This is a genomic window from Chlamydia sp. 04-14, from assembly GCF_036632095.1.
GTDB lineage: Bacteria > Chlamydiota > Chlamydiia > Chlamydiales > Chlamydiaceae > Chlamydia.
Map to the genome: position 1 here is coordinate 57,672 of NZ_JAPYKW010000001.1, position 461,373 is coordinate 519,044.

Sequence of the window (461,373 nt, forward strand, 5' to 3'; positions counted from 1 at the left end):
GCTAGCGATCCTTCTAATCCTTTGGATAATCTAGTCAAGCTGACGGAAACAGATCTACTTAAATAAAGCAAATAAAGCCCCTGCCGCCGCGCTGCGTAGCGAAGGGGTTTCATGATAACAGCATTCTAGAAGAAAATCCACAGCTTCTGTGTTCTCAGAAAACGCTATACCTTCTAAAATAGCGAGTTTATCTTGCCATCGACTTTTAGGATAAAGACCCTTGGCTTTATATAACGACTCGTTATTTTTTTTCTGACATAATGCAGCTAATGTGGACTCTAATTTAGAAGAAAAACTCTTATCTGCTGTCCATACTTGTGCAGATTGTTCATCTCCTTCTTCCCAAAATACTCCTGAAAAAAAACTCCATCCTTGCTGCTGACGGTTGGAAAGAAAATCTTCTGTAACTTTCTTTACATTACTATATTTTGCCACCGCCAATAAACGTATCAGCTTTCTACTAATTTCCCTCTTTACCATATCAAAATATAGAGGGAGAGCAGCGCTTTTAGGATTCCATTGTGAATCCCAAAGAAATTGTTCTATAGCCCAGCACATTTCAGGATCACAGATAAAATCAGCAATGACATCTCCTGCCTTTTCTATATTTGTACGGCTAACAAGAAGTAAAATCGCAAGATTTGCTGCTGCTTTTCTAGAGGTGACAATATGCAGGTAGTTATTAGCAAGATCTTTTCCGCGTATCCCTAAGGAACACACCGCAGCAGAAGCTGCTTCACAAATAGAAACAAAAGGAGATTGCAAACCTTTAACTAAAAGTTCCTCTCCTAAAGGATCTCCCTGAAGGTACAATATTGCTGCTGCTTGCAAACGAACTTTAGGAAATGGCGAAGTTTGCGCAATATGGCGCACTTGGTCAGCAATTTTCCTTGATTCGCAGCTTACCCTACGCCCACAAGCTAAAGCCGCACGCAGTGCTGTTTCCTGTATTTCAGGATACTGAATAGATAACAAATCTAAGAGGACATCTTCATCTTTTCCATCTCCTTCGTGACGCAAAAGCTCACAGGCAAATAGTGCTTGGTCCATATCTTCTTTTACTTTAGATCCTGTGAGCAGTTGCGGGGTAAGCATCAAAGATGCTTTCCACGCTTCCCGACGCTCCTCACCATCAATAAGCTTATTATTTGCTCGTTCTTGAAGATAGGGCAACAACTCCTCAATGTCTAACATTGCAGCAATCTGATATGCCGTTATCCGCACCTGCATGGATTCATCATGACGAGCAATCTTATAAACAGCATCTTTTAAACTCTGTGTTCCATATTGCAAGACGACCTGCAAAGCTAATGTGCGCACCACAACACTATCATCAGAAAGACTAGATAATACCAAGGGAACTAAACGAAAGTCTCTAGCGAGCCCTATAGCAAGAATACTGACAGCACGAACTGTCATCGAAGGATGTGAGATGCCATCACAGAGAATCTGTTGAGCGAAATCTTCTAACGTATCGCGATCTTTAGCAAGCTGTGGATAGTGTTGACAACACTTATTAAATTCTTGGCTCCAAGTTGCATAATCCTTCCCTTGTGCGAAGGCTTTCAAAGCAAGACGTATTTCGGGAAGCGTGCACTCGCAAGAAGACAAAAGAATCTTAGCTTCCTTGATAGCTTCAGGAAAATCATGAATGAGCAAATGTTGGCGTAAAGACTGCGATCCTTCTGCCACATGTGTAAATAAACAGAGGAAAATTAAGCAATAGCCCCTAAAGAGCTTCCACCTAAAAGATGAATATGTAAATGGAATACGCTCTGCCCCCCTTCGATACCATTATTGATCACGACACGATATCCATCAGCAATACCAAAAGCTTCTGCTAATTGCTGAATAATCTTCCCCGCCTCAGCAAGCAAGGGAAGATCCTCCTCTTGCATATCTTGCACTCTTTCGATGTGCTTCTTAGGAATGATTAATAAGTGAACAGCAGCCTGGGGAAAACGATCTTTAATAGCTATAAAATTCTCATTTTCAAAAACTTTTTCGCACTCTATTGAGCCTTCGATAATTTTTTCAAAAATGGTCATACTAATCCTCGATTTTCTAGTACCAATTGCAGGGCGCGTTGACAATGTTCCTTGTTATCCCAAACAGATAAAAATAGACCCTTATGACAAAAAATTGCTCCAGGAATACCACTTACCTTTTCAAGATCCCTACCAAGAAGCCCTGCCCAGCTTTCTGGGAATGGTACACGAACTTCCATCCGTCTATCTAAGGTTGGAGGGATTCCCCTAAGAATCCATTGATCGCAGGCTGGGAAACACACAAATGCTGCGGGATGTTGTTCTCCGCCTAAAAAAAAGAAATTCTCCTGCCACGCTAAAGGACGATCAAAAAATAAACAGAATTCATCTTTTTCCATAGCAGATCTGACAACATCTCTACACATGCGATCGTAACGGAATTTATTTCTCAAGCGCTTCAGTAAATCTATAGCAAATTTTAATGCGAAGAAGAAATCTGCATCTGAAGAATTCCTGCCTTCTTCAGGATTATATATTTTAATAATATCGGAAAAAGAACAGAAGCCTTCTTTTGAAAAGAATCTTCCGTTATCTTGTTCATCAACACCATGAATCAAGGTTTGATTTAGAAAATGATATTCTTCTAAATCGATAAGCCTTTGCTCTTTAAGATAATCTAATATCATGCCTGCGCTACTCCAAGATCCTTCATAGGATACTTGGTGATGATCAAATCTTTTCTGATCTACAGAATAAATTCCGCCAACATCACACACATATTCACATTCTGCGAGTTTCTCAGGATTTCGCGTACGGATGATCTTCCCTTCATCAACAAGATCAAACAAAATAAGCAATGCACACGCTGTGACCTCATCAGCATGAAAAGAACCGTCGTGTGTACCAACGCTTCTTGGAATTCGCATATTTTCCATCCTTTTTAAAAACCCTCCATTGTATCCAGAGAAAAATAATTCTCAATCGCAAAGACGTTTCTTTCCGTTTTCTTAAAAATCTTTTTCATCTAAAACAAAACCTTCGAGCTAGAAAAGCCGATTTTTTTGGAGGATACATGTATAATTTATTCCACAGGAACCATGATGCGACTTCTCCTGATGGGTATCTAACCTCTCCTTTGCGCATGCTTTCGCCGAATGTCTATGAAGGAGAAATAGAAATACTAAATATCCCCGAGTACTTCTTGGGTTTTCATTTACCTCAGCACTGCTTACATCTCAATCTAAAAAGCTCACTGGCACAGTTAGGCGTAGATGCCAAGATCAAAGAAGCTGAGCTCAGTAAAGAATGCTCCCGAGCCCGTCTATTACTACAAATTAGCAGTCACGATCCCGTAGCCTCCGTTATGCTTACCCTATTAGAACCTGGAGATTACATTGCGAAATTATTTTCTTCTGATGATCGTAGACTAGTGCGCTCTCCACAATACCTAGAGAGAATGCTGAAACATACGGATAAATCAGGCATGCCTTTATTATGTTTTGGCAAAAAATTAGAACACCTAATTTCTTTAGACGTTATCGATGATCGTCTTGTCGTCTCTCTTCCTACCCTTCCTGGAGTGATTCACTATGATCATAAAATTTACGGCCTACTACCTCTAATAGGAAAAGCATTAGGTCAACCCAATATGAGAATAAGAAATTTCCTTTCTCTGTACCAACATAAAGTGGATCGTGAAAAATTACCCCTGCGTGACCGTATACTACTTATAAAAACTGAACCGTTGCATATTCGCACGGTGTTTGCTCGCGTTGTAGACTCTCTTCTTCCTGAAGGAGTAAAACATACTGCAGCAAATATTTTAGAACCCACGACACAAGAGTCTGGAGATATTTACGAGTTTTATGGAACAAGTTCTGTCCCTGTAGAAACAATTCCTTTAGAATTTTTCACTATTGAGCCCTATAAAGAACACTCTTTTTTCTGTTATCGTGATCTACTAAAATCCTCTCTAGAATCTGAACCATGTATTTTTGACATTTTTGAAACTACACCAGGCACCCAAGAAAAAGCCGCAACCTTCATCTCTAAAGGTAGTGAAATTTCAGAACTATCACAAAATTCTTGGTTAGTCGGTTCTGCGAAATCCTTGTATGATAAAACAGAACCCTATCCTACAAATCTGCAAGAATACATAGAAGAACAACCCTGCTTTCCTTTCCTCCAAGCTATGGAAACAGGACACATCACAAGTCAAGGAGTACTTTTCTCCAGATACTTTCCTTCTGCCTGTCTCAAAGGTATGTTACTTTCTTACCATGTAAATTATTATCTAAAGCAAATCTATTTCCAAATACCCTCCTATACCTATGGAGAATATTTCTCTGAACATGACCGTTCATTACTTATGGACTTATACTTTGCAGGGATCTCTACATTCTGGGTAGATAAAGTCTCTAAACGCGTTTTACAATATGTAAAACGTGGTGGGAAAGATTCAGGAATGTTTGTTCCTACTCAACGTGTTCAAGAGTTTCGTTCTGCCTATTTTATTGGTATTCATGGCTCTTGTATCGTTTCAGAAGGTTATAAAGAAGATCTCCGTGCATTTTTAAAAGGAATACACGATCTTACCCAGGCTCTGCCTATTCCTGGATTCCCTCCAAAAACTCCCTTAGCAATTATGACGGGAGGCGGCCCAGGAGCTATGGCCATAGGGAATGAAGTCGCTACAGAACTAAATCTTCTCTCTTGTGGTAATACTGTAGATTTTGAGCAATCTCCAGGAGCACACCAAGCTGCAAATCCTTATACACAAGCAAAAATGACCTACCGGCTCTCTTCTTTAATCCAACGTCAAGAACACTTTCATGTAGACCTTGCTCTATTTGTTACCGGAGGCATGGGAACAGACTTTGAATTTTCTCTTGAACTCATCAGTATAAAAACAGGAAAGAAACCTCCTGTTCCTATATTCCTAATCGGGCCGGCATCCTATTGGAGAGAAAAGGTTACCCCTGCATATCAAAGCAACTGCAAAGCAGGAACAAATCGCGGTTCAGAATGGGTAAGTAATTGCATATTCTGTATTTCTACTCCTCAGGCGGGAATCGAGATTTTCAGAAGATATCTCAATAATACATTACCTATAGGACCGGAATACCCTCCCTATCCTGATGGATTCTTAGAGGTGTGATTTAGAAGCCGTAGGTTAAGCGAAAGCCGTAGTAATTACACGGCTCTCGCACAAATTGACCTTCTTTAGAAAATCCCTGGTGGTACTCAACAAACGCACGGATTTTCCTGCCTACATCACGAAATTTTGACCATTCCATACCTAAAATATAGGTTTGATCTATACCAAAACGCTGCTCTTCCCAAAAACGAAAGTGCATAGCAAAAATAGGTTGTGCGTGTAAATTTCCTTCTCGCAATCCAAAAGGACGTAATTCTGCTCCTGCCTCTATGTATAAAGGGCGCTCAGGAAATGTCAGATCTCGACTGATAATATAGCCTAGACCTCCATAAAGACGCAGCTGCGCATTATAGCGTAAAGAAGCAAAGAAATCGATTCCCTCATCACTAAGATTAAATCTTGGAAAATTCGGATGAGCCAAAAGAAACTCGTCCCCTAAATGTGAGGAAAGATGCCAAAGGCGCAAACGGAAACTCCATTTATCTACAGCAAATCCTAGTAGACCCGCGACGAAAAAGTCAGAGTTTACCATGCACGAATCAGGATGATCTAAATCAAAAACAGAAAAGACACCACCTTGAAGACCAATATCTAAATCCCCATGAAATCTAGAAATATCGAAAAGACGTAGGAGAATAAAATCCCCACCAAAAATAGCAGAACCCACGCGATTTCCGATGACCTTCTCGTTAAAACGAATTCCGGCGCTATTTGTTACCTGACGGGGATCAGCAATTAACGGAGCGAAAAGTATAGTATTTTGCGGCAACCACACGCCCTCTTTACCACAGACAATCTCCGTTCCTAAAGCTTTCTGCTTTGGCAATACAGGACAACCCTCTCTATAACGATTGTAACATTCTTGATATGAACTATCACAAATCTCGACAGCAGTGATGCAGGGTAAATCTTTAATGAAATCTACAATCGCATTGGAAAGGACTGTATCCACAGGAAGGGAAAATACATAAGCAACGTTATCTTCAACAACTACCTGAGTACAGCTATCTAAAAAATGCATATCTACGAGAGCTTGTACATACCCCGTAAGATAACAGCCATTTCCAGATTCTTGGATATTTTCTGGTAACTGATCTGAGCGAGTAACAGCTTTTCTAAAACTCTCACAATCAGGACAACGTGCAGCTTCTTGAGCTACAGTAGTTAAACAAGATGAAAAATAGCAAATAAATACTACGCTGCATAAACAGCAGCTATAACGTAACAGTCTTCCCATGGTATCCACAATCTATAGAAAGAGCTGATTTATTTAGCAACAATCGAACGTAGATTCAAAAAAATCTATCTTATCAAATCGATCTCAAAAATATCCTGAAAGGAATATGTAACTCATAACCAAAGACTCGGCAAGAACAAGAAAAAATAAGACAAAAGAAACAAAAGCTGCATATTTTGAGAGCTAAAACTTCTCTTATGAAGAAGATAAACACAAAAATAATTCTTTTAACAAAGAGGAATTAAATTAATTAAAGTTAAAAAACAGCACGACAAAAATATAAGAATATTTATAAGGAAAAGAACGAGTTTGGAATACTTAAATCACAGGAACAGCCCGCCTGTGACTCCTCTATCACTCCTAAGCTTGTGATTCTAAACGTAAATTTAGCATCACGAAAAAAAAGAAAACTTTCCCTTTCCCATCCAGTTACTCCAGTTAACTGGGTGGGATTTTTATATAAAAAAAGCCACATCCCAATATTTTTAAGATGCAGCTTTTCTACAAAACGAAAATCTAATCAAACGTCAGAGCGTCTATTGTTCAAGAGGCTTGCCTTCTTGATCTGCCCAGCGGATTCCACCCTTACCACCTGTTTTAGGCCCTCCAGATTGTTTAAGAATCCCCTTACTTTTCTGCTCTCGTATGCGCTCAGATTTTCTTGTTCCCTCGGCTTTAGGAGCATCTCCACCGGAAGCCTTAGCTTTGGGGAATATAAACTTTTCAGAACTCACTTTGGTTAAATCCGGGCTAAACTTATACCCCTCATTTTTACCATCTGTTTTTGCCTTTTGTTGTAAACGTGCGGATTTCCTTGTTCCCTCAGCTTTAGAAGGACTAGATTTTCCAATTGGTACTTTAGCTCTAGGGATTGCTACTGGTTTCTTATTCCCTTTTATAGCACCCAAATCTGGGCTAAAACTAGATGAACCTTCATCTATTTTAACTTCAGGTCTAGGAATTTTGAAAGGTTTGCCCAAAGGCTCAGGCGTATACATATCTTGCTTTCTCTTACCTCCAGGAACTAGTTTCCCAACCCTAGCTTTTGCTTCTTTAGCAAGATTTCTCATTTTTATTTGTTCTGGAGTTTTCTTCTCCTTTTTACCACCAAGCTTTTCTTGAATCTTGCTCTTTACTTGCCTTGCAGTGGCAGCTATTTTTCTTCCAGCTCCACTTACGGCACCCCCTACGGCAGATCCCGCTCTTTCCCCAGTTTCTTTAATTTTCTGACCCAATCCTAACACCTTAGCAGCAGCTTCATGAGCTTTCTTCCCACCCGTTCTGCCTATTCTAGATTCGAGATATCCCGAAGCACCTCGCACACCTTTTTGTCCACGAATCGCACCTCTTCTTGTGAATCTTGAACCTCCCCCTACGCCACGAAGAGGATCGTCTTTATTATCTTCGGGGCCACGAGATGGTCCTGCAGCAGAACTTCCGTAAGGGTTAATTGGATTCATAATTAAACCTAAAAAAATCTTTTTAATATTTAATTAAATTATAAAACTTATTTTGAAAATAAGAACCAATTAAAATGCTAAAAACAATGTATTTAATAATAAATTAAGGAATCTTAATGATTTTTCAGAGGGAACGACTTACATTTCTCTAGTGGATCTTAGATAACGAAGAACGTTTGTTTTAGAAAAAACAGAAAGGTATATGAAAAAAGCAGAGCCTTTTTTAAGATGTCTGACATATACCACAGATAACGAAAAAACGCGATGCGAAGAAATAGTAACTTTTCACAATTAGAAACCAACTATCTTTTCTCTGGTATTCGTCAAAAAATCCGTACTTTTCGTGAAGAATTTCCAGAAGCTTCTATTATCGATCTATCTATAGGGGATACCACTCAACCACTACATACGTCAGTCATTGATATCTTTACAAAATCTGTACAGAAATTAGGGAATCCGAAAACCTACCGCGGTTATGGTCCTGAGTTAGGCCTGCCAGCTTTAAGAGAGAAACTCTCTGAGGTTTTCTATAACGGGAAAATTTCTCCCGAAGAGATTTTTATCTCAGACGGAGCAAAAATGGATATTTTCCGTCTACTATCCCTATTCGGTCCTGAGAAAACTGTAGCCATCCAAGACCCTTCCTATCCTGCATATATAGATACAGCACTTCTTGCAGGAGCTAAAAAGATTGTTAAACTTCCCTGTACAAAAGCAACTAATTTCTTTCCTGTGATTCCTCAAGAAGAAGTCATAGATATTTTCTGTTTATGTTCTCCTAACAATCCTACAGGCACTGTATTAACTAAAGAGCAACTGAAAGAACTTATTGCCTATGCTAACTCTAATAGAAGTATAATTCTATTTGATGCTGCCTACAGCGCATTTATCTCTGATCCCTCCCTACCAAAAAGTATCTTTGAAATTCCTGAAGCACGCTCTTGTGCTATAGAAATTAATTCTTTCTCTAAGTCTTTAGGATTTTCAGGAGTACGTTTAGGATGGAATGTAGTCCCCAAAGATCTTCAATACAGCGATGGTCTTTCTGTAATTCGTGATTGGGAACGTTTCCTATATACAACATTCAATGGAGCTTCTTTACCTGTTCAAGAAGCCGCAGTTGCCGGAGTTTCTTTATTTCCAAATTTAGAAACTATCGCGCATTATCGCCATAATAGTTCACTTTTGCGCGAGGCTCTAAAAAAAGCTGAATTTTCTGTATACGGTGGCGAGCACGCTCCCTACCTTTGGGTTGAAGTCCCCGATATTATTCCTGACGAAGATTTTTTTGACTTTTTCTTACACCAGTATCATATTGCCATCACTCCTGGTAAAGGATTTGGCGCGTGCGGAAAAGGTTTTGTTCGCTTTTCTTCTTTAGGAAAAACAGAAGATATTGTTGCAGCTTGCCAACGGTTAACTCTAACATCTGTATATGATAGAATGGTGTTGTCACTATGATTCTTCGTAAAATTGCTCAATATACTTTCTTTCTTTCTATTGTCTGTTCTTTTATTTCTGTAGTTGTTTCTTCACCAAACCCAGAACAAGGATCTCCTAAAGTCGCTGTATTCTTATCTTTTTCCCATTCAATACTCGAAGATTGTAGTCAAAGCTGCATAGATGTTTTAAAAACATTAGAAAATTCTCCAGAAGTTCTTGTTGTGAACGCTGAAGATAGCGTTGTTAAAGCGAGGAAACTCGCTCGCACGTTACATAGTGATCAAGATGTTGTAGCTATTGTCACCCTAGGTTCTATAGCAACAAAAATTATGAGCCAAATCGAAACAAAAAAACCGATTATCTATGCTGCCGTTCCTGAAGGAGAAACATTGACTTTCCCTAAAAAGCAAACAAATATCTACGGTGTTAATGATACTCTAGATATCAATCAATGCTGTTTTGCTATACAAGCAGTAAGAACAAATGCCGAATCTTTAATCTATATAAAACCTGCTGAACCCTTTCCCTCAGCATTGCAAAAAGAAATTGAGAAGAAACTCCATGCATCAGGAATCGCTGTTACAGAAATTACTGTAACACCTGCAAATTTTAAAACACGTATCCAACAGGCTATCGACAAACATCCTTCTGCTATCTTTATTCCTTTTTCCTCTTTAGCACATAAACAAAGAACGACATTTATCGAAGATATCCTTAAAGAAAAAATCCCCGTAATTACCGATGATTTTTCTTTAGTAGCTGAAGGAGCATGCGTTGCTTGTGGTGTCGATTTTAAAAAATCTGGGAAACAAGCAGCCCAAATGGTGTATCATTTACTCAATAGACACCAAGATATCGAGGGATTACGTAAAATCATCGCTGAACCGCTACCACAAACAACAACATTCAACGAAGATGTTATCCGCCGTCTAGGTTTAAAAATCAACAGAGCCGAACGCAAGCAATTCCGTTCTATTATCTTTAAAGATAATAGAGATAAGAAAGCCGCTGTAAAAAGTGATAAGCCAGAGGCTGAAAAAACTTGTAGTCCAGCTTAAAATCTACATTCTCGCCAACTAGAGACTATAGACTCCGTAGCCTTGGGTAATAGAAGTCGCTTTTTCCTGGAGGTCTCCCCTGAAATCAACGTAACATCACGTTTAGGAAGAGATAAAGTTTTGGCTAACAAAGCAATCACTGCTTCGTTAGCCTTTCCTTTTTCTGGAGCTTCGGTGACACGTATTTTCAATACTTCACCTTCAAATCCGACGATTTTATTTTCTTTAGATTTTGGGGTAACTTTTACCTCCAAAATCCAATATTCCTCATTCAAGGATTACTCCTGGGATATTGTAAGATAACCATCAGTTTCACTTGCCCATGCCGCTAAAGAATGTAGACATACTCTAGGAGCCCAATCGTGCTTCAGAATTGCTTGCGCAAATCCAGGGCCAGAAATATCGTATTTTTCCTTATCAAAATGCTTAGTTACCCGAGAACGATCTAAATGGATAAAAGGTTGGCTACTTACAAATAAAATGCGCTCAGAACCATCTCCATGATACGCACGAAGAATTTTTAATGTATCATGACGCGTTCCATACTTTTGACCCTCTGCAGGTTCAGCAACTAGAAATTCTACATCAACACCGCCAGAAGTATCTCTCCACGCAGTAGGAACTACCATCTGCATCCAAACAAACCTAGCGATTTCGTCTTCCGAAGAAGGAAGTTTGTGCTCTCCAGGATTCCAATTTTCTTCTATAGGAAATGGATTATGACGGTTGTCATAAAATTGATCAGGGTTTTCAACCTTGGCATAACGCTCTCTTCTTCCTGATAGGAAAATAATCTTTTTAAAACGTACACCACGATTCCATTCACGAATGAGGAAATCTAAACGCTGACGAATGGTCGCAAGTGTACCACCAAAGACTACAGCGCTTCCATAAGTAGCTGCATAAGCAGGAACTACCTGCGTCATTCTCAATAAAGAAAGATCATTATAAAAAGCATGATCGTCCTTTATTGGCAAAGAATCAAAATCAGCAGCCATACGCTGCTCCCGAGTTAATAATAAAGGCTTTGTTACCTCTACTAATTCCTCAGGGGTCTCTACCTCAGGCAAATCACAAAGTTCTAGAAGATGACTTACAATAGGAAGATACTTTTTAGGAGAACAGGAAGTATTTCTATCTGCAAAGGGACAACAGCCCGTAATTAGCAGAAACATCATCCCCAAACACACTGGTAATGAGCGTTTTCTTTTGATATTCATAAATAAAGGTGTCCTAAACAATCCGTAGTAACAAGAGTGAACATACTAGAGCATTTTAAAAAAGACAACACTCAAACGGACAGTAAGAAGCTTTCTTTACTTATATAATCTTAAGAATCATCCTCAGAGGCTTTCTTGTCCTTCCCATCTTGATTATCAACATCTTGAGTTTCTATAGTGTTATCTTCAGGACGACGTATCGTATCCTCATCAGATAAATCTCCCCTTCCAGAAACCGAAGTTCTTACCGAAGCTGTATTTTGACGTTCCGAAGTAGTTCCTGATGTAGAGGCAAAAGGATTTTCAAATCTAGGATTTTTCTCATTCTTATCTGCAGAAGGAAACTGCAGTTTGCTACGAATCTTTTTCACTATCCAGAATAAGAAAAATAGCATTTTGTCATACAGAGTGTGAAACATCTGTACTAAGGTATTCCATAATGTCTTTAACTTATTGACAAAAGCTTGACAGCAAGAAACTGTTGCTGCTGCTTCCTCCGGTGATTCTGTAGCTGATCGGATGAACTCTTCCTCTGTAGGAATATGCATCTCTTCTAAAAGAAGACGCACATTTTGAATCTCTTGAGATATTTTAGGAATAGCACCTCTAGAGTCAATTTTCCAACCTTCCTCACCTAAACGCAATCCAATGTGATTTAGGTTTGAAATAATTTCCTCATAGCGTCTTCCAAAAGCAGTCTTTAAATCCTCCATAGACATGCTCATTATCTCATGATGCGTATCCCCCAAAGCAGACACCAGACGCACTGCTGTACTTTCCAATGCATTTATACGACCGTTTAACGAGGCCACTCCACGACGCAAATCAAGAAATTGTTCTTCGAGATCACTATCTTGGATAGATTTTCTAGATGATTGTCCTGCAGCACCAAGTTTCGTCTTCTGAAAATCCTCAATCCTTCTTTTCAAGTTATCAACTAAAGTCTTAGTTTCTTCGACGCCATCAAATAAAGCATCTGAAAACAGATCAACCTTACCGAAAAGTTCTTCTTCTTTTTTATGAAGATCACTCACAATTTCTTCGGTGATACCCGCCGCTTCCGCTGATAATGGGGATAAACTAGAGGGCATCCCAACAACGATCACCGAGTTGGCTATATCTTGAATATCAGCAATTGCAGCATCTATGTTCGCCACCTCCCCAGCAGATAAAACCTCAACACTCAATCCTGTTTCAGTAACACCACCAGCTGCGCCTTCCTGATCTTGAGAAGAGCTATCTGTATTATCCACATTATCCAAATGGGCGTTTGGATCCTCTGGAATAGGATTAGGATTTTGACCAGAACTTCCACTTACTGATGACATAAGATTACCGAATAAAAAAATAAAAAAATCTTCTTTTCAACTAATTATATTTATATCTAATTGGATATTTATTTTTTAAAAACAAAAGAGGAATGTAAATAATATTAACTAAAAACAATCATTTGTAGTTAATACTAGCAATTGATCAAGAAAAGCTGCTGTGTTAAGATTTATCGATTCGTAAAGACTTCTATATTTCGATACAGAAAAAGAATATCTATTTCAGTGTCTACTAGTTAAAAATCAAAGATCTGTGATTGCTACCTTATGAAAACTTCCCAGCTTTTTTACAAAACTTCTAAAAATGCAAATAAAGAAGCCGCTGTTTTATCTTATGAGCTTCTAGAAAAAGCTGGATATATTTTCAAAACGGCAAAAGGAATCTATACCTATACTCCATTATTTTGGCGTGTAGCTCTTAAGATGATGGATATTATTCGCGAAGAGTTAAATGCCATTGGAGGTCAAGAACTTGTGCTTCCCATTCTTCATCCTGCAGAACTCTGGCAAAAGACAGGGCGTTGGGAAGCGTTCCGCTCTGAAGGCCTGCTCTATACTCTAAAGGATAGAGAGGATAAAGAACTCTGCCTTGCTCCTACTCATGAAGAAGTCGTTTCCATGTTTGTCTCTCAATGGCTATCAGGAAGAAAACAATTGCCTATCCATCTGTATCAAATCGCAACAAAATTCCGAGACGAAATCCGACCAAGATTCGGATTGATGCGCGCTAGAGAATTCCTAATGGAGGACAGCTATACATTCTCAGATTCTCCGGAACAGATGAATGAGCAATACGCCAAGCTTAGACAAGCCTATCAAAATATATTCGATAGATTGGAAATCAAATATGTTATTGTAGAGGCGGATGGAGGAAAGATTGGCAAGGGGAAATCCGAGGAATTCCATGTTCTCTGTTCCCTAGGAGAAGATACTATTTGTGTGAGTGGTGCTTACGGTGCGAATATTGAAGCTGCGGTTTCACAACCTCAACAATATACGTATGATAAAGAACATCTCCCTATAGAAGAAGTAATCACGCCTGATGTACGAACAATAGAAAATCTCCAGGACTTCTTCTCCCTTCCCCCTCATAAAATCATTAAAACTCTAGTGGTTAAGCTCTCATATGGAGAAAAAGACAAGTTTGCTGCTATAGGCATCCGAGGAGATCGTCAGCTCAATCTGACTAAAATACGCTCTAAACTTAATGCTGATGAGTGCATCCTAGCTTCAGATGAGGAAATTCAAAAACATCTAGGCACAGAAAAAGGCTTTATCGGTCCTTTAAACTGTCCTATCGAATTTTATGCTGATGAAACCACACGCTGTATGACAAACTTTGTCTGTGCAGGGAACACTAAAGATAAACATTACAAAAACGTAAACTGGGATCGAGATATTCCCCGACCTGAATATGCGGATTTCCTTCTTGCTGAGGCGGGAGATCTTTGCCCAGCAAATGGCAATTCTCCCTATGAAATCTTTGAAGGTGTAGAAGTTGCGCATATTTTTAATCTAGGTACACGCTATACAGAATGTTTCGAAGTAGGCTTCCAAAATGAACAGGGTGAACAACAAACCTGTTGGATGGGAACCTATGGCATTGGCATTGGCAGAACCTTAGCTGCTTGTATAGAACAACTTGCCGATGATCGTGGCATCGTCTGGCCTAAAGCGATTGCTCCTTTTGATATCGCTATTCTTTACAATGGTGGTGACTCTGCATCTCAAGAAGCTGCTGAAAAAATCTATAAAGATCTCCAAAATTATGGTTATGCTCCTCTATTAGATGATCGCAATGAAAGACTTGGATTTAAATTAAAGGATAGCGATCTTATTGGAATTCCGTACAAGCTTATTCTAGGCAAAACTTTCCAAAGCTCTGGGATACTTGAAATAGAATCTCGATCCAAAGAAAAGTTTTCCGTAGAACCAAAAGATTTTTTCAACTGGTGTGAGAATTATTTTCCAAAACCCCGTGGTTTCTCCCCCATTTCCTAGAGATAGATTAGCATTCTTTGGAATCGAGTGCTAAATAACCTTGACCTCAGGAGACCGTTTTCCTATAATAGTCACCAGCGAATAGATTACTTATATTGGAAAACTGACATGTCCAGGTCGTGGATCTCAAAACGAGAGTCTAAGGTTCTTTACATACTCTTAACAACAACAGAACTGTATTTAAAAACAGGTCAGCCTGTTGGGTCAAAAACTCTGAAGGAATATGAATCTTCCAATCTAAGTACGGCAACTATTCGTAATTATTTTTCGGAGTTAGAGGCAGAAGGATTTCTAAAAAAGAATCACATCTCCGGGGGTAGGATCCCCACGGATCTAGCTTTTCGTTATTATGTGGACCACTGCGCAGACTTTTCTCAGGAAGAATTACCCGAATCTACAATAAATCTGTTAAATCAATTGCCCGAAGAAAGCCAAAATATCGTCAAAGATTTACAAAAGGCATCAGAACTCTTAGGAGAAGCGCTACAACTGCCTACATGTTTTTCCTCTCCGCGATTTGAAAATGACTCCGTAACTAATATCCAACTTTCTTTGGTGGATGAACAACGCGCTGTTGTCATTCTATCCACAGAATTCGGTCAGGTATTTACAGACACCCTATGGCTATCAGAAACATCAAATCCAGCTTCTTTAAAACGTATCGAAACCTTTCTTCAAAGTTATGTCCGTAAGCAATCCCCAACCGAGATTCTTTCACAAAAAGAAGAAGATCTAGGGATGACTCTATATAACGAAGTCGTAGTACGTTATCTCACCCGTTATTGTAATTTCAGTGAGGAAGATTTATATCAAACAGGATTATCAAAACTCTTAAGATATGAGTCTTTTAAAGATCCCGATATGCTAGCTCTAGGATTATCATTTTTTGAAAACCGACGCCATATGTGTAAACTTTTAGATATTGGTATGCACAGAGACCGACCCACAGCATTTATAGGTAATGAGCTTTCTGATATTTTTGGAACTCCAAACCCACAATGTGCTGTTATTACGACTCCTTACTATATGAATCGCACTCCATTAGGAGCCTTTGGTGTGCTAGGCCCTATCAATCTTCCCTATAAGGAGATTTATAGAACCCTTACACTATTTGCAGAGAAAATCAAAGCAAGCCTGACACAAAGTTTCTATAAGTTTAAATTATCTTTCAGAAGACCTTGTCCTTCCGATCCTAAACTCTCCAAAGAACCTACATTACTGGCAAGATACTCTTCTATAAAACTCTTACCCCCTAAGGAGACGTCATGACAGATTCCTCTAACGAACATGAAGCAGAAAATTCTTCAGTTCCTACTCCCGATAATGAGATTCAGGATCTCCAACAAGAAATAGCCACGTTAAAAGCGGAGCTAAAAGAAAAAAATGATAAATACTTAATGGTCCTTGCGGAATCAGAAAATGCCCGCAAGCGCATGCAAAAAGAACGCCAAGAAATGATGCAATATGCAGTGGAAAATGCTCTCATAGACTTTTTAGTCCCTATAGAAAGCATGGAAAAAGCTTTAGGATTCGCATCACAAATGTCAGATGAAGTGAAAAATTGGGCTTTAGGATTCAATATGATCCTACAACAGTTTAAACAAGTTTTTGAAGAGAAGGGTATCATTGAATACTCCTCAGTAGGACAAAAATTTAATCCATTTTTACATGAAGCAATGGAAACAGAAGAAACTACAAAAGTCCCCGAAGGTACTATCGTGGAAGAATTTTCTAAAGGCTATAAAATCGGAGATCGCCCCATACGTGTTGCGAAAGTCAAAGTAGCGAAGGCACCCGCACCTCAAGGAAAAGAAGAAGTAGAAAAATAAAATAAACCCCCTAGAGATTAGGTAAGAATCATGAGCGAACAAAAAAAATCTAGTAAAATTATAGGGATAGACTTAGGAACGACCAACTCCTGCGTATCTGTAATGGAAGGCGGACAAGCTAAAGTCATTACCTCTTCAGAAGGAACACGCACAACACCTTCTATCGTAGCATTCAAAGGGAACGAAACTTTAGTAGGAATTCCTGCAAAAAGACAGGCTGTCACAAATCCTGAAAAAACATTAGCCTCTACAAAACGTTTCATCGGAAGAAAACATTCTGAAGTAGAATCTGAAATTAAAACAGTACCATATAAGGTAGCTTCAGGATCTAATGGTGATGTCGTCTTCCTAGTAGATGGAAAACAATACACACCTGAAGAAATTGGCGCTCAAGTTCTTATAAAGATGAAAGAGACTGCTGAAGCATATCTTGGAGAACCCGTTACAGAAGCTGTGATTACTGTTCCAGCCTATTTCAACGATTCTCAAAGAGCTTCTACAAAAGATGCTGGACGTATCGCAGGCTTAGATGTCAAACGTATTATTCCTGAACCAACAGCTGCAGCTCTTGCTTATGGAATTGATAAAGCTGGTGATAAGAAAATCGCTGTCTTTGACCTTGGAGGAGGAACTTTCGATATCTCCATCTTAGAGATTGGCGATGGCGTATTTGAAGTGCTTTCCACAAATGGGGACACCCATTTAGGAGGTGATGACTTCGATGAAGTTATTATTAAATGGATGATCGAAGAATTCCAAAAACAAGAAGGTATTGATCTTAGTAAAGATAATATGGCTCTTCAAAGGCTAAAAGATGCTGCTGAAAAAGCAAAAATCGAACTTTCAGGAATGTCTTCCACAGAGATTAATCAGCCGTTTATCACTATGGACGCTAGTGGACCTAAACACTTAACTCTAACATTAACACGTGCTCATTTTGAAAAGTTAGCTTCTAGTTTAATTGAACGCACAAAAGCTCCATGTCAAAAAGCTTTAGCAGATGCGAAACTCTCTGCTAGTGATATTGATGATGTATTGCTCGTTGGGGGCATGTCAAGAATGCCTGCAGTTCAGGAAGTAGTAAAATCCATCTTCGGTAAAGAACCAAATAAAGGTGTAAACCCTGATGAAGTTGTTGCTATCGGAGCAGCTATTCAAGGGGGTGTTCTTGGTGGTGAAGTAAAAGATGTCCTACTTCTCGACGTGATTCCTCTTTCTTTAGGTATCGAAACTCTGGGAGGCGTGATGACTCCTCTCGTAGAGAGAAACACTACGATCCCTACACAAAAAAAACAAATTTTCTCAACAGCTGCAGATAACCAACCTGCAGTAACTATTGTTGTCTTACAAGGGGAACGCCCTATGGCAAAAGACAATAAAGAAATCGGAAGATTTGACCTTACAGATATTCCTCCAGCACCTCGAGGACACCCTCAAATCGAAGTTGCTTTCGATATCGATGCTAATGGAATTCTTCATGTATCTGCAAAAGATGCTGCTAGCGGTCGTGAGCAAAAAATCCGTATCGAAGCAAGTTCTGGATTAAAAGAAGATGAAATCCAAAGAATGATCAATGATGCTGAGAAAAATAAAGAAGAAGATAAAAAACGCCGCGAAGCTTCCGATGTAAGAAATGAAGCTGATAGTATGATCTTCAGAGCTGAAAAAGCCATCAGTGATTATAAAGAAAATATCCCTGAATCTTTAGTCAAAGAAATTGAAGAACGTATAGAAAAAGTACGTACAACTCTTAAAGAAGATGCTCCTGTTGAGAAAATCAAAGAAGCTTCCGAAGAACTCAGCCGTCATATGCAAAAGATTGGAGAAGCTATGCAATCACAATCTGCATCTGCTGCTGCGTCTTCAGCTGCTAACGCTCAAGGCGGTCCCAATATCAATACAGAAGATTTGAAAAAACATAGCTTCAGTACAAAACCACCTTCAGGAAACTCTGCTTCCTCAAGTTCAAATAATGATAACATTGAAGATGCGGATGTTGAAATCGTAGATAAACCTAACGATTAATATCCTAAAAATCTTATCGTTTATTCCCTATTTCTCTGCAGAGGGATAGGGAATTTTCTTTTTAACCCTATCCATAAAAATATCTTTGCATTAAAAACATCCAACAAAGGCTAGGTAAACCCATGAAAATTATAATTTCAGACATGGAGCAAAGTTGGTGAAAAAAATAAGAAAAAGAAGACCTAAAGGCTTTAGAAGAAGCTCTAAGCAAATCTTAATTTCCGGTGTCCTATTTGTTCATGCCAAGAAAGGTTTTGGATTTGTTACTCCTGACCATCCTGAAGAATACCCCTTTGATATTTTTATTCCTGCAAGAGACCTAAAAGGTGCTTTAGACGGAGATCATGTAGTTGTCTCTCTTTTCCTAAATTCTAAAGAAGGAGAAAAAAGAAAAGGAGTAATTCACCAAGTTGTATCTAGAGGAAAAACGGTTCTCGTAGGAACTATAACTTCGGTAATCGATGCAACAACCGCTCTCGTTTGTGTTAACGCGTTAGGGCCAGATATTCCTGTAAAAGCGAAACTTCTCCCCAAACGCTCCTATAAACTTGGAGATCGTTTATTACTAAGCACCCCCGCATGGAAGGAAAAACCCGAATCTAAAGAACCTCCTCCATTGGAAATGCTCGAATTTATTGGAAATATCTCCAATGCCAAATCGGATTTTCCCTGTATAAAAGCAGAATATGCTATTGAAGAAGATTTCCCAGAAGCTGTTATTGAAGAAACCAGCCATTTCTCACAAAAGCATATTAGTCAAGCCCTACGATCACGCAAAGACCTTCGCGATCTCCTGTGCTTTACTATAGATTCAATAACTGCAAAAGATTTCGACGATGCTGTATCGCTAACTTATGACAACAACGACAATTATATTCTTGGTGTTCATATTGCAGATGTCTCTCACTACGTGACACCACATTCTGCTTTAGATCAAGAAGCAAGTAAAAGATGCAACTCTATTTACTTTCCTGGGAAAGTGATCCCGATGTTGCCTTCAGCACTTTCTGATAACCTTTGCAGCTTAAAACCCAATGTGGATAGGCTTGCAGTGTCTGTATTTATGACTTTTACCAAGGAAGGACATTTATCTGATTACGAAGTATTTCGTAGCGTGATTCGGAGTAAATACCGTATGACCTACGATGAAGTAGATGAGATTGTAGAAAACAAACAACCCCATCCTATATCAAAAACTCTCCTCGCTATGGCAGAGTTAAGCGAGAAATTCGCGGATATTCGAGAAAAACGTGGTTGCATCCGACTCGTTCTACCTTCATTTACTATGTCGTTAGATAATCTTCAAGAACCTGTAGCTCTTATAGAAACACGACAAACTCTATCACATAAACTCATCGAAGAGTTTATGCTTAAAGCTAACGAAGTGATTGCTTATCATATTTCCCATCAAGGGGTCACTCTACCATTTAGAATTCATGAATCTCCAAATGATGAAAGTCTACTCTCATTCCAAGAGATGGCAAAAGCTATGGGTTTTGATATTATCATGACTCCAGCTCAAGAACCTGATTACCAATATTTACTACAAGAAAGCTCTGCAGGGCATCCTTTAGAATCGATTCTACATTCACAGTTTGTACGGAGTATGAAAACAGCCTCATATTCAACAGAAAATAAGGGGCATTACGGATTAAAACTCGATTTCTATACACATTTTACAAGTCCTATCCGTCGCTACATTGATCTTGTTGTTCATAGACTTCTATTTCATCCCATGTCGATAGAAGAAACTCGTTTAGAACACATCGTGAGAGCCTGCTCAACACAAGAACGCATAGCTGCGAAAGCCGAATTTGCTTTCGAAAATCTTAAGAAGACCCGTTTCTTAGATAAGTTCTTAAAAGAACAACCTGAAACAATTTATAAAGGCTTTATCATTACAACAAATCCCGAAGGAATTTCCTTCACGGTTCCAGAGTTTTGCCAAGAAGGTTGTATTCCAGCAGCGCAATTGCCCAAAGAATATTCCTTGAAAAAGAAAACTTCTCCCGATGATCTTCCAAGCAAAATGCGTCCTGGAGCAATAATAGAGGTAAAACTTGCTGAAGTGAACCTTCTGAATCAGGCAATTACCTGGTCTTTGGTAACCAAAACACCAAAAACTGCTAGTAAAAAACAATCTAACCCGGAAAAGAAACCTAGAACTAGAAGAAAAAGGAAAACAGAATAATGCTTCCTGAAAGTTTTTTTCTAAACGATGACGTTCTTCATTTAGCAAAAGAGTTATTAGGACATATTCTTATCACAAAACTCTCCGGAAAAACAACTTCAGGATTTATCGTAGAAACAGAAGCGTATCGTGGACCAGATGATAAAGCTTGCCATGCCTACAACTATAGAAAAACAAAAAGAAATAGTCCTATGTATAGCCGTGGAGGTATTGCTTATATCTATCGCTGCTACGGCATGCATTCTTTGTTCAATGTAGTAACCGGGGATAAAAATCTTCCTCACGCAGTATTGATTCGAGCTATTCTTCCTCACGAGGGAGAAGATATTATGATCGAAAGACGCGGCTGGCAAAATAAATCCAAACACTTGCTTACCAATGGACCAGGAAAAGTTTGTCAAGCACTCAATCTTACCCTTGAACATAATACCCTTTCTCTTACCTCACCAAATCTTCATATAAGCAAAGAAAAAATTTCAGGAATAATTACACAAACACCTCGCATAGGTATTGATTATGCCGAAGAGTACCGTGACCTTCCGTGGAGATTTTTATTAAATATAAAAAATTAAGAAAAATTTAGAGAAAAAAGCATTGAAAATTGCTAAAAAAAATTAAACATAAAGAATATAAGTATTCTAACCTCTGATATGGCAAGGAAAATCTAATAAAATATTATGGAGTCATATCGTAAACTCTGTTCTTATGTTAGTTCAATTAAAACTAGAAATCCTCTAACTCAAAAATAGTGATTTATGAAAAAACACTTTATTACAGGCCTGATTATCCTTCTCCCCCTAGCAATTACTCTTGCTATTGTCGGAATGATAATGAATTTTCTTACTCAGCCGTTTGTTGGCCTGGTTTCAGGATTTTTCGAACGTATCAGCTTTTATTCCAAACACAAAGCTCTACTGAAATTTGTCTTGCAGATCATCCTCTTGTTTGGATTATTCTTCGCTACAGTCCTTCTAGGATTTCTTGCACGTTTAATGATCTTCAAATCTCTGCTATCTATTTACGACAAAGTTCTTCACAGAATCCCTATTATAAAAACTGTTTATAAGGCTGCTCAACAAGTCATGACAACAATCTTCGGATCCCAATCCGGATCATTCAAACAAGTTGTTATGGTTCCTTTCCCCAATGCACAAACACGTTGTATCGGTCTCGTTGCAGGGGATGCACCAAATATCTGCTCTGATGATCCCGAAGATCCTATGATTACAGTATTTATTCCTACAACACCTAACCCCACTTCAGGTTTTCTCACTCTTTTTAAAAAATCTGATATTACTTTCTTGGATATGAAAATTGAGGATGCTTTCAAGTATATTATTTCTTGTGGCGTGCTCACTTCGGGATCAAATACCTCATGTTCCCCAATTACTGAAGCTTTAGGGCAAAATCCTCAGTGATAAATGGGTCATTCTATTGAAAAAAAACGTTCCTTTGATTATCCTTTTCCTTAATTATAAGTCTCCGATCTTTCTCTCGATCACTTTGGAGAATTAAAAAGTTAAATATCGAGTTATCTTATGACACGCATGAGTAAACAAGCTCGTCGAAGAGCAGTGAGTCCAAAAAAGCGTAAACCTATTTACGCAATTACTCATCCAAAACCCGCTCCAAGAATCGCTTACAAAGCACATAAAAATGCTGTAAGCAGTGAAAGTATTTTTATTCCGCAAATTAGTTAGTTACTAGAGTACCAGTTATGTCACGACATCGTAGTTACGGTAAATCCATTAAAGGGGAAACTAAAAGAAACGTACTTAAACGTTTTGAACGGATAGACGTTTTGCGTAAACTAGGCCGTTGGAATGATGCTACAGCAAAAAAAGCTACAGGCCTTCCTAAAACTCCTGTAATGAAATAAAAAATCTACGCTGATTTATCTTGAAAGAAGTTCCTATAGAAGTTTGTATTTCCAACAAGCAAAGCGATGTTTCCATTCGGATACAATCAGCGAAAAAGTTAGTCCTTTGTTGCTTACAACATTGGAAAATTCAGACGGATCAAGTATATATTTATTTCTTGGAAGATGAAGCCTTGGCACAACTTCATGATGAAATATTCTCTGATCCTTCACTAACGGACACTATCACTCTACCTATAGATTCTCCAGGAACTGCTTCTCAACCTCATATTCTTGGGGAAGCCTTCATTAGTCCGAAAGCTGCTATACGATTTTTGAAAGATCGCGCTGAAGATTCTGATCTTCTATATGAAGAGATTTCTCGTTATGTTGTTCATTCTCTCCTTCACATGCTTGGATATGATGACCTGACTCCTGAAGAAAGAAAAAAAATGAGAGGTAAAGAAAATCAAACGCTATGTATGTTAAGAGAAAAAGACGCGCTTTTATCAGATTAAAATGCTTGATTTCCTATTAGCAATTTCTATCCTCACTCTCCTGTTTGCGACGGCACTCACACAAAAATCTGTTAAAACACAAGATGAAAATGATAAACAACACCGACAACATTGTCAGTCAAATACCCCTATTCTTTTAGCCTCTGTATTACTCAGTTTATATGGAATTTTGGGAATCACTATTTACTCTAAATATACATTCTCAACCAAAAGCTTATCTCTTACCTTTTGGGTAATTTATATTCTTGCAGCCCCATTGGCTTACGGTTTCCTTCCTTATTGCATAAAACTCCATAGAGGAATTGGCTCCTCACTGTGTTTCATCTCTTCTCTATTTCAAGCATTTTTTCTCCCCTTCCAACGCTCCATCAATAACATTGATGACGATCCTAAAATTCATAGTTCAGAAATGGAGAATCAACTGTCTGAAGCTGTATCATCTTTTGATAAATTGATCGTTCGAGAAATTATGATTCCTAAAGTAGATATCTTTGCTATTCAAGAAGATACGCCTATCCGCAATGCATTTCCAGCTATCGTAGAAGAAGGCTATAGCCGGATTCCTCTATATAAGAAAAATATCGATAATATTACTGGCGTACTTCTGGTAAAAGATTTGTTGGCCATGTATCCTAAATCTATAGACTCCTCTCAACCTGTATCTTCAGTAGCTAAGCCTCCATTGTATGCTCCGGAAATTAAAAAAGCTTCTTCACTACTTCAGGAATTCCGTCAGAAACATCGTCACCTAGCAATCATAGTAAATGAATATGGTGTTACCGAAGGAATTGTCAGTATGGAAGATATCATTGAAGAAATCTTCGGTGAAATTGCTGACGAGTATGACGTTCAAGAAGATATTCCTTATAAAAAAGTTGGAAACTCTTGGATCGTAGATGGACGTATGAATATCTCTGATGCTGAGGAATATTTTAATCTAAAAATCCATCATGAGAACAGCTATGATACCTTAGGAGGACATGTATTTCATAAAGTGGGTGCTGTCCCACAAAAAGGTATGAAAATTCATCATGAAAACTTCGATATCGAAATTATCACTTGCTCAGAACGTAGTGTAGGCAAACTCAAAATCACCCCAAGAAAAAAGAAGATATCTCTTCCATAACTCCCTACAATATACAGAGAAATAAAAGAATAGAAAAATCTCTTTGCAAAAAACCTAAAGATTTACGAGAGTTAGGTCTTGAGAAATCACCATAGGTTTGGGAGCATCATTGATAATGAATAACATCCAAAAAGAAGAGCACGGAACCACTGCTGTCTTACATCTCCAAGGAAAACTTGACGGGATCTCTTCTCCGGAAGTACAAGAAAATATCTCACAATCCCTATCTTCAGGAATCAAAAATATCGTTCTTGATTGCACGAATTTAGACTATATGTCTAGTGCTGGCATTCGTGTTCTTTTACAAAGCTACCACCAAGTAGGAAAACATTCCGGAAAAATTGTTCTTACCTGTGTCCCTAAAACAATAGAGCAAACTCTATACGTTACCGGATTCCTCTCATATTTTAAAATGTTCAATAGCGTACAAGAAGCATTACAAGCATTAAGCAAAGACGAAGATTGAGAAAAACCTTTTTCTCGTATATGATAATGCCTTCAGTTGATTCCAACCCGCTATGTTACTATGCGCAGATCTGTTTGTTATGTTAATCCTTCCGTAGCTAGAGCTGGGCAAATATCCACGTGGAAATTTCTTTACTCTCTAGTTGACTATCTCCCTGAAGGAACAAAACTTAAATTTGACCTAGGGTGTCAAGGAAGACCAATAGATTGGGAAACTCCCTCTATTGATCTAAAACAATCTCGCAATACTATCTATTTAGAAACACCTAAAGGGGATATTCTTACTGCTGTAATGATCCCCATCCCCAATAGCCCTGTTCATCAATACGAATTTACCCTCCCCTATGAATTAGAAGCTGGTGAGACTCTTACCATTGTTCTCGGGCCTTCTCCAGAACATCCACAAACAGATGAAGCAGGAAACGGTGCTCAGCTATTTACTCAACGTAGAAAACCTTTCTATCTTTATGTAGATACCGAAGGCAAAGGAAACTATGATGAGCCCGATATCTTTACCATGGATATTCGAGGTAATGTTCTTAAACATATCCAGATTTTTACACCTTCCTATGTTGTAAAGAATAAACGTTTCGATATCACTGTGCGATTTGAAGACGAGTTCAATAACCTTACGAACTTCTCACCAGAAAATACACGTATTGAACTCTCCTATGAGCATCTAAGAGAAAACCTTAATTGGCAATTATTTATTCCTGAAACTGGATTCGTTATTCTACCTAATCTCTACTTCAACGAACCTGGAATCTATAGAATTCAATTAAAAAATCTTTTAACGAACGAAATCTTCATTTCCGCACCTATAAAATGTTTTCCAGATGCAGCTCCAAATCTTATGTGGGGCTTACTACACGGAGAATCAGAACGTGTAGATTCTGAAGAGAATATAGAGGCATGTTTACGACATTTTAGGGATGATTGTGCTTTAAACTTTTATGCCTCATCATCTTTCGATAATCAGGAAGGTTTAACGCCTGATCTTTGGAAAATGATCAACCAAACTATAGGAGATTTTAATGAAGAAGATCGTTTTATCTCCTTATCCGGTATACAATATTTTGGAGAACCTGGAGAAGAAGGTCTTCGCCAAATTCTCTATATAAAAGAAAATAAATCTTGTTCGAAACATAAAGACTGTAAGATTGCTTCTTTATCAAAACTCTATAAAAGCGCTTCAGCTCACGAGGTCATTTCGATACCGTGTTTCACAGCATCAAAACGTTATGGTTTTAACTTCAATAATTTCCATCCAGAATTTGAACGCGTTGCGGAAATTTATAATTCCTGGGGATGTTCAGAACGAACAGAAAAAGAAGGAAATATTTTCCCCATTAAAGGATCAGATTCTGAAGTTGAATCAGGGACATTAATAGAAGCATTAAAACGTAATCTACGTTTTGGTTTTGTTGCAGGTGGTCTCGATGATCGGGGTATCTATAGCAAATTTTTCGATGCTAACCAACAACAATACACTCCAGGGCTCACTGCCATTGTATGTAATAAATACAATCGAGAATCTCTTGTAGAAGCTTTATATCAGCGTCACTGCTATGCAACTACAGGACCAAGAATTATTGTTAGCTTTAACATTACCTCGGCTCCTATGGGTTCTGAGTTGTCAACAACTACAAAACCCGGCCTTGCTGTAAATCGTCATATCTCAGGATATGTTGCAGGAACAGCTCAACTAAAAACTGTTGAGATTATCCGTAACGGGAAAGTGATAAAAACGTTCTATCCTGATAGTAACAATCTAGATTACGAATATGATGATATGGAACCTCTATCTAAAGTAACTCTTAAAGATCCTAAAGGAAAAATTCCTTTTGTGTTCTACTATCTCCGAGTAACTCAAATAGATCAATCTATGGCATGGAGTTCTCCTATCTGGGTGGATCTTCATTAATACTACCGATTGAAGGCTGATCGCTTTATGATGACTTTTTTTCTTCTTATTTGCTGTGCCACAGCACTACTGGGAGTGGGTATTGTCATTTTACTTATAGGCTCTTATCTCTTAGGTAGACCTCTATCTAAAGGATGTGGAAAATCGGACTGTTGCCATAAAAAAGCATGCGATAAACAAACTCGATCTGATTCTACAACTAAGGCGCCACCTTATGACGACGACACCCATCCCCCGCATTCTGCCTAAGAACTCTTGGTTGAAGCATCTATTCGATAATTATATAGAAGGAACACGTCTTTCTACAGAAGATGCCTTACGCTTGCTTCTCCTCGAAGATGAAGATGACCAGCGTGCCTTATGGGCATTTGCAAATATGGTACGTCAAAAATATGTTGGAGATGTCGTTTACTACTCCTCAACGTTCTATTTATATCCTACAAATTTCTGTGAATTCAACTGTACTTTCTGCGCTTTTTATGCAAAACCAGGAGATCCTAAAGGCTGGTTTTATACACCAAATCAGCTAATAGCAAAAATCCGCGCCCTAGATGTTCCCATTACAGAAACACATATCGTTTCTGGATGCTTCCCAGATTGTAATTTAGACTATTATACTGAACTATTCAGCAAGATTAAGGAAAACTTCCCCCATATCCATATCAAAGCACTAACAGGTATCGAATATGCCTATCTCGCCAATCTACATAACATTCCCGTTGTAGAGGTTTTAAAAATCCTTAAGAATGCTGGATTGGATTCTATTCCTGGAGGGGGATTCGATATTCTTGTTGATGAAATACGGCAAATACTAGCTCCAGGACGTTTATCCTCTCAAGATTTCTTAGAAATTCATAAAGAGGCGCATAATCTCGGAATACCTAGTAACAGTACTATGTTATGTTACCATAGAGAACGTCCTGAAGATATTGTCACACACATGAATAAATTGCGAAGCCTTCAAGACGATACTTTAGGATTTAAGAACTTTGTATTGTTAAAGTTTGCAACAGAAAATAATCCTTTAGGGAAAAGATTACGAAAATTAGGCAGTTCCCATAATATCACGCCAGCATCTATCATTGCTGTAGCAAGATTATTTTTGGATAATTTTAGAAATATAAAAGCCTTGTGGAATTACTTGGGAATCGAGCAAGCTCTACATTTGCTATCCTGTGGAGCCAATGATTTCTCGTCCACACACATCGGAGAAAAGGTTTTTCAGATGGCCTCTTCGAATCAAAATATAAAAATGGATATTGAGGGAATGGCAAGCCTCATCAAAAAACAAGGACGCATACCATGTCTGACAAATTCGAGAGACGTATAACTTTAGGTTGTGTAAGCTATATCAACGCTTTTCCTTTTTCTTTAGAACTTGCCAAATGTGAGGATATCCTTCTTCATACAGCACCTCCAGCAGATCTACTTAGGAAACTCCTTGACGGTAGTTTACAATTTGCTCTTACCTCTGCAGTAGGATTGCTAACCCATCCCTTAGGAAAGCTTCCAGGATTTGGCATAGCTGCTTATAAGAAAATTCTTAGTGTAAATCTCTATGCTGCATCGACATTTTTCACCTCAGAAAAACTCCGTATTGCAGCAACAAAAGAAAGCCGCTCTTCTGTAATGTTACTGAATATTCTTTGTCGTCATTTGTGGAACACTCCTCTCCCAGAGATTATTCAGCTCTCTTCCGAGGAAGTGATCGAGAAAGCTGAAGAGTATGATGGCTTATTATTAATTGGCGATAAAGCTCTACACCATCCTTACATCCCAGGATTTGCAACTTATGATCTTGCTCAAGGATGGTATGAACTTACCCAGTTACCTTTTGTTTTTGCTGTCGTTCTTTCTAATAACCCTCAGGGAAGCGATATTATACAAGCAGCATTAGAAAGCTCATTGAGCTATTTTGAATCTCATCCAGAAACAGCTATAGCAAAAGCTATAGAACGCACCCAGTTACCAAAAGCTCTTATTAAAGAGTATTACTCTCTCTGTCGTTATCGTCTAAGAGAAGAAGACTATGAAGGCTTAGAAAGATTCCGAGAATATCATGCAACCATCTATCAACAAGCCTAATCTTCAGGAGATGTTTGACTCTTTGGCGCCTAAATATGATAGGATCAATTCTATCCTATCTTTAGGGATGCATCATTTATGGAATCGTAAGTTTTCAAAAATGTTAGGAAGGTCAGAACGTATTTTAGATCTTTGTTCAGGTACGGGGAAAGTTGCCTATAGATATATTCGTGATTATCCAGGATCAAAAGCAACACTAGTAGATTTCTCATCGAATATGCTCTCGAAAGCAAAACAACGCTACCCTAATGCTCCTTTTACCTTTATAGAAGGAGATATTATCCAATTGCCTATCGATCAAGAATCACAGACGTTAGCAGCAATGGCCTATGGATTACGAAACCTTCCTGATTCTAAAAATGCTCTTCATGAAATCTATCGTATTTTAAAACAAGACGGATCCCTAGGAATTTTAGAGCTCACCTCACCTTCTAATAAACATCCTATGTATCTAGCACATCAGTTATACTTAAAATTTTTAGTTCCCCGGATAGGAAGGTTATGTTCTAAAAATAAACAAGCCTATCAATACTTAGCTGAAAGCATTAAGAATCTTCCTAGTGATCATTACCTAGAACAAATCTTCAAAGATACGAAATTCCAAATAAGTAAAAAAAGAAAACTTGCCTTTGGAGCAGCTACTATTTGGATATTACAAAAGATCTAAAGCCTATGAAGATTTCTTACGACCGCGCTTAGCAGGAGCCTTACTCTTAGATGCAGGCTTTTCATCATCATCACTATCGTCATCGTCTCCAAAGAAATCTCCCGTAGATAGTGAATCATAACCTAATTTTGCGGACAGCTCTTTCAATGAAGCGAATCTTTCAGAAAGATTAGCAAGATTTAATTGATCTTCAACACGGCCTGATCCACGCAGATGTGCAAGGAACTCTTCTTCTGTATCAAATTTCTCAGAAAATGTGATTGAAGATGCTGAAGTAATTTCCGGAAGGAAAAGAAAACGTCGAGCAACCGCGGGTACCTTAGTGTAAATATCACTGGATATTGTAGTCTCAGATTCTACTTTTGCTGATTGCTTCGGAGGACGGCCTCGTTTAGGACGAGGATTTAGAGCTTCGTTAGAATAATAAACTTTAGCCTTATTCACGAGCAACTGACGTGCTTGTGATAACTCTTTTGATACTTTGGTATCGAAAAGATGGATTTTAAACTGCTCTAAAATATGCTTCGTAAAGTCTAAATCTTCTTCAAAGACGAAATGAAATTTATTATTACGCAACCACTCAATAATACGTATACGAGAACGTTCTACATAAAATTGTTGCCACTTCTCTAATTCAGATTCATGATCATAGATAAATTCTAAAAATTGCTCCCGAGCATTTTTAGACTGTAAAATTTCAAGAAACTTTTCTTTTGTATCAATATCATAAATTTTTTCATTGATAAACGTCTCCATGATCTTCTTAACTTCATAGAACGTCAATTTAGGAATTAAACAATAACGTTCCGCATTTACCTCTAATTCTTCATAGATCTTATCCAAGTCTTCTTGATCTTTATCTAAATCAATATAGAGGATAAACCCCTCAACACGATCTAAATAAAAATCTCTCTCGTCATCAGACTTAGAGAAGGCATCCATAAGACGTAGGGCACGTAATAAAAGAGGATTTTGTGGTACAGGATACGTAGTCATAAATCAAGATTATAAAAGAATTGGAGTTAGAGGGCAAGAGATCTATCCTTAAGAAATAAATTCACAATATAGAATTGCGGATAGATATTCGTTCCCCCAACTATTTTTGAATCCATTTCTACTTAGATTCAATATAAAAATTTGAAAACTCTAGCGAACAATTTCTCTATTTACGGGACCTTCAAGATACACTCGATCACCATCTAAAGAAACTTTGATCAAAATCTTACTCCATGTCCGGATACGGATTTGAGTATTTGATAAATTGCAGCGTTTAGCTGCAACAAGAGCTGCTGCTGTAGCTCCAGTACCACAGGCTAAAGATTCTCTTTCTAATCCACGTTCATAAGTACGTATCTGAAATTCTCTAGAACCTATAGCCTCAATGAAGTTTACGTTAGCTCCTTGAGGTGAGAAATCCTCATGGTAACGTAGAAAACTTCCCCAAAGATCTACAGGAATACAAGATACATCATCGACAAAAACGACAAGATGAGGTACTCCAGTATTGATACTGAAAATTTCTTTAGGAAGCTGTGAAATAGTATGTGAGAGATTGTGGCTGCGATATTTCCAATCTACAAGAGTCATATCTACAACAACACGATCCCAAGAGTAAAATTTTCCAAAATAGATTCCTGAATCAGTTTCTATAGAAATGTCTTCTTTTTTCAATACTAAAGAAAGATGAGCTACAGCACAACGAAGACCGTTCCCACACATCGCAGGTCGAGAACCATCATCATTAAAAATAATTAGCCTAGCATCAGCAATTGACGAAGGAAGGACAAGCAAAAATCCGTCTACTTGTTCCTCCTTACATAAAATAGAGATTGTTGTAATCTCAGGACAAGTTTCACTAAGAATAAAGCGATTTCCTGCCCCAGAGTATAAACAAGGTTTATAAATCGTTGAATGAGAAAAGGATGCCATCTAATAAACCAAAATCCTTGGCTTCATCTGCTGTCATCCACATGTCCCTATCAATGGCCTTTTCAATGATTTCCCTAGGTTGTCCTGTGGCCTCTAAGTATACATCAACAATTCGCTTTTTTGTTTTTAAAATTTCACGAGCATGAATGTCTAAATCTGTAGCTTGTCCTGTAATTGGGCCTCCTATAGATGGCTGGTGAATCATAATACGCGAATGAGGAGTTGCAAAACGACGACCAGGAGCAGCACATAAACTTAATACGGATCCCATAGAAGCAGCTAAGCCTGTAACTACAGTAGTCACTGGAGAGGCCATCATTTTTATCTGATCCCAGACTGCAAATCCTGCATCTACAGATCCCCCAGGACTATTAATTACGAATACTATAGGCTGACCAGGATTGGTAAGTTCTAAATACCAAAGCTTTTTAATAGCATCTGCTGCGCTCTTATCTGTTACAGGTTCTGAAAAGAATACCCGACGGGCATCTAATATTTTTTTATCTATAACATCTCGTAACTTATTAACTACTTCCCCATCAGGCATAGAACAACATATCTCCTAACTAAACTAAAGTTTCCAGATCGATTTCAGGATAAAGCGGGAACCGCGATAACAAGTCTGCGACTCGTGCTCTTGCTTCTTGAGCAATGTTTTCTGGAAGCTCTCCTTCACTTTTACTAAAACTATCATCAGCATTACGTCTCAAAGTAATATTTCGCAATACTTTCACAATAATATTCGCAACTTCTTCCATTTCATCTCTGCCCATACCGAGAGTCGTTAAAGCAGGGGTTCCTAAACGTATTCCCGAAGTATCCCATTTGCCTACAGCATCCGATGGTATAGTATTGCGATTCACTGCAATACCTACAGAACTTAAGATATCCTCGGCTACACGTCCAGAAATACCCAGGGAAGTCAAATCAATTATCACCATGTGGTTATCAGTACCACCTGTAAGTAGACGCAAGCCCTGTTTCTGAAAATATTCTGCTAAAGTTCTAGCATTATCCACAACCTGATGAGCATATTTCTTAAAATCCACAGTCAGAGCTTCTTTTAATGCTATAGCTTTCGCAGCAACAACATGAGGTAAAGGACCGCCCATCATTAAAGGACAAGCCCTATTGATTACCGCATCATATTCTTTAGAGGCTAAGACTAATCCCCCGCGTGGTCCTCGTAATGTTTTATGAGTCGTCGTGGTGACAATGTCAGCGAAAGGAATAGGATTTTCTTCTTCAACAAAAACCCCACCAGCAACGAGACCTGCAAAATGCGCCATATCCACCCATAAAACAGCTCCACAATCATCAGCGATTTGTTTTAAAGTAGAAAAATTTAACCTACGAGAATAGGAAGAATATCCAGCAATTAATACTGTGGGCTTATGCGTCCGCACTAAACGTGCAATTTCAGCATAATCAAAAAGTTCTGTCTTTTTATTAACTTCATAAGGCAAGCAACGCATTAATTTCGACATCACATTCAGACGTACGGTTCCATGTGTTAAATGTCCTCCTGAGTTCAATGAAGGACCCAGGCATACATGAGAACCTATCTCAGCTTTTAACTCAGCATATTCCTTATCTGTAAGATCATTGATCGTTTTGTATCCTAAACGCTTAACAGCAGGACCTTGGATTTTCTGAGTGATGATTGCCATTATCGCTAATAAATTCGCATCTGCTCCAGAATGCGGTTGTACAAAAGCACTTTCTGCACCAAAAAGTTCTTTAGCTGTTTCAACACATTCCCACTCAATGGCATCGACATTCTCACAACAAGAATAAAATCGTTTAAACGGGCTTCCCTCACAATATTTATCCGTAAGCAGATTCCCCATAGCAAGTTGAACTGAAATAGAAGCATAATTTTCAGAAGCAATCATCTTTAAACGAGAACGTTGACTCTTCAGTTCATCAATGATGCTCTTTCCAATCGAAGGAAAGGAATGCAAAAGATGGTCTAATGCAGCTAAATATGCGGTAGAAGCCAGATCTTGACCTTTCTTCCCCGAAGCATTTTCTAAAAATTTATGCAACAATGATGCCATTGCCGAACCTCTATTAATAACTATCTACAAACGAAAAACTATAATATAAAGCGAAGCTCTTCACACTTAACCCAAGAAAGCCTAAGAATCACTGCCATTTTTCCCTTGGAGAAAAAGCTAAGATCTAGAAAAAGACATCCTAGCTCCCACATCGAAAAATGTCAATCGGCTCATCATGCAGCCTATGCACCATTAACAACGAGTATCTTAATGGTGTATCATTATGTTTTCTACTATGACTATTATGAAGATCAGAACTGTTTTCTAGATGCGAAACAATCTTAAGCTATCTAAACTATGTTTAGATTCATTTCTAGAACAAGATAATTCCATGACCATATATCTAGGATTAAATCAACAAACAGCAAAAAAATATTGTGCTCGTTTTTCTCCAATCCTGAAGATCGTGCCATTCGCAAAAAGTCTACCTCAATTACGCTTTGCTTTTCGCTACCTGGGAAAAACCTCTCACATTTTACTTACCAGTCCCTCTTCAACATCTCTATTTATTTCTAGAATGAGCAGAAAAGTATCTAAAAGAACTTTAGAAAATAAGCATTACCTGTGTTTAGGGAAGATCTCAGCACATCGTCTTACAAGCCTTCTTCCAAAAGCACGGTATTCCCTAGCCACTATTGAAACAGGAGAGGGGGTCCTCCCTATGATCTCCTCATTACCCAAAGATGCGCGTATTCTTTATCCCCACTCTGCTCTATCTCGATCTGTTATCAAAGATTTCTTAGAAAAAGAAAATAGGTGTTTTTTTGCTTATCCTCACTATAGGATTCAAGAACTTCGATTAAAATCAAAAATATTTGATCAGTGTAATCGAGTAATTCTAACCAGTCCTTCGGGAGTTAGAGCTTATGCAAAACTCTTCCCTAATCTCCCAAATAAAACACACATTTGCCAAGGTCCTATCACATTAAAAGAATTTCAAAAAATTTATAATCATCCCGGAGAACTTCTTCATGAGGAGAGCTCTGTGGAAAGCTAATGACAAAAAACAGTTTCTACGAGTAAAATTATGCCGCTCCTAAGCTTTTACTTTACAGTATTCTGTATGTCAATTTCAGCAACATCAGCACAAAATCAAGAGCCTCTAAATTTATTCTCCAAGGGGAGTGAAGCCAGAGGTAAACTAATTCATTTTATCGTACACTGTATAATTCAAACACTAGTCTTAACAATACTCACAGCAGGCATCGTTGCCCTGGGTTGTTGTATGCACCCCATGTTTTTCATATTTCTTCTTGCGATCATCCCTGTCTATATATCTCTTAGGAACTTAGCTACTGATAAACTTCGAGACCTGTACATTACATTTAGAGTTTATCCCTCTGAGGATAAGATCTATGATATTGTCTTCTTTTAAAATCAAGAAATTATAAAGAACAAAATCACTAGTCAAGACTATTTAGTTTTTAATAAAATTAATTAATAAAAACTAAATATTATCATTTTTATGCCTAATATTAACCCGAGTGATTCCCATAACCGAATCGGAAATCACAGTACGCCGAATTTGACGCCCGCACTCTCTTCCAGAGAGATTGTTACTCAAAAACGCAACAAGATATTGAAAATTGCCTCTTTATCTATCCTCAGTACTTTAGCTGTTGGAACCGCAGTAGCTGGTATTACTCTGGCTGTTGTTTTAGGATCTCCAGCACTTGCTGCTTTAGCTATCGCTTCGGTTCTATTCGCTGGAGTAGCTATACTTGTCCACAAACAGCTAACACAGAAGGCTAATGGAGACTGGGAGCAAGCATTAGATCAAGACTTTAGAGCTCTCCCCTCCCAGACCGCAGATGCGAACTTTGTCACCACACCAGGAACCCGCCTATCCTTCTACCAAAATAAGAAAAATCCTGGGATTAAACTTGGAATCCAAGAAGATACCACTACAGGCTTCTCTATTAAATTTTCCGCTCTTCCTAGATCAAACACTGTGAGAATGGTGACAAGCCAAAGCGGAATAACATTCAATGCAGTAACTCCGGGTCCACAAACAGTTATTACAGCAAATTCAAATCAATCCCGAGCTTTGTTTAGAGAATTAACCTCACTTGAGCAATATTCAAATTGGGGCGCGGCTCAATATCAGGGACAAACCTCTATTAAAATACCATTTGCCCCAACAGAAGCACGCTCTACAGAATTAAATATAAAAGACAACTCGTCCATTCTACTTTCAGAAAAAGAAAGATATCCAGAATTCATAGGACACATTCGTGGTCCTAAACTTGAAGAATTCTCAGGAAGTGATCAAGAAGTAATGAATGGTTACTATAATCGTGCGCTTTTTGCCTACGAGAACTGTTTAAATGAGGCTATTAAAAAAGGCTGTTCCATAGTTTCTCTCCCTCTATTCTCCTCTGTTTATGAAGTGAATGGAAAAGACCTTTTGCCAAAGAGAAATCAAAACTATGAGTGGCTATTAGGTTGCAATGATCTATGTAAAAAAGCATTAGTTGAAGCTATTAATAATATAGCACTCGCCAATCCGAATTCTTTAAAATTACTTGTTCTTTTACAAGATCCGTTTGCATCCCTTCCCTAGAGAAACACTAAAAAAAGGAGAGTTTTCGATTAGAAATCTCTCCTCTACCATTCAAATAAAAAATTCCCAAAAAAGAACCTTTTATTTTTTTCCTCCCACCATTACCCTACTCTTAGATTCACAAGAATAATAATCTTGTAAATTACGTATTTAGGAAAGACAACTAGAGAGAAACTGGGAGCGTTTTGAAGTAACGGACTGCCTGATATGGCAAAGGGACAAGTTCAAATCATCTTTTAAACTCGCTCTTGGGTTGAAACTGGTAAAAATTAATTCATATACTAGTTAGGGTGATTAAACTTTTGCCTTTTCTTAAGTCATTGTCTCTTAGGAATTTCTTTTATTGAAAAAAACGTTCTTTACTTCTTGCTAAAAAAGCAGTAAACTTGCTTTCTTCTTCAGATGTATTCATTCCTAAATCTCATGATTTCGCATCCGTATTTAGGAACCACTAAGCCAAGCAAGGAATAGTTTTCATGCATGAAGCCCTCCAGAGCATTTTAGCCATTCAAGAGCTCGATATTAAAATGATTCGCTTGATGCGAGTCAAGAAAGAGCATCAGAAAGAGCTCGCTAAAGTCCAATCTCTTAAATCTGACATTCGTCGTAAAGTTCAGGAAAAAGAATTGGAGATGGAAAACTTAAAGAATCAGATTAAAGAAGGTGAGAATCGGATTCAAGAGATTTCTGATCAAATTAACAAATTAGAAAATCAACAAGCAGCTGTGAAGAAGATGGATGAGTTTAATGCGCTCACTCAAGAAATGACAGCAGCGAACAAAGAGCGTCGTGCACTAGAACATCAACTCAGTGATCTTATGGATAAGCAAGCAGGAAGTGAAGATCTGATTGTTTCCCTAAAAGAAAGTCTAACATCTACAGAAAATAGTAGCTTCGCTATTGAAAAAGAAATCTGTGAAAGCATTAAGAATATTAATCAAGAAGGTAGAGCCTTATTACAGCAACGTAGTGAATTAAAAGAGGCTACGGATCCTGAAATGTTTCTTATTTACGAACGTTTATTGAATAATAAAAAAGATCGCGTTGTTGTTCCCATAGAAAATCGTGTTTGTAGTGGATGTCACATAGTTTTAACTCCCCAGCATGAGAATTTGGTCCGCAAAAAAGATCGACTGATTTTCTGTGAACATTGTTCTAGAATTTTATATTGGCGAGAACCAGACACTCTCGCTGCTGATAGCTCTACAGCAAAACGTCGTCGAAGACGCGCCGCTGTATAACAAGTTCATCGGAAGAGAAAGGCAACCGCTTTTTATATCTCTAATAAGGTATATTGAGAGGAAAGTCTGGACTTCATAAGAAGAGATACTGGAGAAACTCCAGGGGCCGTAAGGCTACGGAAAGTGCAACAGAAAACATTCCGCTATAAAAGGGTCTTTTTATAGACAGGCTGAAAATTCCTACTTTAAGAGTAGGAGCTGTTAAGGTGACTTAATAGACATGCAAACCCTATCTGAAGCAAGAGAAAAAGTTTTTGTTTCTGCATAGTGAGGAAGTTTCTTCCTCATAGACTTTTTCGTAATCGCTTGAGGGGTATAGTAATATATCCCCTAGATGAATGGTTGCCCTCAAGATGGTCTTTTCCATCTTGTAGACAGAATCCGGCTTACTCTCTCTTCCGATATTTTTTTAATTCTTTAAATAAGTCCTGCTTTTGCCAGTGTATGCATCTGAAGCAATCCCACAACATAGCGTTGATCTTTAGCATCTACAACAGGTAAGATAGTTATAGGACTTCCAGTTTCCATCATTTGCAAACCAAGAAGAACATCAGCATCCTCATTGATTACTCTAGGATTTGGAGTCATGACATCTTTAAGCTGCTGTGATAAGATATCCCCTCCATGACGAGATAACGATCTACGTAAATCTCCATCCGTGAATATTCCTAGCATTTCGAATTTTTCATTCACTATGCAAACACAACCACAACCATAAGAAGAAAAAATATCTAAAGAATCTCCAATTGTATTTTCTGGAGAACAAAAAGGAACTTCTGTCTTTGGGAACATATAATCACGGATTTTCCCAACAACCTTCAAACCAATTTGCCCACCAGGATGATTCTTCCCATAATCTGCTAGAGATATTCCCCGACTACGCAGTAGTGTAATAGCAAGAAGATCTCCGAATAATAACTGGCATGTTGTTGATGTTGTAGGAACAAGATTAAAAGGATCTAATTCTTCTATCATGGGTAAGATAATCACATGATCACAAAGAATTGCTAAACTGGAATAAGCGGCAGAAGTAATACCCGCAATGAATACACCTCGTTCCTTGAAATAGGGGATCCATTCTAAAAGCTCCCGAGTTTCCCCACTTTTAGAAAAAAGACAAACAATATCTCCAGAGCGAATAATACCAAGATCCCCGTGAAGAAGATCTCCTGAAGAAAGAAAAAGAGCACGTTCTCCGAAGGACTGTAAAGTAGCAGCTATCTTCCTTGCGATACAACCGCTTTTCCCTACACCAGAAAAAAATATAGAACCTTGGTGATTCAATATTTTCTCAGCTAATAACCAAGTTCCCTCACATTGGAAAGTAGCAAAAAAGCGTTCTAAAGATTCCTTTTGCTTAGTGACAATATCTTGGCATAGATCAATAGCTGTTGTGGGAGAACCCATCCCTCTAATCCTTGGAAAAATCGTAGTATGTTAGCTCATCGTAACAGACTCTAACCGATTTTTCAATGAGGTTAAAAATTCACTACCGTAAATACCATCAAGCACCCTATGGTCAAACGTTAAGGTGACATATACCATTCTTCGGATAGCTAAAGAGTCGTCATCACGAACAACAACACGTTTTTGTATTGTTCCTATTCCTAAAATAGCCACTTCGGGATAACGAATTATAGGCATGCCGATTAAAGCTCCGGTCATACCAAAATTAGTAACTGTGACACTACCCTCTTGAGTTTCTGAAGGATCAAGCTTATTAGCACGAGATCTTGTCGATAAATCAGCAAGAGTTTTTGCAATACTTACTAAACCGCGGTCTTGACAATTACGAATAACCGGAACGACAACACCCTCTTTATTCAAATTAACAGCAACTCCCACATTTATTGATTTCTTCACAACAATCGTATCCCCATCTAAGGATCCGTTTAGTAACGGGAATTGCTCCAAAGCCTTTGCTAAACATTGAATGATGAAGCTCGTAATTGTTAATTTCACACCGTGTGTTGCAAAGAATCGATCTTTCTCTTCGGAAATTAAATTCATCAGATCTGTGACATCAATATCTACAATAAGAGAAGCATGAGGCACCTCATCTGAAGATTTAGATAATGAAGACGCTATAGCCCTACGCAATGGAGACATCGGAATGCGATTTTCATTGGCATCTGCTATTTTTGAACACGAAGGCTCACGCATTTCAGAAATGTAACTTTCTAAATCTTTACGGGTCACACGTCCTTCATTTCCTGTTCCGGAAATTTGCTGGAGCTGCTGGATGCTAATACCTTCACGATGCGCTAAACTAAGAACTGCTGGAGAGAACCACGCTGTAGTATTTCCCGAATCTTGAGAGCAAGAAATCTCAGAAGAGGGCTCCTGTAAAACTACCTCTTCTTGAATACCTGATTCCATATCAATTATAGCTAAAATTTCTCCAGAAGCAACTTCATCGCCTTCATTTACAAGACAACGAATTAACTTTCCTGCTTTAGGAGATGCTAATTCAGTGGCTATCTTATCTGTAGACACCTCAATTATAGGTTCGTCTTTTGCAACATATTCGCCTACTTGCTTAAGCCAACGAACTACAAACCCTCCGGAACCAGTCTCTCCTATTTTCGGAAATCGAAATTCAAACATGCGTAAACTCCCCTACACTGTCTCTCTACTTTCGTCTTCTAAAGCTACCTTGTCCTTTATTGGTGTTGATAGCTCTCCTTCTCCAGAAGCCACGTAAACAGCTACTACAGCATCCCCAAGGATATTCATAGGAGTTCCTATAATGTCTCGCAATCTATCAATTCCTGCCAAAACAGCGATTCCTTGAATAGGCAAGCCTACAGAGGCTAATACGGATCCTAAAGTAATCATTCCTCCTCCAGGAACACCTGCACTACCTACAGCAGAGAAAGTTGCTGCAATAACAATCAGTAGTAAACTACTGAAAGGTAAAGGACAGTTATAAGCCTGAGCAATAAACACTGCAGCCATACCTTGAAATATAGCAGTGCCGTTCATATTGACAGTAGCACCTAGAGGCAAAACAAAACCAGAAACTTCCGAGGAAACTCCAAGATTTTTAGATACGCAACGCATTGTTACAGGTAATGTTGCCGAACTACTCGAGGTGGATATCGCGCAGGATATCGCATCCATCATTGCAGAAAGAAATTTAGAGAAGGACATCTTACAGCCCATGCGGATAATACCGCCAAAAACAATCACAGCATGAAATAAGCACGCGAGGTAATAAGCAAGAATAAATTTCCCTAACTGCCAGAGAATAACTAAACCGTGGCTACCAGAAATCCACGCCATACTTGCTCCTACACCATAAGGTGCAAAAGCCATGATCATATTGATCATGCGCAACATGATCTCAGAAAAACCCTCTATAAACTTCGCAACGGGTCGTCCCTGTTCTCCAGAAAGACGCATAGCTATTCCTAAGAAAATAGCGAAGACTATGATTTGCAAGATATTTCCTTCAACGAAAGATCGAACTGGATTTGAAGGAAAAATTTGAGAAATCAAAGACAAGAAATAGGCACTATTTTTTTCAGGAGCAACTACAGTTGTTTCGATAACATTTTGGGATAAGTCACAACCCTCTCCAGGGCTAAAAAATTGGGCGAAGCATAAGCCTATAACAATGGCTATGCATGTAGTACCTAAATATAGACCCACACTCTTCATTCCTATTCGGCCTAATTTCTTCATATCACTGATAGAAGCAATACCTAGAACCATTGAACAAAATACCAAAGGGTAGACAACCATGCTTAATAGATTTAAAAAAATGTCTCCTATTGGTTTAAAAAAGATCGCCTTGTCTTCTAAAATTAAACCTAGGGTAACCCCGACAAATAATCCTATAAAGATTTTCATCCATAGCTTCATTAGTTACCTCTTACCATTATGTATTTGATCTATTCTATCCAATAAGGAAGCTGTAGAACCTTCGTGATCTGAAAAATTAAAATGCATTTGCACTTTACCAATCGGAAGAATCCCTTGCTCATGAATTAAATTTCCGAGCTTTACACTATCCTTTTCTGTGCACAATATTCCCCGCCCTTGACGCATAGCTATTTTTGAGCTGAAGTAGTGCAATTCTTTCTTCGTTATTCCCGCGTGGTCAGGTAATAAATATGTTCCTAATATTTTCACTCCGGCATGTTTCAACATATCAAGAAATCCCTGTGGAAATCCTAGACCGCAGAAAACGCCGGCAGCTAGTCCAGAAAGACCGCCCGAAGGAAGTTTCTCCCCACTTGGTTCCCAAAGCACCTGAGAAATTCGAGGTTCAACAAAAATTTTTGGCGACACACACCAGGTGTTTAAAAGTTTTTGATTCTCTGAACAACAAAAACCATTAACTATTATAAAATCGGCCTCCTTCAATCTATTAGGAGAATCTCGAAGGCGACCCCGGGGGAAAAATCTTTCTCCTCCTAGAGGGTCCTGACCGTTAACTACGACAATTTCCACGTCCTTGTGTAGTTTGTTATTCTGAAAACCATCGTCCAAAATCAAAATATCAAAATTCCTAGCGGCATTTTTAGCCGAAACTCTCCGATCCTTATGCACAAAAACAGAACCCTCTGGGAGTTTTCCTGCAATAAGCAAGGGTTCATCTCCTACATAAGCAGCATCATGCATCTTAGGATCGACTATAATGAGCTTTCTCTGACGACTACCTTTTCCTTTATATCCGCGAGAAAGAACGGCACAAGAATATCCTCGTGCTTTTAGATTTTCAGCCAACCACAATACTGCGGGAGTCTTACCCGAACCTCCGAGGACAATATTTCCCACACTGATTACAGTAGAAGACACACGGTAGGGTGCTGAACAAAATAGCTTTCGTCGAAAGCTTGCAGTATGGGCAAATATCCAAGACAGGATTCTCCCAAAACACCCCCAACCCAGAATTCTCCCAAAACTAATTGCTACGGTTAAGCGGCGATAAAAAATAAAAAAGGGCGAAGGAAAGCGTGTTTTCATCGAACTTCGTTATAACTCACTGATCAATCCATTCAGAAAATTATGATTGTTTAAAACCACAATCTTCGCCGCATCCTGGAAACGTTAAGCATCTCATAAAAAACATTAAAAATCAAGTTTACACAAGGAAATTAAAAAAAACTTATATAATAACTAATAGAATCTATTTTTTAACTAATTCATTTCCTAGTGATAAATAATGCGAATTATTTTTTGATCTCATAGAAAATGTCTTTTGGGAATTTTTCGCTAAACTAGGACAACCAGCGTTGTCGAATTACTTCATAAGCAACAGCAGATACGGCTGTGGACAAATTTAAAGAATCTACTTGTCCAAGCATAGGAAGAGATATTTTTGAAAAATTCCCTTTAAACCAAGAAGAAGTTAGACCATCTTTTTCTGAACCAAAAACTAGAGCTAATGGCTGATTATAATTTTCACAAAAGTACATTGAATTTGCCCCAGGAGAGGTCACAAAAACATACCATTTTTTCTCTTCGATGGTTTGTAATATCTCATCCAAGGTAGCGGACCAGATAGGAAGAGTAAATACTGTTCCTAGTGAAGAACGGATAACATTAGGGTTATAAAGATCAATTATGGGATCACATAAAATCACTCCGTCAGCACCTACTCCATCAGCTATCCTAAGTAGGGCACCAACATTACCAGGTTTTTCAATCTGTTCTACGATTAAATAAAAAGGTAGTGAATTTTTTTTCTGATTTAGAAATTCTTCTCGAGACCACCAACGTTTTTTCATCACAGCAATAAAATTATCGTGATGTTCTTTATAAGAAAGTTTTGAAAGAGTTTCCTCTAAACAATAAATCTTTTCCAAAGGTGTTTTTTGAATTTGATTTAAAAAAGACTGCTCTTTTTCCGAAATATTAGTTCCACAGAAAATCCGTTCGCATTCGTATCCTGAAGTCAGAGCCTTTTGAATTTCTCGAAATCCTTCCAAAAGAAACAGAGAACCCTTGCGAGAGCGTCGTTGTTTTAATGCTATCGCCTCTTTCACCTTAGGATTATTTTTCCCTATGAACTCCATTTAGCAAATACTCCAGAAGGTAAGGCTTGATCTCCATCACCACAAAAACTTTCTCCAGAAGACCAATACTGTTTATCTAAAGATAAAGCTCTCGTAGCTAAACTATATAAAAAAGCAGGTGTATGGCCCGGTGTATGTGAGGTAATCAAAATATAAGAAGAAGAATCGGAAAGTAATTTAGAACATAAAAGTAATAATGGAAAGAAATCCCTGTCTATTTTAAAGACCTCACCATCAGGTCCCCGGCCGTAAGTAGGAGGATCTAATAAAATTACCTCGTATTTCTTTCCTCTCCGTATTTCTTTCTGCAGAAAAGAAAATACATCTTCAATAATCCAAAAGATCTTCTTCTTAGGAAATGCGTTATTTTCAACATTCTTTTGTGCCCATTTTACCGCAGATTTCGACGCGTCAACGTGACATACTTTTGCTCCACATTTTGCAGCAAAGATTGACGTAGAACCTGTGTAAGCAAATAAATTTAACACACGGCATTCAGAATGTTTTTCTATGCTTTGTTTCAATCCGGGCCAAAAACCACTATGTTCAGGAAACATACCTATGTGACCGAAAGAAGTGAGTTTTAATGTACAATCAACGGTATTGAGAATGATCCGCCATTCTTGAGGAACAGAAGATCTGCAATGCCAATGCCCATCTTCACCCGATCTTTGATATTCAGCATGCGCCTTTTTCCATAGAAATGGCGAACTCTTAGGCCAGATTGCCGTGCAAGAGGGACGGATAAGAGTTATTGGTCCGAAGCTTTCTAACTTTTTCCCATCACCACTATCCAGTAATTTGTAATCCATACTATCTATTTTATTGCGGAGGATACAAACGCCTTAAGGTATCCACTTGTGTTTTTGTTGCCATATCAGGCTCAATATTTACTTTCGCCCCCACCCGCTTATATCCTAAAGTCGTTCGAGATAATGTTTCGGGGATTAATCCTATTGAAAATACATCTTCGTCTATAGTAACAACAGTCAAGCTAATTCCATCTACCGAAACAAACCCTTTTTCAAAAAGATATATAGATAAGGAACTTGGAACACGAAAATAATACCGATTTTTCTCTATACGCACAATCTCTCCGATACCACAAACATGCCCAGAGACCATATGCCCTCCGATTTCATCAGAAGCTTTTAAAGAGCGTTCAATATTGACACGATCGCCTACAACTCTCTCTCCTATTGTAGTACAAGCAAGAGTTTCAGGAATAATATCAAAAAACATTTTACCTTCTTCTTCAAGTTTAATTACAGTAAGACAAACGCCATCAATAGCAACACTACAACCAATTTCCAACTCGGAAATACATGTCGAAGATCCTCTCACACCTATGGTTAAACCTTCGTCTCTCGGCTGAATACTAAATATTTCACCAAGCTCTTGAACTATTCCAGAAAACATTCTTAATTCCTAAGCAACTAGTATTTACAATAAAACATCCTTACGATAAGATGTTGTCTTTTCGCAAAAAGAGCGAAAAGTTATCACGCTATCTGCATCTGTCGCAAGCCCTATTTTTATAGATTGGGAAAAAAAATTTGCAACTTATAGTCGCATAGATTTATCCTACATTAAAATTATTATTTTCTTAGACTACCTTAACCTTAGGAGGTAGCTCCCATGCAGTGTCCTTTTTGCAATCATGGGGAATTAAAAGTTATAGATTCGAGAAATGCGCCAGAAGCAAATGCAATTAAACGCCGACGAGAATGCTTAAATTGCGGTCAAAGGTTCACGACTTTTGAAACCGTCGAGCTAACTCTGCAGGTATTGAAACGCGATGGTCGTTACGAGAATTTCCAAGAATCTAAACTAATTAACGGATTAAATGCCGCTTCTAGTCACACACGTATAGGTCAAGATCAAGTGCATGCAATAGCCTCTAACGTGAAATCTGAACTGTTGGGAAAACAAAATAGGGAAATCTCTACCAAAGAAATTGGCGAACTAGTAATGAAATATCTAAAAAAGGCAGACATGATTGCCTACATTAGATTTGCCTGCGTCTATAGAAGATTTAAAGATGTTGGCGAATTAATGGAGGTTTTGCTATCTGCAACTCCGGATATGGAAAAATAGTTATTATTTTAAGGTTAAGGAGAGGAAACTATGCCGTTGTCTGAGGACGAAATAGCCAATTTTAAACAAAGACTTCTAGAGATGAAATATAAATTATCTCATACCCTAGAAGGGAACGCTCAAGAAGTCAAAAAACCTAACGAAGCTACTGGATATTCTCAACATCAAGCTGATCAGGGTACCGATACTTTTGATAGAACTATCAGTTTAGAGGTGACAACTAAAGAATACGAACTATTAAGACAAATTAATCGAGCTCTGGAAAAAATCGAGGAATCTTCTTATGGGATCTGTGATGTAAGCGGGGAAGAAATTCCTCTAGCTCGTTTAATGGCGATTCCCTATGCTACAATGACGGTCAAAGCTCAATCACAATTCGAGAAAGGCCTACTTTATGGAAACTAATCCCGATGTCTAGTCGCTCTCGATCTACCTTCCTTGCTATTTCATTTTTAATCCTTATTGATTGGGTCACTAAACTAGCTGTTTTGTTATACCGAGGAAATCTTCCTGATGCTAGCCCCATACTATACCAATGTAGTTGGGGTAAGCTATTTTTTTGCATTTGTCCTACCTTTAATGAAGGTGCGGCTTTCGGATTATTTTCAAAATATAAATATTTCTTATTTGTTATACGTATAGCAATTATTTTAGGCATTCTTGCCTTTCTTTTTTTAAGAAAGAAAAGAACCTCCCCCTCAATCCGCTTCTCTCTGATTCTCCTTTGTTCCGGAGCTATTGGTAACGTTGGAGATATCCTATTTTACAGACATGTAGTGGATTTTATTTCTATCGGTTACAAACGCTGGTCCTTTCCAACATTTAATTTTGCCGATATTTTTATCTCTTTAGGAACTTTAATCTTCGTATATAAGCTTTATTTTCCTACTAAACAAAAGATGAAATAGGGATAATAGTTTCCCCATCTTCTTGATGAATAACTGTTTAAATATTTTAATTATTAAAAAAAGTTTTTACCATGAACACAGTCTTGTCTTTACTAGCAGCCTTCGATGACTTCTTCTGGTCATACGTGGCTTTTCTCATGATTATTTTTCTGGGGCTAAGCTTTTCATGGAAATCTGGTTTTTCTCAATTCACCAAGTTTCCTCAATTCTGCAGGCTTTTCTACCAGTATTCGCAGGAGTCTTCCAATAAGAAGGGGAAGGAAAGCGAAAGAGGTGTTCACCCATTAAAGGTATTTTTTGCTTCAGCAAGCGGAAATATCGGTATCGGTAATGTTGTAGGAATTGTTACCGCTGCGTGCATTGGTGGTCCTGGAGCCCTATTTTGGGTTTGGATCGCAGGGATTTTTGGCTCTATAGTGAAATACTCCGAAGTGTACTTAGGGATTAAATTCCGTAAAGTAGATAACGATGGCGTTTATCAGGGTGGGCCGATGTACTTCCTAGATAAAGCCTATGGAACCAAACTCGTACCTATTATTGTAGCTGTATTGCTCTGTATCTACGGTGTAGAAATCTATCAGTTTTCTGTTATTGCCGACACGATTTCCCATTGCTGGAGTATTCCAAAATTGTTTACCATTTTTGGTTTGCTATTTTTAATTCTCTACGCAGTTCAAGGAGGATTACAACGTATTGGAAAGATCTGTGCTTTCGTGCTTCCATTTTTCCTTACCGTATACTGCGCACTATCTCTATATATACTTGTAAAAGAGTTTCACCAACTTCCCTCTCTATTTTCTGCTGTATTCTCATCAGCGTTTACAGGACACGGAGCTATTGGCGGATTTGCCGGCTGTACTTTAGCAACTACAATTCACCAAGGTATCTCTAGAGCGGCTTATTCCGGAGATATTGGTATTGGCTTTGACTCTATTATTCAAAGTGAAAGTTCTGCAAAACGTCCAGAAACACAAGCTCAGCTAAGTATCATAGGACTTGCGATAGATAATCTTATCTGTACTCTAAGCTTACTTATGGTGCTTGCATCAGGATCATGGTCTCTAGGCCTTGACAACGCTTCTCAAGCTGTTGAACATGCTCTAGCAACGTATTTCCCTCTTGTGAAGATCTTACTCCCCACATTCTTCTTTGTAACAGGTTATACAACAATTATTTCGTATTTCCTCGTAGGAAAAAAATGTGCAAAGTTTCTTTACGGAAACGCTGGATCAAAGATCTATACTCTATACGGAGCTGCTATATTACCAGCATTTTGCTTCTTATCGCAAAATACAGCTCTATTGATAATGTCTGTATCCGGAGCTCTTCTCCTATGCTTTAACCTGTTCGGGGTCTTCCTAATGAGAAAAGAGGTGGAATTCCCAACATCCGATAAAGCAATTGAGCTTCCCTCATCAGCAGAATAAGAAGTTCTTGGGGTTCATTTCCTTTTGAATCCCATCTTATTTATTATCAAGCACATATCCCCAACAAACGTTGGGGATTTTCTTTTCTATGCTTCTAACTTATTTATTAAAAAGTATTTTCTTTAATTTTTTTTAAAATAAACCGAAAATAAGAAGTGAAATTAATTAATAAAAATAAAAATTGTTTATTCACTTTATATGAATACTTACCTCACGGGAGCAATAATTGTCTGTTGTGTCTTGCTATCAACGTGCATGGTAACAATGTTCGTTTTGACTATTAGCTTGTTACACAGGCTCAATAAGATAGTTAAAAATGTCAGTAAAATTACGACAATTTTAAATTTTGAAGCTAAGATCCTAGCTCCTTTATTATTAGGGAAAAAGCTAATTTTTGGTTGGTTGCGCAAACGTAATAAGCGTTTACCTAAAGATATTGAAGATTTCCTCTGTGAGGAAAGCAAGAGCAGTTGGATCGGAAAAATCTGTCGAGGAGCGAAGTGGACTGCTGCAGCTCTACTCGTTTGGTGTGTATTTCGCAAAAAGGATTAATCTGTCGTAGGGGGAAAAAGAAGGTATGTTTAGAAATCACAAACCCAATAAAAAAACTTGCAAACGTTGGCGTTGGCTCAGAGGTGTACTATTCGGAGGATTTATAGCTACATTGCTTACTTGTTTGTTCACTCCAAAAAGTGGTGTGCAGTTGAGGAAAAAACTTTCTAGAGTAAAAACTTCAGGAACGAAAAAAGGCAAAACTTTATTTAAACATTCTAAACAACATACAAAAGCTTTTGCGCAACAAACAAAAACGCTAGCAAAAAATATATCTAAAGAAATCAAAGATTTCACAAAAGCAATAATCGATGAAACTAAAGATTAATTTCGTCTAATTATATTCCTTCTATGGCCTCTAAAGAGAAAGATATATATCGTCTTTAGAGGTATGCCTCAACATAGTTAAAGAAAAATAGAATAGACTTTAACTATTCCATTCTTATTAACATACGCTTAGATCAATTTTTTATTTCCATGTATTTATTTTATCCTTCTATGTAAGTTAGATCTCTTACTCTAGACCGTGAAACGACTAGGATTCTGAAACATGAAGCAGATGTTTTTTTGGAAATTCGTACTTCTTTCTTCACTAACACCATTAGCCTACACTTCTCATTTATCAGGAACGGAGATTGTTCTCCCTTTATCGGGAATGCATACAGGTGAAGATCTTGAATTATTCACCATGTTAACTACATCCCCTCAAGGAACAAATTACACCTTACGAGGTGAGTTTACTCTTAAGGATTTTCTTGGTTGCAGTATCCATAAATCGGGAGGAGCATTTCGCAATTTAGAAGGAAATCTTACATTTACAGGTAGCACTCCCCTAGCGATATTAAATTTTACTAATTTACAACTAGGTGGTCAGGGAGCAGGTGTATTTTCTAAATCTCTTCTTACCTTTGAGAATTTAAAAGCAGTCAATGTAGAAAACAACCAAAGTACTGGAGGAGTTCTTACCTCTAGACAGGATATGTTCTTCACTAGAAATACAAATCTGCTTTTTCAAAATAATGTAAGTCATGGCGCAGGTGGTGCGATTCTTCTTACAGGAGCACAACCAAATCGTATGATATTTAGTGAGCAGCGCGGCTTAATTTCTTTTATTAAGAACCATGCAGAAGTCGTAAAAAATATTACCAATTCAGGTAATGGTGGGGCTATCAGTAGCGAAGTTGCTGGATCTACTATCTTATTTGATGGGAATCAGGAAATTGTCTTCCAAGAAAATTATGCTAAATCTGGTGGCGGAATTTATAATGCCCAAGGAACTGTTGAATTCTCTAAGAATAAAAATACGATTACCTTCATAGAAAATAGAGCTTTAGAATCTGGGGGAGCTATTTATACGAATCTCTGTAGTATAAATAAGCAATCCGCTCCTGTATCTTTTTGCAAAAATAGTGCTCGCAACCTAGGTGGTGCCGTCTATTCTCAACAGATAATTATTAAAAACAATGATGAGTCTATTTTCTTTAGAGAAAACCATGCAGAAGGTGGTGGAGCTATAGCCTCAACAAGCTGCAATCTTACAGCTTCCCAACCAATTATCTTCTCTGAAAATTCATCTGGAAATTTGGGAGGAGGCGCAATTTATTTAAGTGGGCCGCAACCAAAACTACATTTGCATGCACAAAATGCAGATATTATATTTAGCGGAAACATCACAAAGATCTCTACCAAGCACTCTTCAATTACAAATAACAATGCAATTACAATCAAAGGTGCTCCTGAAGCTATTCGACTCATTGCCAATGAAAATCAATCAATTATTTTCTATGATCCAATTCTTGCAACATCACAAAGTATAAATCCTGTGGATATTAACTCTGTTGATAATATTTTCCATTGCGGATCTGTTATCTTTTCAGGAGAAAAACTTGCGATAGATCGCCAGGATAAAAGTAATAAAACTTCTATCTTTAACCAACCTGTATATCTAAATAACGGGACCCTTTCTATTACAAGCGGTGCCATTCTTGCCGTTCAAGAATTTAAGCAATTAGGTGGGATATTAAATCTTAGCCCAGGATCTATGTTAACAAGCTACAACAGCTTAGGAAAAGATCTACTCATTTCTAATATTAGCTTTGGTTTAGATGCTACTAATTCTCATCTTCCTGCTGAAATACGCGCATTAGGAAATTCAGGGATCCGACTTTCGGGATCTCCTCAAATTCATGATCCCGATAATATCTTCTATGATAATCATGATCTAGCATCTCAGCCATACCAGATGGAAATCATTTTCAAGTCTGATAAAAATATCAATACTGATGGATTTATTCCTGAAGAGATTGCTGTGCAACAAAATGCCTATGGCTACCAAGGTGTATGGAAATTTAATTGGTCTGGTGAAGATTCCAAACGACATAAAACATTAAAAGCTTTGTGGATACCCACGGGCACATTCATTTTGAATCCAGAGAAAGAGGGTTATCTAGTTCCATCTTCTACATGGGCAACATTTACAGGTATGCGATCTTCCAATGATGCTATCCTCGATAACTACTTAAATAACAATATGCTCATTCCTATTAAGCATATTTGTATTTTTGGTGGTATCGTCTCTAGTGTTATGGAACAAAACGCTGATAACTATAATAACTTTTCCACAACACAAGCCGGTCACAATCTAGGAATTAAACTTCCTTTTTCACCAAATACTGTTGTGTGCGCCACATTCACACAGCTTCACGGATCTAGCTCTCAGGATAACATTCCAGGGAAAAGCCACTCGCATATGCTATTGGGAACAATAGCAGCTTTTAAGAACTGGCGTGCTTTATCTTTTAGATCTTCTGTAAGCTATGCTGAAGAATCTCATGTTATGAAACATCAGTTCTCAAAAAAGGACATTACCCGAGGCTCTTGGAAGAACCAAGGATTCCGAAGTAGTGTGGGCTTATCTTATGCCTATCCAAAGGGGATTCGTTGTCTTAAAATTACTCCATTTGTAGATCTTGAGTATACCGTAATCAATCAAAATCCTTTCATAGAAACAGGATATGATCCTCGGTATTTCGCCTCTTCACATTTGAGTAATCTTGCTCTTCCCACAGGAGTTTCTTTAGAAATGCGCTTCTTCGGAGCGAAATATTCTCTTTTTACGCAATTTAGCATGGCCTATATTAAAGACTTGCTTAGAGAAAATCCTGTAACAACTGCTTCCTTGATCCTGAATCAACATTCCTGGAAAGTCGCAGGAGTCTTTATAGGACAAGAAGCTATGAACTTAAAGTTTCGCACTACTTTCAAATATAGATTAGCTACAGCTTATTTAGGAATTTCGACAATACAACGCGAAGGAAACAATCTCTCTGGAGATGCTTTTGGTGGTTTATCCCTAAGCTTCTAATTTTTCCTTGACCAGGAATTTTGTTAACGATTATGGATAACATTCGTCAAGATATTATAGATGTGCTCTTGTCTCCCTAAAGCTCACCTTTAATATCTTGATCTTTCTTACCCGCTTTTATTATCCCTTGCCTAATTTGCCTTTCTGATTTATCTAACACATATCTAGTCAGTGAATGTTTGCAGTAGGTTTTTGTTCTATGAAGTGGCTATCAGCTACAGCTGTTTTTGCTGCCGTGCTCCCCTCGATTACAGTATTTGGTGAACCCCTTTCGAAAGAATTAAACTCTAGTTATAGAGGATCAGGATCAAGCATTTCAGATTCTCATTCGAATAACTTTACGCAACAAACACAAGATGAGAGCGGAACAACTTATATAGTTTCTGGGAATGTCTCATTTACAACATTCACAAACATTCCCGAGCCTAAACCAACTCCAGCAGCTGAACCAGAACCAGCACCAACACCAAGTGATCAAGGCTCCTCAAGCAGTAGCTCAGGTAGTAGAACATCGCAGCCTTCAACAGGACAAGCTAGTACTATTGCTCGACATCAAGAAAAGCTTTATCAATCTATCCTGCAAAGTCTAAGCTCCTCATCATTTGCTCATTTTTCGAAATTGCAGCAGGGAAATTTTGATCTTAGTAATTTCACATCTGAGAAATCTCATGTACTAAGTTTTCCTCTAGCGGCAGCTTCCGTAGCAACCGTAGATAAATCTACTTCTACTCCCACTCCAAAAGGCGGTGGAGCTTTTTATAATGATAAAGGTGGTCCTCTATCATTTATTACCTACGCTGGAAATCCAGGATCTATCTCCTGCTCTCTAATCAAAATGACAGGAAAAGGAGGAGCTATATACTCCAAAGGTCCTATATCTTTTGATGGATTAGAAAATGTTACTTTCAAAGATAACGTATCCCAAGAAGCTGGTGGTGCTCTATTTACAGATTCTACACTGACCATTAGGAATATCCTTAATTCTATCGAATTTACAAATAACGCTGCGCGCGTTCCTGTTCCTCTCATTCCTCTTCAGCCACCTACAACACCCCCGGCAGTTCCTGGAGCTGGAGGTGCTATAGCTCCTAATGGCTTACGCGACACTCATCCTTTCCGCAAATATATAGCGCAAACAGGAAGTGCTGATGCAGGTTCTCAAACACCTGATCTCCCCACATATACAACAGAAACTGCAGGAAACGGTGGTGCCGTCTTTGCTAAAGGCGCAATTGTCATCTCTACTTACAAAGATATGACTTTCAGAGGAAACTCTGCAGAATTCCCTCCTATTATCGATTTAATCAAAGAACAAATCGAAGCCAGTAAAAAGGCAAAAGCTGTCGCTCCTAAAGTTTCTAATGTCTTATCTTCCGACGCCGCTGCTGCACCATCCCCCTCTCCAGAATCTGTTATCAAAGGATCCGGAGGAGCTATCTTTGGTTTGGATACTATTACTATTAGTGATGGCTCTGAAGATACCCTATTCATATTAAATACTGCTACAGGGGCTGGAGGTGCTATCTATGGAGATAAAACAATCTCGATTAGTAAGGTTGCTAATTTAAAATTCCAAAGCAACTCTGCAGATACCCGAGGGGGAGCGATTTATTCTAAAGAGAATCTGACAATACAAGATTCTTCCATCCTTACCCAGTTTAATGGAAACAACGGGAAAACTGGTGGTGGAGGTATTTATTGTCTAGGAGACGTAACCCTTACAAACCTTTCTCAAGCACGTTTCGGAGCTAACAGAGCTGGAAACTACGATCTTACTATCACCGTACCAAGCAAAGAAAAACCCGTTGCTTCTGCCGCCTCTTCTCAGCCAGCACAACAAGCTCCTGTACCTATTGTTCCTCCTTTAGGGAAGGGTGGGGGTATCTATGTTGAGAAAAATCTTAGTGTTTCTAAGATTGCTTCAACTTTAGAATTCTTAAATAACCAAGCTACAGATCACGGTGGGGGTGCTTATGTTAAAGGCACTCTAAAATGTGAAAATTCTCACAGAATACAATTCACCACAAATACGTCAAAAAAATCTGGTGGTGGTCTGTATTGTGAAAGCGATGTGACATTCACAAATCTTACAGGGAAAACTCTCTTTCAAGGTAACGTTGCTACAGAAGATGGTGGGGGTATCTGCTTAGCTCCAGAAAAATCTCTAACCTTATCAAATTTAGAAAGCTTCTGCCTAATAAACAACACCTCGAGCAAAAGTGGTGGTGGAGCGAATATCCCTAAAGAACTTATTTTTACATTCCCTAACCCTAATCCAGATCCTTCCCCAACAACACCACCTGCTGTGGTTCCTGTATTTGGAAGTGCTGTTATTACTGGGAACCAAGCTACAGAGCATGGTGGCGGTGTTTACACAACAAAAGCTTCCTTCACTAGTCTTGAATTGATCGATATTGGTCAAAATACTGCTAAAAATGGTGCTGGTCTTTGTACACAAACTATACCTGCAGCAGGTGCTGTTGTAGCTGTAGTTGGACAACCTCCTCAGGATGATTCAGACTTTAAAGTTGACTACGTTATTACGACAAATGTCACGAAAAACGTTGCCTCAGAAAGTGGTGGGGGTGTTTACGGTAAAAAAGGAAAGATCTCTCGTCTTGATCATTTAAATATCACAGGAAATTCCGCAGGAAAATGTGGTGGAGGGCTCTACTTTACAGAAGCATTGACTCTTGAAGGTATTGAGGTTTCAAAGATCTCAGAAAATACTGCAAAAGAAGCTGGTGGTGCGATCTATGCTAAAACACTTACCTGCACAAACCTTCCTGCAGGATTAACTGTAAGCAATAATAAAGCAGAAACTACCTCGACTACTACAACAGACCCAAACGCTGCTAGTGTCCCTACAGCAATTACTGGCGGTGCCCTTTATGCAGAAACACTTGTCTTAGAAAAATTGGTAGGAAATTGTACATTCTCCGGTAACCAAGTCATTGATAAAAATCCTAATCTTTCAACTAATAACTCTCCTGCTGATCCTGATATTCAAGGCGGAGCGATCTATGCTAAAACCACCTTCACTCTACAAAATAGCACTGGAAATCTTACTTTTTCAGGCAACTCTGCAACTACAAAACGATCTGCAACAACAGGACAGGTAGCCGGTGGAGCTATTTACGCTCCTACTGTTACAATTACAAATTGTTCTCAAGCTATTAACTTTGTTAATAACTCAGCATTATGCACGCCAACAACACCTCCTACAAATCCTGCCAATGGAGTCACACCAAAGGAAACCTTCGGTGGAGCTATTGCAGGGACAACTAGCGTTACATTTACAGGTAACCAAGCACTATTTTTCAAAGGCAACTCTGCAGACATTGGCTCAGCAATTGGATGTAAAAACGGTGCTTCTAACAATGGTACAGTAACATTTACCGATTCCGTCTACTGTTCCTTTGAAGAGAATATAGCTAAAAATCGTGGAGCTATCTACGCAGCTACCCTATCTATTCCGAAAGGATATATGAACTTTTCTAACAACAGTTCTGCAAATGATGGTAGTGCGATTTATTTCACAAAACAGGCAGATATTACGGCTGCTTCGTCTATTCTGTTCCTTAACAATAAGGTTACTTTAGCACAAACTCCAGCTGCCCAAGGCTCCCAAGGACAAGCTCAAGTCAAAAATTTAGGTGCTGCAATTTATGGAGCGCCAGCTAGCGATGATGCTATACTTAATCTTACAGCTTTAAGCGGTAGCATCACGTTTAAAAACAACCAGTGCTTACCTACAGGGACAGATACTGCTACCTCCTTCTGTAGTATAACAGGAAAAGTTAAACTCACTCTAAACGCTGCAGAAAATCAATTTATCAATTTCTATGATGCCGTAAACATCACCACGTCTAAAACTAGTGATTATAACACTCTAGATATCAATAAAACACCGACACAAGCAACGCCTCTAAACTACACAGGAACTGTACTATTCTCTGGAGAATTTCATGAGCATAAGTCCTTCATTCCTCAAAAGACTGTTTTACATAACGGAACGTTAGTTTTAGGTAAAAATGCAGAATTAAATGTTATCTCCTTTGATCAGAAACCTGGATCTTTACTCGTTATGGGACCAGGTGCGGTATTATCTACTCAGAAGCCAACAACAGGAGGAGCTGCGACCTCTGGAGGTATAGCAATTAATAATCTTACTATTGATTTTAGTGAGATTGTTTCGGAAAACGGAGTAGCCACCCCACCTGCTTTGAAATTAGGGGTTGATCCTGCGCGAGCAGCAGGGCCTAGAGGTCATAGAAGTGAGAAAAACTCAACTCCACAAGCTAATAAAGCTGCACCTGATGTAGCTCAGGAAAAAATCTACCTAACAGGTACACTAACCCTTATCGATCCTTCTGGGGCCTTTTACCAAAACCCCTACTTAGGCGAAGATCGTGAAATTGAGTTATTAAAACTCCCTACGGAATCTAACAAAGTAAATATTTCTGACCTAACTTTAGCAGGAGATACCAAACCTCAAAAAGGTTATATTGGCACCTGGACACTAGGTACAGCAGATCAAAATGGGAAACTACAAGCTAGCTGGAAATTTGAAGAATATCGTCGATGGATCTATATCCCTCGTGATAATTACTTCTACGTTAACTCTATTCTAGGTTCTCAAAACTCCTTGATTGCTGTAAAGCAAGGCATCGTCAACAATATGCTTAACAACGCACGTTTTGATGATGCTGCTTACAATAACCTTTGGTTATGCGGAATAGGATCATTCTTACAGAAAGAACAAGGAGAAGAAGCTAGATCCTTCTCTTATCATAGTCGTGGCTATTCACTTGCTATAGATGCTAAACCGCGTCCTGAATTTATTTTAGGAGCTTCGTTTAGCCAAGTCTTTGGACATGCCAAATCAGAAAAAACTGTTGAGAATTACAAGCATAAAGGCTCTGATCACTCCTTCCAAGGAACTTTATACGCCGGTAGAGCTTTCTATTTACCTCATAGACTAACGAAAGCCCCACGCCCTATACTTCTTCAGGGTGTGATGACTTATGGTTATATGAAGCACGATACAACCACCTACTACCCATCCATTCAAGAGCGCAATCTTGGCAATTGGGAAGATCTTGGCTGGCTGTTTGATGTTCGTATGATTATTGATTTAAAAGAGCCTTCAAACAACTCCACAACAAGATTCTCCTTCTACTCAGAAGCAGAATATACAGGAGTACGTCAAAAACAATTTACAGAACTTGACTACGACCCTAGGACATTCGACTCTTTTGCTTATAGAAATCTTGCAACTCCTTTAGGTTTTATTTTCGAAGGAGCTTTGATACAATACGACATTCTAATGTACAACAAGCTCTCTCTTGCTTATGTACCCGTTATCTATAGAAATAAACCGCAATGTACCTACAGAGTTGACTCCACAGGACAAACCGGTGAAGTTTCTGGTGTAATTCCTACAAGGAATGCAGGAAGAATAGAGTATAGCTCGCAAATATATCTAGGTCCATATTGGACACTCTATGGCACCTATACCGTAGATGCTGGGATGTCTTCATTGGTACAAATGGCCAACTGCGGCGCACGTATGATCTTTTAAAAGTAGAAGCTAAGAAATTCATATACTTGATAATTTGTTTTGTAATTGTAGAACCTACACGGGTTCTCAATTACAAAACCAAAGACGGAACAAAAACACGTTCCAAAGAATATAATCTAGATATCTCTATTGCTCATAATAACGACGCATTCTATCAAAGTCTGCAGCATACAACTCATCCAGAAGATAAGCCTTAAACAATCCTGGACCTTCACAGCGTTCACGAGCAAGCATTCCACAAAGAGTAAAATATTCTACGCCTAATCGTGTAGCTTCAAAAGAATCATCTATCACCGATCTAAATGCAGCAAGCACCCCAGTTAGAGAACAACCCATCCCCGTAACGCGAGACATTAATGGATCTCCGAGCTCTATAGTTGCACTACGATTCCCATCAGTGATAAAGTCTATAGCACCGGTAACAGCAATAGCACAACCACATAAACATTCGTTAGCTAAAGCGATTGCCATATCTTTAGCATCATGAGTAGTGTTAACAGAATCCACACCACGTGTTTTCGTAGGGACATCTCCAAAAGAGAGAATTTCACTAGCATTTCCCCGAACAATCGTAGCATGTGCAAGCAAATGATGAGAAACTTCTGTCCTAATTTTTGTAGCTCCTGAACCTGCAGGATCGAAAATCACAGGCTTATTTTGTCTTAAAGCAATATCTACCGCTCTGTAAGATCTCTGAATAAATAGATGATCAAGAGTTCCAATATTAAGATAAACAACCGAACTTAATCCTATTAATTCTTCTAACTCTAAATCGGATACACTCATAATAGGTGAAGCCCCGATAGCTAGAAAGCAATTTGCAAGAAAATCCATAGAAACGTAATTCGTAATATTCAAAACTACGGGTTTTTCCTTTTTTAAGCGTTGTAATGCTTCATTCATTCGTTCTAACATCTAAGTCCCCTATCAACAATTTCTCTTAGTGTTTTTGTTACTAAACTCGCATTTTGAGCAGAGTGAAATACTCCAATAGCAGCAATACCTGCAGCGCCAGCTTCCACTACTTCAGCGGCATTACTTTCATCGATGCCACCAATAGCAATTATAGGGTGTTCACATAGAGAAACAGCCTGTTCCAAACCAGAAAATCCCCAAAGATTAGTGGCGTCGGGTTTATTCTGAGTAGCAAACATCGCGCTTAATCCCAAATAATCAATCGGTAAAGTATTGGCATTGAGAAGCTGATCAAGAGTATTTACGTTCCACCCTATAATTTTATCAGGGCCTAGAAGCTCTCTGGCCTCTATAACATCTCCATCTGTCTGCCCTAGATGAACACCTGACGCATCCAAATCCAAACATACAGATACACTATCACTGATAATTAAAGGGATTTCCAAAGGATCTAGGATCGACTTTAATGCTTCTCCAAAACTTAAAATCTCCCTATGTGAAAGCTCTTTTTCACGAAGTTGAACAGCAGTCACCCCAGATTGTACGCACTCGGATACAAAATCAAGATATCCCTCTATTGGAGAGTTCTGTCTATTGGTGATTAGAATGAGTTTGAAAAAGTCTTCTTCCAAAGGTTTCCTCCCTACATATGCACACGTTTACGCAAGAGAGAAGAGGTTAAAATATCCCTAAAGAAAAACCCTTAAGAACAGAAATGAACGCAACTCCCTTCGCAAGTATTAACTCGAGCAGGTTCTAAGAACTTTTTTCATCTAAACAGCAAAGATTCACACGTTTAGAGGTTCTAGAGAATTAAAAAATCAAGACAGGTTAAAGCAAATATCCTTGATATACAAGAATAAAAAATACAAAAGGATATTTCTCAACTTTTATTTTCAATTAATAGATTGATGGGATGAGGAAGAATAGATTGCTAGAAATTGACGGAGAGAGAGGGATTCGAACCCTCGGTACGCGTTAACGCACACACGCTTTCCAAGCGTGCTCCTTAAGCCACTCGGACACCTCTCCACTAGCCAAATAAGGATATTCTTTCGAAAAACTTGAACTGAAGATATCCCAATACATCCATTTTTATCAAGATTCGTCTGAATACAAAGGATTTTTAAAAAATCTACAAAGCTATTTTGAATTCACTCTTTATTAAAATTGTGGGTCAATAGGATAATAGCTAAATTCATCAATCTATTTAGATCATGCGTAGAATATTCATCCTTATTTTGTTCCTTTTCTGGTGCTCACATACTTTTGGAGACTCTAAAACAGAACAAAAACATGTCCTTGTTAGTATAGTCCCTTATAAATTTCTAGTTGAGCAGATAGCAGAGGGGACTTGCGAGGTATGCTCTATAGTTACTAATAACTATGATCCTCATACCTATGAGTTGTCTCCCCGACACATGGAAAAATTTCTTCGTGCGCAACTTTGGTTCCGTATGGGAGAAAACTTTGAAAAGTCTTGTGAGAAAAATGTTTCTTGTCCCCAAGTAGACCTCAATAAAAATATTCAAGTAATTCCTGGATATACAGGATGCGCTCATCATTTTCATAGTTTTGATACTCATACCTGGTTAAGTCCCAAAAATTTGAAAATACAAGTAGCTACTATCGTAGAGGCCCTATGCTTGTATTTCCCAGAACACACTGCATTATATCAAAGTAATGGAGAAAAATTACTTAAGACTCTTGAAACCCTAGACGTAGAAATTCAAGAAATCACAGCCTCCGCTAAGCAGCGTCATATTTTAGTCGCGCATGGAGCTTTTGGCTATTTCTGTAGAGATTACAATTTTTCCCAACATGTTGTGGAAAAAAGTAATCATGCTGATCCCTCCCCAAAAGATGTTGTCCGTGCTGCTCAAAGTATTCGTGAACACGGGATTTCATCTATGATTTTACTCCGTCATGCAGGCAAACGCAGTAGTGCTATGCTCGCTGAACGCTTCCATATGGATACGGTAAACTTAGATCCCTATGAAGAAAACGTTATAAATAATCTGAAAACTATAGCAACAACTCTTGCTAATTTATGACAGTACAAATACTCGTTAAAGATCTTTCCTTCCGCTATGGACCAAAAAGCTCTTGGATCATCAATAATGTGTCTTTCATGATTCATGAAGGAGATTTTGTCGGTATTATAGGACCTAATGGTGGTGGGAAAACAACTTTAGCTATGCTCATGTTAGGTTTATTAAAACCTACTTTAGGAACTCTAGAAACATTTTCTACATGTAGAAAAGAATCGGAATTAACTATTGGATGGGTTCCACAACACTTCTCTTACGATTTTTCCTTCCCTATTTCTGTAAAAGAAGTTGTTCTATCAGGAAGGCTTTCTTTTCTCCGCTGGCATGGGAAATACTCTAAATATGATCATGAATCTGCTGAGCAAGCTTTAGAGACCGTAGATCTTTTGCATCATAAGGATACCTGCTTTTCCCATCTATCTGGAGGACAGATACAGAGAGTACTACTCGCTAGAGCCCTGGCATCTCATCCTAAACTACTCATCCTTGATGAACCCACAGCAAATATCGATCCTGAAAATCAACAACGCATCCTACAGATTCTCACAGAACTTAATGCCCAGTGTACGATTCTTATGATCACACATGATTTGCATCATACAACTAGTCACTTCAATAAAGTATTTTATATGAGCAGAACTCTAACAACATTGACCAATACACCAACAATATCTCAAGAGTTTTGCTGCGATTCTTTCGAAAAAAAGGCTGATCTATGATTTCTTTTTTTGATCATATCCTTCCCGCGCTACTCTTCCCGTCTCTACTTGCAGCCCTAGGAGCATCTATTGCTGGGGGAGTTGTGGGAACATACATCGTAGTGAAACGTATTGTTTCTATTAGTGGAAGTATCTCCCATTCTATTTTAGGAGGAATTGGTCTTACCTTATGGATTCAATATCGACTGAATCTTGAATTTTCTCCTATGTACGGGGCTATAGTTGGAGCAATAATCCTAGCAATCTGTATTGGAAAAATTCATCTCAAGTATCAAGAAAGAGAGGATGCCCTCATTGCTATGATTTGGTCCGTAGGCATGGCAATCGGAATTATCTTTATCTCCCAACTCCCTGCTTTTAATTCAGAGCTAGTGAATTTTCTTTTCGGAAATATTCTTTGGGTAACTACTCATGATCTCTATAGCTTAGGGATACTAGACGTTGTTGTTCTCACAACCGTAGCGCTCTGTCATACGAGATTCCTTGCACTATGTTTCGATGAAAAATACATGATGCTCAGTCGCTACTCTGTACAAACGTGGTATTTCCTTTTACTAATTTTAACGGCAATTACCATTGTTATGCTGATTTACATCATGGGTGTTATCTTAATGCTAAGCATGCTTGTTTTGCCTATATCGATCGCTTGTAGGTTTTCCTATAGAATGGTCAACATTATGATTGTTTCCGTTCTCTTAAACATTCTATGCTCATTTTCCGGAATTGTCCTTGCCTATGCCCTAGATTTTCCTGCAGGACCAACGATCGCTATTTTGATGGGTATTGCTTATACAGTAAGTCTATTTGTAAAAAGACTATTCAGTAGATCCACACCTTCCCCGGTAAGTCCAGATAACATCACAAATTTTTCAGAGGGAAAGAGTCTCTGAAAATTCTCTAGGCATTCCTGTCTTTCATCAGGAAGAAGATCATCGATTTTATTTAAAGCGATGATCCTGCCTTTATCAGCAAGATCTTCTTTATAATGTAAAAGTTCGTCCATGAGAATACGTAGATCTTCTTCGGGAGAGGATCTCTCGCATCCACAAATATCAATAACAAATAATAACAATCTAGTGCGTTCAATATGCCTTAGAAAATCTAATCCCAAACCACGATTTTGATGAGCACCTTCTATGATTCCGGGAATATCTGCGATAATCCATGGTTTCTGGTACAATCTCTCCTGACAGGGAACCAACCCTAATACAGGCTGAAGTGTAGTAAATGGATATGCCCCCACTTTAACTTCTGTTTTAGCAAGAGTATTAAATAACGTGGATTTACCAGCATTTGGGAAGCCTACAAGACCAATATCTGCTATGAGTTTTAACTCTAGCTCGACTTGCCGTACTTCTCCAGGTTTTCCTGGAGTAGCTTTTGTAGGAGCACGATTGGTAGATGTCTTAAAGAAAGTATTTCCTTTCCCACCTTTGCCTCCACGACAAATAACTAAACGTTCTCCGTCTTTGGCAAAATCATAAAGAATCTCTCGAGTCTCTACATCACGTAATAACGTTCCTTCAGGAACTACCAAAACCAAATCTTTTCCGTTTCTCCCAGAACGATTATTAGTTGCTCCAGATTGTCCATCTTCAGCCTTTAAAAAGCGTATATTCCTATAGGATTCAAAAGAGTATACATGTGTAGCTGATTCGATAACAATAGATCCACCAACACCGCCGTTACCACCATAAGGGCCACCTTTCGGTAGATACTTTTCCTTTCTCCAAGCTACGACACCGTTACCGCCTTTACCAGCACGTAACTCTATAGTAATTTGATCTAAAAACATTGTATACTTATCCCTAAATCGCAAACGCTGCTAAAACAGAAAAGCCCCGTTTTATGCGTGAGCAAAAAACAGAGCTTCCTAGATAATTGGTTTTTGAAGAGTCTTTTAAGACTTATTCTGGAAGAACAGAAATATATGTACGATCTGTCTTCTTAGTGACAACAATACCATCTATTAAAGCAAATAAAGTATCGTCACGACCTCTACCCACGTTTTGAGAAGGATGCCACTTAGTGCCTCTTTGTCTTACAAGAATACTTCCTGTGGAAACTCTTTGTCCTGCGCCCACTTTCATGCCGAGACGCTTTGACTCTGAATCGCGACCGTTACGGCTTGCTCCCTGACCTTTCTTATGTGCCATTTCAAAATCCTTTAGTTATCCACCAGTCGATTACATCACTAGATTACTAATTTTTACTCTAAGGTAATTCTGACGGTGACCAGTCTTACGATGATAATTTTTACGTCTTTTGTATTTATAGGCCGTTACTTTTTCTCCACGAACTCGAGAAAGCAACTGACCTTTTACTACAGCATTCTTTACCGTAGGAGTCCCTAAAGAAACTTTAGATCCATCAAAAGTAAACAACACTTGATCGAAAACAACTTCTTGTCCCTCGGAAACGCCGTCTAACAATTCGACGTCAATTACATCCCCTTCAGTAACCTGATATTGCTTGCTTCCGGTCTGAATTATCGCGTAAGACTTCATTAATTCTTTCCTTATGATTCTTTATTCTGTGCTTAGGACTCAATAGATTTGCCAAATACTTTAGCAAACCCTGAAATTATAAAAAAATACAAAGTCCTTGATTTTAGTTTTCCAAGAAAAACTAGACACGTTGAACGTTAACCGAGTATGGCCGGAGCCGGGGTCGAACCGACGACACAAGGATCTTCAATCCTCTGCTCTACCAACTGAGCTATCCAGCCATTTCAGTAGGTTATCATAGGGAAATATTCGCTTTAAAGCAATGATATTTCTAAGAACATAAACTCTAATCAAAGAGTTTACGAAAAAATCAGACCGGAAGATGCATGACTGCGATCTTGAGGATATTCAGGAAGAATTTGCTCTCTTCTATTTCTAGAAAAAATAATTTTAAAAAATAAACAAAGAATTTTTAGCACTAAGGTAACAATCCCTAGACCACAAAATTCCATTAATCCGGTGACTGTATAAACAAGTATTTTTCTTTTACTTTCGCCGCGTAGATTGACAGACCATACGCTGAATAACTTGATTAACCCAATGATTGAACCAATCACAGGAATCACTGCTAAAGCTGAATTTTTCAAAGCCGTAGGATTCGTTAAATCCCAATCATAAGAGATATCCCATATACCTTCATCATCTCTAGGAAATAACATATAACAACTTCTAGGAAATATTTGTCCTACTCTATCGTCAAAATCCTGATTTGTCTCGAATCTAATCTGCATAACTCTAATTAAAATCTGTGTTATAATAAAAAATTATAACATTATTAACCTTTCTATATTAAAAATAAATCACCTTATCTATTTTTATATAAATTAAAAATATATCTTTAAAAGATTAAAATAATATTTTTACAGACTGGTCAACTCTTACATAGAAGAATTTTTATGTATGTATAGGTGCGTGAATTCTGATTATTTTGTATATTTTCTCACGAGATTCTCAACCACGGTAAAATTGAGCCTACGGCGATTTTACATCCCAATTAAAGAGCGACGATCTCAAAATAAGGAATATTAAAACGGTACAATAAATATGAACGCAGAAAATGACTCTCCTTTGCCTAAACCGCAATGGATTTATCGTGTAGGAATCGGGCAAGATAGCCATCGTTTCCTTTCCGAAAGTTCTGCAAAACCCTGCACTTTAGCTGGGGTAATCTTTGAAAATAGTCCTGGTTTCCAAGCAAATTCTGATGGCGATATTGTCTTCCACGCTATTTGCAACGCCATCTCTTCTGTAACTCATAGAATCATATTAGGAGAAGTTGCCGATGAACTTTTCCATACTCGTGGTATTACCGACAGTAGTGTGTATTTATCCGAAGCTATAAAATCCTTAAAATCGAACCAAATGATTTCTCATGTAGCTATTACTATTGAAGGAAATCGTCCTAAATTTCTTCCAAAACTCTCTGCTATGAGACAAAGTATTGCCTCTGCTTTAAATATTCCTCTAGGATCCGTAGGCATTACTGCAACCTCTGGGGAAGGTTTGAGTGATTTTGGCTGTGGTGATGGTGTACAATGTTTTTGCGTACTCACAGTTATGGAGTATTGCAATTAATAGACATCGATAACATAACGACGCTCTTCCTTCAATTGGGAGAGCTTATCTTTCCCCAAAATATCTTCTAGAGTCTTTTTAACTTCACTTCCCAAAACCTTACTTCCACAAACAAAGAAATACGCCCCCCCTTCATATGCTTTTAAGACCGTATCCGCCTCTTTTCTGAGTAGATCTTGTACATAGATCTTCTGATCCCCATCGCGAGAAAAAGCTAAAAAAAGCTGCAACAACTGGTTTTCAATAGCTTGTTTCCAAAAATCTTGATAATAGAAATTCGCCTTCTCAAATCGTTCTCCAAAAAAGAGTAAGTTCGTTCCTGGATCTTTATTGTAAATACGCTGTTGTAAGAAACCTTTATATGGAGCTATTCCGGTTCCTGAGCCGATCATGACAATGGGTTTATTATGAATGTAATCCCCAATGGTAAAATGTTTGGTAGGCTGTACGTATGCATAACAGCTCTCATCTAGCTCTAATTCCTTACATAAAAAGAAAGAACACACTCCATGACGCTGCTCATACTCCCCAGGATAACTTACAAGCCTAACTAGCAGTTCTATTTTTTTTTCCTGAGGATGTGGAGCAGAGGCTATCGAATAAAAGCGAGGTAGTAGAGGTAAGACACTTTGTACAAATAGCTCTATAGGGATACTAGGTTTATATTTCTGTATAGCATCATAAAAATTTATAGAATCTTCTGTATCAGGGAAAAAGGACCTAAGCTTCGCAGGAAGTTTATCTACATTTGCGTAGCATCTTAAGAAGTCATAGAAGGTAACGTGAGAGGATTCTCGAGTCTGTACCAGTTGTTTTGGAGAATAACTTAAACATTCGAGAATCTTCTCAACAACACTTATAGGATTCTTTGGGAATACGCCCAAAGAATCCCCTACCTTATAAGGTAGATTAGAATCTGTTGTACTAAGAAATAATTGATAGACATGGCCTGCATCAAAAGAAGCAATGGTAGAATCGCAACAAGAAATGAGCTCTCGTGAGAGAAGAGAAACCCTCTGAGCCTTAAATTTCTCTACTAAATGCATGGCCGAGTCAATTTAACCTATGCAGCCTTGATCTTAATATCAACTCCTGCTGGAAGAGCTAACATTTTTAGGGCATCTATAGTTTTTCCTGTAGGATCTAAGATATCTATTAAACGCTTATGCGTACGAATTTCAAACTGCTCCCTAGACTTCTTGTGTACGTGAGGAGAACGCAACACAGTGTACACTTCCCTCTTCGTAGGCAAAGGAATAGGACCTGCTACACGAGCGCCTGTTCTTTTAGCAGTCTCAACAATATCTGCGGTTGATCGATCTAGCTGTCCCTGATCGAATCCTTTCAGACGAATACGAATTTTCTGTTTTTGCTGCTTCATATATTCCTTACTTCTTAACAATCTCTTCTTGAATTTTTTGAGGAACCTTAGCAAAGAAGGCTGGTTCCATTGTTGATGTTGCTCTTCCGGAAGTCAAGGATCTTAAAGATGTTGTGTATCCAAACATTTCACTTAAAGGAACCTCGGCATTTACTTGTGCCATACCTCGTGAAGATTCCTGGCCTAAGATTTTTCCACGACGACGATTCAAATCACCAATAACATCTCCTAAATGATCCTCAGGAGTCGTTACCGCAACTTTCATAATAGGTTCTAGAATCACCGGAGTGGCTTTTCTGCAAGCTTCTTTCACAGCCATTGAACCGCATATTTTAAATGCCATTTCACTGGAATCTACCTCGTGATATGATCCAAACACAATGTTGACCTTAACATCTACCAAACCATAACCAGCAAGAACACCTGTATTTAAGCCTTCTTCTACACCTTTCATAACTGCTGGGATATATTCTCTAGGAATAACACCGCCAACAATTTTGCTGACAACTTCATTGCCCTTCCCTGGTTCATTTGGCTCAATCTCGAGGCAAACGTGAGCATATTGTCCACGACCACCAGACTGTTTCACGTATTTTGTTTCGCTTTTGCCATTCTTGGTAATTGTTTCTTTATAAGAAACTTGAGGCTTGCCAACATTAGCTTCCACTTTAAATTCGCGAATCATACGATCGCGAAGAATATCTAAATGTAGCTCACCCATCCCAGAAATAATTGTTTGTCCTGTCTCCTCGTTTGAAGTAACGCGGAAAGTAGGATCTTCCTCGGAAAGAGCACTCAATGCTTGAGCTAATTTCTCTCTATCTCCCTTAGATTTTGGCTCAATAGCCATATCAATCACAGGTTCAGGAATTTCAATACGCTCAAGAACAATTTCCTGATTATCGTCGCAAAGCGTATCCCCTGTAACTGAATATTTTAAACCTACACAAGCACCGATATCCCCAACGGTAAATTCGTCTCTATCGGTTCTTTCATTAGCGTGCATCTCTAATAAACGAGAAATCCGCTCTTTTTTATCCTTAGTGGAGTTAAGAATAGCTGAACCCTTTTTAAGAGTTCCTGAATAGATACGGATAAAGGTGATACGACCAACATAGGGGTCTGTCATAATTTTGAACGCAAGAGCAGCTAGAGGGCCGTCTTTTCTAGGTTCTAAATGAACTTCTTCGTTGTTCTTTAGATTAATTCCATGGATTACACCACGATCTTTAGGTGAAGGCAACCATCTTACAATAACATTGAGAAGCTGCTGGACACCTTTATTCTTAAAGGCAGTTCCACACAATACGGGATTGATCTTATTTTCAATAACCCCTTTGCGCATCGCATCATGGATTTCTTCTTCGGTAATAGAATTTGGATCTTCGAGAACTTTCATCATGAAAGCTTCATTACTTTCATCTACTGTAGCAAGTTCTTCAAGAAGTGCATACCGAAGTTCTGCACATTTCTCTTTAAGTTCTTCAGGAATTTCTCGTTCTTCCCACTTAGCACCTAGAGTTTCATCTAGAAAATATAGAGCCTTTTGCGAAATCAGATCCACCATTCCAACAAATTGGCTTTCAGCGCCAATAGGACAGTGCACAGGAATGGCATTAGCACCAAGTTTTTCTTTCATAGATTCTACGGCCGCAAAGTAATCCGCACCCATGCGATCCATTTTATTTACGAAAGCAATCCGGGGAACACCGTACTTATTCGCTTGTCTCCACACAGTCTCTGATTGAGGCTCAACTCCAGACACTGCATCAAATACAGCTACGGCACCGTCTAAAACACGAAGAGATCTCTCAACTTCAATAGTGAAGTCCACGTGTCCAGGAGTGTCAATAATATTGATTTTACAATCTAGCCAGAAAACAGTTGTTGCAGCAGAGGTAATAGTAATACCTCTTTCTTGCTCCTGTTCCATCCAGTCCATGGTAGCTCCGCCTTCATGAACCTCACCAATTTTATGAGTTCTTCCAGCGTAATAAAGAATTCTTTCTGTAGTTGTCGTTTTTCCCGCATCGATATGTGCCATGATACCGATGTTTCTAATTTTGCTTAAATCGAATTCCTGATCACTCATGAACTTGTTATGCCTCTTCCAAACCGAGATTAAATATTATTTTACCACTTATAATGAGCAAATGCTTTATTAGCTTCAGCCATACGGTGGGTATCTTCACGTTTTTTAATAGTAGCTCCCTGTTTATTGAAACAATCAATGAGCTCAGTTGCTAATCCCATCTCCATAGATTTTCCAGGCTTTGCTCTAGCGTGTTTAATAATCCATTGCATAGCCAAACAGTCTCTTCGTCCCGAAGCAACTTCTACAGGAACTTGATATGTAGCTCCACCAACACGACGAGAGCGAACTTCAAGCAAAGGCTTTGCATTTTCCAAGGCTTCTTCAAAAGCCTCTAGCACATTCTCCGCTCCTATTTTCTTAGAAAATCTATCTAAAGCAGAATAAACTATCTTCCTAGCGATGCTTTTTTTCCCATGCATCATAACTTTATTAATGAACCTTTCTAGGGTTACGCTTCCATAGATGGGATCTGCTGGAATTACTTTCTTCTCAGCGGCATGTCGTCTTGACATATAAATTAACCTCTAACTTCTCATTCCTAAATAAAGAATAGTCCTACTTAGGACGCTTTGCTCCGTATCGAGAACGGCTTTGTTTTCTATTTTTGACAGCAGCACAGTCTAGAGCTCCACGAACAATATGATAACGAACACCGGGCAAATCTTTAACCCTGCCGCCTTGAACCAAAACAATGCTGTGCTCTTGTAAATTATGGCCTTCACCACCAATGTAAGCGATGACTTCTTGGCCGTTAGACAAGCGCACCCAGGCAACTTTACGCAAAGCTGAGTTCGGCTTTTTAGGAGTCTTTGTCTTCACTTGTAGGCATACACCACGTCTCTGTGGACATTTCTGCAAGGCTGGAGATTTCTTTCTAGACGCGCTAGATTGACGCTTTTTACGTATTAATTGATTAATGGTTGGCATGTATCCTTCTCAATTCAACCTAACTACTATAAGGGGGAAAATATAGAGTAAGGATCCCTTTGTTTGCAAGGGCTTATTTTTAGATGGGAATCAGCATATAATCATCTGATATTCAAAAAAATCATTCTAATATGAAAAACTTATTTTTCAGTTTTAGAATTGAAAAAAAACGAGTCTTCACCTTCATAGGAGAAGAAATTAGGCATTATCAATCAAAAGATCAGCAGAGTGAAAACAATAATCTACTACATTATTGTTAATATAACCAAAAAGAAATCCCAAAACTATTTGCTGGAGATCTTGTTTTGAACAATAAGCTGTTTCTTTTCCGTTTTGGATAAAATAAATATACGATTCATTTTCGGATACATTTTGTACGAATATCATAGGGATAACACGAGAAAGCAAACGTCTTGCTATAGTCGCATTCGAAATACCAGTTAAAGCTTCTATTGAACTCTCAGACAAAAAAAGAACGTTTACGTGGGGTAACAATGACCAAATCCGATCTCTAAACTCATAAGCAATGCGTGAGTTATTGAGATCAAGCATGATTTTCTGCGCCTGGCTTCCAGTCTTTTTTAAAAAACTCTCTATACAGCAGCCAGAAATGAACAATTCACTATCAATCAGAGCATAGCCCCCGTCTGGCGATAGACACAGTTCTGTTGAACATTCGGGAACGTTTTGAAGAAAATAACATAAAGTATCTTCTTGATTCGGACAACGCAAGACTAGACGAAATTGATCTAATTCATTAAATGCGGGGCCATATTCCGTCTGTTTTAGATAATTAAAGTAAGGATTTCCGTTACGCAAACTCGTGATACCCAGGTTTGCGAGCTGATCTTCTGTAAGACTTAGAGGCTCCTTCCTTGTCACTCGGATAGGATTTTCTGGAAAAACTCCTTTATACATAAAAAAAATTTTTTTCACATCAGAAGCACTTATAGTCTGTATCTCCCCGATTTTCAAATTGCAACTTTCAATAAATTCTCCGTGAACATCGAGGACGACATCAATAAAAGGGCTACCGAGTATGGCAAGAGATTTAGGTGCTATCCAAGGAAAATCTTCAGCGTATGCACAAGGAAGGGCTCCAGGAATTAAGAAAGAAGCTATCAATGCGAAAAAATAAAGATAATGCATAAAAGAATCTCAAAAACAATCTAAGTTGCAATATTAGATTTAAAACTTTTATTTTAAGTGTTTTCTTATGTCATTTTTTTTATAATATTTGTTCTTTAGTTCGAAGGGAACCCATGAACACGGAAATTCCAGTCAATTCTTTACGCACAGATTATCAACAACAAGTGTACGCTTCTTCGCGTAATGTTGTGATGATTGCAATGGCTGCTGTATTTTTAATTCTTGCTTTGATTTTTTCTGGTTTAAGTTTCCTTCCCCAAGCAACACTACCTTTTTCCGGAGCCTACTTTGTTATTGGTTCCTTCTTAGTTTTCATTGCAGCCGGAATACTATTGATCAACACCCTTTGTGATGTGTTTAACACATTACGTCCCTTCGCTCCGCCATCTTAGAAAGAATATTTTTTTTTACCAACCTGTTTATTCTAAATAGTTTTTTTTTGAGATTGAAAATCTTCGCTCAAGCCCGAGGATTTTTTGTCGATGTTACGAGTATCCGTGATCAACAAAGATATTTGTAATGATAAAAATACTACGTCTTTGCGCTCTTGTTCTAACATGCTTCCCTAGTCTCTCTTTTGCTTCTGAATTACTGCATGAAGAAGACATCCGGAAAACTGTTGATAAGCTAATTGAATATCATGTGGATGTGCAAGACATCTCTTCTGATATTCTCATACGCTCATTAATAGGATACTCCCAATCATTTGATCCTCACAAAGCTTATCTTACAGAACAAGAAGTAAGTAATTTTATCCAATCTACAGACATCAAAAAGCGCCTATTGAAAAATTATAAAACAAATAATTTTTCGGTGTATCAGAATTTAAATCGTGTAGTTAAAGATAGCATTATTCGAGCACGTCAGTGGCGAACTGAATGGCTATCTGATCCCGAGACCTTGGTTAAAGAAGCCTCCACACATGTACTTATTAGAAAACCTAAGCAATGGGCACAGTCTACCCAAGAGGTAAAAGAGAGGCAGCGTTCTTTACTCCTCTCCTATATTTCTGTATATCTATCGGATAGTTCCAGAGATAGATATCAAGGAAAGGAAGCCTCTTTAACCAGTCTCTGTGTACGTCAACTCGAAGCATATGAGAACCCTTATTTAGGCATCAATGATTATGGAAACCCCATGTCACCTCAAGAGGAGTCTCATCACTTCCATGTTCGTGTCGTCAAGGCTATGGCTCACAGTCTGGATGCCCATACAACATACTTTAGTAAAGATGAAGCCCTTGCTATGCGCATTCAATTGGAAAAAGGAATGTGTGGAATTGGTGTAATCCTAAAAGAAGATATCGATGGAGTTATTGTAAAAGAGATTATTCCTGGAGGACCCGCGGACAAATCTGGCGACTTGCATATTGATGATGTAATTTATCGTGTTGATGGTAGAAGTATAGAGAATCTTCCCTTTAGAGCTGTACTAGACTGTCTTAGAGGTTCTCGAGACTCTGAAGTCATCTTAGATGTGCATAGTCAAGAGCAAAACCGTACGGTGAAATTAAGACGTGAAAAGATCAGTTTAGATGATCGTCGTGTAGATGTTTCCTATGAGTCTTATGGTAACGGGGTTATTGGAAAGATCACTCTACATTCTTTTTATGAGGGTGAAAATCAAATCTCTAGTGAACAAGATCTAAAACGAGCGATTCAAGGTCTACAAGACAAGAATCTCCTAGGGCTAGTTTTAGACATCCGAGAGAATACAGGAGGTTTTCTCTCGCAAGCAATTAAAGTTTCAGGATTGTTTATGACTAACGGAGTTGTCGTTGTATCCCGATATGCAGATGGCAGTATCAAACGTTACCGTACGGTGTCTCCTAAGAAATTCTATGACGGTCCTTTAACCATTCTTGTTTCGAAAAGTTCCGCATCTGCTGCAGAAATTGTTGCTCAAACGTTACAAGATTATGGCGTAGCTATAATTGTTGGTGATGAACAGACTTATGGGAAAGGGACAATCCAACATCAAACAATTACTGCAGATTCTGATAAAGAGGGATTCTTCAAAGTTACTGTAGGGAAATACTACTCTCCTTCTGGAAAGTCTACACAACTTCAAGGTGTGCGCTCTGATATCCATATCGCTTCGCGCTATTTTGAAGAACCTTTAGGAGAACGTTATCTAGAACATCCCCTACCTGCGGATAGCTGTGACAATGTGATGAATGATAATTTAGGAGATCTGGACTCCCATATGCGTCCATGGTTTCAAAAGTACTATACTCCAAATTTACAGAAAGAAGAGACTGTGTGGAGAGAGATGCTTCCTCAGTTAACTGCAAACAGTAAACAACGACTAAGTGAAAATAAAAACTATAAGATCTTTTTAGACGAACTAAAAGATCCCTCAGATGCAGTTCGACCTTTTGGAAGCAATGATTTACAAATGGAAGAATCTGTGAATATTTTAAAAGATATGATTCTTTTAAGACACGGTAAGTCTGCCATTTCTTTAGGAGGCTAAATGCCTCCTAATGTCTCAAGATGTTACAAAGTTAATGACTATTCCGTTTTAACTAGATGTAGATGTACTCGTTGCATCAGTACTTTCCGTAGTGAAAATCGTATTTGATTGGTTAATTTTCCCATCATCTAGAATATCTTCAGTTGTTGCTAAAAGACGTTTGCATAAACGCCATTTTTCTGGAGTACAAGGCTGTTCCATAAACACTGAGGTTGTTAGAAGTTTAATCAAACCGATAACCGCAGGGATTAAGAATAAGAAGGCATTTTTGCCAAGCTGACCTTGCAGTACAAAAGTTAAAGCCAAACCAGCAACAAGTAGGATAACTCCTAGCACGATCATCGTAATTTGAAATGCTCTCGATTGTACAATTTTTGATGTTCTTACTGGATCAACTATATGTACTTTGCACCATCCCAATACGGAATTAATCAAAGTTACCTGGACTGTTTCGTCTTTCATTACATCCTCTAATCCTGGCTTGATTAGATCGACTAAGACATCGCTGCTATTTGATACACCTGTTGTCATGTTAAACTCCTTCTCTAAACACGTAAGACGAAAAAGTTTAACCAACTCCGGTATTAATTAAAATTTTTAATTGAATTTTTTTAGATTTTATAAAGACGGGCCTCCAAGAAATTCAAAAAATTCTTAATAGGCAGAAAACAAAAAAAACCGCCCCAGATAAAATCTAGGACGGCTTTTTCGTTTAAGAACTTTTAAAGGAATTTAAAAGGATTAATAAACGTGTGTGTTTTCCGTATCTGCTACAGGTACTGTTAAAGTATCTGAAGAAAGAATAGCTTCTCCGCGAGCATCTCCAGGAGCAACCCCTTTCAATGTTACAGAAAACTCTACAGATTCTTTAGAACCTAGTTTAGGTAACGCATCAAATACTACTGTATTACCTGTAATAGTTCCTTTTGTTGGACCTGAAGAAGAAACTGGTTGCAATTCCTTAGAAAACTTAAGGATTAATGAAACGTTAGTATCTTCTGCAGAACCGCGGTTGGTTACACAAATACGGTATACGGTATTTTCACCTACACAAATAGGGTCATTGGTATCGATGACGCACATATGAGTAGCTGCGAGACCTTTCCAATGAGTTGTAACTTCTGCGCAAGAAGTGCATGATCCACAATCAGAATTTGTTCTTACTGAAACTTGATTTGTGAATTTGCCTGGGCTTTGAGCTTTAGCAACAACTTTAAACTGGAGAGTTTCTCCTGGGCACATTTCTTTAATGCACCATACAGCTTTGTTACAGCAAATTTCAGCTCCAGCAGCTTCTAAAATCGTAGCTCCTGATGGTGCTGTATCTTCTATAACAACATCGTAAAGTTTAAGATCACCTGGGTTAGATACAACAATTGTGTATTCTACAGGCTTACATACGTAAGACCAGTCAGCTCCAGAGATATTTACTTGTACACAAGGCTCGTTGATAACAGTAGTTACGTTAGCGGAACATTTATGTCCCCCGCAATAAGATACAGTAGCAACGTTAGTAACTTTTCCTCTTTTTTGAGGACAAAATTCTACAGTGAATGATTTGAAATCACCAGGACGCATATCTCCTAAGTTAAAGGAAAGAACGCGCTGTCCTGAAGCGTGAGTATAACCATCGGGTACTGGGTTATCAACCACAACACCGCGAGCTATAGCAGAACCTGTGTTGCAAACTTCGATTTTGTAACAAACTGGGCAACGTAAGCAAGCGCAATCAGGGCCTTCTTGCTTAATGCAGATAGCAGGTTGTCCGCATTTGGTATAAGAGCGAAGCTCTGGGCAAGCACATACAGTAGCAGCTGTGAAGCAACAACCTTCTTTAAGAGGTTTTACCCAAACAGTAATTTTGCACTTCTCGCCTTGACCTAAGCGATCAATTGTCCAAATTAACTTGCTGTCAGAAGTAGGTGTTGTAGCAGGATCACTGCTTACGAATTCAACTTCACAAGGAAGTTGTTGAGTGATAACGACATTAACGCAATCTTTTTTACCTACAGCAAGAATTTCAATAGGATAAGGAGATCCTACTGTTGCATATTCAGGTACAGCTTGGCTAATTTCAACGTTACAATCATCGTTAACACGCACACAATACATTTTGCCGTAGCAAGACTCTTGTTTTGTATCTACTGATGATTGGCATGAGCCATCTTGACAAGGATAAAATTCTTTATCACAGCAAGGGCCATTATTTTTTTGTTCTTGTTTTTGATTTTTATTACGGCCAAATCTAATTTTCTTGGCTGTTGTCTGCAAGATATTGTCATCTGAGGTGTCAGCATTAGCAATAAATCTTGTAGCAAGAGACTCTGCAGCAGCGGCCTCTATCTTCCCGCTGGCAAATGAACTCGCCATACTAGTTAGCGCGAGGACCGTAACTACTCGTCTGATGAGTTTGGACATAGGGATCTCCTATCGCGTGTGTTATTTTTTCTTCTGCCATCGGGTAGAAAGTTACGAACTCTTACCCTCAACATTTAAGTTTATTTTCATAAAGGCAGTTAGCAGGGAAATAATTTACCTCCTAACTACCTAACCAATTTAAGTAAATAGTTAAGAACCGTTACTTATTGTTTGCATCTACCGTCTGGAGATGTACAACCTTTAGCTTGAGGCCCTTGAACTCCTGGACTACACTCAGAGCCACAAGGCTTGGAGCAAGAAGGTGTATAGGTACCGCAAGGACTGCATGCGTTGTCTTTCTTGTTGAAAGCGTTGCAAGGATTGCAGGACTTAGGTGCACAAGGATCTTCAAAACAGCAATCTACGATACGGCAGCAGCTACTTAAGCCAACAACACCACAACATACTGCAGCTAGTAAAACAGCTTTCTTCATAAGTTTATAACTCCTTTCTAATTAGAAAACTTAACGCGCTTGATTTCTTATTAAAAAACCCTTTCAATTTTTAATAATTAATAAAGCACTTTCCCATGAACAATATTACAATAGAAAATAAAAATTTTATCAATTCTTTTTTCTATTTATATTTTTCTTAAACTAATTATTTTTCTGATAGCAAAAACAAAACTAGAGTATTAACTAAAGAAGGTCCATTAGATAGGACTGTATTATAGAAGGAATTAGAAGAGTATTATTATGAATAACTTATGCTGACCACAGTGATAGATAAGATTTTTTTTATTCACCATAAATCTCTGGTTATTAAGAGGCTGTGTTTTTGTTATAAAATAATACTTTTAATTAATAGATAATAAAACAAATGTTGTTCTAACATTTAAACAAATAGGGAGTTGGGAAATGAGAAGATTTTCTTTTTTACATATGGTTTTCTTTGTATCTCTATTTGTTTCGAGCTGTTCCTATGCTCCTCCTCCCCGTAGCTACATTCTTGCACAAGGACGTATTCCTCTGACTAAGCAGGCAAACTCTTTAGAGTTCTCCCTAGCTAAGTCAGTATTTCAAGCATCTTATCCACAAAATATATAGTTTTATCTTGCAAACTCTAAATAGTAAGAGCCTTGCCACTCTGTAGAACTAAAATTCTAGGATCTTGCTTTCAAAATCTTCTTCTTTAAGAACCTTATCAATAGCTGTTTGAATCTTCTTAGGGACTCCCCCAAGAAGATTTTGTGCGTGAACCATGCGCATACGTGTACGAGGTTTCCCCAACAACTCCATAGAGTCAAACAAGGGTAATCCCTGTTTTTTCCCAGTAATAGCCACATAAAGAAGTGGTATAATTACTTTCTTATGGTTTAATTGAAAAGCCTCTGAAAGCCATTTAGAACCCAAATAAAACTGATCCTTAACCCATAAATCAGCTTTTTCTAAGTACTTTACATAGCTGTAAAAAACGATAGCAGCCTTCTCTTCAGAAATTGCTGCCGGTAAAAGCTCTTCCTTTGAATACTCAGGAAGAACTGAAAAGAAAAATTCTGTTAGTCCTACAAATTCTGCAAGTGTCGCAATCCGAGATTGACATAGGGGAAGAATTTTTAAGAAAAACCCATCATTGATTAACCAGTCTTTCAGTCTAGCTAATAGACTTTCTGGTGATCCCTCATGATTTAGGTAGTGCTTATTCATCCAATCTAGCTTGCGGGTATCAAAAACCGCTCCAGATTTTCCAATCCGCTTAGGATCAAAATTCTCAATAAGCTTCGCTAAAGAATACACCTCTTCATCTCCTTCCATGCTATAGCCCATGAGAGTAAGGAAATTCATAAAGGCTTCTTTGATATATCCGGCATCACGATAATAAAAGATCGAAGTAGGATTCTTTCTTTTAGATAGCTTTGTTCCATCCGGGTTGAGGAGTAATGGCATATGTAAGAATGTAGGTGGTTCCCAACCGAAGGCTTCATAAAGAAGCAGGTGTTTAGGAGTGGAACTCAGCCATTCTTCTCCACGAAGAACATGTGTAATACCCATAAGATGGTCGTCTACCACGTTAGCGAAGTGATATGTGGGGAAACCATCGGATTTCATAAGAACTTGATCGTCAACATCTGCCCAAGGGAAAACAACTCTGCCCTTGCAATAGTCTTCAAGAATACATTCACCGGTAAGAGGAACTTTTAATCGAATGGTATAAGGCTGACCCTCTCGTGTCCGAGCTTCTATTTCTTCTGGAGAAAGATAACGATAACGGCGATCATACCCTCCACGATATCCCAAAGTAGTGGCAACAGCTCGCATTTCCTCAAGCTCTTTGGGCGTAGCAAAGCATTTATAAGCGTAATCTGTTTTTAAAAGAAGCTCGGCATACTCTCGATAGATTTCTGTGCGCTCTGATTGTCTATAGGGTCCATAAGGACCGCCAACATCTGGTCCCTCATCCCATTGAATACCACACCACTCAAGAGCGGAGAAAATATTCCTCTCGTAATCGTCACGGCTACGTGTTTGATCCGTATCCTCGATTCTCAAGATCATCTTTCCGTTGAATCGTTTTGCAAAGATTTCGTTAAACAAAGCCATATAGGCTGTCCCTACATGGGGATCCCCCGTAGGCGACGGCGCAACTCTAACACGTACGTTTTCCCAAGCCATTCTTTTTTAATCCTAAGACGAAAGAGACTTGATACCTTGAACCTACTTATTTCTTCAAGAGAAATTCTCTCTGGGCGTCTCTATTAACCAAATTAGAAGCGAGCAAAAAAATAAACTCTGCATCCCTAAGTAAAGCTACAGAGTTTCTATGAAAATTTACACGCAGACTTAATCTATCTGCTATAAATAGAAAATAAAAAAAATACGAGGTATTAGAAGGGCGAAAGAGATAAAAGCAATAGCTAAGCTAAGGGGCAAAAGAAGATAAATACGAACTAGTCGTTCTCAAATAAGAGGGTTCCGGAAGAAACAATATCCTCTGGAGTAGCTGTAGCTTGTTCAACCGCAGCATCTTTTATTTTCTTCGCTGTTTGCTTATTCAAATAATCGCTCTTATATCTATCGATCTCTGATTGACTGATAACCCAAGCAGCACCTTTACGCTCTCCTCGCATAGTTCCTGTACGCGTAGCATAATAAACTTTCTGCACAGGAATTCCTAGCATATCAGCCACCTGATTTACAGAATAATATCCTCTATCGTTATCAAAGAGTAGTTCACCTTGATAAAGGGACTTTTTTCTCGAATAACGGTTACGCTTGTAGTCTTCCAAATCCTTAAGATCAATTTCCCATCGGGTTGTTTTAGAAGCCCTTAGTTTCTTTTGTTTGATTGCCACGTAAATTGCTTGACGTGTCACATTATGCAATTTTGCAGCCTGTGTAATAGAAACCATCTCGGTTCCTTCTTGTACCTCAAGTTGCTGTGCATCTTCTCTGTCATCTAAATCGAAACAGCTTTCATGTTGTATGCATTCCATACGTTAGCAAACCTCCCCCCTCAACATATTCTAGAATTAAAACAACCTTAATAGTTAGTAGTTCTTCCTTAATTTTTAGAAATTTTTAAATAAGTATTTTCCTAAGAAAAGCTTTATTAATCAAGCTTTTTTGTTAATACAAAGTTGATGTTTTTGGTTTAAATCTTAATAAAACCAAATAACTCCTTCAATTTATTAATATTTCTTAACATTAAAACATAGAGATCTTAGAGACATTGGTTTGCGCAACTACAAACCCTTTCTCCTAAAACACTTGTTAAAATGGAAAAATTTTAGGAAGAGCGGGACGAATCTTATTCCTCCTAAATTCAACAGTCTTTACATAGTTATTTGAAAATAACTATCTCAACCCTTCTGAAAATCAAATAGATAGGTCAGAAAAAACCAGATTTTATCGTAATAGCGTTCATTTTTTCTCCATTAGCTTGTCTGACTATTTTCAAGAGTCTATTCAACTATAGTAGTAAGTTATTCTGAATCGCATTTTGTATCTCAGTAGCTTTATGCGTACTAGTATCCTTAATTTGAAGACAAATTCAAGGCAGAGACAACAGTGCCATAGAGAATCTTTTACGTAAAAGATTCTCTATTGAGCCAAAATACGCTTTCGCATCATCGAAGTTATTCCCTAGAACCTAGTGTTTCAGTCAGATCTTCGGAATCAAAGTGATCTGTGATGTGTTCAACTATCTTCCTCACAGTTGTCTCCTGAAGAACACCCTGATGTACTAGAAGATATTCTCCCATAGAAATTTTCTTTCCAGGAAGATTAGAGGTATTGGAATCTAAAAACGGTGCTGCAAAACAATTATTTCTATTGAACAAACCGTCGCCTATTAACTGAGATTGACTATTTACCCCATGTATAAATAATTCGGGGCAAACAAGAGACTCACTATATTTTGCTGAATTGATCTCCCAACCCAATAATTCTATCACCCATTGACCTAATTTCCCTACCCATTGAGATGCTACTGCTGAAACAGACTTTGGCCCACGGTCTTTAACGACAAACCAACTAACCCCATCACTCCCATCAGTAATTTCCTTACTTAATCCCAGAGCTTGTACTAATGTTCCTAAAGAATAGCCGTAAGCAATGATTTGCTTTGCTTTCGGCCCCCCAGGATGATCACGAAGATAATGAACACATGCCTGATAAGCTTTTCCTAAAGATTCTCGCGAAATAGGACCTTTGCTATGCATCACTCCAGGATAGTTAAATACTAAAACATTAGCTTGTGATTGCTTTGCTACATTCAACATCCAATCATCACCCCGACGAAGAATAGCTCTGTTTTCAAAACATTCGCTATTTCCTAGGGAAATAAGCATCCATCTATCTTTCTTAGCGTTAGGAAATTCAATACGGAGGGTATCAATGAATAAATCATCATTTTGAATAGGAACACGTTCTACAGAACTCACATAGCCACTATCTACCCAATAACCTACACGAATGTGAAAGGCTTCTTGTAATAACCTTTTCACACAGCATAATTGTCCTGAAAATGCACCTCCGGCTGCGGGAAGCAACACATTCTGACAAATTTTCCCCAATATCCAAAATAATCCAACAGGAATAAGCAAAATAATGCGAAAAATTAACTTAACAACTTCACAGATAACATCGATTAAATTGTACAGTAAAGGACACTGCGCTCTCCTCTCATATGCTTTACGAGCAGCTTCTGAGGAAAACATAAAAATTTCAGGTTTTGGGTTCATCGTGAACAGGGGATTACCTATAACAGATGATTGGGTAACTGAGAACATATCTGCTGCAAATATGGGAGTTAAAAGTAAACATTTTAAAAAAAACATGGAATAAAACAAAGAAAATGTTTCTATTCTGCTATTTTAAATTAAACACTTCTTATTATCAGGAATAATTTTAAAATAAAAAATATAAAGAATTTCATCCTTTATCATACTTACAGCTCCATAAAAAAATCGTCAAAACCACCTTCAGGAATTACTATAAAATTGTTTCGAACCCTTGGCTACTTTATCTCTTTCTATGAGATGTTCCTAGAAAAACTGTTGTGCCGAAGCATTAAGTTGTTTTCATTAGCCAAAATATCCGGAGAAAATAAATTTGAGAGGACACCCATCCATCAATAAAATTGGGTGAACCATTTAAAACAAGCCTGTAGAAAAACTCAAGAAAAAAGTATTAGGAAATAGGAGAATCTAAAGAATGCTGTCTTTGCATCCAAAGAATTAAAACTCGATGTTGGTGTCTTTATAATTTAATGGAAGAATGCGGAAATCTCGAACTAGTAAATGAATAACTCCTCCGTTAGAAGATTGAGACAAACGTGGCGTATAAGCAAGTTCTAAAGGCTTATTCCAATTAGCTTTGAGAGCATCTATCCTATCCCCCAATCCGAAAGCAATACCTTCTAAATTCCTTTCTCCACGACTGAGATAAAGCTTGAGATGGTTCCCCGGCAATAACTTTGGATAACGCACCTGATGCACTACAGTATAAAATACTGGGACGGGGTTACCTTTCCCAAAAGGCTCAAAAAGATCTATAGAAGATAATAAATCATGGTCTATCTCGTCAAAATCAGCTCGAGCATCGAGAGGCAAAGTAAGAACCGCCTTATCCTTTTTTAACGATGAGTTCACAAGATGAATGAACTTCTTTCTAAAAACTTCTATTTGATCTTCATTAATGATGATCCCCGCAGCAAAATCATGCCCTCCATAAGATACAAACAAAGACGCACATTTCTGTAATATACCAAGAAGAGGAAAAGAACCTATAGTCCTCAATGATCCTTTCCCTATACCTCCTTGATTAGAAATAATAGCCACAGGTTTATTATAAGCTTTAGCTAGACGTGCAGAAATGATCGGAATAACCCTTGAGTGCCAATCTTGAGAGGATAATACAATAGCAGCCTGCTTAACTATCTCGGGTTTATTTTTTAAGATTTTTTGTACATCATGGAAAACATCAGCTTCTATCTTCTGCCGTTCTCTATTTATCTTATCAAGGTACTGGATTATCTCATCGGCGGCTTCTGGATCTTCGGTAAGTAAAAGTTCAACACCCTTGGAAGCATCAGAAAGCCTACCCAAGCTGTTCAATTTTGGAGCTATTTTCAAAACAATATCAGTTGAGGTAACTTCTGAAGGCTTTACTCCAGCAAGAAGACATAATTTATGAAGACCTAATCGCGAACTATTAGCTATCTCTTTAATGCCATGGCGTACCATAGTACGATTTTCTCCTAAAAGAGTCCCCACATCAGTCACTGTCCCTAAAGTCACTAAATCCAACAGATGTTTAATATCTATTTTTAATTTCGGGTTTTTTTTCTTTAATGCATTAAGGACACCGCGCGCGAGCTTAAACGCGACGCCTACACCTGTTAATTCTTTATTGGGATAGGCACGATCTCTTAATTTAGGGTTTAATGTTGCTATGCAATGAGGAATTTTACCCGTGGGCATATGATGATCTGTTATAATCACATCAATCCCCTGCTTATTGATATCGCTGACTTCTTTTCCCGCGGTGATCCCACAATCTACTGTAATCAGTAATGAGACATTCTCCTCTTTCATTCTAGCAATCAGTGAGGAGGGTTCTCCGTGGTGTTTTAGTAGAGCTCCCAAAAAGCAGTAGCTGACTTTCATATCTATAGATCTTAAAAACTCTACGAGAAGAGCAACCCCTGTCATTCCATCAACATCACTATCACCATAAATCATGACATGCTCATTGCGTTCTTTAGCAAGAAGCAAACGCTCTATAGCCTTGGACATATCAAGCAAGAGTTCTGGATCATGAAGATTATCTAGATGTACATAAAGAAAATCCCGGACTTCATTCACAGTTTGAAATCCTCGAGAAATAAAGATCTGTGCGGCTATCGGATGAAGATGCAATTCCTTTATAACTGTAGAAAGCAATGCAGGATCCTGCTTAGGGTATACCCAGTTAGGACTGGGTACAGAAGAATTATCTTTACTTGCCATAGATTTTCGCGCCGTAAACTCTTTAAAAATCTACTTTTCTAAAGAGAGTTTTCTCATCCTTCTGTACCAAAACAGGCAATAACTTTTAGCTATGCCTGCTTCTTTCCTCTTTACGAACCATGAATAGAAGAAGAGGTGGTGCTATGTATAGAGATGATAGTGTACCCAAGAGAATACCTATTGTCATGATGAAAGCAAAGTTAAAGATTGACCCGCCACCAACAAACAGTAAAATTAATAATACTGATAGTGTTGTCGCTGTGGTCATTACTGTTCTTCCTAAAGTTTTTTGCAGTGCGTCGTTAATTAGAATCGGCATTGGAGTAAATAATTTTTCCTGACGATCTTCACGAATACGATCGAATATGATTAGAGTATTATTTAATGAATACCCTAAAACTGTCATCAAAGCGCCAACTGCTTGTAAATCAATCTGTATCTTTTGTAAAAAGAAATGTGTAGCTACTAATACCGCACAAGTAGCAACAAGATCATGAACCAGTGCACAGATAGCACTGAATGCGTAACGCCATTCGAAACGCAAGCTTACGTAAAGTAAGATGATGCATAAGGCCCCAATCAATGCTATAAAAGCTTGCCGACGCATCTTGCTAGAGAATTGACCACTAACTTTAAGCCAGAAATTCTGTGTATCTCTAAAATTATCAGAAGATACATCTATTCCCGTATCAGAGAGTATGCTCATGACTATCGATAAATTAGGATCAAGAGTTTCGGATACTTGTTTCTCAGGAGTTTGTACTCGAGTTAACGCATTCTGACTGAAGTATATTTTGATCTTCTCGGAAGAATCAAAAGTCTTAATTTTAAAATCCCTAGGAGACAAGCCTACTTGCTTGAATTTATCCCCTAATTTATTGCGAAATTGAGCAAGATCTACAGTATCCTGGTCCGACATATTCAAGGTGAAAGCATAGCCACCCTTAAAATCCATGCCCAAAACAGAATTCCATGCTCCGAAACATAAAGCAATACATCCTAAAACAATAACACTTCCTGATACCACCCAAAGTCTTTTACACTCTTTCAAAAAATCATGTTTAATACCGATGAATTTATTCATCATATGCAACTGAGTTTCTTGAGTCTTACTCATCCATACCATGAAGAAAAATTTCGTCATGAATAAAGCAGTAAACATCGAAGAGAAAATTCCAAGAATTAAAGTAAGAGCAAATCCCTTAATTGGCCCCGTATCTAAAACCAGAAGGAGTAGCGAAGCTAACACTGTGGTCAGATTAGAATCAAAAATAGCGCTAAAAGCTTTTTTATACCCAGCTTCTACAGATTGAGCAAGACTTCGAGATAATAAATACTCCTCGCGAATTCTCTCGAATACAAGTACATTAGCATCCACAGCCATTCCCATAGCCAGTACAATTCCTGCTAACCCTGTAAGAGTTAATGGAGCATCAAGATACTGTAGAGCTGCCCAAATTAATAGAAGATTTAGAATCACAGCTCCTGAAGCAATAACACCACCGAATTTGTAATAGACACTCATCAAAATTATCAAGACAGCGAGGCCTAAACATATAGAAATGATCCCTTGTGTACGTTGTTGTTTGCCTAATTCAGGAGAAATAACTTCTTCGCTCAAAACTTCAGGAACAAATGACATAGATCCTGATTTTAAATCAGTAGCCAAGCGATTTACTTCGCGATGAGAAAATTTCCCAGAAACACTAGCGTGATCTTTTAAAGGAGCGTTTAATACAGGATCACTGATCACATAGCCATCAAGAACTACAGCCATTCTCCAGCCTCTTCCAGAAGAATATTGGCTATTAGTTGTTCCACTTACTCCTTCCTGACAATAAGCAGCGGTCCAGGCATGAAAACTTTCTGTCGGGGAAATATCATGAACTCTTTGAGCTATTGCAGTATCTTTTACTGAGAAGTTTAAGATATAGCCTTCCCCCACAGCAAATTCCGGACGGATATTTTTTAAAGAAGCTCCATCTAAAGCATAGTTACGGAAAACAATCATCAAAGGATTTGCTTTGCCTTCAACATCTTTTTCAATAGCGATCATTGAATACGTTGTGTCTAAGTGAGAGGAGGAAATCTCTTCATCAACTTCAGGGAAAGCTAGACCTTCTTGTTGTAATTTTGTGATTGCTTCTTTAACACTAGTAGGCAAATGAATTTCTTGATCATTAAAGATGCGACTTGCCAACCTATTAATAGCTTCCGGAGATGTGGTCTCTTGATTTTGTGCTGTGAACCACAGATAATCTAAAAACCTTTGTACTTCATAACGCAATGTAGAATAATGAGAAAATTTCTCATTCACTACATGAAAAGTCATTTGAGAAGTCCCTAAAATCTCTTCAGAAGAAATTTTAGTGGATCCAGGAACACATAGATGTACGTTATCTCCTTCTCTGCGTATCTCGACTTCTGCAACACCCAATTTATTTAAACGAGCATAAAGTTCATCGGAAACTTTAAGGATTCCTTCCTTATCCGTTAATTGCTTTCCTTGATGATCTTTAAAAGCTAAGCGAATCTGTTTTCCTCCGACAAAATCAATCCCCAAGCGTAAAACACTGTCTCCACGAGAGTATTTTCGCAAATTGAGTTTGAGATTTTCAATAAAAGCACTCCGATGAGGCACGGCAGCGCGTATACGCTGTTGATTATCCATAGAACAACTGGATTGCTGGTATTGTTCATGCCAACGCACCCACTCTTCTTGACGATGCTTTTCAATGCGGTTCAACGTTTCTAAACGATCTCGTATATCGCGAACTTCAAGACTAGCAGTTTCACCTTCGTTAGTAACAACAAAGTCCTCGCTCCAAACATCAAAAAATCTCTGTAGAGGATCTCTGACTTCTAAAACTTCATCTTCTCCGATACTCCATGGAACTACATCTGTGTGAGCAAAACAATTATATAAATTTTGTAGATCCTTATCGAAAATCTTAGCATCTTCTACTTTGCTTTTCTCATATTTCGCTGCAATGGAGCGTAATCCTTTCAAAACTACATAAACAGATCCTTTAGAAAAGTGAGAACAACTCTTCTCTGGGGAGAAAATAAAACAACCAAACGTATCGCTTTCTTTGGGCAAACGACAATGTATAGGAAAATTCTCTCGTATAAGATCGCATGATGTTGCTGGAGGTCTATTCAATGCCAACGTAGCTAGATGTTCAACCATTCCCTGATAGATACGCTGCCCGTGCAAAATAATTTTTCCACTGGCATCTTTATCACTTAGATTAAATGAAAATCCTTGAGAAGATTCTTGAATAGGTTTTTGGAATTTATGTGCCAGTCTTTGTTTTTCTTTAGCCAGCCATGAATCAAAATCCAGACGTTGTTCTACGGATAATTCTTCACGTTTAGTAAGCACATGGGGATCGAGATAGAACACTATTTTTCTTTCCTTAGAGAGAAATTCTACCGAAGAAAAGAATGGAGATACTGCACTACAGTCTAAAGAATTATCTACAATACGTGTAGAAGTTTTTTTCCATCTTTGAGACCTCGTTTTTAAATTATGATATACATCTCGAAAAATAGACTGCTGCTGCTGGGGAAGATCAGAGTCTGTAGATAAACTTTCTAACCGTGATAAAAATGAGGAGTAATCTTTTTCTGAAGAGAAGAAGTAATTAAGTAGAGCCGGCGTTCTTGATTTAGGAAGAATTTCCAAACCCAATGAAAGGTTGTTAGCTAATTGGACTACTCTATCCTTAGATGCTGTATTCCAAATCGAGGTGTAACCGCAGGAACATGAACCAGCGGGGGCTAGAGCAATCAAAGATGAAACAACATTCAAGGTTTCTTTCCCTGATTCAGCATCCTCTCTATTATACGGGACAAAAGAAAAATCATTTTCTGTTAATGCGGTAGTCAAAGATCCAGTGACTTGGACAATACTATTCTCTTTTCTTTCGTATCCTAGGACATACAAGCGTGACGATTTTATGGGGACCGTAGGTTCACCATAAACCATATTTTCAAGAAAAACATAAGCATCCGCATTATCTTTGAAATGAACATTCACTACCCCTGGGATGCTGGGGTGCTGTGTAATATGTCCTCGTAATTTTAATGCGGAAAGAACTGAAGAAACTCTAGGAATAATATCACTACGCACTTCTGAAACTTGATTCGTTAATCTACGAACAATCTGTTGTGCCTCTTTCTCATCAACTTTCTTATTTAATGGTCGAGAGTAATAAAGACATGTGGGCAACACATAGTACAGAGCCAATCCAAAAACAAAAACAATTATACTTAAATTGCGTCCAAATCTCTGTTTCATTGTGTGGCTCTTTTAAATTAGCGAATATTTTGAATAGAAATACTAATGAACTAAAATACCAATTGAAAATAAAATCGTCAAATGGAGACCTGTTTAGGAATTTAAACGAGTAATTGATTGCGAAATTGTCAATGTGATCCTAAAGCCGTAATCTATAAGTTAGGATCATCTATTTTAATTATTATTTTCTAAATCTAGATTTATAAAAAATCCATCTACTCCTGAGAAGTTATTTTCGTCCAGATTAAATCACATGACACCAAGAAGAACTAGACGGCACGAAATCAGAGAAACATAAGCTCTCTCTAGTCGGAAACATGACATTTGTATTCACAGATCTTAGGGGAGCAACACTATCTGGATCAACAAGAGCCACGGTTATTGGAATTTTTGACTTATTTTCTGGAAGGACGACTTCGGTTGCTAAAAATTCTACGGCTTGAAGAAAAGCTGTTTTAGAAAGAATTTTTGCAGAATGTAGAGCTGTATTATCTAATCCTTTTATAACTCCCAAGGGAGAAACTAAAAGACAGATTCCCTCTTTATTTACAAAACGAGAAATCGACACCCTTTCGATTGCTGATTTAAAAGCTTCAACATACGCCTCTGTATAAATAGAAAGTAGAGAGGATTCGGTTTGCGCTTCTTCCTGACGTAATCCGGGGATATGCGTATAAAGCACTTCTTGAGGAGCAGGTCCTTGAAAGCGATCAATCCAAGGAGTAGTGACAATTCTGTCTTGAGAATGACTCGTTCTTAATGAGTTTTTAATACACTCTTGCATAGTAGAAGGAATCTGAAAAACTTCTTGATACAAGGTTTCGGTTTCTAACTGTCCGTTTCTAATCGCGTCTAAATCTAATTCCTGAATTAAAATTGTTCCGTTTTTTTTAACCAATCTTTTCTCTAAAATTTTCTTTAGATTCTCCTTAGTCCCCTCGCAGATATGAATGTTCTTATTTACTTGATGACAGTATGCCCCCGGAGATAGTAAACGCCATGTTCGTAATAAAGAGCGATATTCTTCTTCGGTTGCTGAAGAGACTACGTGTTTCCTATAATGTAATTTCGGAATTTCGATACGTGTCCACGCACTTATGTATTGCTGATAGGCAAAGATGCACAAAAGAATTCCAAGAACTAATAATCCAACACAAGGAAGAAAAGTCTGGCACATACTAGCAGCAAGTACACTACAAGAGAATGCCCCTATACCCAATAATGTGAAAAGCCCAGAAATCATTTTTCTGGCTGCATGGCGAGCCGTAGGAATGTAATGAATATTGCCCTTCTCTTTTGTAGACATAAATGCGGGTTTCGGAAGATACCCAAAACACATTCGAGGCAATTTCATTTAAGATACCTTATAAGTTGGAAGTATTAGTCTCATGACTGAAAAACAACTACTTTATAAATGTAACTAAGTATAACAAATCAAAGAAATAAAAAACCTCTAGGATCTTTCAATAAAAAAATTTTTATTACTTTATAATTAAATAATTGAGAATGTCTTTGACATACGTACTTCAGGATGATTGCTCTATGATTGCTTCAGACAAAAATTAAAATAGTATTCAATAATGTATTTAAAGAATGTACCTACCGATGAAATCGATAAAGTAAATCTGTAGTTACACATCAACGTCTATTTGTAATAATTTTTACAACATTACAGAATGTATACCTTAACTTTTATAGGGGCTCACTTGTTCTGTTCATTATTCTCAATTCAAGAATGTCAACTTGTCAAGATATGGTATTTCTTCTACTATGCCTCTCGGAGATCGCATTTTTTTTAACCCTCATTATTGTTTTGCATTCTGAGAAAATTAAAAAGCTCTTTGTCTATTATTTTAGCTTAAGAAGAGGTTCAGCTGTTGTTTTTGAAACCCCGTCATAACACACTGCCACAACTAACGATGTAGATATGTCTCTCACATTAAAACAGGCGAATCAAGCTGATCTATCCACCCAGTCTTTACCGAGACATGTTGCCATTATTATGGACGGCAATCGCCGCTGGTATCAGCAACATCAAGCACAGTGTACTGTCAAGTATTCCTCGGGGCACTACTATGGAGCTAAAGTCCTACCCAATATTATCGAATCTGCTTTTTCTTTGGGTATTGAGGTTCTTACATTATTTGCTTTCTCTACAGAAAATTTTCTAAGATCGACTGAAGAAGTCGAGGAACTTTTTTATCTTTTCTATTCTCAATTGGACGAACAACTCCCTTATCTTATTGAAAATAAGATTCGGTTGCGTTGTATAGGGAATTTATTGGAACTTCCCCTAAACCTACAACAAAAAATTTCTGAAATCGCCTTAAAAACCCGCCACAATCCACATAGAGATCTTGTGCTAGCAATTAATTATGGTGGAAAGGATGAGCTGGTACGTGCATTTAAGAAACTTCATCAGGATTTGATAGAACAAAAAATATCTTCAGACTCAATTTCGGAAGAGATAATTCGTTCGTATTTAGACACTTCGGAAATGCCTGATCCCGATTTATTAATTCGCACCGGTGGCGAAATGCGTGTCAGTAATTTCCTCTTATGGCAAATAGCATATACAGAGCTATATGTAACCGATGTTTTATGGCCGGATTTCAAACCTGATCATCTTTTAGATGCCATTAAAGCTTACCAACACAGATCACGACGAGGAGGCAAATAGCCATGTTGAAACTGAATAAGTTCAAAACTCCTTTCTATGGAGATCTTTTTCAACGAGTTGTTGTACATTCGTTGGTTCTCACTTTCCTAGTACTTCTTCTTTACAGTTCTCTATTTCCTGTGACATCTTTTGCTTTAGGATTTATCACAGCTCTTTGTAGTGCTGTAGGAACCTATGAATATGGAACTATGGCAAAAGTTAAAATGCATTATGCTTTCCGTTTATATAGCGCCATAGGATCTTTCATTTTTGTTTTAACCAGCTTTATTGCAATTCGCTGGCATCATATATTCCCTGAATTTATTTCTACCATCCCCTGGTGTTTCTTATTTATTTGGATAACCATTAACGTCTTTCGATCGAGAAAAAATAAATGCGGTCCCCTAGAGACTTCGGGTATTACTTTATTTTCTATGCTCTATGTGGGCATTCCTGTGCGTCTATTCTTACATATCCTTTATGGATTTATTCATACAGATGAACCGTTTTTAGGTGTTTGGTGGGCATGTTTCCTCATTGCGACAACGAAAGGAGCGGATATTTTCGGTTATTTCTTTGGGAAAGCATTTGGTGAAAAGAAAATCACTCCTGAAATCAGTCCGCATAAAACTATTGTTGGCTTTGTTTCAGGCTGTTTAGGGGCTACTTTAATTAGCGTGGCATTCTTTTTGCAGATTCCCGCAAGATTTTCTAATTATATCACTATGCCGAGTATTTTAATTGCTTTAGGCGTTATTCTGGGAATTAGTGGATTCTTTGGAGATATTATCGAATCTATTTTCAAACGTGATGCTAAAATCAAAAATAGCAACCAACTAAAAGCTGTAGGCGGCACTCTAGACACCTTAGATTCCCTATTACTTTCTACCCCTATTGTGTATATTCTACTTCTGATTACACAAAAATCCATGTTTCTAAGATGATTATTACAATAGACGGCCCCTCAGGAACGGGGAAAAGCACAATAGCGAAAGCTCTTGCTAAAGACTTAAATTTTAACTATTGCAATACAGGCGCGATGTATCGCACTTTAGCCTACACACACCTACAAGAATTTTGGAAAAATCTATCGATCAAAGAACTTATAGATCACCCCCCGTTTTCATTTTCATTTATTTCAGGGCAACCTTTGGAAGCTTTTTTAGATGGGCAACTCTTATCCGCAGAACTAGGAACTCAAGAAGTAGCAAACGCAGCCTCCAAACTTTCTCAACTCCCTGAAGTGCGGTCTTTTATGCATAAGCTCCAAAGAAAATATGCAGAATTAGGTAATTGTGTTTTTGAAGGCAGGGATATGGGATCTAAGGTTTTCCCCGATGCTGATGTGAAAATCTTTCTTACAGCAAATGCCGAAGTAAGAGCTGCACGAAGGCTAAAAGATCTACCAGAGAATTCTCTTTCAAAAGAGGCTTTACATGCTGAACTTGTAAAGCGTGACGAAGCAGATAGCCAACGCGCCCATGATCCTTTAATCATTCCTGAAGGTGCCATCATTTTAGATTCTTCAGATTTGACAATAAGCCAAGTTCTAGAGAAAATTTTAGCTTTAGTTTCCCCAAAATTGCCATGATATTTACAGTTTGTAAATTCCTTACCAGAGTTGCCTTTACCTTACTCTATAGACATAAAGTGTATGGTGTAAAAAAGAATCTTGTTAAAGGAGCCGCTATCATTGCTTCTAATCATAACTCATATTTAGATCCTATAGCTCTAAATTTATCTGTTCGTGGTTGTCTACATCATCTGGCACGCTCTACATTATTCAGCAATCGATTTACAGGATGGTTACATAAAGAATGGGGATCTTATCCCGTTAAAAGAGGCGGGGGCAATTCCGCAGCATTTAAAGCCGCTTTTGAACTCTTTAAAAAGAAGAAAAAGCTTATTATTTATCCCGAAGGAGAGCGTAGCCCGACTGGCGAGTTGCTTCCTGGAAAAGTTGGGATTGGCTTGATAGCTATTAAAGCTCGAGTTCCTGTAGTTCCCGTCTATGTTGGAGGTACTTACGAGATTTTTAATCGTTATCAAAAATTTCCTAAAATTTGGAAAACAGTTACTTGTGTTTTTGGTACACCACTAACTTTTGACGATTTGATTGATAATGACACTCTAAGCTCTAAAGAAACTTATCAAATAGCTACTGATAGAATTATGAATAAAATAGCTGAGCTAAAAACTTGGTATGAAAATGGCTGTATAGGAGAGGTTCCTTAACTACTATGACTCTGCTGTCTTATTTATCTTCTCTATGTCGAGAAGCAACTCTATTAGCATTCCCTCGATTAGAAAATATTTCTCCTGATATCACTCAATCTACAAAAGACCATTTTGGTCACTATCAATGTAATGATGCGATGAAACTCGCTCGTACATTAAAAATGGCTCCCAAAGCTATTGCAGAAGCCATTGTCAGTCATATTCCCAAAGAGATTTTTGCTTCTATAGAAATTGCTGGCGCAGGTTTTATCAATTTTACATTTTCAAAAGAATTTCTGAATAAAAGTCTAAAAACATTTTCTGAGAATTTAGCTTTAGGATTTCGTGTTAAGAATCCCAAAAAAGTTGTTATTGATTTTTCTTCTCCAAATATTGCTAAAGATATGCATGTGGGACACCTACGCTCCACAATTATCGGAGATTGCTTAGCACGTGTTTTTGCTTTTGTAGGCAATGACGTTTTACGCTTGAATCATATAGGTGATTGGGGAACAGCTTTTGGCATGTTAATCACCTACCTTCAAGAAGAAGCTTCCGAAGATATAGAGAACCTCGAAGATCTAACAGTATTATATAAAAAAGCGCATGCACGCTTTGCTGAAGATACAGAATTTAAAAAACGCTCACAAACGAATGTCGTTGCTTTACAAGCTGGAGATCCTGCCGCTTTAAAATTATGGAAACAAATTTGTGATATTTCTGAGAGAGCCTTTCAAAAGATTTACAATGTTTTAGATATTGCTATCGAAAAACGAGGGGAATCTTTTTATAATCCTTTCCTTTCTGAAATTATTCAAGATTTAGAAAGCAAGAATCTCATTACTATTTCTGATAACGCAAAATGTGTTTTCCATGAGGGCTTTTCCATTCCTCTAATGGTACAGAAAAGCGATGGGGGCTATAACTATGCTACTACGGATTTAGCTGCTATGCGCCATCGCGTAAAAAACGACGGTGCTGATAAAATTATCATTGTCACCGATATGGGACAATCTCTACATTTCCAACTTCTTGAAGCTACAGCATTAGCTGCAGGCTATCTACCTAATAAAGAAACCTTCTCCCACGTAGGTTTTGGTCTTGTTCTTGATTCTGAAGGGAAAAAATTCAAAACACGTTCTGGAGAAAATATAAAACTCAAAGAGTTGTTAGATACTGCTATAGATCAAGCAAAAGCCACCTTAAGAGAACACCGTCCAGAAATGTCTGATGAAGAGATTACAGTACGTGCTCCTATTTTAGGTATTAATGCAATTAAATATGCGGATCTTTCTTCTCATCGCGTGAGTGATTATATCTTTTCTTTTGAAAAGATGCTTCGTTTTGAGGGTAACACTGCAATGTTCCTTCTTTATGCTTATGTACGTATTCAAGGAATAAAGCGGCGTTTGGGGATAGAAAACTTAGATTTAAAATCCGCGGCAAGTATTCAAGAACCTTCTGAAGAAGCCTTAGCTTTAGCACTATTGCGTTTCCCAGAAGCCATTGATCTAACTCTAAAAGAGCTCTGCCCGCATTTCCTAACCGACTACTTATATATGCTTACGAACAAGTTCAACGCCTTCTTTAGAGATTGCCACATTGAAGGGTCCTCCCATCAAAAAGAACGTTTGGATCTTTGTGCTCTTGTTGAAAAGACCCTAGCTGCAGGCATGCACCTATTAGGATTACAGACTTTAGATAGATTGTGAATTAAGAAGCTACAGGATCTAAAGATAATAAATGGATTTTTGCTCCTAACGAATTGAGTTTCTCTACCCAATTATAATACCCACGATCTAATAACTGAGTATTTTCTATTAAGGATGGACCTCCATCAGCAATAAGTGCCGCCATAATATAGGCAAACCCTGCTCGCAAATCAGGAATAACAAGATGCGAAGCTCGTAGGGGCGTCACACCATGAATCACAGCACTATGAGGAAAATTTCCTGTAGCATAGCGACAAGCTTTTGAGCTTAAACACTGATAAAACAACTCACAATTGGCTCCCATCTGTTGTAGACCTCGTAAATAGCCTAAGCGATTCTCGTGAACAGTTTCGTGAATTACCGAAGATCCCTCTGCTTGAGAGAGAAGAATAGAAAATGGTTGTTGCCAATCAGTGAGGAATCCAGGATGCACGTCTGTCTCTAAGACGACGCCTCCTTTTAAAGGCTCATTATAGAAAAATTCTATCCCCGTTTCTGTAACTGAAAATCCTCCACCTATGGATCGTAAAGTTTTAAGGAAGGGAATCATCAGATCTTGCTCAGCATTTTCCACCAAAACACGCCCGCCGGTAAGTACTGCTGCCATACCAAATGAAGCTGCTTCTATCTTATCAGGAATTATCCAATGATCGATCTCATAAAAATCATCGCAACCGAAAATTTCTATAGTTCTATCATTATCTGTAGTGATCTCCACACCGGCTTTTTGTAAAAACAAAATAAGATCAAGAATTTCCACTTCTAAAGCGGCATTTTTAATGATCGTTCTTCCCTGAGCACGTACTGAAGCCAAGATTAAATTTTCTGTAGCTCCTACAGAAGGATAAGGAAGAGTAATATAAGCCCCCACAAGACCTTTAGGAGCAGAGGCTTGATATCCATGCCCATCGTAAGCAACTTTTGCTCCAAGCTGCTCTAAACCCTCAAAATGAAAATTCAGAGTCCTCTCTCCAATAGCATCTCCCCCAACACACGGGACAACAACACCTTCGGGACAACGTGCAAGTAAAGCTCCTAATAATAAAATAGGAATACGATTCACCCTAGAAAATTGAGTAGACACCTCAGACATATGAATTTTAGGTGTGTGAATTTCTATGACTTCTGCTTGCTTATCCCAATGAATTATAGACCCTAAAGATTCGCATAGCTCAACTGTCAAACGTACATCACCAATATCAGGAACATTACGCAAAATACATTTGCGATCAGACAATAACGAAGCAACAAGCAACTTAGTTGTAGAGTTTTTCGCTCCAGACACGCGTACTGAACCTTGTAACACACAACCACCAAAGACTTCTGCTGCCGTCATTCTTTGCTCCTCGTCACCATTTTCCAATCATCTTAAAGAAACGTTAACTCTCCGTAGCGTTATTTTCCATGCAAACTTTTCATTTTTTTTAAAAACAAAGGTCTTTTATTCACAACAATTAAAAACTATTAAAAACGAAAGTTGGTTTATTAACTAAATAAAAACTCGAGATATTAATAAATAATTTGTTTTACAATCTAATTAAATTAGAGTTTTTTTATTTAGTTGTTAAATCATGGCTAGTCCTATTAATAATCCATCTACAACGAATGTCACGACTACTACGACATCAACTCCTGTAGTAACGACATCTACATCCTTTGGGGGTCACGTTGTATCTACCACAGGGACTGGAGCTTTAGAAACAACCGCACAAGCTGTTAATACAACAGCAGAACAAGCGGTGGCTCAGGCAGAATCCGATACGGGATCAGTGATTTTTACAACTCAAAGAGATGTAACTACAACAGCTCCGACTACAGGAGGCGCTGCTGCGACAGCTACAGCAGCCAGCCTATTAGGATCTCGTATTCTTGGAACAGGAAGAGCGAGAACCGATAGTACATCAAGTAGTAGTAGCGATAGCAGTGTCTCCGATACTTCAAGCGCATCTTCGGCTCAAGATGCTGGAGCCACAGGAGGAGCAGAAGGTTCCCAAGGACCTTCTGCTGATGTAGATTTGGGAGATCTTGCTGGTCTACGGGGTTCAGAAGCTGCCGATGGTGCTGAAAGAGCTCAGGGTCCTGGTGGCCTACCAAGTATGGCTCTTCCTAAATATGATCCAACAGATAAAGCTTCGATTATCAAATTCCTATCTGAACCATCTGTACAAGCAAAATTACAGACTAAAGCTAACCATATTGTTTTTATGGATGAAGCTAGGGGAAGCTTTATTTTCGTAAGAAATGGTGATTGGAATACAGCGGAGTCTATAGCCGTAACTAATGGAAAGACAAAAGAGCCCATCACAGATGTTAAAGATTTAGAAATGTGTATTGCTAAATTCTGTGTGGGCTATGAATCCATGCAGGCTGATTGGTCAAATAATATTCAACCACGTATTGCAGGACAAACTGGAGAGACAGGAAATTACGATCACCTACTTATGAGCATGAAGTTTAAAACTACTGTGCTCTACGGTCCTTGGAACTCTAAAGAATCTAGCAGTAATTACACACCTTCAGTATGGCGTCGTGGTACCAAGTGTGATTCCGGACCTATCTGGGGTGATGTTGGTGGTTTGAAAGGAATTAACTGGAATAATTTCACTAAACCAGACGAGGGCACAGCATTCTCAAGAGAAACAGCGACAACTGTTCAACCTCAACCTGGTCCTTACGCTCAACCTGTTATCAATGTTAACTTAGGGGGCATTAGTACTAGCGTAAACGTTACTGGCGGGACTACTACTACCACCGTCAGCTCCTCAACTACCCCCACCGACACTTCTGGAGACGGCGGTCGCGTTACTCATGATCAAGATGCAGGAGCTACAGATTTTGACGATATAGAAACACAAAGTACTAGCACTCAAGATGATGCAGAATTGCACTTTGAAAGTGACGGCGAAGGCGAGGATAGCTTAGCTCCCCTACCTCCTGGCCCTCCTCCACCTCCTGGACCACCACCTGCAGCTCAAGGTGGTGTCAATATCACAGGAATGCCAACAGCTACTTTACAGCAAGTATTGACCAATGCCCGTCAGCATTTAGATACTGTCTATGATCAAAATGGTGTGCATCATCAAGGAAACCAAGACCTAGGTACTGTTGTTAGAACATCAGAAAATGGCACATACACACCTACAGTATTGTTAAATAGCAATCAAGGTGATGGTGGACGTGGGGTACAAAGAAGAGATTCTAATAATGACGATGATGGCAATGAATTAGGTAATATCTTAAGTCATGTCCGTCAGCATTTAGATGTTGTTTATCCTGGAGGCGGTAGAGGAGAGCCTATTCCTGTAAATCAGAATCTCGGAGACGTAATTAAAGCTGTTGAATCAGGAAACACACCAAAGCCTACCCAGCCTGAAGGAGTGTTTTTTGCAAGACGTATCAACATTGGTGGTGATAGCTCAACGACAACGCAAGGAACAGGAGGAAATGACGGTGTATTCTTTGCAAGAAGAGTTAACCTTGATGACAATGGAAATATAGTCGGGGATAATTCAAGAACTTCTTCTGGATCACCAGCAAGTAACTTAATGGGTGCTACAAGTGGAGATGGGCCAGGAGGATTAGAACATCTTTTACCACAGTTGCGATCCCATCTAGATGATGCGTTTGATAAACGAGGGAATCTTATTACTCCCCAAAGAACAAACGTAGGACAGCTCATCAAAGCTTTTCAAGCACGTACAGGATCTGGCGGTCTTACTGCACCTATAGCTGCGCAAGCTACAGTAGTTGCTAGTAGTCCTGTGCAACAACAATCTGCAACTGTGACACCTCTCCCTAAAGCACAGACAGCAGAAACAATCCGTACCGGAGGATCCCCTGATCTTCATGGGGCTGCCAGAGGTGTAGCCAGTAGTTTATCCAATCTATTACAGTCCGCGACACCTTCTACAACAAGCACTACGGTAACCTCCCCGGCTCCGGTGCAAGGTACAGCAACCTCCTCACCTGTAGCAGGAACTAGACAAACAGCAGCTCCAGCAACAGGAGGAATCCGTTCGGGAATCCCTCAAGCAGCCGCAAATGTTACAGCAACATTAAACAATGTTGCTAATAAACTCTTACTGTTTGAAAAAGGTACAAGATTACAAGAAGCTCTTGATAGTGCGGATACAGGATCTACACAAGGTCAACAACTATTGAATGCTGCAAGATTGACAACAACACAGTTGTCAAAAACATTATCTAAAGTTACGGGAGCTCCTCCACCTCCACCTCAAAGGCGCTCCTAAGCAAAACTCTTAAGGCTTTTCTAATATTAGGAAAGCCTTAGGCCATATTATGATAAACCTCGTCAGCATCATCGATTTGTTCTAACCATTCGATTAGAGCAAGATTTGCCTCCCCATCTTTTTCATCACAATCTACGAGACGCAAAGGAACATAGATAAGCTTTTCTTCGGAACACGTGACACCTAATGCAACTAATTTTTCCTTCACAGAAGCTAGCTCTATGGGATCGCAAAGTACAATAAAATGCTCGTCATCATCACTATCGAGATCTTCAGCTCCCACATCAATCACATGAGATAATAGAGTAGCCTCATCTATAGAACTCTTAGGAACATAGCAGGCTCCCTTACGAGCAAAGTTATAAAGAACACTACCAGGTTCCACGAGGGACCCTCCACGCTTATTCACAGCAATGCGCATATCAGAAGCAGTACGATTTTTATTATCCGTCATGGCCTCAACAATAATCCCGACTCCCCCATGGCCATAAAGCTCATAGGTAACATCTTCGAAATTTTTCTGATCCGCTGAGGAAGCTTTCTTCAGGTTTCTTTCGATATTTTCATTGGGAATATTTTGATCTTTGGCTTTTTGTATGACTACGCGTAAACGTGCGTTTGTTTTGGGATCAGGACCTCCCATCTTCACAGCAGCCATTAATTCTTTAATCGTCCGGGAAAAGATCTTTCCCCTTTTATGATCCGCTCTTTCTTTACGGTATTTTGTATTCGCCCACTTACTGTGTCCTGCCATATTTCCTACCTAATCTTGTTTTATATCCTTGCAACAATACATAAATATTCGCCTTTTCCCAAGCTACAGCACTCTCATATAGCGGAAAATGTTTCTCGCATTCTTTAAATTTTTTCCCATGGAAAATTGTTCTCCCCGATGGAGAATATTCACGAGGAACTACGCTATGAACCATTTCATGATAAATAATATATTCCATAAAAAATAATGGAATATCTTCACGATCTAATGAACGGTGTATGCGTATTAGTTGTTCTTCTTCATGATAAGATCCTAAAACAACTCTTTGTGCCTTTCCCGAACGTTCTCGACCAAACCATCCGATCTTTAAATTCAAAGAACCCTCAAACAATCTCAAATTGAGGTCTTGATATATCTTGTTTAGATTATACACTTTTCCAGGAGTATAATCGATAGGAATAGAGGATCTTAAACGAACAGGACTGTAGACCCTTGGTAGATTCATGGAAGAAGACTTGGTAATAAGAAGCGATCGAGAAAGTTTTTTAAGGACCTTACGGATTTTCTGAAATGCCATACAACACTAGGACTTACAAAATAGATTTTAGTACAAACATCTAAAGATCTTTTTCCATAGTAATTTTGGCAAGATATCCTATCTCATCTTTATAAAAACGCCGTTGTCTTCCCACTTCAACAAAACCAAAACGTTTATACAACTCTATAGCAGGATTTTCCTCGTAGACCTCCAAATAGAGAATCTCCAAATGAAAACGACTTTTAGCTAAATGACATAGATTATTTAACAATGCTGTTCCAATACCCTTATTCCGATAAGGCTCTCCAACAATAATAGAAATTAATGAATGGTGGGATACTTTAATATAGGGATTTAAAATAAGAGTGGCCACCCCAGCAACTTCTCCTTCATACACAGCTGTTAAACTACTGTGATATCGATAAAATCCTACCCAAAAATTTACGCTGTCACGAATTTCTGCTTCGGTTTTTAAAGGAAATCCTCGAAGAATCTTAGGATCATTTAACCATTGCTGCATATACACGCCATCGCTAGGAAGTGTATAACGTATTTCTAATCCAGGAACTCCTGTATCTTTGTTCTCTGTCATGAGACTTCTCCATACTCTGCTAAATACGCTTTGACGAAATCATCTAGCAATTCTCCATCCATCATAGCCTGAACATTACCTGTCTCATGTCCTGTACGCACATCCTTGACCAAAGTATAAGGCTGGAAAACATAATTACGAATTTGTGAACCCCAAGCAATTTCTTTTTTATTTTTTCTATCAAGAAGTTGCTTTTCTAACCGTTCTTGGAGAATCTGTTGATACATTCTTGCGCGCAACATCTTCATACAACTTTCACGATTCTGAATTTGGCTACGCTCACTTTGACAAGAAACAATAATTCCTGTGGGAATATGAGTAATTCTCACAGCAGAGTCAGTAACATTGACATGCTGTCCTCCCGCTCCCGAAGACCGATACGTATCAATACGCAAATCATTTGGACGGATATCAATTTCTATCTCATCATCAATTTCAGGATACACATCTACGGAAGCAAAGCTCGTATGACGTTTCGCGTTGCTATCAAAGGGAGAGATACGCACTAATCTATGCACACCACGCTCTGCCTTAGCATAACCATAAGCATAGTCTCCTGAAAACTTTACAGTAATATGCTTAATCCCAGCAACATCCCCTTCTTGACGATCTATAACTTCGACTTTCCATTGATGTTGGGATGCCCAACGAGAATACATCCTAAAAAGCATTTCCACCCAATCACAAGATTCTGTGCCTCCAGCACCCGCATTGACCGTTAAAAAACAGGGGTTTTTATCAACCTCTCCAGAAAGCAAACGTTGCGTTTCCCACTCTGAAAGAATATTTTCACAAATAGAAAACTCTTTTTCCAAATCTTCACGAAGTTCGGGATCTGAAGAAGCTTCACTATCATTTAAGAAAAAAGTCAGATTATCAACCTTACTTTTGAATTCTTCATAATCGGAAATTTGTCGTTTTAACGATGCGACCCGTTCAGAAATTTTTCCCGCACTAGCGACATCTTGCCAGAAGTCCTCTTTCAAAGTTTGATCTTCTAATTTAGCTAACTCTTGTCTCTTACCCTCAAGGTCAAAGAGACCTCCCGGCTAAAGCCAAGCCAGCTACCAGGCATTCTAACCGTTTATCCAAATTCTCGTGCATACATGACTCTTAAAAAGACTTAATATTAGGATTCTAGAAAAGCAAAAAGAATAAAGTCAACGTGTCCTATTTTTGCAAACTTTTATAGAGATTCTCTCCTTATTTCTTCTCATTCTTTATCTCACCAAAACTCCCTCCAGATTGCCACTTAAAGCCTTAATAAAGAGTAAGTGAGGAACGAATTCTGTTTTTTTGTTTTGACGAGAAACCTTCTTGAAAGATAAAAAAGTTGCGATGAAGAGCTTGTGTCTCTTCGTACCACCTTTACTAGGAGTAACCGATGAGTCAAAAAAACAAAAACTCTGCTTTTATGAACCCTGTCAATATTACCCCCGATTTAGCAGCTATCGTTGGCAAGGGACCAATGCCCCGCACTGAAATTGTCAAAAAAGTATGGGACTATATTAAAAAAAACAACCTTCAAGACCCTAAGAATAAAAGAAATATCCTCCCCGATGAAGCCCTAGCTCAAGTCTTTGGTTCTAAGAACCCCATCGATATGTTTCAAATGACAAAAGTTCTTTCCGCTCATATCGTAAAATAAAATTAAGAGTTGGCTCTTTTTCAGGATCCTCGTCCTGTAGGACGAGGAGAAAATATATTTATAGTGTTATTGTGGTCTTAGCTTCTCTATCTTTAGCTGCTGTAGTTCCTCTTGCTGCCTTTTCGTGGGCAAATTTTATAGAGCCGAACTGGTTGCAAACATCTTTGTTAACATGGAAGCTGCCTAAAAAGTATGCTCACCTTCATGGGTTGCGCATTGCTCAAATCTCTGACCTACATTTTCACAAATTCATTCCCAAAAAATTTCTTAAAAAAGTTTCTTCAAAGATCTCGAGATTCTCTCCGGATATTCTCTTATTTTCTGGCGATTTCCTTTGTCGAGCACAAATAGAAGATCGTTCGCGATTAGAAAGTTTTTTAAATACTTTACATGCGCCTTTAGGAACATTTGCCATTCTTGGAAATCACGATTATCAATCTTATATTTCCCGCAATAGTCAGGGAAAAATAGATGTTATTTCTATGAAAAGTAGCCAACCTTTGAAACGGGCTTTCGTTTCAATAACCCAAGGGCTATTCGGCTCTCGAGGTTATGCATATGCTGATAATCTTGAGAAACAAGAACCTAATAAAGAACTTTTAAAATTATTAAAAAACACACCTATTCGCCTGTTACATAATGAAAGTCACTTAATTGCTGATATGATCAATATCGTTGGCCTAGGAGATCTTTTCGCAAAACAATTTAATCCTGAAAAAGCATTTATTAATTATAATCCTTCCTTGCCTGGTATTATTCTTTCTCATAATCCTGATACAGTGCATCAGTTAGAAGCATATCCCGGAGATATGATATTTTCCGGTCATACACATGGACCGCAAATTTCTATCCCCTGGCCTAAGTTTGCCAATAGGATTATGAACAAAATCTCTGGATTAGAAAATCCAGATCTAGCGCGGGGTCATTTCCTCTTCGGAGAAGGAAAGAGGCAATTATATGTAAATCGCGGACTTGGAGGATTTAAAAGATTGCGCTTTTGTTCTCCTCCAGAAATTTGTTGTGTACGGTGTGTATATGGATCCTAAATGTTCTTTGATTTTACTTAGTGGGGGTAAAGGAGAACGCTTCGGAGCAAATCAACCTAAACAATATTTACCTTTCCAAGGTCAACCTCTCATTCTACATGCATTAAAAACAGCTCTTCATATTCCTGAAATTACTGAAATTATCGTTGTCTGTGATGCAAGTTATAATCATATCTTTGACGGATATTCTGTAAAATTCGCTCAATCTGGATCACGTCGTCAAGATTCTGTTTTTTCGGGACTTCAATACGTTACTAATCCCTGGGTATTAGTACATGATGGTGTCCGTCCTTTTATTTATGCTGATGAGGTTAGCGAACTTATTGCTACAGCTCTATTAACAGGAGCTGCAACGTTAGTATCTAATGTCCCCTACACAATCAAACAACGCTATCCTGTAAAAACTTTAGATCGTGATGCCCTCTCCATTGTTCATACACCTCAATGTATAAAGACAGAGATACTATTAGCAGGTCTTGAGTTTGCTAATAGGGAAGGGATTACCCTGGTTGATGATACACAGGCTGCGGAACTTTTAAATGTTCCCGTATCTTTAGTATCCAATAAACATCCTCAGATAAAAATTACTTACCCTGAAGATTTAACCATCGCTCTTGCCTTGCTATGACACGAGTTGTTTTACTCCTAGCCTATCAGGGAACTGCCTATGCCGGTTGGCAAAGACAACCTAATGATCTCTCTATTCAAGAAGTTATTGAAAACTCCCTAGAAAGAATTTTAGGGAAACGTGTCGTTGTAACTTCTTCAGGACGCACTGATTCTGGAGTTCATGCTTTTGGTCAAGTAGCGCATTTTTCACAACCCCACCACCCACTGTTTTCACAAGTTCGGGGCATAAAAAAAATGCTCAATGCTATTTTACCCAAAGATATTGTTGTTCGTGATGTTGTTCTTTCTGATGACAATTTTCATTCTCGCTTTGCAGCTATCGCTAAAGAATACCACTATTCTCTCACAAGATCTCAGAAACCTCTTCCCTGGGAGCGTCATTTTTCCTATTATCCACGGCATCTTTTAAATGTAGATCTTATGCAAAAAGGAACTAATTACCTATTAGGGACTCATGATTTTGCCTCTTTCGCAAATCATGGAAGAGATTATAGCTCTACGATAAGAACATTATTCAAACTAGAGATTATAGATAAGGAAGAAACAGTAACCATTATTTGCAAAGGGAATGGTTTTTTATATAAAATGGTAAGGAACATCGTTGGATCTCTTTTAGATATTAGCAAAGGAAAATATCCTCCGGATTATATCCAGGAGATCCTAGAAAAGAAAAATCGTAGACAGGGACCACCAACAGCCCCAAGCTATGCGTTATCTTTGCATCATGTATGTTATCCTAAACCTTATAATTGGTTTTGCAATCCGGAATGTGCGATCAATTCATTGAAAGACGCGAAATAGTGAAAATCTTTCTCACAAAAATCTTCATGACTATCTCGAGATAGGGGCGAAATCGCATTCACGGCAACTAATGTTGCTGGAATCCCTGTAAGAGCGCGCAACCCCTTTATACTATCTTCAAAACCTACAACCTTCTCTCCTTCTTGAACAAACGCTTCATAGGCGTGTTGATAACTATCGGGATAAGGTTTGGAACGTTCATAATCTTCACGAGTTACCCAAAATTGAAACCGATTGAGCGGAGGAAGCACCCCTCGAAAATGTTGGACAAGCTCTTCTGAGGAATTTGTAACCACGCCTACGGTTTTATTTTCAGCTAATAGCAACCCCAGAAAATCTTCAACACCAGGAAATAAAGAAGGGACTTCAGTTTGTATTAATTCTCTATAGATACGTTCTCGATCGTGAAAACACTGTGGAAAAAAAGATTCTGTATTAGGATAAATCTCTAAGAATTTCTGTTTGAAAACTTCTCTCCCCAACATTGAAAATAAATAATATGTAGAGAAATCCATAGCAACATCAAGACCGTACTCTCTAGATGCTTCTAAAAATGCCCTATAATATAAAGGTTCAGTATCGATAACCAAACCATCTAAATCAAAAAAGAAAACCTGATAATCATTGATATTCATGGCTATCCTAACCCCACCCTATTATATTTTTTCGCTAATTGAATATAGTAAATCGACAACGCAATGAAATAAGCTTTAGAATTTATACTTTATTTCTTTAAAACAACTAAAAATATTAGGTGAGATTCTAGCCTGTGCACAGGATTCTTATTAAGATAAGTTTTAGATTATTTTTATTTCCCTTGCTTTGTAGTTGTACAAATTCTACAGAAACACCGTGTAGACATATACGTGCGGGGAGAATCACCTCACAACAAGGACATTCTGTCGTTATTTATCCCAAAAAACAGGATCGCCCCCTACCTGACTATTCCTGGCCCACTCCACAACAACGGGTAATCACCGGATATTCGTTTCATTGCCACGGATCCTTAATCTCTATAGAAACGGAGAAAGGCACCCTCTATGATTGTGATGGATTGAACCATAGCCTGTGTAAAATCTTTCCCATTCATTCAAGAATTATTGACATTACACGTTTATTAAATACACTCAATACCATCTCCATAATCGAAGGATTTTGTTGCCATAAACATTTTCGTTTTCTGAAAGCTTCCGGTAAAATGCTCTCTGCTAAGCATCTTAATGGAAACGCTGCTCTTTTATTTGCCGATAAAGAATTTTCTATAGACACTCTAAGTTCTCTCTTACGATCTCTATACAAAAAGAAAAGCGTCTACCCGTGTTCTATAGATTTTATAACCACAGAAAAAACTCTAAGAAATGAAGAGTTTCTCATAACCCTAACACAAAAAGATAAGGGAACCTACCTAGCTATAGAAATGCTCTATGATCTAGAAAAAAATCAGCCTATAGAGACTCCCCCATCTCCCCTATCTTAAGAGATTTCCCTTGCGCTTATTAGAAAAGAACACGTACAGTGTAGACGCACTTTATGCCGGCGTGGCGGAATGGTAGACGCGGTAGACTCAAAATCTACTCTTAGCAATAAGGTGTTGGTTCGAGTCCAATCGCCGGCATAAGTTTTCTTTCTCAGTTTTTTCAGGTTGCTAATAAATTCGTTAGTAGTTTTTTTTAAGAAAAGCTACATGCCGAACCCCTTGCTTCCTATGAAAGAACAAGCTCTCCTACTTCTCCTTAAAAAAAAGAAAGGCTTTTTCTTAGCTATTCTTGATCTTACTGAAACAGAGCCTTCATTAACTCCTTTAGAACTCGAAAAAGTATTACAACAGAAAAAAACACTTCTATCTTGTATAGACAAAGTTGATAACCAGATTAAAGAATTTCGGCATTGTTTTACTTCGGTATTACCTCAAGACATTCAAGAAGAACTCTCGGATATTCGAGAAATCATCACGAAAATTCTTGATACGGACAAACTCAACTATCTGCAGAGAAAAAAAGAGTTAGGGATTTATGAGCAGCAACGATTGTAAATCATGTTCTTCAACTCAAGAGTTGATAGAGATCAAATCTCGTATCACCCAATCTTATAAAGAAGCGGATACTATTCTTACAGCCATTCCTGATGGGATTATCCTACTCTCAGAAACAGGCAACATTTTAATTTGTAATTCACAAGCTCGTGAAATTTTAGGTATTCCTGAAGAATTAGAAATATTGCAAAAACCCTTCACAGATTTTTTCCCAGAAACTTTCTTTGGATTTTCTATAAATGAAGCGCTGCAATCTCTACCCTCTCCAAAAACAGTACGCCTAACATTATCGAAAAATGATCAAGATCGTGATGCAGAGATCTTCGTAAGAAGAAACTCTTTAAATGGTTACCTCTTTCTATTAATTCGAGATCGCTCAGAATATAAGCAGCTAGAAAATGCTATTGAAAGATATAAAAATATAGCTGAACTAGGGAAAATGACGGCAACCCTAGCTCATGAAATTCGCAACCCCCTAAGTGGTATTGCAGGATTTGCCTCTCTATTAAAAGAAGAACTCTCCTCCCCACGTCATCAGCGTATGCTTTCCTCAATCATTGATGGAACACGTTCTTTAAACACTTTAGTTTCTTCAATGTTAGAGTACACAAAATCCCAACCGCTAAATCTAAAAGCTATAGATCTACAAGATTTTTTTTCATCACTTATTCCGCTATTATCAATCACGTTTCCCTTTTGCAAATTCGAACGTGAGACTTCAATTTCTATAATACGTTCTATAGATCCTGATAGAATGAATAGTGTAGTGTGGAATCTTGTAAAAAATGCTGCTGAAGCAACGGAATCCCCTATGACAGTCATCCTACATTCGTCGGGAGATATTTCGGTGACAAATCCTGGTCAGCTCTCTCAAGAGATTTTTGATAAGCTGTTTATTCCATTTTTTACAACTAAAGCTCAAGGAAATGGTTTAGGATTGGCAGAAGCTTTAAAGATCATGCGTTTGCACTGTGGTGACATTCACGTAGAAAATGCTAACGCAAATATCACCTTCACTCTAAAGATTCCCTAACCCTAAAACAAAGAATTAAAGATCGTTTGGAGGATTCCATCCGGTTGGTTGGAACTGTCGAGTTAATATGTCAGTATAAACTCCAGCAGTTACTGTTCTTACGGCACTTTCAGAAATATCATGTACTTCTAAGATAAACGGACCATTAAGACCACTTCTGACAGATAAAAGCTGCTCTACAACTCTTATTAAACGATTCCATGTAATATTTCCCAGATTCTCATAGTTCAAATCTCCTAAAGGATTTGCGGCTCCTGGTGTTGTACCTTCACCGTGACCAATACTTCCTAAAACTAAAGGAATCTTACCAGAGAAGTTAGACATAGCTCTCAAGAAGTTATTTTCTTCTTCAGAGTAGCTCTCTAACATGCCACCCTCTTGTCTATGCATTTTCTGCACCATCGAGAATAAGAAACTTGTCCAACGTGGATAGTCAGTGAAAATCGGTAGTTCTGTCACATAGCTATAGCAAGTTGACAACCATTCGGTAAGCGTTCCAGAAGAAGTGCGGATTTCAGGGAATTCACCAGCTAATTCATCAAATAGCTTATCCAAATGTGGTTGTCCCTGAGCTGCTGCAACTAGTGCATTAGCTCTTTGCGACATCGCCTCTATCTGATCTATAGTGAAGAAGCCCAGCAATGCTAAAAACCATTCACGCAAACAACGTTGTTCTATAACAGCACGCTTCTGAGCATCTGTAGCATTTGTAGGGAGTTCTTCTTCTAAATACACTCCAGGACGTAACCGTCTACAAGATATGTTCGTTCCTACGTTTCCGAAAAATCTCGGAGCAGTGAAAGCAAGCATCTCTGGAAATTCTAAGCGTTGTACTTCAGTTTTTTTCCTTTGCTTAATGTTGGAGGATAACGCGATTAACTGTGTAGCCAGCATCTGCATAGCCCCTTCCTCGCTATGTTCAGCTATTCTATTTGCATCTCTGAGAAGATCTTCTAGCTGATTTTTTTCTAATCTCAATCGCGAGGTCTCTTCTGTATGCTGTAGGTGACGATCCCGCATACTCTGCTGTAGTTGAGCTATCTCCTCTCGTAAAGCAGACTTCTCTTGATCGTGTCGTATGCGTAAATCTTGTATCTCCTGAACAAGTCTTTCCTTTTCCTCCTCACTTTGTTGTAGCAATGCTATATTTGTACGGTTTTGCTCAACCGCATCCAACAGACGTGCATTAAGATTAAGTTTTTCTTGCTCTAATCTATCAATCTCATTTCTTAAGATATCTATAGAATTTCTTAATTCTACCTCGCCTCGTAAAGAGCGATGTAGGTTATCAATATCGTTATCGTAAACACGGATATCCGTACGGAGTCTATCAATTTCTATTTTAAGACCCACTATTTCCTCATCCTTGGCTAGGACTTCTTCTCTAAGAGTTGCATAACGCAATTGCAAATTTGTTAATTGTGTACGTGTAATAGAAAGAGCTTCTGAGAGATCTGCTCGTTCTCTAATAATGGCTTCTAAATCTACTGTTAATCTTCGAATTTCTCTTTGAAGAGCCTCTATTTGAGCACTAGAGCCTGGGTTGCTCTCTGTGGTTAATACTAGCTCTCGCAATTCTTCATTTTCCAAACGTAGACGTTGTTTTTCTGCTTCGTGTCTATCAATGTCCCCTTGTAGCGCAAGAATCTTCGTATTTAAGACTCTCTCTCTTTGTTCTAAAGCTGTAATTTGTAAAGCTCGTCTCTCGTTCTCTTGAGTCCCTTGAGAAATACGGCTATTAACAGCAGCTGCCTCGTCAATAAGCTGTCTATATCTTACAACTTGTTCTTGAAGCTGTTCAATCACTGCTTCTTTAACACTTATGGCATTGCGATAATGATCAATATCTTCTTGAGTATATTCTCCGCTCAACCGCCGATTGCGAAGCCTTTCCACTTCTTCAGTTAACGCTTCTATTTCCTGGGTAAGACCCAGAAGCGTTGCTTCTTTCTCGCGTAGGTTATTCGTTAATTGATTTATAGTCCCCGCAGAACGTAGATATTTATCTTTATATTCCCGATTAAAGGTTATCCTTTCGGATGTAGATTCAATAAGGCATTGAATTTCTTTCTCTAAATCAATACGTCGATTAGTTAAGTTCTCATCACGTATGGATAAATTAATTAACGCTTCATACGCTTGAGAAAGCCTAGACAATAAAATATTTTGCTCTTGCAACAGAGGTTGTAGTCCCGTCACCAATCCTGCATGTTGCTGACCGCTATCAGCATCAGCAGTAATTTGATTCTCTAATGATCTGATACGTTGGATAAGAGTATTTAAAGTGGTCTGTAAATTCGCAATAGCCTCTGTTTGATTTGCTTTTTCGATACCTACACCAGCAAGATCTTGGATGAGCAAATCTCTCTCTTGATATAGCTCCATCAAGCGCCCATCGCGTCCCGCATCTCGCGTTCCTGTTATATGCTGATTATAAGAACGATATAAAAGCTCAAGCTCCTCACTGATTCGCTCTTGCATTTCACGAAATTCTGCTAAATTAGACAAAACATGATGTCTATTTTCTGTTTCAGAAGATATGAGACGGTATAAATCCACTTCTTTTTTACGCAAATCTCTATCGAATTTTGCTAATAGACTCTCTCGTCCTTGAATTATTAATTTTGGATCGCCATTAGAATCAAAACCGTTTATAGCTAAACCACGCGCATCCGTTGTCGCTAACAGACCCTGAAGTTGCGTCTGTAAATCTTGAATATTTACCTGCTGCGCTACCGTTTTCTTATTCGGCCGTGTTGAAAAGTGTAGTAACAAACTCGTAACCAGCAAAACGCTGCCAAGAGCAATAAATGCTATTCCAATCAGCATGGGGACGGCTGGCAATAAAGTTAGAACTAAAGTTCCGGCACAAATAGCAAGAAGAGATAAACAAAACAGCCCAATACATGAGGCAAGCTGACATCGTGCTTTCCAAGCAGAGGAAATCTCTCCTCTCTCTAGAGGAGTTAAATCTGAAAATAGGGATAAACGAGATTGTGTAATTTCTGGATTCAACGAAGAAACCAAAGAATTTGGTGTTGGAGAAGAAGCCATGCTATAAGTGCTCTAAATAAAATTAAGTCGAAAGATTTTACTATCCTAAACAACTAAAAATCAATTGAAAAAACCTTAATTAAAGGAATAAAGAGGAATTAAGAATAAATAAATCTTTCTTTACACAGATTAATTCTATTTAGTAATAAGAAATCTTAACTTAAAAATTAATAAAACGCCCAATGACTATAGAAAGAGTGTTAATAGTAGATGATGAGCCCTTACTCAGAGATTTTCTTTCTGAACTTCTTTTATCCAGAGGATTTTCGCCATTTACAGCGGATAATGTTAAGCAGGGTTGCCACAAGATACGTTCAGAGAAATACGACCTGATTATATCGGATATGAATATGCCTGACGGTAGTGGTATTGATATTATCAAAATAGCTAAAGAATACTCTCCAGAAACTCCTGTCTTAGTGATCACGGCTTATGGAACTATAGAAAACGCTGTAAAGGCGATGCATCATGGAGCATTTAACTATCTTACTAAGCCTTTCTCCTCAGAAGCCCTTTTTGCTTTCATAGCAAAAGCTGAAGAATTACAAGATCTTGTAAATGAGAACCTTTTGCTAAAGTCGCAAATTTCATCGGAATCTCATCCCCTAATTGCTGAAAGTCCTTCGATGAAGGATTTGCTATCTAAAGCAAGAAAAGCTGCTGACAGCTCCGCAAATATCTTTATTCACGGCGAATCGGGATGTGGAAAAGAGGTGCTTTCTTTTTTCATTCATAGAAACTCCCCTAGAGCTTCCCAACCTTACATAAAGGTTAATTGCGCAGCTATTCCAGAAACTCTCTTAGAATCCGAATTTTTCGGTCATGAAAAAGGGGCATTTACCGGAGCCACATCAAAAAAAGCTGGGCGTTTTGAACTCGCACATACAGGGACTTTATTACTGGATGAAATTACAGAAGTGCCCATCAATCTTCAGGCAAAGCTTCTTAGAGCAATTCAGGAAAAAGAATTCGAACATCTTGGGGGAACAAAAACTCTGTCGGTAGATGTACGCATCTTAGCGACATCGAATCGTAATCTCAGGGAAGCTGTTGACCAAAAGATCTTCAGACAGGACCTATTTTATCGTCTTAATGTCATCCCCCTCTACCTCCCTCCTCTAAGAGAGAGAAAAGAAGATATTCTCCCCCTATCTCAATACTTTTTAGAAAAATTTTGTAGATTAAACAATAAACCTATAAAAACTCTCTCCGAGAGTGCTAAAACCGCGCTTCTTGACTACTCCTGGCCCGGGAATATCCGAGAACTCTCTAATGTATTGGAAAGAGTGGTTATCCTAGAAAGCCCTACCTATCTCACTGACACAATGCTAGCCCTATGCTAAAAACTCCCAACCCCGTAAGCGGGGGAGTTTTTCTTGAGTTTCCGAGAAACTTCTGCTAAGCTTTCCATTCTCAAAGGTCTCAGATCCCTTGAAAAAGGGCTGTCCTAGGCACCGATAGCTCAATCGGATAGAGTACCTGGCTTCGGACCAGGTGGTTAGAGGTTCGAGCCCTCTTCGGTGCGTTAAAAACTTTTTAGAATAAAGAGCTTCCCTCCTATAATACAAATAGGAGAATCTCTTTTTCTTTTTTCGATTTTTTCATCTCCATATGTTGTATAAATCTTTTCACCATAAGGAGACGGCATGCACAATCCTCAACGTCGATCGGCAAGGCAGAAAAAAACCCCAAGAGACGAGGCTGCCAATCTAGAAATTACGGGTAAATCTTTTCATATTTCTCAACCTCTGCGTCAGTTGATCATTGAAAAAAGCGGTCAACTACCCGCATTAGACTCTATTCATGTAGTTTTGACATCACATAAAGAAAAGCAAGGAACGGAAGTGCACCTAACCGCGACTACGGGAAAAGAGACGTTCCAGGTAAAAACACAACACAGCAATGCTTATAGTGCTGTAATTTCGGCCTTTAAAAAAATGCGCACTTTGGCGAATAAACATCTGAAAATCCGCCAAGACAAGAAGAAACACGATATAGGGCTATCAAAAAAAGAAGAACACATCGTTGAGCTTCAAGAGGCTACTCATCTCTATGATGATATGTTGCCCATAGAAACTATGGATGCATGGGATTCTTTAAAACAGTATGGTTATATTCCCGGATCTGCGAAAAAGACCCTCTCTAAGAAAAAAATCAACCTACCCGTTCTATCTGAAGATGAAGCTATTAAGAAATTCGAAGATTCCCGAGATAAAGTACTAGTCTTCCTAAATGAAAAAGAGCATAAGATTCAGCTAATCCATAAACAAAACGACGACAACTATGTCCTCATCGAGCCTATCATCGCCCCAGGATTTCACATCTTCTAATGAGCAGATATTGACAAACGCTGAATCTCTAAAAATCTTTGATCCGATACGGCATAAGATCTTGGCATCAACACCTGAAGAAAAGGTTCGCCAAGAACTTATTGCCTTTCTGATCGAAGAATTACTTTATCCACCATCTTTGATTATCGTGGAAAAAGGGCTTAAAACCCTATTCCCCCTTCTTAATCGTAAGGATATACGCCTTCCACGCCGTCGTCCGGATCTTCTTGTTATCACGCCAGCAACTTATACGAATCTTGAAGGGGAAACATATAATTTAGGAAATCCAAAACCGCTCCTTCTCATCGAATGCAAAGCTCGAGTGATTAACCAACAAACAATCAACCAGCTGTTAAGCTATAACTATATTATTGGAGCCCCCTGTCTTTCTGTTGTATGTTATAGAAAACAACAAACAGGATTTTTAAATCCTAAAACACAGACCCTAGATTTTTATCCAGGACTCCCCAGCTACCCTCAACTACTTTCCTATTATCTCAAATTAAACTCTGTACAATCTGTAAACTGAAGACATGCACACCCTAACTCCGGCTATTGCACTACAAAATGTTCCCTTAGGGAAAAATCACTGTGTGACCACAGTATTTTCTCCTCTAGGGCTCCTTACATTTTTTGCAAAGCAAGGCCAGTCTATTTATTGCGATTTCAGAGAGGCTCTTATTCCCCTGTCCTTGGGAATCTATAGTCTCGATTACTCTCCGCCAAAAATGCGCAAGCTAATCTGTGCAGAGACAAAAAATACATTTTCAGAAATAAAATCCTCTCTTCCCCTACTGCAAGCAGCAGGGAAAATGGCTCAAGGTATTTTAGAATCACAGTGGCAGGAAAAGCCCTCTCAAGAACTTTTTTCCTTATTTTTAAATTTCTTATACCGCTTACCGGAAAGCAAAAATCCTGAAATGTTTTCAGCAACTTTCTTACTTAAACTTTTACAATATGAAGGGGTTCTAGACCTGTCTTCGACATGCACATGCTGTAAGAAAACTATTATTTCTCGAAATTTCTATCGCTATAAAGGTTTAAAATTTTGTCTAGACCACGGTCCTGAAGGTGCCGTCATGATAGAAAATGAAGAAGAGCAAGTTCTTTTTGCTCTTATCCATGCTAAAAAATTCCAAGATCTCCTACATCTATCAGATTTTCATTTGGAATTTTCAGAAAAGATTATTCGAATGTTTGAAAGTACAATTCATGAAGATAAGAATAAGAATTTATCGGAGAGTAATCGTTCCTCCGGAGCCACTGCGAACTTCAAAGACTAAGGTAATGGGCGCTATACCGACTAAAGGATTGTGATACGTTTTATTCCAAATACCACGGCCACGTTTTTCAAAATCTCCCTCTAAAACAACCTTCCCTTTTGTAGATACTTTGGTATGCACAATCACACCTACATTTTTAGGAAAAGTCAATGTAAGAGGTTCCGACTCATTACTCACAGAAATCGTAGTATTTTGCTGCCACCTTCCTCGGAAATCTAAATCCATCTTACATGATGAACAGGCGAATACCAAAGAAGTGAGCTCAGGATAATTCCCGGTCAACTTAGCTCGTAAAAATCCAAATGACCCATTGTAAACAATAGATTCTAATTTTGGGAACTCTCCAGAAGCATCAAAATGCACTCGTTTTTTTCTCTGAGCATGAATTTCCATAGTTTCCATATCGGGAAACTCCCCAGAAAAATTAAACCGATCTATATAAAACTTTTCGTCCTCAGAAATATAATGCTCAGAAAAGACTGGGAGACTTACCGATAACAATGATGAGAATACAAAGAAAAAAATCGAAAGAAACCGCAAGGTTTACACCCCAAACTTGAAACTATGCTCACTATGAAAATTCAAGATAAAGAAATCAAGAAGAAGAGGCCTATGAGCAACTTCCATTGCGAAAGAGGGGACTCGAACCCCTAAGGAAAGCTCCACTACCACCTCAAGATAGCGCGTATACCAATTCCGCCACTTCCGCAAAAAAAATAGCTTAGCTAGGGAATCCCCTTTACCTCAAGAAAAAAAATGTTTCCGACTGAGTAAAAATGAAGTACATTAGAGAAAGATCTAACAATAATCTTTAAGAATCATGCGTTGTACTGCCCATTGCACAGCTTCAGCTTATAACTTGCACGTGCTCTTTCACTTACTAAAAACCCGCTTCCCCACAGTTCTATCCAGGGAATATGTTTTAGTATCCTCGGAAAATCCCGAAGAATGCGACAAGATTGCCGTATTTTTCCCCTTTGGAGTTGCTGTATTTTGGGGATGGGAAGAATTTGAAGAAATCAAAATCCTACAATCTATTGTTACTGCTTCTCCAGAGATCCTCCCCCAGCCAGAAATCGATTGTTACAATTTCCACTACGGAGAAAAACTTCAAATACGTAGGGACAGATTGATCCTAGCGGATTCACAACTCAATACAAAGCTAGCTATATCTTTTGGTCTAGCTCAATCAGTAAAGCTGACCATATTTGAAGCTACTATTTATAAAACTATTGAAGACTCTAAACGCTTACCTCAAGATTTGGCTACAAAAGGGAAAATCTCCATGCCAAGGAGGGCAATAGCAAAAAAAATTGGTAAACTATTTTTAGATAAAGCTTCTGTAAATCTTCATTCTGATATTCTTGATGAACCGGACTTTTTCTGGGAACATCCGCAAACACAACCTATTTATATTGATGTTCTTAACTGTTTAGATATTAACGCTAGAATTAATGTTCTCAATCATAGATTAACAATTCTTGGAGACGTATTGGAAATTTTAAATGACCAACTCAATCACCAACATTCCTCATCACTAGAATGGACAATTATTTGGTTGATTATGCTAGAAGTTTCCGTCGCTCTACTTAAAGACGTATTTAATGTCATTTAAATTGCTTATTAAAAACCTACCGACGCACCTATGCTGTGCTCTTATCCATATCTATAGATGGACCATTTCCCCTTTGCTAGGAAATCCATGTAGGTTTTTCCCCACATGCTCACAGTATGCTCTCCAGGCTTTAAAACATCATGGATGTATCAAAGGCCTTGGATTAACAATAAAAAGAATAGGGAAATGTGGTCCCTGGCATCCAGGAGGAGTGGATCTCGTTCCTATGACGACTTTGGAGGAAGCTTTAGACGTTTCCCCGGTAATAGACGATGATGATTCATGTGATTCACACGCATAATCTCATCAATACTCACTCCAAAACGACGTGCTATCAGCCATAAGGAATCTCCATCTTTTACAATATAATCTTCGCAAATAGCCTCTTGTGTATCATTAACGAGAGTTTCTGACATATTGACATCATTTACAACAAAAGAACGTGGTGTTGAGCTGACCCGAGAAATAAAATTTTGACTATAGGGAGATTCTTTAGGGAGAAGATCGATAAATGTCTTTAAGGCCTCATCCGCAAACTCATGAATAACCCAATCTTCATCATGGACGAGTAATAATAAAGCAGCTAAAGGCTCTCCTAAATTTATATAGGCAGATAAAAATTTTTGTCGTTGTTGATCAGAAATTTCTGTAGCACGGTTGTTTTCGTTGCATAGAGAAAAAAATATTTGCTCTTCATTACGTATTACCATTCTTGCCAAGGAAGCTATAGAGGCCACCTTCTCATCAGCACCACAAAGTAACGTGCGTAAATAAAGAAATTCAGGGGTGTGACAAAAATGGTATAAACAATCTTCGTCAACAACACCTTGCTCTAAATTTTTAGCAATGGAAACAAACAAACCTCGAGATGTAAAAGGATACCGCTCGCGAGATAAATAACGTCGCACTAAACCATACTCCCTCTCATCGATATTCGGAAGTAACCAGGTTTTTCCATTACTGCGCAATTGTGTGAATGTCAGAGGATGAGAAAGCGCACTGCCCACATCCAGATCATAAGTATGAATAGCCACACTTAATGCCCATAATTTTAGCGGACGTCCGTAAAGTAAATGATCTTCATCCAATAAACGATACAATTCCTCGAGAGAAGCTCCTGATAAATTCTCTAGAAAATCTTGGGGAATATATTTCACTCGACAACTCTTAGCCACTAAAGGACCAGAAAATAAACGTAGTTTATAAATATCCTTTCGAAAGATAGTTGAGTAAAATAAAAGTAAGAAAACAATATTTAATACCGCACTCAAAACTAATGCCTGCCACAGCCATCGAGTCGTTTTTTGCAAGGTCATTAAAGATTACTCCTAAAATTGAGCTTCTCTCTGAACATTAAAATACTTGCCACTATACACTCCTCCTCGTAAAATCTGTCATAAAAACGTCTTATCTTTAATATCCATGCGAGTTTCTTTATCCTCATTACAAAGATTTTTTTCTTCTCCCTTATCTATAAAACAAATTATAGAAGCTTGTGATCATATAGGAATAGAAACTGAAACTGAAACACTTCTTACATGTTCTTTCTCTTCTATCGTCACAGCAAAAATACTAAAAACAGTTCCCCATCCTAATGCAGATAAACTCGTAGTCGCCACTCTTTTTGATGGACAACAAGAACACCAAATAGTTTGCGGAGCTCCTAATTGTCGTCCTGATATCATAGTCCCTTTAGCTCTGCCAGGAGCAAAACTACATGATCACGAAGGCAACGCCTACACAATAAAAAAGTCTAAACTGCGTGGTGTAGAATCCCAAGGTATGTGTTGTGGCGCTGATGAATTAGGCTTTGCTCATCTACAAACAACAGAAAGAGGACTCTTTGAATTTCCTCAAAATACTCCTCTAGGAGAAAGTGCATGCGCACTTCTTGCCGATACATTCATAGAATGTTCTTTAACTCCTAACTTAGGTCATTGTGCTTCGCTTCTAGGTCTTGCTAGAGAAATTACCCACGTAACAAACGTAGATCTGATTCTACCTCCAGAATTCGTGTTTACTCCCCTGGAAACAACCACAACAGAACGCCCATCACATGATGAAAATCTTTGTCCCATCTTCTGTTGCGTAAAAATTTCCGGAGTCTCTGCAGAGGCTTCTTCTCAGGAACTGCAAAATGCCCTTGGAGAACTCAAACAAAAGTCTATTAATTCCATCATAGATATCACCAATTACATTATGTTGTCTTTAGGGCAACCTCTACATGTTTATGATGCTAAAACTGTGGATATTGATTCTCTGCATGCTCAAAAAGCAGAAAAAGATGAATCTTTAAAACTTCTAAACAACGAAGAAATCCTTGTCCCTCAGGGAACAGCTATCATCTGTGACAAAAACCATACGGTAGGTTTAGCAGGTGTCATGGGAAGTTTAGATTCTTCATTTAATGATTCAACAACAGAGATTATCCTAGAAGCTGCTTATTTCCTTCCAAAAGTCATACGTGCTTCTCAAACACACGTCCCCCTACATTCTGAAGCTGCATACCGTTTCACAAGAGGTATTGATCCAAATAATGTTTTACCATCTCTCTATGCAGCCATTCATTATATACAAAAGCTTTTCCCTGATGCTCAGATATCCCCTATCCATGTTTTGGGTGCTGCACCTCAAGCTTCCAATGTATCCTTAAGAATAGAACTCGTAGAGAAAATTCTAGGTACATCTCTAAACGCTTCTCAAGTAAGTGAGAAACTGACTGCCTTAGGATTTAGCATTACTTCTAAAGAAAACGCTATTTTATCAGTAAAAGTTCCTTCCTATCGCCATGACATCCACGAGGAGATAGATCTTGTTGAAGAAGTCTGCAGAACAGAACCGTGGAAAATAGAGAATAAAAAAGCTCCCGCTATTTATAGTCCTATGTACTCTCTCAAACGAGAGATTGTAGACTTTTTAGCAAGTTCAGGATTGCAACAGTTTTTCACATGTGATCTTCTAGATACAGAAATAGCCGCATTAGATAGAGAAGAAACTGATCGCATCTCTTTACAGGGGTCCAAACAAGCTACCGTATTGCGTGATTCTTTACTTCCCGGATTATTAAAAAGCACAGCAACAAATCTCAATAGACAAGCGCCCTATGTACATGCTTTTGAGTTGGGAACAACTTACACAAAGAAAAACTCAAAATATCAAGAAACACAAAGTCTAGGAATCATTCTATCAGGACAAGCAGAAGAGTTATCTTGGATATCTCATGAACGTCCTTTATCATTTTATTCAATAAAAGGATGGCTTGAAAAACTGTTTCAACATCTACATGTTTCTTCACAGGCCTATACAATACAACCTAGCGATCATGCGAATTTCCATCCCTACCAACAAGCGCAGATTTATCTTCATAAACATGTATTAGGACGATTTGGGACACTACATCCACAGTTATGTAAAAAAGCCCAGATCAAACATCCTGTGTTCTTTGCTGAACTTTCATTAGATTCTCTTTTACATACACAGAAGAAATCCTTACACTTATACAAACCCTATCCTATTTATCCCTCTTCATTCCGGGATGTAACATTGACAGTTCATGAGTCTGTACCAGTGGATTCTTTAAGAAAGAAACTTTTGAGTTTCCATTCTAAATGGCTTGAAAGTGTTTCCATTATCAGTATATATCAAAATAAGAACCCTACTACTCAGAATAAAAATGTTTCCTTACGCCTTGTATTCCAAGACAAGGAAAGAACATTGTCTAATCAAGAAATAGAAGAAGAACATGAGCGTTTACTTGCTATGCTTAACACGCAAATAAACGATACAAAAGGAACGATCGATTCATGAAACAGCTGCTTTTTTGCGTTTGCGCACTCTCTTTCTCATGCTTTACCTATGGGTCAGCTCTAAAACAAGATTCCTCGGTTATGAAGGAGACCTTCCGTAATAACTACGGAATTATCGTATCAGGAAGAGATTGGGTAAAACGTGGTTGTGACGGAACAATCACCAAAGTTTTAAAGGATGGGTCTACCCTTTATGAAATTTACGTTCAAGGTCTTCTTCATGGAGAGATAACGCTAACATTTCCCCATTCTACCACTCTTTCTGTAGTGAAGACTTATGATCAAGGAAGGCTCGTTTCCTATAAAACCTTCTTTTCTAACGGTCTGCCTTCTCAGGAAGAAATCTTCCAAGAAGATGGGTCCCTTGTTGTTACTCGCTGGCCAGATAATAAAAATAACGACACTATCACCGAACCTTATTTTACTGAGACTACCTATCAAGGTCGCGTAATTGAAGGGAGCTATTCGTCATTTAACGGGAAATATACATCAACCATTCGTAATGGAGAGGGCATACGGTCTAACTTCTCTCCGAATAATGTTCTTCTTTCTGAAGAGGCTTTTAACGATGGTATTATGGTGAAAAGAACCACCTTCTATGCTACTAGAGATCCTGAAACAGTCACTCACTACACTAATGGCCAACCTCACGGATTGCGTTTGACTTATCTCCCTGGAGGCATTCCTAGTACTATTGAAGAATGGCGTTATGGATATCAAGATGGCACTACAACAGTATTTAAAAATGGTTGTAAAGCTGCTGAAATTCCTTTCGTAAAAGGATCTAAGGAAGGATGTGAATTACGCTATAATGAAGACGAAGTTATCGCAGAAGAAGTATCTTGGAGAAATAATTTCCCTCATGGTATGAGAAAAATCTACGCTGCTGGTGTCTATAAATGTGAATGGTATCACCGTGGACGCTTAGTCTCAAAAACGAAGTTTGAGAGACTTAATAATGCGGGATAATGTAGTTTGCTTTCATGTCCGAGAATCTTTACTTAGTTTCTGATGATTCTAAATTTTCTCTATCGCAAGCCTGTTCTCAAGGCTTGCAGATAGCTAAATATCCTCCTCTACAAGTCATTGTCCATTTTCACAATAACGCCGTTGTAAAAACCCAACTCTCCGTAGCTCCTGTTTTTTGTTGTTTGTTTCTTGGCCCAGGATCACACAAGGCTATGGAAGAAATTATTTTACTGTGTGCCAAATATTCGCAAAAATTAAATATTCCACGTTCTTCTTACATCAATACATCTATTTTATCTGAACAACAAAACACGATACTCGATTGCATTGCAAACATCCCGTTTGGACAAACGCGCACGTACGGAGAGATCGCTAGAGAAACAGATACGCACCCGCGTACTGTAGGATCAGCTTGTAAAAACAATCCCTTTCTTCTATTTTTCCCTTGTCATAGAGTGCTTGGAAGTAATGGCGAGCGCCATTACTGTGCAGGAGAACAAATCCAAAACATCCTTCTTAATTTCGAAGGATCTTTAAGTTAGTCTTGTAGCTTAGGATCCAGGGCATCGCGAATACCATCTCCTATCAAGGCTATCGCAATTAGCAATGCTGTAAGCATAATAGCTGGGGGCCAAAGAATAGCGCTTTCTGAGGGGAAGGCTGTAACACCTTCTTTCATAAGATTTCCCCAAGATGCAGAACTTTCCTCACCAAGCCCTAAAAATGTTAGTCCTGCTTCACAGCTAATCATCGCCATCATAGAAAATGGCAATAGGGAAATAATAGGTACAATTGCATTGGGGAGTATCTGATGAACCATAATATGGTAATGGCTATAGCACATATTGGTTGCAGCTAGTACATAGGACATATTACGCTGCTTCAGAGTTTCTATTCTGATATATCTGCTAAACCCAGTCCAACCAAAACAACCGAGTAATATCGTATCTAGAATTAGAGATTTTTGCTGCGTTATTGAAACAACAAGCATCAAAATAAATAGCATAGGCATGGTTTCCCAAATCTCAGTAAATCTAGAAAGAACCATGTCCGTAGTTCCTCCAAAATACCCAGAAATTAAACCTATGACTGTACCAATAAATAGTGCAATAGCAACGGAAATTCCCCCGACAACTAAAGCTATACGAATACCGAAAATTAAAGAGGCTAGAAGATCTTTACGGTTAATGCGTGTAAGCTGCCACCAACGCACATATTTGTTCATCTCACGAGAGCCCCCCGCATCATCTTCCCAATGAAATGTAGTCAGCAATGGGTTAATGAGAATACGCAGCTTCTCAGATTCTTCATTAATCCATGTACGCTTATCCTGAATAAAATTAATCGCACTATGAATTTTACTATATTCTTCAAGAACTTGACGTGTTTTTATTAAATGCTTACGGAAAGGCTCAGCCTCTTCTTCTATTGAAGAATGTACCGAAAGTAAACTTTCATGCTGATCTTTGTTATATAAAGCTAAATTTAAATCATGCTCAACACGAGTAAGCGCCATAAGAAAAGGACGGTATTCATCAATTGCCTTATACCAAGTTTGTAAAGAAGACTCGTAAGATGTACTCAAATTCTGCAATCTTTTCTGCAAACGTTCTAAACAAACTTGCTCATTTTTTATCTGGGAATGATGCAATGTAGGCATTTGTGAGCCCTTATATCCCTCATAGGCTACACAATATTTTTGCAATTTCTCATGCTGTAGTTTGCGGTATTTTGACTTTATCAAAATTCCTAGCTGCTCGTACTTACTCATATACGTCTTTTCTAATTCCCAAGTACGCATATCTTTAGGAAGTAAAACTACAGTCTCTGCTCTACTATTGGCAATTTGTGAAAGGATTTTCTCAGCACGTAACTTTTTAAGATTTTCATCTCCCGAAGGATCCTGAATATTCCCACGATATACAAAAATAAATCCTGAAATCTGAACAATAGCCAAAATTCCAATAATCCCCTTACGAAGACTTCCCTTAGAAAACTTACAGCCTATAAAGAAAAAAGGAAGTGTTACCATGAACACATTAAAGAAAAGATCGATTGGCTTAGTGTAAAAACCAGGGAACCATAAATATCTAAACAGGGGGAAAAAAAGAGAGCCTTCCCATTTCACTAAAATAGGCTTACTACTAGCAAATAAAGGCGCGTAAATACCTACAAGTGATAAAAATATGACAAACTTCCATGACAGTGAAGCAAGAAAATTCTTATGATATGCCTGAAAAAATCTACGATAAAAAGAAGTATGGGATTGCATGATTTTAAATCCTCTTCTTTCCTAGCTGCACTCTAGGATCTAGTAACACGTAGCAAATATCTCCAATTAAATAGCCTAATAAAGATAAGGCCGATCCAACAAGAACAGAAAACAACACTACGTTATGATCACGATTCAAAATAGCTTGATAGAAAAATCTCCCGAATCCATCGATATCAAACAAGGTCTCTACAACTAAAGCTCCTCCTAATATCGCTCCTAAAGATGAGGCAAGGGAAGTAATCAAAGAGGATGCTGCGTTCTTTCCAACATGCTTGACTAGGATATCATAACGAGATACTCCACGAGCTCGTGCTGCACAAATATAATCTTCACCTAGAATTTCTAAAAATATAGATCTGCTTAATCTTGATTGAGAGGCAAATGCCCCATAGCTTACAGCACAGAAAGGAAGAAAGCTATGAGTTATAGTATCTATAAGCTTTCCAAAAGAACTCAACTGATTAAAAATTTCCGGAGAAGACCTTAATCCACTATAGGGCATCGGAATAGAGGTAAACGGTATGGTTTTATTGATGACAAAATTATCAATAATCCACGGAACAGCAACAAAAACAGGAACAGAAAATAAAAATAGGAATACAAAATTTAGTGTATGATCCAACCAACGATTCCTATTTAAAGCCATAATCATTCCGAATACCTGGCATAAAATAAATACCAAAATCATGGGCAAAACAGACAACGTTAACGATGAACGCAGCCGTTTGATAACTTCAGACACCACTGTTTTATGAGAATCATTGCGTAGAGTTCCAAAATCCAAACGCAAAACACGTGACATATAGCGAGCAAAACGAGTTTCTAAAAGGAATGTCTTCCAAGAGAAACGTTTGTAAGAAAAGGTTTCCATGCCGCCTTCTTTACGAAACCATTCTTTTAATGCTTCAACTTTAGTCCCTATGTCTTCCTCAGAGAGAAGTTTTACAAGCAAAGCATTGTTCTTAGAGACTTTCTCATTGTATGCATATTGCTCCGAAGACAAACCTGAACCTATGATACCCTGACGGATAGCACCCCGAATAAATAGATCCGCTGCAACATGACGGTAGGAAGCATTTTTTGTATTATCGCTAGCCTCAAACAACAATGCCGGCATAATAAATTTCGCACAATCACCCCAGTAAATTTTTAGCTTGGAAAATGATTGCTTTTTAGATTTTTTATTCTGGAAATTATCTATTATCTCCTGAATTCCCGTTTTCACCTTAGCGTGTGACATGCTAGGACGGGTGTTAAAGAAAATGGGTAGAGTCAAACCATAATATTCTCGAAATTGTAGGTAACGATCCGGACCTTTATACGTGCGAATCTTATCTGATTTTCCCGCATCTCCATGAGCATCGACAGATTGATCTTCAACAACGTCTCCTGGAGCTGCATTCAGTATGATAAAATTAATCGAAACAATTGCAAAAAGTGTCAGGGGAATCAGTATCAGACGTTTTAAGATATACTTGAGCACTCTTCCTCCTTCCTGTCTAGCCAAACCATATGAAGATTAACCATTTCGTCTTGAGCATCAGGTATCAAATCTGTCCTCTGTTTAGGGACAAAGACGTTTTTCACGTAATCTTTATAAAGTAAAGAATAGGTACGAGAGAATAGGAAAGCATAGGGAGACTCTTCATGAATAACTTCGTGGAAACGATGATATAAATCCATACGTTTACCCGTATCGTATTCATAACTAAGTTGATCTATAATTTTATCAGCTTCGGGATTATGGAAACCAACAACATTGGCGGATCCTTTTTCCATTGCACCCTCGGAATGCCAAAGAGCCCGAGGATCCTCTGGAGGAGATCCTAGACACCAGCCAGTAAGCAAGGCGTCGAAATTCTTTTCTTCAAATGCTTGAGAAAGGTCGGCAGTATCTAATCCTAGTAAACTACACTCAATGCCTATCTCTTTACAGACAGTAGCTACATATTCTGCAATAGTGCGGCCTGTAATACTTTTAACGTAATAACATAAACGGAAACGAAAAGGAATAACAGCTCCATCTATGACTTTTTCTCGAATGCCATCGCCATCGGAATCTATCCAACCTTCTTCTTCTAATATACGAGCAGCCTCTTCTGGAGAATAGTGCCATCCTTCTACTTTTTGATTATAGGAAGGAGAAAAAGGTGAGAAGGGTCCGCTAATTATATGAGCACGACCATCTAGGCATTCTTCTATAATCCTATCGCGATCTATGAGCATATTCATAGCGCGCCGTACCTGACGATTCTCAAAAAACAAGGAGTAACAATTCCAACCAATATAGGCATAAGAACGATCTGGATAGATCATTTCACGAATAGCTTCGCCTTTAGAAGCTTGATTTTTATAAGCAGGAGTTCTCATGAAACTCGCTAGATTATCCACATGATTCGGAGGTAAATAGGCTAAATCTAGTTTTCCTGCTTTGAAATCTTGAAATAAGGAATCTGAGTTATCCTTGATATAAACATAGCGTTTCTCAACTAAAGCTTCCTTGAGGTTGTAATGATTTGGATTTCTCGTGAAAACGAGCTTTTCATCATCCATTCCAGAAAAGTAAAAGGCTCCGCAGCTAACAAGATAATTCATTGACCAGTGTGTTGAGAAGTTCTGTGCCCAAACAGAATCTTTACGATAGATATCGGGATCGGAATCATCTTTAATGATTTTCTCTCCATTCGCAAAATACTGGTACACAAAGCAAGGTAAGGGTTGTAAACATAGTGTGTTAAAGAAAGCAGAGTATAGAACTTTTTTCTCTTGTTTTCCTTCTTCGTCTACAAGATCATGCGCTTTCCAACGAACTGTAAATTTCAAATCATCTTCTACAGTAAGGGAAACAATATCTTCAAAATACGAACGCAAGGCTACAGCACGCATTTCTGCAATGTAAGGATTCATTACCGCGTCGTAGTAAAATTTGAAATCATGTGCTGTCACAGGATGAGGCTGCATAAAATTATCAGCTAGCTGTACATGTTTAGGAAAACGTGTTGGATCTATAGGCACCCAAAATACATTAGGACGCAAATAAATATGAAATTCACGATCTCCGGAGCCATCCTCAACGCTATGCTCTTCTATTTTTAGAGCCAATCCCGGAGAAAATTTCTCGTATTTCCCCACATGTGCATTTGCCAATCCTGGGACACATAAATCATATAGCTTTATGATATAGTCGTAACCGTTAAAAGGGCTCAAATTATCGGGTTTACCAACATGAGCCGTGCGCAAAATACCCTTAGGATTAAAATCATCCCCTACAAGGTTCCCTAGAGTTTTTTCCATATAAGGATCTGGAGAAAGTAAATTTGGATAGCGAGGATCTCCAACTTCTATGAAGTTACAGCATGTGGTTACAGATAATGATGATGTGGGGGATAGTGCGCTAGAAGACCGTGTAGCATTATTTTGCTTTACGATACTAAGTAATTCCTGGATGTCTTGTTGTACATCTCGAACATTCATTTTGATTAACTTGATATCTTTTTCAAGCAAATCAGATGACCAATATAACAAAACCAAAGAGGCAACAACTACACACTTTAAAATTTTGTCTATTACACACCGTTTATTCATATAAAACAGATCCTCTGCCAAAGACTACTACACTCTGACAGTTCCTGAAAAACATGTCTTTCAGCCTTTAAGCTTTTCAAGACTCTATCACTAGATTATTATAGCAAAACTTGACAAAAGCAGCTAAAAAATTTGATCTAATAGAGTTCTATCAAACGATAAAAATTATTTACTTTTTAAAATAGCGCGAAAAAGCACTCTATATATACCTTTTAAAAAGATTATCCCCTTTGACACTTATCTCGTTGCCTTAGACACTAGTTTAATCGCGAAACTTAATAAAAAAATCTTTAATCTATACACTACAACTAGAAAGTCTCTGATAGCACTAGGTTCTTAAAACAATCTAGAGAGTGAAATTATAATTTTACTATTCGTTGTCTCTTCCTACTTTTTTCCTAATACGCTTAAAACGCGACCTATTTTCGTCCTGTTTGAATTAAATATTATGTATTTTATAACCGTAAATCAAATAAAGAGCCTAAAAACACTACTTTATCTGATCTTAAACAAAATGAAAAATCCTTTTGAAGACGTTTTAAATAATCTTCTTTATTAATGCAATAATTTTAATCCAGGCGGAAACCCTCTTTGTAATATACCACGAGGCCTTATTCCTCTTTTAAAAATTTAAAAATAAAAAAAAGATTTTAAAAAATAGATACACTTGCTTTCACAAATACGTAGCCATGATTACAGCTACTAAAATAGGGTGAAACATCTTTGCAAGAGAGAAATCCGCAGAAAAAATCCTCTACAAATCTATACAGGACACTTTGATTATTTTTGGGGATGAATCGGCGCTCTATTATTTTCAACTTAAACTGAAAGCGAGCATTGAAGTTATTTTGCTAAGCTAATTAGCCGTTTTAAATAATGAGAAACAGGGGTTTGCCCCTGTTTCCTCAACAGAAGAGAAAAACTCTTATTCGTGAGTTTCGGAAGTCTCGTTTCCGCCTTCGTTTCCGGATTCATTTCCAGAATCACTGTTATCGCTTACCTTCACATCATCACTATCATCAGCAAAAACAGCTGTTACACAAGCACATGAAGAAGCTAGAAGAAGCGCTAAGATTAATTTTTTCATTTTTATTCTCCTTGTTGTATATGCCAGATGAAAATATCTCTTCGCCGCGTCTAGAAAAACTAAAAACAGGGGAAAAATCGATACTGGCATAAAGGTTTCCATAAACCTTATGAGAAAATAAGAATAATGCGCAATTAAAAAACTATGACGATCCAGATGTTAACTATATGTTTCTCTCTGTTTCAGGAATAAATAAACCCCGCATTATCTTGTGAATTAAACTGTTAGATTTTTCATGTTTCCTGATTTTATTTATTCAAAAAAAACACGCTTCAGAAGCCATTTTCAGACTCATTTCTAACATCAAAAAAGAAAACACTCTTACCCGCTATAAGGCATGGGTTTATGTCTGTAATGTGGATATCCATCCAAGTATATGATCTCCTGATCAGGATTTTCATTTTGTTCGAATTCATTTTCAGGATTATTACCAACCACTTTCACATCACTATCATTAGCAAAAACAAACGTTGCATAACTACATGAGAAAGATAAAAGCAGCGCTAAAATTAATTTCTTCATTTGACTCCTCTTACTGTGTATTCTAAATAAAAACACCTTGTCCCCATACCTAGAACGACTAAAAACATGAGAACAGCAGTGAAAATTATCTAATCTTCCCAGCACTCTCCTCCTGAACAAGAACCACCTTCACATCCACCTTCTTCTTTATCCCCACCCTCTTCTGAACAAGAAATTCTATCGAAAGATGCCTCTAGGCTAAATACACGTTGTGTTGCACAAGAAGTTAATAATAAAAATGCTATTATGAGTTTTTTCATTTTACTCCATTCCATTTAAGTTAAGTGAATCGCATGCACACTATATTCTTAAGAAAAATTAAATATAGTGGATGCTTTTAAGAAACAAATATCGTTTTCTCTTCTTTTTGCTGTGGCAATAGGTAGATCCCATAGAGAAGAATCAAAATACCCAAAAGTAAAGAAAGTATCGCCACAGGAATAGGCATCAACCCTAAAGAAATACACCCTTGAATAAACATCTCAGAAATTGCACATGATGTAAAAACAAGATACACGGCTCCAGATCCACATAAAGCTAAGACGAGGCCAAAAATAGCAACGGCACTAGCTATTTCGTAACGAGTCCGAACAGAAAAACGCGCTCGCCACGAAACGCTCATCCTATCGCAAAGACTGCTTCGCATTATCGTATCATTACCGACATCAATACTTTTCATAAATAAGATGCTCTATAAACTAGGAGAACTATTATAAAGAATAAGAAGAAAAAACTAATAATTATTGTATTCTATTCCATAGAATTTAATTAGTTTTCTTGATTTTTTGTAATCTCTTTTTTTTAATTCTTCATATATACGTAGGCCTTTAGCATTCATCCCTTGTTGAAAATAGAGAATCCCTAGCTTGGTCATCGTCTCGACATCAGCAGGTTTTAACTTGAGAATCATCTCATACTCTTGAATCTCTTCTAGAGGCATCTGTAAATCATGATAACTGTAGGCCAATTGCGCATGTACCCAAGCGTTACCCGGAGCATATTCATTTAAAATTTTGAATTCTTCTATTGCACGTTGTGCTGTTGTGAAAAATTTTTCTTGAACTTCTTCTCCATATCTCCCTGGAGGAACCCAGTAATTAGCATCAAATTCAGGATATTTCCTTGGATCAGCGTAGAGTCCAGAAAGAGCTACATAGGCATCTGCTAAGGATACATGAGCTCCAAGATCTACAGGAATAGATTGTACAACTTTAATGTAGGCATCTATAGACTTTTGCAGTAAGCATTCTCGAAATAAAAAATAATCTTTCCAGAAGCAAAAACAACTAAACTTCCTCATAAAGTCATGTTGAGGAAGAAAACTCAGTATACTAGATAAGAGCGTGTATTCTTGATTTTGTAAATCTATAGCAAGTTTTGTCGCAGAGGATGCTAGATGTGTTTGCTCTTCAACAATATTTTGTTTCCCATTAAACAATGCTTGCGCATTTCTTAAATACCCTATTGCTAGATTTTCAAAAAAATCAGGCTTCCCTGACAAAATGTATAAACGCGCAACAAGACAGACAAACAGAGTTAAAAAGAAACAAGCAAGACAAAATGCTGGAACAATAGTTTTCCCAGAAAATAGGAAAAAATAAAGAAACACACCTAATTCCGCAGCCATTAATAATAAACATCCGAATAACAATAAACTGTGCCGGATAAGATATTGACGTAATTTTTGGTGTGTTTTTTTACATAAAGCTTCTAGAGTTGGGAGAGCATTATTTAACTTCATGTATCTTACAAACTCATCTTAATTTTATGGGAAATTATGCAACTAATTGTTTTAATGCAATAGCTCCAACATTATTAAATAATAAAGCTTGTTACTATGGTTTCTGCTTACCTACTAGCAAATTTTGGCGGTCCTCGTCATTCTAATGACATTGAAGTTTTCTTAACTTCATTACTTACAGATCGTGATGTTACTGGAGGATTTCTTCCTTCTTTCATCCACAAACGCTTATTTTCATTTATAGCTAAAAAACGTACACCTAAGGTTCTTCCCCAATACAATTGTATCGGTGGATTCTCTCCTATATATCGAGATACAGAATCGCTTGCAGAAACTCTATCTGTGCATTTAGATACCCCTGTAATTACCTTTCACCGCTATTTACCCGATACACACGAGCACACAATTCAACAGTTAAAAGCTCTTGGAGATTGTCCGATTGTTGGCGTTCCCCTATTCCCACATTTTACTTATGCTGTTACAGGAAGTATTGTCAGATTTATTCACAATCAACTTCCATCACTAGATATCTCTTGGGTCCCCCATTTTGGAAGTCACCCGCAGTTTATTTCATGTATGATTGATCATATCCTGAAATTTTTACAATCCCACGATATCCCTATAAATGACTGCTGTCTATTATTTTCTGCTCACGGACTTCCTATGAGATATGTGAATAAAGGCGATCCATACGACATACAATGTGAGAAATCCTTCAAGGCTATTTCTGCAAGATTAGAAAACATAGAAACTCATCTTTGTTATCAGTCTAAGTTTGGTCCTGGAAAATGGTTAACACCATCAACAAAAGATACGTGCGCAAGGTTAAATACAGATAAAAAATATGTGCTGATTGTCCCTTTTGGGTTCACTTCAGATCATATAGAAACTCTTTATGAAATAGAAAAAGAGTACATATCCATACTTATAGAGAGGAAATACCATGCTTTGCGTGTGCCTGCTATTTATGAATCCCCTCAATGGGTAGAATCATTAGCAACAATTATTCAAAGTACGCCGCATGTAGAGAAAAAAAGCTTAATAAAATCGTAATAAGTTAAGGAAGACGATATTGCTGTTTAATCGTCTGATACTTACCAGAACGCATGCTTTTGACCAGTCCCATGTTAAAACCTTCTAACAAGTTATTCTTCTCACCACGAAGAACCACTAACCTTAAACCATCTTGATTTAAAGGTTGGGAAATGATCTTTAAACGTCCTTTATATGCTGTATCTATCAAAGCTGTGACTTCTATAACAGGAGCTAATAAAGCATCATAACAACCAGAAGATAAAGCTTCTAAAGCTATAGGGACGTGTTGATAAGGGCTTAAAACAGCATCAGGAATATCTTGACCTACCAATACTGAAGAGTCGAATTTGTATACTCCTATGAGCTTACCACGAAGATCTTGGATCGACTTATAAGGAGACCCCTCAGAAACAACAAGCACAGGACCTGTAAGCAGTATAGGATCAGAAAATTGGTAATGATCTAACATCTCTGCTGTTGGCAATATTGATGTAAAAGCTCCTGCTGTCTTTTGATCATCAAGATTTTCAAAAAGATGAATCCAATCTTGATTTACAATATTGATATTTAGATTCTCTCGGTAATTAATCTCAGATACAAGATCATTAAGGAAGGCATTGATATTTGCTGTATAAATTCCAAATTGTTTTGGGAACCAAGTAGTATCTCTTCCTACCAATAATTCTTTCTTTTCTCTAGAACATCCTAGAAAAACCAAAGGTAGGAAACACAAAAGAGCTAGGAAATATAGCTTTGAGGAATTCTTGATTTTCACGCTAACTCACGCCTCGGATTCCAGACTGATTTTTCGCATCATATTCTACAAAAGAAATTTTATCCAGTGTGCTCTCTAAGATAAACTTGAACAAAAACTTTTTTGAAAAAATAACCAGAAAGCCAAAAAATATACTTATCAAAACAAAAAACATACCAGCTGTTTAATGTTAAGTATTTTATAAATTTTTATAGAACTAATGCGAACTATTCTCAAGAATATATTCCGATAAAAATGTTCCTCCCAACTTTCTCCTATGTTTAAGTATTAAACCTTCAACAAGAATAGGTTCTGCGGAAGCATTTTCTAAAAACAACAAGCCTTGCTTATCTAAGACTTTTCCTAAAACAATATCACGCAATACGACCCCAAGATAACTATTTTCAAGATTATAGGGAGGATCTATGTAAATAAGATCAAAGGACATGTCCTTTTTAGTAAGTCTCCGAATCGCAGATCTTGCTTCCTGTTTCATGATCGTAACTGGTAGCTCTGGATTCAGTAATTGGCTATTTGCCCGAATTAAACGTACAGATTGTGCTGAAGAATCTACAAAAGTTACTGAAGAAGCTCCGCGACTTAAAGCTTCAAAACCTACGGATCCAACTCCAGAAAAAAGATCTAAAAATACTGCATCTTCAATATAGGCCGCGCAGATATTAAATACCGCCTCTTTGACTACTCCACAAGTAGGACGTACTGAGGGATTAGAAAAAGTTTTTAAAGATTTCCCTTTGTATTTGCCTGCAAGAATTTTCACTGTATAACCTGGGGAATAAAATCTATATAATCAGCAGCAACTAACCTGTAATCGATATCGCGAATGATTCCAAATCCTTCTAAAGGAGAGCGGACTTTATGCATATGACCAAACAAGCAATGCGATACTCTGCCATCCACTTCAAGCATTTCTGATACTGGTCCAGGAGTACCATCACTACTGATAGGTGGATAGTGGGTCATGACAATAATCTGATCAACATCTTCGGGAACAGCTTCTAAAGCTCGTTGCAATCTTCCAAGCTCTCTTAAAAAGATTTTCTCATCTTGCTCACTATAGTGCCGTTCTTTTCCTAGAAGAGGAGATTGGAAACACTCAGGAGCCACACATATTGTAGGACTATCCCAAAGCCTTACTCCCACAACAGCTTTCTTCGGATGCAATAGAGCAAAACCTTGAGATAGATAATGTAAATTTTCAGGAAGAATTTGTGATATTTTAGTTGCTGATGCGGAACTCCAATAGTCATGATTCCCACGAATCATATACTTAGTTCCTGGGAGAGAACCTATAAAAGAGAAATCCTCTTTAGCTTCTTCGATATGCATAGCCCAAGAAATATCTCCCGGGAGTAAAACTATATCTTCGGGAGCTACTGTCTCTTCCCATCTTTCACGGATTTTCTCATGATAGGAAATCCAGGGTTCACCAAAAACTTCCATTGTTTTTTCAGGAACTCCGATAGCTAAGTGTAAATCTGCTATTGCATATATCTGCATAGAAAAGACGTCCGTGCGTTGTCACTATAGCAATAGTCTACTGGATATGAAGCTAAAATCTCGATGGATAAAAACTCCCATGGCTATTTTTATTAACCACGGAATCAGCTATCAAAAGATATAATTATCAGGAATTCTGGTTCCTCGAGGAATGATAATAATTCCATCTCTAACCACTAACTTCCCATCAGGGGAATCATAATCTCTATGTCCTTGGATATTTGTGAGTTTTACTCCATTGCCAATTCTACAGTTCTCATCGATTATTGTTTTATAAATCTCACAATTATCTCCGATACCTAAAGCATTTTGATTTGGACTTCCATAACGGTCATTTCCCATAACGATGGAATGATCTATAACAGAGTTTTTCCCTATCACACCACGAATTCCCACAACGCTATGAGATACATTACTAGAATCAATAACAGCGCCTTCGCAAAGTAACGAGTTGGAAATCATGGAATCCGTAACTATAGTTCCGGGGAGGTGATGATTTTTACTATAAATCATCCCTCTATCATCATAGCAATTCAAACCACGAACTTGAGGCCGAGGCTTTTGTGTTAAAGCAATGTTTGCTTCATAATAAGATTCGATTGTTCCGATATCAGTCCAATAACCATCATAAAGGAAAGTCTTTACTGTCCCACGTTTCATTTGAGCTTGGATAAGATGCTTCCCAAAATCATCCCCTTGCTCCTCTAAAAGCAATTGAAATAAGCTCTCTCTTCGGAAAAGATAGATCCCCATATTTCCTAAGAAATTTCCATATTGAGGATCTAGCTTATGTTTTCGACAATCCTCGGGAGATAATCGAAAACGATTTAAGATTTCTTCTTCCTGTGGTTTTTCGTAAAAGTCTAAAAGATTTGCATCTTTGTCTATCTGCAAGACTCCCATTCTTGAAGCATCTTTCTCTTGAATGGGCTGCGCGACTATTACCATATCAGATTGCATCGATAGAGCGTAATCTACAACCCTACGAAAATCCATGTTGTATAATTGATCTCCAGACAAAACAAGGAAATATTCTATCCCGGTATCCTCTAAATATAAGAGGTTTTGACGAATAGCATCGGCGGTTCCCTGATACCATACCTGACTTCCATCTCTACCCTCTGGGGCAAGAAGATGTATCTGATCCTGAAGCACTCCGTGATAAAAATACGTCTTCACAAGATGCTGTTGTAATGTGTAGGTAAGATATTGACCTATTACGAAAATTTTAGAAAAGCCTGAGGCTATTGCATGTGAAATGGGCACATCAATGAGCTTGTACCTTCCCCCGAACGACACAGTTGGTTTACAACGCCAATAGGTTAAAGGAGATAATCGCTTTCCTTCACCACCGCATAAAACAATAACACCAACCTTATCTCGATAAAAATGAGAAGCCTGATAACTTGGGGGATAGCCCTGAAAATCGTTTTCTATCATTTGCCCTGCCTTCTGTAATCCCAATTTTAAATTAGAATCAAATAAAAAGGCTACACAAACTAACTAGAATTAAATTAGATTAATTTAATTATAAAAACCAAGTTTTTGTTATTAAATAGAATAAAAATGAATAATTATTGAAAAGTTTCTATAAGCGTGGTCGCTATAGCTGCATCTGTATCTTTCAATTGGCATTTAGAAAGCAAAGATCTGATAAGTTCTTCCAGAGTAAACACGGATCTTAACTTAATTCCCGCCTCTTTTAAGGCATCTTCTCCACCAACTTGTCTGTCTAAAAATACTAAGGATTCTCGAATATTTAAACCCTCATCTTCTAAAGCCTTAGCAGTATCTAAAATCGAACGTCCTGACGCGATAACATCGTTAATTACTAAGCATGTCTGTCCTGGAGAAAAAAGACCTTCGACTTTGATTCTATCTTCTTGATTTGGATGTTTTAATTCTTTCCTCCTCAATACCATAGAGATGTTGTATTTTAGTGATATACATGTAGCTAATGCAAGAGCGGTATAGGGAACACCACATAATAGACTACTATTGAAAGAAGGGCGTAAACGCCAAATTAACGAAGCTATGGTTTGTAAAACATCGGGACAGGAGATAACCAAACGCATGTCGACATAAATAGGAGTTTTCTGACCATCTGATAAATTAAAATCACCAAATCTTATTGCTCCTATGCGGTATAGGTTAACCACAGCATGATCACGAAGTTGCTCCTCTTCAAAGCTCATCATTATCTGGTATCCTCATCGTTTTTTGACAAAATACAAAAACTCTTAATATAAGCATAAGAATATGCTTATCCGTTTATTTTTTGGTATTCCTCTAACTAAGGAATTGGAGGTAATTAACCAGCCTCCCCTAACTGTGGCAATCTTTCAAAGAAAAGAATACTTAGGAATCTACAGTCCTGCAGAAACAACTTTACAAGTTGCAAAACTCAATATGTGTTATCGAGAAGCTCAGGAAATCTTAGAAAAAGTAATTCAAGGAAAATATCTCACTAACAAAGAGACCTCCTTAATTATTTTCCCCGAGATTCTTATCGGGAAATGATAATCCTAAAACTAACAAGACGTGCTTTTCACATGTCCTATTCCATCTTCTCAATGCGTTGATAGAGCTACTCCCCATCAACACGAGGAAAAGATATAGAACATTTTAATTGATACAAAGATCAATCATTCTAAAGTCTGTTAAATCGTAGATATGATTTAGAAAAAGGATAAGTGAAAGACAAGGTCTACAGACTTACAACTAAAACCGTAGGTTTCTCACCTATCATTTCGAATATTTCAAAAAACAAAAACAACGAGATTTTTTAATCTATTCTTTCAAAGAAAGTAAAAATTCTGCGTTACTATTTGTTTTCTTTAACCTACCAAGCAGCAAATGCATCGCATCAATAGCTGTAAGATCAGCAATTGCTTGACGGAAGAGATAAACCTTTTCTAATTCACTAGGATGATAAAGTAGTTCTTCTTTTCTTGTGCCGCTTTTAATGAGATCAATCGCAGGATAAGTTCTTCGATCAGACAGACGACGATCAAGTACAAGCTCCATATTTCCTGTGCCCTTGAACTCTTCAAAAATCACTTCGTCCATACGAGATCCGGTATCAATCAAGGCAGTAGCCAGAATGGTTAGTGATCCCCCGCCTTCAATATTTCTGGCAGCTCCAAAAAATCTCTTTGGTTTGTGTAAAGCACTCGCGTCTACACCACCTGTCAAAATTTTTCCAGAATGCGGCTGTACGGTGTTGTAAGCTCGAGCTAAACGTGTAATAGAATCGAGAAGGATAACAACATCCTTTCCGTGTTCAACTAGACGTCGAGCCTTTTCTATAACCATTTCCGCAACTTGAATATGTCTCTCAGGCTGCTCATCAAACGTAGAAGCAACAACTTCACCACGCACCTGACGAATCATGTCAGTAACTTCTTCAGGACGCTCATCAATGAGCAAAACAATTAAAACAATATCTGGATTATTGACAGCAATAGCGTGAGCTATGCTTTGTAAAATGACGGTTTTCCCGGAACGGGGAGGAGCTACAATAAGTCCTCTTTGACCTTTCCCAATGGGAGCTGTAAGATCTAAAACCCTTTCAGCTAGGTGCTCTTTCCCCATCTCCATAACAATTCTTTCATTAGGATACAGAGGAGTGAGGTTTTCAAACAAAACTCGTTCCTTAGCTTTGTCTGGAGTAGATCCGTTAATTTTATCTACCTTTAATAAAGCAAAGTACTTTTCCTTCTCTTTTGGAGAACGTATCGTACCTATAATTGTATCCCCCTTCTTTAAGTCAAATCTACGGATCTGAGCGGGGGAAACATAAATATCTTCAGCGGAGGGGAGATAATTATAAGTAGGAGATCTTAAAAAACCAAATCCATCGGGGAGAACTTCTAAAACTCCTTCCCCAATCAAAAGCTCATCCGAACGCTCAGATTTTGCTTTCACTATCTCAAATACTACCTGAGATTTAGTGAGAGACCCGATGTTCTTCACTCCATATTGACGAGCTAACACATTAAGCTCTTCAATTCCCATCCTTTGCAATTTGGCAATTTTTGTAATAGTTACGTTCTGATTTTCATCAACCGTATCCGCAACTACAGCACATTCTCCTGCAAAAGACTTCTCTTGCAACACAGGACATGTATGTTTTTTATTCTCTTTCACCTTTGGCAAGACTTCTGAAGAACGTTCTTCTTTCATAATGCTCCCTTTAAAGCGTAAAAATATTCTTCGACTTTATGACGTAATTCTTCTTTAGTGCCGTTATTTTCTATAATAATATCGGCATGCATCATTTTCTCTTCATGAGAAGAAAATCGAGCACATCTCTGATAAAAATTTAAATCAGAACAATTAGTTTTTTTGGTAAACCTTTCCCTACGAATATTCTCATCTGCTGTAATAAGAATGACGCGATCAAACCATTTCGCATAATGTATTTCGTATAACAAAGGCACCTCAGCAATGAACAGAGGATGCTTTCGCTCCTTCGCGACTTGATAATATTGCTCTTCAATAATTCTACAAACCTCAGGATGCAAAATAGCTTCTAAAGATTGAAGAAGAGCTGAATTATCAAAAACTTTCTCTGCTATGACTTTTCTATCGAATGCATTGTCAATAACAACTTCTGATCCCAGAAGGTCTATAACGCGACGACCTATATGCGAGTGAGGAACAAGGAAACTATGCGAAACTTTATCAGCACTAATTACATAGGCACCCAAATCTTGAAAAACCCTACATGCTTCAGTCTTTCCTGAAGAGAGATCCCCTGTAATAGAAACTTTTAGTAATTCTAACATTCTGCCCAATTTTTTCCAATTAAGATATTCACAACTAATGGGACAGATAAAATCATTGCAGATTCCATTATATCGCGCACTAAAGTTTGCATTTCTTCTTTTTCATCCTCAGGGACTTCAAATATCAACTCATCATGTATCTGCAATAATATTCGGCTTTTCAATTTGCGTTTTTCTAACGCGTCAAAAAGTTGCAACATTGCCAACTTGATCAATTCAGCAGCGCTACCTTGTATGCGAGTATTAACAGCAAGACGGCCTGAAGCTGCACGAGAGTTTGAAAACTCTGTCCAATTATCTATTATCCTTTCCCTGCCCAGCAGTGTCTTGACTCGTAAATTTTCACAAGCCTGACTCACCGTTTCATTAATAAAACGAGCTACTTCAGGATAACGATCAAAGTATGCATCTATTAACTTTTGAGCTTCTGAAACACTGATTTTTAAAATCTTTGACAATCCATAAGCTTGTTGCCCATAGATAATACCGAAATTTACAGTCTTTGCTTGCATGCGCTGTTGTTTGGTAACTTCTTCTAACGGCACATGAAATACCTGAGAGGCGGTAAACGTGTGTACATCTTCTCGCGACTCAAAGGCCAACTTCAACGACTCATCTTGGCTCAAATGTGCCAGAAATCTTAACTCAATTTGAGAATAATCTGCAGATAAAAAATAATTATTCTGATGAGTATCACAGAAAGCCTTTCTTAATAATCTTCCTCGCTCAGAACGTATAGGAATGTTTTGTAGATTTGGATCCTGACAAGCTAGTCTACCCGTGACTGTTCCCATTTGATTAAATGTAGGATGAATTCTAGAAGTACGGGGGTCCACTTGTCTAGGAAGAGCTTTCACATAAGTAGAAAGCAATTTCTCAACAGCCCTGAATGCTAAAATCTTCTCAATAATTTCATGTTCCCCTGATAAAGCTTCCAAAACTTCCGCTTTGGTAGAACGGGCTTTGTCCATAGGTGTCAAGCCAAGTTTATTATATAAAATATCTGACAACTGCTTAGGAGATTTAATATTAAAAGGGGTTCCAGCTAGGGTATAGATATCATCAGTAAGAATTGCCAATTCTTCTGATAAAATCCTTTCTAGCTCTTGCAGATCTTCAACATCTAAAGGCATTCCGTTTCTTTCAATAGTGAAAAGAACCTTCTCTAAAGGCATTTCCATGTTGAAAAATAGATCTTCTACTTTTTTTATTTTCAACTCTTCTAATAAAGATTTTTTTATTCTAGGCAAATGAGAAACAAATTCTCCAAAATATTGAGCAGGATTTGCAGGAGACTTTAATATAGGCAAACTTAACTGCCCCCATTCCTTTCCGTATCTACCTGCGGAGCTAACTAATCCATGATCAACAAGAAGCGTTTGATACGAGATTTTTGCTCCCCCATTAATCAAGTGTTCAGCCAGAGCTAAATCAAGGGCTATATGATTCACATGGATGCCTGCATTTTTCAATGCGTGATTATCTCTCTTTATGTTGTAACCATAGAATTCAGTATCTTCTCTTCTAAAGAAATCTTTTAATGGCGTGAGAACATCATCTACAGCATTTTCTATATCAATGTAATAAACAGCGTCATCACAAGCTAAAGCCACTCCCATTAAAGTTAGTGATGGAAGAAAACTCCCCTTATATCCAACAGAAAAAGCAACACTTTTTCCATGCAAATCAGAGAGCTCATATGTCAACTTTTTACTATTATTGATTACGACAACATCTACGTTGGATTCTTCTTCAACTTGCTGAACTAAGGTTTTAAAGCCCTGCCGCATGTAAAAAGTATTCAATTCTTCCTGACGCATTTCGTGGAGAGGGAACTTCAATTCATCTATTGCTATAGGAAGAGGTATCTTATCGTTTAAGACAGCAAGATCTTTGCTTAACAATAAAATATCTTTTTGTTCTGAGAGCATCTTGTGAGTCGATCCTGTTAACTCATCAAGATTTTCTAAGATATCTTCTACGGAATGATACTTTTGTAGTAGGGCTGTTGCTTTCTTAGGTCCGCAACCAGATACTCCAGGAATATTATCAGAAGTGTCGCCAACTAAGGCTAGATAATCTGGTATTCTAGTTGGAGGAATACCATAAATATCTATAACACGATCTTCATCAATTTCTGGTTGATCTTTCCATGGATTGAGAACAATAACATTAGGGGCGACTAGTTGGAGTAAATCTTTGTCCGCAGTACATATACAAACTTCATATCCTTCTAATACGGCTTGCTTGGTAGCACTAGCTATAACATCATCTGCCTCAACTCCCTCCACCTCTAGATAGGTCAATCCAAGTAGACTGCAGTATTCTTTAACCACAGGAATTTGTTGGTAGAGATTTTCTTCTTTCTGTTCTCGATTACTTTTATAATCAGCATAAATCTCTCTACGACTTTGTTTATTGTTTGGTCCGTCAAATACGGCTACCATATGATTTGGAGAGAATTCTTTGATTAATTTATTAATAGAACGAATAAAGCCAAAAACTGCCTGCGTTCCTTCTCCAGAAGAATTTTTCATATCTGGGAGAGCAAAATACGCTCTGAAAACAAATCCTGAAGCATCTAAAATAAAGATCTTTCTCACCGATTCTCTCCGCTTACTAATTAACTAGAATCATGACTCCAAGTAGTAGAATGTACTTGTGGAATTATCTAGATTAGGAAGTAACTCATGTTGAATTTTTCCTGTGATTAACGGGCTATTAGTTATTGATGACATAACTTTTTTCAGCCAACCATCACTTCCTAAACCGATTACACGGTAGTTATTTTCAATTTTGCAATCAGCAACTAAATCTTGAAGCACTTGTTGTTTAGTTACATTTACAACATCGATGTAGCCTTCTTCTAAGGCTTTCTGAGGAGAATATAAACGCGCCCCTAAAACACCTATCAACTTATCTTTAGTCAATAATGGACGATTCGTTGCAACGATATCAACAAATTGACCATAAAGATAATCAATTATTTCTTGTCGAATTTCACGATCTTTAGCTGTCCATTCTGTATAAGGATTCATAGGAGCTTTATCTTTTCCAGCTGTAAGTAAATCACTTTGCACCCCATAACGAGATAAACCTTCCTTTACATTAAAATATGGTCCAGAAAGCACTCCTACAGAACCTATCAAAGAAGAAGGTGTGGAATAAATTTTATCGGCAGCGCATGCAACATAATAGCCACCAGAAGCACAAAGACCATTCACAAAAACATAAACAGGGCAGTTTGTACGTTGTTTCCAAAACTGAATCGTTGAGTATATACGGGCAATTTCAAACACCTCTCCTCCAGGACAATCCATATCAATGATTATGCCCCGCACCCTATCTTTATAAGGCGTAGAATCTAATGCCGTAATAGCCTCTTGAATAATTTTTGCTGTGTGTTTGCTAGAGGAAATAACATCCTTCATTTCTAACACGGCGATAATTGGCGCCTCTTTGCCCAGATCTTTTACCTCACCTTTAGCATCAGGCATATTCACAAATTGAGAGTCGTTCATTCCAGAGGTAGAAACAACTAACATCAAAGTAACAAAGAAGGCAAGAACTACTCCGAGAGATAAACCTAGAATCGATAGGAAGCCTTTAGACAAAAAATGCCAAAACGTTTTCATAAATACCCGTAACGTCAAAAATTTATAAAACAAATAAAATAAAGTATGTGAGGGAAGGCTTAAAGATCAAAAAAAATATGAATAAAAGGGCTGGGAAGCCCTTTAAACTATAGCGTAGCTACTTCTTCTTTGCTGGAATTTTCTACCGTAGTCCTGTTGACAGCCACTTCGGGTGCAACTGGATCTGTTTTCGAACTTTCAGCAACAGCAGCGGCTTCTTTTATGTTGTACTCTCTTCCTATGAAAGCAACAACAGCTATCCAAACTACCATAATTAAAAGAAGTACCACAGCTATCACATTAAGACTAGCAGCAACAGATGAGAAAATAATCAACAATCCTTGATATACTAAGGAACCTCCCGATTTCCCTATTCGAGATACCACACCGTCAATGGCAGCCTTACCAAAGTTCTTCTGGTCATTGGGTAAAGGAATAAATGCCATTTCTTTAGTTTGATCAAAGAATGTAAATTTAGCTGCGCGAGAAAACACATTTTGCATCCCGCCTATCCAAGCTGCTATGGCCAAAGGAGCCATATTGAAAAAGCCGCCAAAGATCATAATGTCTCTCTTAACAGCAAATACGGCACCAAAGAATAGTACACCTGTTACCAACATAACAATCGGGGTGGTCAATGCGCCGACCGTCCAACCCCACTTGCGAATACTTTGGCCGGTAAGGAAAAGGGCTGCGCAGACAGATACAATTCCTATTAAAGTAGTGATCCTACTCATATAGCTGTTGAACTCAACATGGGAACTATAAATCTGACTAACTTGATCTTTCCAAACCACTTCAAACAAGTGAATAACAAGATTATAGGATAAAACTATAACGGCAAGGCCTAGTAAATACCGAGAACGAATGAGGTAAAGGAAAAGGCTTTTTGCCTTGGTTTTCGTCTTTTTCTTAGCTTTTACACTAGCCACACTTTCTTCAACTTGAGGTGATTTCTCAGAAGAAGATTCTGGGGAAAACGCTGTAGAGAAATTATAGCTATGTTGTGTAAGGAAGTGAACTTTTCTATATAGCCAAATCATACACAATCCGGCTAAAACGATTAAAATGGTGAGGTTCATCATAACCTCGTGCCATTTATCCTTAACAAAGGGATAAACAAAAAGCGAGTGCTTACCCATCCAATAGGAGATTTCACCAGCAAATACGGAAGAAAGATTTAATCCGGTATTAATTAGGGCGTAAAATCTTCCAGCTTCCCTTACACTAGTTACTTCGTTAGCCAACCCCCAAAAGAGTGTTGACAGAACTACCGAACTCCAGAGCTCGGACATTACATAGTATAGACTGTAGCTCCAATAGCGAATCATTACAATGAATCCACGTAAGCCCTGTGGCAGCAATTCTTGTAGCCTATCTGCAAAAGAATGCAAGTGTAAGGCATCCCCCATAGGGTAAATTACTACGGCAAATAAGAAAAAGAAACCGAGAAAAGTACCTATAAAGGAATAAAAAACGGTGTCTCTAGGACACCGATTACTTAACCAACCGTAGATCATGGTAACGATAACGGCTCCAGGAACTATCCCCCAGACTTTCAAGAACGGTATAACTTCCGCACCCGCATCAGACCCTACCACCACCAAAGTATCTTTCATACTTTTTAGGAGGCAATAATTAAATCCTACGAAAAAGGCTAGCCAGAAAAGAGGAATAAATTTTGGGAATTCTGATCGATATATGGGGCAGAAGTACGCCCGCAGTCTTGAAAAGGGTTTCATCTCTGATGACTGCATAAACTCCTTCCCAAAATTATAGAGCATAAAGATTTGTAAACAGATGATAAATCATGCCTAAAAGACTTTGAACCCGTACAGTTCCTATAATACTTGTTGCTGAGCAAACGGCAAGGCATATTTTAAAAGACTATGACAAATGTAAAGGACTATTGTAGCGAAACACTTCCTAAAATACAAGTTGTTCCTGTGAGATCCTTCCACTCTTTTTTTAAATAAAAAATTTACCAGCGCCTTTAATCGAGGCACTGTTTTTTGTAATCTATCACTCGCTCTAAGAAATAGAGAAATCCGAGAATAATTAACGGCATTAACCCAATTACAGGGATTTGCACACCCGCAGTAACCCCAAGTAAAATAATAAATTGAACCACTGTAAAGATCTTTCCAAAGAACAGAGCTCGATAATCGTAGCCCTTCCATCCCCTAACAATAGAGAGATAGATGGCGAAAAGCACAAGGAAAATGTCTCTAGCAAAGATAAGTAAGAGATGCTCTGGGGATAAGGATCCTTCCCAATACAGGATAGCCACACAAACAAAAACAAAGAACTTATCAGTAAGGGGATCCAACATAGAACCAAAACGGCTAGTCGCTTTGTAACGGCGGGCAAGATAACCGTCTAAAACATCACTGGCCATGGCGCCTAAAATCACCAACAGACGTAAGTGGATCTTTTCTTGGTAAAAGAACAGGGCTAGCCATATACGTGATAGAGAAAGTAAATTACAAAATTGTCTCATGGTTTTGGCTAACGTGATCTTTTTAAGGAATCTTAATATAATCTAAAAGAGCTTATTATAGGATAAGCGAGCTCTACAGGCAAGAAGAGAGTTCCTCTCCCCAACAACTGTTTACTAGATTACCTTATATTGATACCTATTTGATATTTTAGAAAATTTTTAAAGAAAAAGAGCAACTAATTAACTTTATTACGGACTCTATTAGAAAATTCGGAAAGAGAGGGATTCGAACCCTCGGTACCCTTTAGAGGTACGCGTCCTTAGCAGGGACGTACTTTCGACCACTCAGTCATCTTTCCTTATTAAAGGTGCATCAGAGTTTCCGAGAAGAAAACTTTTTACTACCTTCCTGTTCAATAAAGTAGAATAATTCCTATCTTCAATGAAAGCAAGTTAACTTTTAGGACTCTGTTCTCCAGGTCATTCAGTCTCTTAATCCACGCGAAGAAAATTAAGACAAAGGCGAATTCAATTCTATTGTAAGTCAATATTAGTGATCTAGTAATTTCTACGCCCAATTCCCTGAGTTTTTTCTGAATATTTAATAGAAACTTTATTGACTTTCCCAACCTTTATGACTTGAGCATATATTTTCGATATCCTAACCTGATCTCTAATGACTCCTGCATCTAGATCACATCATAAAAACTATGTTGACCCAAACAGAAAAAACTCCCGCTCCCGCACTACCAAGCCCGCCTAATTCTAAAGAATCAGAAATGATTGTTCTCGGATGCATGTTAACGGGGGTTAATTATCTTAATCTAGCAGCTAACCAGCTTAACGAAGATGATTTTTACTATCTCGAACATAAAATCATTTTCCGAGTTCTCCAGGACGCCTTTAAACACGATAAACCCATAGACGTGCATCTTGCAGGAGAAGAACTTAAAAGAAGAAACCACCTTACGGTAATTGGGGGGCCCGGTTATTTAATTACCTTAGCAGATTTTGCGGGAACGGCAGCATATATTGAAGAATATATTCAGATCATTCTTTCTAAATCTATCTTAAGAAAAATGATCCAAACAGCTAAGGAAATAGAGAAAAAAGCAACTGAAGAACCTAAAGACGTCGCCGTTGCTTTAGACGAAGCACAAAATGCTTTATTTAAAATTAGCCAGGCAACCTCCCTCACACAGTACGTTCTCGTTGCCGATAAACTTCAAGGTCTGGTCTCTGCTCAAGAGAAACCCTTTCTAATACAATTACAAGAAAAACAAGAGTTCTTCCAACAACATGCTCAAAGTGGTGATGCTTTACCCATTTCAGGTATTCCCACGCATTTCATTGATTTAGATAAAATGATCAATGGTTTCTCCCAATCCAACTTAATGATTCTTGCAGCCCGACCTGCTATGGGGAAAACCGCTCTTGCTTTAAATATTGCAGAAAATATGTGCTTTCAAAGTCAGCTCCCTATAGGGATCTTCTCTTTAGAAATGACCGTAGATCAACTAATTCATAGAATCATATGTTCTCGATCTGAAGTAGAATCTAGAAAAATTAATGTGGGAGATTTATCAGGTCAGGACTTTCAACGTATTGTTTCTGTTGTAAATGAAATGCAACAACATACTTTACTTATAGATGATCAACCAGGATTAAAAGTAACCGATCTTAGAGCTAGAGCCAGAAGAATGAAAGAAAGTTACGATATTCAATTCCTGATTATCGATTATTTACAACTTCTTTCTGGTTCAGGAACATTACGTTCTGCGGAAAGCCGCCAAACAGAAATTTCAGAAATTTCAAGAATGCTGAAAACTTTGGCTAGAGAATTAAATATCCCTATTCTTTGTTTATCACAGTTATCTAGGAAAGTGGAAGATAGGGCCAATCATAGACCCATGATGAGTGATCTTAGAGAAAGTGGGAGTATAGAACAAGATTCCGACTTAGTCATGTTTCTATTGCGTAGAGAATATTATGATCCAAACGACAAGCCTGGAACTGCAGAACTTATAGTCGCTAAAAACCGCCACGGATCTATAGGCTCTGTTCCTTTAGTTTTTGAAAAAGAACTTGCAAGATTCAGAAATTATGCAGCTTTTGAGTTCAATGGTTAGATAATTTTTTATAAAAATCCTCGCCAGATATTATCAAAAAAAAGTCTATACTATTGCTATAGACAATCTCGATTAAAATCGTTAGTGGACCACAAAATATCTTTGTAGTAACATTCCTCTTGTTGTTTCCTGTGAAAAAAACAAGTACCGCAATCCTAGGTTTACTTAGTGTGTTGAGACTGCGGGCAAAACGAAACAGTGAAACTCAGTGTACCTAATAACTTTAGGTATCCGAAGGAATGGTTCTAATTTAAATTTAGCTATTCTAATTGGTGGTCTTTTCTCATTGAGAAAAGATCGAATTACACACTCATATTTATACGCTAACAATAAAAAAAGACTATGTCATCTGTTAAGAAAAAACGAAGACTTAAAATCGCTAAGCATAAGCGTAATAAAAGACGCCGAAGAGACCGTCATAAAAATAAATAATTAGCTAGTTTATGTGGACTCACCCAATTAATTACGATGTTATTGTAGTTGGTGCTGGGCACGCGGGTTGCGAGGCTGCATTTTGTTCTGCAAAAATGGGAGCCTCCGTATTAATCTTAACTTCAAACTTAGACACTATTGCTAAGTTAAGTTGTAATCCTGCCGTTGGTGGTATCGGTAAGGGGCATATTGTTCGAGAAATCGACGCCCTAGGTGGTATCATGGCAGAGGTTACTGATCAGTCTGGGATACAATTTCGTATCTTAAATCAGACCAAGGGTCCTGCTGTCCGTGCTCCAAGAGCTCAAGTTGATAAGCAAATGTATCATATTCATATGAAGCGCTTATTAGAGAGCATACCTAACCTGCATATCATGCAGGGTACGGTTGAGTCCTTATTAGACAATGAAAGTGTCATCCAAGGTGTCAGCACAAAAGAAGGAATCGTCTATCTAGGGAAGACGGTTATTTTGTCCTCAGGGACGTTCATGCGCGGCTTAATTCATATTGGAGACCTTAATTTCCCCGGTGGACGTCTTGGAGATCCTGCGGCAACTGGGTTATCAGCAGCTCTAAAAGAGCGTGGTTTCCCAATTAGCAGACTAAAAACGGGCACTCCTCCGCGTCTATTAGCTTCTTCCATTGATTTTTCTGTAACAGAAGAACAACCTGGAGATCCGGGTGTAGGATTTGTTCATAGAGATGAGCCTTTTGTTCCTCCCCTACCTCAGGTATCTTGTTACATCACTCATACGACTCAGAAAACAAAAGATATTATTGCAGCTAATATTGGACGATCAGCTCTATACGGAGGCCGTATTGAAGGCATAGGACCTCGATACTGTCCATCTATTGAAGATAAAATTGTTAAATTCGCAGACAAAGAACGTCATCATATTTTCATAGAACCTGAAGGAATTTATACTCAGGAAGTTTATGTGAATGGTTTATCCACATCGATGCCCTTTGATGTGCAATATAACATGATTCATTCAGTCCAGGGATTAGAAAATGCAGTCATTACCCGGCCTGCTTACGCTATTGAGTATGATTACGTTCATGGCAATGTCATCTACCCCACTTTAGAAAGTAAAATTATAGAAGGTCTATTTCTATGCGGGCAAATTAATGGAACAACGGGATATGAAGAAGCCGCTGCTCAGGGGCTTGTTGCAGGCATTAACGCGGTAAATAAAATACTCGGGAAACCTGTATTTATTCCATCACGACAAGAGTCCTATATTGGCGTGATGCTAGACGATCTCACCACTCAAGTACTAGACGAGCCTTATCGTATGTTTACAGGGAGAGCAGAACATCGTCTACTCTTAAGGCAGGATAATGCTTGTTTACGCTTATCTCACTACGGTCGTGATTTAGGGCTCCTAAGTCAAGAGCGTTACGAAATCTTTGAAAATCAAAAGCAAATTATAGAAGAAGAAAAACTTCGTTTAAGTAAAACATTCAAAAAGTATGGAAATTCTGTTGTCTCTCTAGCGAAAGCTTTATGTCGTCCGGAAGTATCTTACGATATTTTAAAGGAAACGTTCCCGGATGACGTACGTGATCTTGGTTCAACACTTAATGCCTCTCTAGAAATGGAAATTAAGTATGCAGGATATATAGATCGTCAGAAATCTTTGATTCACAGCTTATCAAAATCAGAGAATATGATTATTCCCGATGACATAGATTACCAAAACATTTCCTCATTAAGTTTAGAAGCCAGAGAAAAACTAGCTAAATTTACCCCAAGAACTATAGGATCTGCTTCAAGGATATCAGGAATCGCTTGCGCTGATATTCAAGTATTGATGGTTGCAGTAAAAAAACATGCTCACCAATAAATGTATTTTCTTAAATCTATCTGGGATCTCTATCTTCGAGCAACTGCAAATAGAAGAAGCTCTTCTTCGCAACTGCAAAGAAAATATCTGTATCATTAACTCTAATGCGCCAGAAGCAGTCGTCCTTGGCATTTCAAGACGTCCAAATGAAGATCTTCACATCCCTGAATTGCGGTCCGATAATATTCCTATAATTAAACGTTACAGTGGTGGTGGAACAGTATTTATTGATGAAAATAGTTTATTCGTAACCTGGATTATGAATTCTGTCGAATCCATGGCGAATTCTCATGATTTGATGCAATGGTCTTATGATATCTACGCGCCTATCTTCCCCAAGGCTTTTTCCATTAATGAAAATGATTATACTTTAGGGGAGAAGAAAATTGCAGGGAATGCTCAATATATCCAAAAGTCTCGTTGGGTACATCATTCAACATTTCTATGGGATATGGATATAGACAAACTTAAACGTTACCTACCAATACCCCAAAAACAACCATCATATAGGAAACAACGATTACACGAAGATTTTCTAACAACCATTCGTTCGTGGTTCCCTACTAAAGAAAACTTTTTCGATAAATTAAAAGCATCTGCGGGCAATATTTTTCTTTGGGAAACTCTTTCAGAAGATGAACTGAAAGATATTCTGGAGAAACCTCATAGAAAATCCACGACGTTATTATAAAAAGTTTTTTGACTACTTAGCTGAATTAACTATTTCAATTTTGCTGAAAAAATAGCTAATTTCTATAGCCGCATTTTCTAAACTATCAGATCCATGTACTGCATTAATTCCTATAGATTCGCCGAACTGAGCACGAATAGTGCCTTGAGCAGCTTCTTGAGGATTTGTAGCTCCCATAATTTCTCGATTGCGAACTACAGCATTATCACCTTCAAGAACCATAACAACAACTGGACCTGAAATCATGAAATCCACAAGTTCTTGGAAAAATGGCCGAGATTTATGGACGGCGTAGAAACCTTCAGCTTCTTTCACTGATAAATGCATCATTTTCATAGCAGCTATGCGGAATCCTGATTTTTCAAAGATTGCAACAATCTCACCAATATGAGCCTTGCCAACAGAATCAGGTTTGATAATTGATAGCGTTTGTTCCATGTATATACAATCTCCTTAAACAAAATGAAGTGAATGTGAGAGAAATTATACCACTATCTTCAGGAAAGTCTAGTTCTTGTTCAATCCTTGTAAGTTCTTTTTTAAAGCAATAGGAAGAATTTCCGCTAACGATGCATTGTCTGGAAGTTCACTCATAGCTTCAGCAATCATCCTCTCCGCCGAAGATTTAGGATATCCTAATGCGGCTAGTGCCTGTATCCCCTCATCCATACACGAGGGTTTTGTGGGTTCCCAAGAAGCAGTCACTTGAGAATCTAGAGGAACAAGATCGGGAAGCTTTTGCTTGAGATCCACCATAAGCTTTTCTGCTGTTTTTTTCCCTATACCTGGGACAGAAGCTATGGCTTTGACATCCTCAGCACGCGCTATAGAACAGAGTTTATTAAGAGAGAATGTATTCAATATCGCCAGGCCTGTCTTAGGCCCCACTCCAGAAAATGAAATTAACATACGGAAACATTCACGTTCTGCTCGAGAGTTGAATCCATAAAGAACATGTTCTGTTTCACGAACAACTGTATATGTATAAACAATAATTTCACGATGTAATTGACTTGATAATTCAATCAACCAACGATCAGAAGCAAAAACACTAAACCCGAGTCCCTGACATTCGATCACAATAGTTCCCGAACTCATATAAGTAAGAATTCCGCGAATATAGTCGTACATTATCGAACTCCTAAACAAGTGTAAGCAGAAGTGTGTGCATGACATATTGCTAATGCAAATGCATCTGCAATATCCTCACAATTAGAATTTAAGACATCAGGAATATTTAAAATCTTACTAACCATTAGTTGGACTTGCTGTTTACTCGCATTTCCTTTCCCTACAACAGCTCTCTTAGCTACATTTGGAGCATATTCAAAAACAGGAATGTCTCTTAAAGCAGCTGCAAGGACGAGTACACCTCGCGCCATACCTAATTTTATAGTGCTTTGTGGGTTCTTATGAACATATTGAGTTTCAAGAACTACAGCATCAGGAATGATATCATCTAACACTCCGGATAATGTTTGGAAAAGCTGTTTATAACGCTGTGTTAGTGAGTCTTTGGAAGATAAACGAATAGCCCCATAACTATGAGCTCGTATCTTATAACGCTGTTCAACAATGATAATAGCGTATCCAGAAACTAGTGTTCCGGGATCAATCCCCATAATCAATTGCGTCATAATTGAGTCCTTATCGAGACTTAAGAAAGGTTCTCCGAACGGAGCATGTAGAGTTTATTCTATGCTAGCTATATATAATTACAACTAGAAATCTTGATGTAAGGCCTAATCTACAAGCCCACTACAATTTGATTCCTGAGTACATTCAGCACTGTTACAATCTAAATCCCTACCTAAAAGCTGTTTTAAACGGGATACATTCAAAACATCTTCGAAACCAAGTTTCTTATTAAGCGTTTGTATTTGACAATACTGCTCTTCAATAAGATCTTGTAGTAAAGCAATTTCCTTCTTTTTCTGAACTAACTCATTTTGAATATGTAGAAGTTTTTCTGATTCCGTATTTATATATGCCGTTTGTCTGTAGTTCTGTAACTCTAGACTCAATCTTGCGATTTCTTCTTGATATTTCTTATCCTGATCAGATTTTTTCTGATGTAAAATCATTATAGTTTCATTTAAATCTATTATTTCTTGCTGTTTTAATGAGCTTTCCTTTGACCCTTGTTCAAACATGTCAGTTTCAGGAATACGAGATAGGGTTAGCTTGTCTAACTGTTCCTCGAGGATCTTAATCTTATGTTCATAACATAGACGTCTTCCCTCGCTAATTTCTGTTTGTTGAACACTTTCTATCAAATCCCGTTTCAATTCATCAATGATATCATTTTGATGACGTGTTTGTTGTAACTTCTCAGAAAGACGATGTTGTAACCAGCCGTTCTCGTTCTTTAGCTTTTCGATTTCAGTATTTCTAACCTCATCACGAGATAAAAACTCTTTTTCTAAAACCGACAATCGATCTTTCCATTCTAAATGGGCATCTTGCTCATTAGAAAGATCTTCTTGTAATAATTCAGATGTACTTGGGATAAGTTGCCCACTCATTTTACTACAAACATCTGCTAAAGCATTACAAGCGTATTGCCATTCCATAATGTCTGCATCTTTCCATCGACAGAGCAACAGAAGCATAGATCTCGAGTATATATCGTAATGATTTGAAGAAGAGCAGGTGGAGTTGCTAGACCATATAGAAGTTAGATGCAGCTTAATTGCCGATAAGAGCCGCCGCAAAGGATACCTCTAAGATATTAATTTGATTTTTCCGGTTTATAGCACAGGAGGGAGTTATTGTCTCAATTTCACAATCAAGAAAAAGACATCCAAAAAATCTAGAAAATCTAAGTTGATGTTTCCTAGTGTGGATACCGAAGTTTTAGAATTTCACAAAAAATTAAATGAAAATAAAAAATTGATCAATTCACATCATGTTCAACAATGATGATGAATCGTTAGGTTAAGATCTAAACAAAAAAAAGAAAAGAAAAGTGCTCAGAACAAGACTCGAACTTGCACGGGCTTGCGCCCAAGGGATTTTAAGTCCCTAGTGTCTACCATTCCACCATCTGAGCAATAATGAAGAATCTCGCCAATTACGAATTAAATAACTGATGCGATTCGAACTATAGTTTCTGGAGTATCTATCTTAAGAAAAAAACCAAAAACATAACTCAGAATCTTATCAGATGACACTTTCTAGATCAATGGTTTTCAAAGAGAAGACGGCCAAAAATCTCTAAGGAATTTTTATTCGTCTTCCATTGGGAAAGAGGATGATAAAGGCTGTTCGCAAGTTGGGGCCCCTTCCATTTCTTCTTCAGGGAAAATAACTGTCTGATCACCTGATAACAAAGCATTAATCACTTCAGAACTTTCAGTTACCAAAGCCTGTAAAGATTCGTCTAAATCGGCTGAAGTCACTGTGGGATCCGAAACAGCTTGAGAGATAATCTCAGAAATTAATTTCGCAGGAGGAGGCAATAGAGAGAACTTTTTTTGCTCACTTAATTTATTTTCTTGGGATTCTTCCCAAAGTTCTTCAGTAACAGCATCGATGATCTCTTGAGAAGATCCCGCTACTTCAGAAACTTCTTTATTAGTTTTCTTGCGTCCTTGCTTTTTCTTCTCTTTCCACTTATCCCCTTTACGTTCTTTTTTCTCTTTTCTAGTTGTAGAATGAGAAGACGCTGGCGTAGTGGAAGTTTCTGAAGACGAGGACTCAGCTGTAACAACTGTTTCTGAAGAACTTTCTTCAACAACAGCTACGGGAGCAGCCTTAGGCAATTTAATTAAAGCTTCTCGGCCTCCGGCAATTTTAATACCACGATCTAAACCTACTGCTTTAAGGTTGATCTTAGTATCTCGAATTTCCATTACCTCGTAATCCCCTGCGGGAACAATGAACGGTTTACTATGATCGCAGTTACGGAAAAAACAGGTGTTTCCTAAAGAAATTACTTCAACTGCTTCAACAACAAAAGGATCCTGAGAAAGATGCTTAGTATTACGAACTGATAACTTGTACCCTTCTCTCGACGTAATTACAGTTTCAATAACTGGATCTCTTGTAAAATACACGAATTTAACCTTTTATTTAGAGTTTTTTGCTACATACTCTAATAAATCAACTATGCGAGTTGCATACCCTATCTCATTATCATACCAGGCAACTAGTTTGAAAAAACGATCGGTTAACGCTATCCCTGCACCAGCATCGAATATAGAAGAATATTCACATCCTATAAAATCAGAAGAAACTACTTCTTGATCCGTATAACCTAGAATTCCACGCAAACTAGTTTCTGAAGCATTTTTAATAACTTTGCATATTTCTTCATATGTTGTTGACTTCTGCAATCTTACAGTAAGGTCAACGACAGAAACATCAGCAACAGGAACTCTAAAAGCCATTCCGGTTAATTTATTCTTTAATTCTGGGAGACATAGGGCAACAGCTTTCGCAGCTCCAGTAGAAGCAGGAACGATATTTTGAAAAGCTCCTCTACCACCTCTCCAATCTTTCTTAGATGGACCGTCTACAACACTCTGAGTAGCTGTAGCGGCGTGAACTGTGGTCATTAAGCCTTCTTCTATACCAAAATTATCTAACAACACTTTAGCCAAAGGAGCAAGACAGTTGGTAGTGCACGAAGCATTGGAAATAATAGTATCCTTCTCAGGATCAAACTTATTCTCATTTACTCCCATTACAAATGTCGGAACATCTCCTTTCGCAGGGGCAGTAATAAGTACACGCTTCGCACCAGATTCAAGATGTTTGGCAGCATCTTCTTTTTTTGTAAATAAACCTGTACTTTCAATAACAGTATCTACACCTAGATCTTTCCAAGGAAGCTTTTGGATATCACGCTGATCTAATAATTGAATTCTACGGCCATCAACAACAAGATAGCCGTTATCATAAGATACATCTGCTGAGAAACGCCCATGAGTAGAATCGTATTTAAATAAATACGTTAAAGCCTCTCCAGGGACAAGATCATTAACAGCCATGACTTCGATAGAAGAATTTCTTTTTAGAATTTGTCTTAAAACTAATCTTCCAATCCGTCCAAAACCGTTAATTACAACTTTCATCACTATTCCCTAGTAGTCAGTATTCGCAAAAAAAATAGCCTAATTAGCTAAAAATTCTATAATACACTTTCGTGCATTATCACCAACTCTATTTTGTAATTTCAAAATACGCGTATAACCTCCATTTCTAGAGACAAAACGAGTACCCAATTCATCGAATAGTTTGTTTATTACTGTACGATCTACGTTATAAGCTGATAAATCGCCGGCCTTAGCTTGACGAGCTTCTTTACTTGTCAACTTATTGTATCTGACCATTAGTCTAGCAACAGCTAAACGTCTTGCAGCTAATGTATTTTTTTTAGCTAATGTGATCATCTTATCCGCACAACGACGCAACTCTTTTGCCTTAGGCAAAGTAGTTTCTATTCTTTCTTGGTGGATTAGAGACTTTAACATGTTAGCTAACATACAACGATTATGCGCAGAAGTACGACCAACTCTAAATTTCTTTCTAGCGTGTTGCATATACTTAATTATCCCTTGACGTTTTTAGACCGAATCTTTTCGGCATAACTCTTCATTTTTTCTTTAACGTTGTCTAAACCAACGCCAAATTGACTGAGATCCATTCCCAATTCGAGTTTCATTTCTTTCAACTTATTCTTAATCTCACAAAGAGACTTCTTACCAAAGTTTCTAAATTGTAGCAAACGAGGCTCTGGCATGATTACCAATTCACCAATGGTTTCGATATTTGCATTAGACAAACAATTTGTAGATCTTACAGAAAGTTCAATCTCATTAATACCTAAAACCAATTTATGAAGAATATCGTCTTTATTCTCTTTCTCAATGGAAATAGCTTCTTCAAAGACTATTTTCTTCTCATCCATTCTTTCAAAAATAGAGAAATGCTTATTTAAAATTTGTGTAGAGAAAGCTAATGCTTCTTTAGGAGATACTCTACCATCTGTTTCCACATGTAGAACCAAGCGATCAAAATCTGTGTCTTGACCAACACGAGTATCTTCTACGAAATAATTAACTAAAACTACAGGCGAGAAGGCTGCATCTAAAATGATCTCATTCACACCTTTATCTTCGAGAATGATTCTCTCAGATGTAGAATATCCTCTTCCAAAAGCCACTCTTAGAGCAATTTCAATTTGCATAGGCTGTGTTACAGTGAAAATTACATGATCGGGATTAACAGACTCAAACCCGCCTTCTTGCAACAAATCAGCCAACGTTACGGATCTTTGACCACCACAAGCAGCCAGATCAGAAGCATCTACAGAAATAGTAGACTTTAATAATTGAGTGCAACGACCATCCTCACTATCTTGGAAAGGATATTTCTTCAGCAAAGCTCCTTTCAAATTTAAGACGATGTTTGTTACATCTTCTACGATTCCATCTATTGCCATGTACTCATGAAGTACGCCAGTCATAGAAAAGGAAATAATTGCAGGAGCCTCTAAACCAATTAGCAACGCTCTTCTCAAAGCATTACCTAAGGTATGCCCCATACCTCTTTCTAGAGGTTCTGCGACAAAATTCGCCTGCTTATCAATCGATCCCCCGCTACCTTCTACAGCCATCATTTTGACTGATTCTGGCAATTCAAATTTATCGTAAAGTAAATTTTGTGAATTATCCGACATCCCTTTCTCCTTCCCTAAAACTACACTCTGCGCCTTTTTCTTGGTCGACAACCATTATGAGGAACAGGAGTTTCGTCACGGATGACAGAAACAACTAAACCAGCGGCTATGAGAGCGCGAACCGCAGATTCTCTGCCAGCTCCGGTGCCTTTTAAACATACTTCGACTTCTTTAAGGCCAGAATTCATAGCATTTTTTGCAGCGTCTTGTGCAGCCACCGTTGCAGCAAAAGCAGATGACTTACGAGATCCGGAATATCCAACTTTTCCAGCTGAAGCCCAAGAGATAGTATTACCCGCAGGATCTGTTATGGATACAATCGTATTATTGAAGGTAGCCTTAACATGAACAACGCCTGAAGGAATATTCTTTAACTGTTTTCTTTTTACGCCTTTTTTCTGCGTTTGATGTTTAACCAAAACACGTTCTCCTAAAAAAATTATTTCTTCTTACCTGCGACCGTTTTACGCTTGCCTTTACGTGTTCGAGAATTTGTTTTTGTTCTCTGTCCTCTTACAGGCAATGAAAGACGATGTCTTTGTCCACGATAGGCGTGTATAGAGATCAATCTTTTAATATCTGACTGCACACGACGTCGCAAGTCTCCTTCAACTACATATTCTGATTGTAGGAGAGAATTAAGGCGGCCTATTTCTTCTTCCGTCAATTCAACAGCCCTAGCTTCAGGATTCAATTGCAACTTTGCAATAATCTCTTCAGAAAGAGCTGGCCCTATCCCATAAATATATGTAAGACTTATTTTTAATTTTTTCTTCGCAGGAATATCAATTCCAATGATGCGTGGCATACGTAGGGCCTCCCTTAAAGTAGTATAAGCATCTTAGGTCAAAAATTGTTATTTTTCAATGCCTTCCTTTGGAACGATCTTTTTTCAAAAAACTATCGTACCGACGCATAAGCAAAAAGGCATCCACTTGTTTCATCGTATCTAAAACCACACCAACTACGATCAACATTGCTGTGCCGCCTAAAAAATAACTCACATTAGCATCTACATTAAGAATACGTCCTAAAATAGATGGTAAAATAGCAATAACAGCTAAGAAGACCGCTCCTAATAAAGTAACGCGGTTCATGGTGTATTCTAAATATGTTTGTGTAGGCTTCCCTTGTCGAATTCCAGGAATAAAAGCGTTATTCTTTTTCATTTCAGAAGCAATTTGTTCCGGATGAAACTGGGTTGCTGTCCAAAAATACGTAAAAAATATTATAAGCAGAACGTAACATGAAGAATATACCCAACTACCTGGGGATAGCATCATAGCAATTCGCTTAAGCCATGAAGAATCCGAAGACATGAATTGCCCTATAGTCGCAGGGAACATTAGCAAGGACGAAGCGAAAATAACAGGGATAACGCCCGCATAGTTAACCTTCAGCGGCAAATAGGATCCCCCTCCGGGGATTTCTCTCCTACCAATTACTCTACGTGCATATTGCACAGGAATTTTTCTCACACCTTCAATAATCAATATTGTTGTTATGAGAACGAATACAAAAATAAAACATAACAAAAGTAGCGAGAACAAACCTAGTTGAGAAGGATCTTGAGAACCAAGATTCAACTTACTTACTATTGACCCCAAAACAGAAGGGAAGGAAGCTAAAATCCCAAGACTGATAATTAAGCTAACGCCATTACCAATACCTTTATCAGAAATCTGTTCACCTATCCACATGAGCAGTAATGTTCCTGTCGTCATAACAATAACTGTTGTCATATAGAATATCCAGGGGGCTCCAAATAGCTTGGATGACAACAAGGTTGGAAGAACAATGCCTGGAATAGACATATTCATTTTTAAAGCAAACTTAGCAAAAAGCAGTGATTGAATAACTGCTAAGCCAACTGTAAATAGACGAGTTAATCTGCCAATCTTTCTTTTGCCTTGATCAGGACTTTCTCGCATTTCCCTCTGTATTGAGGGCATAAATACTAAAAGAAGTTGGACTATGATAGATGCGGAGATGTATGGAACCACACCTAACGCAATAACTGTCATTTGTGCAAAAGCTCCCCCAGAAAAAATATCAGCCAACTGAAATAAATTCTGACTAGAACCTAACAACTGTTTAAAATAAGCTACGGCGCGTTCTCCGTTAATTCCTGGGACAGGGATGAACACACCAACTCGGCAGGCCGCAAGTAAAGCAAAGGTAAAAAATAACTTTTGTCTTAACTCAGCAATGGAAAATATCTGTCGTAAAGTTGTCATAATCGGGCCTGAAAAATTTTATCTTTAAGCAACACCAATAAGGTTTCGTACTCCTTGAGACAATACTACATTAGCGTCCTTCCAGATAAACGTTTTCTCTAATTCGCCTTTAACAATCACTTTCACTCTAATCGCGTGCTTATCTATAGCTCTTTTTTGCTTTAAAGCATCTAAAGTAATTTCTTCTCCTTCGTTGAATAAAACATTCAAACGCTGAGTAGTAATTTCTTCTACACACTTATCAAAACGTTTATGAGAAAATCCTCTTGTAGGAACTCTTCTGTAAAGAGGAACTCCGCCTCCCTCATAACCAAATCGACGTTTATAACCAGAACGGCTTCCATCTCCCTTATGGCCTCGGCAACTTGTTTTACCATGACCTGAGCCAGGACCGCGTCCTAATAATTTTGTTCTTCTCTTTCTTGGTGAAGGATCTTGTAATGATTCTAATTTAATCATGTGTCACTCTTCTCCTTTGTAAAACGTCTTTCCTGCTAGAAAGACTCAAGAGAGCTTTAAAAGCAGCTTTTACTTGGTTCATAGGGTTATTTGAGCCTAAACTTTTGGCAACAATATTCTTGACTCCAGCCATTTCCAAAATCAAACGAATACGTGAACCTGCCACAATTCCAGTTCCTTGTTTAGCAGGCTTCAAAAGCAATTGAGCTCCGTCCTGATCAACTAGAACTTCGTGAGGAATAGAATCACCTTCCAAAGATTCAATAGTGATTAAATTCTTTCTCGCAGCTTCTCCACCTTTGCGAATAGCATCTGTTAGTTCATTTGCTTTGGCAAAACCGTAGCCCAAGCGTCCCTTACCGTCACCCACCAAAATAAGTGCGGAAAAACTAAATTTACGACCGCCCTTGACTACTTTTGAACAACGATTGACAACAAGAACTTTCTCCTCTAGCTGATCTTCTTTGTGAGAATTCTTTGATAACGTCATCTCTTAAACCTTTATTAAAACTGTAATCCGCCTTCTCTAGCACCATCAGCCACCATGGCAATAACTCCATGATATTTGAAAGGACCACGATCGAACACAACTCGATCTACCTGAAGACTTTTCCCTATCTCGGCAATTTTGGTTCCTAACGTTTTAGCAACGTCTTGATTCTTTTTAATTAATCCGGAAGCCTTACTTGATTTCGCCATAGTCGAGACAGAAGCCAAAGTTTTGCCAATAGAATCATCAATTAATTGTACATAGATATGCTTGTTAGTCTTCACAACAGACAAACGAGGCTTTAAAGAAGAGCCCCTTAAGACTTTACGCACTCTTAAAGCCCTACGAACTTTCTTTTCAGACTTCTTGAATAACGAATTTTCCATAATCTAACTCTGCCTTACTAAACTATTTTTTACCTGTTTTTGCCGCTTTCCCAGCCTTACGACGAACATACTCGTTTTCATAGCGGATACCTTTACCTTTATAAGGTTCAGGACGACGTTTAGCACGGATACTAGCGGCAAATTCTCCAACTAGCTGCTTATTTATTCCCTTCACTGAAATCAAGGTGTTCTTCTCAACAGTAACTTGAAGCTCCGCAGGAATAGGCATTTTCGTAGGATGAGATACTCCGATAGACAAATCTAATATAGATCCTTGAACGACAGCTCTAAAGCCGACTCCAATCATTTCTAATCGCTTCTCGAATCCTGAACTGACTCCCTGAACCATATTAGAAATTAAAGCCCAAAACAAACCTTGCATACGACTTGGTCTATCAACGACACCAGGAGCTGCGTGAACAAAAACTTCCTTATCTTTGATATCGACAACCACTTCTGGCGCTAATACTTGTTTTAAAGAGCCCTTAGGACCTTTTACTAAGATTTCATTATTTTGAATGGAGACCTCTACTCCTTGAGGGAGCACAATAGGGTCTCGAGCTTTACGAGACATTCCTTACCGTCCTATAAATTCTTTTATCCTGTTACCAAACTAAACAGAGTAGTTCGCCACCAATATTTTTAGCTCTAGCTGTCGATCCATCTAACACCCCTTGAGATGTGGAAAGAACAGAAATACCCATATTTCCGAAAACATAAGGGATCTTTGCAGCAGGAACATAAACCCTTCTAGAAGGTTTAGAAACTCGCTTTAATTGGCGTATCACAGGCTTGCGATCATTACTATATTGTAAAAAGATACGCATTGTGCGTTTGCGATTTTCTTCTTTCACTAGATAATGAGCTAAAAACCCATGCTGTTTCAGAATTCTTACAATCGATTCACGCATCTTGCTGTGCTCTAAATCCACATATAAATGCTCTGCCTTCAAAGCATTTCGGATTCGTGTTAATAAATCGGCTATAGTATCACTTGTCATGCCCATACTGATCTTATATCTCCCCTATTGAGCCTTCTTAAAACGCAAACCCATCAACTCTAAAAGAGTAGTGCATTCAACATCTGTTTGTGCTGTAGTTACCCAAGTAATATTCATTCCTTGAGTTCTCTTAACGCGATCTAAATCTACTTCAGGGAAAATCTGTTGATCATCTAGTCCCAATGAATAACATCCGCGTCCATCTCCTTTATTCGAGAAACCACGAAAGTCACGAATTCTAGGAGAGACTATATTGCAAAAACGATCCATAAAATCGTACATACGCTGACCTCTCAAAGTGACTTTGGCACCAATGCCCTGTCCCTCACGAAGTTTGAAACCAGCGATAGAGTTTCTAGCCTTTGTAACCAAAGGTTTTTGTCCGGAAATCATAGAAAGTTCTTCTAAATGAGCCTGGAAAAGATTTTTATCTTTAGCTGCTTCAGCAAGACCCATGCTTATAACAATTTTTTTAAGAACAGGAATTTGCATGGTATTTCCATACGCAAACTTTTCTTGGAGGGACTTTCGGATCTCTTCAGTATATAGTTTTTTTAACCTGCTCATATTAACCTTTTCTCTCTTTCACAGAACGATATAGTTTGGAAGTGCCATCAGGAGATCTATTCCATAACTCTCGTCCGTTTTTAGTAACTTTGACAGAAAGTTTTGCTGGGGCACCATCTATACTTAAACGTACGTTAGAAACATGTATCGGAGCTTCAATACTAATCCTTTTCCCTTTAGGATTTTCTTGACTGCGTTTGATATTTTTCGTACGAACGTTGATTCCTTCAACGACCACTTTATTTTTTTCTCTAAGACAAGATAAAACTTTACCCTGCTTTCCCTTGTCGTTCCCGGCCAGCACATAAACCGTGTCGCCAACACAAACACTATGTCTTTTCATATCTTTTCTTATCCTTAAATCACCTCAGGAGCCAAAGAACTAATTTTCACAAAACCGCGGTCTCGAATCTCTCGAGCTATCGGACCAAAAATTCGTGTTCCTTTGGGATTTCCTTTTTCATCGATAATTACACAGCTATTAGTATCGAATCTCAAAGAAGAACCATCTTTTCTAAGAATATCGCGACGCGTTCTAACAATCACAGCTTTAACCACATCGCCCTTTTTGATAGAGCTATCGGGTTCAACATCTCTAACGGAACATACAATGATATCACCCACTGTAGCATAACGTCTGCGAGATCCGCCTAAAACTTTAAAACACTTTACTTTTTTAGCCCCGGTATTATCGGCAACTTTTAATTGACTTTCTTGCTGAATCATAACTGCATCTATCCAATGTTGCTAATCTACCAAATTAACTTATACGCTCAACAACACGCCATCTTTTCAACTTAGACATGGGTCGCGTTTCTTGAATTTTAACTTTATCGCCTTCAGAAACATCTAAACCATTATGCGCATAGTACTTTTTAGAGTCTCTAACAACTTTAGCGTACTGAGGATGGGAGAATATTCTTTCTACTCGAACAACTACGGTTTTATCCATTTTTGACGAGACAACAACACCAACTTTGGTTTTTCTAAGGCCTCTTGCTTCACTAGCCATCGATTTTTCCCTCTTTTTCTTGTATGACCGTCCTAGATCGAGCTATGTTTTTCTTATACGTAGAGAACAGGTGCGCCTTAACTACTTTATTCTGTAAAGCGGCCTCGGCTCTTAAAGAAAAAAGAGCTTTCTTATTTTCATGGATAAATGTTTCTAGCTCAGCCCGATTTTTCTCTCTAAGCTCAGCTAATAATTTTTTCTTTGCTGCCATATACTTATACCCTTTCGACCCGCTTCACAAAACGTGTTTTTATACCTAATTTTGCTGCAGCTCTTCTTAAAGCATCCTGAGCATCTTCTCTGGAAACGTTAGCGACTTCAAAAAGAATTCTACCCGGACGGACAACTGCTACCCAATGATCTGGAGCACCTTTACCTTTACCCATACGAGTTTCTGCAGGCTTCTTAGTCACGCTTTTATCTGGGAAAATACGAATCCAAACTTTCCCCTTACGTTTTAAATATCTATTGATAGCAACCCTGCAAGCTTCTATTTGTCGGCTAGTTACCCAACCTCTTTCTAAGGTCTGCATTCCAAACTCGCCAAAGTCAACAAAAGTAGCCCCCTTGCTTAGGCCTGCAAATTGACCTTTTTGCTGTTTGCGAAATTTTGTTCGTTTAGGCATCAACATAATAATTCACACACACTTGTTTACAGCTATTGTGCAGCTGGAGCCGCAGCGCCAGCAGTAGCGTTAGCCGTAGAGGTTTTTTCCCCAAGATTAATCCAGACTTTTACGCCGATAATTCCATAAGTAGTCTCTGCGGATGCTGTGGCGTAATCAATATCAGCTCTCAATGTATGCAGAGGAACACGACCATTTTTATACCATTCAGAACGGGCAATCTCAGCACCTGCTAATCTTCCAGATACCTGTATTTTAACACCAATAGCTCCAGCATCCATAACAGATTGCATAGCTTTTTTCATGGCACGTCTAAAAGAAACACGGCGTTCAATTTGTCTAGCAATATTGTCTGCGACTAATTTTGCATTCAATTCAGGGCGTTTAATTTCTGCTATTTCTACCCAAACTTCTTTACCGGTAAGCTTTCTTAGTTCTTCTTTTAAAAGATCTACTTCTGCTCCTTTCTTCCCGATAACTAATCCAGGGCGAGCTGTTTGAATTGTAACTTCAATCTTACCGCTCATACGTCTTACAACAAAGCCCGCAGCCCCTTGACAAGAAGGTTTTTTTCTTAAAAATTCTCGAATTCTAACATCTTCGATAAGAAATTTACCAAATTCTTGTTTGTTTCCATACCATAGAGAGCGCCATTTTTTAGTGACACCTGTACGAAAACCGATTGGACATCCTTTCTGACCCATAACTTCTCCTACCGCTCCTTCTCACCAACAATAACAGTTAAGTGACTAGTGCGTTTTAAAATTGGGGATCGTCCTCCCCGACTTTTAGATTTAGCTCGTTTATGCACAGGACCAGCGTCTACTCTGACTTCGATAACGCTTAATTGTTCACGCTTCACATTCTCATTAAGCTCAGCATTAGCTACAGCACTGTCCAAAACTTTCTTCAGACATCTTCCAGCTTTTAGCTGAGAAAAACTCAACTGTTGCTGAGCTTCTTTAACACTTAAATTTCTCATAAGCCCGGCAGCTAGTCGAGCCTTGCGAGGCTGAACCCGTATATAGCGGGCGGTCGCTTTAAACATGACATGTCTCCTTTAGACTTACCCTTTCTTCACGGGATGACTTTTAAATATTCTTGTTGGAGAAAATTCACCCAACTTATGTCCTACCATAGTTTCTGAAACAAAAACTGTTAGAAACTTTTTTCCGTTATGAACTTCAAATGTGTGGCCAATCATTTCAGGGGTAATCATAGAACGACGAGACCAAGTTTTAATTGGAGATTTCTTCTCCAGCGAGTTCATAGCACGTACTTTTTTTATCAGATGGTGATCAACAAAAGGACCCTTTCTTAACGATCTACTCATAATCCCTATTTCCTACGATCTTTAACTATCCACTTATTGCTTTTACGCTTGTCACGAGTTTTTAATCCTTTCGTGACTTTACCCCAAGGAGTGCGAGGGATATAACCATTATGACGGCCTTCACCACCTCCATGAGGGTGATCGACAGGGTTCATCGCAGTACCACGAACGGTCGGGCGAACGCCTTTCCATCGTTTTCTTCCTGCTTTACCATCAACACATAAATTGTGATCGGAATTAGAAACTTCGCCGATAGTAGCTCTACAACCTTCATTTAACATGCGGAATTCGCCTGAAGGCATTTTTAATGTAACGTACCCTGGAGTTTTAGCAATAACCTGAGCGGCTAAACCTGCCGATCTCACTAATTTGCCTCCAGAATGGGGTCTCATCTCAATATTATGAACGGTTGACCCTAAAGGCATGCTTTTTAATGTCATGCAACAGCCAACTTTGAAAGGGCTGCCTTCTCCAGAGATAACTTCATCTCCTCTTTTTATGCCTTTTGGAGCAAGTATATAACGTTTTTCTCCATCAGCATAACTCAATAAAGCAATGTAGGCAGAACGGTTTGGATCATACTCAACAGAAACCACCTTAGCTTCGATACCGTCTTTGTTACGCTTAAAGTCGACAACTCGGTATAGACGTTTAGCCCCTCCACCACGGTGACGGCAGGAAATGTGACCTAAATTATCACGACCACCTGAACTTTTTTTGAAAAATGACAGCTTTTTATTTGGCCGTACACTTTTCCTAGTTCTTTTTCCCGATAACTCTCCTTGCCTGGTTAGCTCATCAAAAGCCGGAAGAACCAACTGTCTAGTCCCTGGAGTTACTGGCTTAAACTTTTTAAACATGTTTTTCTTCCCTCTAATAGATTACCCGATAGAATGGCCTTCATAGAAGGTCACAACTGCCTTCTTAAATCCTGCAGTCTTTCCTTTTCGTTTTCCACGAAACATTCGGGCTGGCTGAGGCTTCACACATATCGTGTTTACACTTTTAACTTTTACTTTTTTATCTGCATAAATAGATTCCAAAGCTTGAGCAATTAAAGGCTTAGTGGCATCGCAAGATACAACAAATGTATATTTTGGATGCTTACAGAAACTACCTTTCTTTTTGCCCTCACCATTCCCAAGACTCAAACCTTCTAAAGTTTTAGCCTTCTCGGTTACATAATGCCGTTTGACTACATCATAAGGATCTTTCATGTCCTAATTTTCCCTTTTAATCTTTCGTTCCAGAAATAAGATGCCCGGAAAGTCCTTTCAGAGCCTTTTCGGAAATCACTACATTGTGGGCAGAGGCTAGATCGTATCCATTGATATTCATTGCATACGCAAAACCACGTACAGCTGATAAATTTCGCAAACTTAATCTTAAACCTTCATTGTTTTGAGCATGATCTAGATCATCAATGAAAAGAATTCCACGACACTCCACATTACAAGATTTTAAAAATCTTAAAGCTTCTTTTGTCTTTGGAGAGGATAAACTACTTGTGAATACGCTATCATCAGCCACAATCAATCGATTTGTCTGAATCTTTTGAGACAGCAACAAACGAATCGCCGCTCTTTTTTCTTTTCTATTAATACGAACATGTTGATCAAACTTAGGCTTGGGACCGAAAACAATGCCCCCTCCACGAAACTGAGGAGAAGCCAAACACCCTTGACGGGCATTTCCTGTGCCTTTCTGTCTAAAAGGCTTTTTAGTAGAATGACTAACTTCTGAACGATTTCTCGTGCATGCGGACCACTGTCTCTTGTTAGCTCGAATGGCCACAAGATAGTCTTTCACTAGTTGAAGTCCATTTCCTTCTTGAGCAAAAAAGGCGTCTGGTAATTCAACCTCTCCCGTTTTACTCCCAGAAAAATCAAACTTTGATAATAAAACCATTAGAACCTCTTCTGTATTACCCTTTTGCTCTGGAAGAACGTCTCACGACAACAACAGAGCCTCTAGGACCAGGGATGGCTCCCTTTACTAGTAATACTTTTTTCTCTAAATCTATTTTTACTACTTCTAAATTCTTAACGGTTACATTGACAGTACCCATATGACTAGGACGCTTACTTCCAGGGAAGCATCGTCCAGGAGTTGATCGCATTCCTATAGAACCGGCATGACGATGAAATCCAGAACCGTGAGTTTTGGGACCTCCACGGAACCCAAATCTCTTCATAACCCCTTGAAATCCCTTACCCTTAGAAACACCACTAATATCTACAGAAGAGATGTCTTCAAGAACTTCTAAACCAAATTCGCTTCCTAAAGAAACTTCATTGATAGCATCTTCAGAAAGACGAACCTCTCTTAACAAACCAAAAACACGAGAACCCGACTTCTTAAAATGGCCGAGTTTAGGTTTGTTCACACGTTTTTCTAATGTCTTTTCTGGGACATTGATTTCGTTCGTGCCCATCTGAACAGCATTGTAACCATCAGTTGAATCAACTTTTATTTGAGTAACAACATTGGAACCCACGCTAATTACTGAACACGCAACCAGATTTCCATCTTTGTCAAAGACATGAATCATGCCTTCCTTTTTTCCCATTAAGCTAAGCTGAGATCGCATATAATTACCCATTAATACAATGATTGTCCGCACTCAAGCGAGAGCAACCAGGCAAGTCGTTTTAGCATTTTTACTCGTAGAATTCCCTAAAAAGAAAAGGAGCCTTTTCCTTAAGAAAATAAAGGGACAGGTTATCAGAGGGAGAAGATTTTTACAATAAGAAAAAGCGGGAACGCCTTAATGAGAGAAAGATAAAAAGTTCTTATAAATCTTAGTTCGCTAATAAATAAAAAAATCGCTTCTAGGTTTTCTAGAAGCGATTTGCAATATTGTCTTAAACTGACAAATCTTTTTCTTACGAATTGGACCAGACGTTGTAAAGACCAATACCACTGGAAATTGTAACCGCTCCCGATGTCACAGCCAATCGAACTGGAGCAGCAAATGGGAAAGGAATTAATTTGAACATATCAGCGATTAATTCAAATGCTTTTTCTAAAATTCCAAGTATTGTCTTTTTAACAGCTGCAAAGTGTGATTCTCTTAACTGTTGAGATACCTGATTGTAAACTTCAGGATCCATCGTCTCTGTGGTTCTAGCGTTTAATAATCCGTCAGAAGCACGCTTATACGCACGGTTTTCATAGAGTAAAGATGCAGCTCCGCCGATAACGCCTGCAGCATGGTTTGCTGTCATTAGATACGTTACACTGTTGCCAAGTCCCGCCTTCGCCTCTGTAGAAAGGAAAGGTTTATGAGCAAGTTTGTTTGCCAAGAGTATCGGACGGCTGACACCAAATGTTGTGATATAAGTAGCCGCACCAATTGCAGAACAACCCTCTTTAATCGCGGCCAACGCGTGGTCACTTTTAGTGAGATAGATCTTGTTGTAACCCAAGCCTCTCTCAGGATTGCCCAGATCATATTCAGCTTCTGGAGCAAAACATTTCTTAATATGATTAAAGCAATTTCTAGAAGAATTCACAAATCCGGGAATTGAACCATTGAACACGTTAGCTAAAGCTACTACAGATCTAGCTGTGCTTAAAGTCCCCGCCACGTTTTTAGCTACTTGAAGAGAAGCTCCTGTATGTCCAGAACTCTCTATAACACCGCAGCTAAACTCAGACACCGATTTAGAAAATTTAAATGCTTTATCTAGGTTTTTTGTACTACCAACAAAGCGCGCTAGATGGTTATTTCCATTCGTGAAAAACTGCTTAATACAATTGCCAGCGTCGCCTCTCCTGGCCCCTTGCATTGCTGTTTGCATAAACACGTTTCTTCCGCCCATAAGCAGGCTAGCTACACGTGGTGTTGCAGATGCCATATCCACCTCCCTAAAATTAAAAGGTTTTTAGCAAAAATATAACCGTTTTAAGTCGCAATTATAACACATTAGCAACTTAATAAACTAAATTAACTTGACTAATATTGAAATTAATTAGTTATGTGAAAAGATAATTTTAATTTATGGCCAGAATGTCCATTCAAAAAAGTTTTTGAATCCATTTTCCCCTTGCCCTCAGGCTGGATTTCTCGTAAACAAATAGCCCCTTCAGCACATGCGATAAGAAGTTCTTGGTTATCTGATACGATAATATCCCCAGGATTGCCATAAATACCCTTGTTAGAGACAAGAGAAGCCTTACGAATAACCAAACGTTTTTCTGGTTTATCTTGATAAGAGTAGAGCGTCCAGGCGCCGGGAGACGGTGTAACACCTCGTATTTGAGCATACACCTTATCAGCAGGACGATCCCAAAGAACAAACCCCTCTTCCTTGGATAGCTTAGGAGCTATCGACGCCTTGGACGAATCTTGAGGCGTATGAGAAATTGTTCCGTTAGAGATCTGCTGTAAAGTTTTTATTAGAATTTCTCCCCCCTGAGCAGCTAAAGCTTCTGCAAGCTCTCCAGCTGTCATATCGGGGCCTACAGGGACATAAGATATACCAGCGATATCCCCGGTATCCATGCCTGCATCCATGCGAATTACAGTATTTCCAGATTGTGTAACGCCATCCATAATACAACGCTGTATAGGGGCCGCACCACGATATGCCGGCAATAGACCCGCGTGCAAATTATAACAACCGTATTTCGGGATATCTAAAACTACCTGACGTAAGATGGCTCCGTAAGCAACAACAATAAAAACATCAGCTTCAAAAGCTTTTAGCTGTTCAATAAATTGCGGATCTGAGGCTTTTTCGGGTTGTAAAAGAGGAATATTCTTAGATAAGGCCAATGTTTTAACAGGAGAAGGAATAGGTTGTGAGGAACGTTTTTGAGGCTTATCCACACGAGTAACAACACCTATAACATTAACGTCGTGGTGTAATAAATCTTCCAAAACTGTAGCGGCAAACTGTGGAGTGCCGAAATAAACAACCTTAAGACTCAACAAGAGCTCCTTCCTTCTCCACATTCTCCTCTTGTAGAGCATCCTTGTCAGCCCCACGCTCTATCCCACGCTTACTCGGATTCTGACAAAAATGAATGAAATTTTGAACTTCAGGAATATGGCCGTATTCTTCTTGAGCTTCTAATAAAGATTCAGAAAAGCTATCTCCAGAACGGTAAACTTTTTTAAACACCTTAATCAAAGCTAAACGCGTATCAAAAGAAACCTGTCGTCTTTGTAAACCAACCTTATTGATCCCACCTAATTGGTATGGATTCCCAGTGCCTATAGTATACGGAGGAATATCTCTTCGGACACCACTTAAAGCCCCAACCATAGCATGTGCACCAATACGAACAAATTGATGAACACCTACCATTCCACCAATAATTGCATAATCCTCTACAGTAACATGACCAGCTAATTGCGCGTGGTTACTCAAAATCACATAACTTCCAATTGTACAGTTATGAGCTACATGTGCCCAGGGCATGATAAGACAATTATTTCCTATAGAAACTGTCGTCCCTTCAAAAGTAGATGAGGTTATAATAGCAAATTCTCGAATCTCGCAATTTTCCCCTATAGTAACATAGGTTTTCTCCCCACGATATTTTAAATCCTGAGGTTTATTACCAATCATTGCGGACGGCCATATCGTTGTTCCCTTGCCTACAGTAGTGTGTCCATCAATATAAGCATATGATTTAACAACTACATCATCACAAAGGGTCACCGTAGATTTGATAACAACATACGGCTCAATAACAACATTCTTTCCGATTTTAGCCCCGGGTTCGATAATTGCTGTTGGGTGAATGTTCGTCATACGTCTCCGTTAATCTAAAGATTCCTTGTCTACAAGAGCAAAGCTCAATTCTCCCTCGGCAGCAACCTGAGAACCCACACAAGCTCGTGCCGAAGCTTTTCCTCCCTTCGACGAAATCAATGAAAATTCAGCGCTCAATGTAAGAATATCGCCAGGCCTAACTGCCTGACGGAACTTCGCTTTTTGTATTCCCAAAAACAAAGCCAACCTTTTATTTCTGTCGTTTTCTAAAACCAAGCCCAGCAAAATTCCAGCTGCTTGCGCTAAAGATTCTAATATTAACACTCCAGGCATAATGGGTGCTTCAGGGAAATGCCCTACAAAAAAAGGCTCGTTTATCGTTACATTTTTTTGTGCAACAATGGATCGTTTCTCTAAATCATAAGACAACACCTTATCCACAAGCAAAAAAGGATAACGATGTGGAAGTAAGTTTAATAATTCTCGTAATTTAATTACAGGCGCCTCTTTCATCTATCACTCATTTCTTAGGGTTGTAGCACTTCTAAAATCTTTCTACCCAAGGCAATGTTCGAGGAATGGCCTGATCCTACAGCAACAATATGAGCAACAAAAGGTCTGCCTACCAAAGATAGATCCCCTATCAAATCTAAAATTTTATGCCGTACAGGCTCATCTGAAAATCGTAATTGCCCAAGGCTGATAACACCGTCATCTTTAAAAACCACAGCATTTTCTAAACATCCCCCTCTAATCAAACCCCTGTCCATCAAAAAACAGAGTTCATTATATAGAGCAAATGTTCTGCAAGGAGCAATCTCCTTTCGAAAAGACTCTTCCGTAATAACGAAAGAACGATACTGCGTTCCAATAGTAGGACTTTGAGGGTAGTGCAAAGTGTAAGAAATCTTTAACTCGTCGCAAGGAAATGCAGCCAGAAAAGTATCTTGGGTTTGATAGTACACAGGCTGAGATAGTCTCGCAATGGGAACTTTATCATTCTGTATACAAATACCAGCATCATCTATGAGCTGCATAAAAACATGAGAACTCCCATCCCCTATCGGAATTTCCTCTTCACTACAACGAACAATGACATTGTCAATATTACTCGAACGCAAAGCAGCCATAAGATGCTCAACAGTAGCAATAACAGAATCGCCCGAAGATAATGTAGTACTACGACCTGTATTGCATACATGAGGGAGGAGTGCAGGAATATGTTCTCCTAAAAGATCAGAACGGCAAAAGACTATGCCGGTATTTTCTTTGGCAGGTTCTAAAGTTAAGGTCGCTGATTTTCCAAAGTGAATTCCTACACCTGAATAACGTACTTCGCGCTTTAACGTTCTTTGAGCTCGTTCTAACATGCAAAAACCTGACAAAGAGTGTTCGTATATTATCCTTTTTCTTTTTTAGCAAGCAAGCGATATCCAAAATAACAACCAATATACCCTAGAGATAGTAAAGAGACGAAAATCAAAGGGAAATCTCCCCAAAATGCATATAAAGTAGGATAATTTTGAAGAGGAAGAACTACTTGTAAAACTCCTGGAGAGGCTTTCCGAGAATGAGTCTCATAAGGAAGCATTTTTATTATTCTTCCTAATGCATCTGCAGCCACAGTGATACCGGTATGACAAGAACGAACACAAGGCAACCCTAATTCCTGATTTCGTAAAATACCGTGATAGAAATGCACTTGTGGCAACCTTGATGAAGGATACCATCCGTCATTAGTTAAATTTACAAGAAGCCTTGCTCCCTCTCGCTTATAATTGCGTAATAGCATTCCAAAAGTTTCTTCATAACAGATGGAAACTCCCATCCGCGGTAAATTTTTTACCTCTATAACTCCGGAACGTCCCCCAGGTATACGCTGACAAGATAATGCATATTCTGGGAAATATTTCTTACAAACCGACCAACCGAACTTGCCTCCGGGAATATATTCTCCCCCGGGAACCAAAACACGCTTATCATATCCAACTAACTCACCATGTTGAGAGATACACTCTGCAGAATTATACAGATGCAGTTTAGAATCTAGTTCTTCCCAACGCTCTAAACCCATAAGAATAGGGCAATTAAAGTGGTTCGAAAGAGCTTGCATCCAATCTATATTCGCCAACAGCTCGTCTTTATGTTTAAAATGCGTCAACGGAGAAAGTATCACCTGACTATCGTCATAAGGATAGACTTTTCTGTCTCTTCCAAAGGGAACAGAAACCTCAGGGAAAATAAGGAGATCTACGGGTTTTCGTACAATAGAAGAAAGGCTAACAAGCCTTTGCCAAGCCATTGCTGGAGATCCTGACCAAGGCCCCTCTAAAAGAGTTGAGGTCGCTGGCTGTATAACAGCAATGCGGAGACTTTCCTCTTTTGAAAAAGAATTTTTGAGATATTCATAATGCAGCCCCCCTAAAATATAGGGGAAAAGAAAACATCCCAACCAAGCTAGTCGCGCAAAACGCTTTCCTAATAACAACTGATAGAAACTAATTCCTGTAGCTACTATGACAAAACTTTCTCCTGACCAGCCAAAAAAACCTCCAAATTGGCGTCCATAAGCATTCGCGGTAATTGGCCAACCTAAATAGTCCAATGACATTCCTGAACAGAGAAAATAAAATCTCACCATTTCGATGGCTACCCATAAACCAGGTAAACACCAAAGGATTTTCACATGTTTTTTGCGTACCACATAAAACAATAAGCAAGAAAAAGCTGTAAACAGCAATGCCAACAAACTAATTAACACGGCCCAAACAACATAAATAAACTTCCCAACGTATAAATCTGAGAGCATCCAAGAAAAATGCACGCCATTTATCGTGACAGACCAAAAAAATAATAGAGAGATCAGCTGTCTCCAAGATAGGGAGGGATTCTTTTGAGGTTCTAGACTATACCACAAAAAACCATAACCAGTGGCGCTCCCCAATAGAGAGAAAAACCAACTCAAATCAGGTTGGGCAAAAGCTATGAAAATCCAGGAACAAAGAAAACTAAGAATTCTGAACAAAACGTTCCTATTTATTCATATTCAATCGAGATTGTCTGCGCTGATCAGCTTCATCGTATCGGCGTTTTTCTTCAGGAGTTTCTGGAACAACCTGATGAACAGGGGTAGGAACGTTATTCTCGTCTACTGAAACAAACGTAAAGTAGGCGGAGGTAATATGGCGTCTTTCCTGCTTATAAATGTTTTCTGCCCATACTTTAACCCCAACTTCTAATGAGGTCTTCCATGTACGATTAACGGCAGCCTTACAAATTAGATTTTCTCCCATATAGGCAGGGGCATAAAAACACAAAGCATCCACAAAAGCAGTTACGCAAATTCTTTCAGTATGTCTTTCTGCAACTACAAGAGCTAAACGATCCAGCAAACTCATTAATAAACCACCAAATACGGTGTTATTTGCGTTTAGATCGTTTGGGAAAATTTTATAGATATGACCGTCGATACAACTGAAAGATACGGGCTTTTTCTTAAGCATTAAAATTCCCCTGGGAAGAGACAACGCTTCCTACTTTTTGTTGGATAGTATCTTTAGGCCTAAAGAAAATCAAGAGATTACTTGAAATGACATTTTTATTTCTTTAATAACTCGAACTTTAAAGATTTCAAATAAACTTTTATAAATCAGATTTGTTCTATAACCCTATAAACGGATTATTGACCTGAGTAAAGCCAGTGCCTTTCTGCCGGTGCTTAATTTCGTGTCTTATAGAAAATAGTAAATCTGCATCAAAATCCATTTTAGATGCCCACTGTAGGTACGAAAGGGGGATTTCTGAAAAACAACGTCCTTTATGTTTACCTAAAGGCATGTACTTCATCTTTATTGGTTTTGACAACATCTGCTTAAGCTGCTCTATAGTTCGAAAACGCTTACAGAAATGTTTGAAAATATTGATGTTAATCTCCACATCTTTCATAGCGCGATGATTCCCATCATAAGGGACATTGAAATGTACAGCTAAAGCTTCTAGTGAATTGTTAGGACTATCTCCATACTCCTTTGCCAATCTCAAAGTATCAATAATACAATACTTAGATAGGAAGCTCTCTCCTACTCTCTCAGCTTCTTGAGTTAAGACTTGCAGATCAAATCCCACGCTATGTCCAACTATATAGTCTCCTTCTTTCAAAAAAGACTTAATTTTTGGAAATACCTCAGCAATCCTGGGCTGATCTTTTAACATTGCATCAGAAATATGATGTATTCTTTGTGATTCCGCTGAAATCACGCGGTCAGGATTGATCAGAGTCTCCATGGAATCAATCACATTATCAAAAGTGAAACGCATTGCAGCAAATTCAATAATACGATCTTTTTTTACATCCAACCCAGTCATTTCACAATCTAGGCAAACAAAAACCGTATCTTTTAGTAAAGTCATGACTCTCTTTTATTCCTTCAGCAATTTTAACAATATCGATGGTGAGGCATCTATGCTCACCTCTCTTTGAGAAGTAATTAGCTCATTAATCTGGATCTGTATCATCTCTCGAAATCGCGGTAGCGTTATCTTCTCGGGCCATTCTATACACAAAACATCGTCTTCTTCAGCATCCTGAAAAAGACCTTGTTGATTTTCTCCGATAGTATCTATTCGATAGAAATCATAGTGGCAGATTCTTTGCGGCTCACTACCATACACATGTAAAAGAGAAAACGAAGGACTAGCGACTTCTTGAGCCAAAGCATCCCCCAAATATCCTTGTACAACGCCGCGCACAAATTCTGTTTTCCCTGCACCATAGTCACCAAACAATAACAAAACAACTCCTTGAGGAAGTATTTTGCCAAGTTCGATACCTATATCTACAGTTTCTTGAGCAGAATTGGTTACTCTTCTGTATCTACCCATTGACTAATATATACATGAAAGGCTGTGTCATCCGCCAAGCTTTCTACAAACTCAGCAATTTTGTCTTCCACGAGAGCGTCTTGTAATAAAGATAAGAAAGTACCTTCCAATTGGAACTTATTTTGATTTTGCACTTCTTCCAAAGTCATAGGCCGCAGATATGCAGAAGTAAAATCTTCTATAAGCGCAGGCAAGCTATGGAATAGTTTCCCCGTAATAGCAGAGGCAAAAACAGTTTTAACAATTGGCTCTTTAGGAGGAGCTATGTATTCTTTGATCATACTTGGATCATCGGATACAAGGAAACGTTTTACACGAACACCGCTTTGGCGCTCTGTATTCTGAGGACACGAGGACAACCAATCATAAATAGCGTCTTGAGGATCGGCAAACACGTTATCAGCAAATACTTTCCCAGTGAAAGGACAAATGTAGATTCTTTTTGTGTGTTCGTTAACCTCTGGTTTCCCGGAACAAATCTGTATCTCTGTTTCACGCCAAATCTTTTTGTCTTCCTCAAGAATTCGAATAGCATCTTCTGGAGTTTTAAAAATGATTTTGTCGCGAACGAAAACCACAGGATTTATATTTAGAGCTTGTTCTAGATAAAATAGATACGTGGCCAACAATTCTGGTGCTTTTTGTTTTCCCAAAAACTGGAGAAGTTTCTGCTTGATACTTCCAGAAATATTCATGCTCATCCCTTTTTCAGCTAATGAAGCAAATTAAAAGTTTTCCTGGTTTACTGAAGAAAAATTATTTTCTAAAATAATAAACTCAAGAATAGTTTAGCACTGTTTCACATTAAATCAACCATACTAGCATAACACGAGAATTATGTTGAACATAAAGCTACTAGCCCGTTGTAACGCACAAAAAAAATAAATTGATTGCTCGCAATAAAATTAAAGAACTGTGTTACTGAATGGTATTTCAAGACTATGGCTGGGGCATTTTATTGAACATGCCGGATTAAAACTAGCGAAACCCAAGAGAATATTAGAAAATAATTTTTATTATTTAGAGTTTTAAAACCGTAACGTTAATATTCTCAAGTTAAACACCTACATCACGGCTCTTATATTCTTGCAATGTATGAATAAAAGTTATTGCATATCCGAAAAATCGTTTATTTTTGTCCTCTATTAACACACCCGCTAGGATCTACTGTGTAAGTCCCAGAACCTTTGTTGACTGTCACACAAGCATCTAAAGTAGATAAACAACATCCTAAACATAAAGCTACAAATAATAATCTCATCTAATCCTCCATTTTAAATGTTTTATCGAACATATCAAAAGCCTCCTGAAGCTTGGGATGTTCGTTTGCATGCTCCTTTAGAAAAAGTTTTATCTTTTCTAGATTTTGAAAGAATTGTTTCATGTTCTCAGAAGTTTCATATTGTTCCGTTTCCATAACATTCCTTAAAAATTTTCAGGCTTAAAACCGTCTCTACTAGACTCTCAAAGCATTTCAAATCAAATGATTAAAAACAAGTAGAAGATCTTAATGAATATGAACAACCCAAACAGGGACGTGTAAAGGGTTTTTCTAACATGAGGATCTTTCATAGGCATAGTCAAATAGTCTCTGATTATCCTTGGTGAGGAATATCGAAAATAGATAAGAGATTCCTATCTTTTCCTTTGAAAAAGTTTCTGAATTGTGTTTTTTTTAACCTATGTCTACAATCTGCCTTCATGCAGCTATGGCGGAACCGGTAGACGCGCTAGATTCAGGTTCTAGTGAGCTTAAGCTCATGGAAGTTCAAGTCTTCTTAGCTGCAAGTAAAATTCAAAACGAATACCCCGAACTTATTGGAGAATTATGGTCAAAGTCGTATCTGCTGAAAATTTCAATTCCTTCATCGCCACGGGCCTAGTACTTATAGATTTTTTTGCTGAATGGTGTGGGCCTTGCAAAATGCTAACCCCCGTATTGGAAAGTCTTGCAACAGAAGTCCCCTCAGTGCTCATTGGAAAAGTAAACATAGATGACCATCCTGCACCAGCAGAACAGTATGGTGTTTCTTCAATTCCTACTCTAATTCTATTTAAAGATGGAAAAGAGGTCGATCGTGTAGTCGGACTAAAAGACAAGGATTCTTTGATTAAGCTAATTAATCAGCACTCTTAATCCCCGTTACGAATACAAGCACTTTGATTATTTTGTCGAACTGCTTCAAAAAGTACTACACCCACAGTTGTTGCTAGATTCAGAGACCTAATTCCAGGCTTCATCGGCAAATAATAACAGTGGTCGTAGTATTTTTTTAATACTTCCTCGGGTAACCCTTTCGATTCAGAACCAAAAACATATACACCGTCCATAGGGAGAGAAACATCCCCATAGTACTGTGAACCTTTGGTTGAAAGACAGAATACTTTGTTTTGATCTACTCCAGATAGAGCTTCGTCTAAAGAATCCACAACAGATAGATTAACCTTATCCCAGTAATCCATCCCTGCACGCTTAACAAATTTATCCAGTAAAGAAAACCCTAGGGGCCTCACTAAAATTAATTCAGCACCTAGAGCTATACAAGTTCTTCCTATATTCCCCGTGTTTTGGGGAATATCAGGATTATAAAGAACTACTTTCATGAAGCCGTATTTTTATTCTCTGTATTTTTTGTAGCTACAGAATCATCCGTAGTTTCAATTAAATTAATTTCAAAAATCAATAGAGAGTTGGGAGGTAATTGACCGGCAGTTCCATAAGCTAAATCAGGATGGATATAAAGGATACGCGTTTCACCTTCTTTCATTCCCTGCATTCCTAAGGCAAATCCTGGTATTGTTTGTCCTAGAGGAAGAAGAATAGGTTCTTTATTACCTTCTGAGCTGCTAAATACTTGACCATTGATAAAAGTACCTTTGTAATGAAGAAGTGCAGAAGGCTTGCCTGAAATGGCTTTTCCAGCACCTTCTTTTACAATACGGTATTGTAATTTATCAGCCTGCACTTCCACAACATCGGCATTCTTCTTATTTTCTTGTAGGAATCTTTCTGCTAGGGAGAGATTTTCTTTCGCCTTCTTCTCGAAAACTAATTGCTGTATTTCTGCCATTTTTTCCTCATATTCTGATTCAGTTAAAGGTGCGCTTTTGCATTCTAACTCAGCTTGCAACCCTTTAGCAACCTCAGTGATATCCATCATAATATCTTCTGATTTACGTAACTGTCTTGCTAGCAAATGACCGAAAGTGCGCGATATCTGTTGATTTACAGAAAGTTGTGAATCATTAGCAGTGCTTTTCTCCCTAACTTGTTCTGTTTGGTTCTCATCTTGAGAACTCGAATCACAGGAAGCAATGGAAAAGGACACAACCATTGTTATTATAATTAAATGCCATCGTTTTTTCATATTTTCTCTCCTATGGTTGTAGCCTAGACACACACATTATGTGTGTGCCATGCACCTAAAATAGGTATAAAATTATTTAAGAAGTTACCTTAATATTTAGCTCTTTTAATTGGGAAGTCATAATTTCCGCAGGCGCATTCATCATTAAATCTGCAGCCTTTTGAGTTTTTGGGAAAGCTATCACTTCTCGAATACCTTCAGCTCCCGTCAGCACCATCATAATACGATCTAAACCTAAAGCAATTCCTAAATGTGGTGGGGTGCCAAAACTTAAGGCATCTATAAAGAAGCCGAATTTTTCTTTTATACTCTCTGGAGATAACTCTAAAATAGAAAATATTTTATTTTGTAAATCTGCATTATGGATACGTTGTGATCCCGAAGCTATTTCATATCCGTTAAGAACTAGGTCGTAGCTTGAAGAACGCACAGATAAAGGATCTGTGTCTAATAAAGGGATATCCTCATCTAAGGGCGAAGTAAATGGATGATGTTCCGAACATATCTTTCCGTCTTCTTTAGCAAATAGAGGAAAATCTGTAATCCAAACAAAATTGTATTGTGATTCGTCATATAAATTACGTTCTTTAGCAATCAATCTACGCAAATGATCCAAAGATTGGTTGGCTACGGATTCTGGGGCTGCTATCAAAAGTAAGATATCATTATCTTTAGCATCAAAGTCAACGAACATGGATTCAAATACTTCTTCAGAGGCAAATTTAGCGACATTAGAAGCTACACCACTTTCCTGTTTCTTAATCCAAACCAGTCCCATAGCGCCATAGCGCTTTACAAATTCTGTGTAAATATCAAGCTGTTTACGTGAAATATCCGCTCCACCAGGGACACAGAAACCTTTTATTGTGCCTCCTTGCGCGAGCTGATCTAAAAATATAGAGAAAGAAAATTGTTTTGCATGCTCTCGACAATCACGCAATTGCAAACCAAATCGAAGATCTGGTTTATCTGTTCCGTACAAATCTTTTGCTTCTTGATACGTCATTCTAGGCAAGGGGAGATCTATTTTAATTCCCTGAACAGCAAACATTTCAACTGCTAATTGTTCAATAATAGGGAAAAGATCATCTGGAGTAGCAAAACTCATCTCAATATCAATTTGAGAGAATTCTGGCTGACGATCAGCTCGTAGATCTTCATCTCTAAAGCAAGTAGCTATTTGGAAATATCGATCTAAACCACCCACCATAAGGATCTGTTTAAATAGTTGTGGAGACTGAGGTAAAGCATAAAAACTTCCAGGATATATTCTAGAAGGAACTAGATAATCTCTGGCTCCCTCAGGAGTAGATTTACCCAGAACAGGAGTAACGACCTCAGTGAAACCTTGTTTATCCATATATTGACGGCAAGCCAACATAACCTTGTGACGATAGATCAATCGATCTAAAATCTGGCCCCGACGCATATCTAAATAACGATATTCTAATCGCAACTCCTCATTCACATGGATATGCTCATCGGATATGGAAAAAGGTAGATTTCTAGCTTTTGACAAAATGTCTACTTTCTCAATGTCTACCTCAATATCTCCTGTAGCTAAATTAGAGTTTTCCATACCCTCTAAGCGTCGGCATACAGTGCCTTCTACAGACAATACCCATTCCGAACGGACAGAATCAACTAACTGATGTAATTCAGGTTTCTCATCTTCACGACAGACTATTTGTGTAATTCCAAAACGATCTCGTAAATCTATAAAAACAACACCCCCATGATTACGATAACGATGTACCCATCCGGATACGCGTACACGCTCTCCAACATTGCCTAGGGACAACTCATTACAACGATGTGTTCTGTATTTCATATAGCAACCTTTGCTCTATCTCTTGCTTCGAACCAGAGAATTCTTGACGTAAAGACATATTTTTAATGGTCAATTCCTCAGAAAGCAGCTCTCTTTCTCCTACTGGACAAACAAAAGTTACTTTCTCTGCATCTGCTGTTTTTAAAGCAATTTTCAATTTCTTATGTGTCCAATCTACTTCTGTAGGGATTCCTAAACTACGTAAATGTTGAGCCCAAACAAAACAAAAAGAATCCGCTTCCGAATCAACAGGAATCAAACGTAATTTGTGGGAAGATGGAAGGGTTAGATTTCCTTGAGCTAATAATGTTTGAATCACTCTTTCTAAACCGACTCCAAAACCACAGGCTGGTGTGGCTGGTCCTCCAGATGCAGCAATCAATCCATCATAGCGCCCGCCTCCTCCTAAAGCATAGGAGTGACCTCCGAATGTCGTAATCGCTTCAAAGACTACATCAGTATAGTAGTCTAAACCTCGAACCAATCTTGGATTTATAGAGTGAGGAATATTTAAAGTATTTAAAGCAGAAAGAATTTCATCGAAATACTTTCGATCTGCATCAGAAATATATTCAAGAATCGGAGGTGCAGATTTTATAATTTCCTGGTCCTCTGGTTCTTTAGAATCTAATATTCTCAATAGATTTGTGTTAAATCTTTCCTTGCTTAAAGAAGATAAGGAGTCTAAATGTTGGAGAAAATACTCGCGTAAAACCTGATCGTAGCGCTTACGCGTGATGTCTCCTCCTAAAAAATTCAATTGAATTTGCATATGCTGCAAGCCTACTGCAGAATAAAAATGCCAAAGCAAACTTAAAACTTCTGCATCACGAAGAGGGTGTCGCACTCCTATAGCTTCTAAACCAAATTGATGGTGCTGACGATATCTTCCCGATTGTTGACGCTCATAACGGAACATAGGAAGGATATAATAGAATTTATTGTCATCGCGTTGACTCATAGGATTGTCTATGAAGGAGCGTACTATCGGGGCAGTTCCTTCAGGTCGCAATGTTAATGACCGCCCTTTCTTGTCCAGAAAAGTATACATTTCTTTTTTTACAATGTCGCTTTGTTCTCCGACATGTAAAAACACCTCTGACTTTTCAAAAACAGGTGTACGGATCTCTGAAAACCCATATAAATCACATACTTCATGAATAACATCTTCCACCCGATGCCATAAGGAAGTATGTCTCCATATATGTTTTGCATCAGTAATATAAGGGAATATATCGAAAACCCCTTTGGGTAAAGCTACTTTCACCGTATGTCTTTAATTTTAATTAAACAATTTTAAGAGTAGAATATCCCAAATTCAGATAAAGAGCAAAATTAAACCCTTCCTACATAAGAGTCCAAAGACTCATAAAAGAGGGGTTCTATAATCTCTTGATGAGGAAACTCACATTCTCGAACATACGTTCGTAATATTTTCTTCCAAATCTTAGCATCAAAAGATCCCGCTTCTCTCGCATCTTCAATGCCTATTGGAACTAAAAACAAACTTGCAAATAGTATAACTATTCTCTTCATAATACAGTTCTCTAAGCTATTTGCTTCATTTCTTTTGGTGGCGATAAAAATTAAAACAGAGGGATGTAAACTCAGATATTAATACGTCAATTTATACTAAAATAAGCAACTGAAAACTACAATTAATCAATGTTTATGCATGCTACAACATGTTATTACGTTCTTGTTTTTTCATTCCCCATATGTTAACCTCAGGTCTTCCCTATTCTACTGAAACTATATTAAATATTTAAACATGAGATCTTATGATGAATATTTGGACCAAATTCTTTCAGCCTCCTAAGCACATTAAAGAACTTGATGATCCAGAATTAGTCAAAAAGCAGTACAAGTATTGGAGAATTCGAATCTTCTACAGCATGTTTATAGGGTATGTCTTCTACTATTTCACAAGGAAGAGTTTTACCTTTGCCATGCCTACACTGATGACCGACCTTGGTTTTGACAAAGCACAATTAGGAATCATCGGGAGTACTTTATACATCAGCTATGGCGTCAGTAAATTCGTTAGCGGTGTCATGTCTGATCAATCAAATCCTCGTTATTTCATGGCGTTGGGTTTAATTATCACAGGACTTACAAACATCTTCTTTGGAATGTCCTCTTCAATCTTATTATTTGCTTTGTGGTGGGGACTCAATGGTTGGTTTCAAGGATGGGGCTGGCCTCCATGTGCTCGGCTACTAACTCACTGGTATTCAAAATCTGAAAGAGGCACTTGGTGGAGTGTATGGAGCACATCACATAACATTGGCGGAGCTTTAATTCCTATTCTTACGGGATTTGCTATTGATTGTTGTGGTTGGCGTGGGGCTATGTTTATTCCCGGCGTACTATGTATTATCATGGGATTTGTTTTAATCAATCGTCTTCGTGATACACCACAATCCCTAGGTCTTCCTGCTATTGAAAAACATAGAAAAGAACAAGAATCTAGAAAGCATGAAGAGACAACTGCAGATATTTTAGAAGAGGAAGCTGAAAAAGAATTATCTACTAAAGAAATTCTCTTTACTTATGTTCTGAAGAACAAGTGGATCTGGTTACTATCTTTTGCTTCATTTTTCATTTACGTTGTTCGTATGGCTGTAAATGATTGGAGCGCCTTATTCTTGATTGAAACAAAACGTTACGTTGCTGTTAAAGCGAACTTCTGCGTTTCTCTATTTGAAATCGGTGGGCTGTTCGGCATGTTAATTGCTGGATGGTTATCCGATAAAATCTCGAAGGGCAAGCGCGGCCCGATGAATGTTGTTTTTTCTTTAGGATTATTATTTTCAATTTTAGGCATGTGGTATGGCCGCAATCAAGATATGTGGTGGCTAGACGGCACCCTTCTCTTCGTCATAGGCTTCTTCCTATTTGGTCCTCAAATGATGATTGGTTTAGCAGCTGCAGAATTATCTCATAAGAAAGCTGCAGGAACTGCTAGTGGTTTCGCAGGTTGGTTTGCTTATTTCGGAGCAGCATTTGCGGGTTATCCTTTAGGGAAAATCGCACAAGATTGGGGCTGGAGAGGTTTCTTCATTGCTCTTCTAGGTTGTGCTTTAATTGCTTTGGTTTTATTCCTTCCTACATGGAATGCTTCCGAGAGAAGTTTACAAACTAAAAAGTAATGTGGGTTGACACGAGGGATTACTGGTGACTTGGATACCTCTTCACTGTCATTCTCAATATTCGATTCTAGATGCTACAAGCTCGATTAAGAGCTTCGTAGCAAAGGCAAACGAATATCAAATTCCTTCTCTAGCATTAACAGATCATGGAAATCTATACGGAGCTATTGAATTCTATAAAGAATGTCAACAAAACGACATTAAGCCTATCATTGGCTGTGAAATTTATGTCGCTCCGACTTCACGTTTTGATAAGAAAAAAGAGAAAAAAAGCCGCGTAGCAAATCATCTCATTCTTTTATGTAAAAATGAACAGGGGTATCGCAATCTCTGCTTATTGTCTTCCTTAGCATTCACTGAAGGCTTTTATTATTTCCCTAGAATAGATAGAGAACTTCTCACTCAACATTGTGAGGGTCTTATTTGTCTATCTGCTTGTCTATCTGGTTCTGTAGCTCAAGCTGCTTTAGAATCTGAAGAAGCTCTTGAAAAAGATCTTCGTTGGTACCAAAACCTATTTGGTGATGATTTTTATAGTGAAATCCAACTTCATAAAATGTCTGAGGAGAAAATTATCTCCTTGGGGGAAGAATGGTTAAAACACGAGTATCATCAATTTATCGAAGCCCAAGTAAAAGTTAATGAGGCCGTATTAAAAACCAGCAAACACTTAGGAATCCGTTCAGTAGCTACTAATGATATTCATTACATCCATCCTAATGACTGGTTGGCGCATGAAATTCTCCTTAATGTACAATTAGGGGAAACCATAAGAATTGCAAAACAGAATACCTATATCCCCAATCCTAAGAGAAAAGTATTTCGTAGTAGAGAGTATTATTTTAAGTCTCCAGAAGAAATGGCAATTTTATTTGCCGATCATCCAGAAACGATCTCCAATACTTTAGAAGTCGCAGATAAATGTAACCTTAAACTGAATCTTTCGAACAAACACTATCCTATTTATGTTCCTGAGTTTCTTAAAGAAAAGCAAACATATACTGAGGAAGAACGCTACGAAGCTTCTTCTGCTTTTCTTCGCGAACTTTGCGAACAAGGGTTATCTACAAAATATACTTCAGAACAGCTTAGCCACATCTCTAAAAAATTTCCTGATAGAGATCCTCTAGAATTAGTTAAAGACCGATTGGAAATGGAAATGTCAATTATCATCCCTAAAGGGATGTGTGACTATCTCCTTATTGTTTGGGATATTATTCGTTGGGCGAAAGATAATGGCATCCCTGTAGGCCCTGGACGTGGTTCTGGAGCTGGATCTGTCATGTTATTCTTATTAGGAATTACAGAAATAGAGCCTATCCGCTTCGATTTGTTCTTTGAAAGATTCATTAATCCTGAGCGTTTATCCTATCCCGATATCGATATCGATATCTGTATGGCAGGACGAGAACGCGTTATCAATTATGCGACAGAACGCCATGGGAAAGATAACGTAGCTCAGATTATTACTTTTGGAACTATGAAAGCCAAAATGGCTGTGAAAGACGTGGGTAGGACTTTAGACGTTTCTCTTTCTAAAGTTAACCATATCGCCAAGCATATTCCTGAACTTAATACTACATTGGCAAAAGCTTTAGAAACAGATCCTCATCTCAATGAGTTGTATACCAATGATTCTGAGGCTGCTCAGGTTATTGATATGGCGATGCACCTAGAAGGGTCTATCCGCAATACGGGGGTACATGCTGCTGGAGTTATTATTTGTGGAGATCATTTAACCAATCACATTCCCATCTGTATTTCTAAAGATTCTACAATGATTACTACACAATTTTCCATGAAGCCTGTGGAAAGTGTGGGAATGCTTAAAGTGGACTTCCTGGGATTAAAAACCTTAACGAGTATCCATATTGCTATTCATGCAATCCAAAAGAAAACTGGAAAGCTATTAGAAATGGCCTCTCTCCCTTTGGATGACAAAACGACATTTGCTCTTTTGCATCAGGGCAAGACAATGGGGATATTCCAAATGGAATCTAAAGGAATGCAGGAGTTAGCAAAAAATCTGCGTCCCGATTCCTTTGAAGAAATCATCGCTATAGGCGCTTTATATCGTCCTGGTCCTATGGACATGATTCCCTCTTTCATTAATCGAAAGCACGGCAAAGAGATCATAGAATACGATCATCCCCTTATGGAATCTATTCTCAAAGAAACCTACGGCATTATGGTTTATCAAGAGCAAGTCATGCAAATTGCCGGATCTCTAGCAAGTTATTCCCTAGGGGAAGGTGACGTCTTACGTCGTGCCATGGGTAAAAAAGATATCAAGCAGATGCTTCAAGAGCGTACAAAGTTTTGTGAACGCGCGTGCAAAAATGGTATCAATGCAGATTTAGCAACAACCATTTTTGATAAAATGGAGAAATTTGCTTCCTACGGTTTTAACAAGTCCCATGCAGCTGCTTATGGATTAATTACCTATACAACTGCCTACCTTAAAGCGAACTATCCTAAAGAATGGTTAGCAGCTCTTCTTACTTGCGACTCTGATGATATTGAGAAAGTAGGGAAACTTATTCACGAAGCACATAGCATGGATATCTGTATCCTTCCCCCCGACATTAATGAATCAGGGACAAATTTTGTTGCTACAGATAGAGGTATTCGTTTTGCTATGGGAGCTATTCGAGGCATAGGCAAGGGCCTCGTGGAAAGCATCATTGAGGAAAGAGAGAAACGCGGGCCATACCAAAGCATTCAAGAGTTTATCCAACGCTCTGATTTGAAAAAGGTTACTAAAAAGCACACTGAAAACTTAATCGATGCCGGATGTTTCGATGTTTTTGAGCCTGATAGAGATATTGCCCAAGCCACTTTAGAAACTCTCTATGACACAATATCTAAAGAAAAGAAAGAAGCTGCTACTGGAGTTATGACATTCTTTTCTTTAAATACTATGCATCGAGAACAGCCTATAACATTAACTCCGGTTACAAATGTTGTTCGTAGATCAAAAAAAGAAATACTTAAGAAAGAGAAAGAGTTATTAGGTATCTATCTTACTGAGCATCCCATGGATGCTGTTAAAGATATTTTACCCCAACTCTCTGTTGTCAGCCCAGGAGAATTTGAAAATCTCCCTCACGGTTCAGTGATTCGGACTCTATTCATTATCGACAAGGTCACAACACGAATTTCTTCAAAAGGGCAAAGAAAATTTGCTTTACTACGTGTTAATGACGGTGTTGATTCTTATGAATTACCTATATGGCCGGAAATGTATGCTGAACAACAGGAACTTTTAGAAGAAGATCGTTTAATTTATGCTATTTTATCTATCGATAAACGTAGTGAATCTTTACGCTTATCTTGCCGGTGGATGAGGGACCTATCTCTTATTAATGAAGATCTCCTTCAAGAATGCGACGATATGTTTGATAAGATCAAAAGTCAGATGCAGAAAATGTCGTATTTAAACTTAGAAACTAATAAAGATACGAATCAGAGGAAAACATCTACTATGTCAAAAACTACTGATAATCGATCTCAAGCTTCTATAGTTAAGTTATCTCTTGATCTTGGGCAATTACGCCATAGTCACCTATGCTTATTAAAACAAATCATACGCAAATATCCCGGATCTCGCACCCTCTCTTTAGTTTTCACAAAGGATAATGAGCGCGTCGCTTCCATCTCTCCCGATGTGGACTATTTCGTTTCTGAAGATACTAGCGGTCTTCAGAAAGACTTGGAAAATTCCCAACTTCCTGTTCGGTTTATTGCTGTTTAAATATCTAAAAATGGTTTTCCTGTTACAGCATTAACATATTCTATACGAACACTATTATCTGCAGCAACTAACGACACTTTATACACAGGGACGTAAACAACAACCTTATCTAATATTAAGAAGTTATTTCCAAAAATCATCCCAGCAAGATTGCTTACACGATCTTCAGAAAATTGTGGGGACACAATGGAGGAACCTCGAGGTCTTCGCAACCATACAGGAGACGATTGGATTGTTGTTGTACAACCTTTAATCGGTTGAAGCTGTTGGAAATGGCTTCCTATTTGACTGCCCATTGAGAAAATCAATTTCTTTTTCTGGCAGGCACGGATTACCTTTTCAGCTCTGATATTTTTCATAGATAGAGCGTGTGTCAATGATTCTTTAGAAGCTGCTCCTCCGAGATTCGCTAGAGCTTGCATAACACTGACATCTTGTTTGCCAGCTTTTAGCATTAGGCATTCTCTAAATCCTTTAGAACAAGCCCATGTTCCTGTGTTAAGAACCATTTCTCCATTTGCTAGACTCCAAAGGATTTCGCCCTCTTGACTGATCATCATTTTCTTGACGGTATCCTCTTTAGAAAAACGCACATGCATTAATGTATGAGGAACAAAAGTCAGTTCTACAGAGGCATTTCCGTCCACATGCTCTGGGAAGAAAGTCAATATTTGCTCTGGAGAAAATTTCCTTTCAAAAACCCGGAGTCTTTCGAATCCAGAAACTTTGCGAACAAGCCGGCAGCTCTTCTCAAAAACATCAACACTATAATTTGCGGTAACCTGCATGGCCTTGTGTGCACAAGGCACATTATCCCATAAAAAAACTCCGCAAAAAAGAGATACAACAAAAGTACCAAAGTACAAAACTAACTTTTTCATAAAAAACCTTTTTATTTATTTTACTAAATAAAAAAATGTTTTATCAAATAAAAAAATTATATTTTGTAAATAAAACAAAAACAACGGATTTGACAAATTCTCTTTTTCTTTTTTATGATAACGTTTTGTTATCATAGCTTCATGCCGGATTTATGAAATCTGTTTTACAGTTTGTTGTTTTATTACTACTTTTGTGTTCTGGATGCCACGCCAGGCCGATTTCTTTTGAACCTTTTTCTGGTAAATTATCTCCTCAAAAGTTTGTGCCTAAACACTCTCCGGAAGAATATATTTTAGAAGGGAAGAACTATTTAGAACGACAAAGCTATCGTAAAGCCCTACTTTGTTTCGGTATGGTTACTCATCATTTTCCAAAAGATCCTTTATATACTGAAGCTTTGTACTTAACTGGAGTATGTTATTTCAAAAATGGTCAACCAGATTTAGCTGAAAAGGCTTTTGCAGCTTATATGCAACTTCCTGATGCTGATTATTCTGAAGAATTGTTTTTGATGAAATATTCTATAGCAAAGAGCTTTGCCCAAGGGAAACGTAAACGTGTATTCCTTTTAGAGGGCTTTCCTAAATTGGCTAATGCTGATGCTGATGCCTTACGTATCTACGATGAAATACTCACTGCCTTCCCTAATAAAGATTTAGGAGCTCAAGCTTTGTATCTTAAAGGCGATTTGCTCGTTATCAAAAAAGATTTTTCTGAAGCTATTAAAACTTTTAAAAAATTAACACTACAATTTGCTGCCCACGCATTGTCGCCAAAATCATTTGTTCGTCTTTCAGAAATTTATCTTATGCAAGCACAAAAAGAGCCTCATAATGTGCAATATTTAAACTTGGCGACGATCAATGAAGAGGCTATCAAAAAACAACATCCCAATCATCCTTTAACCCATGTTGTTTCTTCAAATGTACGCTCTATGTGTGAACGTTATGCTTCAGGGCTCTACGCTACTGGACGTTTTTATGAAAAGAAGAAGAAACTTCATGCAGCGAGTATCTATTATACCACAGCGATTGATAACTACCCTGAGTCATCTTTAGTAGCTAAGTGTCATAAACGACTAAATAGAATAGCAAAACATTCTTCTTAGTTTTAAGATATCTCTCATGCGTACATTAATTTTTGCCCTGTTTTTTTGTCTGTCTGGGTTGGGACTATCTTCTTGCAGTGGATATACTATCCTAAATTCTTCAGCGACCTTATCAGATTTAGGCCGCTCGATGCGCTCTGAAGGCGTTTATCTTTGTCCTGTTGATAAGGATTCCCTAGGTCAATTGACATCAGCTCTCATCTATGAATTAGGGAAACGTTCTCTTCCTGTCCGTAATGGCGAAAGTTGCGCTCGTTATCTTCTCAAGGTACAACTCCTGAATGAAGTTGACGAGAATACGGGTTTTACGTATGCCCCAAATAAAATTGACGATAAGACTCCGAGACACTTTATTGTCTCTAGTGAGGGGCGTTTATCTATATCTGCGAAAGTACAACTTATTGACAGACACTCGGGGAAAGTCGTAGTCGATGACTGTGTATCAAGAAGATCAGTCTCCTTTGATTTTGAACCTGATTTAGGCATGGTGAATGCTCAACAGTTTGCTCTAGGTCAATTTGAAATGCATAATGAGGCTATTAAGAGCGCTTGGCGTGTGTTATACGCTCATTTAGCTGAGACTATTGTTCAACAGGTATATTATGACCTCTTCTGATGGAGAAGCAGTCTTTCCGGCACTCCTTAGTGAACTTCACAATATGCTAGACTTTGTTAAAGGAACAGGACGGCTAAAAACATTCCCGAAAGAGAAATTATTAAAGCTAGAACTTGCCTGTGAAGAGCTTCTCGTCAATATTATCTCCTATGCATATCAAGAAGCAGCATCTCCTGGAAAGATAATCATTTGTTGTGACGGGGACAAAGAAGCTTTACAAGTAACTATCAAAGATAATGGCCCTTCTTTCAATCCTTTAACTGCATCTATCGATATTCAAGATCAACTTCCTTTAGATGAGAGAAAGCTTGGTGGATTAGGAATTTTCTTAGCAAAGAACTCTGTGGATGAATTTCAATATGAAAGACACGGAGACTCTAATATTGTACATCTAAAAATTCATAATACTTGAACTAATCTTGATTAAAACGGAAAGAACGTAAGACGCTTTCATTATCTTTTATATCTTGTAGATATATCTGAAGTGCTTCAAGAATCAACGCAGATTGATTGTATTCCCCAGAAGCTTGAAATGCCATTTCTGGAGTATAATCTCCTCCAGAATGATACAAAGCGATATATCCCCGAGTAACAGCCTCTCCTTGGACAAGCTCTGGCACTAACCAAACAGCAAAATCTGCATTAAATAAAGTGAGTTTATCTGCTGATTCTGCAATGATGAAATTGTTAACAGGAAGATCGCTAATAGAGTCGATTTTAAGTTCAGACGCAGAATGAGACAGGACATCGGCAATATCCATGAAGCCCTCAGGAAACGCCGTTCCTTTGTTACAAATAGAACGACGGTAAAATTCTTCTAAAAAATCCAAACTCATAGCGTTTTCCCTCTCACTCATGGTAATTCTTTATTTTAAGAGGCGTCAAGAGCTTTCTCAGACTTGCGCGAAGATTCAAACCTAAGTAACAAGCTATCAAAATCCCTACAATGATAAGAGTTTTTTTTAGATCTGGACTGATTGGTTTTTTTGCGGGTATCTTTATGATTCCTTCGTATGCGGATACATCTTTCCCCGAAACACGGGGGAATGCCGTAGCCATCATTCAATCTGAAACTGGCAAGATACTTTATGCTAAGGACATAGACAAAAGAATTTATCCTGCAAGCATGACAAAAATTGCCACAGCGCTATTCATCTTAAGAAAACATCCCGATATTTTGAATCGCTTCATCACTGTAAAACAAGATGCTATCGCTTCGATTACCCCTCAGGCTAAAAAACAATCGGGCTATCGCAGCCCTCCACATTGGCTAGAAACCGATGGTGTAACAATACAACTGCAAAATAAAGAGGAAGTCTCAGGATGGGATCTATTTCATGCGTTACTGATCTGTTCGGCTAACGATGCTGCTAACACCCTCGCAATGGCTTGCTCAGGATCTGTAACCGAATTTATGAAGCAACTGAATAGCTTCTTAAAAGAGTTAGGTTGCTCTCATACGCATTTTAATAATCCTCACGGCTTACATCACCCTAATCACTACACAACAGCTCGGGATTTAACCTCTATTATGCGTGAGGGTCTAAAAGAACCTTTATTTCGTCAGGTTATTCGCACTACCAGTTATAAAATGGCTGCAACAAATTTGAGCCAGGAGAGAGTCTTAAATCTTACAAATAAACTCATTCTTCCTGGATCTACCTACTATTATCCTCCCACTTTAGGGGGAAAAACAGGAACAACAAAAGATGCAGGGAAAAATCTTATCTTTGCAGCGAAAAAACACGGACGCTCTATTATCACTATAGCCGCCGGCTATCCTGCCATGGGGGATCTCTATGAAGATGTCATAGCTTTATGTGAAGGGATTTTCAATGAACCTGCTTTACGAAGGTATCTCATTCTCCCAACAGAAAAATATGCCTTACGTTTAGGACTTTTAGGGAAAATTTCTATTCCTTTACCTAATGGTGTCTATTATGATTTCTATGCCTCTGAGGGAGAAGAACCTCGAACAATCTCTTTTGTTCCTCATGCAACAAAGCTTCCTATTCAAAAGGGAGATCTTATTGGTCATTGGGTATTTCGTAATCTCTCTGGGGAAAAAGTTCGTGCTGAACCCCTTTATGCACCGGATACGATTCATCCTTCTATTATCCAAAAAATTTGTTTGCATGCTAAGCGTATAGTCACTTCGTACAGAACGTATATCATTTTAACTTTAGCACTTCTCTATTATAGGAAAACACGCGTGCATCGCAGAAAAACATCTCGGTATTACCTATGATATAACTCTTTCTTTTAGCTTATGAAAAACCTGATTTTCGCATAAACTACGTGGGTATTATTGAGATAATAAGGAATATTATGCGCAAATATCTAATTTGTGGTTTGCTTGCTTCTATTTTCCTACCTATAGCAGGAACTGGAGAGGAAATTTCCGAAACTTTAGTATCTACTACATTGTGTATTTCTAGGAATGACGCTCCGACGACATCTTCTTGGTATTTTTGGAAAGATCCAAAAGTTATAAGAGATGAGCAGCATACGTATTTCCTAAAACAGGTAATATTTGCATTAAAACGTCCTGAAATTTGGAATGATCCTCTGAATCTTCTGCATATCTTATTACAGTTTGATAAATTCCCCGAAGCATCTGGAGAATGTCACAATTTACTGTTGCTTATCATCAAACACAGAGTAATGGCCCTTACCATGAATATGGCTTAGATTAAGCTCTATTCAGAAGCCTTATTGCTTTTGCGAACAAAGTGGGCAGCAAAAAAACCGTCTCCACTCTCTGCTGATAATGCAGTGTGCATATGATGTTCTTCTTCCCATCCTAAAGATTTCATGAAAGCAACTTGCTTTTCATTTTCTTCTGAAAGTAGAGAGCAGGTAATGTAGATGAGCTTCCCGCCAGGTTTTACGTAATTCATAGCTTCTCTAAGAATCTTTCTTTGTACCCTTGAGAATGTAGTGAGAAGTTTTTTAGAAAATTGACTTTTCTTTTCAGGCTGCCGTCGAAACACTCCTGTTCCTGTACAAGGAGCGTCAACAACAACGATAGAAAAGCTATTTCTCCTTAGATGTTGCTCTCCTATAGAGAAGTTCCTTACTCCCGCCCTACGCAAACGTTGTTTTGCCTCTTCCAAAACGTCCTTACGGCTATCATGTAAAACAACGTGATGCGCTCTCTCGGCAAAAATCAGACTTTTCCCGCCAGCTCCTGCACAAAAATCTAGAATACGATCTTTTTTACTTATAGGAATGTCTAAAGTAATTTTTTGAGATGATTCATCTTGAACTTCAAATAGGCCACGATGAAAAGCTGCGCTGTGTTGCAGAGGATAACGCTTATCAAAACGTAGAGAACCTGGGACAGATCCTAGCTCACTGGGGTATTCTAAACGCTTTTGAAGATCTTCTACAGAAGTTCGTCGTGTATTCACACGAATAGCACAAGGAGCTTCCTGAAGAAAAATCGCGGAGAGTTCCTTGGCTCGTTCTTGACCATAATCTTCAATTAGGCAATCAGCAAGATCATCAGATACAGAATAACGTACAGGCCAAGGAAGATCCTGATATTTCTCAATATCGTCCAAAGCTCCTTCTTCAACTTTAGCTACTAAAGTCTCGGGGGTAACTTCCTGATTATCTTGTTGGATAAGAGCCTCTAATAACCGTCGATGACGAAGGATAGCAAAAATACGCGTACTCATCCATTGACGATCCTTAGAGCCTAAAGAACGATGCTGTTTAAAATAGAGAGCTACACGATTTACCTCACCAATAGGTGTGGTGTAAAGCTCATTAAGTAATGTATATAGATGATGTAGACGAAAAGGAACCATAGAGAAAAAGCATACACTTTTTTCTGTTATTTTCCTTTGAAAAAACCCTAAAAGAAAAAATATCTATTTAAATTCCCATCCCAAAATAGAGAAAATGAAACTTGGAAATAAAGAAAAGTATCAGAATTTTTTAAACATACACAAAATTTGCTGCCAGAAGGTCGGTTGTGGCGTGTAATAGTGAATACTTTTCTTTAACAAAGAGTATACCCTATCATCAAAATCCAAGAGCCAGCGCATTAAGAGTATGCGCATCATTTTCAACCACAATCCCGGGCTACAATCACGAATGCTATACATTCTGCCAATTTGTTCTGGAGTGGCATCATTAGCAATAGAAACAATATTCTTCAAATCTTCGGATACAATGCGTCTAAGGATCTCTGCTAGAAACCCCTGAGCAAAGATAGCCTCCTGAGGAGAAAATTCAGCAACTTCTTGCCAGGTGCTTACCATAGCTTTCCCTTGAGGAGTAAGTAACTGAGAGCCTACCAGAGAATTTGTAAGAACATCAGAAAGAGAATCCGTAACAATACCTCCGATGACCGCTTGGAAATCTTCACGACTTAATGTGTAGAGATCTTTGAGCTCGGTTAGTAGATGGAAATTTCTTTCTGATAACGTATGCAAGGCTAATACCTTTTCGGAAAGAAACTGATCTAAAAGTTCTAAGCTTAAAGGTAGGTAAGTGTTTTGGCTCTCTAGAAAGGTCATTAGAGCTTCCATGACCACTTGCGAAGAAGATTCCGCAGCAAAGCTTTCTTTTACGGAAGAGCTCATATCTATGTCTTCGGAATGTAGCCCAACATCATGAGTAAAATCTTCCCAAGAAGAGAAATTTGTTTTTTCCTTGCTAAATACAGTATTGGCGACATTAGAGATTTTATTTAAAGGACGTTGACGCTCTAGAAAAATAATGTTTTTCAACAATAAGAGCTTTTTAACAATGGTCTGTTTTTTCTCGAAAGTGTCTTTACGGAATATCCTGTATAAAAGACGTGTGTAGGGCATTTCTTGACGTAGACGCATATCAATAATAGAAAGTAGCCTCCCCGACAGGGAATAGGAAATCACAGAGCGAGAAAAAAGCTCCTGCATTGCTTTTTGGATGGTTTCTTTCATACCATCTTGATCAGGAGAAAGAGCTGCGTTTATAGGCCAAGTTTCTAAAAGAGATTGTTTCTTATTATAGACAAGAGTGCGTGATCCATCACGGATAGCTAATTCGACAACACGCAGGTAATAGTCTGTAGAAAATCGCAAATCCAACATCATGGGAAGAATACGGCCGTATCGTTTTCTTTTTGCTTATTCTTTAGAGGAAGTATTATTGCATTATTTTTATTTCTAAAAATAATAGTTTTACTGTCCTCTATCTTCGTCTACTATATCTTGAGGATTTTCTATATTGCTTTGATACAACCTTCTCAACCTAGATGCTCTATTTTCATAGGCAAAGAAAAAGTTCCGTATCATATCGTTAAGTTTTTTCTCATATTCTACAGGATTATCGCGATATGCCTCTTCTAAAGAAGGCAAGTTGTTTTTGACAACAGTCACTACTAAATCATAATTTATGGGAATGCGCTGATTTGTCTTTAAAGAATCATCTCCCCATAAATTGAGATACTCTCCCATTAAAGTTGTATGAGTATAGCGTAAAGACGAGAGAATTTGTCTAACTATAGAAGTTTCTTCAGATCCCTTACTTGCGAGATTATCAAGACGTGTGGCCAAATCGAGTATAAATGTATAGTCGTAGTCAGTGTCGGCCTCTTGGAGAGTCTCTATAGCCCCCCTACAATTAATTATTCCATCATGAGAGAACGAGGAGAGTTTCGTAATACCCCGAACTGTTGCTACAGGATCTTTTACTTTCTCTCCCTTCAGAATATCTTCAAAACGTGTTAAAACGGCGGTTGCCTCTACAGTACTTGCAATAGGAGCTGTTCCCATGGCTACAAAGGCATCAATCCCTTTATTTTTCGATTTATAAACAAATTCTTGTTGTGCAGACCACTTGCATGACATGCGCAGCATTAATGCAAGTGCCATAGTGCCTTCAGGACCTTCAGGATCGGCACCACAAAAATCTATAGAAGATTCTGTGCACCTTCTAGCGATGCAGCAGCACATTTTTCTAAAGGCTTTCATAAAGAATTGTCTTATAGATGCGCAACATCCTGCTGTAGCTTCTGGAGCTGCTTTAGCTTCCGCAACAGCTGTTGCGGGCAGATCTGTTTCTGTAAAAAGATCAGCATAATTTTTAGAGAAGTTCTCGCGTCTTGAGAAACGAGGAGATCCTAATCTGTTATACCATAATCTATGAACTGCGTTTCGTATTCTAGTGAGTATATTTTTAAAGAAACCTTCCTTAGGTTCTGAATGTATTCTACCTTGAAGATCACTATTCATTCCCTCGGAAGCATTAGTTTCAGGAATCCCATGCTCTGCCTGTTGATCATCCAAAATAGAGCCAACATGATCAGAAATGCGATCCTCTAAATCAATATCCTCACCCTCGCCCTCTGTCGAAGAGTCCTTCTCTGTAAATAAATCTCTCCATGGAGGCTCAACGCCTCCACCACCTGAAATTGGCGATCCCATAACTAATCTTCTCTAAATCCTATTCTCGTGAAGTAAAGGCATCTATAGCCAAGATCGAAACCGTTTTTACATAGACCCCAGGATTTAAAGACTTCATTAAATCTAAGGCACCACGATTCCAACGATTATCTACTTTAACTGAAGAAGGATCATATTTTCCTGTATTCGCAGCCATGAACTTATTGGTTAAACTTCTGACAACAACCTCTCCTTTTCCAGCGAATGAAGACCAGAATTTCTGCATACCATTAGGGTTGGTATTTCTTATTCCGTTTAAATCCTGAGCAAGAGATTGTAGTGTAGGTTGCCAATCGTAACTTTCGTCAAGATCTCCATATTCCTCAACAAGCTGATTTACATAATCCACATAGTCGACTTCAGGACTTAACAAGCTTCCCTCTAATCCCATACGGATCAGCACTTGAAAAAGTACAGAATCCCCTTCCTGTTTTTGTTCTTTTTCTCCAAGATCCCACATAGATCGAGATTGAGAAATTGCTGTCTTTAATGGAACCTCGTTGATTCCAGGTCGCAATACACGCAATTCTTTCTGAGCTTCCAAACGTGCCTGACCTAATCTAGCTGTTAATGTCTGCATACAGGAAAGCCCGTAAGCCACAGGTTCGTCTATTTCGTGTTCTATCCAACGATCTTTAATCCGAGCAGATAGAGAATCTAACTGCGCTTGTTTTGTTGTATTATGAATCTCTAGTTCTGCTTTTAATCTATCTGCTATTGATTGTGACTCAGCAACACCTGAATCTGTACTCACCGTAGAGTCTGTACTAGAAATAGAGGATATACTGTCGCGACGTGCTCTTTTAGGCTCTCCTGTTGGAGGTTGAGGCGCCCTACGTTTTGTAGACCCAGTTCCACTTGTTGATGGAGATTGCGCTGCTGCCGTAGTTGGCGGTGGTGGGGCAGGGCGGACAGGTCTTATACCACTTGTTGATGGAGAAGAAGGAGGAGGTGGTGGCGGCGTATCCGGACGTTGAATTCCACCCCTACGAGGAAGTACTGGAGAGTCTACTTTAACTCCTGGAGTGTAGCCCTTCTTTTGTAATCCTCTAGCAGCACCTTCTGTTGATCTTGCACTATCGCTAGAGCCTGTACTACCTGTAGATTTTATACTATCTGTATCCGATCCTGAGCCATCTACTTGCATGCTGGATGCATTTGAGGATCTACGGCTAGAAGAAGTTTGTGAAGAAGAACTTCTACCAAATATATTGGAGAAGAAACTACTTACAGCAGCACTGATTCTTGATAAGAAACTGGGAGTTTCTGAGGTATTATTTTGTGAGGAAACTCTATGGGGACCCACTGCTCCAGAAGGACCTCCAGCATCCTGAACATCTGGATGTTGATCATGAGCGCCTGAAATCCATAGATCATTATTATTTCCGCGACCGCTTGGATTAATTCCCATAGTTTTTCTCCATTTTTATATTTTAATTTTAAAATTAAATTTGATTTAGCCGCACACTTTTTATTTAGAAATAAAACTAAAACAGCACAATTTAATTACAAAAATGAAAGAAATTGAAAATATAAGAATTAATAAACAAGTAAAGCGTATCTCATTGAAAATACGCTTTTTAAATTAGATAAAGATGGATGGAGCGTTAGATTAACGAAAGCACTTCTAAATTTGCTTAACTGTTATAAATGAAGGGTTTAAGAAATAGTTTTCTGTTTCAAACTAGGAATTAAATAAGAATATTTTAAATGAAACAAAAAAAATTATTAATTTTATGAAAAGTGCTTATAAGGAAATCTTAATTACAAGAATGCAAAAGAAAAGACGCGAAGTAAGACATTAGTGCTTGATGTAAAGGCGCTATATAGCGCCCTTCATGGAATGATTTCTTTAGGAATTTCAATCTTGCTCTGGGGATAGAACCTCTGTTCCCGGTAAAAAGCCTTTTTCTAAAAATTCTAAAGAAGCTCCTCCTCCCGTCGATACATGTGAGACTTGAGAAGTACATCCGGCTAAAGCCACAACTGCAGCGGCATCGCCACCACCAACGACAGTAGTTGCAGAAGAATGTCGTGCTAGGCAGTTAGCAATAGCCATAGAACCTTGATCAAAAGGAGGAACTTCATAAACACCGACAGGGCCGTTCCAAAATACTGTTGCTGAAGCATCAATGATTTTACAAAACTCCTCGACAGTCTTAGTTCCGATATCTAAACCTTCAAGATCCGAAGGAATACCCTGATCTATAGATACTTCTGACCAAGCCACTCCAGGTTCGCAAGTCTTTGCGACCTTCACATCTATAGGAAGAACAATACGTACATTACGCTGCTGAGCAAGTTTCAAAACACGACGAGCAAGTTCTATTCCTGATTCTTCAACTAGGGAATTCCCTACGGACTTTCCTAGTGCTTTTAAGAAAGTGAATCCCATACCTCCTGCTAAAAGTAGGTTATCCACTTGTGATAATAAAGCTTCTATTACCCCTATTTTTGAAGATACTTTAGATCCACCAAGGATGGCAGTAAAGGGACGTTTAGGAGAAAGGAGCAGGTGTTGTCCTAAAAATTCGAGTTCTTTTTCCATAAGAAGACCTGCCGCAGATCTTCCAGGAAACGCTTGGGGAACCGTATACACAGAAGCATGTTTTCTGTGGGAAGTTCCAAAAGCATCATTCACATAAAAGTCCCCATAAGAGGAAAGTTCAGCAGCAAATGTGGGATCTTCTTCGGGGTGTTCTTCTCCCCTGTGGAAACGGAGATTCTCTAATAGCAATACCCGTCCTGGAGATAGCTGCGCTACTGCCTGACGAGCAACCTCCCCGATACAATCAGGAGCTAAGGGCACATGATGTCCTAAATAACCTTCTAAAACCTCAACAACAGGTTGAAGAGAGTACTTTTCTTCGAAACCAGTTCCTTTAGGGCGGCCTAGGTGACTCATTAAAATTACAGCAGCGCGTTTTTGCAGTAGATAGTTGATTGTTGGCATAGCGCTACGAATGCGGATATCATCAAGAATCTTCCCATCTTTTATAGGAACATTAAAATCTACACGAACTAAAACCTTTTTTTCTTCTGGGGAAAGGTCCCTGACTGTCAATCTATCCATATACCTTGAGAAACTATCTAAGATGATTTCCCTATTTTTACTGGAAGAGCGCTCTTAAAGCAAAGAAAAATAGAATGGAGAGTATCGCTCCTGCAGGAAGAGTGATAAACCACGACATGATAATGTCTTTGATAATATTTAAATTAATAGCATGGATACCACGGGCAAGACCTATCCCTAAGACAGCACCAACAACCACGTGGGTTGTAGATATGGGCAAACCCATAGCTGATGCCAAAGCAATTGTAACAGCGGCACTTAGCCCTACGGAAAATCCCCGTGAGGGGGTAAGTTCGGTAATCTTACAGCCTACGGTTTCAATCACCCGCCATCCCCAAACGGATAATCCTATAATTAATCCGGCACCACCGAAAGCCATAAGTCCTATCAACGTATAAGAAGAATATACTTGAGGGTACGCTTGCCGTAAAACTCCAGCTACAGGAGCTATGGCATTAGCCACATCGTTAGATCCGTGAGCAAAAGCCATGAAACAAGCGATGATTATTTGTAGATAGGCAAAGATTCTCTCTACAATAAGGTATTTCCTTCCGTAGTTTCCCCCACATGTTTTTAAACGACAAAGCAAACTTCCCGATTTTGGTGAACTACAAATAAAGGAACAATGTGGGGTATGCACATATTTAAACATAATGGCATAAGCAAGCCCACCCACAAGAAAAACTAACAATAGAGCCCATGGCAGAGGCAGCAAACGTGTAACCACACCACCAGAAACAATAATTATTCCTAAAATAATTATGACAAAAGCGGCAAGAAATGGCGCTATGCGGATCATCGCACCTACAGGATCGTTTTTATAGAGGATATTTCGACGTATAAAAGAAAAGATCAGATAGGCAATGCACCCTCCCATTAATGGAGAGATTACCCAGCTGATTAAAATTGCCCCTACAGATCCCCAATAAATCACTGTTCCTTTACCAAGAACAAGACCAAAGCCGATCACAGCACCCACTATAGAGTGGGTTGTAGAAACCGGCCATCCGAAATACGATGCTAGTTGTAACCATACTCCAGTCGCTAATAAAGCTCCTGTCATGCCATAAACATAATCTCCGGAAGCTATTAATGGATCTGAAACAGAGACTATGCGACTTTCTATAGTTCCTGCAACACGATCCCCGAGGAACAATGCTCCTAAAAATTCAAAAATAGCGGCAATAATCACAGCCTGACGTAATGTTAATACTCCGGATCCCACACTAGGACCAACGGCATTAGCAACGTCATTAGCTCCTATATTCCAAGAGGTATAAAAACCACATAAGAGAACAAAAATGAGTAGGGCAAGCATGAAATATTACTTTTCTTCCAGCGTCATGTTAACTCGATGAGCAAGTTTTTCCGAACTATCGGAAATACCCGCAGCACGCTTAATTACCTGCAGCCATAAATAAAACTCTTTTTCAGAAATTGTAAATTCATCGGAGAAGAATATTTGCATGATCTCTCGCTGAATAACATCACACTCGTGTTCTGCCTTCGCCACGCGACCTACTAGAAAACGTGCTTTATCAGCTTTACGCCCTCCAAAAGAACTTTCTAGTAATTTATTGAATTCTTGTATGACCGTCATAGTAAGATCAAAAGTTTCGACACTTTTATGTAAGAATTGGAAAAAGATCTTCTCAAATTCTGGATAAAAACGCAGCTGTCTAACAGTAAGTAAGATAGCCACATCTTCGGAAACATCAGCTATGCTATCTTGTATAGAAATAATCTCTAACAATCCCGCCCGAGATATAGGCATAAATAAGCCTACAGGAAGGTGATTGCGCATATCATTTTTTATACAATCTGCTTGATATTCCTTATCAGAAATACTTTTCGCTATTGTTTGTACCTGTTTGTAATCCCCATCTCGCAAAGCTGTGAAGATTGGCACCATTTGCTGAACGCAAAATGCTACGACTTCTAAGTGTGCTTGTAGCGGGGCAAAAGGAGACTGTCCGAACAGACGAGCAAGGGTTTGCATAAGAATACCTTTTTAGCAATAATAACGTGCTTTAATGATCTTGTAAATGACTTATGACTCGTCCACCTATCTTACAAGTTAAAGATCTTTCGGTAAGCCTAAATAAACGTCGGGAACGCTATCCCATTGTTGAGTCATTGTCTTTTGATTTGCACAAGGGAAGAACGTTAGCGATTATCGGGGAATCGGGATCGGGGAAATCGGTAACTGCTCAAGCTCTTATGCAGCTATTACCTTCTCCGTTATTTTCTGCATCAGGAAAAATTCTTTTCCATGAAAAAGATTTATTAGAAGCTCCACGAGGAATTTTAAGATCTATTTTCGGAACGAAAATTGCTATGATTTTCCAAAATCCCCAATCCTCTTTAAATCCTGTTTTCACCATAGAACAACAATTTCAGGAGCTTATCCGCACGCATCTTCATCTTCCATATAAAGAGGGTAAAGAGAAAATTATCCAAGCTCTTATAGACACAGGATTTCATAATCCTGAACTTTGTCTAAAACTCTATCCCCATCAGCTTTCTGGAGGAATGTTACAAAGAGTTTCCATTGCTATGGCCTTGCTCTCCTCTCCGGAAATTTTAATTGCTGATGAGCCAACAACTGCTCTTGATGTTTCTGTTCAATACCAGATTTTACAGCTATTAAAAGGCTTACAGGAAAAATTAGGGATGAGTTTGTTGATTATCACCCATAACATGGGTGTTGTTGCTGAAACATCTGACGAGGTGCTCGTCCTCTACGCGGGAAGAATGGCAGAGTATGCTCCTGCTAAGGAAATTTTTCACAACCCCTGCCATCCCTATACCCAAGATCTTCTAGCCTCGCGCCCTTCACTACAAAATGACACATTTACAGCTATTCCTGGGCAACCTCCCCACTATAGCGCTCTTCCTTCAGGATGTTGTTACTATCCTAGATGTGCAAAAGCTTATGGGAAATGTAAAATGGAAGCTCCAGAAGTTCAAAATGTAAGCAAAGAGCATAAAGTAAGGTGCTGGCTATATGAGTGATTCTTTAGTACAAGCCAATCAGTTAAAAAAATATTATTATAAGCGTTCGAGTTGGTTTCGAAGAAAGACAATAGCAACAAGGGCTATTGACAATGTTTCTTTTTCTATACCTTCGGGGAAGATTGTAGGTTTGATTGGAGAATCGGGCTCAGGGAAAACAACATTAGCATTAGCACTTTCCGGGCTATTGTCGCTCACCTCTGGTTATCTATCTTTTAACAATACTCCTATCAAGCTACATTCTAAACATGATTTAAAAAAGCTGCGCTCCTACGTGCGGATGGTTTTCCAAAATCCCAAAGCTTCTTTAAATCCTAGAAAAACGATTTTCGATAGCTTAGGTCACGCTCTTATTCATCATCGCATAATTACAAAAGAGAAACTCCATTCTGTAATTGGGGAAACTCTAGAACTTGTGGGGTTATCTGCAGATTATTTTTACCGTTATCCTCATCAACTCTCCGGCGGTCAACAACAACGTGTATCTATAGCTAGAGCGTTATTAGGAACTCCTAAGCTTATTATATGCGATGAGGTAGTTTCTGCTCTTGATCTCTCGATGCAAGCGCAGATCCTAAATATGCTCTCAAATTTACAAAAAGAGCTGAAGATGAGTTATCTGTTTATTTCCCATGATTTGGCTGTTGTTCGCTCTTTTTGCTCAGAAGTGATCATTATGTATAAAGGTAAGATTGTTGAATCGGGAGCTACAGAAGATATCTTCTTAAATCCTAAGCATCCCTATACTCAAATGCTTCTTAACTCGCAGCTTCCTGATCTTCCAGAAAATCGCAGTACAGAACACAAATTAAAAGCATACCAGACAAATACTTCTGAAATTCCCTCTCCTACAGGATGTGTCTTCTATAATCGCTGTCCTAAAAGACAAAAAACCTGTCTTCAAGGGCCTATTCCAGAACAAACCGATGGAGATAAGCACACATATCAGTGCATTCTTTAAAGGAAAGTATAAAGAAGATCTGAGATCTTCTTTATAAAAACTAAGCCTTCTTCAACAACCACTCTTCTAGCTGCTTGAGCTGCTCTTCATCTTGAACATGTAGTGACACACTATGATGAGAACCCTGAGACTTTACCGTTACCTTATAGCCTAAAGACTGGCTAAGACGCTCTTGCATATCTTGATAGTTTCCAGCCAAGGGTGTTTTTACACGTTCTTTGGAAGAAGAAATCATAGATTCGCCTGATAACAATTTCTTTGCCTCTTGTTCAGCTTCGCGAACGGCAAGACGTTGTGAGATAATCCTCTCAGCAAGAATTTCTCGTAGTTTAGGGTCTTCTAAAGTAAGGATAACTTTAGCATGCCCTAAAGTAATCTCCCCTAAATAAAGACTTTTTTGAATCGTTTCAGATAAGGAAAAAAGACGTAAGTAATTGGCAACTGTAGAACGCTTTTTCCCTACACGTAGGGCTACCTTATCTTGAGTTAAACCGAAAACATTGATGAGCTTTTTAAAAGCTTCCGCCATTTCCATAGGGCTGAGGTTCACGCGTTGAATATTTTCTATAAGCGTTGCTTCTGCAGCAATATCATCAGCGATTACCTGCTTAAGAACAACGGGAATAGTGGTGTATCCTGCGAGCTGTAAAGCTCTCCAACGACGTTCCCCAGCAATTAATTCATAATATAAAACTTTATCGCCACTACGAATTTCACGAACTACGGGAGGATGAATTAAACCTACGGATTTTAAAGATGATACTAGTTCTTGAAGCTCTGCTTCAGAGAATATCCGACGAGGTTGAAAGGGGCTCACTCGAATATTATCGATAGCCACTTCTATTATCGTATCTTTATTGATAATTCCACTCACAAACTACCTTTGCTATTTTCTTATCATCTCTGGAACATTTTTAGTGGCATAGAGATGGCATTTATCCCAATTTATTTTAAGGAAAAATAGTATCACAGAAGTTTTTCTATCAAAAGAGCTTGTAGAAGTGAAGTGCTTTTTTTAGTATTTCTCCCTGTTAGGACATCTCAAATCAAGGAGTTTACGAAAAATTTTTTTCCAGATACACTGAGAGTATTAAGCGCTTTACATCCTAAAATCATGAAGAACTTACTATCCTCAATATGGAAAAGGGTTTATTCCTATTCGTTTACTTTAACAGTCCTTGTGACTTTGTCCATATTTCTCACTGGGAAGATCGTTTATAACTTTCAAAAAAGTGATCGTGAAAAACACGAAAGTATTCTTCTTCTTACAAAAACTGCAGAATCTGCAGTTTTTCAGGGATTCATACCTCCTAAAACTGCCTTGCCAATGTTAGAACGCGCCTATCGTATGGGTGGAAATTCCGTAAGGCCTTATGCAGGTTTCCTTTCTTCCTGTTTCTACATCCATAATGAACCCTTACGCGGTGCCTATTACGCAGGGCTTGCTTATAGTAGCGGTGCCAATTTCCACATGCCCTCCCCAGCTCAGGTTTTATTAAAAGAAATCGCAGATGCTCAAGCTACCCAAGATTACCAAGTGGCGTTAGAGAAATCTTCCCAATTGCTTCAATTAGCAGCGTCCTCTGAAGATTATCCCACTTTACGCTTTCTCACTCTCTTAAGAATTATAGAAATCAAAGAAATCTTAAATCAAGATACCGAAACGGATTTTGAAGAACTCAAAACCTTGCCGTTGTTCAAGGAATTTGAACAATTCTATAAAGATGGAGAGTGGACATTAACTAAACGTTTTGGCAAAAAGCACTAACTACCTATTTATACTAAGGATCTGTATGTCATCTCCTGTAGACACTCAAGAACTCCCTAACACCACGACGGAAGCTCCTTCTTCTACACAGACAGTAACAGAACCCTCTTCCCAACATCCCCCGAAAATTCTCTCGGGATCTTTAGTTATCTATCCTCATGAGGATAACAAACCCGCATCTTAGGGCAAGCACATGCTCATTGTTTTAGCCTTTCGCCAGGTTTTCTTTTCTAAACAGCCTAGCCTTTTAGAAAAACTCCAAAGGTATTTATTACTTCTTAAACAAACATACCCTTTAGTGCTCCCCGGAGAACCTATCAAAAAGTTATCCCTTATGTTAACTTTTGATTATGCTTCTATAGATTTTTACTCCCATATTTTCCCTTTTCTACAAGCTCATCATATCCCTGCTGTTGTTGGAATTGCTTGGAGGTATGTCGCCCAAGACTCTGCTTCTTGTCTTCCTCTTAAGCATCGTTTATCTCCTAGAGAAACTCTAGCTTTCCAAGATGAAGTCTTTGCAGCTCATCAACCATTTTGTACAAAACAAGAATTGCAAATACTTGCAGACTCTCCCTATATACAGTTAGCTTCATCAGGATTTGCTATTCGCAATTTGCAACATACCCCTCCCTATCTTGCTACAGAGATTTTCTTATCTAAATATTCTATAGAGAAAGCTCTTGGGAAAACTCCCTTAGGATTTTTCTATCCCTTTGGAAAGTATGATGATGCATGTGTAAAGGTAGTTAAGAAACACTACCCCTTTTCTTTTGTTTTAGGAAACACCCTAAATAGAAAAAATAAGAATCATGGGATCTATCGTATAGACATGACACATACAGCCTATACATTGCCGAAACTCATCCATAGTTCACAATACATTAAAAATTGGTTAATGGATAAATATGAGCAGACATATTTACGCTGGCGCCCTAGAAAAGAACGTATTGATTTCCAAAAAAGCTACAGATAAAACTATGCGCGCACTCTAGCTAATATAGCTTGCAAAGCAGACATAAAAGTATCGATGTCTTCTTTATCATTGTATATCCCTAATGACACTCTAAGAACATGACCTAGATTCCATCGGTTCATAGCAGGTTGTGCGCATTGATGACCCGTACGTACAGCTATTCCCTGAAGATCTAAAAGACAACCAATATCAAAAGGATGCGCACCTTGAATTTTCAAACTCACCAAAGCTCCGCGCGGCTGATTTGCCCCGGGGCCTAATATCTGCATGCCAGGAATTGTCATTAGCTCATTATAAAGATAACGGGTTAACTCTTCCTCTTGCTGATATAAAGCATCCGGTAGAGATTGTAGATAGTCTATAGCAGCTCCTAATCCTAAAATAGAAGCTATAGGTGGTGTTCCTGCTTCAAATTTTAACGGCGCGGGAAAATATTCTGGATTTTCACTATCGTAGATGGAAACCATATCCCCACCACCTTCTACAGGAGGGAGCTTCTCTAAAAGCTCTTTCTTACCATACAACACTCCCAATCCAGTAGGAGCATACATTTTATGAGCTGAGAAAGCATAGAAATCAATATCCCAATCGACAACATCTATAGAAGCGTGGGCAACTCCCTGAGCACCATCTACAGCAATATACGCTCCATATCTATGAGCTAACTGCGCTATTTGCTTTAAAGGTTGGATACATCCTGTAACATTACTCACATGCGCTATACTGACAAAAGAAGCCCCCGCTTTAAGCAGAGTCTCCAAATGTTCTAAATCTATAAATCCAGAATCATCGACGGCTACTTTCTTCACGTAAGATCCGCGTCTACGGCAAGCTAATTCCCAAGATAAAACATTTGCATGATGCTCAGCTTCAGAGACTAATACAACACCACCTTCAGGAATAAAAACATCGTTAGCAGATATTGCCAATAAGTTTAAAGCCGCTGTGGTTCCTCGAGTAAAAACAATCTCCTCATTATATGAAGCTTGTATCCACTCACGTATCTTCCCACGAACAGCGTTATAATCTTCTGTAATGTTTTTTGAAGAGCTGTAGACATTGCGGTTCACAGTAGCATAGGTATTGCTATAAAAATCGGTAATAGCCTCTATTACCTTTTTAGGCTTATGCGTAGTGGCAGCAGAGTCTAAGTAAATATAGGATTCCCCCTGAAGCTTTTTATTAGAAAAAATAGGAAAGTCTTCTTTTATCCTATATACCATCTATAGAGTACTCCTTAGTAATTTCTTGCGGTTGCATGCGCATAGATAATTTCGGGAAATGCTCCAGAGAAGGCTCTATAGATAAAAATCCTCGAACAAGCTTCTTTTGAGCTTCCTCACGTGTCATTCCGCGAGATTGCATATAAAATATCTGCCGAGCATCTAACGGTCCTACAGTAGCCCCATGTGACGCTTTAACATCATCAGTAAGAATTTCTAATCTTGGGAAAGTTGTTACACGAGCATTATCACTAAGCAATAACGTATCATGCTTTTGATAAGCATCAGTGAAGATTCCACGAGAGGTTACATGAATACCCCCCTCAAAAAGGAAGTGGCCAGAATATAAAATCGATTTGATGTTTTGTCGTGATGTTGTGGACTCCGCATCATGATGCATAAGATTTCTTACCCACGTCTTTTTCGGAGACAATACAGAGACCAAAGATTCTCCATGAGAGTTATTTCCTATCATAGAAAAAGTATTGTCAAACCAACCATAACCTCCAGCATCTTCAAGAAGATGTTGGGCTATAGAACACGCTCCTTGCTCTTCGATAGTCGCTATATGCGACCAGCTTATTCTTTCTTCGTTAATGTATTTAGGTAGCATAGTCAATGACAACTCAGCACCCTCGGATACAAAGACTTCTGTAACACCATTAACAATAGCAAAGCTTTCAGCAACACCACTTTCTCGTTCAGTATGATGAGAAATTTGAACAGAACAGCTAGATTGCTTTCCTAAAATTAAGATAATCTTTGGTGAATAAATCACCCGATCATCCTGAGATGTTGGGAAACAAATATGACGAATACTTAACAGTTCACTTACCTGAAATTCTTCAGGGATATAGATAACCACACCTTCTTCCTGAGAACATACAGCATTAAGAAATGCTAGGGGCTGTGTATCTACATCGTATCTTTGAATAAAGGTAGAGAAAACAGATTGCGCATCTTTTAAAGACATCGATAATACACCCTCGGGCAATTGAGAAAGAGAGGGTTCGTATTTACCATTAATTAAAATACACTCACAAGATAGGGAATTTTCATGATGTAACCAATGTTGCTTCGCTGTCTCAGATCCCCCATGAGCAATATGATATTTCTCCGGTGATTGTGCAAGATCTTTAAGCCAAGAAAAAGAACGGAAAATCTCTTTAAAAGATTCGGATTGAAAATGTTTTTCATAGCAGACTCGCGTTGCTTGATGCACGGGAGAATCTTTAGCTATAGGACAGCTATGTTCTAAAAAACTTAACATTTTACCCCCGAGAAGAGCAGGACAATACTTCGTGATAACTCTTTTCTTCTAGCTCTCGCATCAAAGAAACTCCTCCTGAACATGCTATCCTTCCTTCTAATAGGATATGTACGTGATCGGGTTGAAGAAGATTTCCTAATTTAGGGTTATGGGTAACTATACAAATAGCACTTCTAGGGTGAAGCTCGCGATACTTCTCAATTGTTTTACATATGAACCTTAAAGCATCGACATCTAACCCTGAATCAGGCTCATCCAATAGGATCATTTCTGGCTCTAAAACAAGCATTTGCCAAATTTCATTTTTCTTTCTCTCTCCACCAGAAAACCCTTCATTGATATTTCTTTCTAAGAAATGCTCAAATGATTCAAATGCATAGGTTTCGGAAACAGAAGATAAAAGCATATCAAATTCAGCTTCGGCTATTTCTTCTTCCTGGCGAGAACGCCTACAGGCGTTATAGGCATCTTTCAAAAAAAGCCTGTTATTTACACCAGGAATTTCTGGAGGCTGCTGGAATCCTATAAATAATCCCATCTGTGCACGCTCTTCAGGAGCTTTTTCTAATAGATCCTGATCTAATAGGCTAATATCTCCAGAAATAATAGAGACGCTATCATCTCCTGATAGCACTTTAGCAAAGGTAGATTTTCCTGCTCCATTAGGGCCCATAATAATATGTAATTCTCCTGGAGAGATGTGCAAGTTTAAATTATCCAGGATTTTAATATCCTCACAACATACGTGTAAGTTTTGTATATGTAGCATCAACTACCCCACGCTATTTTCCAACTTAACAAACAATAATTTCGAAGCTTCGCGAGCAAACTCTAAAGGCAACTGTTCGATAATCTCACGACAAAAACCATGAACTACTAAGCTTACAGCCTCTTCTGCACTCAATCCTCTACTACGCAAATACATTAACTGATCTGCGCGTAATTTTGATGTCGTTGCCTCATGTTCAACAGAGGACTTAGAGTTTTCTACCGTAATCTTAGGATCCGTATAGGCTCCACACGATTGTCCAATCAGCATCGAATCACATTGTGTGTAATTATGGCTTCCTACAGCCCCCGCTGAAATAGAAACAAGACTCCTAAAGGTATTATGAGATTCCTCGGAAGAGATACCTTTGGAAACTATTGTCGAAGTTGTTTTTTCCCCCACATGAATCATCTTTGTCCCAGTATCGGCTTGCATTTTGCCATTTGTTAAAGCTATGGAGTAAAACTCCCCGACGCTTTCTTTCCCCCTCAAAATGCAACTAGGATACTTCCAAGTAATTGCCGCTCCAACTTCAACCTGAGACCAAGAGATTTTTGATTTGTATCCTGCGCATAAACCACGCTTGGTTACAAAATTATAAATTCCACCTTTGCCTGTTTTCTTGTCTCCAGAAAACCAATTTTGCACGGTAGAATAACGAATGACAGCCCGCTCATGCGCCACAAGCTCTACAACAGCTGCATGCAGCTGATGTGAAGAGAATGACGGGGCTGTACATCCCTCGAGATAACTCACAAAAGAATCATCTTCTGCAATAATTAAAGTGCGCTCAAACTGTCCCGATTCCTTATCGTTAATCCTAAAATATGTAGAGATCTCCATAGGGCAACGCACACCCTTCGGAATATAGACAAAAGAACCGTCACTGAAAACAGCAGCATTCAAAGCTGCAAAATAATTGTCCCTATGAGAAACAACTGATCCTAAATATTTTTTTATTAACTCGGGATGTTCACGAATTGCTTCGCTCATTGAGCAAAAAATTACCCCAGCCTTATCCAAAGCTTCTTTGAATGTTGTTCCTATAGACACCGAATCAAAAACTAAATCTACAGCGACATTCTGAACATTCAATAGACGTTTTTGTTCATCTAAAGGGATTCCCAATTTCTTAAAAGTGTCTAAGATTTCAGGATCGGCTTCTTCCAAACGTCCTAAAGGATTTTTTTGCTTTGGAGCAGAAAAATAGACTATGTCCTCATAATCAATAGGACCATAGTTTAGTCTAGCCCAGGCAGGCTGCTGTAATTTTTTCCAATGCTGATAAGCTTTTAAACGGAAATCTAAAATGAAGGAAGGCTCATTGCGCAGCTGGGAGATTTTTTCAATGGTCTCTTCACTAAGACCTCTAGTCAATCCTTCCGATTCTATAGGTGTGACGAACCCGTAAGGATAATCTTCATGATTCTGTAAAAAATCTTCTATGGATTGGCTCATAATGCCCCGCCTCTGCGCACGTAATGTCATTGTGTAAAACCACACAAGGGCTTAACCAGATTAACAGATTTTCAATATTTTTCGAAGCATTAAAGAAGGCGTGAAAGAAAAAGCGAAGCTTTGACTTTCACGCCTGTTTAGAAAAGAATGTTAACATTGTTCATTCTTTTAGAGATCACACTTTGTGTTCAAAAAAAAGACATAAAGCCTTGAAACACAAAACCATTTTAAGAGTTCCATTTTTTTTGTCCCGAAAGTTTCTGCTTTAAAGCGATTTTTTTCGATCTCACAGAAACTCAATGGGTTTGAAAAAATTAATTAACTTGTCGTGATCTATAATCTTATTGTTTATGGAAGCACATCCAATCTACGTTCAAATTGACCTGAAGATACAGTTTTCTGTAACAACGGAGCAAACATGGAATCTTTGATAGTTAAAAACGATAGTTCTTTTTCTGCTTTCTCTGATTGCCCTTCCATATGATAAAGATAACCGAGAAGATAATGAGAACGTTCGTGTTCTAAATTAATTCCGAGCGCACGATGGAAAGCATCGGATGCAAGTTGATTCTGTTTAAGATCCATATGAGCTAACCCAACATAAAAATGCGCGTCCGCATCTTCTTCATTTAAAAAGAGAGCTTCCTGAAAAGCTTTTAAAGCTAATCGTGTTTTATCTAAGGTGAGGTAACATAAACCTAAATTGTAATGACCGTCGGATAGATCAGGACGTAGCTGCACGACCCTTTCATAAGCTTCCGTAGCCTTATCCCATTCCTTATGACGTGAGAGTAAGTAACCTAATTTTATCCACGCTTTCCAATACAAAGGATTTTTGCTTACTGTAGTCTCTAATAGAGTAATGGCTTCTGACTCATTATCCATGTCTGTTAAAACAACAGCCTTATTATACAAACTTTGTGGATTCCAAGGATCAAGATCTAAGATTTTATCGAAGCATTCTATTGCTTCTGCATATCTACCTAAACGATGGTAAACTCCTCCTAAACTAAACCAACATTCAGCATCATCCGGATGCAAGACCACGTAGGCACGATATTGCTCAACCGCTTCTTCACAACGATTGTCGCGATCTAAAGCTACGCCATAGCAATAACGTAAATAGCTATCACCAGGCTCAGATTCTAATCCTTTTGTGCACCAAGTTAATGCTTCAGGAATTCTTCCCAGTTCTAAAGCAATAATTCCTAGATAACAATAAGCTAGCGCTGCTGCAGGATCTAGCTCTAAAGTTTCTTTTAGTCTTCGTTCTGCCTGTTCATATTCCCCACTCAAAAAGAAGTTAATTCCTGAGCAGAGAAATTCTTTCGCTAGATGTTTCGCAGCTTCTTCCATGAATATTTCTCCTGGCACACAAGTTCGTTGACCTCGTGTTTTACAGGAGCAAAAAGCATGCCATTCCTTACTGATTGAGAGAAAAATCTTCTTTTTTTCTTATTTTATCCCATTTTTCTATCATTTTTACAGCTATGGGAGCTGCGTCTCTTCCAAACTCTCCAAGACGCAAATAGACAACTACAACAATATCAGGATGAGTAAGTTCCACATCGGAAAATCCTACAGCAGCAAACCACACGTGTTTCATCTTCATACTTCCATATTGTCGATCTAAACCTACGCGTACTATAGATTCTGCCGTGCTTGTCTTCCCAATAATTCGATTTAATAATTCGGGGCTAAACTGATCACGAATACTTCTTGTAGTTCCATAATTTCCCCAAATGACATTATGCATACCGGATTTAAATAATTTCGTTATGCACTCAGGCATAAACACATCGCGTTTTTTTGTAGAAGATGCTCCAATAAATTCTTCTCCATCCCATTCTCCTAAAATTAAATTAGGAACATAAAGAGATCCCCCATTAACCAATGCTGCCATCATCACAGCCGTTTGCAAAGGAGTAACAACAAGAGTATGCTGTCCTATAGCAGTGGCATACAATCCCGAACGGTTGTACGCCACATCATGAGGAATTACACCAGCATATTCTCCCGGCAAGCCTATTCCTGTTTTTTCTCCAAAACCAAATAGAGATGCTGCATGGCATAGATCTTCAGGATCAGAGAGATGTTCACCAACAAGCAAGGAAAAATAGGGGTTACTAGACATTTCCAAAGCAGCAATCAAATCGATACGTCCGCGCCCTGCATAATCATTCTTTGGCAAAATTCCCCCATGATAAAATGAAGGAATGGGGGAGCCATCTTTAAAAAAACCCACATGTGGCTTAGAACTTACATAACCAAAAGACTGTCTATCAACAATAACAAGTAAACGAGATAGATAGTCTATATCATCGTTACCTCGCATCACTTCCTGAGATAATACAGAATAGGCAGAAACGAGCTTAAAGATAGATCCTAAAGTCGCTGCCTGACCAAAGGCATGCGGGCGTAGATAGCCATAACCATAAGTAGGATAAAATGCTGCGGCTAAATCTTGTTCTTTTTGAGGAATGTTCCTTGTAAGCATCGGAGCATAGTTGCCATAGAGAGGCCGCTGAAGCTCAGAAAACTCTCTAAAGGATAAGAACAAATGCAATAAGTCAATTGAGGAATCAGAAAACTTCTGTTTTAAAAACTCATAATGCTCATACCATGGCAGCGCCTTATGCGCGCCATTTTCTAATTCCCCTTTCCAAACGGAAAGGGCTTCATAATAAGCTTTTAGATATTCCGTCTCCCCCTGTCCAGAAAGTAAATACGCTAAAAACTTATCAAGGTAACAACGACGGAAATCCTGATATTGTACACGTTTTTCCTCTAATAAATAATCCGCATACGGTGTGGGGTAACGCTGTTTCCTATCATTTTCCTCTTTTCGCTTAATCTCTAGAAACTTTGCAAAATAGAGCTTTCTCCACTCTTTGAAATCTACTTCAGTAAAAATGTCTTCTACGATCTTAGAAAACGCACTACGCAAAGCTACATAATGTCCCTGACATTCGAAAAATTCTGATAAAGAAAGAGATCCTACAGATGAAAGTAACTCAGGATGAATTCTCGAAGGATCGATAACCATCTGAAATAGATCTATAAGCAAAAGCTTATCGTAATTTGCTGGAAGTTCAGAAAAAAATGGCTCAAGCTCTTTCTTAATGTCTTCTATCTCTTTCTCATAGTCCTTACAGCAACGGCTTATCCATTGCTGCTGCTTTATAGAAATGACTCTCCCTATAGTAATATGCTCTTGTTCAAAAGGAAATACCGCATCAATTATGGAAGAACATGAACAATGTCCCTCAGAATAAGAGAAGATATTCAATAAACTCTCCACACTCTCTTGTAGCTTGATAGCATTCTCTACAGTCCCATAACGCTTAATAACTACCTTAAGCTCTGATGTATTCGGTAAAATGAAATCCAAGAAATAATCAAGGGTAAGAGAAAGCTCCTCATCATAATATAGACCCGTAAGAGAATCTCTCCTTTCACGACGTAAAGGAACTTTCCTATCATACACTTCTGCAACATGTTCAGTATTTTCTAACCAACGATATACTTCGGATCTGGCTTCTGAATCCGATCCTATCCTCATATCGATAAAGTCATTATTGTGGTAACGTGGAGATGATGCCATGGCCAGTATTTGACCACTGTTAGGATCTAAAGCAATAATTGCTCCTCCTTTAATCCAAGGAAATAAAGGAGGTAGAAACTTTTGTTTCTTTAATGATCGTGTCGAACGAAATTGTTCTGTCTTTTCATGCTCTAAAAGTAAAGCATCTGCAAATGCCTGTAGCTCTGTAGACAGTGTTAGCTGCAATTTCTTACCAGAAGTTGCAGCTATTTCATTAAGACCTTGAATGAAGTTGCCACGGCGATCTACAAGAACAGTTTTCTTTCCTAATTGACCACGTAATTTCCCATCCCAACAGGCCTCTATGCCTAGCTTCCCAACTAAAGCATTTAAACTATAAGCATTGTTCTCTAAAGAATTTAATAAAGAACGCACCTGATCTATACTTGCTAAACCTTCAGGAAATTTCGGATCTTCACCTTCCTCATACGCTCGAACACATTCTCGCAACTTACTTAATTCATGTGTTACTCGCTTATACTCTTGAGCACTAATCGGTCCCACATAACCTAAAATATCCGAGGCCATCTTTCCCATAGGATAATAACGTCGTACGGTAGGCTCTACATGTAAGCCAGGCCAATGTTTCGACATCATCTTTAATCTTAAATATGTACGCTCAGAAACGTTAGTTTGAACTAAATATGGTACAGAACCTAATACAGAAGCTTTAGCATGGATATTATCTTCAATCGCATCTTTATCTAAATGTAGCTCTTGAGCAAGGAGTTCCGCTAAACGCGTGATATAGTTTTTCCTAACAGGAATAAGCTCGCGAGTGCCATCTGCATGAACATGCCAAGCCCTGGATGGCAAATCACGAATAGCTCCATAAGCCACACTGACATCGTATTGCATCTTATTTTCTGCCAATACTTTGCCAAAACGATCGCAAATCGTTGCACGCTCAACAAGCTCAGGAATCACCCTCATCTGCGGCTTATAAGCCTCTTCTAATTTCTGATCATGTTCAACAACAGCAAGATGCCACAAACGTACAGCGATTATCGCCAATGTTACGATAATCCCCGATAATAGCCTGTTGGTCTTTTCTGGAACTGTAAGATAAGAACGACGCTTATTAGGAGGCTTCATAAAACAAATAGTAGGGTCTCCACCATTGTCTGGCAAGAGATTCGGCTAGTTACAAACTGAGCTTTACAAGGAGTAATAATGGATAAAACAAATGCATTTTTTGCAAACATCAAAATATTACAAATAAAACATAAAAATGAAAATCATCAAAAACTTTAATGTTTTATTAAATAATTTTGCTTTGTTTTATTTGCAAAAATAAAAAAGAATGCGTAAGGATTCAGATATAAGAAAGCCTTTTTACACTCTTCTGTGAAGGCAATTCCAACTTATTCTAAGTGGCATAAGAAATAAAAGTGTGTACAAAAATCTATTAGCTCACTTATTAGCAGATATAAGGAGTTATCGCTTGAAATCTATGCCTGAAAACAGTCTTTTTTCTTATCGTCTTTACTATAATAAGAAAAGTTTGTTATGTTTTCGATTAATGAACTGTATGTTCATGCTTAAGGCTGTTTTCACTTGCAAGACACTCCTCAAAGCCATTAATTGCCTACAGGATATCTTGTCTGGCTTTAACTTGGACGTGGTGCCGCCAGAAGAGCAAATTAGAATAGCGAGCACAAAAAGAAAAGATACTAAGCATAATCTTTAGAGGTGAGTATGAAAAAACTCTTAAAATCGGCATTACTGTTTGCCGCTACGGGTTCCGCTCTCTCCTTACAAGCCTTGCCTGTAGGGAATCCAGCTGAACCAAGTTTATTAATCGATGGCACTATGTGGGAAGGTGCTTCAGGTGATCCTTGTGATCCTTGCTCTACTTGGTGTGATGCTATTAGCATCCGCGCAGGATACTACGGAGATTATGTTTTCGATCGTGTATTAAAAGTTGATGTTAATAAAACTATCAGCGGAATGGGTAAAATTCCTACGACAAGCTCATCAGCTGCTACATATACAGCGGCTGAAGATAGAGCGAATATTGCTTACGGCAAACATATGCAAGATGCTGAATGGTTCACAAATGCCGCTTTTCTAGCATTAAATATTTGGGATCGCTTCGACATTTTCTGCACATTAGGAGCTTCTAATGGCTACTTCAAAGCTAGCGCTGCAGCATTTAATCTTGTCGGTTTGATTGGTCTTTCCGGATCCACTCTTGAAAATCAACTCCCTAACGTAGGATTAACTCAAGGTGTTGTCGAGCTTTATACTGACACAACCTTCTCTTGGAGCGTTGGCGCCCGTGGAGCTTTATGGGAATGTGGCTGTGCAACATTAGGAGCTGAGTTCCAATACGCTCAGTCTAACCCTAAAGTAGAAATGCTCAACGTAACTTCTAGTCCGGCACAATTTGTGATTCATAAGCCTAGAGGTTATAAAGGAACAGGATCTAATTTCCCTTTACCTTTAACAGCTGGAACAGAAGCTGCTACAGATACTAAATCTGCAACAATCAAGTATCATGAATGGCAAGTAGGCATGGCCCTATCTTACAGATTGAATATGCTTGTTCCATATATTGGAGTCAACTGGTCAAGAGCTACATTTGATGCCGATACTATCCGCATTGCCCAACCTAAATTGGCTGCTGCTGTTTTAAAATTGACAACTTGGAACCCAACTCTTCTTGGGGAAGCTACAACTGTTGACAATAGCAATAAATTTGTTGATTCCCTGCAAATTGTTTCTATGCAAATTAACAAAATGAAGTCTAGAAAAGCTTGTGGCGTTGCTGTTGGTGCAACTTTAATCGATGCTGACAAATGGTCAATCACTGGTGAAGCACGCTTAATCAACGAAAGAGCTGCTCATTTGAACGCTCAATTCAGATTCTAAGGATTTAGTTTATACTATCCTAACTTTTTGTCCCGCTATCAGAACCTGGGAGCATCTGGGTTCTGATTTTTTTATTTATAGCCCCCCTTCTGTTTTCAAATCTCTTTTCTAAAATCCATTCATATAAGAATTAATCTTATATCTAAAATTTTCTAGAAGCTAGAGACCTAGAGATTACAATCTTGCGTAAAAAGCTTTATTAAATTAACATCTCCTTTTTAGTACGCGCCCGTAGCTCAATGGTAGAGCTGTAGCCTTCCAAGCTACCGGTGTCAGTTCGATTCTGATCGGGCGCTTTTCTAAACGTCACCAAGACTGAAATCTTGACGTTGGATCAAGATGCCATTGTTAACATATTCAAGAAATAGAGGTACAAAGCTTGGAAGAACAACCACTATGCAATCTTTCAGTTAAAGACTTAATGGAAGCGGGCGCTCATTTCGGGCACCAAACGCGAAGATGGAACCCAAAGATGAAACTTTACATCTTTGAGGAGAAAAACGGTCTTTACATCATCAATTTAGCAAAAACTCTTTATCAATTACGTAGTGCCCTTCCGCAAGTATGTAAGGTCATTAAAGAGAATAAACCTATCCTTTTTGTAGGAACTAAAAAACAAGCCAAATGTGTTATCAAAGAAGCTGCTATAGAAGCTGGCGAATACTTTGTTGCTGAGAGATGGCTAGGCGGCATGTTGACTAACATGACCACTATCAGAAATTCCATCAAAACTTTGGATAAAATCGAAAAAGATCTTACTCAAAATAGTTCTTACTTAACAAAAAAAGAAATTGCTTTACTTGCTAAGCGTCATCAAAAATTATTGAAAAACTTGGAAGGTATCCGTTACCTAAGAAAGATTCCTGGTTTGGTTATAGTTGTTGACCCTAGCTATGAAAAAATCGCTGTTGCAGAAGCTAAAAAACTCGGTATTCCCGTATTAGCATTAGTTGATACTAACTGTGATCCAACACCAATTGATTATGTTGTTCCATGTAATGACGATTCTTTAAAAAGCATCCGTTTAATTATTAGCTCTATTAAAGACAATATCGTTAATACCAAGAAAAAACTTGGTATCGAGATTGTTTCCCCAATTAAAGCTTTAAACACTGAAGATACTTCTGAAGAGATCGATATCTACGCAACGGGTGATGAGAATCGTCAAGAAGATCTATTAGCAAAAAAATACGACAGTAATGAGGCTAACTAATGAGCAACTTTTCAATGGAAACCCTCAAACTCTTAAGACAACAAACCGGTGTAGGGTTAACCAAATGTAAGGAAGCTTTAGCTGAATGCAATGGGGATCTTGAAGAAGCTGTAGTTTACTTACGTAAGTTAGGTCTTGCCTCTGCGAGCAAAAAAGAACACAGAGAAACAAAAGAAGGTGTCATTGCAGCAAAGAGCGACGCTCGGGGCACTGCTGTTGTTGAAGTCAACGTAGAAACAGATTTCGTAGCTAATAACTCGGTATTTCGCTCTTTCGTTGATGGGCTTATTGAGGATGTCTTAAATCATAAAGTAGACAATGTTGATGCATTGCTACAACTTCCTTCATCTCAAGACTCTTCTCTTACAGTTGATGAGTTACGTGCTGTAACCATGCAAACTGTTGGAGAAAATATCCGTATTAGCAGAATCAAGTATTTACCAAAAGCAACGGAAGAAAGCATAGGCATTTACTCTCACGGTAATGGTAAAGCTGTTTCCGTGACTGTTCTTTCTGGAGTTGCTGATCAAGAAAATCTAGCTAAAGATATTTCCATGCATATCGTAGCGGCACAACCACTGTTTTTAAATAAAGAGAGTGTGCCTGCGGATGCTTTAGAAAGAGAAAAAGAAGTAATTTCTTCTCAAATACAAGGAAAACCCCAAGCTGTTATTGATAAGATCATCAGCGGCAAATTGGGAACATTCTTCCAAGATGTTTGTCTACTAGAACAAGCCTTCATTAAAAATCCTGATATAACCATTCAAGGTTTGGTTGATGACGCTAGCAAAACTAGTGGCAATTCCGTCGAAGTGAAGGAATTCATTTTATGGAAAATAGGAGCTTAATAAGCGAGAGGAAATATGTCTAAGCGAATAACACGAGTCTTATTTAAGATTTCTGGAGAATCTCTCTCAACAGATAGTGGAAACCGAATTGATGAAGTTCGTTTATCCAGATTAGTAGCAGAATTACGTGCTGTACGCAATTGTGATATCGAAACAGCTCTTGTTATAGGCGGTGGAAATATCTTAAGGGGTCTTGCTCAGCAAAAAGAACTACAAATTAATCGAGTATCTGCAGACCAAATGGGAATGCTAGCTACTTTAATTAATGGTATGGCTGTAGCAGATGCATTAAAAGCTGATGACATTCCTTGTTTATTAACTTCTACGCTTTCTTGTCCTCAATTAGCAGACTTATACACTCCTCAAAAATCTGCTGAGGCTTTAAGCCAAGGCAAAGTTTTAATCTGCACAACAGGAGCAGGTTCGCCTTATTTAACAACGGATACAGGAGCGGCTTTACGTGCTTGTGAGTTGAAGGCGGACATTCTGCTTAAAGCAACTATGCATGTTGATGGGGTGTATGATAAAGATCCTCGGATGTTTACAGATGCTGTAAAATACGACCGTATTAGTTATAAGGATTTCCTATCTCAAGGATTAGGGGTTATGGACGCCTCTGCTGTATCTTTATGCATGGATTCTAATATTCCTATTCGTGTCTTTAGCTTTGTTAAGCATTCTTTAGAGCAAGCTATTTTCGATGAGAATATTGGAACATTAATTTGTGGAGACTCTCAGCATGTCCATTCTAACTGATACTGAAAAGAAAATGGCTGCTGCTTTGGAATTTTTCCACAAAGAAGTCAGATCATTTAGAACAGGGAAGGCTAATCCTGCTTTAGTAGAAACAGTGACTGTAGATGTCTATGGAACTACAATGAGGCTATCTGATTTGGCCTCTATTTCTGTAGCTGATACGCGTCAGTTAGTCATTTCTCCTTATGATGCGAATAATGTTTCCGCTATATCCAAGGGTATTATTGCTGCAAATTTAAATTTACAGCCTGATGTAGAAGGAACGATAGTACGTATTAAGATTCCTGAGCCTACTGCGGAATACAGAAATGAAGTTATCAAGCAGTTGCGTCGTAAATCTGAGGAAGCGAAAGTAACTATTCGCAATATCCGCAGGGAATCTAACGACAAGTTAAAAAAAGATTCTGACTTAACAGAAGATGCTGTTAAAGGAATGGAGAAGAAGATCCAGGAATTAACAGATAAGTTCTGTAAGCAAATTGACGAAATTACGAAGCAAAAAGAAGCGGATCTTTCGTCAATATGATAAGCTCTGTTTCTTATGTGTAGTCTTTATCTACCTCTATTTCTTTGGTTTTTCATATGAAACAAAGAGAGGAAAAGATTGCTCTAAAGGAATAGAACTAGTAATATTGTAGTTGTCTTGGCCCCATCGTCTAGCCTGGCCCAGGACATCGGATTTTCATTCCGGTAACAGGGGTTCGAATCCCCTTGGGGTCAAAATGTAAAATTACCAAGTAAACTTCGGGCCTTTAGCTCAGCGGTTAGAGCACCTCACTTTTAATGAGGGGGTCGAAGGTTCAAATCCTTCAAGGCCCAGTTGATTATTCTTGGTTCTTTTACATTTCTTTAAAAAAACCTTTTTCTCCTTTGTCACTTTTTTGTTATTGGTACTGGGTGTATTAGTATTTGGCTTTAATGGTAGATCTCCATGGCGACTTCTAAACCCCATCAGTGTTATCACTGTCAAAAGCCAGCGACAATTTGCTATACTGAAGTAGATAAGGATAAGATCTTACGTTCTTATGTATGTGAGTCTTGTCCTTGTCCGAGTCACTACTATAGTCGTGATAATATTACTGTAGGTGCTTCGGGATCTTCAGTAACTTTAGAGTGTGGTAATTGTAAAACCGTATGGAAACCAACTGCTGATGAAGATCAGCAACTTGGTTGTCATTTGTGTTATACCAATTTCAAAACACAGCTTATTGCGAAACTAATGCATACTAAGGCTATTTTCTCATCAGCAACTTCTGACAATAGTCGTGGTTGTTTGCATATTGGTCGTGCTCCTGGAGAAGCGGCGAGTATGAATCCCCTTCTTAAATTAATAGCTTTAAATGAGGCTCTTCAGGATACGTTAGCTCGTGAAGATTACGAGCAAGCTGCTGTAATACGAGATCAGATTAATCATTTAAAAAATCAGAATTCGCATGATTCTTCCCAATGATTTACTTCTTAATTTTGCTAGTAAGAAAGACGCCCCTTCTATAAATAAAACCTGGCCTATAACGACGTTTTCACTATCTAGGAATCTTTCGATAGCAAAGTTTCTTCCTTGTTTATCTAGGGAGAAAAAGCAGGAAATTTTAGAGGCTATAGTTTCGCATTTCAACCATATTGAAGGTTTTGATGAGTTTCTAATTTTACCTCTTAAAGATGCTCCTGCCTGGCAAAAAGAATTTCTCATTGAGCATTTTCTATTTCCCTATGATCTCACGGGGAATCCCGAAGGTGAAGCTCTTATTGTAAACCGTTCTGGAACTATCTTAGCGGCTATAAATTTCCGAGATCATTTGATTCTCCATACTATAGATTTTACATCTGAACCTGAAAAAGCTTTAGATCATCTTGTGCGGTTAGATACTTACCTAAATGAGAAGTTGGAATTTGCTTTTTCTTCAGATTTTGGTTTTCTAACTACAAATCCCCGAGAATGTGGTACGGGATTAAAAAGTCAGTGTTTCTTGCATGCTCCTGCATTGGTATATTCTCAGGAATTAAATGATATTATTGATGAAGATACAGAGGTATCTTGTTCAGGAATGCTCCCGGCAACGCCAGGATACATTGGGAACATGCTCGTATTATCCAATAAGTGTTCTTTAGGGCTTACTGAAGAGCAAATCCTATCATCATTGAGAATATGGTCCTCAAAAATATCTGTTGCGGAGGGATCGGCAAAAAAGAAACATACTGAACAAAATGCTGGAGAATTAAAAAATCATATTTTACGTGCGTTAGGATTACTTACGCATTCATATCATTTAGACCTTCAGGAAACATTAGATGCTTTAAGCTGGATTCAATTAGGGATCAGCCTGGGATGGATCCGTGGTGCTGAAAATAGTCCTATTTGGAATCCTGTCTTCTGGCAAGCACGTCGTGGACATTTAGCACTTACAAAACAACCTGAAAACAATAAAAATCTGCAAAAGGAAGTAATCACGCAATTACGCGCAGATGTTTTAAAGAAACTTGCGGAAGGTTTATCTCCCGTCGGCTTTTAATGCCCTCCTTACCACAGGTTATAGGAGGGCAGCAATGTTTCCCCCTAAGGCCAAAAATTAAAAGCCCTGACATACTTTTAAGATGAGCTCTTAAAAAGCTCTGAGGACGACTCTCCCTAAAGTCTCTCGCCTCTTAGGACATGCCAGCTGCCCTTTTTTCCCTAATGTATCTTTTGGATAAGGATTGATTTTCACGATATCCATCTAGAAATACGGGATATTCTTTATAGAAATAGGCCAAGAAATACTTCTGAAATAGAAAACAAAATGCAAAGTCTCATAATGACAATTATGAGAAGTTTTTGCTTTCTATAAGTTCTTATCTCTTATGCTTTTCTACTAAGAAATAAAGAGAAACGCTAAACGTTCTTTTTATTTTCTGTAAATATTTTTCACTATATTTGCCCAAAGCCGGGATCGAACCGACGACCTACGCGTTACGAATGCGTTGCTCTACCAACTGAGCTATTTAGGCAAAAAAAAGAAGGAGTAAGTATAGAGTTGGGGAATAAAAAAGCCAAGAAAACAACAATCATACGGCCGATGATGTTTTCTTGGCTTTCCCCCTGAAAAACAACAGAGTCAGAAGCTATTCCATGGCGTAGAATATCATCTTATTTTTTCTATATAGCATTTATCGGGCTTCTATTTCTAGCATTTTAAAATCACTTTCTGCCTGTAATGCGGGAGGGTGCTGACATTCAGGAGCATGTCGTGGTGCTACTTGCATAGATCCCTCATCAGCTTCCCAGTTATATCTGTAACCCTCTTTATTTGTTAATGTTGTGCCCTCTTCGAAGCTGCTAATGACCTTAGGCTTAATGAACATCATGATGTTGCGTTTTTGCCTTTGATCTATTGTCCTGCTGAACAAACCTCGAATTAAAGGTATAGAGTTTAGCAGAGGAACTCCCGTAATAATTTTCGTGGTTTTATCTCTGATATGACCACTCATTACTAAGAAACATCCATCAGGAACTTGTAAGCGAGTAGCTGCGTATGTTTTATCTGTTACAGGTGTAAGAGTCCCCTGAGCAGAATGTAGCTCAGAAATCGTCTGTTCTATTTGTAAAGTAACAACATTATTCGGAGCGATCGTTGAAGCAACAACAAGGTTAACACCGATATCTTCATACTCGATATTTTGTGTAACAGTTCCCGTCTCTTGAATGATGGTGCTCGTCGTTTGGAAAGGAATTGTCTGACCAACGAAGAAAGATGCCTGTTGGGTATCCTGAGCCATAATTCTTGGGTTAAGAACAATGACGGTATCGCCATCTTGATCTAAAGCACTGAGAAGTCCCCCTAAGGTTAAGAAAGATTTCCCTTTATGGCTAAGAACGTTTCCTATGATCCCCAAGCCAAAAGCTGAGGATGCATACATCATATCGCTAATTCCCGCTAACTGACCAGGTGTGGGTAATGGGATATCTCCTGGAGAGGGTTTTGCAGGAGGAACTGTAGATTTTGCAGGATTCGTAAGACCTGTATTGCTTAACAAACCTGAAGCATAAGCAACTTTACCTTGTTCATCTCCAAGTGCTACCCACTGAACTCCGAAATCCCAGGATTTCTCTAGGCTAGTCTCTAGGATAAGCACCTCGATATAGACTTGTTTTGGAGGTAAGTCTAAACCGTTAAGCAAGCTGACAACTTTATCTACATTCGTTTGATTTCCGATAACAACGATAGAGTTGTTAACATCGAGCCATTGAATACTGTTTAGCGTATTGATGAAATCTTCATCCATCGCTGTTGTTACATAGAGATTGTATCCAATATCTTGAATTGCTTGAGCAATCGCCGCACCATTTTGATACTTCAGCTTATACATAAAGAAGCGTAAGCTTTTAGGATTTGCGGCTCCTGATGTTCCTAAAGCTGCAGCGGGGCTTGTGACATCATCTAGCGTATGTGCCATTTCTGGAACATCTAATGATTTTAGTAGTTGTATTGCCTTGCTAGTTAAGCGAGGCGAGGAAACTACGAAAATCTTATTTGTTCCTGGCTGAATGAAAATCTGAAACGCTTCATCTTCAGCCATAGCACCAAGAACGTCTTGGCAATAGCTCACTAGTGAAGCAGGATTTGCATAACGCACTTCATACTCTGACATATCCACGGATGTTCCAGGACTGTCTAAAGCTGCTAGTAACTCTCCGACTTTCTCAACATTTCCAGCGATATCAGAAACAATAACATGGCGTGTAGCTTCTGAGGCACTTACTATAGCATCATGCGAAAGTAGAGGCTGAATGATATTTACAGCAGATGTAGGATGTACGCTGTATAAACGGAATACACGGGTAACCACAACGGCTTCACAATTATCCTTTGCAGAACCGTCGGTAACTACAGTGGATAATTTAGAAAGACGAGGATTACGATAAATAAGAACGTTATTTCCTTGTTCTACGACTTTCAAGTCATGCATTTTTAAGACTTGTAAAAGGATCGTAGAAAGATCGTCTACAGATGTAGGATCGTGGGAAACAATTGTTACATTAAAATTTAAATCATTACTGTCGAAAACGAAGTTTGTTCCTGAAATTTTACTTACAAATTGTAAAAGCTCAAGAACAGAGATATCTTCAAAATTTACAGTATAGCCATTATCTTTAAGATCTGCGCAGGTAATTTGTTTCCCTTTCAATAGAGAAGGAGCTTGCTCATCATCTTTGTTGGAATCAGAGTGAATTGCTATCTTATCAATAGAGGGTTTCTTATCTGGAGATTTTGTTTTCAACGGTTGTGAAGATGTTGCTTTATTATCAACTTTAAAGCTTTCTTCTTGAGAACTCTTATTTTCGCTTTCTTCAACAAGCTTTTTTACGCTAAAGTTTATAGCATTTACAGCACGTTTAGCATAAGCACGCTTATCTTCCCAAATTTGAGCTTCTTCATTCTTCTCTTCGACAACTTCCGTTTTTTCTTCTTGTTTAGGAAGGAAACGTGGAGTTTTTTTCACGCCAGTTTGAGTATAACGATTATCAAGAGGACGTTTTTTAATTTCAGGCTTAGCAAATGGTGAGCCCTCAGAAAATCCTGGTGAGAATGTCTGTGTAGATTTCTTAAAATGACGCGGCTGATTCTGAGGTAAGTTTTTAGCAATAGATTGCTTATCAGACTTTTTTGCTGATGTCTTATTGACTATGTTTTTAGGACAGGCAGCAATTTGGCTGTTCTCGTCAGTTTGGGAGTTTTTAGCTCGAGATCTTGGTTCATTAATTGGTGGTTTTTGAGAATTCACACCAAGTAAAACCAGGTCAAAGAAAAACAGAACAGAAAGTACTCCGATTTTTCCTTTTTTCTTATTTATGACCTGTAAGATCTTTCTTCCAATGTTCGACGTCACTATTTTCACCGGATTCTTTTTAAGCTGATAAGTGTTGAGGGACAAAGATTTCCGTCATGATTTTCTAATATCCCGTACTGTACGCTCTCTATTGGGCAGAATATAGCTGTTTGTCCTCTATCTTTCAACTCTGTGAATAAAGGACTATGTAAAGATGACATGGAATCGTCTGCCTGTAAGGTATGTAATACTGCTCCATCACCTATTTCCCATGCAACCTTGGTTTCCTGAATTTGTAAAGAACTAATTTTTCCTAGACCTAAGGACGAAGTAGCAAAATTCTGAGGAACCTTTCCTTGTTTTTTTAACCAGAAATTAGTTTTCCCACAAGCAATCCAAGAAAGTTCCTTTTTTTCTTTTGGGATAGTTACGCAAACTAAAGAAATTCCCTTTGCATCTATAGGAACATTTATACGCATTAACTCACTATGGATTTTGCGAATCGTATTTCTAATGTTATCTTCATGACCCCATTGACTTACGAAGCTCTTCATAATAGTTAATACTAAAGTTGGATTTCCTGAAAGACTATAACAAAACCATATTCTAAAAGCATCCTCACTCATATAAGCTTCATAGTATACATGAGGATGTGTGGGATATCCGCGTTCATATACAGAAACCGATAGAAATTCAGGAGTAACAATTTCCAAAGGAGATAACCAAAACCTTTGATGATATAGCTGATCATTCACCATTGCGGTATGATCTTTATTGCGCATATCTTTTTGAAGATCTTCGCCATGACGATATCTATGTAAATCTGCGATGAATTCCTTCATGGATCCATAACGATCTTTAGGAGAAGGTTGTAAAGCCTTTGCTAAGATCTTACTTACTCTATCTGGAATCAAAGATAAAACGACTTTACCTAAGGCTAGGTTCCCTAAGATTAATTCGTATGCTATTAAGCCCAAAGCATAGATTTCAGAACTCTCAGAAATCTTATCTCCTTGACGTTGTTCAGGACTCATGTAAGACGGCGTCCCTAGACATGCAGAATGCGTATCCTTATCCATAGAACACACAGCAAGACCAAAATCTATAAGCTTGATTTGTCCTTGAGATGTCATAAGGATATTCTCGGGTTTTATATCCCTATGGAGAATACCCCGGCTATGTAGATATTCAAGAGCTTGGGCAATATGTAAGATAATATCAATAGCACGTGATAAAGGAATCATCTGGGAGAGAATATAGTGTCTGAGAGAAACTCCCTGAATGTATTCCATAGCTATGTACAGACCTTCCCTGCATTGTCCATATTGATATAACTTAACAATATTTGGATGTGAGATTTGCTCAACAATTCGCGCTTCCTTTAAGAAGTTATGAACTCGTGATGTATCAGCAAGCAAAGGTGTTGCAAGAACTTTAATAGCTGTAGGTTGTAAAGTATCGGGATGTAAACCCTGATATACCGCGCTGCCCTCTTTCTTACTCAGGATTTGTTTGATGTGATATTCACCAATTACCTGATTTTGAGAAGGTATTTCGGATTGACAATCCATAGGAGACAATTATGCGTTTATACTTCTAGGACTCGAATTCCTAAAACATCTCCTAAAGATACTATCTCTCCTCTCCCTACTTTTGCTCCATTAAGGATCAAATCCACACCTCGGGAGGGGTGGATACCATTGAGATTTAAGATACTGCCTTGAGTAAGTTTTAAAAACTCTTCAACAGTTAATGAGTATCTAGAAGCTTCGGCTACTAATTTACAGCTTCCTGGTAAAGGTGCTGCGGGTAGAGCCGCCTCTGGTGTTTCTTCAGCGGGTTCTTCCTGTTGTAAACTTGGATAGCTAGTAATTTTAAATTCTCCAGAAGTTTGATCAACAAAACGACCACCGAAAAATTGATGTCCCTGAATAGTAAGCAAGCCGCCGCTCTCTTCTGTATCAGGATCATATAAACAACTATCTAACAAGATAAAGCTACCATGTACAACTTGTTGCCATTCCTCTTGTGTTAATTGGCAATAACCAACTTCTACAGACATCGTCAAAGGTGTAGGATCTAATTGATGAATATCAAAATTTTGATCCGATGCAGAAAGAAATTGTTTACAGCTATCACATACCGCTTCTGGGAAAAGTAAACGGAAACGCGTATATTTCCCATCTAATCCACAGGTGATATCTACAGCTTGATAAGATCCTTGGAGATCCTTACTGGAAAATCGTGCATCTCCTACAACTCTAGCAGATAATGAAGGTAACCAAGCTAATTCTTGGAGTAACTTACATAGCTCGGCACAAAAGTAGTAATGAAACCCTAATAGTTTATCCTTCTCATAGAAATAGGAAGCTAAACTAGAATCATTAAATACAGCAACCATGAAAGATTGAAGATCTGCTTCTGAAGTAACAAAGAAGAAGGTTCCGGGATCTAAAGGCTGTGCTAAAAACGATTGGACTAAAAGATGTGTTCCAAAATCTTGAACAGCCTGAGCAGCAGAGAGGGAGCCTCGAGGTTGGATAGTAAGACTTGTCTCTTCTAAACGAAATTTTTCTTTCAACCTACGTTGGCACAGATCTTTAGGAAAGGAAGGAAGGGAAATCCCTTCTTCCGTTTTCACTAAAGAACTTAGAAAATCATTTCTAGATTTTAACCAACTAGCGCTAGGCTCCGCTGCTACTGCCATGAGAAATCACCTTTATAAACGTGCTTCTTCAACTTTATATTGGTTTTGTTCTTGATCTTGTTGTTGCTGCTGATCTTTTCCTTCCTGATCTTTCTCTTCATCTCTTTGATGAATTGTAGCAGCAATCATATGTAGAGGTGTTTGTACCTCTTCAACAGTTGGCAATTGTACAATACTTGATCCAACAGTCAATTCTGTCAAATTCAAATGACGATTTTTTAATGCCCCTACTAAACCAGCAAGCTGAGAGGGATTATTCACAATGAGATTCATTGCTTCTGCCATCTGAGCATTATCTACAAAATTAGAAAATTTTACAGAAAGGTCTGTTCCAGATTGTACTAATGTTAAATTTGCACCTGCAAAAATTTCAGGAACATTACCTTCAGTATCTAAAACTAATTCGATTAACTGCTGACCATTAACATCAGCAACCATCATAGATTCTACAGTATTAGCAATAACTTCCTGCACCCACTGTAAATCTGCGCTAGCAACAGCTACTGTAGAACTTTCTACAACTACTTCACTAGAAACAGGAGCGGCGACATCTACAAATGCCATTCCCGCTGTAGGATTGTCATAAGCCATGAAGCCATCGCCGTCTTCTTTATCTTCTTCTTTAGAAGATACAGCAGATGTTTTCTCTTCTACATGCTTATCATCAGCTCCTCGAGATTCTTGACGAGAACCTTTATTGGAAACTTTATCCTGACGCTCTTGTTTTGATTGTTGGCGGCCTTCCAAAGAAAATACTTTAACGTCGCGGTTATCTTTAGGCTCCGGACCTACGTCCTGTTGTACTGAATGGCGATCTGTCTTGCAATTGTACAAAGACTCGGATGTTTTATTTAATTCCATGAACTAGATTCCCCCGATTCACGTTGTTTTTTCTTGCGCAACTGATGAAGTAGCTGTCCCATTTCATCTTGCTCTTTTTCTATTTCTCGCGCTTCTTCTTTTAGAGCTTCTTTCATCCACTCTTCTTTATGCAAACGCGTCTTTTCTTCTTCTTTTCGCCGTTTGGCTAAATTAACTTCTGCTTTTTCCAGCTCTTTGGAAGCTGCTAAAACACTTTCTTTTTGTTTATTAACTTTTTCTTCTTCTTCAGCTAGTTGCACAGCAACAACTTTAATATAAGCTTTTCTCTGTAAAACTGCATCACTCGTTGTGCCCTCATCTAGCAATTCTCGCAATTGCTGAATCTTTTGCATGTAGTGATTTTTCACTTTGTCACGAGCAGCTTCGATTTCTCTTAATTTCTCTTGTTCTATCTCTAAAAGACGACGCTTTTCTTTAACAACTTTTTCCGCTCTATCAACACGATCTTTTTTAATCGCTAGAACAGGCTCTAACGGGTATTTAGGCACGGCATTTTACCCTTAATATCTTATCGGAAAATTGCCCGAAGTTGTTGCGCAGCTTCCTCGTAATTAGTCTTTTCATGGATATCTTGCTTTAAGAATCTATTCAACTTATCTATGTGATCTATAGCAAAATCCACTTCGCGATCGGAACCCCGGCGATATTCTCCAATACGTATAAGCATTTCGTTTGCTTTATACTTTGCTAATACCTCACGGGCTTTTCCTATAATGCGCCTTTGTTCCTCAGGAACAATTGCTGTTAGCAAACGGCTAATTGATGCTAAAACATCAATAGCAGGATAGTGATACGCCTGTGCTAAAGCGTTAGATAAGACAATATGGCCATCAAGAATCGATTTAACTTCATCGGCGACCGGCTCATTCATATCATCTCCGGCAACAAGCACAGTATAAAATGCTGTGATGGTTCCTTTATCTGAAGCTCCAGAACGTTCTAATAATCTAGGTAAGGTTGAAAATACCGAAGGTGTATATCCTGCTCTAGCAGGAGGTTCTCCAGCAGCCAATCCTACTTCTCTTAATGCTCGAGCAAATCGAGTTACAGAGTCCATCATCAAAACCACGGTCTTTCCTTGATCTCGGAAATACTCTGCTATAGCAGTACCTACATAAGCAGCGTTTAATCGCAATTGTGATGATTGATCTGATGTGGAAACAACGATCACAGATCGTTTCATTCCTTCTTCTCCAAGGTCCCCCTCGATAAACTCACGAACCTCACGGCCCCGCTCTCCGATGAGAGCAATCACGTTAACATCAGCTTCTTCAGCATTTCTAGCAATCATCCCTAGAAGTGAGGATTTACCAACTCCCGCTCCAGCAAAGATTCCTATACGCTGACCTCTAGCTACTGTGAGCATACCATCGATGCATCGCACGCCTGTGGACAAGATTGTTCTTAACTTTTCCCTATGTAATGGATCAGGTGGAGCACGGAAAATAGGATAGGTTTCATTAACATCAACTAAAGGTCCTTTTGTCTCAGCATCAATAGGTTCTCCCAAACCATTTAACACACGCCCTAAAAGACCATTACCTGCACGGATGTGCAAAGGTAGACCAGTTGGGATAACTTCTGAAGAAGGGCTAACCCCAGAAAGCTCTCCCAATGGCGATAGAAAAGCAAAATTTTGTGTGAAGCCGACAACCTCAGTAACGAGGGGCTCCATACCGTGTCGTTTAACCAAACACACTTCCCCAACGCGAACATTGGGAACAACGGCTTTGATTAACATACCGACAACTTCAGTAATACGACCTACGACTGTAGTCAAATGTACGTCGTTTAATTGCGACATGAGGGTGTCAAAATCTGTCGTCAATTCGTCCATGTTAACCTAATTGTGTGGTCATTATCGTTTTTATACTACTTACCGTAGTTCCTACGATACTAGCAAAGAGTTCTGCTCTTTGCGTTGCTCTTTGAACAGCGTACTGTACTTTTAAAAAGTCGGCTAAATTTTCTCGCTCTCCGTTTCTATCAGAAAAATACAGAAGAGCTCTATTTAATACTTCCTCGCCTGACGAAACCCAATTGATCATCTTACGTGTAACGGAATCACTTTCTTCTTCCGTCTTTTTCTGTAAGCTTTGCTGTGTATGTTCAGCTATATCACTGAGATCTCCATTGATTAAATCGATAATCACACTAACAGCTTCAAAATGTTCAGGAGATAATTTATTTTGATCTTGGTTTTGTAAGGTTGATTGTGCGTCCCATAAACGTTCTTTTAGATTATTTATTTGTTCTTTGAGCTCTTCAGAATCCAAGGCTTCTTCTAATTCAGGATCGATGATGTTAGAATTTCTATCTTGCATCATCGCCATAGGATTAGGTTTTACATCCTCGATATTTTTATTAAGTGCATCCGCGGACATCCCTAAAGAAAATGCAGGAACTTCCTTATTTAGCTCGCTCGCTAAAGGAGTTCCTGAAGGCTTTTGTATAGAAGCTGTTTCTTTATCAGAGTCTAGCTTCGGGAAAAGCTGCAAAGGATCTATCATAAGACAACAACCGTGTGTATTTTATTTAGAACCAAAAAATAGGTTAACCTAAAGGTCCACCACTTTTAGCTACTAGAGTATCATGCCAGTCTAAAACGGATTGGGCAAGAATTCTCGTTGATTCTATTTCACAATTTTCTAACACCTGATCTGCTAATTTTAAGCAGTTTTCCAAGCTTTCACGACGCACTTCGAAGGAACTCCCTTGATGCAAAACGATCATCATGTGTGTTAGAGAAAGGAAAGACTTAATGCTCCAATTATCAACTTCTTTTTGCGCTAAAGCATTTAATCGCTCTTCTGCAGCAAAAATTTCCATCTTATGCAGGTCAATCAATGCTAATCCTAATTCGTGACCATAATGGTCAGGATTTAAGATTTGTAAAGATTGAAAAAGCTTTTTCGCGCTTTCTTCATCACCTTGTTTGATGGCCAACATGCCAGCTTCAAACAACAACGCAAAATCTGCTTTAAATAATTCCAAATCTGCCATGATCCTTCTCTTAGTTTATTAACTTCCTTTAACAGCTCTTGCCATAGTGATCATCTCTGTGTTCACTGCTGTCAAGATGTTGGATACTGCTTCCATGTACTGTGATAAAATTTGCATACGAAATTGCAAATTAAACATCGTACCTAAGTCAACGGTACCTTGCGTTGAGGTTTCTAATTCTGTTAGATATTGTTGCACACCTTGGACGTACTTACATACGCCATTAAGCATGTCATTAAAATTAAATGCTGAGCAACTGCTCCCGCTACCACTACTCATAAATTCTCCACTTATCTAGTCTGTTAAACCATTTTGCGGTTCATCCGCCCGAGAACTTTCTGAAGGGCTAGATATCCTGCTAACAATGCTTGTTGCTTCTCAAAAAATGCTTTATCAGAACCTTCTCGAAGAGAAGCGTTCAATTTTTGCACTTTATCCTGCACATTAGCTTTGATCTCCTGAGCTTTACTCAGATCCTGCATATCTTTCTCTAAATCAAACAACTGATGAGAAGATTTATCTTCTTTAGCAGCTGTATTTTCCATATTAAACATAGTATTTCTTCCTAAATACAAAAGAATTAACAAGCCTTAACATTAGCTATTTATTGTACTCGATTTTATATTTCAACCCTTCCTTCTCTAAAAAGATACAGTTCGGTTGAATACTTGTTACCGTCATTCCATCGATAACGTCACCACGAGTCAAAATCCTACCATTGACTACAACATTAATGCTTACGTCACCGTATTTTGAATATCCGGTTACACGATAACGGCTAGGATACCGCAAATTTAAATCTATTATCCCTTCTTCAACAGGTAACAAAACAACAAAGTTTTTCACAAGGCGTACGCCAGGCAAACTAGAGATATCCTGAACAACAGAACGGAATTTCTCTCCATCCGCGTTATTTACATAACCGGTAAGAACAACTTCGCCATTAACAAAGGCTACATGGATATTTGCAAATCCTGATTGCAAAAGTTGACCAGCAATGGCTTTCAACATTTGCGATTCTATGATTACCTTATTCTCAAGTAAGGAAAGATAATTGAAATGCACATTAAGATAATCAGAGAGACACACTGCCTGCTCTTCTGTCTTTAGATATCCTGTTATCACAAACTGACCAGGTTCCGGGGAGTGCATACTTACACCCTTGAACTCTGCTCTTTTTGATAACAATATGTTAATTTCTTGCCAGACAGCCTCATCATCAATAACGTTGTCATCAATAGATTTGATGAAAGACAAAGCGTCCATTTTATAGAGAAGCTCACTTTTATCAATACTGTTTTTTACATGTCCGATTAAAAAGAGCTGACCGTTATTTTTATTAAATGTGTAGCGGACTGTCGGAAATGTATTTACTACACGTTCGATGTCTTCTTGAAAGTCCACATTTTCGATAGGGATAACTTCTTTCGTATGGAATAAAGAAGCCGTGCCTATACCGAAAAGTATAGCTAAGCCACCAATGAACAATGTAAGTATAAACGATCCTGTAGGGAGAGTAGCTCGCTTACGTTTTTCTTCTTCTTCCTGAGCGGCCTGCTCAGCTACCTCTTCAGCATCTTGAGGACGCCCAAATAAACCATAATCTTCTGGAGCAAATGAAGCTACAATCGTATCTGCAGGAGCAAGATGATCTATCAGCAAGAATAAAGTTGTTCCTAGAGCAACAACTTGATTAGAACTTAGGGTAGAGCTGTGCTCTATTTTCTTCCCCTCAATGATTACACCGTTTTTACTTCCTAGATCTTCCAGCATGATAGAACCATCGTTACTTACGATGATTTTTGCATGGCGATGCGAGACGCTAAGATCATTAAAAACAATATCTGCAGACGCAGGATCACTACCTAGAATGTAGGATTTTCCCGTATCCAAGTGGAATTCTGCACCGATATTGGCTCCAGCTAATACTTTTAATAAAAAGCGTGAGGGCTGAGAAAGATCTACAGAAACATTTTTTTGAACAATGTCATCTATTTCTGCAGGAAAAATACCCTGATCAAATCTAAAGAGATCTTGTACGCTAAACGGAGACAAGACTTCAGCTTTGTCAGTTTTTTTGTTCTCTTCCTGATTTTCCTCTTCGGGCTTCTCTTCAGCTTCTTCTTTGTTATCAGTCGTTTCTTCAGAAGTTTCTTTGTCGTCATGTGGCTCTTCTACATCCTGATTCTCATCAGTTGTAGTTCCTTGGGGAGTTACTTCTTCTTGTTTAGAAGCGGGAGATTCTTTGACAGGCTCACCTTCTTTAGGCCGATTACCTTCTGGAGACTGCTCCTGGTTCTCAGGGTCAGAATCTGGCAACGGCTGCTGATTTTGATTAGGCAAAGCTCCGTTTTCTTCCATAGTAGCATGCTGGGTTTCAGTATTTTTTACATCCCCCAATGGGGATTTTTTCTTTTTTGTTCCGGAATCAGGTAGCGTATCTATATCTACCTTTTGATCGGAAGTTTTCTTCTCTGACTTTGCAGAAGCTAAGAAAGCTTCAGCAAGTTCTTTGTCTTTATCAGTAGGAGAAGTATCGGAAGAATCTTGCTGTTTTGAAGAAGAAGGCTTTTTTCCATTATCTTGTGAAGACTTGCTTTTCTTCTTCGTCTTCTTTTTACTATCGGCAGGTTCAGGCGAGACATTAGTTGTATTTTCTGAAGAAAAGTCAAAATCGTAAACAACATCTTCAGGATCAAATTCATTCGTGAAAAAAGAATATTGATTGCTACCGAACGTTAAGATATCACCATTTTGTAGAGATGTCGTCTCTATTATTTGTTTTCCATTTACAGTAACAGGATGTGTGCTGTCTAAGTTTGTGACAGAATAAACACCTGCCTCTTTACTTATAACAACCTGAGTATCCGCAAGCTTAGGATCTTCTAGCTGAATATCACTAGTTGCATCATCTCTTCCTATTGACCAGCTTGTTCCTTCTTCAAGAACTAAAACAAATCCTGACAACGGGCCTTTATCAATAATTAAACGTGCACCCATGTTTTTCTACCCCTGTTGCCTATTGTCCTTGTTGTGCTTTATTTAGTCCCAAATCTTCTAGCCAGGTTTCAGAAAAATTCATAAAACTCTCTATGTAACGAGCAAAATCTTCATATGAAACTTCTTCGGGAATTCTACGTGTCATGACAACATGGCCTTCGGAATCCAATCCTAAAGCGCTACCTCCTGTTTCTCTACCAAACAAGTTCGCTACCATCATTTGTAAGTATACTTTATTCGTATCCGCAGAAGGAGCCAACTCCCCTAAGAAAGCACTAAATACAATTTCATTATCTGCATTTTGTAGTACACGTATCTTGACAAGATCACTTATAGGCAAGACATATGCTCCATCAGCATCGAATTCGAGGGTTGACGTTATACCAATATACGTGGCAAAATTTTTTATCAATTTCTCCAACATGCACGCTCTTCCTATACAGGAACGGCTGTCTCTTCTTCATCGAAAATTTAGACAACCTCTTTTCTAGACTTAGCTTTTTCAGCCTTTAAATCGAGTTATGCCAATACAAACTTTAAAAATAAAAACGATTTCTTGTTTCTATAAACAATATCATGTTCGTTTTCTTGTTCATCTTTTTCACTATAAAGAACAAAAGACCTAAGAAAAATCGGGCTGATTTTTATTGCACTTGTTATCAACTACAATCTGCCAGTACTAGACCACACTTGCATACAAATCCATCGCAGTTAACGATGAAAGCCTAGAGTATTTTCGATAGCTGTATATGTCAAGAGATGAATTAGAGGCTAAAGAATCAACAGCTTAGGACGAGAAGCTCGAACCTGGCTCGAAGATATATGTGAGCACTTTTTTTCATAAACTTCCCATTGTTTTCTTGCTGCTAGAGCTAAAAATGGTTTTTCTTTATTTGTACATTGCTTACTAAATTGAAGTTTCTTCTGCACACGCTCGCTAATAAAATCCATATCCAAACATACGATATCTTTTGGACGTTCCATTAAAGTAAAAGTACGAGGAACATTAAAATCAAAGATCACACGGCTTGGAATGCTTGCCAAACTTTCTAAAGACAATCCGGAAAAATCTTTAGCTGATTCCGAAGATCCAAAGAAAATGACATCATAGGGTTCCCTAAAAGAAAGTTGACTACGAGCCACTGTATCGTAGGGCATGGAAATATTTTTTCGAGAGCAAAAAATTAGATTTCGGTAACCTTTCGCACTCAACCCGTTTGCGATCTTCCGATTAATATCGGAGTAACCGATGAATAAAAGTTTGTCTTTTGTTGATTTACCATGCAAGTCTAGAGTTTCCTCAACTACAGACTCTATTGTTACAACAGGATAAGACAAAGAAACTTGAGAACGAAAATCCTTTCCTTCTTTTAAAGCCTTCTGGAATAGAAAATGTAGAGCAAAAGGTAATTCTCGTTCTGTTTTTGCCCTAATATAAGCACGTTTCACCTGCCCCTGAATTTCAGTCTCGCCAGAAATCAAGCTATCCATACCACTAGTAACAGTAAATAAATGGGTGAAACATGCTAATCCTTGATAACAATAGGGACGTGCTCCCGAAGCAGAAATTCGCGAAAGCAACTCTGATTGAACATTACTATTGCTTTTAGAAAAATAGTAAATTTCAGCTCTATGACATGTAAGTAGTAAAACGAAAGATCCGTCACCACCGAAAAAACGTTGAGAAAATAACGAATTAGCTTCAAAATCCTTTAAGATATTAATAACTGCTTCTCTTTCCTTTAAAGCAGCCTCTCGATAGCTAATTCCAACAACTCCTAAGACCATAAGCACGTTGTAGTAATTTTTCCGTTTATTCTCTAAATACAAGAAAAATAATAGAGAATTGAGAACGAAAGTAATCTAGGTGTATAGCCCAAGATAAAATTAGATGCTATCTATTTATCCATTCTCAAACTGTATTTTCTGTATAAAAAACAAAAATATGATGGAGTCACGCCACCATCTTAAATGTAAGATAATCCTTAATTGATTCCCTTAATTCTTCAATGTTCTAATTTACACATTGCTAATCTAGCTCGGAGAAAATACTATCTCATAAGATAAAATCTAAGATGAAAATATTGCCCATTTTAAAACTGAAATTAGAAAAAGAATTATAAAATATCAAAATCTTGAACATTAGTCTAAGAATTACGTCTATCTTGATTGAGAAAAAGAAATGTCGTAATCTGGCAAATCTTCTAGGAGAGGAGCTTAGATCTCTTTGAGTCTAACAATAAACAGAGCCGGTATTGAGAAATACTCATAGCACTGCTATGGCTAATCGTTAAATTGTTTACTCTAGCATTGTGCAATAAAATTCTAATATAAGTCTTTTCCCTAGAATGCAATAAGAAGAATAGAAAATATGGCAACATATACTGAAGCTAGTGTTGTTTCTCTAGCCTCTTTAGAACACATCCGCCTACGTGCGGGTATGTATATAGGCAGATTAGGGGACGGTTCTCAAGTTGAAGATGGGATCTACACTTTATTTAAAGAAGTTGTAGATAATGCGATTGATGAATTTATCATGGGACATGGGAAAACCATTTCCATTTGTGCTGATTCCACTAGTATAACTGTGCGTGATCATGGTCGAGGAATTCCTTTAGGAAAAATGATCGAATGCATCTCTAAAATCAACACAGGAGCAAAGTATACTCAAGATGTTTTCCATTTTTCTGTAGGATTAAATGGTGTTGGGCTAAAAGCTGTGAATGCCCTTTCAGAGACATTTACAGTGCGCTCTATACGTAAAAAAAAATATCATCTCGCAACATTTTGCAAAGGCATTTTACAAGATTCTCGCCAGGGATCTACAAAAGATCCTGATGGAACAGAAATCACCTTTTCTCCAGATCCAACCATCTTTATCAATTTCTCTTTCAATGATGAGTTCTTAAGAAAGAAAATTCGACGTTATACCTATCTACATCCCGGCCTTGAAATAATTTGTAATAATGAAGTTTTTGTATCACAACAAGGCCTTCAAGACCTATTTAAAGAAGAAATTCCTGAAGAAACTCTCTATCCTCCTATAGCATTTCAAAATTCTGAATTATCCTTTCTATTTACTCATTTAGAAGCACATAATGAACGTTATTTCTCCTTCGTTAATGGTCAGGAAACTATAGATGGCGGAACACATCTAACAGCCTTCAAAGAGGCTATTGTTAAGGGAATTAATGAGTATTTTGGAAAGACATTTACAAGTAATGATGTCCGTGATGGTCTAGTAGGATGCATTGCAATAAAAATTGCTTCACCGATTTTTGAATCTCAAACAAAAAATAAGCTTGGAAATACGCAAATTCGCTCAGGAATAATTAAGGATGTTAAAAGTGCTATTATTCAAGAGCTCAAAAAAAATAAACCTTATGCAGACCTTCTTCTCGATAAGATTAAGCTGAATGAGAAAACTCGTAAAAATATTCAATTCATCAAGCAAGATCTTAAAGACAAGCAAAAGAAGCTTCATTATAAAATTCCAAAACTTCGTGATTGTAAGTTTCACTATAATGAACGTTCCCTTTATGGCGAGGCTTCCTCTATTTTCGTAACAGAAGGAGAGTCTGCTTCGGCTTCTATTTTATCTTCAAGAAATCCACTAACACAGGCTGTGTTTTCACTTCGAGGAAAACCTATGAACGTTTTTTCTTTGGAAGAAGAAAAAATGTATAAAAATGATGAACTATTTTATCTGGCCACCGCATTAGGAATTACGAAAAATAGTACGCAACATTTGCGTTATAATAAAATTATCCTCGCTACCGATGCTGATGTGGACGGAATGCATATTCGCAATTTACTCATTACATTCTTCTTAAAAACCTTCTTACCGATTGTTGAAAACCATCATCTATTTATCTTAGAAACACCTCTATTTAAGGTGCGTTACAAAGATACAACTCTATATTGCTATTCAGATCAGGAAAAAATACAGGCAATACAAAAACTAGGAAAAAAGGAAGCTAATTTAGAAGTAACAAGATTTAAAGGTTTAGGGGAAATTTCTCCTAAAGAATTTAAGACTTTTATTGGCGCGGATATGCGCCTAACTCCTGTAACAATTAGTTCGTTAGACTCTTTAGATACCCTTTTACAATTTTACATGGGGAAAAACACTAAAGAACGAAAACAGTTTATTATGGATAACCTTATTACCAACTTGTAGTTTATGCATGATGTTTCAGATCTTTTTAAAACGCATTTTATGCACTATGCATCTTATGTGATTTTAGAAAGAGCCATTCCCCATATTCTTGACGGCCTTAAACCCGTACAACGACGTCTCCTTTGGACTCTATTTCGTATGGACGATGGCAAAATGCACAAGGTTGCCAATATTGCTGGGCGCACTATGGCATTACATCCCCACGGAGATGCTCCAATTGTTGAAGCTCTTGTCATTTTAGCAAATAAGGGTTATCTGATCGATATGCAGGGAAATTTTGGAAATCCTCTAACGGGAGATCCTCACGCTGCTGCACGTTATATCGAAGCCCGCCTTAGTCCTCTAGCTAAAGAGATTCTATTTAATACAGATTTAATGTCTTTTCATGATTCCTATGATGGAAGAGAAAAAGAGCCTGATATTCTTCCTGCAAAGCTTCCCCTGCTTTTACTCCATGGTGTTGAGGGAATTGCTGTAGGCATGACAACGAAAATCTTCCCACATAATCTCTGCGAACTTATAGAAGCACAAATTGCCATTTTGAATAATCGTTCATTTAATCTGTTTCCTGATTTCTATTCGGGAGGCGTTATGGACGCCTCAGAATATCAAGATGGATTAGGTTCTATAATGATTCGTGCTTCTATTCAAACCGTGGATCAAAAAACTCTAATCATAAAAGAAATTTGCCCTTCAACAACAACAGAGACATTAATTCGCTCTATAGAAAATGCTGCAAAACGCGGTGTAATTAAAATTGATTCAATTCAAGATTTCTCAACGGACCAACCTCATATAGAAATAAAACTCCCCAAAGGAGTTTATGCTAAAGATATCCTTGAGCCCCTATTTCAACACACTGAATGCCAGGTTGTCCTTACATCAAAACCTACAGCTATCTATAATAATAAACCTGTAGAAACATCTGTTTCTGAAATCCTAAGACTCCATACAGAAGTTCTCGAAGGGTATTTACAAAAAGAGCTCCAAATACTTCATGATGAACTCTCTCAAGAACATTACTACAAGTCTTTAGAATACATTTTCATTAAGCATCGTCTCTATGACATAGTTAGAGAAAACCTCTCTAAATTAGGGAATAAAGTCTCTCAGGAAGATCTCCACGAAGCTGTTTTAAATTCTTTAGCACCTTTCCTTTCTAGCTTACCTGAGATTCCAAGTAAGCAAGCCACGGGACAGCTTGCTTCATTAGCTATTAAGAAAATCCTCTGCTTTAATGAAAGTAACTATACTAAAGACCTTGCAGCAATAGAAAAAAAACAAACGGCTGTAGAAAAAGATCTGAGCAATATGAAGAAATTCACAATCAAATATCTCAAAGGTCTTTTAGCAAAATACGGCGAGCTTGGAAAAAGAAAAACAGAAGTTCTATCATTTTCTAAACAAAAGAAATCAGTTCTTAAACAACAAACTTTAGTATAATCAAAAACAAAAAATTTTCTATTTTTTGAAACTTTTTATTTTATGATTATAGAAAATAACTTCTCTGCGTAGTAAAATACATAATTAAGCTAGGCATCAAGGTCTGTAGGGTTATGGAACCACGTTACATCAATATCAAAAAAGCTGAGACTCAAGAAACTTCACCAGCAAAAGAGATTAATACTCCCGAATATCTATCGCCAACAAATATGACATTTGAAGGTCCTGTACGCACCTTAGATCAGCTAAGACTAGCTCTCATTCAAAAAATGGGAGAAGAAAAAGGAAAAGAGATGTACGACAAATTTATCCAATCTATTCTTATTTCTTCTTTTGGCAATATTCATAAAGAGATGGATCGCGCTCAGAAAGCATCTAAGAAAATGCGTTCTGTTTATAAAGAGTAGTATGGGAATTACCTATTTTCTAGCCCTACCTCTCAATGAAGAAGATACCTCCCGTTTTTTAAATTCTGCAAAACGTTGGGCTCCGTTTTTAAATCAAGAGCTCTACCTTTCTCTCATCTCCTACAATGATACTTACTATCTTGCTAAAGAGATCTCTCGTTTCCCTTGCTCAGCCGAGGAGTGGGAAAAATCGATAAACCATGTATCTAGCCTGCTTACCCATACATTCTTATGTACGTCTATTGACGCGCTTACTTTTCTAGCTTGTATGCAGTTTAAACAAATCGAATTAACGGCATCCGCTAATTAAATTTTTAAATATAAATAGTTTCTAAAGATAATAAAACTACTCCTGTGAAACGATAAATCTTCGTAAAAAATATTCATAAAATAGAATTATCTTCCTCCGGATCGATTAAATAACCCTTCTATAAGGACTTATTAATAAAGCTATTTTCAATAGCTTTTCTCTAGAACCATAAGGTTCTTTATTTTAAAATGTTTTAATAAAAAAGCCTCTCATTGCAATGAAATCAAATAACTCTCTTACTTTTATTGTTAATGAAACTAATCGCGATCGATTAGATAAATTCTTGGTTTCTCAAAATTCAGAATATTCTCGTGCTTTTTATCAACAACATATTTTAGATAAACGCGTTACAGTTAATGAGCAGATACAAACGAAAGTCTCGACACAATTAGTTTCGGGAGATTCTGTTTCTATTGTAATCGAAGAGAAAGAAGAACTTTTAGAGCTGATTCCTGAAGCTATACCTCTCAATAAGGTATACGAAGATGAGATGATTCTCGTTATAAATAAACCTAGAGATATGGTGGTTCATCCTGCTCCAGGACATACTAAAGGGACAGTTGTTCATGCCTTGCTTCATGAAATAGGCGAACGCCTTAAACAAGAGTTTCCTGAGGAACCTTGGAGACCCGGGATTATCCATCGATTAGATAAAGATACCTCAGGGTTATTAATGACAGCGAAAACCCGACAAGCGAAGAAAATTTATAGCGAGCTATTTGCAACTAAGCAGCTGAAAAAGAGCTATTTAGCTATTTGTATAGGGAAACCAACCGTTGCTAAAATCCAAACAAAACTGGCCAGACACCACAGTAAGCGCAAAGAAATGGCTGTCTCTCCCATAGGGAAAGAAGCCGTTACTCACTGTGAGGTACTCGCTTATAATGAAAAATTAAGTTTAGTACTCCTACATCCAGAAACAGGACGGACTCACCAACTTAGGGTTCATATGAAGTATCTAAATACCCCAATCTTAGGCGACCCTGTCTATGGATCACCCTCTAAAAACGCCGGTTATGGTCTTGACAAACAACAATTGCACGCCTATAGCTTGGATTTTATCCACCCGCAGACACGTAAACATCTAAACCTAACAACAAAACTGCCCCGAGATATGAAGATCTTGATAATAAAAGAATTTCATAATAGTAAAACTGTTATCAACAAACAATTATTTGAATCAATTATAAAATAAACATCGATCATTAATTAAGTTTGATTATTTTAACAGACAAATTAAAATTAAATTAATCTGAGTTCGATTTTTTTACCGTTCTCCCGCAGATAACGCGAATTTAGTTATAGGATTACTTTATGAAAGACTTTTTAGCTTATATTATCAAAAACCTTGTAGATCGCCCTGAGGAAGTGCACATCAAAGAAGTTCAAGGCACCCACACGATTATCTACGAATTAACAGTTGCGAAGCCCGATATTGGTAAAATTATCGGAAAAGAGGGGCGCACAATTAAAGCTATTCGCACCCTACTTGTCTCTGTAGCTAGCAGAAACAATGTAAAAGTTAGCTTAGAAATTATGGAAGATAAATAGTTTTAGAATCTTCTCCCGCTAAATACATTTTCCAGAATATTTCATTCTCTCCAACCTATTCTGTTTCAGCCTGCGGAGCTTCCGCAGGCAAATAAAAGAAACAATCTTCTTTAAGCCTACAGATTTCTAAAAAGGAGTTCGGACCGAGCAGGATTTGAACCTGCGGCCATTCGCTTAGAAGGCGAATGCTCTATCCACTGAGCTATCGGTCCAGATCTATCGAGGAATATTAAACCTCGGCTAAGGGCATAGCACCATCAGCCCAGGCACAGGGATAATTCAGGCTCTAGTATAAATCTAAATCTAAAAAAGTCAATTAAGACTCGACCCCAGTCGAACTTCCCTGTGTTCCTCGAAGAGCGCTCTCTCCGTAAAATCGTGGGTGGACTTGTTTCAAATAAACCTCTATAGTGGCTTTTTAACGGAAGAAAAAGAGTGCGCGCGATGTTCTCAGATAAGATGATCCTTATTGCCGGTCCTTGTGTGATAGAGGAAGAAGAAACTACGTTAGAAATAGCTTCAAAAATTCAAGAATTAGTTACTCCTTATGCTGACCGTATTCATTGGATCTTTAAAAGTAGTTACGATAAGGCAAACCGTTCTTCTATAAATTCTTATCGAGGTCCAGGAATAAGCGAGGGTTTAAGTATCCTAGCTAAAGTTAAAGAAACCTTCGGCGTGCAAATTCTTACAGATGTACATTCTCCTGAAGAAGCTCGTGCAGCAGCAGAAGTCTGTGATATTCTTCAAATTCCTGCATTTTTATGTCGTCAAACCGACCTTCTCGTCTCTGCTGCACAGACAAATGCTATCATCAATATTAAAAAAGGCCAGTTTCTTTCCCCTTGGGATATGCAAGGTCCTGTAGATAAGGTTCTCTCTACTGGGAACAATAAGATTATTTTAACTGAAAGAGGCTGCTCTTTTGGCTACAATAATCTTGTTTCAGACATGCGCTCTATTCCTGTACTTTCGGATATGGGTTTTCCTGTAGTTTTTGATGGGACGCATTCCGTTCAACTTCCTGGGGGATTAAAAACCCATAGCGGCGGGCAAACAGAGTTTATCCCCACATTAACGCGAGCTGCTCTAGCTGCAGGAGCCCATGGTTTATTCATAGAAACACATTCTAATCCAACTATAGCGAAAAGCGATGCGGCTTCTATGTTGTCTTTAAAAACCTTCGAAGCCCTTCTTCCAATATGGGATCAACTCTATACTTGTGTACGTTCATTTGAGATGGCCCCAGTATGACCAAATTCTTATTCTACGGCTTGTTGTGTTCCTTAGGGATATTCGGTATTGCCTGCACAACAATTATTGCTATAATCAAAGTAGATAGCATTTGTGATGTGTCTTGTATGAACAAGCATTTTGAAAAGGCCCCCCCTTTTCTAAAAATTAAAAAACTCGGAATACATAAGCAAATTGCTTCTCCTGAACGGCAGTTTTTTAACTGCCATGTAGATAAATCCTGTATGGAGCTTCATTTCTCTGATGCAAATTATGCATGTAAGGAAGCTTTATCCAAGCTTTCAGGGCATATCCATACTCAAGATTTAGACAAGCTTATGACATTTCAAGGCAATGGCGGTTTGCTAAACTATCAAGATTGCTCTTTAAATATTTATGATTGTCGCTTTCATGTAGATCCTATCCATCCTGATCCCGATGCTCCTGAAGAACGTGCTGTGGGAGGCATGAAAACCTTATCCCTATCTTTATTGAGAAAGTGAGTTTTTATGCCGATACTTTCTGTTTGTAACTTAGTAAAAAAGTATAACAAAAAGCCTGTCACCAACGATGTCTCTTTTGAGGTAAATGCAGGAGAGGTTGTTGGACTTTTAGGCCCTAACGGTGCAGGAAAAACAACAGCTTTCTATCTTACAGTAGGATTAATCCGTCCTGACTCAGGAAAGATTATCTTTAAAAATACTGACGTTACTAAAAGAACAATGGATCACCGAGCAAGGTTAGGCATTGGCTATTTAGCTCAAGAGCCTACGGTATTCAAAGATCTCACAGTAAAAGAAAATCTCATTTGTATCTTGGAGATTATCTACAAGGCTAGAAAACAACAATCCCACCTTTTAGACACACTAATCGATGATCTGCAGCTAGCCTCATGCATTAATAAAAAAGCAGGAACACTATCCGGAGGAGAACGACGGAGATTGGAAATCGCTTGTGTGTTAGCTTTAAACCCCAGCGTTCTTCTACTTGATGAGCCTTTTGCCAACGTTGATCCCCTGGTTATTCAAAACGTCAAATACCTAATTAAAATTCTCTCTAGTCGTGGTATTGGTATTCTCATTACGGATCATAACGCTAAGGAATTACTTTCTATAGCTGATCGTTGCTATCTCATCATTGATGGAAAGATTTTCTTCGAAGGATCTTCCTCACAAATGATAGCCAATCCTATGGTAAAACAGCACTATCTTGGAGATTCCTTCTCTTATTAATCTAAGAAATCATCTTCTGTGAGAACTTCTTTAGCTATCGCTTTGATAGTAGTTAATCCTTCAGGAAATCCTATATCACACAACAACGTATTTACATATTCTAGTTCTGTACGCAGCTGATCATTAATGAATTCTAAACGTGCTAATTCTTGTTGAATATGCGGTGTGGACATGATCTCCTCCCTATCTTTTCTTGCTTTCACAAGAAGACAAGGAGCGAGAATCATGCCAGCTACACTAAATTATAAGAAAAATCTTATAATTTTAAGAAAGATGCTATCCCATCAAGCTTCTAGCCAAACTCAAATACATTTGGTTTAATACTTGTAAAGAAGTCGCAACAACCGTCCATTCTTGTTGCATAGATGTTAGATGCATTTGTAATTCTAACTGATAGTTTTGACCCATATCAGCAAAAGATTGCTGATCAGATTGTATAGTTGCCTGCAATGGGAACATACCCCCATTGATGGCATTACCCGATAATCCCGATACTAAGGCATCCTCTAAGATCTCTAATCGTGCTTGCCACTGTTCCGCACCTCCAGTGACCTTAAAAGTCCCATTAATAGAACCATTATCCACGCCTAGAGGAGCTAAATAGTTTTGCAAAAGCACCAGAGATCCCGATATAGCATTCAGATTATCTCTATAGTTATTTAAGGAATCGATAATACGAGTCCGTTGCTCATTAGTGATTTTCGAATCCTTAGTAACTTTGTCCACTTGTTCTTCTAAAACTTTTTCTGCATTCTGTGTACTTTTAAGATACGCAGCAGCCTTTTGACGTTCTGTCTCTAATTTATTTCGAGCACTATCTGCTGTACCAGGAAACTCATCCTTCCCCCCTTGTCCCACAGCAGGCTGTTGGCCAACATAACTAGCGAAATTGAAATAGGTAGCAGCATTAACATATTCTGAAATAGCATCTATCATAGCATTGCCAACCGATGAGCCTAAATTGCTATAATAAAGTTGAGCATAGATGCCATTTAGAAAATCCACTTCCTTAGGCATATAACGATCGATTAATACGGAAGCTACAGCCGAGGGCAAGGCCATGGTTTGCAACTCATTAGCTTGAGCAAATAGCTGATCTTTATAAAGCTCAGTTTTTAGATCTTGAAAAGCTTTATGCTGACTCTGAGTCTCTTCCACCTTAGATTGCAATTTCGCTGTTTCTACTTCAGCTAAACCTTTAAATTTAAAATATGCTCTAGCAGTCGATTCGGCTTCTCTATTTGCTGCTCCAGTTATATTCGGCAAAAAACCCACACTACCGCGATTTAAAAGACTAGCATTAATAGTTACTTTACTAGAGCCTGTACTTTGTGAGTAGATCGTATAACTTTCACTATTATTATTAGTGGGAATAAATGTCCCACTTGCCGTTTGAATTTTGTTCATAGTGGATCTAATAGATGCAGCTAGCGTAAATGATGTTGTGTTTTCTATCTCCTTGGCAGCTTCAGCAACTGCAGACCCGACCTCACTAAGATTTGCTGTTGGTTTGTCTGCAAGAACAGTCGAAGCAACAAAATAAGCCCAGACAGCAGCTATGTACTCCTCTCCTTTAAAGGTTGAAATAGCCTTCACAGCGTTATTAACTAATGTTTGTTGTTCTGCTGTTAGATCATTGAATCTAGAATTAATTGCTCTAACAGCTTGTAGTGCTCCAGCAATCGCAGCACTACTAATCTCAGAAGTTACTTTTCCTAAGTCAATAGGCGCAAATACCCCCATTAGAGAGGCTACTAAACTGGATACCTGAGCAAAAATAGCTTCTTGGTGACGGTTCACAAAAATTGTTGCTTCAATAACCGTATTAAAAGACTCTACAGCAGCCACTTGATCTTTATATAAATAAGAAATCTGAGCACATAAATCGATTTTATCATTTCTTGATAAGGCAGAGATACTAATAGTATCCGCAAGTTGATCTCCTACTGCATCTATGCGATCAAATTTCTCTTGATCATAAGTTTTCACTGAAGATTGTAATTGGTTCAGTTCTTCTTGAATACCCAGGAAAATAGTAAATTCTTCATCGGTTAACTTAGTCTTAACCACACCAAGAACATCTTTCAGTCCCTCAACACGGCCATCGGCAAAAATCTGTGCCAATTGAGTGGCGTTGCCATATTTTTCTGCTAACTGATTTATAAAATCTGTTTTCTGACCACCTGTAAAAATAGTAGATCGTTGAACAGTAGTGAAAATCTGTGTAGGAAGAGCATATAAAGACTCGAAATCCTTATTCGTTAAGTTTACACCAGCATCAACTAAACGATTTACTTCTGTTTGGATCTTTTTAAGAGCCTCTAAATCCGTAGACGAGGAAGAACTACTCCCTGCTGTTACAATTGCATTAACAACTGTTTGGATCTGCTTCAGGAGGTTATTTGCCCACTGTTGTTTGGTACCATTGTAGAAAGGGTCTTCTGTACGTGGACTCCCACTCACTCCTACAGCAGATGTTGTAGCCACTACTGCAATCGGCGAATGTAAATCAGATAAGGGTTTACGATGAATAGCAACAGTATGGCTCTTCTTGCTCACCACCCGATCTTCTATTTCGGATTTACGAAGTTTCTCTATTAACTGTCGGTATTTTTCATCAGATTGTTGATCTAAAATACACAAGAGACGTTGTACAATATGACGCTCAGCTTCAGTTCTTTCATAATGAAAAATACTCTCCAATAACTGATGTCTTTTTTGTATCGACTCTGAACAAGGTGCTATCGGCAATTTTTTATAATTTGCTGAAACAGAATAACTATTGATGATATCCATACGGAGAACAGTGTTGTTAACTTTTATTTTTAATAAAATTAACATGAAAACTATTTTTATAATTAATCAAAAATAAATAGTTTTTCTTAAAAACAAAACTAGCAACATTATAAGAAAAATAAAAAATTTTAATTAAAAAGCAGAATAGAAAAAAAGTTCATAAAATAAGAAAATAAAATAAAAATTATAAAAATAATTTCTATGTCTTCTTTTTATATACAGAACAGGCCTAAAACAGTTTCGGGTGATGGTTTATTTAATATTAAATTAAACCATAAGTTTTCTAATTTTGACGCTAAAGCTCAGCCAGCTATAGACATAGAAGCATTGAATTCTGGGTTGTATGTTTTAAAACGTTTGGCGTCGGTTATAGAAGCTGGTAATGTCCAGGCTTCTATGTTACTGAACCCAAACAACACTATATTCCCTTCCCCTCCTGTAGCACCCAGACGTCATACAAGCAGTAATCCAAATCCTGCTCCGGGGAGTTCTAAAACTATCGCAAGTATTCAAGGAGAAACAGCTGTAAATCTTGTACCTCTTATCCTTGATGGTTTGGCAGCTTTTATGGCTTCAACTCCGGACGTTAATCTGGCACAGATAGCTTCTGTCACCCTCGCTATCACATTAGTTAAACCCTTTCTTGGTAATTCTTCGCTTACCTCTGCTCAACAAGCCACTGTATTCAATAACTGCTATGAACCAAGTAAGCAAGATATCCTTGAGCAAATAAAAAAAGAGCAGGCTACTGAAATCAAGAAAGGTCAAGACAAACTGTCAGCTAAGCTTGAATCTGCAGAAGCCTCAAAAAAGGAAATCAAGAAAACTATCGAAGAATATGCTGATCAATTCGCATCAGATTTTTTCGATGCTCATGTGAAAAAACAATTCATGGCTTATCGATCATCTATCGGGGAGGAAACTCTCAAAATGATGGAAAGTATGAAAGCTATTGAAGCACAAGTCCCCGATCCTACTAAAGATAACGCACAAAGTGTCAACGGAATGATAATGCTTCGCGCTATTTTTAACGGCCTTACGGATGCTGTAAAAAAAGTTCCTGCATTAGGAGGAGAAGAAGACATTATTAAAACACAGCTTGCTTTGAGCGATCTTCTGACTCAAAATTCATTAAGTGATGCAGATTTAAAAAAGATTTATGAAGCCACAGACCTACCCAGTAAAGCTTCCCTAGATTTGTATCTAAAACCGCGTGATGCTGCTATATACCGAGAAGGAATTACAGGAGCCTATCAAGCTGCTGTACAGAATCTAACTACGGTACGTTCTTCAATAGAAAACGAAAAACAGACTCTAGAAAATCAATTAGCGGCATTTCAACAAGGTGTCAGTTCCTATACTTCCTGGGTAAATGAGTCTAAAAATATTGTAGCAGGAAAAGATTATACCTCTGTTTTAGTAACCGCCGCTATGGAAGCTAACGCGGGTCTGACCAGTCTATCCCAGATGCAAGGGAATCTCACGGATTCAGAAAGAGCAATTTTCGACACACACGTTCCTAAATATCTAGAACTTACTATAGGAAATGGCACCTCTGTAACTAAATTCATTGCGAAAATGAACGCCTTCCAAGAAATTTCAGAGTATACTCTACAAACTGCGGTACAAACTCAAGATCAAGTACAAACCTTTTTATCGGGGAAAGGACTTGCTATCAAAAATTATAAATTCTTCGAACAAGTTGGGACAGAAATCATATCAATATCCAGTAACTTAACTAATTATGTTAAAGCTGAAAAAGGTTATCAAATCCCCAATTTTGATAATTTTGTACAACAGATATTAAAAATCTCTAACATTGATGGCAATTTCTCATCTCAAGCAACCAAAGTACTAGGAGATTTCAAAACAGCTGCTGACGCCCACATTAAACAACTCCAACAACAAATTGCGGAGCTAGATAAAAAATATAAGGAATATAATCCCGCGGACGCTAGTTTTACAGCTGACCGTAAGAAAGCCGTAGAAAGCTGGTTAAATTCAGAGAGTTTGGGCTCTGCATTTATTTATCTAATTTTAAACTCGCAATTACCTAAACAATCTGCCTTTTTAAATCCTTTAATAGAAGAGATTAACTTCAACAACCTTGCCGCAAACGCAATTAATGACCTTTTAAAAATTACAAATCACTTCTCTACAACTTCCGTGTATTACAATCTCTCTTCCTACCTTATCGAAAGTAAAGAAGGTAAAGATTTGTTCTGTGGGGATTATTTTGAGACCTGCCTTGCCCTATCCAAAGAAAAAGAATACATAACTCGTGATACAGATCGTTGCCGACGAGCTCAAGGTTTGGTAGAGGCATTACTAAGTAAAATTGATAAATTACCCAATATCTCCTCATCTCAAAAATCTGAGATGCTTAACGCAACTTCCAACTATAAATACTCTCTAACAATTACATTTAATCAGCTTAACCTTCTAAACGCACTACTATCCAACCTGAAAATCGAAGAGCAAACAAAAGATAATAAGTACAATAGTAGCGTATTTAAAATTACTGGTCCTAAAGATTGGATTCCTACTTTAGCTTCTTTAGAGGGGTTTATTTCCAATGGATTCCCTAATATAACACCTACGGGTGGTTTAGGACCCTTATTTACTCAGATCCAAGCTGATCAGCAAGACTACACTACTCAAGGACAAACTCAGCAGTTAAACTTGCAAAACCAGATGACTAACGTACAACAAGAGTGGACATTAGTATCAACATCTATGCAAGTGCTGAATCAGATCCTTTCCAAGCTAGTAGGTGAAATTTACCCTAATTAGATAACTTAACTGAAATGGAGAACCGGTTGGTTCTCCATTTTTTCTATTCCATCTAACTTTCACTTAAATTCCATGATATTTCAGATATCAAAATAAGCCCTAATCACATCTAAATTGAAACATAGAAAAAGCCCGCCTTACAAAATACAAAGCGAGCTTTTTTTGGAACAAATCTTCCTAGAAAATTCTTAATTTTACTGTAGGTATCCTGAGAATAGTGAAGCTATGTTCACCAGCACCTGCTGGATAAACAAAGGCTGCCTCTCAAATGCAGCTTCTTTTGCCTCAGCAAGTCTTTTCGATCCTCGAGTAAATTCATCCTCAAGTTTAGCGATAAACTTCTGAGTAGAATCGTTAGAAATCTGTACATGAGGATAACCTGACTGCGGAGCTTTTGTAATCGCAGATGTCAGCTTCTGTTTGATTTCTTCTTCATTCGCTTGGGGATTATTTTGTAATTCGCTTAGTAATGTTTGTAACACGCCTGTCGATGCATAAACATCACCAAGAGTATTGCTATTTCCAGCTATAATTCTTGCAAAACGTTGAGCAGCATTATCGTTATCACGAGGTCGAGTTTCTGTTCTAGAAACTGTCTGTGTTAATGCTGGTGTAGATGTACGATCTAAAACCTCACGATTAGACGCACTACTACGTGAGTAAACATCATTTAGAGATTGATATGCATCATAACCCGCAGATAAAGAATCGGCATAAGATTTAGAACTCGAGGCAGTAGATCCTGTTTTGTAAAGCTGCTTTACAGCTGATCCACCTTGATTCGCGGAAGCAATTGGAGCTCCCGTGGAAATCGACGCTGCTGTTGTTATTGCTCCTAAGGCATTGATCATGCCGTCTTGACCCGCTGTTCCTTGCAGCGCGTCTTGTAGAGCTTGTTGTATTTGTTGTAGCTGTGCTGTAGCCTCTGCATCCGCAGGGTTGATCTGGGTTGATAAGTCTGCTACTTGATTTAGAACCTCTTCCAACGGAGCTGTAAAATCAGAGTTTTGAGCGTGGAAGTTATCAATCATATTTCTGAAACCTTGCATAATTATTGCTGCGGTTTCGTTATCAACATCGGCAAGCAACATCGACACACGGACTTCGCCTAAGGTAGCTCCGCGATTTTGAGAAGTCCCCACGCTACTAGGAGCTCCAGGTCCTCCGATAGGTACATCGCTACCACCGCTAGGCTTAACATTGAGAATGTCTTTGGCCGCTTGTTGTTGTTCTTTTTGAGCTGCTTTAGCTATAGGAGAGTTTGGAGCTAAAGCAAGAGCAGCATCTATAGCCTTTTTTGCTTCTTCGATTGTCTGCTTAGAGGCTTCTATATTTGCAGGACTGTTATTTGCATTGGCTTGCTCAACAGCCGCAGCACTATTTTTCCCCGCAGCATAGGCTTCCATTAAGGCAGAGGCTAATGTAGTAACTTCTGTTCCAGAAGTTGTAATACTACTCTCAAGATTATCTATCACAGGATAGTTAACACCTGCTTTCTTTAACTCTTCAATAAGCGCCGCGGCAGCAGCTTTATTGACTTCTATCTGTCCAGCAGCACCTGTAACCTGATCAATAGATGAGGTAGTCTTTATTGCTTCTAAAAGCTTTTTATTCTCATCGAGGATGCTGCCTAACTGATTAATTTTATCGATAGTAGATTGCTGTGCAGCAAGATTAGTTTTCCAAGTATTAGCTACTGCTTTCTGTTCATCAGTAGTAGCTAATTTCTCCATATACTTGATAGCATCTTGAAGCTGTTGTAGAGCAGTCTTAAACTGATCATAAGTCTGTGCGCTTTGCAAAGCATTTTTAGCACTATCAGCTTGTGTCTTAGCCTCATCAAAACTTGAAGGAACTGTTTTTCCTGAGAAGAAAGCAGCTATCTTATCAAAAAAGTTAGACAGAGCGCTCCTGGCTGAGCTTAAAGATCTCAGTCGTCCTAAAGTTTCTACAGAAGGCTGAGACGGTCCGGGCTTGCCCGCGGCTCCGGATATCGCTTCAGCTTCTGAGCTACGATTTGCTGCGCTAGCCTCCATACCTAAGGTAGATAGGTCTGCAGGAGCAATGTTTTTTGATTCATCTATAGGGCCGACAGGATTAACCATAATAATAAAAAACTAATAAAATCTTTTCTTCATTATAAAACATAAAAAAAAAGCTCACATCTTTTAATTAGACGTGAGCTATTTTTAAAGATTTTATTAAAATCAGATTAAAATGCAGAAATTAACCCAAGATCGAACTTCCTGTAAGTAAAGTCGCTACCTAAACGGCTATCTGCAGGCTTGGAGTAAGCTCCATAGGCTCTGAAAGATAGGGAATCTGTGATTCCGTACATAAGAAGATAGGAAGCACCTTTATAGTTCGTAAATCCATTAGCCTCTTTAGGATCATACTTTCCAGCAATAGCTTGAGCGAACCAGTACTTCAGCTGGTTTCCTCTTCCGATACCAGAAACATCGATTTCAGGAATTGCCAAAGCTTCTACATACTCGTAACGTACTGTTGCTGACCAATCCCCAGCTTTTCGTAATCTACCTAAAGTTCCTCCAACGAACCAAGCTCTATTTTGCTTTTCATTTAAGGTTGTTGTGGTTGCTTTTGCTAAGGTGTTTGTCAAATAAGCACCGTAGACATACAAAGGCTTTTTCTTTCCGTGGAACCAAGGTAATTGAGAGTGTTTACCAACTAACCATTGCCATACGCAATATTTATACTTCAAATCAGCAACAACAGGACCTGTTGCTGTTTTTGCAGGATCTGGAGCTTCTGAAGGAGAGAAGGAATTCCAATCAATAACGCTACATTTAATAGAGAAATTTCCTGGTAGTTTGTTAACAATACCTTCAACAACCCATGCATAATGCTTTTTCGCCATATTTACTACGAAAGGTCCACCATGGATGATTACATTATAGGGGAAACGTTCGCTGAGACGACGAGTTGCATAAAGATGGAGACCATCAAAATTACTATTAAATTGAACTTCTGATTCAAAAATACTGCCTAAAGAAGAACGGCCGATTTCTGCAAAGAGTTCTGTACGAGATTCTGAATTTTCGTAGAAACGGTATCCTAAGAAGGCTCTGTCGATATCCATACCGGCAGCTGAAGATTCTCCTCCAGCAATTGCTGCCCAACTCATTTCTGAAGTTAGCCAAGTTCTATCAGCATTATAATCTACATAAAGATTGAATTCGCTACGGTAGCGATTTACTGGTAATGGTTTATATTTATCTGGCTGAGCAGGAGGCGTCTTTATATCTTCTCTAGCATGGATCCACTTAACACGTACATCACCCGCTAATTTTAACACTCCACCTCGTTTTCTGGTTTCTACAAAACCACGAGTATCTAAATACGCCTTCACATCATCTAAGTTCATAAATGTTTGAGAATCGCTTGTTCTCTGTATTCCAGAAGGTGTATCTGCAAACCCTTGAGACGCTACTGTCGATAGGGTCATGCACACTAACCATTGATAAATATATTTTTTCATAGTTTCCTTAGCGTCGATTTAATTATTCAACATGAGAAGATCGAAAAGGATGGTTATTTGGACAACCCTAACCAAACAGTTGCAAATGAGAAAGGAGGAAACAACTCGCTAATTCTGACTATCTTGCATAACTGGTGAATTATGCAAAGAGCTTCGGCGTCCTTTCCAATATTGAAAAGATGTTAAGTTTACAAGATCTTCTACCCGAAGCAGTTTTGCAAAACCAAACAAAAAAGCCAAGAAAATGACGCTTTCAGAGAAAAAAGCAGCGCTTTGCGCTACAAAAGATGATAAAGACCAAGGTAATGGTGTAATAGGACTAAGGAAAATTACATATGTAGTATGCGTAAGAATATTAACCCCTAGAGTAACTGTGAAGGCTAAACACGCAACCCCAACAACCTTTATAGAACGTTTAAATGTAATCCACATTAATCCAGAATATGCAGGATGTTTTTTTGATGCATATTGCCAGAGAAAATATAGTTGTGCCCAGGAAACAAGAGAAGTTGCGTAAGCTAATCCTGAAACATGTTTTATCAACCAACAACCAAAAACTACATTGAGTATCATATTAGCTATAGCAGCTATAATGCCGATAACTAAAGGTATAGTGTAGTGACGCCGTGCATAAAAAAGCACAGAAATCAAAGGAATAAGCGCCATGGGAATGATGCTTCCACTATATCCACGTAGGACCTGGACGATAGCATGTACAGCACTCGTGGGGAATAAACCATGCTCATAGAGCACACGAACTCCGGGAAGAGCAAGGAGAAGCAATCCCATGGTCATAATTACCATTACAGAAACTGTAAGATTCAAGGCGAACTTCATAAGTTCGTAACCTTCCTCGTTATTATCTTCTTGAACGCATCGAGAAATAGAGGGCAAAAGAACGGTAAAGACTCCGAGACCAAACAGGTGTACGGGCAGTTGTTGTATCCGTATGGAATACATTAAATATAGCGGGCCAACTTCATGTATGTAGCGGGCCAAACACATATCGGTTAGAAGATTTATTTGGAAAACTCCCATAGAGAGCAATCCTAATGATAGCGGAGCTATCAAAGCTTTTATACTATCCCGTTCTTTAGGCGGGGTTGTTGCTGTTTTTAAAAATTTCCTCACGCCAGGCACGGTAACAAACCACTCTAAAATAAACCCTATGACAAGGATTACTGATAATCCGACAATACGTTTTCGTGGATCACTATGTCTTGCGAGAAATACCGTAAGAATCCAAAGCACATTAACAACGGCGGGAGCTAAACCAACACTGAGAAATCTTTTCTCACAATGTAGCAAAGCTGAGTTCACCGTATACATCATAAGGAATATGCCTGATGGCAAGAGGATCATGGTTAGCTGTAAGGCATCAGCGGTATTTCCGTGAGCATAATACAACCATGTTCCTAACCCCATTTCGATAACTAGTGTGAATACGCAGGCATTAAGACAAAAAAATCTTGAAAAGCTTTTAAAGAAAAAAGCAGCACGACTTGTATCTTGTGCTCTTAAAAATTCAAAATGAGGAATGAACGCCAGCCCTAAAATAGGTCCTCCAAGAATTTTCCTTAAAAAGAAAATTGTTCTGAATGCTAACCAAAAAGCTGCTACTAAAGGATCGGCCCCGAAATAAGCTGCCATAACAATTTCACGTAACATTCCTGTTACGCGACTAAAAAAGGTTCCTGACAATAAATTAAAAAGTGAGCTGGCTACTGATCCTTGGCCGTCTTTTTTATTCATTAAAATGTCTTACTCCCTTAATACTTGATTTATCCATACCAGATAGAGATTTTTGGAGCATTAAAATGCAGGTATTTCCGCCTCCCCAAGTTCCTTTGTTGGGTGCTCATACATCCGCCGCTGGAGGCCTTCAAAATGCCATTTACGAAGGGCAAGAAATTGGGGCTTCTACTATTCAAATGTTTACCGCTAACCAGAGACAGTGGCGTAGGCGTCCTCTCACTGATTCTCTAATACATTCTTTTAAAAAAGCTCTTGAAGAGACTTCTCTATCTTATATTATGAGCCATGCCGGCTACTTAATTAATCCCGGAGCTCCTAATCCAGAAATCCTAGAAAAAAGCCGCGTCTGTATACAGCAAGAAATCGAGGATTGCAGATCTTTAGGAATCAACTTCGTTAATTTCCATCCTGGGGCAGCTGTCAATGACTCTAAAGAAGCTTGCTTAGATAGAATTGTTTCAAGTTTTTCTTTGATGGAGCCCTTATTTGAAGATTCTCCTCCCCTTGTCGTCCTTTTGGAAACTACAGCAGGTCAAGGGACCCTTGTCGGTAGTAATTTTGAAGAACTTGGCTATCTAATAGACAAACTTAAGCACAAAATTCCCGTAGGAGTTTGCATAGATACTTGTCATATCTTCGCTGCTGGTTACGATATTACCTCTCCAGAGTCTTGGAAGCAAGTACTCAAAAATTTTGATGACAATATAGGTCTATCATATTTAAGAGCTTTTCATCTTAATGACTCTATGTTTCCTTTAGGACAACATAAGGATCGTCATGCACCGTTAGGGGAAGGAGATATAGGTATCGAAAGTTTCAAATTTCTTATGACTAACGAACATACTCGAATGATCCCTAAATATCTAGAGACTCCCGGAGGTCCAGATCTATGGACCAAAGAAATTCGCCAGTTAAAAAGTTTTCAGAAATAAGAAAAAAAGAAACCAAAAGCGTCAACTAAGACTAGTCGACGCCTCTCTTCTTGGAAGAAAGAGATTTTCTTTATGTTCTGTGAGATAAGAACTCACAAACAACAGAAATGTCAACAGGCAGAGGAAGTTGTGCTTCCATTTGATCTTGTTCCGGAGACATTAAAAGTTCTCCTTTAAAACCATTCTTATCTATAGAAATATAGGATGGTAAAGAGCTTTCATCTTTATTTTCTAAAGATTCTTGAACTGACTGTAACTTTCTAGACTTCTCTTTTAGAGAAACTTGCATTCCAGGGCGTAGGAAAAAGGATCTTCTATCTACTTTCTTCCCATTTACTAATACGTGACCGTGAGAAACTAACTGCTGTGCTGCAAAAATAGTCTTAGCAAATCCCATGCGATAAACCATGTTATCCAGGCGACATTCAAATCTTTCTAAGAACATCTTTGTGACGCTGCCTTGCTTATGAATAACTTCTTTGAAAGCCTTCACAAGCTGCTTTTCCAAAATCATGCCATAGCAAGCTTTTAATTTTTGCTTTTCCTCAAGCTGAAGACCGTAGTCAGACTTTTTCTTTCTCTGCATACCGTGCTGACCTGGAGGATGGGGCTTTTTGAGCAGAGGGTTTCGGCTTCTTCCAAAAATATTCGCTCCAAAACGCCTTGCTATTCTATTTTTAGGGCCACAATATCGAGCCATGTATTTTAGTCCTTTATTTAGTCCTTAGAAATTATTCACGCCTCCCCGGCCTTCTTTATTTTAGACAAAGGTAGCGGCACTATTTTCGGTATAACCTGGAAGATTTTCTTCGCTAATAAAGAAAAACGACTACTCATCTACTTGACAAAATACCAAAGAGCATTTTAGTTCCAATCCTAATTTTCTACAATGGAATTATTTCCGAGAATATGCTAGGGTATTTCTTATGAAAAAGAATTATTACGCTTTAGCTTATTATTATTTGACTCGTGTAGATAATCCTCAAGAGGAAATCGCGTTGCACAAGGAACTATTTAAAAATCTAGATGTTTCTTGTCGTATCTACATATCTGAACAGGGAATTAATGGCCAGTTTAGTGGTTATCAACCCGACGCAGAGCACTACATGAACTGGCTAAGACAGCGTCCTGGATTTTCAAATGTAAAATTTAAAATTCATCACATTGAAGAAAATATTTTCCCTCGTGTGACTGTGAAGTATCGCAAAGAGCTTGTAGCTCTTGGTTGCGATGTGGATCTTTCTACTCAAGGTAAACATATTTCTCCAAAAGAATGGCATGAAAAACTGGAAGAGAATCGCTGTCTAGTTCTAGACGTAAGGAATAATTACGAATGGAAAATCGGGCATTTTGAAAACGCTGTTCTTCCAGACATTGAAACTTTCCGTGAATTCCCCGAGTATGCCGAACGGTTATCTAAAGAGCATGACCCCGAGACCACCCCTGTGATGATGTATTGCACCGGTGGTATACGCTGCGAGTTATACTCTTCTCTGCTCTTAGAAAAAGGTTTTAAAGAAGTTTATCAACTCGACGGTGGCGTTATAGCCTACGGTCAAGCTGTGGGAACAGGTAAATGGCGAGGAAAACTATTCGTATTTGACGATCGTATGGCAGTGCCTATCGATGAAACAGATACCGATGTGGCTCCTATTGCCAAATGCTCTCATTGTGAAACTGACTGCGATATTTATTACAATTGTGCCAATACCGATTGTAACAATCTATTCATCTGTTGTGAAAATTGTATCGACTCAACAAAAGGATGCTGTTCTCAAGAGTGTTCTCAAGCACCGAGAATCCGCTCCTTTTCATCATCTAGAGGAAACAAGCCTTTCCGTCGTATGCATCTATGCGAAAGCACGGCAGAGAAGGAAGAAGCCCCTAGCTGCTGCTGTTCTTGTTCACATTAAGAATTGATAAATTATTCCTTGAACTAGGCTTATTCAGCCTCGTTCAAGGATAGATCATAAATTTTTCTTCGGTAAGAAACTTTATTGCACGACAAGAAAACATTCTTAATATTAATTCCTTGCTCCAGCAACACTTTAGAAAATATTTCAATATTCTCTTCTTTTCCCAAGCAAACTACACAAAGATCCGGTTGTTTTTTCAACAGTATCTGCAAACGCTTGGCCTGTAAAACAGCCCAGGCTTCTTTCATACTATGATCACTCGTATCATTAAGATCAGAAATTACTGTAGGCACACAGTAAGAAATTATTCTAGTTGTCCAACCTGGTTGTAATTTCTGATCTAATATTACAACAGTGCTACGTATCGTTTTTGGTAGCATAGCTAATACACGACGCACTTCTTGATAAGAATGAGTGCGCACCATGTAACAAACAGGAATTATTGACTTAGGGAGTCTAAGATAGCTTCCCAGCTGTCTTACTAATACAGCACTGAGTACCAAACGATAGACCAGCTCTTTCCAAATCCACAAAATCCATAACCCTATACAGAAAATGATTATCCCCATATACAAGAAGCTCGTCTCTGGGGGCAAACTCAATCCTGACCCTAAAATCCTTACGATTCCAGCTGCAATTAATACTCCGACAAAATCTAAAAAGTTATTTGCAGCTAGAATTTGTCCTCGCTTATGTTCAGGGCTAGCGTATTGTACATAAGCATGTAGAGGCACTTGATATACCCCGCCTAAAAATCCTAAGAGGAGCAGGAAAAACATCACTCCGACTAAAGAACAAGAGACAGCATAAAGGCCCATGAAGGCAACGCCTAAGCCTAAAGTCATGATAGGCACATAACCTAATTTAATATCTTTCCCGGAAAGCCATCCCGTAACATAGGATCCAACGCCAACACCTAAAGCTACAAGAGGGAATAAATAACCTCCGTAATGTTTAGGGTAGCCCAAAGTAAACTCTACAAAGGGAATGATTTCTACCTGTGTATAGGCTCCGACTAAAAGAAAAAGAGCAACAAGGAAAATTGATAAAGTTAGATAGTGTACGTGACGTGTATCTTTTAAGATCTCCCAGAGATCCTTAAAACTTACGTAAGTAATTTTTTGACTACGATTTTTAATATTGCTTGGGCGTATTCTCAGAGAAACAAATGTACTCACAATTGAAGAAATAACACAAAATGATGTTGAAAGTACGTAACAATTAACTGCGAGATTTTTTGTAAGATCAACAAGCAAAGGAGCAAAACACGATCCTAAAATACTTCCTGTATAAGTCACAGCAGTCATTATGCCATTGGCTTTAGATAAATAATCTAAAGGCAACATCTCCGGAAGAATCCCCATTTTTGCGGGACCGAAAATAGCTGTATGACTTGCCATAAGGATCAAAACTACATAACCGCCAATCGCAGATTGTATGTAAAAGAAATATAGCCCCAGCACTGTACAAACGATCTCTACCAGACGCGTGGCTAAGATAATGTTCCGTTTCTGATACCTGTCTGATAAACTTCCGGCTAAAGGTGCTAGCAGTAGAAACGGTAAAGCAAAGAATAAACTTACGTAGGATAATATCTTAGCATTCTCTGTTAAACTTTTTCCTTCAAGAAGGAAAAATACTAAAAGAAACTTGTAGAGATTATCATTTAATATCGTAAGAAAATGCGTTATTACTAAAGCACGAAAAGACTTTTTCTGTATTGATATATCCATGAACGCGACCAAACATAGTCAGACAATTTTTAGCAACTCTCCCATTCATCTATTAGCTAAACTTGCAGAAGATCTATTTTCTACTTATCAACAGCCATTTACTAAAAGATGGATTCTTGTTGCCAATACAGAAACAGGGCATTGGCTACGTAGAGAACTTACTAATGCTACGAGTAACCACATTTTCATGGGGTCGACCATTTTCTCTTCTTCAGACTCCCTTGTCAAACATTTATTCACTGAAGTTTGTCATGAAAAACAGTTAATTCCTGACTATATAACACTTCCTTTATTTATACACGAGCTGCTAAATACTACTCACCCACCCGCTGATGTTACACAGAGCAAACTCCTTTCAGAACCCTCTTATAGCTCAACAAAGAGTCTAGCGGCTATTTTTAAAAAATTTTATACATTCTCGCAAGCACCTTCTGAAAAAAATCTCTATCATAAGCACTTGTTTTCTCAATTAGATAAACACTTCATTCCTATCAACAAGGTCTTTTCTTCGATATTAGATGCTTTGGATTCTGAGAAACAAAATCGTTCTTTGCATATCTTTGGCTATTCTCATTTACCTAAGCATTTTGCAACTTTTTTTACCGAGTTGAGTAATTTTTTCCCGGTCTACTTTTATTGCTTTTCACCAAGTCGAGAATATTTTGGAGATTTACTTTCTGATAAATCGATTGATTTCTTATGGCGTCAGCTAGCAAATCAACCCAATAGAGATGCCTGGGAACACTATATTTTAGCGGATAGACAAGCGTTGCTTGCCAATCTCTCCCATAAATCCCAAGCGTCTCAAAATTTCTTTTTAGACAAAGAGATACACTATAGTGAAGCTTTCGTGGCTCCTCAAGAAACAACATCTTTAGGCGTTCTACAAAGCAATCTATTTTACTTACGTCCCAATTCGCCTAAAGATGCTCTAGATAAAGAACAAACTGTAACTATCAGCAAAGCATTAAATCCTTCTAGAGAAGTTCATGAAGTATTTTTAAAAGTTTCTTCTCTATTACATAAAGGTGTGCTTCCTGAAGAAATCTTTATCTTATCTTCTCAATTAGAAACCTATGAGGTGTATTTAAAAGCAGTATTCCAACCTCATCTACCTCTATACTTCACAAACAATACATCTGCATATGCTGAGGATTTAAAAGAAAAGTTTTTACTCTTATCATCTATTCTACAAACACAAGGCAATCTCTACCGCTTACTTCAACTACTCATCCACTCACAACTACAAAATCCTATAGAGATAAGTAAAACTCCCTATCTTTTGAAAAGACTTTCTAGCGAATGGCAGAAGCTTTACAAAGGAGATGGGATTCATATACAAAGCTTGGGCGATAATATCCTGAATGAGTACCCTTTTGTTGAGGAGCACGGGAAGGTAAGCCAAATAGAAATTTGGGAACGTATTCTTCCTTTGCTCTATGATTTACAGAAACTTGTAAGTATTTACTCGACAAACACGATTCAAACTTATGATGAACATTTTACCCACATTATCTCTTCCCTAGAATCAATCTTCGTTCTGTCTTCAGATGAGCTATCCTTGATAGCATCTCTTAGAAATTCTATTTTCCCAACATTTTCTTCTTCAAAATGTTCTTTGATGTTTTTTACTGATTTTTGTTTAGATTTCTTCAACCGTTTTTGTGGAAACAGTCCTATTTATGATAAGCCGGGTCCTTATGTAGGCTCCTTGGGAGACTTAAGCCTCATTCCTAAAAGTTATACATTTATTCTTGGGGCAAACAAACACGCAGAGGCTATTGATTTATTAGATCTCGTCGATGCAACAACTCAAGAAGAACTCGTGTTTTCTTCTTCTGAAAATGAAGAAAATTTCCATTTTCTTCAGACCTTAGTATCTACTAAACATGAACTTCATATTAGCTACCAATCTTCTGCTCACAACCCTGCTTTACCTAGTGCCTATGTGAATTATCTTCAGGAAGCTTTAAATTTATCCGTTACTCATCTTCCTTCTAAAGCCTACGCTCCCTCATTATTCTCCAAAGAAAACTTGGTGCATGTCTCACAAGAATATCATTACAAACTTGCACAAGCATTTTGCTCTATTAAAGAGCCCTTACCTTCTTTATTTCAAACCCCTAAGAATACTACAGATCTTCCATCTCATTTGTCTGTATCGCAAATAATCAAGGCTATTTCCTCTCCCTTAGATTTTTTCTTAAAATCCAATTATCATGTTTCGCTTAGATCTCCTGCGACATTAGAAATTAGAGAAAAACTCTTCCCGACCAAAAAGCAAGTCATGTTATTTTGGGAAAATCACCTTTCGAATATGCCTGAGGATCTTTCGAATAATTACCAATCCTCTTTTTCTAAAGATCTGTTTACTTCTTACAATGAACTCATAGAAAAATGGTTGGAAAAGGTAAAATTAAATCCCCTTACAAATCCTCATTCGGTAATTTTTTCTTCTTCATTATTCCATGATGATCTTTGTGATCAAGATCAGGTTCTCCCACCAGTTTGCGTAAATTTGGATAATAAAGAGATTTTTCTACATGGAACATTTTTCGGTGTATTCTCTAATGGTATATATTCTTGTTCCATTGATCCCTCAGCCAAGATAAGAAAAGTAACGAAGAAGACCAAAGCTATTCCCGACAACTCTTTTGAGATGCAAAATTATTTGAAGGCCTACATAGCCATCGCGATGCTACAACAATCCGATGCTATTACGAAATACGCAACCGTAAGAAATATTATCTCTCAAGATAACTTCGAAGATCTGCCTGTTCCTTTTTCTGATCCAAAAAAATACTTAAATCAAGTGTTGCGAGTATACCAAATGATGAAAGAGCTCCCGATTCCTTTAATTTCCTCGGAATGTTGGAAATTTCTAGACAATGCTGAAAAGTTTCACGAATCCATACACTCTGCTATTGAAACAGATGCTAATAATCCCGCCCTATCGCTTTTCTGGAAATTTCATAATCGTGATTATCAAGATCAATTCATAGTTACCGAAGAGCAGCGTTTACTGATTCTTTCTTTGTTTAAGGACACAGATGAAACCGTTTGATATTTTTAATTCTCAAACATCCATTCGTGGAAAATATTTCTTAGAAGCTTCTGCTGGCACAGGAAAGACATTTACTATTGAACAAATTGTATTACGTGCTCTGTTAGAAGGCTCTGTTTCACATGTTGAAAACATTCTTGCAGTGACATTCACAAACGCGGCAACTAACGAATTAAAACTCAGGATTCAAGATAATCTTAAACACGCACTATCTCAGTTACAATCCGCTCTTAAAGATCCCTCAGCACCTCTTCCTCCTTACCTAAAAGATGTTTGCGATGTAAAACAGCTTTACATGCAGGTGCGTAATGCTTTGGCGACTATAGATCGCATGGCGATCTATACCATCCATGGATTTTGCAATCATGTTCTAAAGCAGCACTTTCCTGAAATGCAAATGACACAGAGTAATGCTGTTCTTACCCATACACAATCCGTTGTTCATCACATTCGGAAATATCTATCTCAAGATTTTTGGCTTTCTGTTTTATTTCCTGAGCAATTTTATCTACTTGCAGGCAGATATAATTCTAACTCTAAACATACATCCTTTTTAACTGATAAGCTGCTCTCTAGTTATACACTACAGACTTTTGAGCATTTATCCTCAAAAACTTCCACTTTAGAATCTTTAGAATCATGGCACGACTCTATTCGATCTAAAATACAAGATATTCCCAAGGAAGAATTCCTAGAGGAACTATTGCAGCATAAAGAGAGTTTTAGAAAACAACCTTTTTCTATAGATGAAGACCTTAAGCTTTTTGTAAACTATTTGTATGCTGAAGAGACCTCGATACGCTTATTCTCTTTTTCTAAAATAGCAGAAACTTTCCATCCCAAAAATCGTTTGGCGCGTTATCAGCCCTCTAGAGCTTTTAACTATATAGAAGAGACCTCTTGGCTTCACTATACTGAACAATTTTGCAACGTAGACCTGATCTTTAATACCCTACTTCGAGACTTACAACTGTATTTAAAGAATCATTATACGTGGTGGTTATCTCCCGATGAAAGCATCTTAGCTTTAGAAGACATTCTACTCTCTTCAAGATCTGAAGAAATCATAAAAGCCCTGAGAAAACGCTTTCAGTTAGTATTAATCGATGAATTCCAGGACACCGACAGGAAGCAATGGAATATTTTTTCAAAGCTATTTGCAAATGATGATTTTTCAGGATCCCTATTTTTAATAGGTGATCCAAAACAATCTATTTATGAGTGGAGAAATGCAGATCTCGCCACATATCTAAAAGCAAAATCAACATTTCCTAAATCATCACAATTGCATCTCATAAACAACTATCGCTCCACAGCGAAACTCATGGAAGCAATTAACTGTCTCTTTTGTAAATGCTCTCCCTTTCTAGAAATCCCAGGTTATGAACCTATAGAATATCATCCCCTATGCCCTCAGAGTGCTGAGAATTTTGAGAATCCTCAGCACTCCCCAATACACTTTTTTTCCTATAATGATATTTCAGATCAGGCCGCGTGGATTTCTCATACCGCTTCTTATTTACAAGAGGCCCATAACATTCCTCTAGGACGCATGGCAATTTTAGTATCGGATTCTGCTCAAGCTTTCGATCTCATTACTCATTGTAGTATTCCTGTAGCGTTTTCTAAGAACAAATCAATTTTCCATCTTACAGAAACTTATTTATTAACCTTAGCGTGGCTAGAAGCTATTCTTCATCCAGAGAATTATGAAAAAATACAGAGAGTACTATTAAGTAGTCTTTTCAGACATAATCTCAACGATGTTATAGAGAAGAAGGAGCTCTATTCTACGTATTTCTTTTCACTTCGTAGTTACATTTTTGATCATGGACTTTTAGCAACTTTTTATCATTTCATGACTCTGCAAGGAGAAGCATTGTTAAAAACGCCACAGGGAGATCTTACTTTCCAAGAAATGGAGAGGCTTTGCGCTTATTTAGACACTATTTCTTCCCAGCCCCAACATCAATTACTCTATCTACAATACTTCTCAGAAACTGGACGTTGGGAAGAAAATCTTTCTTTCTCTTCGTATTCTGAAGATACAGAAATATTAAAAATTACCACGATTCATGCGTCTAAAGGATTAGAATATGATGTAGTTTTTTGCTCAGGATTAGATAAGTCTAAGAAAAATAAAAGCGCATCGGAATGGATCCGAGAGATGTATGTCGCCTGTACCCGAGCAAGAAAACAACTATTTATCCCTATACAAAACTCCTCGCATTCACGACGTAATTCAGCTTTAACAAACTATGTAAAACTTGAAGGTTCTCACGAATCTATTATCGATTTAGCACAACAGTTGGCAAAAGAACATCCTACGATGTTTTCTCTATCAGCTGTAGGAACGGATTCTGAATTTACAGAACCTATTTATAAAATGATTCCCCCATCAACCTTTTCATTGCCTATAGCTCCTGCTAAACAAATCTTCTCTTTTTCTTCTATAAAACAGGGATTGGATAACGAAACTTCTTTAGATAGTGATATCAAGGAAGCTACAGCTTCTTCTGTTCTTCCCAGAGGAAGAAAAACTGGTATTATCATTCATAAAATTTTAGAAAATATTTCTCCCAACTTTAAAATTTCTCCTTCTAAAATTTTATCAGTAGTCACGAGTTTTGTTAAAAACACCCATTTAGAGGGATACGAAGAAATTATTTCTCAAAAGCTTATAACAACTTTCTCTTCCCCATTATCTTTTGCTACAGGATCTTTTTCTCTGAAAGATATTGTTCCTAGCAAAATAGTCAGTGAGGAGCCTTTCCTATTTTCTAACAAAGAACAGTTATGGCAAGGAGTTATTGATCTATTTTTCGAACATAATGACAAGTATTATATTATCGATTGGAAAACATCATTCTTAGGAGAAACAAGTTCTGAATACTCTCAAGAGAACCTTCTTAACTATATAAAAGAGCAAAATCTCGACTATCAAGGTGCCATTTACATTCATGCAGCAAAACGATTTCTTCAACAATTTGATATCACTAGTGATATAGAAATGGGATTTGTTTTTATTCGAGGTGTGGATCTTGAAGGCAATGGATTTTTATGCTTACCAAATCAAAAAATACCTAATCCCATAGTAAACCAAAAATATCCGGTCTATCATTAGGATTAAATTCCATGGCAGGAAGAATCAAAACAGAAGAAAGATCTGTTAAATCTTCGGCTAACGACTTAGCTTCTATTTTATAAGAACAAGCACCCTCTCTAGGTCGACAAACTTTGGTAATTTCAGCAACAAATAGTCCTGGAGGAAATACACCATCTAATCCCGTTGTAATTAAAATATCTCCAACACGCAAACTTTTCCCATCAGAAAAACAAAATCCCTCACCGTGTAAAACTAGAGTTTCATCTTTCCATAAAGGACCGCCACTACCTGATAATGTACCTCTTAAAAGTAGGGTATTTTCATCATTATAATGTATAAACGAGTTGAGCTCTTCTAATTGATCGATTTTTTCATATTTATCTTTTTCAAGAATATAGGCGTCAGAAAGGCGTTCAAGGTGTTTTGTAAGACCTTGTATCTGATCTTTTATTAACCAAGCTTGCACTCCCCCGCGAACAGCAATTACCGAAGGTTGCATACCCACATCAGTGATTAAGCGTATTCGTGATTGCTGCTCCCCGACATAATCTACAAGACCAACAAGCACCTTTCCTGATAATACTGGAGAGTTTTTTTGTATCTTTTGCTCTTTACCTACGTTTATCCAACAAGAGCTTCCCCAGTGAGAAGGATCTCGATAAATAACACGACTAGCAATTAACTTACGAAAATAAGGAGATAAGATCTCAGAAAATACTGGGGGTGTATAGTTAGCAACTTCATAAGCTTGCAAACGCTCTTCTAAAATAGCGATGCGATCTTTTAAGATGATATTTTCAATATCTTGAATAGAGTGCTCTATAGGAACAACTTCACGATGTTTAAAAAAAACACGCGTATACAAGGATATGAAATGCTTCTGAATATTTTCATAGAAAGGTCTTGGTAAAGACCAACATAAAATAATACTCAATGCAATCACTAAATAGACATATAGCCTGTTTTTTCTATGACGACGATAAGCAACAGAGCCTGCGGTTTTAATCGCAGAACGATGTCCTTCAGGTTTTTTAATCGCACACATATTTCTTAATGTTTTGATTGTAACACAAAATCAAAACACCCTATCAATCCATCTAAAATATACTTTAGTTTGTGGTGATAAGCGGTGTTTAACTCCATGTTTTATGATACTAACGGGTAAAATAAAACATAATTAAAACTTCAACATGAAATAAAATAGAAATACGCGCAGAAATCTATCTGCGCTAATATTCATAGTGAATATTTTCACTTGGAATAGAAAGATAATCAAATAAAGAAAAGCTCTTATCTAATCGTAAACATTAGGACAACTGATAAGCCTCAGAAAAACTCTGTGAAACATAATCGATATTCTCATCAGTAATTCCGTTTAAATTAAATCTCGCCCCACTTGTGGTGTAGATACCTTTCTCTAATCTCAGAAAAAGCACTTGTTCTAAAGAAAACCCGGGATATCCAAAAAATCCCTTCTGAGACAAAATAAAATCAAAAGAATGCCCTATATGATTACGCATAGCTTGAACAAATCGAGCTCGTGTTTTTCCTAAAGAATTACGAATAGCATCTAATTCTGATAACCACTCTTTTTCTAAAGCCCCATCTGATAAAATCGTCGAAACAATTTTAGCTCCATGTCTAGGAGGTGAAGAATATTCCCCACGGATTTTCTCTTCTAAGCAACTAGAAATTTTATCTAAATCATCAGCAACCCTACTATAGGCAGCAAAATATCCAACTCGCTCTCCATAAAGAGAAAAATTCTTACTTGCACAAGCAGCTACAAACACCACGTTTCCAGCTTCTATGAAAATCTCTATAGGACGTCTATCTTCATTGATACCCAAACCGAAACCTAAATAAGCAGTATCGAAAAAAGGTAGAAGCTCGTGCTCTTTTATCACCTCAGCAAGACGTGTCCACATATTTTCATCAAGATCCATTCCTGTAGGATTATGACAACAACATTGCAAAAGCACTAAAGAATGTTTGGGAGCGGATTTTAATACGGAAAGCATCTCATCAAAAAGCAAGGTCTTGCTTTCTGAACTATAATAAGGATATTTAAGAACCTCTAAACCCTGTTGAGCGAATATTCTTATATGATTCCCCCAAGTTTGTTCAGGAATATACACCTTACCTGAAGGATAGGCCATGGAAAAAATCTTAGCGCCTAAATGTAGAGCCCCCGTTCCTCCTAATGCCTGAGCACCAACAACAAAACTAGGATTTACATTACCAAAAACAAGTTTCATCATCTCTTGATTAAAAGATGATAAACCACTGATAGGTAGATACCCTTTATTCATCTCATTTTCTAAAAATAGAAACTGTGCCTTACGGACGCTAGAAAAACCACCATACGCCTTGTTAGGATCTTCATAAGAACCTATAACAAGATTCACTTTTTCCTCTCGCTCATCTTCTAAAAATAATTTCTGAAGACCTAAAATAGAATCAGGAGCAAATGTGGGTAACTGATTAAAAAAACTCATATTAAAGAAAATCCTTCGCATTAGAACAAAGATTGATTCTAAACCTTATCTCGTGATAATTTTATCTATTCGGGGTATTAGCTCAATTGGTAGAGCGCAACAATGGCATTGTTGAGGTCAGCGGTTCGATTCCGCTATGCTCCATTTCCCTATTATGCATCCCAAATAGATTGTATTCGGCTTATCTTATATTTCTTTCCTTGAAACTGTAAAGTTGCTCCAACACTCTTATCGAGCATTTCTTGAGCAAGTTTAGATTTTAAAGAAAGAATATAGTTATCTGGATCAGCGTCCCAAGGACCAAGTATAGAATAAGTAATAAGATTTCCTTTTTCATCTTCCAAAGAAACCTTACAACCTACACCAACCTTATCAGTAAATACTATATCCTTAGTCAGTATTCTAGCGCGATTTACTTCTTCAGAAAGCACTCGAATTTCTTCTTGTAAACGCGCACGTTTTTCCAAAGCAAACTTATACTCAGAATTCTCTCTAAGATCTCCTAAAGCCCGTGCATCCTCGATTTCTTTAGCATTATCTACCATCTCTTTACCAACAAGAGATTGAAGCTTGTTTTTCATTCTTGTGAAGCTTTCAGAAGTTGTCCAAAGAATATCTTCTTCTACAACAACAGTATTTTTCTTCAAATCAGGATGCACAACCTCAGCAAGGCTTTGTAAAACGCTAAGATCACTAGAAGAAAACTGACTACACTTTGTAGATAGCAATAAAATCTCTTTTAAATAGGATAACGGAGCTCCCTCTATCATATTGCGAACAGCTAAATAGCGCTGGCCCACAAGAAAGTTATAAATCTTCTTTCCTAATTCTTTCTGTGGTGTTGAAGCAACATGATACATAAATACCAAGGCTGCCTCTAAAAATAATCTTTCGATCTCTTTATTATTTGGATCAAAAATACCATCATCATGAGACCCTAGCTTTAAGAAAAACCAAGCAAAAACTTCAGGATACATCATTGGATGTTCAGCACATTCAAGAAGTTTTTTCTCGATTTTTTCACGATAAGAATCCTCACCTTTAAATACTTTAAAAGTCAGCTCTCTAAGAGATGGAGATGTGGTTGAAAGAAAAATTTTCATAAAAACATTTTCCCAAACTGGAGAATGCTTCTTTATCAACATTAAGAACACTTTTTGCAAAGCTACTATAGAAATATTGTTAACTATAGAAATAATTCCTTCTTCATCAAGAGAGGATAAGAATTTGCTATCTAAAACACTCGATTTCTCGCCTAAAAAATCTGAAAGCAATAAATCTCTTTGGATTTCTAAAGATTGGTTATCTTCAATAGCAAGTGTTTGTAAGGCTTTTATTATAATTTCTCGATTTTCAGGTTTCTTCAACTCGCTATGTAAATCACGAATAAACTGGTAAATCTCAACAAGCTTTCCAGAAGTATCCTCGATTTGAGAAAGACGGCCTTCTAATTGAGAAATTAAAGAATCTCCCCCAGGATTATACTTATAAGGATCCTTTATTGTCTTAGGAGCTACTATACGAGTGTTTTTCTTAATTTTACTCTTAGTTGCTTGCCACCAACGATTCCACTCAGCTTCAGGAATCACTAAATCTACAAGCTCATCTTTTACTTCTTTAGCTGTTTTTGGACCCAAATCTTTTAGAAGAATTTCTATCACTTCTGACGGATGTTCCTTAGCATAAGCTTCAAAACCATCTGGATCACCAAATCTTCGTGATAAAAAATGATCTTTATCTAAAGGAATTAAACTCTTAAATGCTGTTTCAAAGGAGATGTCTTTAGCCATCATAACTCCTTCAAATTCTATGAGAACTTTCTGTTGAAGAAAGGATACACTCATAACCTCTCCAACCCCCCATCCTCCAGAATGGAAGACGAAATTCCCTTCGTGTAAATGCATTAAGAAATCAAAACGACTTAAACTGTATTGAAACTCACGACCATCACGCAGACCAACAACTCTTAAGGCCTCATTAAAATTTTCTCGACCTTGATACTTTCTATTTACGTAGTCAATCGCGGCGTCGTAAAACGGTTTAGCATTAGTGTTTTGGATATCCAAAACTAATTGAAGAACCTGATCTTTTTCTTTTCCATCAGGTATTCTTTCCCATAAAGGAAGAACTGTATCTGATATTTTCCCAAACAAAGGAGCTAAAGATGAATGCCTTACTTTCTCTAAGATCTGGACAAGCTCTGCCCCTCGCACCACATCGTTAAAACAATATTCTTCCCACAAATTAAAGAAACTTGAGGGTTGCTCTTCGTCTATTAAGACTTGCAACTTTTCTAGATAGTCCACGATGTCTCCCGTTTTTAACGGGAAATATACGCTTAACTATAAAAAAGAGCAATATCACAACACAAAATAATAATATTTGTTTTATAATAAATTAAAATTCATGGTGTATTAATGAATAGTAATTCCGCGCAAAAAATAATAGATTCTATAAAACAAATACTCACTCTTTATAATATAGACTTCGATCCCTCTTTCGGTTCTGCCTTATCTTCTGACTCTGAAGTAGATTACGAATATTTGATGGAAAAAACCCAAGAAAAAATCCAAGAATTGGATAAACGTTCTCAGGAAATCCTACAACAAACAGGAATGACTAAAGAACAAATGGAAGTGTTTGCTAATAATCCTGATAACTTTTCTCCAGAAGAATGGTTGGCTTTAGAAAACATTAGATCTTCGTGTAATGAATATAAAAAAGAGACAGAAGCCCTAATTAACGAAGTTACTAAAGACTTAGGAGGAGAATCCGCAACACCCACTTCTAATAAGAAAACAAAAACCACATCATCCAAAAAAAATAAGAAAAAAAACTGGATTCCCTTATAAAAACGCCTATAATCCCTAAAGTATGAAAATTGCGATTACTCGGGGTTTAGATTTATCTTTGCAAGGGTCTCCTAAAGAGTCTGGGTTTTTAAAAAGAATAGATCCAACTCTAGTTTCTGTGGACCTGCGCCCATATTCTGCCTTAGCTTTAAAGCTTAAGGTGGAGCAGGATGATGTTGTCGCTTCAGGATCTCCTGTTGCGGAGTATAAAAATTTCCCAGGTGTTTTCATTACCTCACCAGTTTCTGGAACAGTAAAGGAAATACGTAGAGGAGATAAACGTTCTCTATTAGACGTGGTTATCAAAAAAACTCCGGGACAAAATTTAACAGAATATTCTTACGATCTATCTAAATTATCACAAAAAGAACTGTTGGAAATCTTTAAGAAAGAAGGACTTTTCTCTCTTTTCAAACAACGTCCTTTTGATATTCCCGCTCTTCCCAACCAAGCTCCTAGAGATGTTTTCATAAACCTTGCAGACAACCGGCCCTTCACACCATCCACAGAAAAACATCTTGCTGTCTTTTCTTCTAGAGAAGAAGGGTTTTACGTTTTTAATGTGGGAGTTCGTGCAATAGCTAAACTTTTCGGTTTATGCCCCCACATTGTTTCTACGGATAGACTTGCGATTCCTGAAAAAGATCTAAAGTCTATAGCGCATTTACATAAGATCACAGGTCCTTATCCCTCAGGTTCTCCCTCAACACACATTCACTACATAGCACCTATTACTAGCGAAAAAGACATAGTCTTTACGATATCCTTTCAAGAGGTCCTAACTATAGGACACCTATTCTTAAAAGGAAGAATTCTAAATGAACAGGTCGTAGCTCTTGCAGGATCAGGACTAAAATCATCTCTAAGACGTTATGTTATAACTACAAAAGGTGCGGATTTTCAAAGCTTACTTTCTCTAGAAGATATCTCTTCAGATGTATCTTTAATCTCAGGAGATCCATTAACTGGAAGACTTTGTGATAAAGAAAGCATTCCTTGTCTTGGTATGCGAGATTCTACCATTTCAGTGATCCCTAATCCAAAAACACGACAAGCTTTCAATTTCTTAAGGTTAGGAATTAATAAACCTACACGCACAAGAACTTATCTTTCCGGATTCTTAAAAAGAAAACATACATATATGGATCCGGATACTAATCTCCATGGTGAAACACGTCCTATCATAGATACAGAAATTTATGACAAAGTCATGCCTATGAAAATTCCTGTAGTACCCTTAATTAAAGCGGTGATTACTAAGGATTTCGAATTAGCATGTATGCTAGGGTTTTTAGAAGTTTGTCCTGAAGATTTTGCCCTTCCAACTTTCATAGATCCATCGAAAACAGAAATGTTAACGATCATTAAAGAATCTCTAAAAGACTATGCAAAGGAAACTGGTATCTTAAATCCAGAAAATGAAGAATAGCGTTCTTCGAAGAACTTAGAACTTCGAAGAGGCTATCATCTCTAAAATTAACGGAGTTGCATAAGAAATAATCATATCAGCTCCTGCGCGTTTTATAGCTATCAAAGATTCATAAAACATAGCTTCCTTGTCCAACCATCCCATTTTAGCTGCTGCTGCGATCATAGCGTATTCACCACTAACCTGATATGCTGCTAAAGGCAATGCTGTAGAATTTCTCACGCGATGTAAAACATCAAGATATAGTCCTGCCGGTTTTATCATCAGCATGTCCGCACCTTCCTGCTCATCTAAAGAACATTCCAATAAGGCTTCTAAAACATTTTTTGGATTCATCTGATAATTTCTTTTATCTCCGGATTGTAAATGTGATCCTAAAGCATCTCTAAAGGGATTATAGAGAGCAGAAGCATACTTAACACTATAGGAAAGAATTAGAGTCTTAGTCCATCCAGATTGATCTAACTTCGAGCGAATATGTGCAACTCTACCATCCATCATATCACTAGGAGCTACAATATCAGCCCCCATCTCGGCATGCAATGTCGCTATGTTTCCAAATATGCGAACACTCTCATCATTTAATACCTCACCCTGATCCATAATACCGTCATGACCATGAGTAGTATAAGGATCTAAAGCAATGTCACTTATCACGCATAAATCTGGAAAAGCCTTTTTTACCTCATAAATACTTTTACAAAGGATATTTTTTGGATTGGAAGAATAAGAACCATAAGCATCCTTAAGATTGCTAGGGATTACAGGAAAAAGAATCACAGCTCTTAATCCTATAGAACACAATCTTTCAATCTCTTTTAAAAGAAGATCAATACTCCACCTATAAACATTTGTAAGGCTTTCTATTTCTTCACAAATGTTTTTCCCTTCCTTAACGAAAAATGGGCAGATAAAATCTTGGGGTAATAAAGATGTTTCGGCTACCAAATCTCGGATAGCTACGGTTCTTCTATTTCTTCGAGGACGTCGAAGTAATGCTAATGAGCTCATTTTTACAATCCTTCAACACTTTCCACACCTTCAGAAAAAGATAGAGTATTTATATAAATATTACTTCTTCTTCTTTAGGGGGTGTGGAAAATGTTTAAAACTCAATTTATAGAGGAGAAATTGAGTGGTTAACCTGTTTAAAACTTTGTTAAAACATTGTTCACTTTGTAAATAAATCGAGATTTTGCATGTTTGTGAACACAAGATCAACCATTTTTCAACAGGATTTTTAAGCAAAAACGTTTTTGTTTTTTCTAATCCATGTGGCAGTCTTTTTAATTTTTGAGGTTTTTCATGTTGAGCAGAGATGATGAGTTTTCTTCAGAACAAAAGAAGAGTTTGTCTCATTTCGTTACCAACCTAGAAACAAACATTTTTGCTTTGAAGAACCTCCCTGAAGTGGTTAAAGGGGCTCTATTTTCTAAATATTCTAGATCTACATTAGGTTTACGTTCTTTGCTTTTAAAAGAGTTTTTAGAAGGCGAAGGAGGAGATTTCTTAGATGATTCTGGTGTGGACTTTGAAGTTGGAATACATAAAGCTGCTGATTTTTACAGACGAGTTCTTGATGGATTCGGGGATGATTCCATAGGAGAACTTGGCGGTGCCCACCTAGCAATGGAAAGTGTTTCCATGCTTGCTGCAAAAATATTAGAAGATGCGCGTATAGGAGGATCTCCTTTAGAAAAGTCTTCCAGGTACGTTTATTTTGATCAAAAGGTAAAAGGGGAGTATTTATACTACCGCGACCCTATTTTGATGACCTCGGCCTTTAAAGACGTGTTTTTAGGCACATGTGATTCTTTATTCGATACGTATACGGATTTGATTCCTAAAGTGCGTTCATATTTTGAAAAGATCTATCCAAAAGAAGCAGAGGTTTCACAATCAGCTTACACAATTTCTTTAAGAGCTAAAGTTCTTGATTGCTTACGTGGTCTTCTTCCTGCTGCCACATTAACGAATTTAGGGTTCTTTGGTAACGGAAGGTTTTGGCAAACATTGTTACATAAAATTCAAGGCCATAACCTTACAGAAATAAGACAAATTGGTGAGGACTCTTTAACAGAGTTAATGAAGATTATTCCCTCCTTTGTAAGTCGTGCTGAATCTCATCACCATCATCATCAAGCTATGTTGGGTTATCGGCAGGCTCTTAAAGAGCAACTAACTAGCTTGGCTGAGAAATTTAGTGAAGGTTCTTCACCATCCAAACAAACAGGAGTTCGTTTAGTTTACGGAGATCCCGAGGGAATTTATAAAGTTGCTGCCGGATTTCTTTTCCCTTATTCAGAGCATACCTATGAGGAGCTTATCAATATCTGTCGGTCTATGCCTAGAGAAGATCTCATTCGCGTTTTAGAAGCAGGATCTTCATCAAGAGAAAATCGCCGACATAAATCTCCAAGGGGATTGGAGTGTTTAGAATTTGGATTCGACATTACTGCAGATTTTGGAGCTTATAGAGATCTACAAAGACATAGAATACTTACTCAAGAACGCCAATTACTCACAACAAATCTAGGGTATCATATTCCCGAACAGTTGTTAGACACTCCTATGGAGAAGGATTTTAGAGAAGCTATGGAGAAAGCAGAGGAAGCTTACAACCAAATTTCTGTGGAGTTTCCTGAGGAAGCTCAATATGTTGTTCCTCTGGCCTACAACATACGCTGGTTTTTCCATATCAATGGAAGAGCCTTACAATGGCTTTGTGAACTGCGTTCACAAATTCAAGGGCATGAAAATTACCGAAGAATAGCCATAGATATGGCTAAAGAGGTAATTAATTTTGATCCAACATACGAAACATTTTTTAAATTCGTAGATTATTCCGAGTGTGATTTGGGTAGGCTAAAACAAGAATCACGAAAAAGATCTTCTTAGTAATTTCTTAAATATAATCTTTGCGTTTACAGGAACCTTAGAGGTTGGTATTTTTGTTGCTTTCCAAGGCGAAGGTTATAAAATGAAAAACCTTATCGATAACAACTTAGTTAGGTTTAAAAATATTTCTAAAACTAAACAGGGTATTTTTGTGAACTTCAAGGTTAGAGGAGAGAAAGGAGGAGCATCTTTCACAGCGTCTATAGCAGTAGATATAGAATCTGCGGATGTATCTGCAGGAGATACTTTAGAAACTATTATTGAAAGATGTGCTCAAATTGGTGTTGCAGAATTTAAGAAATGCGAATTCCAATTCGAAGGAATTACCTGTTTATAAAATTAAAGTTTTCCTGGGTGTAGCGCAGCCTGGTAGCGCACTTGCATGGGGTGCAAGGGGGCGGAGGTTCAAATCCTCTCACCCAGATTTTTAACACATCTTACTTTAATAATCGCGAACGCCCATATATTCTATAAGCATTTCTAATTCTGAAGAGTCTTTCAAACCATGTTGTCTAAGGTGATTGAGTAATCTAATACACCTATCCATTGAAGTGTTTAGAAGCTCTTTTGCAGCGTCTAAACCAAATAACAGCGCGTAATTCAATCCCACATCTTTACCATCTTGATGCATATCTAAAATATCATCTTTCATTTGAAATAGAAGACCGAAAGCCTGAGAAAATTCAATTATTTGAGGAACGCATAAAGGATCACCACCTCCAAATAACCAACCAGAAACACAAGCTATTTCAAAAAGAGCGCCTGTTTTCTTATTAATGATAGATTGGACATATTCAGGACCGTCATTTTTAAAGAACATATCTTCATATTGTCCCCCTAAAACACCGTTAACACCAAAATTTTTGTCTGTAACATCAGAGATAATGTCGTAAGCAAGATCCACTTCTTTAGGATCTACACCTTGAGATTTGAGTTTCTTTGCATTTAAACGGATCCGAGAATATGCAGAGGGAATTAAAGCATAGGATGCTAGTAAAGCAGAGGCTTCGTCAAAAGCTTTATGTACTGTAGGCCGCCCACGACGCTCATCGTCATCGTCCATGCAAGGAAGATCATCAGCGATTAATGTAGATGTGTGTATGAATTCTATAGCTAAGGCAGAATCTAAAACATCTCTGTTCATACCGAGACCATTCGCTATCATACAAACTAGCATAGGTCGAATGCGTTTCCCACCACTTGTTAAAGAATACTCTACGGGTGCGCGTACAGATAATCCTTTAGAACCAAAATCTTCTAAAGCAGACTCAATACCTTCTTCTATCATTATTCGATAAGTTTCGAATATATCCATAACGACCATAACTCTTCCCCTAAACTAGATGACTTTTCCGGGATAAATTGTTGTAAGAGCAGGAATACAATGCCCAGGATTAATAACGGTGTTACACCCTACAGAAACTTTTTTACCAAGAAAGGCTCCTACTTTTCTTAATTGGGTGTCTATCTTTCCCTCTTCGCAAGTAACAGAGATATTTTTTCCATCAAGACGGAAGTTCGCACAACGCACACCGGCACCGAGATTAACCTCTGAGCCTAAAACAGAATCTCCAACATAAGCAAAGTGTCCTGCTTTGGCATGATGACCAAAATAAGCATTCTTTACTTCTGTGCAATGTCCTATCACACACCCTGTTCCGGTAATCACACCACCACGTAGATAAGCGCCATGGCGTATTTCCGTTTGAGGACCTATAATACAAGGACCAGCAATATAAGCTCCAGATTCTACGTAAGCGCCCTCTGCAATTTCTATACTCTCTACGTTCTTTAGAAAAGCTCCAGATTCTACAGTGCCGTGAATACCTGAGAACACATGTGTAGACAATTTTTTATCTATTAATGCTAAAATATCCCAAGTGTAATACGCTTCTGTAATAAGTTCTGGAAAAGGGAAATCTTCAGGAGAAAATAAAACAGATGCAAATATCATGGCAGGTCATAGCTTTTTAAGATATTGTCTAGTTATGGTGATTTAGTGACAAGGGGTAATCAAGAGCTATTTTAAGGATAGGTTGTTGTCGGTTCGCTTGTTGATGCGTTAGTTAGATTGTCATTTTCTGAAAATAAATAACCAACACCGCGAATTGTAGAAATTTTTGACCCATAAGGTCCTAATTTTTTTCTTAAAGAAGCAATATGAACATCAACATTTCTAGCTATAATTTCTTTGGTGTTTCCCTTTATCTCCTCGAGCAAGTGTTTTCTTAAACACAACTGACCACGGTTCATCAGAAGTTTTTTTAATATTCCTGCTTCTGAAGGAGTTAAATGAATAGTGCCCTGAGGGGAATCTATAGAAAGACTTAAAAGATGGAAAGTTCGATCACCAAAAGAAATAGATTCAGGAATTGCATGTTCGAAATGATGATGATTACGTAAAAAAGCTCGAATAACAGCATCTAAAACTTTTACTGTTATAGGACGAAGTAAATAACCGCTTGCACCGTTATTTAAAATTTTTACAATAGCTTCTTCTTCAAATACATCAAATAATACAACTAGATCTGTTTCGGATGGAATTTTGTTTGCAAACATAACTTCAGGGAGAAGTAAGTATTCACAAAAAATTAAATCGGCTTCAGAAGCATCCGTAAGAGCAGAAGAGACAATTATCTTATATTCGACATTCTGAGCAAACTCTTTCATTTGCAAAGATATATTACTGTCTTCGGTAACAAATAATATAATTTTATCCGTAAGCATGAGTGAACAAGATGGGCTATATTATTTGAGTAACTAATACAAAATCTTTTATTTTTCAAAGATCCTTTACAATTTTTTAATTTTTTTCTGATTAAAAATAATTTTGCATAAAGACAACTCAATATATATAATTTAACTTTAACAAGTTAAAAAATTAATTAAAAACCAACGGTTTTAAACAAAGCCGGTAGAGGCTCTAATGGTTCGCTATATAGTGTTTTGCTTATTTTTTCTCTCGTGTTTCGCTATGGGAGGGGGGTTATATTTTATATGTTCCTCACACAACCCTTCTGTAACGTCGTTAGAAAGTGCAAAAGCAGCAGCCTTATGGGTAGATGGTCAAAAAGAACAAGTAGAATCTCTTTTACATCGTTTGCTTCCTAGTCAACAAAAACAATGCCTTCTTTGTTTCCAAGGATTTATTCTGCAAAAGCAGAAAAATATGAACCAATCTGAGAAAATTTTTTCTAAGATTTACGATGAAATAGAGAACACGCAATTTTTATTTAAAGAAGAGGTAATAGGCGGACGGATTCTTAATGCTTTTTTCTTAGAAGATACAGAACAAATGGAGATTCTCATCGGATCTTTGCGTCAGCAATTTGTAAAATCTCAGTATCTTTCTTTATTTGAATTCTTATTGAATTATAAACAGGAGCATTTTGATAGGGCTTTACAGGCTTTGTCAGTATGGAAAAATCAGTTAAAGGGTTCAGAATCTTCTTTATTAGATTTGAACATCCAAGAGCTAATTTCTGATTTCTTTTTAGAGAATATAGAAGCTCATTGTTTGATAGAATTAGGAGAGTTTTCAGAAGGACGCGCTATTCTTAATCGTATTATTGAGAAATTGTTAAAAAGAGAATGCGATTGGGATTCTGAAGCTTATGATTATGCTGTTTTGATGTTAAGTAGGAGCTACTTTTTAGAGCTGAAACAATCAACTTCTTGCAAGCTTTATCCGGATTATTATGAAATGATTCTTTTTTATAAGAAGAAAGTTCATGCAATAGATCAAAGATCTTATGAAAAATTTATCCCTCAGGAAGAATTGTTTACGATGCTTATGAAGCATCTTTTTGTTATTCCTGAAGAACGTTTAGCTCCTTTGATGCAGATAATCAAAAATTGGGAACGATTTTATTTCAATCCTAACTATGACTTAGTAATCCAACCTTTAATAGATAGATTTTTTTCTTTCCCTGAACAAGTGGTAAGTCTCTGTAATTCTATAACTTTTTTTGAAATAGAACCTCTTAAGAAAAGGCTTATAAATGCTTTCGGTATAATTTTATCTGAAAAGGTACAAGAAGTACAAACTACAAAAGCTCAACAAACGCTTTCAGTATTAAAAACTTTAGACTCAGATTTGTGGGTAAGTGAAAAGTTAATAATCTCTCCTGATGCTCTTCAAGACATCATTTCCCAAGACGATGTTGATTATACAAATTTAAAAAAGTATCTCAATCTTTGGGAAGCGATACAATCTTATGATATAGATAGGCAACAACTTGTTCATTATCTGATGAAAGGAGCAAAGCAACTTTGGAATCAGGGTGTTTGTGATGATAAAGCTCTGAACTTACTTCGTCTCATTTTACAATTTACAAACTATGATATTGAAAGTGAAAACATCGTTTTTCTATTTGTAAAGCAGGCATATAAGCAAATGTTATCGGGACATTCCATAGCACGTTTGTTGAAATTAGAAGATTTCATTACGGAGTTGGGATTGACTCCTATAACGATAAGAGAAGAAGAAATAGCTAACTTTTTAGCGGATGCGGAGTTTTTGTATGCTCAAGGAGAATATAACAAATGTTATTTTTATAGTTTATGGCTTACAAAAATAGCTCCTTCACCTCTGACCTATCGTTTATTGGGCCTGTGTCTTCTAGAAAATAAATGTTATCTAGAGGCTTGGGATTATCTATACTCTCTTCCTTCAAATGAGCGTATGTATGATTCTAAAGTTCAGAAGGCATTAGCAATATGCCAAAAACATCTACCAAAAGATCATGGAGCCAGTTATAAAAGAGGATAAAACGCATATGATTCTATGCCCTCGTTAAGTTTAGACGTCTCACATCTTCTTTATGATGTAGTTCAACAACAACTTGTTTTGCCTTTAGACTTAGCTTTCGCTAGAAAATATACTTCTCCAAATTCAAAAAAAGCTTTCGCTTTCCTTGCGCTTTCTTCTGCTCTTTGGCGTTGCGGATATCCTTTTCTTAATATAGATAAGAATCGCATATTTCCTTCTTTGTCCGGAATTTCAGAAAAGGTTTTCTATGAGTACTTCAAGGCTCTTCCTGAGGATATTTGCTCATCTTTGTTTGTCATAGAAAACAATAGGATATATTTACGTTCTTTGTATGCAATTCGGGAAAAGCTTTTCAAAAAGCTTTCTTTATTATCCCAAGCCTCTCCTCGGTATAATGTAACTACAGAAATCCTCCCTAAATTATCCCAAGAACAAAATATTGTTTTTCAAAAAGCTATTAATAATTGTTTTTCTTTGATTTGTGGAGGTCCTGGAACAGGAAAGACATTTTTAGCTGTGGAGATAATACTCACTTTAATTAAGCAGTATCCTCGAATTCGTATCGCTATAGTTTCTCCTACGGGAAAGGCGACTTCACATATCCGTCATATACTCTCTCAACATAATATTTCTGAGGATAATGTCATTACCCAAACAATCCATAGGTTTTTACAAGAGCATGTTTATTATCAGTGTAGTTCTGTAGATCTATTATTAGTTGATGAGGGTTCTATGGTAACGTTTAACCTTTTACATAGCCTGGTCAATACATTATCAGGGGAAAACAAGAGCGGAAAAACTATCGCGGATAATTTAATTATATTAGGTGATGAAAATCAGCTCCCTCCTATAGGAGTGGGCGCGGGTAACCCTCTTCAGGATTTGATATTGCGTTTTCCAGAAAGAGCTTTACATCTTTCCGTTTCTCACAGAGCAAAAACAGATCAAGTCCAGAATTTTTCAAAAGCAATTTTGGAAAAACAATCGATTCCTTTTACACCCCTACCTCCTATATATTCTGCAATTACTATGATTAAAGAGGCGTTTGTAAACACACCCTTATCTCAAACGCAGTTATGTATTTTAACTCCTATGCGTCACGGTCCCTGGGGATATTTACGCCTCAATGAGCTAATCTTTAATGAAATACAAAAAACACATCCTGATCTACCTATCCCTATTATGATTACAGAACGTTATGAGGCTTGGGGCCTATTTAATGGAGATACGGGATTTCTTTGTCCGAAAAGACAGCGGCTATTCTTTTCTCATTCCCGTTCTATAGATTCTAAAGAATTTTCCTATTACACCTATAACTATGCTATGTCGGTGCATAAGAGTCAGGGGAGCGAATATGATAATGTTATTGTTATCATTCCTAAGGGATGTGAAATTTTTGATGTATCTATTCTCTACACGGCCATTACACGTGCTAAACATAGTATATCTGTATGGGCAGACAGTGAGACGTTGAATAAGATCATAAAAAAACCCCACAAGTATACTTATGGGGTAGAATAAATCGATTCTTTTAAAAAAGACTTTTATTAACCGATAAAATCTTGAACAAAGTTGAGCACTGAAGACATCAACCAGAAAATACCGATAAGTAGTGCAGATTGAGGTCCTAATAAAGCTGGTGCGAACGAAGCAAACAAACCAAGAACATCACCGATTAAATCGACTAAGTTACAAAGTAGGGAGTAGAATTTCTCTCTTAATGTTTGGCGACGCTCTATGAAATCTTCAGCCGAGGATTCACTATTTGTTGAGCGTATAGCACCAACGATACTAACAACATCATCAGCAGCACCGCAAGCTGAGCTAATCGCTGACAAGCTTGTAGCAACTCCTCCTAAACCTCTAGCATGTTTGCCTAAAGACATAAGTTTTAAATCATCACTCATGAAGCAAACTGAGCCTGTTGCTTTTGAAGCCAAACGGGTAACTTTACTTGCAATAGAAAGAGGAGACCTTAAAACGCGGTTAGAGATAAGCTGAACTGTTCCGTCTTCTTTTTGGATAGTTTTTGTATCGATTATGAAATTACCGGTAGAGGAATCAACTTCATAGAACATAGCCCCTGTTGCAAATTGGGAGAACAGGGCAACGGTATCCATACAATTATTTATTCCCGAAGCTATTCCACAAGCATCCTCTAAAGAGGAAAGTTTTGCGAGAGTGTTAGGAGTACCTAATCCTAGAGACGCTTTAGCAATCATTGAAGAAGAACCAACAACTCCAATCATGTCTCCTAAGAGATTCATGCTATCATGCAATTTTCCAGCTTCCTTCCGAACCTTATTACCACACATCTTCAACACAGGATTTGAAAGAATGTTAGATGATAGAAAAGGACAAAATCTAGTAAGGGAGGAAGTAGTCATAATTACCTACAAATGATTAAAAATTATATTTTTGCATTAGCTCTTAAAGTAGCACGTGACTTGATTCGAGCTGCTTTATTGTGTTTAAAAATACCCCTTTTTACAGCTTTATCAGTAACACTATAGACTAACTGTAATCCCGAGGTGATAGTTGTTTGATCACCGGCTTTTAAAGCGGCTTCAAATTTCTTCATCATAGTTTTTGCTTTTGACTTAAAACTTTGATTGATCAAATAACGTTTTTGCGCGGTTAAAATACGCTTTTCTGCAGAAGGTCGCTTTTTTGGACCGCCTTTCTTAGTTGTTTTCTTTGGTGCCATTATTACTCCAAAACCAAGGCTTTTTTAGTGCAAAAGAGTAAAGTCAGTCTTAAGATTCAAAATAAGACTTAACAATTGTAATATACTGTCTTGCAGTAAGGTCAGGATTGTAGAAGAAAGAACAATTAAAAGGAATAAAAACAGAGAAAAACAAGAGGTATTTTATGGGAGAGATAAATAAACTTTTGTGCGAACATAAAAAAATAGAATTAACCGTTTAGTTTTTCTAAAAAGACTTTGACGGTAAAAACATACTTTTATGAGTTAATGAGACAAGGATTCGAATTTTTATGTCGTTTGTGAAAAAATTTTTTCACCCGATTTCTCGGTACTATAACTATCTTTTCCCTATAGCTGCATTTCTTCTTCCCTTAATTTGTCTACCCTTTCTTTCAACTTCTCATAAAAATTATAGCTATTTAATTTTTTCAATTATTTCTTCGGTAGGTTGGTTTTTCTCTATCGGACTTAGAGAAAAGCAGTTGAAAACGGCTGCCGGTCAATTATTGCAAACTAAAATTCGTAAGATTGTTGAAAAAGACGAGGGGTTAAGAAAAATACGTGAATCTGTTGAAGAGCGTCAATATGAGAGTCAACAATTGAGATCTCAAAATCAAAAACTTCTTAATCAATTGCTCCATGTTCGTAGTGTGTTTATGAAAACAAAATCTGATGCGCAACGCATGGAGGGTACCGCCGCTCGTTTAAGAGAAGAAAATCAATGTTTACAGTTGCAGTTAGATGCACTGTCTCAAGAGTGTCGTGAAAAAGAAGAGGAAAGTCAGCAATTGAATCGAGAACTTGCAGATGCCCTCGCTTACCAGCAAGTTCTTAATGAAGAATACCAAGCAACTTTTACAGAACAGCATAATATGCTGGATATGAGACAGGTATATATTGGAAAGCTGGAGTCGAAAGTGCAGGATCTGATGTGTGAGATTCGCAACTTATTGCAGCTTGAGTCAAATATTGTAGACAGCTTGCCTAGACAAGCTACGGTTAATTCTCAAGAATTACCTAAGCAGCTTCTTTCAGAATTAAAGAAGATAGCTTTTAAAGTAGAGAATGCCGAGGCAGCGTCGTCTTTGACAGCTTCTCGTTATATAAGATCGGAGTCTTCTGTACATAACTATTCTTTGGAATGTCGTCAGCTGTTTGATAATCTAAGAGAAGAGGGGCTTGGAATGCTTTTTGTCTATGCTCCGCAATCTCAGAGGGCAGTTTTTGCAAATTCTTTATTTAAGACTTGGACAGGCTATGGTGTAGAAGATTTTTTGAATACGGATAGTGATATTATTATTTCTGGTTTGCCTCAATGGGAAACAGATCTTCGTTTACTTGATCGACAAGAACGATCGGGAAAAGTAATAATCAAGACAAAAAACCACGGTCAAATTCCTTTTTATTACTGCTTAACTATTTTAAATAAAGGTCCTCTGCATAATCATGTTTTGGGAGTTCTTTATCCGGTACGCATGGATGCTCTTCGTGGATAGACTCATCATCGACCGTGCTTATTAAAAATCCCTAGATTTCCTATCTTTCTTTGGCTAAACTATTACCCAAAGGCTAGGGCCCTATTATTTTGTTGCAACCCAATAATTAAATGCTCATGAATACACAAAATGGCCAGGCTACGGAAGCGGCTCATGAAGAAGAAGCTCAAAAAAAGTTAGAGGAACTTGTTTCTCTTGCTAAAGATCAGGGCTTTATCACTTACGAGGAGATCAATGAGATCCTTCCTATGTCTTTCGACACGCCTGAACAAATTGATCAGGTGCTGATTTTCCTTACAGGAATGGATATCCAAGTCCTGAACCAAGCAGATGTAGAAAGACAAAAAGAAAGGAAGAAAGAAGCCAAAGAGCTAGAAGGCCTCGCCAAGCGTACAGAGGGAACTCCAGATGATCCCGTACGTATGTATTTGAAAGAAATGGGAACGGTTCCTCTTTTAACTAGAGAGGAAGAAGTTGAAATTTCTAAGAGAATAGAAAAAGCACAAGTTCAAATTGAACGTATTATTTTACGTTTTCGTTATTCCTCGAAAGAAGCTATTTCCATAGCACAGTATCTGATCAATGGAAAAGAGCGTTTTGATAAAATTATCTCGGAAAAAGAAGTAGAAGATAAAGCACATTTCCTTAAGTTGCTCCCTAAGTTAATAACCTTGCTTAAGGAAGAAGATGTCTATCTAGAATCACTCCTCTTAGCATTGAAGCAAAGTAATCTATCAAAACAAGAAAGTGCGAAATTAAATGATAATTTAGAAAAATGTCGTATCCGTACGCAGGCGTATCTACGTTGTTTCCACTGTCGTCACAATGTTACAGAGGATTTTGGCGAAGTTGTCTTTAAAGCATACGACTCTTTCTTACAGTTAGAACAACAAATTAATGATTTGAAAGTTCGAGCAGAAAGAAATAAATTTGCAGCAGCAAAATTAGATGCTGCTAAACGCAGATTATATAAACGAGAAGTCGCTGCAGGACGAACTCTGGAAGAGTTCAAAAAAGACGTGCGTATGTTGCAACGTTGGATGGATAAGAGCCAGGAAGCTAAAAAAGAAATGGTTGAATCCAACTTGCGTTTAGTAATTTCCATAGCTAAAAAATATACAAACCGCGGTCTATCCTTCTTAGATTTGATTCAGGAGGGTAACATGGGCTTGATGAAGGCTGTAGAAAAATTTGAATACCGCAGAGGATATAAATTTTCTACTTATGCCACTTGGTGGATTCGTCAGGCAGTTACTCGTGCTATAGCTGATCAAGCGCGAACTATTCGTATTCCTGTGCACATGATTGAAACCATAAATAAGGTTCTTCGGGGCGCGAAGAAATTAATGATGGAAACAGGTAAGGAGCCTACTCCAGAGGAGTTGGCTGAAGAATTAGGATTAACTCCTGATCGGGTGCGGGAAATTTATAAAATTGCCCAGCATCCTATTTCTTTACAGGCAGAAGTTGGCGAAGGAGGCGAAAGCTCTTTCGGTGATTTCTTAGAAGATACTGGCGTAGAATCCCCAGCAGAAGCTACGGGCTATTCAATGCTTAAAGATAAGATGAAGGAAGTTTTAAAAACTCTTACAGATCGAGAGCGATTTGTATTGATTCATCGTTTCGGTCTTTTAGACGGGAAGCCTAAAACTTTAGAGGAAGTGGGATCAGCGTTTAACGTGACTCGAGAACGTATTCGTCAGATTGAAGCTAAAGCCTTAAGGAAAATGCGTCACCCGATTCGTTCAAAACAGCTACGAGCTTTCCTTGATCTTTTGGAAGAGGAAAAAACTGGCTCGGGTAAAGCAAAAAATATCAAAGGTAAGTAACCAAACACATTTCATAAATTTTAGGTGTTGCCGCAGAACCATATCAATTAATTATTTCAGATTTTCGTGTGTGGGTGCGTCTTGGATGTTCTCCCGAAGAGCGACATTTTAAGCAGCCCATTTTAGTTTCTATAGTTCTTTCTTTTTTTGAAGAACCTTCCGTTTGTATTTCAGACGATCTTAATGATGCATGTTGTTATGTCGAGATAACTTCTTTAATAGAGGAAGTTGCTTCTAGTAAACCTTGTGCTTTAGTCGAACACTTGTCTAAGCTCTTAATGGATGCTTTAGAATCAAAGTTAAAGAACAAGGTTTCTAAAATAGATTTAGAGGTGCGTAAAGAACGGCCTCCTGTTCCTAACTTGTTGAAGCCCATTTGCTTTAAAATAAGTAGGAAAATCTCGCTATGACAACAGCTCAATTTATTTGTTTGTCTCTAGGATCTAATCTAGGGAATCGATTTGAAAATTTTCGCAAGGCATTTTCTCTTTTAAAAGAGTTGGATATAGAGGATTTGCAAAGTTCTATAATTTTAGAAACAAAAGCTTTGTTATTTCCTGGTTCTCCAGAAGAATGGGATTTGCCTTTTTTTAATTCCGTACTTATTGGAAAAACAACCCTATCTCCAAAACAGTTGTTATCAGAAATAAAACAAATCGAGCGTAAGCTTGGTAGGGATGCTAATGCGCTACCCTGGTCTCCGAGAATTTTGGATATTGATATCCTTTTATACGGAGATGAAAACTGCCAACAGAAAGACATCAGCATACCTCATGAGAGAATCTTAGAAAGGCCTTTTTTACTTTCTCTTGTTGCCTCACTTTGTCCTACTAGAAAATTTCATCAACCAGCTTCTGAGTACCATTTAAAAACATTTGGAGAAATAGCTCATCTTCTTCCATGTCCTCAAGAGATGATTTTGAATAGTTTTTCTCCCAGCACTTTATTAATGGGAATAGTCAATGTCACCGATAATTCTATTTCGGATGGAGGATTGTATCTGGAAGCTTCTAAAGCAGTTGCTCATGCTGAAAAATTGTTTGCTCAGGGAGCTTCTGTTATTGATTTCGGAGGACAGGCGACTAATCCCAAGGTGAAGCAGCTGCTTGATGTAGAACAAGAATGGGCGCGCTTAGAGCCCGTATTAAAGCTACTTGCTGAAACATGGATAGGACGCAAGCAATGTCCTGATGTCTCATTAGATACATTTTATCCCGAAATTATCAGAAGAGCCCTAGAGATTTATCCTATTCGTTGGATTAACGACGTTTCAGGCGGTTCTAAGGAAATGGCTGAGATTGCCAGAGACGCAAATTTATTATTAGTTATTAACCATTCATGCTCTCTTCCTCCTCGCCCTGATAAGACACTAGCGTTTACTTCTTGTGCTTCTGATCAATTATTAAGTTGGGGAGAAAAGCAAATAGAAGCTTTTGTTAACTTAGGTTTGAATCAAGATCAAATTATTTTTGATCCGGGTATCGCTTTTGGAACAACCCAAATACAAGCATTGAATGTGTTACATAGAATGGAAAAATTCCGGAAGCTTGGCTGTGCTACGTTAGTGGGCCATTCAAGGAAATCTTGTTTTGCTCTTCTAGGAAAATATGATGCTAAAGATCGTGATTGGGAAACCGTTAGCTTATCAGTATTGTTGCAGCAACAAGGAGTGAACTACTTGCGAGTTCATGATGTAGAGGCTAATCAAAGAGTATTATCTGCAGCAGCATGGCCTGGAGTGTATGTATAAAATACTTGGTATAGTCGCTTGCGATCCTAACGGAGTAATTGGAAATCAAGGAAAACTACCTTGGAACTATCCTGAAGATATAAAATTTTTTTCGAAAATTATAGAAAACATGCCCCTAATTATGGGGAGGAAAACCTTCGAAGGTCTTCCTGATAAGTATACGAACGACCGTAAGGTAATAGTATTTTCTAAGAATTTTCATGAAAATTCCGAGGATAGGGTTTGGGTATCTTCATTGGAGGAATTTCGTAATTTAGAACTTCCTTCTCCGATCTTCCTTCTCGGTGGGGGAGATTTGTTTTCTTTATTTTTAGAAAATCATCTGTTGCATGGATGTTTTGTAACGCACATTCATAAGTGTTACGACGGAGATGTTTTTTTCCCTTTATCTTCACTGGAAGGTTGGAAAAAGACAATTTTAGATGAAAAAAAAGATTTAACATTTTGCTATTATGAAAGTCTCGCCGATTGTCACGCGTAGAGTTCATGTTCATGATGATCTCTATGAAATTTTAGAAGAATCTCTTCCCTCTTTGTCTGAGAATTCTATAATTGCTTTATCTTCAAAGGTTTTGAGTCTTTGTGAAGGCGCGGTTGTTGATACTAAGACAACAACAAAAGGGGCTTTAATCAAGCAGGAATCAGATGCCTATGTTTATTCCGCTCTTCATGATTTATACCTAACGAAGAAACAAGGAATTTTGATTCCATCTGCAGGAATTGATGAGTCCAATGCTCAAGATTATTACGTTTTATATCCTCGGGATTTATTAGCGTCCACAAATGCTTTAGGCGTTTGGTTGAAGAATTTTTATCATTTAGAGAATCTTGGAGTGATTATTGTAGACAGCCATACAACTCCTATGCGTCGGGGAGTTTTAGGGTTAGGATTATGTTGGTATGGATTTTCCCCTCTATATAGTTATGTAGGGAAACCTGATTGTTTTGGCCGACCCTTACGTATGACGCAAATTAATCTTTTAGATGCCTTAGCGGTCTCTGCTGTACTCTGTATGGGAGAGGGGGATGAACACACGCCCATAGCGCTTATAGAAGATGCACCTAAAATAACTTTTCATTCTTCCCCTACGCTACAGTCGGATTTGTCATTACTGGATATTGATGAAACAGAAGATCTGTATGGTCCTATCCTCCGTTCTGTAGCTTGGGAATCTACACATTTTTAATTTTTGGGAGGCGTTAATGAAACCCTGTTTAGATTTATTAGATAAAAACATCAAAGAAAAACATATGTTAGATCATACCTTTTATATGAAATGGTCTAAGGGAGAATTAACGAAAGAGCAGTTAAAGGCATACGCTAAGGATTACTATCTCCATATCAAAGCTTTCCCACGTTATCTTTCCGCAGTTCATAGCCGTTGTGATAATTTAGAAGCGCGTAAACTACTTCTTGATAACCTTATGGATGAAGAAACAGGCCATCCTAATCATATCGATCTGTGGAAAAATTTTGCCTATGCTTTGGGTGTTACTGAGGAAGAATTAGAAAATCATGTTCCTAGCGCAGCAGCACAAAAGAAAGTTGATACATTTTTACGTTGGTGTACCGGAGATTCGTTATCAGCGGGTGTGTCTGCTTTATATACCTATGAAAGCCAAATCCCTACAGTTGCAGAGACTAAAATCTCAGGATTAAAACAGTATTTTGGTTTTACTGCTCCTGAAGATTATGAGTATTTCACAGTACATCAAGATGTTGATGTAAGACATGCTCGTGAGGAAAGAGAATTAATAGAGACTTTGCTAAATAGTGATTGTAATAAGGTTTTACAAGCTTCTAGAGAAGTATGTGATGCTTTATATGACTTTTTAGATACTTTCCTAGACGAGAAAGATACTTGCTCAGCAACTCCGCCTCCTGTTTCGGATTCTAAACCTTCTTCATGTGGTTGTAACTGCCGTCATTAATTTGAATAGTTCTCCTTCTCTTGTTTTTACAAGGAGAAGGAGAATCTAAAGATTGTAGTTTTAAGCTACAGGTTGCGCTGTCTGCTCTTCTTTTTTCTCCTCTACAACTGCTGCTTTTGCTGCAGAGGTTATGTCAAAGATACGTTTTTCTAACTCATCAAATAGCTTTTTATTTTTCTTGAGTTCTTCACGAACAGCTTCTCTTCCTTGTCCTAACTTGCGATCTTGATAGTTGAACCAAGAACCCTTTTTTTCCACGATATTGTGCTCTACAGCTAGATCTAGAATACATCCTGCTGAAGAAATACCTTCGTTGAAGAGAATATCAAATTCTGCGGTTCTAAATGGAGGTGCTAATTTATTTTTAGCAACTTTAACTTTGATACGGTTTCCAAGATCAAAGCTTTCATTACCTTTAATAGCTCCGATACGACGGATATCCATACGTATTGATGAATAAAATTTTAAGGCACGTCCACCTGTTGTTGTTTCAGGGTTACCGAAACTAACACCTATCTTTTCACGAATCTGGTTAATGAATATTGCACAAGTTTGACTACGCGCTAATGTTGCTGTAAGCTTACGCAATGCCTGAGACATCATACGTGCTTGTAGGCCTACATGTACATCGCCGATATCGCCTTCGAGTTCACTTTTGGGAACCAAAGCAGCTACAGAATCAATAACAATAACGTCAACAGCTCCTGATCTTGCTAATAGCTCAGCAATACTTAAAGCATCTTCACCACAATCAGGTTGGGAGATCATAAGATCATTGATATTTGCACCTATAAGAGAAGCATAGCTGGGATCTAAAGCATGTTCTGCATCGATATATGCAGCGACGCCGCCCATTTTTTGAGCATTCGCAACAATATGGGTAGCTAATGTAGTTTTCCCTGAAGATTCAGGACCAAAAATCTCAACGATACGTCCTTTTGGAACACCCCCAATACCTAAAGCTAAATCTAAAGATAAGGCTCCTGTTTTTATAGTTGAAATTTCATGAGTGGCAGAGTGTTTCCCTAGACTCATGATAGATCCAGAGCCAAATTGTTTTTCGATATAGGCAATTGCTGCTTCTAGTGCTTTTTTACGATCAGGTACATTCATTTAATAGGTGCTCCTTTTTTCCACACTTTCTATGCAATAGTCCTTCATTTTTGGACTTTGAGAGAAGAAATGGGTAAGCTTCTTCTCGAAATTAGCTAAGAGATGTCAGAGTGGTGATTTTTTATGATAGATGTATGCTTGGCTTTTCTTTTGATTTTTATGGATAACCCAATTTTTCACACCAGTCAAGATAGAAAGCAGTTGTAAATGTAACATTTTCTGTATCTGTAGAGTTCGTTGTAATGAGGATAAAAGGTTTTTCGTAATCACCTTGACAGTGGCCTGCCATCATACACACAGAATGTGTTATTGACAATTCACTGATTTATCGGAAAAAACACAAAGGTCTTTATAATTAGGGGGTAAAAATCTCTAGGAGATATTTCTGAACACCTTTCCTAAAATAGACTTTGTTACGCGAAAAATACTTGAGATAGGGGAATATCGTGGTCTTCTCTGGGGAGAATAAGAGTTTTTTGTTCTTTGAAACCGATGCCTATAGTTGTGGGGTGGGAATTTAGTGCCAACCAACGATCGTAATAACCACCGCCGTAACCAAGACGATAATTATTATCATCAAAAGCTAGGGCAGGAACGAGAACGTGGGTGATCTGTTGAGGTTCAATGGGCTCTAAATTAAATTCAGAAATCCGTAAAGGATGCGTGAGTTTTGATAAGACCTCTAACGAGGGTACATGAACAGGTGTAAGTTGATAATCTTGTGTTTGTGGTAGAGCTAGGGAGAATTCGTTGATGAGAATACGATTTGCTAAATCTATATTGATTTCTGATTGGAAGGGAATAAAGGAAAGCACGAAGCTTCCCTTAGGCAATTCACGAATAAAAGAAGCAACGGCCTGAGCGGCTTGTGATAATCGTGGTTCCTGTATAGATTGTCTTAGGGAGATAAAAAACTCACGTTGCTTCTTTTTCTCAGCAATTACAGAGGTATCCATAGCTAATTGATCAGAGGTTTACCATCTTGATAGGGGATTTTTTTAGTGATAGTTCCTGAAGATGTGAAAAATACGGCTGTGCCGCAGCCTTTATCTATTTTAGAGTAGGGATGTCGATCTCCGGGACGGAAGTATTCTCCTTTTATAAGTAGCTCATTGTCGTATTCTTCAGTAGCCATAATCTGGCCTTCAGGATAGTACAGAGTTAATAGGCCGGATTTTTTATTATTTATCAATTCCTTACAACTTTCTAGTGATCCATTTGGATACCAGGTTTTTACAGGACCCTGTAAAATGCCGTGATTCCAGGTTAAAAGAAGTTTGGATTTCCCCGTGTCGGGGTAGAAAAATAACTCTTCACCATGTTTTGCACCTTCAATCAGTGCATATGTTTGAAGAATTTGATCTCCAAGACTATCGAATACGGTAACTTTCCCACAGGCTTCTCCCCGTACAAACACACGAGTTTCTACAATGGCGTGTTTCCCGTAGATTGCTTGTATTCCATTGCCATTAACGATTTCAGAGAATACTTCGTGTGTTTGAGGATCTAAATAAGAACCTTTTAATAATAAACCATTATCATATTCTTCTTCAGAAAGCACAACATTGGAGCGTTCTTCATAGCGTACGGATGTGCTATGCTTTTCTCCATCTTGATAAGTTTGCTTTTTCAGCAGGAAACCTTCCACTGTATAAGTAAGGAAATCACCATGAGCGCGACCTTTATGATAAGAACACTCTTTCCATACTTGACCATTCGGATGATAGTAATACGAGGCTCCCTGTAGCAGACCTTTATCGTAATTAATGGCAGCCTCTAACATGCCCTCATCGCTATGAGCTAGTGTTGTTCCATGGAATAACCATCCGGATTCTGCAGAGGGATGAAGATCTGCAATTCCCCCTATGACTTCTGCTTGGATTTTGATTTTCCCATTGCTATGCCATTCTCGATAACGTCCGCAAGCGCGATTATTCACACATTCTAAATACTGTTTTAATTGACCATTCGGGTGGTATGTTGTTAAACACGAAACATTTTCACCTCGTGTATTTTTATACATACGCATAACTTTTTGATAGGGCTGGGGAGATAGGAAATCTACCTTAGCATACTTTTTCAGCTTCTCTTTGGAGCAAATCGTCTCTGATAAGCCATTTCTATCAATGATGTTAATCCCTGTTAAAGTCAGCTTCTCATAGGTTCCAGCAGCATAGCCCGGAGTAAAAGCAAAACATAGAAGGAATAAGCATAAAAATTTTCTTATAACCATCGACTTATAGCCTCAGCATTTATAGACCATACCTGATTGTTTAACGGTGTGGTCAGTTTTGTCATTTCCCAATGTGTGAAGAAAGCTAAAGGTGCGTTGGGGTTATTAGTATCGAATAGATGAAATAGTTCTTCAAGATTATCGCTATCAGCTTCTACAGGATTTTCCAGACGTAGCGATATGAGATCATCGGAAATTTGTCCGATTGACCATAGCGCTTGATTTTTGGACGAAAGAAACAGTTGTTTCCTTGACCACACCTCTTTACTCTGAGAAATCAGGGAATTTTCTTTAAGAGACATCAAACGGTCTTGTTCCCTACCTAATAGGCGGATTTTCTTACTCGCTTGAATAAATTCTTGGGGTTGTATGTTTTTATGTTGTTGTTTAAGGCGCGCGTTCATTCTATTAATCAGATCAGATTGATCTTTCATAACTTTTAGAGTAAGAATGTGCGAGTTTAGAGCTTCCCAACGTTTTGTTGTCCGGACATGTTTATAAACGATGCCTATAATCGGAAGACAGCTAACTAAACTTAACGCAATAAGAGCGCAAACTAATGACCATTTTTTCATAGGGCTTCCTGGGAAACTATAGTAAATTGTAATTCAAAAGAGTGTCCATCACACAATGTCTTGGTAACATCGGAGAGTTTGGGATGAAGGGATATTTTGCGGAGGAATTCAGACACTTCTTCTGGATTTCCTTCACCTCTAACGGAAATAAGCGCTTTGTAAGGTAGCGCAGGATTCTGTTGTGAAGGGAATGATGCTAGGGAATAACAGAAATACGAAAGTCTCACGGAAGGAGTATTCTGCGCTACAGAAGAAAGAAATTGCATAGTTTCTTTATTTGTCGGGATTGTAGGCAGGTAGGGATACTCAAAGCGCATATTCGATGATACAGCAGTGTGCAGCGCTTCTTCTACACCACGAAGGGATTTAGGAATTTTTTTTGTTTCAGGACACACTAAGGCGAAATTTTCTCGTACTCGATGAGAAATAGAGGCGAGTTTTAACGTAGAGCCTAGACCCACAAATATTGTGGATAATAGGGCTAGTTTTCCTATTATAAATGCAGAACGTTTCAACCAATGCTTCTGGGACTCTACACAGTTAAAAACTGGATTATAGGGAAATGTTAATGTCTTTCGGGAAGCTCCGTGATACGCCGTAGTAATCGCATCACCATAATTTGCCCACTCCTCCTCTTCTAAACCAAAAGTCATTGTTTGGCAGGAAATCAGGGGTAAAGACAATTTTTGTTCTAAATATTTTTTTGATTCCTCAGGAAGTTGTACAGTATGTATAGCGGTTAACTCTACAGCAGGATAAGTCTCCCTTACGTAATCTAGCGTGGTGAGAATATCGTCGCTGTTTTTCTTAGTGGGATTGCAAAAAGAACGGGAGACCAGAACCGATCCATTTTGGACAAAAAGACACGTAGTCTCAGAAGAACCCGTATAAACCAAAAAATATGCAGGGAGAGCTTTTAAAGGTGTCTGTTGCGCTAGGGAAAATATATCCGCAGGTTGGCAGGATATGGCATCTGGAAATATGCGCGCTTTGTGTAGGAGAGCTATTTCACGTTCAGCTGTAGCTTTCTGTGTTACCCATAAAGTTACTAGGGTTTCTCCATTTTCGTTTTTTTTGCCTAATTTAGGAGCAACTACCAAGGAATTCCAGGGAAATGCCGCGTTAGTTTCTAAATCAGTTAAAGCTATCTTTAAAATGTTTTTTTTATTTTTTAATGAAGAAACAGAGCTTCTAATTAGACTATCAGTTCCCTTTAAAGAAAAAGTTATAGAAGCTGTTAAGTATTTTTTTGGAAGTTGCCATTCTTGATCTTCAAAGATATGCTCGCAATGGGAAACTATCCATCCTTTACATGTTTTCTGCAAAATTGCTATTTTAATAGTATTATTTGCATCTTGGGTTACCCCGATGTGGTATATGGGCAGTTTAAAATCCATAGTACGGTGTTCTTAAAAAATAAAGGTAACCATTTTAAAGAATAAATGGCTGTTTTTCAAGAAAAACACATATTAATTGTTTATAAAGGGAAAAGAAATGGTATCTTATTTTTTGAAAGCCGCTATTAATGTTTATAGTTTTTTAATTTTGGTGTATATTCTTGCCTCTTGGGTTCCTGAATGTCACAATACAAAATGGTACCAATACGTATACAGGTTCGTAGACCCCTACTTAGCTCTATTTAGAAAATTTATTCCTCGTATTGGCTTCATTGATATTAGTCCGTTGATCGCTCTACTTTGCTTAGAGGCTGTTCCTTTTATTGTGATACGAACCCTGAGGTTTGTTATTCTTAATATTTTCCAGTCTCCATGGCTTCTTCAATATATATAAGAAATATTTTACTAAGATCCCCCATTGTTTACGCACCTTTAGCGGGTTTTTCAGATTATCCTTATCGGAGAATGTCGGCGCTTTATGGCCCGCCCGCTCTGATGTTTTGTGAGATGGTTAAGATAGAAGGGTTACATTACTCTCCTTCGCGCACATTGAAACTTTTAGAATATTCTGAATCGATGCGCCCTATAGGTGGGCAGCTTTGTGGTAGTAAACCCGAAATGGCGGGGGAAGCTGCTAAGGTATTAGAGGGTTTAGGTTTCGATTTAATAGATTTAAACTGCGGTTGTCCTACGGATAGGATTACAAAAGATGGTAGCGGATCGGGGATGTTGAAATCTCCTGAGCTTATTGGGAAAGTTTTAGAAAAGATTATAGAGGCTGTATCCATTCCTGTTACTGTAAAGATACGTTCTGGATGGGATGGAAATAACATTAATATCGAAGAGACGGTGAGAGTGATCAAAGATGCTGGAGCTAGCGCTGTTTTCGTACACGGAAGAACGCGCGCCCAAGGCTACGTTGGCCCTAGTAATCTTGAATATATATCACGAGCGAAGGCCGCTGCGGGTAAAGATTTCCCCGTATTTGGAAACGGTGATGTATTTTCTCCAGAAGCTGCTAAAGTAATGCTAGACACTACGGGCTGTGATGGCGTTCTTGTTGCACGTGGTACGATGGGAGCTCCTTGGATAGTAAGACAGATACAAGATTATCTCACGACAGGAACATATGAAAAAATACCTTTTTCGGTGAGGAAACAGGCATTTATTCAACATTTGCAGTGGGCAGATGAATATTATCAAAGTGAAGCGAAGTTTCTCTGTGAAACACGAAAGCTTTGCGGACATTATCTAATATCAGCTTCCAAAGTGCGATTTCTACGCTCAGCCTTGTCTAAAGCTACATCTGTGCAAGAAGTGTATCAGCTTATCGATAGTTATGAAGAAGCTGATGATGAGCATCGGGATCAACCAGCTTTAAATAAATGCTGATTTAGCAATTTTGGCAGTTGGAACATATCCACAGGTTCGGGGCCAATAATTGCTTGAAATTTCTCATCGGGAATTAACATCTTTTTATTTTCAGGCGATTGTAGATTCTGATCCTTGATGTATTTCCAGATTTTCTTTGTGGCTTCTCCACGCGCTACAGGCTCATTGCCTATCATTAAGGCAAGCTCAGGAGAAGGTGTAAGTAAAGAGCCTACCCTAGTAGTTTTTCCTTCACTCTTTTTCTTTGCTTTTGTTTTTGTAGTTTTACTACTTGTTTTTGATGCAGCTTTTTTCTTGCCTGTTGTTTTCTTTTCGTAAGGAGTTTTTGGTGTTCCTGTATACTTTGTAACAACAGCATCTATAGTGTTGCCAATCACACTACAGTCGGGATATTCTGAACAAGAATAGAATGTTTTATTATAACGTGAACGCTTTTTGAGAATTTTTCCAGAGCATCCTATAGCGGGGCAAGGAATGGATTCTTCTTTTTCTACTTCTTCTCCCTTTTTATGAATAGAAATCGTTCCACGGCACTTAGGATAGTTTAAACATCCTAAAAACGTGCCGAAACGCCCATGACGGACTTTCATTTTACCTTCACAAACAGGACAGGGACTATCCCAAGGTGTATCAACAGCATAGTCATCTTTATTAAAGGCAAGTTCTTCTTCAGAAGTTTTGAAGTCACACTCAGGGTATTCTGAGCAGCCATAGAAATAACGATTTTTTGCCCAGATTTTAACGAGTTTCCCTTTATGACATGCCGAGCATTCTATATCGGTTACAACACGTGGGATAACGGCTTCTTTTTCTGCTGTGGTGACTACAGGAAGAAATTGGTCCCAAAACTCTCTAAGAAGTAGTTTCCAGGACTTTTTATTATCAGCGATAAGTTCTAGCTCATCTTCCATAAGAGCTGTAAAACCTATGTCCATAATTCTAGGAAAATTCGTCTCTAGGAATTGTGAAATGATTTTCCCTAATTCTGTAGGACGCAGACGTTGGTTTTCTTTAATTGTATACTCACGACTTTGAATTTTATTCATAATCGTTGCATATGTGGATGGACGGCCTATCCCAGACTTTTCTAACTCTTTTACTAAAGAAGCTTCTGTGAATCTCGGAAGAGGTTTTGTAAATGCCTGTTCTGCAGAAACCTTTTCTTTATCCAAAACATCTTGAGCATGCAGTTGAGGAAGAGAGAGGTTTTCTTCTTCAGCTATATCATCATCAATTTTCTCTTCATATACAGCTAGAAAACCTTTGAACTTCAATAACGATCCTGAAGCGCGTAAATCTATTTTTACGTTCGTAGAGATGGTCATCGCTAACGTATCATAAATTGCAGGATTCATCTGGGAAGCAACGAAACGTTTCCAAATGAGAGAATAGAGTTTGTGTTGATCGTCAGTTAATCTTCCCTGAAGCTTATCTGGAGATAACTGAATATCCGTAGGACGAATAGCTTCGTGGGCATCTTGAGTCATTTTCTTTGTGGCATAGAGATTAGGGGATTTAGGAAGGTACTCTTGACCAAATGTATCCTGTATGTAGTCTCTAGCATTGCTTAATGCTTCAGGATCTATACGTACGGAATCTGTACGCATGTATGTAATCAATCCTGTTGCATCTTCATTATCTAATTCAACGCCTTCATATAGTGTCTGAGCCACAGACATTGTTTTCGAAGAAGAAAATCTAAAGTGACGACTGGCTTCTTGCTGTAAAGTTGATGTAATAAACGGTGGCGCTGCGTTGCGACGTTTCTCTTTAGCTTCTACGCGAGTAACTCTATAGGAAGCATCTTCTAAAAGCTCTACATAATGTTGAGCTTTAGCCTCGGAATTGATTAATAAAATTTCATCTTCGGTTTTTCCTTTAGGAAGTTCCTTTTCCCATTTTTTTCCATCTGCAGAATAGAGATGCGCCCAAAAAGTTTTTGAGGTCTTAGGGTCTTGAAGGAAAACACGGATATTCCAATATTCTGTAGGAACAAAAGCTTCTATAGCTTTTTCACGATCTACAACAAGCTTTAACGCAACAGATTGCACACGTCCTGCCGATATGCCTGATCGTTGCTGGAGCTTGCGACTTAAAATAGGAGAGATCTTATAACCTACAATACGATCCAAGAGGCGACGGGCTTGTTGCGCATTTACTAAAGCCATATCGATTTCTCGAGGATGCTTTAAAGCTTCGTTAACAGCACCTTTGGTAATTGCATTGAATGAAATTCGTTGCATGTGCGTATTTTTTGGAAGCTGGTTGGCGATATGCCAGGCTATGGCTTCTCCTTCTCTATCAGGGTCGGGAGATAGATAAACAACTTCACAGCTAGAGGCTAATTTGCGAATTTGGCTGATAACTTCTTGTTTATCAGGAAGAACTTGATAATCAGGTTCGAAATCATGTTCGATATCGATACCGAATTCCTTGGCGGGAAGATCAACAACATGTCCTAGTGATGAAGCAAAAATAAAACCTTTCCCTAAGAGCTTTTGCAAGGTTTTAATTTTAGCAGGAGATTCCACTACGATTAAGGATTTTTTCATTAATATTAAATGGCGAGCTCCGGATTTTATTCGGAGTAAAAACGCCTCTCCTTTTTTATTGTTTATGTTCCCTATCTAAAAAAAACCCTCATGCAACCATCTATTATTTATTGCAAGCTTTCACTACGAACGCGTGTTTCAGCTCATTGTAATAACGGACAAGCTAGAATTTTTGACAATAATCTTCTTAATATAGAGATTAAGTCTCCAAAATTAAAGAAGGGTTAAAAATAGGTAATTTTATTTTTCTCTTAGAGGAAAATACCGTTTATTGTTGAGAATTGGTTATCTCGACAATTTCTACGATTCGTAGAGCTGATCCCATATGAAACATATTAAAAAGAACAAAACCCTAATTCTTCAGCAGAGATTTGACCAGAGGCCCTGGCACGTCCTAATGGTTATTCAGTATGAGGTAGATTCTTTTCAAGGGAATAATGTAATACTTATGGAATGTAGCTCTATAAGAAAACTTTAATAAGAATATTTCTTGTTTTTGAAAGTTGAAAAGATAAGAAACAAACCTTACATCTAATCAGAATATTTGCTGAAAAACTCATTGATCTAATTTGACTGCGTTTTTGATTTTAACAATGGGTAAGTAGTATTTCTAAACTGCAATTAGTATCTTAGAAAAATGGAACTAAAACGTGGAAAAGTTTGAGTTTTTAATTCCTCCAAAGTCTTTAGAAGATGACCTACTTGATTTGAATAAGCAGGGAATCATAGCTGGTCCTGAAGAGTTAAAACCTCCTTTTCTATACCGCGCTCAAGACATTATTGATAACGCTCCTGATCATCCCACTGCTTTCCCTCCAAGATTGCAAGAGATATTCGATATTAATCCCACACATTTAGAGGTCATCTATTCTAATGAAGGTATGGATGTCTGGGAAGCAGGATGCACTTGGATAGCAAATAATCAGGTGATCATACAATTACGTAAACACTTACGTAAAGCAGCACGCTGGTTGTATATGTATTCTAAGGAAGAGATCCTTGCCCACGAAGCTGTTCATGCTGCACGTATGAAGTTCTATGAGCCTATGTTTGAAGAAGCCTTAGCTTATCAAACTTCACCAAAGGTGTGGAGACGGTTTTTAGGACCTTTATTTCGTTCGCCAGGAGAGAGTTATTGTTTGTTCTTCTTCGTCCTTTCTGGTCTTGGATTAAGTTTATGGTCTCCTTTGGCTGGTCTTGCTTGTATTCTTGCGACTCCTGCCTATTTTGGAGCTAGGCTGTTCATTGTACAGAGTTATTTTCGTCGTGCTATGAAGAAGATTCGTAGGATGCTTGGTGTTCCTCCTTTATGGGTAATGCTAAGACTTACAGATGCAGAAATTCGTATGTTTGCAACGCAACCCATTCCAGTTCTTGAAAAATATGCTAGAGAACAAAAGTTGGAAAGTGTTCGATGGCAGCAAATCTATATTGCTTACTTTACTTAATTTCCAAGATGTAAAACTGCTTTACATTTCAGAATACGATTTTCTTTTGTGTGCGGGAAGAATCTTTAATTGTGTACGGTATTTAGCTACTGTACGACGAGCACATTGAATTCCCTGTTGAGAAATTCGTTCGCTAATGTCAGCATCAGATAAGGGTATTGTTTCTGAAGCTATCCATTGATGAATCCACTGTAAAATTGTTTCTTTAGATTGAGAAGTGTCATTACTAGCGGCACGTGGAAACAGCTGTTTCATAGAGATAATTCCAATAGGCGCTGCCAATGTCTTATTTTCTATAGCCCGAAATATTGTTGATTCATGAAAGGAAAGTTCTTCGGATAAGCTTTTTACAGATAATGCTTTAGGGGAGGATGTCTTTCCAAGAAGAAAGCTTTCTTGATGAGGGAGTATCTTTTCTACAATGGCAAATAAAGTTTGTTCTCGTTTTCTTAGATTTTTAATGAGCCATTTAGCAGAAAGAATTTGCTGTGTGAGATTTTTTTTCTCTTCTCTGGGAAGCTGTTCATAAATATGAAAAACTTCACTGTTAAGTTTTATAGGGGGCAACCCTCGAGAACTAACTTGAATTTCCCAAATCTGGTTTTTTTTAGTAATGTAAACATCAGGAAGCGCAGGTTGTATGTCAGATAAAGATGCATAACCTTCTGCGGGACACCAAGGCATTTTTGCTAAAGCTGATTTAAGAGCGTTTCTTATATCTGAAGGAGAACAGCGGCATTTTTTTGCTATACGTAGAAAGTCACAGTTAATCAAAAGAGAATAGTGCTCTTTGATGATTTTATAAGCGAGAGTGTGTGAGGAACCTTCTAAATGTAATAACCAATAGTCTTGTAAGGTAGGGCAGGCTATGCCTAAGGGATGAAAATGCTGAATTGTTTTCCAAACAGTATGAATAATCTCTAAAGGAATTTCTAACTGCAACGACAGCTCTTCAGGAGAAGAAAGAAATAAACCTTGGTCTGATAGATTTCCTATGATGTGCTGAGCAATGAGCAATTCCTCACAACTATCAAACGTCTGCTGTACTTGTGTGAAAAGATGGGAAAATAAGGATTCCGGGCGAGAATATCCAGCATCTATAGAAGGTAAAGAAGAACATATGGACCATTCCTCATCTTCTAAAGAGGAGATGTCGAAGAAGGGATTATGGATGATTTGTTGAAGTACATAAGAGGAAAGTTCGGTAATTGAAGATTGCAACATCTGCAATCCCTGCTGCATGCGCAGCGAGGGAAGGTAGTTTTGAGAAAGCTTTTGATGTTGCTGAAACATACCTAATGTACTTGAATCAAGTAATCTCTAGGGATTTCCTTAAGAAATCGACTCGGTTTCATGACACGAACTGTGCCCCAAAGAAAACGAGTTTGTGCTGCGGTTAAATAAAGGAGATCTTGTGCTCTAGTGATTCCTACGTAGCATAGCCGTCGTTCTTCTTCAAGATTTTCATAACTTCCTTTAGAGTTTGCATGGGGGAAGAGATTTTCTTCTAATCCTACGACAAAGGCTATGCGAAACTCTAATCCCTTGCCGTTATGAATCGTCATAAGATTGACACGATCGGTAATCAGTTCTGTTTCATCTGTAGAACTTTTTAAAGCTAAATCATCTAAGAAACTTTCTAAGGTGCCCTCTGTATTTTGCTGTTCCCACTCAAAAGTTTTTGAAGCGAGTTCATCAAGGTTGCTTTTTCTATCTTCGAAAGTGTCAGGATCTTCCTTTAAGACTTGAAGGTAACCTGTAATTCGTATGGTAGCGACAACAAACTCATTGAGAGGAAGAGTTTCATAAGCATGCTCGAGTTGTTGGAAAATACTTAGATAACTTCTTAGACCTTCTTGTTGTTTCTTAGATAGCTTTACAGTTTGACTTTCTAAAGCATTTTTACATGCTTCTAACATGGGGAGGTTATTAGTGAGAGCGTAGTCTATTAAAGAAGAAATCGTAGAAGGTCCTAAACCGCGTTTGGGAAGATTTACTGTTCTATCAAAGGCAACGACATCGCATTTAGCAGTGAACATTCTTAGAAAAGCTAAGATGTCTTGAATTTCTTTGCGTTTGTAGAAAGATAACCCCCCAAGAATTTCATAGGGAATACGTCTACGTAATAAAGCGTCTTCGAAGGTACGAGATTGGAAGTTTGTTCTATAAAAAATACAGATATCACGTAGAGGAATATTTGCTCTTCTATGGAGACGATTGATTTCATCCGCGACAAATTCTGCTTCTTCCTTATCTGTTTTTCCTAGAAATACACGAATTTTTTCTCCAGGACCCTTCACGCTTCTTAAGTCTTTCTTTAACCTCGAGGCATTATTTTGAATCAAAGCATTAGCAGCATTAAGAATATTTCCATAACTACGATAATTGTCTTCTAAACGTAGGACAAGAGCCTTGGGATAGTCTTTTTCAAAGTTTAAAATATTATGGATATTTGCTCCGCGCCAAGAGTAGATAGATTGATCGGGATCTCCTACAGCAAATATATTTTGATATTTCCCTGCAATAGTCTGAGCCATCATATATTGTGCATGGTTGGTATCTTGATACTCGTCAATAAGAAGAGCTTTCCATAGTTCGCTGTATTCTTTTCTAATCTCAGGGAATTCCTTAAATAGCTTTACAGTAAGAAATAAAAGATCATCAAAGTCCAAAGCATTAGTTTCGTTTAGACGTTGCTGGTATTCTTTATAGATAGAAACCACCGGATCAATATATTCTTCAGGGTCTAAATCCTCAGGATATAGCAGACGATTTTTTGCTTGAGATATGTGATATTGTATAGAATTACTGAGAGTTTTCTTTAAATTAAATTTTTGTAAACATTGTTTGAGAAGCTTGTCAGTGTCACTTTGATCATAGATAATAAAATTATTTTCTCTGTTTAAAGCTTGTATAGAGCGACGTAGGATAAAGACTCCTAGGCTATGGAATGTACATACCATAGGAATATCCGTACCATGAGCTTGAGGGCATTGATGTAAAATACGTTCTTTAAGTTCTTTTGCTGCTTTATTGGTGAAAGTAACAGCTAGGATTTCTTTAGGAGCAATGCCTTCATTAATTAAATGGAGAATACGGCATGTTACCACGCGAGTTTTCCCAGCTCCAGCTCCAGCAAGAACCAAAATAGGACTTAATGGTGAGGTGACAGCTGCAATTTGTGCTTCGTTTAATTCTGAAGTGAGCATAGTGGTGGTGTCCTAACTTATAGCTTCTGGCTGAAAAAATCAGGATCACTGAAGCTAAAATAATCTAAGAAGGTTAATATACTTCTATTTTCAAATAATAAAAGTGGGTGGTTTATGCAAAATGCCTTTACTATAGACCAGCTTCCTTTGTCTTGGCAAGAGCAGCTTAAAACTGAGTGGTCCCAGCCCTATATGTGTAGGCTTAGGGAATTTTTACAATCTGAGTATTCCCAGACAATCGTTTACCCCGCAAAAGACAATATCTTTACTGCATTAAAAAGCACACCTTTTGATTCCGTACGCGTTGTTATTCTTGGACAGGATCCTTATCCTGGAGAAGGGCAAGCTCATGGATTAAGCTTTAGTGTCCCGAAAGGTGTTCGTCTACCCCCATCTCTCATTAATATCTTTCGTGAATTACAGACTGACCTCGGGATAGAAAATACCACAGGGTGTTTGCAATCTTGGGCAGATCAGGGAGTCTTATTATTAAATACTGTGTTGACTGTACGTGCAGGAGCTCCTTTTTCTCATGCTGGTCAGGGATGGGAACAATTTACCGATGCTATTGTTGCTAAGCTTATAGAAAATCGTTCGCATGTGATTTTTGTATTATGGGGGAATGCTGCAAGAAAGAAATGTGATTTACTTTTTCATTCCGCACATAAACATGCTATTTTAGCGGCTCCGCATCCTTCTCCTTTAGCGGCACATAGAGGTTTTTTTGGTTGTTCGCACTTTTCAAAAATTAACTACCTGCTTAAAAAGCTGAATAAGCCCATGATTAATTGGAAGCTCCCATGAATGAAGGTATTCAAACAGTTTCTTTTAACAAGACACACCGACTTACAGCGAAATCTACAGTTAGTTTAGAGATGCCTGTAGCGACGCAGAAACTTCAAGGTAAAGAAGGCATGCCTGCTGCAGCGAGTTTAGAGGCAGATTTCTTAAGAGCAGAAGCTATACTTACAGAAATGCGTGAGATTCGCGACTGTTTAGAACATTCGTTAGAAACGCTAATTCCTAGAGACTAGATGTTTCTCTAACAGGTCTTGCAAATAAGGAGTTAGCTTTTGTAAAGCTTTGGCTCTATGTGAGACCTGATTTTTTACATCTTCAGAAAGTTCAGCAAATGTTTGTTTATAATCATATTTTAAAAATAATGGATCATAGCCAAACCCTGACGAACCTTTTTCTTGATTGCTAATATAACCTTCGCAAATTCCTCGGGCTTTGAAGAATCTCCCTTCAGGAGAAGCAAGAACAATACAACATTCAAAATATGCAGAGCGGTCTACAATACTTTCTAAAGATTGCATTTCCTGTAGAAGTTTTTTTCTGTGATCTTTATCGCAGGCATCTTCTCCAGCAAAAATAGCGGACAGTTTACCGGGAAGGCCATTTAATGCAGGGACCATAAGCATAGTATCATCAGCAATAACCCAAGAATTGAGTTCCTTCGCCGCATGAAGACCTTTTGCTAGAGCATTCTCTTCAGGAAGGCAACCTACTTCTTTAGGAGAGCGATAGTTGGGGAAATCTGTTAATGAGAAAATATCAAAACTTCCTAATTGTTTTAAAAAAGTCTTGGTTTCCCGTATTTTATAACCGTGGGAGCTAGCAATTACTATCTTCATGGGTTTCTCCTTAGCAAAAGGGAAAGAGCAAATAACTAAAAGTCTTTGTCTCGTTTGAAATCACACTAGCAATTTTGTCGAGTGTAGTATCTTCGCCGATTATATTACAAAATAATCGAAATAGACGCACCTACACAACTATTAGCACGGTTGCACAAAGATATCTTTTTTGCTAGCAGTACTTAACCAACATACAAACTATCAGAATGTTGTTTTTCATAGGCAGACGGATGTTATGAGAGTAATACGCTCGTTTTTAATTTTATTATGTTTATTTCCTTACTTAGGATTTTCTCAGGTTTCTGTCGGGTTAGATCGTCTTTTTAACGATGAATCTTATAAATCTTGGATTCGTGGTAAGAAAGTAACATTAGTTTCTCATAATGCTGCTATTAATCGTGAAGGGAAGGACGCCTTATCTGTTTTTCAAGAGCATAAAGATCTATGCTCTTTGAATATTCTTTGCACGTTAGAACACGGATATTACGGTACAGCACCTGCAGAAACTCCTGGAACTGCTCCTGGAGTTCAAGGATTACGTACAGTGTCTCTCTACGGTATTAAAGACATTCCTGAATGTGCTGTGCAAGGTAGTGATGTTTTAATCTACGATGTGCAAGATATTGGGGTGCGTTCTTATACTTTCGTTTCTTCATTACTTCATTTAGTTTGTGCTGCACAAAAATATAAAAAGACTTTGATCATTCTAGATCGTCCAAATCCAATGGGGGGCAGGGTAATTGATGGCCCGCTGCCTACGTCCGAAGCTGATTATACTCCAGAAATTCCTTATTGCTATGGGATGACTCCCGGAGAACTCGCATTATTTTATAAAGCAAAGTATGCGCCTTATGCTCAGGTATCTGTCGTTCCCATGCAAGGATGGAAACGTTCGATGACATTCTCTCAAACTGGATTAAATTGGATTCCTACTAGCCCACAAATTCCTGATGCACAAACGACCTTTTTCTATGCAGCAACAGGGATTATAGGAGCTTTATCTATATCAAGTATTGGTATAGGTTACACTCTTCCTTTTAGGGTAATTGGAGCTCCCTGGATGGATGGCAATCTTGTTGCGAAGAAGTTAAATGAAGCGCGGTTACCAGGAATCATGTTCTATCCTTTCTGTTACGAGCCTTTTTTTGGTAAATATAAGATGGAATTTTGTTCGGGAGTTTTACTTATGTTGGAAAAGCCTGAAGAATTTCTTCCCATGGAAACCCAATGTACAATTTTAGGTACTCTAAAGACTCTTTATCCTAAGCAAGTGGAAAATGCTTTTAAAGCTTTAGAGAAAATTCCTTTGCGAAGAACGTCTATTCATCGTTGTTTAGGAGAAGAAAAGTTTTTGTATATTTGCCAAAACGAGCGCTATATTATTTGGCCGTTAAAAAAATTATGTATTGAAGGTAGAACAAAGTTCGAAAATATACGTAAGCCTTTCTTAATAGCTGACTATGGGGATTAAAAGTAATTTCCTCTAAGGATTCCTCTGTTTGACAGGAATTTTTGTTGTTTCTATAAGCGACCTTATAGGGTCGCCTTATCCCTGGAATCTAGGGGAGATATAGAAAAAACGTGTCTAAAATATTCAAGAATCGATTAGAAGGACTTAGCGCGTTAAATCGAGGCGTGCGTGCTTTAGCTAAGGCCGTCACAACAACCTTAGGACCTCAAGGCTCCCATGTTGTTATCAAAAAAGATCTTTCCCCTCCTTATGTCACAAAACACGGTGCTTCAATAGCTAAAGAGATTAATTTATCTGATGCTTTTGAAAATACTGGTTTAAAACTTGCTAGGGAAGCTGCATTACAAACGGAAGCTGAGATAGGAGATGGATCTACTACGACTATCGTGCTAACAGAAGCGTTATTTTCTTCAGGGCTTAAAGGCATTGCGGTTGGATTAGATCCTTTAGAAATTAAACAAGGAATCCAACTTGCTGGAGAGATGTTAGATAAGGAGCTTGCCAAGCTCGCAGTTGAAGTCAGTGAAACAGAAGATATATTTCATATAGCTACAACCTCAGCCAACTATGATCCATCCATTGGGAAGATTCTTTCCGATGCTATAGCTCGCGTGGGAATTGAGGGTGTCTTTGTAGTGAAAGAAGGAACAGAGACTGCTTTAGAAACTACGACACATGTAGGATTAAACTCGGGATATTTATCTTCATATTTTGTGACGCATCCCGAAACGATGGAAGTTGTTTATGAAAATGCATCTATCTTATTGTGTAATCAGACGTTATCTTCTTTAAATCAATCGTTTATTCATTTTTTAGAGCAGACCTTTCAAACGAGTTGTGATCCTTTAATTATCATTGCTGAAGATTTTGATCCTCAGCTTCTCTCCATTTTAATTGTTAATAAACTGAAAGGGAACCTCCCTATATGTGCAATAAAAGCCCCAGGATATGGTCAGCAGCGTAGAGAGATTTTAGAGGATATTGCTATTTTGACAGGCGCGACTCTTGTAGGAGATTTGTTAGGAATTTCTTTAGATAAGAGTAATTTAGATGTTTTAGGTCGAATAGGGAAAATTGTTGTTAAACAAAACTCAACTGTTTTTTTTGAAGGGAAAGGAAACCAAGAAAGAGTAGAACAACGTATTGAGTATTTGCGCGAGGCTATCGTGCATAGCAAATCTGAAATGGATACTCAGGATTTAGAAAAGCGTTTAGCTAGATTTGTTGGTGGATTAGCTCAGATATATTTAGGAGCTACGACAGAAAACGAATTCAAAGAAAAAAAAATTCGATTGGAGAATGCTTTAAAATCTATAAAAGCTGCTTTTAAAGAAGGTTGTCTTCCGGGAGGAGGTACAGCTTTAGCTCGTGCAGCATCTATAGTAAAAGTCCCTGAGCAATTATCTAAGGGGGTAATGTTTGGGTGTAAGTGTATGTTGCAATCCGCAGAAGTCCCTCTTAGAGTCTTGGCTACAAATTGCGGGAAAGTTCCAGAATATGTAGTAGATACTGTTCTAGATCATCCAGACCCTTACTTTGGATATAATTGCATTAAAGATACTTTTGAAAATTTAATTGCCTCAGGAGTGTTTGACCCCTTCACAGTAATTAAATTTGCTTTGAAATATTCTATTTCTATCTCCTGTTTACTTTTGACTAGTTCGTTTTTTATTGCAGACTCGTCGGAAGAAATACAAAACCCGTCCTTCCCGGAAACCTAATTTTCGAAGGATTCATAAGTAAATAAATTTTACACGGCTCTTAATGTAGTAATATCTTTTTGGTTTAGAATGATCTTTTTTTCAAAGATAAGGAGAAACACTTGATCATTTGGCCCGACTTGACTACACTTTTTATCGAAAGAGCTGTGCACCAGTAGCTCAGTGGATAGAGTACCTGGCTACGAACCAGGTGGTCAGAGGTTCAAGTCCTCTCTGGTGCGATGCATAATCATAAAAAATAGGGTGGTAATGGGATCGCTATTTATTGGGAAAACTGCCCCAGATTTTTCTGTACAAGCAGTCGTTGACGGCGAAGTAAAAAATGTTTCTTTGAAAGATTATCGTGGTAAATACGTTATTCTTTTCTTTTATCCTAAGGACTTCACTTATGTTTGTCCTACAGAGCTTCATGCTTTCCAAGATTCTTTAGAAGAATTTGAAAATCGCGGTGCACAAGTCATTGGTTGCTCCGTTGATGATCTCGATACTCACAAACGTTGGTTAGATACCGATAAAAAAGCTGGTGGAGTTAAAGGTGTTACCTATCCTCTAGTTTCTGATACAACTCATGAACTTTCTAAACTCTATGGCGTATTGGATTCTCAGTCTGGATTATCATTCCGTGGATCTTTCTTGATCGATAAGGATGGTATAATCAGGCATATGGTAATCAACGATCTCCCTTTGGGTCGTTCTATAGATGAAGAGCTTCGTGTATTAGATGCTTTGATTTTCTTTGAAAATCATGGACTCGTATGCCCTGCAAATTGGCATCAAGGTCAGAAGGCTATGGCCCCTAACGAAGAAGGCTTGAAAGAGTACTTCGGAACTATCGATTAGAAAACTTTATTAAAAGTTAATAAATCATAGAGATCTTGTTCAAAAAACAAAAGAAAGCTTTTGTATTTTCTGCAGAGAGATTTAGAGGCTTCTATAATGTGTTGATCTCCAACACCTGGAAGACCCATAGCGATAATATTTTTTAAATTAGTCTGAGTATTTAAGAAGTGTAGGCCGAAAAAATAACTGTCCACGCAGTATCCTTCTTCTTTTACTCTGAAATAAAGCACATTATAGTTGTACATCAAAGCTTGTATGGCTAAGGCTATTCCTGACCTAGTTGTCGCAGACCCCCCGCCAAGATGGTCGTAAAGATCTACTGTAGTGCGACATAGGTAAGCAGTGTCGTAGCTTCCTTTTTCTGCTTCACCGAATAAAGCAATTGTCAATTTCATTGAATTAAGAATAAATCGGACTTTATTTCCGATCCTACAAAAGACTTTGTTTATTATCTATAGTTAGAAGTAAATATTAGTTATGAAAAAACTGATGATTATTTCTTATTCTCTGGTAAACAAAGCTTTTGATTAGCGTAAATAACATCAGAATTTAATTTATTAAGTTTTTTTAATTCTGATACGGGGATTTTATATTTCGCAGCGATTTTACCTAAGGTTTCTCCAGGTCTGACAATATGGATATGTGCAGGCACCTCATCAGAAAGATCGGTGTAAGTTTCAGGAGAAGAGCCATCAACAAGAGCTAAGAGAGAGCGGCGTAAAAGACGAATATCTTGAGAAAGAGTCTTATGGTCTTTTTGTATTTCTTGAAGTTTATTATTTAGGGTGGCTTGGATATCCTTTACAGAAGCTGTAAGGACAGCAACAGTTTTTGCTAGGGTTTTTTGTTCAATTTCTAATTGCTGAATTTGTTTTGTGATAGATTCTGGTTTTGCAGAAGACAATCTTTGAATTTTACCATCTTGCTCATCTATACGATCTGTTAATATCTGTATTTCAGCTTCATGACATAGTAACTTTGCAGAAGCATCTTCGACTTCTGCAAGTACAGTTTGTATGGATGGCGTTTTCCCGGCAGCATCGAGGGGAAGGATAATCCCCAGAGAAAGCCATAATCCACAATAGAACAAATGTTTATAATTAACGTGCATGGACTTTAAATTCTGTACGACGATTTTGTTGCCAAGCGAGCTCATTATGACCGGAGTTCATGGGCTGCTCTTTTCCGTAAGATATAGTAAATAACCGCTCTGCAGAGATTCCCTGTTTAATTAGATACTGTTTGACAGCATTAGCACGTCGTGCTCCTAAAGCTAGGTTATATGCTGCAGCGCCACGCTCATCAGTATGACCTTCTATATACAGCGTTGTTCTTGGAGACTTTTGCATTTGGCGAACAAGACTAGATAGAATAGCTAAATTTTCTTCGCCTTTTATTGTGTAGCTATCCGTAGCGAAAGTAATATTTCTGAAAGCAACCGACTGACTACTCGTTTTGTATAATTGTTCTTCCTTAGAATCATAAGCATCCGCGAAATTTTGATTCATTTCATCATCGGTATAAAGGGGAACAAAAGCAAAATTCTGTTTTCTTCTTTTTGGATGCTGACAATCTTCGCAAACGGTATCCCAATCACCACAAGGATAAGAGCAAGAAGGTAAAGCGAAAAGCGCAAGTAGTAAACAACTCAGAACGCTTAAATATTTCTTTTTCATAAGATTCTCTTTATTGGTTATTAGGGAATCCTCCCCAAGAAGGAAAACGTTTTTCCCCCAGTCCTATAACAATTTTCTTAGTTTTTTGGGTAATCAGACTTAATAAATAAAGCTCTGACTCTCCTGAATTCCCTGCACTATAAACAAGATGATGACTATCAATAGCCCATGAAGGTCCTTCTTTGTCTGTAGGAGTTGTTGTCAGTTGATAATCTTTCCCAGTAGAAAGGTCATACAAACAAATTTGACGAACTCCTTTAATTACAGAGCAGAAGGCTATTTTTTTACCATCTGGAGACCATGAAGGGCAACTGCTATTTCTATATTTTTTTGTGAGTAAACGTGGAGTTTGAATTTCTGGATCTATTTGAATAATGTATAAACGCGGTCTACCGTCTTTATTAGAAACGAAGACTAATTTAGAACCATCGGGACTGAAAGAGGGATTCCCTTGCGTTCCGAAAGTTTCATTCAACACTCTTCGTGGTTTTCCCATAGCGCCTCTTGATAAAGAGAAACTCTGAAGAAACAGGTCGGGATTCCCATAAGTATCCGAAATAAAAGCTAAGAGTTTCTTCCTTGGAGAAAACGTAGGCATAAACTGATTCCCTTGTAGATTGAGAACCTTTTTACCTGTAGTGTTCTCTAGAGAACCTAGGAAAATTTTAGGAATGCCAAATTTATAAGAGACGTAAAGATAAGGATTACCACTTCCTACATTCATCCAATTGGGAGTGATGGATAAAGAATTTTCTTGCGTAAGAGCACACAAATTCCCTCCATCATAATCTACAGACCAAAGCTCGCCCTGTTTTAATTCGCAATCTTGTGGATTTTTGCTTAACGAGAAAACAATTTTCCCAGAGCTAATTCCTGGAACACTGGTAAGCGCGTAATGAATCTTATCCGCTGCTTCGTGTATTTTCTGACGGTTGCTGGTGTTATCTTCTGTAAGTATTAAGGAAAGAAATGGCTGAGGGTTTTGAGAACCTCTAGCTATAGTAAATACGATTTCAGGATAGCGAGAAACAATAGCGATGCTAAAAGGAGCAGAAAGAGTTTCAGATTTAACAAGGGTGGGTTGGAGACGATCCCCAAGAGCTAAATCGCTAATGAAAGTATTGCATAGTGTGCGTAGATATTTTTGTTGTTTCGCATCATTGGAGCCTATTTTTAACTCTACATGAATTGGTAATAGAGAAATCTCAGAACGCACGGTAACTTCTAAATCTTTAGCATAGAGGGAAACTATCCCAAAAATAAGGAAAGTACTGACAAATATACGTCGTAACATTCCGACAGCCCCTACTGTGTTAAGACTCGCTACTCAGGAGTTTAATATGAAAAGCGATATTTTTCGAGACTTTGTATTTATCGAGGAATTTTTTAAAAGGAATTTCCTGAATTCTCATAAGAATAAGTTGTTTTTCGGCTTCGCTAATTTCAGATAACAAAACACAATCTTGGATATTCCCTTGAGGTGTTAATACAAGTTTTACTCGAACTTCCCCAGAAAAGGGCAAAACAATATATTCACGAAGTAGTTGGCACAATTCTTCTTCTTGAGTCGCTGCTAAAGATGAATGTATGGAGAGTTCTCTACTTATAGGGAGAGAAATATCCGCAAGTCGAGCATCACTATCATCGAGATGTTTTGAAAGTGTTTTCGCAAGATCTGCAATAGTTTTGAGTTTGGCGTCTTTTTCCGCCTTTTTCTTTACAGAAGTTTTTTCTTCCATCTGTGATTTTAATACAGGTTTTTCTTTTTCCACAGGTTTACTAGGAACAGAAACTTTTTTCACATTATCAGTTTTTTTCTTCTCGGCAGCAACTTTAGGAGGATGTTTTTGAGGTTGTTCCTGAGCAATAGATTGTTTTTTTTCTGTTTTGACTACTTGGGACTCTGACGGAGGTGTTGCCGTTGAGCATGTTTTTATAATGGAAAGAGGTTCATTTAAAATAACGAGTTTTTCTTTGAAAGGTAGGAGTTTGGGTTGTTTTTTTTGTGCTGGAGAATATGCAAGGAGAACAATGCAGATCCCGTGGAGAAAAGTTGCAAAGAGAATATAAGGGAGCGTCTTTTTCATAATTAGCTTTTTAAAGCTATATGGAGTTCGTGAAATCCTGCTGATTCTATCGTAGTTTTGACTTCTTGGTATAATCTAAAAGGTGTATCGCCATCTTGTAATAGCAGAGGCACTCTATTTGGGTGTCGCTGATGAAGAAGGGTGAGTTGCGTTTTTAATTCCGTTAAGGAAAGAGCCTGATCATTCAGTGTAATTGTGTTATCTGCTAATACTTTTATTGTTGTGGGAAGTTCATCGTCTTTTCCAAGAACCTTATGCTCTTTAGTCCCCGGAGCTAACGCTATAGAATCAAGGCGTATTAAGGGCATGGCAATCATAAATGCCATCAAAATAACAAAGACAATGTCAATTAACGGAGTGAGATTGACATTAGGATCTTCTTCAGTATCTTCAACGATAATACGTTTCATAAATTTGTCTGACGATACTTAACTTCTATAGAATTTAACAGCAAATAGGCTGTTTGCTCTATTTCTAGAATTAATCGAGAAGAGTGAGCTTTAAGATAGTTAAACCCAATCAAAGAAGGAATAGCAACAAATAGGCCTACAATTGTAGTTCCTAAAGCCGTTGCCAATCCTTCCATCATCGCTGTTCCTCCAGCCTGTCCTGAGCTAATATGAGAAAAAGCTACTAAAATGCCCCAAACAGTCCCTAAAAGACCTAAAAAGGGTGCTAAGCTGATCGTCGTAGCAGGGATAAAATTGTTTTCATGCATAATTGCGCGATATTTGGGCATAATCGCTCCTAGCAGAGTCTCTAGAGACTGAATGTCTTCTATAGACAACACTGGTCCATGATCAGGAGCCTGCTGACGATTTTTATCGAGAAGTTCTAAAGTTCCTCGTTTAATAGTGAAATATAGATCCGCAAAGGGATTTAACTCCGGATGAATTTCTAAAGATAAGGGAGCATGACGATTCTTTATCAAGAAATCTTTAAGAGATTTTCCTGATTTTAGAAATTTTTTTTGAATAGCAAGCTTTTGATGTAGTACCGTCCAGGTGCATAAGGAAAGAATCAATAAGCTAAAGAATATCCCCTTACCGAAAAGATCGGCTTCTCTGAAGGCCTGGATAATTGGATTATGGGTGAATTGCAACATAGAGTATAAAATTCTTTACATAACGAGGGGATTATACAAAAGACGATCCTATCAAAATTCTGGTATAGAGCCAAGTAGGTTTTGTTAAAGAGATTTACGAAACCATTTATAAAAATAAAACTATATATAGTGTATAATTATCTACCTGATTTAGAAATAATTGGAGTTATTTTGAATAAAATCAAAAAGCATTTTCAAACTATATTGGTGGCTTTTCTATTTTCTTTGCCTGCCTTTACTGGGCATGGTCAAAAATTGCATGCCGCAGAGTCTGTGGTGGATGAGAAAGTTTTGCCGGGTGCTACTCTAGTTTCTGAGGGGTCTCATATTCCTAAAGGTGGAATATTCAGATTAGGGATTAAAATATCCGCCCCTAAAGGAAGTCATATCTATTGGAAGAACCCAGGAGAAGTGGGAAGTCCATTAAGAATTAATTGGAATTTACCCAGAGGGTTTGTCGTTGAGGAGGAGCATTGGCCTGCTCCAAAGGTTTTCGAAGAAGACGGGACGACATTCTTTGGTTATGATGATAACGCATTTATAGTTGCGGATATCCGCGCTCCTGAAAGTGGCGCTGATAACGAATCCGTAGTATTAAAAGCCCATGTGGAATGGTTGGCCTGCGGAGAGAGTTGCGTACCTGGGAATGTCGATTTAGAGCTATCATTGCCATATCGTGATGGCGTTGCCGCTTTACACCCAGAAAGATCCACAGAGTTTGCTCAAACTCTACAATCTCGACCACGTTTATTGAAGGATGATCAGACGATTACATTAGGACGTAGTCAAGAGGGTGAGCTTATTTTAAATATTACCGGCAGCCCCAACCGAGCTGATAAGGCTTGGTTTATCTCAGAGAAAGCCGATAAAATCTTTGCCTATTCTGAAGAAGCGATAAACGAGGCATCTGGGACAGCCTGGAGACTTAAGGTTAAAACGCTATCGGGAGTTCAGAAGAATCAGCAACTACAAGGTATTCTATTACTTACAGATAGTGCGGGTCGAGAGATTGAATCTTTCGTTATCCAAGGTCAAGTTAGTGATTCCGGGCAAGCCTCAGAATTCTGGAATTATATGACAATTATAGCCATGGCGTTCCTCGGGGGACTTCTTCTTAATATCATGCCTTGTGTTTTACCTTTAGTGACCCTTAAGGTTTACGGGTTGATTAAATCTGCAGGAGAACATCGCTCCTCGGTGATTATCAACGGTCTCTGTTTCACTTTAGGGGTGGTAGGCTGTTTTTGGGGATTGGCAGGAGTTGCTTTTCTTTTAAAAATGTTAGGTCATAACATTGGTTGGGGTTTCCAGCTTCAAGAACCTATGTTTGTAGCTACCTTGATTATTGTATTCTTCCTATTCGCTTTGAGTTCTTTAGGCTTGTTTGAAATGGGAACGATGTTTGCTAATCTTGGAGGAAAACTTCAGTCTGCAGAGTCGGGAGCTTCTAAGAATAAAGCTGTGGGGGCCGTATTTAATGGAGTGCTAGCTACTTTAGTAACAACACCTTGTACGGGACCTTTTTTAGGTTCGATATTGGGTTTGGTCATGTCTTTATCATTTATCAAGCAGTTGATGATATTCACATCTATTGGTTTGGGAATGGCCTCGCCTTATCTTGTGTTTTCTGTATTTCCTAAGATGTTATCCGTTCTTCCTAAACCTGGAAGTTGGATGAGTACGTTTAAACAGCTTACCGGGTTCATGTTATTAGGAACAGTAACCTGGCTGGCATGGATCTTTGGCTCAGAAACAAGTACTACAGCGTTAATTGTCTTGCTTGCTGGATTGTGGCTTGCAGGGATAGGAGCATGGATTTTAGGGAAATGGGGGACTCCTGTTTCTCCTAAGAAACAGAGAGTATTCGCTTCGACACTATTTTTTGGGTTTGTTGCGGGAGCCCTATCATTAAGTTTTATTGCTTCGAGGAATTTCACAGAAGAAGCAGAAACTGTAGTAGTTCAAGGAGGAAGTTCTTGGCAGCCATTTTCTGCAACAAAACTTGCTCAGCTGCGTAAAGAGGGCCAGGCTGTCTTTGTAAACTTCACAGCTAAGTGGTGTTTAACCTGTCAGATGAACAAACCTGTATTGTATGCAACTGCTGTGCAGGAGATGTTTAAAAAACGCGGGGTAGTTACCCTAGAGGCCGACTGGACTCGTAAGGATCCGGGCATTACCGAGGAGCTAGCACGTTTAGGACGAGCAAGCGTCCCTTCCTATGTCTATTATCCTGCTGATCAGTCGGAACCTATAGTGCTTCCCGAGAAGATTACGCAATCAGTTCTTGAAGACATGGTCTTTTCGAAAAACTAATCTATAATTTTAGATTTTTTAGGGTGTATTTGAATAAATACACCCTTTTTTTTTTCTTAATTTAAAAAATGCTTCTTAAACGATCGATTCTTTTGAAGATATTTCACTAGGAAATGTATGATTGCACATTTCCTCGCGTCAAGATTTTAAGGAGAGGGGTCATGGATTTAGTTGATGCACATTTACATCTTTCTGACGAAGCTTTTATGGAAGATGCTACTGATGTTATTCACCGTGCAAAAAATTCCGGAGTTTCCCTCCTCGTTAATGTAACAACAACCATTGACGAGCTGAATAAATCTTTTGACTACGCAGAGCGTTTCCCAGAATTGCGTTTTTGTCATGTTGCTGGGACTCCACCTCAAGATGCCCATACAGATATAGACGAGCATTTTCAATACTTTCAAGATTTAGCTCAGGCTGGGAAATTAGCTGCTATTGGGGAAGTAGGTTTAGATTATTGTTTCGGGGAAGATGATTCCGCCAAAGAACGTCAGAAAGAGGTGCTAAAGAAATACCTGTCTTTAGCTTTAGAATGCGAGTTACCTTTGGTTGTGCATTGTCGTGGTGCTTTTGACGATTTTTTCCATATGATAGATCAATATTATCATCATGATGAACGCTCTTGTCCCGGCATGCTGCATTGTTTTACAGGCACTTTAGAAGAAGCCAAAGAGCTCATTTCTCGTGGATGGTATGTTTCTATTAGTGGGATTGTTACATTCAAGAATGCTCAGGATTTACGTTCTGTAGTTGCCCAAATCCCTCTTGATCATTTGTTGATAGAAACAGATGCTCCTTTCCTAGCCCCAACGCCTTATCGTGGTAAAAAAAATGAGCCTGCTTACATAGCCTATACGGTTGAGGCTATTGCTAATATTCATGGTATCGACTCTCAAGAGCTTGCAGATATAGCTCGGGGTAATGTTTTACGATTTTTAGGGGGTCGTAAAAAAGGTTAGCCTTATCTCTGATTTGTTATTAAAAATAGCTTCACATAATTCTATTTAAGCTTTTATGGTTGCTAGAAAAAGAGATTGTGAAATAAAGGCTTACGATGAACGAAAGGGAAGCATGTTCTGAGATGACTCAGAAGCCATGGAAGTACTACACCAGCTTTGTTTTACGTTGTGTTCATTCTTTAGCAGGAGTTGCATTTACGTTGTTTCTCTGTGAGCATATGTTTACGAATATGCTTGCTTCTTCTTATTTTAATGAGGGAAAGGGATTTGTTCAGTTGGTGAGTAAATTCCACCAGATTCCCGGTCTAAAGATCATAGAAATCACCTTTTTAGCGTTGCCTTTTATCACCCACGCTATCATAGGTATAATTTATCTTTTCCAGGCTAAAAGTAATTCTGGGACATCTGACGGTAGTAAGCCTGCATTAGCTTATGCGAGAAATATTGCTTATACTTGGCAGAGAAGAACGGCGTGGATTTTACTTTTTGGGCTTATTTTTCACGTTGTTCAGTTTCGTTTTCTTCGTTATCCTGTTCACGTAGAGCTGCATGGACAAACATATTATGTTGTGGATATTAATTCCTCTCGCTATTCAGCGATAGTTCGTGGCACGAAAGGATTTTTCACTATAAATTTCTCAGCTCCTCAAACGGGAACCATCCGTTTGGATAAAGAGGATCTTGAAGGTAGCGCTGTTTCTAAATTGTCAGAAAATAAAGAATATCTTCTTACGCCTAATGTAGGGACGGCTTTTCTCTATATTGTTCGTGATTCTTTAGGATCCTTATGGATGGCTATTTTCTATACTATACTTGTGATAGCTGCTGCATTTCACGGGTTTAATGGTTTTTGGACATTTTGTTCCCGATGGGGTGTTGTTATATCTTTACGGTCTCAGGCTCTTTTACGTAATTTGTGTTATTTTGCCATGGTTGTTGTTGCTGCCATGGGTGTTAGTGTGATTTGGAATTTGTATAGCGTGGCATAAGATTATGGAAGCACAGGGTTGTAGAGTTATTGTCGTCGGCGGTGGTTTAGCAGGATTATCAGCGGCCATGAAATTGGCAGATTACGGTATCGTTGTTGATCTTGTATCATTGACAAAAGTGAAAAGATCTCATTCTGTATGTGCTCAGGGGGGAATAAACGCTGCTCTTAATCTTAAACATGAAGAAGCAGATTCCCCCTATATACATGCATACGACACGATCAAAGGTGGTGATTTCCTAGCAGATCAACCGCCTATTTTAGAAATGTGTTTGGCAGCACCTAGGATTATCCGTATGTTGGATAATTTTGGATGCCCTTTTAATCGTACTCCTAATGGAGAATTAGATGTGCGTAGATTTGGAGGGACTCTATATCATCGTACGGTATTTTGTGGAGCTTCTACGGGACAGCAGCTCATGTATACCCTGGATGAACAGGTGCGTCGTCGAGAAAGTCAGGGGAAAGTTAACAAATTTGAAAATCATGAATTTGTAAGATTAATTACTAACAGTGCTGGAAGGACCTGTGGGATTGTATTAATGAATTTATTCAATAATCGTCTGGAAGTTCTTAAAGGAGATGCTGTTATTTTTGCTACAGGTGGCCCTGGAGTTATTTTCAAAATGTCTACAAACTCGACATTTTGTACAGGGGCAGCAAATGGACGGTTATTCTTACAGGGAATGGACTATGCAAATCCAGAGTTTATTCAAATTCATCCTACAGCAATTCCTGGTATTGATAAGCTACGGTTAATATCTGAATCTGTTCGTGGTGAAGGTGGTCGCGTTTGGGTTCCTGGAGATGCTTCAAAAACAATTACCTTCCCTGATGGTTCGCAACGCCCCTGTGGAGAAACAGGAAAACCTTGGTATTTCTTAGAAGAGATGTATCCTGCTTATGGGAACTTAGTTAGCCGTGATGTAGGTGCTCGAGCTATCTTACAGGTATGTGAAGCAGGATTGGGAATCGATGGACGCATGGAAGTCTTTTTAGATGTCACTCATCTGCCAGCTTCCACACGACATAAGCTAGAGGTCGTTTTAGATATCTATAGGAAGTTTACTGGAGAAGATCCTGATAAAGTTCCAATGAGAATTTTCCCAGCTGTCCATTATTCTATGGGTGGTGCTTGGGTAGATTGGCCTGCTGCGGATGATCCTGATCGCGATAGCCGTTACCGTCAAATGACAAATATCCCAGGATGTTTCAATTGTGGAGAATCTGATTTCCAATATCACGGGGCGAATCGTTTAGGAGCAAATTCATTATTATCTTGTTTATATGCAGGGCTTGTTGCTGGAGAAGAGGCCGCACGTTTCATAACTGCTTTTGGCTCTTGTCCAACAACCTCTACAGATTTTTCTGATGCTCTTCAGCAAGAGAAGGAAGAAAATGCTCTTTTGCTTTCAAGAAGTGGAGGGGAGAATATCTTTGTTTTACATGAAGAGATTGCCAAAGTTATGGTTAGAAATGTTACTGTGAAACGAAATAACAAAGATTTAAGAGACACTCTAGAACAGTTGAAAATGTTTAGAGAGAGACTCCAAAAGGTTTCCGTGCATGATTCTTCTCAGTTTGCCAATAAGACGTTTCATTTTGTGCGTCAGATGGGGCCTATGATAGAACTAGCATTAGCGATTACAAAAGGAGCGCTATTGCGAGATGAGTTCCGAGGTTCTCATTATAAAGAAGAATTCCCTAAGCGTGATGATGTTCATTGGCTAAAGACAACGCTAGCGTCGTATTCTCCTGAAGAACCTGAGATTACTTATAGGCCTGTAGATACACGTCATGTGCAACCTACATTACGAGATTATACAAAATCTTCGACAGGGAAAATCGAGTTTGCCAACGTTCCTGAAATCATTCGTTTGCCCATATAAATAAAGAGAGGACTATGGATATTCCTGAGACTTTTATATTGAAAATCTATCGGGGAACCCCGGGAAAACAATATTGGGAAAGTTTTGAATTGGTATTACATCCAGGAGAGAATGTAATTAGTGCTCTTATGGAAATCGAAAAACGTCCTGTAAATACTCTAGGGGAAACAGTGAATCCCGTTGTGTGGGAACAAGGATGTCTGGAGGAAGTTTGTGGTTCTTGTTCATTATTGGTAAACGGTACGCCTCGTCAGGCATGCACTGCGCTTATAGAAGAGTACATAAAAGAAACAGGATCTCGAGAGATTGTTTTAGCTCCGTTAACGAAGTTTCCATTAATTCGTGATCTTATTGTCGATCGTTCGATCATGTTTGATAATTTACAAAAGATTCAGGGTTGGGTAGCTGCTGATACCGATGGGGAAAATTGTGGCGTGAAGGTATCGCAAGAACAGCAGGAGCTGATGTATGCCCTATCTATGTGTATGACATGTGGATGTTGTACCGAAGCTTGTCCTCAAATTAATGAGCATAATGATTTTATTGGGCCGGCAGCTATTGCTCAGGCACGTTTGTTTAATACATATCCTGGAGATAAGCAGTCTAAAAAACGTTTACGCACGCTTATGGGGAAGAAAGGTATAGAAGGTTGTGGGCAAGCACACAACTGTGTACGTGTATGCCCTAAAAAACTCCCATTAACAGAAAGTATTTCTGCAATGGGAAGAGAAATTTCTAAATATTCTTTAAAATCTTTATTTCGTTCGATTTTCCAAAGAAAGAAAAAAGATAATGATGAGGATTAGAAAAAGCCTTTAGGCATATGACTACGGTATCCTGGAGGCGGTGGCATACCATAATCTATAGGATTTGCATAGAGTGTCCAAGGTCTTGATACAGAAAGTAATTTGTCTATGTTTTCCAATGGATATCCTTGCAAACCGGCATAATTAAATTGCCAAAGGTCAATTTCTTGAGTTCCTGGATGAAGAATAAATCCGAAGTAGCTGTACGCCCAATTAGTGTCTCCAAAGAGTAGTGGAGCCGGATAGGCGAGGTTATGATGGCGCATAGCTGTTGCTAATCTTAAGAAGATGTCCTCTTCAAAATACAACTGTTGATAACTTTCCATCATCAATCCTTTAAAAAGATGACGAATTTCTCCCGATGATAATAAGGAGAAACTAGGAATAAATCGTTCTATGAGTTTCTTGAATTTTTCATAGGTAATTCGCGATGAAATCCCCAAATAAGAGCAAACGTTGTCTAAAACTTCAGGGAGTTGTTGATCAGAGGTATAGGGAATATCTTGCACAATTTGATGAGATAAGCGTCTCTGATATAAGGAAAAGATATCTTTTGATTTTGGTAGAATTTCTTTTAAAAATCGCGAGGCTTTTTCGTAGAGTTCGGGGAGTAATAAAGAGTGATCAGAGCAGAAATCATGAAAATCATAAGTAAACTTTTCTAGACTATATTTCGTGCAGAATCTTTCTATAAATGTATAGATTCCCTGTTGATTTAATACAGTGTCAACTAGGAAATCTTGATGATTTTTTACCCAAACATCACGTAACCAAGTATAGCTATACCAGTCGTTATTCCATGCTTCACGAAATAAGGGAGACCCTGCAATTACAGAAAACACATGTGTTGGAGATGAAGCTATCAATGAGTGAGAGCCATCTTCTAAATAGCTTTTTATTGCTGACGGGAGATCTTTTAAAGCGTCTGAAAAAAAAGCAGCTAACTCATGAGCGTTTTCAGGATGTTTTTCGATGTGTGTGAGTTCTTCAGAATTTTCGAAGTAATCTTTTAATAAAGTTTCTACTGTTCCTCCAGAAACATATACCCAAGGTGTATGAGAAATCTTGTCTAAATTATTAAGAACAGGTTCGGGTACAGGAAGGTTATATCCTTCAAGGATGCGTGTTATAGTAGCTTCTTGAAAAGAGTTTTTATGGAGGGAAGAAATGATACGATGGATAAGAGCTGAAGTTTCTTTTTCTAATCCTAAAACCCCGTGTTTTCCTAGAAGCTCTACTTCTGTTGAAGAAAAGAATTCTGATAAAAAACTGATGAATTCATTAATCGAATAGATGGCAGACCATGTGTTTGGATGACTTCTTCCATGAGTAAAAAGAATACGAAATCCTGCGGGAGAATCTGCGTAAAGATGAGAGAATTCTTGAATGAAGGCATCATAAGAACTGCGGAAATATTGCGGAATAATCTTTGTATAAAAAGAGAGTAGAAAATTAGGGAGAGCGAAGAGTTTTTTTGCTTTTTCTTGAGCGGTATCCCAGTCATAGAGAGCTTTGTTGAGCTCTTGACGAAAGCGCATATGGTCCATGACCAAGATCTTATTGTCTTGTTCATTTAAGGGATTTCTCATGCGGCTTTCTATGTATTCAAGCTGAGCACGAGCTTCGTTATAAGTTTGCTCACATTGCTGTATAAGATCGCGAGCATTATCGACTTCTTCCTCTACAAACGTTTGGATAATATGGGCTAGGCTATTAGGATCATCATGATGCCAACCTAGAGCTACACGAATATGATTTAGTGTTGATGAGTCATTAGAATCGGCGAGGGTTGCTAATGTATATTCCCAGGATTTCAGTAGGGGATTTTGTGTATCACCGATAAAGGCAGATTTAGCTTGTTCGTATGCTGTGAGATAACTGTAGACTCTTTGTGTTTGTGAGAGCTTATGAGAATTCTCAATCGAGAAAAAGACCTGCTCCTTACTGTAGACCCCTTCTTGAAATAAAATGGAACGTACCGAGTTGGCTGTAATTTGATAATGATGCAACAACGTGCTTTGAATGACTTCATTAGCTGTTATAACATCATCGACATGCTGTAGTTTCTTTAGAAGATATTCATGAGCCAAGATTTGTTGAACACGAACTTGAGGGTCATCTAAAGTATCCACGATACCAGCAGCTGCGAATGCTCGTTGTAAACCTGGAGATGCTGAAAGTTTTGCTATAGGATCGGGATATAAGTCTAATATTCTTAGTGGCTTGAATAATTCCCCAATGCATCCTGATAGATTTATAGGCACGGAGATTTCTCTTGTGCCTATGATTCTTGTAAGTTTCCCTGAAGTCAGTAGATCATCAATATCTTTTATGAATAGCGTAGGATATTCTTGATGAATGACAATAGCAAAAGCAGTTGCAAAGCAAGAGCCAACATCTTGACGTAGGTAACAAAACATTGCTGTGAGTGCTGCTTGACGTGCATGAATAGGCGTTAAGGCAATCTCAGGAGGCAAAGCTAAAGTATTGCGAATGAGATCTTGAATACTCCTATAGGAGGGAACAAAGAGCTTTTTGATTCTTTCTTTAATCTCAGATTCTTGTTTGATAGCTTGAAGCATTTTCAGGAGATGTTCTCTAGGCTTAGCTTCATTATGTCTATGAGGGCCTAGAGGGTAGAGACATTTTGTTAGATGTTCTATAGCTTTTACGACTTTAGCTATATCGATCTCTCCATTTTCTGCGAGAATATAATGAGCTGCATTTCTTGCTATAGTGAGATTTTTCGCTGCTAGAGGGGATTGTAGGGATGTCGTCTGATAAGCACGAAATAGATCATTATCTTCTGAGCAGAAGATCTCTTCTAACTCATTATGCTTTTGCTTAAGAACTAGTGAATCAAAAACAAAAAAATCCAGTCGTGACATAGGAAATACAGAGGAAACTTTGGGCTTTTCCTATGTCTTATCATGAATTCCTGGTTTCTGTCAGCAAACGATTCCCTGAAGGAAAACTCAAGAAAAGTTATTTTGGGAGGAAAAGATTATTAGTATTCATAGAATGAACAGGATGGATGCTACAGGTAAATCATAAGGCAAAGCACATAAAAACCTTCGAGAACTACTGCTGGGAAGTTTTTATCATTTTGTAAGAAAAGTCGTTAACGGATAACATGTTCCGTTTTAATTTTAAACTAATGAGTTTAAGTATGAGTATACAGGAACATCTAAAACCTTACTGTCCTACAGTTATGCAATTTGTGCAGACTCACCAGTCAAAATTATCAAAAATCAATAAAAGCTTCATAGCTCTTGTTATTATTGGGACTGCTTTAGTTTTGATTAGCTTAGCGGTAACTTCACCAGCGTTTGTAACTGTTATTTCTGGAATCACTATCGTTGGCGTTGTTGCTCTTGTAATTTCAGCAATGTTGTTATGGTTAGGGAAAGGGCCTAAATTACTTTCAGAACCTGGTAGTGAAAGTATAACCATTGAAAATCTCCACTTAACTGAAAGACAAGAAACTTAAGGTTCCATCTATTTGTGATTGTGTTTCTTTATTGAGCATTTCTGTAAGAGTTTCTATGAAATTCTCTGAATTTAAAGGTGCTAAAGGATCTTTAATGAGCTCTTCAATAGGTAGACGCATGAGATATTCAGTTAGTTCATAGTTCCCTGTAATGCAGACAAGAATATCCCCGGGTTCTATCTTTTGCTTGGTGGGTGAGGTAAGACGGAAAAATGTTTCCTGCCTTTTTAAAAAGGTTATAGGAGGCGTCTCTCCTACAGATAGAATGGACAACGTAGTGTCTATTGAACAGTAGCGAATAAAAGTCATGGAGACTGTCGCTTCATCACCCTCTGTGGTTTTCCCAAAGGCATCAAAAGTATTCGAGCTTATTTTCTCTAAAGAAGAAGAAAGATTTGCATAAGCAAGGAATAAACTTCGTGCAGATAGGGCATAAAGATAGGATGGTAGTCCTATATCTCCAGCAAGTCCCACAACGCCAATTAGATTCTGCTCAGGAATGGAGGCTTTCCAACCATAAAAATGGCCGGATAGCTGAATACCCTGAAGGTGTTTAGATATAAAAGAGACATTAGGAAATTCTGGAAAAGTAGGACTGAGTAGAGTTTGCTGTAGGGAGGCAAGAATAGCCAATTCTTTCTGGAGCTTATCTCCAGAGGTATGTTCGATTTCTGCTTTTTCTCTTGAATTGAGGAGTAATAGTAATGTGCAGTTAAAGATGTTCCCTAATTCATTAATTTCATATCCATAAGGTTGTGGTTCATAACGGATATTATGATTTCCTCTCCATGCGGCTTCCATACATGTTGTCAGTTCTTGAATCGGCTGATTTAACCGTTTATTAATTTTTGTGAGTATCCATCCCATTAAGATAAAAGCTAAAGAATAGAAGAAGATTACATTCAGAGGAAGACGGATAGCCTTAGCGATGAACCAAGAAAGCGGAATGATAGATAGGGTATAGGTTCCCTGGATAGGTAGTTTATTTAGAACAATCCCTAGATATTTTTTATTGTTTATTTTTACGCTTATCAGATTGTGTTCTTGCAGTATTTTTGGGGCTATTCTAACGGGAATAGCTTGTTTCCTAGCAGTGATTTTAGGAAGGTTGGCAATATCTACAGAAAATACTTCTGAAGAGAATTTAGGATTTGAAGCGAAGAGCACTTCTCCATATTTGTTTAAGAGACAGATATCTTCATTTTTTAAATGCAGAGACTTAAATAGGTCCTTTTGTAAGAAATCCATGGGATAGAAACTAACAAGCAATCCTGCGCTTGTTGGTGAGTTCCATACTTCGATATCTTCAGTAATCACAAGATAATTTTTAGAGAAATTCGATGAGGTCTCTGAAGAGATAGTAATGATACATGCCTTTCCTGCAGACATGCTCAACTTCTTTTTTATTTCAGGATGACTTTTTAAATAGTGGATAAATGGATCATGAGGATTTTTTGTTTTTATGTTCCCATCAAGAAGAGGAATTAAACAAAGGGAGAAATCCATATCGGATAGGGCGAACATCTCATTATAAGCTTGGGAGTAGAAATCCTCTGATGATGATGCGTAGGCTTTAAGTGCTAAGGTATTTGCTAAACGTTTTAGGAAGATTTTGTGAATAGTGAGTTTCTTTTCAAATTCTAAGCTGAAGTTTGTCGCATGAGTATGGAGATTCTCCATAAGATTATTTTTTGCTGCTGAAAAAGAAAATAATGACAGAACTATCAGATTCAAAATTAGAGGAATCGGAATTACCAAGAAAAGGAACAGCAAGATGCGTTTGGTAAAAGTTTGTTTCATGAGTCCGATATTTTAAGAATCAGCAAGGTAATGTCATCATGTTGATGGCAATTTCCTACGAAAGTTTTCACAGATAGCATTAAAGAATGCATAGCCTCTTCTGCGCTTTTCCCTACTAAGGTTTCTACAGCGCTTTTTAACCGTTCTTCACCAAACATTTCAAAAGCTTTATTATGAGCTTCTGTAATTCCATCTGAATATAGGACAATCAAAGATCCTGGAGCTGGCTGGAAACTTTCTGTAGGGACATCGGGAATATTAGGAAGAAATCCTAAGGCCATTCCTTGGTGAGAAAGTAGAGAAACATCTCCATTAGGAGATAGGTAACAGGCAGGATTATGACCACAGGAATAAAATTCTACAATTCCCGTTTTATAATTGTAACTGTAGACACAGAGGGTAACAAACATTCCTGAATCAGCAGTGTTTTTATAAAATAGAGAGGATGTTTGTTCTACAGCTTCTTTTATCGAAGGGATTTGTGATAGGAATGTGCGTAGCATATTCTTAAGGAATAAAGAGTATCCACAAGCATGGACACCTTTCCCAGAAGCATCAGCAACGATTAAAAATAACGTAGCTTTATCGCCTTCACCTATAATAAAGGCATCGAAAAAATCTCCCCCTACAGTAATAGCAGGGATATAAGCTTTTGCTAATTCCGTATGAGGATAATTAGGAAGGGTGTTGGGAAGAAGTCTTTGTTGCGCTTGCTCGCCAAGGCGGAGAGCATTTTGAGCACTCTCTTTTATTTCATAATTTTTTTCAGCTAAGGTTTGCTGCTGGTCTAGACTTTGTACCATAGCATTAAAAATATGCCCCAGCCTATTCACTTCGAATCCTAGGGAATCATCAACATAGGGATCTCGAATATTTTCTCTTGTTTGTATGATGACAGTGGCAAGTTTACGAATAGGCAAGGATAATCTTTTAGCAGCGAGATAAGCGATGATACTCCCTAAAACAACGCATAAAAAGTAAGCGAAATAAATTAACGTACGTTTCCAGAAGGAGGAAAAAAGCTCAGCCTTTGTCCCATAAGAAAGAACATGCAAATCCATATTAGGGACGTTAGCGAGATAACTCCATATTTCCCGATTTCCATTTCTAAAAGAAAAAAAATTTGGTTCTATAGATAAGGGAGTTAGTGAGAGAGATTTTAGAGAAATTCCTTTTGGGCATCTACTTTCATCCAAGAAAGTATCGCAAAATTCCTTTTCAGTAACATTAGGGTAAATAGAGCGAAGGTCTAAATCAGGATCAGAAGCTTTTAAGATGATACCATCTTTAGATAAAATAGCTGTTTTTATAGTGAAGTAGGCCTGAGTATTTACAAGAATATCTTCGAGAAATTTTTCAACATTGTGTGTTGTATAAAGAATGCCTAGAAGTTCATGAGTATCATTATCAAAGATATTTACCTGCATTACTGAAAAAACTTCATGACCATCTGAAGATTGTTTAAATGTTGCTGAGAATGGCAAATCATTGGGAATGTCTATTTTATTTTGATAATTTTCCCCAAGATGGTTCGGAAGGCTAGAGGCTACAACAATTTTCTCTCCATTAGACTGGAGCTTAATTAAAGAAATTTCGTCATATGTTGAGCTAAAGATTCTTTGCATTTCATTACTAAGCTCAACATTAGGAACAGAGGGAATCCCCTCATCAAGATCTAGAACTTCTGAAAATAGAGCTAAAACATCAGCATTTAGTGGGACTATTTGCATGAGAGTATCCACTTTAAAAGCAGCATTTTCTTTAAATGCTACGGTAACCGATGAAACTGTAGTGTGGTATTGTCTGAGGTTGAGTAGGACAATATTAATCCCTAGGGGAATTAATATTGCAGCTACACATGCTAACCACAAACGATAGCCTATCGTTTTTGTAAAAGGGATCATCTACATTAAATTAGTAGTTATAAGATGGTATCTACAAGATCGTTCTGATCTTTATAAACCTTATTTTTTCATTTTTTTAAGTATATAGAAAATTTTGCTTAAGCAGACATCTACTATTTAACGTCTCAGGAGAGTTTTATATCTTTTAGCTTGTCTGAGGAAAAAATAAGATGTTTAACAAAGAGATGATATAAAAAGATAATCGCTTTCTAGTCATCCCTAGAAAGCGATATGCGTGCAATTCTATTCTCCAGAAAATGGATTAGAATCTTTAAATAATCCTTCAGGACCGAGTTCTTCTTCTATTGCCATAAGCCTATTATACTTGGCAATACGCTCAGAACGTGATAGAGATCCTGTTTTAATTTGTCCTGTGTTGAAAGCTACAGCAAGATCTGCAATTGTTGTATCTTCGGTTTCTCCGGATCTATGAGAAAGAATAGTCGTATACCCTTGATTATGAGCAAGCTGTATGGCTTCAGAAGTTTCTGTTAATGTGCCAATTTGATTTGGTTTAATTAATACAGCATTAGCAAGACCTCTACTAATCCCATCCGCTATTAATTCAGGGTTGGTAACAAAAAGATCATCTCCAACGACTTGAATATTTTCGCCGAGTTCTGCTGTTAGTAATTCCCAACCATCGAAATCTTCTTCAGCGAGACCATCTTCTATAGAATCGATAGGATAGTGATCGCAAAGATCAGCAAGTATGCTAACTTGTTCTTGGTAACTCTTTCCATCATAGGTTTCTGTTTTTGTATCATAGAAAGAAGATGCTGCGCAATCGAGAGCTAGGGAGATGTCCTCTCCGGGTTGGAAACCAGCTTTTTCGATAGCAAGCACAAGAAGATCTAGCGCTTCAGAGTTAGATTTTAGTTGTGGAGCAAAGCCTCCCTCATCGCCAACTCCTGTAGCTAAGTTTTTATCATTGAGGATATTTTTCAAAGTATGGAAAACATCAGCACCCATCCGCACAGCTTCTTTTAGAGATGTTGCTCCAATAGGACGAATCATAAACTCTTGAAATTGCAAGCCGTTATTTGCATGCATCCCGCCATTAATAAGATTCATCATAGGGCAAGGAAGCACATGAGCGAAACATCCCCCTATATAACGGTAGAAAGAACGTCCTAAAGTAGCTGCTGCAGCTTTTGCTGATGCTAGGGAAACTCCTAAAATTGCATTAGCTCCTAGTTTCTCTTTATTTGGCGTGCCGTCAGCCTCTACCATGATAGAGTCAATTAGGATCTGATCGAATATACTCACTCCTTGTAAGACCGGAAGGAGGACTTCTTTTACATTTTTTACAGCTTGTAAAACACCTTTCCCTTGGAATCGAGAACTATCTTGATCACGAAGTTCTAAAGCTTCTTTTATTCCTGTAGAAGCTCCCGAAGGCACACAAGCTTCTCCGAAAGTGCCTGCGTCTGTAGTTACTTTAACATATAATGTTGGATATCCTCTGGAGTCTAAAATTTCTCTAGCTTGGATATCGGAAATGACAACTTCTAACATGAGTCTTTAATCTCTTTTGTCAAGGGGTTGGATACTAGCTCCCAAAGACCTATTTAACATAATCTGAATGTGCTGATTATATTATCAGATGCGATTACGTGCGGGGAGAGCTTAATGGCAATATTAGGTTCTGATTTTACAAAAAGCAAGCAGATTTCATTTGAGATTTTTGCAATATTTTATGAGAGATAAAGAAGCTGTTCTTTAGCGGCTTTCATTTTATCTCGATATTTTGCAGCCTCGTCAAATCGAAATTCATGAGCAGCTTGCTGCATGAGATTTTCATATTTTTTTATAAGTTTTTCTAATTCTTTTGTAGAAAGTGGAACCTTAGGAGTTTCTTGAGTTTCTTTTTTCCCTCCCTGAGGAATAGGATTAGCAAAGATCGCTTTAATAATGGGCTTAGGCGTAATATCATTTGCTTTATTATAATCCAATTGTATCTGTCGACGACGTTCTGTCTCTTTTAAAGTTTGTTCTATGGAGCGTGTTTTTTGATCGGCGTAGAAAATCACCTTACCCTCTACGTTTCTTGCTGCCCTTCCACAAAACTGTATTAAAGAAGAGGTACTACGTAAAAAACCTTCTTTATCGGCATCAAGAATAGCAACTAAAGAGACTTCAGGTAGATCTAATCCTTCTCGAAGTAAGTTCACCCCTATAAGTACATCAATATTTCCCAAACGTAAGTCGGCAAGAATACGTGTACGTTCTGCAGTTTCTATTCCAGAATGTAGGTAGGCCGCAGCAATATCTAATTCTGAAAGGAATGCAGCGATATCCTCAGCAAGTTTTTTAGTAATAGAAATTACTAAAATCTTTTCCTGAGATTTAGACAGGCGTTTTCGGATCTCCTCAAGTAGGTCGTCTACCTGTCCTGTTGCAGGACGAATTTCTGGAATGGGATCAGGAATGCCTGTAGGGCGAATAATTTGTTCTACAATATGTCCATGACTCTCGTTTAATTCTGTCTCTCCTGGAGTTGCAGATACATAAATTACATTATGGAAATACTTCTGAGCTTCTTCATAAGTCAAAGGACGGTTGTCGTAAGCCGAGGGAAGTCGAAAACCATATTCTACCAAAGATTGCTTTCTAGATAGATCTCCACGATACATTGCTCGTATTTGAGGTAGAGTTTGATGCGATTCATCTATGACTAATAAGAAATCTTCAGGAAAGTAATCTAACAGACAAGCAGGAGGCGCTCCCGGAGGCATTTTTGTAAAATGGCGAGAGTAGTTTTCTATTCCTTTACAGAACCCCGTCTCTTTTATCATTTCGATATCATGAGTAGTTCTATGGAATAACCTATCTTGTTCTATAGGACGATCCTGGAAAAATAGCATACGTTCTTCTAATTCTTCACGTATAGAACGTATAGCTTGTTCTCGCACAGCTTCGGGAGTGACGTAATGTGATCCTGGATAAATAATAGCTGAGGCTACTGATGCCATAGGAATCATAGTCAGAGGATCGCTGTATTCTATAGAGACTAGTGTATCATTGGAAAACTCTAGGCGGATAGCCTGATCACTTTCATAGGCGGGGAAAATATCTATAACGCTACCGCGTTCACGAAATGTTGAACGTTGTGCTACTGGAGAAGCTTGGTAGTTCATTTTTACAAGCCGAGCGGCGAGTGCTATACGAGGATACTCCTTTCCTACTTCTAATTCTAAAGCCATAGAAGCGTAGTTTTCAGGAGAACCAATACCATAAATACAAGATACAGAAGAAACAATTAAAGTATCTCTGCGCTCTAAAATAGATCGTGTTGCAGATAAACGTAGTTTATCGATTTCACTATTGATTAAGAGACTTTTTTCTATGTAAGTATCATTACGAGCGATATAGGCTTCAGGTTGATAGTAGTCATAGTAAGAGATGAAATACTCAACAGCATTATTGGGAAAGAACTCTTTGAATTCTTGGTATAACTGTGCTGCTAATGTTTTATTATGTGCCAATACGAGTGTGGGGCGGTTAACATTAGCAACGACATTAGCAATGGTGAAAGTTTTCCCTGACCCTGTAGTCCCTAAAAGTACTTGCGATTGTGTATTATTACGTATGCCTTCAGTAAGTTTAGCAATAGCTTCCGGCTGATCGCCACAAGGGGAAAAAGCAGCTCGTAATTCAAAAGTCATAGGCATGAATAAGTTATAGCGATAGACGAGAACGCCATTTATGGCTTAACCCTAGGGTATTATGGACTTCTTCCATAGTTTCTTTTGCTATAGCACGCATTTTTTCCGTGCCTTGTTGCAATGCTTCTTGAAGAATTTGAGGTTTTGCTAATAGCTCAGCACGTTTTTCTTTAAAAGGTTGTAAGAAGAAAATTAGCTCTTCAGCAAGACGTGCTTTTACTTCGACATCCTTTATACATCCTTGACGGTAACGTGTTTTAAACTCTTCAACTTCTTCTTTATTAGGATTGAAAATATCGTGATAAATAAATAGGGGATTCCCTTCGACGCGACCTGGAGTCGTGGCATGAATCCGATTTGGGTCGGTATACATTTTTCTGATCTTATCTTTTATAGTGGCATCATCATCAGAAAGATATAGGGCATTGTTTGCTGATTTACTCATTTTGCCTTGCCCGTCAATACCTACTAGAGAGGTAAGCTCTCCTTGTAGAGTTTCAGGTTCAGGGAAAATCTCTCCGTATAAACGGTTGAAATTGCGTGCAATATCGCGTGTTAATTCTATATGAGCTTCGTTATCTTTACCTACGGGAACAAGCTGAGCTTTTGCAAGAAGAATGTCCGCACTTTGTAATACAGGATAACCTACCAGTCCGAAAGACAAGCCTCCTTCTTCAATAGAGGCATTTTTTGCCATTTCTTTAAGACTAGGAATTCCCATGATTCGGTTAATGGAAATTAGCATGGAAAATAGCAAATAGAGTTCGTAAATCTCAGGAATTGCTGATTGTAGGTAAATAGTAGACTTATTTGGATCTATCCCCACACTCAACCAATCTGCAAGAACTTCGTAAATGTGATTATCAACATCTAAAACCTGTTCTTTACGTGTTCGAGTTGTAAGAGTGTGGAGATCCGCAACGATGAAAAAGCAATCGTAGGCAGGGTTATTCTGTAAATCTAAGCGATTTTTTATGGAACCCACCCAATGACCTAAATGCAGCTTCCCTGTTGGTCGGTCACCGGTAAGTACGCGCTTTTTCTTGTTCATAAATCTTTATTTATTGAAAAGATTTCTCTAGTTCTTCGAAATGATTTTTCAATGATACTATATCTTCTTGAATTTCTTGGAGATTTTTCTCTCCCACAGGGTTCTTTTGCGCTTCCAAAAGTCTTGCTAATAGATGACGAATCAAATGGCAGGTGTTTTGAACATCGGTCATTAATAAGAACTCTTGCCCGTCTACTCTAGATAAACGATTCAAAAATACGCAGCGTTCTTGCTGAGATAGCATATCTGATGTAATGAAGTTAATGAATTCACCACGCTCGTGAACATCTTTAGCTACACGAATGAGCATCATAAATTCAGCGATTAGGCTTTGAGCTGCCTGTTTTTGTTCTACAGGAAGTTCGTGAATGAGTTTGCCGTTGATGAGCATTTCAAAAAAGAAATTTGCTGTTTCTTGTTGGCCGTTAGAGCAGTTAAAAACAACATTTTGAAATTCTCGGAATGTAGTGTAGCCAATAGCAGTGGCGAAAATTCTTTTTAAATTTCCTTCAAGAATAAGAAAAACATTATCTTCTAGTTCTAGTGTTTTTGATTTAGCTGCCATATATTAGACCTTTGTATTGGGAAAGAAATTACTTTTAACTTTTTGAAGCTTTTTTATCAATTTTTCAAGGGCAGTATGATCCTCAGGAGATAATTCTGAGCATTTTCTCAATAATTGCGAGCCTTTGGAAAGTATAGCTAGGGCTTGTTTTGCCAAACATGTTTGACGACGATCTGTAGAAATTAAAGGAAATTCTCTTCTGATAATATCTAAGAGCTCTCCTTTGCTTTCTCCACGATAGTTGCGGATAATGGCTTCTTTTTTCTCTTGAGGTCCTTGTCGAGAAGCTAGTGTATAAATTACTTGCCTGGGCATTTTCTCGGCTTCTATTTTCAAAGGTTCGGGAAGAGTAGAAAATAGTTCGTAATATACAAGAAAGTTATAGGGAGTTTGTCGATTCCCATAGGTAATAAGTAGCCAAGCAGAGAAGGCCCCTTCGCGATAAGTTTTTAATAAATCACGGACTTTTTTTATACGTTCCCCGTGCAAGAGCACAGCCTGATGATGGATTTGTTTTATCTGTGCAGAGAGATTACAGAGATTTTTAAAATCCTCTTCGGAAATCTGATCTTCAAATGTATAGTTTTCTAAAAGCTGACGGAACCTTTCTTCTTCTTTTTGGGATAATTTTACATCGGAAAACCTGCTTAAGAAAGGCGAGAGCTCTCCTTCCATACGCTTGCGTGTTAGCGTTTCCATTTTATCTTGAGTATTTTTCCTGAAACGGCTCTCTAACAACGTTTTTAAATTTCCCATAGGATTACATATCCCTCAGTAAAATTAACAATTCTTTGGTCAGATTTAAGTAATCCTCAGAAGCTCGTGCTGAAGGTGCTGTGGCAAATACAGGTTTCCCATGGATTGCTGCTTCAGAAATCGTAATGTCTCTACGGATTTTAGTGTTTAATAGTCTTCCAGGAAATGTCTTATGAATCAAATCAGCAAAAGCGGCGTTGTTTCTTCCGCGATAATTCCAGAAAGAAAGAGCCACACCAAGAATATTCAGGGGATGTCTTGAGGAAATTCCCTGAATAAATGAGGAAAGTCTTTCTAAGCCTTTAACACTATAAAATTCAGGAGTAGCACAAATTAGAGCGTATTGCGCTGCAATTAATGCAGATTCCGTAAGCCAACATAAAGATGGGGGAGTATCAATGATAACATAGTCATACTCATTTTCTACAGAAGCTAAAATATGTTTTAGCCGTTCGTGAGAATAACGATCCGCAGCTAAATTTCCAGAAACTTCAATGCGTTCTAGCCAGGTATCTGCGGGAATTAGATCTAATCCCGTATCTTCAATAGGACGAATCACCTCACGAATATTTTTTTCTCCCTGGAGTACGACGGCTAAGCTATCGTAACAATCGGGATCAAGACCTAGTCCTGAAGTAAGATTTGCTTGAGCATCAAAATCAATAAGAAGCACGCGTGCGTTATGATATTGTGCTAAAGCAGCTCCTAAATGCAGAGTGGTTGATGTCTTTGCTGTGCCACCTTTAAAGCTATTGACAGCGATGGTTTTCATTCGAGATGCTCGTCCTTGGATCTGGGTTTTCTACAATAGTGGAGTTAAACTCAAAGAGTTCTTTTCTTCAAGTATAGTATTTATGAATGTCTCTACTGTCATAGCATTTAAAACTCGGTTGTCTCGGGTGCGTACAGCGAGAGTATTTTCCTCTATTTCCCGATCTCCTAAAGTGACCATATAGTTGACTTGCATATTTTGTGCATTCCGGATTTTCTTGCTTACAGATTCGTTAGAATCATCCACAGTAACTACAAGACCTAATTTTTGCCATGCGGTGGCGAGTTCTTTAGCCCGGGGTTGATGACGATCCGCTACAGTGATCAACCGAATATGTTCAGGGCTTAGCCATAAAGGAAACTTCCCTTTAAAATGTTCGATGAGAATTCCTAAAAATCTCTCAATAGAACCAAACAAAGCACGGTGTAGCATAATAGGAGTACTTTTCTCTCCCTGTGCATTTGTATATTCCAGTTCAAAACGTTCGGGCAAGAACATGTCTAATTGTATCGTTCCGCATTGCCATGTACGTTGAATGGCGTCTTTTACATGAATATCAATTTTTGGTCCGTAAAAGGCGCCATCGCCAGGATTGACGATGAAAGGTGTATTGGAATTTACAAGAGCGCGCTCTAAAGCTGCTGTTGCTAATTCCCATAGCTCATCGCTGCCAATGGTTGCTTTTTCTGGACGTGTGGATAGTTCTAAGTGATATTCAAGCCCGAATGTTGAGTATAATTCAGAAACTAGATTTAAAATATTCAGAGTTTCTTCTTCTACTTGCTCAGGTGTTAGAAATACGTGGGCATCGTCTTGATGGAATGCGCGTACACGCATAAGTCCCGAAAGAGCTCCAGAAATTTCATAGCGATGAACGTGACCAATCTCCGCAACGCGTAAAGGAAATTCCTTATAGCTGTGCAAGCGTGTTTTATAATATAACATACATCCGGGGCAGTTCATCGGCTTAATTGCATAGTCTTCTTCGTCTATTTTTAGAGTATACATGTTCTCTTTGTAGTTGCTCCAATGTCCGGATACTTCCCAAAGACTACGATTCATAAGCTGAGGTGTTAGGATTTGCTTATAACCGGCAAGTTGGTGAAGACGTTTCCAATAACCTATTAAGGCATCCCAAATAATCATGCCTCTAGGATGGAAAAAAGGCATGCCTGCCGAGCATTCTTGTTGCGAAAAGAGATCGAGTTTCGCTCCTAAAACACGGTGGTCACGTTTTTTAGCTTCCTCTAATTGATGAAGGTGTTCTTTTAATTCTTTTGTTGTAGGGAAAGATACACCATAAATTCTTACTAAAGATTCCCGACTAGGATCTCCTCTCCAGTAGGCTGCTGATGTACGCAAGAGTTTAAAAGCTTTTACAGGATTAGTAGAGGGGAGATGAGGACCTCGACAAAGATCCGTAAATTCTCCTTGGGAGTAGGCAGTGATGCTTTCTTCTTCAGGGAGTTCTTGAATTAGCTCTACTTTAAATGGGTTAGATGCGAATTCTTTTAAGGCTTCTTCCTTGTTGCCGAATGTTTTTTTGGATACTTCAAATTTTGCCTGAGCGATTTGTTCCATCATATTTTCGATCATGAGGAAATCGTCTTCGCTTACGGAAAGATTTGCAAAATCATAATAGAATCCTTGATCTATAACAGGGCCGATTGTTGGAATAGCTTTGGGCCAGAGACGTAATACAGCCTGAGCCAAGATGTGAGCAGAAGTATGTAAGAAAATCTCTCGTCCTTGAGGATCCTCGAAGGTGACAAATCTTAAGGTATCTCCTTCTTTTAGGGTTGTGGATAGATCTTTAATTTGATCATTTATGACAACGCCAGCAAAGTAATGAGAATTTTTTATTTTGCTCGCGAAATCAGCAGCAGTAGCGCCTTCAGGCAGCTCAAAAGTTTCATTGTTGCAAATTACGCGGATCATCTTCTCTCCATTAAGAGTTTTTCTAAGTCTGTTATTGTAACGTTTTTCCGGATCAAAGCAAGGGAGTTTTCTTAAAAAAAAACTTAATGTTTAGGTGGGAGGATAAAGGATTTTTTTAGAAGAGTTTATAGATAAAAATATATTTGAGTTGGAGCCAAAGCATTATTCTTTTACAATAGGCTATTTTCTATTCCAGAAATGACTTCTTCATGTCTATTTTTTTAGTATTTTTTACCGCTTTTATCTGGTCCTCATCTTTTGCTTTTAGCAAATTGGCAATGGAGGCTTCAGCTCCTTTATTTGTAACGGGGAGCCGCATGCTTATCGCTGGTTTGGTTTTGGCAGCGATAGTGTTGTGGAAAAAAGGATCTTTGAAATTACCAAAACAGGTTTATATTCCTGTTTTAATTTTAGCCGTAGTCGGATTCTATTTAACGAATGTCTGCGAGTTTTTAGGTTTACAAAACTTATCTTCTTCAAAGGCGTGTTTTATCTATGGACTTTCTCCATTTATTTCCGCTTTGTTTTCCTACATTCAGTTACGAGAAACTGTAACGATTAAGAAAATAGGTGGGTTAAGCCTCGGACTATTCGGCTATTTATCCTATCTATTTTTTGGGGGAGATGGCTCTGCAAATACCTGGAGTTGGCAATTAGGGATTCCCGAATTGCTACTATTGCTAGCAACCTGCTTTTCTGCTTTTGGTTGGACGTTATTAAGAAAAATAGAAAAAAACTGCTCTTTATCGGTAATGGCAATAAACGCCTATGCGATGCTTATTTCCGGAGTGTTATCTTTAGGACATTCTATAATTGTTGAAACATGGAATCCTGTTCCTGTCAGTAACGGAATCGTATTCATGCAGGCAATTTTCTGTCTTGTATTGTTCTCTAACCTTATTAGCTATAACCTATATGCGAAGTTATTGAGAAAATACTCTTCAACATTCCTTTCTTTTTGTAATCTTGTTATGCCCTTATTTTCCGCATTTTATGGTTGGTTATTGTTGGGGGAGAGTCTATCAGGATCTTTGCTACTAGCTGTTGTGTTTATGGTTGTAGGTTGTCGCCTAATCTATCATGAAGAATTTCGCCAAGGCTATATTGTTTCTTAATGTACAGCAGCTTTACATAAAAAAGGCCCAACACAACGGTTGAGCCTTTTCATTATCTTAAGAATATAAACAGAGGTCTTAACTAAAGATCGCTGATGTTGTTTGTGTTTGAGAGTCAGCAATATTTTGTAGAGTTTGCAGGGCAGAGTTGAAGCTTTGTTGCGACTGCTCTTGAAGCTGTTGCGCTTGTCCTGCGTATTGACCCTGAATAGAAGAAAGTTGTTTCAACTCTTCAGCGTGAGCTTCGGCCATACCTGCTTGTCTTTGGTGATGAGCAATTTCAGCACCCATAACACCCCCAACGATCCCATCAATACCTGCTGTGAGAGCGTGAACCATCTGAGACATCTGCATAGATGTAGAAAGGGCTCTACCAGCAAAAGCAGCAGCACGTCCCCCTTGAGTTTTTACTACGTTCATCCCTCGTGAAACTTTATCTTTCCATCCGGGAGTGTTTAATACTTTACCGAATAATCCGCCCGAGCCTTTTGCAGCACCCGCCGTAGCTTTTGCAGTTGCAGCAGCGATATCGTCAGTTAATCCTGCTGCTGCCTTTGCAGCACCTTGAGCTGCAGAACCTGCAACGCCAGAAGCAGCTGTTGTTGCTGTTTTGGTGGCTGCGGTAGCGGCATCTGTAGCAACCTTCGAAGCTTGAGAAGCTGCAGAACTCGCTGCGGATCCCGCAGCCCCTGCTGTTTCTTTTGCAAACGCTGCAGATTTTATTCCTCCTAAGCCTTTTGCTGCAGAAAGAAGACCACCACCGACGGAAACTGCAAAACCAACAATGTTGACAATACCGGAGATCATACTTTGTTTAGCTTGAGTTTCTGTAGCAGCAGCTTGGTGATTTGCTTGAGTTCTAATCGCATTCCCTATTTCTGGAGCCAAAGCTACTTGGTTTTGAATTGCTTGGTTTTGTTGTTGGAACTGTGAAGACCAAGATTTTGCACTAGATTGTGCAAGTAAGGTCATAATGAGCCCCAATAAAGCAAGGGTTCCCATACCTTTTTTGATTACCACACCGTTAACTTCTGTACTATCAGGAACAGGAAGTTGGGGGAGTTCGTAGTTATTTTGCTGCAAACCTTTGGGACCTTTTACAGCTTGAGCTGTAACAGTACTTGATGCGCTAGCTACTGACGTAGATGTAGAAGCTTTACCAGACTTATCAGTTTTAGAACTTTTTGATGTTTGCGAAGTAGATTCTTTTTTAGAGGTTCCCTGAGTTTGTGTCTCCTGGATTAGATCCTCAAAACCTGCAGCTGCAGCCTCTTCTTGAGTTCCTTGAGCATTAGCTGGTTTTTGTTGTCCTTGTGCTTTAGAAGCCGCCTGACTGGCATTTTGTGCAAGCTGAGCAGCTAATGAAGGATCAGTATTGTTATTTCCACTAACTCCTGATGTCATAGCAAAAATGTCCCCTTAATAAATAATTTTTATACTGCTGATGCTAAGCCTGAGCTAATAGCTTGGAAGGCTTTAGCAATCTGAGCACCTAATTTGGTTGCTTGTTGCTGCATTTCATTTGCACTGTCAGTTTGTTTCGCGGCGATTTTACTTGCCTGTTGCCAAAACATCGTAAACATCTTCATCATCTCAGATTGAGCGGTGAGCATTCCTGTTTTTTTCTGAATATCGGCAAGTTCGGTTTGCATTTCGGATAGTTTAAGATCCCCAATACCTTTAACTAGGGCGGGAACGGCAACAACCATCCCCATCCCTGCAGTCACCCATTTGTTTCCTAAAGTGTTTAGGACTTTAGCAAGTTTTGGGAAGGATTTAGCAAGGGCTTTCTGTCCTGTTTGGAAGATCTTAGACATGTTTTTCATTAACGTCTTAATAGCAGCTTTAACAGCTTGTTTAATGATTTGTTTGATCCCTTGTTTTACAGCAGCTTTAACAGCTTCCATAACGGCTTGCTTAACAGCTTGAACAATGGCTGTTTTAACCGCTTGCATCACAGCTTGAACTGTGACCTGTGTTGCGACAGTTGTTGCTACGGATGTTGCGGCGGCAGCACCTGCAGTAGCCCCTGCAGTTGCGGCGGCGGCAGCAGCAGTAGCTCCAGCAGCAGCAGTTCCTATAAGACCTAGACCGCAAGTAAATAGTGCAGCAACAACAGAGATCACGGTGATTGTTACAGAAACAGCAATCATTACAGTGTTTACGGTATTCAGTGTGCTATTACTATCTGCCTTTGATTGAATCTCTTTCATTTTTTGGAATTCTTCACGTTCCGAGTCGATCTTCAATCCTTGAGATTCTAGAGATAGGCGGTTCATAGTTGAAGCTTGGGCTTGTGTACTTTGGTAGTCAGAAAGAGCCGAAGCTGTAGCTTCTCCAAGAGCAGCGATAGCTTTTGCTAAGGCCATGCTAATTTCCATAACTTCCTGTCTAGGTTGAGTTATAGAAGGTTTAGGAAGAGCCGGAGTTTCTAATCCTTGAATAGTGGAATTTGATGTCCCATTGACAACAGAAGCAACTAGTTCTTGAATTTCTTGTAGCTGTGATGAATCTACAGAAGATAAGGAAGAGAGTGTAGTCTCTAATGTTTTGTTTGCTTCTTCAATTGTAGATTGTAGGTTTACAGCTTGGAAAGCAGCAGCGCCGGCAGTTTGATTAGCACCGGCGGCAGCTTCTGCAGATTCAGCCTCTTGCCCTGCGGCAATTCCTTGCCCCGCCATGATATTCTCTGAATTTTGAGCTTCAGAAACGGCGCTGGTTTTTTCTTTGCCTTGTGTTCCAGCAATACCTGCATCACTTTGCATTTCAGCATTTTTCCCCTGTCGGGTTTGCTGAATTTGCTTAGTTTCATTACCAGCGAGTTTATCAGGGGTTGGTACAGCTTGTGGTGTAGAAGCTAGTACCTGAGCCAAGATATTTTTCTGGTTGGTATTGTCTGGACCTGAGGTAGAAAGAGACATCTTCTAATTTACCCTATGTTATCTAATTTTTTTCTAAGACTATTGTTTGTCAGAGATATGCTTGTTTACTGTTGAAGATAGGTTCTTCAATCCATGAAGGACCGAAGCTAAATCTTTAGCAAACTTCGCATCTTCTTTAGGATTGTTAAACAAGCCTTCTGTAAGACTCTCAATAGGCAGGGAATCTAAAGTTCCGTTTAACGCAGCCATCATCTGTGTTAATTGTTTTTCATCTTGAATCCCAGAAAATGTCTGAGCTAGAGGTAAATCTTCATAAATAGAGGAAACTAAATTCTCTAGATTTGAGATTGCTACTTCTTGTTTGTCTGTTTCATTAGTGAATAACACAGGTGAGGCATCTACATGCTTTGCCGATGTCTTCTTAGTAGTAGTTTTTTTCGTTTTTCTAACTTTTTTATTCATGTTGGAGTTCTCCTAACCCTAAATTAACGTTTCCCACCGGATTTCTTTTTGGCCGGTGTTTTTGATTTAGCAGCAGTAGTTTTTTTCTTTTTTGGAGTTGTTTCTTTGATCATGTCTTTGAGAGAGTCTTTCATAATATTGCAGCGTTCTTTCAGAATTCTGTATTCAGGTTTGTTAGCGCAAATATCGATAGTAATATCTAAGAAATCTCGAGATTCCTCTGCTTGATCTATCTTCATCAAGCTGTCCGCTATGTAGTAAGGAGGAATAGGGTTTTGAGGCTCCGCATCAAAAGCAAGGAAGAAGCCAAAGGCTGCTTCATTGTACATTTTGAGCTGATGATAGCATGAGCTTAAGCCTAAGATATACTTGTAGCACTGAGGTTTGGAAGCTGTAAGGATTTGGAAAAGACCGATGGCTTCGTTGTATTTCCCTTGGGAATAGAAGCTGTAAGCGATTGTGTAGATCTCTTCTAATAAAACGTCGGATAAACCTAAGATTTGTTGAAGAGTTAATCCGTCACCGAGACCCTGTAAGATATCCATCAAAGCTTTCTTTGTTTCTTCTTCTGTAGGGACTGGATATTTCTGTTCTAAATCATTAGCCTTAGCTTTTTTTTGTGCAGCAAGCTCAGCGAGTCGGCTACGTGTTTTTTTGTTAAACGAGGCTGATGGCTTTTTAGAATTATTGGAAGTAGGCTTGCTCATTAATATAATTCCTAAAATTAAAATTATTTAATTCATAAATCAATTTTAAAGTTAATTAATTCGAAAAGACAAGTGATTAATTGAATGCAATTTGTGATCTTTATAAATAATTACTGTGTAAGTTGTTCTTATTTCAAGGTTTGCAAATTATAAAAATTAGGTTTCTTGACATTAGTTTTTGGGTATTTTACTTTTTGCTTTCGCAAGATCCTTGATTAGAATTTGCTATGAGTTCAAGAAATCCTATTCAACTACTCGATACGATCACTATCAATCAGATAGCTGCGGGAGAGGTGATTGAAAACTCCATATCTGTTGTTAAAGAGTTGGTAGAGAATGCCTTAGATGCTGGGGCTGATGAAATAGAAGTGGAAACTCTAGGAGGAGGACAGGGCTTAATTGTTGTAAAAGACAATGGCTGTGGGATGAGCTCCGAAGATGTTACTCTTGCTCTTAAGCGTCACGCCACCTCAAAGATAGGTGAGTTTTCCGATGTTTTTTCTTTATGCAGTTTTGGCTTTCGCGGGGAAGCTCTTCCTGCAATAGCTTCTATCTCTAAAATGGAGATCCTTTCTTGTCCTATAGCAGGAGAAGGTTCTAGGACAATCATTCATGGAGGGGAGGTTATTTTATCCGAAACTAGGCCTCGTCAGCTAGGGACTACGATTTCTATAGACTCGCTATTTTATAATGTCCCTGTACGTCGGGGATTTCAGAAAAGTCCTCAAACAGATCGAATAGCTATGAGAAAGCTTTTAGAGAATAGGATTTTATCTGTGGAGAATGTCGGCTGGTCATGGATAAGTGAAAGACAACAGGAATTTCGCATTCTAAAGCATCAGGAATTTATCGAGAGGGTTGCTTTTGTGATGGGAGATGGTTTCATGCAGGAAGCTCTCCGCGTAGATAAGGGGGGTAATCTTGCGCGTGTTGTGGGTTTTCTAGGATCGCCAGGCTTTCATAGGCCTACACGGCTAGGTCAAAGGGTATTTATCAATGATCGTCCCGTAGATTCTGTGTTTATATCAAAAAAGATAAGCGAGGCCTATGCAATGCTTTTGCCTCCACAAAGACATCCTGTTTTTGTTTTGAAACTGTACCTTCCCCCAGAGTGGTGCGATTTTAATGTTCATCCTCAAAAAACAGAAGTAAGAATTCTTAGAGAAGAGTTTGTTGGAGAATTTCTTTTAGAGGCAGTAGGAGAGGTGCTAGCGCGTCCTCAAGAAGTATCTGTTTTTGGGAAAACAACACGTGCTTTGCCTCCCCTACGTTTTTTTGATGAGCCATGTTTTGAAGCCTCTTCAAAAGAGTCTCACAGCCCTGTTTCTTTGCCGGTGGTAGAATTGACTTCGTCTTCTTTCGGTCCTCTTCCTTTCTTGGATAGAGAACAAGATCCTTTGCCTGTGGATAAACAGACGCAAATTACTTGGGGAGCTTCTCAGGAAGTGCGTTTTTTAACTTCTTTAGGGAAAATAGTTCTTGCAGAGGACTCAGAAGGCGTTCATGCTGTTTTTACAGAAGCTGCTAGAAAACATTTATTTTACTTATCTTTGGTGGATAACCATCAACATAATTATAAAAGTCAGTCTTTTTTAGTTCCTTTATGTTTGGAAGTCACTCCTGAAGAGCGCATTTTCCTTTGTTCCCATATTGAGGAATTTAAACAATTAGGAATAGAAATCTCTCAAATGGGCCCCTGTGTATTTGCAATTGAAAGTGCCCCCACATTTATAGGTGAAGAAGAGTTAAAATCTTGGATACTTTCTTTAGCAGAAGAAGGATGTGCTAAAATTGATAAAAGAGCCATGGCTCTTTTAATCAAGGAAACTCTAACGGGGACCATGTTTTGTAAAACACTGCGGACATTCGATATTTCTTGGTTATCTTTGCTCTGGCAATTAGGTAAGCCTGAAAAAGCATTTGACGGCACACAAATACGTCGATTAGTTTTAGACGAGGATTTTATTAAGGAGTAAATTATGTTCCAAGATCGTTTGATTAGAGCGCAAGCAGCTCTTACAGATTATGGTATAGATGGATTTGTCGTAGAAAGAAGTGAGGATCTTGCATATTTTCTCGGAGATAAAGTAACCACAGGAACGCTGCTCATAGGTAAGAATGAGGCGGTTTTCTTCGTCTATCGTATGGATAAAGATCTCTATGCAGATCTTCAAGGACCTTCTCTTGTGTTTTGTGATAGAAATATAGCAGAATTCCTTCTTCCCTATCTTGAAACAACAACTTATCAAACTCTAGGTTTTGATAGCCTTCACACCTCGTATCACAGATATCAAGAAAGAGAAAATGCTTCTTGTTCTTGGGTCCCTACAACATTATTTACAGAAAAATTGCGCAGCATAAAATCCGCAGATGAAATAGAAAAAATGCGTCAAGCAGCTGCTTTAGGCTCCGAAGGATATGATCATGTTCTTTCCGTATTGCAAGAGGGTATAACAGAACAGGAAGTTGTACGCTTGCTTCGTGTGTTTTGGGCTAAAGCTGGTGCTGAAGGGCCTTCATTTTCTCCAATTGTAGCTTTTGGTCATCATTCTGCCTTTCCCCACGCAGTTCCTACAGATAGAGCCTTGCGCAAGGGAGATATCGTGCTGATTGATATAGGAGTTTTATATCAGGGCTATTGTTCGGATATGACACGAACAGTGGCGTGGGGCCGTCCCGATACACGTCTTGTTGAAAGTTATCCCGCGGTTGTAGAAGCGCAGCAAGCTGCTATGAAATTGTGTCGTGCCGGAGCTCTATGTCTGGATATTCATGAAGAGGCCGCTCGTATATTAAGAAAATACGAAATTGAAGAATATTTTTGTCATGGCGTAGGGCATGGTGTGGGAAGGAACATCCACGAATATCCCCAGCTTTCTCCAAAATCTGGCACAACCACCTTAGAAACTGGAATGACCGTTACCGTTGAGCCTGGGGTTTATTTCCCGGGAATCGGAGGCATACGTATCGAAGATACAGTATTGATAGATGGTAATAAAAATTTTAGTTTAACTGATCGACCCGTGTCTACGGAGTTAGTTTTCTTATAAAAGCATTCTCTCTTTGTTTAATTATTTTTTAATGTTAAACACTGTTACTTTTGTTTGTATAAATTGATTTTTTTTCTCTAATCGGTTATCTTATAACTTTATTTTTAGTTTGTTTCTAATATGCACCAGCTTTTTTCGATAGGCTACAGTCTGATAAGTATCGCTGCTTTACTCTGGATGGTGTGTGGAGCCCCGAATCATTTAGAAAATCTTTATAGTATTTCTTTGAAATTCGATGGTGCGAACGGAAAACAAAAGACGTTTCCTATGGCTCAAAACGTCTCTTCAGGGATCTGGTCTCTAGAGTTTCCCGAGCTTAGGGAAAGACTCCCTGATCTTAGGCAGGAGCTCGTGTTTTTAGGGAGCAATAAGCGTCCCGATGCTTTTGGAGGCAAATTTTTTTTAGAACTGGCTACTTCTAAAGATTCCTGCGTGGCTGGAGCTAATGAAAAAATATATTTACAGGTTATTCCTTCCCCTGATGGTGGGATGTTTACTTTTAGTCCCGAAGGGAAGCCTACAGACTTGTGGTTGGAATGTCGTCCTTTGAGTGTAGATAACCGTATAGAAGTAAAAGTGCGTTTAATGGGCGTAAATAGGGAATTAGTTGTCTCTCCGAAGGAGAGGGAGACCTTATTTTTGACTGCTCCCGCTAAAGGCTTGGAATCTTGGGAAATTGGCGGCATTCGTGTGGATGCGAGTTTCCCTGTGAAACAAAAGATTCGTCGTGTGGGGAGTGATAAGTTCCTTTTGATGCATGGTGGGGCCGATTATGCCGATAAGGCTGTTAAGGAACGCGTAGACTTCGTCTCGCTATCTGATGAGAATTATAGCCGTTATCTTACTGTCGGGGATGTTTTGCTTTGGGATGGAAATTGCTGGCAAACCTGTGGGGAGTTTCGAGGAGAGAGTTCTCAGGCACCTTTATTAGAAGTTAAGAAAATAGACGAAAAAGTCATGGTGATAGAGCTGTGGAACGTAGGGGGAACATCCCATCAGTCCATGAGTTTAGTAAAAACCATGAGTTCTCCTATAGAGATTACTGAGATCGTTAAGGAATTTGAATTTGTTGGGATGCGTTCCTGGTCCCGTCCTATTATACAAGCAGGGGGACAAAGGATGATCCTTTCTCCCGATGATTGGGTGGTCTACACCGGAAAAACTTGGGAGAAAATTTCTCGCAAAGAACAGTTAGAAGACTACCTTTCAGGAAAGACTCAAGGGCCGTTATTGGTTTTTGATAAATTAGAAAAAGATTCTAGAGAGTTTGTCGTTCGTGCTCATGTATTTAATGCACAAAGGACGTTAGTAGAGTCTGTGACACTGCCTTTAAAACAGGGTTTTGATTCTGGATCCTCTTCCGCTAAAGAAGAGGTGTCTCCAGGACGACAACCACTTGTAGGCGGTGAGGGAACCAATCGTGGGGGATCTTAAATGCGTTTTTTGCGTAATCCTTTAGTTTATTTCTTTGGTTTATCGGGACTGGCATGTTGCGTGCCTGGTTTAGCTTTGACTATTTCGGAAAAAGCCGCGTCCTTAGAAAAATCCAGAGATTTTATAGATAGTTCCCTTGGGCTGGCTTCATTCAATGCGGATATGAAGGAGTGCAACCTTCAGCTGAAAAATCTTTACGACGAGGCTGCAGCTTTACGAGCATCAGGATGTGAAGACGAAATGCGATGGAAAGAGCTTCTAAGTAAGCTGGCAGAGGTTAAAAAGCAAATTAAGCATATAGAAAATCTTTGGTCAGCAGAGATTCGCGAAAGAGGAGAAAATCCTGATGATTACGCCTTGTGGCATCATCCTGAGACGACAATTTATAATTTAGTTTCTGATTACGGAGAAGATAACATTGTTTATCTAGTGCCTCAAGATATTGGATCGATTAAAGTCTCAGCGCTATCAAAATTTACTGTTCCCAAAGAGGGTTTTGAAGAGTGTCTCACCCAATTGCTAACACGTCTTGGTATTGGTGTGCGTCAGGTAAGCCCGTGGATTAAAGAGCTCTATATAACTCATAAAGAGGGCTGTGGGGTTGCTGGAGTCTTTTCTTCTAGAAAGGATTTAGATTTACTCCCCTCAACTTCCTATATCGGTTATGTGTTAAACTCGAAAAATATCGACGTTCGTGCAGATCAGCATATCTTAAGAAAATTTGCTAATCTTGACACCACGCATATTGATCTTTTTGGAGGGAAATTATGGGTGTTTGGCTCTGTTGGGGAAATTAGCGAGCTTCTTAAAATTTACGATTTTATCCAAGAAGATAGCGTTCGTCAGGAATATCGCGTTGTTCCCTTAACAAAGATAGAAGCTTCTGAAATGATCTCTATTCTTAAGGCAGCTTTTCGAGAAGATATTACTAAAGAGGGAGACGAGGAAAACCTCGGTCTTAAAGTTGTTCCTCTACAACATCAAGGACGCTCTTTATTTTTAAGTGGTACAGCTACTTTAGTTCATCAAGCAATTGATTTGATTAAAGATCTTGAAGAGGGGATTGAGAACCCCACAGACAAAACTGTCTTTTGGTATAGTGTGAAGCACTCTGATCCTCAAGAACTCGCAGTATTACTATCTCAGGTACACGATGTTTTTGCAGGTAAGGAAGGGGGTGCGCTTGCTTCTTCTGAAACTATGCTAAGAGAAGCTGCTTCTACGATACATATCGATACATCTTCAGTGGGAACCGCTAAAGAAGGTTCTGTGAAATATGGGAACTTCATAGCAGATTCTAAGACCGGCACTTTGATCATGGTTGTAGAGAAAGAAGCTCTCCCTAGAATTAAGATGTTATTAAAAAAACTCGATGTGCCTAAGAAAATGGTTCGTATCGAAGTTTTGCTATTTGAAAGAAAGCTTTCCAATCAGCGTAAGGCAGGATTAAATCTTTTAAGACTTGGAGAAGAAGTTTGTAAGAAAACATCCGCAGCTGTCTCTTGGACAAGCTCGGGGATCTTAGAGTTTCTATTCAAAGGAAGCACCGGATCTTCTTTGATTCCCGGCTATGATCTTGCTTATCAATTTTTAATGGCTCAAGAAGATGTACGCATAAATGCAAGTCCCTCTGTTGTGACAATGAACCAAACTCCTGCAAGAATTGCAATTGTGGAAGAAATGTCGATAGCAATTTCCGCAGATAAGGAAAAAGCTCAGTATAATCGTGCTCAATACGGAATTATGATCAAAATGCTTCCTGTAATTAATGTAGGCGAGGAAGATGGGAAAAGCTATATTACCTTAGAGACGGACATTACCTTTGATACTACAGGGAAAAATACTAATGAGCGTCCTGATGTTACTCGACGTAATATCACCAATAAAGTGCGTATTCCTGATGGAGAAACGGTAATTATCGGAGGTTTACGTTGTAAGCATGCTTCTGATGCTCAAGATGGTATTCCTTTCCTTGGGGAGATTCCTGGTGTAGGGAAGTTATTCGGGATGAATTCTACATCTGATAGTCAAACAGAAATGTTTGTATTCATCACTCCGAAAATTCTTGATAATCCTGTAGAGAAAAAAGAGCGTCATGAAGAAGCTATTCTTTCTTCACGTCCTGGAGAAAATACTGAATTTCGTAAAGCACTATTCGCTGGAGAAGAGGCTGCAAAAGCGGCACATAAAAAACTAGAACTGATTTCTGCCATAGAACTACCAGCGTCTCAAGTAGAGGGGCTAGAGTATGACGGCCGGTAAAACTCTACTATCTCAAGAGCTTTTAAACGCTCTGCCCTACAGCTTTTTAAAGAAGCATTGTTTGTTGCCAATACAAGAGCAGGAAAATAGTGTAACGATAGCTTATGCGAAGATTACTTCACTCATGGCGAAAGATGAAGTGCAGCTGCTTATAAAAAAGCCTGTGCTTTTCGTTCTTAAAGATGAGACAGATATTTTACAGAGTTTACAAAAGATCTACTCGAATTTAGAGGGGAAGGCGTCTGATATGCTGTTAAGCATGAAAGAAGGCGACTCCGCTCAAATAAATGAAGAGGAAGATCTTTTAGAAAGTACGGATTCTGTCCCTGTCGTACGCTTTTTAAACCTGATTTTAAAAGAGGCTATTGAGGAACGCACCTCGGATATTCATTTTGAACCTTTGGAAGATTCTTTACGCATTCGCTACCGTATAGACGGAGTTTTGCACGATCGGCATTCTCCTCCCGCGCATCTACGTTCAGCATTAATCACTAGGATTAAAGTATTAGCGAAGATGGACATTGCGGAGCATCGTCTCCCTCAAGATGGAAGAATAAAAATCCAAATAGGTGGTCAGGAAATTGATATGCGTGTCAGCACCGTTCCTGTAATTTATGGCGAACGCGTTGTTCTTAGGATTTTAGATAAGCGTAATGTGATTTTAGATATCTCCGGATTGCAAATGCCTAAAGATATCGAAAATTCTTTTAAAGAGGTGATTGCAGTTCCTGAGGGGATACTTTTAGTAACAGGCCCTACGGGAAGTGGAAAAACAACAACACTTTATAGTGTTATCCAACATCTTTCAGGACCTTTTACCAATATCATGACAATAGAAGATCCTCCTGAGTATAAGCTATCTGGGATAGCTCAAATTGCAGTGAAGCCAAAGATTGGTTTGTCATTTGCTTGCGGTTTAAGACATTTATTACGTCAAGATCCGGATGTTTTGATGGTTGGAGAAATTCGTGATCAGGAAACAGCAGAAATTGCTATACAAGCAGCGCTAACAGGGCACCTTGTTGTAAGCACGTTGCATACTAATGACGCAGTTTCTGCGATTCCCCGTCTTTTAGATATGGGAGTAGAGCCTTACTTATTATCAGCAACAATCATCGGTGTTGTTGCACAAAGATTAGTAAGGAAAATCTGCCCCCATTGTAAGGAGCAATGCGCAGCAGATGTTCAAGAACGGGTATTCTTAGAGTCTATAGGTCAAGATCCCGATGTCGTGCTATATCGTGGAAAGGGATGTTCTCATTGTTTTCGCTCAGGATATAAAGGACGTCAGGGAATTTACGAATTCCTACATCCTGATACAGCTTTACGTTCTGAAATTGCCATGCATAAACCCTATCATGTATTGCGAGAACACGCTGAACACAAGGGATTTCGTCCATTACTGCAACATGGAGTTGCTTTAGCGTTGTCGGGAGAGACAACATTAGCAGAAGTATTCCGTGTTACGAAACGGTATGACTAAGGAGGGGATAAAGATATGCCACGCTATCGCTATACCTACCTCAATGCAAAAGAACGACGTAAACAAGATTGGTTAGAAGCATTACATATTCAAGAAGCAAGAGAAAAACTTGCCCAACAGGGGGTAAAGCTACTCTCTATTCGGGAAGTGCCTCCACGTCGTGTACGGATAAAAAATAGCGAGCTGATCATCTTCTCAAAACAGATGCTTCTTCTTCTTCGTTCAGGATTACCTCTATATGAAAGCTTATCTTCCCTTCGAGATCAGTATCAGGGACAGGGAATGTCAGGATTATTGACGGCATTCATGGAAAATTTGCGTTCGGGAGGATCTTTGTCACAGGCAATGGCAGCGTATCCTGATATTTTTGATAATTTTTATCGCAGCGCTGTCCTCGCTGGAGAAAGTGTCGGTAATTTAGAAGGATGTCTGCAAAACATTATCGTTGTTCTAGAAGAACGTGAGCAAATGTCTAAGAAGCTTATGGCAGCTCTTAGCTACCCAATAGTTTTACTTGTGTTTTCTGTAGCTGTAATTCTCTTTTTCCTCACAGGAGTCATTCCCTCTTTGAAAGAGACATTTGAGAATATGGAGCCTAACACACTTACATCTATAGTATTTGGTCTTAGCGATTTTGTTTGTAAGTATAAGTATCTTCTTCTTGCGACATTAGGAGCTGGGATAGCGGGTATAGCCGTCACACGACGTAAACCCTTTTGGAAAAAATGGTTTGAAAAAACCCTATTTTCAATTCCCGGGGTGAAGAAATTCTTTATCAAATTAGGATTTAGCAGATTTTGTTCAGTAGTTTCAGCGATTCTTCGCGGTGGAGGGACGCTGATAGAAGGACTAGAGTTAGGCTGTGGGGCGGTTCCTTACGATATGTTGCGTGAGGACATGAAACAAATAATCCACGCCGTTATCGAGGGAAGCTCATTAAGTAAAGAATTAGCAAAACGACCTTGGGTGCCGAAATTAGCATTAGGCATGGTCTCTTTAGGAGAAGAATCCGGAGAGCTTGCTGATGTGTTGGGGCATGTCGCTCATATTTATAATGAAGATACCCAAAAAACACTAACCTGGATAACCTCATGGTGCCAACCAGTTATCCTTGTGTTTCTTGGAGGAATTATAGGAATTATTATGTTGGCAATACTTATCCCGCTAACAAGCAATATTCAAATTTTATAGAACAAACAGGGCAAAAGTTATGAAAAAACAAAAACGTAAACAGTCCATCACATTAATCGAGATGATGGTTGTTATCACATTGATCGGTATTGTTGGAGGAGCTTTAGCTTTTAATATGCGCGGCAGCATTCAAAAAGGGAAAGTTTTTCAATCAGAGCAAAATTGTGCCAAAGTCTACGACATCCTAATGATGGAGTATGCAACTGGAGGAGCGTCTCTAAGAGAGATCGTAGATCAGAAAGAATCTGTTCTTGAAGGAGCCGCATGGTGCAAAGACGGGAAGAAATTATTGAAAGATGCTTGGGGAGAAGACATCGTTGTAAAACTCAATGATCAGGGTGATGATTTGATAGTCTTTTCTCAAAGAGCCGCGGGAACAAATAGTAAGCGCGGATAGAGATCCCTATGACGCTTCATAAAAAAAGATCAAAGCGGAGTTTTCTGCTGATAGAGGTATTGCTGTCGTTATCACTAGTTTGTCTAGTGCTAATGCCCTGCATCCGTTTTTATTGTGGCGTTCGTAGATCTTTTGAAGACGATATTGTTAATCTACAGTTGCCCGCTGTGATTGATAATTGTTTTTTTGCTGTTGAAGATAACATGCGGGAGCAAATGCTCAATGGAAATTTTCCCACATCGGGTTCTGGAGAGCTTTCCTGTGTTGTTTATACGAGTCAAGGAAATGAAATTCGTGTTCCCTATGTATATTCTATGGATATTCGTAAGGGAGTGCGTGTAGAGGCTAACATTGTAAAAGCATGTTTTGCAGATGTTGTCATCGAGATTTTCCCTAATCAAAAATATACAACGTCCGTGCAAAGAAGCGTATGCGTAGTAATATAACATCCTCAAAAAAAAGGAAGCGGTCCTTCCTGCTTATGGAAGTTCTAGTATCCATAACCCTGTTTGCCCTGCTTTTTAGTGTTTTGGGGTTTTGGCAAAGGCAGATGTTTTGTTCTAACAGACGCAATGAGCGTGTTTACAAAACTTTTTTACAGGAAAGCTACGCTTATAAAAAATTGCGAACGGTATTTTGTGCGACATCCCACATTGAAGAGATCCCAGGAGCTTTATGCTCAGTAGTTTTTGATCGAGGTGTGTATCGAGATCCTGAGCTTGCCGGAGAAGTCGCCGGCTCTCTATACTATCATCAAAGTCTAGGCCGATTAGAATTACAAATACGCAGTTTGCGAAATCATACTAAGGTAGAAACGGCATTACTTTTAGATAACGTCTCGAAAATAGATATTGTTCCTCAGAGGAACACCGGGGATCAGGAACTTCCGGAGAGATTACTGATAGTAATTCATAGGAGTTTCCCTGAGGGTAGTGAGCGGATATTGTCGTACCAATTCGCGTTGGGGAAATAGCTATGCAGTCTTACATTTTTACTTTATTATGTCTGGCTTCCTTAATTTCAATGGTATCTTTTGATGCTGTAAATGCGAGGAAGCGTTGCGTATGTTCTCGGATTATTGAAAGTAATGAGAATCTCTTTACCGCACAGCGTTCAGCATGTGCCGAAGTGGAATATCAGGAAAAATCTAAAAAGATTTCCGCTGTAGAGAAGATATCTAAAGACGAAGAGATTTCTTCTCCAAAAAAGACAGCAAAGGTAGCTACTAAGAAAAAACGTAAATACCGTCTTCTAAAAGTACCATTTTCACGACCACCGAATAACTCTCGATTTAACCTCTATGCTCTCATGCAAGAATCTCCGGAACATTATGCAGATCCAGCGTCTTGGCATGCGATATTTGTGCGCTTGTTAAAACGTGTTTATGTAGATACCGGATGTGTCCCTCCAGGATCAGAATATGCAATTACCGAAGCTTTGCTAGGTAAAAGAACAGAAATTCTAGAGGGAGGGAAAAAGTTCGGTCCCGATGTTATCGAGACTCTCACCCTACCCTCTCAAGAAGCAGATATTCTCTACACAATGCTGCGTGGTTCTAAAACAACCCAATCTCTTCTGAACTTTCTTCACTATGAGGAAAAGTCCCAAGGTTTAATTAAATTAAATCTAATATTTGCTGACCCTTTGCTTTTAGAAGCTATTATAGATCACCCGGTTGCATGCCGGGAGCTAGACGCTCTTCGTGGGGGAATCTGGGAAAGTGTAAAACGTCAAGAACAGTCTATTCAAGAGCATGGAGAGGCAGCAGCTTTAGAGCTGTTTAAAACACGCACCGATTTTCGTATGGAATTAAGGGATAAAACCCAGGTTCTTCTCTCTCAATATGACTTACTTCCACTGCTGAATAAAAAGATCTTCGATTTTACATTAGGAAGTGCTGGAGATTATATTTATCTTATTGATCCAGAAACAGGCACTGTTTCTCGATGTCGCTGTTCTCCAAAGAGTAGTAAATTATAATTAGAAATTTCTTATTTATCTTTAAATATTTTTTTTGATAATTGTGTATTATAAGTATTTTTAAATAAAAAAAGATTTTTAAAGGTAAGGCCATGGCAGATGAGACACCAAAAGAAAACTCTTCTTCGAAAGAGTCGTCCTCTCAGTTTGAGTCTTTGAAGCGTAAGGTGAAGGATTTGCATGCCAATCCTAAAGTGGGAAGAATGAAGAGGTTCTTTTCTCATCACGCTCGCGAAGCCATTAGTGGAGCACTAGTCCTAGTTGGTATTATTACTGATTTTGTATCTTGGGTTGGAGGCTTATTCGTCGCCTGTGGTGTGGTGCTAGGTTTTTATCCTGAGATTCGTACTGTTTTGAAAAATCTTCAAAGCTACTACGCCAAGAACGGCCCTGCAAAGAACGCTCTTCTTTGTGGTTTATTGCTATTCTTTCTTCTGAACGTCTTCCCTTTTACACTATCATTTTTAGTCTTGTGTTTGATTCTTGTTTTACTTGGAGATAACAAAGACAATAAGAGCAATGACTCTTCTCAAAAACCTCTATAATCTAGAGGAATTTTAGCGAGAAAAGCTGCTTAACTCGGGTAGCTTTTCCGCGCTGTATTTCTATTTTTTCTATAACTATCGTTATTTTAGAAAGTTCCTTTCCTATAGAACTTTAGGGCTGGATCCTAAAAGCATGATGGGAGCTTCTTTAAACCAAGCTAAAGTGAAATAGTCGATTTGCTTGACTATGAACCACCAGGCAAGAGTTAGGAATAATAGACCCATGAAGGCTTTCAAAGCAGAAAGAAGATAGATAACCTGAACTTGTGGGGCCATCCTATTGATGATTCCTAAGAATAAATCAGACATGAGCATGGCTACTGCTGCTGGAGCGCTAAGTTGGATAGTCATAATAAGACATAGCTGACACATTTTAATTAGCGTAATCCAAATTGGCGCATCTAACGACATCATCTCCATAGGGAGAAACTTATGAATAGGGATTATCTCCAGAGATTGCAATAAAAGTGTTAAAACAATCCTATGTCCTCCAGAAAGCCAGAAGACAATAGTTACAAAGTAATGATAGAAGATTCCATGAGGAGAAGTTTGCTCGATGGAGATCAGTGATGTTGCTCCCTCTAAGCCTTGAATACCCTGTTGGTTGGTAATAAACGATCCTGCAGACTGGGCAGCATAGAAAGGAAAAGATAGGATGAAACCAATTAACGTACCTATGCAAAGTTCCTTGACAATGAGAATATAGAAGACATCATCGTCTAGATAATTTGCAATATGCGTGCTCATCAGCACCTTAGGGAAAATAATAGCCACCCAAGAAAGCGCAATACCTATTTTAATAGGTGCTGGAAATAACTTGCCTCCTAGGAAGGGAACAATAGCAAATATAGGAAGTAATCGAGATAAAAGAAGCAAAAATACGCTCCATACGTAAGCTGGAGGCTTTTGCAAAATATAATCAAGATATGAAGAACCAAAAACAGAAACAAGCTCTGGTAAAGAGATTGCCATAGCTGTTTATTTCCATTTATAAAAGTTTTGGAAGATCTGAGAGGCAAAACGGAAAATCATATTGCTTAGCCATCCTCCGGAAATCATCAAGGTACCAAAAATAACAACGAGTTTGATAGCAAAAGCAAATGTTTGCTCTTGGATTTGCGTTGCGGCTTGGAAAATTGCGACCATGATACCGACAATAGAGGCAAGGATAATAGGAGGCGCAGAGATAATCAAAATCAGTAACAATGACTGATATGAATACTCAAAGAGCATGGATTTAAAGCTTGCGGCAAGTGCTATCACGGCATATCCCTATTTAAAGCTAATCATGAGACCTTGAAGTAATAACGTCCAACCATCCACCATCACAACAAGAAGTAATTTTAATGGTAGCGAAATAGATAATGGGGAAAGCATCATCATTTGCATAGCTACCAAAACGTTCGCTGTGACTAGGTCGATCACAAAAAACGGTAGGTAAATTAGAACGCCAATTTCAAAAGCATTTTTAATCTGCCCCATAATAAAAGCAGGAATAATAATCACGAAATCCGAGGCGGTCATATGCTCACGGATCTCCTGTGGAAACGTTTTCTGAGAAATCTTATAGAAACTTTGGATCTGAGCTTTCGGTGTATTGCGTATTAAAAAGGATCGTAAAGGTTCTTTAGATTTATTCAACGCTACGAAAACAGTTTCAGCGCCTTCTGCAGAGAATAAATCTCTGGGAATGGTATTTCCTTGTATCTCTTTCCTAGCGTCGTTGTACATAGCAACTCCTGTAGGAAACATCACATAAATAGAAAGAATCAATGCTATGCCATTAAGGACCTGGCTAGGGGGCGTTTGCTGAACACCCAAAGCGTTCCTTAATAGAACAAGAGTAATGATAATTTTTAAGTATGATGTTAGCAACATCACGAGGAAAGGTGATAATGCTAAGAAAATTAAGATAACTGCCTGTGTTGTCAGATCCGGATATGTATCTGAAAAACTCCCTTCAGAAAGATGTTCTTGAGGAAGCACATCATTAGCAGTTACTCTTTCTCGGAAAGTCGGCTGAGGATAAGTTTTCTTCACCTCAGGTTGTTGAGCAGCTATCGACAATTCTGTAGGTTTAGGAGGATTACAGCGAGAAGGACAAGACGAATCGTAGGTATCTGCAAAACACCACGGTGCGCTCAAGATAAACATACAAAGGAAAGTACGAAAAATGAAACGCATGATGTCAAATACCTTTATTCTTGCTTGCCCTGAGCTTTATCTGCAGGTGCTTGTTGCTTAGGTTGAGGTTCATCTACAGGATTTTGTTGTTTTAGTATAGTAGAGAACGCTTTTTCTAAAGCAGCTAATTGTACATCCAATTGAGCATTTACAATACCAGCTTCTGTTTCTATAACACAACCCCCTTGGGTAACATCAGCTTTAGGGGCAATGATTAAAGTGTCAGCGTACTCGACAATTTTCTTCAACTCAGGACGATTTTGCTCAACAATTGGGAGATCTTTTGGATTTACGTGAATAATAATTTTTTTATGTTGGGTGAGCTCTTTCAATGCTTTGGCAATGATAGAAACTATCGCTTCGGGATGAATTTCTAATTCCTTACCGAGAATCTTTTTCACACTAGCAATTGCTAAAGGAACAAGAGCTTCCTTAACTTTATTACGAAGATCATGAGTTTCTTTTTCTAAATAAGCAAGCTGAGAGCTCCATTGTTCGCTGCCTTCTTTGAATCCTTGATCCTTAGCTTCTTTACGAAGCACCTCACACTCCTGTTTTGTTTCATTAGTGTAAGATTCACTATCTTCTTTTGTTTTGTCTAGGAGTTCTTTAGCATCAAGCAGAGCTGAAAAAGCCTCAGGAGAAAGGATTTTTTTATTCGGTGCGACTTCATCATGTTTAAAAATTAAACTAAAAAACTTCATCTATTTGACAGCGTAGAAAACCCTGAGATTTCTTAAAGTTTAGGGAGGAAACGCTGCTCCTTCTTTTGTTGTTTTAATTCCTTATTATTAACAATCGACTCATACGCAAGGAGAAAAAGAAAGTCTCTTTATGCTATTTCATGCTCTGAGTTATAGAGGTCTTATTGTACTAAGATCTTAATACATAATTCTAACTGGCTCTTAAAATAGTCACTATGGGAGTGTTCATAAGATTTTCGTAGAGCTTGTTCAAAAATATATCCCCGGCCGATATCCAACCTACGTAGAAAATACCAAAGGAAGGAGGCATCTTCTTTTGCTAATGCTATAGCAAGAAACTGTAAGCCTTGTTTGTGAATAAAATTACGGAAATCATTATCGCTATCCCAAGAAACTAAAAATTCAGTTGTTTCAAGGTGTTTCATAGGATGTGATTGGCAATAAGATAGAAACAGTTGTTCCGTAGGAGAGAGGACTTTATGTACACGATCGATGATCACTTTATCAACAATATTTCTTAGTTCTTTTGCTATAGCGAATAATCCTAAACAATTAATCAATGTCATCTTTGTCGTTCCTGAGTAATACAGCATAGCATTGAACGGCGAAGGTGGAAGAAATATCTCTTCAGTAATTCCTGGAGGACGGATTTTTTTGCTCAACATATCTAATAGGTAGAAAGCTCCGAAATTAGAGCAACGTTGCTTCGCAATGGAAATCTTTGGAAGTAGTGGAGTTAATTCCTGAATTAAAGAGTCTGGCAACCAAGAGAGTAACTGGCTTTGTATTACTTCTGGGAAGTCTTTAATAGCTACGCTAATCCATGAAGGATGAATTGTCGCTAACCAGCACATGGTAAAAGATAAAGAACTTAGAGGAATATCCTCATGGTGCGAGGGCGTGACTAGGAGATTTTCCGGAAGAAAATTTGCAAGGTCATCCTCTTTGGAATACTTCATCAAGATGTTTAAAGTTCCAAAAGTGTTGGCGGTCACTAGACATCCTCATTTTCTTCGTTTCCTTCTGATGCCTCTGGTGCATTGTCTTTAGGACCTTCCGCTTCCTCTTGATTAGGTTGCGTTGGTTGTCCTTCTTTTTTCTCTCCAGTACCTTCTTCAGGTTTCTTAGCTTCTAGGGCAACTTTAGAATATGGAGAAGGGTCGAAGAAACCTTTTGCTCCACCTAAGGAAAGAATCAATGTATGCGTTTTCCAAATTACCCAAAGTAATCCACAAGAGATAACGAATAAGGTAAGTATTAAGAAATAAAAGATAAGACGGAATTTACCTAATGAAGATTTCGCTAAGATAATTCCCCATACGGAGACATAATCGATTTCATCGGATAGTCCCCAAGGACCATTAATAGTAATATCACTATAAGAGGCGCGATCACTAATAACGGAAACGTTTTCTGTAGAAAGACCTGGAACAGCACTGGCAACTAATCGCTTAATTTTAGAAACCATGATGCTATTTGGATTATCTAAAACTCCACGATGTTTGATATAGACGGAGGCTGTTAAAGGAAGGTTGTCTTCAGCTTCTGTTGTGAAAGAAATCTGTACGCTAGCGTCTACAATTCCATCCATCTTTCTAATAGTAGAGGCCATTTGCTCGGAAAGACCTTCTTGATAACGGATCTTTTCCTGCATTTCTGATGGAACAAGACCTTGCTTGGCGAATAGGTCTAAGAGGCTCGTCCCTTTCATACGAGGAAGGCCAGCTTGATTTAAAATTGCTAAAGCTTCGGTAATTTGCGCAGCGGGAACAGCAATATCCCAGAGCTGTTCGGTAGAGGCTCCTCCTGTAGAAGCTGCAGCCTGTGGTTGCTTTTGAGCAGCGACTCCTTTGCTAACAAGTAGAACGACAATCTCATTAGCTTCCCTTCCTGGAAGCCCATGAACGATTAGCGATCTGCTGTTACAACTTGTACAGCAAAATAAGGTCATTACAAAGAATAAGCACCAAGAAATAGAACTACGAAACATAACCCACGCATACCTTTTTACTCACCATAACAAAAGGGGGGATTAGTGCCAATCGTGAACATTAAACAATAAATATGTTTTTGATTTCTATCAACATGAGATCGTAAAAACTCTTTTATATAAGGTTATAGTTATACAAGTTTAGATCTAAAAAAGACGTTTATAAACAAAGCTGGTTTTAAAAAAATAAGCACGAAGATGGAGACTAGTTCGAAATTTTCGTCATTTCAGAGTGTTTATTTTCCAAGTCATGTAAAACGATATCAGCATTGAAACTAGAGCGGACAAAAGGTCCTGCATAAACAAAGAGCCCTAAAGACTCTCCCATTGTACGGTAGTAATCAAAAGTTTCGGGAGTGACATAGCTTTTTACCGGTATATGTAATCTAGAAGGACGTAGGTATTGTCCTATAGTGACGATTTTTACTCCGTGATTGGCAAGATCTTTTAATGTTTGTTTTACTTCACTTTCTTGTTCTCCAAGCCCGACCATAATTCCCGATTTGATTTTAAGATCAGGAAGATACAGCGCTGCCTGCTCTAACATAAATAAAGATCTGCGATATGTTGCTTTATGTCGTACTACAGGTGTTAACCGTTCAACAGTTTCCACATTATGATTATAAATAGTTAATCCTGAATCTAACAATGTATGTAGAGCATCAACATTCCCTTGAAAATCTGAAGCTAGCATTTCTACAGTAGACTCTGGAAGTTCCTGATGTAAGGTATCAATAATGCGAACTAAGCAACTTGCGCCACCATCCTCTAGATCATCACGAGCTACCATGGTTAAAACAATGTGCTTAAGCTGAAGAATTTTTGCTGATTCTGCAATTTTTTGAGGTTCTTCAGGATCAGGGGGTAGGGGTTTTTTCGTAAAATCGATGTTACAAAAGCCACATCGTCTAGTGCACGCATCTCCTAAAGCTAGGTATGTTGCTGTCTTTCTTGACCAGCAACGCGTGCGGTTAGGACATAAGGCCTCTTCACATACTGTAGCCATTCCCGTGCGCTTTATAGTGGCATCTGTATGGGCAAAGACTGAACCTTTAGGTAAAACTTGCCTTAGCCATTTAGGAAGGCGCTCGGCGAAACGTTTACCTTGTTGAGGTTTTTGTGTTTCATCGGAAGCTTCATTCATAGTCTTGGAGGAGGTAAGTGTAGAGGGTGGTTTGTTGCTAATAGGGCGCTTTCTGCCCAAACTTCAGCAAGAGTTGGATGAGCATGTATAGTCTCATAGATACAAGGTAGAGTTAGCTCATTACGTACTGCTAATGTCATTTCTGCAATTAATGATGCTGCATGAGGGCCTACTACATAAGCCCCAAGAATCTGTTGTGTAGATTCATGGCTAATAATAGCCGCAAAGCCATCAGCTTCTGCCATAGCTACTGCCTTGCCAATAGCTTTAAAAGGGAACTTAGTGAGTTTCGCAGGAATGCTTTGTTGTTGGGCAGCCTCTAAAGAAAGACCTACCATAGCAACTTCTGGGAAGGTAAAAATTACTGCAGGTACTGCTGAATAATCCATAACTTCGTTGTGGCCTGCAGCATTTTTACCTGCAACAACTCCCTGATGGGAAGCAACGTGAGCAAGTAACCATTTTCCTGTGATATCTCCAATAGCAAAGATATTTGCGACGTTGGTTCTCATAGTCTCATCTACAGGGATAATACCACGCTCGTTGCGAATCACTCCAGCATTATCCAATCCAATGTCCGTAGTGTTGAATTGACGCCCAATGGCAACTAGAACATAATCGTATTCTTCAGTCTGATCATTCACAGTAATTTTTACTCTGTCACCAATATCTTCTAAATGTCCAATGGACGCTTTAGTAAGCACGCGAATTCCCTGGCGTGAAAACTTATCCAACATGGTTCTAGAAATATCAGCATTATTCACGGAAAGAATTTGATCAGCGACTTCTATGATAGTGATTTCTACTCCTAAAGTATTGAACAGAGAAGCAAATTCACAGCCAATAACACCTCCGCCGATAATGGCGAGCTTTTTAGGAAGTTCTGTGAGGTTTAAAATGCCCGTTGAGCATAGCACACGAGATGAGAAAGGAACTCCTGGGAAGGGACGTGATTCTGACCCTGTAGCTATGATAATATATTTAGCTTTGATAACTGTAGTATCTTGACCTTTAACCCTTACCTCAGTGGATGAAATTAAGGATCCTCGGCCATTCAAAATAGTAATTTTATTACTACGTATGAGCCCTTCCAATCCCTGACGTATGCCATTAATGACAGTATTTTTTCTTTGGACCATTGCAGGGTAATCTATGGAATAACCATCAATGTTTATCCCGAATTGCTTGGCATGTTTAATTTGGGAAACAATACCTGCGCCTACTAATAGAGCTTTAGAGGGAATACAGCCACGATTTAAACATGTGCCTCCGGCCTGTTGTTCTTCAATAAGTGCGGTCTTTAATCCTTGTTGCGCTGCAGTAATCGCTGCAACATAACCCCCAGGTCCAGCACCAATAACAACACAGTCAAAATCTGTACTCATATTCTGTTCCCAATTCTCATAAGTATCGAAATTTAAAAGTTCTTAAGAAGATCTTTTTTAAGACGCTAGGTCGTAATATTATTTCATGAAGAGCTTTTTGCTTATTCTAGATCTAAAGATTAATTTTCAGCATTGATTTTTTCCCAATAGAAATTATAATTTAAGTTATGTACTGTAATTAGTCGTAGTGTGTACAAATCGACATATAAGAAACTTTCTGTTTCTTTATATTAAATCCTAGTTTGGGAAGGTAGGTTGCCATGCCATTTGCTAAAGAAGCAGAGATGCAGCGCACATGTTGGAAGTGTGAAGGTAGCGTATCTATGCATATGCCCCAGTGTCCCTATTGCAGTGCATTTCTTCAAGATCCTCCGGTAGCTTCGGGAGGGTTTTCTTCATGTCATATTTCTTTCCCAGAAGGCTCTACAAAGGGAGAATCTGAAGATCTTTTTGCTGTTTCTTCAGAGGATTGGGAAGCTGTTCTTAGTGATCAAAATACTTTCCAAAAACCTACGGAACAGTCTGAAGCTGATTGGAATTGGTTACAGCATTGGCCTCTTGTTGCCTTATTTTTAGGCGCAGGATTTTTAGCTTTTGCTTTGATTATTCTTTTATTTGCTACAGATGCTGGACTGACGTTGACATGGCCTAAAAACCGAGCTTATCTTTATGGCATTGTCGGTGCTTTGTTTGCTTATCGCGGTTACTTGAAGCTTTCGGAATAAGATATTCTTCAACTTCTTCTATTTAAAGAAGCGACTCTTCAGTGCCATCGGGTATGCTATTTGTTGTGTCGTCCACTCCATTGCGTTCATCTTTATACGATAGAATCGTGATCAAATCTTCTCTATTTAACATATGGAGAATATTAGAATCTTGAGTGGAGATAACTTTATCTAATAAACGGATCTTCTTTTCAATGAGGTAGTGGATACGTTCTTCTAACGTGTCCTCTGTCATGAGTTTGTAGATAAATACGGTATTTTTTTGCCCTATTCTATGAACACGATCCAAAGCTTGATTTTCTTTAGCAGGATTCCACCAGCGATCGTACATGATTACGACGTTGCCGGCAGTAAGGTTAATTCCTGTTCCTGCAGCGAGTAATGAACCCACGAATACACGACATTCAGGATCTGTAGTAAAATATTCTATCTCTTCTTTTCTATTTAAGGATTTTCCTTGAATAGAGGCATATTTTACGCCAATCTCTTCGAGATATAACATAATAATACGAATCATATGAATGTATTGTGAAAAGACAACAACCTTATATCCTGAGGACAATGACTCGTGAAGTAGTCGAACAAAAGCTTCCCATTTTCCGGATTCGTGTTCTCGGTATTTGTCAGGATTTTTAAAGAAGATTGCTGGATGGTTGCAGATTTGTTTGAGATGATTCAATAAGGCAAATACATGGAGATAGTTGACTGTCTGTTCTTCTGGAGATTCCAGTTGTTGAATCTGCGCTTTTTCTCTTTTTAATGTAGATAGATAGAGCTTTTTCTGTTCTGGAGATAACGTACAAGGAATTATCGATTCTACTTTTTCAGGCAGTTCTGGGAGAACGAGTTTTTTTGTTCTTCTTAAGATGAAAGGTCGAGTTAATTTGAGTAGTAGATCTTGTGATGGAATAATCTCGTCATCTATTTCTGCGGTATTTTTCTTCGTGAATAACTTCTTAAATAAAGCATCTGACGGGAGATAATTAGGGAGAATAATGTCTAAAAGACCTTTGAACTCAAGAAGGTTATTTTCTATAGGAGTTCCTGTTAATCCCAATTTCATTTGAGAATCTAATCGGCAGAGAATCTTATGAATTTGGCTATTTTTATTTTTTGCCATGTGGATTTCATCAAATACCGTTACCGTGAATGAAATCTTATAAAACTTAGCGTAATTTTGTCTTAAGGTCCCATATGAAGTAATAATTACGTCAGTAGGGGGAAGCTGTTCAGGTTTATTAGGACCGTGAAAAGCAAAAATACTTACTGTAGGCAGATGTGTTGCTAGTGTGTGTTCCCAATGGGGCAATACGCTAGTGGGACAGACAACAAGAAACTTCGGCCGCTCTGTAGGTTCTGCAGATTGGAAAACAATATCTAATAACGCTGTAGCTTGGTGGGTTTTCCCTAACCCCATCTCATCACAAAGTAGTCCAGATAAACGGTGGTTATACAAGAACCATAACCATAACAAGCCGCTATTTTGATACGGGCGTAGTTTATGATCTGTAGAAAATAGATTTTGTGGAATAGGCGGCAAACAAGCTGCTTTAAGCTGAGAGAAAAACGCTAAATCGGATGCACTTGCATTAATTTTTTCATGCGTAGACAGTGGTGCTAAAGCGTCTAATTTGAAAATATCTGTCACTGTAGCAATTACAGTATTTTCAGAAATCAGACATTTTTGAGCGGAGATAAATTGTTTTAAGAATTGAAATAGGCAGTGTTGGAAACTTAAGAATCCAGCTTTAGTAAAAGCAAAAGCTTTTTTGTTTTTCAATGCTTGTAGCACAACCCCCAGGGGTATAGAACCAATGTTGGTTTTGAGTTCTAAATGCAAATGTAATGGCGATGAGGGATGAGGGCGTGTTATCGATAATATGACAAGCTCGAATGTTTCCGGAAGACAAAGTTGGGGATCTGCAAAAACAAGCTTATCATTATGGAAGTTTTGATTTATAAACTCAGGAACTTGCTCAGGAGGAATTTTCTTTGGTAGAGAGCATAATGATTGTAAGGGGGTGGGAAGCAGGTTAAATCCTAGATTTTCTCGATAAAGAAAAACACCAAATAGTCGGCAATTTTCTTCTTCTAAACCTTGAAATACAGGTTTTAAACACAATCCTGAACCTTTAGTTTCTTTATGTACTTCAAAGAAAAGATTTTTCAGAGGTGGTGTAGGAGCAAAGAAGTTGGAGATCGTTCTTAAAACGACCTCATGTTTCATAATGAAATTAGGAATTTGATCAGCCTCTACAATCAAACCATCCTGAATTTCTAGATCTGCTTTTCTTTGTAAGAAAAATCCCTGCCCGGAATAGTATGTCCAAGGACCATAATGAATATCTATAGCTGCAGGATCACCAGTGTTGTAATGGAATAGTAAAACACCTTGTTGTGTAATATTATACGTTAACTGCCCTTCAGGAACACGATCAGTAAATACTTCAAATCCTGGTTCGCGAATTAATAACCCCTCATTATCTAAAAACTCCTCAACTTGATCTGCTTTAACAACGAATGAGATTTGAGGAGAGAGTAGCCCCCTTACTGTAAACAATCCTCTTTCAGGGACATAACAAAAGTCGGGATAGATGAGTTTCCCGTTCTCTAGATCTCCAGGAGAATCTAGATAGGCTGAAAAGGAAATAGAAGAATCCCTTAAAAAATAGATAGAATAACGGATTGGACGTTCTTCAGAATCATAATGCAGAAGGGATAATATTTGTTTTTTTAGAGTTTCAGGAAGTAGGGATATTACATAAATAGAAACGAAGGTTTCTTCCGAAGGCAGAATAACTTGTTGAGATCCTGCTATATAGCCGATAGAGCCAATTTCAGTTATAGATTGTCCTGCATGATTATGTGCGATCGGTTCGACAGTGAAGTATACTTTAGATTCTTCAGGGACTACACGTACTTTGGTTATAGAAAAATCACTATAATTTCCAGGGAGAGATGTTTGAGAAAAATTAATCTTTGGAAATAGGTTTTCTAAAGTTGCAAAATCTAAAATCTCTCCTTTTAAAGAGATACCCTCCCATTGCATTGCAAATTGCGTAGGGAAACCCTGATTATTTTCAATAAGGTCTAAGCGTGCTCCTGCTTCAGAAGAGAAGAAAAAGTATTTTGCTATGCGATATAAAACAGACTGAGGAAAAGTTTTTTCAGTATAAGTTTTAGGCTCGGGAGATTGATGGATGATAGGCAGCCATTCTGTAAAAGCTTCAGAAGACAACGCAGAAATCTCTAAAGTTGCATGAGAAGATATTATAGAATAGTGTTTATCACCATCAGCACGTAGATGCGATTCCTCTATGAATAACTTTAAGAACAACGCATACCAAAAAGATCTCTCGAATTTATAGTGCAGAGGTAGCCACCCATGAGCGTCGTAAGCTGAGAAAAATGCGGTCATTAAATGAACGCAACAATCCCCATCAGGACAGCTGCAGGAAGCAAAAGTTAGATTGTCAATATCACTAAATTTTAGTGTGCTGACCCAATCCCCATCAGGAGAGTCCTCATCGGGAATTCGGATGCTATAACAATCTCCAGAAAAATCTAAAGCGATGTCTTGGCGATTCGTAGCGAGATAATCCATCGCTGTTTGACGAAAGCCAGCTAAAGCGTTTAAAACCATAACGTTATGCTAGTTAGCAAATACAAGCGTTATCTCAACTCACCAATCGCAAAACGATTGTAAGAGAGAGGGTTAAATAAAACAAAGCTTGGACGTGTCGGAAATTCCACAACTTATAAGCAATACTTCCGCAAGTCAAAGCGATTAATGCAGGATAACTTAGCTGTAGTAGGGGCAATAGAAGGAGACTGATATTTTCGAAGTTTAAAATAGAAATTAGATATGAGGGTATCAGAGTGAAAATTACTGCATTAGAATACGTCATTCTTTTTGATGAGATGATGCGGGCTAAAAAGTCAGCAACAATCCCAACTAAAGCAATCTCTGTTGTCAAGCAAGCAACAAACACACATACACCAGTCAATAAACTATTTGGCCCAAGAGCAATAGCAGAAATTCTTCCCAGAATTTGTCCTTTTCCTACATGAGTTAGCAAACCTGCATGACGAGAAGCACATAGGGCAAACCCTAAATAAATTAATCCGAGAAGTGCCGCAGCCAAAGCAAAAGCTAAACCTAAAGTGCGTTTGTCTTTTTTATTGATTTTTTGAAAGTTTAAAGGTGTTTCATCATCAGCATTTCCATTTGCTATCATTTGTCGTATAGAAATTAATACAATGGAGCAGAAGAAAAAGGCTGCAAGAAGGTCCATAGTATTGAAGCCTTCTGTAATTCCAGCTAACCAGGCTTGTCGGGCATTCGCAGATTCTAAGAAACTGGGATTTGCAGGAATGGTTAGCCCTTTGAAAATTATCCAAAGTAGAGTGGTCAACATGATTGGGAAAAATACGGATCCCAACCATTGGATGAGTTTACTAAGTTTGCATGCAAATAGGTAAATCAGAACACAACAAATCAAACTGAAAATAGGCAAATTAGGCAGTAGAGTTGTTTTTGAATCCGATAAGGAAGCTAAAGTTGAATGTGATACAGCAATTGCTCTAGGAATTCCTCCGAAAGGACCTATCAAACATAAAATTGCTATAATGAAAACCATTCCAGGGATTTTTCCAATAGAGGAAAAAAAATTTTTATAATCTCCGGAATATAACAACATACTAAACAAACCTAATAGGGGGACACAAACCGCGGTAAGCATCATTCCAAAACAAGCGAACCAGGGGTGTGAATGGTAGTGATAACCCAGAGCTAAAGGAAATACTATGTTGCCTGCTCCAAAGAACATAGCAAAAATAGATCCTCCGATCGACCAAACAGAGAGTTCTTTTTTAGAACTAACCCTATTAGAAGCGTTTTTATTCATTATATTAAAAAATTGCGATATCGACGTAGTAAGTAGTTGCCCAGTCTAAAAGATTTCTCCGTTAGAAAGCAAAGTAAATTTCATTCTCGATATATACAGAGAGAAAGCTTTATGTGGAACCGTTTCTGTTTTAATAAACAGAAACCTTTATTTCTTAAGGGGTTTAGATTGCTTTTTGCAGGAATTGCTTAAGTGCCAACATATTCTGCATTTATTTATATCATGATAGAGAGCCGGGCAGTAATGTCTAGCATAATAGATAAGTTGTAAATGAAGTTTTGGAGAATTCGCATCTCCAAAAAAAAGAACAAGATCCTTTTCTGCTGCTGAGGGGCTACGCTTATCAGAAATGTTCCAACGTTGAGATAGTCTCAAAATATGTGTATCTACCGGAAACGTTGGCATATTGTAGATAATCCCTAGAAAGACTGAAGCAGTTTTCCTACCCACTCCGGGTAACTTGGTTAACAATTCTAAAGAGGCAGGAGGTTCACCTCGATATTTTTCTAACAAGATTTTTGATAAACTATGCAGATATTCAGCTTTTCTCCTGCCAAGGCCACAAGGCGCAATAATTAAATATAACTTCTCTAAAGAAAGTTGTGCTAATGCTTGAGCATCAGGAGCAGAGGTAAACAGCTTTGGTGTCACAGAATTCACAGCCTTGTCCGTAGAATTCCCTGAGAGCAAAATAGCAACAAGTAGTTGAAATGGAGTTTCCCACCCGGTTAAAGACGGTTTTGGATTGGGAAAGAATTCGTTTAAAGTAGAAATAATAAAATCTTTAATATGTATTTTATTTTCCAATACAAAACCTGCTAAAAATTTCTCCTAATATTGTCTCGTTAATTTCAGACCCGGAAAGATTCCCAGTCGCTTGTAGGGCTTGTCTGAGCTCTAAAGCGACAAGTTCCGGAGGAAGTTGGGATTGTAATCCTTCTTTAGCTGAAAGCAAGTACGAATGCATCTGTTGTAATATCGTATGATGTCGAGAAGAAACAAGAAAGACTTTTGCATTCTTTCCTAGTTCTTGTTGTTGCATCCATTTTTGGATAAATTGTTTGAGTTCAAAAATTCCCTCTCCTGTTTTTGCAGAAATAGCTAATTGGGGTAGCGAGGTAGTGATTCGTGGTGGTGATATAAGATCAGATTTATTCCAAAGAAGGAGAGTGGGTTTTTGAAATAAAATTTCTGGCAGATCAGGTTGAGGTTGTGTAGCATCCATAACCCAGAGTATCCCCTCGGCCTGTTCCATAGCAGAAATAGCACGTTCTATGCCTTCTTGTTCAACAGGATTGTCTGTTTCTCGTTGTCCTGCAGAATCTATAAGACGAATACGTTTCCCTTGCAACGTCCAATTTTCTTCTAATATATCTCTTGTAGTTCCAGGAATATCCGTAACAATAGCGCGATTTTTATTGGTTAGCGCATTAAGAAGTGAGGATTTTCCTGCGTTAGGATGTCCTGCAAGAACAATACTTGTTCCTTGGGCGAGTCGCCTGCCTTCATCGAAACTGGAGATAAGATCTTCAATAATCAGTATGGCTTCGCTTAATCGATTGTCAGGGACGTCCATATCAGGCTGTTCTTCCTCTGGGAAATCTGCGAGTACCTCAATGAAAGCCAAGGATTCAATGATCAACGAAGAAATAAGCTGAACTTTTTTAGAGAAATGTCCTTGAAAATGATTCTGAGCAATATGAAAGGCGTCCAAATTATCAGCGGCAATAATATTTTGAATTGCCTCTGCTTGGATAAGATCTATTTTCCCATTTAGAAAAGCTCGTTGAGAAAATTCTCCAGGAAGTGCGGGCCGAGCTCCTTCAGATACCAAGGCCTCCAGGATTTGAGAACAAGAAAAATAACCACCATGACATTGCAATTCGATAACATCTTCACCAGTAAATGAACGTGGAGCTCGCATAATTAATAAAAGCACCTGATCAATTTGTTGATCATTACGACTTATTGTTCCTAAATGAGCAGTATGGGAGGCAAAGGATGGTACGGATCCTGAGAATATTTTGTCTGTGATCTGAATGGCTTCAGGGCCAGATATACGAACAATAGCGATGCTCCCCTCTCCTGGAGGAGTGGCTATAGCAGCAATAGTATCATTTTTAATCATGAAAAACGGATGAAAATGGAACTAACTTGAGAGCTAGGATATCAGGTTTCCCATTAAAGATGTATGTAGGTTTTTTAACGATTTCTATTTAATTAGTTTGGAATATTTTTAATAACTTTTTATAGTCGCCTGTTTTGATCTTCAGGTCGAGGACAAGTGAAGAAACTGCAATATATTGATCGCTTAACTAATCAAAGAGTGACAGAATCTGTGTGTTATGAAAAGACTATGACGTTTCTATACACTTCTAGATTAGGGAAATGGGTATCTACGCTATTGTCGAGGTCTCCATTTTTGTCGCGTCTTTATGGTTGGATTCAAAAACGTTCTTGGACACGTAAAAAGATTCCAGGATTTATAAAAAGAAATCATATCTGCGCAAAAGAATTCAAAAAATCTCTTTCAGAATTCACTTCTTTCAATGATTTTTTTACTAGAGAGTTGCGTCCAGAAGCACGGCCCATTGCCCAAGGAAAGAATATTTGCGTGACACCTGTTGATGGGGCGTATCTTATTTATCCAAACGTATCCGAATTTGGAGAATTTGTTGTTAAATCCAAACGGTTCTCTCTTTCAAAACTTTTAGGTGATCCCAAGCTTGTTGAGAAGTACGCATCTGGTAGCGTGGTCTTTGCTCGGTTAGCTCTTTTCGACTATCATCGTTTTCATTTCCCTGTAGATTGTTTGGCCGGATCAACGCATAACATCAATGGTTATTTATTTTCTGTACATCCGATGGCATTGAAGGATAATTTTAATATTTTTTGTGAGAACAAACGTACGCTAACAGAGCTCAAAACAGAGGCTTTTGGGGATGTGCTCTATTTGGAAGTAGGGGCATTGAATGTCGGTTCTATTATTCAAACCTACACACCCGGGGAAAAGTATTCTAAGGGTGATGAGAAGGGGTTTTTTGAAATTGGAGGCTCCACTGTTATTGTGTTGTTTGAGCCAGGAGTTGTTCGGTTTGATGCCGATTTATTGAAGAACTCAAGAATGGGATTAGAAACACGTTGCCTTATGGGGCAATCTTTAGGATGTTCTTTGAGAGAATAATTTTAAAGACTTTAAAGGTTTTTTTTGGTATTGCAAAGAGAGAGAAAAGTGAAAATTGGCGAATTATGTGGCTAGTCATCCTATGGACTTTAGTTGCAAGTTTGACAATAGGTTTAGTGTTTAAAGTCTATTGTCACATTTCCCGTTTCCGTCGTTATGCGGCGCAGGTTATTCGAGAAGTTCATCTGAGCATGGAACTGAAAGAATGGTCTGTTGCTGAACAGAAGCTCCTACCTATCTTAAAAAAACGTTGTTATCGTCGTCAGTGTTTATTCGATTACATGCGTATTCTTCGAGGGATGAATCGTTTTGACGAGGTGGAAAAGCTATTGGCTGAGGCACGAAAATTAAATTTACGGGGACCTCAATTTTTTCTAGAGATTGCTTATAAAGCTTATCGTCATGGAGCATATAAAGAATGTTGCCAAGCTTTTTCCTTAATTTCGAACGATATGTTTGAGGAGCAAGATGCTGCGAAGTATGCATCTGCTTTGGTGAATTTAGGACATTTAGATGCTGCCTGTAGCATTATTGAGCCCTGGATTTCTCCTCTATCCCATCAAGAAACCTACATTACTGTTGGGGATATTTATTTCACTTCGAAGCGTTATCAAGATGCTATAGAGTTTTACAATCGCGCATATGCCTTAGGCCCCTGTCCTTTGAAAGTTACCTATAATTTAGCACATTCTTCCCGTATTTGCGGTAATTATGTTGAGGCAGGAAAGCTGTTTCGCAAATTGTTATCTGAACCCAATTATCGAGAAGAGTCTTTATTTAACATCGGTTTGTGTGAACAAAAACAAGGGCAATCGAAAAAAGCGTTACTTATTTATCAAAGTAGCGATTTATGGTCTCGAGGAGATGCTTTGTTAATGAGACACGCAGCTTTGGCAGCTATGGATCAAAATGACTATCCTTTAGCTGAATATTGCTGGAATTTAGCATTTCAATGCGGCACATATGCTGAGGATTGGCAATGTGGCCTAGGTTATGGATTTAGTTTATGTTGCCTAAAGAAATATTCTGATGCTGAAAAGATGTATCTAAAAGTAATTCAAAAATTCCCTGATTGTCCTACAGCATGCAAAGCGTTAGCTTGGCTTTCAGGAGTAGGATACGCATCAATAGTAACAGCAGAGGCTGGTTTAGAGTATGCAAAGAAAGCTCTCCAATTAAACCATTCCTCAGAAACTTTAGAGCTATTAAGTGCCTGCGAAGCTCGCGCAGGAAATTTCGACGCTGCTTATGAAATACAAGCATTTCTATCAGCTCAAGATGTTTCTTTGCAGCAAAAGAAGCGCCGTTCGCAAATTATGCGTAATTTACGCCAGAAACTACCTTTGAATCATCAGCATATTGTGGAAGTAGATACACTGCTTGCTGCTTAAATTCTTTTTTTCATTTCTCTATCTTTATGATAAAAGTTTTTTGCCTCCTGTTCAGGAGAAAGAAGAATATAAGTAGGGGAACTTTTGTTCCTTTTATTCATCAGAATCGAGTATGGTATTGACAGATGAGTTTTCGTAGGAATTAATAGATTATTTTCCAAGCAATTATATTGAATTAAGCGACGTATGTTAGATTTTCTTAAACGTTTCTTTGGATCTTCTCAAGAGCGTACCTTAAAAAAATTTCAAAAACTTGTGGATAAGGTAAATCTCTATGATGAGATTCTTGCTTCTTTGTCTGATGAGGAGTTGCGTAATAAAACAGTAGAGTTAAAAAAGCGCTATCAGGAAGGCGAATCTTTAGATGATATGCTCCCTGAAGCCTATGCCGTTGTTAAAAACGTATGTAGACGTTTGACAGGAACTCCTGTAGAAGTTTCCGGTTATCATCAAAATTGGGACATGGTTCCTTATGATGTTCAGGTTCTTGGTGCTATAGCTATGCACAAGGGCTTTATTACTGAGATGCAGACAGGGGAAGGAAAAACTCTTACCGCAGTTATGCCTCTGTATTTAAATGCTTTAACAGGGAAGCCTGTGCATTTGGTTACAGTTAACGATTATCTTGCTCAAAGAGATTGTGAATGGGTGGGCTCCATATTGCGTTGGTTGGGTCTAACTACCGGAGTGTTGATATCCGGATCTCCTTCAGAAAAACGAAAGGAAATCTATCGTTGTGATGTTGTCTATGGTACAGCCTCAGAGTTTGGATTTGATTATCTCAGAGATAATTCTATAGCAACTTCTGTTGATGAGCAGGTAGGGCGTGGATTCTATTTCGCCATTATTGATGAAGTGGATTCTATTCTAATTGATGAAGCAAGAACCCCTTTAATTATTTCTGGGCCTGGAGAAAAGCATAATCCTGTTTATTTTGAGCTTAAAGATAAAGTTGCTGGATTAGTGCAACTGCAGAGAGAACTATGTAATCAATTAGCTCTTGATGCTAGACGAGGATTAGAACTCTTCTTAGATATGGATATCCTCCCTAAGGATAAAAAAGTTATCGAAGGTATTTCTGAATTTTGCCGTAGTTTATGGCTAGTTAGTAAGGGTATGCCTTTAAATCGTGTTTTGCGTAGAGTACGCGAACACCCTGATTTGCGAGCTATGATTGATAAGTGGGATACTTATTATCATGCTGAACAAAATAAAGAAGAGAGTATTGAGAAACTATCTCAACTTTATATCATTGTTGATGAGCACAATAATGATTTCGAATTGACAGATCGCGGTATGCAACAATGGGTTGATAAGGCCGGAGGTTCTGCCGAAGATTTCGTCATGATGGATATGGGACACGAATACGCTCTCATAGATGGCGATGAATCTCTCTCTCCAACAGATAAAATTAATAGAAAAATAGCCGTTTCTGAAGAAGATACTCAAAGAAAAGCTCGAGCTCATGGTTTGCGACAGCTATTGAGAGCACAATTGCTGATGGAACGTGATGTGGACTATATTGTCCGTGATGATCAAATTGTCATTATTGATGAACATACAGGTCGTCCACAACCAGGTCGTCGTTTTTCCGAAGGTCTTCATCAAGCAATAGAAGCAAAAGAACATGTAACTATTCGCAAGGAATCACAAACTTTTGCGACAGTAACTTTGCAGAATTTCTTCCGTCTTTATGAAAAACTTGCAGGTATGACTGGGACCGCAATTACTGAGTCCAAAGAATTTAAAGAGATTTATAATCTCTATGTTCTGCAAGTACCTACATTTAAAACATGTTTACGCGTAGATCATAATGATGAATTTTATATGACAGAGCGTGAAAAGTATCACGCGATCGTTAATGAAATTGCTCGTATACATAAAGACGGGAATCCTATTCTCATAGGGACAGAATCTGTTGAGGTCTCTGAGAAGCTTTCTCGTATTTTGAAACAAAATCGTATAGAACATACTGTCTTAAATGCGAAAAATCATGCTCAAGAAGCTGAGATTATTGCAGCAGCAGGGAAGCTAGGTGCTGTTACTGTCGCTACAAATATGGCAGGTCGTGGTACGGATATAAAACTAGATCAGGAAGCTGTAGTTGTTGGTGGTCTTCATGTTATTGGTACAAGTCGCCATCAATCTCGACGTATTGATAGACAATTACGTGGACGTTGCGCACGTTTAGGAGATCCTGGTGCTGCTAAGTTCTTCTTATCTTTTGAAGATCGTTTAATGCGTTTATTTGCTTCGCCAAAATTAAATGCATTGATTCGGCATTTCCGTCCTCCTGAAGGAGAGGCGATGTCAGATCCTATGTTTAACAAGCTAATTGAGACTGCTCAAAAGCGTGTTGAAGCAAGAAACTATACGATTCGAAAACATACTCTTGAGTATGACGATGTTATGAATAAGCAAAGACAGACTATCTATGCTTTTCGTAATGAGGTTATACGTTCCGAGGACATCTTTACTTTAGCTAAGGAATCGATATACCATGTCTCGTTGATGATAGCTTCATTGATCACGAGTCGTAATCATCCCACAGGTCACTCTCTTCCTACTTTAGAAGAATGGATGAATTACTCCTTCCCTCTAAAGTTAAATCTTGAGGAATTACGCAAATTAAATACTTTAGACGCTATTGCAGAAAAAGTAGCAGACGACTTGATAGAAGTTTTCCAGAATAAGTTTTCATCTATGGTAGAAGAAATCACTACAGCTGCTGGAGATGACGTTGATGCTAACGGTATCTGTAAGGATATTATACGTTCAGTAATGATTATGCATATCGATGAACAATGGAAAATTCATCTTGTGGATATGGATTTACTCCGTAGTGAAGTAGGTTTACGTACTGTTGGTCAGAAAGATCCTTTAATTGAATTCAAACACGAATCATTCTTACTATTTGAAAGTCTTGTCCGAGATATTCGTATTGCTATTGTGAAACATTTGTTCCGTCTAGAGTTAACTATGACTAGAGAACAGCGGCCTCAAAATGTTATTCCCGTTGTTGCTACGTCATTCCAAAATGATGAGAACTTTGGTCCTATGGAATTAACTGTTATTAGTGATTCTGACGACGAATAAAAAAAGCTTTTAGGGCTGGGCTAGCTTCCAGCCTTTTCCCTTTCTAATTCATGATTTTAAATAAATGTGGACCACTCAGACCATGCTTTTGCATCATGGTGGCGTATCCAAAATGTTCTGTGGTTATCCCCAATCAAAAATTGTACGTGATGATCTCGATTACGAGTAGTCATACAAATAATGATATTATTTAAGGATTCTGATCCTTTTGGGAAATCTTCGGGAGCATTTACAAATGTTTCTACATTTGTAGTAAGAAGGAAGTCGGATTCTAATAGAGAGTTGAAGTCGTAAGTTTTGCTTTCTATTGTTTTTGGAGGGATATTAAACCATAATTCCCAGTCTCCTGTCAGACAACTACGCGTATAAGCATGGTTATCATCACTAATATAGAATTGGCGTATAACACCTTTTAGAATAGATTCTCCAAGAACTATAAGGAGATCACCATTCTCCTTGTCTTCTTCAACATAAACTCCGGTTTCTTGGTATTTATCCAAAGAGAAAGCTTCTTCTGATTGGTAAAGAAGCTCATCGAGTGAGTGGTGGTAATCAGCTTCTGATGCATCATAATGATCATGGTTCATGGTTAAAGTCTCCAAGAAATAATTAATTTGTTATTATTATTTTTGTAATAATAATATTTCATTTTTTAAACAAATTAATTTGTTCTTTTCGTTTTTTCTTTGAATTCTAAATCAAAAGGTATCCCGTATAAATTAAAAGATGATTTTAAAGTATTTTTTAAATAACACTCATAATGTTTAGTTAGTAATGATTTCGCGTTAATAAATAATAAGAATTGGAAAGGTGTAGCTGTTTTATGAATGGCATAATAAACACGCAATCTTCTTCCATTAATTACTTGAGGGTGATGCTTTTGTAGTGCCGAGGCGAGTGTTTTATTAACAACAGGTGTAGGAACTTTGCTAGATACTGTTTCGTAAAGTTCATCGATAGATGAAAAGATATGCCGTAGATTACGTTTTGTTGCTGCAGATATGCAAAGAATCCTAGATTGACCGATATAAACATCAGTAGCGCGTAAATCACGAATGTAGTGCTCCATACGCACGCCTTCAATCAAATCCCATTTGTTAACAAGGATGATATGGGGTTTCTTGTGTTTGGATATCAAAGAGAGAATACGTTTATCGTAAGAAGATAGATGATGCATGGCATCGATAACCAGTAAGCAAACGTCTGCGCGTGCTATAGCCTTTTCTGTTCTAGAGGAAGATATCCATTCTATAGAGTTTTTTACACTTTTCATTTTTCTCAGACCGGCAGTATCTATGAATAGGTACGAACGATCGTTATGAGAATATAGAATGTCGACGTTATCGCGAGTCGTTCCCGGTATATTGTCGATGATGCAACGCTCTTCATTTAATAATCCATTAATGATGGAAGATTTGCCTACGTTAGGACGACCAATGAGAGCAATTTTTAAAGGTTTATCTGTTGTTGATGCTGTGGGGAAAGGAATTTCTTCTTCTTCGTAATCTGATAGAGATTCTTCGGATAACATCTCAATTGAAGAAGGTGTTTCCTCTTCGATCTCTTCCTCTGAAAACTCTTCTACAAGTTCGGGAACATTACCAAGAGTTTTAATTCTCTCTAAAAGTTTATCAATATGTTTATCGTGACTTGCTGATACAGTAAGAATCTCAGAGATTCCTATTTTATATAACTCATGAATGCGATGTTCGTCTTTAAAAGTATCTGCCTTATTCGCAACAAGAATGAGAGGTTTTTTTAAAGGAAGCAGCATTTTAGCAAGCTCAGCATCTTGCTCTGTAATTCCACAGCGAATATCAACAACAAGAAGTAAAATATCCGCTTCATTAGCGCCCGCTAACGCTTGCTTGTAGATGTGCTTTTGGAAGTGGTCTTCGGAATCTTTATCAACTCCCCCAGTATCGATTACTTGTACAGGGATGCTCCATCCACGTATCTCTCCATATAGGCGATCTCGTGTAGTCCCTTCTTGGGAGTTGACAATAGCCAAAGATCGTTTGCACATGCGATTGAAAAGAGAAGATTTCCCAACGTTGGGTCTTCCTAAGATAGCAATCCGTAGCATGATAAGCCAATTAATCTCAGTTTTGAATAATTACAAAGAAAATGATAAAAGCTAAAAAATTAAATCTAAAGAAATAAAATCGATTGAGTGTTTAAGGGAAAAGTTTATTTTAAGATAAATCTTACTTCCAGAAGCCTTTTTCCTTCAGAAGCAATAAAATTTTTTCTTTGTCATGACATTCGTTTTCTATAGACAGTATCTCAGCTTCCCTTAAAAGATCTCCGAGTAGCCTACCTGGTGCAATCCCTCTAGAAATAAGGTCTGGAGCAGAAACCAGAGGTGAAGAAGTTTTGATTCTTAAAATGAATTGTTCTAAGCGCGTTTCTAATTCTTGAACGCGAGCGATGAAATGCTGCTGTTTAGAAGGATCTTTTTGGATCGCTGAAAACAGAGATAGAAATAGATGGGCTGTTGGTGAGGCTAAAAAGTGTGCCCAAAAAACACGATTATTACTGATATTTTGGAATTGTGGAAGAGCTTGGTACCAGAGTTGTATAAGTTTTAAATCTTTATTTGACACTCGTAAACGTGTAAATGCTACGCAAGCAGCTTCTTCACTAACCCCTTGAAATAGGGGAAGTAGAAAGCAAATCTCCGGAAATTCTATAGGACTGAGTCTTTTAGCAAATTCGATGTTTATTCGTAATAAACTAGGGGGAACATCGCGAAGCTCAGGGAAAATTACAGTAATAATTTTCAGCTTTATCAATAAGAAAAGAGCTTCGTAGGGACGGTTTTTCAGCATTTTCCTTAGTTCTTGCCAGATTCTTTCTGGAGATACAGAATTTACTAGAGTCGGGGCTTCCTTGATAATAGCGCGTTCTGTAGCTGGGTCTAGAGCAAAGCCTAATGAAGAGCTAAAACGTATAGCCCGTAGTATGCGAAGTTTATCTTCCGCGAAACGTAGTTTAGGGTGGCCGATGGCGCGGATAACGCGTTTTTCAAGATCCCTTCTTCCTTCGACAAGATCAAAGAGTTTTTCTTCGAAAGGATCGTAATACATCCCATTTATTGTAAAGTCTCGACGTAGAGCATCTTCTTTCATCGATGAGAATACAACGCGTTCCGGATGGCGTCCATCCTCATAATTTTCATCACTACGGAATGTGGCTACTTCAAATAACCGGTTGTCTTCTTTAACGACGATAATACCGAAGGCGGCACCTAGTGCTAAGGTGTCAGTAAAAATAGTGGAGACAATGACAGGAGGTGCGCTAGTTGCAATATCAATCTCCTCTATGGGTTTCCCCATGAGCATATCGCGAACGCAACCACCGACAAAGTATGCTTGGTAGCCTGCATTACGCAATTTCAAGAGAATTTTTTTTGCAGCTTCTAGGGCGATCGTTGTCATTACATCCCTAAATAAAGAAGAGAAGGAATTTAAGCTATAGCTTCTGGAGCTCTTCTGATAATCACTGGTGCTTTATTCTCTAAGATTGTGTCTTCTTGAATCCTTATAGCCTCTACTGTAGGATCGGAAGGAATCTCAAACATCAAATCTCTGAGTAGGTTTTCCAAGATCATACCTAAAGCACGGGCGCCAGTTTTTGCCAGCTTAGCTTTTTTTGCTATAGCATATAGGGCATCTTTTTCGAATATCAACTTCACATTTTCTTCTGAAAATAGCTCGATATACTGTTTTACAATTGCATTTGTAGGTTCGGTAAGAATAGCGACAAGTTCATCTAAAGAGAGCTCTTCGCAGTTAACAATACAGTTGAATCGACCAACAAATTCAGGGATCATACCGAAGGCAATGAGATCTTCTGTTTCTACTTTAGTAAGTAAATGATCGCGATCTTCCTGTGAGAAATCTCCTAAATCATCAGAAAATCCGATTGTAGTTTTCCCTAAACGTTTGGCAATAATCTTATCTAAATTAACGAAAGCACCGCCAACAATGAAAAGAATATTTTCAGTATTTACTCGGATGTATTCTTGATTAGGATGCTTACGTCCTCCTTTAGGGGGAACATTAGCAGTAGTGCCTTCTATAATTTTTAATAGAGCCTGTTGAACGCCTTCACCAGAAACATCGCGAGTAATAGAAACGTTAGCCGTAGTCCTACCAATCTTATCGATTTCATCAATATAGATAATTCCGCGCTCTGCCCTGGCGACATCGTAATCAGCAGCTTGTAATAATCTTAAAACAATGTTTTCCACATCTTCACCGACATAGCCAGCTTCGGTGAGGGTTGTCGCATCAGCGATTGTAAATGGCACGTCCAAGATTTTTGCTAAGGTTTTAGCAATGAGGGTTTTCCCTGATCCTGTAGGGCCTAGGAGTAAAACATTAGATTTTCCATAGCTTACGTGTTTATTGTTTAGTAAAGCACGTATACGTTTGTAATGATTATATACCGCTACAGCTATGGTTTTTTTTGCTCTTTCTTGGCCTACAACATATTTATCGATATGTTTCTTGATTTCTTTTGGAGTAAGAACTTGAAGATCTGGATGCTGAGGGGTAGTTTCTGTAGAGGCCCCTGATGATGGAGTCGATGTAGGTTTCTTGTCTAAAATCCCTGAGCATAACTTAATGCAGTAATCACAAATATAGACAGATGGACCTGCTATAAGTTTTTCTACATCTTTTTCAGAACGCCCACAAAAAGAGCAAATGGTGAGATTTTTTTTGTTCATAATGACTCTCTAGGAGATAGTATCCTTATCTTTCGTGTCTTTTGCTGAAGAGACCACTTTATCAATTAGACCATAGGAGATAGCATCCTCAGCTCCCATAAAGAAATCTCTCTCAGAATCTTCTATGATTTTTTCTACAGGTTGTCCTGTACACTCGGAAAGAATGTTAGCGAGGTGTTTTTTCAGTGTTAAAATTTCTGCAGCTTGTAACTGAATATCTGCAGAAGTACCTATAATCCCTCCCGAAGGTTGGTGAATCATCATTCGACTATGAGGTAAAGCATAACGCTTACCTTTAGTTCCTGCGGAAAGTAGTAAAGCTCCCATAGAAGCCGCTTGACCTATGCAATAAGTATTTACATCGCAACCTAAGAAACGAATAGTATCATAAATAGCCAGTCCAGCTGTGATATATCCGCCGGGAGAGTTAATGAAAACTTTAATATCTTTTTTAGGATCTTCAGACATTAGGAAAAGTAATTGGGCAATGACAGTATTCGCGAGGGGTTCTGTAATCTCTTGGCCAATCATTACAATGCGATCTTTTAAAAGACGCGAGTAAATATCCATGGCGCGTTCGCCACGACCTGTATCCTCGACCACATAAGGCACCAATGTCATTTGCATTTCCTCTCAAAATAGTTTCTTTCCCGCATATATATAGGATGCGCAAAAGCAATTCCAACAATACACATAATTCATTTTTTATGCTTTTTTGCCTGGAAACAAGCCTACGCATTAAAATGTTGAATTCTATGTTTAAGACTTTCTTGGGTCAAGTGTTTTCCTCTAGCTAAATTATGCAGAGGGTGCTGTCGCTAATTCTTTTGCTTTGTTTAGAACTTGTTCCATGGCTTTATGGTAAGTTAGACGATCACGAGCTGCCATCACTAGTTCCTGCAAAGCTTCGTTGGATATATCTCGAGGAGGTTGCATGCCGTAACGCTCTCTAGAACATACATCCATCATATATTGAAGCTCTTCACGGCTAATCACAAGCTTTTCATCGGTGAAAATCTTGTTCGCTAAGAAAAATAATTTTAAAGTTTTTTTAGCTTCTGCTTCTGCTTCTTTTAATAAATCTGATTTTTTATCTTCTAGTTCTTCATCAGAACAATATTGAATCAGACGAGCATTGAGTAATTTTTCTCTCGTTAGCGTGGCTAAACGATCTTCTAACATAGATGTTGGAAGATCAAAATCTATAATATTTGCTAGAGCATTTTCTGCTTCAGTAAAGCGTTGTTGATGCTGTTTATCTTTTGCTTGATTTTCTAATTGAATGCGCAGCTTTTTCTTTAGATCTTCTAAGGATTCAGCTTGTAACTGACGAGCTTTATCGTCATCAAGTTCTGGAGCAACAACTTCAATCACTGCATTAACAGTAAAAGTTAGAACATCCCCATTTAAAAATGATTGGATGTCTGGAGAGGTGATGATTTCTGTAACGCGATGACCTGCAGAAATGCCTAAAAATTTAGCTTTAAAAGAATCAGTCATTTCTTCTTCGCAAAGTTTGAAATATTTATTTTCAAAGATTGCTGCAGGAGCCCTTTCTTCGTCTTGCTTGGAAACATAAAGAGATAGGGATACAAAATCCCCTTCTTGAGAAGGACGAGTTACAGGAGTTTTTGTAGCAAAGAAATAAGAGATATTCAGTAATCCCTTTTCCATTTCTTCATCGGTAATGTCTTCTACAGGAGCTTCTTTTTCTAGTGATAATTTATTCCAAGAAATATCAGTGATCACTGGGAAAGCTTCGTAAGTGAAATCTACTTGCCCACCTTCAGTTAAATCTGCTTTTGCTACAGATGTAGACTTGATAGCTTGTGGAGAAAGAGGTCGGCGATCTCCCACAGTAGATAAAGCTTGGTAAGCCGCTTGAATCAATAGTTGATTTAATTCTCTTGTTACTTGATTAGGGTAGCGAGAAACAATAGTTTCATCAGGAGCTTTACCTTTTCGGAATCCTGATAAAACAACATCTTTCTTTATTTTTTTAATGGCTTGTTTATGAAGCTTATCTAAGAGTTGCGGTGTGGTTTTTACTACAGCAGAAACAACGCAACCTGACTGTTCTTCTAAATTAATAGAAAATTGCTCATTAGAAAAATTTCGCGACACAAGACTACCTTTTGAAGCTTTTCTGGAAGGAAAAGCGGGTGATGAGGCTTGAACTCACGACCTTCACGTTGGCAACGTGGCGCTCTACCACTGAGCTACACCCGCAAGAAAAGTGATATTCTAGATATTTGATGAGTTTTTATCAACGACTAGTCAACTACAGTAGTAATAGTTAGTGCAAAAACACAGGCTAAAATACAAGAGAAAAGGCCTGATAAAATTTTTCATTGATTTAGCAGGGGTAAACAGGTACAAGTAAGCTGATTCAATCAGAACTCTATAATTTAGAGGAGAAATGCTCAATTTTCGCAAATTACGAAGGGATTTTACAGCTAACATTTTGCAAGATGGCAAAGAACTTTTTGACCAAGGAGCTGTGGTTAATGCGAAAATCCTGTCTATGAACGGAGAATCAGTGTGTATAGGAGCACAGATTCGAGGCCTATATGACAACGTGTATGAATGTGAAATAGAAGTTGATCGATCGAAATCTGATACTATAGATTCTAACTGTGATTGCTCTTATAACTATGATTGCCAGCATATAGTGGCGTTATTGTTTTATCTAGAGAAGTATTTTAATGAAATGGTAGTGGCTTATTCTCAAGAAGCCAACTTAGATACCAATCAAGAGATAAATGAAGAAGTTAAAAAAGAGCTTCAGGAAACTTTTGTTGTTGCAGCCAGTAGAGAAGAAGAAAGAAAAGATAGAGCACATCAAAAAGAAATTTTGAGTGAATACGTTCATGCAGCGAATGTATTAAGCGCTAATCCATTTTTCCTTCCTCAAGAATATTTAGAAAAGAATTCTGCAGAGCTTGCTGTCTTATTTGTTGCTTCCAATGATGAAGTGTTTCGTCCAAATCAGCATGTTGAATTTCAATTAGTTTTACGTCTTCCCGGACGTTCTAAACCATTTTACATTCCAAATATTAAAACCTTTCTTGAAGGAGTTTTGTATCAAGAGCCGATTATCCTTAATGGACGTCGTTTCTTTTTCACAATGCAATCTTTCAATGCTTCTGATCGCAAGCTTATAGATTTGTTGATTCGCTATGTCCGTTATGCAAATCAAGCTCCAGAAGAAAAATTATTAAAATCTGCTTATCTTACATTAACATCGCTAGGTGTGATTTTAGCAAAAATGTATGAACATCAAATGGCAGACCGTGGTGGAGGACAAGCTGGAGAGAAAGAAAGTTTTTCAGGGATGTTCTGTGGGAATCTTGAAGAACCTTTGTATTGGTCAGTTTCATCAGCTAAGATGAAGTTTGATTTAGATTTTTTCGATACTCCCTACAAAGCGCTCTTAATGACTCCATTAATCCTTGTAGATGATGAAGCTCTTCAGCCTGAGCAGGCAATTCTTTTAGAGTCTAATGTCCCTGGCATTATCCATAATAATGTTTACCATCATTTCGCACCTCAAATTCGACGTGCACATTTACGTTCTTTTTCAAGACTACGAGATATTACTATTCCAGAAGCTCTATTCGGTTCTTTCCGAGAAAATGCTCTTCCTGTGTTTAAGGAATACGCTGAAGTTTCCAATGTTGAAGTTCTAAATTCCTTTATTACGCTGCCTTATATTGAAGATGTTCGTGGCGTCTGTAACATAAGTTATTTAGACGGCGAATTAGAGGCAAAATTACATTTTATCTATGATTCTCTCACCATTCCAGCAGCTTCTTTCTCTTTAAAATACCAAGATATTCGTGCATTTATTCGTGACGATGGAATTTTGGCTAGGAATCTTGTTGAAGAACGTAAAATCATAGAAGAGGTTTTCTCGGGCTTTATTTACGATGAGCGTGATGGTGCTTTTCATGTAAAAAGTGAAAAGAAAATCGTAGAGTTTATGACAGAAACAATTCCTAATAATCAGCATAGGATAACGTTTAATTGTCCTGAGACTCTCTCTGATCAATTTATTTATGATGAAACTGTCTTTGATCTTTCCTTTAAGGAAAGCTCTGAAATTAATACTTATGAAGCCGAGCTTAAAGTTAATGGTTTGCTGAAAGGAATTAGTTTAGATCTACTTTGGGATTGTATAAGCGCTAAAAAGCGTTTCCTGGAGTTGCCAAAGCGAGGGCGTAATGTAAAAACTCCTCGAAGAGGTAGAACTCCTGGTTCTGCAAAACTTCCATGTATTTTAGTTTTAGATTTAGAAAAAATTTCGCCAGTTATTCAGATTTTTAATGAAATAGGCTTTAAAGTTCTTGATGACTTTGTAGAAAAGTGTCCTTTGTGGAGTTTAACAGGCATCTCTCCTGAACTATTTAAAGGTTTGCCAGTCAATTTTAAAATGACGGATAAACTTGCTGAGATACAAAAGCAAATTCGTGGAGAAGTTGCCTTTGACTTCCAGGCTATTCCTAAGCAGATACAAGCTACATTACGCAGCTACCAAACAGAAGGAATTCATTGGTTAGAACGTCTTAGAAGAATGCATTTAAATGGTATTCTTGCTGACGATATGGGTCTTGGGAAAACTTTACAGGCGATCATTGCTATTACACAAAGTAGGTTAGAGAAGGGAAAGGGATGCTCTCTAATTGTTTGCCCAACATCTTTGGTATATAACTGGAAAGAAGAATTTCGTAAGTTCAATCCTGAATTCAAAACTATGATAGTTGATGGGATCCCTTCTCATAGACGTAGACAGCTAGCTGCTCTATCAGATTATGACGTTGCCATTACCTCATACAATCTACTGCAAAAAGACATCGATATTTATAAGGATTTTGTTTTCGACTATGTAGTTTTAGACGAAGCCCACCATATTAAGAACCGTACGACGCGCAATGCAAAATCTGTAAAAATGATTCGTTCGGGTCATCGATTAATCTTAACGGGTACACCAATTGAAAATTCTCTTGAAGAATTATGGAGTCTCTTCGATTTCTTAATGCCTGGTTTATTGAGCAGTTACGATCGCTTCGTTGGAAAATACATCCGCACAGGCAACTATATGGGGAATAAGACCGATAATATGGTTGCTTTGAAGAAGAAGGTGGCTCCGTTTATTCTTCGTCGTATGAAAGAAGACGTATTGGAAGATTTGCCTCCTGTTTCAGAAATTTTGTATCATTGTCACCTTACAGATTCTCAAAAAGAGCTCTATCATTCTTACGCTGCTTCAGCCAAAAAAGAACTTTCTCGTTTAGTTAAACAAGAAGGGTTTGATCGTATACATATCCATGTTCTTGCAACGCTTACACGTTTAAAACAAATTTGTTGTCACCCAGCTATTTTTGCAAAAGATGTGCCTGAACCGGGTGATTCTGCAAAGTATGACTTGCTTATGGACTTACTCTCTTCTCTTGTTGAGACAGGACATAAAACAGTTCTCTTTAGTCAATATACTAAGATGTTAAGCATCATCAAAAAAGACTTAGAAGCTCGTGGAGTACGCTTTGTTTATTTAGATGGTTCCACCAAGAACAGATTGGAAATAGTCAACCAATTTAACGAAGATCCAGGACTTCTAGTTTTCTTAATTTCTCTAAAGGCTGGAGGAACAGGATTAAATCTTGTTGGTGCTGACACGGTGATTCACTATGATATGTGGTGGAATCCTGCTGTAGAAAATCAAGCTACAGATCGGGTGCATCGCATAGGGCAGAATCGCTCAGTGTCTTCGTATAAGCTAGTTACGTTAAATACCATTGAGGAAAAAATTCTAACTCTCCAAAACAGGAAAAAGAGCCTTGTAAAGAAAGTGATCAACTCTGATGATGAAGTCGTTTCCAAGTTGACTTGGGAAGAAGTACTAGAATTGCTACAGATATGATGCTATGAGCCCACATCGAAGCTTATTTAAAATTAAAAATCTTTCTAATCGATTGTACAACAAAACTCTAGGCCGTTTTGATAAAGTTTTCAACTTTTTTTCTGGCAATGTTGGTATCGATTTAGGAACAGCGAACACTTTAGTTTATGTTCGTGGTCGGGGTATTGTTCTCAGTGAGCCTTCTGTAGTTGCTGTAGATGCTCAAACGCATACAGTTCTTGCCGTTGGTCATAAAGCTAAGGCTATGTTGGGAAAAACTCCGCGAAAAATTATGGCTGTCCGTCCTATGAAAGATGGGGTGATTGCAGATTTTGAAATAGCGGAGGGCATGTTAAAAGCGTTGATCAAACGTGTAACGCCTTCTCGTAGTATGTTCCGACCAAGAATTTTGATTGCTGTGCCTTCGGGGATTACTGGTGTGGAAAAGCGTGCTGTTGAAGACTCTGCTTTACATGCTGGAGCTCAGGAAGTGATTTTAATAGAGGAGCCGATGGCTGCTGCTATTGGCGTCGATCTTCCTGTTCACGAACCTGCCGCGAGTATGATTATTGATATTGGTGGTGGGACTACGGAGATTGCTATTATTTCTCTAGGAGGGATTGTAGAATCACGTTCCTTACGTATTGCTGGGGATGAGTTCGATGAATGCATTATTAATTACATGCGTCGCACTTACAATCTTATGATTGGCCCACGTACTGCTGAAGAAATTAAAATCACTATTGGTTCTGCGTATCCTTTGGGAGATCATGAGCTTGAAATGGAAGTTCGAGGTCGTGATCAGGTGGCAGGGTTGCCGATCACAAAAAGGATTAATTCTGTTGAAATTCGTGAATGTTTAGCAGAACCTATCCAACAAATTATTGAATGCGTTCGTTTAACTTTAGAGAAATGTCCTCCTGAACTTTCTGCTGATTTAGTTGAGCGTGGTATGGTATTAGCTGGTGGAGGGGCTTTAATTAAAGGCCTCGATAAGGCTTTAAGTAAAAATACAGGACTTTCTGTAATTACTGCACCCCATCCTTTACTTGCTGTTTGTTTAGGAACAGGAAAGGCTTTAGAACACCTAGATCAATTCAAAAAACGCAAAGGGAATATGGTATGACCAGTGCATGGAGTAACGAAATTCAGCATGAAGGTTTAAAACAATGGATCCAAGAAGTTGCTGAATTAGTAACTCCTAAGGACATCCGTATATGTAACGGCTCCGATTCTGAATATGCTGAAGTTTACGGCATAATGCAAAAATCAGGAACAGCGATTCCTTTAAATCCTGATTTGCACCCTAACTGTTTTCTAGTGCGTTCTTCTCCTGAAGATGTGGCTCGTGTTGAGCAGTTTACTTTTATTTGTACTACAAAAAAACAAGATGCAGGCCCTACCAATAATTGGCGTGATCCTCAAGAGATGCGTCAGGAATTACAAGGTCTTTTCCGTGGTTGTATGCGTGGAAGAACCTTATACGTGATTCCTTTTTGCATGGGACCGCTACACTCTCCATTTTCTCTTATTGGTATTGAAATTACTGATTCTCCATATGTTGTTTGTTCTATGAAGATCATGACACGGATGGGAGCGGAAGTATTAAAATCTCTAGGAACATCTGGTTCTTTCCATAAGTGTCTGCACAGTGTGGGAGTCCCTTTATCTCCAGGTGAAAAAGATGTGGCTTGGCCTTGTAATCCTAAGCATATGCGTATAGTACATTTCCAAGATGACAGTAGTGTAATGTCATTTGGTAGTGGTTATGGGGGTAATGCTTTACTTGGGAAGAAATGTGTAGCACTGCGCTTAGCTTCATATATAGCTCGCTCGCAAGATTGGCTCGCGGAGCATATGCTAATCATCGGTGTGACTAATCCTCAAGGACAGAAGAAGTATTTTGCAGCTTCTTTCCCTAGTGCTTGTGGTAAAACTAACCTTGCTATGCTCATGCCTAAGATTCCTGGTTGGAAAGTCGAATGTATTGGCGATGACATTGCTTGGATACGCCCTGGTGTTGACGGTAGATTATATGCTGTGAATCCTGAATTTGGTTTCTTTGGTGTTGCTCCAGGAACATCAGAAACTACAAATCCTAATGCTTTAGCTACTTGCAAATCTAACTCGATATTTACTAATGTTGCTTTAACTCCGGATGGAGACGTTTGGTGGGAAGGTTTAACGAGTCAACCTCCTGAAGGTCTTATAGATTGGCATGGTAATCCTTGGCAACCTGGGGGATCTCCTGCAGCACATCCTAATTCTAGATTTACTGCACCTGTAAATCAGTGTCCTGTTTTAGACCCTCAATGGAATAGTCCTGAAGGTGTACCAATAGAGGCGATTATTTTTGGTGGTCGTCGTTCTGAGACTATACCTTTGGTTTATGAGGCTTTAAGTTGGCAACATGGAGTCACCATTGGTGCGAGCATGTCTTCGGCAACAACTGCAGCTATTGTTGGTGAACAGGGAAAATTACGGCATGATCCTTTCGCTATGCTGCCTTTCTGTGGCTACAACATGGCATACTATTTTGATCACTGGTTATCTTTTGCTTCTAACACAAGTTTAAAACTACCAAAGATCTATGGTGTGAACTGGTTCCGTAAGGATAAAGATGGTAATTTTATCTGGCCAGGATTTAGCGATAATCTTCGTGTTTTAGAATGGATTTTCCGAAGAACTAACGGGGAAGAATCCATCGCTAAGAAAACACCTATTGGTTACTTGCCAGAAGAATCTTCTTTAAACTTAGAAGGACTCAACTTATCTTCACAAGCCCTTCAGGATCTACTTTCTGTGGACGTCCCTGGATGGCTTAAAGAGGTTGCTAATGTTCGTGAGTACTGCAAGATCTTCGGATCCGATCTCCCTCAAACAATCACTGATGAATTGTTCAGAATAGAAAGAGAATTAAAATAATTAAATAATCAAAGTCACTTGTTATTTATGTTTTAGTTTTAAAGTTAATTATTTTTTATTTTTGAAATATTTTTTTTATTTTAAAATTAGAAAATAATTAATCTCTTCTGGATAAATTACGGTGACGGTACAACCTTCATACATTACTTTTAATCGCAATGTGACGGCGGCACTACTTGGTGATCAAGTAGATATGACAACACCGTTTTCTAGTTCTGTGTTTCTTTTTCAAGAACTAGATCAGAAAGCAAGGGGATTAAAACACGCACTTGGTTTGTTGCAAGAAGCAGAGGCTAAGTTCCCCATAGAGCAAATTTCTTCAGAGTTTATAGGGGATGTTTCCTTAGAAAATTTCCCTGAAGAGAAAATCACACTTCCGAATGTTAGATATGATTCTACCAAAGTAGGGGAGATCTTAAAAGATCCGAATCTTGCTGCCGCAAAACTTTATATAGAGGGACTTGAAAAGAGTTTTGATGATTGGCTAAAAGAAGTTGATCAAGGAGGGATTTTTAATCCCACAGAAGCTGAAAAAACTATAGTTAAAGATTTTCAAGTAAAGCTAAGTACTTTAAAACAACCATTCACTGCCGGCAATCCTACAACTGATCAATATAATGCAATATATGCTTTACCTAAAGAGTTTGTAGCTAAGATAGAAGAACTCAAAGGGAAAGATGCTCCGCCAAAGAGTAAAGTGATCAATTTTTGGCAGAACATAATGGTAATTTATAATGCCATGATCTCTTTGTCCTATCCTGTTTCTGAGCAACTGAATATCCAACTTGCTGAATGCGCATTAAATATTGATGAAGCTAATAAAGTTATTGAGCTAATACGTCAATTCTCAAGTTCTCTTAAAGATCTACTTAATCCCGTCTGGGACATCTCTTCAACAGCAACTAACTTAAATGGTTCTGGTTATAACGCTATGCAAGGCGGTATGACACGTACATACATAGTGCTTGGTGGGGTATACCGCATGCTTATGGATAAGTATTCAAGTAATGCTGTAGATAAAATGCCTGAAGGAGTCAAGAAGGGAGTAACTACTTTTATAGATGCTATGGGGAACTTGAAGATGGGTACTAAGGCTACTTTACCCAGTTTCCTAAGTTTGTTGTATTCCTATTTAGTGTGTGCAGGACAATATGGGGTAAAAATTCCTTCATCTCAACAAGATTATAAAACAGCCCTTACACAAGAGCAATCTTATTGGGATGAACGGGGTAATAGTAGCTTTAATATCGCAGATATCCCCTTAAAGACATTTGCTGCTAATCCCACAGAAAAATATGAAGGGATATCTTTATTCTACAACGGTAGCCAAACCAATCTTAATCCTGAATTTTTTCAACAATGCGTTGAGTTAATGACGAAGAATCCTACTCAGGTAATGTCACGCTCTGACTATCAGAAAGTGATTAACGGGATGAATAGTGGTATTAAGCAAATCCAAGAGCAGATTACCAAATGGACAGAAGAATCTGCAGAGCTAATGAAACAAAAGGATTCTATGGATCCTACGAAATTAAATTATTTCGAGAGTATGAAAGAGGGTAAAAAGACCTTTGTAGATACCTCTCCGATACAAATGGTCTACTCTTCTTTATTATTAGATAAATATTTACCCAATCAGCAGCACGTTTTAGAGACGTTAGGGGTGCAGATGACCTTCTCTAATAAAGCTGCTAAGTACATGAATCAAATCATTACTCATGTTACGAATTTTCAAACAGCAGATGTCTACTATTCTTTAGCAATATATTTGCGTCAGATGAACTTACAGGCTCTTACTGATGCCTTAGGGAAAGCGCAGAGTGTTTTAGATAAAGAAAAAGTCCGTTGTAGAAGTGATATTGAACGTTGTCAGAGAGTAAAAGGTGAACTCACAAAAATTTTGACAAACATAAATAATGATACAGAATTGACCTCTTCTCAGAAACGGGAGCTTCGTCAGACAATTTCCGGATACGAATTCCAGTTCAACGCTTTGATACGTAATCTAGGAAATTTATTTGTTTTGTTACGCAATATGCAATTTAGTGCGGTAGAAAAACCTGAAGAGGTTGACGAAGCCTTTGTTATCAAGGTTAACAGTAAGATATCAGATGATTGGGCACGTTTTCTATCAGCTTTTGAAAGCTTTGTTATTGAAGGTGGTGAAAACGGTGTTGTTCCTGGTGGTGAGCAACAGATCTTACAGAGTTTAGAAGCCACCCAACAGAATTTTACAACATTTAACCAAAACCAACAGCTCGCATTACAGTTAGAATCTTCCGCAATTCAGCAAGAATGGACTATGGTCAGCGCTGCTTTAGCATTGATGAATCAGATATTTGCGAAGTTAACACGTAGATTTAAATAGGTGAAGTTATGAAAAACTCTCCAATACAAGGCTATCAACAGGCTAATCAGATTTCTGAAGGTCCGGTATTTGCAGAACGTCGTGTATCTCCTGCTGAGGTAGCTGCGGATTATACAAAGATGAATGAGGTAGCTTCTCACTTAAAAATCATGCAAGACTTGCTTAAAGAGGCTAGTGACCTAGGATTGCGTAGGGAGTTCGTATCTTCTTTAAAGCATGATTTTTTAGATACAGGATTTGAACTTGCTGTAATACAAACTGTGCTTACAGAAAAGGAGAATAAAGAGCTACGTAGGGAAGCAAATAAGATTTTTCAAGAGCACTTAGATAGAATATCTCCGCAAGCGTTAACAACAGCTCCTGAGCTTGCTCCTGTTAAAGATTCTATAGTAAATAAGATGCCTTTCCAATCGGCATTTGCGTATATCCTTTTAGATAAATATATCCCCTCACAAGAGACTGCTTTATATGCATTGGGAAGAGAATTAAATCTTTCAGGATATGCTCAGAACTTATTTAGTCCTCTTTTAGAGACTATAAAGAGTTTCAACTCTGCCCCTATTGTATATAATTTGGGATCGTACATTTCTCAAACATCAGGAACCGCGAATTTTAAATTTGGTTACCAGATGATTGTAGATCGCTATGAAGAAGAGCGTTTACAGTTGAGAAATGATATTAAAAGTGCTGAGAATGCGCAGCTTTTATTAAAGCAAATTTCTAAGAATATTCAAGGTAACGGGACTCTTTCCGATGCTCAAAAAAAACAGCTCGAGGACATCGTTACAGGCTATAATAACGAATTAGGCATTATGATAAATCAGATGAAGAATCTGATGTTGAATCTGAATGCTCTTGTTTTCATTCCTGGCAATAGTGAGTACGAACCTTCTTATAAGATTATGGGTTCTGACTTTTCTATAATTACATTACAAGATTTGGAGCATAAGGTTGTTGATGGTGAAATTGACATCAACACAGGAACTGCAAAAGGTGGGTTGTTGAATTTCTTTAACAACTGTCTTTCTGATGTGCAAAATTACGGAGATTTAGCACAAACGCATCAATTGATGTTAGAACTTCAAATGCGTGCCATGCAACAGGAATGGAGCTTAATTGCGGCATCATTGAAACTGATACATAACGTATATCGCACGCTAATCAGTTCTTATTAGAATTGGAATCCTGCCGTTACGTTTATAGCACGTTGGTAACCCCAACGTCCTTCAACGCTATAGAAGAAATTGTCTGATGCGCAGCTCGTGGCTCCGCAGCAAAAGTTCACTCTATGGAAGTTCGTGATTTTACGTACTTTGAACTTAAGATTAGAGAACTGGCTTTCTAAACGCTTAAAGCTATCTGCGGGTGCAGTTCTTGACGCACTTCCTACAGAGACAGAAACATAGGGAAGGATATAGTCGTTTACATAGGTGGTGATTCCTATATTTGCTGACCATTCTTTGTAACTGATTTTGCCGTTAGAATCTTCGAAGTATACTTCAGGATTTGTTTGGCTATTTACTATGATGTAGTTAATAGGGCATGCTGCATGGCGGTAATCTCCACCAATACCAATGAAAGAAATCCCATCTTTCCAGAGGACCTTTTTCAAACTTAAATCCCAAACAAAGCCGTAATTACTTTGTACTTCTACCAAACCGTCGGTAACTTGTGATTCAGAAGCAAGTGGTGAAGAAGTGTAGTCTCTATAAGCATTAAGAGGAAGACGATAGTATTGTTTTAATCCACCGATTTTTACATCGAAGCTGATATCTAATAGGGGAATAGCAGCAGGTGAAGTGTCTTGGAAAGCTACTGAGGCAAAAATACAGCTGGAGCTCACTTTAGAATCATTTAGATCGAAATCAAAATCTTTAAAAGTAGATGTAACATCCGTTGAAGGCCCTGTCCCTGTTGTAGTAACAGAAGTCACCACGGGAACGTTCTTCACTCTTGCGCTTTCTGAAAAAATATAATCTCCAGAAAATCCTATTTTTAAGCTTCCTGTAAGTGCTGCAAAGAGATTGTAGCTATTGCAGAGTTCGAAAGCACACATGCCTTTTTGTTCTGGATTAATTCCAGGGATGACAGGGTATGCAGGATTTCCCGACGGCATAGCATTAAGGATTGAGGAAGAAAAAATTCCTGATAAAGCTAGGAGAGAGAGGGATGCTAAACGTAGATGCTTTTTCAGCTTGCTATTCATTTAGTAGATGGCCTTATTTACTATGCGTTATAAATTCATCTTTAACAAATGATAAAAAAATGTACAAATGAAAACTCTGTAGAGATAAGACTTCTATCTAAGGAGATGAGAAAGATAGAAATCTTCATCTTTTAAAGATATTCTTCTTTAGTATTTCTTTGTAAAAGTGCAGCGATGCCTTCTTTGATATCGAGATTCTCGTATAATACGCGATAGATACCTGTAGTTATCGGCATATCGATTTTATGATGTTTAGCAATTTGGTATGCTGAAAGGGCAGTATAAGCACCTTCAACAACCATGCCGATTTCTGCTTTTGCTTTCTCAAGAGTCATTCCTTGAGCTATCAGTTTCCCAAATTTTGTATTTCTACTTAATGAAGAAAAGCATGTTGTACAGAGATCTCCAAGACCTGCTAAACCATTAAGAGTATCAGGACGGCAGTCCATAATCGTTGCAAATTTCCGTATTTCATGAAGTCCTCGGGTGACTAATCCCGATTTTGCATTATCTCCAAAATGGAAACCGTCAGAAATTCCGCAAGCAATTGCTATGATATTTTTTAAAGCTCCGCCGAGAGCTACGCCTTTAAGATCGCTATTAGGATATACTCGGAATGTTGGAGTCAGGAAAGCATTGTGTATTTTCTTTAGGGTATCGGGATTATATGCGCTGATCACTACAGAACATGGACAGCCTTTAAGAACTTCTCTAGCTATAGAGGGTCCGCTAAGATAACCAAGATATTGCGCAGCATCTTTCCCAAAAATTTCTACAACGATCTCACTAAGTAACAATCCTGTATGTTGTTCGATCCCCTTCGAAGTAATGACAAAAGGTACATTGAGATCTGTGATTGTTTTTAGTTGTTCAGATACAGGGCGTATGCCTGCTGAGGATACACCTTCGACAATCATAGAAGCTCCTTCTACAGCTTCTGCCATATCTGTAGTAAAGGACAGATTCGGATGAATAGGAATATCAGGAGCTTGGGGATGGCGTTTTTCCATTTGTAGCTGAGCAATTAATTCAGAATTGCGAGCCCAGCCAACAACACGGTAACCCTTATTTGCTAATAATGATGCGAGACAAAATCCCCAAATGCCCATACCTAGGTAGGCAATTTTTTCTTTCATGAGGCCTCAAAAAACGGTTCCTCGAAAAATGCTTTATTCTCCCAATGTAGGGAAGTAGAGGTTGAAGGATAATAGAAATCGGCTTCTAATTCAAATGTTGTGTTTGGAGAAAGTTTTTTCCCAGTCACTTTATGGAAAATTTGACGTTCTCTAGCAGAAAGAGCTTCTCGAACAGTCGCTGGACTGTGATTGCCTTCGAGATTTTTTAATGGTGCGAAGCATTCTTGACGTGGATAGACAAGAGTTTGACAACGTTCGCTGTAACAAAATAGATCAAAGATAAATTCTTCGAATTTCCAAGAATTTTTCTCAGAGGAATAGAGTCCTAATTGTTTTGCATGTTTATGCGCTTTATAAAGAGGTAGTTCGCGTAGGGCTGCATGGGCGATGAAGTCCATAGACAAGCAGTATAAGCCAATATTAGCTAAGCAATACTTCAAAGTACCATCTTGATTTGTGGCAAAACGTTCATTTTGAGGTATTTCAGAATACTCAATAACTGAAGTTTTCCCAGAATCATTAGATTGTACTAGGATACCGACATCTTCAATGGCTGTTTGTCGCGAAGCAGCTTTAATAGTTACTTCGTTATTTTCCATACCATGGAATCCACAAAGTTCCACATCAAAAGGTAGAGCTAAAGGATTATCAATAGGAATAACGCTAACCATTTCGATTCCTGCTTTCTTCCATTTTTCCCAAAGCCCTGAGGTATATAGAAGAGTTGCTAGGCAACCATTACCATTCGGCCCTAAGGACAGGGTATCAGTATCTTCTAGAAAGAGATCCCCTGATAAGGATAATAAAGGCCATAGTGGCTGACAGAAAAAGTCCACTTGATTGGGATCAAGATGGAAATAATCATTAGATTCAAAGTAGGAACGCGTCTGACGATTATTTAATGGGGATGTCATAAAGGCTAAGGGCAAAGGCTGATTTGCAAGTTTACTTGCTGCACAGACTTTTTCAGCAACAAGCTGAAAGAGAGGCTTTTTTTTGATAGGAGATACGGGGAAAAGCCCTTTAGGACCGTCGCATTTTAGTCTAGAGCCTTGTCCACCAGCAAGAACTACACAAGCTACTTTCTTTTCTTTTAGAAGATTTGTTCCTATTTTGGTTCTTTCAGAATCTTCTCCAGAAGAAGCGAAAGAAGTTAAAGGATGAAAATCTTTTAAGATGGATCTTGGAGAAGTAATGAGCTGACGTTGTTTATGGAAGAGCTCAACATCTATGGAAGAAATTTGATGGTAGAGGCGTTGTTGTTGTTTTTGAGAAAGGGACGACCATGAATCTAATAAATGCTCTTGATTAATAGATTTAAGTTTTTCTGTTAGTGAAGACATTTCCACGACAGACGGAAAGGTTACAGAGTCGGTCATTACAGTTAGCCTTGCGTTCCTATCTCTTGATGTTAGAATACTTATTATTCTTGATCTTTTCGATGATTTTTCTACGGTTAATTAATTCTAGTAGTTTATTTTGATGCTCTTGTAGACGCTTACAGGAGATATTGTGTTGTTTATAAATAGATACTTGTAATGTTTGCAAGTGTTCTAAAAGCGAATTGTAATGTTCTATATTGTTGCGGTATAAAAACCTCTCCTTCCTGATTTTAGAGATCACCGTCATCTGTTCTTTTATACTTACGAGCTCTTGAGATAGATAATACTTTCTACTTTTAAAGTGTCGTACTTTTAATAAAGAATGATAAATTTTTATTTTCGATAGAGTGGAAAGGCTCGTTAATTTTTTATTCAAGATTTACCAATGCCTCCAACTCTTTCAAGGTGTTTTCTAGCTGACAATAACTTGATAATGGCTGGGAAAGGAAACTTTTTATGCTGGGAAGGATTTTTACGGCATCATCGAGATCTTTATCTTGTCCTGGAGTGTAGGCTCCTAATTGAATAATATCCAAAGCCTCTTGGTATGTTTTTAATAAGGCACGGAGCTTTTCGGCAGCGGCATAATGATGAGGAAGGGCAAGTTTTTTTGCTGATCTCGAGAGACTGAGAAGAATATCGATAGGAGGTGAAGCTAGAGCTTTTCCTTGGTTGGTAAGGAAGAAATGTCCATCTAAGAGGGATTTTAGGTAGTCTGTAAAGATGTCCGGATGATTAGGATAATGTAAGATAGCGTATAAGGCAGTTATAGAACCTCGATCATTATTCCCTGCGCGTTCTGTAAATTCTGATACGTGATGAAAAACAGAAGCGGCGTATTGGTGGGCAGCTAGGGTTTCACCGGTTGCTAGGGCAACTTCTTGAAGTGCGGCTATCCATCGTGATAGAGAATCCATAATGAATAACACATCATGACCTTGATCTCGGAAATATTCTGCTATTGTCATAGCAGCACGTCCTGAAATCACCTTTGTTGGTGCTGTTTCATGAGCAGGAGAAGCAATAATAATCGTGCGGTGTTGTTTCAATCCTGAAGAGTGTTGTTCTATATATTCACGTACTTCTCGGCCCCTTTCTCCGATAAGAGCAATGACATTGATTGTAGATTTTGATCCCGAAGCTATTGCAGATAATAGTGAAGATTTTCCACTACCTGGTTCTGAAAATACCCCAATACGTTGTCCTTTCCCTAGGGTTAAAAAAGCATCGATAGCTTTAATGCCCGTAGGAAAAATCTCTTGAATAGGTTGTCGCGACATTGGAGATGGAGGAGGAGCAATCAAGGGTTTTATATGTGTTTTTGGCAGGTTTTCTTTATTATCTAGAGGATTTCCAAAACCATCAATGACACGACCAAGAAGATGGTCAGAAAGATGTAGTGATGGCGGACGACGTAGAGGAAGAACTTCAGAACCTAAAGCAACATAGTGCATAGGGGATAACGACATTAATAATGTTGTTTGGTTGTGGAAGCCGATAACTTCGGCAAGGAGATCGGGATATTTTGGCGTGCAGATACGACAAAGTTCACCGAGACATGCCGATAGTCCTTGAACTTCTAAGAGATTCCCTGAAACTCTAGAGAGAAGTCCACACGTGCGGTAGGGCTGCCAATATTGAAGTTGAGATTTTTCGTAATTTAGATGTGTCATGCAGTTAAAACAGAAAGCAAATGATCTAGTTCTTCTCCAATTTCCTGTCTTAGGATTCCTGAGGGAACCTCCATTTTATAGCTGGATTTTTTGCAAGATGTGTCAGGGAGAAACTCCGCATGTTTAATCATGGGGACTTCATGCGTCGCTATCCAATCATTAAGTTTCTTATGATCTTCAGGATGAAGGAAGATCTTTAAGGGAGATAAAGATCGTAAAGATGTATGTTGTTGTAGGGCAGAGGAAATTAAGAGAGCGAGCTCTTCAACATTGTCTAATTTCTTATAGAGGAATTTTTCGCAGGTTAAGACAGCAAGTTCTACAAGATCAGGTTTCAATTGTTGAGGGACCTTCTCTATTTCAGAAAGCATACGAATCGATAATTTCCGAAATATCTGAATTAGAGATAGAAGTTCTTGAAAGGCTTTATCATATCCTGAGATTTCTCCTTCTGAAAAGCCTTGGGAGAATCCTTCATCCCAGTCTTTATTTCTTTCTGGGGAATCTTCAGTATCTGAAAGCGAACCAGGGGATTGAGACAGTGTCACAAGACATACCTAATTCTTAATGTTTATAATTTCAGTACTTGGTGTTTTACATCTTCAGGTAAATGTTTGAAGATCTCATCGGCTTTTTTAGGATCCAAATACGAGAGAATCAACCTAATTTTTTCGGGAGATTCTTTTTGTAGTATCTCTACCAGCTTTGTAATATTTATGCCCTGTTTTATTTTTTTTGATTCCGAAGGCATGCGCTCATAAGCATAGAAAGCAAGGTAAAAGCTTGCTAAAGCAATAATTCCTAAACTAGAAAGTAGAATGGTCCCGCCAACGAGCAATTTATAAGAGAGGCGATCTTTCTGTATTGTTTGTGAAAAAGGAAATTTCTCAATAACAATAGGATGATTGTTTCCACAGATTTTCTTTAGAGAATTTTCGGCATGAACTAGAAAAGCTTCTCTTTTTTCTTTTGGGAATTTTCCTAAGTACTTTTCATTAATTGTTAGCTGTACAGTAGGAGCATTTTTTGTTGTCAGATAGGCGAGAGCAAAATGTTCCTTAGGAAAAATTTTTCCTAAGTAACCTTCGCATGCAGATAGTAATAGAGAGTTGGTGGAAAACTCTCCTGGAGAGTAGATATTCCCTAAGTTATCCGATAGGGTAATGTGTTCTTTATTTAATCCAGGAATGCTACTGGATAGATAGTCCATGATAGAAAGTAATAAAGATAATGAGAATACTTCGTTTTTATGAGACGAAAGAATAACTGAAACTTGTGGAACAATATCAGGATCATCTTCCGTAGGCAAAGATAGAGCCACAGTAGCATTGGCTACTGATTGAAACATTGTAAGATCTCTTTCTATCTGTTCTTTTTTTGCTAGGGACTCTAATAATTTCGGATTTCCTACTTGGCTAAGCTTAAACCAACCTGTAGTTTTTTTTTCAGATGGCTGAGAAAAATCAGAAGATTTGGAAGTGTTTTTTCCAAAAAAGATGGCACTCCCTAAAGCTGTAGAAACAACTAAAAGGCCTAAAGGCGAGATGCCTAACGAAGCAGCTTTCTTTTTTAGGAATTGAAAAAACACAACAATCCTCAAGAAAAAATAATGAAATAATTATAGAGTTATTAACATTTCATCATTCTTTATCAAAAGATATGAATTATTGACAATTCACGAACTATAAAAGTTAATTAGTTTCGTCAGAGTGTTGAGACATAGAAAAATCTAAGGATGCCTCATTTACTTTAATTTGCAATTCAGAATAAACATAGGCGCGTAAGAGTTGGCCTATAGAATTCAATGTAGATCCTATAGCAGAAAAACATCCAGAACAATTTCCTGCATAGGCAATGGTGACAATATGTCCTTCAAGCTTTTCAATGAGCACGCTGCCGCCATCGAGAGCTACATAAGGGGATATTTTATCCTCAGTAATTGTTCGTAGGGCATGTAGTTGTGATTCTATTGATAGACTTTCCCAAGCTTCTTTAGTGTAGGGATTAGCATCTTCAATCTCTGAAGGTAAAAAGGATTCTTTTAAGGGTAGGGAACCGTCTTCAAGGGGGATTTCCATACATTGTTCAGCAGCGATGTCTAAAGCATCGATGATACAATGGTATAGAGCTGAACTATTCTCTGGAAGAGCGGGTTTATTAGGATGGGAACGTAGCTCAGTATCGATATTATTAACGGTTAAGTTATAAGCTTGAGCATAAGTTTTGCCAATAACTAGGTTACATGTTGTTTCTGCAAGCACAAGTAGGAAAGGGTGTCCAAAATATTGGAATTTCGCGTCGATAATTTTTCCATTTATCTTATCTATCAGCCAATAGAATATCACATAATTGCCCATAAGCCTATGGCCTTGACTGCCGATAATTAGATTAGCTCCTTTTGTTTCGGCATCTTCTGCTGAAAATGTCCCGCCGCAATAAAATTTATGAAATTTCTTCATAACTTTTGGAGATACATTTGCCCAAGAGGCTACAGGTTGAAATGGAATTGTCATACTGAGCTCGCAATTGCAGATTGAAGATGAGCGCTACCCTCTTGGATAACACGTCCTAAAGTTGTAAATTGTTCATCTTTTGTTCTCTCTGTGAAAGAAAAATGTAGAGCGCTGTGACAGAGAAAAGGCGATACCCCACAATTTTGTAGTATTTGAGATAGGGGTTGGAAACGCTCGTAGCCAAGTCCTGGATAGATGCCTTGTTGATGTAGGAAGAAGGCTAAACTTTCAGCAGGAATATCTCCTATAGTGGCAATCATCACATTAGGAAGTTTATTTTCTAGTTCTGGGAAAAGAAACTGCACGTCAGAGCAGGCTGCTTGAAGCTCTTTAGTAAGTTTATTTCTTAAATTTATTGAAGATAAGATTAATGAAGAAAAAGAAGAAAGGCGTTCCTGGCATGCTGTCTTCATTGCCGCTACGGAACCTAAACATAAGGTTCCTGGAGAATTTGTAGGGAGCCATAAATTAAAAAATTTGCTGAGGGATTTTTTAATAAACATGCCTCCGATATTACCAATTCCTCCCAAAGCTAACGAAGAAAATGTAAGAATATCAGCGTCGAGCATTTCTGGAGTGAGTGCCGCACGTCCTAAAATATCACAAAGATCCAAATGTAGAACAACACCACGATCTTTGCATAAGGGTTGTAGAGATTCTATAGGTTCAATGAACCCTGTCATGCCATTAGCAGCAGATAGCGAAAAGAGTAGAGTGCGTGGTGTTAGCGCCTCTGTAAGTTGTTCTGGAGAAAGTCTTCCTGAAGAGTTTATGGTTACCCAATCATAGGTAGTCCCTAGTCCTTGCCGGCGGCAAATAGCATCAATGTTATATTGCTGCTCATGAGAAGAGACTAAAAGATGGTTCCTCCCTTGGAAAAAGGTAAGATTTTCCAATAAAGCAGCTACGATAATCGCTGCAGCATGAGGAAAATGAGGAAGAAAATGAAATGTATGGGTTTCTTCAGAACAACCGACAAGCTTACGAGCAACTTCTTCAGTTTCATTAAGCAATTTCATTGCTGACGAAGGTGTTAAAGAGAAGGGATCGGAATAAGTCTCCAAACTCTCTCGTACTGAAACTGAAGGAGGAATTGCTTGTTGGTTATTTAACCAAATGGTTCTGGATGTCGTTCGAACGTGTGGCCGGTCCATAAATACACTATGGGTTTTCCTGTAGGTAACTCTAAAGAGAGTACCTCTTCTTCACTTAATTTTTCTATATCCATAATAAGTGAACGTAAGGAATTTCCATGAGCAGATATAAATACATTTTTTGAATTCTTTAATAAAGGGAAGATCGTTTCTTCAAAATAGGGGACGGTACGTTGTCCGGTATCATAGAGACTTTCTCCGCTAGGAGGTGCTGTTTTATAACTTCGTCTCCATAATTTGACCTGTTCTTCACCAAATTTCTCAGCGGTTTCTTTTTTATTTTTCCCTTGAAGTTCCCCATACATTCTTTCATTTAATGCGCTAGAACGATAAAGAGGGATCATATTCTTTTCTTCATCACTATAGATCCTGCTCATCTGTTTCTGTTGCTCATCATCATGAACAATATAAGGAATTTTTTTAGAGTTGTGATGTGTCATTGCAAGTAATGCCGTCATTAAACTTCTGACAAGAGAAGAGGTAAAGATGCAGTCTATCGGGAGGTCTTTTATTACCTGACCCGCAAGAATAGCTTCATCAATTCCTTTTTGACTCAGAGGGATATCTACCCATCCTGTAAAAAGATTTTTTTCATTCCAGACGGATTTTCCGTGTCGTAATAAGATAAGAAAAGCCATGACTTCCTGAGTGGTGGATTAAGAAAACTAGCATAGGAACAAAAAAACTTTTGTCTAGAAGAAAGATCTTTTTCGCGACAATATTTTTTTATAACAAAGAACAGTGGACCTCTATTGTTATTCTTGGGCACAATATATGTCTCGAATGGAGAATATTATGGCAAAGGTTCGTCTCAATAAGTTTTTAGCTTCTTCCGGTATTGCATCGCGCAGGAAGTGTGATGAGATTATTTTTTCAGGGCATGTAACTGTAAACGGTCGTGTGGCTCCCGGTCCTTTTGTGACGGTAGACGAAGCAACGGATACCGTAAAGGTAGACGGTCAGCGTGTAGGCATGACTAAGAAAGTATATTTCATGGTGCATAAACCTTTAGGATACTTATGTTCTTCGGAGAAAAAATTCCCAGGAGATAAGTTGGTTATTGATTTGTTTTCCCATCTTCCCTACCGGGTATTTACTGTTGGAAGGTTAGATAAGGAAACTTCTGGATTGATTTTAGTCACGAATGATGGAGAATTTTCTAATAAGATTATCCATCCTTCTTTTGGAATTACCAAAGAATATTTGCTTAAGGTAAATCGCGAAATTACTGCGAAAAATCTTGAAGATCTTATGGAAGGAACCATGATTGATGGTAAGAGAATCCGTCCTGTTTCTGTTGAGAAGATTCGTCGGGGTACGATTAAAATTATTGTAAACGAAGGGAAAAAACATGAAATCCGTTTGTTTGCAGAAGCTGCAGGTTTACCGATTCTAGAGCTAACACGTATTCGTATAGGCAGTTTTGTTCTTGGTGGTCTTCGCTATGGGGAATATCGTGAGCTTACCGATGCTGAGATTCTTACATATATGTAGCGCTCTGTTGCTTTTTTATCATCGGTGAGCGATATGCAACCTATGGCAGGATTAGTCTTTGTAGTTGTTTTTAGCGTATTATTTGGTGCTTTTCTTGGGGCATATTGTCAGCTATATTATCTCATAAAGAATATTATGCTTTCTTGGAGATGTTTACTCTCTCATGCAATAGCAAAACGTCAAGCGCTACTTGCCCTCTCAAGGGATTTTGCCTCACCACGGTTATCTCAGGAAACAGAGTTTTTAAAGCAGCATCATAAGATGTCTTGGCGAGAGTTTTTAAAACATGGTTACGATATTCTTTTTGCATTTCAGGAAATGGAAGAAACTCTTCCTGAACTTTTCCAAGAGATTTTAGATTCTATAGCGGAGCATCATGAACGAGAGGATGTTGTTTGCTCTTTAGAAGATTTTTGGGCTCGAGATAATTTATTTGCGTTTGAGACCGCTGCTTACGAGCAGGCCGTTGAGAAATATTTAAAGCAAAGATCAAGTCCATCATTGTGGCTAGCTTCTAGGCTATTTCGTTTTCTTGAGCTACCTATGATCTATTTTGCTCGCTAAGATTTTTGAGAATCTTTGCAAGATGCTTTTTTTTACATGTTCAATAAGCTTCTCACGAACTTCTTCAAGATCTACAGGATGATTTAGGAGTATTGAAAGGGATGTTGCTGGTTGATCTATAGAAGTAAGTTCTTCTTTTTTCGTATTCCCATTTATCCCTATGCCTAAAATGATTCCTAAGTAGCCTTGCACAGGAATAGTTTCACTAAGGATCCCGCAGAGTTTTTCTCCATCTACTAAGACATCATTAGGCCATTTTATAGTTCCATTACGAATGCCTAGATCTTGGATGAGAGTGAGAACTGCTTCTGTTCCTAAACGGAATAATTGGCTAACATCGATGTCTAATTCGGTAATGAAAAAGCATAGCGATACGGTAAGATCTTTATTAGAAGAAAGCCAAGTTTTATTAAATTTCCCTTTCCCTGCTGTTTGCTTTTGAGTGGAAATAACGGTAAGAGCGTAGGGGTTCCATAGATGCATAAGCTGTTTTGCTGTTTCATTTGTGGAAGGAGTTTCTGCTATTTCATAATAAATAACTTTCATTGGAAGTATCCCACTCTTAAGCTATAAAGAGCATTATGAGAAACGCTAGATATTTCAGCTATGTCAATTCTTGGGTGTTTATTGTCATTATTTTATTAATGATGATTAGCGTAGTTGTTATTTCTTCTATGGATCCCTCTACGATCCTAGTCACCTCATCCAAAGGATTACTGACGAATAAAAGCATCATGCAAATTCGTCATTTTGCTTTAGGATGGCTGGCGTTCTCTTTATGTATGTATCTCGATTACCATAGATTAAGAAGTTGGGCATGGATTCTCTATATTCTTATGCTTTTGAGTCTTGTGGGTTTGTTTTTTGTCCCCACAGTGCAAAATGTTCATAGATGGTATAAAATCCCTTTTATTGGTTTGAGTGTTCAACCTTCTGAATATGCCAAGCTTATCGTTGTAATCATGCTTAGCTATACGTTGGATGTGCGCAAATCAGTAATTTCTTCGAAGATTACAGCTTTACTTGCTTGTATTATTGTCGGTATCCCCTTTTTGCTTATTTTTAAAGAGCCAGATTTAGGGACCGCCTTGGTGCTATGTCCCGTTGCTTTGGCGATTTTTTATTTAGGGAACATCCATCCTTTATTTGTGAAAATCTGTGCAACGATTGCGGGTTTAGGGATGCTCTGCTCTTTGTTGATTTTCTCAGGGATAATTTCTCACGAGAAGGTTAAACCTTATGCGTTAAAGGTGATTAAGGAATACCAATACGAAAGATTGAGTCCTTCAAATCATCATCAACGCGCATCTTTAATTTCTATTGGCTTAGGTGGTGTTAAAGGTCGTGGATGGAAGTCTGGAGAATTTGCTGGTAGGGGATGGCTGCCTTACGGTTATACAGACTCGGTATTTTCTGCTTTAGGAGAAGAATTCGGTCTGATTGGCTTATTTTTTGCCCTGTGGATGTTTTACTGTCTCATTTGTTTTGGCTGCCGAACCGTAGCTGTAGCTGTTGACGATTTTGGTAGATTATTAGCTGCAGGAATTACCGTGCATATTTCTATGCACGTGTTAATTAATATCAGCATGATGTGTGGATTGATGCCCATTACTGGAGTGCCTTTAGTCTTGGTCTCTTACGGAGGCTCTTCGGTGATTTCTACAATGGCATCTTTAGGAATTCTACAAAGTATCTATAGTCGTAGATTCTCAAAATACTAAGAGATTACTTTAGTAATCGTAGAGCATTAAGCCCAACCACAATTGTACTACCTTCATGGAGAATCACAGCTAGCCATAAAGGAATAATTCCTAGTGAGGCGGGCCATGAAACAAGAAGGATAATTGCTAAGGCTAGCCCTAGGTTTTGTGTCACAATTTTTCGGGTCTTCTTTGCCTTTCTTATGATCCATGGTAGCAGGGAAATCGCATCATGGAGAAGAACAATATCCGCAGCTTCTATCGCTGTGGCGCTTCCTGCTTCTCCCATAGCGACACCAACCGTTGCTTGTGCAAGAGCGGGAGCGTCATTAATACCATCACCAACCATAAGGATATGACGTTTCTTGGCAAGTTCACGTACTTTTTCTAATTTATCATCTGGAGATAAATCAGAGAAAACTTCAGAAATTCCTAAGAGTTTTGCAGTATTTTCTGCACTAATTTGATGGTCTCCCGTGAGCATGCTAATAGGATAACCTTCATCTTTAAGCTCTTTCACAATTTTTCCAGCATCCGTACGGGGAGTATCTTTAAAATAAAATAATGCGCAGCTTCCTTGTAAATAAGCTAGTGAACATATTTCTCCGCGTTGTCTGGCAGTGTGGACACGCTCTTCTAGTTCTTGAACGTACTCTTGAGGGACTTTTTGTAAGGCTGTATCGACTCTTCCTACAAATGCCTCTTGACCTTGGAAAATACCTCGAACTCCTTTTCCTGGAATCATACAGTATTCCTCAGCAGGAAGAGAGGAAACATTATTCTTTATAAGATAGGCAACAATTGCTTGTGCAATAGGGTGCATAGAAGATTGTTCTAAAGCTAAAATAGAAGGGAAGAAATCAGGATTTTTTTCTCCAAAATTATCACAACCAATACAGGTAAGCTCTCCAGTGGTTAGCGTTCCTGTTTTATCCATAACAATAGAATTACAAGAAGCTAAGCGATCTAAGACCACACCACCTTTAAGAAGAACTCCATGTTTTGCACAGGCATTTACTGCACTTAGATAAGCAATGGGAATAGCAATGATCAATGCACAGGGAGATGCCGCAATGAGAAAAGCTAATGCACGATAAAAAGCACTATTAGGTCCTAAGAAAGGAATAGAGGTGAATAGAGGAACCAAAACAGCTATAGATATCGAAATACCAAAGATTGTTAATGCATAGGCTGAAGAATATTTGTCCAAGCGTTGTTGTAAACGCGGTTTAGATTTCTGTGCTTGAATAACTAGGTTGATAATATGAGCAATTGTTGAGTCAGCACCTGTTTTTAAAACCTTCAGATCAAAACTCCCTTCAAGATTATGTGCCCCTGCAGGAACTATGGAACCTGTCTGACAAGACTTGGGAATTTTTTCTCCAGTAAGATGCATAAGATTAATAGAAGAAGAACCGTGAATAATTTCTCCATCTAAAGGGACAATTTCTCCACTTTTTACTCGGATAATATCACCAACTTGAACTTGACTTACTGGCGTTTTCTCTAGGTTCCCATCCTCACCAACTATCCAGGCGATAGTCGGCGCTAAATGTTTTAAAGAAGCTAGTGTGCTTTTTGCTTTCCCTGATACCATTTGTCCAAGGGCTTCAGAAATGGCAAATAAAACAAGAAGTAAAGATCCCTCTAAGGCTCCACCAATGAAAATAGAGCCAAAGGCTGCTGAGGTCATTAAAATATCAATATTCACAGTCTTATTGCGGATATCGTCTAAAGACTTTATCAAGGCTGGGGTTCCAGCAAGAAAAAATGTGAAAACAACAAATAAATTAGAAATATCCACAATGCGAAACCAATAAAAAGCTAACGCACACAGATAAGTCCCTAAAGAAATACATGCGGACTTTAAAGAAAGGTTACGACTCAATAACCGATTCTTTTGAGATAACATCGGACTGTTATCTTCTGTCATACCTGATTCAAAAAAATTGTTTAATATTTCTGGTGAAAATGGAGTGGAGAATAACCGTGAAAACACTACGATACCTGGGCCCTATAAAAATTTTACACAAGTGCAAACGATGCTTATGGAGGTAATAAAAATACCTAAAACCCACACAACCTCTGTGATCACATCATTTCCTAATATTTTTGCTTTGGTGGCAGAGAGTATAGTGATAAGTACTCCGGATAATACACCTGCTACTGTATAACTAGAACAGAGAACTAGTGGTAAGAAAAGAATTAGACCGATAAGTCCTCCGAGTATACGTGTCCCTCCTTGTTTTAAAGGATGAGGGAAGTTCTCCATGGAAATATGAAGTTCTTCGCGGATCATAGTATCAAGAAGGAGAGTAGAATCAGAACTGACATAATCTACCATTTCTTCAAGAAGAGGAGATTTGAATCCTTGATTTTTAAAGATAACATTGAGCTCTAAACGTTCTTGTTCGGGATGTTTCTCTATTTCTTCTTTTTCCTGAAGCATAAAACGATGAGAAAGCTCCATGTAAGACCAGGCTTTTTTTGCTTTTAAGCAGCCTCGATAAAAAATCCATCCTAATCCTAGTGAGAATAGAACCTCTGTTTGTGCTCCTTGAGAAATAGGAAGAAGAAAGGCGAGAGTTCTGATGAAAAATAGAAAGATACCCGTGGATAAGGCATCGCTTGCTAGATGATAGAAAAAGCCTTTTATTGTTGTATGTGGTTCGCCAATACAAACTCCATGTTGATCTCTAACAGTCTTGAGATGTTCTTCAGGGGTTGCGTTTTTGAAATGGTCATAATCGGTCTTCATCAATCTTATCCGTGCAGTGTATAGTTTATAATGCCTTAGATTTTTTCATATTTGCAATACAGATCCTATTTTTGAGGTAACAATACTTCTTGATTCCCTAAGTAAGGGCGTAGAACCTCGGGAATAATTACAGAGCCATCTTCTTGCTGATTATTTTCTAAAATTGCAACGAATAAACGCGGTGTTGCTAAACCTGAACCATTAAGGGTATGAATAAAATGCATTTTCCCTTGATTATCTTTATAACGAGTTTCTGAACGACGTGATTGGAAATCTGTACATTGCGAAATAGAAGAGACTTCATAGTAAGATTGTTGTCCCGGCAGCCAAACTTCAGCATCTATAGTTTTTGATGCTGTGAAGGACATATCTCCTGTCGAGAGTAAAGATAAACGGTAGGGAAGTTTTAATTCTGTGAGAATATCTTCCACGACAGCCAGCATTTTTTCATAAGCCTGATCAGCTTGTTCTGGAGTAGTAAAAGCAAACATCTCCACTTTATTGAACTGGTGTACACGAACAAGCCCCCGTTCATTAGCACCTGCAGCTCCTGCTTCTCTACGGAAACAGGGCGTACATGCTGCGTAATATATAGGTAGATCCTTCTCGTTAAAAATTTCTTGAGAATGGAATCCGTTGAGAACGACCTCAGCAGTAGGAATCAGATAAAGAGATTGCTCACCGTCTTCTACACGATAGTATTGACCATCAAATTTAGGAATTTGTCCCGAGCCGAATAGAATTTCGCGTTTTACAAGGAGGGGGGGTAGCCATAATTGAAATCCGTGCTCCCGTTGCTTATTTAATAAATAAGTAAGCAGCGCCCACTCTAAGAGAACACCCTGATTTTTATAAGCAGGCCATCCGGATCCCGAAGTTTTTGCAGGAAGTTTAAAATCTAAAATTTGTAATTTTTGATTTAACTCTACGTGATGTTTGGGAGTGAAAGAAAATGTTGGCAAAGAGCCAACACTTTTAATTACTTTATTCCCCGATTTATCAGGACATACGGGAACATCTTCTTCGGGATAATTAGGAAGGCGTACGAGAAGGTCTTGTAAATCCGCATTCTTTTCTTCAAGTAAAGCTTCTAATTTCTCCAAATCTTGAGAGAGTCTTTCAACTTCACCAATCATATTAGATACATCTTCGCCTTGAGCTTTAGCTTTATGGATTTGTGTAGAGAGCAGTTTTCTCTGTGATTGTATAGATTCTGAATCTGTTTTTAATTGGCGGACTTCTTTGTCTAAATCAAGAATGGGAAGAAGAGAAATATTAGGATCTTTCCTACGAAGACGAGTTTCGCATTCTTCAGGTGCCTTGCGTATTAATTTTATATCCAACATCCTTATAACTCTTTAATTACCTTTTCTCACAAAGGCAAAGTATATGGAAGATTTCTCTGAGCAACAACTATTTTTTATGCGTCGAGCTATAGAATTAGGAGAAAAGGGAAGATTTTCTGCTCCACCCAATCCTTGGGTGGGTTGTGTGATTGTAAAAAATGGGCAGATTATAGGAGAGGGATATCATCAGAAAAAAGGTCTGCCACATGCAGAAGAAAATGCGATAAACTCTACATCCGCATCTGTAGAGGGTAGTGATGTTTATGTAACTTTAGAGCCCTGTTGTCATTATGGAAGCACGCCTCCTTGCGTGAATTTGTTAATTAAAAACAAAGTTTCTACTGTTTATGTTGCTTTGTTAGATCCTGATAACCGGGTTGCTGGTAAGGGAATTTTTGCTTTAAGACAAGCTGGGATACGTGTTTTTGAAGGCTTAGGTAGAGAAGAAGCCGAGGCGTCTTTAAAATCTTATATTTATCAACGCACCTCGGGTAAACCCTGGGTTGTGCTTAAAAGCGCTGCCACTTTGGATGGTCAGACTGCTGATAGTGATGGAGAATCTCAATGGATCACCTGCTCAGAAGCTCGCATTGATGTAGGTAAATTACGCGCTAGTTCGCAAGCTATTGTTGTGGGCTCTAAAACTGTTTTACAAGATAATCCTCTGTTAACTGCAAGGAAACCTTCTGGAGAACTCTACTCTCATCAACCCTTGCGTGTTGTCGTTGATAGTTTGGGTGCTGTAACTGCGCAGGCAAAAATTTTTCATAGTCCTGGAAAATCCCTCTACGTAACCACGACGCAATGTCCAAAAGATCATATTAAAAATATTGAAAAACTTGATGTAGAGGTTTTAGTTACCGAACCTAGAAATTCTAGAGTAAATTTACATGAATTAATCTCGTATTTATCTACTAAACATATTTTGCAGGTTCTTATTGAAGGTGGATCTATTTTACACACTGCATTTTTGAAAGAACATTTAGCAAATGCTCTAATTGTTTATCTGGGACCAAAAATTTTTGGAGATCAAAGAAAGCCCCTTTTTGGAGATTTAGGGTATCGTTTAGACTCTGCTCAAAAAATTCTTCCTAAATTTTCTAAGATTTTAGGAAATTCTTTAAAAACGTGTTGGGAAATTGTTGGATAGAGGAAATAGGGGAAGAGATTGAAGTGAATAGGGGATTTCTATTAGCATTCCTAGAGGATAGAGGTCAGTAATTGGGAGGAACCCTAGTGATAAAATCCGATGAGGATGCACGTGCATCATGTTTTGTCCCAATAGAAAAGGCAATCTCAGATATCTCTGAGGGGAAATTTGTTATTGTTGTTGATGAAGCTTCGAGAGAAGATGAGGGTGATCTTATCATTGCCGGTGAGAAGATGACCGTAGAGAAGATGACTTTCCTTCTTAAATATACGACAGGAATTATTTGCGCTTCTTTAGAACCTGAGAGAATAAAAGACCTAGATTTTCCTCCTATGGTTGAAGACAATCGTTGTCGTTATCATACAGCATTCACAGTTTCAGTAGATGCTGCTAAAGGAATAACAACCGGAGTTTCTGCAGCAGATAGAACAAAGGTTGTAGAATTATTATCCAATCCTAATAGTCGTCCCGAAGATTTTGTTCGTCCAGGTCATTTTTTCCCCCTAGTAGGCACTCCAGGAGGCGTATTAAAACGTGCTGGACATACAGAAGCTGCTTTAGACCTTATGCGTTTAGCGAATATGCAGCTTTGTGGGGTTCTTTCAGAACTTGTTAACGAAGACCATACTATGATGCGTCTTCCCCAAATTATAGAATTTGCTAAACAACACAAACTTTCGGTAATCTCCATCTCTGATTTGATAGCCTACCGGATGTTATCCGAAAGGTTAGTGATTCCTGTTTCGTCAGCTCGTCTCCCTACAGAGTATGGGGATTTCAATATTCATGTTTATGAGTCTCTTCTTGACGGTATCCAACATATTGCTTTGGTAAAAGGTGATGTAAAAGGAAAAGAGAATGTTCTTGTCCGTGTGCATTCCGAATGTCTTACCGGGGATATTATGGGATCTATGCGTTGTGACTGTGGATATCAGTTACGCTCGGCTATGGAATATATTGGATTGGAGGGGGAGGGTGTTGTTGTTTATCTACGTGGACAGGAAGGACGTGGTATTGGCTTAGGTCATAAGGTTCGTGCTTATGCCCTACAAGATCGTGGTTACGATACTGTTGATGCGAATTTAGAAATTGGCTTCCCCGTGGATTCTAGAGAATATGGAATAGGAGCTCAAATTTTAGTTGATCTAGGATTGACAAAGATCAAATTGATTACCCATAATCCCCACAAATATTTCGGGCTTCAGGGTTTTGGGTTAGAGATTGTTGATAGAATCGCTCTCCCAATCAATGTCTCCGAAGAAAACGAATATTACCTACGCACAAAAAAAGAGCGTATGGGGCATTGGATAGACTTTCCTTATATTGAGGAAGTAAACACAAGATAATCTAGGATCATATGACAACATTTAAAGGGGTAGCATCGGCAAAAGGCATGCGCGTTGCTATCGTTGGTGCATGTTTTAACGGACCCATAGCCGACGCTTTGGTTTCAGGAGCACAACAGACTTTTCTGGATCTAGGGGGAACAGAAGATAAGTTGACTGTAGTACGTGTCCCCGGATCGTTTGAGATCCCTTGTACACTGAAGAAACTTCTTACTTCAGGTGTCGAGTATGACGCTATAGTAGCCTGCGGTGTTCTTATTAAGGGTGAAACCACACATTACGATCATATAGCAGATCAGGTTTCAGCAAGGATTAGCGAATTATCTATAGAGTTTAATCTCCCAATTACCTTTTCAGTGATCACAGCACCTTGTATAGATTCTGCATGGCAACGTGCAGGAATTAAAGGGTGCAATTTAGGGATTTCTGGGATGAAGACAGCTTTAGAAATGGCTGATCTTTTCAAAAAGTTATAATAATGTAGCGTTGCACTTTAAAGTGTAACGCTAACAGAACCATTTAAGTGCACTCGCACAGCAATATTTTCAGAAAAGATATCTAAGCCTCCACAAGAAACTGTAGTTTCTGAAAAATCTAAAACAGTTGTTTGGTCAAGCAATTGCTTTTTTAGCATGTCCTTATGCACACGCAAACTTTTTACCACTAAAGATAATGCTGTAGAGTAAACTTGACGTAAACGGCTTTCGGGGCTTGCTGTTGCTGTTCCATGATTTGCCTGCAGCAAACCAGTAATGAGATTAGGAAGACCTCGGATTTCTAAAGGAACATGCTCCCCTTGCGCTGTATAGAAACTATTTACTAAACTTTCTGATTCATCAATGGGGAGATTTTTAAAACTCCAAGTAAGAGCATTGGCTTCTGCAGGAGAAAGCTCCATAAGGGTTGCCAAGCGCACCAAAGCCATATCGCTGCGACAAGATCCTTCAAATCCTAGGCGATTTGCTCTGTAGGTAAAGTAACGAGAAAAGGCTTCTTCTACAGTAGCATGTTGCTGCAACATGGATAATAAAGGAGCAAAATTATAGTAAAATTCTTGAGAACAATTATTTTCTCCGCAGATATCCAGAGAGTAGAGATATAAATCTAGAACCACTAAAGGACGTTTGGCTCTGCCAATAGATAACAGTTGAGCGCTCGGCATTGTTGTAAGATTGAAGAGCGAATCGTAATCAGCTAAACGGCGTAAAGCGACGAATACCTCTTTTTGCTCAGGGGATAGTCGAGAGTATGAGGGGCTTAATTCCGGAAAAGCCTTTAACACATGTAAAGCTTTTGCATAAAAAGCGTCAGCCCGAGACTCTGTGAAGTAAGGTTTAAAGTTTGCAGCAGCTTTTGCAGAGCACCCCATATGTTTCAAAACAATGGCTGTTTCTAGGATTTTTAGAGTGTTATCAAAATGTTTAGGAGAGTTTAAGAAATAAATCAACTGCCTATGGGTAGTTTGGAATTGCTTAAACGTGATGCTATCTTCTGATGGCTGTAGTTGACAGAGCTGAGCGTAAGATTGGCGTGAGCCTTGTATCAATAAATGGAGATATATCAAACTACGTATAGCCACATCAAAAGCAGGGATTTTTTTATCAAATAGGGATAAAGAATAAGCTGTTTTAGATGTTGAAGTAATGCTTGCTGCAGTCGATGGCTCTGTTAACCAAAGTAGTTCTGGATATTGACGTAGTTTATATTCGATCCAGGAATCAGACCCTATTTTCCCTTTGCCAGAATGTGTGTTCATGGGAAGCATCGCCGACGAAGTCGGAGCTCCATAAGAAATGTAAGGAAAACTTAAAAGACAAGCTACTAAACAAGCGCAGCTTCGAATTGTAAGGATTTTTAACATAAGATCCTCTGGCATCCAATTGTTTTGTTAATTTCCCTTAATAAAGAGGATTAACTAAATGCCCCATGTTGATAACAAAATGGCCAATAACAAATCAACCCGAGAAACTCAAGAATCATTTCCCCGAGGGAAACCAGAGAGATATGGTTATGATGTTAAAAATCTTAATATTAAAAAATAAAAACGCAAATACACTCTATTTTTAATGTATTTGTGATATAATATTATAACTTTTAATTTTAAATTTAACTAAAGCAATGAAAAAATATATCTATAAGTACAGTTTTGGCGGTTTGGTATTACTCTTGAGTTTGAGTAGTTGCTGCTTGAACCCTTATGGATCTAGGCAGCGCTCAAAAAACACGAAGGACATAAATAACGAATCTGTTATACTCACGGAAAGTGAAAAGAAGCCTTCACGTCGTTCGCGAAGATTATTTGCTCGACGTAGTCAATCTAAGAAGGACACACAGAAAGTGCAAGCTAACTTTAAGAAATATGAAGCTCAGATAACGGATCAAGACAAAAGAGATATCTCTTTCGTCGTTGACGCTGCTTCTGAAAAATCTTCTATTTCATTAGCTATGTCTCAAAGTGAGATTAAGAGCGCTTTAAACCGCATCAGAGAACTTCACCCTTTAGCTCTATTAAAGCTATTAGCTGAAAATCCTTCATTGATTGAGGGTATGAAGAAAATGCAAGGCCGTGATTGGATTTGGAATATGTTCATGTCCGAATTAAGCGAAGTATTTTCTCAAGCTGCTGCTCAGGGTGTTATCACTGAGGAAGATATTGCTGCTTTTGCCTCCACCTTAGGATTGGATTCCGGGACCGTTGCCTCCATTGTGCAAGGGGAAAGGTGGCCTGAGCTTTTAGATATCGTGATATCTCAACCTTCTTAAGCTCTCTACAATGTAGCTTCCTTTCCCCTAAACAAGGAGAGGAAGCTACGAGCTAATTTTGCTGTGATCTTCCATTAAGAACACTAATAGCAATAAAGAGAGAGTCCAATGTTACATTTTCTAGAACAATTAAATAATTTTTGCATTTCCTTCTGTGTATTCCCCATGATTTTACTTCTTGGTGGGTTACTAACATGGAAACTTCGCGGTTTACAATTCACGGGATTGAAGCTTGGCTTTAGTCTCATGTTAAAAAATAAACAGGAGAGTCCATCTACTGAAGATGGTAAGGTATCTCGTTATGAAGCTGTAGCGGGAATTCTTGCTGGAAATTTTGGTACAGGAAATATCGCGGGTATGGCTATCGCTATTGCTTGCGGAGGTCCGGGTGCCTTAGTTTGGATTTGGATAGCTGCTCTTCTAGGAGCGATTGTTCAATATTCGGGATCATTTTTAGGGATAAAATATCGTAAGCTTCATGGGAAATCCGGAGAGTTTATCGGAGGCCCAACAGCGTGCCTGGCCTATGGTATGGGGAGTAAGTTCCTTGCCGGTCTTTTTTGTATATTCACAATTATCACAGCATTTTCAGCAGGAAATTTTGCACAAATTAATTGTATCGTGCCCCTTTGTGCTGAGAGTGTCTCCCTGAAGTTTTTGATAGGGTTTATTCTCGCCTTAACAATCCTTCCTGTGCTCATAGGAGGAAATACACGTATTCTTAGATTCTCGGCTAGAGTGATTCCTTTCATTGCCGGTTTTTACGCAATTTCTTGTCTTGTTATTCTTGCGCAACATAGTTCTATGATTCTTCCTGCATTAAAACTTATTGTTTCATCTGCATTTGGAATAAAAGCTACTGTTGCAGGTTTGGGGGGTTATACAATAACTCAAGTGATCTCAACGGGAATGAGCCGCGCCATCATGGCAACTGATTGTGGTAGCGGTATGGTATCAATTTTACAATCCGATTCTCAAAGTAAAAATCCTGTTATCGATGGTTTGGTTACTCTCTTACCGCCCGTTATTGTTATGGTAGTCTGTTCGATTACGACTCTCGTGCTTATTGTGTCTGGTGCCTATGCTTCGGGACAAGAAGGAACCCTTATGGTACTACACGCCTTTAAATCAAGTCTCGGATCCCTTGGAGGGCTTGTTGTTATTCTTGCGATGGCCTTATTTGGGTATACAACAGCTTTGACTTGGTTTGCTTGCGCAGAAAAAAGTTTAGAATATATGATACCTGGGAAACGAGCCAACTCTTGGTTGAAGATTCTGTTTGTTGCGGTTATACCTTTCGGAGGAATTGTAGACATGCGATTGATCTGGAGCCTTTCTGACACAGGGTTTGCGGGTATGGTAATTCTAAATTCTATAGCTTTGGTAGCTTTGTTTAAGGATGTATTATCTACAAATCGGGAAGTTGCCCTACTTAGACTGGAAGAAGATGCTAAATCCAATGTTTTGCAAAATCTAGATATCTAAACGGAGATGCATTATGCAACTACTCTCACCAGCATTTGATTACGGAAAACCAATTCCGAAGAAGTATACATGTCAAGGCGTTAACATTTCTCCACCCCTAATATTTAAAGATGTCCCTGCAGAAGCAAAAAGCATAGCATTGATCATTGAAGATCCCGACGTGCCTAGAAGTCTACGAGCCGATGGTCTTTGGATTCACTGGGTGGTGTATAACCTCTCTCCAACCATAACCGAACTAGCAGAAGGCGCAACTATTTTTGCTGTTCAGGGATTGAATACTTCAGGAAAAGCTTGTTATGAAGGCCCATGTCCGCCAGATAGACAACATCGCTACTTTTTCTACTGTTATGCTTTAGATACTATCTTGCCAGCAGAAGAAAATGTAACCAGAGATCAGCTTCTTGAAGTGATGGAGAATCACGTTGTAGACAGTGCTGAACTAATGGGAACGTACGAGAAGAGCTAAATATTTACTCTTCTTCAGGAATGAACTCTTCTCGTTTTTTCCTGTGTTTCCAATATAGCGGGCCGTAGTGATAACATAATTCCTCGCCCGCTTCAATTACTTGAATTGTTCTAATAATCACATGAAACAATCCGTTCTGGAAAACTCCTATAGCCTCCACATTAGGCTTATCGCTATGATTAATAAAGCGAGTAAAATTCCCTTGACCACCGCTATCGATAGTGAAATAGCGACACAGACCTAAAGATAGGGGATAACGAAAACAATAATCGTTTTCATCCATCCAAATAGCCTGACGGCGACGAAGTATTCCAGTATATTCACCAATATATGTCCAGGCAGGGATTCTTTCTCGGGAAAAAACTCCGTAACCAACGTATGAATTTATCCAGCATACTGCTACAGGAGGCATGGGAGGAGCGATTAGATCTTGTTTATGAAGTTCCCCAAGCCACTTAGCTAACGGAGAAATGAAACGTTTTTTCTTAGCCTTATCACATAATTTTCGGACTTTTTCTTCTACTTTCCAATCTGCAAAAGTAAGAAAAGGAAGAAATTTGAAATTAAGTAATTGTGAGGCCCTCTCCATACTATAGGGAGTGCTCTCTTCCCAGTTATGATCTAAAGAAATATGTAGAGTTTCGGATGAAATGGATTCTAATTTCATACGTTTACTAAAGACCTAAAGTACATGGGATCAGAAATTCCTTGGCTTTCTGCAATTACAGGAAGAATCGATGTAATATTCTCTATAGCAGAAGATACTTGGGATAAAGCCAATTCAGGAGTGTTGCATTCGCTGGAAAGATGAGCAAGATAGATTTTCTTAATTTTAGGGGTAAGAATTTTTTGTAATAATTCTCCACACTCACGATTGGATATATGCCCTAGTTTGCTGAGAACACGTTTTTTATAAATATCGGGACGCGTTGATTGCCGGACGAGTTCGGGATCATGGTTTGCTTCTATAAGCAAATAGTCGCAATCATAAAGCTCGTGAACGATCCATGAAGTTGCCCAACCTAAATCAGTACAAAAACCTAACTTTTCATCACGATAATGAAAAATGAATCCTACTGGATCTATAGCATCGTGAGGAACATTGAAAGTTTGAATTGTTAAATCATGAAATGAAAATGTTGTTCCTGTAGAAAAAATCTTAAAAGTAGGGTGAACGTCTAATAATTGACATAGACTGCGTGCAGTCTCGAGATTGCAGATAACCGGTGTATTGTATGTTTTTATAAAACTCTTAATGCCGGAAATATGATCGGAGTGCTCATGAGAAATAAAAATAGCTTGGATATCTTCGGGATGGATATTCATAGATAGCAGTTCATGAGTTACAAGCTGCTTGCTAATACCTAAATCTATCAGAATTTTACAGGAGTCCGTTCCCAAATAGGTACAGTTCCCCTTCGAACCTGAGGCTAAAGGGAAAAAACCTTCCATAAACTTATCCTTCTTGCGGAGGCATTTGTATTAAGATTTGACGAGGCTTTGCCCCTTCTGAAGGACCAATGATTCTCGCCTCTTCAAGTTGATCTATCAAACTAGCTGCTCTAGCATAACCAATCTTAAGTTTTCTTTGTAAGAAAGTCGTAGAAGCATTCCCTGTCTGTAAGACAAGAGTTTTTGCTTGGTTATATAGCGGATCTCTGTCTGCTGAATCATCTCCTACAAAGTCTTCATAAGTATCAAATGAAGGAATGACATATTTTGTCGGGAATCGAGAACATAGATCTTTTATGACTTTATTAATGTCTTCATCACAAATATAAGCTCCTTGAGCGCGAACTGCTCCAAAAGAAGAAGGAGAAACAACTAACATGTCTCCATTTCCCATGAGATTTTCTGCTCCAGGTTCATCTATAATGATTTGACTATTCACTTTATTAGCTACTTTAAACGCAATGCGGGAAGGAAAGTTTGCTTTAATCAATCCTGTAATTACATCACGAGAAGGTCTTTGTGTGGCTAAGATTAAATGAATGCCAACAGCTCTTGCCATTTGTGCTAAACGAATGATAGGTGTTTCTATATCCTGAGAAGAAGAAAGTAAAAGATCAGCAAGCTCATCGATAATACCGACAAGAAAAGGCATTTTTTCTGGAATTTCTTTGTCAAAAGAAGTTTCTACTTCAATGTTGCGCTCACGAGAATTAAAAGCCTGAATATTTCGAAGACCCAAAAATCTTAAAATTTCATAACGAAGTTCCATTTCTTTAACGAGCCAGACTAGAGCACTATGAGCATCACGAGATTCTGTGATCACAGGAGTTAACATATGGGGTAATTGAGAATACCCAGTGAGCTCTACTTTTTTCGGATCGACAATAACAAGTTTGATGTCAGAAGGTAGTGTTGTCATAATCAGAGACATGACAATCGTATTGATACAAACGGATTTTCCTGACCCCGTCGTTCCCGCAATAATTAAATGAGGCATCGTTGCTAAGTCTGCCCAGAAGTTATCGCCATTGGCCTTTTTCCCAAGTAAAAGAGGAACCTGTAGCTTATGATTTTGTTTTTGATAATCTTCTAATAAGTCGCGGAAATTTACCGGTTGAGGATAAGGGTTAGGAATTTCAATGCCAACGGCAGCCTTCCCAGGAATGGGTGCGATAATACGAATGCTAGAAGCTTGCAAATTCAAAGCTATATCATTTTCTAAAGCCTTTATTTTTTGAACCTTTACACCTGTATGAGGCTGTACTTCAAATGCGGCTAGCGTAGGACCGAAACAAATATTCCCAATATCAGCATCTATTCCAAAACTTTCTAAAGTTTGTTGTAAAAGCATGCCTTTTTTTTGAAGTTCTTCACGAAGAGACTCTGGTTTTGAATTGTCGCTTTTACTCAACAGATGGTATTGAGGTAGCTCGGAACTCCCTCCGCCAAATGTTGATAAATCCATAGGGGGAGATTTTTCAACTCTCTTACTTGGTCGGGGTAGGGATTGAGGTAATACAGTAATCTTAGATTCTTTCTGAGCTGTATTTTGTGGTTTCGTGAATGTAGATAAAATACGTTTTTCAGGATGAGGAGCTAGGAAAAGAGTTGCTTTGTCTGAAGATTCTTGGGGAGTTATATGTTGATCATCAAATAGATCTCCCTTTTCTATTGGTAGCGAAACAACTGGAGTCGGAAGTTTCCTTGCATCATTCCTTGCTATGGGAGCACAAGGAACTTTAATTGAAGGTTTAGGGAGATAATTCTGCTTGTTAGTTAGTCTTCTTAAAATACTTTTGCAAATGCGCCAACAGGCTTGAAATCTGTTTTTGAGGAATTTTTGCAGAATTTTTTTTTTAATTAGGACTATACCTCCACAGAGATAAAAAATAGAAAAGAACAATATAAATGAAAAGATAAGACCAGTACCCACCGAACCAATTAAATGTTTCAAACAGAAAGATTGTCCGGCATAAAGAATATAAAAAGGAATGCCCCCTAAATAAGAAACAGGAGGATTAATTCCTAAAATAAATTTAGGAAGACGGGCGTCTAAAATATGAGGTAATACTTGTACTGGAGAAAACATCGATAGCAATATCGCGGAACAGATAGGAATGCATGCAAATGCAAGTGCTTTACGATGTAAGATCTTTGAAGGTGTTTTTCTTATATTTAGGAAGGATAACCATAAGAAATAGGGTGGGATAAGAAAAGACGCTGCTCCGAAGCAATATAAAAGAAAGGAACTTAAAGACCACCCAAGCAATCCTATCCAATTTTGGGTACAAGGTTGAGTATTATGAAAACTCCATAAACTCAATCCTGAGAAACAAGCCAAAAACAAATAGATGCTTGCCCTAACTGCGAAGGGAATCGAAGGAAATAAGACAGATTTAGATTTTTGTCGCTCTCTTACCATGAATAGACACAAGGTTTTTAGTAGAGTGAGAATTTATTCTAATACTTGGTTATAGCAAGAATTGCAAAAGAAACAAAGAAGATAAAGAAGGGCGAACGACGGGGCTTGAACCCGCGACCTTCGGAACCACAATCCGACGCTCTAACCAACTGAGCTACGTTCGCCACAAGCTATGAAAGCTAAGAGAAAATATTATCCCGACGATAATATTTATCCAAGACAAAAAGCCTATGATCTCAAACATAATTCGCTAGTTAAAGCTAATTGGGCTTCAAATAAGACAACTACTTAAATCATTTCCTTTCGCAAGAATCTGTATACCTCCCGAATTCTACCAGAATAATTCCCTATCTTATGAATGATAGATAACCTATCTCTTTCTACAGATTTAAATCATAGGGGAGGCAAGAGTCTCTCTTAATTAAGGGAAATGTTTCCAAATTATATATAAGAATAGTTCTGGGAATAAAAGAAGGGTGTGGAGTGCTTTCGAGAGCCGGATCTCTATACCTTAATAGGAAATTAGAATTTACAATTTCAGCGACAACAGAAATCAAATTTTTTTTACATAATAAAATTTGTTTTAGGGTGTTTCTCGAGCTGTTTAGCGCGAAATAGAGTTTTGATAGGTTTATATCAAGCTTGGAAACAGGTAGATTTGAGATCGAAAAATAAAATAATGAGAAAAAAAGAAATGAATTTTTCTGGCTCTGACAGTGTTGTGAGGGCATAAATTGGATTTAGATAATTTTCAGTTTTAAAAAAGTGCAGCAAAATATGTTGCATAAATAAATGCCGTTTATATAAGATATTGATTTCTTCTTCACCGCGGAAAGCGAAAGAAGGAAGAGTCCACACTTCGATGTGGATGCGCAAATGAGGGTTCGGCATAGCCGATCTTCTCTTCTTAACAATGCAAATGAGATAGAATGCAAGCCAGTATAAAGAATGCTTGTTCGGATTTTTAAAATCCGTTAATTTTTAAATTTATTTTTTCTGAGAATTTGATCTTGGTTCAGATTGAACGCTGGCGGCGTGGATGAGGCATGCAAGTCGAACGGAATAATGACTTCGGTTGTTATTTAGTGGCGGAAGGGTTAGTAATACATAGATAATCTGTCCTCAACTTGGGAATAACGGTTGGAAACGACCGCTAATACCGAATGGGGTATGTTTAGGCATCTAAAACATATTAAAGAAGGGGATCTTCGGACCTTTCGGTTAAGGAAGAGTCTATGGGATATCAGCTTGTTGGTGGGGTAATGGCCTACCAAGGCTTTGACGTCTAGGCGGATTGAGAGATTGACCGCCAACACTGGGACTGAGACACTGCCCAGACTTCTACGGAAGGCTGCAGTCGAGAATCTTTCGCAATGGACGAAAGTCTGACGAAGCGACGCCGCGTGTGTGATGAAGGCTCTAGGGTTGTAAAGCACTTTCGCTTGGGAATAAGAGAAATTGGCTAATATCCAATTGATTTGAGCGTACCAGGTAAAGAAGCACCGGCTAACTCCGTGCCAGCAGCTGCGGTAATACGGAGGGTGCTAGCGTTAATCGGATTTATTGGGCGTAAAGGGCGTGTAGGCGGAAAGGAAAGTTAGATGTTAAATCTTGGGGCTCAACCCCAAATCAGCATCTAATACTATCTTTCTAGAGGGTAGATGGAGAAAAGGGAATTCCACGTGTAGCGGTGAAATGCGTAGATATGTGGAAGAACACCAGTGGCGAAGGCGCTTTTCTAATTTACACCTGACGCTAAGGCGCGAAAGCAAGGGGAGCAAACAGGATTAGATACCCTGGTAGTCCTTGCCGTAAACGATGCATACTTGATGTGGATAGTCTCAACCCTATCCGTGTCGTAGCTAACGCGTTAAGTATGCCGCCTGAGGAGTACACTCGCAAGGGTGAAACTCAAAAGAATTGACGGGGGCCCGCACAAGCAGTGGAGCATGTGGTTTAATTCGATGCAACGCGAAGAACCTTACCTGGGCTTGACATGTATTTGACCGCGGCAGAAATGTCGTTTTCCGCAAGGACAGATACACAGGTGCTGCATGGCTGTCGTCAGCTCGTGCCGTGAGGTGTTGGGTTAAGTCCCGCAACGAGCGCAACCCTTATCGTTAGTTGCCAACACTTAGGGTGGGAACTCTAACGAGACTGCCTGGGTTAACCAGGAGGAAGGCGAGGATGACGTCAAGTCAGCATGGCCCTTATGCCCAGGGCCACACACGTGCTACAATGGCCAGTACAGAAGGTAGCAATATCGCGAGATGGAGCAAATCCTCAAAGCTGGCCCCAGTTCGGATTGTAGTCTGCAACTCGACTACATGAAGTCGGAATTGCTAGTAATGGCGTGTCAGCTATAACGCCGTGAATACGTTCCCGGGCCTTGTACACACCGCCCGTCACATCATGGGAGTTGGTTTTGCCTTAAGTCGTTGACTCAACCTGCAAAGGAGAGAGGCGCCCAAGGTGAGGCTGATGACTGGGATGAAGTCGTAACAAGGTAGCCCTACCGGAAGGTGGGGCTGGATCACCTCCTTTTAAGGATAAGGATAACTGTCTTAGGACGGTTTGACTAGGTTGGGCAAGCATCTTTTGAAAACTTGTATTCTATTTCTTTTGCATTGTTAAGCGTTTGTTTTCAAAACATTCAGTTTACGATCAAGTATGTTATGTAAATAATATGGTAACAAGTAAATTCACATATAATAATAGACGTTTAAGAATATCTGTCTTTGGTGAAGTTAACTTGCATGGATCAATAATTTACAGACCAAGTTGTTAAGAGCTATTGGCGGATGCCTTGGCATTGACAGGCGATGAAGGATGCGTTTACCTGCAGTAATCTTCGGCGAGCTGGTATAAAGCTATGACCCGGAGGTATCCGAATGGGGCAACCCGGTAGATTAATCGTCTACCATTATATGCTGAATACATAGGCATATAAAGCGACACCTGCTGAACTGAAACATCTTAGTAAGCAGAGGAAAATAAATCAAAGAGATTCCCTAAGTAGCGGCGAGCGAAAGGGGAGAAGACCAAACCACATCATTGGTGTGGGGTTGTAGGGTCGATAACATGAGATCTTAAGTTTTAGTTGAATACTTCTGGAAAGTAGAACGATACAGGGTGATAGTCCCGTAAACGAAAGAACAAGAGACTCTATTCGATACCTGAGTAGGGCTAGACACGTGAAACCTAGTCTGAATCTGGGGAGACCACTCTCCAAGTCTAAATACTAGTCAATGACCTATAGTGAACCAGTACTGTGAAGGAAAGGTGAAAAGAACCCTTGTTAAGGGAGTGAAATAGAACCTGAAACCAGTAGCTTATAAGCGGTCGGAGACCTATAGCTTCCTCGGAAGCAATGGTTGACGGCGTGCCTTTTGCATGATGAGCCAGGGAGTTAAGTTAAACGGCGAGGTTAAGGGATTTACATTCCGGAGCCGAAGCGAAAGCGAGTTTTAATAGAGCGTATAGTCGTTTGATTTAGACACGAAACCAAGTGAGCTATTTATGACCAGGTTGAAGCATGGGTAAGACCTTGTGGAGGACCGAACCAGTACATGTTGAAAAATGTTTGGATGAGTTGTGAATAGGGGTGAAAGGCCAATCAAACTTGGAGATATCTTGTTCTCTCCGAAATAACTTTAGGGTTAGCCTCGGATATTAAGCTTTTGGGGGTAGAGCACTGAATTCTAGCGGGGGCCTACCGGCTTACCAACGGAAATCAAACTCCGAATACCAAAAGCGAGTCCGGGAGATAGACAGCGGGGGCTAAGCTTCGTTGTCGAGAGGGGAACAGCCCAGACCGCCGATTAAGGTCCCAAATTTTATGCTAAGTGAGTAAGGAAGTGATGATTCTAAGACAGTTGGAATGTTGGCTTAGAGGCAGCAATCATTTAAAGAGTGCGTAACAGCTCACCAATCGAGAATCATCGCGCCAATAATAATCGGGGCTCAAGCATAAAACCGACATCGCGGGTGTATATTTTATATATACGCGGTAGGAGAGCGTAGTATTCAGCAGCGAAGGTATACCGTAAGGAGTACTGGAGCGGATACTAGTGAAGATCCATGGCATAAGTAACGATAAAGGAAGTGAAAATCTTCCTCGCCGTAAGCACAAGGTTTCCAGGGTCAAGCTCGTCTTCCCTGGGTTAGTCGGCCCCTAAGTCGAGGCACAAATGCGTAGACGATGGAGCAACAGGTTAAATATTCCTGTACCACCTAAAACTTTAGCAATGGAATGACGGAGTACGTTAAGCACGCGGACGATTGGAAATGTCCGTATCACAATGAGACTGGTTAGTAGGCAAATCCGCTAACATAAGGTTAGGTTGTGGTTAAGGGAAATCTTCGGAGGAACTGATAGTGTAGCGCAATGCTTTCAAGAAATAATTTCTAGCTGTTGATGGTGACCGTACCTAAACCGACACAGGTGTGCGAGATGAGTATTCTAAGGCGCGCGAGATAACTTTCGTTAAGGAACTCGGCAAATTATCCCCGTAACTTCGGAAGAAGGGGAGCCTTCTAGGGTGATTACCTTTACGGTATGAGCTCCGGGAGGCCGCAGAGAAATGGCCCAGGCGACTGTTTAACAAAAACACAGCACTATGCAAACCTCTAAGGGGAAGTATATGGTGTGACGCCTGCCCAATGCCAAAAGGTTAAAGGAATATGTCAGCCGCAAGGCAAAGCATTGAACCCAAGCCCTGGTGAATGGCCGCCGTAACTATAACGGTGCTAAGGTAGCGAAATTCCTTGTCGGGTAAGTTCCGACCTGCACGAATGGTGTAACGATCTGGGCACTGTCTCAACGAAAGACTCGGTGAAATTGTAGTAGCAGTGAAGATGCTGTTTACCCGCAAAAGGACGAAAAGACCCCGTGAACCTTTACTGTACTTTGGTATTGATTCTTGATTTGTTATGTGTAGCATAGCCAGGAGACTATGAACACTCTTCGTTAGGAGAGTGGGAGTCATCGTTGAAATACTGGTCTTAACAAGTTGGGAGTCTAACATAATTCCATGAATCTGGAATATGGACATTGCCAGACGGGCAGTTTTACTGGGGCGGTATCCTCCTAAAAAGTAACGGAGGAGCCCAAAGCTTATTTCATCGTGGTTGGCAATCACGAGTAGAGCGTAAAGGTATAAAATAGGTTGACTGTAAGACCTACAAGTCAAGCAGAGACGAAAGTCGGGCTTAGTGATCCGGCGGTGGAAAGTGGAATCGCCGTCGCTTAACGGATAAAAGGTACTCCGGGGATAACAGGCTGATCGCCACCAAGAGTTCATATCGACGTGGCGGTTTGGCACCTCGATGTCGGCTCATCGCATCCTGGGGCTGGAGAAGGTCCCAAGGGTTTGGCTGTTCGCCAATTAAAGCGGTACGCGAGCTGGGTTCAAAACGTCGTGAGACAGTTTGGTCTCTATCCTTTGTGGGCGCAGGATACTTGAAAGGAGCTGTTCCTAGTACGAGAGGACCGGAATGGACGAACCAATGGTGTGTCGGTTGTTTTGCCAAAAGCATAGCCGAGTAGCTACGTTCGGAAAGGATAAGCATTGAAAGCATCTAAATGCCAAGCCTCCCTTAAGATAAGGTATCCCTATGAGACTCCATATAGACTATGTGGTTGATAGGTTGGGTGTGTACGCACAGTAATGTGTTTAGCTAACCAATACTAATAAGTCCATTGACTTGGTTTTTATCATATAAAAAGCTCAATAGGCTTTTTTGTTGAAATAAATCGATCGATGTAAGTTGATACTAAAGACCCTCTTAAGCGTCTATTAGTATACGTGAATTGTTACGTTACAAGAATTTGCTTGGTGATAATGGAAAAAGGGACACACCTGACCCCATTCCGAACTCAGAAGTTAAGCCTTTTATCGCCGATGGTACTATACACAAGAGTATGGGAGAGTAGGTCGTTGCCAAGCTTTTAGTTATTTTGACTCGTAAATTGAGTTTTTTATAAGGAGAATAGAAATATTCTCCTTTTTTTTTGCTCGCATTCTTTTTGATGCTTGCAAAATAAATTCCTTTGGATATAATTTCCTCCCAAGTGAAGTGACTTATTTCACTCTTCTTAAGTTATTTAGTAATTTTGGTATCAATAATGCATAAGTACAAGCGCGCTTACAAGCGGTGCCTAACTGCCTAGGCAAATGTATTGAGATACTCCGTTAAGGGTATTTCTAGATTCTCAAAGAGAACTAGTCCCTAAAAGTTATTAAATAGTTTCATTGTTTTTTCCCTTACTAACGGTCCTCAAACACACTGAACTCCGAGTTTTGTTTTTCGGAGATTATAAAGTCGTACTTTTATTTATTTGACTGATTTTTGTTCAGATCTCATGGGATTTTCTATTTTTTACCTATGAGATAAACGTGTAAGAACACCCATTAATTTTATGTCCACCCCTATACGTAATTCTAATCCGGATAGATTCTTAGGATCTATCCCCCAATATTCTTTTGAAAATGAAGGAGCATCATTCTCGAATCGATCTAGTTTACTGAGTAACATCTCTTCTAGTGATTCTGAATCTACTCTAGAATCTAATGCAACAGAATCTCTTCTACTTAGTGATATACAATCTATACAAGACTCTATTAATACGACGAGTATTGCTCCAGAGAGTCCAGAGGCATCGTTAGTCTCCGTATCCATTACTTCAGAATCAGATGTTAGCTACGGAGACTCTACATATTTATTTGCCCACGGAGTGCCATCCTCTACAAATAGACACCAAGTGCCTATTTTTGAGGCTGTTTATGAAAGTTATACAACATCACCTACCCCGGCGCCTTTGGTCGGAGTCGGATATACAAATGGAAGTCAGTCGGGATATTACGGAGCTCAAAATGAGGCTATGCATTTGAGCCAATTATTAGGAGGTAGAGAAGTTGTAGGAATCTATAATGATGGAAGTGGGGGATTCTCATCATTTTTCTGTAGAAGAGATCCAAATCAGATGTCCCCAGTTTCTCAAGCTATCTTAGATACTTGGGATGCTTTCTTTGCTTCTCATCCTGGAGGTAGTGTTTTTATTCATTATTTCTTTGGAAATGGCGCTGAGCATGTTCAAGAAGCCCTTCAACACACAAGACATGCTCGTAACATAGTTTTAGTAGGGATTTGTCCTTCGCATTATCCTAATCACCCACGATCTTTTTATTTTCGAGTTCCTGGAGATTTCTTTTCCTGTATGGATGCTGAGGGATTTTCAAGGTCTGGAGTAACAACGCTCCCATACTCCTCGGCAAGTTTAGGTTTTTTCTGGGTGAATTTTTATGATCCTGCTTTTAACAATGCTATTGTGAACGCATTTATGTTAACTGCGGGAGTGGATTCTGTTACTACTAATGTTGTTTCTGAATCTAGTGTGATAGAGATTGGTGAATCATCGCTATCGAATGGAAATGATCAACAAGAAGGTTTCGGAGTTGTGGGTTATAGTGTTCAAGGAGTCTCTATAACACGCTCTTCTAGCCCTAATGTATTTGCTAGGATACAGACATTAATCAATATGCCAGACTCTGATGTTCAGGCTGAAGAGATAGCCTTGCCTCCTCAAAACTTTCTTGATAGATCTGCAGAAGTTGTTACTAATATCATGAGAGTTTCTGACGCAGTGTCTATTGTATGGATTTTCCCTATTATTGATACGACTTTGAACGGCTCTTTATTAGCTGTAAGCATCCTCTTTTTTGGTATTGATGGCATTTGTAGTGTCTTTTTAATGTTAACAAATCCTCGTGCTAGAAGAGAAAGATACCGAAATATGCGTATAGCAGCTTTGTGTTTTCGTGCTTTTGGCCCTATTGTAAATCTATACGACGTTATAAATAATATTCGTATGGCTGCGCGTTCTACTACTACACAATGCACAGTAGCTTTATATGGTTTAGTGACTTTCTTTGGATGGACCATGCTCGGTCGGGATCTGTTAGAATACGCTGCTCCCGGACTTCGTGATGTCTTATTTAACCGATGCTTGAGGTGGTTTGGAAATACTGGGGAAGATCAAAATGATGAACAAACAGAATCTCATAATAGAGGAAGAGTGAGAGTTCGTCGTCAAAATGTTGATAACCACTATAGAGTTGTTGGGATTGTGAACACAGCTGTATTTGGAATTTTCCTGACTTTTCTATCAGCAATGACAACACTGGGAGGTTTAGAAGTCGCTCCTAGTTGTCGAAATAGTTCAAATTCTAGCGAACTTATTCCTATTATTCCAAATGACCAGACGACTTTTTACGGAGGATTTACCAATAGTCGAGCTTATGCAATTAGCCAAGCCACACATATGGTCTTTAGTTTCCTCGCCATGATGATCTATGTCATGTCATTAATTCGAATGTTAAGATCTAATAACCGATAAAATATCTATGGCGAAAAAACCCTAAGCTACGTACTAGCTTCCGAAATCATCGAGAACTATAGAAGATCGCTCTACACCGTAGTTATCGAGTAATTTTAAAATACTACTGTTGTGTAGTGGCGGGCCACATACATAATATAAGTAGTCTTCGGGATTACTCAGTTTACTGAGTTGACCAAGCTCAAAAGCTCGGAATAGAAAATTCGTTTTCTCAGGATTATTCTTATCCCAACCTGAGGCGATATCTTCAGGAAGAGGCTCTGACAATACCAAATGGTAGTGGAAATTAGAAAAGTCCTTCTGTAATTTTTCGTACTCTTCTTGATAGATATTTTCTTTTAGAGAGCGTGCTCCGTACCATAAGGTAATTTCTCTTGTAGAATGCTTATCTAATAAGAGATCTAAAATATGGCTTCTACCGAACGAAGAACCCGCACCACCGATTAAGAAAATCAGGGGACGGTTGTTTTCTTTCATGAAAGATTCTCCATAGGGACCAGAAACAGTAATCTTGTCTCCAGGTTTTAATGAAAAAATATACGATGAGCATATTCCCCAAGGAATCTCTGGATTCGGAGCATTATTAATAAAAGGTGGTGTTGCAATACGAATATTGAATTTAATAACAGGAAGCTCTGCAGGATATGAGGCTAGAGAATACGCCTTATTTGCAGAGTCTGATTCTAGGAGACTGTTGTCTATAGTTCGATCAAATAAATTAAAGTGTTCCCAATCACTGTAGTATTCAGGAGCCATGGTTTGCTTCCAATCGGAAGTATTGGTTTTATATGCGGGAACGCTAATTTGTAGATATCCCCCGGGTTTAAAGGGAATAGGATGTTCAGGACTAACAGATACAACAAGTTCTTTTATGAATGTTGCTACGTTATCATTAGAAACCACCGTACCTTCCCAAGAAGAAGCATTTAAATAACGTTCTTCTATTTCCAAACACATGTCATGTTGAACTTTTGTTTGGCAGGAAAGACGCCAACCTTGTTCTAGCTGCTGCTTCGAAAAAGTAGCGCGATCTGTTTCTAAGGGTTGATCAGCATTTTTTACAATTTTTACCTTACACTGTTTACAAGTAGCTTTACCTCCGCATGGAGAAGGTATAGGAATACCCGAATCTAAAAGGGAAGATAACAGAGTATGACCGCTATCTACTGTTTTAGTGAGAGAGTCATCATCATTAATTTTTAGCTTGCAAGGATGAATTTTAACTAGAAATTTTCGGGAAATAAGAATGATCCCAGAAAGTATCAAACCTATAACACAAAATACTAGACTAGCAATGCTGATGAAATATAGGCCTGAAAGCCAAGTCATGATCCTAAAAATCCTCGACTTCTTTGAGTAGCTTATGGTGTCAAGTTATAACTTGGCTTATAAAAAATCAATGTAGATCTCTCTAATATCACAGAAAGTAAATGTCTATATCTTAAAGCTTATGCTTTAGTTCCATCGGGTTTCAAAATTTCAGAAATTGCTGCTTTTAGCATTTCGATTTTCCCAGAGGTAATGTTAAGAATTACAGTATGTTCTCGGATTTCGTCAATAGTTCCTAAAATCCCCATAGCAGTAACTTTATCGCCTTTCGCAAGTTCATTTTTGCGTTTTTCCATGGCTTTTCTGCGTTTTTGTTCAGGACGCCATAAAATGAAGTAAAAGAACAAAATGGCAATACCCAGCATTACAGCGGGTTGAGCAAAAGTACTTTTTACTTGAGTGCCTTCTTCATCAGCAAGAAGAGATGACGAACTCAACAGAAATAAAAAACACATGAATAAACGAGATAACATTAAACCACCTTTACTTCGGTTATTTCAGCGAAAGGTTAACATAATAGGAAGCGTACGTTCAATGCTTTTCCTAGAGGTTATCCTCTCTTTCTAGCAAAATAATATTTTCTAAGTGCGGAGAATGGGGAAATTGATCCAAAGGTTGCACTTTTTTGATACGATAACCTGCAGAAATTAAACTGCAACATTCCTCAAACTGTATTTTAGGATTACAGGAAATGTAAATAATTTTTTTTGGAAAAATTCTCAGAAGATATTTAAGAACTTTATTTTGCATTCCACAACGTGGAGGATCGATAACAACTACATCTGGAGGAGGGCAGTCTTGATGTCTTCTACAAAATGTTTTTACATCTTCTAGATGCACTTCAATGAGATTTTCTTTTTTATTTATTAGGATATTTTCTTTTGCAGAATCTACAGCGTCTGGGACAATTTCTACTCCTATAACCTTTTTGACGTAGGCGGAGAGCATAATGCCTATAGTTCCTGCACCACAATAGAGATCGAGTAGTGTTTCGGATCCTTGTGGATTCATAAACTCTTTAGCAATTTCAATGATTTTTGCTCCTTGAAGACTTTGAGGCTGAAAGAAGCTTCTAGGCCGCACATGAAACACCCCAGAATTACCATCTTTGGGTAGTGTTAATGTTTGTTCAATAAATGGTTCCCCATGAATTAAGTGAGAACGAAAATATGTCGGAGCATTTTTTGCGCTGACTTTTTCTTCCCAAACAATAGAGATAATAGGGAGATTAGAAGTTATGAGGGCATTTTTCCATTCCTCAATAAGTTCTTTCCTAACAGCATACTCTTCTCTTGCAGATGTGGTTAAAATAACCATGAGTGTCTGTTTTGGATTTCCGATACGCACAGTAAGGGTACAGAGAGAACCTTTATTAAAAGGAGGATAGTAAGCTGTAAGTTCAGGATGATTATCCCACCAACTGCGTGTAAGATTTAGAATATCGACAGCATGTTCATGAATCATGAGACATTCTGTAATAGCAACACCCTGTTTAGGTTTTGTAGGCGTAATAAATCCTAGACTTTTCTTTCCGTCATTTGTTTGAAAAAATGAGAATTCCATCTTATTTCTCCCACGTAATATTGGGTCGCAAGGAATCACGGGAAGAATTTCTGCAGGAGGAAAAATAGGAGAAAAAAGTTCGTGTAAAATGAGTTCTTTAGTTTTTAAAGAATCAGCATAGGCAGTTTGAGGTGAAGAACATCCTCCACAAATGCCTAGATGTTTACAATTCATTACTGCAGGCATGGCCCACCTTAAAGTAGGGTTTTATGTAAAACTTGTCACGCACCTGCAGGAATATAATAAGGGTAGGGTGTTCTGCAGATAAAAATTACTGCAGAATTTTATCATAAGGAATGCTTTCTGGGGATAATCTTTTGAAAAGAGGGAAGGAGAAAAAATGAGGGCAAGTTATAAAATATAATTACCCTCTAAAAACCAAGACAAGGAAAAAATTATTTTCTTAGGGAGCGAGATTTAGAGATTTTTTTGGCTTTTGCTTTTGCTGGAGTCTTTTTTGCAGGGGCTTTTGCTTTTACTTTTGCTTTCGCTTTAGGAGCGGCTTTAGCTTTAGCTTTTGGTTTAGCTTTTACTTTTGCCTTAGGCTTAGGTGCAGATTTTGCAGGCTTTTTAGCGGCAGTAGCTTTTTTAGCTTTTGTTGCAGGCTTGCGTTTCATCAAACCAGACTTTTCAGCTTTGATCGATTCTTTTCTATAAAGCTTAGCAATTTTCTCTAGTTTGATGGAGTCGGTACGTACTCGCTGAGCTGCTGCTTTATTTCCTCTTTCGGCTTTGTCTAAGTCATGTTGGATACTTTCCAACAGATCTCTCATTTTTTTTGCCGTATCTTTTAGCGCCATGAAAAGCGTCCTCTAGTTGTTGTTTTAAACTATTTTTACTTGTTTTAATTTTTAATTAGTTTGTTTGTTCAAATTCATGCAACAATTTTTTTAGAGAAAAGAAAATAGGGAATCATTTTTACTTTTTTTAATTTTTCGTACTTCTTTGTTTGTCAGTATGTTAGTTGATGTAAAAGATGAAGTCTTTTTTTGGAAGAAGTAAACTTTTGATTTCCATTAATGAGGTTTTTTTTTGTATTTTTTAGACAGTGTTGAGGTTCTATCACTATTTAATTTATAAAAAAATTTCAAAAAGAACTTTCTTTTTTAGTAATAGTGTCTTTTCCTATACTTTTGGTTTGCATATAGTTTGTTTTTTTGAACTATGCGAATTTTTTTATATTTCCTGCCAGTACTATGGTAGAGAGAAATCTATCATGAAAGTATGTCTTCGCGCGTGTGTATGCGTTTTTCAATTTTGTTTAATTGTGAGTGTAGGGGTTGTCTGTGCGGCTCCAACTCAGCAATTGTCTTTCGGCCATTATTGTGCAGATTTACATACAGTATTGAAGTCAGGAACTGATTGTGATGAAGCTTTTTCAGCATTTGTAGAACGTATAATTTCTGAAAAAACAGTGTTATCCCCTAGAGATTGGGAAACTGTAGCATCATTAACGCGTCAGTACGTACAGGTGAAAATAAAACAAGACGATAGATCAACAAGTAAAGATATAGTAAGAAAATTATTATCTGTAGTTACAATTCCTCCTCATATCAGATCTGAAATGCGTCTTGCCTGGCAGAGATTGAATCCTGATGGTGTTTCTCTTAGAGATTTGATAACACAATTTCATAATATCGGCAGTGGTAGAGAAACTTTAGAAGATAATCTTCTTCTTCAGCTCTATAGTATGACTTTACACAGTAGTTATGAGGATCGAAAACAAGAGATTCTCGTAATGAAGGAAAGAGGAGATTACGATGAAGCTTTAAGATTGTGTGAGAAACTTTCTTATAATGTTGAAGCAGGTACATGTAGTCCCCATCCTGATGTTATTGACATAGAGAAGATTTTTCTAAGGAAAATAGTTTTAGGGTTAAAAATTGAGAAAGCTCGAGAGGCTAAGGTTTCCTGCGAATCTTTATTATTACCCTATTGTCAGGCTGAAAAAGACTATGCACAGTCTATTGATAAGCTAGTATTGAGAATAGCACAGGGAGAAGTGCAACGTGCTCATGAAGTTGATGTACTTCTTCTTGCTCATGCTTTGTATACGCTTCCATGGAATCAAGAAGAGGGTATTCGTGAATTAGAAGTTCTTATAGATCATGGAAACTATTTACAATCCACATTACTTTATTACGGGTACTTTTCATTATTAGAAATCTATCATCAGATCAAAAATTTCTCAGATATGCAGAGGCTATTAGTTGCTGGAGAACCTATATTTGTTTCAGGACATCCTTATTTCCCAGAATATAGTTTCTTCTTAGGTTGCTATAGCTATGAAAAACAAGACTTCATGAGATCCCGAGAAATTTTCTTATCTACTTTAAGTCATGCTTCTAGATTGGGAGTAACTTTAGCTCGAGTATATGAATATTTAGGATGTATTTCTTGCCGACAACAAAAATATGGCGATGCTGAGGATTTTTTCCTTAGGGCCTATAAAAGTTGGAGCCGTGAAGAGGCGGGTTTAGGATTGTTTCTTACCTATGCTCTTCAAAAAAAAATCGATGCTTGTAAAGAGTTCAGCTCTAAATCTCATTTTTCATTTCTACATCGTAAGATTCTCAAATCTCTGGATGCGTTATTTATAAAAACAGATCACACATCTTCATCTAATGTTGTTAAGGTCTGTGAATCATTAAACAGTAACAGTAGGGTATCTATTGAGGATCTCTATCACTATTTTATCTATGATATGATAAAGCGTTGTGAAGTTCGTAACGATAGTCCTATACTTTCCCTCATTGATCTGCACATAGATCTATCTGAACAAAAGTATTTAGAAAAAGCTAAAGAAAGCGTGGTGGATAGTGAATATAGTAGAGCTTTAACTTTATGGTTAGCATTTCGTCGTGGGGAACTAGTTAAAGAAGTGTCTCCTACCATGGCGATAGATCCATCTACATCGCTAGAAGATCTCGCGAAATGTTGTTTTGCTTCTTTATATTATAAAAGTCCGCAATCTTGTGCGTCGCTAACAAGTGTCTTTTCTCAAGAACGTTCTTCTCTACAATCTACTGTTAGGTTGGTTTGGGCATTAACGAGAAGGTTTAGTGAGAATCTTGATCTCTATTGTGATAATCTAGACCTTCGTTTGTATGGAGATCGCTTGTATCTTCTTGCCTATGATATAGAAGACTATCTTTCCGGGAAAGATATCGCCCTATTTCATTTGTCTCGTTTTCAAGAACTCTTCCCTCATTCCTCGTTATTGTCTTTGGTTTATTATCTTCAGGGATATGTGGAACCCTCACTAATTAGGAAAATTAGTTGGTTTATAAAAGCTCTAGATGAATTTTCAGAAGTAACTCTATCTGGAGAAAATGCTAAAGCTTGGACATATATATACTATACTTTGAAGTTAGATCTTGCTGATGCCTATCTTGCATTTGGAAATACTTCACGGGCTATTGAGGTTTTTGAAGAGATAAAAGGAGATTGGCAAACACCCAATCATCCGCAGGTGGTCCTTATCGAGGAAATTACCAATCGGGTCGCTATGGAAATGCGTTGGGTATCGGGACTCGCTTACGCTTATGAGAAACTTAATGAAAAAGAAAAGCTAGCTCAGCATCTCCTAGATCATATTGAAAAAAGACTACTCGAAATGTCTCCGCGACGGGAATATTTCGGAGAGATGTTAACTACAACGCTTTCTCTTTGTGAACGTTTCCTTCCTTTAAATAGCAGCGACAGCACGATAGGCTGAAGCTACACATCTATTTAACCCTGGTCCTGAAAAGTTCTGTCCTACAATTTTTAGATTATGAGGAATAGAAGGAAGTATCTGCTTTTTCATTTCTAGGAATCCTACGCAATGCTGGGGAAGACCCTCTTCTGGGGAGAATAATGAGAATACATCAGGTTTTGTAGCAATTCCTAGATATTCAGAAATTGCTGCTAAAGAAAAGGCATAAGCTTCTTCGTCATGCCAGCGATCTTCTAATAATAATGAGATGACTGTTTTCCCAGGCATCTGTTGGGGGAAGACTTCGGTATTATAGACAATACCGAGTAAGGGAGGTTCATCTGCCAAGAGCATCCCATAACCTTTCGGAATAGAAGGAGGATTCTTATCCCATCCTAAGGTTACACAAGAAAGATCCCAATGAAGTATTTTATTAGAGAGGTTCTGGATACCAGGAATATCAATAAGAGAGGGAAGAGTAGTTGTAGGCCCTGTATAGATTGCTAAATCTGCTGAGAATGTTTCTTTTGCAGTTGACACTACAACTTCCTTGGGGAAACAATCTATCTTTGTGACAGGTGAAGAGAATTTCCATTTCGCTGGGATTTTCTTCACTAAAGTATCAATAAGAATACCTAAATTCGGACGTAGAGAGGCAAGATAAGGAGTATCTTTATTTTGTTTCTTCGAAAATTCTTTCAGATAACTGCGTAATATAGATCCCGTTTTTGCTTCGCGTTGAGAAAGAGTCGGAAAAGCCATATGCGCAGAAAGTACATCGCTATGTCCTGCACGAATTGCTGTAACAACGGGATTTAACACATTATGAATAAGACTTGTTGTACTGTGACGACGTAAAAAATCATAAACAGAACTATCTTTTGTATATCGGGAGGCGAAGAGATCTTTGACCATGGCAAAGGGTAAGCCCTCCTTTATCAATGTCCAAGGAGAGACTTTGCGAGTTTTCCCTTTATAGCGGATAAAACGTTTTTTTGCTGTTTTATCACTAGCTATGAGGAAATCTTGTAATTCTAGATCATGGATTAATCCGAGAGTATATTCTCCTTCTCCCCGCACTAAAAAACCTTTGGGACCGAGATCTAACGGAAAATCTTTTTGATGATCTGTATAGATAAGTCCTCCAGGACAATCTGCCTTATCTATAATCATAAGTTCGCTATTAGGGAATTTTCTATGTAGCCACCACGCTGTGGCTAATCCTGAAATTCCCGCTCCTATAACAATGACTTTTCTCATATAGATCTTGAAAACCTAGGGCTTGAAGAAACAGTTTTTAAGAAATACGCATCAAAAGCTGTAGCAATTACACGTACAAACAGCTCTCCTAGTGGAGTTACAGTAAGAAAAGAAGAGCTATTTTGGATTAATCCTGTCGTTGCCATGCCATCTATCCGTTCTTGACTTTCGGAAAAATACTCATCAAAATGATAGCCAAAAAGATCAGAAAATTCTTCTTTAGATACAGAAAATGTACACATGAGCTTATGAATTACCCATTTTCTTATTCTATCATCTTCTGAGAGAATCTTACTTTTAATTGTCGCTAAAGATCCTGAAAGAATTGCTTCGTGATACGATTCTAGGGTTTTTGCATTTTGTAAATATATACCCCGAATAAAACTAGTTGATGTCATTCCTAACCCTATAAGATCTTCTTCTGGAGGTAAGGAATACCCTTGGAAATTGCGAATTAGTGTTTTATTTTTAAAAGCTATGCTTAAAGGATCTTCGGGTAGAGAGAAATGATCTAAACCAATTGCCTGATAGCCCGACTTCGTTAATGTATGTCGTGCGTAAGAATATATAGCGAACTTTTCCTCCATCGAAGGCATATCACTTTCTTTCATAGCTTTCTGATGAGGCTTTATCCAAGGAACAGAAGCAAACGAAAACAAGGCTAAGCGATCGGGACGCATCTTTAAGATATCAGCAATTGTTTGTGAGAATGTTACTTTTGTTTGTTTAGGGAGTCCATAAATCAAATCTATATTTATACTCTCGAAACCTAGCTCCCGGAATTTTTCATAAGCATAAAGAGATTCTTCATAACTTTGACGACGTCGTACAGCTTCTTGAACTGCAGCTTGTGTATCTTGAATTCCTAAGCTCACACGATTAAATCCTAGCGACTGGATAAATTCAGCTTTTTCACTATCATTCCTTAAAGAACGCGGATCAAATTCGATGGCAATTTCTTCAACTTCGGAAAGATCAAATAAACGATGGATGTGAAAAAATAACTTCTCGAACAGTGTTCTAGATAATCGGCTCGGAGTTCCTCCTCCGAAATGAATCCGTGAAGTTTTCCGTTTCCCTCCTAAAAGAGTATTAACAAGTTCCATTTCTTTAATAAGAGTAGAGATATAGTCTTCTACAATGTCTTCGCGACGATTGATTACTACAGAGCAGCCGCAATATAGACACATAGACTGGCAGAAAGGAATATGAAAATATAGTGATAAGGGATGGTCATCTTCTTGGAGACGTTCAAAAGCAAGATATGCAGGATTGGCATCGGATGATTTCCATTCCAAAGCTGTTGGATAGCTTGTGTATCTCGGTGCAGGTTGATGGAGACCTTCTAAGAAGTTGAAATTGACGTTAAACATAATACCGCAGCTTGGACGTTTTCTAAGGGAGTTTCAGGAAGAATGCCATGACCTGAATTGAAAATATAGTTAGGTTGATATTTCAAAGTGGTAAGGTATTTTTCAAGATGAGCAAGAAGTTCATCCTGAGGAAGTAGAAATAGTGCGGGATCGATATTTCCTTGTAAAGATCCTGGATGTGCGACTGTTTTATAGATCTTATTAAGATTTACATGGTAGTCGGGGTGTAGTGTATCTGCACCTGTGGAATAGAGATCTAAAAAGTTTTCATCGAAACAACGGCAAAATAAACTTATAGGGGAGGAGACTTGTCGCTTTAATTGAGAGATGAGTTGTGTGTTTGGTGCCGTCACATATTGGGAAAATAATTGTGAGGGTAAACGTAAACTCGAAGATTCAAATAGCTGAATGGCTGAAGCCCCAGAACGAATTTGTTCTTTAAGATAAACGACTGTTCCTTCTGTTAATTTCTTGAGCAAGGCATCGAATCTTTCAGGATATTGATAAAGAAAGGCCATCGTTTTTGGGAAGTCTTTAGAAGCTCCTCCATCTAAAAGATAGCTTGCCATGGTGAAAGGAGAGGCAGCAAAAGCGATTAAAGGGACTTTTAAACGTTTCACAAGATTTCTAATTGCGTCGAGAAGATAGGAAAATGTCTCTTGAGGATCTTTTGTGAAAATCAATTCTTGATGAGGAGAAAAAGAGATTTGTGGGCCAGGAGCGAAGTCATAAGAGATATTGAAACCATCTAATAGTGAAAGAATATCAGCAAAGAGAATCGCTGCATCTACTTTTAGTAAACTCGGTCCTAAAAGAGTTGCTTCGGTAATTGCTTCTGTATTGTGAAAAAAAGCTTTCAATGTTTGGGAGCCTTTCAGCTCTTTATATTGAGGCATGTATCTTCCTACCTGTCGTAAAAACCATACAGGTGGCCGTGTAGTTTTCGGCTTTATAACGTCGTAAAATCCCGACATAACGCCTCCTTAACGAGGGGTTTTTAGAGGAAAAGCTTTTTCTATAGATTCTAAAACTTCAGATACTAGCAGTTCCGGAGTTGGAGATAAAGAATATGGTAACGTTTTCTTTATTTGTTCTGTCTTCCCATGACATTGTTGAATATATAATGCGTTCCCTGTTCCTTTAACGCTAGATATGTTGTGCTGTAGAGCAAATAAACGTACTTGAGCCAAGGCGAATAACCATAGTACTTCTTCAGGAATAGGACCAAAGCGATCTCGCATCTCTTCTTTGATTAATTCGAGCTGTTCAGCATCTTCAGCACTACCTATTTTCTGATAGAATTCTATACGCATAGACGCTAGATCAATATAGGTATCAGGAATACGTGATTTGTAAGGGAACTCTATCTTTACGTCATCATTAAATAACAAAGGAGAAGTATTGTTTTTCAATGCAGCAACGGTCTTTTTCAATAGCTTGCAGTAGAGATTGAACCCGATTGCACTTATATGACCCGATTGATCGGTTCCTAAGATATTTCCTGCGCCACGAATTTCTAGATCATGGAGGGCTATTTTCATCCCCCCACCATATTCCTGTTTATTCAAAGCTTCTAAACGTTTTGCAGCGGGACCTGATAATCTATCTAAATGAGAAACTAGGAAATAGCAATAGGCTTTTCTATTCCATCTTCCTACTCTACCCTTCATCTGATAAAGATCGGCCATGCCAAACTTATCTGCTTGATCTACTAAAATGGTATTGGCATTAGGAATATCGATACCGTTTTCTATCAATGCTGTTGCGACAAGAATATTGATTTCTTGGTCTTTAAACTTTTGGAAAATAGAAGCTAATTCATCAGATGACATCTGTCCATGAGCGACAGCAATGCGTGCTTCAGGAACCAATGTTCGTATTGTATTCCCTAATCTAAAAATACTCTCAATACGGTTATGGATCACATAAGCTTGACCACCACGAAGTAATTCATGACGTAGGGCTGCTGATAATGTCTCTTCATTATGCTCTAAAACAAAAGTAGAAACAGGAAGTCTATCTAATGGAGGCATGGTAATTAAAGAAAGATCACGAGCTCCTGATAAAGACATATACAACGTTCTAGGGATAGGTGTTGCAGATACTGTCAAGCAATCTACAGTGGGATAACGCTCTTTTAGGAAGTCTTTAACTTTAACACCGAAACGCTGTTCTTCATCAATAATTAATAAACCAGGATTTTTAAATTCGAGATTTTTGTTTATTAGCTTGTGTGTTCCGATTAGGATATCAATATCGCCTTTAGCAGTATCCTCAAAGATCTTTTTCATTGATTTTCTTTCAGAAAATCGTGAAAGCACAGCAATGTTTATAGGTAATCCTGCCATGCGTTGTGAGAAAGTCTCATAATGTTGGTTTGCTAGAATCGTTGTAGGCACCATAACAATAACTTGTCGATGGCCGTCACAAACAGCTTTCACAGCAGCGCGCATGATCACTTCTGTTTTCCCAAATCCTGCATCACCACAAATTAATCGATCCATCAGCTTATCTGACATCATGTCGGAGTAAATCTGTTCGATAGCCTTTAATTGATCAGGAGTTTCCTCATAAGGGAAGTTTTCTGCGAATTTAATTACTTCCTCGCCATGAGGAGGGTAGATAAATGAAGGTATAGTAGAACGTTGTGCTTCAAGCTGAAGAAGTTTCTCAGCATAAAGTACAAGGGATTTCTCAGAGAGATCTCGAGATCTTTTCCATTTAGAACCATTAAGGTTGTGAAGATCAGGAGCTTTTTCAGATGCCCCTACATAACGTGAAATTAGATAAGCTTGATCAGAAGGTACATACAGCCTAGCCTTATCAGCATATTCAAGAACTAGGTAATCTGTTTCAATGTTTAAATGATTTGGTTTTTTTTCCATTCCGATAAATTTACCGATACCATTGTGAAGATGCACAACGGTCTCTCCAGGAACAGGAACAAAAACTTCTTCTGTAGTTACAGAAAAATAATTTCTTTGTTTTTGTCTTCTCAATACTTTTGTAGATGAAAATTCCGACAGGGAAATCGCTGCAAATCTTTCTTCAACAAGAGCAAAGCTTGAAGAGAGATTCCCGGGTCTTTCGTAAATGTGTATAGAATTCTCTGCTAGTGTTTCTACTAAAGCACGAGCTTCTTTTAAAGATTTTGCCTTTGTATTGTAGAGAGCTACATTAAAAGGTTGGCCTTTATTAGGGATATATTCTTGAAGTTTTTTTAGAAAACCTAAGAGAGGATTTTCCTGTTCATCGATAGTTTCATTGGGATAAATAAATGGAGCAACGAGTCTAGAGGCTTTTATATGACGATGAAAGACTTCAATGTTTACTTCAGTATTTTTAAGATTGTGAACATTAGGAAAGCTTTTCTCCTCAAAGAAAATAGTGGGGGATTTGAAAGCACGTTCACATAGATCTGTAATCGACAAAAACCGGTTGGGTAACGAGGATAATGTTCCTGAAATTTCAGAAAAATCATCTTCTAACATTGTTAGGTTATCGAAGATAAGTCTTGGAGGTGTATTAAAATAATCCAATAGACAGTGAGATAATACTTCTTTCCCTGAATCTTTTGTAGCGGGAGATATTGATAGCTTAGAAACTTTCCCTGTCGAGAGTTGATCAGAAGGGTTAAAAGGACGTATAGAGATAATCTTTTCTCCCCAAAATTCTATTCGAAAAGGTTCTTGAGAAGACAGGGGGAAAATATCAATAATCCCTCCTCTATAAGCAAACTCTCCTTTATCACTAGCAAGAGTTTCATGGCGATATCCTAAGTTTTTGCATAGATCGATCATCATTTCAGGATCTAGCATATCTCCAACTTGGATATCCAAATGTTGATGCGCGGTATCTTTTGGTGAGCGAGTTTTCTCTAGTAAAGCTTTTAGAGTTGTTACGCAAAATAAAGGCGCTTTCTTTTCATATAATTCATAAAGAATCTTATCGCGTTTACCAACAGCGTCGATGTTAACAAGCTTAGGAGATAAATCAATTTCTGATGAGGGGAACTCAACAGGGGGGAAGCCTAAGAATGAAGAGAGATCTTCAAAAAGATCATCAATACGAGAACGTGTGGTGATCATTACCACAGATTCTTGCCTCTCGCGGAAAAATTTGGCAGCTAAGAATCCGCGAGCTCCGGGACGGATGTTTTCTATTAGTAATGGAATAGAGGCGTTAGTTATTTCAGATAAGAGAGGTAGATTTAAATTAACTGGGTCGAAATCCATTGCCACAAAGTATTATTTAATGCGTCTGCTTGTGGGAGATGATCAGCACTACCTTGTGCAAATATATCTTTTCCTCCCCAACGACCACCACAAGGTGTGAGTAATATTTTTAAAAGATCTTTAGCCAGTAGCCCTTGTTTAACAAGATCATCAGAAACTCGAGAAAAGATGATATATTTCCCATTTTTCTGCGTCGTCCATAAGGAAATTAAACGTGCGGGTATTTTCTGATGTAAGCAGTTAGCATATTGTTGTAGGCGATGACTTTCTGATTCAGGTAAGTGATGAACCAAATAGGAAACATCTTCAACCTGCTGACAATGGTCAATAAGCTTATCCAATAGAGAATTGATAAGTTTATTCTCTAATTCAGAAATCTGTTTTGCTTGCTCCTTCTTCTCTTCTAGAATATTTTGTAATTTATTCAGAATTTGATCTCGAGGAGATTGTAAGATAAGAGAAATTTCATTGAGATTCTCATTGTCTTGATGTGCTATAGCCTCTGCTTCTCTACCTGTTACAGCTTCTATACGGCGTATTCCTGTAGCTACAGCATGTTCTTTAAGGATACGGAAATAACCGAGATCTCCTGTAAATTCTGCATGAGTTCCTCCACAAAGTTCATGAGAAAATCCTGCTGAGACTACGCGGACAACATCACTATACTTATCTCCAAAAAATTGTTTAATTTCTTTGGAATTCATAACATCGGAATACATAGCTTCACGAGTTTCCACACGATGATTTTCTCTGATCTTTTCATTAACTAAAAGTTCAATAGAAGCTAAATCCTCTGGAGCAATAGCTTTGGGATGAGTGAAATCTAAACGAATTTTTGAATCATCAACATAAGATCCTGCTTGGCGAACATGATCACCTAGAGTCATCTCTAAAGCTTTATGTAGGAGATGGCAGCCAGTATGATTATTACCGATTTTCTTTCTGCGAATGCAATTTACTTGTGCAGTTATTGCCTGATCTTGAGACAGTTGTCCTTGGGACACTTCCCCATGATGGATTATCATTCCTGCTTTAGGAGATGTTGTATGGCTAACAATAAATGTCCCATCAGAACAGAATATCTCTCCAGCATCTCCAATTTGTCCACCTTTTTCTGCATAGAAAGGAGTGACTTTTAAAATTAAGGCGCCTTTTTCTTTTTCTTTAAGTGAGGAAACTTGTTTGCCATCACAAACTATTGCTTCGATAAATGTATCGCAAGACAGATCATTATAGCCAACAAACTCGGAATTTTCTCCCAAGGACAATGCATCATAAATTGCATCTGTAGAGCTATGAGATTTGGCAATATTTTTTCGAGAACGTTCTTTGGCTTCTTCTTCTAATTGGTAAAAAGTTTCCATATCTACGGAGAAATCGTAATCTTTAGCTAATAAAGCGATTTCATCAAGAGGTAGCCCATACGTGTCTTTTAATTTGAAGGCATCCTCTCCAGAGATGATTGAGGATGACGATGACGATTTGAGTACCTGTTGGAGTAAATTCCCGCCACGATGAAGAGACTTAAAGTAATTCTCTTCTTCCATAGTCATAACTTCTTGAATTTGAGATAGAGATAGGCGTAACTCAGGATAAGCCTCTCCCATAGAATCAACCAAAGAAGGAACGATCTCTGCTAAGAAGGGTTTAGTAAATCCTAAACGTTTCCCATAGTTAACAGATCTTCGTAAAATTTTTCTTAATACGTAACCACGTTCTGTGTTCCCAGGAAGCAAACCATCAGCAATAGCAAAGGACAGTGAGCGTGTATGATCCGCAATAACTCTAAAAGCAGCACCTAAGGCCTGGTCTGCGTGATAAGTTTTCCCTGATAGTTCTTCTGTTTTTGAAATAAGAAGGCGCAGAACATCAGCTTCAAAAACTGTATCTGTTCCAGAAATAATAGAAACCAGGCGTTCTAAACCTGCACCCGTATCGACATGCTTGCTAGGTAAAGCTAATAGAGAACCCTCTGCCGTACGATTGAATTCCATGAAAACAAGATTCCAATATTCTAAAAAGCGTTCACCTTCAGTATCTTCCAGGGGGGAGACAGCTTTGCCAAATTTTTCTCCGCGATCAAAAAGAAGCTCAGAACAGTACCCACAGGGGCCAGTTTCCGCCATGCTCCAAAAGTTGTCCTTATCAGTTAATCTGAAAATGCGTTCCGAGGGAAGATGCTTTTCCCAAAGAGCAAAGGCTTCATCATCTTTTTCATGAACAGTTGCATAAATGAAATCAGGATCGAAATTGAACACAGATAGAGATACTTCCCAGGCGAAAGCAATCGCTTGCTCTTTAAAATAATCACCAAAAGAAAAATTTCCCAGCATCTCGAAGAAAGTAAGATGACGTGATGTATGCCCAACATTGTCGAGGTCATTATGCTTGCCTCCAGCACGGATACATTTTTGAGAAGTAGTGGCTCGCGAATAGCTCACAGTTTCCTTGTTTAAAAAAATATCCTTAAATTGGTTCATTCCTGCGTTGGTAAAAAGAATTGAGGGGTCGTTATGAGGGAAAACGGGGGAGGAAGGAACGATAGTGTGATGGCGATTAGCGTAAAATTTTAAAAAATTAGATCGAAGAGTGTTACTTAACATAGGAAATGACTTTGTAATGTCAAAAATGTTGAACTTGCTCTAATTATATGGGAGAGATTGATTTTAGTCTCTAATACTGTCCTAAGAAAGAATCTTTTTGTTCTTAAATATAGACAAATGTTTTGTTCAGTTAAGCTTCATCAGTATGAAGTGGACGTATAAGAGTGGTGAAAGGGCATAAGAATTGAGTAATCTTGCTTTTTGGTAATGCATATCCTATAATTTTGATCTTTGTATTCTTGTGAAGCACTTTTAGGTCCGACAAATGGTGAACAGAGAAGTAGATATAGATATCTTAGAAAAGATCTCGGGAACTCTTAAACAATTAAGCATAGAGATCATTCAAAAAGCTGGTTCTGGTCATCCGGGATTGCCTTTAGGTTGTGCGGAACTTGCCGCCTACTTGTACAGTTATGTTTTGAAACATAACCCGAAAGATCCTTTATGGATTGACAGAGACCGGTTCGTTTTATCAGCAGGACATGGTTCGGCTCTATTATATGCTTGTCTTCATCTTGCTGGATACGATGTCTCTTTAGAAGATCTCCAGCAATTTCGTCAGTTACATTCAAGGACTCCCGGTCATCCAGAATTTGGAGAAACCGAGGGTGTCGAAGCTACTACAGGGCCTTTAGGTCAGGGATTAGGCAATGCCGTAGGTATGGCTTTATCTATGAAAATGCTTCAAGTCCGTTTTAATCGCCCTGAGCATGAAATTTTCAATGGTAAAGTATATTGTTTGTCCGGTGATGGATGCATGATGGAAGGCGTTAGCCACGAAGTCTGTAGTTTGGCGGGAACCTTAGGTTTAGATAATCTTGTAGTTATATATGACTACAATAATATTGTTTTAGATGGCTTCTTAGGAGAAGTAAGTTCTGAAGATGTGAAAAAGCGTTTTGAATCTTACGGTTGGGAAGTTTATGAAATCGATGGGTATGATTTTTCCGCTATTCATGAAACATTTGTAAAAATTAAACAATCACAGCAACGCCCTGTCCTAATAGTAGCTCATACAGTTATAGGTCATGGCTCTCCTAAAGAGGGAAGTCATAAGGCACACGGATCGCCTTTAGGAGAAGATGGAGTGGAACAGACAAAACGTTTCTGGCATCTTCCTGAGGAGAAATTTTTTATTTCTCCTGTAGTTAAGTCTTTCTTTTCTCATAAATTACAAGAAGATCGTAAAGTTCAAGAGGAATGGCAGGATGATTTTCGTGTTTGGTCACGTCAATTCCCTGATTTACACCAAGAATTTCTTTCTCTAAAAGCTCCAATATCCTCGGAAAAATTAGAGACAATACTTGAAGGTGTAGAAATGCCAGAAGCTATAGCTGGTCGTGCTGCGTCTAACAAGATAATTCAAAATTTAGCCAAGAACATTCCTTCCCTTATTGGGGGATCTGCAGATTTATCAAGTTCGGATGGAACATGGATAGCAGACGCTAAAGATATTAATAGTCATGACTTCTCCGGTAGGAACATTAAATACGGTGTTCGAGAATTCGGTATGGGAGCCATTATGAATGGTTTGGCCTATTCTCAAGTATTTCGACCTTTTGGAGGAACATTCTTAGTATTCTCTGATTACTTAAGAAACGCGATTCGTTTAGCAGCATTGGCTAAGTTACCTGTTATTTATCAATTTACTCATGATTCTATTTTTGTTGGTGAAGATGGCCCAACACATCAACCTATTGAACAGATCATGTCATTAAGGGCAATTCCAGGTTTACAAGTTATCCGTCCTGGAGATGCTAATGAAGTGAAAGGAGCTTGGCATGCAGCATTGCGCTATCTCGGCCCTACGGCATTAATCCTTTCCCGGCAAAATTTACCCACCCTAGCGCAAACAAATAGACCGTTTAAAGAAGGTGTGGGTCGTGGAGCCTATATTGTTTTAAAAGAGACTCAAGGTAAGCCAGATTATACTTTATTTGCTACGGGGTCGGAGTTGCACTTAGCTTTAGCTGTAGCTCAGGAGTTAATCTACTTAGATAAAAAAGTTCGCGTGATTTCCTTCCCCTGTTGGGAATTATTCGAACAACAAGATTTTGAATATCGAGAGAGTGTAATTGGCGGTGATTTAGGTTTACGAGTATCTATAGAGGCAGGATCTGCATTAGGATGGTATAAATATATTGGTTCTAATGGTTTAGCTATTGCTATGGATAGATTCGGTTATTCCGGAGCTCCCGCTGACGTGGCAGAAGCTTGTGGATTTACTGCGGATTGTATTTTACAAAGAATACTTTCTCAATAATCACTATCTGAGATCCCAGAATCTTTAGGCATAGTATCGTCAGCCTCTCCAAGTTCCATATGGGGTAAGCCTTTGTGGGTTTTTGTAGGGCGGCTTTTCAATACTGTGTCTAGTTTTGTTATGACATCAATTCCTGTAGTGATGTGGTCTTGTGTGTATGTCTTCAATACAAAATTTCCGCTTTCTTTAGTCTTTATTCCTTCTTTTCTTAGCGGCAAATCTGAAATAACCAGTAGAGCCCCCATAGGAAGATTTCTTCTATAACCTGCGGAAAATAACGTAGCGCATTCCATTTCTATAGTTTGGGCTTTGTTTTCATAAAGCTTCTTACGAAATTCCTTATTGAATTCCCAAAAGCGGATATTTGTAGTGTGGGTAATTCCGATATGGTAACTTGATTTTTTCTCTTCTAATATCTCTGTAATAGTTTTTTGAACCATAAAGTTTGCTAAAGCAGGAACTTCAGGAGGGAAATAAACGTCAGAAGTCCCTTCTCCTCGAATACTAGCTATGGGTACAAAATAATCCCCAACCTGATAGTGTGAACGTAGCCCCCCGCACATACCCAGCATCACAGCAGCCTTTACATTAGGGAGAAATGAACACAAGTCTACAGTTAGAGCCGCTCCAGGAGATCCTAATTTAAAATCAAGAATAGAAGCATTCACTTGAGGTGCGTGTGCCGCAGAAAACATCGATCCTTTTGAAATGGGCACTTGATAAGCTTCTGCAAATACGTGGGTATAATAAGCAAAATTTGTTAAGAGCAGATAAGGACAAAATTCTTCAATAGTCGATCCAGAATAACGCTCTAACATATCCTGGGCTATTTTTGATTCATTGATATTTGTGTCTTTTTGCTTGAACATGATTTTGCTCCCTAGTTCAACTAGATATTATCGAGATCAAATAATAACTTGTTTTATATGGTATATAGGAAATTTGCACGTTTAAACTAAAATCAATAATTTTTTTATTGATGCGTGGACCTTATGCTACACGAGACATTCTTCTGGACAAAGGAAAATGTCCTAGATAACATAAATAGGAGAATTTTAAGGATAAATGACCCCATGGTTCGTGTAAGTACTAGTGAATTTCGTGTAGGATTAAGAATAGAAATAGATGGCCAACCCTATTTGATTTTACAAAATGACTTTGTAAAACCAGGAAAAGGCCAAGCCTTCAATAGAATTAAGGTAAAGAATTTTTTGACAGGAAGAGTCATTGAAAGGACTTTTAAGTCAGGAGAATCTGTAGAAACCGCAGATGTGCGAGAACAACAGATGCGTTTCCTTTATTCGGATCAAGAAGGTGCTACCTTCATGGATGACGAGACATTTGAACAAGAGATGATTTTCTGGGATAAAATAGAAAATATTCGTCAGTGGTTATTAGAAGATACGATTTATACATTAGTCTTATACAACGGCAACGTTATTGGGGTAGAACCTCCAATTTTTATGGAACTTACTATTGCTGAAACAGCGCCAGGTGTACGTGGAGATACTGCTTCAGGAAGAGTATTAAAACCAGCAGTGACAAATACAGGAGCGAAAATTATGGTTCCTATTTTCATTGAAGAAGGTGAAGTTGTTAAAATAGATACACGTACAGGCAGTTACGAATCTCGAGTTTCTAAGTAGTCGCGAGTTATAAGAAGTTCTGTTGTGTAAAAAACATGATTTTTTTAGATTCCGTGATATGGAAACAAAAAAAACAAAAGAGCTATCTGCAGAAGCAGAGCTACTTAAAAAATTACGAGATAAGGCTTTAGTTCTTGAAGAACAAAAAAAACGGAAAGTTTGGGTTGAAAAGCTCGTGGCTATGCCGGAATCTACTCGTGACATTTCTCATTGCGAAATTCCTGATACTCCAGAAGTATTTCGGGCTGTCGCAGAAAAAATTTATGAAGAAGGTGTGTAGTTTTTCTACACAGTTTCTTCTATTTTCATCTTATTCTTTTTTTTGAAATTACCACGACTCCAGACTAGCTTCTATAGAGATCTCTAAAGGTTCTTTTGTGTCTAAGAGATTTGTTATTGCTGCGGTATAAACATGATAGCCTTGAGGGTATAGGTCTATAATGTGAAAGCGCGCATTAGAGGGTAATGAGATAGAACCACTATTTAAAATCATATTCGGTGCATGATCTTTACAGTTGTAAACTGCAGCCTGATGATTATGTCCATGAAGATACAAACGTACATTAGAATACTTTTTCAGGACATGTTGTAAAAGTAGGTGGTTAATTAAATCATGAGAGGGGTCTTTTGTAGGTAAAAGAGGGTAGTGATTAGCGATGATAATATTTTCTTGTGGAGGAAGACTAAGAATAAAATTCTCTAAAACAGAAATTTGAGATGACCTTATCATACCATTCGCTGAGAACCAACCATTCAAACAAGAACAATCTAATAAGACTAGCCACCAGTGGTCTATAAGTTTATTAAAGGAGATTTGTTCATTTTGTAATTGCGTATTAGGAAAGTATTGATAGAACGTTTGATGATTCAGTGCCTTCTGAGTATAAACGTCATGATTTCCAGGAAGTACATAGACAGAAGCATGCTCTTTTAGGTTGCTCACAAAATTTTGAGCAAGTAGGAACTCTGCATCCAAAGCTGTAAGAGAAAAATCTCCCGTAATACAAACACTATCAGCTTGTAATTTTACTGCTAAGTCAGGAAAGCGTTCGGATATAGTTGATGATTGGAATGTAACACCACCAAATACTTGGCGTAATGCTCCTTTAAATCTTTTATTAAGACAGGTTAATGGATTCTTGGGAAAGACACAAAAATGCACATCAGAGATATGAATAATACGATAAGCTTCTGAAGATTTGTTATGCATATCACCTGTTTCCCCAAGGGCATCCTCATTCTATAAGCACCGGAGCTAATAAAAAAAGAAATCCTTTTTTCTATGCTAAACTATTTTTAAGATCCCTGTATTTTACCATGAATCTTTAACAACAATTTGAGTTCTTTCCTCAAAGGGAAAGGAAATATAATTGTGAGATTTTATTTCCAAGAGAACAAAGATAACGTGTTCTTCTAATATTTAGAACGGAGGGAAACAGTGTCCTCATTCTGAAATATTTCTGGGATAAAATACTAAAGTAGACATAGTACTGTGTTGGGCTTTTCTTATTAACTGCTTTATTTACAGGTCTTCTGAAATTGCAGAAAAGTAGCGTATTCTCAAAATATTAAAAAATATTTGGAGAGCAACAAACTTTGCCTCTGAATATAAAAGATTTCCAGACAGTTTACTTCGTATCATTAATGATTACTTTTGATGAAAGTATGTTTAATCCTGTCTCTAAAGCTAAGGAAAAAATATCCGATACTTTAGCTAAAGGATCTAAGATTCCCGAAGCAATGAGATCTTCAATCTGCTGTGAAAGGACGTTCATACCTAGACTAGGAGTCGATAGCGATAAGAGTTTATTGATAACAATGCTGCTGTCTAATTTTAAATTATTGACTAATTGTCCTAGGGGTGCCCGACAACATGCTTGTATAACATTCATGGCTCCTCGTTCCTCTTCGGTTGCTTCCTCTTCTTCAGATAGATTTAAAGAAGCATAGAATAAACCCGCACCACCTCCAGGAACATAACCTTTATCTAAAGCAGATGTTAGTGCGGAGAGCGCTAAGGAATAGAAAAACTTATTTTCTTCACGAACAGGAACAATAGCGACAGAACTTTGTAAGCGATGTTTTCTTTTTATTAATAAGGTTTTTATTTCTTGAGAAGAGCTAGTGCGTATCTCTTCCTCTATCTGATGTATTTTTAATGCTAGAACTTCAGACACGCTATTTCCACGAATGATGACGGTTTCTTTTTCAGAGATTTCTACAGAGGCGCAAGAACCTAAAGACGCACATTCAGGAAGTCGCATAACGGGAGAAAAGTTTTGAGAGAAAACTGTAGTTCCTGTGAATAAGGTGATGTCTTCGAAAAAAGTTGGATCAAGAGAAGGATGATTCAAATCAACAACAACAATTTGTAGAAGATTCTCGAACTTATTCACAGTGAATGTGGCAAGAGCATCTTGATCTATACCCTTGCAGAAAATAAGTAGTTGTTCACCATTCTCTTGTAATTCTTGTAATAGAGGAAGGAAGCTAAGTGCTGAAGTAATTTTTTTATCAGTAACGAAGATACGGGGGTGAGAAAGTATGATTGTACGCTGTGTAGATTGAGAAATAAAATAAGGAGATATGTAACCACAAGGGATTTTTAATCCCTGGGTGATCTGTATATTGGATACTGCAAGTTGTGACAACGAAATAAAGCCTTCAGAACCTACGGCTGAAAAAGCTCCCGCTAGCTCTGTGGCAATTGTAAAATCTGGAAAAGCAGAAAAAATGATTCCCTTGGCTTTATTACTATCTTTTAAGGGCCAAGAATGCGACTCCAAAGACACCAGAAGCTTCTCTCCCATTTTTTTTAAAGCGGCACAGAGCTTATAAAGTGACAAACCTTGATCTAAAAGAAGATAGCTTTCTTTAAGAAGAGTGTAGAGTAAAATGATACCAGTAGTGACACCATCAAGATATTTCTTATGGATTTTCTTCGCCATGGCTTTGGCAAATTCTACACCAATATTTTCATGGGGATCTGCTAGGGTTATACGCGATAAAGCTAGATAACCTTCATTTTCGAAAAAAGATAGAGACGAAGCTATAGGGCCGTAGTGATCCTTAATGGAGTGGAAAACTTTGTCTATTCCAAGGAAAAGTTTTTTATCTGTATCATACAGGGAATTTTCCTTGTCTAACATTGGTAGCCTCTAAAGAATTTTTAAGCAAAACTCACACTACCAAGTCACTTTTTAGAGTACAATACCTTAAGATGAAAAGAAAGGTGGCACCCGGAATCGAACCGGGGATAGAGGCTTTGCAGGCCTCGGCCTTACCGCTTGGCTATGCCACCAAAAAACGCAAGGAAACCCTAGTTTAAGCGAAATACGATTTTATAGTCAGTAGGAAATCTTGCCAGAGTATCATAACGTTGCTTGCATTCATGTAGTCTATTTATTTATATTAACGAACAGAATATTTGAGATGCTCTCTGATTTAATCCTAGAACTCATAAATGATATGTCTATTCCAACAATATAGTTCTGAGTAGATGTATTTTAATAAGAGACAAAAGGCTGAGGAATGCGATCTATCTTATTAGAAGATTGGGTATCGTTAATGTTATCCGATGTGAAATACCGAAGGTCTGGGAAAAAGATTTCTGGGGTTGCTATTGATAGTCGTCAAGTGCGTCCGGGAGACTTATTCTTTGCTCTTTCTGGACAATGTACAGATGGGCATCGTTTTCTCAAACAAGCAGCCCAAGCTGGAGCTGTAGCAGCAATTGTTTCTAAAGATTATTGTGGAGATTCGTTCGGTTTAGAATTAATTGTTGTTAATGACACAACGGAAGCTTTGAAAGAGGCTGGAGAAAATCAAAGTCATTTATTTCAGGGAACAATCGTCGGTATTACCGGATCCATTGGAAAGACAACAACAAAAGTATTTGCGAGAACTTTCCTTTCTTCAGTATACAGAGTGTATGCCAGCCCTAAAAGTTATAACTCTCAACTTACTGTTCCTTTAAGCTTATTAATGGCAGACGGTGATGAGGATTTTATAATTTTAGAAATGGGAGTTTCTGAACCAGGAAATATGAAGGATTTACTTTCTATAGTAGAGCCTGAGGTTTCTGTAATTACCAATGTGGTGGATCAACACGCTATGAATTTCTCTGATAGAGGAGTTCAAGGCATTGCTGAAGAAAAGGCGCGTATTTTACGAAATAGTCGTGTACAACTTCTCCCCAAAGATTCTCCTTGGTATTCTCACTTTGTAAAACAGTCCTCGTCTTCTGAGAAGTTTTCCTTTGCTATTCATGACGAAACTGCTGATTTTTATTATAAAGCTATTCGCAAAGATAGCGTGATTATAAGTACCCCTGAAGGTGATATAGATTTTGCAATTTCTTTCCCATATCAGCCGGCCTATAGTAATTTATTAATAGCTCTATCCTTGGCTTGGCTTCTTGATGTTCCTGTCGATAGGATTGTCCACTCTTGTTGTGATTTGCAACTCCCTCCCATGCGTTTTGAACAAAGCATGCGCAACGGTGTTCAAGTAATCAATGATGCTTATAATGCCTGCCCCGAAGCGATGATTGCTGCTTTGGATGCGATTCCTAATCCTTCAGAAGGAGGGAAAGTTATACTCATCTTAGGTCATATGGCAGAATTAGGAAATTATTCTGAAGAAGGTCATACCGTTGTTGCTAAAAAAGCTTTATCAAAAGCAAGTATTATTTTCTTCATTGGAGAAAAATGGTTGCCGATTCAGCATTTATTAAAACAGGGTCCCTGTGAAATTTCTTTTCATCCATCTGCTCAGAGTATAGAAGAGATTCTAAAGAAAGTCGTTCAGCAAGGAGATATTGTCCTGTTAAAAGGATCACGATCTTTAGCTTTAGAATCTCTATTGAGCTGTTTTTAATTTTTAATACTTTACTTATGAGTTCTGTATTTCGTTATTTTAGTGAATCGTGGATTTCCTTATTGCTAACAGTATTTGGTCTAGCATTTTTCCTAGGGATTTTCTTAGGGAAGCCTGTGATATGGTGGTTGAAAAAACAGAATCATTACGATCAAGTGCATAAAGAACACTGTGAGAAGCTAGAGATCCTACATCAGGATAAAAAGCATACACCTACAGCTGGGGGGATACTTTTTTGTATCGTTCTATTAAGCACTGTGTTCTTTTGGCTCCCCTTAGGGAAACTTTCAACATGGCTATTCGTATTTCTCATAGTCAGTTGGGGAGCTTTAGGTTGGTATGACGATATAGTAAAAAAGAAAAGAAAAAAGGGACATGGAATAACAGCAAAACAGAAATTTGTCTTACAACTATTAATCTCTGCTCTCACAGTTCTAGCTATATTTTCTCTATATAAAGGTAACGCTCTATTTTACACATTAAAGGTTCCTTTTTTAGGGACGATTTCTTTTGCAAACTGTGTTTTAGGTAAACTTTTCTATTTTGTTTTAGCGATGTTAGCAATTGTAGGTACTAGCAATGCTGTAAATCTTACGGATGGTCTTGATGGTTTGGCAGCAGGAACTACATGTATGAGTGCTTTTGGTTTGCTAGTAGTTGCTCTTGCAGATCCAACAATTCATTTAGCGCAAGATGTCTCTATACTACTAGCTGGATTGGTGGGAGTAAGCTTTGCTTTCTTAAAATATAATCGTTCTCCTGCTCAAGTATTTATGGGTGATACAGGTTCCTTGCTTATAGGAGGAATATTAGGTAGCTGTGCTGTTATGCTCCGTGCGGAATTGCTTTTAATTTTGTTGGGCGGTGTTTTCGTTGCAGAAGCCGGATCAGTAATTTTACAACTTAGTAGCTATCGATTGAGGAAAAAGCGTATTTTTCTATGTTCCCCATTACATCATCATTATGAGTATAAAGGTATTCCTGAGACGAAAGTTGTCCTACGTTTTTATATAGCGGGGTTAATTTGTATGATTGTAGGAATTGTTGCAGCCTTATGGAGATAGTTTGTGGATAACCGACGTGTTATAGTTTTAGGAGCAGGGGTTACAGGAAGATCTGTGGCAGAATTTCTGCGTAATCGAGGAGATTATGTTATTGGAATCGATGGATCTTTAAATGCTCTAAATTCTTGTAGTTTCTTTCATGAACGCTATCTAGATAACACAGAAGAATTTCCTGAACATATAGATTTATTTGTACGTTCCCCGGGGATCAAACCTTCACATCGTTTAGTAATCGAAGCAAAACATAGAGAAATTCCCATCGTCACTGATGTTCAGATTGCTTTTCAAGATCCAGAATTTCATCAATATCCTTCCATTGGAATAACTGGATCTGCAGGAAAAACAACAACAGTATTGTTTTTAGTCCATTTACTCCATTCTATAGGAACTAATGCTTTTGCCATGGGGAATATAGGTGTGCCTATTCTTCAGGCAATGCGTCAAAAAGGTGTTCGTGTTGTTGAAATTAGTTCTTTTCAACTGACTGAACAAGAAATAGAGGTTCCTGTACTATCAGGAGCCGCTATCTTAAATGTTTCTGATAATCATTTAGATTATCATCAAACTTTGCAGGCCTATAGTGAAGCAAAAAGTAACATTGCTAAATGTTTAAAATCATCTAAGTCTTTGTGGGTTGGGGAGGGTGTTTCATCTGGAAAATCCTATTTGGAGCATACTAAAGAAATAGCTTCAATTTTAGATAAAGGGAGTGCATTAAAACCACTATACTTGCATGATAGGAATAATTATTGCGCGGCTTACACTTTAGCTAATGAGATATCTAACATTCCTTTGGAAGTGTTTTTACAGGCAATTCAAACCTTTGAAAAACCTCCCCATAGAATAGAATATCTGGGAGAAAAAGATGGCGTGCGTTATATCAATGATAGTAAGGCTACGACTATGAGCTCTGTAGAAAAAGCTCTGATAGCACTAAAAGAAAACATCATTGTTATTTTGGGCGGAAGGAACAAAGGGAGTGATTTTACTTCTTTGATTCCAGTCCTTACTCAAACGGTAAAACATATTGTGGCTATGGGGGAATGTCGAAATGAAATTACCCAAGCTTTATCTAGTAGTCTTCCTTTAACTCAAGCCCGAGATCTACAAGAAGCGGTAAGCATAGCCCAGAGTATCGCACAGCCTGGTGATGTAATACTATTATCTCCCGGGTGTGCTAGTTTTGATCAGTTTCGGAGCTTTGAGGAACGAGGAGATTGCTTTAAGCAATTGGTTGGTGACATGGAGGCATTAAAAGTATGAACCGTAGAGATACGATTATAATTGCAACTTTAGTGAATGCAGTTTTGGTGCTAGTATTATTCACTACAGCAAAACATGCTGATAAGAAAAATACAGATGTATTGCTTCCTCCTTTGCCAGCAAAGCTTGTTGAAGTTGTTCCTGCTTCTATGGAAAAAGTACAAGAAAAAGTAGAAAAGGTTGAAAAGCCTACCGTAGAGACTGTTCCTCAACGTGTTTCTAAAGAGGAATTGGCAGTGCAGTTTGCAGAAAATAAACCTGTAGTTGTCAAAGCTTCTCCAACACCTAGTGTTCCTCAAACAACTCCTTCTGTTGCAATTCCAAATCCGATAGCTCCTGAACCAAAAGCCCAAATTGTTAAAGAAGCTCCTAAAAAAGAAGCTTATGCGACGGTTATTGTGAAAAAAGGAGATTTCCTAGAGCGTATTGCTAAAGCAAATCATACGACTGTAGCTGTTCTTATGCAGATTAATGATTTATCTTCTACACAATTGAAGATAGGTCAGGTATTAAAGGTGCCCGTCTCTGATAAGCAAGAAGAAACTAAAAAGCCTCAGGTGAAAGTCTCCAGTGCTGAAGATTTCTATACTGTTCAAGAAGGCGATAGTCCTTGGACTATAGCTTTACGTAATCATATCCGTCTAGAAGACTTGCTAAGGATGAATGATCTTGACGAACATAAGGCACGCAAACTCAGACCTGGAGATCAGTTGCGTATACGGTAATCTTCCTCTAGGCCCAATATGAAGTGGTTTATTGTTTCATGTCTGCTAGGGATTTTTTCTCTGGGTCTAGTTATGGTTTTTGATACTTCCTCAGCTGAAATTCTAGATCGTTCTCTCGCTTGTAGTACGCATAAAGCTTTAATTCGTCAGATTACTTATCTATTGTTAGGATTGAGCCTTTCCTCTTTAGTTTATATGACAGGATGGAAAGATTTCCTAAAAATGAGTCCTACATTATTACTGATTGCAGGAATAGCTCTTATTGCTGTTTTAATTCCCGGGGTAGGAGTATGTAGAAATGGTGCAAAACGTTGGTTGGGCATAGGACAACTTACTTTACAGCCTTCTGAGTTCGTGAAATATCTTGTCCCTTGTGTAGCTATAGAGTACCTCGTTTTCCATCCTCAATATCGAGAAAATTTTAAATTATTCCTTAAGCTAACTACAACGTTATTCATCCCTATTCTATTGATTGCCATAGAGCCTGACAATGGTTCTGCAGCTGTGATTGCTTTTTCTTTGATCCCTGTATTTATTATGACATCTGTGCGGCTGCGTTACTGGTTGCTTCCTTTGCTATGTATCCTTGTTGTGGGAGGTGCTCTTGCTTATAGGATGCCTTACGTGAGGCATCGCTTAAATGTTTATCTTCATCCGGAGTTGGATATTAAAGGGCGAGGTCATCAACCGTATCAGGCAAAAATTGCTGCAGGATCAGGAGGGTTATTAGGTAAGGGACCAGGAGCAAGTCTACAAAAGCTTACCTACTTACCGGAAGCGCAAAATGACTATATCGCTGCTATATATGCCGAGGAATTTGGTTTCATTGGCATGCTGCTTTTGATTTTGCTATATATGTATTTTGTTTATGGCGGTTATGTGGTTGCTATTCGAGCGTCTTCTTTGGAAGCAGCTTCGTTAGCAATAGCTATTACAGTAATCATCGGAATGCAAGCTTTTATGAATTTAGGCGTTGTATCAGGATTATTACCAAGTAAGGGAGTCAATCTTCCTTTTTTCAGTCAGGGAGGATCCTCTTTGATTGCTAATATGTGTGGTGTTACATTGCTATTAAGGGTGTGTGATGAAGAAAATCAGCAAAATAGCTTTAGCCGTCGGAGGATCGGGAGGACATATAGTTCCGGCTCTAGCAACAAGAGAAGCATTTTGTAAAGAGGGTATAGACGTTCTTCTTTTAGGGAAGGGATTGGATAATCATCCAAATCTTTATGAACAAGATATACATTATAAAGAAATCCCTTCAGCCTTGCCAATAATTACTAACCCTGTAACAGCTATTCGTAGAACATGTTCCTTATACAAGGGATACAAGAAAGCTAAAAAAGAGCTCATTATTTTTGATCCTGATGTTGTTATTGGATTTGGGAGTTATCATTCTCTTCCTGTATTGATGGCAGCGCTAAAAAAGAAAATTCCTATATTTTTACATGAGCAAAATCTTGTCCCCGGTAAAGTCAATAAGCTCTTCTCACGTTTTGCTAAAGGTGTGGGGGTATCTTTCTCTCCAGTAACTAAGAATTTTCGCTGTCCTTCACAAGAGATAACTTTACCAAAAAGAGCTTTCTCTTCTTTTAGCCCTATTGTAGAACGTCTCACATCGCATTCTCCAACAGTTTGTGTTGTAGGGGGCTCTCAAGGAGCAAAAACATTAAATGATTATGTTCCATCTGCTCTTGTAGATGTTGCCAAGGATTATCCGAATATGTATGTTCACCATATTGCAGGACCGAAAGGTGATGTTGTTTCTATACAGCATGTCTACAGTCGTGGTGGCGTATCTTTCTGTGTAAAACATTTCGAACAGGATATGCTCAATGTTTTACTTTCATCAGATCTTGTAATTAGTCGTGCAGGAGCTACAATTTTAGATGAGTTATTATGGGCGCAAAGTCCTTCAATACTCATTCCCTATCCAGGGGCTTACGGACATCAGGAGGAAAACGCAAAGTTCCTTGTCTATACTATAGGAGGAGGGTCGATGATTTTAGAAAAACAACTTTCTCAAGAGGTTTTGACTAAAAATATTTTGCTTGCTCTAGATTCTGAAACTATTAAAAATAGGCGGGAAGCGTTGCGAGCTTATTATCACAACAAATCCTCGAAGTCTTTTTATCAATTTATTTGTGAATGTTTATAGGTAATCTATGGATAGGAAAATCCATTATCATTTTATAGGTATTGGTGGAATAGGAATGAGTGCACTAGCTCATATTTTATTAGACCGTGGGTATTCCGTATCAGGTAGTGATCTAAATCAAGGTGCTATTGTAGATAAACTTATTGCTAAGGGCGCCACATATTTTCGCGGACATCAAGAAAGTCATGTTCCTCAAGATTGTACTATTGTCTATGGATCGGGAATTGCTAAGGATAACGTAGAATATAAGGAAGCTTTACGAAAACAGCTGCCTATATTACATCGTGCTGAGCTTCTTGCCTTGTTGATGCAGGAGAAAACCAGCATTTTAGTTTCTGGAAGTCATGGGAAAACCACCGTATCTTCTCTAATTACAGCAATTTTTCAAACGGCAAAAAAAGACCCCTCTTATGCTATTGGAGGGTTAAATTCTCTGTGTTTAAATGGATATTCGGGAACGTCAGAATACTTTATCGCGGAAGCTGATGAAAGTGATGGTTCTTTAAAACATTATCTTCCTAAGGTTGCGGTCGTTACAAATTTAGATAATGAACATCTAAGTAATTTTGAAGGAAGTAAGGAAAAACTTGCATTAACGATCGAAGAGTTCTCTCGTAAAGTTGATAACCCGAACTTATGTTTTTATAATGGTGATTGTCCAGAGCTTAAGGGAAGGATTTCTGGAACATCCTATGGATTTTCTCAAGATTGCAATCTGCATATTTGTTCGCATCGTCAAGAAGGATGGCGTTCTATTTTTTCTCTATCTTTTCTGGGAAAAGAGTATCTAGATATAGATCTTAACTTGATAGGCAAGCATAACATTGCAAATGCTGCGGTAGCCACAGGGATAGCATTAACTTTTGGTATTGAAGAGTCGAGCATTAGAGAGGCTTTAAAAGGTTTTTCTGGGGTGCAAAGACGCATGGAAAGAAAGAATACCTCTGAAAGATTTTTATTCCTTGAAGATTATGCCCATCATCCTTCTGAGATTTCTTGTACCTTAAGGGCACTACGAGATGCGGTAGGATTGCGTCGTATAGTTGCTATATGCCAGCCTCATAGATTTTCTAGGTTGCAATACTGTTTAGAAGAGTTTTTCAATGCTTTTCAAGATGCTGACGAAGTAATCCTTACAGATATCTATAGTGCTGGGGAAACGCCATTAGATTTACCTTCTCCTGAGGAACTAGCTAAGACAATTTCTTTATCTTCTCATGTTTGCTGTACCTATGTTCCTTATGATAATGTTGTAGAGTATTTAAAACGGGAAATCCGGGTGCATGATGTCTGTGTGTCTTTAGGAGCAGGGAATATTTATGCTGTAGGAAATGCTTTAAAGGATTTTGAACCTAGAAAACTATCTGTTGGGATGGTTTGTGGCGGGCAATCTTGCGAACACGATATCTCTTTATTATCCGCAAGAAATGTTATTCAGTATCTTTCCTCAGAATATTATGACGTGCAGTATTTCGTTATCAATCGTCAGGGATTATGGTCGAAAGTATCGAATCTTGATGAAGAAAGTCATTGCGAGAGGACAGGTCATCATGTGCTATCTTCAGAAATTACCGAGACTTTAGTTGGTTTAGATTTTATTCTTCCAATTTTACATGGTCCTTGTGGGGAAGATGGTACGCTTCAAGGATTCCTAGAAATTATTGATAAGCCTTATGGAGGGCCATCATTGCTCTTTTCGGCTATCAGTATGGATAAGATTATGACGAAACGCCTTGCAGCCTCTGTAGGGATCCCCGTGGTTCCTTATCAGCCGTTAACTTTACATGCTTGGAAACGGACGCCAGAATTATGTATGCACAAGAT

407 protein-coding genes, 19 tRNA genes, 3 rRNA genes, 1 other RNA gene and 1 pseudogene (2 of these 431 running past the window's edge) are annotated in these 461,373 nt (G+C 38.3%); 184 read left to right on the forward strand and 247 right to left on the reverse strand.

Annotation, left to right across the window (positions count from 1 at the left end; genetic code table 11):
* A protein-coding gene (locus tag O6937_RS00140) for a hypothetical protein (RefSeq protein WP_213240435.1) crosses the window boundary here: on the forward strand, nucleotides 1–66 show its final stretch. 198 nt of this gene lie to the left of the window's left edge; only the last 66 of its 264 coding nucleotides appear in the window; its start codon lies off the left edge, out of view; its stop codon occupies nucleotides 64–66.
* Here O6937_RS00140 and O6937_RS00145 read toward each other — a convergent pair.
* Genes O6937_RS00145 through O6937_RS00155 form a run of 3 tightly spaced genes read right to left on the reverse strand, consistent with a single transcriptional unit; the run spans nucleotide 55 to nucleotide 2,914 of the window.
* Entirely contained in the window at nucleotides 55–1,692 is a 1,638-nt protein-coding gene (locus tag O6937_RS00145) for a HEAT repeat domain-containing protein (RefSeq protein ID WP_213240433.1), read from the reverse strand. The genes O6937_RS00140 and O6937_RS00145 overlap by 12 nt on opposite strands.
* Nucleotides 1,693–1,715: 23 nt before the next feature.
* Nucleotides 1,716–2,048 carry a histidine triad nucleotide-binding protein gene (locus O6937_RS00150; protein WP_213240431.1) on the reverse strand — a complete coding sequence of 111 codons (333 nt, stop codon included), beginning with the start codon at nucleotides 2,046–2,048 and terminating at the stop codon, nucleotides 1,716–1,718.
* Nucleotides 2,045–2,914: an MYG1 family protein gene (locus O6937_RS00155; protein ID WP_213240429.1), complete on the reverse strand. Its 870-nt coding sequence runs from the start codon at nucleotides 2,912–2,914 to the stop codon at nucleotides 2,045–2,047. Before O6937_RS00155 ends, O6937_RS00150 begins: the two co-directional genes overlap by 4 nt.
* A 146-nt stretch (nucleotides 2,915–3,060) precedes the next feature.
* On the opposite strand from O6937_RS00155, the gene O6937_RS00160 reads away from it, so the two are divergent.
* Nucleotides 3,061–5,145 (forward strand): LOG family protein, encoded by a 2,085-nt coding sequence (locus O6937_RS00160; RefSeq protein WP_213240427.1) that lies wholly within the window; start codon nucleotides 3,061–3,063, stop codon nucleotides 5,143–5,145.
* A 1-nt stretch (nucleotide 5,146) separates the two neighbouring features.
* On the opposite strand, the gene O6937_RS00165 is transcribed toward O6937_RS00160, so the two are convergent.
* A complete protein-coding gene (locus tag O6937_RS00165; RefSeq protein WP_213240425.1) occupies nucleotides 5,147–6,382 on the reverse strand; it encodes a DUF1207 domain-containing protein in 1,236 nt (411 codons plus the stop codon).
* Between the two features lie 536 nt (nucleotides 6,383–6,918).
* On the reverse strand, nucleotides 6,919–7,842 hold the full coding sequence (locus O6937_RS00170; RefSeq protein ID WP_213240423.1) for a hypothetical protein: 924 nt from the start codon (nucleotides 7,840–7,842) through the stop codon (nucleotides 6,919–6,921).
* A 264-nt stretch (nucleotides 7,843–8,106) separates the two neighbouring features.
* Here O6937_RS00170 and O6937_RS00175 point away from each other — a divergent pair, with 264 nt between their 5' ends.
* Both O6937_RS00175 and O6937_RS00180 read left to right on the forward strand, forming a co-directional pair.
* Entirely contained in the window at nucleotides 8,107–9,303 is a 1,197-nt protein-coding gene (locus O6937_RS00175; RefSeq protein WP_213240421.1) for an LL-diaminopimelate aminotransferase, read from the forward strand.
* Complete coding sequence (locus tag O6937_RS00180; protein WP_213240419.1) at nucleotides 9,300–10,343, forward strand: ABC transporter substrate-binding protein; 1,044 nt, start codon at nucleotides 9,300–9,302, stop codon at nucleotides 10,341–10,343. The genes O6937_RS00175 and O6937_RS00180 overlap by 4 nt, the downstream gene beginning before the upstream one ends.
* Here O6937_RS00180 and O6937_RS00185 read toward each other — a convergent pair.
* The 3 genes from O6937_RS00185 to O6937_RS00195 form a co-directional block, all read right to left on the reverse strand.
* The gene (locus O6937_RS00185) at nucleotides 10,340–10,618 is read right to left on the reverse strand and encodes a DUF167 family protein (protein ID WP_213240417.1); all 279 of its coding nucleotides are present in this window, start codon (nucleotides 10,616–10,618) and stop codon (nucleotides 10,340–10,342) included. The two genes, O6937_RS00180 and O6937_RS00185, sit on opposite strands and share 4 nt — an antisense overlap.
* 3 nt (nucleotides 10,619–10,621) lie before the next feature.
* Nucleotides 10,622–11,563 carry a hypothetical protein gene (locus O6937_RS00190; RefSeq protein WP_213240415.1) on the reverse strand — a complete coding sequence of 314 codons (942 nt, stop codon included), beginning with the start codon at nucleotides 11,561–11,563 and terminating at the stop codon, nucleotides 10,622–10,624.
* A gap of 110 nt (nucleotides 11,564–11,673) precedes the next feature.
* Nucleotides 11,674–12,891: a CT392 family protein gene (locus O6937_RS00195; RefSeq protein WP_213240413.1), complete on the reverse strand. Its 1,218-nt coding sequence runs from the start codon at nucleotides 12,889–12,891 to the stop codon at nucleotides 11,674–11,676.
* Nucleotides 12,892–13,158: 267 nt separating this feature from the next.
* On the opposite strand from O6937_RS00195, the gene O6937_RS00200 reads away from it, so the two are divergent.
* From O6937_RS00200 to ubiE, 17 genes are all read left to right on the forward strand, one after another.
* Entirely contained in the window at nucleotides 13,159–14,892 is a 1,734-nt protein-coding gene (locus tag O6937_RS00200; RefSeq protein ID WP_213240411.1) for a proline--tRNA ligase, read from the forward strand.
* A 108-nt stretch (nucleotides 14,893–15,000) separates the two neighbouring features.
* A complete protein-coding gene (gene hrcA / locus O6937_RS00205) occupies nucleotides 15,001–16,161 on the forward strand; it encodes a heat-inducible transcriptional repressor HrcA (RefSeq protein WP_213240409.1) in 1,161 nt (386 codons plus the stop codon).
* Nucleotides 16,158–16,721 carry a nucleotide exchange factor GrpE gene (locus O6937_RS00210; protein ID WP_213240407.1) on the forward strand — a complete coding sequence of 188 codons (564 nt, stop codon included), beginning with the start codon at nucleotides 16,158–16,160 and terminating at the stop codon, nucleotides 16,719–16,721. The genes hrcA and O6937_RS00210 overlap by 4 nt, the downstream gene beginning before the upstream one ends.
* Nucleotides 16,722–16,751: 30 nt before the next feature.
* Complete coding sequence (gene dnaK / locus O6937_RS00215) at nucleotides 16,752–18,746, forward strand: molecular chaperone DnaK (protein WP_332389742.1); 1,995 nt, start codon at nucleotides 16,752–16,754, stop codon at nucleotides 18,744–18,746.
* A 166-nt stretch (nucleotides 18,747–18,912) separates the two neighbouring features.
* Complete coding sequence (locus O6937_RS00220; RefSeq protein WP_434602178.1) at nucleotides 18,913–20,937, forward strand: ribonuclease R family protein; 2,025 nt, start codon at nucleotides 18,913–18,915, stop codon at nucleotides 20,935–20,937.
* On the forward strand, nucleotides 20,937–21,509 hold the full coding sequence (locus O6937_RS00225; protein ID WP_332389744.1) for a DNA-3-methyladenine glycosylase: 573 nt from the start codon (nucleotides 20,937–20,939) through the stop codon (nucleotides 21,507–21,509). The genes O6937_RS00220 and O6937_RS00225 overlap by 1 nt, the downstream gene beginning before the upstream one ends.
* A gap of 183 nt (nucleotides 21,510–21,692) precedes the next feature.
* A complete protein-coding gene (locus O6937_RS00230) occupies nucleotides 21,693–22,355 on the forward strand; it encodes a DUF502 domain-containing protein (protein ID WP_332389745.1) in 663 nt (220 codons plus the stop codon).
* A gap of 120 nt (nucleotides 22,356–22,475) precedes the next feature.
* Complete coding sequence (locus O6937_RS00235) at nucleotides 22,476–22,637, forward strand: hypothetical protein (protein ID WP_332389746.1); 162 nt, start codon at nucleotides 22,476–22,478, stop codon at nucleotides 22,635–22,637.
* 17 nt (nucleotides 22,638–22,654) lie between these two features.
* Nucleotides 22,655–22,816 (forward strand): small basic protein, encoded by a 162-nt coding sequence (locus O6937_RS00240; protein ID WP_117273925.1) that lies wholly within the window; start codon nucleotides 22,655–22,657, stop codon nucleotides 22,814–22,816.
* Nucleotides 22,817–22,836: 20 nt separating this feature from the next.
* A complete protein-coding gene (gene ybeY, locus O6937_RS00245; protein ID WP_332389747.1) occupies nucleotides 22,837–23,313 on the forward strand; it encodes an rRNA maturation RNase YbeY in 477 nt (158 codons plus the stop codon).
* A 1-nt stretch (nucleotide 23,314) separates the two neighbouring features.
* Entirely contained in the window at nucleotides 23,315–24,439 is a 1,125-nt protein-coding gene (locus tag O6937_RS00250; protein ID WP_332389748.1) for a hemolysin family protein, read from the forward strand.
* Between the two features lie 115 nt (nucleotides 24,440–24,554).
* Nucleotides 24,555–24,905: an anti-sigma factor antagonist gene (locus O6937_RS00255; RefSeq protein ID WP_332389749.1), complete on the forward strand. Its 351-nt coding sequence runs from the start codon at nucleotides 24,555–24,557 to the stop codon at nucleotides 24,903–24,905.
* Nucleotides 24,906–24,965: 60 nt separating this feature from the next.
* A complete protein-coding gene (locus O6937_RS00260) occupies nucleotides 24,966–26,828 on the forward strand; it encodes a DUF3604 domain-containing protein (protein WP_332389750.1) in 1,863 nt (620 codons plus the stop codon).
* 27 nt (nucleotides 26,829–26,855) lie between these two features.
* The gene (locus O6937_RS00265) at nucleotides 26,856–27,077 is read left to right on the forward strand and encodes a hypothetical protein (protein ID WP_332389751.1); all 222 of its coding nucleotides are present in this window, start codon (nucleotides 26,856–26,858) and stop codon (nucleotides 27,075–27,077) included.
* Nucleotides 27,043–28,158 (forward strand): CofH family radical SAM protein, encoded by a 1,116-nt coding sequence (locus tag O6937_RS00270; protein WP_332389752.1) that lies wholly within the window; start codon nucleotides 27,043–27,045, stop codon nucleotides 28,156–28,158. Before O6937_RS00265 ends, O6937_RS00270 begins: the two co-directional genes overlap by 35 nt.
* Nucleotides 28,131–28,913, forward strand: a complete 783-nt coding sequence (locus O6937_RS00275; RefSeq protein ID WP_332389753.1) for a menaquinone biosynthesis protein — start codon at nucleotides 28,131–28,133, stop codon at nucleotides 28,911–28,913. The genes O6937_RS00270 and O6937_RS00275 overlap by 28 nt, the downstream gene beginning before the upstream one ends.
* Entirely contained in the window at nucleotides 28,888–29,580 is a 693-nt protein-coding gene (gene ubiE / locus O6937_RS00280; protein WP_332389754.1) for a bifunctional demethylmenaquinone methyltransferase/2-methoxy-6-polyprenyl-1,4-benzoquinol methylase UbiE, read from the forward strand. Before O6937_RS00275 ends, ubiE begins: the two co-directional genes overlap by 26 nt.
* 3 nt (nucleotides 29,581–29,583) lie before the next feature.
* Here the strand turns inward: ubiE and O6937_RS00285 are convergent, their stop codons facing one another.
* From O6937_RS00285 to O6937_RS00300, 4 genes are all read right to left on the reverse strand, one after another.
* On the reverse strand, nucleotides 29,584–30,576 hold the full coding sequence (locus tag O6937_RS00285; protein WP_332389755.1) for a UPF0158 family protein: 993 nt from the start codon (nucleotides 30,574–30,576) through the stop codon (nucleotides 29,584–29,586).
* Nucleotides 30,577–30,726: 150 nt separating this feature from the next.
* A complete protein-coding gene (gene dapF, locus O6937_RS00290) occupies nucleotides 30,727–31,509 on the reverse strand; it encodes a bifunctional diaminopimelate epimerase/glutamate racemase (RefSeq protein ID WP_332389756.1) in 783 nt (260 codons plus the stop codon).
* Nucleotides 31,478–32,056 (reverse strand): ATP-dependent Clp protease proteolytic subunit, encoded by a 579-nt coding sequence (locus tag O6937_RS00295; RefSeq protein ID WP_332389757.1) that lies wholly within the window; start codon nucleotides 32,054–32,056, stop codon nucleotides 31,478–31,480. The genes dapF and O6937_RS00295 overlap by 32 nt, the downstream gene beginning before the upstream one ends.
* A 19-nt stretch (nucleotides 32,057–32,075) precedes the next feature.
* Nucleotides 32,076–33,569, reverse strand: a complete 1,494-nt coding sequence (locus O6937_RS00300; protein WP_332389758.1) for a glycine hydroxymethyltransferase — start codon at nucleotides 33,567–33,569, stop codon at nucleotides 32,076–32,078.
* A 331-nt stretch (nucleotides 33,570–33,900) separates the two neighbouring features.
* On the opposite strand from O6937_RS00300, the gene O6937_RS00305 reads away from it, so the two are divergent.
* The 5 genes from O6937_RS00305 (at nucleotide 33,901) to rnpB (ending at nucleotide 37,778) form a co-directional block, all read left to right on the forward strand.
* Nucleotides 33,901–34,566 (forward strand): uroporphyrinogen-III synthase, encoded by a 666-nt coding sequence (locus tag O6937_RS00305; RefSeq protein ID WP_332389759.1) that lies wholly within the window; start codon nucleotides 33,901–33,903, stop codon nucleotides 34,564–34,566.
* A 66-nt stretch (nucleotides 34,567–34,632) separates the two neighbouring features.
* A complete protein-coding gene (locus tag O6937_RS00310; protein WP_332389760.1) occupies nucleotides 34,633–34,944 on the forward strand; it encodes a hypothetical protein in 312 nt (103 codons plus the stop codon).
* Between the two features lie 90 nt (nucleotides 34,945–35,034).
* The gene (locus tag O6937_RS00315; protein WP_332389761.1) at nucleotides 35,035–36,132 is read left to right on the forward strand and encodes a hypothetical protein; all 1,098 of its coding nucleotides are present in this window, start codon (nucleotides 35,035–35,037) and stop codon (nucleotides 36,130–36,132) included.
* Between the two features lie 476 nt (nucleotides 36,133–36,608).
* Nucleotides 36,609–37,373 carry a zinc ribbon domain regulatory protein CdsZ gene (cdsZ, locus tag O6937_RS00320; RefSeq protein WP_117273902.1) on the forward strand — a complete coding sequence of 255 codons (765 nt, stop codon included), beginning with the start codon at nucleotides 36,609–36,611 and terminating at the stop codon, nucleotides 37,371–37,373.
* A gap of 9 nt (nucleotides 37,374–37,382) precedes the next feature.
* Nucleotides 37,383–37,778: RNase P RNA component class A (gene rnpB, locus O6937_RS00325), an RNA gene on the forward strand.
* Between the two features lie 12 nt (nucleotides 37,779–37,790).
* Here the strand turns inward: rnpB and O6937_RS00330 are convergent.
* From O6937_RS00330 to O6937_RS00360, 7 genes are all read right to left on the reverse strand, one after another.
* Nucleotides 37,791–38,780 (reverse strand): KpsF/GutQ family sugar-phosphate isomerase, encoded by a 990-nt coding sequence (locus tag O6937_RS00330; protein WP_332389762.1) that lies wholly within the window; start codon nucleotides 38,778–38,780, stop codon nucleotides 37,791–37,793.
* 30 nt (nucleotides 38,781–38,810) lie between these two features.
* Nucleotides 38,811–39,980, reverse strand: coding sequence for a dihydrolipoamide acetyltransferase family protein (locus O6937_RS00335; RefSeq protein WP_332389763.1), 1,170 nt, complete (start codon nucleotides 39,978–39,980; stop codon nucleotides 38,811–38,813).
* 12 nt (nucleotides 39,981–39,992) lie between these two features.
* Nucleotides 39,993–41,240 (reverse strand): dicarboxylate/amino acid:cation symporter, encoded by a 1,248-nt coding sequence (locus O6937_RS00340; protein ID WP_332389764.1) that lies wholly within the window; start codon nucleotides 41,238–41,240, stop codon nucleotides 39,993–39,995.
* Between the two features lie 3 nt (nucleotides 41,241–41,243).
* Nucleotides 41,244–42,347 (reverse strand): tetraacyldisaccharide 4'-kinase, encoded by a 1,104-nt coding sequence (lpxK, locus tag O6937_RS00345; RefSeq protein ID WP_332389765.1) that lies wholly within the window; start codon nucleotides 42,345–42,347, stop codon nucleotides 41,244–41,246.
* Between the two features lie 254 nt (nucleotides 42,348–42,601).
* The gene (locus O6937_RS00350; protein WP_332389766.1) at nucleotides 42,602–43,399 is read right to left on the reverse strand and encodes an RNA methyltransferase; all 798 of its coding nucleotides are present in this window, start codon (nucleotides 43,397–43,399) and stop codon (nucleotides 42,602–42,604) included.
* Nucleotides 43,387–44,211 carry a class I SAM-dependent methyltransferase gene (locus O6937_RS00355; RefSeq protein WP_332389767.1) on the reverse strand — a complete coding sequence of 275 codons (825 nt, stop codon included), beginning with the start codon at nucleotides 44,209–44,211 and terminating at the stop codon, nucleotides 43,387–43,389. Before O6937_RS00355 ends, O6937_RS00350 begins: the two co-directional genes overlap by 13 nt.
* 10 nt (nucleotides 44,212–44,221) lie before the next feature.
* Complete coding sequence (locus tag O6937_RS00360; protein ID WP_332389768.1) at nucleotides 44,222–44,818, reverse strand: riboflavin synthase subunit alpha; 597 nt, start codon at nucleotides 44,816–44,818, stop codon at nucleotides 44,222–44,224.
* Nucleotides 44,819–45,037: 219 nt separating this feature from the next.
* Here O6937_RS00360 and nrdR point away from each other — a divergent pair, with 219 nt between their 5' ends.
* The 8 genes from nrdR to O6937_RS00400 all read left to right on the forward strand — a co-directional run bounded on the left by nrdR (nucleotide 45,038) and on the right by O6937_RS00400 (nucleotide 57,331).
* The gene (nrdR, locus tag O6937_RS00365; RefSeq protein ID WP_006342890.1) at nucleotides 45,038–45,496 is read left to right on the forward strand and encodes a transcriptional regulator NrdR; all 459 of its coding nucleotides are present in this window, start codon (nucleotides 45,038–45,040) and stop codon (nucleotides 45,494–45,496) included.
* 30 nt (nucleotides 45,497–45,526) lie between these two features.
* Nucleotides 45,527–45,901: a TraR/DksA family transcriptional regulator gene (locus tag O6937_RS00370; RefSeq protein ID WP_006342889.1), complete on the forward strand. Its 375-nt coding sequence runs from the start codon at nucleotides 45,527–45,529 to the stop codon at nucleotides 45,899–45,901.
* Nucleotides 45,902–45,906: 5 nt separating this feature from the next.
* The gene (gene lspA / locus O6937_RS00375; RefSeq protein ID WP_332389769.1) at nucleotides 45,907–46,404 is read left to right on the forward strand and encodes a signal peptidase II; all 498 of its coding nucleotides are present in this window, start codon (nucleotides 45,907–45,909) and stop codon (nucleotides 46,402–46,404) included.
* A gap of 71 nt (nucleotides 46,405–46,475) precedes the next feature.
* The gene (locus tag O6937_RS00380; protein WP_332389770.1) at nucleotides 46,476–47,831 is read left to right on the forward strand and encodes an amino acid carrier protein; all 1,356 of its coding nucleotides are present in this window, start codon (nucleotides 46,476–46,478) and stop codon (nucleotides 47,829–47,831) included.
* Between the two features lie 198 nt (nucleotides 47,832–48,029).
* Nucleotides 48,030–48,383, forward strand: a complete 354-nt coding sequence (locus tag O6937_RS00385) for a hypothetical protein (RefSeq protein ID WP_213240343.1) — start codon at nucleotides 48,030–48,032, stop codon at nucleotides 48,381–48,383.
* 25 nt (nucleotides 48,384–48,408) lie between these two features.
* On the forward strand, nucleotides 48,409–48,711 hold the full coding sequence (locus tag O6937_RS00390; protein WP_332389771.1) for a YtxH domain-containing protein: 303 nt from the start codon (nucleotides 48,409–48,411) through the stop codon (nucleotides 48,709–48,711).
* Between the two features lie 222 nt (nucleotides 48,712–48,933).
* Nucleotides 48,934–51,747, forward strand: a complete 2,814-nt coding sequence (locus O6937_RS00395) for a polymorphic outer membrane protein middle domain-containing protein (RefSeq protein WP_332389772.1) — start codon at nucleotides 48,934–48,936, stop codon at nucleotides 51,745–51,747.
* Nucleotides 51,748–51,946: 199 nt separating this feature from the next.
* A complete protein-coding gene (locus O6937_RS00400; protein WP_332389773.1) occupies nucleotides 51,947–57,331 on the forward strand; it encodes a polymorphic outer membrane protein middle domain-containing protein in 5,385 nt (1,794 codons plus the stop codon).
* A gap of 126 nt (nucleotides 57,332–57,457) precedes the next feature.
* Here O6937_RS00400 and thiM read toward each other — a convergent pair whose 3' ends face one another.
* The 3 genes from thiM to O6937_RS00415 all read right to left on the reverse strand — a co-directional run bounded on the left by thiM (nucleotide 57,458) and on the right by O6937_RS00415 (nucleotide 59,278).
* On the reverse strand, nucleotides 57,458–58,246 hold the full coding sequence (gene thiM / locus O6937_RS00405; protein ID WP_332389774.1) for a hydroxyethylthiazole kinase: 789 nt from the start codon (nucleotides 58,244–58,246) through the stop codon (nucleotides 57,458–57,460).
* Nucleotides 58,240–58,878, reverse strand: a complete 639-nt coding sequence (thiE, locus tag O6937_RS00410; protein WP_332389775.1) for a thiamine phosphate synthase — start codon at nucleotides 58,876–58,878, stop codon at nucleotides 58,240–58,242. Before thiE ends, thiM begins: the two co-directional genes overlap by 7 nt.
* 313 nt (nucleotides 58,879–59,191) lie before the next feature.
* A tRNA-Ser gene (locus tag O6937_RS00415) sits at nucleotides 59,192–59,278 on the reverse strand.
* A 185-nt stretch (nucleotides 59,279–59,463) separates the two neighbouring features.
* On the opposite strand from O6937_RS00415, the gene O6937_RS00420 reads away from it, so the two are divergent.
* The 3 genes from O6937_RS00420 to O6937_RS00430 are packed head-to-tail and all read left to right on the forward strand — an operon-like array spanning nucleotide 59,464 to nucleotide 61,906.
* A complete protein-coding gene (locus O6937_RS00420; protein WP_332389776.1) occupies nucleotides 59,464–60,300 on the forward strand; it encodes a metal ABC transporter solute-binding protein, Zn/Mn family in 837 nt (278 codons plus the stop codon).
* Nucleotides 60,297–61,016 (forward strand): metal ABC transporter ATP-binding protein, encoded by a 720-nt coding sequence (locus tag O6937_RS00425; RefSeq protein ID WP_332389777.1) that lies wholly within the window; start codon nucleotides 60,297–60,299, stop codon nucleotides 61,014–61,016. The genes O6937_RS00420 and O6937_RS00425 overlap by 4 nt, the downstream gene beginning before the upstream one ends.
* Nucleotides 61,013–61,906: a metal ABC transporter permease gene (locus O6937_RS00430; protein ID WP_332389778.1), complete on the forward strand. Its 894-nt coding sequence runs from the start codon at nucleotides 61,013–61,015 to the stop codon at nucleotides 61,904–61,906. The genes O6937_RS00425 and O6937_RS00430 overlap by 4 nt, the downstream gene beginning before the upstream one ends.
* On the opposite strand, the gene obgE is transcribed toward O6937_RS00430, so the two are convergent.
* The 5 genes from obgE to O6937_RS00455 form a co-directional block, all read right to left on the reverse strand.
* The gene (gene obgE / locus O6937_RS00435) at nucleotides 61,804–62,811 is read right to left on the reverse strand and encodes a GTPase ObgE (protein WP_332389779.1); all 1,008 of its coding nucleotides are present in this window, start codon (nucleotides 62,809–62,811) and stop codon (nucleotides 61,804–61,806) included. The genes O6937_RS00430 and obgE overlap by 103 nt on opposite strands.
* Before the next feature lie 112 nt (nucleotides 62,812–62,923).
* A complete protein-coding gene (gene rpmA, locus O6937_RS00440) occupies nucleotides 62,924–63,172 on the reverse strand; it encodes a 50S ribosomal protein L27 (protein WP_117273882.1) in 249 nt (82 codons plus the stop codon).
* Nucleotides 63,173–63,202: 30 nt separating this feature from the next.
* Complete coding sequence (gene rplU, locus O6937_RS00445; RefSeq protein WP_213240322.1) at nucleotides 63,203–63,523, reverse strand: 50S ribosomal protein L21; 321 nt, start codon at nucleotides 63,521–63,523, stop codon at nucleotides 63,203–63,205.
* Between the two features lie 148 nt (nucleotides 63,524–63,671).
* A tRNA-Phe gene (locus O6937_RS00450) sits at nucleotides 63,672–63,744 on the reverse strand.
* A gap of 78 nt (nucleotides 63,745–63,822) precedes the next feature.
* Nucleotides 63,823–64,254, reverse strand: coding sequence for a hypothetical protein (locus tag O6937_RS00455; RefSeq protein WP_213240320.1), 432 nt, complete (start codon nucleotides 64,252–64,254; stop codon nucleotides 63,823–63,825).
* Between the two features lie 313 nt (nucleotides 64,255–64,567).
* Here O6937_RS00455 and ispF point away from each other — a divergent pair, with 313 nt between their 5' ends.
* Nucleotides 64,568–65,098, forward strand: coding sequence for a 2-C-methyl-D-erythritol 2,4-cyclodiphosphate synthase (gene ispF, locus O6937_RS00460; RefSeq protein WP_213240318.1), 531 nt, complete (start codon nucleotides 64,568–64,570; stop codon nucleotides 65,096–65,098).
* Here ispF and O6937_RS00465 read toward each other — a convergent pair.
* From O6937_RS00465 to O6937_RS00490, 6 genes are all read right to left on the reverse strand, one after another.
* A complete protein-coding gene (locus tag O6937_RS00465; protein ID WP_213240316.1) occupies nucleotides 65,095–66,144 on the reverse strand; it encodes a sulfite reductase flavoprotein subunit alpha in 1,050 nt (349 codons plus the stop codon). The two genes, ispF and O6937_RS00465, sit on opposite strands and share 4 nt — an antisense overlap.
* Nucleotides 66,145–66,161: 17 nt before the next feature.
* The gene (rpsJ, locus tag O6937_RS00470) at nucleotides 66,162–66,479 is read right to left on the reverse strand and encodes a 30S ribosomal protein S10 (protein ID WP_332389780.1); all 318 of its coding nucleotides are present in this window, start codon (nucleotides 66,477–66,479) and stop codon (nucleotides 66,162–66,164) included.
* A 7-nt stretch (nucleotides 66,480–66,486) separates the two neighbouring features.
* Nucleotides 66,487–68,571 carry an elongation factor G gene (gene fusA / locus O6937_RS00475; protein ID WP_213240314.1) on the reverse strand — a complete coding sequence of 695 codons (2,085 nt, stop codon included), beginning with the start codon at nucleotides 68,569–68,571 and terminating at the stop codon, nucleotides 66,487–66,489.
* 41 nt (nucleotides 68,572–68,612) lie between these two features.
* On the reverse strand, nucleotides 68,613–69,086 hold the full coding sequence (rpsG, locus tag O6937_RS00480) for a 30S ribosomal protein S7 (protein ID WP_213240312.1): 474 nt from the start codon (nucleotides 69,084–69,086) through the stop codon (nucleotides 68,613–68,615).
* A gap of 43 nt (nucleotides 69,087–69,129) precedes the next feature.
* The gene (rpsL, locus tag O6937_RS00485; RefSeq protein ID WP_006342868.1) at nucleotides 69,130–69,501 is read right to left on the reverse strand and encodes a 30S ribosomal protein S12; all 372 of its coding nucleotides are present in this window, start codon (nucleotides 69,499–69,501) and stop codon (nucleotides 69,130–69,132) included.
* A gap of 198 nt (nucleotides 69,502–69,699) precedes the next feature.
* Nucleotides 69,700–70,650, reverse strand: a complete 951-nt coding sequence (locus O6937_RS00490; protein WP_213240310.1) for a hypothetical protein — start codon at nucleotides 70,648–70,650, stop codon at nucleotides 69,700–69,702.
* Between the two features lie 113 nt (nucleotides 70,651–70,763).
* On the opposite strand from O6937_RS00490, the gene O6937_RS00495 reads away from it, so the two are divergent.
* Nucleotides 70,764–71,042: a hypothetical protein gene (locus O6937_RS00495; RefSeq protein ID WP_213240308.1), complete on the forward strand. Its 279-nt coding sequence runs from the start codon at nucleotides 70,764–70,766 to the stop codon at nucleotides 71,040–71,042.
* Nucleotides 71,043–71,169: 127 nt separating this feature from the next.
* Nucleotides 71,170–73,125 (forward strand): tail-specific protease Tsp, encoded by a 1,956-nt coding sequence (gene tsp, locus O6937_RS00500; RefSeq protein ID WP_213240306.1) that lies wholly within the window; start codon nucleotides 71,170–71,172, stop codon nucleotides 73,123–73,125.
* 48 nt (nucleotides 73,126–73,173) lie between these two features.
* On the opposite strand, the gene O6937_RS00505 is transcribed toward tsp, so the two are convergent.
* The 3 genes from O6937_RS00505 to O6937_RS00515 all read right to left on the reverse strand — a co-directional run bounded on the left by O6937_RS00505 (nucleotide 73,174) and on the right by O6937_RS00515 (nucleotide 75,977).
* The gene (locus O6937_RS00505; RefSeq protein WP_213240304.1) at nucleotides 73,174–73,656 is read right to left on the reverse strand and encodes a cysteine-rich outer membrane protein; all 483 of its coding nucleotides are present in this window, start codon (nucleotides 73,654–73,656) and stop codon (nucleotides 73,174–73,176) included.
* Nucleotides 73,657–73,866: 210 nt separating this feature from the next.
* The gene (omcB, locus tag O6937_RS00510) at nucleotides 73,867–75,543 is read right to left on the reverse strand and encodes an outer membrane complex protein OmcB (RefSeq protein WP_213240301.1); all 1,677 of its coding nucleotides are present in this window, start codon (nucleotides 75,541–75,543) and stop codon (nucleotides 73,867–73,869) included.
* A 164-nt stretch (nucleotides 75,544–75,707) separates the two neighbouring features.
* Nucleotides 75,708–75,977, reverse strand: a complete 270-nt coding sequence (locus tag O6937_RS00515) for a small cysteine-rich outer membrane protein (RefSeq protein ID WP_213240299.1) — start codon at nucleotides 75,975–75,977, stop codon at nucleotides 75,708–75,710.
* Between the two features lie 423 nt (nucleotides 75,978–76,400).
* Between O6937_RS00515 and O6937_RS00520 the strand changes: the two genes are divergently transcribed.
* Nucleotides 76,401–76,589, forward strand: a complete 189-nt coding sequence (locus O6937_RS00520) for a hypothetical protein (RefSeq protein WP_332389781.1) — start codon at nucleotides 76,401–76,403, stop codon at nucleotides 76,587–76,589.
* 48 nt (nucleotides 76,590–76,637) lie between these two features.
* Here O6937_RS00520 and gltX read toward each other — a convergent pair whose 3' ends face one another.
* The 6 genes from gltX to O6937_RS00550 form a co-directional block, all read right to left on the reverse strand.
* Complete coding sequence (gene gltX / locus O6937_RS00525) at nucleotides 76,638–78,155, reverse strand: glutamate--tRNA ligase (protein ID WP_213240295.1); 1,518 nt, start codon at nucleotides 78,153–78,155, stop codon at nucleotides 76,638–76,640.
* A 275-nt stretch (nucleotides 78,156–78,430) separates the two neighbouring features.
* Nucleotides 78,431–78,976: a helix-turn-helix domain-containing protein gene (locus tag O6937_RS00530; RefSeq protein ID WP_213240293.1), complete on the reverse strand. Its 546-nt coding sequence runs from the start codon at nucleotides 78,974–78,976 to the stop codon at nucleotides 78,431–78,433.
* A 642-nt stretch (nucleotides 78,977–79,618) separates the two neighbouring features.
* Entirely contained in the window at nucleotides 79,619–80,725 is a 1,107-nt protein-coding gene (locus tag O6937_RS00535) for a CPn0927/CPn0928 family alpha/beta hydrolase fold protein (protein WP_213240291.1), read from the reverse strand.
* A 495-nt stretch (nucleotides 80,726–81,220) separates the two neighbouring features.
* Nucleotides 81,221–82,993 (reverse strand): single-stranded-DNA-specific exonuclease RecJ, encoded by a 1,773-nt coding sequence (recJ, locus tag O6937_RS00540; RefSeq protein ID WP_213240289.1) that lies wholly within the window; start codon nucleotides 82,991–82,993, stop codon nucleotides 81,221–81,223.
* A gap of 85 nt (nucleotides 82,994–83,078) precedes the next feature.
* Nucleotides 83,079–87,296 carry a protein translocase subunit SecD gene (secD, locus tag O6937_RS00545; RefSeq protein WP_332389782.1) on the reverse strand — a complete coding sequence of 1,406 codons (4,218 nt, stop codon included), beginning with the start codon at nucleotides 87,294–87,296 and terminating at the stop codon, nucleotides 83,079–83,081.
* A gap of 244 nt (nucleotides 87,297–87,540) precedes the next feature.
* Entirely contained in the window at nucleotides 87,541–88,650 is a 1,110-nt protein-coding gene (locus O6937_RS00550) for a hypothetical protein (protein WP_213240285.1), read from the reverse strand.
* Nucleotides 88,651–89,223: 573 nt separating this feature from the next.
* Between O6937_RS00550 and O6937_RS00555 the strand changes: the two genes are divergently transcribed.
* The 5 genes from O6937_RS00555 to argS are packed head-to-tail and all read left to right on the forward strand — an operon-like array spanning nucleotide 89,224 to nucleotide 93,884.
* Nucleotides 89,224–89,976 (forward strand): isoprenyl transferase, encoded by a 753-nt coding sequence (locus O6937_RS00555; RefSeq protein ID WP_213240283.1) that lies wholly within the window; start codon nucleotides 89,224–89,226, stop codon nucleotides 89,974–89,976.
* A gap of 2 nt (nucleotides 89,977–89,978) precedes the next feature.
* On the forward strand, nucleotides 89,979–90,899 hold the full coding sequence (locus O6937_RS00560; RefSeq protein WP_213240281.1) for a phosphatidate cytidylyltransferase: 921 nt from the start codon (nucleotides 89,979–89,981) through the stop codon (nucleotides 90,897–90,899).
* Nucleotides 90,896–91,546, forward strand: coding sequence for a (d)CMP kinase (gene cmk, locus O6937_RS00565; RefSeq protein WP_213240279.1), 651 nt, complete (start codon nucleotides 90,896–90,898; stop codon nucleotides 91,544–91,546). Before O6937_RS00560 ends, cmk begins: the two co-directional genes overlap by 4 nt.
* Nucleotides 91,543–92,190, forward strand: coding sequence for a lysophospholipid acyltransferase family protein (locus tag O6937_RS00570; RefSeq protein WP_332389783.1), 648 nt, complete (start codon nucleotides 91,543–91,545; stop codon nucleotides 92,188–92,190). Before cmk ends, O6937_RS00570 begins: the two co-directional genes overlap by 4 nt.
* 5 nt (nucleotides 92,191–92,195) lie before the next feature.
* Nucleotides 92,196–93,884: an arginine--tRNA ligase gene (argS, locus tag O6937_RS00575; protein ID WP_213240275.1), complete on the forward strand. Its 1,689-nt coding sequence runs from the start codon at nucleotides 92,196–92,198 to the stop codon at nucleotides 93,882–93,884.
* Between the two features lies 1 nt (nucleotide 93,885).
* Here the strand turns inward: argS and murA are convergent, their stop codons facing one another.
* Entirely contained in the window at nucleotides 93,886–95,220 is a 1,335-nt protein-coding gene (murA, locus tag O6937_RS00580) for a UDP-N-acetylglucosamine 1-carboxyvinyltransferase (RefSeq protein ID WP_213240273.1), read from the reverse strand.
* A 235-nt stretch (nucleotides 95,221–95,455) separates the two neighbouring features.
* Here murA and tarP point away from each other — a divergent pair, with 235 nt between their 5' ends.
* Nucleotides 95,456–98,134, forward strand: a complete 2,679-nt coding sequence (tarP, locus tag O6937_RS00585) for a type III secretion system actin-recruiting effector Tarp (protein WP_332389784.1) — start codon at nucleotides 95,456–95,458, stop codon at nucleotides 98,132–98,134.
* A gap of 37 nt (nucleotides 98,135–98,171) precedes the next feature.
* On the opposite strand, the gene O6937_RS00590 is transcribed toward tarP, so the two are convergent.
* The 4 genes from O6937_RS00590 to prfB all read right to left on the reverse strand — a co-directional run bounded on the left by O6937_RS00590 (nucleotide 98,172) and on the right by prfB (nucleotide 101,083).
* Nucleotides 98,172–98,888, reverse strand: a complete 717-nt coding sequence (locus O6937_RS00590; RefSeq protein WP_213240268.1) for a YebC/PmpR family DNA-binding transcriptional regulator — start codon at nucleotides 98,886–98,888, stop codon at nucleotides 98,172–98,174.
* Nucleotides 98,872–99,426, reverse strand: a complete 555-nt coding sequence (locus O6937_RS00595; RefSeq protein WP_332389785.1) for a hypothetical protein — start codon at nucleotides 99,424–99,426, stop codon at nucleotides 98,872–98,874. The genes O6937_RS00590 and O6937_RS00595 overlap by 17 nt, the downstream gene beginning before the upstream one ends.
* Nucleotides 99,427–99,466: 40 nt before the next feature.
* Complete coding sequence (locus tag O6937_RS00600) at nucleotides 99,467–99,979, reverse strand: GNAT family N-acetyltransferase (RefSeq protein ID WP_213240264.1); 513 nt, start codon at nucleotides 99,977–99,979, stop codon at nucleotides 99,467–99,469.
* A protein-coding gene (prfB, locus tag O6937_RS00605; RefSeq protein WP_213240262.1) for a peptide chain release factor 2 occupies nucleotides 99,976–101,083 on the reverse strand; the annotation gives its coding sequence in 2 pieces (ribosomal slippage) (nucleotides 99,976–101,013 and nucleotides 101,015–101,083; 1,107 coding nt in all). Before prfB ends, O6937_RS00600 begins: the two co-directional genes overlap by 4 nt.
* 280 nt (nucleotides 101,084–101,363) lie before the next feature.
* Here prfB and O6937_RS00610 point away from each other — a divergent pair.
* The 4 genes from O6937_RS00610 to truA all read left to right on the forward strand — a co-directional run bounded on the left by O6937_RS00610 (nucleotide 101,364) and on the right by truA (nucleotide 104,104).
* Nucleotides 101,364–101,627, forward strand: a complete 264-nt coding sequence (locus O6937_RS00610; protein ID WP_213240260.1) for an SWIB/MDM2 domain-containing protein — start codon at nucleotides 101,364–101,366, stop codon at nucleotides 101,625–101,627.
* A 71-nt stretch (nucleotides 101,628–101,698) separates the two neighbouring features.
* The gene (lpxG, locus tag O6937_RS00615) at nucleotides 101,699–102,673 is read left to right on the forward strand and encodes a UDP-2,3-diacylglucosamine diphosphatase LpxG (protein ID WP_332389786.1); all 975 of its coding nucleotides are present in this window, start codon (nucleotides 101,699–101,701) and stop codon (nucleotides 102,671–102,673) included.
* On the forward strand, nucleotides 102,663–103,301 hold the full coding sequence (gene ispD, locus O6937_RS00620) for a 2-C-methyl-D-erythritol 4-phosphate cytidylyltransferase (RefSeq protein ID WP_332389787.1): 639 nt from the start codon (nucleotides 102,663–102,665) through the stop codon (nucleotides 103,299–103,301). The genes lpxG and ispD overlap by 11 nt, the downstream gene beginning before the upstream one ends.
* Nucleotides 103,298–104,104, forward strand: coding sequence for a tRNA pseudouridine(38-40) synthase TruA (truA, locus tag O6937_RS00625; protein WP_332389788.1), 807 nt, complete (start codon nucleotides 103,298–103,300; stop codon nucleotides 104,102–104,104). The genes ispD and truA overlap by 4 nt, the downstream gene beginning before the upstream one ends.
* Here truA and O6937_RS00630 read toward each other — a convergent pair.
* Nucleotides 104,047–104,739, reverse strand: a complete 693-nt coding sequence (locus O6937_RS00630; protein ID WP_332389789.1) for an HAD family hydrolase — start codon at nucleotides 104,737–104,739, stop codon at nucleotides 104,047–104,049. The genes truA and O6937_RS00630 overlap by 58 nt on opposite strands.
* Nucleotides 104,740–104,873: 134 nt before the next feature.
* Here O6937_RS00630 and O6937_RS00635 point away from each other — a divergent pair, with 134 nt between their 5' ends.
* From O6937_RS00635 to O6937_RS00650, 4 genes are all read left to right on the forward strand, one after another.
* Nucleotides 104,874–105,581 carry a hypothetical protein gene (locus O6937_RS00635; RefSeq protein WP_332389790.1) on the forward strand — a complete coding sequence of 236 codons (708 nt, stop codon included), beginning with the start codon at nucleotides 104,874–104,876 and terminating at the stop codon, nucleotides 105,579–105,581.
* Between the two features lie 55 nt (nucleotides 105,582–105,636).
* Nucleotides 105,637–105,719: transfer RNA gene (locus O6937_RS00640), tRNA-Leu, on the forward strand.
* Nucleotides 105,720–105,809: 90 nt separating this feature from the next.
* The gene (locus O6937_RS00645) at nucleotides 105,810–106,136 is read left to right on the forward strand and encodes a hypothetical protein (protein WP_213242047.1); all 327 of its coding nucleotides are present in this window, start codon (nucleotides 105,810–105,812) and stop codon (nucleotides 106,134–106,136) included.
* Nucleotides 106,117–107,169 (forward strand): two-component system sensor histidine kinase NtrB, encoded by a 1,053-nt coding sequence (locus O6937_RS00650; protein WP_332389791.1) that lies wholly within the window; start codon nucleotides 106,117–106,119, stop codon nucleotides 107,167–107,169. The genes O6937_RS00645 and O6937_RS00650 overlap by 20 nt, the downstream gene beginning before the upstream one ends.
* A gap of 15 nt (nucleotides 107,170–107,184) precedes the next feature.
* On the opposite strand, the gene O6937_RS00655 is transcribed toward O6937_RS00650, so the two are convergent.
* A complete protein-coding gene (locus O6937_RS00655) occupies nucleotides 107,185–110,223 on the reverse strand; it encodes a hypothetical protein (protein ID WP_332389792.1) in 3,039 nt (1,012 codons plus the stop codon).
* Between the two features lie 182 nt (nucleotides 110,224–110,405).
* Here O6937_RS00655 and O6937_RS00660 point away from each other — a divergent pair, with 182 nt between their 5' ends.
* The 5 genes from O6937_RS00660 (at nucleotide 110,406) to recO (ending at nucleotide 113,836) form a co-directional block, all read left to right on the forward strand.
* Nucleotides 110,406–111,566 carry a sigma-54-dependent transcriptional regulator gene (locus O6937_RS00660; RefSeq protein ID WP_332389793.1) on the forward strand — a complete coding sequence of 387 codons (1,161 nt, stop codon included), beginning with the start codon at nucleotides 110,406–110,408 and terminating at the stop codon, nucleotides 111,564–111,566.
* A 108-nt stretch (nucleotides 111,567–111,674) separates the two neighbouring features.
* A tRNA-Arg gene (locus tag O6937_RS00665) sits at nucleotides 111,675–111,748 on the forward strand.
* A gap of 121 nt (nucleotides 111,749–111,869) precedes the next feature.
* Nucleotides 111,870–112,553 carry an HPF/RaiA family ribosome-associated protein gene (locus tag O6937_RS00670; RefSeq protein WP_332389794.1) on the forward strand — a complete coding sequence of 228 codons (684 nt, stop codon included), beginning with the start codon at nucleotides 111,870–111,872 and terminating at the stop codon, nucleotides 112,551–112,553.
* Nucleotides 112,507–113,082, forward strand: coding sequence for a type I restriction enzyme HsdR N-terminal domain-containing protein (locus O6937_RS00675; protein WP_332389795.1), 576 nt, complete (start codon nucleotides 112,507–112,509; stop codon nucleotides 113,080–113,082). The genes O6937_RS00670 and O6937_RS00675 overlap by 47 nt, the downstream gene beginning before the upstream one ends.
* 4 nt (nucleotides 113,083–113,086) lie before the next feature.
* Nucleotides 113,087–113,836 carry a DNA repair protein RecO gene (recO, locus tag O6937_RS00680; protein ID WP_332389796.1) on the forward strand — a complete coding sequence of 250 codons (750 nt, stop codon included), beginning with the start codon at nucleotides 113,087–113,089 and terminating at the stop codon, nucleotides 113,834–113,836.
* Here recO and O6937_RS00685 read toward each other — a convergent pair.
* Together O6937_RS00685 and O6937_RS00690 are read right to left on the reverse strand one after the other, a co-directional pair.
* Nucleotides 113,786–114,376: a hypothetical protein gene (locus O6937_RS00685; RefSeq protein ID WP_332389797.1), complete on the reverse strand. Its 591-nt coding sequence runs from the start codon at nucleotides 114,374–114,376 to the stop codon at nucleotides 113,786–113,788. The genes recO and O6937_RS00685 overlap by 51 nt on opposite strands.
* A gap of 87 nt (nucleotides 114,377–114,463) precedes the next feature.
* Nucleotides 114,464–114,545 (reverse strand) — tRNA-Leu (locus tag O6937_RS00690).
* A gap of 111 nt (nucleotides 114,546–114,656) precedes the next feature.
* Between O6937_RS00690 and O6937_RS00695 the strand changes: the two genes are divergently transcribed.
* Entirely contained in the window at nucleotides 114,657–115,451 is a 795-nt protein-coding gene (locus O6937_RS00695; protein ID WP_332389798.1) for an RMD1 family protein, read from the forward strand.
* Nucleotides 115,441–115,752 (forward strand): membrane protein insertion efficiency factor YidD, encoded by a 312-nt coding sequence (gene yidD / locus O6937_RS00700; RefSeq protein ID WP_332389799.1) that lies wholly within the window; start codon nucleotides 115,441–115,443, stop codon nucleotides 115,750–115,752. The genes O6937_RS00695 and yidD overlap by 11 nt, the downstream gene beginning before the upstream one ends.
* On the opposite strand, the gene O6937_RS00705 is transcribed toward yidD, so the two are convergent.
* Complete coding sequence (locus tag O6937_RS00705) at nucleotides 115,676–116,767, reverse strand: LysM peptidoglycan-binding domain-containing protein (protein WP_332389800.1); 1,092 nt, start codon at nucleotides 116,765–116,767, stop codon at nucleotides 115,676–115,678. The genes yidD and O6937_RS00705 overlap by 77 nt on opposite strands.
* Before the next feature lie 106 nt (nucleotides 116,768–116,873).
* On the opposite strand from O6937_RS00705, the gene pheT reads away from it, so the two are divergent.
* From pheT to O6937_RS00720, 3 genes are read left to right on the forward strand one after another with little or no spacing between them, the layout of a single operon-like run.
* A complete protein-coding gene (gene pheT / locus O6937_RS00710; protein ID WP_332389801.1) occupies nucleotides 116,874–119,258 on the forward strand; it encodes a phenylalanine--tRNA ligase subunit beta in 2,385 nt (794 codons plus the stop codon).
* On the forward strand, nucleotides 119,255–120,226 hold the full coding sequence (locus O6937_RS00715; protein WP_332389802.1) for a toxin-antitoxin system YwqK family antitoxin: 972 nt from the start codon (nucleotides 119,255–119,257) through the stop codon (nucleotides 120,224–120,226). Before pheT ends, O6937_RS00715 begins: the two co-directional genes overlap by 4 nt.
* Nucleotides 120,227–120,240: 14 nt before the next feature.
* The gene (locus O6937_RS00720; protein WP_332389803.1) at nucleotides 120,241–120,768 is read left to right on the forward strand and encodes an MGMT family protein; all 528 of its coding nucleotides are present in this window, start codon (nucleotides 120,241–120,243) and stop codon (nucleotides 120,766–120,768) included.
* On the opposite strand, the gene O6937_RS00725 is transcribed toward O6937_RS00720, so the two are convergent.
* The 8 genes from O6937_RS00725 to O6937_RS00760 all read right to left on the reverse strand — a co-directional run bounded on the left by O6937_RS00725 (nucleotide 120,765) and on the right by O6937_RS00760 (nucleotide 129,436).
* Nucleotides 120,765–122,498, reverse strand: a complete 1,734-nt coding sequence (locus O6937_RS00725) for an ABC transporter permease (protein WP_332389804.1) — start codon at nucleotides 122,496–122,498, stop codon at nucleotides 120,765–120,767. The two genes, O6937_RS00720 and O6937_RS00725, sit on opposite strands and share 4 nt — an antisense overlap.
* A 4-nt stretch (nucleotides 122,499–122,502) precedes the next feature.
* Nucleotides 122,503–123,984, reverse strand: a complete 1,482-nt coding sequence (locus O6937_RS00730) for an ABC transporter permease (RefSeq protein ID WP_332389805.1) — start codon at nucleotides 123,982–123,984, stop codon at nucleotides 122,503–122,505.
* Complete coding sequence (locus O6937_RS00735; RefSeq protein ID WP_332389806.1) at nucleotides 123,966–126,086, reverse strand: ABC transporter substrate-binding protein; 2,121 nt, start codon at nucleotides 126,084–126,086, stop codon at nucleotides 123,966–123,968. The genes O6937_RS00730 and O6937_RS00735 overlap by 19 nt, the downstream gene beginning before the upstream one ends.
* A 925-nt stretch (nucleotides 126,087–127,011) precedes the next feature.
* A complete protein-coding gene (locus tag O6937_RS00740; protein WP_332389807.1) occupies nucleotides 127,012–127,173 on the reverse strand; it encodes a hypothetical protein in 162 nt (53 codons plus the stop codon).
* Nucleotides 127,174–127,494: 321 nt separating this feature from the next.
* Entirely contained in the window at nucleotides 127,495–127,695 is a 201-nt protein-coding gene (locus O6937_RS00745) for a hypothetical protein (RefSeq protein WP_332389808.1), read from the reverse strand.
* A gap of 89 nt (nucleotides 127,696–127,784) precedes the next feature.
* Nucleotides 127,785–127,955: a hypothetical protein gene (locus O6937_RS00750; protein WP_332389809.1), complete on the reverse strand. Its 171-nt coding sequence runs from the start codon at nucleotides 127,953–127,955 to the stop codon at nucleotides 127,785–127,787.
* 77 nt (nucleotides 127,956–128,032) lie between these two features.
* Complete coding sequence (locus tag O6937_RS00755; protein WP_332389810.1) at nucleotides 128,033–128,374, reverse strand: hypothetical protein; 342 nt, start codon at nucleotides 128,372–128,374, stop codon at nucleotides 128,033–128,035.
* A 54-nt stretch (nucleotides 128,375–128,428) separates the two neighbouring features.
* Nucleotides 128,429–129,436 (reverse strand): tetratricopeptide repeat protein, encoded by a 1,008-nt coding sequence (locus O6937_RS00760; RefSeq protein ID WP_332389811.1) that lies wholly within the window; start codon nucleotides 129,434–129,436, stop codon nucleotides 128,429–128,431.
* Between the two features lie 96 nt (nucleotides 129,437–129,532).
* On the opposite strand from O6937_RS00760, the gene hemH reads away from it, so the two are divergent.
* Entirely contained in the window at nucleotides 129,533–130,489 is a 957-nt protein-coding gene (gene hemH / locus O6937_RS00765; RefSeq protein ID WP_332389812.1) for a ferrochelatase, read from the forward strand.
* Nucleotides 130,490–130,493: 4 nt separating this feature from the next.
* On the opposite strand, the gene O6937_RS00770 is transcribed toward hemH, so the two are convergent.
* The 5 genes from O6937_RS00770 to O6937_RS00790 all read right to left on the reverse strand — a co-directional run bounded on the left by O6937_RS00770 (nucleotide 130,494) and on the right by O6937_RS00790 (nucleotide 134,944).
* On the reverse strand, nucleotides 130,494–131,246 hold the full coding sequence (locus O6937_RS00770; RefSeq protein WP_332389813.1) for a transporter substrate-binding domain-containing protein: 753 nt from the start codon (nucleotides 131,244–131,246) through the stop codon (nucleotides 130,494–130,496).
* Nucleotides 131,247–131,442: 196 nt separating this feature from the next.
* Nucleotides 131,443–132,006 carry a 16S rRNA (guanine(966)-N(2))-methyltransferase RsmD gene (gene rsmD, locus O6937_RS00775; protein ID WP_332389814.1) on the reverse strand — a complete coding sequence of 188 codons (564 nt, stop codon included), beginning with the start codon at nucleotides 132,004–132,006 and terminating at the stop codon, nucleotides 131,443–131,445.
* Nucleotides 132,003–132,746, reverse strand: a complete 744-nt coding sequence (locus O6937_RS00780) for a metallophosphoesterase (RefSeq protein ID WP_332389815.1) — start codon at nucleotides 132,744–132,746, stop codon at nucleotides 132,003–132,005. The genes rsmD and O6937_RS00780 overlap by 4 nt, the downstream gene beginning before the upstream one ends.
* A 111-nt stretch (nucleotides 132,747–132,857) precedes the next feature.
* A complete protein-coding gene (gene glgC / locus O6937_RS00785) occupies nucleotides 132,858–134,186 on the reverse strand; it encodes a glucose-1-phosphate adenylyltransferase (RefSeq protein ID WP_332389816.1) in 1,329 nt (442 codons plus the stop codon).
* Nucleotides 134,187–134,320: 134 nt separating this feature from the next.
* Complete coding sequence (locus O6937_RS00790; RefSeq protein WP_332389817.1) at nucleotides 134,321–134,944, reverse strand: orotate phosphoribosyltransferase; 624 nt, start codon at nucleotides 134,942–134,944, stop codon at nucleotides 134,321–134,323.
* A gap of 61 nt (nucleotides 134,945–135,005) precedes the next feature.
* On the opposite strand from O6937_RS00790, the gene O6937_RS00795 reads away from it, so the two are divergent.
* A complete protein-coding gene (locus O6937_RS00795; RefSeq protein ID WP_332389818.1) occupies nucleotides 135,006–135,266 on the forward strand; it encodes a hypothetical protein in 261 nt (86 codons plus the stop codon).
* Between the two features lie 270 nt (nucleotides 135,267–135,536).
* Here O6937_RS00795 and rho read toward each other — a convergent pair whose 3' ends face one another.
* The 7 genes from rho to O6937_RS00830 form a co-directional block, all read right to left on the reverse strand.
* On the reverse strand, nucleotides 135,537–136,763 hold the full coding sequence (rho, locus tag O6937_RS00800; protein ID WP_020345855.1) for a transcription termination factor Rho: 1,227 nt from the start codon (nucleotides 136,761–136,763) through the stop codon (nucleotides 135,537–135,539).
* A 164-nt stretch (nucleotides 136,764–136,927) separates the two neighbouring features.
* Nucleotides 136,928–137,536: a dephospho-CoA kinase gene (gene coaE / locus O6937_RS00805; RefSeq protein WP_213240192.1), complete on the reverse strand. Its 609-nt coding sequence runs from the start codon at nucleotides 137,534–137,536 to the stop codon at nucleotides 136,928–136,930.
* Nucleotides 137,530–140,139 (reverse strand): DNA polymerase I, encoded by a 2,610-nt coding sequence (gene polA, locus O6937_RS00810; RefSeq protein ID WP_332389819.1) that lies wholly within the window; start codon nucleotides 140,137–140,139, stop codon nucleotides 137,530–137,532. Before polA ends, coaE begins: the two co-directional genes overlap by 7 nt.
* A 30-nt stretch (nucleotides 140,140–140,169) precedes the next feature.
* Entirely contained in the window at nucleotides 140,170–141,171 is a 1,002-nt protein-coding gene (locus O6937_RS00815) for a S49 family peptidase (RefSeq protein WP_332389820.1), read from the reverse strand.
* A gap of 107 nt (nucleotides 141,172–141,278) precedes the next feature.
* On the reverse strand, nucleotides 141,279–142,928 hold the full coding sequence (gene npt2 / locus O6937_RS00820; protein ID WP_332389821.1) for an NTP/H+ exchange transporter Npt2: 1,650 nt from the start codon (nucleotides 142,926–142,928) through the stop codon (nucleotides 141,279–141,281).
* Between the two features lie 236 nt (nucleotides 142,929–143,164).
* Nucleotides 143,165–143,671 carry a CDP-alcohol phosphatidyltransferase family protein gene (locus tag O6937_RS00825; RefSeq protein ID WP_332389822.1) on the reverse strand — a complete coding sequence of 169 codons (507 nt, stop codon included), beginning with the start codon at nucleotides 143,669–143,671 and terminating at the stop codon, nucleotides 143,165–143,167.
* A 211-nt stretch (nucleotides 143,672–143,882) separates the two neighbouring features.
* A tRNA-Ser gene (locus tag O6937_RS00830) sits at nucleotides 143,883–143,970 on the reverse strand.
* A gap of 351 nt (nucleotides 143,971–144,321) precedes the next feature.
* Between O6937_RS00830 and dnaB the strand changes: the two genes are divergently transcribed.
* The 4 genes from dnaB to O6937_RS00845 all read left to right on the forward strand — a co-directional run bounded on the left by dnaB (nucleotide 144,322) and on the right by O6937_RS00845 (nucleotide 148,710).
* Nucleotides 144,322–145,740 carry a replicative DNA helicase gene (gene dnaB / locus O6937_RS00835; RefSeq protein ID WP_332389823.1) on the forward strand — a complete coding sequence of 473 codons (1,419 nt, stop codon included), beginning with the start codon at nucleotides 144,322–144,324 and terminating at the stop codon, nucleotides 145,738–145,740.
* A 342-nt stretch (nucleotides 145,741–146,082) separates the two neighbouring features.
* Nucleotides 146,083–146,172, forward strand: coding sequence for an AURKAIP1/COX24 domain-containing protein (locus O6937_RS05355; protein WP_072667724.1), 90 nt, complete (start codon nucleotides 146,083–146,085; stop codon nucleotides 146,170–146,172).
* A gap of 11 nt (nucleotides 146,173–146,183) precedes the next feature.
* On the forward strand, nucleotides 146,184–148,019 hold the full coding sequence (gene mnmG / locus O6937_RS00840; RefSeq protein WP_332389824.1) for a tRNA uridine-5-carboxymethylaminomethyl(34) synthesis enzyme MnmG: 1,836 nt from the start codon (nucleotides 146,184–146,186) through the stop codon (nucleotides 148,017–148,019).
* Nucleotides 148,006–148,710: a lipoate--protein ligase family protein gene (locus O6937_RS00845; RefSeq protein WP_332389825.1), complete on the forward strand. Its 705-nt coding sequence runs from the start codon at nucleotides 148,006–148,008 to the stop codon at nucleotides 148,708–148,710. The genes mnmG and O6937_RS00845 overlap by 14 nt, the downstream gene beginning before the upstream one ends.
* Before the next feature lie 12 nt (nucleotides 148,711–148,722).
* On the opposite strand, the gene ndk is transcribed toward O6937_RS00845, so the two are convergent.
* The 41 genes from ndk to O6937_RS01050 form a co-directional block, all read right to left on the reverse strand.
* Nucleotides 148,723–149,148, reverse strand: a complete 426-nt coding sequence (ndk, locus tag O6937_RS00850) for a nucleoside-diphosphate kinase (RefSeq protein WP_213240175.1) — start codon at nucleotides 149,146–149,148, stop codon at nucleotides 148,723–148,725.
* Between the two features lie 69 nt (nucleotides 149,149–149,217).
* Nucleotides 149,218–149,841 carry a Holliday junction branch migration protein RuvA gene (ruvA, locus tag O6937_RS00855; RefSeq protein WP_332389826.1) on the reverse strand — a complete coding sequence of 208 codons (624 nt, stop codon included), beginning with the start codon at nucleotides 149,839–149,841 and terminating at the stop codon, nucleotides 149,218–149,220.
* On the reverse strand, nucleotides 149,841–150,347 hold the full coding sequence (gene ruvC, locus O6937_RS00860) for a crossover junction endodeoxyribonuclease RuvC (protein ID WP_332389827.1): 507 nt from the start codon (nucleotides 150,345–150,347) through the stop codon (nucleotides 149,841–149,843). Before ruvC ends, ruvA begins: the two co-directional genes overlap by 1 nt.
* A 105-nt stretch (nucleotides 150,348–150,452) precedes the next feature.
* On the reverse strand, nucleotides 150,453–151,283 hold the full coding sequence (locus O6937_RS00865; protein WP_332390116.1) for a hypothetical protein: 831 nt from the start codon (nucleotides 151,281–151,283) through the stop codon (nucleotides 150,453–150,455).
* A gap of 396 nt (nucleotides 151,284–151,679) precedes the next feature.
* A tRNA-Leu gene (locus O6937_RS00870) sits at nucleotides 151,680–151,762 on the reverse strand.
* Between the two features lie 175 nt (nucleotides 151,763–151,937).
* Complete coding sequence (gene grgA / locus O6937_RS00875) at nucleotides 151,938–152,768, reverse strand: GrgA family transcription factor (protein WP_332389828.1); 831 nt, start codon at nucleotides 152,766–152,768, stop codon at nucleotides 151,938–151,940.
* 12 nt (nucleotides 152,769–152,780) lie between these two features.
* Nucleotides 152,781–153,788, reverse strand: coding sequence for a type I glyceraldehyde-3-phosphate dehydrogenase (gene gap, locus O6937_RS00880; RefSeq protein ID WP_332389829.1), 1,008 nt, complete (start codon nucleotides 153,786–153,788; stop codon nucleotides 152,781–152,783).
* A 39-nt stretch (nucleotides 153,789–153,827) separates the two neighbouring features.
* Nucleotides 153,828–154,256 carry a 50S ribosomal protein L17 gene (gene rplQ, locus O6937_RS00885; protein ID WP_332389830.1) on the reverse strand — a complete coding sequence of 143 codons (429 nt, stop codon included), beginning with the start codon at nucleotides 154,254–154,256 and terminating at the stop codon, nucleotides 153,828–153,830.
* An 8-nt stretch (nucleotides 154,257–154,264) separates the two neighbouring features.
* Nucleotides 154,265–155,395, reverse strand: a complete 1,131-nt coding sequence (locus O6937_RS00890; protein ID WP_332389831.1) for a DNA-directed RNA polymerase subunit alpha — start codon at nucleotides 155,393–155,395, stop codon at nucleotides 154,265–154,267.
* 20 nt (nucleotides 155,396–155,415) lie between these two features.
* Nucleotides 155,416–155,814: a 30S ribosomal protein S11 gene (rpsK, locus tag O6937_RS00895; RefSeq protein WP_117273803.1), complete on the reverse strand. Its 399-nt coding sequence runs from the start codon at nucleotides 155,812–155,814 to the stop codon at nucleotides 155,416–155,418.
* Between the two features lie 20 nt (nucleotides 155,815–155,834).
* Nucleotides 155,835–156,203 (reverse strand): 30S ribosomal protein S13, encoded by a 369-nt coding sequence (gene rpsM / locus O6937_RS00900; RefSeq protein WP_011006085.1) that lies wholly within the window; start codon nucleotides 156,201–156,203, stop codon nucleotides 155,835–155,837.
* Between the two features lie 55 nt (nucleotides 156,204–156,258).
* The gene (gene secY, locus O6937_RS00905; protein WP_332389832.1) at nucleotides 156,259–157,632 is read right to left on the reverse strand and encodes a preprotein translocase subunit SecY; all 1,374 of its coding nucleotides are present in this window, start codon (nucleotides 157,630–157,632) and stop codon (nucleotides 156,259–156,261) included.
* A 24-nt stretch (nucleotides 157,633–157,656) separates the two neighbouring features.
* Nucleotides 157,657–158,091, reverse strand: coding sequence for a 50S ribosomal protein L15 (gene rplO / locus O6937_RS00910; RefSeq protein ID WP_332389833.1), 435 nt, complete (start codon nucleotides 158,089–158,091; stop codon nucleotides 157,657–157,659).
* Complete coding sequence (rpsE, locus tag O6937_RS00915; RefSeq protein ID WP_332380732.1) at nucleotides 158,084–158,581, reverse strand: 30S ribosomal protein S5; 498 nt, start codon at nucleotides 158,579–158,581, stop codon at nucleotides 158,084–158,086. Before rpsE ends, rplO begins: the two co-directional genes overlap by 8 nt.
* Nucleotides 158,582–158,595: 14 nt before the next feature.
* Nucleotides 158,596–158,967, reverse strand: coding sequence for a 50S ribosomal protein L18 (gene rplR, locus O6937_RS00920; protein ID WP_332389834.1), 372 nt, complete (start codon nucleotides 158,965–158,967; stop codon nucleotides 158,596–158,598).
* Nucleotides 158,968–158,989: 22 nt separating this feature from the next.
* Entirely contained in the window at nucleotides 158,990–159,541 is a 552-nt protein-coding gene (gene rplF, locus O6937_RS00925) for a 50S ribosomal protein L6 (protein WP_332389835.1), read from the reverse strand.
* A 31-nt stretch (nucleotides 159,542–159,572) separates the two neighbouring features.
* Complete coding sequence (gene rpsH / locus O6937_RS00930; protein ID WP_332389836.1) at nucleotides 159,573–159,974, reverse strand: 30S ribosomal protein S8; 402 nt, start codon at nucleotides 159,972–159,974, stop codon at nucleotides 159,573–159,575.
* Nucleotides 159,975–159,992: 18 nt separating this feature from the next.
* Nucleotides 159,993–160,535 carry a 50S ribosomal protein L5 gene (gene rplE, locus O6937_RS00935; RefSeq protein WP_332389837.1) on the reverse strand — a complete coding sequence of 181 codons (543 nt, stop codon included), beginning with the start codon at nucleotides 160,533–160,535 and terminating at the stop codon, nucleotides 159,993–159,995.
* A gap of 1 nt (nucleotide 160,536) precedes the next feature.
* Nucleotides 160,537–160,878: a 50S ribosomal protein L24 gene (rplX, locus tag O6937_RS00940; protein WP_332389838.1), complete on the reverse strand. Its 342-nt coding sequence runs from the start codon at nucleotides 160,876–160,878 to the stop codon at nucleotides 160,537–160,539.
* Nucleotides 160,879–160,892: 14 nt separating this feature from the next.
* Nucleotides 160,893–161,261: a 50S ribosomal protein L14 gene (gene rplN, locus O6937_RS00945; protein WP_011006076.1), complete on the reverse strand. Its 369-nt coding sequence runs from the start codon at nucleotides 161,259–161,261 to the stop codon at nucleotides 160,893–160,895.
* Nucleotides 161,262–161,295: 34 nt separating this feature from the next.
* Nucleotides 161,296–161,547: a 30S ribosomal protein S17 gene (gene rpsQ, locus O6937_RS00950; RefSeq protein WP_213240144.1), complete on the reverse strand. Its 252-nt coding sequence runs from the start codon at nucleotides 161,545–161,547 to the stop codon at nucleotides 161,296–161,298.
* A complete protein-coding gene (gene rpmC, locus O6937_RS00955) occupies nucleotides 161,540–161,758 on the reverse strand; it encodes a 50S ribosomal protein L29 (protein ID WP_332389839.1) in 219 nt (72 codons plus the stop codon). The genes rpsQ and rpmC overlap by 8 nt, the downstream gene beginning before the upstream one ends.
* A 4-nt stretch (nucleotides 161,759–161,762) precedes the next feature.
* On the reverse strand, nucleotides 161,763–162,179 hold the full coding sequence (gene rplP, locus O6937_RS00960; RefSeq protein WP_332389840.1) for a 50S ribosomal protein L16: 417 nt from the start codon (nucleotides 162,177–162,179) through the stop codon (nucleotides 161,763–161,765).
* Between the two features lie 26 nt (nucleotides 162,180–162,205).
* Nucleotides 162,206–162,877, reverse strand: a complete 672-nt coding sequence (rpsC, locus tag O6937_RS00965; RefSeq protein ID WP_332389841.1) for a 30S ribosomal protein S3 — start codon at nucleotides 162,875–162,877, stop codon at nucleotides 162,206–162,208.
* Nucleotides 162,878–162,885: 8 nt separating this feature from the next.
* Entirely contained in the window at nucleotides 162,886–163,221 is a 336-nt protein-coding gene (rplV, locus tag O6937_RS00970) for a 50S ribosomal protein L22 (protein WP_332380740.1), read from the reverse strand.
* An 18-nt stretch (nucleotides 163,222–163,239) separates the two neighbouring features.
* Nucleotides 163,240–163,506, reverse strand: a complete 267-nt coding sequence (gene rpsS / locus O6937_RS00975; protein WP_332380741.1) for a 30S ribosomal protein S19 — start codon at nucleotides 163,504–163,506, stop codon at nucleotides 163,240–163,242.
* A gap of 5 nt (nucleotides 163,507–163,511) precedes the next feature.
* Nucleotides 163,512–164,366 carry a 50S ribosomal protein L2 gene (gene rplB, locus O6937_RS00980; RefSeq protein WP_117273788.1) on the reverse strand — a complete coding sequence of 285 codons (855 nt, stop codon included), beginning with the start codon at nucleotides 164,364–164,366 and terminating at the stop codon, nucleotides 163,512–163,514.
* A 21-nt stretch (nucleotides 164,367–164,387) separates the two neighbouring features.
* Nucleotides 164,388–164,723, reverse strand: a complete 336-nt coding sequence (locus O6937_RS00985) for a 50S ribosomal protein L23 (RefSeq protein ID WP_213240135.1) — start codon at nucleotides 164,721–164,723, stop codon at nucleotides 164,388–164,390.
* A 16-nt stretch (nucleotides 164,724–164,739) separates the two neighbouring features.
* Nucleotides 164,740–165,414: a 50S ribosomal protein L4 gene (gene rplD / locus O6937_RS00990; protein ID WP_332389842.1), complete on the reverse strand. Its 675-nt coding sequence runs from the start codon at nucleotides 165,412–165,414 to the stop codon at nucleotides 164,740–164,742.
* 16 nt (nucleotides 165,415–165,430) lie between these two features.
* Nucleotides 165,431–166,096 carry a 50S ribosomal protein L3 gene (rplC, locus tag O6937_RS00995; RefSeq protein WP_332389843.1) on the reverse strand — a complete coding sequence of 222 codons (666 nt, stop codon included), beginning with the start codon at nucleotides 166,094–166,096 and terminating at the stop codon, nucleotides 165,431–165,433.
* A gap of 295 nt (nucleotides 166,097–166,391) precedes the next feature.
* On the reverse strand, nucleotides 166,392–167,366 hold the full coding sequence (locus tag O6937_RS01000; RefSeq protein ID WP_332389844.1) for a CT529 family inclusion membrane protein: 975 nt from the start codon (nucleotides 167,364–167,366) through the stop codon (nucleotides 166,392–166,394).
* A gap of 110 nt (nucleotides 167,367–167,476) precedes the next feature.
* Nucleotides 167,477–168,442 (reverse strand): methionyl-tRNA formyltransferase, encoded by a 966-nt coding sequence (gene fmt / locus O6937_RS01005; RefSeq protein ID WP_332390117.1) that lies wholly within the window; start codon nucleotides 168,440–168,442, stop codon nucleotides 167,477–167,479.
* Nucleotides 168,432–169,271, reverse strand: coding sequence for an acyl-ACP--UDP-N-acetylglucosamine O-acyltransferase (gene lpxA, locus O6937_RS01010; RefSeq protein WP_332389845.1), 840 nt, complete (start codon nucleotides 169,269–169,271; stop codon nucleotides 168,432–168,434). The genes fmt and lpxA overlap by 11 nt, the downstream gene beginning before the upstream one ends.
* A 9-nt stretch (nucleotides 169,272–169,280) precedes the next feature.
* Nucleotides 169,281–169,745, reverse strand: coding sequence for a 3-hydroxyacyl-ACP dehydratase FabZ (gene fabZ / locus O6937_RS01015; protein ID WP_332380748.1), 465 nt, complete (start codon nucleotides 169,743–169,745; stop codon nucleotides 169,281–169,283).
* A gap of 14 nt (nucleotides 169,746–169,759) precedes the next feature.
* Complete coding sequence (gene lpxC / locus O6937_RS01020; protein WP_332389846.1) at nucleotides 169,760–170,602, reverse strand: UDP-3-O-acyl-N-acetylglucosamine deacetylase; 843 nt, start codon at nucleotides 170,600–170,602, stop codon at nucleotides 169,760–169,762.
* A gap of 29 nt (nucleotides 170,603–170,631) precedes the next feature.
* On the reverse strand, nucleotides 170,632–172,257 hold the full coding sequence (lnt, locus tag O6937_RS01025) for an apolipoprotein N-acyltransferase (protein ID WP_332389847.1): 1,626 nt from the start codon (nucleotides 172,255–172,257) through the stop codon (nucleotides 170,632–170,634).
* A gap of 7 nt (nucleotides 172,258–172,264) precedes the next feature.
* Complete coding sequence (locus tag O6937_RS01030; RefSeq protein ID WP_332380751.1) at nucleotides 172,265–172,735, reverse strand: acyl-CoA thioesterase; 471 nt, start codon at nucleotides 172,733–172,735, stop codon at nucleotides 172,265–172,267.
* A gap of 157 nt (nucleotides 172,736–172,892) precedes the next feature.
* Nucleotides 172,893–173,642 (reverse strand): putative quorum-sensing-regulated virulence factor, encoded by a 750-nt coding sequence (locus tag O6937_RS01035; protein ID WP_332389848.1) that lies wholly within the window; start codon nucleotides 173,640–173,642, stop codon nucleotides 172,893–172,895.
* 9 nt (nucleotides 173,643–173,651) lie between these two features.
* Nucleotides 173,652–174,113 (reverse strand): tRNA (adenosine(37)-N6)-threonylcarbamoyltransferase complex ATPase subunit type 1 TsaE, encoded by a 462-nt coding sequence (gene tsaE / locus O6937_RS01040; protein WP_332389849.1) that lies wholly within the window; start codon nucleotides 174,111–174,113, stop codon nucleotides 173,652–173,654.
* Complete coding sequence (locus tag O6937_RS01045; RefSeq protein ID WP_332389850.1) at nucleotides 174,092–174,808, reverse strand: DUF2709 domain-containing protein; 717 nt, start codon at nucleotides 174,806–174,808, stop codon at nucleotides 174,092–174,094. Before O6937_RS01045 ends, tsaE begins: the two co-directional genes overlap by 22 nt.
* Before the next feature lie 434 nt (nucleotides 174,809–175,242).
* Nucleotides 175,243–175,374 carry a hypothetical protein gene (locus tag O6937_RS01050; protein ID WP_332389851.1) on the reverse strand — a complete coding sequence of 44 codons (132 nt, stop codon included), beginning with the start codon at nucleotides 175,372–175,374 and terminating at the stop codon, nucleotides 175,243–175,245.
* 442 nt (nucleotides 175,375–175,816) lie between these two features.
* Here O6937_RS01050 and O6937_RS01055 point away from each other — a divergent pair.
* Together O6937_RS01055 and trxA are read left to right on the forward strand one after the other, a co-directional pair.
* Nucleotides 175,817–175,900, forward strand: a tRNA-Leu gene (locus tag O6937_RS01055).
* A 41-nt stretch (nucleotides 175,901–175,941) separates the two neighbouring features.
* Complete coding sequence (gene trxA / locus O6937_RS01060; protein ID WP_332389852.1) at nucleotides 175,942–176,250, forward strand: thioredoxin; 309 nt, start codon at nucleotides 175,942–175,944, stop codon at nucleotides 176,248–176,250.
* On the opposite strand, the gene O6937_RS01065 is transcribed toward trxA, so the two are convergent.
* From O6937_RS01065 to O6937_RS01085, 5 genes are all read right to left on the reverse strand, one after another.
* A complete protein-coding gene (locus tag O6937_RS01065) occupies nucleotides 176,247–176,717 on the reverse strand; it encodes a tRNA (cytidine(34)-2'-O)-methyltransferase (RefSeq protein WP_332389853.1) in 471 nt (156 codons plus the stop codon). The two genes, trxA and O6937_RS01065, sit on opposite strands and share 4 nt — an antisense overlap.
* Nucleotides 176,714–177,481, reverse strand: a complete 768-nt coding sequence (locus O6937_RS01070) for an FKBP-type peptidyl-prolyl cis-trans isomerase (RefSeq protein WP_332389854.1) — start codon at nucleotides 177,479–177,481, stop codon at nucleotides 176,714–176,716. The genes O6937_RS01065 and O6937_RS01070 overlap by 4 nt, the downstream gene beginning before the upstream one ends.
* Nucleotides 177,482–177,557: 76 nt before the next feature.
* A complete protein-coding gene (gene aspS / locus O6937_RS01075; RefSeq protein ID WP_332389855.1) occupies nucleotides 177,558–179,312 on the reverse strand; it encodes an aspartate--tRNA ligase in 1,755 nt (584 codons plus the stop codon).
* Nucleotides 179,287–180,579, reverse strand: coding sequence for a histidine--tRNA ligase (hisS, locus tag O6937_RS01080; RefSeq protein ID WP_332389856.1), 1,293 nt, complete (start codon nucleotides 180,577–180,579; stop codon nucleotides 179,287–179,289). Before hisS ends, aspS begins: the two co-directional genes overlap by 26 nt.
* Before the next feature lie 68 nt (nucleotides 180,580–180,647).
* Complete coding sequence (locus O6937_RS01085; protein ID WP_332389857.1) at nucleotides 180,648–180,848, reverse strand: hypothetical protein; 201 nt, start codon at nucleotides 180,846–180,848, stop codon at nucleotides 180,648–180,650.
* 248 nt (nucleotides 180,849–181,096) lie between these two features.
* Between O6937_RS01085 and O6937_RS01090 the strand changes: the two genes are divergently transcribed.
* Together O6937_RS01090 and dnaE are read left to right on the forward strand one after the other, a co-directional pair.
* Nucleotides 181,097–182,464: an MFS transporter gene (locus O6937_RS01090; protein ID WP_332390118.1), complete on the forward strand. Its 1,368-nt coding sequence runs from the start codon at nucleotides 181,097–181,099 to the stop codon at nucleotides 182,462–182,464.
* Nucleotides 182,465–182,489: 25 nt separating this feature from the next.
* A complete protein-coding gene (gene dnaE, locus O6937_RS01095) occupies nucleotides 182,490–186,218 on the forward strand; it encodes a DNA polymerase III subunit alpha (RefSeq protein WP_332389858.1) in 3,729 nt (1,242 codons plus the stop codon).
* Here the strand turns inward: dnaE and O6937_RS01100 are convergent.
* The gene (locus O6937_RS01100) at nucleotides 186,215–187,099 is read right to left on the reverse strand and encodes a hypothetical protein (protein ID WP_332389859.1); all 885 of its coding nucleotides are present in this window, start codon (nucleotides 187,097–187,099) and stop codon (nucleotides 186,215–186,217) included. The two genes, dnaE and O6937_RS01100, sit on opposite strands and share 4 nt — an antisense overlap.
* Nucleotides 187,100–187,251: 152 nt before the next feature.
* On the opposite strand from O6937_RS01100, the gene O6937_RS01105 reads away from it, so the two are divergent.
* The 3 genes from O6937_RS01105 to O6937_RS01115 are packed head-to-tail and all read left to right on the forward strand — an operon-like array spanning nucleotide 187,252 to nucleotide 189,236.
* Nucleotides 187,252–188,208 carry a tetratricopeptide repeat protein gene (locus O6937_RS01105; protein WP_332389860.1) on the forward strand — a complete coding sequence of 319 codons (957 nt, stop codon included), beginning with the start codon at nucleotides 187,252–187,254 and terminating at the stop codon, nucleotides 188,206–188,208.
* A 16-nt stretch (nucleotides 188,209–188,224) separates the two neighbouring features.
* Nucleotides 188,225–188,824, forward strand: a complete 600-nt coding sequence (locus tag O6937_RS01110) for a lipopolysaccharide-assembly family protein (RefSeq protein WP_332389861.1) — start codon at nucleotides 188,225–188,227, stop codon at nucleotides 188,822–188,824.
* On the forward strand, nucleotides 188,811–189,236 hold the full coding sequence (locus tag O6937_RS01115; protein ID WP_332389862.1) for an ATP-binding protein: 426 nt from the start codon (nucleotides 188,811–188,813) through the stop codon (nucleotides 189,234–189,236). Before O6937_RS01110 ends, O6937_RS01115 begins: the two co-directional genes overlap by 14 nt.
* Before the next feature lies 1 nt (nucleotide 189,237).
* Here O6937_RS01115 and O6937_RS01120 read toward each other — a convergent pair whose 3' ends face one another.
* Nucleotides 189,238–189,660 (reverse strand): hypothetical protein, encoded by a 423-nt coding sequence (locus tag O6937_RS01120; RefSeq protein ID WP_332390119.1) that lies wholly within the window; start codon nucleotides 189,658–189,660, stop codon nucleotides 189,238–189,240.
* Between the two features lie 110 nt (nucleotides 189,661–189,770).
* On the opposite strand from O6937_RS01120, the gene O6937_RS01125 reads away from it, so the two are divergent.
* Both O6937_RS01125 and O6937_RS01130 read left to right on the forward strand, forming a co-directional pair.
* Entirely contained in the window at nucleotides 189,771–191,072 is a 1,302-nt protein-coding gene (locus tag O6937_RS01125) for a D-alanyl-D-alanine carboxypeptidase family protein (protein WP_434601864.1), read from the forward strand.
* Between the two features lie 80 nt (nucleotides 191,073–191,152).
* On the forward strand, nucleotides 191,153–191,515 hold the full coding sequence (locus O6937_RS01130; protein ID WP_213240088.1) for a hypothetical protein: 363 nt from the start codon (nucleotides 191,153–191,155) through the stop codon (nucleotides 191,513–191,515).
* Nucleotides 191,516–191,523: 8 nt separating this feature from the next.
* Here the strand turns inward: O6937_RS01130 and O6937_RS01135 are convergent, their stop codons facing one another.
* From O6937_RS01135 to O6937_RS01165, 7 genes are all read right to left on the reverse strand, one after another.
* Nucleotides 191,524–192,639 (reverse strand): RsmB/NOP family class I SAM-dependent RNA methyltransferase, encoded by a 1,116-nt coding sequence (locus O6937_RS01135; protein ID WP_332389864.1) that lies wholly within the window; start codon nucleotides 192,637–192,639, stop codon nucleotides 191,524–191,526.
* Nucleotides 192,640–192,759: 120 nt separating this feature from the next.
* Nucleotides 192,760–193,914 (reverse strand): hypothetical protein, encoded by a 1,155-nt coding sequence (locus tag O6937_RS01140; protein ID WP_332389865.1) that lies wholly within the window; start codon nucleotides 193,912–193,914, stop codon nucleotides 192,760–192,762.
* 87 nt (nucleotides 193,915–194,001) lie between these two features.
* Nucleotides 194,002–195,246, reverse strand: a complete 1,245-nt coding sequence (locus tag O6937_RS01145) for a TmeB family type III secretion system effector (RefSeq protein ID WP_332389866.1) — start codon at nucleotides 195,244–195,246, stop codon at nucleotides 194,002–194,004.
* A 19-nt stretch (nucleotides 195,247–195,265) separates the two neighbouring features.
* The gene (semD, locus tag O6937_RS01150; RefSeq protein WP_332389867.1) at nucleotides 195,266–196,675 is read right to left on the reverse strand and encodes a SemD/SinC family type III secretion system effector; all 1,410 of its coding nucleotides are present in this window, start codon (nucleotides 196,673–196,675) and stop codon (nucleotides 195,266–195,268) included.
* 450 nt (nucleotides 196,676–197,125) lie between these two features.
* Entirely contained in the window at nucleotides 197,126–198,337 is a 1,212-nt protein-coding gene (locus tag O6937_RS01155) for a phosphoglycerate kinase (RefSeq protein WP_332389868.1), read from the reverse strand.
* Between the two features lie 37 nt (nucleotides 198,338–198,374).
* The gene (locus tag O6937_RS01160; RefSeq protein ID WP_332389869.1) at nucleotides 198,375–199,655 is read right to left on the reverse strand and encodes an inorganic phosphate transporter; all 1,281 of its coding nucleotides are present in this window, start codon (nucleotides 199,653–199,655) and stop codon (nucleotides 198,375–198,377) included.
* A gap of 6 nt (nucleotides 199,656–199,661) precedes the next feature.
* On the reverse strand, nucleotides 199,662–200,336 hold the full coding sequence (locus tag O6937_RS01165; protein WP_332389870.1) for a TIGR00153 family protein: 675 nt from the start codon (nucleotides 200,334–200,336) through the stop codon (nucleotides 199,662–199,664).
* Between the two features lie 53 nt (nucleotides 200,337–200,389).
* Here O6937_RS01165 and O6937_RS01170 point away from each other — a divergent pair, with 53 nt between their 5' ends.
* Nucleotides 200,390–201,352, forward strand: coding sequence for an ABC transporter ATP-binding protein (locus O6937_RS01170; protein ID WP_332389871.1), 963 nt, complete (start codon nucleotides 200,390–200,392; stop codon nucleotides 201,350–201,352).
* The gene (locus tag O6937_RS01175) at nucleotides 201,345–202,313 is read left to right on the forward strand and encodes an oligopeptide/dipeptide ABC transporter ATP-binding protein (RefSeq protein ID WP_332389872.1); all 969 of its coding nucleotides are present in this window, start codon (nucleotides 201,345–201,347) and stop codon (nucleotides 202,311–202,313) included. Before O6937_RS01170 ends, O6937_RS01175 begins: the two co-directional genes overlap by 8 nt.
* A gap of 40 nt (nucleotides 202,314–202,353) precedes the next feature.
* Here O6937_RS01175 and O6937_RS01180 read toward each other — a convergent pair whose 3' ends face one another.
* Complete coding sequence (locus tag O6937_RS01180; protein WP_332389873.1) at nucleotides 202,354–203,187, reverse strand: ParB/RepB/Spo0J family partition protein; 834 nt, start codon at nucleotides 203,185–203,187, stop codon at nucleotides 202,354–202,356.
* 240 nt (nucleotides 203,188–203,427) lie between these two features.
* Here O6937_RS01180 and O6937_RS01185 point away from each other — a divergent pair, with 240 nt between their 5' ends.
* The 3 genes from O6937_RS01185 to O6937_RS01195 are packed head-to-tail and all read left to right on the forward strand — an operon-like array spanning nucleotide 203,428 to nucleotide 205,057.
* The gene (locus O6937_RS01185) at nucleotides 203,428–204,081 is read left to right on the forward strand and encodes a hypothetical protein (protein ID WP_332389874.1); all 654 of its coding nucleotides are present in this window, start codon (nucleotides 203,428–203,430) and stop codon (nucleotides 204,079–204,081) included.
* A 25-nt stretch (nucleotides 204,082–204,106) separates the two neighbouring features.
* On the forward strand, nucleotides 204,107–204,265 hold the full coding sequence (locus O6937_RS01190) for a hypothetical protein (protein ID WP_332389875.1): 159 nt from the start codon (nucleotides 204,107–204,109) through the stop codon (nucleotides 204,263–204,265).
* 9 nt (nucleotides 204,266–204,274) lie between these two features.
* Entirely contained in the window at nucleotides 204,275–205,057 is a 783-nt protein-coding gene (locus O6937_RS01195; RefSeq protein WP_332389876.1) for a polysaccharide deacetylase family protein, read from the forward strand.
* 2 nt (nucleotides 205,058–205,059) lie between these two features.
* On the opposite strand, the gene O6937_RS01200 is transcribed toward O6937_RS01195, so the two are convergent.
* The 6 genes from O6937_RS01200 to O6937_RS01225 form a co-directional block, all read right to left on the reverse strand.
* Entirely contained in the window at nucleotides 205,060–206,280 is a 1,221-nt protein-coding gene (locus O6937_RS01200; protein ID WP_332389877.1) for a SufS family cysteine desulfurase, read from the reverse strand.
* Entirely contained in the window at nucleotides 206,270–207,550 is a 1,281-nt protein-coding gene (gene sufD / locus O6937_RS01205) for a Fe-S cluster assembly protein SufD (protein ID WP_332389878.1), read from the reverse strand. Before sufD ends, O6937_RS01200 begins: the two co-directional genes overlap by 11 nt.
* A 1-nt stretch (nucleotide 207,551) precedes the next feature.
* Nucleotides 207,552–208,319, reverse strand: coding sequence for a Fe-S cluster assembly ATPase SufC (sufC, locus tag O6937_RS01210; protein ID WP_332389879.1), 768 nt, complete (start codon nucleotides 208,317–208,319; stop codon nucleotides 207,552–207,554).
* Nucleotides 208,320–208,322: 3 nt separating this feature from the next.
* Nucleotides 208,323–209,777 (reverse strand): Fe-S cluster assembly protein SufB, encoded by a 1,455-nt coding sequence (gene sufB, locus O6937_RS01215; RefSeq protein ID WP_332389880.1) that lies wholly within the window; start codon nucleotides 209,775–209,777, stop codon nucleotides 208,323–208,325.
* Nucleotides 209,778–210,125: 348 nt separating this feature from the next.
* Nucleotides 210,126–211,133 carry a tetratricopeptide repeat protein gene (locus O6937_RS01220; protein WP_332389881.1) on the reverse strand — a complete coding sequence of 336 codons (1,008 nt, stop codon included), beginning with the start codon at nucleotides 211,131–211,133 and terminating at the stop codon, nucleotides 210,126–210,128.
* Nucleotides 211,134–211,200: 67 nt separating this feature from the next.
* On the reverse strand, nucleotides 211,201–214,476 hold the full coding sequence (locus tag O6937_RS01225; protein WP_332389882.1) for a penicillin-binding transpeptidase domain-containing protein: 3,276 nt from the start codon (nucleotides 214,474–214,476) through the stop codon (nucleotides 211,201–211,203).
* A gap of 603 nt (nucleotides 214,477–215,079) precedes the next feature.
* Between O6937_RS01225 and O6937_RS01230 the strand changes: the two genes are divergently transcribed.
* The 10 genes from O6937_RS01230 to O6937_RS01275 all read left to right on the forward strand — a co-directional run bounded on the left by O6937_RS01230 (nucleotide 215,080) and on the right by O6937_RS01275 (nucleotide 221,582).
* Nucleotides 215,080–216,255: a porin gene (locus O6937_RS01230; RefSeq protein ID WP_332389883.1), complete on the forward strand. Its 1,176-nt coding sequence runs from the start codon at nucleotides 215,080–215,082 to the stop codon at nucleotides 216,253–216,255.
* Between the two features lie 225 nt (nucleotides 216,256–216,480).
* A tRNA-Gly gene (locus O6937_RS01235) sits at nucleotides 216,481–216,551 on the forward strand.
* Nucleotides 216,552–216,676: 125 nt separating this feature from the next.
* On the forward strand, nucleotides 216,677–217,468 hold the full coding sequence (gene rpsB, locus O6937_RS01240; RefSeq protein WP_434602183.1) for a 30S ribosomal protein S2: 792 nt from the start codon (nucleotides 216,677–216,679) through the stop codon (nucleotides 217,466–217,468).
* On the forward strand, nucleotides 217,468–218,316 hold the full coding sequence (gene tsf, locus O6937_RS01245; protein ID WP_332389885.1) for a translation elongation factor Ts: 849 nt from the start codon (nucleotides 217,468–217,470) through the stop codon (nucleotides 218,314–218,316). Before rpsB ends, tsf begins: the two co-directional genes overlap by 1 nt.
* Nucleotides 218,317–218,331: 15 nt before the next feature.
* Nucleotides 218,332–219,072 (forward strand): UMP kinase, encoded by a 741-nt coding sequence (gene pyrH / locus O6937_RS01250; RefSeq protein WP_332389886.1) that lies wholly within the window; start codon nucleotides 218,332–218,334, stop codon nucleotides 219,070–219,072.
* Nucleotides 219,056–219,598: a ribosome recycling factor gene (gene frr, locus O6937_RS01255; protein WP_332389887.1), complete on the forward strand. Its 543-nt coding sequence runs from the start codon at nucleotides 219,056–219,058 to the stop codon at nucleotides 219,596–219,598. The genes pyrH and frr overlap by 17 nt, the downstream gene beginning before the upstream one ends.
* A gap of 119 nt (nucleotides 219,599–219,717) precedes the next feature.
* Nucleotides 219,718–219,792: transfer RNA gene (locus O6937_RS01260), tRNA-Glu, on the forward strand.
* Between the two features lie 26 nt (nucleotides 219,793–219,818).
* Nucleotides 219,819–219,891: transfer RNA gene (locus O6937_RS01265), tRNA-Lys, on the forward strand.
* Nucleotides 219,892–220,003: 112 nt separating this feature from the next.
* Nucleotides 220,004–220,522 (forward strand): UvrB/UvrC motif-containing protein, encoded by a 519-nt coding sequence (locus O6937_RS01270; RefSeq protein ID WP_332389888.1) that lies wholly within the window; start codon nucleotides 220,004–220,006, stop codon nucleotides 220,520–220,522.
* Nucleotides 220,506–221,582, forward strand: a complete 1,077-nt coding sequence (locus tag O6937_RS01275; protein ID WP_332389889.1) for a protein arginine kinase — start codon at nucleotides 220,506–220,508, stop codon at nucleotides 221,580–221,582. The genes O6937_RS01270 and O6937_RS01275 overlap by 17 nt, the downstream gene beginning before the upstream one ends.
* A gap of 402 nt (nucleotides 221,583–221,984) precedes the next feature.
* Here O6937_RS01275 and O6937_RS01280 read toward each other — a convergent pair.
* From O6937_RS01280 to O6937_RS01345, 14 genes are all read right to left on the reverse strand, one after another.
* Nucleotides 221,985–222,057, reverse strand: a tRNA-Thr gene (locus tag O6937_RS01280).
* Nucleotides 222,058–222,216: 159 nt separating this feature from the next.
* Complete coding sequence (locus tag O6937_RS01285; protein ID WP_332389890.1) at nucleotides 222,217–224,946, reverse strand: type II secretion system protein GspD; 2,730 nt, start codon at nucleotides 224,944–224,946, stop codon at nucleotides 222,217–222,219.
* The gene (locus tag O6937_RS01290; RefSeq protein WP_332389891.1) at nucleotides 224,943–226,448 is read right to left on the reverse strand and encodes a serine/threonine protein kinase; all 1,506 of its coding nucleotides are present in this window, start codon (nucleotides 226,446–226,448) and stop codon (nucleotides 224,943–224,945) included. The genes O6937_RS01285 and O6937_RS01290 overlap by 4 nt, the downstream gene beginning before the upstream one ends.
* 17 nt (nucleotides 226,449–226,465) lie before the next feature.
* On the reverse strand, nucleotides 226,466–227,584 hold the full coding sequence (sctQ, locus tag O6937_RS01295) for a type III secretion system cytoplasmic ring protein SctQ (RefSeq protein WP_332389892.1): 1,119 nt from the start codon (nucleotides 227,582–227,584) through the stop codon (nucleotides 226,466–226,468).
* Nucleotides 227,585–227,596: 12 nt separating this feature from the next.
* Nucleotides 227,597–228,445: a DUF5421 family protein gene (locus O6937_RS01300; protein ID WP_332389893.1), complete on the reverse strand. Its 849-nt coding sequence runs from the start codon at nucleotides 228,443–228,445 to the stop codon at nucleotides 227,597–227,599.
* Nucleotides 228,436–228,954: a type III secretion T3S chaperone gene (locus O6937_RS01305; protein ID WP_213241966.1), complete on the reverse strand. Its 519-nt coding sequence runs from the start codon at nucleotides 228,952–228,954 to the stop codon at nucleotides 228,436–228,438. Before O6937_RS01305 ends, O6937_RS01300 begins: the two co-directional genes overlap by 10 nt.
* A gap of 20 nt (nucleotides 228,955–228,974) precedes the next feature.
* Nucleotides 228,975–230,303, reverse strand: a complete 1,329-nt coding sequence (gene sctN, locus O6937_RS01310) for a type III secretion system ATPase SctN (RefSeq protein ID WP_213241964.1) — start codon at nucleotides 230,301–230,303, stop codon at nucleotides 228,975–228,977.
* 1 nt (nucleotide 230,304) lies between these two features.
* Nucleotides 230,305–230,976, reverse strand: a complete 672-nt coding sequence (locus O6937_RS01315) for a hypothetical protein (protein ID WP_332389894.1) — start codon at nucleotides 230,974–230,976, stop codon at nucleotides 230,305–230,307.
* Nucleotides 230,977–231,019: 43 nt separating this feature from the next.
* Entirely contained in the window at nucleotides 231,020–231,469 is a 450-nt protein-coding gene (locus O6937_RS01320; protein ID WP_332389895.1) for a hypothetical protein, read from the reverse strand.
* 18 nt (nucleotides 231,470–231,487) lie between these two features.
* The gene (locus O6937_RS01325) at nucleotides 231,488–231,748 is read right to left on the reverse strand and encodes a DUF5407 family protein (protein ID WP_011006005.1); all 261 of its coding nucleotides are present in this window, start codon (nucleotides 231,746–231,748) and stop codon (nucleotides 231,488–231,490) included.
* A gap of 23 nt (nucleotides 231,749–231,771) precedes the next feature.
* The gene (locus tag O6937_RS01330; protein ID WP_117273728.1) at nucleotides 231,772–232,023 is read right to left on the reverse strand and encodes a DUF5398 family protein; all 252 of its coding nucleotides are present in this window, start codon (nucleotides 232,021–232,023) and stop codon (nucleotides 231,772–231,774) included.
* A 46-nt stretch (nucleotides 232,024–232,069) separates the two neighbouring features.
* Entirely contained in the window at nucleotides 232,070–234,469 is a 2,400-nt protein-coding gene (sctD, locus tag O6937_RS01335) for a type III secretion system inner membrane ring subunit SctD (RefSeq protein ID WP_332389896.1), read from the reverse strand.
* 19 nt (nucleotides 234,470–234,488) lie between these two features.
* Nucleotides 234,489–234,893, reverse strand: a complete 405-nt coding sequence (locus tag O6937_RS01340) for a CesT family type III secretion system chaperone (RefSeq protein ID WP_213241955.1) — start codon at nucleotides 234,891–234,893, stop codon at nucleotides 234,489–234,491.
* 347 nt (nucleotides 234,894–235,240) lie between these two features.
* Nucleotides 235,241–236,257, reverse strand: coding sequence for a glutamyl-tRNA reductase (locus tag O6937_RS01345; RefSeq protein ID WP_332389897.1), 1,017 nt, complete (start codon nucleotides 236,255–236,257; stop codon nucleotides 235,241–235,243).
* 583 nt (nucleotides 236,258–236,840) lie between these two features.
* Between O6937_RS01345 and O6937_RS01350 the strand changes: the two genes are divergently transcribed.
* From O6937_RS01350 to O6937_RS01375, 6 genes are all read left to right on the forward strand, one after another.
* The gene (locus tag O6937_RS01350) at nucleotides 236,841–238,649 is read left to right on the forward strand and encodes a DNA topoisomerase IV subunit B (protein ID WP_332389898.1); all 1,809 of its coding nucleotides are present in this window, start codon (nucleotides 236,841–236,843) and stop codon (nucleotides 238,647–238,649) included.
* A 3-nt stretch (nucleotides 238,650–238,652) separates the two neighbouring features.
* The gene (locus O6937_RS01355) at nucleotides 238,653–240,092 is read left to right on the forward strand and encodes a DNA gyrase subunit A (protein WP_332389899.1); all 1,440 of its coding nucleotides are present in this window, start codon (nucleotides 238,653–238,655) and stop codon (nucleotides 240,090–240,092) included.
* Between the two features lie 113 nt (nucleotides 240,093–240,205).
* On the forward strand, nucleotides 240,206–240,499 hold the full coding sequence (locus O6937_RS01360; protein ID WP_332389900.1) for a hypothetical protein: 294 nt from the start codon (nucleotides 240,206–240,208) through the stop codon (nucleotides 240,497–240,499).
* Between the two features lies 1 nt (nucleotide 240,500).
* On the forward strand, nucleotides 240,501–240,809 hold the full coding sequence (locus O6937_RS01365) for a hypothetical protein (protein ID WP_332389901.1): 309 nt from the start codon (nucleotides 240,501–240,503) through the stop codon (nucleotides 240,807–240,809).
* Nucleotides 240,810–241,026: 217 nt separating this feature from the next.
* Nucleotides 241,027–242,004, forward strand: a complete 978-nt coding sequence (locus tag O6937_RS01370) for an RluA family pseudouridine synthase (protein WP_332389902.1) — start codon at nucleotides 241,027–241,029, stop codon at nucleotides 242,002–242,004.
* Nucleotides 242,005–242,123: 119 nt separating this feature from the next.
* The gene (locus O6937_RS01375) at nucleotides 242,124–242,360 is read left to right on the forward strand and encodes a KH domain-containing protein (RefSeq protein ID WP_011005996.1); all 237 of its coding nucleotides are present in this window, start codon (nucleotides 242,124–242,126) and stop codon (nucleotides 242,358–242,360) included.
* A 139-nt stretch (nucleotides 242,361–242,499) separates the two neighbouring features.
* Here O6937_RS01375 and O6937_RS01380 read toward each other — a convergent pair.
* A tRNA-Arg gene (locus O6937_RS01380) sits at nucleotides 242,500–242,572 on the reverse strand.
* A gap of 232 nt (nucleotides 242,573–242,804) precedes the next feature.
* Here O6937_RS01380 and kdsA point away from each other — a divergent pair.
* From kdsA to lptB, 3 genes are read left to right on the forward strand one after another with little or no spacing between them, the layout of a single operon-like run.
* Complete coding sequence (gene kdsA, locus O6937_RS01385) at nucleotides 242,805–243,614, forward strand: 3-deoxy-8-phosphooctulonate synthase (protein ID WP_332389903.1); 810 nt, start codon at nucleotides 242,805–242,807, stop codon at nucleotides 243,612–243,614.
* Entirely contained in the window at nucleotides 243,611–244,096 is a 486-nt protein-coding gene (locus tag O6937_RS01390) for a DUF1137 domain-containing protein (protein WP_332389904.1), read from the forward strand. Before kdsA ends, O6937_RS01390 begins: the two co-directional genes overlap by 4 nt.
* Before the next feature lie 6 nt (nucleotides 244,097–244,102).
* Complete coding sequence (lptB, locus tag O6937_RS01395; protein ID WP_020350121.1) at nucleotides 244,103–244,825, forward strand: LPS export ABC transporter ATP-binding protein; 723 nt, start codon at nucleotides 244,103–244,105, stop codon at nucleotides 244,823–244,825.
* On the opposite strand, the gene O6937_RS01400 is transcribed toward lptB, so the two are convergent.
* Nucleotides 244,822–244,998 (reverse strand): hypothetical protein, encoded by a 177-nt coding sequence (locus tag O6937_RS01400; RefSeq protein WP_117274746.1) that lies wholly within the window; start codon nucleotides 244,996–244,998, stop codon nucleotides 244,822–244,824. The two genes, lptB and O6937_RS01400, sit on opposite strands and share 4 nt — an antisense overlap.
* 103 nt (nucleotides 244,999–245,101) lie before the next feature.
* Nucleotides 245,102–247,621 carry a CT620/CT621 family type III secretion system effector gene (locus O6937_RS01405; RefSeq protein WP_332390120.1) on the reverse strand — a complete coding sequence of 840 codons (2,520 nt, stop codon included), beginning with the start codon at nucleotides 247,619–247,621 and terminating at the stop codon, nucleotides 245,102–245,104.
* Between the two features lie 201 nt (nucleotides 247,622–247,822).
* Here O6937_RS01405 and O6937_RS01410 point away from each other — a divergent pair, with 201 nt between their 5' ends.
* Complete coding sequence (locus O6937_RS01410) at nucleotides 247,823–250,414, forward strand: CT620/CT621 family type III secretion system effector (protein ID WP_332389905.1); 2,592 nt, start codon at nucleotides 247,823–247,825, stop codon at nucleotides 250,412–250,414.
* A 194-nt stretch (nucleotides 250,415–250,608) separates the two neighbouring features.
* On the opposite strand, the gene O6937_RS01415 is transcribed toward O6937_RS01410, so the two are convergent.
* From O6937_RS01415 to O6937_RS01425, 3 genes are all read right to left on the reverse strand, one after another.
* Entirely contained in the window at nucleotides 250,609–252,519 is a 1,911-nt protein-coding gene (locus tag O6937_RS01415; RefSeq protein WP_332389906.1) for a cell surface protein, read from the reverse strand.
* Between the two features lie 107 nt (nucleotides 252,520–252,626).
* Nucleotides 252,627–253,913: a hypothetical protein gene (locus O6937_RS01420; protein WP_332389907.1), complete on the reverse strand. Its 1,287-nt coding sequence runs from the start codon at nucleotides 253,911–253,913 to the stop codon at nucleotides 252,627–252,629.
* 108 nt (nucleotides 253,914–254,021) lie between these two features.
* Nucleotides 254,022–255,665, reverse strand: coding sequence for a murein biosynthesis integral membrane protein MurJ (locus O6937_RS01425; protein ID WP_332389908.1), 1,644 nt, complete (start codon nucleotides 255,663–255,665; stop codon nucleotides 254,022–254,024).
* Between the two features lie 65 nt (nucleotides 255,666–255,730).
* Here O6937_RS01425 and O6937_RS01430 point away from each other — a divergent pair, with 65 nt between their 5' ends.
* A complete protein-coding gene (locus tag O6937_RS01430; RefSeq protein ID WP_332389909.1) occupies nucleotides 255,731–256,600 on the forward strand; it encodes a deoxyribonuclease IV in 870 nt (289 codons plus the stop codon).
* 70 nt (nucleotides 256,601–256,670) lie between these two features.
* Here the strand turns inward: O6937_RS01430 and rpsD are convergent, their stop codons facing one another.
* On the reverse strand, nucleotides 256,671–257,300 hold the full coding sequence (rpsD, locus tag O6937_RS01435; RefSeq protein WP_332389910.1) for a 30S ribosomal protein S4: 630 nt from the start codon (nucleotides 257,298–257,300) through the stop codon (nucleotides 256,671–256,673).
* Nucleotides 257,301–257,526: 226 nt separating this feature from the next.
* On the opposite strand from rpsD, the gene trhO reads away from it, so the two are divergent.
* Entirely contained in the window at nucleotides 257,527–258,513 is a 987-nt protein-coding gene (gene trhO / locus O6937_RS01440) for an oxygen-dependent tRNA uridine(34) hydroxylase TrhO (protein ID WP_332389911.1), read from the forward strand.
* 29 nt (nucleotides 258,514–258,542) lie between these two features.
* On the opposite strand, the gene O6937_RS01445 is transcribed toward trhO, so the two are convergent.
* Complete coding sequence (locus O6937_RS01445; protein ID WP_332389912.1) at nucleotides 258,543–260,249, reverse strand: MFS transporter; 1,707 nt, start codon at nucleotides 260,247–260,249, stop codon at nucleotides 258,543–258,545.
* On the opposite strand from O6937_RS01445, the gene O6937_RS01450 reads away from it, so the two are divergent.
* Both O6937_RS01450 and recB read left to right on the forward strand, forming a co-directional pair.
* Nucleotides 260,248–263,313 (forward strand): exodeoxyribonuclease V subunit gamma, encoded by a 3,066-nt coding sequence (locus O6937_RS01450; protein ID WP_332389913.1) that lies wholly within the window; start codon nucleotides 260,248–260,250, stop codon nucleotides 263,311–263,313. The genes O6937_RS01445 and O6937_RS01450 overlap by 2 nt on opposite strands.
* Nucleotides 263,300–266,437: an exodeoxyribonuclease V subunit beta gene (gene recB / locus O6937_RS01455; protein ID WP_332389914.1), complete on the forward strand. Its 3,138-nt coding sequence runs from the start codon at nucleotides 263,300–263,302 to the stop codon at nucleotides 266,435–266,437. Before O6937_RS01450 ends, recB begins: the two co-directional genes overlap by 14 nt.
* On the opposite strand, the gene O6937_RS01460 is transcribed toward recB, so the two are convergent.
* Together O6937_RS01460 and O6937_RS01465 are read right to left on the reverse strand one after the other, a co-directional pair.
* Nucleotides 266,397–267,464, reverse strand: coding sequence for a rod shape-determining protein MreC (locus O6937_RS01460; protein ID WP_332389915.1), 1,068 nt, complete (start codon nucleotides 267,462–267,464; stop codon nucleotides 266,397–266,399). The genes recB and O6937_RS01460 overlap by 41 nt on opposite strands.
* A 262-nt stretch (nucleotides 267,465–267,726) precedes the next feature.
* On the reverse strand, nucleotides 267,727–268,917 hold the full coding sequence (locus tag O6937_RS01465; protein ID WP_332389916.1) for an amino acid aminotransferase: 1,191 nt from the start codon (nucleotides 268,915–268,917) through the stop codon (nucleotides 267,727–267,729).
* A gap of 71 nt (nucleotides 268,918–268,988) precedes the next feature.
* Here O6937_RS01465 and O6937_RS01470 point away from each other — a divergent pair.
* Nucleotides 268,989–269,061, forward strand: a tRNA-Ala gene (locus O6937_RS01470).
* Between the two features lie 8 nt (nucleotides 269,062–269,069).
* On the opposite strand, the gene O6937_RS01475 is transcribed toward O6937_RS01470, so the two are convergent.
* The gene (locus tag O6937_RS01475; RefSeq protein ID WP_332389917.1) at nucleotides 269,070–271,223 is read right to left on the reverse strand and encodes a GreA/GreB family elongation factor; all 2,154 of its coding nucleotides are present in this window, start codon (nucleotides 271,221–271,223) and stop codon (nucleotides 269,070–269,072) included.
* 111 nt (nucleotides 271,224–271,334) lie between these two features.
* Here O6937_RS01475 and O6937_RS01480 point away from each other — a divergent pair, with 111 nt between their 5' ends.
* Both O6937_RS01480 and O6937_RS01485 read left to right on the forward strand, forming a co-directional pair.
* Complete coding sequence (locus tag O6937_RS01480) at nucleotides 271,335–271,769, forward strand: hypothetical protein (protein ID WP_332389918.1); 435 nt, start codon at nucleotides 271,335–271,337, stop codon at nucleotides 271,767–271,769.
* Between the two features lie 22 nt (nucleotides 271,770–271,791).
* Nucleotides 271,792–273,198, forward strand: coding sequence for a Na(+)-translocating NADH-quinone reductase subunit A (locus O6937_RS01485; protein ID WP_332389919.1), 1,407 nt, complete (start codon nucleotides 271,792–271,794; stop codon nucleotides 273,196–273,198).
* Between the two features lie 15 nt (nucleotides 273,199–273,213).
* Here the strand turns inward: O6937_RS01485 and hemB are convergent, their stop codons facing one another.
* Nucleotides 273,214–274,209 (reverse strand): porphobilinogen synthase, encoded by a 996-nt coding sequence (gene hemB / locus O6937_RS01490; RefSeq protein WP_332389920.1) that lies wholly within the window; start codon nucleotides 274,207–274,209, stop codon nucleotides 273,214–273,216.
* A 294-nt stretch (nucleotides 274,210–274,503) separates the two neighbouring features.
* Here hemB and O6937_RS01495 point away from each other — a divergent pair, with 294 nt between their 5' ends.
* The 3 genes from O6937_RS01495 (at nucleotide 274,504) to O6937_RS01505 (ending at nucleotide 276,520) form a co-directional block, all read left to right on the forward strand.
* Nucleotides 274,504–276,096 (forward strand): FAD-dependent thymidylate synthase, encoded by a 1,593-nt coding sequence (locus O6937_RS01495; protein WP_332389921.1) that lies wholly within the window; start codon nucleotides 274,504–274,506, stop codon nucleotides 276,094–276,096.
* A gap of 82 nt (nucleotides 276,097–276,178) precedes the next feature.
* Nucleotides 276,179–276,433 carry a hypothetical protein gene (locus tag O6937_RS01500; protein WP_006343670.1) on the forward strand — a complete coding sequence of 85 codons (255 nt, stop codon included), beginning with the start codon at nucleotides 276,179–276,181 and terminating at the stop codon, nucleotides 276,431–276,433.
* Between the two features lie 13 nt (nucleotides 276,434–276,446).
* A tRNA-Pro gene (locus O6937_RS01505) sits at nucleotides 276,447–276,520 on the forward strand.
* Between the two features lie 18 nt (nucleotides 276,521–276,538).
* Here the strand turns inward: O6937_RS01505 and O6937_RS01510 are convergent.
* From O6937_RS01510 to O6937_RS01520, 3 genes are all read right to left on the reverse strand, one after another.
* On the reverse strand, nucleotides 276,539–277,420 hold the full coding sequence (locus O6937_RS01510; RefSeq protein ID WP_332389922.1) for a polyprenyl synthetase family protein: 882 nt from the start codon (nucleotides 277,418–277,420) through the stop codon (nucleotides 276,539–276,541).
* Between the two features lie 15 nt (nucleotides 277,421–277,435).
* Nucleotides 277,436–278,050, reverse strand: a complete 615-nt coding sequence (locus tag O6937_RS01515; RefSeq protein ID WP_332389923.1) for an LpxA family transferase — start codon at nucleotides 278,048–278,050, stop codon at nucleotides 277,436–277,438.
* A 71-nt stretch (nucleotides 278,051–278,121) separates the two neighbouring features.
* Nucleotides 278,122–278,823, reverse strand: coding sequence for a response regulator transcription factor (locus O6937_RS01520; protein WP_332389924.1), 702 nt, complete (start codon nucleotides 278,821–278,823; stop codon nucleotides 278,122–278,124).
* A 199-nt stretch (nucleotides 278,824–279,022) separates the two neighbouring features.
* On the opposite strand from O6937_RS01520, the gene O6937_RS01525 reads away from it, so the two are divergent.
* Together O6937_RS01525 and recD are read left to right on the forward strand one after the other, a co-directional pair.
* Nucleotides 279,023–280,867 carry a DUF1347 family protein gene (locus O6937_RS01525; RefSeq protein WP_332389925.1) on the forward strand — a complete coding sequence of 615 codons (1,845 nt, stop codon included), beginning with the start codon at nucleotides 279,023–279,025 and terminating at the stop codon, nucleotides 280,865–280,867.
* A 15-nt stretch (nucleotides 280,868–280,882) separates the two neighbouring features.
* Nucleotides 280,883–282,388, forward strand: a complete 1,506-nt coding sequence (gene recD, locus O6937_RS01530) for an exodeoxyribonuclease V subunit alpha (protein ID WP_332389926.1) — start codon at nucleotides 280,883–280,885, stop codon at nucleotides 282,386–282,388.
* Between the two features lie 26 nt (nucleotides 282,389–282,414).
* Here recD and O6937_RS01535 read toward each other — a convergent pair whose 3' ends face one another.
* Together O6937_RS01535 and rpsT are read right to left on the reverse strand one after the other, a co-directional pair.
* Nucleotides 282,415–283,089 carry a hypothetical protein gene (locus O6937_RS01535; protein ID WP_332390121.1) on the reverse strand — a complete coding sequence of 225 codons (675 nt, stop codon included), beginning with the start codon at nucleotides 283,087–283,089 and terminating at the stop codon, nucleotides 282,415–282,417.
* Between the two features lie 188 nt (nucleotides 283,090–283,277).
* On the reverse strand, nucleotides 283,278–283,574 hold the full coding sequence (rpsT, locus tag O6937_RS01540; protein ID WP_332389927.1) for a 30S ribosomal protein S20: 297 nt from the start codon (nucleotides 283,572–283,574) through the stop codon (nucleotides 283,278–283,280).
* 290 nt (nucleotides 283,575–283,864) lie between these two features.
* Between rpsT and O6937_RS01545 the strand changes: the two genes are divergently transcribed.
* From O6937_RS01545 to O6937_RS01575, 7 genes are all read left to right on the forward strand, one after another.
* Nucleotides 283,865–285,070: a hypothetical protein gene (locus O6937_RS01545; protein ID WP_332389928.1), complete on the forward strand. Its 1,206-nt coding sequence runs from the start codon at nucleotides 283,865–283,867 to the stop codon at nucleotides 285,068–285,070.
* Between the two features lie 110 nt (nucleotides 285,071–285,180).
* Nucleotides 285,181–286,899, forward strand: coding sequence for an RNA polymerase sigma factor (locus tag O6937_RS01550; RefSeq protein WP_213241886.1), 1,719 nt, complete (start codon nucleotides 285,181–285,183; stop codon nucleotides 286,897–286,899).
* Between the two features lie 17 nt (nucleotides 286,900–286,916).
* A complete protein-coding gene (folB, locus tag O6937_RS01555) occupies nucleotides 286,917–287,309 on the forward strand; it encodes a dihydroneopterin aldolase (protein ID WP_332390122.1) in 393 nt (130 codons plus the stop codon).
* Nucleotides 287,306–288,649 (forward strand): dihydropteroate synthase, encoded by a 1,344-nt coding sequence (gene folP / locus O6937_RS01560; protein ID WP_332389929.1) that lies wholly within the window; start codon nucleotides 287,306–287,308, stop codon nucleotides 288,647–288,649. Before folB ends, folP begins: the two co-directional genes overlap by 4 nt.
* Nucleotides 288,642–289,130: a dihydrofolate reductase gene (locus tag O6937_RS01565; protein ID WP_332389930.1), complete on the forward strand. Its 489-nt coding sequence runs from the start codon at nucleotides 288,642–288,644 to the stop codon at nucleotides 289,128–289,130. The genes folP and O6937_RS01565 overlap by 8 nt, the downstream gene beginning before the upstream one ends.
* A complete protein-coding gene (locus tag O6937_RS01570; RefSeq protein ID WP_332389931.1) occupies nucleotides 289,102–289,836 on the forward strand; it encodes a putative folate metabolism gamma-glutamate ligase in 735 nt (244 codons plus the stop codon). The genes O6937_RS01565 and O6937_RS01570 overlap by 29 nt, the downstream gene beginning before the upstream one ends.
* A gap of 16 nt (nucleotides 289,837–289,852) precedes the next feature.
* Nucleotides 289,853–290,581 (forward strand): CADD family putative folate metabolism protein, encoded by a 729-nt coding sequence (locus O6937_RS01575; protein WP_332389932.1) that lies wholly within the window; start codon nucleotides 289,853–289,855, stop codon nucleotides 290,579–290,581.
* 60 nt (nucleotides 290,582–290,641) lie between these two features.
* Here O6937_RS01575 and recA read toward each other — a convergent pair whose 3' ends face one another.
* The 6 genes from recA to O6937_RS01605 all read right to left on the reverse strand — a co-directional run bounded on the left by recA (nucleotide 290,642) and on the right by O6937_RS01605 (nucleotide 295,899).
* Nucleotides 290,642–291,694, reverse strand: coding sequence for a recombinase RecA (gene recA, locus O6937_RS01580; protein WP_332389933.1), 1,053 nt, complete (start codon nucleotides 291,692–291,694; stop codon nucleotides 290,642–290,644).
* Nucleotides 291,695–291,851: 157 nt separating this feature from the next.
* A complete protein-coding gene (locus O6937_RS01585) occupies nucleotides 291,852–291,983 on the reverse strand; it encodes a hypothetical protein (protein ID WP_332389934.1) in 132 nt (43 codons plus the stop codon).
* A gap of 124 nt (nucleotides 291,984–292,107) precedes the next feature.
* Nucleotides 292,108–292,650 (reverse strand): 5-formyltetrahydrofolate cyclo-ligase, encoded by a 543-nt coding sequence (locus O6937_RS01590; RefSeq protein ID WP_332389935.1) that lies wholly within the window; start codon nucleotides 292,648–292,650, stop codon nucleotides 292,108–292,110.
* Nucleotides 292,651–292,652: 2 nt separating this feature from the next.
* Complete coding sequence (locus O6937_RS01595) at nucleotides 292,653–293,927, reverse strand: toxin-antitoxin system YwqK family antitoxin (RefSeq protein WP_332389936.1); 1,275 nt, start codon at nucleotides 293,925–293,927, stop codon at nucleotides 292,653–292,655.
* On the reverse strand, nucleotides 293,918–294,502 hold the full coding sequence (locus O6937_RS01600; RefSeq protein ID WP_332389937.1) for a hypothetical protein: 585 nt from the start codon (nucleotides 294,500–294,502) through the stop codon (nucleotides 293,918–293,920). Before O6937_RS01600 ends, O6937_RS01595 begins: the two co-directional genes overlap by 10 nt.
* Complete coding sequence (locus O6937_RS01605; RefSeq protein ID WP_332389938.1) at nucleotides 294,499–295,899, reverse strand: hypothetical protein; 1,401 nt, start codon at nucleotides 295,897–295,899, stop codon at nucleotides 294,499–294,501. Before O6937_RS01605 ends, O6937_RS01600 begins: the two co-directional genes overlap by 4 nt.
* A 97-nt stretch (nucleotides 295,900–295,996) precedes the next feature.
* On the opposite strand from O6937_RS01605, the gene O6937_RS01610 reads away from it, so the two are divergent.
* Both O6937_RS01610 and dusB read left to right on the forward strand, forming a co-directional pair.
* Nucleotides 295,997–296,293, forward strand: coding sequence for a YggT family protein (locus O6937_RS01610; protein ID WP_332389939.1), 297 nt, complete (start codon nucleotides 295,997–295,999; stop codon nucleotides 296,291–296,293).
* Nucleotides 296,272–297,291, forward strand: a complete 1,020-nt coding sequence (gene dusB / locus O6937_RS01615; protein ID WP_332389940.1) for a tRNA dihydrouridine synthase DusB — start codon at nucleotides 296,272–296,274, stop codon at nucleotides 297,289–297,291. The genes O6937_RS01610 and dusB overlap by 22 nt, the downstream gene beginning before the upstream one ends.
* Here the strand turns inward: dusB and topA are convergent.
* Complete coding sequence (topA, locus tag O6937_RS01620) at nucleotides 297,267–299,843, reverse strand: type I DNA topoisomerase (RefSeq protein ID WP_332389941.1); 2,577 nt, start codon at nucleotides 299,841–299,843, stop codon at nucleotides 297,267–297,269. The genes dusB and topA overlap by 25 nt on opposite strands.
* Before the next feature lie 650 nt (nucleotides 299,844–300,493).
* On the opposite strand from topA, the gene O6937_RS01625 reads away from it, so the two are divergent.
* Complete coding sequence (locus O6937_RS01625) at nucleotides 300,494–301,291, forward strand: hypothetical protein (protein ID WP_332389942.1); 798 nt, start codon at nucleotides 300,494–300,496, stop codon at nucleotides 301,289–301,291.
* 21 nt (nucleotides 301,292–301,312) lie between these two features.
* Here the strand turns inward: O6937_RS01625 and rpoN are convergent, their stop codons facing one another.
* Entirely contained in the window at nucleotides 301,313–302,584 is a 1,272-nt protein-coding gene (gene rpoN / locus O6937_RS01630; protein WP_332389943.1) for an RNA polymerase factor sigma-54, read from the reverse strand.
* A 2-nt stretch (nucleotides 302,585–302,586) separates the two neighbouring features.
* Nucleotides 302,587–304,500: an ATP-dependent helicase gene (locus O6937_RS01635; RefSeq protein ID WP_332389944.1), complete on the reverse strand. Its 1,914-nt coding sequence runs from the start codon at nucleotides 304,498–304,500 to the stop codon at nucleotides 302,587–302,589.
* A gap of 114 nt (nucleotides 304,501–304,614) precedes the next feature.
* Here O6937_RS01635 and ung point away from each other — a divergent pair, with 114 nt between their 5' ends.
* A complete protein-coding gene (gene ung, locus O6937_RS01640) occupies nucleotides 304,615–305,304 on the forward strand; it encodes a uracil-DNA glycosylase (RefSeq protein WP_332389945.1) in 690 nt (229 codons plus the stop codon).
* Nucleotides 305,301–305,534: a hypothetical protein gene (locus tag O6937_RS01645; RefSeq protein WP_332389946.1), complete on the forward strand. Its 234-nt coding sequence runs from the start codon at nucleotides 305,301–305,303 to the stop codon at nucleotides 305,532–305,534. The genes ung and O6937_RS01645 overlap by 4 nt, the downstream gene beginning before the upstream one ends.
* On the opposite strand, the gene rdgB is transcribed toward O6937_RS01645, so the two are convergent.
* Nucleotides 305,517–306,137: an RdgB/HAM1 family non-canonical purine NTP pyrophosphatase gene (rdgB, locus tag O6937_RS01650; RefSeq protein ID WP_332389947.1), complete on the reverse strand. Its 621-nt coding sequence runs from the start codon at nucleotides 306,135–306,137 to the stop codon at nucleotides 305,517–305,519. The genes O6937_RS01645 and rdgB overlap by 18 nt on opposite strands.
* Before the next feature lie 235 nt (nucleotides 306,138–306,372).
* Here rdgB and O6937_RS01655 point away from each other — a divergent pair, with 235 nt between their 5' ends.
* The 4 genes from O6937_RS01655 (at nucleotide 306,373) to O6937_RS01670 (ending at nucleotide 310,169) form a co-directional block, all read left to right on the forward strand.
* Nucleotides 306,373–307,608 (forward strand): DUF1343 domain-containing protein, encoded by a 1,236-nt coding sequence (locus O6937_RS01655; protein WP_332389948.1) that lies wholly within the window; start codon nucleotides 306,373–306,375, stop codon nucleotides 307,606–307,608.
* A gap of 110 nt (nucleotides 307,609–307,718) precedes the next feature.
* A complete protein-coding gene (locus tag O6937_RS01660; RefSeq protein ID WP_332389949.1) occupies nucleotides 307,719–309,329 on the forward strand; it encodes a molecular chaperone GroEL in 1,611 nt (536 codons plus the stop codon).
* Nucleotides 309,330–309,477: 148 nt separating this feature from the next.
* Nucleotides 309,478–309,550, forward strand: a tRNA-Arg gene (locus O6937_RS01665).
* Nucleotides 309,551–309,578: 28 nt separating this feature from the next.
* Nucleotides 309,579–310,169 carry a peroxiredoxin gene (locus O6937_RS01670; protein WP_332389950.1) on the forward strand — a complete coding sequence of 197 codons (591 nt, stop codon included), beginning with the start codon at nucleotides 309,579–309,581 and terminating at the stop codon, nucleotides 310,167–310,169.
* Here O6937_RS01670 and O6937_RS01675 read toward each other — a convergent pair.
* The 7 genes from O6937_RS01675 to O6937_RS01705 all read right to left on the reverse strand — a co-directional run bounded on the left by O6937_RS01675 (nucleotide 310,166) and on the right by O6937_RS01705 (nucleotide 315,037).
* On the reverse strand, nucleotides 310,166–310,564 hold the full coding sequence (locus O6937_RS01675) for a hypothetical protein (RefSeq protein WP_332389951.1): 399 nt from the start codon (nucleotides 310,562–310,564) through the stop codon (nucleotides 310,166–310,168). The two genes, O6937_RS01670 and O6937_RS01675, sit on opposite strands and share 4 nt — an antisense overlap.
* A gap of 98 nt (nucleotides 310,565–310,662) precedes the next feature.
* A complete protein-coding gene (locus O6937_RS01680; RefSeq protein WP_332389952.1) occupies nucleotides 310,663–311,280 on the reverse strand; it encodes a LysM peptidoglycan-binding domain-containing protein in 618 nt (205 codons plus the stop codon).
* Complete coding sequence (locus O6937_RS01685; RefSeq protein WP_332389953.1) at nucleotides 311,270–311,845, reverse strand: OmpA family protein; 576 nt, start codon at nucleotides 311,843–311,845, stop codon at nucleotides 311,270–311,272. Before O6937_RS01685 ends, O6937_RS01680 begins: the two co-directional genes overlap by 11 nt.
* A 10-nt stretch (nucleotides 311,846–311,855) precedes the next feature.
* On the reverse strand, nucleotides 311,856–313,139 hold the full coding sequence (gene tolB / locus O6937_RS01690; protein WP_332389954.1) for a Tol-Pal system protein TolB: 1,284 nt from the start codon (nucleotides 313,137–313,139) through the stop codon (nucleotides 311,856–311,858).
* A 19-nt stretch (nucleotides 313,140–313,158) separates the two neighbouring features.
* On the reverse strand, nucleotides 313,159–313,932 hold the full coding sequence (locus tag O6937_RS01695) for an inclusion-associated protein (protein WP_332389955.1): 774 nt from the start codon (nucleotides 313,930–313,932) through the stop codon (nucleotides 313,159–313,161).
* A gap of 2 nt (nucleotides 313,933–313,934) precedes the next feature.
* Nucleotides 313,935–314,342 (reverse strand): ExbD/TolR family protein, encoded by a 408-nt coding sequence (locus O6937_RS01700; RefSeq protein ID WP_332389956.1) that lies wholly within the window; start codon nucleotides 314,340–314,342, stop codon nucleotides 313,935–313,937.
* Nucleotides 314,339–315,037, reverse strand: a complete 699-nt coding sequence (locus O6937_RS01705) for a MotA/TolQ/ExbB proton channel family protein (protein WP_213241829.1) — start codon at nucleotides 315,035–315,037, stop codon at nucleotides 314,339–314,341. The genes O6937_RS01700 and O6937_RS01705 overlap by 4 nt, the downstream gene beginning before the upstream one ends.
* Before the next feature lie 171 nt (nucleotides 315,038–315,208).
* Here O6937_RS01705 and O6937_RS01710 point away from each other — a divergent pair, with 171 nt between their 5' ends.
* From O6937_RS01710 to sdhB, 5 genes are all read left to right on the forward strand, one after another.
* Nucleotides 315,209–317,350 carry a protein-disulfide reductase DsbD family protein gene (locus O6937_RS01710; RefSeq protein ID WP_332389957.1) on the forward strand — a complete coding sequence of 714 codons (2,142 nt, stop codon included), beginning with the start codon at nucleotides 315,209–315,211 and terminating at the stop codon, nucleotides 317,348–317,350.
* Between the two features lie 161 nt (nucleotides 317,351–317,511).
* A complete protein-coding gene (locus tag O6937_RS01715; RefSeq protein WP_332389958.1) occupies nucleotides 317,512–318,312 on the forward strand; it encodes a TatD family hydrolase in 801 nt (266 codons plus the stop codon).
* 95 nt (nucleotides 318,313–318,407) lie between these two features.
* Nucleotides 318,408–319,301 (forward strand): succinate dehydrogenase cytochrome b558 subunit, encoded by an 894-nt coding sequence (locus O6937_RS01720; RefSeq protein WP_332389959.1) that lies wholly within the window; start codon nucleotides 318,408–318,410, stop codon nucleotides 319,299–319,301.
* A gap of 4 nt (nucleotides 319,302–319,305) precedes the next feature.
* The gene (gene sdhA, locus O6937_RS01725; RefSeq protein WP_332389960.1) at nucleotides 319,306–321,189 is read left to right on the forward strand and encodes a succinate dehydrogenase flavoprotein subunit; all 1,884 of its coding nucleotides are present in this window, start codon (nucleotides 319,306–319,308) and stop codon (nucleotides 321,187–321,189) included.
* A 14-nt stretch (nucleotides 321,190–321,203) separates the two neighbouring features.
* Nucleotides 321,204–321,995: a succinate dehydrogenase iron-sulfur subunit gene (gene sdhB, locus O6937_RS01730; protein ID WP_213241819.1), complete on the forward strand. Its 792-nt coding sequence runs from the start codon at nucleotides 321,204–321,206 to the stop codon at nucleotides 321,993–321,995.
* Here the strand turns inward: sdhB and O6937_RS01735 are convergent.
* Nucleotides 321,992–324,883, reverse strand: coding sequence for a hypothetical protein (locus tag O6937_RS01735; protein WP_332389961.1), 2,892 nt, complete (start codon nucleotides 324,881–324,883; stop codon nucleotides 321,992–321,994). The genes sdhB and O6937_RS01735 overlap by 4 nt on opposite strands.
* A 281-nt stretch (nucleotides 324,884–325,164) precedes the next feature.
* Between O6937_RS01735 and O6937_RS01740 the strand changes: the two genes are divergently transcribed.
* Nucleotides 325,165–325,485 carry a hypothetical protein gene (locus O6937_RS01740; protein ID WP_332389962.1) on the forward strand — a complete coding sequence of 107 codons (321 nt, stop codon included), beginning with the start codon at nucleotides 325,165–325,167 and terminating at the stop codon, nucleotides 325,483–325,485.
* On the opposite strand, the gene O6937_RS01745 is transcribed toward O6937_RS01740, so the two are convergent.
* The 9 genes from O6937_RS01745 to thrS form a co-directional block, all read right to left on the reverse strand.
* On the reverse strand, nucleotides 325,462–327,285 hold the full coding sequence (locus tag O6937_RS01745) for a regulator of sigma subunit (RefSeq protein WP_332389963.1): 1,824 nt from the start codon (nucleotides 327,283–327,285) through the stop codon (nucleotides 325,462–325,464). The genes O6937_RS01740 and O6937_RS01745 overlap by 24 nt on opposite strands.
* Complete coding sequence (locus O6937_RS01750) at nucleotides 327,282–329,189, reverse strand: PP2C family protein-serine/threonine phosphatase (protein ID WP_332389964.1); 1,908 nt, start codon at nucleotides 329,187–329,189, stop codon at nucleotides 327,282–327,284. Before O6937_RS01750 ends, O6937_RS01745 begins: the two co-directional genes overlap by 4 nt.
* Before the next feature lie 243 nt (nucleotides 329,190–329,432).
* Nucleotides 329,433–330,707, reverse strand: coding sequence for a phosphopyruvate hydratase (gene eno / locus O6937_RS01755; RefSeq protein ID WP_332389965.1), 1,275 nt, complete (start codon nucleotides 330,705–330,707; stop codon nucleotides 329,433–329,435).
* Between the two features lie 179 nt (nucleotides 330,708–330,886).
* Nucleotides 330,887–332,857: an excinuclease ABC subunit UvrB gene (uvrB, locus tag O6937_RS01760; RefSeq protein WP_332390123.1), complete on the reverse strand. Its 1,971-nt coding sequence runs from the start codon at nucleotides 332,855–332,857 to the stop codon at nucleotides 330,887–330,889.
* Nucleotides 332,858–332,870: 13 nt separating this feature from the next.
* Nucleotides 332,871–333,908, reverse strand: a complete 1,038-nt coding sequence (trpS, locus tag O6937_RS01765) for a tryptophan--tRNA ligase (RefSeq protein ID WP_332389966.1) — start codon at nucleotides 333,906–333,908, stop codon at nucleotides 332,871–332,873.
* A gap of 10 nt (nucleotides 333,909–333,918) precedes the next feature.
* The gene (locus O6937_RS01770; protein WP_332389967.1) at nucleotides 333,919–334,473 is read right to left on the reverse strand and encodes a CT584/Cpn0803 family type III secretion system protein; all 555 of its coding nucleotides are present in this window, start codon (nucleotides 334,471–334,473) and stop codon (nucleotides 333,919–333,921) included.
* A gap of 3 nt (nucleotides 334,474–334,476) precedes the next feature.
* A complete protein-coding gene (locus O6937_RS01775) occupies nucleotides 334,477–335,229 on the reverse strand; it encodes a pGP6-D family virulence protein (protein WP_332389968.1) in 753 nt (250 codons plus the stop codon).
* Nucleotides 335,230–335,233: 4 nt separating this feature from the next.
* A complete protein-coding gene (locus O6937_RS01780) occupies nucleotides 335,234–336,001 on the reverse strand; it encodes a ParA family protein (RefSeq protein WP_213241803.1) in 768 nt (255 codons plus the stop codon).
* 30 nt (nucleotides 336,002–336,031) lie between these two features.
* Nucleotides 336,032–337,939, reverse strand: a complete 1,908-nt coding sequence (thrS, locus tag O6937_RS01785) for a threonine--tRNA ligase (protein WP_332389969.1) — start codon at nucleotides 337,937–337,939, stop codon at nucleotides 336,032–336,034.
* Nucleotides 337,940–338,148: 209 nt separating this feature from the next.
* Here thrS and O6937_RS01790 point away from each other — a divergent pair, with 209 nt between their 5' ends.
* The gene (locus tag O6937_RS01790) at nucleotides 338,149–339,054 is read left to right on the forward strand and encodes a DMT family transporter (protein ID WP_332389970.1); all 906 of its coding nucleotides are present in this window, start codon (nucleotides 338,149–338,151) and stop codon (nucleotides 339,052–339,054) included.
* A gap of 78 nt (nucleotides 339,055–339,132) precedes the next feature.
* Here the strand turns inward: O6937_RS01790 and sctE are convergent, their stop codons facing one another.
* From sctE to O6937_RS01810, 4 genes are read right to left on the reverse strand one after another with little or no spacing between them, the layout of a single operon-like run.
* Nucleotides 339,133–340,458, reverse strand: coding sequence for a type III secretion system translocon subunit SctE (sctE, locus tag O6937_RS01795; RefSeq protein ID WP_332389971.1), 1,326 nt, complete (start codon nucleotides 340,456–340,458; stop codon nucleotides 339,133–339,135).
* A 29-nt stretch (nucleotides 340,459–340,487) separates the two neighbouring features.
* Nucleotides 340,488–341,975 carry a secretion system protein gene (locus O6937_RS01800; protein ID WP_332389972.1) on the reverse strand — a complete coding sequence of 496 codons (1,488 nt, stop codon included), beginning with the start codon at nucleotides 341,973–341,975 and terminating at the stop codon, nucleotides 340,488–340,490.
* Nucleotides 341,976–342,014: 39 nt separating this feature from the next.
* The gene (locus tag O6937_RS01805) at nucleotides 342,015–342,398 is read right to left on the reverse strand and encodes a hypothetical protein (protein ID WP_332389973.1); all 384 of its coding nucleotides are present in this window, start codon (nucleotides 342,396–342,398) and stop codon (nucleotides 342,015–342,017) included.
* 23 nt (nucleotides 342,399–342,421) lie between these two features.
* Entirely contained in the window at nucleotides 342,422–343,105 is a 684-nt protein-coding gene (locus tag O6937_RS01810) for a SycD/LcrH family type III secretion system chaperone (RefSeq protein ID WP_332389974.1), read from the reverse strand.
* A 227-nt stretch (nucleotides 343,106–343,332) separates the two neighbouring features.
* Here O6937_RS01810 and mutL point away from each other — a divergent pair, with 227 nt between their 5' ends.
* The 11 genes from mutL (at nucleotide 343,333) to O6937_RS01865 (ending at nucleotide 355,447) form a co-directional block, all read left to right on the forward strand.
* Nucleotides 343,333–345,081: a DNA mismatch repair endonuclease MutL gene (mutL, locus tag O6937_RS01815; RefSeq protein WP_332389975.1), complete on the forward strand. Its 1,749-nt coding sequence runs from the start codon at nucleotides 343,333–343,335 to the stop codon at nucleotides 345,079–345,081.
* A 3-nt stretch (nucleotides 345,082–345,084) separates the two neighbouring features.
* Nucleotides 345,085–346,155 (forward strand): M24 family metallopeptidase, encoded by a 1,071-nt coding sequence (locus O6937_RS01820; protein ID WP_332389976.1) that lies wholly within the window; start codon nucleotides 345,085–345,087, stop codon nucleotides 346,153–346,155.
* Between the two features lie 120 nt (nucleotides 346,156–346,275).
* The gene (locus O6937_RS01825; RefSeq protein WP_332389977.1) at nucleotides 346,276–347,589 is read left to right on the forward strand and encodes a hypothetical protein; all 1,314 of its coding nucleotides are present in this window, start codon (nucleotides 346,276–346,278) and stop codon (nucleotides 347,587–347,589) included.
* Nucleotides 347,590–349,851: a type II secretion system protein GspD gene (locus tag O6937_RS01830; RefSeq protein ID WP_332389978.1), complete on the forward strand. Its 2,262-nt coding sequence runs from the start codon at nucleotides 347,590–347,592 to the stop codon at nucleotides 349,849–349,851.
* Nucleotides 349,838–351,334, forward strand: a complete 1,497-nt coding sequence (locus O6937_RS01835) for a GspE/PulE family protein (protein WP_332389979.1) — start codon at nucleotides 349,838–349,840, stop codon at nucleotides 351,332–351,334. The genes O6937_RS01830 and O6937_RS01835 overlap by 14 nt, the downstream gene beginning before the upstream one ends.
* Nucleotides 351,335–351,349: 15 nt before the next feature.
* Nucleotides 351,350–352,525, forward strand: coding sequence for a type II secretion system F family protein (locus O6937_RS01840; protein WP_332389980.1), 1,176 nt, complete (start codon nucleotides 351,350–351,352; stop codon nucleotides 352,523–352,525).
* A gap of 19 nt (nucleotides 352,526–352,544) precedes the next feature.
* Nucleotides 352,545–352,922 (forward strand): type II secretion system protein, encoded by a 378-nt coding sequence (locus O6937_RS01845; RefSeq protein ID WP_332380920.1) that lies wholly within the window; start codon nucleotides 352,545–352,547, stop codon nucleotides 352,920–352,922.
* An 8-nt stretch (nucleotides 352,923–352,930) separates the two neighbouring features.
* Nucleotides 352,931–353,368 (forward strand): type II secretion system protein, encoded by a 438-nt coding sequence (locus O6937_RS01850; protein ID WP_332389981.1) that lies wholly within the window; start codon nucleotides 352,931–352,933, stop codon nucleotides 353,366–353,368.
* The gene (locus O6937_RS01855; RefSeq protein ID WP_434601906.1) at nucleotides 353,353–353,895 is read left to right on the forward strand and encodes a DUF1494 domain-containing protein; all 543 of its coding nucleotides are present in this window, start codon (nucleotides 353,353–353,355) and stop codon (nucleotides 353,893–353,895) included. Before O6937_RS01850 ends, O6937_RS01855 begins: the two co-directional genes overlap by 16 nt.
* A gap of 2 nt (nucleotides 353,896–353,897) precedes the next feature.
* The gene (locus O6937_RS01860; protein ID WP_332389982.1) at nucleotides 353,898–354,902 is read left to right on the forward strand and encodes a hypothetical protein; all 1,005 of its coding nucleotides are present in this window, start codon (nucleotides 353,898–353,900) and stop codon (nucleotides 354,900–354,902) included.
* Between the two features lie 92 nt (nucleotides 354,903–354,994).
* Complete coding sequence (locus O6937_RS01865; protein ID WP_213241770.1) at nucleotides 354,995–355,447, forward strand: hypothetical protein; 453 nt, start codon at nucleotides 354,995–354,997, stop codon at nucleotides 355,445–355,447.
* A gap of 102 nt (nucleotides 355,448–355,549) precedes the next feature.
* Here O6937_RS01865 and O6937_RS01870 read toward each other — a convergent pair whose 3' ends face one another.
* The 8 genes from O6937_RS01870 to lpdA all read right to left on the reverse strand — a co-directional run bounded on the left by O6937_RS01870 (nucleotide 355,550) and on the right by lpdA (nucleotide 362,854).
* Nucleotides 355,550–356,419, reverse strand: coding sequence for an EscT/YscT/HrcT family type III secretion system export apparatus protein (locus O6937_RS01870; RefSeq protein ID WP_213241768.1), 870 nt, complete (start codon nucleotides 356,417–356,419; stop codon nucleotides 355,550–355,552).
* 6 nt (nucleotides 356,420–356,425) lie between these two features.
* The gene (gene sctS / locus O6937_RS01875) at nucleotides 356,426–356,710 is read right to left on the reverse strand and encodes a type III secretion system export apparatus subunit SctS (protein ID WP_006343598.1); all 285 of its coding nucleotides are present in this window, start codon (nucleotides 356,708–356,710) and stop codon (nucleotides 356,426–356,428) included.
* Between the two features lie 9 nt (nucleotides 356,711–356,719).
* A complete protein-coding gene (sctR, locus tag O6937_RS01880) occupies nucleotides 356,720–357,631 on the reverse strand; it encodes a type III secretion system export apparatus subunit SctR (protein WP_332389983.1) in 912 nt (303 codons plus the stop codon).
* A gap of 14 nt (nucleotides 357,632–357,645) precedes the next feature.
* Nucleotides 357,646–358,335, reverse strand: coding sequence for an HrpE/YscL family type III secretion apparatus protein (locus O6937_RS01885; protein ID WP_332389984.1), 690 nt, complete (start codon nucleotides 358,333–358,335; stop codon nucleotides 357,646–357,648).
* A gap of 161 nt (nucleotides 358,336–358,496) precedes the next feature.
* Entirely contained in the window at nucleotides 358,497–359,330 is an 834-nt protein-coding gene (locus O6937_RS01890; RefSeq protein WP_332389985.1) for a hypothetical protein, read from the reverse strand.
* Nucleotides 359,330–360,325 (reverse strand): type III secretion system inner membrane ring lipoprotein SctJ, encoded by a 996-nt coding sequence (gene sctJ, locus O6937_RS01895; RefSeq protein ID WP_332389986.1) that lies wholly within the window; start codon nucleotides 360,323–360,325, stop codon nucleotides 359,330–359,332. The genes O6937_RS01890 and sctJ overlap by 1 nt, the downstream gene beginning before the upstream one ends.
* 205 nt (nucleotides 360,326–360,530) lie before the next feature.
* Nucleotides 360,531–361,469: a lipoyl synthase gene (lipA, locus tag O6937_RS01900; protein ID WP_332389987.1), complete on the reverse strand. Its 939-nt coding sequence runs from the start codon at nucleotides 361,467–361,469 to the stop codon at nucleotides 360,531–360,533.
* Entirely contained in the window at nucleotides 361,466–362,854 is a 1,389-nt protein-coding gene (gene lpdA, locus O6937_RS01905; RefSeq protein ID WP_332389988.1) for a dihydrolipoyl dehydrogenase, read from the reverse strand. Before lpdA ends, lipA begins: the two co-directional genes overlap by 4 nt.
* Before the next feature lie 260 nt (nucleotides 362,855–363,114).
* On the opposite strand from lpdA, the gene O6937_RS01910 reads away from it, so the two are divergent.
* A complete protein-coding gene (locus O6937_RS01910) occupies nucleotides 363,115–363,579 on the forward strand; it encodes a phage holin family protein (protein ID WP_332389989.1) in 465 nt (154 codons plus the stop codon).
* Nucleotides 363,580–363,601: 22 nt separating this feature from the next.
* Here O6937_RS01910 and O6937_RS01915 read toward each other — a convergent pair whose 3' ends face one another.
* From O6937_RS01915 to mnmE, 4 genes are all read right to left on the reverse strand, one after another.
* On the reverse strand, nucleotides 363,602–367,222 hold the full coding sequence (locus O6937_RS01915; protein ID WP_332389991.1) for a DEAD/DEAH box helicase: 3,621 nt from the start codon (nucleotides 367,220–367,222) through the stop codon (nucleotides 363,602–363,604).
* Between the two features lie 34 nt (nucleotides 367,223–367,256).
* Entirely contained in the window at nucleotides 367,257–368,486 is a 1,230-nt protein-coding gene (gene brnQ, locus O6937_RS01920) for a branched-chain amino acid transport system II carrier protein (RefSeq protein WP_332389992.1), read from the reverse strand.
* A gap of 147 nt (nucleotides 368,487–368,633) precedes the next feature.
* Entirely contained in the window at nucleotides 368,634–369,293 is a 660-nt protein-coding gene (locus tag O6937_RS01925) for an endonuclease III domain-containing protein (RefSeq protein ID WP_332389993.1), read from the reverse strand.
* Complete coding sequence (gene mnmE / locus O6937_RS01930; RefSeq protein ID WP_332389994.1) at nucleotides 369,283–370,614, reverse strand: tRNA uridine-5-carboxymethylaminomethyl(34) synthesis GTPase MnmE; 1,332 nt, start codon at nucleotides 370,612–370,614, stop codon at nucleotides 369,283–369,285. Before mnmE ends, O6937_RS01925 begins: the two co-directional genes overlap by 11 nt.
* A 156-nt stretch (nucleotides 370,615–370,770) precedes the next feature.
* Here mnmE and O6937_RS01935 point away from each other — a divergent pair, with 156 nt between their 5' ends.
* The 3 genes from O6937_RS01935 (at nucleotide 370,771) to secA (ending at nucleotide 376,157) form a co-directional block, all read left to right on the forward strand.
* A complete protein-coding gene (locus O6937_RS01935; protein ID WP_332389995.1) occupies nucleotides 370,771–371,670 on the forward strand; it encodes a phosphatidylserine decarboxylase in 900 nt (299 codons plus the stop codon).
* Between the two features lie 65 nt (nucleotides 371,671–371,735).
* Nucleotides 371,736–373,061 carry a tetratricopeptide repeat protein gene (locus O6937_RS01940; RefSeq protein ID WP_332389996.1) on the forward strand — a complete coding sequence of 442 codons (1,326 nt, stop codon included), beginning with the start codon at nucleotides 371,736–371,738 and terminating at the stop codon, nucleotides 373,059–373,061.
* Between the two features lie 186 nt (nucleotides 373,062–373,247).
* Nucleotides 373,248–376,157 carry a preprotein translocase subunit SecA gene (gene secA / locus O6937_RS01945; protein WP_332389997.1) on the forward strand — a complete coding sequence of 970 codons (2,910 nt, stop codon included), beginning with the start codon at nucleotides 373,248–373,250 and terminating at the stop codon, nucleotides 376,155–376,157.
* A 56-nt stretch (nucleotides 376,158–376,213) separates the two neighbouring features.
* Here secA and O6937_RS01950 read toward each other — a convergent pair whose 3' ends face one another.
* The 7 genes from O6937_RS01950 to O6937_RS01980 form a co-directional block, all read right to left on the reverse strand.
* Nucleotides 376,214–376,744, reverse strand: a complete 531-nt coding sequence (locus O6937_RS01950) for a hypothetical protein (RefSeq protein ID WP_332389998.1) — start codon at nucleotides 376,742–376,744, stop codon at nucleotides 376,214–376,216.
* Nucleotides 376,745–376,818: 74 nt separating this feature from the next.
* Entirely contained in the window at nucleotides 376,819–378,243 is a 1,425-nt protein-coding gene (gene der / locus O6937_RS01955) for a ribosome biogenesis GTPase Der (protein ID WP_332389999.1), read from the reverse strand.
* Between the two features lie 121 nt (nucleotides 378,244–378,364).
* Nucleotides 378,365–379,597 carry a CCA tRNA nucleotidyltransferase gene (locus O6937_RS01960; RefSeq protein ID WP_332390000.1) on the reverse strand — a complete coding sequence of 411 codons (1,233 nt, stop codon included), beginning with the start codon at nucleotides 379,595–379,597 and terminating at the stop codon, nucleotides 378,365–378,367.
* 29 nt (nucleotides 379,598–379,626) lie between these two features.
* Nucleotides 379,627–380,892, reverse strand: a complete 1,266-nt coding sequence (gene clpX / locus O6937_RS01965; RefSeq protein ID WP_332390001.1) for an ATP-dependent Clp protease ATP-binding subunit ClpX — start codon at nucleotides 380,890–380,892, stop codon at nucleotides 379,627–379,629.
* A gap of 9 nt (nucleotides 380,893–380,901) precedes the next feature.
* Nucleotides 380,902–381,513, reverse strand: a complete 612-nt coding sequence (locus O6937_RS01970; RefSeq protein WP_006343578.1) for an ATP-dependent Clp protease proteolytic subunit — start codon at nucleotides 381,511–381,513, stop codon at nucleotides 380,902–380,904.
* Nucleotides 381,514–381,690: 177 nt separating this feature from the next.
* Nucleotides 381,691–383,016: a trigger factor gene (tig, locus tag O6937_RS01975; protein WP_332390002.1), complete on the reverse strand. Its 1,326-nt coding sequence runs from the start codon at nucleotides 383,014–383,016 to the stop codon at nucleotides 381,691–381,693.
* Nucleotides 383,017–383,049: 33 nt separating this feature from the next.
* A tRNA-Gly gene (locus O6937_RS01980) sits at nucleotides 383,050–383,121 on the reverse strand.
* A 190-nt stretch (nucleotides 383,122–383,311) separates the two neighbouring features.
* On the opposite strand from O6937_RS01980, the gene O6937_RS01985 reads away from it, so the two are divergent.
* The 5 genes from O6937_RS01985 (at nucleotide 383,312) to O6937_RS02005 (ending at nucleotide 393,259) form a co-directional block, all read left to right on the forward strand.
* A complete protein-coding gene (locus tag O6937_RS01985) occupies nucleotides 383,312–386,812 on the forward strand; it encodes a DEAD/DEAH box helicase (RefSeq protein WP_332390003.1) in 3,501 nt (1,166 codons plus the stop codon).
* A 4-nt stretch (nucleotides 386,813–386,816) separates the two neighbouring features.
* Nucleotides 386,817–387,917 carry a rod shape-determining protein gene (locus O6937_RS01990; RefSeq protein ID WP_006343575.1) on the forward strand — a complete coding sequence of 367 codons (1,101 nt, stop codon included), beginning with the start codon at nucleotides 386,817–386,819 and terminating at the stop codon, nucleotides 387,915–387,917.
* A complete protein-coding gene (locus O6937_RS01995) occupies nucleotides 387,914–389,716 on the forward strand; it encodes a phosphoenolpyruvate carboxykinase (GTP) (protein ID WP_332390004.1) in 1,803 nt (600 codons plus the stop codon). The genes O6937_RS01990 and O6937_RS01995 overlap by 4 nt, the downstream gene beginning before the upstream one ends.
* A gap of 121 nt (nucleotides 389,717–389,837) precedes the next feature.
* Complete coding sequence (locus O6937_RS02000) at nucleotides 389,838–392,084, forward strand: CT620/CT621 family type III secretion system effector (protein WP_332390005.1); 2,247 nt, start codon at nucleotides 389,838–389,840, stop codon at nucleotides 392,082–392,084.
* A gap of 8 nt (nucleotides 392,085–392,092) precedes the next feature.
* Nucleotides 392,093–393,259, forward strand: a complete 1,167-nt coding sequence (locus tag O6937_RS02005) for a CT620/CT621 family type III secretion system effector (protein ID WP_332390006.1) — start codon at nucleotides 392,093–392,095, stop codon at nucleotides 393,257–393,259.
* On the opposite strand, the gene O6937_RS02010 is transcribed toward O6937_RS02005, so the two are convergent.
* The 10 genes and pseudogenes from O6937_RS02010 to O6937_RS02055 all read right to left on the reverse strand — a co-directional run bounded on the left by O6937_RS02010 (nucleotide 393,256) and on the right by O6937_RS02055 (nucleotide 402,786).
* Nucleotides 393,256–394,290, reverse strand: a complete 1,035-nt coding sequence (locus O6937_RS02010; protein WP_332390007.1) for a hypothetical protein — start codon at nucleotides 394,288–394,290, stop codon at nucleotides 393,256–393,258. The two genes, O6937_RS02005 and O6937_RS02010, sit on opposite strands and share 4 nt — an antisense overlap.
* Nucleotides 394,291–394,421: 131 nt before the next feature.
* Nucleotides 394,422–395,426 carry an NAD(P)H-dependent glycerol-3-phosphate dehydrogenase gene (locus tag O6937_RS02015; RefSeq protein WP_332390008.1) on the reverse strand — a complete coding sequence of 335 codons (1,005 nt, stop codon included), beginning with the start codon at nucleotides 395,424–395,426 and terminating at the stop codon, nucleotides 394,422–394,424.
* Nucleotides 395,423–396,805: a UTP--glucose-1-phosphate uridylyltransferase gene (locus tag O6937_RS02020; protein WP_332390009.1), complete on the reverse strand. Its 1,383-nt coding sequence runs from the start codon at nucleotides 396,803–396,805 to the stop codon at nucleotides 395,423–395,425. The genes O6937_RS02015 and O6937_RS02020 overlap by 4 nt, the downstream gene beginning before the upstream one ends.
* 5 nt (nucleotides 396,806–396,810) lie before the next feature.
* Nucleotides 396,811–397,184: pseudogene (locus O6937_RS02025) on the reverse strand (hypothetical protein).
* Entirely contained in the window at nucleotides 397,177–398,481 is a 1,305-nt protein-coding gene (locus tag O6937_RS02030; RefSeq protein WP_332390010.1) for a FliI/YscN family ATPase, read from the reverse strand. The pseudogene O6937_RS02025 and the gene O6937_RS02030 overlap by 8 nt, the downstream one beginning before the upstream one ends.
* On the reverse strand, nucleotides 398,478–399,023 hold the full coding sequence (locus tag O6937_RS02035) for a FliH/SctL family protein (RefSeq protein ID WP_332390125.1): 546 nt from the start codon (nucleotides 399,021–399,023) through the stop codon (nucleotides 398,478–398,480). The genes O6937_RS02030 and O6937_RS02035 overlap by 4 nt, the downstream gene beginning before the upstream one ends.
* 29 nt (nucleotides 399,024–399,052) lie before the next feature.
* Nucleotides 399,053–400,069 (reverse strand): type III secretion system protein, encoded by a 1,017-nt coding sequence (locus tag O6937_RS02040; RefSeq protein ID WP_332390011.1) that lies wholly within the window; start codon nucleotides 400,067–400,069, stop codon nucleotides 399,053–399,055.
* Nucleotides 400,070–400,172: 103 nt separating this feature from the next.
* A complete protein-coding gene (locus tag O6937_RS02045; RefSeq protein WP_332390012.1) occupies nucleotides 400,173–400,994 on the reverse strand; it encodes a NifU family protein in 822 nt (273 codons plus the stop codon).
* The gene (locus tag O6937_RS02050; protein ID WP_332390013.1) at nucleotides 400,991–402,148 is read right to left on the reverse strand and encodes an aminotransferase class V-fold PLP-dependent enzyme; all 1,158 of its coding nucleotides are present in this window, start codon (nucleotides 402,146–402,148) and stop codon (nucleotides 400,991–400,993) included. Before O6937_RS02050 ends, O6937_RS02045 begins: the two co-directional genes overlap by 4 nt.
* On the reverse strand, nucleotides 402,103–402,786 hold the full coding sequence (locus tag O6937_RS02055) for a 2,3-bisphosphoglycerate-dependent phosphoglycerate mutase (RefSeq protein ID WP_332390014.1): 684 nt from the start codon (nucleotides 402,784–402,786) through the stop codon (nucleotides 402,103–402,105). Before O6937_RS02055 ends, O6937_RS02050 begins: the two co-directional genes overlap by 46 nt.
* Nucleotides 402,787–402,943: 157 nt before the next feature.
* On the opposite strand from O6937_RS02055, the gene O6937_RS02060 reads away from it, so the two are divergent.
* Both O6937_RS02060 and O6937_RS02065 read left to right on the forward strand, forming a co-directional pair.
* On the forward strand, nucleotides 402,944–403,642 hold the full coding sequence (locus O6937_RS02060) for a pseudouridine synthase (RefSeq protein ID WP_332390015.1): 699 nt from the start codon (nucleotides 402,944–402,946) through the stop codon (nucleotides 403,640–403,642).
* A 42-nt stretch (nucleotides 403,643–403,684) separates the two neighbouring features.
* Nucleotides 403,685–404,206: a hypothetical protein gene (locus O6937_RS02065; RefSeq protein ID WP_332390126.1), complete on the forward strand. Its 522-nt coding sequence runs from the start codon at nucleotides 403,685–403,687 to the stop codon at nucleotides 404,204–404,206.
* On the opposite strand, the gene O6937_RS02070 is transcribed toward O6937_RS02065, so the two are convergent.
* A complete protein-coding gene (locus tag O6937_RS02070) occupies nucleotides 404,180–404,752 on the reverse strand; it encodes a biotin--[acetyl-CoA-carboxylase] ligase (RefSeq protein ID WP_332390016.1) in 573 nt (190 codons plus the stop codon). The genes O6937_RS02065 and O6937_RS02070 overlap by 27 nt on opposite strands.
* 35 nt (nucleotides 404,753–404,787) lie before the next feature.
* Between O6937_RS02070 and O6937_RS02075 the strand changes: the two genes are divergently transcribed.
* On the forward strand, nucleotides 404,788–405,927 hold the full coding sequence (locus tag O6937_RS02075) for an FtsW/RodA/SpoVE family cell cycle protein (RefSeq protein ID WP_332390017.1): 1,140 nt from the start codon (nucleotides 404,788–404,790) through the stop codon (nucleotides 405,925–405,927).
* Nucleotides 405,928–405,931: 4 nt separating this feature from the next.
* On the opposite strand, the gene O6937_RS02080 is transcribed toward O6937_RS02075, so the two are convergent.
* From O6937_RS02080 to serS, 3 genes are all read right to left on the reverse strand, one after another.
* The gene (locus tag O6937_RS02080; RefSeq protein ID WP_332390018.1) at nucleotides 405,932–407,905 is read right to left on the reverse strand and encodes a cation-translocating P-type ATPase; all 1,974 of its coding nucleotides are present in this window, start codon (nucleotides 407,903–407,905) and stop codon (nucleotides 405,932–405,934) included.
* 15 nt (nucleotides 407,906–407,920) lie between these two features.
* Nucleotides 407,921–408,664 carry a VIT1/CCC1 transporter family protein gene (locus O6937_RS02085; RefSeq protein WP_332390019.1) on the reverse strand — a complete coding sequence of 248 codons (744 nt, stop codon included), beginning with the start codon at nucleotides 408,662–408,664 and terminating at the stop codon, nucleotides 407,921–407,923.
* A 65-nt stretch (nucleotides 408,665–408,729) separates the two neighbouring features.
* Entirely contained in the window at nucleotides 408,730–410,010 is a 1,281-nt protein-coding gene (gene serS, locus O6937_RS02090) for a serine--tRNA ligase (protein WP_332390020.1), read from the reverse strand.
* Between the two features lie 43 nt (nucleotides 410,011–410,053).
* On the opposite strand from serS, the gene ribD reads away from it, so the two are divergent.
* From ribD to ribH, 3 genes are all read left to right on the forward strand, one after another.
* Nucleotides 410,054–411,160, forward strand: a complete 1,107-nt coding sequence (ribD, locus tag O6937_RS02095; RefSeq protein WP_332390022.1) for a bifunctional diaminohydroxyphosphoribosylaminopyrimidine deaminase/5-amino-6-(5-phosphoribosylamino)uracil reductase RibD — start codon at nucleotides 410,054–410,056, stop codon at nucleotides 411,158–411,160.
* 86 nt (nucleotides 411,161–411,246) lie between these two features.
* Nucleotides 411,247–412,506 (forward strand): bifunctional 3,4-dihydroxy-2-butanone-4-phosphate synthase/GTP cyclohydrolase II, encoded by a 1,260-nt coding sequence (locus tag O6937_RS02100; protein ID WP_332390023.1) that lies wholly within the window; start codon nucleotides 411,247–411,249, stop codon nucleotides 412,504–412,506.
* An 11-nt stretch (nucleotides 412,507–412,517) separates the two neighbouring features.
* The gene (ribH, locus tag O6937_RS02105; protein ID WP_332390024.1) at nucleotides 412,518–412,982 is read left to right on the forward strand and encodes a 6,7-dimethyl-8-ribityllumazine synthase; all 465 of its coding nucleotides are present in this window, start codon (nucleotides 412,518–412,520) and stop codon (nucleotides 412,980–412,982) included.
* Nucleotides 412,983–412,999: 17 nt separating this feature from the next.
* Here the strand turns inward: ribH and O6937_RS02110 are convergent, their stop codons facing one another.
* Nucleotides 413,000–414,367 carry a hypothetical protein gene (locus O6937_RS02110; protein WP_332390025.1) on the reverse strand — a complete coding sequence of 456 codons (1,368 nt, stop codon included), beginning with the start codon at nucleotides 414,365–414,367 and terminating at the stop codon, nucleotides 413,000–413,002.
* Between the two features lie 257 nt (nucleotides 414,368–414,624).
* Here O6937_RS02110 and O6937_RS02115 point away from each other — a divergent pair, with 257 nt between their 5' ends.
* From O6937_RS02115 to O6937_RS02125, 3 genes are all read left to right on the forward strand, one after another.
* Nucleotides 414,625–415,269, forward strand: a complete 645-nt coding sequence (locus tag O6937_RS02115; protein WP_332390026.1) for a hypothetical protein — start codon at nucleotides 414,625–414,627, stop codon at nucleotides 415,267–415,269.
* Between the two features lie 108 nt (nucleotides 415,270–415,377).
* Nucleotides 415,378–416,754, forward strand: a complete 1,377-nt coding sequence (locus O6937_RS02120; protein ID WP_332390027.1) for an alanine/glycine:cation symporter family protein — start codon at nucleotides 415,378–415,380, stop codon at nucleotides 416,752–416,754.
* Nucleotides 416,755–416,767: 13 nt separating this feature from the next.
* The gene (locus O6937_RS02125; protein ID WP_332390028.1) at nucleotides 416,768–417,220 is read left to right on the forward strand and encodes a YbhB/YbcL family Raf kinase inhibitor-like protein; all 453 of its coding nucleotides are present in this window, start codon (nucleotides 416,768–416,770) and stop codon (nucleotides 417,218–417,220) included.
* A 4-nt stretch (nucleotides 417,221–417,224) separates the two neighbouring features.
* Here O6937_RS02125 and O6937_RS02130 read toward each other — a convergent pair whose 3' ends face one another.
* The 4 genes from O6937_RS02130 to O6937_RS02145 form a co-directional block, all read right to left on the reverse strand.
* The gene (locus O6937_RS02130) at nucleotides 417,225–417,887 is read right to left on the reverse strand and encodes an SET domain-containing protein (protein ID WP_332390029.1); all 663 of its coding nucleotides are present in this window, start codon (nucleotides 417,885–417,887) and stop codon (nucleotides 417,225–417,227) included.
* Nucleotides 417,884–418,672 (reverse strand): MBL fold metallo-hydrolase, encoded by a 789-nt coding sequence (locus tag O6937_RS02135; RefSeq protein ID WP_332390030.1) that lies wholly within the window; start codon nucleotides 418,670–418,672, stop codon nucleotides 417,884–417,886. The genes O6937_RS02130 and O6937_RS02135 overlap by 4 nt, the downstream gene beginning before the upstream one ends.
* 4 nt (nucleotides 418,673–418,676) lie before the next feature.
* A complete protein-coding gene (locus O6937_RS02140; protein WP_332390031.1) occupies nucleotides 418,677–421,094 on the reverse strand; it encodes an FtsK/SpoIIIE family DNA translocase in 2,418 nt (805 codons plus the stop codon).
* A 90-nt stretch (nucleotides 421,095–421,184) separates the two neighbouring features.
* Nucleotides 421,185–421,258: transfer RNA gene (locus tag O6937_RS02145), tRNA-His, on the reverse strand.
* A gap of 828 nt (nucleotides 421,259–422,086) precedes the next feature.
* Here O6937_RS02145 and O6937_RS02150 point away from each other — a divergent pair.
* From O6937_RS02150 to O6937_RS02165, 4 genes are all read left to right on the forward strand, one after another.
* A 16S ribosomal RNA gene (locus O6937_RS02150) occupies nucleotides 422,087–423,638 on the forward strand.
* 230 nt (nucleotides 423,639–423,868) lie between these two features.
* Nucleotides 423,869–426,808 (forward strand): 23S ribosomal RNA (locus O6937_RS02155).
* A 119-nt stretch (nucleotides 426,809–426,927) separates the two neighbouring features.
* A 5S ribosomal RNA gene (rrf, locus tag O6937_RS02160) occupies nucleotides 426,928–427,042 on the forward strand.
* The 16S, 23S and 5S rRNA genes sit together here, the layout of an rRNA operon.
* Before the next feature lie 473 nt (nucleotides 427,043–427,515).
* A complete protein-coding gene (locus O6937_RS02165; protein ID WP_332390032.1) occupies nucleotides 427,516–429,492 on the forward strand; it encodes a DUF687 family protein in 1,977 nt (658 codons plus the stop codon).
* A gap of 33 nt (nucleotides 429,493–429,525) precedes the next feature.
* Here O6937_RS02165 and nqrF read toward each other — a convergent pair whose 3' ends face one another.
* The 4 genes from nqrF to hctA all read right to left on the reverse strand — a co-directional run bounded on the left by nqrF (nucleotide 429,526) and on the right by hctA (nucleotide 433,184).
* On the reverse strand, nucleotides 429,526–430,821 hold the full coding sequence (gene nqrF / locus O6937_RS02170; RefSeq protein WP_332390033.1) for an NADH:ubiquinone reductase (Na(+)-transporting) subunit F: 1,296 nt from the start codon (nucleotides 430,819–430,821) through the stop codon (nucleotides 429,526–429,528).
* Between the two features lie 119 nt (nucleotides 430,822–430,940).
* Nucleotides 430,941–431,294: a preprotein translocase subunit YajC gene (gene yajC, locus O6937_RS02175; RefSeq protein ID WP_011006839.1), complete on the reverse strand. Its 354-nt coding sequence runs from the start codon at nucleotides 431,292–431,294 to the stop codon at nucleotides 430,941–430,943.
* A gap of 70 nt (nucleotides 431,295–431,364) precedes the next feature.
* Nucleotides 431,365–432,570 (reverse strand): class I SAM-dependent RNA methyltransferase, encoded by a 1,206-nt coding sequence (locus O6937_RS02180; protein ID WP_332390034.1) that lies wholly within the window; start codon nucleotides 432,568–432,570, stop codon nucleotides 431,365–431,367.
* A 209-nt stretch (nucleotides 432,571–432,779) separates the two neighbouring features.
* Nucleotides 432,780–433,184, reverse strand: coding sequence for a histone H1-like protein HctA (gene hctA, locus O6937_RS02185; protein ID WP_332390035.1), 405 nt, complete (start codon nucleotides 433,182–433,184; stop codon nucleotides 432,780–432,782).
* A gap of 416 nt (nucleotides 433,185–433,600) precedes the next feature.
* On the opposite strand from hctA, the gene O6937_RS02190 reads away from it, so the two are divergent.
* Nucleotides 433,601–436,102 (forward strand): DNA-binding protein, encoded by a 2,502-nt coding sequence (locus O6937_RS02190; RefSeq protein ID WP_332390036.1) that lies wholly within the window; start codon nucleotides 433,601–433,603, stop codon nucleotides 436,100–436,102.
* Here the strand turns inward: O6937_RS02190 and O6937_RS02195 are convergent.
* The 5 genes from O6937_RS02195 to alaS are packed head-to-tail and all read right to left on the reverse strand — an operon-like array spanning nucleotide 436,073 to nucleotide 445,552.
* On the reverse strand, nucleotides 436,073–437,341 hold the full coding sequence (locus tag O6937_RS02195) for a protoporphyrinogen oxidase (protein WP_332390037.1): 1,269 nt from the start codon (nucleotides 437,339–437,341) through the stop codon (nucleotides 436,073–436,075). The genes O6937_RS02190 and O6937_RS02195 overlap by 30 nt on opposite strands.
* The gene (gene hemN / locus O6937_RS02200) at nucleotides 437,338–438,714 is read right to left on the reverse strand and encodes an oxygen-independent coproporphyrinogen III oxidase (protein WP_332390038.1); all 1,377 of its coding nucleotides are present in this window, start codon (nucleotides 438,712–438,714) and stop codon (nucleotides 437,338–437,340) included. Before hemN ends, O6937_RS02195 begins: the two co-directional genes overlap by 4 nt.
* A complete protein-coding gene (hemE, locus tag O6937_RS02205; RefSeq protein WP_332390039.1) occupies nucleotides 438,687–439,688 on the reverse strand; it encodes a uroporphyrinogen decarboxylase in 1,002 nt (333 codons plus the stop codon). Before hemE ends, hemN begins: the two co-directional genes overlap by 28 nt.
* Nucleotides 439,689–439,697: 9 nt before the next feature.
* Nucleotides 439,698–442,949, reverse strand: coding sequence for a transcription-repair coupling factor (gene mfd, locus O6937_RS02210; RefSeq protein WP_332390127.1), 3,252 nt, complete (start codon nucleotides 442,947–442,949; stop codon nucleotides 439,698–439,700).
* Nucleotides 442,925–445,552, reverse strand: coding sequence for an alanine--tRNA ligase (gene alaS, locus O6937_RS02215; RefSeq protein ID WP_332390040.1), 2,628 nt, complete (start codon nucleotides 445,550–445,552; stop codon nucleotides 442,925–442,927). Before alaS ends, mfd begins: the two co-directional genes overlap by 25 nt.
* A 265-nt stretch (nucleotides 445,553–445,817) precedes the next feature.
* On the opposite strand from alaS, the gene tkt reads away from it, so the two are divergent.
* A complete protein-coding gene (gene tkt, locus O6937_RS02220; protein WP_332390041.1) occupies nucleotides 445,818–447,815 on the forward strand; it encodes a transketolase in 1,998 nt (665 codons plus the stop codon).
* On the opposite strand, the gene O6937_RS02225 is transcribed toward tkt, so the two are convergent.
* On the reverse strand, nucleotides 447,809–448,684 hold the full coding sequence (locus tag O6937_RS02225) for an AMP nucleosidase (protein ID WP_332390042.1): 876 nt from the start codon (nucleotides 448,682–448,684) through the stop codon (nucleotides 447,809–447,811). The genes tkt and O6937_RS02225 overlap by 7 nt on opposite strands.
* 204 nt (nucleotides 448,685–448,888) lie before the next feature.
* On the opposite strand from O6937_RS02225, the gene efp reads away from it, so the two are divergent.
* Nucleotides 448,889–449,461, forward strand: a complete 573-nt coding sequence (efp, locus tag O6937_RS02230) for an elongation factor P (RefSeq protein WP_011006828.1) — start codon at nucleotides 448,889–448,891, stop codon at nucleotides 449,459–449,461.
* A 58-nt stretch (nucleotides 449,462–449,519) separates the two neighbouring features.
* Entirely contained in the window at nucleotides 449,520–449,741 is a 222-nt protein-coding gene (locus tag O6937_RS02235) for a hypothetical protein (RefSeq protein WP_332390043.1), read from the forward strand.
* A 48-nt stretch (nucleotides 449,742–449,789) separates the two neighbouring features.
* On the opposite strand, the gene O6937_RS02240 is transcribed toward O6937_RS02235, so the two are convergent.
* The 3 genes from O6937_RS02240 to O6937_RS02250 form a co-directional block, all read right to left on the reverse strand.
* Complete coding sequence (locus tag O6937_RS02240) at nucleotides 449,790–450,671, reverse strand: metallophosphoesterase family protein (RefSeq protein WP_332390044.1); 882 nt, start codon at nucleotides 450,669–450,671, stop codon at nucleotides 449,790–449,792.
* Nucleotides 450,672–451,089: 418 nt separating this feature from the next.
* The gene (groEL3, locus tag O6937_RS02245; RefSeq protein WP_332390045.1) at nucleotides 451,090–452,610 is read right to left on the reverse strand and encodes a variant chaperonin GroEL3; all 1,521 of its coding nucleotides are present in this window, start codon (nucleotides 452,608–452,610) and stop codon (nucleotides 451,090–451,092) included.
* Nucleotides 452,611–452,691: 81 nt separating this feature from the next.
* Nucleotides 452,692–452,762, reverse strand: a tRNA-Cys gene (locus O6937_RS02250).
* A gap of 230 nt (nucleotides 452,763–452,992) precedes the next feature.
* Between O6937_RS02250 and O6937_RS02255 the strand changes: the two genes are divergently transcribed.
* The 7 genes in view from O6937_RS02255 to O6937_RS02285 are tightly spaced (at most 18 nt apart) and all read left to right on the forward strand, a layout consistent with a single transcriptional unit that may run on beyond the window.
* Nucleotides 452,993–454,339, forward strand: coding sequence for a UDP-N-acetylmuramoyl-tripeptide--D-alanyl-D-alanine ligase (locus O6937_RS02255; protein WP_332390046.1), 1,347 nt, complete (start codon nucleotides 452,993–452,995; stop codon nucleotides 454,337–454,339).
* Between the two features lie 17 nt (nucleotides 454,340–454,356).
* Entirely contained in the window at nucleotides 454,357–455,403 is a 1,047-nt protein-coding gene (gene mraY, locus O6937_RS02260; protein ID WP_332390047.1) for a phospho-N-acetylmuramoyl-pentapeptide-transferase, read from the forward strand.
* 3 nt (nucleotides 455,404–455,406) lie between these two features.
* The gene (murD, locus tag O6937_RS02265; protein WP_332390048.1) at nucleotides 455,407–456,666 is read left to right on the forward strand and encodes a UDP-N-acetylmuramoyl-L-alanine--D-glutamate ligase; all 1,260 of its coding nucleotides are present in this window, start codon (nucleotides 455,407–455,409) and stop codon (nucleotides 456,664–456,666) included.
* Entirely contained in the window at nucleotides 456,663–457,391 is a 729-nt protein-coding gene (locus O6937_RS02270; RefSeq protein ID WP_332390049.1) for a LysM peptidoglycan-binding domain-containing protein, read from the forward strand. The genes murD and O6937_RS02270 overlap by 4 nt, the downstream gene beginning before the upstream one ends.
* Before the next feature lie 18 nt (nucleotides 457,392–457,409).
* Nucleotides 457,410–458,564, forward strand: coding sequence for a putative lipid II flippase FtsW (gene ftsW, locus O6937_RS02275; protein ID WP_332390050.1), 1,155 nt, complete (start codon nucleotides 457,410–457,412; stop codon nucleotides 458,562–458,564).
* Nucleotides 458,473–459,549 carry an undecaprenyldiphospho-muramoylpentapeptide beta-N-acetylglucosaminyltransferase gene (gene murG / locus O6937_RS02280; RefSeq protein ID WP_332390051.1) on the forward strand — a complete coding sequence of 359 codons (1,077 nt, stop codon included), beginning with the start codon at nucleotides 458,473–458,475 and terminating at the stop codon, nucleotides 459,547–459,549. Before ftsW ends, murG begins: the two co-directional genes overlap by 92 nt.
* A gap of 7 nt (nucleotides 459,550–459,556) precedes the next feature.
* Nucleotides 459,557–461,373, forward strand: partial view of a bifunctional UDP-N-acetylmuramate--L-alanine ligase/D-alanine--D-alanine ligase gene (locus tag O6937_RS02285; RefSeq protein WP_332390052.1) — the 5' portion only. The gene runs 622 nt beyond the window's last position; the window shows 1,817 of its 2,439 coding nt (coding positions 1–1,817); it begins with the start codon at nucleotides 459,557–459,559; its stop codon lies off the right edge, out of view.

Coding starts and splice junctions, on each gene's coding strand:
- O6937_RS00150 (WP_213240431.1), bottom strand. CDS start 2,048: ATGACCATTTTTGAAAAAATTATCGAAGGCTCAATAGAGTGCGAAAAA.
- O6937_RS00155 (WP_213240429.1), bottom strand. CDS start 2,914: ATGCGAATTCCAAGAAGCGTTGGTACACACGACGGTTCTTTTCATGCT.
- O6937_RS00160 (WP_213240427.1), top strand. CDS start 3,061: ATGTATAATTTATTCCACAGGAACCATGATGCGACTTCTCCTGATGGG.
- O6937_RS00165 (WP_213240425.1), bottom strand. CDS start 6,382: ATGGGAAGACTGTTACGTTATAGCTGCTGTTTATGCAGCGTAGTATTT.
- O6937_RS00170 (WP_213240423.1), bottom strand. CDS start 7,842: ATGAATCCAATTAACCCTTACGGAAGTTCTGCTGCAGGACCATCTCGT.
- O6937_RS00175 (WP_213240421.1), top strand. CDS start 8,107: ATGCGAAGAAATAGTAACTTTTCACAATTAGAAACCAACTATCTTTTC.
- O6937_RS00180 (WP_213240419.1), top strand. CDS start 9,300: ATGATTCTTCGTAAAATTGCTCAATATACTTTCTTTCTTTCTATTGTC.
- O6937_RS00190 (WP_213240415.1), bottom strand. CDS start 11,563: ATGAATATCAAAAGAAAACGCTCATTACCAGTGTGTTTGGGGATGATG.
- O6937_RS00195 (WP_213240413.1), bottom strand. CDS start 12,891: ATGTCATCAGTAAGTGGAAGTTCTGGTCAAAATCCTAATCCTATTCCA.
- O6937_RS00200 (WP_213240411.1), top strand. CDS start 13,159: ATGAAAACTTCCCAGCTTTTTTACAAAACTTCTAAAAATGCAAATAAA.
- hrcA (WP_213240409.1), top strand. CDS start 15,001: ATGTCCAGGTCGTGGATCTCAAAACGAGAGTCTAAGGTTCTTTACATA.
- O6937_RS00210 (WP_213240407.1), top strand. CDS start 16,158: ATGACAGATTCCTCTAACGAACATGAAGCAGAAAATTCTTCAGTTCCT.
- dnaK (WP_332389742.1), top strand. CDS start 16,752: ATGAGCGAACAAAAAAAATCTAGTAAAATTATAGGGATAGACTTAGGA.
- O6937_RS00225 (WP_332389744.1), top strand. CDS start 20,937: ATGCTTCCTGAAAGTTTTTTTCTAAACGATGACGTTCTTCATTTAGCA.
- O6937_RS00230 (WP_332389745.1), top strand. CDS start 21,693: ATGAAAAAACACTTTATTACAGGCCTGATTATCCTTCTCCCCCTAGCA.
- O6937_RS00235 (WP_332389746.1), top strand. CDS start 22,476: ATGACACGCATGAGTAAACAAGCTCGTCGAAGAGCAGTGAGTCCAAAA.
- O6937_RS00240 (WP_117273925.1), top strand. CDS start 22,655: ATGTCACGACATCGTAGTTACGGTAAATCCATTAAAGGGGAAACTAAA.
- O6937_RS00250 (WP_332389748.1), top strand. CDS start 23,315: ATGCTTGATTTCCTATTAGCAATTTCTATCCTCACTCTCCTGTTTGCG.
- O6937_RS00255 (WP_332389749.1), top strand. CDS start 24,555: ATGAATAACATCCAAAAAGAAGAGCACGGAACCACTGCTGTCTTACAT.
- O6937_RS00260 (WP_332389750.1), top strand. CDS start 24,966: ATGCGCAGATCTGTTTGTTATGTTAATCCTTCCGTAGCTAGAGCTGGG.
- O6937_RS00265 (WP_332389751.1), top strand. CDS start 26,856: ATGATGACTTTTTTTCTTCTTATTTGCTGTGCCACAGCACTACTGGGA.
- O6937_RS00270 (WP_332389752.1), top strand. CDS start 27,043: ATGACGACGACACCCATCCCCCGCATTCTGCCTAAGAACTCTTGGTTG.
- O6937_RS00275 (WP_332389753.1), top strand. CDS start 28,131: ATGTCTGACAAATTCGAGAGACGTATAACTTTAGGTTGTGTAAGCTAT.
- ubiE (WP_332389754.1), top strand. CDS start 28,888: ATGCAACCATCTATCAACAAGCCTAATCTTCAGGAGATGTTTGACTCT.
- O6937_RS00285 (WP_332389755.1), bottom strand. CDS start 30,576: ATGACTACGTATCCTGTACCACAAAATCCTCTTTTATTACGTGCCCTA.
- dapF (WP_332389756.1), bottom strand. CDS start 31,509: ATGGCATCCTTTTCTCATTCAACGATTTATAAACCTTGTTTATACTCT.
- O6937_RS00295 (WP_332389757.1), bottom strand. CDS start 32,056: ATGCCTGATGGGGAAGTAGTTAATAAGTTACGAGATGTTATAGATAAA.
- O6937_RS00300 (WP_332389758.1), bottom strand. CDS start 33,569: ATGGCATCATTGTTGCATAAATTTTTAGAAAATGCTTCGGGGAAGAAA.
- O6937_RS00305 (WP_332389759.1), top strand. CDS start 33,901: ATGACCATATATCTAGGATTAAATCAACAAACAGCAAAAAAATATTGT.
- O6937_RS00310 (WP_332389760.1), top strand. CDS start 34,633: ATGTCAATTTCAGCAACATCAGCACAAAATCAAGAGCCTCTAAATTTA.
- O6937_RS00315 (WP_332389761.1), top strand. CDS start 35,035: ATGCCTAATATTAACCCGAGTGATTCCCATAACCGAATCGGAAATCAC.
- cdsZ (WP_117273902.1), top strand. CDS start 36,609: ATGCATGAAGCCCTCCAGAGCATTTTAGCCATTCAAGAGCTCGATATT.
- O6937_RS00330 (WP_332389762.1), bottom strand. CDS start 38,780: ATGGGTTCTCCCACAACAGCTATTGATCTATGCCAAGATATTGTCACT.
- O6937_RS00335 (WP_332389763.1), bottom strand. CDS start 39,980: ATGTTTGAATTTCGATTTCCGAAAATAGGAGAGACTGGTTCCGGAGGG.
- O6937_RS00340 (WP_332389764.1), bottom strand. CDS start 41,240: ATGAAGCTATGGATGAAAATCTTTATAGGATTATTTGTCGGGGTTACC.
- lpxK (WP_332389765.1), bottom strand. CDS start 42,347: ATGAAAACACGCTTTCCTTCGCCCTTTTTTATTTTTTATCGCCGCTTA.
- O6937_RS00350 (WP_332389766.1), bottom strand. CDS start 43,399: ATGGAGTTCATAGGGAAAAATAATCCTAAGGTGAAAGAGGCGATAGCA.
- O6937_RS00355 (WP_332389767.1), bottom strand. CDS start 44,211: ATGGATTACAAATTACTGGATAGTGGTGATGGGAAAAAGTTAGAAAGC.
- O6937_RS00360 (WP_332389768.1), bottom strand. CDS start 44,818: ATGTTTTCTGGAATAGTTCAAGAGCTTGGTGAAATATTTAGTATTCAG.
- nrdR (WP_006342890.1), top strand. CDS start 45,038: ATGCAGTGTCCTTTTTGCAATCATGGGGAATTAAAAGTTATAGATTCG.
- O6937_RS00370 (WP_006342889.1), top strand. CDS start 45,527: ATGCCGTTGTCTGAGGACGAAATAGCCAATTTTAAACAAAGACTTCTA.
- lspA (WP_332389769.1), top strand. CDS start 45,907: ATGTCTAGTCGCTCTCGATCTACCTTCCTTGCTATTTCATTTTTAATC.
- O6937_RS00380 (WP_332389770.1), top strand. CDS start 46,476: ATGAACACAGTCTTGTCTTTACTAGCAGCCTTCGATGACTTCTTCTGG.
- O6937_RS00385 (WP_213240343.1), top strand. CDS start 48,030: ATGAATACTTACCTCACGGGAGCAATAATTGTCTGTTGTGTCTTGCTA.
- O6937_RS00390 (WP_332389771.1), top strand. CDS start 48,409: ATGTTTAGAAATCACAAACCCAATAAAAAAACTTGCAAACGTTGGCGT.
- O6937_RS00395 (WP_332389772.1), top strand. CDS start 48,934: ATGAAGCAGATGTTTTTTTGGAAATTCGTACTTCTTTCTTCACTAACA.
- O6937_RS00400 (WP_332389773.1), top strand. CDS start 51,947: ATGAAGTGGCTATCAGCTACAGCTGTTTTTGCTGCCGTGCTCCCCTCG.
- thiM (WP_332389774.1), bottom strand. CDS start 58,246: ATGTTAGAACGAATGAATGAAGCATTACAACGCTTAAAAAAGGAAAAA.
- O6937_RS00420 (WP_332389776.1), top strand. CDS start 59,464: ATGCGTAGAATATTCATCCTTATTTTGTTCCTTTTCTGGTGCTCACAT.
- O6937_RS00425 (WP_332389777.1), top strand. CDS start 60,297: ATGACAGTACAAATACTCGTTAAAGATCTTTCCTTCCGCTATGGACCA.
- O6937_RS00430 (WP_332389778.1), top strand. CDS start 61,013: ATGATTTCTTTTTTTGATCATATCCTTCCCGCGCTACTCTTCCCGTCT.
- obgE (WP_332389779.1), bottom strand. CDS start 62,811: ATGTTTTTAGATCAAATTACTATAGAGTTACGTGCTGGTAAAGGCGGT.
- rpmA (WP_117273882.1), bottom strand. CDS start 63,172: ATGGCACATAAGAAAGGTCAGGGAGCAAGCCGTAACGGTCGCGATTCA.
- rplU (WP_213240322.1), bottom strand. CDS start 63,523: ATGAAGTCTTACGCGATAATTCAGACCGGAAGCAAGCAATATCAGGTT.
- O6937_RS00455 (WP_213240320.1), bottom strand. CDS start 64,254: ATGCAGATTAGATTCGAGACAAATCAGGATTTTGACGATAGAGTAGGA.
- ispF (WP_213240318.1), top strand. CDS start 64,568: ATGAACGCAGAAAATGACTCTCCTTTGCCTAAACCGCAATGGATTTAT.
- O6937_RS00465 (WP_213240316.1), bottom strand. CDS start 66,144: ATGCATTTAGTAGAGAAATTTAAGGCTCAGAGGGTTTCTCTTCTCTCA.
- rpsJ (WP_332389780.1), bottom strand. CDS start 66,479: ATGAAGCAGCAAAAACAGAAAATTCGTATTCGTCTGAAAGGATTCGAT.
- fusA (WP_213240314.1), bottom strand. CDS start 68,571: ATGAGTGATCAGGAATTCGATTTAAGCAAAATTAGAAACATCGGTATC.
- rpsG (WP_213240312.1), bottom strand. CDS start 69,086: ATGTCAAGACGACATGCCGCTGAGAAGAAAGTAATTCCAGCAGATCCC.
- rpsL (WP_006342868.1), bottom strand. CDS start 69,501: ATGCCAACCATTAATCAATTAATACGTAAAAAGCGTCAATCTAGCGCG.
- O6937_RS00490 (WP_213240310.1), bottom strand. CDS start 70,650: ATGCATTATCTTTATTTTTTCGCATTGATAGCTTCTTTCTTAATTCCT.
- O6937_RS00495 (WP_213240308.1), top strand. CDS start 70,764: ATGAACACGGAAATTCCAGTCAATTCTTTACGCACAGATTATCAACAA.
- tsp (WP_213240306.1), top strand. CDS start 71,170: ATGATAAAAATACTACGTCTTTGCGCTCTTGTTCTAACATGCTTCCCT.
- O6937_RS00505 (WP_213240304.1), bottom strand. CDS start 73,656: ATGACAACAGGTGTATCAAATAGCAGCGATGTCTTAGTCGATCTAATC.
- omcB (WP_213240301.1), bottom strand. CDS start 75,543: ATGTCCAAACTCATCAGACGAGTAGTTACGGTCCTCGCGCTAACTAGT.
- O6937_RS00515 (WP_213240299.1), bottom strand. CDS start 75,977: ATGAAGAAAGCTGTTTTACTAGCTGCAGTATGTTGTGGTGTTGTTGGC.
- O6937_RS00520 (WP_332389781.1), top strand. CDS start 76,401: ATGAGAAGATTTTCTTTTTTACATATGGTTTTCTTTGTATCTCTATTT.
- gltX (WP_213240295.1), bottom strand. CDS start 78,155: ATGGCTTGGGAAAACGTACGTGTTAGAGTTGCGCCGTCGCCTACGGGG.
- O6937_RS00530 (WP_213240293.1), bottom strand. CDS start 78,976: ATGGAATGCATACAACATGAAAGCTGTTTCGATTTAGATGACAGAGAA.
- O6937_RS00535 (WP_213240291.1), bottom strand. CDS start 80,725: ATGAACCCAAAACCTGAAATTTTTATGTTTTCCTCAGAAGCTGCTCGT.
- recJ (WP_213240289.1), bottom strand. CDS start 82,993: ATGGCAAGTAAAGATAATTCTTCTGTACCCAGTCCTAACTGGGTATAC.
- secD (WP_332389782.1), bottom strand. CDS start 87,296: ATGAAACAGAGATTTGGACGCAATTTAAGTATAATTGTTTTTGTTTTT.
- O6937_RS00550 (WP_213240285.1), bottom strand. CDS start 88,650: ATGAAATTGCCTCGAATGTGTTTTGGGTATCTTCCGAAACCCGCATTT.
- O6937_RS00555 (WP_213240283.1), top strand. CDS start 89,224: ATGTCTCTCACATTAAAACAGGCGAATCAAGCTGATCTATCCACCCAG.
- O6937_RS00560 (WP_213240281.1), top strand. CDS start 89,979: ATGTTGAAACTGAATAAGTTCAAAACTCCTTTCTATGGAGATCTTTTT.
- cmk (WP_213240279.1), top strand. CDS start 90,896: ATGATTATTACAATAGACGGCCCCTCAGGAACGGGGAAAAGCACAATA.
- O6937_RS00570 (WP_332389783.1), top strand. CDS start 91,543: ATGATATTTACAGTTTGTAAATTCCTTACCAGAGTTGCCTTTACCTTA.
- argS (WP_213240275.1), top strand. CDS start 92,196: ATGACTCTGCTGTCTTATTTATCTTCTCTATGTCGAGAAGCAACTCTA.
- murA (WP_213240273.1), bottom strand. CDS start 95,220: ATGACGGCAGCAGAAGTCTTTGGTGGTTGTGTGTTACAAGGTTCAGTA.
- tarP (WP_332389784.1), top strand. CDS start 95,456: ATGGCTAGTCCTATTAATAATCCATCTACAACGAATGTCACGACTACT.
- O6937_RS00590 (WP_213240268.1), bottom strand. CDS start 98,888: ATGGCAGGACACAGTAAGTGGGCGAATACAAAATACCGTAAAGAAAGA.
- O6937_RS00595 (WP_332389785.1), bottom strand. CDS start 99,426: ATGGCATTTCAGAAAATCCGTAAGGTCCTTAAAAAACTTTCTCGATCG.
- O6937_RS00600 (WP_213240264.1), bottom strand. CDS start 99,979: ATGACAGAGAACAAAGATACAGGAGTTCCTGGATTAGAAATACGTTAT.
- O6937_RS00610 (WP_213240260.1), top strand. CDS start 101,364: ATGAGTCAAAAAAACAAAAACTCTGCTTTTATGAACCCTGTCAATATT.
- ispD (WP_332389787.1), top strand. CDS start 102,663: ATGGATCCTAAATGTTCTTTGATTTTACTTAGTGGGGGTAAAGGAGAA.
- truA (WP_332389788.1), top strand. CDS start 103,298: ATGACACGAGTTGTTTTACTCCTAGCCTATCAGGGAACTGCCTATGCC.
- O6937_RS00630 (WP_332389789.1), bottom strand. CDS start 104,739: ATGAATATCAATGATTATCAGGTTTTCTTTTTTGATTTAGATGGTTTG.
- O6937_RS00645 (WP_213242047.1), top strand. CDS start 105,810: ATGAAAGAACAAGCTCTCCTACTTCTCCTTAAAAAAAAGAAAGGCTTT.
- O6937_RS00650 (WP_332389791.1), top strand. CDS start 106,117: ATGAGCAGCAACGATTGTAAATCATGTTCTTCAACTCAAGAGTTGATA.
- O6937_RS00655 (WP_332389792.1), bottom strand. CDS start 110,223: ATGGCTTCTTCTCCAACACCAAATTCTTTGGTTTCTTCGTTGAATCCA.
- O6937_RS00660 (WP_332389793.1), top strand. CDS start 110,406: ATGACTATAGAAAGAGTGTTAATAGTAGATGATGAGCCCTTACTCAGA.
- O6937_RS00670 (WP_332389794.1), top strand. CDS start 111,870: ATGCACAATCCTCAACGTCGATCGGCAAGGCAGAAAAAAACCCCAAGA.
- O6937_RS00675 (WP_332389795.1), top strand. CDS start 112,507: ATGTCCTCATCGAGCCTATCATCGCCCCAGGATTTCACATCTTCTAAT.
- recO (WP_332389796.1), top strand. CDS start 113,087: ATGCACACCCTAACTCCGGCTATTGCACTACAAAATGTTCCCTTAGGG.
- O6937_RS00695 (WP_332389798.1), top strand. CDS start 114,657: ATGCGTTGTACTGCCCATTGCACAGCTTCAGCTTATAACTTGCACGTG.
- yidD (WP_332389799.1), top strand. CDS start 115,441: ATGTCATTTAAATTGCTTATTAAAAACCTACCGACGCACCTATGCTGT.
- O6937_RS00705 (WP_332389800.1), bottom strand. CDS start 116,767: ATGACCTTGCAAAAAACGACTCGATGGCTGTGGCAGGCATTAGTTTTG.
- pheT (WP_332389801.1), top strand. CDS start 116,874: ATGCGAGTTTCTTTATCCTCATTACAAAGATTTTTTTCTTCTCCCTTA.
- O6937_RS00715 (WP_332389802.1), top strand. CDS start 119,255: ATGAAACAGCTGCTTTTTTGCGTTTGCGCACTCTCTTTCTCATGCTTT.
- O6937_RS00720 (WP_332389803.1), top strand. CDS start 120,241: ATGTCCGAGAATCTTTACTTAGTTTCTGATGATTCTAAATTTTCTCTA.
- O6937_RS00725 (WP_332389804.1), bottom strand. CDS start 122,498: ATGCAATCCCATACTTCTTTTTATCGTAGATTTTTTCAGGCATATCAT.
- O6937_RS00735 (WP_332389806.1), bottom strand. CDS start 126,086: ATGAATAAACGGTGTGTAATAGACAAAATTTTAAAGTGTGTAGTTGTT.
- O6937_RS00740 (WP_332389807.1), bottom strand. CDS start 127,173: ATGAAAAAATTAATCTTAGCGCTTCTTCTAGCTTCTTCATGTGCTTGT.
- O6937_RS00745 (WP_332389808.1), bottom strand. CDS start 127,695: ATGAAGAAATTAATTTTAGCGCTGCTTTTATCTTTCTCATGTAGTTAT.
- O6937_RS00750 (WP_332389809.1), bottom strand. CDS start 127,955: ATGAAAAAACTCATAATAGCATTTTTATTATTAACTTCTTGTGCAACA.
- O6937_RS00755 (WP_332389810.1), bottom strand. CDS start 128,374: ATGAAAAGTATTGATGTCGGTAATGATACGATAATGCGAAGCAGTCTT.
- O6937_RS00760 (WP_332389811.1), bottom strand. CDS start 129,436: ATGAAGTTAAATAATGCTCTCCCAACTCTAGAAGCTTTATGTAAAAAA.
- hemH (WP_332389812.1), top strand. CDS start 129,533: ATGGTTTCTGCTTACCTACTAGCAAATTTTGGCGGTCCTCGTCATTCT.
- O6937_RS00780 (WP_332389815.1), bottom strand. CDS start 132,746: ATGCAGATATATGCAATAGCAGATTTACACTTAGCTATCGGAGTTCCT.
- glgC (WP_332389816.1), bottom strand. CDS start 134,186: ATGATAGAAAACGATTTTCAGGGCTATCCCCCAAGTTATCAGGCTTCT.
- O6937_RS00790 (WP_332389817.1), bottom strand. CDS start 134,944: ATGATGAGCTTTGAAGAGGAGCAACTTCGTGATCATGCTGTGGTTAAC.
- O6937_RS00795 (WP_332389818.1), top strand. CDS start 135,006: ATGCTTATCCGTTTATTTTTTGGTATTCCTCTAACTAAGGAATTGGAG.
- rho (WP_020345855.1), bottom strand. CDS start 136,763: ATGGGAATTGAAGAGCTTAATGTGTTAGCTCGTCAATATGGAGTGAAG.
- coaE (WP_213240192.1), bottom strand. CDS start 137,536: ATGTTAGAATTACTAAAAGTTTCTATTACAGGGGATCTCTCTTCAGGA.
- O6937_RS00815 (WP_332389820.1), bottom strand. CDS start 141,171: ATGAAAACGTTTTGGCATTTTTTGTCTAAAGGCTTCCTATCGATTCTA.
- npt2 (WP_332389821.1), bottom strand. CDS start 142,928: ATGCAGTCATCAGAGATGAAACCCTTTTCAAGACTGCGGGCGTACTTC.
- O6937_RS00825 (WP_332389822.1), bottom strand. CDS start 143,671: ATGAGACAATTTTGTAATTTACTTTCTCTATCACGTATATGGCTAGCC.
- dnaB (WP_332389823.1), top strand. CDS start 144,322: ATGTTGACCCAAACAGAAAAAACTCCCGCTCCCGCACTACCAAGCCCG.
- O6937_RS05355 (WP_072667724.1), top strand. CDS start 146,083: ATGTCATCTGTTAAGAAAAAACGAAGACTTAAAATCGCTAAGCATAAG.
- mnmG (WP_332389824.1), top strand. CDS start 146,184: ATGTGGACTCACCCAATTAATTACGATGTTATTGTAGTTGGTGCTGGG.
- O6937_RS00845 (WP_332389825.1), top strand. CDS start 148,006: ATGCTCACCAATAAATGTATTTTCTTAAATCTATCTGGGATCTCTATC.
- ndk (WP_213240175.1), bottom strand. CDS start 149,148: ATGGAACAAACGCTATCAATTATCAAACCTGATTCTGTTGGCAAGGCT.
- ruvA (WP_332389826.1), bottom strand. CDS start 149,841: ATGTACGACTATATTCGCGGAATTCTTACTTATATGAGTTCGGGAACT.
- ruvC (WP_332389827.1), bottom strand. CDS start 150,347: ATGACGCAATTGATTATGGGGATTGATCCCGGAACACTAGTTTCTGGA.
- O6937_RS00865 (WP_332390116.1), bottom strand. CDS start 151,283: ATGGAATGGCAATACGCTTGTAATGCTTTAGCAGATGTTTGTAGTAAA.
- gap (WP_332389829.1), bottom strand. CDS start 153,788: ATGAAAGTTGTAATTAACGGTTTTGGACGGATTGGAAGATTAGTTTTA.
- rplQ (WP_332389830.1), bottom strand. CDS start 154,256: ATGCAACACGCTAGAAAGAAATTTAGAGTTGGTCGTACTTCTGCGCAT.
- O6937_RS00890 (WP_332389831.1), bottom strand. CDS start 155,395: ATGTCGGATAATTCACAAAATTTACTTTACGATAAATTTGAATTGCCA.
- rpsM (WP_011006085.1), bottom strand. CDS start 156,203: ATGCCACGCATCATTGGAATTGATATTCCTGCGAAGAAAAAATTAAAA.
- secY (WP_332389832.1), bottom strand. CDS start 157,632: ATGACAACTTTACGACAGATATTTTCCATTGCTGAGTTAAGACAAAAG.
- rplO (WP_332389833.1), bottom strand. CDS start 158,091: ATGATTAAATTAGAATCATTACAAGATCCTTCACCAAGAAAGAGAAGA.
- rpsE (WP_332380732.1), bottom strand. CDS start 158,581: ATGACGTTATCAAAGAATTCTCACAAAGAAGATCAGCTAGAGGAGAAA.
- rplR (WP_332389834.1), bottom strand. CDS start 158,967: ATGGAAAATTCGTTATTCAAGAAGTCTGAAAAGAAAGTTCGTAGGGCT.
- rplF (WP_332389835.1), bottom strand. CDS start 159,541: ATGTCTCGTAAAGCTCGAGACCCTATTGTGCTCCCTCAAGGAGTAGAG.
- rpsH (WP_332389836.1), bottom strand. CDS start 159,974: ATGGGCATGACAAGTGATACTATAGCCGATTTATTAACACGAATCCGA.
- rplE (WP_332389837.1), bottom strand. CDS start 160,535: ATGAGCAGGTTAAAAAAACTATATACTGAAGAGATCCGAAAGTCCCTC.
- rplX (WP_332389838.1), bottom strand. CDS start 160,878: ATGAAAAGACATAGTGTTTGTGTTGGCGACACGGTTTATGTGCTGGCC.
- rplN (WP_011006076.1), bottom strand. CDS start 161,261: ATGATTCAGCAAGAAAGTCAATTAAAAGTTGCCGATAATACCGGGGCT.
- rpsQ (WP_213240144.1), bottom strand. CDS start 161,547: ATGGCTAGTGAAGCAAGAGGCCTTAGAAAAACCAAAGTTGGTGTTGTT.
- rpmC (WP_332389839.1), bottom strand. CDS start 161,758: ATGGCAGCAAAGAAAAAATTATTAGCTGAGCTTAGAGAGAAAAATCGG.
- rplP (WP_332389840.1), bottom strand. CDS start 162,179: ATGTTGATGCCTAAACGAACAAAATTTCGCAAACAGCAAAAAGGTCAA.
- rpsC (WP_332389841.1), bottom strand. CDS start 162,877: ATGGGTCAGAAAGGATGTCCAATCGGTTTTCGTACAGGTGTCACTAAA.
- rplV (WP_332380740.1), bottom strand. CDS start 163,221: ATGTTTAAAGCGACCGCCCGCTATATACGGGTTCAGCCTCGCAAGGCT.
- rpsS (WP_332380741.1), bottom strand. CDS start 163,506: ATGAGTAGATCGTTAAGAAAGGGTCCTTTTGTTGATCACCATCTGATA.
- rplB (WP_117273788.1), bottom strand. CDS start 164,366: ATGTTTAAAAAGTTTAAGCCAGTAACTCCAGGGACTAGACAGTTGGTT.
- O6937_RS00985 (WP_213240135.1), bottom strand. CDS start 164,723: ATGAAAGATCCTTATGATGTAGTCAAACGGCATTATGTAACCGAGAAG.
- rplD (WP_332389842.1), bottom strand. CDS start 165,414: ATGGTTTTATTATCAAAGTTTGATTTTTCTGGGAGTAAAACGGGAGAG.
- rplC (WP_332389843.1), bottom strand. CDS start 166,096: ATGCGATCTCAGCTTAGCTTAATGGGAAAAAAGGAAGGCATGATTCAT.
- O6937_RS01000 (WP_332389844.1), bottom strand. CDS start 167,366: ATGGCATCTGCAACACCACGTGTAGCTAGCCTGCTTATGGGCGGAAGA.
- lpxA (WP_332389845.1), bottom strand. CDS start 169,271: ATGACGAACATTCACCCAACAGCAATTATCGAACCCGGGGCTAAAATC.
- fabZ (WP_332380748.1), bottom strand. CDS start 169,745: ATGAAAGAGGCGCCTGTAATTAAATTACGAGAATTATTAAACTTACTT.
- lpxC (WP_332389846.1), bottom strand. CDS start 170,602: ATGTTAGAACGAGCTCAAAGAACGTTAAAGCGCGAAGTACGTTATTCA.
- O6937_RS01030 (WP_332380751.1), bottom strand. CDS start 172,735: ATGCTTAAGAAAAAGCCCGTATCTTTCAGTTGTATCGACGGTCATATC.
- O6937_RS01035 (WP_332389848.1), bottom strand. CDS start 173,642: ATGACTTTACTAAAAGATACGGTTTTTGTTTGCCTAGATTGTGAAATG.
- tsaE (WP_332389849.1), bottom strand. CDS start 174,113: ATGGGTAGATACAGAAGAGTAACCAATTCTGCTCAAGAAACTGTAGAT.
- O6937_RS01045 (WP_332389850.1), bottom strand. CDS start 174,808: ATGAATATTTCTGGAAGTATCAAGCAGAAACTTCTCCAGTTTTTGGGA.
- O6937_RS01050 (WP_332389851.1), bottom strand. CDS start 175,374: ATGAGATTATTATTTGTAGCTTTATGTTTAGGATGTTGTTTATCTACT.
- trxA (WP_332389852.1), top strand. CDS start 175,942: ATGGTCAAAGTCGTATCTGCTGAAAATTTCAATTCCTTCATCGCCACG.
- O6937_RS01065 (WP_332389853.1), bottom strand. CDS start 176,717: ATGAAAGTAGTTCTTTATAATCCTGATATTCCCCAAAACACGGGGAAT.
- O6937_RS01070 (WP_332389854.1), bottom strand. CDS start 177,481: ATGAAAAAACGATGGCATTTAATTATAATAACAATGGTTGTGTCCTTT.
- aspS (WP_332389855.1), bottom strand. CDS start 179,312: ATGAAATACAGAACACATCGTTGTAATGAGTTGTCCCTAGGCAATGTT.
- O6937_RS01085 (WP_332389857.1), bottom strand. CDS start 180,848: ATGAAGAGAATAGTTATACTATTTGCAAGTTTGTTTTTAGTTCCAATA.
- O6937_RS01090 (WP_332390118.1), top strand. CDS start 181,097: ATGAATATTTGGACCAAATTCTTTCAGCCTCCTAAGCACATTAAAGAA.
- O6937_RS01100 (WP_332389859.1), bottom strand. CDS start 187,099: ATGAAAAAGTTAGTTTTGTACTTTGGTACTTTTGTTGTATCTCTTTTT.
- O6937_RS01105 (WP_332389860.1), top strand. CDS start 187,252: ATGAAATCTGTTTTACAGTTTGTTGTTTTATTACTACTTTTGTGTTCT.
- O6937_RS01110 (WP_332389861.1), top strand. CDS start 188,225: ATGCGTACATTAATTTTTGCCCTGTTTTTTTGTCTGTCTGGGTTGGGA.
- O6937_RS01115 (WP_332389862.1), top strand. CDS start 188,811: ATGACCTCTTCTGATGGAGAAGCAGTCTTTCCGGCACTCCTTAGTGAA.
- O6937_RS01120 (WP_332390119.1), bottom strand. CDS start 189,660: ATGAGTTTGGATTTTTTAGAAGAATTTTACCGTCGTTCTATTTGTAAC.
- O6937_RS01125 (WP_434601864.1), top strand. CDS start 189,771: ATGATAAGAGTTTTTTTTAGATCTGGACTGATTGGTTTTTTTGCGGGT.
- O6937_RS01130 (WP_213240088.1), top strand. CDS start 191,153: ATGCGCAAATATCTAATTTGTGGTTTGCTTGCTTCTATTTTCCTACCT.
- O6937_RS01135 (WP_332389864.1), bottom strand. CDS start 192,639: ATGGTTCCTTTTCGTCTACATCATCTATATACATTACTTAATGAGCTT.
- O6937_RS01140 (WP_332389865.1), bottom strand. CDS start 193,914: ATGATGTTGGATTTGCGATTTTCTACAGACTATTACCTGCGTGTTGTC.
- O6937_RS01145 (WP_332389866.1), bottom strand. CDS start 195,246: ATGGGATCGCCAATTTCAGGTGGTGGAGGCGTTGAGCCTCCATGGAGA.
- semD (WP_332389867.1), bottom strand. CDS start 196,675: ATGGGAATTAATCCAAGCGGTCGCGGAAATAATAATGATCTATGGATT.
- O6937_RS01155 (WP_332389868.1), bottom strand. CDS start 198,337: ATGGATAGATTGACAGTCAGGGACCTTTCCCCAGAAGAAAAAAAGGTT.
- O6937_RS01160 (WP_332389869.1), bottom strand. CDS start 199,655: ATGCTTGCCCTACTCATTTTTGTTCTCTTATGTGGTTTTTATACCTCT.
- O6937_RS01165 (WP_332389870.1), bottom strand. CDS start 200,336: ATGCAAACCCTTGCTCGTCTGTTCGGACAGTCTCCTTTTGCCCCGCTA.
- O6937_RS01170 (WP_332389871.1), top strand. CDS start 200,390: ATGACTCGTCCACCTATCTTACAAGTTAAAGATCTTTCGGTAAGCCTA.
- O6937_RS01175 (WP_332389872.1), top strand. CDS start 201,345: ATGAGTGATTCTTTAGTACAAGCCAATCAGTTAAAAAAATATTATTAT.
- O6937_RS01185 (WP_332389874.1), top strand. CDS start 203,428: ATGAAGAACTTACTATCCTCAATATGGAAAAGGGTTTATTCCTATTCG.
- O6937_RS01190 (WP_332389875.1), top strand. CDS start 204,107: ATGTCATCTCCTGTAGACACTCAAGAACTCCCTAACACCACGACGGAA.
- O6937_RS01195 (WP_332389876.1), top strand. CDS start 204,275: ATGCTCATTGTTTTAGCCTTTCGCCAGGTTTTCTTTTCTAAACAGCCT.
- O6937_RS01200 (WP_332389877.1), bottom strand. CDS start 206,280: ATGGTATATAGGATAAAAGAAGACTTTCCTATTTTTTCTAATAAAAAG.
- sufD (WP_332389878.1), bottom strand. CDS start 207,550: ATGTTAAGTTTTTTAGAACATAGCTGTCCTATAGCTAAAGATTCTCCC.
- sufC (WP_332389879.1), bottom strand. CDS start 208,319: ATGCTACATATACAAAACTTACACGTATGTTGTGAGGATATTAAAATC.
- sufB (WP_332389880.1), bottom strand. CDS start 209,777: ATGAGCCAATCCATAGAAGATTTTTTACAGAATCATGAAGATTATCCT.
- O6937_RS01220 (WP_332389881.1), bottom strand. CDS start 211,133: ATGGAAGAAGCTGCGAAACATCTAGCGAAAGAATTTCTCTGCTCAGGA.
- O6937_RS01225 (WP_332389882.1), bottom strand. CDS start 214,476: ATGAAGCCTCCTAATAAGCGTCGTTCTTATCTTACAGTTCCAGAAAAG.
- O6937_RS01230 (WP_332389883.1), top strand. CDS start 215,080: ATGAAAAAACTCTTAAAATCGGCATTACTGTTTGCCGCTACGGGTTCC.
- rpsB (WP_434602183.1), top strand. CDS start 216,677: ATGGAAGCGGGCGCTCATTTCGGGCACCAAACGCGAAGATGGAACCCA.
- tsf (WP_332389885.1), top strand. CDS start 217,468: ATGAGCAACTTTTCAATGGAAACCCTCAAACTCTTAAGACAACAAACC.
- pyrH (WP_332389886.1), top strand. CDS start 218,332: ATGTCTAAGCGAATAACACGAGTCTTATTTAAGATTTCTGGAGAATCT.
- frr (WP_332389887.1), top strand. CDS start 219,056: ATGTCCATTCTAACTGATACTGAAAAGAAAATGGCTGCTGCTTTGGAA.
- O6937_RS01270 (WP_332389888.1), top strand. CDS start 220,004: ATGGCGACTTCTAAACCCCATCAGTGTTATCACTGTCAAAAGCCAGCG.
- O6937_RS01275 (WP_332389889.1), top strand. CDS start 220,506: ATGATTCTTCCCAATGATTTACTTCTTAATTTTGCTAGTAAGAAAGAC.
- O6937_RS01290 (WP_332389891.1), bottom strand. CDS start 226,448: ATGGATTGTCAATCCGAAATACCTTCTCAAAATCAGGTAATTGGTGAA.
- sctQ (WP_332389892.1), bottom strand. CDS start 227,584: ATGGCAGTAGCAGCGGAGCCTAGCGCTAGTTGGTTAAAATCTAGAAAT.
- O6937_RS01300 (WP_332389893.1), bottom strand. CDS start 228,445: ATGGAATTAAATAAAACATCCGAGTCTTTGTACAATTGCAAGACAGAT.
- sctN (WP_213241964.1), bottom strand. CDS start 230,303: ATGGACGAATTGACGACAGATTTTGACACCCTCATGTCGCAATTAAAC.
- O6937_RS01315 (WP_332389894.1), bottom strand. CDS start 230,976: ATGATAGATCCTTTGCAGCTTTTCCCGAAGCTAGACTCTGATAAAGAA.
- O6937_RS01320 (WP_332389895.1), bottom strand. CDS start 231,469: ATGGCAGATTTGGAATTATTTAAAGCAGATTTTGCGTTGTTGTTTGAA.
- O6937_RS01325 (WP_011006005.1), bottom strand. CDS start 231,748: ATGAGTAGTGGTAGCGGGAGCAGTTGCTCAGCATTTAATTTTAATGAC.
- O6937_RS01330 (WP_117273728.1), bottom strand. CDS start 232,023: ATGTTTAATATGGAAAATACAGCTGCTAAAGAAGATAAATCTTCTCAT.
- sctD (WP_332389896.1), bottom strand. CDS start 234,469: ATGGGTGCACGTTTAATTATTGATAAAGGCCCGTTGTCAGGATTTGTT.
- O6937_RS01340 (WP_213241955.1), bottom strand. CDS start 234,893: ATGTTGGAGAAATTGATAAAAAATTTTGCCACGTATATTGGTATAACG.
- O6937_RS01345 (WP_332389897.1), bottom strand. CDS start 236,257: ATGGTCTTAGGAGTTGTTGGAATTAGCTATCGAGAGGCTGCTTTAAAG.
- O6937_RS01350 (WP_332389898.1), top strand. CDS start 236,841: ATGGCAACATATACTGAAGCTAGTGTTGTTTCTCTAGCCTCTTTAGAA.
- O6937_RS01355 (WP_332389899.1), top strand. CDS start 238,653: ATGCATGATGTTTCAGATCTTTTTAAAACGCATTTTATGCACTATGCA.
- O6937_RS01360 (WP_332389900.1), top strand. CDS start 240,206: ATGGAACCACGTTACATCAATATCAAAAAAGCTGAGACTCAAGAAACT.
- O6937_RS01365 (WP_332389901.1), top strand. CDS start 240,501: ATGGGAATTACCTATTTTCTAGCCCTACCTCTCAATGAAGAAGATACC.
- O6937_RS01370 (WP_332389902.1), top strand. CDS start 241,027: ATGAAATCAAATAACTCTCTTACTTTTATTGTTAATGAAACTAATCGC.
- O6937_RS01375 (WP_011005996.1), top strand. CDS start 242,124: ATGAAAGACTTTTTAGCTTATATTATCAAAAACCTTGTAGATCGCCCT.
- kdsA (WP_332389903.1), top strand. CDS start 242,805: ATGTTCTCAGATAAGATGATCCTTATTGCCGGTCCTTGTGTGATAGAG.
- O6937_RS01390 (WP_332389904.1), top strand. CDS start 243,611: ATGACCAAATTCTTATTCTACGGCTTGTTGTGTTCCTTAGGGATATTC.
- lptB (WP_020350121.1), top strand. CDS start 244,103: ATGCCGATACTTTCTGTTTGTAACTTAGTAAAAAAGTATAACAAAAAG.
- O6937_RS01400 (WP_117274746.1), bottom strand. CDS start 244,998: ATGTCCACACCGCATATTCAACAAGAATTAGCACGTTTAGAATTCATT.
- O6937_RS01405 (WP_332390120.1), bottom strand. CDS start 247,621: ATGGATATCATCAATAGTTATTCTGTTTCAGCAAATTATAAAAAATTG.
- O6937_RS01410 (WP_332389905.1), top strand. CDS start 247,823: ATGTCTTCTTTTTATATACAGAACAGGCCTAAAACAGTTTCGGGTGAT.
- O6937_RS01415 (WP_332389906.1), bottom strand. CDS start 252,519: ATGGTTAATCCTGTCGGCCCTATAGATGAATCAAAAAACATTGCTCCT.
- O6937_RS01420 (WP_332389907.1), bottom strand. CDS start 253,913: ATGAAAAAATATATTTATCAATGGTTAGTGTGCATGACCCTATCGACA.
- O6937_RS01425 (WP_332389908.1), bottom strand. CDS start 255,665: ATGAATAAAAAAGACGGCCAAGGATCAGTAGCCAGCTCACTTTTTAAT.
- O6937_RS01430 (WP_332389909.1), top strand. CDS start 255,731: ATGCAGGTATTTCCGCCTCCCCAAGTTCCTTTGTTGGGTGCTCATACA.
- rpsD (WP_332389910.1), bottom strand. CDS start 257,300: ATGGCTCGATATTGTGGCCCTAAAAATAGAATAGCAAGGCGTTTTGGA.
- trhO (WP_332389911.1), top strand. CDS start 257,527: ATGAAAAAGAATTATTACGCTTTAGCTTATTATTATTTGACTCGTGTA.
- O6937_RS01450 (WP_332389913.1), top strand. CDS start 260,248: ATGAACGCGACCAAACATAGTCAGACAATTTTTAGCAACTCTCCCATT.
- O6937_RS01445 (WP_332389912.1), bottom strand. CDS start 260,249: ATGGATATATCAATACAGAAAAAGTCTTTTCGTGCTTTAGTAATAACG.
- recB (WP_332389914.1), top strand. CDS start 263,300: ATGAAACCGTTTGATATTTTTAATTCTCAAACATCCATTCGTGGAAAA.
- O6937_RS01460 (WP_332389915.1), bottom strand. CDS start 267,464: ATGTGTGCGATTAAAAAACCTGAAGGACATCGTTCTGCGATTAAAACC.
- O6937_RS01465 (WP_332389916.1), bottom strand. CDS start 268,917: ATGAGTTTTTTTAATCAGTTACCCACATTTGCTCCTGATTCTATTTTA.
- O6937_RS01480 (WP_332389918.1), top strand. CDS start 271,335: ATGAATAGTAATTCCGCGCAAAAAATAATAGATTCTATAAAACAAATA.
- O6937_RS01485 (WP_332389919.1), top strand. CDS start 271,792: ATGAAAATTGCGATTACTCGGGGTTTAGATTTATCTTTGCAAGGGTCT.
- hemB (WP_332389920.1), bottom strand. CDS start 274,209: ATGAGCTCATTAGCATTACTTCGACGTCCTCGAAGAAATAGAAGAACC.
- O6937_RS01495 (WP_332389921.1), top strand. CDS start 274,504: ATGTTGAGCAGAGATGATGAGTTTTCTTCAGAACAAAAGAAGAGTTTG.
- O6937_RS01500 (WP_006343670.1), top strand. CDS start 276,179: ATGAAAAACCTTATCGATAACAACTTAGTTAGGTTTAAAAATATTTCT.
- O6937_RS01510 (WP_332389922.1), bottom strand. CDS start 277,420: ATGGTCGTTATGGATATATTCGAAACTTATCGAATAATGATAGAAGAA.
- O6937_RS01515 (WP_332389923.1), bottom strand. CDS start 278,050: ATGATATTTGCATCTGTTTTATTTTCTCCTGAAGATTTCCCTTTTCCA.
- O6937_RS01520 (WP_332389924.1), bottom strand. CDS start 278,823: ATGCTTACGGATAAAATTATATTATTTGTTACCGAAGACAGTAATATA.
- O6937_RS01525 (WP_332389925.1), top strand. CDS start 279,023: ATGGTTCGCTATATAGTGTTTTGCTTATTTTTTCTCTCGTGTTTCGCT.
- recD (WP_332389926.1), top strand. CDS start 280,883: ATGCCCTCGTTAAGTTTAGACGTCTCACATCTTCTTTATGATGTAGTT.
- O6937_RS01535 (WP_332390121.1), bottom strand. CDS start 283,089: ATGATTGCTAAAGCGTCTCTAGGATTAGGTACTCCTAACACTCTCGCA.
- rpsT (WP_332389927.1), bottom strand. CDS start 283,574: ATGGCACCAAAGAAAACAACTAAGAAAGGCGGTCCAAAAAAGCGACCT.
- O6937_RS01545 (WP_332389928.1), top strand. CDS start 283,865: ATGTCGTTTGTGAAAAAATTTTTTCACCCGATTTCTCGGTACTATAAC.
- O6937_RS01550 (WP_213241886.1), top strand. CDS start 285,181: ATGCTCATGAATACACAAAATGGCCAGGCTACGGAAGCGGCTCATGAA.
- folP (WP_332389929.1), top strand. CDS start 287,306: ATGACAACAGCTCAATTTATTTGTTTGTCTCTAGGATCTAATCTAGGG.
- O6937_RS01565 (WP_332389930.1), top strand. CDS start 288,642: ATGTATAAAATACTTGGTATAGTCGCTTGCGATCCTAACGGAGTAATT.
- O6937_RS01570 (WP_332389931.1), top strand. CDS start 289,102: ATGAAAGTCTCGCCGATTGTCACGCGTAGAGTTCATGTTCATGATGAT.
- O6937_RS01575 (WP_332389932.1), top strand. CDS start 289,853: ATGAAACCCTGTTTAGATTTATTAGATAAAAACATCAAAGAAAAACAT.
- recA (WP_332389933.1), bottom strand. CDS start 291,694: ATGAATGTACCTGATCGTAAAAAAGCACTAGAAGCAGCAATTGCCTAT.
- O6937_RS01585 (WP_332389934.1), bottom strand. CDS start 291,983: ATGGCAGGCCACTGTCAAGGTGATTACGAAAAACCTTTTATCCTCATT.
- O6937_RS01590 (WP_332389935.1), bottom strand. CDS start 292,650: ATGGATACCTCTGTAATTGCTGAGAAAAAGAAGCAACGTGAGTTTTTT.
- O6937_RS01595 (WP_332389936.1), bottom strand. CDS start 293,927: ATGGTTATAAGAAAATTTTTATGCTTATTCCTTCTATGTTTTGCTTTT.
- O6937_RS01600 (WP_332389937.1), bottom strand. CDS start 294,502: ATGAAAAAATGGTCATTAGTTTGCGCTCTTATTGCGTTAAGTTTAGTT.
- O6937_RS01605 (WP_332389938.1), bottom strand. CDS start 295,899: ATGGATTTTAAACTGCCCATATACCACATCGGGGTAACCCAAGATGCA.
- O6937_RS01610 (WP_332389939.1), top strand. CDS start 295,997: ATGGTATCTTATTTTTTGAAAGCCGCTATTAATGTTTATAGTTTTTTA.
- dusB (WP_332389940.1), top strand. CDS start 296,272: ATGGCTTCTTCAATATATATAAGAAATATTTTACTAAGATCCCCCATT.
- topA (WP_332389941.1), bottom strand. CDS start 299,843: ATGAAAAAATCCTTAATCGTAGTGGAATCTCCTGCTAAAATTAAAACC.
- rpoN (WP_332389943.1), bottom strand. CDS start 302,584: ATGTTTCAGCAACATCAAAAGCTTTCTCAAAACTACCTTCCCTCGCTG.
- O6937_RS01635 (WP_332389944.1), bottom strand. CDS start 304,500: ATGCTCACTTCAGAATTAAACGAAGCACAAATTGCAGCTGTCACCTCA.
- ung (WP_332389945.1), top strand. CDS start 304,615: ATGCAAAATGCCTTTACTATAGACCAGCTTCCTTTGTCTTGGCAAGAG.
- O6937_RS01645 (WP_332389946.1), top strand. CDS start 305,301: ATGAATGAAGGTATTCAAACAGTTTCTTTTAACAAGACACACCGACTT.
- rdgB (WP_332389947.1), bottom strand. CDS start 306,137: ATGAAGATAGTAATTGCTAGCTCCCACGGTTATAAAATACGGGAAACC.
- O6937_RS01655 (WP_332389948.1), top strand. CDS start 306,373: ATGAGAGTAATACGCTCGTTTTTAATTTTATTATGTTTATTTCCTTAC.
- O6937_RS01670 (WP_332389950.1), top strand. CDS start 309,579: ATGGGATCGCTATTTATTGGGAAAACTGCCCCAGATTTTTCTGTACAA.
- O6937_RS01675 (WP_332389951.1), bottom strand. CDS start 310,564: ATGAAATTGACAATTGCTTTATTCGGTGAAGCAGAAAAAGGAAGCTAC.
- O6937_RS01680 (WP_332389952.1), bottom strand. CDS start 311,280: ATGCACGTTAATTATAAACATTTGTTCTATTGTGGATTATGGCTTTCT.
- O6937_RS01685 (WP_332389953.1), bottom strand. CDS start 311,845: ATGAAAAAGAAATATTTAAGCGTTCTGAGTTGTTTACTACTTGCGCTT.
- tolB (WP_332389954.1), bottom strand. CDS start 313,139: ATGTTACGACGTATATTTGTCAGTACTTTCCTTATTTTTGGGATAGTT.
- O6937_RS01695 (WP_332389955.1), bottom strand. CDS start 313,932: ATGAAAAAGACGCTCCCTTATATTCTCTTTGCAACTTTTCTCCACGGG.
- O6937_RS01700 (WP_332389956.1), bottom strand. CDS start 314,342: ATGAAACGTATTATCGTTGAAGATACTGAAGAAGATCCTAATGTCAAT.
- O6937_RS01705 (WP_213241829.1), bottom strand. CDS start 315,037: ATGTTGCAATTCACCCATAATCCAATTATCCAGGCCTTCAGAGAAGCC.
- O6937_RS01715 (WP_332389958.1), top strand. CDS start 317,512: ATGGATTTAGTTGATGCACATTTACATCTTTCTGACGAAGCTTTTATG.
- O6937_RS01720 (WP_332389959.1), top strand. CDS start 318,408: ATGAACGAAAGGGAAGCATGTTCTGAGATGACTCAGAAGCCATGGAAG.
- sdhA (WP_332389960.1), top strand. CDS start 319,306: ATGGAAGCACAGGGTTGTAGAGTTATTGTCGTCGGCGGTGGTTTAGCA.
- sdhB (WP_213241819.1), top strand. CDS start 321,204: ATGGATATTCCTGAGACTTTTATATTGAAAATCTATCGGGGAACCCCG.
- O6937_RS01735 (WP_332389961.1), bottom strand. CDS start 324,883: ATGTCACGACTGGATTTTTTTGTTTTTGATTCACTAGTTCTTAAGCAA.
- O6937_RS01740 (WP_332389962.1), top strand. CDS start 325,165: ATGAGTATACAGGAACATCTAAAACCTTACTGTCCTACAGTTATGCAA.
- O6937_RS01745 (WP_332389963.1), bottom strand. CDS start 327,285: ATGAAACAAACTTTTACCAAACGCATCTTGCTGTTCCTTTTCTTGGTA.
- O6937_RS01750 (WP_332389964.1), bottom strand. CDS start 329,189: ATGATCCCTTTTACAAAAACGATAGGCTATCGTTTGTGGTTAGCATGT.
- eno (WP_332389965.1), bottom strand. CDS start 330,707: ATGTTAGAAGTTGTCATTTCCGATATCCAAGCTAGAGAAATTTTAGAC.
- uvrB (WP_332390123.1), bottom strand. CDS start 332,857: ATGACTTTTGAATTACGAGCTGCTTTTTCCCCTTGTGGCGATCAGCCG.
- trpS (WP_332389966.1), bottom strand. CDS start 333,908: ATGAACAAGAAAAAGCGCGTACTTACCGGTGACCGACCAACAGGGAAG.
- O6937_RS01770 (WP_332389967.1), bottom strand. CDS start 334,473: ATGGCAGCTAAATCAAAAACACTAGAACTAGAAGATAATGTTTTTCTT.
- O6937_RS01775 (WP_332389968.1), bottom strand. CDS start 335,229: ATGGGAAATTTAAAAACGTTGTTAGAGAGCCGTTTCAGGAAAAATACT.
- O6937_RS01780 (WP_213241803.1), bottom strand. CDS start 336,001: ATGAAAACCATCGCTGTCAATAGCTTTAAAGGTGGCACAGCAAAGACA.
- thrS (WP_332389969.1), bottom strand. CDS start 337,939: ATGATCCGCGTAATTTGCAACAATGAAACTTTTGAGCTGCCTGAAGGC.
- O6937_RS01790 (WP_332389970.1), top strand. CDS start 338,149: ATGTCTATTTTTTTAGTATTTTTTACCGCTTTTATCTGGTCCTCATCT.
- sctE (WP_332389971.1), bottom strand. CDS start 340,458: ATGACATCAGGAGTTAGTGGAAATAACAATACTGATCCTTCATTAGCT.
- O6937_RS01800 (WP_332389972.1), bottom strand. CDS start 341,975: ATGTCTCTTTCTACCTCAGGTCCAGACAATACCAACCAGAAAAATATC.
- O6937_RS01805 (WP_332389973.1), bottom strand. CDS start 342,398: ATGAATAAAAAAGTTAGAAAAACGAAAAAAACTACTACTAAGAAGACA.
- O6937_RS01810 (WP_332389974.1), bottom strand. CDS start 343,105: ATGAGCAAGCCTACTTCCAATAATTCTAAAAAGCCATCAGCCTCGTTT.
- mutL (WP_332389975.1), top strand. CDS start 343,333: ATGAGTTCAAGAAATCCTATTCAACTACTCGATACGATCACTATCAAT.
- O6937_RS01820 (WP_332389976.1), top strand. CDS start 345,085: ATGTTCCAAGATCGTTTGATTAGAGCGCAAGCAGCTCTTACAGATTAT.
- O6937_RS01825 (WP_332389977.1), top strand. CDS start 346,276: ATGCACCAGCTTTTTTCGATAGGCTACAGTCTGATAAGTATCGCTGCT.
- O6937_RS01830 (WP_332389978.1), top strand. CDS start 347,590: ATGCGTTTTTTGCGTAATCCTTTAGTTTATTTCTTTGGTTTATCGGGA.
- O6937_RS01835 (WP_332389979.1), top strand. CDS start 349,838: ATGACGGCCGGTAAAACTCTACTATCTCAAGAGCTTTTAAACGCTCTG.
- O6937_RS01840 (WP_332389980.1), top strand. CDS start 351,350: ATGCCACGCTATCGCTATACCTACCTCAATGCAAAAGAACGACGTAAA.
- O6937_RS01845 (WP_332380920.1), top strand. CDS start 352,545: ATGAAAAAACAAAAACGTAAACAGTCCATCACATTAATCGAGATGATG.
- O6937_RS01850 (WP_332389981.1), top strand. CDS start 352,931: ATGACGCTTCATAAAAAAAGATCAAAGCGGAGTTTTCTGCTGATAGAG.
- O6937_RS01855 (WP_434601906.1), top strand. CDS start 353,353: ATGCGTAGTAATATAACATCCTCAAAAAAAAGGAAGCGGTCCTTCCTG.
- O6937_RS01860 (WP_332389982.1), top strand. CDS start 353,898: ATGCAGTCTTACATTTTTACTTTATTATGTCTGGCTTCCTTAATTTCA.
- O6937_RS01865 (WP_213241770.1), top strand. CDS start 354,995: ATGGCAGATGAGACACCAAAAGAAAACTCTTCTTCGAAAGAGTCGTCC.
- O6937_RS01870 (WP_213241768.1), bottom strand. CDS start 356,419: ATGGCAATCTCTTTACCAGAGCTTGTTTCTGTTTTTGGTTCTTCATAT.
- sctR (WP_332389983.1), bottom strand. CDS start 357,631: ATGCGTTTCATTTTTCGTACTTTCCTTTGTATGTTTATCTTGAGCGCA.
- O6937_RS01885 (WP_332389984.1), bottom strand. CDS start 358,335: ATGAAGTTTTTTAGTTTAATTTTTAAACATGATGAAGTCGCACCGAAT.
- sctJ (WP_332389986.1), bottom strand. CDS start 360,325: ATGTTTCGTAGTTCTATTTCTTGGTGCTTATTCTTTGTAATGACCTTA.
- lipA (WP_332389987.1), bottom strand. CDS start 361,469: ATGAATGAAGCTTCCGATGAAACACAAAAACCTCAACAAGGTAAACGT.
- lpdA (WP_332389988.1), bottom strand. CDS start 362,854: ATGAGTACAGATTTTGACTGTGTTGTTATTGGTGCTGGACCTGGGGGT.
- O6937_RS01910 (WP_332389989.1), top strand. CDS start 363,115: ATGCCATTTGCTAAAGAAGCAGAGATGCAGCGCACATGTTGGAAGTGT.
- O6937_RS01915 (WP_332389991.1), bottom strand. CDS start 367,222: ATGGTTTTAAACGCTTTAGCTGGCTTTCGTCAAACAGCGATGGATTAT.
- brnQ (WP_332389992.1), bottom strand. CDS start 368,486: ATGAATAAAAACGCTTCTAATAGGGTTAGTTCTAAAAAAGAACTCTCT.
- mnmE (WP_332389994.1), bottom strand. CDS start 370,614: ATGATTAAAAATGATACTATTGCTGCTATAGCCACTCCTCCAGGAGAG.
- O6937_RS01940 (WP_332389996.1), top strand. CDS start 371,736: ATGTGGCTAGTCATCCTATGGACTTTAGTTGCAAGTTTGACAATAGGT.
- secA (WP_332389997.1), top strand. CDS start 373,248: ATGTTAGATTTTCTTAAACGTTTCTTTGGATCTTCTCAAGAGCGTACC.
- O6937_RS01950 (WP_332389998.1), bottom strand. CDS start 376,744: ATGAACCATGATCATTATGATGCATCAGAAGCTGATTACCACCACTCA.
- der (WP_332389999.1), bottom strand. CDS start 378,243: ATGCTACGGATTGCTATCTTAGGAAGACCCAACGTTGGGAAATCTTCT.
- O6937_RS01960 (WP_332390000.1), bottom strand. CDS start 379,597: ATGACAACGATCGCCCTAGAAGCTGCAAAAAAAATTCTCTTGAAATTG.
- clpX (WP_332390001.1), bottom strand. CDS start 380,892: ATGAACAAAAAAAATCTCACCATTTGCTCTTTTTGTGGGCGTTCTGAA.
- O6937_RS01970 (WP_006343578.1), bottom strand. CDS start 381,513: ATGACATTGGTGCCTTATGTGGTCGAGGATACAGGTCGTGGCGAACGC.
- O6937_RS01985 (WP_332390003.1), top strand. CDS start 383,312: ATGCTCAATTTTCGCAAATTACGAAGGGATTTTACAGCTAACATTTTG.
- O6937_RS01990 (WP_006343575.1), top strand. CDS start 386,817: ATGAGCCCACATCGAAGCTTATTTAAAATTAAAAATCTTTCTAATCGA.
- O6937_RS01995 (WP_332390004.1), top strand. CDS start 387,914: ATGACCAGTGCATGGAGTAACGAAATTCAGCATGAAGGTTTAAAACAA.
- O6937_RS02005 (WP_332390006.1), top strand. CDS start 392,093: ATGAAAAACTCTCCAATACAAGGCTATCAACAGGCTAATCAGATTTCT.
- O6937_RS02010 (WP_332390007.1), bottom strand. CDS start 394,290: ATGAATAGCAAGCTGAAAAAGCATCTACGTTTAGCATCCCTCTCTCTC.
- O6937_RS02015 (WP_332390008.1), bottom strand. CDS start 395,426: ATGAAAGAAAAAATTGCCTACCTAGGTATGGGCATTTGGGGATTTTGT.
- O6937_RS02020 (WP_332390009.1), bottom strand. CDS start 396,805: ATGACCGACTCTGTAACCTTTCCGTCTGTCGTGGAAATGTCTTCACTA.
- O6937_RS02030 (WP_332390010.1), bottom strand. CDS start 398,481: ATGACACATCTAAATTACGAAAAATCTCAACTTCAATATTGGCAGCCC.
- O6937_RS02045 (WP_332390012.1), bottom strand. CDS start 400,994: ATGACAATTCCATTTCAACCTGTAGCCTCTTGGGCAAATGTATCTCCA.
- O6937_RS02050 (WP_332390013.1), bottom strand. CDS start 402,148: ATGGACCGGCCACACGTTCGAACGACATCCAGAACCATTTGGTTAAAT.
- O6937_RS02055 (WP_332390014.1), bottom strand. CDS start 402,786: ATGGCTTTTCTTATCTTATTACGACACGGAAAATCCGTCTGGAATGAA.
- O6937_RS02060 (WP_332390015.1), top strand. CDS start 402,944: ATGGCAAAGGTTCGTCTCAATAAGTTTTTAGCTTCTTCCGGTATTGCA.
- O6937_RS02065 (WP_332390126.1), top strand. CDS start 403,685: ATGGCAGGATTAGTCTTTGTAGTTGTTTTTAGCGTATTATTTGGTGCT.
- O6937_RS02070 (WP_332390016.1), bottom strand. CDS start 404,752: ATGAAAGTTATTTATTATGAAATAGCAGAAACTCCTTCCACAAATGAA.
- O6937_RS02075 (WP_332390017.1), top strand. CDS start 404,788: ATGAGAAACGCTAGATATTTCAGCTATGTCAATTCTTGGGTGTTTATT.
- O6937_RS02085 (WP_332390019.1), bottom strand. CDS start 408,664: ATGAAGACCGATTATGACCATTTCAAAAACGCAACCCCTGAAGAACAT.
- serS (WP_332390020.1), bottom strand. CDS start 410,010: ATGTTGGATATAAAATTAATACGCAAGGCACCTGAAGAATGCGAAACT.
- ribD (WP_332390022.1), top strand. CDS start 410,054: ATGGAAGATTTCTCTGAGCAACAACTATTTTTTATGCGTCGAGCTATA.
- ribH (WP_332390024.1), top strand. CDS start 412,518: ATGACAACATTTAAAGGGGTAGCATCGGCAAAAGGCATGCGCGTTGCT.
- O6937_RS02110 (WP_332390025.1), bottom strand. CDS start 414,367: ATGTTAAAAATCCTTACAATTCGAAGCTGCGCTTGTTTAGTAGCTTGT.
- O6937_RS02115 (WP_332390026.1), top strand. CDS start 414,625: ATGAAAAAATATATCTATAAGTACAGTTTTGGCGGTTTGGTATTACTC.
- O6937_RS02120 (WP_332390027.1), top strand. CDS start 415,378: ATGTTACATTTTCTAGAACAATTAAATAATTTTTGCATTTCCTTCTGT.
- O6937_RS02125 (WP_332390028.1), top strand. CDS start 416,768: ATGCAACTACTCTCACCAGCATTTGATTACGGAAAACCAATTCCGAAG.
- O6937_RS02130 (WP_332390029.1), bottom strand. CDS start 417,887: ATGAAATTAGAATCCATTTCATCCGAAACTCTACATATTTCTTTAGAT.
- O6937_RS02135 (WP_332390030.1), bottom strand. CDS start 418,672: ATGGAAGGTTTTTTCCCTTTAGCCTCAGGTTCGAAGGGGAACTGTACC.
- O6937_RS02140 (WP_332390031.1), bottom strand. CDS start 421,094: ATGGTAAGAGAGCGACAAAAATCTAAATCTGTCTTATTTCCTTCGATT.
- O6937_RS02165 (WP_332390032.1), top strand. CDS start 427,516: ATGTCCACCCCTATACGTAATTCTAATCCGGATAGATTCTTAGGATCT.
- nqrF (WP_332390033.1), bottom strand. CDS start 430,821: ATGACTTGGCTTTCAGGCCTATATTTCATCAGCATTGCTAGTCTAGTA.
- yajC (WP_011006839.1), bottom strand. CDS start 431,294: ATGTTATCTCGTTTATTCATGTGTTTTTTATTTCTGTTGAGTTCGTCA.
- O6937_RS02180 (WP_332390034.1), bottom strand. CDS start 432,570: ATGCCTGCAGTAATGAATTGTAAACATCTAGGCATTTGTGGAGGATGT.
- hctA (WP_332390035.1), bottom strand. CDS start 433,184: ATGGCGCTAAAAGATACGGCAAAAAAAATGAGAGATCTGTTGGAAAGT.
- O6937_RS02190 (WP_332390036.1), top strand. CDS start 433,601: ATGAAAGTATGTCTTCGCGCGTGTGTATGCGTTTTTCAATTTTGTTTA.
- O6937_RS02195 (WP_332390037.1), bottom strand. CDS start 437,341: ATGAGAAAAGTCATTGTTATAGGAGCGGGAATTTCAGGATTAGCCACA.
- hemN (WP_332390038.1), bottom strand. CDS start 438,714: ATGTTTAACGTCAATTTCAACTTCTTAGAAGGTCTCCATCAACCTGCA.
- hemE (WP_332390039.1), bottom strand. CDS start 439,688: ATGTCGGGATTTTACGACGTTATAAAGCCGAAAACTACACGGCCACCT.
- mfd (WP_332390127.1), bottom strand. CDS start 442,949: ATGGATTTCGACCCAGTTAATTTAAATCTACCTCTCTTATCTGAAATA.
- alaS (WP_332390040.1), bottom strand. CDS start 445,552: ATGTTAAGTAACACTCTTCGATCTAATTTTTTAAAATTTTACGCTAAT.
- tkt (WP_332390041.1), top strand. CDS start 445,818: ATGGTGAACAGAGAAGTAGATATAGATATCTTAGAAAAGATCTCGGGA.
- O6937_RS02225 (WP_332390042.1), bottom strand. CDS start 448,684: ATGTTCAAGCAAAAAGACACAAATATCAATGAATCAAAAATAGCCCAG.
- efp (WP_011006828.1), top strand. CDS start 448,889: ATGGTTCGTGTAAGTACTAGTGAATTTCGTGTAGGATTAAGAATAGAA.
- O6937_RS02235 (WP_332390043.1), top strand. CDS start 449,520: ATGGAAACAAAAAAAACAAAAGAGCTATCTGCAGAAGCAGAGCTACTT.
- O6937_RS02240 (WP_332390044.1), bottom strand. CDS start 450,671: ATGCATAACAAATCTTCAGAAGCTTATCGTATTATTCATATCTCTGAT.
- groEL3 (WP_332390045.1), bottom strand. CDS start 452,610: ATGTTAGACAAGGAAAATTCCCTGTATGATACAGATAAAAAACTTTTC.
- O6937_RS02255 (WP_332390046.1), top strand. CDS start 452,993: ATGCGATCTATCTTATTAGAAGATTGGGTATCGTTAATGTTATCCGAT.
- mraY (WP_332390047.1), top strand. CDS start 454,357: ATGAGTTCTGTATTTCGTTATTTTAGTGAATCGTGGATTTCCTTATTG.
- O6937_RS02270 (WP_332390049.1), top strand. CDS start 456,663: ATGAACCGTAGAGATACGATTATAATTGCAACTTTAGTGAATGCAGTT.
- ftsW (WP_332390050.1), top strand. CDS start 457,410: ATGAAGTGGTTTATTGTTTCATGTCTGCTAGGGATTTTTTCTCTGGGT.